The sequence below is a fragment of the Nocardia sp. NPDC004168 genome, from assembly GCF_040610355.1.
GTDB classification, from domain to species: domain Bacteria; phylum Actinomycetota; class Actinomycetes; order Mycobacteriales; family Mycobacteriaceae; genus Nocardia; species Nocardia sichangensis.
Genome location: NZ_JBEXME010000003.1, coordinates 173,015 through 512,979, shown reverse-complemented (window position 1 = coordinate 512,979; position 339,965 = coordinate 173,015). Strand labels below are relative to the sequence as shown.

Below are 339,965 nucleotides of genomic sequence, written 5' to 3'. Positions count from 1 at the left end.
TGCTGCGCGACCACTTCGGCGATCTCGGCCCGGCGAGCAAACCCATACACGAAGGACCAAGCGGCGGTCGCGCAAACGCGAGCCACAAAGGGGCCGCGAACACGCCGCGACGAAGTCGCGGCCAAACAAACACAGTATTTTGTTGCGCATGGCTCGAACTCTGCTGGTTACCAATGATTTCCCGCCGCGGCCGGGCGGTATCCAGTCGTATCTGCAGGCGTTGGCCGGTGAGCTGCCGCCGGACGACCTGGTGGTCTACGCTCCGCGCTGGCGTGGCGACAGCCATCTGAAGTTCGATGCCCGGCAGAAGTTCCAGGTCATTCGCCATCCCACCACGCTGATGCTGCCGACTCCGCTGGTGCTGCGCAGAGCCGCGCGCCTGTTGCGCAGCGAGCAGTGCGACACGGTGTGGTTCGGGGCCGCGGCGCCGCTGGCGCTGCTGTCGCCCGCGCTGCGTCGCGCGGGCGCCGAACGGATTCTGGCCAGTACCCACGGCCACGAGGTCGGCTGGTCGATGCTGCCGGGGGCCAGGCAGGCGCTGCGCGCCATCGGCGAGCACACCGATGTGGTCACCTATGTCAGCCGCTATACCCGCCGCCGGTTCGCGTCCGCGTTCGGCTCGAACGCGGCGCTCGAGTATCTGCCGCCCGGGGTGGACTCCGAGGTCTTCCGCCCGGATCCGGCCGCGCGGGCCGAGCTGCGCGAACGATACGGCCTCGGCGACCGGCCGACCATTCTGTGCCTGTCCCGGCTGGTGCCGCGCAAGGGGCAGGACGCGCTGATCCTGGCGATGCGCGATATCCGCGAGCGTGTGCCGGGCGCGGTCCTGGTGATCGCGGGCGGCGGCCCCTTCGAGGACAAGCTGCGCGCCCTGGCGGTCGCCGCGGGCGTCACCGAGGACGTGGTGTTCACCGGCCGCGTCCCGTCCGGTGAGTTGGCCGCGCATCACACGCTGGCGGACGTCTTCGCGATGCCGTGCCGGACCAGGGGCGCGGGGCTGGATGTGGAGGGGCTCGGCATCGTCTACCTGGAGGCGTCGGCGTCCGGTGTCCCGGTGGTGGCGGGTAACTCCGGCGGCGCGCCGGAGACGGTGATCGAGGGCAAGACCGGTCGCGTGGTGGACGGGCGTTCCGTGCAGCAGATCGCCGACGCCCTGGTGGACATTCTGTCCGACCGGGATGCCGCCGCGCGGATGGGCGCGGCGGGCCGCGCGTTCGTCGAGCAGCAGTGGCGCTGGGACAGCTTGGGCGCGCGCCTGCGACAGCTGCTGCGGTGATCCGCGTCGCATCTACTACGCTCAGCGGAGTGAGCAGTATCCAGGTCGCAGATCAGACCTTCGTCGCCGCACCGGGGGCCGCCGTGGCCGAGCTGCTGGCGGGACCGAACAATTGGCGCCGTTGGTGGCCCGACCTGGCCCTGGATGTCCGTGAGGATCGAGCCGAGAAGGGTATCCGCTGGTCGGTGTCCGGTGGCCTGACGGGGACCATGGAGGTATGGCTGGAGCCCGCGCTCGACGGGGTGATCCTGCACTACTTCCTGCACGCCGAGCCGGAGCCCGCGCTGCCCGCGGGCAAGCTCGCCGCCGCCAACCGGGCGCGCCGGGTCGCGGGCAAGAACATGTCGTTCGAGGTGAAGTCCCGCCTGGAGGCGGGCCGCCCCGCCGGTGTCAGTCCCGCGCCCCAGCCTTGATCTACCAGCACCGACGCTGAAAGGAACCCCTGTCCGAATGGCCGACCGGACCCAGAGATCGATCGTCATCGAGGCCCCGTCGCAGCAGGTGATGTCCGTCATCGCCGATCTGGAGTCCTATCCCGAGTGGGTATCCGCGGCGAAGTCGGTCGAGGTGCTGGAGGTGGGGCCGGACGGTCTGGCCAAGACCGCGCGGTTCGTGTTGGACGCCGGGGTGGTCAAGGACACCTACGTCCTGTCCTACGAGTGGCGCGCCGACCGTAAGGCGGTCAGCTGGCGGCTGCTCAGCGGCGAGTTGCAGAAGGCGCAGAACGGCACCTACGAGCTGATCGATCGGCCCGGCGGCACCGAGGTCGTCTACACGCTCACCGTCGACCTGAACATCCCGATGATCGGCATGTTCAAGCGCAAGGCCGAGAAAGTGATCACCGATACCGCGCTGAAGGAACTGAAGAAACGGGTCGAAGGCTGACCGCGCACAAGACCCGGGTCGAGCTGTTCATCGGCAAGGGTGGGGTGGGCAAGACCACGCTCGCGTGCGCCACCGCCATGGCCGAGGCCAGGTCGGGCCGTCGCGTGCTGATCGCCTCGCTGGATCAGGCGCATTCGCTCGGCGACGCGCTCGGCTTCCGTTTCCCGCACGATCCGGGCACCGTCACCGGCGTCGCCACCGTGCTGCCCGGACTGGACGTGATCGAGATCGATTCGCTCGCGCTGCTCGAGGACCGGTTCCGCGACGTGGTGCGGGTGATCTCGGCCGGCCGCGGGCACGAGCACGGTTTCGACCTCGCCGCGCTGGACCCGGCGGAACTGACCGGATTGCCCGGCGTGCAGGAACTACTGATGCTGGTGGAGATCGCCCAGTTCGCCGCCGAGGACGACTGGGATCTGATCGTCGTCGACTGCCCGCCCTCGGCGGACATGCTGCGCATCGTCACCGCGCCGGGCACGCTGCTGGGTTACGTGGAACGGATATGGCCGCCGCACGCACGGGCGATGAGCGCCGTCGGCACAGACCTGCGGCGCGCCGTGCTCGCGGCCACGGTCGAACGAATCGTACGGGCGGTCACTGAAGTTCGCGATCTGCTCGCCGACCACCGGCGCACGCGGGCGCGGCTGGTCACCCTCGCCGAGCGCGTCGCGGTGGCCGAGTCGCAGCGGGTGCGCTCCGCCGCGGCGCTGCTGGGCCTGCGGCTGAACGCCGTCGTGGTGAACAAGGTGCTGCCCGATCTCGCGCCGCCCGACGGAGCCGAACATCCGGCGGTGCAGTGGTATTCGAACCGGCGCGGCGAGCAATCCGACGTCATCGCCGAGTTGCGGAGCACGATGCCGGGTATACCGGTGGTGATCGCGCGGCACACCGGCCCGGAGCCGATCGGGCTGAACTCGCTGGCCGCGCTGTCGTACGCGATGGACTCGGCGGGCGACACCGGGGACGCTGCGCTTATGCTGAGCGACAATCAGACGGAGGTCGACGCGAGTTCCGGCGAACCGCTGGTTCTCCTGGAATCCGGCACCGGATTGCAGTCGGTGTACGCGCTGCGCATGCACCTGCCGGTGGTCGACGCCGCCACATTGCGCCTTGGCCGAGTGGAGGACGATTTGATCGTGGGAGCGGACGGTGTCCGGCGCCGGGTGCGCCTGGCGCCGGTATTGCGGCGGTGCACGGTCGACGGCGCCGAACTCGATGACGGATATCTGGTGGTCCGCTTCCGGCCCGATCCGCGGGTCTGGGCGCACGCGTCCGAAAGTCGCGACCATGACCGGTGATCCGCACTCGCCCAGGGGCGAGGAGGTCGGCGGCCACACCGCGCCGGACGGTGTCGCCGAATTCGCCGAGGAACTGAAGCTGCTGGCCGAGGCGGTGCTGGAACGGGTCGAGCCGGTGTTGCGGCGCGCGGCCGACGGACAGGTCGAGTGGTCCAGCTGCAGCTGGTGCCCGGTGTGCGCGGCCGCGGCGCTGGTGCGCGGGGAGCACCACGACGTGCTGGCCGCGGTCGCCGATCACGGCACCGCGATCGTCACCGTGCTGCGCGAGGCGCTGGCCGGAGTGCCGGTCGAACCCGTCATGCCCACCGAAGCCGACCCGGAGACCGGCGCGCCGCATCGCCATGGCCGGCCCGGGGACGACGACGGTCCCCGTTACGTCGACATTCCCGTGACGATCAAGGTATGACGCACCAGATGGCCGGTACGCGACCGCTGACCGTCGGAATAGACGTCGGCGGCACCAACATTCGGGCGTCGGTGATCGATGACAGCGGCGAGGTGCTGGACACGGTCCAGGCGCCGACGCCGCATTCCGCGCGAGCGCTGGAGGACGCGCTGGACCGGGCCGTGCGCGACCTGTCCGGCAGGCATCCCATCGGCGCGGTCGGCCTCGCGGTCGCCGGGTTCATCAACGGCGATCGCTCCACCGTCCGGTTCGCCCCGCATCTACCCTGGCAGGACGCCCCGGTCGCCCAGCGTCTCACCGAACGGCTGGAACTGCCGGTGATCCTGGAACACGACGCCAACGCGGCGATGTGGGCCGAGTATCGGTTCGGCGCCGCCGCGGGCGGGCACAACGTGGTGCTCATCGCGATCGGCACCGGCATCGGCGCCGCCCTGCTGATCGACGGCCAGCTGTATCGGGGCACGCACGGCGTCGCACCTGAACTGGGTCATCTGCAAGTCGTTCCGCAGGGGCGGCCCTGTCCGTGCGGCAAACGCGGGTGCTGGGAGCGCTACTGCAGCGGAACCGCTTTGGCGGAGACCGCGATCGAGATGCTGGCCAGCGATACCCTGCGCTCCGTGCTGGCCAGGGATGTGGCACGCGATCCCGGCTCGCTGACCGGACGGCGGGTCGCGGGCGCCGCGCAGGACGGCGACCCGCTCGCCGTGCGGGTGATGGCCGACTTCGCGCGCTGGCTCGGGCTCGGGCTGGCGTTCGTCAGCGACATCTTCGATCCGGACCTGGTGGTCATCGCGGGCGGCGTGAGCAGTTCGGCGCCGTTGTTCCTGGACGAGGCGCGCGAAGAGTACGCGCGCGCGATCACGGGCGCGGGACACCGGCCGCTGGCCCGCATACGAACCACCCAACTGGGTGAGGCCGCGGGCATGATCGGCGCGGCCGACCTCGCGAGGGCGGCACTGCCCTCGGGCGCGCGTAAGTCCGCGCGCGTCGCGCGGACCAGTCGTTGACCACGCCGCCACGACCCCTCGTGGCCTGCCGCGACACGCCGGTCGTCGTCATCGCTCGGCGTCGAGGCCGAAGTGTGGTGAGATTCGCCGCTGCGGTTGGATGTGATCTTGCACCGGCGGTAAAGTCGGCAATTGAAGCAGGTGCCCGCAACTATCCCGGTCCCGGGGGAAGGACGTCATGTTCTACTGGCTGCTGAAGTTCGTGCTGCTGGGACCGTTCATTCATCTCTACAACCGGCCTACGGTCGAAGGCGTAGAGAACATTCCGGCGGACGGGCCGGCCATCATGGCGGGTAACCATCTCTCCTTCGCCGACTGGCTGTTCGCTCCGTTGCTCAGCCCGCGGCGGATCAGCTACCTCGCCAAGGCCGAGTACTTCAACACCCCGGGCATCAAGGGCCGGCTCCAGAAGTTCTTCTTCAGCGCCTCGGGCCAGTACCCGATCGATCGCAGCGGCGCCGACGCCGCCGAGGACGCGCTCAACGCCGCCCGCAAGCTGCTCGACCAGGGCCGTCTGGTCGGCCTCTACCCCGAGGGCACCCGCTCCCCCGACGGCCGCCTGTACAAGGGCAAGACCGGCTTGGCCCGCCTGGCGCTGGAGACCGGCGTCCCCGTCATCCCGGTCGCCGTCATCGGCACCGACGAGGTGAGCCCACCCGGACCGTTCCGCTGGCGCCGCAGGAAGGTGACAGTCAAGTTCGGCGAGCCCATCGACTTCTCCCGCTACGACGGCATGGGCGGCAACCGCTTCGTCGAGCGCGCCGTCACCGACGAGGTCATGTACGAGCTCATGCAGCTCACCGGCCAGGAGTACGTCGACGTCTACGCCCACAGCCTGAAGAAGGGCGTCCCCAGCGGCAGCCACCCCGCCGCCGTCCCCGTCCGCATCCCGGACACCGCCGCAGGCTGATCACTCAGCCCGGCCTGGCCCCGAGACCCCCTGTTCTCGGGGCCGTTTTGGTACTGGCTGAAGCCGGTAAGGCTATGCGAGCAGAAAAGCGACGACGGGAAACACGATCGCGGTAAACGCGGCGAATACCACGGCACCCACTTTCGCTTTGGGGATCGAGTTCAACCGGGTGGCCGCGAAACCATAGATCCCGAGGAAGACGAAAAGCGTTCCCCAAGAGACCAACGCCCGGCTGGCGATGTCCCCCAACCTGTCAGCGAAGATCAGGGCCAGGCTGACGATCGTAGATCCGGACGCTGCGCCCATCGCCAGGAACGCCGCTCCCGCGGGACTGTTCATGACCATCGGCGCACGGCCGACCGGAACGACCTCCTGCGGGTCGGTGTGATGGACGCCTTCGCGTCGACACAACAGATCGAAGACCGTTGCCGGGTTGACCCATTCGCCGACCTGGGACCGCACCTGAGCAAGTGCGTGCACCGCCTGGGCGCTCGCATACGAGGTGATGAAACCTTCGCGTGACGTGCGGAATCCACCGCGATCTCGATGGATCGGTGACAACTGCTGGTAGTCGAGCAACTCGATGAAGGCACTGCGGAAAGTGGGGTGGAACATCCAACGGTCACCCGAGGTCGCCAGCGCCGCAACCGACAGCTGCAAGGTGGCGTGATGCCAGGTTTGCGCCACGTTGCCGCGACGTATCTGCTCCTCCTCGAGCTTGCCGAGATCGTGGTCCAGCCCGCCGAGTACCCGTTCGGTCGCCAACTCGTGGGCTCGGCGCACGCGGGTGCCGCCGAGCACCGCGATCTCCGGTACCGCCAGCAGGCTCGCGATCTGCGCGGCCGCGTAGTTGGGCTCGACCCGCGGGTCTCCGGCGAGCACCGCGGAGACCAGAAAGGTCGTGCCGCGCAGTGCAGCACGCGCGGCCTCGTCGTCGGAGGCGGACAACTCCAGCAGTGCCCGTATCGCCGCCGTCGTGGCTGTCACCGAGACCGCAGAGATACCGTCGGCCAGCGACCAACCACCCGTATCCGGGTCCTGCGCAGTGAGCAACGCGTTGCGGCAGGCCACCAGATCGGCGTCCGCGACAGCGATACCGAAGCATCGCAGAGCACGCAGCCGCCAGGCCGCATCCACCGGAGCATGGAACTCCCACTCCCCGCGCGTGCTGTGCGGAACCACATCGCGCCGCACCAGCGCCAGCACCGCCGCTGAATCCGGCACGGGCCGGTTCACTCTGGACAGGGCGCACACAACCTCGGCGGTGTCCTGCGGATTGGGCGGCACGTCGGTCGACCAACCCCAACCCGCATAGCCGTCGTCGTGCCGAACCAGATTTCTGCCGAACCAGTCGGCAGCCAGTCCGATGCGGTCGTCGACATATGACACAGCGCCCCCTTGCGAACGGTGAAAACACTGCCCTGACCGGTGATACGTCTCGCCAGCCTGGACGGTGCCCGTCAATATATCCGTTCTCCGGCATCCAGCAGAACCGCTGCGGCGACGAGAACTCCACCGGCTACCGTCGGCAGCGACAGCTGTGATCTGTCCACCGCCGCGACAACGACCGAGGCCACGAGCGCCTCGTTCACGCCGAGCGCACCTGCGATCTGCGGGCTGAGGCGTCGCATCGCACGCCAGTACAACGCGAACCCCGGACCCAGCAGGGCTGCGCCGAGCGCCAGCTCGGCGAACGTTCGCTCCCAATCCCATGTGGTCATCGTCAGGAAGGGCGCGGTGAGCACTCCGGCAACGGCCAGCTGCAGTCCCGCCGAGACCGTTGGGTCGCGATCGGGAGACTCTCGAGCTACCAGGACGATCAACGCGGTCACCGCAGCCGCGCTACCGAGTGCCAGGCCACAACCGATCAACGCGCTACCAGTGTCGATCTCCGACGCGGGTCGAGCGGAGACCAGAACGATGGCGGCTACCAGCAGCAGCAGCTCGACCAGGATCCGTACGTTCACCGCCCGCTTGCCGGTGTACATGGCCAGAACCAGCAACATGATTGGAGATGCCAGGTGCAAAGCGACGACCACCGGTACGGGGCCGATGGCCAAGGCCGCGACGTACAGCGAAATATTGACGGCCTCGAGCAAGCCCAGTCGGAAATAGGTATTCCCGTGCGAATACAGCTCCAGAGCCGGACGCCGACCGGTGACCGCTGCGACGCTCAACAGGGGAATCGCCGCGCCTATAGCGACCAGCGGTCCAGCACGGTCGGAACCCAGCAACGCGAGCCCGGCACTGAACAATCCCCATAGGCTGGTCCCAGCGACGAATAGCGCCACCGACGATGCCCGACCTCCACCGGACCGTCGCACACCAACCCTCCTCCCCTTTCTTGGAGTCGGCGGCTACCGTGCCTCACGACTCCGCGATCGCAGCACCGGCAGGTATCGAAATATGCTGCGTTATGGAGTATTCCAAGTTCGAACGCACGACTATCGCCGAACGCGTGATGCATGCCGGAGCAGAGCAGGCGACGACGTTGCCCACAACGTAAGAAGACGCCAAGGTTTTCTTCGGCAAGAGCGGGAAGACTGCGGAGCATGTTCAAGAAGTTGTTGGCGGTGGCCGGGGTCGGTGGGGCCGAAGTGGAGACCGAGTTGTTCACGCCGGGTGTGCAGCCCGGGGGCACGGTGGAGGGCGTGATCCGTTTGCGGGGCGGGGCGGTCGCGCAGGAGATCACCCAGGTGGCCGTCGAGTTCGTGACCAGGGCCGAGCAGGAGTACGAGGATCACGAGGGCGTGCGCGACGTCGCGTTCGGACGTATCGGAGTGCACGGACCGTTGCATCTGCCCGAGGGGGCGCCGCTGGAGTTCCGGTTCGCGGCCCGCGCGCCGATGGAAACACCGATCACGTTCTACAACGGACGACACCTGCCCGGCACGGTGGTCTCGCTGCGCACGATCGTGGAGATCCACGGCGCGGTGGACGCCGCCGACACCGACCCGATCGGCGTCGGCGCCCTGCCCGCTCAGCACGTGCTGCTGGAAGCGGTGGAACGCTTGGGATTCCATTTGCGTAGCGCGGACGTGGAATCCGGCCGGGTGCACGACACGCCCCAGACGCTGCCGTTCTACCAGGAGATCGAGTTCGCGGGCGCACCGCACTACCCGGGCCTGAACCAGCTCGAGGTGACTTTCGTTCCGACCGAGACCGGCATGAGCGTGGTCCTGGAGGCGGACAAGCGCGGCGGTTGGCTCTCCGAGGGCCGCGACGTGTTCGACGCGCTGTGGGTGGACTACCAGCACCTGGGCGGCGTGGACTGGGCGGGCGAACTGCACCACCGTATAGCGCGCCTGGCGCACTGACTCTTGCTTGTTGTCCACACGGACCCGGCCCGTTCACGCGCCGTTGACGTAGTTGCGTCAGGGTTGCCTCATGACCGGCTCGGACTCGAGACCATCCGGCGCACCGTATTGCGCGCCTCCGCGCTCGGACTGGTGGCGGCCCCCGCACTGGCGGCATGCTCGCCGGACAACGGCCCCGCGCTGGTCCGCGGGCGGCCGGTGCTCACACACGGTGTCGCGGTGGGTGATCCGCGCGCGGACGGCGCACTGATCTGGGCCCGCGCCGATCGCCCCGCCACCTTGCTGGTGGAAACCGCCGCCACGGAATCGTTCACCGATCCCAAGCGTTTCACCGGACCGCTGCTCACACCCGATTCCGACGGCACCGGCCGGGTACGGGTCAACGGCCTGCCCGCCGGAACGCAGGTGCACTACCGGGTGACGCTGCGCGGCGAGGACGGCGCCACCTCCGAACCGGTCACCGGGGTCTTCCGCACCGCGCCCACCGCCGCGTCGGACATCCGGCTCCAGTGGTCCGGCGACGTCGCGGGCCAGGGCTACGGCATCAACCCGGAGCTGGGCGGCATGAGGATCTTCGCCGTCATGGCCGCCCGCGACCCGCATCTGTTCCTGCACTCCGGCGACTCGATCTACGCCGACGGACCGCTGCGGGAATCGGTCGCCCTGCCCGACGGGCGGATCTGGCGCAATGTGGTCAGCGAGGCGAAAAGCGCTGTCGCGCAGACCCTCGACCAGTTCCGCGGCAACTACGCCTACAACCTGACCGACGAGAACTACCGCCGCTTCAACAGTTCGGTCGCCCAAGTGGTCCAGTGGGACGACCACGAGACGGTGAACAACTGGTACCCGGGCGGACTGGTCGGCGAGTCCAAGGGCTACACCGAACGCTCCATGGACACCCTGGCCACCCGTTCCTGGCAGGCCTTCCACGAGTGGATGCCGCTGGAGCCGAGGGAAGCGGTGGACGGCCGCCTGTATCGCAAGATCTCCTACGGTCCGCTGCTCGACGTCTTCGTGCTGGACATGCGCGCGAACAAGGACGCCAACAACGCGAACAACGGCCCCGACGGCCGCATCTTCGGTCCGGCGCAGACGAAGTGGCTCGTCGACAGCCTGCGCGAGTCCACCACCACCTGGAAGATCATCGCCAACGACCTGCCGCTCGGCTTGGTCGTCCCGGACGGCGAACAGAAGAACACCACCGCCTTCGAGGGACCCGCCAACGGCGATCCCGGCGCGCCGTCGGGCCGGGAACGCGAGATCGCCCAGGTGCTGTCGTCGATCAAGGCGAACAAGGTGGCCAACGTCGTCTGGCTCACCGCCGACGTGCACTACACGGCGGCGCACCGTTATTCGCCCGAGCGGGCGGCCTTCACCGACTTCGACGAGTTCTGGGAGTTCGTCTCCGGTCCGCTCAACGCGGGCGCGTTCGGCCCGAACCAGCTCGACGGCACCTTCGGTCCGGAGGCGGTCTACGTGCACGCCCCGCCGGTGCAGAACAGCTCGCCACTGGACGCCTTCCAGCATTTCGGCGAGGTGCGCATCGACGGAAGGTCAAGGGAACTGACCGTAGATCTGTGCGACGCCGCCGGATCCGTCCTGTTCAGCAAGAGCCTTGCGCCGGCGTCGCGGTGACACCCCGCTTCGGGGGAGCGGCGCGGGCCGCGCTGTGGTTAGCTCTTCTGCCATGAGCACGCCGCACATTGTCTCCAACGCCGAGGAATACCTCCCCCGCGATACCGCCGATGTCGTTCGCACGGTGCGGGATTCACGTGGGCGATCGGAACGGCTGATGGTGCGCGGCGGCGAGCTGCTCGACGAGGGCCTCGCGCTGCCCGCTCAGCCGACCGTGGTGTCGCTGCGCCGGATGAATCAGGTGCTGGACATCAACCTGGGCCGGCGCACCGTCCGGGTGCAGGCGGGCGCCAAACTCTCCGATATCGACCGCAGGCTCGGCGCGCACGGCCTCGGCCTGCCCGTCGTCGGCGATCACCGCGACATCACCGCGGGCGGCTTCGCCTCGGTCGGCGGCGTCAGCGCGGCCTCGCACAAACACGGCCTGTTCATCGACCAGATCGTCGATCTGGAGTACGTGGACACCGACGGGCGCATCGGCACCTGCGGGCGCACCCACCACACCGAGCGGTTCCAGCGCATCCTGGGCGCGGGCGGCCGGGCGGGCATCATCACCGCGCTCACCCTGGACGCGATCGAGATCGACAAGGAACGCACCTGGCTGACCACCGACGCCGACCGGTTCCTGGACTTCGACTCCTTCGTCGAGCACGCCTATGCGGAGATCTTGCGGCCCGGCAACGCCGAACTGCAGGTCGGCCGCTGGGTCGATACCGCGCCGCTGAAGGTGGCGCGCCCGGTCGGCACCGGTCACGTGCAGCTGGGCACCGTGCGCTTCGGGCAGTGGTCGAGCCTGTACCCCACCGCGCCCACCAGGGGACTGCGCGCCCGGCGCGAGGTCGGGTCGCGCGCGCGGAAATCGCTGGGCGCCATCGCCTCCGCCGCGCCCGGCAAGGCGGGCATGCCTGTGCGCAACGCGGCCGCGGGCGCGGTGCTGTTCGCGCCGAAGGTGCAAACCCTCCGCGATGCGGAGTATCTGGCCGATACGGCGCTCAGCTCGTCCGAGCGTGGGCCCGCCTACCGGGTGGGCATTTTCGCGCCCCTGTCGAGCTATACGTCGGTGTTCTACCGCCTTCACGATCTGTTCTCGGGACACCGGGAACGCACCGGCTGCTTCACGGTCATCTCCGCGATGACCTACGGCGTCCGCTCGCGCTACCTGCGCGCCGAATCCGCCGCCCGCGGCCTGCCCGCCGAAGACCACGGCCTGATCACCTTCACCTGCCGCCTGCGCCCTGCCGCGCTCCCGTCGGAACAGTTGCGCGACATCGTCTCCGGCATCGAGGAGATCTGCCGTTCGGAGAACTCGCTGCGGTACGAAGCCGAGTAGCGGTTCGGCCCGTACCGTCCCTCGGTCGAGGGCCGCTGGTGCGCGTGCCGCCGGAAATCGCCATGACCACCGATCAGGGCCAGCGCTAGCGTTGCGTTCATGTTCGTCGTGACCGTCACCTACACCGTTCCGCTCGCCGAAGTGGACCCCCTGCGCCCCGCTCACGGTCGCTGGCTGGAGCAGCTCATCACCGACCGGCACCTCGTGCTGGCGGGACGCCGCGTTCCACTGGTGGGCGGCGTCTACCTGACCACCGATATGCCGCGCGATCGGCTCGACTCGATCCTCGCCACCGATCCGTACCTGCTCCACGGCGTCGCGACGCACGAGGTCGTGGAGTTCACGCCACTACTCGGCGCGCCCGAGGTGATCGCGGCCTCCGACCGCAACGGAGCCTGAGGTGAGCCGGATACAGTGGGTCTGATTCGCGAGCACGCACCGCCGAATTCGCCACTCACAATCGGTGAAACTCCGACTGAGCGCTTCTCGGGCCCGAGGTAGTTCTCGAACACCGCCCTGCCGCGGCTGTCAGGATGCGGACGACGCCGATGCCGATCAGCGACTGCGGACCGAATTCCGGAAAACGCCACCGGTAGCGGGTTCTGATGCGACATAGTGGTAAACGCTCACGTTCCCTACTTATACGCGAGCGTACCTTACTCCATGTTCGTGATCGGATCAGAGACCTCATGAGGACGAGCACATCTGCCGCGGCGATCAGCGCATTCGCCATCTCAGCCCTGGTCGCGGGAACCGTGGCCGGTTTTCCCGCAGCGGCCGACGCCGACGTATCACCCACCGCGGGTGCGCCGGGTGTGATAACGGTGGACTCCACGACGGACGACGTAGCGGCCGACCCAGGCAGCGGGCAATGCCGCACGATCTCCGGCGCCTGCACGCTGCGCGCCGCGGTGCAGACGGCCAATGCCCGTCCAGGCAGCACAATCGTGGTTCCCGCCGGTCGATACGTGTTGACGATCGCCCCCGACCAGCGGAAAGTACAGGGTCGCAACCCTGATCCGACCACGGGCGACCTGAACCTGACCGCCCCCACGACGCTGCGCGGCGCCGGTCGCGATCGAACAGTGCTGGACGCCGACGGGATCGACCGGGTGGTCAGTGTCGCCGCGCCGGTGACGTTGGCGGGATTGACGGTGACCGGCGGAGTCGCCGCCCAGCACGAGATCCCGTTCTACGACACCGGCGGGGGCGGCATCGCGAATTCGTCGGATCTCGTTCTCGACGACGTCGTGGTCCAGGGCAACAGCGCCGGATACGGCGGCGGCATCTTCAACGTGCCCGGCTCGGACTTGAAGACGAGGAATACGGTCATCTCCGGCAATTCCGCGGGCGAGGCGGGCGGTGTGCGGTGCGACAACACCTGCACCTTCACCGATACCACGATCGCGGACAACCACGTGGTCGACCCCGGAGTCTGGTACCGCCCTGGCGGATTCGCCGGACGCGGCGGCGGCGTCGACGTTCGGGGAAGGGGCGTGGTGACCTTCGATCGCGCGACGATCACCGGGAACACCGCATCCGACGGCGGCAGTGGCATCAACGTCGCGCCGGCCTACCTCGACACCCTTCCACGCCGGTTGACCGACCTGGTGGACGTCCCTCTCGGCACCGTCCTCCTGCGGGACTCCACGATTCTCGGCAACAGGTCCGGGACAGCTGTGGTCAACTGCGCCGAGGTGTTCGCGAGAATTGCCTCGGAAGGTGGCAACACCAGCGACGACGCATCCTGCAACCTCACCGGGGCCGGCGACAGAGTTCTGTCCTAGTCGGCGGGCGTCGGCGGCCCGAGCAAGGCGCGGTGGATGTACACGACGGCTTCCTCGAGCTCGAGCAAGTCTCCTCCGGCACGGAGGGTTCGGCGGATGGCCTCGTTGGTCGCGTCGGTGACCGCCAGGTACGCGCAATCGGGAACGGTGGAGTCGACGGGGCCCGCTGCCGCACGCCACGATCGGATGAATCCCGCGAACCACTGCTGGCATCGTTCGAACGACTCGATCGCGCGCGACCCGGCCACAGCGGTTTCCAGGTAGAAGGCACGGGCGAACGAAGGCTCGTCGCGCAGCAGCGTGAGGTACTCACGGATGCCGCGGCGGAGCGCTTCGAGTGGCGTCACCGGCTCGGACGAGATCTGCCTCATGACCTGCCGGAGATGATCGATCATCAGATCGCGGCCGGTCTCGGCCGCCGCGAGGAAGCAGGCTTCCTTGTCCGGAAAGTGCTGATAGAACGTCCGACGCGAAACCTTCGCGGCAGCGGCGATATCCGCGATCGTCGCATCGAGGTAGCCCCGGTCGGCGACGACGACCGTGACCCCGTACAGCAGGCGCTGCCGTTGCGAGCCCGTCACCAGGTCACGAGCGAGGCCGTGCGGTCCGTGTGGTAACGCCTTCAAGGTCGGTTCCAGCAACTTCTCTCCCACCCGCACCTTCATAGCAGGTGCGGGCCCGGAGCTACCCAGGACTCCACCGCTTCGGCAGCTCGTCGCACACGCGAAACGGCCCCACCGGATTTTTTCCGGTGGGGCCGTTTCGGCAGATCTTCGGCTCAGTGCTTCTCGGGACCGAGGTAGTACTCGAACACCAGCCCGGCGGCGGCGGTCAGGACGCACACGACGCCGATGCCGATCAGCCAGAACTGGAAGAACGCCAGGCCGAGCGCGGTCACCGAACCGGCGGCGGCCAGCGTGATCGGCCAGAAGCTGCCGGGCGAGAAGAAGCCCAGGTCGCCCGCACCGTCGACGATCTCGGCGTCCTCGTAGTCCTCCGGGCGCAGGTCGAGACGACGGGCGACGAACCGGAAGTAGGTCCCGATGATCAGCGACAGACCCGCGGTCAACACCATGGCCGTGGTGCCCGCCCACTCGACACCCGTACGCGACTGACCGGTGAAGAAGCCGTAGACGCCCGCGATGATGATGAAGAACACCGTGAGCAGTTCGAAAATCCGCGCTTCGATCTTCATGTCAGATCAATCCTCACTTGCTCTCGGCCGAGGCCGCGCTCTTGGTGTCGCGCCTGGTGTTGAACGGCGCGGTGGACGTGGCGACCGGAGCCTCCCCGATGGACTCGAGCGCCTCGGCGTTGGTCTTGCCCGCCTGGCGCGCGTCCAGGTACTTGGTGAACTTGTCCGGCGTGACCGCGCGGACCTCGAAGTTCATCATCGAGTGGAAGGTGCCGCACATCTCGGCGCAGCGGCCGACGAACGCGCCTTCCTTCTCGATCTTGGAGATCTGGAAGACGTTGTCGGAGTGGTTTTCCTTCGGGTTGGGCATCACGTCGCGCTTGAACAGGAACTCCGGCACCCAGAAGGCGTGGATCACGTCGGCGGCGGCGAGCTGGAACTCGATGACCTTGCCGGTCGGCAGCACCAGGACCGGGATCTCGTTGCTCGAGCCGATCGTCTCGACCTTGTCGTAGTGCAGGTAGGAGAGGATGTCGTTCTCCGGCTTGCCGTGTACCGGGCCCGGCTGCGGGTGACCGTCCTTGGTCCGTTCCTTGTACCCCTCGAGCTGCTCCTGGTTCAGCGCCTCACGCGAGGTGTCGATGCCGTCGAACCGGTAGCCGTCCTTGAAGTCGACGTTGCGGTAGCCGAACTTCCAGTTCCACTGGAAGGCGGTCACGTCGACGGTGACGTCGGGGTTGTCCACCTTCTCGTGCACGTAGTTCTGCACGACCACGGTGAAGTAGAACAGCACGGCGATGATGACGAACGGAATCGCCGTGTAGGTCAGCTCCAGCGGCACGTTGTAGCCGGTCTGGCGCGGGAACTCCGGAGAGTCGGCCTTCTTGCGGTGGAACGCGATGGTCCAGAAGGTCAGACCCCAGACCAGCACGCCCATCGCCAGCGCGGCGATGACCGACCAGGTCCACAACTCCCGCATCCGGGTGGCCTGCGGCGTGATGCCGGACGGCCAGCCGAACCGCAGCCAAACAGTGTCGATCGAGCAGCCCGAGACGAGCAGCGCGGTGATCCCCAAGGACACCGCCAGCCCGGCCCGCCGAAGGATACGGCCCTGCCGACCCCGGGCGGGTCGTGCCCCGATCTCTTCGCTCGCCTTGTGCGCCACGCTCACGCCTTCCTGGTCGCCACACATTCCGACAGTGCATCGTCCGGGCTGCGATGGGCCCCGACGATACGTCCTAAGCTCGTATCAGGGCACTCCCCGGGCCGGCGCATTCGCGCGCGGGTCGCCTGAGAGAGACCTGAGTACTACGCAGCGTAGACCAAACGCACCCCCCCTTTGTCGTCGGGTCGGCTTCGACACCTCACCGGGCCCGCCGGGATCATCGTCACCAGCGATTCCGCCCTGAGGTGACGCGCGCGACGCGCGGACGCCCTAGGTGCGGCATACTCGGACACTAGATTTCGTCCCCTTGCGCCCCATCCGGTGCGCGCGTATCCCGACTGTGAGAAATGAGGTTGCCGACGCCGTGTGTGGACTGCTCGGATTCCTGGCATCTGACGAGGCGGCACCTGGCACGGTGGAGCAGGTCTACGAGGCCTTGCACTGCGTGCGCCACCGCGGCCCGGACGAGCGCGGCACCTGGCACGACGACCATGTGATCTTCGGGTTCAACCGCCTGTCGATCATCGACATCGAGCACTCGCACCAGCCGCTGCGCTGGGGCCCGCCCGAGCGGCCCGACCGCTACGCGCTCACCTTCAACGGCGAGATCTACAACTATCTCGAGCTGCGCGCGGAACTCGCCGAGGCGCACGCCGCCGAGTTCCCGGACGGCAAGATCTTCCAGACCGAGGGCGACAGCGAGGCCATCGTCGCGGCGTTCCACTACTGGGGTCCGGAGGCGGTGCGGCGGCTGCGCGGCATGTTCGCCTTCGCGATCTGGGACACCGAGACCAACGAGCTGTTCCTGGCCCGCGACCCGTTCGGCATCAAACCGCTGTTCCTGGCCACCGGGCCGGGCGGAACCGCGTTCGGCAGTGAGAAGAAGAGCCTGCTCGAACTGCTGCCCGTGCTGCGGCTGAGCGACGAGCTGGACCCGCGCGCGCTGGAGCACTACACCGTGCTGCAGTACGTGCCCGAGCCGGAGACGCTGCACAAGGACGTCCGCAGGCTGGAATCGGGCAGCTACGCCACCGTGCGGCCCGGCGCGGCGCCGGTCGTCACCCGGTACTTCATCCCGAAGTTCCCGGTGCGCCCGTTCACCCCCGGCTCGGCGGCGTCCCGCTACCGGGAGATCGCCGCGGCGCTCGAGGACTCCGTCGCCAAGCACATGCGCGCCGACGTGACGGTCGGCTCGTTCCTGTCCGGCGGCATCGACTCCACCGCGGTCGCGGCGCTGGCCATGCGGCACAACCCGAAGCTGATCACGTTCACCACCGGGTTCGAGCGCGAGGGCTACTCGGAGGTGGACGTGGCCGCCGAGAGCGCCGAGGCGATCGGCGCGCGGCACGTGGTGAAGGTGGTCTCCCCCGCCGAGTTCGCCGCGGCGATCCCGGAGATCGTCTGGTACCTCGACGACCCGGTGGCCGACCCGGCGCTGGTCCCGCTGTACTTCGTCGCCAAGGAGGCCCGCAAGCACGTCAAGGTGGTGCTCTCGGGTGAGGGCGCCGACGAGCTGTTCGGCGGGTACACCATCTACCGCGAGCCGCTGTCGCTGAAGCCGTTCGAGAAGCTGCCCCGCGGCCTGCGCAGGCTGGCGGGCAAGCTGTCGGACCGGATTCCGGACGGCACGAGGGGCAAGAGCCTGTTGCACCGCGGCTCGCTCACGCTGGAGGAGCGCTACTACGGCAACGCGCGCAGCTTCAGCGACGCCCAGCTGCGCGCCGTGCTGCGCGAGTTCCGGCCGGAATGGACCCACCAGGACGTCACCGCGCCGCTCTACGCGCAGTCGCGCGGCTGGGATCCGGTGGCCCGGATGCAGCACCTGGACCTGTTCACCTGGTTGCGCGGCGACATCCTGGTCAAGGCCGACAAGATGACCATGGCCAACTCGCTGGAACTGCGCGTGCCGTTCCTGGACTCCGAGGTGTTGAAGGCGGCCGAGGGATTGCCGTTCGACCAGAAGATCACCAAGGAGACCACGAAGTACGCGCTGCGTCAGGCGCTGGAGGGCATCGTGCCGCCGCACGTGCTGCACCGCGCCAAACTCGGCTTCCCGGTCCCGCTGCGGCACTGGCTGCGCGGCACGGAACTCTACGACTGGGCGCAGCAGCAGATCGCGGAGTCGCAGACCGACCACCTGCTGAACAAGGCCGCGATCAGCGAGATGCTGGTCGCGCACCGGGCCGGGACCGCCGATCACAGCCGCAGGCTGTGGACACTGCTGGTGTTCATGGTGTGGCACGGCATCTTCGTCGAGGACCGGATCAAGCCGGAGATCCAGGAGCCGGTCTACCCGGTCTCGCTCTGACCCCGAAACGCGGGAAAGGCGCGCACCCGGCCGGGTGCGCGCCTTTCGTCCGCACGGTCTACAGCAGCGTCTTGATGTCCGCCGCGGCTTCGGGACCGTAGGCCTGGCTGAGGCGCTCGAGCGCGGACTCCTTGGTCAGCGTCCACTCCTGGGTGCCCATGGTCTCCAGCACGAGCACGGCGATCAGCGAGCCCAGCTGCGCGGAACGCTCCAGGCTCAGCCCGGCGGTGTGCGCGGTGAGGAAGCCGGCGCGGAAGGCGTCACCGACGCCGGTCGGCTCGACCTTCTCGATCTCGGGCACGACGCCGACGGTCACGTCGGTGCCGTCGCGATCGACGATCCGCACGCCGTCCGCGCCCAGGGTGGTGACGCGGACGCCGACCTTCTGTGCGACCTCTTCCTCGGTCAGGCCGGTTTTCTGCAGCAGCAGGCCCCACTCGTACTTGTTCGTGAAAAGGTATGCGGCTCCGTCGATCAGCTGCACGGACTGGTCGCCGTCCAAGCGGGCCAGCTGCTGCGAGGGATCGGCGGCGAACGGGATCCCCAATTCGCGGCACTCGGCGGTGTGCCGCAGCATCGCCTCCGGGTCGTTGGCGCCGATCAGGACGAGGTCGAGGTCCCGCGTCTCGGCGAGTTCGGCGATGGAGATGTCGCGGGCCTCGCTCATCGCGCCGGGGTAGAACGACGCGAGCTGGGCCATGTCGTCGTCGGTGGTGCAGACGAAACGCGCGGTGTGCGCGCGGTCGGACACCAGCACGGTGGAGCAGTCGACCCCGTGCTTCTCCAACCAGGCGCGGTACTCGCCGAAGTCGGCGCCGACGGCTCCGATCAGCAGGGGCGTCCGATTGAGCAGGCCCATGGCATAGGCGATGTTGCCACCGACGCCTCCGCGACGTATCTGCAGATCGTCGACGAGGAAGCTCAGCGACACGTGGTCGAGCTGATCGGCCAGCAGTACGTCGGCGAACCGTCCGGGAAAACGCATGAGGTGGTCGGTCGCAATGGACGCGGAAACGGCGATGGACACGTGGCTGAGCCCCTTCAACGGTAGGCGGCAGGCGGTGCAGACCGGGACGCGAGTCCCGATCTCACCGTAGCTGATGCCGCCTCTCCGGGTCTTCAGGCCGTACTAGTTGAGCGGCACCGGATTTGCGTTCAGGTCTTGCGCAAGTGCCGCTCGGGTCCTGGGCGTTCCCGACGAGTTACCCATGTCCTTACGAGATCAGTTGTTCCGATCGAACGCGGCCGATCTCCGCGACCGCGCCGGGACGCTACTACCTCAGTTGAAGGAGTCGCCGCAGGCGCAGGAGCCGGTGGCGTTCGGGTTGTCGATGGTGAAGCCCTGCTTCTCGATGGTGTCGACGAAGTCGATCGAGGCGCCCTGCACGTACGGCGCGCTCATCCGGTCGACGGCCAGCGTGACGCCACCGAAGTCGACGGTCAGGTCGCCGTCGAGTGAGCGGTCGTCGAAGAACAGCTGGTAACGCAGGCCGGCGCAACCACCCGGCTGCACCGCGATCCGCAGCGCCAGGTCGTCGCGGCCCTCCTGGTCGAGCAGGGCCTTCGCCTTCGTGGCGGCGGCGTCGGTCAGAGTCACACCGTGGGTGGCGGTCTCGTTCTGCACAGTCATGAACTCTCCTCGAGGAACCTGTGGTCGAACCCGTGGAACAGCGCACGGGTCGTGTCGGTAAACACCACTCGGCGGGCTGCTATTCCTCCATCTTGCCACCAGCCGGTCCGCGGTGACACGCAACCTCCGTGAGCCCGCACACTCCGGGCGAATCGGACCGCATTTCTCGCCGCGCCACCCATCGAATAGCCTGGTCGGTGTGAAATTGTTCCGTCGCGGCGAGTCCAGCACCACCGACGCGACCGCCGCATCGACGGTGGTCACGAACGGTGACTCGGCCGCAAGCAGCACCCGCGCGGCGGCCACGGCCACCGCGGGCAAGGGCCGTCCCACCCCGAAACGCCGTGACGCGCAAGGCAAGCGCCGCGGCCCGATAGCACCCGCTCCGCTCACCGCGAAGGAGGCCCGCGCCCGGCGCAAGGCCGCGCGGGGCACCAGAGCGGAGCGCAAGGCGGCGTCCGCGAAGCGGCGCGAGGCCGCCGCGGATCGACGGGAGCGCATGCTCGCGGGCGAGGACAAATACCTGCCGCCCCGCGACCAGGGCCCGGTCCGGGCCTTCGTCCGCGACATCGTCGACGCCCGGCGCAACCTGGTCGGCCTGTTCATGCCGATGGCGCTGGTGCTGATCTTCTCGATGTTCCTCGCGCCCGCGCTGCAGACCGTCGTCACCCTGGCCATGCTGGTGATGATGCTGTTCATGGGCATCGAGGGCGTCCTGCTCGGCCGCGTGGTGAACAACCGGGTCAGGGAGCGTTTCCCGGAGACCACCGACGGCGGCTACCGCCTCGGCTGGTACGCCTTCGTCCGCGCCTCGCAGATCCGCAAGATGCGCGCCCCGAAGCCGCGAGTAACCCCCGGCGAAGCTGTGTAGTTTTGCCAGCGCCTGCGGCGCTGGTTGGTCAGCGGTGGTGGGTGTTGCGGCCGAGCATCGCCGTCAGCTCGGAGTGCAGCCGCTGTACGTCGCGGTCGATCACTTGCGCGGATCCCGCGCGGTCGGTGCCGCGGGTGATGAGTGTGGCGAAAGCCACGATGACCGCCAGGGTGATGAGAAAAGTAACCATGGCAGTAATTTTGCGGTCAGTGATTTACCGCCGAAAGTGGCGGTACTGACATAGTTCGCAAAAATACGGCCACTAGACTGGGCGCATGCTGTCGAAGGTCGCCGTGGTGCTGTCCGAACGCATGGCCATGTTCGAATTCGGGGTCATCTGCGAGGTTTTCGGCCTCGACCGCACGGCCGACGGACTGCCCGCCTTCGATTTCCGGGTGTGCGGGGCCGAGCCGGGTGTCCCGCTGCACTCGACCAGCCCTGGCATCACAGTCACACCGGAGTACGGGCTGGAGGAACTGGCGGCGGCCGATCTGGTGGCCATTCCCGCCGCGGCGGCCGACCACGGATTCGATCCGCGGGTCGTCACGGCCATCCGCGACGCTGCGGCCGCCGGGGCGACCGTGCTCACCGTGTGTTCCGGAGCGTTCCTGGCCGGGGCGGCCGGGTTGCTCGACGGCCGCAAATGCACCACGCACTGGCGCTACGTGGAGAAACTCGCGGCCGAGTACCCCGAGGCAACTGTCGATCCGGACGTGCTGTTCGTCGACGAGGGTGACCTGATCACCAGCGCAGGCACCGCCGCGGGCATCGATGCCTGCCTGCACCTGGTGCGGCGCGAACTCGGCAGCGGCGTGGCCAACGCGATCGCGCGGCGGATGGTGGTCCCCCCGCAGCGCGACGGCGGGCAGCGCCAGTTCATCGAACGCCCCGTCGCGGCCTGCACCTCCGACAGCCTGATCCCCACCTTGGAGTGGATGAACGAACACCTCGACCTGCCGCACACGGTGGAAGACCTGGCCGCCCGCGCCAACATGTCCACCCGCACCTTCGCGCGCCGATTCGCCGCCGAGACCGGAACCACCCCCGTGAAATGGCTCACCAACCAGCGCGTGCTGCTGGCCAAGCAACTGCTCGAGGAAACCGACCTCGGACTGGAACACATCGCCGACCGCTCCGGCTTCGGCTCCGGCGCCCTCCTGCGCCACCACTTCCAGCGCCTCGTCGGCATCGCCCCCACCGAGTACCGCCGCCGCTTCGGACGCAGCTCGGACACACCCGCCTGATCGCGGAACGGCGAGGGGACCCCGCGCCCGCTCGGCACGTCTCGCCGCAGGCCGCATTCCGAAGTTCGCCGGAGCACGGCACACGCCGGGCGGGCATCGGCAGTCACGCGGCAATCCGCCGTTCGATTGATACCGTGCACTCGTGTCGGAAAGTCCCTCGCCCGCGGCGCCGCGCAGCATCCTTGTTCTGGGTGGCGCGCGGTCCGGGAAGTCGGCGTTCGCGGAGGACCTCGCGCTCCGGGCCGGCGGCCTGGTGCGCTATCTCGCGACCGCCGTGCCCGATCCCGCCGACCATGATTTCGCCGAGCGCATCGCCAAACATCGCGGCCGACGCCCGGCGGGCTGGTCGACCATCGAAAGCGCGGACCCGACAGCGATTCTCACCGCGTTCATGCCCACGCCGCCCGACGTGACCCTGATCGACGACATCGGCACCTGGCTGACGGCCCGCATCGACGCGCGCGAGGCTTGGGAGGCTCCGCGCGGCACGGTCTCCCCCGACACCGACGCACTGGTCGCGGCCGTCGCCGCCTACACCGGTGATCTCGTGATCGTCAGCCCGGAGGTAGGCATGGGCGTCATCCCGGCCACGCGTTCGGGCCGCCTCTTCCGCGACGAGATCGGCACCCTCAACCAGCGCCTGGCCCAGGTCTGCGACGAGGCCTTCTTGGTCGTAGCGGGCCTTCCCCTCCGTCTCAAGTAGCCCGCGCGACTACGAGCGACGACCGGCGGTGAACCGCGCTGATCGGTCGCACCGCCCACCGCCGGAGATCAGGTCACGAACCCACGGCGCGAAGGGGCAATGGCAAGATTGGGCGGCGTAGTCGGCGGAACCGCCATGACCGAAAGGCTCGATAGTGACGCACGGATTCGGACCGGTAGCGCCTCCGGACACACAGTTTCGTGCGGCGGCCGAGCAACGGCAGGCGCAGCTGACCAAACCCGCTGGCGCACTGGGCCGATTGGAGCAACTCGGCAATTGGGTGGCGGCCTGCCAGGGCACATGCCCGCCGAAGCAGTTCGAGCGCGCCAGGGTCGTGGTCTTCGCCGGGGATCACGGCGTCGCGCGGCACGGGGTGTCGGCGTATCCGAGTGAGGTCACCGCGCAGATGGTCGCGAACTTCCTGGGTGGCGGCGCCGCGGTGAACGCGCTGGCGGCGGTGGCGGGCGCGACGGTTCGGGTGGCGGACATCTCCGTCGACGCCGACACCGATCCGCGGGTGTCCGAGCACAAGGTGCGCCGCTCCAGCGGGGCGATCGATCGCGAGGACGCGCTCACCGCCGAGGAGGTCCGAGCGGCGATCGAAGCAGGCCGTGCCATCGCCGACGAGGAGATCGACGCGGGCGCCGACCTGCTGATCGCGGGTGACATGGGCATCGGCAACACCACTCCGGCCACCGTGCTCGTCGCGAGCCTGACCGATACCGAGCCGGTCGCGGCGGTCGGCCGCGGCACCGGCGTCGACGACGCCGGATGGATCCGCAAGGTCGCCGCGATCCGCGACGCGATGCGCCGTGCCCGCCCGGTGGTGAAGGACCCGGTCGAACTTCTCCGCGTGGCCGCGGGCGCCGACTTCGCCGCGATGGCGGCGTTCCTCGCCCAGGCCGCCACCCGTCGTACGCCCGTCGTCCTGGACGGCGTCGTCGTCACGGCCGCGGCGATGGTCGCAGAGGATCTCGCCGCGGGCGCGAGCGCCTGGTGGCTGGCCGGTCACCGCTCCACCGAACCGGCACACGAACTCGCGCTGCGGCACCTGCGCCTGGATCCGCTGCTCGACCTGACCATGCGCCTCGGCGAAGGCTCCGGCGCCCTGACCGCCCTTCCGATCCTCCGCTCGGCCGTGGCCGCGCTCGCGGAGATGTCCACCTTCGCCGAAGCGGGCGTCAGCACGTCCGACGCCGAACCGGCGAGCGCCCCGCCGAACCTGCGCAAGTGAAGTCCGCCCTGCCGCGAGGCCGCCGCCTGCCTCCGACTCGGCGCGGCTGCCGTGACCTGGTTCCTGCGGGACAGTTCAGGGCTTCGAGCGGTGATCCGCAGGCGTCGGCAGTCCGCCCGCGGCACCCGGCCCCCGGGGAAGCGCCGCCCGTCCGCGGAGGACCGGCGTGAACGGGGTTCGGCTGGCGATCTCCTGGCTCACGGTGCTCCCGGTGCGCGGGCCGGATGCCGTGGACCGCGCGGCGGCGGGGCGGGCGATCCTGCTGGCGCCGCTGGTCGGCGCCCTGCTCGGGGCCGGGGCGGCGGGCCTGCTCTGGGCGCTGACCGGGGCCGGGGCGAGCGCCGCGCTGGCCGGGCTGCTGGTGGTCGGCGCGCTGGCGTTGATCACCAGGGGTATGCATCTCGACGGCCTGGCCGACACCTTGGACGGGCTCGGCAGCTATGGGCCGCCGGAGCGGGCAAGGCAGATCATGAAAAGCGGCGGGGCCGGACCATTCGGCGTCGCCGGGCTGGCGTTCGTCATCGGCATACAGGCGTTCTCGTTCGCGTCCTTGGCCGATTCGGGCCGGTGGTTCGCCGCCGCTCTCGCCGTGGTGACCGGCCGTGTCGCGGTGATCCTCGCTTGCCGGGGTGTCCCGGCCGCGCCGGGCACCGGGTTCGGTGTTCTGGTGGCAGGCACGCAATCGGCCGCCGCCGCGGTCATGTGGCCGGTGACCACGGCGGGTCTCGCCGTGTTCGCCGTGCCGGGCCGCCCGTGGCTCGGCCCGCTGGCCGTGACGCTCGGACTGGCCGCGTCGACGGTTCTGGTCCGGCACTGCGCGCGCCGTTTCGGCGGGCTCTCCGGTGACGTCCTCGGCGCCGCGATCGAGACCACGGTGGCCCTCACCGCGGCCGTGCTGTCCCTCACGATCCAGCCCGGCTGACCGTCTCCGGCGGGCCTTGGGGGCGAGAGTCTGGGTCACTGGAATTTTTCCGGCGGTGGCGCGCGGATCGTCTGGGTCGGGCAATAAGGTGGGCGGTATGTCTTCTGAGCGCCTGTACTTTCGCCAGCTGTTGTCGGGACGCGACTACGCCGTGGGCGATCCGATCGCGACGCAGATGCGCAACTTCGCGTATCTGATCGGCGATCGGGAAACGGGCGACTGCGTGGTCATCGATCCGGCCTACGCCGCGGGTGATCTGGTGGACATCGCCGAGGGCGACGGCCTGCGGCTGAGCGGGGTGCTCGCCACCCACCACCACCCCGATCACGTGGGCGGCACGATGCTCGGCTTCACCCTGCGCGGTGTGCGCGAGCTGCTCGAAAAGACAAGCGTCCCAGTGCATGTCAACGCCAAAGAACTGCCGTGGGTGGCCAACGTCACCGGGATCGCCGAGAGCGAGTTCACCGGCCACGAGCACGGCGACAAGGTCACCGTCGGAGCTTTCGACATCGAGTTACTACACACGCCCGGCCACACGCCGGGCAGTCAGTGCTTCCTGTTCGACAACCGCCTCATCGCGGGCGACACCCTGTTCGTCGACGGCTGTGGCCGCACCGATTTCCCCGGCGGCGATTCGGACGAAATGTTCCGCAGCCTGCGCTACCTGGCCGGACTCGCCGGCGACCCGGTCGTCTATCCGGGCCACTGGTACTCGCAGGAACCCAGCGCCGCGCTGTCCACTGTCCGGGACAAAAACTACGTCATGCGTCCGCAGACGCTGGAGCAGTGGCACATGCTGATGCCGGGCTGAGTCACATCCGCCGCATCCACCCGTGCTTGTCGGCGAAGGTGCCGCGCTGGATGCCGGTGAGGGTGTCGCGCAGGGCCATGGTGACCGCGCCGGGCTCGCCACCGCCGATGGTGAATTCGCCCTCACCGGAGCGAACCCAGCCGACCGGCGTGATCACCGCGGCGGTGCCGCACGCGAAAACCTCGGTGATCTCACCGGATTCGGCGCCCTTGCGCCATTCCTCGACCGAGATCTTGCGCTCCTCGACCGGGAAGCCGGAATCGGCGGCGAGGGTGAGCAGCGAGTCGCGGGTGATGCCGGGCAACAGCGAGCCGGACAGTTCCGGGGTGACCAGGCGCGCGTCGGAGCCGGAACCGAAGACGAAGAACAGGTTGTTGGTACCCATCTCCTCGACGTAGCGGCGCTCACACGCGTCCAGCCACACCACCTGGTCGCAGCCCTTGGCCGACGCCTCGGCCTGGGCCAGCAGCGAAGCCGCGTAGTTGCCGGCGACCTTCGCCTCGCCGGTGCCGCCCGGCGCGGCGCGCACGTATTCGGTGGACAGCCAGACCCGCACCGGCTTGACGCCACGCGGGAAGTACGCCCCCGCCGGGGAACCGAGCAGCAGGTACTTGTACGCCGCGGCGGGCTTCACGCCGAGTCCGGCCTCGGTCGCGAACATGAACGGCCGCAGGTACAGCGATTCCTCGCCGCCCGCAGCGGGCACCCACTCGCGGTCCACCTCGAGCAGTTGGCGCACCGACTCGATGAACAGCTCGTCGGGCAGCTCGGCCATCGCCATCCGGCGAGACGACCGGCGGAAACGCGCGGCGTTGGCGTCGATGCGGAAGCAGGAGACGCTGCCGTCACCGTGCCGGTAGGCCTTGAGTCCCTCGAAGATGGCCTGGCCGTAGTGGAACACCATGGTGGCGGGGTCCAGCGCCAGCGGCCCGTACGGCTCCACCCGCGCGTTCGTCCACGTGCCGCCGACGTAATCGATCGAGACCATGTGATCGGTGAAGTACCGCCCGAACCCCGGCTCCGCCAGTACCTCCTGTCGCCGCTGCGCCGGAAGCGGCGCGGGGTGCGGAATACGGGTGAACTGTGCGGCAGCGGTCATGGCGACGATCCTATCCGGCCCGATTCCGGCCATTTCGCCTTGGTCCACACCCCTCAGCGCAGCGCCGCCCGCAGCCGATCGCCCATGCGTCCGGGAGAAGGACGGGTCACTTGGTGCTGGTCCGCACGAACGGCGGGCGCACGATTTCGCAGCGCACGCGGCGGCCGCGCACGTCGACCTCGACCTCGGCGCCGGGTTGGATGTCCGCCGCGGTGTCGAGCAATGCCAGCGCGATGCCGACCTTGAGGGTGGGCGAGAAGGTGCCGGAAGTGGTTTCGCCGACGGGCTCGCCATCACGCAGCACGGTCTGCCCTTGCCGGAGCACACCCCGGTCGAGTGCTTTCAGCCCCAGCAGGATTCGACGCGGACCGGCCGACTTCTCCTGTTCCAGAGCGGCCTTCCCCCAGAACTCCGGCTTCTGCCAGCCGACCGCCCACCCGCAGCGCGCCTGCACCGGGGAGATGTCCAGGGAGAGTTCGTGCCCGTGCAGCGGATAGCCCATCTCCGTACGCAGGGTGTCGCGGGCCCCGAGCCCGGCCACCTGGCCCGCGGCGGCGCGCACCCGCTCGACCAAGGCGCGGAACAGCGATTCGGCGTCGGCCCAGCGCGGCAGCAATTCGTAGCCGTGCTCGCCGGTGTATCCGGTGCGGCAGACCCGGACGGGACGGCCGTCCCACTCGGCGTCGGCGTAGGCCATGTACTCGAGGTCGGTGGGCAGCCCGAGCGCGCTCAGCACCTCGCCGGAGCGCGGGCCCTGCACGGCGAACACGGCGTAGTCGCGATGCTCGTCGGTCACCGTGATGCCCTCGGGCGCGACCTTGCTCAGTTCCGCGACGACCGCCGCGGTGTTGGCGGCGTTCGGCACCAGGAAGATCTCCTCGTCGCCGACGTAGTAGGCGATCAGGTCGTCGATCACTCCGCCGTCCGGGGCGCAGCACAGTGTGTACTGCGCCTTGCCCGCCCGGATCCGGCCGAGATCGTTGGTCAGGGCCGAGTTCACGAACGCCGCGGCGCCCTCGCCGCGCACCGTCGCCTTGCCGAGATGGCTGACGTCGAACAGCCCCACCGTCGTGCGAACCGCCTGGTGCTCGGTCACCGTGCCCGCATAGGACACCGGCATCTCCCAGCCGCCGAACGGCGCGAAGGTCGCCCCCAGCTCGACGTGCACGGCGTGGATGGGTCCTTGCAGCAGGTTCGTCTCGGTCACCAGCCGAGCTTATCCGGGACCAGGGCGTCCGACGCTCGCACGCACTGAGGCCGGAACCACATCGGGATGAGCGTCGGGCCGTTCTGCGGCAAAGTGTGCGTCGTTCCGGTCGGCGCGAATCCGCAGCGGCTGTAGAGCCGGGCGGATCGTTCGGTGCTGGCTTCCAGGAACGCCGGGACGTCCGCTTGGGATGCCGCCTTCAACCGATCGGCGAGAATCGCCGCACCGGCCCTTTTTCCGCGATGCTCCGGCACCGTGACGATCACCTGCAGGTACCGATGCGGGAACTCCCGGGGGTGTTCGCGGGCGAGCAGGTCGGTGACGATCACCAGCCGCTGCGCCACGCGCAGATCGGGAGCCTGCTCGAGCATGGTCCGCGCCTCGGCGGCTTCGTCGGCGAATCGTTCGACCGAGGTGACGTGCTGCCAGATCGACATCGACCAGATCTCCTCGCCCGCGCCCGCGACCCAGATCTCGTCGTCGCGCAACGCTCGATCGACCAGACCGGGCACGAACGCGGTACGGAAACCCGTGTCGGGCTGTCCTTCGAGCACCCACGCGGTCACCACCTCGTCCGCGCTGGCGATGCCGAACGCCTCGATCAGCGCGTCACGGTCCTGGACACCCGCCTGGCGAGCGGTGATCTCCATCCGCCTCCCCTTTCCCTGCGAACACCGTATTCACGCATGAATCTAGGCAGGTCGAAGCCGTATCACTACCATTTCGTCACACCTGTTCGTGTGTCGAAACGGAATCCGGATGACCTGCGCTATCTGCCACGGCGACCTCGCCCAGCCCAGCCGGGGCCGACGGCGCAAGTACTGCTCGCGCTCCTGCCAGGCCCGCGCCTATCGCGCCCGCCGCGCGGCGATTCCGGTGCGCCGCCCCACCCGTCCGGCGCGGCTCACCACCGTCGGCATCGCACGCGCGGCGGTGGAGCTGGCCGACCGCGACGGGCTCGACGGTCTCACCATGCGCCGCCTGGCCGGCGCGCTCGGCGTCGCGACCGCCACCCTCTACCGCCACTTCCCCGACCGCGAAGCGCTCCTGGCGAGCATGGCGGAGCTGGCGCTCGACGAGATCCCGCCGCCCGGGACGGACTGCGGCGGCTGGCGTCCCCGGCTACGGCACGAAGCGCACGAGGAGTGGCGCCTCTACCGCAGGCATCCGTGGATGCTGCCGCTGCTGGCGCGCGTCCGTCCGCCGCTGGGCCCGGCGCTGCTGGACGTCCTGGAGCGCAACTTCGCCGCCCTCGACCATCCCGGCCTGACCCGGCAGACCGGATTCGCGATCTACCTGGCACTGTCGGGCCTGGTCCAAGGGCTCGCGCTGTTGTGGAGTTCCGAGCGCGCCGACCGCCTCGGCGATCCGCGCGACGCCGCCGAGACGGCCGCGCCGCGCGAACTCGCCGAACTGCTCGACCCGGCGCTGCGTCCCGTCCTGCACCGTTACTTCACCGACCTCTCCACCTTCGAGATGGACTTCGACGACCTACTCGCGACCTCGGTGGAACTCCTGCTCGACGGCGTCGCGGTGCGCCATCCGGAACGAAGCGAATAGCCTGTGCCAATGACCGCTGTTGCAGATCGCTCGCTCGGACCGGAACTGGCACGCACCGAGACCATCGGCGCGGACACCGATGTGCTCGTCATCGGGTTGACCTCCTCGGAGGACGGTCCCGCCATCGTGCCCGAGGACCTGTTCGGCGACGTGCTCACCGCCGACGTGCGCGCGGAACTGCTCGATCAGCTCGGCGTGGTGGGCGCCAAGGGCAAAGCCGAGGAGCTGACCCGCATCCCGGCGCCCGTCGGACTGGACGGCGTGAGCAGCGTCCTGGCCGTCGGCCTCGGCTCCGCCGAGAAGCTCGACGCCGAGCAGATCCGCCGCTCGGCCGGTGTGGCCGCCCGCTCGCTGTCCGGCACCGAACTGGTGGTGACCACGCTGTCCGGGCTGGATATCGGCGCCGCCGCCGAGGGCTTCTACCTGGGCGCCTACTCGTTCACCCCGTTCCGCTCGGACAAGTCGGCGCCCAAGCCGGACGAGCGGCCCGTGGCCCGCGTCGAGTTGCTCGTGCCCGAGCCGGGATTCGGCGAAGAAGCCTTGTTCCGTGCGCAGGTCACCGCCGAGGCCGTCGCCACCGCACGGGATTTCGTGAACACCCCGCCCAGCCATCTGTTCCCGGCCGAGTTCGCTTCGCGTGCTCAGGAACTCGCCGAGGCCGCGGGCCTCACGGTGGAGGTGCTCGATGAGAAAGCGCTGGAAGCGGGCGGTTACGGCGGCGTGCTCGGCGTGGGCAAGGGTTCCTCGCGCCCGCCGCGCCTGATCCGGATCACCTACGCGGGCGGCCCGAAGAAGGTCGCCCTGGTCGGCAAGGGCATCACCTTCGACACCGGCGGCATCTCCATCAAGCCCGCGCAGAACATGGAGAACATGACCTCCGACATGGCGGGTGCCGCCGCCGTGATCGCCACGACGCTGCTGGCCGCGCGGCTGAGCCTGCCGATCACCGTCACCGCGACCGTGCCGATGGCGGAGAACATGCCGTCGGCCACCGCGCAGCGCCCCGGCGACGTGCTCACCCAGTACGGCGGCATCACCGTCGAGGTGCTCAACACCGACGCCGAGGGCCGGTTGATCCTCGCTGACGCGATCGTGCGCGCGAGCGAGGACGACCCGGAGTACCTGATCGACGTGGCCACCCTGACCGGGGCGCAGATGGTCGCGCTCGGCACCCGCACGCCCGGCGTGATGGGCACCGACGAGTTCCGCGACCGGGTCGCCCGCATCTCCCGCGAGGTCGGGGAGAACGGCTGGGCCATGCCGCTTCCCGCCGAACTGCGCGGCGACCTGAACTCCAAGATCGCCGACCTGGCCAATGTCGCGCCGCACCGCTGGGGCGGCATGCTCTCGGCCGGGCTGTTCCTCAAGGAGTTCGTCCCGGAGAACGTGCAGTGGGCCCACCTCGACGTAGCGGGCCCGGCCTATAACACCGGCGGTCCGTTCGGCTACATCGGCAAGGGCGGCACCGGCGTCCCCGTTCGCACGCTGATCGCCGTGCTCCAGGACATCGCCGGGGAGTGAGCGCGACGCGCGTCGTCCGGGACGACTCCCGGACGACGCGCACAGGCCACCTCGCCCGACCGCATCACGTGTTCCATGCTCCTGGCCGGACTCCGGACCGACATTCCGGCGCGGCCAGCTCGCGTCACTGACGGCAAGCGAGACGGCTCCGCGGCACCCCCACGGGTCCGGCGGGAATCGGGCGCAACGGACAATCCGACGGCTCAGAGGTCGTACAGATCCCGCTCCATTTCGCGCTGCCGCTCCACTCGCTTACGCGCGTCGTAGTCGCGCATGCGTTGCGGATACCCGGTCTTGCGGACGTCGTAGACGGGGATGTGCAAATCCTTGGCAAGCCGTTGCGCCCCGCGCTCGCCGACGATCCGGCGTGTCCATTCACCATCCGCGGCAATAAGGACGACTGTGACATCTGTCACCGTGGTCTTCGGTTCGATGTAGCCCTCGACGCCCACGTGCGTGCGCACCCAATCGGCCAGATAACGAGCGTCCGGCCCGGACACCGAACCCCCACGTGAAGTGCCGCCACCCCAGGCGGCGCCGCCGCGGAAACGATCCAGCAAACCCAACGACGCCGACCTCCTTTCCTGCACCGGAGAATGTTCACCGCCGGTCTTCCCATACTGCCAGCTCCGCGCAGTACGCCGCCCTGTGCTACATGGCTTGCGCGCGAGTGCAAGGATGGACCGCGGTACAAGAACCACACGGATCTCCGGTGCCACGCACAATGATCGGTGGCTTCCGGACTCCCGTCGCGACCCGCGCCGGGCGTCCGCAGTGAGATCAACTGTTGTAGAACCCCGTCGAGCAGTCAGAGGAGTCAACGGACATGGCCTTCTCCGTCCAGATGCCCGCTCTTGGTGAGAGCGTCACCGAGGGAACGGTGACCAGGTGGCTGAAGCAGGAAGGAGACACGGTCGAGGTCGACGAGCCGCTGCTCGAAGTCTCCACCGACAAGGTCGACACCGAAATCCCGTCCCCCGCGGCGGGTGTGCTGTCGAAGATCGTCGCGAACGAAGACGACGTGGTCGAGGTCGGCGGCGAGCTCGGCGTGATCAGCGAGCCAGGTGAGGCGGCTTCTTCCGCTCCCGCGCCCGCTCCCGAAGCCGCGGCGCCCGCGCAGGAGACCCCGGTCCCTTCGGAGGAAGCGCCTGCCGCCGAGCCCCAGCCCGCTCCCGCCGAGCAGCCCGCGCCCGCCGCCCAGGCCGCTCCCGCGTCGTCGGGTGACGGCACGCCGGTGAAGATGCCGGAACTCGGCGAGTCGGTCACCGAGGGCACCGTCACCCGCTGGCTGAAGGCGGTCGGTGACGAGGTCGCCGTCGACGAGCCGTTGCTCGAGGTCTCCACCGACAAGGTCGACACCGAGATCCCCTCGCCCGTCGCGGGCACCCTGCTGGAGATCTCCGCCCAGGAAGACGACATCGTGGCCGTCGGTGGGCAGCTCGGCGTCATCGGCAGCGGAGCACCGGCGGCCGCCGCCCCGGCTCCCGCGCCCGCCCCGGCACCTGCTCCGAAGCCCGAACCGGCCCCGAAGCCCGAACCGGCCCCGGTCGCCGCCGCCCCGGCTCCCGCACCCGCACCCGCACCCGCACCCGCCCAGGCTCCCGCTCCGGCTCCGGCTCCCAAGCCCGAACCGGCTCCCGCGCCCGCCGCCGCGGCGGCCGCCGAATCCTCCAACGGCGCAACCCCGTACGTCACTCCGCTGGTCCGCAAGCTGGCCGACGAGCACAACGTCGACCTCGCCGCGATCACCGGTTCCGGTGTCGGGGGCCGCATTCGCAAGCAGGATGTGCTCGCCGCCGCCGAGGCCAAGAAGGCTCCTGCTCCGGCGGCTGCTCCCGCCGCGGCCGCGCCCGCCGCGCAGGCTCCCGCCGCGCCCGCCGCCGCCCGTTCCCAGCTGGCCCACCTGGTCGGCACGGTGCAGAAGGCCAACCGCATCCGCCAGATCACCGCGACCAAGACCCGCGAGTCGCTGCAGACCACCGCGCAGCTGACCCAGGTGCACGAGGCCGACGTCACCAAGATCGCGGCGCTGCGCAAGCAGGCCAAGGCGGCCTTCAAGGAGCGCGAAGGCGTCAACCTGACGTTCCTGCCCTTCTTCGCCAAGGCCGTGGTCGAGGCGCTGGGCGTGCACCCGAACGTCAACGCCAGCTACGACGAGTCCAGCAAGGAGATCACCTACCACGCCTCGGTGCACCTCGGCATCGCCGTCGACACCGAGCAGGGCCTGCTGTCCCCGGTGATCCACAACGCCAGCGACCTGTCGCTGGCCGGGCTGGCGCGGGCCATCGCCGACATCGCCAACCGGGCCCGCAACGGCGGACTCAAGCCCGACGAGCTGGCCGGCGGCACCTTCACCATCACCAACATCGGCAGCCAGGGCGCGCTGTTCGACACCCCGATCCTGGTTCCGCCGCAGGCGGCCATGCTGGGCACGGGCGCGATCGTCAAGCGTCCGGTCGTCGTGACCGACGAGACCGGCAACGAGTCCATCGGCGTCCGCTCGATGTGCTACCTGCCGCTCACCTACGACCACCGCCTGATCGACGGCGCCGACGCCGGGCGCTTCCTGACCACGATCCGTCACCGGCTCGAGGAAGCGGCGTTCGAGGCCGATCTCGGCCTGTGAGGAAGGTCCCGCGGCACGTATGAAGGTCGTGATCGCCGGCTCGTCCGGGTTGATCGGGACGGCGCTCGTCGCGGCTCTGCGCCGCGACGGGCACGAGGTCGCCAGGCTGGTGCGCAGGAAAACCGCGGGTCCGGACGAATTCGCCTGGAACCCGGCCCGCGCCCACCTGGACGAGCGGGCGCTTCGCGGCGCCGACGCCGTGGTCAACCTGTGCGGCGCGGGCGTGGGACGGCGCCGCTGGAACGGCAGTTTCAAACAAGAGCTGCGGGACAGCCGGATCACGCCCACCGACGTGCTGGCCGGGGCGGTGGCCGACGCGGGTGTCCCCGTGCTGCTCAACGCCAGCGGCGTGCACTACTACGGCGGCGCGACCGGCGATCGGGTGGTGGACGAGTCATCGCCCGCCGGTTCCGGATTCCTGGCCGCGCTGTGCCGTGACTGGGAGAAGGCGACCGAACCCGCCACGGCGGCCGGGGTGCGCACCGTGCTGTTGCGCAGCGCCGTGGTGCTGTCCCGGGCCGGTGGCCTGCTCGGCATGCTGCATCCGCTGTACGCGGTCGGCTTGGGCGGGCGGCTGGGCAACGGTCGCCAGTACACGCCGTGGATCTCGATGGCCGACGAGATCGGCGCGATCGTCTTCGCGCTCACCCATGACACGATGTCCGGTCCGATCAACGTGGTCGGTCCCGCACCGGTCACCAACGCCGAGTTCAGCCGCGCGCTCGGCCGGGCGCTGCATCGCCCGACTCCGCTCGTCATCCCGGCATTCGCGCTGCACGCGCTGGTCGGCGAGATGGCGCGGGAGGCGATCCTGCACGGCCCGAGGGCCATTCCCACCGCGCTCGAGGAAGCGGGCTACCAGTTCCACCATCCCACCATCGGCGCCGCGCTCGCGGCCGCGGTGGGACGACCCGGAGATGTTCGATGACCGACCGACTCGACACCAGGCCCGCCACCGTCATCCGCGACGCCACCACCGACGATCTTCCGGCGATCCTCGACATCCACAACGCGAATATCGCCACGTCCACCGCGATCTGGGACACCGAGCGCGTCGGCTTGGACGAACGCCTCGGCTGGTTCCAGGCCCGCACCGGCGCGAGCCTGCCCGTGCTGGTCGCCGAGATCGGCGGGGAGCTGGCCGGTTACGCGAGCTACGGGCCTTGGCGAGCCAAATCGGGATACCGCTACACGGTCGAGAACTCCGTGTACGTCGACGAACGCTTCCAGCGTCGCGGCATCGCCACCGCCCTGCTCACCGAGTTGATCGACCGTGCGCGCCGCGCGGGCGCCGTGCACGCCATGATCGCCGCCATCGAATCCTCCAACACCGGTTCGATCGTGCTGCACGAACGCTTCGGCTTCCGCACCGTCGGCGTGCTGCCCGAGGTGGGCCACAAATTCGGACGCTGGATGGATCTGACCCTCATGCAGCTGACCTTGCCGGTCGAGGTCGACTGACCCGCATCTTCGCACCTCACCTGCCGAATCTCGCGCGGAGTACCAGTTGTTCGCGCGGCAATGCGCTCGTCTACGCAGGGCGGCCGGGCCGTAGTCGAGCCTCGGCGTCGCTGCGAGCGTGTCCTTCAGATACTGCGGTCTCGGCACCTGCCCGCGAGACCCCATCGCATGGACCTGGCGACAGCCTCCGGGATGCGAGATCGCCTGTCTGAGATCAGGCCGAACAAGGACCGGGAACCTTCTCCGGTCAGCGTAAGGGCAACCCTCCAGCTCTCCACCTGGCAACCCCGCCACGACTGTGGGGGTTCCCACATCCAGGTGCTGGAACCGGCCGTCCCCGTGGGCGTACCGTCGTCGCTGTGATCAACCCGCGCACCACCCGGTCCGCCCGATTCGATACGACCCCGATCGTGGTCGAGGATCTCGGACTCATCGACTATCACGCCGCCTGGGACCTGCAACGCGGCATCGCCGAGCAGCGCGCCGACGGCAACGGATCCGATCATCTGCTGCTGCTCGAACATCCGTCGGTGTACACCGCGGGCCGCCGCACCGAGGCCGACGACCTGCCCATCGACGGCAGTCCGGTGGTGCAGGTCGACCGCGGTGGCAAGATCACCTGGCACGGTCCGGGCCAACTGGTCGGCTACCCCATCGTGCGGCTCGCCGAGCCGGTCGACGTCGTCGACTACGTGCGCCGCCTCGAGGAGGCGTTGATCACCGTGTGCACCGGCCTCGGTCTGGTCTGTGGCCGCGTCGAGGGCCGCTCGGGCGTCTGGCTGCCCGCCACCGAGTTGTACGCCGAACGCAAGATCGCCGCGATCGGGGTGCGCGTGCAGCGTGGCGTGGCCCTGCACGGCGTCTCGTTCAACTGCAACGCCGCCATGGACGGGTTCCAGGCCATCGTCCCCTGCGGCATCCGCGACGCGGGCGTCACCACGTTGACCCGCGAACTCGGTCGAGAAGTGACCGTCGCCGAGATCAAGCCGCTGGTGGCCGACGCCATCATCCGCGCGCTCGACGGCGACCTGCCGGTCGGCGAGCACGATATCTCCCGCGTCACTCCTGGTGACACCACCCCGCGTACCACGAACGCGACGGCGTAAGGTCGATCAAGTGACCTCAGTCGATACCCCGACACCACACAACGCGTCCGCACCCAACGGCCGCAAGCTCTTGCGCATCGAAGCCCGCAACGCGGAAACCCCCATCGAGCGCAAACCCAAGTGGATTCGCACCCGCGCCACCATGGGGCCCGAGTACTCCGAACTCAAGGGTTTGGTGAAGCGCGAAGGCCTGCACACTGTTTGCGAGGAAGCGGGCTGCCCCAACATCTTCGAATGCTGGGAAGACCGCGAGGCCACCTTCCTGATCGGCGGCGAACAGTGCACGCGCCGTTGCGATTTCTGCCAGATCGACACCGGCAAGCCCGCCGCCCTGGATCGCGACGAGCCCCGCCGCGTCGCCGAGAGCGTCCAGGCCATGGGCTTGCGCTACTCGACCATCACCGGCGTCGCCCGCGACGACCTGGAAGACGGCGGCGCCTGGCTCTACGCCGAAACCGTCCGCGCCATCAAGCGTCTGAATCCGCACACGGGCGTGGAACTGCTGATCCCCGACTTCAACGCGAACCCCGACCAGCTCGCCGAGGTCTTCTCCGCGCGCCCGGAAGTGCTGGCGCACAACCTCGAAACGGTTCCGCGCATCTTCAAGCGCATCCGCCCGGCCTTCCGTTACGAGCGCTCCCTCGCGGTCCTGACCGCCGCCCGCGAAGCCGGTCTGGTCACCAAGTCGAATCTCATCCTCGGCATGGGCGAAACCCCCGAGGAAGTCACCCAGGCCATGCGCGACCTGCACGAGGCAGGCTGCGACATCCTCACCATCACCCAGTACCTGCGCCCCTCCCCCCGCCACCACCCTGTGGACCGCTGGGTGAAGCCGGAGGAATTCGTCGAGCACTCCGAGGCGGCCGAGGAAATCGGCTTCGCGGGCGTCATGGCGGGCCCCCTGGTCCGCTCCTCCTACCGGGCCGGGCGGCTCTACGCCCAGGCGATGGCCCACCATGGCCGCGAGATCGCTCCCGAGATGGCGCACCTCGCTGAGGAGGGCACCGCCTCCCAGGAAGCCAGCTCGGTGCTGGCCCGCTTCGGCAACTGATCCTTACTGTCGGCCCTCGCGCCCAGCCTTCGCGCGCGAGGGCCGACGCGTGTCCGAAGCAGACCACACTGTGCTTAAACTAAGATTAATTCTTAGTAAGTTGTCACCTTAGTTCAGGAGGCGGGTGTGGAGTTCACCGGAAGGTCCGCAGACCTCGACCTGCTCACTCGTCAACTGAACTCGGTGATCGAGGGCACCGGCACCACCCGGGGCCGTGCCGTCATCGTGACCGGTCGCCGACGGGTCGGTAAATCGCGGCTCGTCCAGGAATTCTGCGATCGTTCCGACCACGGCTACCTGGTCTTTCAGGCAACGCGCGGGCGCAATCCCGTTGCCGAGCGTGAGGAGTTCACCGCTACGGTCGCTCAGTCCGGGTTCGGTCGCGCGGAGTTGATCAGCGGGTTGCAGGCCGGCGACTGGAATCAAGCTCTCCGGTCCCTGGCGATCGCCTTACCCGATGACGCGCCCTGTATCGCGGTTATCGATGAGGTGCCGTGGCTGGTCGAACAGGATCCGGAGTTCGAAGGCGCGTTGCAGACGGTGTGGGATCGCCACCTGTCGGCCAAGCCGGTGCTACTGCTCCTGGTCGGCAGCGACATCTCCGTCATGGAGGCCCTCGGATCACGCGACCGGCCGTTCTTCGGGCGCGCGACGAAAATGACAGTCGAACCGCTGCATTTGGCCGATGTGCAGGCGATGACCGGCCTCGATGCCGCCGACAGCGTCGACGCGGTGCTGATCACCGGCGGATTCCCCGAGATCGTGAGTTCGTGGCGCCCAGGAATGAGCCGTGCCGACTTCCTGCGTGACGCGGCCGCGAATCCACTGGCCCCTTTGCTCGTGGCAGGCGAACTGTCGCTGCTGGGGGAGTTTCCGGAGGGAATGCGCTCGCGCGCGGTCCTGGAAGCCATCGGCAGCGGAGAACGAACCTTCAGTACCATCGCCGCCGAAGCCGGTGGAACGAACGCACTGCCCGCGGGCACCCTCAATCCGCTGCTGAACATGTTGCAGGACAAGCGAATCGTGGCTGGCGATCTTCCGCTGTCCACGAAACCGGATACCAAGAACAAACGCTACCGAATCGCCGACCCCTATCTCCGGTTCTGGCTCGCCTTCCTGGAACGCAGCATTCCACTCATCGAACGCGGCCGTGGCGATGTCGCACTGAACCGGATCGAACGTTCCTGGACCACCTGGCGCGGACGCGCTATCGAACCGCTGGTCCGCGAATCCCTCATGCGTCTGCTGCCCGATGCGAGGTGGCCGGACACCGAGGCGGTCGGTGGCTGGTGGAACCGGCAGAACAATCCCGAAATCGACCTGATCGGGGCCGATCGAGAACCGGTCGCCAGGGCGGTGCATTTCGTCGGCTCGATCAAGTGGCTCGAAGATCGCCCGTTCGACCGCCATGATTACGACCGTCTCGCCCGTTCGCTGTCCGCAGTGCCCGGAACCGATCACAGCACCGCACTCGTAGCCGTCTCGCGATCCGGCGTCGCGAAGAACTTGCCGCTGGCATTGCATTGGGGGCCAGAGGATCTCGTTCGAGCATGGGGGTGAATCTCGATCCGAATCGGTCTGTTGAGCCGAGCGGACGCCCGGATAATCTGCGTCCACGACTCGAGGATGCCGAGCGGTGCGAACGGAATCGACTCAACGGACGGGCGGAACTTTTCGCGGAGCGCGATCTTGCAAGCCGGTAGGACTCGTTGCGAGGTAGTCCCGAGGTAATTGCCCATGCCCGCTCCGAGTTGTCAGCACAAGCGTGGATACAGAGTTCCAGTAATCGGATCGAGACAAAGTTGGTCTCGTTACTGCAAAATGCGAATTTGTGGTCCAAATCACGTTTGCTAGCATAATGCCTGGTAGTGGCGTTGATAGGTATAGTCGATAGGCGCTTACAAGATCGCTTATTCGGATCATTAACTGACTGTTTGCCGTGCGTTAACCAGCCGTGATCAAGCTGAGATCAGGTCTGAGAGGGACCTGGGAAACAGCTCCACAGCCCACGGCTTGTTTCTCTTCGGGTACGGCAGCGGCACCGACGGGCATCGCCCCCGAGTCGTGCACCGCGTCGCGCCGCCAGGAATTCGAACCCTGGCCTTCACAACGAAATCCGAAAACCGCACACGAGCCGAGATGGCGAACACCTTACCTGGTGCCCGCCGTGGATCCGCGCTGGGTTTTCCCGGCCGGATCGCCGCACGAACAAGGAACTGATTTCTCGATGTCTGACGCACGCCTTTCTTTTCTCCGCCGCCCGTCCCTTCGTAAGGGCGCTGCCCTCGCCGCCACCGTCGGCGTGATCGCCGTCGGCTTCTCCGCCGGTGTGGCGGTGGCCGACGACAGCGCTCCGGCGCCCGTTACGCCGGTCGCCGCGCCGTTCGACCTCCCGGCTCTGCCGGGACTGCCCGCGCTGCCCGAACTGCCCGCGTTGCCGGGGCTGCCCGCGCCCGCGCCCGAGGGTCTCGCGCCCGCGCCGCCGCAGGTCTACGAGAACAACCTCGACGGCTGGATCCGCCAGTCCCTCGACGTCATGCGCCTGCACGGCATTCCGGGGAGCTACGAGGGCATCCACCGCAACATCATGCGCGAATCCGGCGGCAACCCCAAGGCCATCAACCTGTCGGACTCCAACGCCGCCAAAGGCACCCCCTCCAAGGGCCTGCTCCAGGTGATCGACCCGACCTTCAACGCCTACCACGTCGACGGCACCGCCTTCGACATCTGGGACCCGGTCGCCAACATCACCGCCGCCTGCAACTACGCGGCTCATCGGTACGGCTCGATGGACAACGTCAACGGGGCCTACTGAGCCTCGAACTCGGATCCGGCAAGCGCCTCCTCGTCTCCTCGACGCGGAGGCGCTGCCGTTTCCGGGTGCGACCGCACCACCGCGGCACCGCTGTTTGGGCCCTGTCCCCACGACTCGGGCTGGACTTCCTCGACGCGGAGGCCGTCGACGGTTGCGGACAGCTTTGCCGGGCCGGGCTCAGCCGACTACTTCACGAAGTCGCGCACGCCCTCGAAAACCGTCGACGAGGACAGCAGCGCGATATGGCCGAGGCACGCCGTCTGGGTGTTGGTGGCGCCGCTGAGAATCGTGCTCTGATCGGGGTTGATGATCTCATCGCACGGCGACCACCAGGTGCCGTAGTTCACCCGGCCGGGGGTTTCGTCGGTGCTGTTGAGTTCGGCGAGGAAGGCTGAGCCGGGCCGCATCTCCGCGCAGGAGGCGTCGAAGCATCCGTTGGCGACGTCGGTGCCGTGATTGGGGCCGGCGATGGAGACCCAGTCGTCGACGAAACTCAGGCCGTCCAGCTTCTTCAGGTACCAGCGACTGTTGAGGCCGCCCATCGAGTGGGAGATGATGTCGACCTTGGCGGCACCGGTTTTCGCGCGCAGCGCATCGGCCTGCGCTTTCACCTGTAGTGCGATGTCCTTGTTCGACTGGGTGGTGTCGTAGCTGAATCGTGCCATCTCTTCTGCGGAGTATCCCGCGTCGAGGAATCTGCTCCACATGTAATCCCAGTCCGCCGCCGATCCCTGCCAGCCGTGGACGAAAAGGATCGGATCTCGCGCCGGCGCCGCAGCCGCCTGTGGCGTGGCGATGCCGAGTGCGGCCATAGCCGTCGCGACCAGGGTGATTGCGGCCATTCGTAGGCGGCGCGTGATCGATGTGATGCGCATGACTTGACTCCGATCTGCTCGCTGCACTGCGAGCAGACAGAAGGTAGCGCCTCGAAGCTCATCCGGGGGCATTGTGAGACTTGGTTGTTTCAACTCGTCGCCGAGTCCTTGGATCTGTCGCGACATTCCGCGAAGAAGGTCCTGGGCGAAGCTACGCCGCGCCGACGAGCTGACAGCGGAGGGCAGGCCGGGAGAGGAGTCCAGAGCCTCGAACCCGTGCCCGTTGAAGTCGCGGGCCGCCTACCGTACATACGATTCCGAATACTCACGTCAGCCCGGCAATGAATCCGACAGGCTGACGCTGTGCCGACGCCATCACCACCGCCCGCTGAATCCGGACCAGCCGCCTGCCGCGCAGCAGGATATCGGCAAGCTTGCGGCTGCCACCCGACCGTGGGCCTACCGCATCAAATTCCGGACGCGGCATCAGGGACGGCACGGCGCGCCAAGACCCACCTTCGAGCTAGACCTCGATGCGGCGAGTCCTGGTTCGCGCTTCCCACGAGCTGGTCGATGCCGACCAACGGATACGAGGTATCAGACTTGTGCCGCGCGCCGGGCCAAGAAGTCTCGAACCTCTGGGATCCGGGAATGACCGCGAACCGTATTCGCGATGGCATCGATGCGTTGATGCAGGCGGGTGGACGCGAGTCCGGCGATGGTGTCGTAGTTGTCGGCGAGCAGTGAACATGCTCGTGCGACCTCACCGGCGCTGACCAAGTTGCGCGCGAGGTTGAGCTGCCACGCCGCCCGCTCCCTCGGCCAAGCCGATGAGCCGTCGATGGCAGCTTGCATGTGTGTCGTTGCTGCCGCGTGCTCTCCGACCCACATTTGGGCTTTGCCGGTGATGAAGTTCAGTTCGGCCTCGGGCAGGAACACCCACTCCGGATCATGCCCCCGGGTAGATTCATACGCACGGAAGGCCCGGCTGATCGCCGTCGTCATCGCGGTCTTGTCTCCACGCGCACCGTGGGCTTCGGCTTCCCGAACCGCCATCAGCGCACGCAGTTTCGGCCCGCCTTGACGAAGAGATGCCTGTGAGGCGGCCTGCGCGTATTGCACCGCCAAAGGGTTCTTTCGCATATCTCCGGGAAGGCTGATCATCAGACAGCTGGCATTCCCCAGCGCATGCGCCGCAGCGATCCCGTCACCGGCTGCATTGGCGGCGTTCGCGGCGTCCGCGTAATACCGCCGAGCATCGTCGAGACGCCCGGCGTCGTAGTGCACCCACCCGGCGGCGGTCATCATCTCGGCGGCGGCGCTGGTGAGCGCCCGACCGACCGCCTCGGTGTAACTCCCCTGGTCGAGAAGCTGCTCGACATAGCGGACCTGATTGGCCGCCACCCGGCACAAACGGTCGCCGCCGACCACCAGATCCAGTTCGTGGATCTGATTCACGCTGTCGATGATCGCTTCGACATCGCTCGCGCCGACTTTCCCTGCGGACGCCGACGCGGCGTTCACGGGGGCGGAAACCGACATCATGGCGGCCCCCGCGCTTACTGATGCCCCTGCTTTGAAGAAGTTGCGACGGTCCACATCTGCCTCCCGGTCCGACTCCACTACCAGTATGGCAAGCGGAACGTCCAGTGCACGGGCTACGAGCCGCAAGACGCGAACGTCGTGTGAGGCCGGGCCGCCGCGCTCCAGACCCGAGACGGCGGGCTGCGAGAAGTTGATGAGCGCGCCCAATTCCGTCTGCGTCATGCCGACGGATTTCCTGATGCGCCGAATCACTTCGCCCGTGGTCATGTACATGGCCGAGCGTCCCCCCGATCGTTGGTCGAATTTCCCCACAGCTTTACCCCGAAAGCGATTGCACCGGCAGGATATACGGCTCTTCGCATAACCGGAACGGAAACCGCGATCCGTGCTCCTACCTCGGTATTCGGGCGGCCTACGTTCGGTCGCGGGTGCCCGGTACCGGGGCGACGCCGCACTCCGCGCGGCGCACCAGCCCGCCAGAGTGGCGGGCCGGTGGCGACAGCCCCCGGTACCGGGCACCGGTCGATCCGCGAAACAGAGAGGTTTCCCGTGTCCACGCATTCCCTCGCCATGTACCAACTCATCGCCCTGTGTGACGCGGCCGCCCACCAAGCGCCGATGCGGCCGCTCAGTATCCGCCAGGCCCATGAAGTGATGCAGATCCATGTGGCCTGCCGCGCGAAATACTGCGCACGCAAGGCGGCGGCGCGACAGGTGCTGGTCGACAGCGGGCGGATGGTGCCGGACCCGAGCAGGCCGCAGTGAAGGCAGCTGCTCCCGGGCCGCCGAACCGACGCCGCCACATCCAAATCGAAACCGGTCCGCTGCGCCTGGACTACCAGGCGAGCGCCGAACAGGCCGAAAGCGTCGCACGCGCACTGGCGCAACGGTTCCCGGAAATCACGGTGACTGTCGACGACGACCTGGACGACGATCTCCCGCACCTTCCTTGCGCACAGCTGTGGGACTGATCGCTCCGCGCCGCCACCCCTCATCCTCGAAATGCGAACGGAGACTGCAACGATGCGATCTGCCCAACTCGAACAAGGCCGACTCCACCCCGATTCGTGCTGACGGAGCGGCCATGAACACAGATCCCGCCTCCGATCCCACACTCACCCGCTGCCAGCGCTACCGGCACGTCTACGGCCTGCCGTGCTACGTACACGAGGAAACTCGGCGAATCACCCTGCGCGCGGGAGACGTAGGCGCGGTCACCGTGCCCGAACAGCTCGGCAGAATGGTCCACTCCGACCTGGCCAGGCAATACTTGCTAGGTCCCGTCATCGCACATGGCTCCGGACGCTGGACGATCCTCGTCCGCCCCGACGACACACACCAGCTCGCCAACGACACCGACATCTTCGTCGCACTGCTGCGCGCCTCCGCGACGATCGTCCCCGATGGCGGCGAGATCCTGCTTCCCTCCCCCGCCGACGAACGAACTGGATACCGCCGGTGGGTCGTCGCACCACGCGACACGTTCCGCCCGCACATCAGCACCGTCGTCCAGTCGATCATCGTCTGCGCGGACCGAACTGCACACCACCACTATGGGTTCCAAAAACCCGACCAGCCGCGAGACCACCCCTAGCAACGCTCACCCACCTGCGCGCCCGTCGATCAGATGACGCAACGACCCGAAGCTCCTGATCCGAACGAACCGAATCCGGTGGAACCGGAGACCCTGTATATGCGTCATAGACTTCAGGACGACTTTGACGGCCCGGATCGGGAGGCTTCGTGGGACGACGGACGACGGCGACAGTTGTAGCACTCGCTGGGGTGGCGCTGGTCGCTTCGGGGTGCGATGCGGGCACGAACGGGACTGCCACGCCCAGCACGATCGATACCTCGGCGGCCACGGCCGCCCTGTGGGATCCGTGCACGCAAGTATCGAACAGCACATTGCAGCAGATCGGCGTCCGACCAGACACCAAGAGGTCGGGGGTTGCGGGGGTCGAGGAGCCTGGCTGGAAAGTGTGCTCGTGGAACAACGACAACTTCAACCTCGGAGTGTCCACGACGATCTACACAGTCGATGACTTCAAGGCCAAGCCCGACAACATCAACTTCTCCGACCTATCGATCGCCGGACGCGAGGGTGTCCAGCACCGGAGATCTTCGGACCGGTTCAACGAGCTTTGCGATCTAATTTTTCCTGCGAAATTCGGATCGTTCGGTTTGACGATTTCCAATCGCGCGTCAGCAAAGAATCCGGCAGAGCCGTGTTCGAGCGCGCGTGCTGCGGCGGAGATTCTTGTACCGACTTTTCCACGCTGAGAAGGGGGCATCAAATGGCACTGAACGAAGACTTATCACGATGGCAGTACCTAGCCGGCGAGGCCAAAGCAGGTCGGTTGTATCTCGACCGATCGGTCGCACAGGCATGCCGCGACGCGTGCAATCGGCAGATCGATCTCTACAATCAGCTTCGCGATGATCTGCAGTGGGTTAGCAAGGTAAGCGGGCTCGGCAAGTTCGACTGCTCGGATGACCTAGCAGACATGCTGGGCGCAAAGGCAATCGGCGGCGAAGGCGATGTGAACTCTGCCCTCAAGGAGCACATCGAAGTACTGACCCTGATGCGTGATACGATCCAGATTTCCGTGGACCGCATCGGCGCGACGGACGACTCCAATGCGCAAGACACGAGCAATCTGCTGAACTGACCCGGGGGATAATCATGGGCCTGCCGTTCTTGGTAGCGATTGGCGCCGCGCTGTACGAGCAGTCGAAATCCGGCCCGCCGGACAGCGGTTCGCGCGACGAGAGCCCCGACGCGGCCATCGCGCGGAACCGCATCACCGAAATCATGCGCGCCGGTAGTGATTTGCAGACCCAGTCGCCGAAAGTTCCGGAGAGCGCGTACAAGAACCCGGACGGCATGGACGATCTCTATCAACGCGTGCAGGCGATGTCGATCGATGGAGTCGTCGCGCTGCACCAGCGGTGGGAGTCCATTCGCAACCGGCTCGAGCAGGGTTTGCAAGGTTTCGGCCCGGAGATCGGCAAGGCCATGGAAGGCAAATGGGAGGGGGCGGCGGCGAAGGCCGCGGCGGACGGGATCAAGGAATATGTCGACAAGTCCGGTGGACTGATCAGTTCGGTGCAGATCGTCGCCGAGAAGGTGAAGATCATCCGGTCGGGCATCGAGGTCACCCGGCCCGCCGTGCAAGAAGCACCCGCCCATACGTGGACCAGCAACGTCGCGAGTTGGGTGCCGGGCCCGACCTGGAAGCTGAACCAGCATCGCGAGGACGCCGCGCACGACGCGTCCGTGAACGTCGTCAAGAACGTCTTCTACCCTGCCGTCCGTGAAGCTGACACCGGCGTTCCACTGGTGCCCAAGCCGTACAACCCGGTGCACAATTCGAGCGATCAGCCGTACACGCCGAACAACGGCTGGCAGCCGTCGTCGTCCGGCACCGACACCGCCGACAAAGCCACCACGGCGGACCCAGCACAGCAACCGGGTACCGAGAACACGCCGGAGACCACCGTCCCGTCCAGCACGAATCCTGTTGCCGAGCAGGAAAGCACGACCGAACAGAGCGCGACCACACCCGCGAGCACGAACCCGTCGACCCAACCGGCGAGCACCAATCCCGGAACCGATCCATCGCTGACCCGCCCCGGAACACCGAGTCCCGGATCTCCCGGCACGCACAGCCCGGGCACACTCAACCCGAACGCTCCCGACCTCGGCGCTCCCGCACCGGGTCGCAGCATCAACGGTGTCCCGGGCGGCGTTCCCGCCGCCGCTTCCGCGCGGCCCGGCACCGGTCGGCCGGGAGCGAGCGGCATGCCGGGCATGATGGCGCCGGGCGCTCGCGGCAAGGGCGACGACGACAAGGAGCACCAGACGAAGGACTACCTGGTGAACCAGCGCAACGGTGAGGAACTCACCGGTCTCGGTGCGGAGAACAGTGTGAAGTCGGTGCCACCGGTGATCGGCGAATGAGCCGGACCGGTCTCGACGCCACGCCACCACGCGCGCGGTCCATGACAAAGGAGCCGGTTGCATGAGCCGACGGGACTGGTCGTTCACCGCGCTCGGCTTCACGGTGCTGTGGCGGGCCGTCGAGCGCGACGTGCTGCCATACCCCTTGCAGTATCGATCCACGGCGGAGACCGTCGCCGATTACGAGTCGGAGTGGAAATCCGAAGCCGCCGGACTGCACCGTCGCCTCGACGAGTCCCTGTACAGCGCACTGCGTGTGCTGGCCGAACCCGAGGCACGCATCGAGATGGCGGGATTCAGCGGGAAGGACAAACTGCGCGTCCACGCGGCCGTGCACTATCGGCATGCCGTGCTGCTGGTACAGGAGCCCACCGCATCACCGGATCGCGGTGGAGCCGTGCACATGTCACTGATCGGCGCGGAGAGCATGAGCCGCCAGGTCATCGACCACCTACCCGACGCCGCACGCGGCAGCGGCCCCGGCATCGAGATCTCCCGGCACGAACTCGACGCCGAGGACGAGGAACCGTACCGCGTGGGCGCACCGGCCCCGCCCCGCGCCCGAGCCGAGCAGTTCTTCGAGCGCCCCCGCACCACCATCGCCCACGTCGCGGTCTACGCGGGCCCCGCATGGGACAATCGCCCGGCGCCCGCCCGCGGCTTCCACGTGATGGACTACCCCGACGGCCGCTACCTCGTCCGCAGCGGAACCACCATCAAGGCCGTCCCCGCCGACACCACGGAAGTACGGTCCCAACTCGACCGGGTCGTACACGCAACGGTCGCGGCCTTCCGCGAGGAAAACGATCCCAGCTACACCTGACGCCACCCTCCACACACGCAACCGGGACCAGGCGGGCCAGAGAAGCGAGCCAACGATCCAGCGCCGCAGACGCACCGGAGTTCACCAGCCCGATTCTCCGGGGAGTCCGAGCGGTTTGCCCTTGTGGCACAGGGCACCGGCGCGGACGAGCGCGCCGAGTTCGGGCGCGTCGACCTTGTGGCAGCGCGCTCAGTCGGTGGATGTCTTCTGACGCCTCAGGACCAGCGCTAGCCCGATGACGACCAGCACAATCATGAGAACCGCGGTGGCGACGTTGTCGGGCATTCCCAGGAATTCGGGGCGATAGAGGGGATGGCTGTAGACGGGATCATCGACGAAGAAATACGAGGTGCCGGGCCAGCAACCCGCGGCGAGCACCGCGATCCAGAAGGCGCCGGCGAGGTAGGCGCCGGTTGCCATGCTGAAGCGATCGGTCACCGGGCGGCCGAGCAGGCATATCAGCGCACCTACGCCCAGGCCTATGGCGGCGAAGAAACCCATCGCCGTATGCAGCTTGGCGTGCGGCAGCCAAGCGGGATTGTTCATATGCCTGCTCGCCAGGATCACTCCGTCGAGCAGGACGGGGACAACGATCGTGGCGATGCCGACGACAACCAGCAGCACCCGCCCGACGTGGGATACCTGGGTGCGTCTCGGTGGATCCGAGCGGACCGCGGCTCGTTCGGTGGTGGTGTGATCGGACATCGGGATCCTCCGAGTTCATGACAGGATATTATCTCAATTGAGATAGTATCAAGTGAGATACATCTGGTCGAGCGATCGACCAGAGAGGTAGCCTCCCGCCATGCCTATCCGTGACGCGACACCGGACTACGCCATCGGCCCTCTCCTGCAGCGAGCGCACCGGCATGCGGCTGACGCGTTCAACTCGGCGCTCACGGCACTGGACATACAGGGCAGGCATTTCGGAGTGCTGATGACCCTGCAGCGCCTCGGCCCGATGAATCAGACACGGCTGGTAGAACATCTCGGCGCGGACAAGTCCGCTATGGTCCGAATGATCGATGATCTCGAGTCCAGAGGATTCGTCAAACGCTGCGACGACCCTGCCGACCGGCGAGCGGTCGCCGTCACACTGACCGAGTCCGGCACGAAGGCGTTCAAACAGGCGGAAACGATCGCCAAGGCCGCCGCCGACGACCTGCTCGAGGGATTCGATGCCGCTGAGCGCGCGCAATTCAAACGACTCCTGGGAAAATTCGTGAACGTTGCACCCAGTGACGTCGCACCATTGCCCGGCCGCGGACAACAATGAGCATCAGCACTTCAGAATGGGCGCCCTCCTTGCAGTGCGGAGGTTGGTCACGTTCGGCCTGAAGCATCCTTCATTCCGCTCCTGAGCCGTTCCGGGCTGCGCGGGCGTATTGGACATGTCTGCGGCATTTAGGGCTGCGACGGGTTCGCTTTGCGGCCACGCTTGTCCGCAGGCGGCGCGCAGAACATCCGGCCGGGACACACTGACACCAAACCTCGGGATATTCCTCAGGTTTCAAGATCGGACGCCGCAACGACGCCACTGCTCGGAGCAAGTTTGTCCAGGATGCGGGAAGGGCCACCACAGCGGCAGGCGCTTCGATGACTCGGCCGAGAATGTTCACCATTACCGCCGCGATCACTCGGGCGAAGCAAGCCGAAGACGACCCACCGGTGCGAGTCCAGCTGGGTCCGGAGCTTGCGGGGCACTCGCGCCTGGCGAGAGGTGGCGGGGTGCTGTGGTCGATAAGCGACGTACGCTGCCCCACAGACGATTTCGGTATCAACCGCAGTGCCTGTTGCGCCACGTAGTCGCCACGCGAACGGCCCATCAGCCCGACAACGGCCCATCGATGCAGGTCACACCGCTACTCCCGCCAGTGACAACAAACACAGCGCCGGGTGAACATAACCTTGCCCTATGCCTCGCTGGAGTACGCACCGACGGAAGCCGGCGGAGGTGGGCCGGCTGGCACGAGTCGGCGGGGATCCCGAATCATTCTCGGCAGCAACACTTTCCAGATCGATAACCAGATCGATCACTGCCGCCGCGAGTGGGTCCGGCGCATCGTCGAACGCGCACAACCAAGCACCGCCGCAGCCGCGAGTACATCCGGGCGCACTCGCGCCGAAGAGTGAATCCGATTCGCAGACCACGGCAATGGCTATGCCTCCGCTGCCACCACCACGTCAGGACGACGAGCCGCACCGGCTGCATCATTCGGGCGCGGCCGCTTTCGTCGGACTCTGCGTCGGCGTGGTGCTCCTGCTGGTGTCGGGGTGTCTGCTGGTGAACCACCCGACGGGGACGTCGGCGTCATCCACGGCGCTGCGCACCAGCGCACCGAGCACTCCGGCACCTACGTCCACCGTGCGAACGACCGCACCGGTAGCCGCTCCCCCGCCCGTCCGGACGGGCATCGGTGTCACCTTCGGAAAGGTCGTGGCCAATGACGGCACGACATTGGTGGTCAGAAACGCGTTCACCAGCAGCAGCGTCAAAGTCCGCGCCGACGCCAACACCAAGGTGAACGTCCTGGTTGCCAAACAGGCGACGGACATCCGCGTCGGCGCTATCGTCGCCGTCTACGGACGGCAGTATCCCGATCACACGATCGTCGCGGAGTTCATCACCGGCATTTCGATCGGGGCCCCGACCCGGTGAGCACGGGCGTACGCGGATCGCCGCGTCAATCACGCCCGCGCAACGCCGCTTCCACCGCCGCGTCGTCGACCGGCTCGGTCTGTTCCCACACGTCTCGCGCCAGCCGCAGCTTTCCGCACATGCTGGCCACCAACGCCGCCGCGTCGGCCCCGCCCTGCCCGATTGCTTTGCGGTAGCGAACCGCATCGACGACGACCGATTTGACCCGCTCGTGTGCGAGGTAGGTCCGCAGGTCGCGACGCCACTGCCCGATCGCGGCCTCGGGCTCGGCGGCGACCCACGCGGCGAGGAACGCCTCTTGCTCTTCCGGCAGGTAGCCCATCTTGTGCAGATGCGTGGCCACGTCGTAGACCGGATCGCCGTACAACGCGAATTCCCAATCCAGGAATACGACCCGATCGTTTCGCACGATCATGTTCTTCCGGTGCACGTCGGCATGCAGCATTCGAAAAGGCCTGGCCTCGAGCGTGTCCCACGCCGCGAGGATGTGCTCGAGCGGCTGATCGGGCACACCCAAGCAGCGGTACAGCTCGCCGAACTCCGCACTGCTGTCACGGTGCACGCGGGCGGTGACGGCGGACAATCGGCGCGCGAACCCAGCGGGTTCGTCACCCCAGTCCGGCTCGACCGGCGGCAGTAGATCTCGGGGGATGCGCCGAAGTTCCCCGAACAGCACCGCCACATCGGCCGGTACATGAGCCGGAACTCGGACCCCGCGCGGCGCGATGCGATCCAGCAGGTCGCCGTCGATGTAGTCGTGGATCTGATAGGCGGGGTGAACCGATTCCCAGCGCAGTCTCGGCGCCGCGGCGACGAAGGGCTCGATCGCGATCAGCACCGCGGGTTCGGGCCATTGCCGCAGGTCCATCACATCGGCGCCGGCTACCGGAATCCGCACGTTCACCGCACCGGCGACGCCGTCGACGCGGACGTTGTGGTTGTAGTACCCCGCGGCCGACTGCGATCGGGACAGCGCTTCGACGTACATCGCCTCGGCGTCGACACCGATCACCCGGGCGATCACGCGTGCGGCGTCGCGGTCCAATCCCGATCCGGGCGTCGGCGGCTGAATGCGCGACCGCGCGGCCGCCGCGGCTTCGGAGATGTCGGGTTCGGTCCAGCCGTACAGCGCCAGGACCGCTCGCGCGACGAGGACCAGCCCCGGATAGACGTTCGCCCCCTGGAATTCCGCGATGGCCCAGCGGGCACTGCGGACGGCATCGTCGCGCCTCCCGCGGCGCGCGAAGACCCCCGCGCGGAACAGTTCGGCCCTGGCCCGACCGGAGCGGTACCCGGCCTGCTCGAGAATCTCGCACGCTTCGGCGAGCGCGTGCTCGGCGGCATCCAGCTCCCCGAGCGACAACCGCGCCAGACCCAGTGCGGTGTAGGCCTTTCCGAGTTCGTGCAACGCGCCGAGTTCACGCTGCCGCACGATCGCCGCTCCGGCGGCCTCGATCGCCCGGGCCGGGTCCGTGAGCGCCAAGAGTTCCGCCAGGTTCGTCGCGACATTCGCCTGTCCGACAACGCTGCCCGCGGCTCGATAATGGGTGTCGGCCTCCGTCAGATACCGGGCGGCGCGTTCGGTGTCGAACGCCAATCGGTAGGCGAGATGACGCAACCGGGCGATGTCACCGAGGAACTCGTGGTCGTCCTCCGCCATCGCGACGAGTTCCTCGCACATGCTCAGCGCCTGACCGAATCGGCCCTGGCACATGTGCAAATCGGCCGCCCACTGCCCCGCGACGAGCCGGGCCCGCCCCGATCCGCGCGACCACACGTCGTGATAGATGGCCAACGCGTCGTCGGTGTCGCCGAGTATGCGGCGTGCGTTCGCCGCGGCGACTGCCAACCGCTCCGCGATCGGGCCGGTCCGGTCCAAAGCGACGTCCCGGGTGAGCCGATCGGCTTGTTTGGCGTCGCCGAGCAGCACCGCCGCTTCCGCTTCCAGGCACCGCGTGAGTTCCGACAGTTCCGCCATACCTGTCAGGTTCTCATGCGGATCGCTCAGATAGCGGTCCAGATCGCTGATCACTCCGCCGATGCCCTGGCTGCCACCCGCCGCCTCGATCCGGTCGACGTATCCCAGCAACGTCACCGCGGACAGCAGCCCGGACCGGACACCGTGATATCCCGCCTCCCGCAAGGCCGCGACCCGGCCGAGCGACCGTTCGGCGCGTGCGAACCACAGGTCGTGCAGCACCCCGTGCAGAGTGCGCCGGACGTCCGGGTCCAAACGCCACTGCAACGCGTCCACCATCAATTGGTGCAGCTGGAAGCGCTCACCCTCGTCGTTCTCGTCCGCCGCGTACACGAACGAGTACGCGACCAGGGACTTCCACGCGGCGATGTGGTGCGGTAGCTCGAACTGCCGGGCGACCGCGGTGAAGATCTCCCGATCGAAGGTGCGCGGCAGGCCCAGCAGTTCCAGCATGCGAACTTCGTCGGGGCGCACGTGCTGGAGGAAACGCTCGAGAATCGTTTCCGGAGACACCAATTCGGCGGGCGTCACCCAACCCGCGCGGGTCCGGGCATCGATGGCCAGATGCAGATAGAACGGGACACCCGCGCTCGAAGCGGCGATCGCCGCGCGCTCGTCGGGATCCTCGATGCCGGAGGAGTCGAGCAATTCGAAGCGGGCGTCCATCGGCAGGTCGTCGACGGGCACGGCCCGGATGCGGGCCGACCACTCCGAGTCGTGCCGCTCCCAGCCCAGCGGCTCGCGGCTGGCGATCACCACCAACCCGGTGTCCAGCTGCGCGACCACATCGCGTAGCCAGGCATCGGACGCCGCCGCGCGGCCTTCACGATCGGCGCCGCCTATCAGCGCTTCGTAGGCGTCCAGGAAGACCACATACGGTTTCCCCTCCGTCCCGCTCTTCAGATCCTCCGCGAACAGGTAGGAGACGGCTTCTTCCAGGCCCGCGAGACTCAACCGGTCGAGTTCCCCGAGGACCGGATCGTGGCGGATCCGGTGGGTGCGGATCACCTTGCGAGCGCCGAGTTCGAGCAACCGGGTCGCGGTGCCGAAGACCGGGATGCCGGTGGCGTCGTTGAGGATCTCGGTCAGGATCTCGCTGTGCTCGGCGAGCGCGAGCGCGTCCGAGGTCAGGCGCAGATGCGGGTGCATGCGCTGCCACAACACCGCGCGGGCGATGTCGAAGCGGTGGAACTTGATCTTCTGCGCGCCGAACTGCATGCGCAGCACGGCGAGTCCGTCCGCGGCCTGGCGATGACTCGGAACCTGCAGGTCGAGCACCGCCGCCGGATGTTTCTTGCCGACCCGCGCCCGCAGTTCGGTGACCAGCCGGGACTTGCCGATCCCGCCGACACCGCCGAGCAGCATGACGCGGGGATGCCCGGCGGCCTCGGCGAGCAGTTCGTCGAACCGCGTCAGCACCGGCGCGCGGTCGACGAACGGACGGCTGGTCGATCCCGGCTGGAACCGCGCGGTCAACACCATGGCGTACCCCCTCCTCACGAGCCCGGCACGATTGTGCCAGAGCCGGCCGCCGGCGATCTCGCACGCGCCGTCGAATGTCGGTGCCTCTTGCTAACTTTCGTCTCGTTCTGATCTGACGAAAACAGGCGAGGCGCTATGACTATCGGGGGAACCACCTATCTCGAACTGTCCGAGGACAGTGGTACCGCGCACAAGTTCTACGAGGTGATCGTCGCGGGTACGCAAGTGAGCGTCCGCTTCGGTCGCATCGGGGAACAAGGGCAGACGAAGGTGAGTTCGTTCGCCTCCGAGGAGAAGGCGCAGGCGGCCGCGTCGAAGAAGATCGGCGAGAAGGTGCGCAAGGGCTACGCGCCCGCCGTGCTGGGCGCGCGGGCCAGGCGTCCGGTGACCAGGCGCGCGATCAGCAGCGGCCGCTCCACGGCGAAGGCAGCGCCCGTGTTGTGGAGTTTCGACTCCGGCGCCGCCGCCTTCGGCATCTTCGTCGACGAGCGCCGCTGCTGGGTCGGCAACGAGAGCGGCGACGTGTTCACATTGACTCCCGACGGTGTGGTCACCGGCCGGTACCGCCTGCCGGATTCGGTCAAGTGCATCGTGGCCGACGACTTCTGGATCTACGCCGGCTGCGACGACGGGCGCGTCTACGACCTGTCGGGCAAGGTGCCTCGGGCGGCCTACGACATCGCGGCCGATGTCGACATCTACTGGCTCGACATCCACGACGGCATCCTCGGCGTCTCCGACCGCCAAGGCGGGATCACCGTGATCGACTACGAGGAGGAGTCGCTGTGGACGCGGCGCAGCACCGGCGATTCGGGCTGGATGGTGCGCATCGACGCGAACGGCGTCTACCACGGGCATTCCGCCGGCGTCACCAAGTACGACCTGGACAGCGGAAGCACCCTGTGGCAAATGGGCACCGGCGGCGGCGTCCTGTTCGGCTGGCAGGAATCCGACGCCGTCTACGCGGGCACCGCCCGTAACCAGGTCCGCATGGTGGCCAAGAGCGGCCGGGCCGAGCGCGTCTATCAGTGCGACGCCGCGGTCTTCTCCTGCGCCACCTCGCCCGACGGCCGGTATGTCTTCGCAGGCGACAACTACTCCTCGGTGTACTGCTTCGACGCCGCCGGGAACCGCGTGTGGAAGCTCGCCACCGGCTGCGGCTCGGCGTATTCCATGCAGTACCACGACGAGAAGCTGTACTTGGTCACCACGACCGGCACGCTGGCCTGTCTCGATGTCGGCGAGGCCGCCATCCGCGACGCCGAGCAGGGTGTGCTGCCCGAAACGGTGTCGGTGAAGGCTCCCGAGATCTCGGCGGTGGTGCCCAGCGACACCGTCGAGATCACCTCCGAAGCGGGTAGCGGAATCGTCGTGGAGTGCGTGAGCCAGGGCAGTTCGCTGCGCGTGCGAGTCGTCTCGCCTGGATATCACCAGGGGTGGAATGTGCAGTTCCCCAAGGATATTCGTCTGGCTGGGGCTCGTTACGTGGTCGACGGCATAGCGGAGTCGGCGCGCGGCGGCTTCTACCGCGTCCGTGGGGACATCCGCCGGTTGTCCTGAGCGGCAGACGTTCCCGATGGAGGCGTTTCTCGAACGTCGGCGCGAGATGTGCGAGGGACGTCCCTGATGGGAACACGGCTGTTCGGTGGTCCTGGCACACTGACAAAAGCGCTATCGAACAGGGGGGCTCGATGAAGGGACGATTCACATCGTTGTGTGCGGTCGCCGTGGCGCTGACGACGGTGGCCGCGCTGCTGGCCGGATGCGCGTCGGACGAGCGCGAGGAACGAGGCTTTCCAACCGAGGCAGCCGAGCGGATCGACCGCATCGTGCGGCCGCAAATGGACGCGCGGCTGGTCCCCGGGGTACTGGTCGCGGTGCACGACCCGAAACGGGGGTCCTTCGTCAGGGCTTACGGCACAGCGGATCTCGCGACGGGTCGTCCGATGGACGTAGCGGATCATGTCCGGATCGGGAGCATCACCAAGACGTTCACCGCGACCGCGGTGCTGCGCGCGGCCGACGAGGGCAAGCTCTCGTTGGACGACGTGCTGGAACGATATGTGCCGGGAGTGCCCAACGGCGGCACCATCACTCTCCGCGACCTGCTCGGCATGCAGGGCGGCGTCTGGGATCTCCGGGACTATCCGGCCTTCGCCGAGCAGTTCGACGCGGGGCCTACGGCATCCGAATGGCACGAGGGCGACCGGTTACGCGCGATCATCGCCCAGCCGGAGCGGGCGAAGCCACCGCGTACCCGCGTGGAGTACTCGAACTCCGAGTTCTACCTGCTGGGTCTGGTGCTCGAGAAGGTCTTCGGGAAGCCGGTGCCCCAAGTCATCGGTGAAGTCGTCGCCGCGCACGGGTTGCGCGCCACGACATATCCCACCGACGCCACCATGCCCGCGCCTCAGAGTCGCGGGTACTCCTACTTCGACGAAGCGCCCACCGACGTCACCGCGCGGACCACCCCGGCGCTCTTCGGTGCGGCGGGCACGATGGTGTCGACGATCTCCGACCTGGCCGACTACGCCCGCATGCTGGGCCGCGGCGATCTGCTGAAACCGGAGACCTTCCGGGCCAGGACCCAGTTCGCCGGAAACCTGCGCTACGGACTCGGCATGGTGGAGTCCGGCCGCTGGCTCGGCCACAGCGGCGCGGTGCTGGGCTACACCACCCACATGGGCTATCTCCCCGAGCAGGACGTCAGCGTCACCGTCGCGGTCAACGAATTCACTTCTCCACCCCTGCTCGGGGTGACCGCCTCGGTCATCTGGTTCGGCATCGCCCGTCAGCTGTATCCGGGCACGGTGCCCGACGCCCCGGCGAACACCCAGCCCGATCCACCGGTGCCCACGGTCACCGATCTCGACAATCGACTACGACAGACGCTGGACCCGGCGGTTCCCACGGAGCGGAAACCGCTGCGGATCGCGGACGACGACAAGGACCCGGAGTTGATCACCCGGGTCGCTCAGGCCTTCACCTCGATCACCACGACGGTCGGCAAAGTGACCGGCGCGGGCGGTTACCTCCTCGCGACCGTCGTTCTCGCCGGACCGAACGGCCGCCGTCCGACGATCGTGCCGTTCGTCTCGCGCGACGGCTCCTGGCGTATCGACCGGTACTGGGCGTGCGAGAACATCGCCGGGACCGGGCCGCCCTCGCCCGCCTGCGAATGACCGGCTCCGCGCCCTGATCTGCCGATTCGTCGACGGAACGCAACGCCCGGTGGGAAGGTGGATGTACGGCAGGTGTCGGGCGAAGGAGCGAGACACATGGTGGACAAGACCAACGGAGCTGCCGCGGGCGACGGCGGCGTGATGACGGCGGACCGCCCCGAGCAGATTCGCAACGTGGTCCTGGTCGGGCACAGCGGGTCGGGAAAGACCACGCTGGTCGACGCCATGGCGCTCACCGCGCGGGCGGTCAATCGCGCCGGGCGGGTCGAGGACGGCACCTCGCTGTCGGACTACGACGAGATCGAGCATCGCCAGCACCGGTCCGTGCAGCTGTCGGTGGTGCCGGTGGCGTGGGGCGGCATGAAGATCAACCTGATCGATACGCCCGGATACGCGGACTTCGTCGGCGAACTGCGGGCAGGGCTGCGCGCGGCGGATGCGGCGCTGTTCGTCATCTCGGCGGCCGAGGGCGTAGACGGGATCGCCGGAGCGACCAGGGCGCTGTGGGAGGAGTGCGCCGCGGTCGGGATGCCGCGTGCGATCGTGATCACCCATCTGGACACGGCGCGTGACGAGTACGACGTGATGACCGAGGCCTGCCGCACCGTGCTGGGCGGCGGCTCGTCGGAGAGCATCCTGCCGCTGCACCTGCCCGTGTACGGCCCGAAGAATCCGGACGGTCACCGGCCGGTCACCGGCATGGTGGAGCTGCTGCCGCACTGCGTGGGCGACTACTCCTCCGGCGAGGAGGTCCAGGGCGACCCTTCGCCCGATCAGGCGCCCGCGCTGGAGGAGGCGCGCAATCGCCTGATCGAGGGCATCATCGCCGAGAGCGAAGACGAGAGACTGATGGAGCGCTACCTCGACGGCGAGGAGATCAGCCTGGCCACGCTGGTCGCCGACCTGGAGCGCGCGGTCGCGCGGGGCAGCTTCCATCCGGTGCTGTTCGCCGCGCCCGCGCCCGAAGGCGCGAAGCAAGGCCTCGGCACGGTGGAACTCCTCGACCTGATCACCGGCGGCTTTCCGACGCCGGTCGAGCACCCCATCACCGCCGCCAACGGCGCGCAGCCGCATCCGCTGCGCTGCGACCCGGACGGCGAGCTGGCCGCCGAGGTCATCCGCACCGCGTCCGACCCGTACGTCGGGCGAGTCTGCATGGTCCGCGTCTTCTCCGGCACCTTGCACGCCGACGACACGGTGCACGTCAGCGGGCACGGCCTGGAGGATCGCGGCCACGAGAGCCACGAACTGGACGAGCGGGTCGGCGCGATCTCGGCTCCGTTCGGCAAACAGCAACGCCCGCTACGCCAGGCCATCGCGGGCGACATCGCCTACGTCACCAAACTCGGTCACGCCGAAACCGGCGACACCCTCTCGTCCACCGACAGCCCCTTGCGGATCGAGCCGTGGCCGATGCCCGATCCCCTGCTGCCCATCGCCATCAGCGCGCACAGCAAAGCCGACGAGGACAAACTGTCGCAGAGCCTCGCCCGGCTCGCCGCCGAGGACCCGGCGCTGCGGCTGGAGCACAATGCGCAAACCCACCAGCTGGTGCTGTGGTGCCTCGGCGAAGCGCACCGCGACGTAGCGTTGGAACGATTGCGGACCCGGTTCGGCGTACAGGTGGACGTGACCGATCACCAGGTGGCGTTGCGAGAGACTCTCGCGGGCAAGGCGACCGGGCGCGGCAGGCATGTGAAGCAGTCCGGCGGACACGGCCAGTACGCCGTGTGCGAGATCGAAGTCGAACCGCTACCCGAAGGGTCCGGGATCGAGTTCGTGGACAAGGTGGTCGGCGGAGTGGTTCCGCGCCAGTTCATTCCATCGGTGGAGAAGGGCGTCCGCGCGCAAGCCAACCGCGGATTGACCGCCGGATATCCGCTCGTGGACGTGCGCGTCACCCTGTTCGACGGCAAGGCCCATTCCGTCGACTCCTCCGACGCCGCCTTCCAGACCGCGGGCGCCCTCGCCCTGCGTGAGGCAGCGGCGGCCGCGGGAATCAGAGTGCTGGAGCCTCTCGCCGAGGTCTGGGTGCTGGTCACCGACGAATACGTCGGACCGGTGCTGAGCGACCTTTCCAGCCGCCGCGGTCGCGTCCTCGGCACCGAGCCGCACGGCGCCGGGCGCACCCGGATCCACGCCGAAGTCCCCGAGCTGGAACTCAGCCGCTACGCCATCGACCTGCGCTCGATCTCCCACGGCACCGGCGATTTCACCCGTAGGTACGCGCGCCACGAACCGATGCCGAACCAGGTCGCCGCCTCGGTGCGGGGCGAAAAGGCACGCGCATAGCGACATTCGGCCGACTTCCCAACAGCTGTTGATCTTGGTCTGGCCGGGTACAGTTGGGCTCGTATTCGAGCCTTGGTAGGTGGAGAAATGGAAAAGGACCCCGGGCGCTGCGTCGTGCTGGTGCCGGTACACGACTACATCGAACCCGGTTGCGCAGAGGGCCTGGCGGAACTCGAACGGCGCGGCTACCCGGTCTGGCGCATCTACGGTTGCTCCGCGATCGACCAAGCTCGCAGCCAGATCGCCACCGATGCGTTGGCGCAAGGTTTCGAAGAGTTGATGTGGATCGATGCGGATGTGCGCTTCCACCCGGATGCGGTGGACACGTTGCGGTCCCACGATCTGCCGGTTGTCTGCGGAATCTACGCCAAGAAAATGACACGCGAACTGGTGTGCAGTCTTCTGCCCGGTACCGAGAAGATAATTTTCGGCGACGGCGGCGGCACAGTGGAAATCCGGTATGCGGCCGGCGGGTTCCTACTCACCCGACGCGACGTCTACGAGAAGATCGTGGAGAAGGAAGAACTGCCCGTCTGCAACCTGCAGTTCGGGCGTGCCAATGTGCCGTACTTTCTGCCGATGATCGTCCCGGACGGCGAGAACCAGTGGTACCTGGGTGAGGACTACGCGTTCTCCGAACGCGCTCGGCGCAGCGGCTTCAGCATCTATGCCGACACCCGGATCCGGCTGGAGCACATCGGCAAGTACGGATTCACTTGGGAGGACGCGGGTAGCGGCAAAAACCGCTACAGCAGTTACGAATTCAGTTTCAGGCAGAGATCCACGGATACCGACGCGGAGAAAACTGCCGAGCAGGCCCGCTAACGGTAATAGTCGAGTTCAGGATGTGCCATCCCGAGGAGTCGGTGACCCGTCGGCGAAGGCGAACTCATCGGGACCGGCTGGATACAACCTTATCGAGGACTCGTCCCGCGGCACCCCGATGCGTTGCGCCGTACCCAGAACGGACGATCCATCGGCGTCACCGAGAACGCGAGCCAGCCCGGGCCGGGAAGCGGACCCGCCAGGCGCAGGGGCCGACCGCAGCCTGCTCGACAGTGCCTGTCGCCATTCCGGCACCCGGTCGTACTGATGCACGATCGGGTACAGCATGCCGGTGGAGGTACGCACGGAGTCCCCGACCAAGCTCGGCTCGGGCTCCAAGAGGAACGGACGCAAAGTACCGATCTTGCCCGGGTCCGCGAAGGTACCGGCCTGGCAGGCGAACCCGTCCTCGGACGGCACGAACTGCATCGCGGACCGATACGGTTCCATATCGAGCAGCAGGTTGTATCCGCTCTGATCGGCTATCGAGACCCCGGACGACGCCGCGACCAAGGAGATGGCCAAGCACAGATCAGCCATCACACCCGCCTCCCCCGCGAGCACTCCGACATTGCAGACCGGCTTGGACCACAGGCGCTGGACGTGTGCCGGGAAACTTCGTTGCAGATTGTCCCGGTTCCACTTCTCATCGGAGTACCGCAGTCCCTCGCTGACGGCGAGAAAGGGGCGTCGAAGGTGGGTTTCCAGCCACGTGATCGGATCCGACTGGAAGTACACGTCGCGTACATCGGTCACGACGGCGAATCGGAGGGAAGGCGCGAACATACGCAGTACCTGAGCGATGTCTTGGAATCGCCCGTTGTACACGCTGTCCGGAGGCGGCATCCGTACGGCGTACAGCCCCAGCGCTTCCAGGTTCTCGGCGATGGCGTCGCCGCGGTCATCGCGGTCGTACACGATGACCGCCCCCACACCGGCGAAACCGCTCGCGACGAGACTCCTGGCCCACGGCTCGACATCCGGCCACTCGTAACCGGCCGCCGCTCCTATGACGATGTCCTTTTTCGCGGCCATACCTTCCAGTCGCTCAGGTCTGTTGCGGTGGTGGCGGCACGGGCGGCGGCGAGGTGGGCGGCGCCTGGCTCGTGGTCGGCGGCGGTGCCGCAGCCGTAGCACCGAGGTCTGCATTGCCGGTGTCCAAACCGGTCGGGTGGATGTAGCCCGTGGAGACACCGTACTTGTCTTCCAGCGGTGGATGCTTGGGATCGAAAGGAATGAGATTACCGTTATCCAGGACAAAGAATTGATTTTGTTCCCTGACAATCAGCGCACTGTGTCTCTCCCATTGAAGAATATCACCCGTATTGAGCGCCTCAAGATTATTCACCACCCGAGGCGGATGTTCCGCCGACAACTCCCCCGCAGTTCCCTTATACGCGGATACGGCATCTATCGCGACATTCTGCCCCTGCTCGGTCAAAGCCTTCGCCACCGGCTGCGATGCATGCACAGTCTTATCGCCGATCTGGACATCCGCCATTGTGCCCGGCGTCGTCACCGGCGGCGGACTGCCCGCATAGGCCGGGGCCGTCACACCGGTAGGCGATGTCTGAGCAGCCTGTTGGGCGTTGGCCGTTTGAGCGGCGCGGCGCTCCTCCCTTGCGTGTTCCCGTTCTCGTTGCCGTTCCTCACGCGAGTCCCGGTCGTCGTTGTACCTATCGTCTCCGGCCTGCTGAGTACGGGGCTGGTTCATTTGTCCCAAGGCATTCATGAGCGCCATCTGGCCCATCATGTCGTTCATGTTGTTACCCGTATTGGCAGCCGGCGTGGTGTAGGCGGCGGGTGTGGCCGTGCCGGTGCCCGTGCCGGTCCCGGTGCCGGTCGGCATCGACGCGTAGACCGGCGAACCGAGATCCGAGCTCGAAGCGGTGCCACCCGTACCGCTGCCCAGGGTGGGCTGAGTGCTGTCGACCGAACCGGTGGGGTCCGTGGTCGACCCGAGCAGGTCGTCGTACGTGGAGCTGAAGTCCTGGCTCGTGCTGACCGGCTGAGTGGTGGTGCCCTGGGACGACGCGGGAGGCGTATACGGAGGGGTGTACGGGGGGGCGGCCGTCTGGCCGGCGCTGGTGTGCTGGGTAGCTGGGCTGTTAGCGGGGCTGGACGCCGAACCCGAGCCAGAGCTCGAACCAGAGCCCGAACCGGACCCGGAACCCGAGCCCGAACCGGACCCGGACCCCGAGCCCGACCCGGATCCCGAGCCCGACCCGGAACCGGAGCCGATCGGGAACGGAAGCTGCGCGGCCCTATCCGCGTATGCGATCACCTGATCGGTGCAGAATTTCACCGCATCACGGATCAGACCGTAAAGCGGCGCCTCCTCGGCAACATTTTGTATGCCGTCATCCGTGTAAATTTTCGACCCACCCGGATGATTTCCCGCGACACCGTCGTTGAGCTTGTCCCAGATCTTGTCGTGGGTGTCCTGGATCTTGTTGTACATACTGCGGTAGTACGAGTAATTGGTGCGAGAAAGCTCCTCGGTCGCCTGCTCGAACTTGAGGTCCCCACTCTGCCACTGGTCCGCCAGGCCGTTGAGGTAGAAAACAGCTGAATTGTAGGCGTCTTCGGTGTAGCCCGAACCGTGACCACGATGCTCGAGTTGCTGAATGAAGGAGTCGGCGAGATTGTCGTCGCGCCAGTTGTCGTCCTTGCCTTTTTCGGGGGAAATCAGGAATTTTGGTTTCTCGGGCTTCCCACTGCCCATCTGAGCCATGAGATAGAGCAGCTGAGAATTGGCTACGTCGATGAACGCCTTGAGTTCGGGGGAGACTTTTCCCGGCGGCGTTCTGATTTCCAGTTTGAAATCTGAAATCTTCTTGCCGTCGGTGATGTCGTTCTCGTCGGCGTCCTGCCCCAGGAACTTTCGTTTGGCGACATCGGCAGGAAGCTCATCGAACCAGACGATGTTGCCGTCCGCCGGGCGATTGCCGTCCCAATTGTCGCCGACTTTGTCTTTGACGGCGATCAACTGTCCGTCGTTCGTCAGAACATATTGCCCGACCCCGTCGTCTTCATCATCCCAGTCATCGGTGGCTGCGCCACCTTCGTGTTTTTTGTCGCCGGGCTCCGATACCGCATGGATTTCATTGTCATCCTTGTCGTGGAGCTCGAGCCTGGTCTCGCTGCCGGATCCCTCCTGATCCTCGAATCTGATCTGGTTGGCGTCGCTACCTTTTTCGCCGGATGTATGAATGACATTGCCGGTGGGAACATGTTCGATGACCATCTGGCCATCGCGCATACCCATCCGGTATTGCTTGTTCTGGGAATAGAGCCATTCCCCCTCTTTGATTCTCTGTTCCCGATTGAGGATGCCACCGTCGATGTCACCCATCAGTTCAACCCCCGATCACCCACGTGACACCGAACTGTTCGCGAGCCGGGAACAGCCATTCCACATCCTCCTACCCGGATACCTACGCCTCATACATTCGGGTTGGTCCTGCGCACGTACGCGCCGCCATCGATATCCGAGATCTCGAAGGTGTCCCCGGCCGTCGTCGAGTGGTCACCGGTAGCGTATCGCCCATCGCCCAGAGCGGTATAACCGTTGCTACTCTCAGTGACGTACTTCTGGGTGAACACTTTGTACGCATTGGCTGCCTTACCGAAGATCCGCTCGATCTCGCCGGCCGCGAAATCGGGATCTCTATCGGCCCGTTCGTAGGCGGGAGCGCTGGCAGCGCGGTTGGCGTTACCCAGCCTGCGCAGCTCATGCGGATCTTGAGCAAATTCCTTGACCATATCGACGAACTCTCCATTCCCACCGGCTCCCCCCATTCTCGGGCATCCCCATCACTGGGGACTCCAGGGCCGGAGGGTTGAGGCTGGACACCGACGCAACCGCGAAAGTCCAGTTCCGCCGAGTTCGCGATCAGAGGTCTCGAGCGAACTCCGTCTTCTCCATGAGGTTGTAGTCGGCCTCGGTCGGCAACTCCAACGAGTCCGCGAAATGGGGCAATCCGCCCCGGTACAGCAGCTCGGCGCGTCGGCCCACCCGAGATTTCTGGTGAGCCAGCCGAGCGACGCGCAGGACCTCCTCGGCGAGCCAGCTGTCGGGATGCTCGAGCACTTCATCGCCGAGATGCAGACCGACGATCATGCCGCTGCGGTCGCAGGCCACCCCGACCGAATAGTCCGGGTTGAACACCTCGTAGATCAAATTACGCCAATCGGGCGGGGCTTCCGCTCCCGCGACGTCCGACGTATCCAGCTCTGTCACGGCATCACTCCTGGGTAGCGTCGACCGCACCGGCGAGTCAGGGCTGCGGCCACGGTACCTTCGGCAGGGTCGTTTCCTTGACGGCGATCTTGTGCTGCCGTAGGGCGTCGACAGTACTGTCCCGGATCGCAGCCATAAGGTCGGCGGCGATCTCTTGGCCGCTCGCGGCGCTGGCGACCGTCCCGGGCGCGATGTACAGAGCGGTCAGCCTGCCCATCCCGTCCACTTCCGGAATCACTCGAGAACTGGGCGAAGGGCGCCGGGCGCGGATGCGATCGACCCGTTCCAGCATGTCATCGATGGTGTTCACCACCGCCCGACCGCTTTCCACCGCCGATATCGTTTCCGGGTGCATGTCGCGGGGCCAGATGTCCGCCACGATCACACCCCCTCGGACAGGTGACCAGCCGTCTTCTCGCCAACAATGAATGGCTCGGAGACCGCCCGAACAGGCGCGTCCGGCAGCGAAGGCGTCGGACGCGAACTCGGATCGGCGCTCAACTCTCTACGCATGCCACCTCCACCCGCAAAGTTTACTGGCCCATTCTTGCCACTCCGCCAAGGACTTCCCATATCTGGGAATCGGCGTTCGTTCCCGGACGCAGACGAGTCCACCCGTTCGGCAACCAGTGAAGTGGTCGCGGAACAGGCGGACTCGCGGGAACCTACTGCGGACGAACTGCGGACGGAGGACCCTTGGTTAGCGCTCCGCCGCACGTCAGAAGCCCGGAAGGGCTTACACGTCGAAGTACAGCTCGAACTCGTACGGGTGCGGCCGCAGGTTCACCGGGGCGATCTCGCCCTCGCGCTTGAGGGTGATCCAGGTCTCGATCAGGTCCTCGGTGAAGACGTTGCCTTCGGTGAGGTAGTCGTGGTCCTGCTCGAGGCGGTCGATGACCGACGAGAGGCTGGTGGGGGCCTGCGGGATGTTCTTGGCCTCCTCCGGCGGGAGCTCGTAGAGGTCCTTGTCGACCGGGGCCAGCGGCTCGATCTTCTTCTTGATGCCGTCCAGGCCGGCCATCATCATGGCGGCGAAGGCCAGGTACGGGTTGCCCGAGGAGTCCGGCGCGCGGAACTCGAGGCGCTTGGCCTTCGGGTTGTTGCCGGTGACCGGGATGCGGACCGCCGCGGAGCGGTTGCGCTGCGAGTACACCAGGTTGATCGGGGCCTCGTAGCCGGGGACCAGGCGGTGGTAGGAGTTCACCGTCGGGTTGGTGAACGCCAGCAGCGACGGCGCGTGGTGCAGGATGCCGCCGATGTAGTGGCGGGCCAGGTCGGACAGGCCGCCGTAGCCGGCCTCGTCGTGGAACAGCGGCTTGCCGTCCTTCCACAGCGACTGGTGCACGTGCATGCCCGAGCCGTTGTCACCGAAGAGCGGCTTCGGCATGAAGGTGACGGTCTTGCCTTCCTGCCACGCGGTGTTCTTGACGATGTACTTGAACAGCTGCAGGTCGTCGGCCGCGGCGAGCAGGGTGTTGAACTTGTAGTTGATCTCGGCCTGACCGGCGGTGCCGACCTCGTGGTGGCCGCGCTCCAGCTCGAAGCCGGAGTTCTGCAGGTTGGTCGAGATCTTGTCGCGCAGGTCGACGTAGTGGTCGTAGGGCGCGACCGGGAAGTAGCCGCCCTTGTTGCGGACCTTGTAGCCGCGGTTGCGGGTGCCGTCCGGGTTGAACTCCGCGCCGGTGTTCCAGGAACCCGAGACCGACTCGATCTCGTAGAAGGCGCCGTTCATGGCCGAGTCGTAGCGGATCGAGTCGAAGATGTAGAACTCCGCCTCGGGGCCGAAGTACGCGGTGTCGGCGATGCCGGTGGAACGCAGGTACTCCTCCGCCTTGCGCGCGACGTTACGCGGGTCGCGGCTGTAGGCCTCCCGGGTGAACGGGTCGTGCACGAAGAAGTTGAGGTTCAGCGTCTTGGCGGCGCGGAACGGGTCGACACGCGCGGTGGAGAAGTCGGGCAGCAGCAGCATGTCCGACTCGTCGATGGACTGGAACCCACGGACTGAGGAGCCGTCGAACGCTAGCCCTTCTTCGGCGAGGTCGGTGGTGAAGGCCTTCCCGGGGATCGAGAAGTGCTGCTGCACACCGGGCAGGTCGCTGAACCGGATGTCGACGTACTCGATGTCCTCGTCAGCGATGAATTTGATGACCTCGTCGGCCGTGCTGAACGTCACTTGTTCTCCTTACGGATCGGTTCCCAGCCAGTGTCGCTTGCATGGGTTCGTCGCGACCAGACGCTATGGATGCCGTGTTTCCCGGCAGTCAAGGATTTGTTTCGCCGGTGTTACACGTGCGTCCGGCAGCGTGGTACTGACCACCATGACTCGAAATGCATGGTAGTCCTGCCCGCGCCGCGGTGCGCGGGGAGGCTGAACTCCGCTTATGCGGTACCGGGCGCCGGTCCGGGCGCGCCTATTCTGGGGTGCATGGCACGCATCACCGGCTCCTGGCTCTCCGGACCTCCTGCCGACTCCGGTCGCCCGGCAACCACCGAGTTCCCCGGGGCGCAACTCGGCCTGCCGAAGGCCGGAGCGGGCTCGCTGGCCGGTATGGGCCGCCGCATCGCCGCCCTTTTCGTGGACTGGCTGATCGCCCTCGGCATCGCGGCGCTGATCACGCGCAGCGGTTCGGCGTCGAGCTTGACGCTGCTGATCTGGTTCGTCATCGGTGTCGGCGCCGTCACGCTCTTCGGGTTCACGCCGGGGCAGTATTTCCTGCGGCTGCGCACGGTGCGCATCGACGCGGCTGCGCCGGTCGGCTTCGTCCGGGCGCTGGCCAGGCAGGTACTGCTGGTGTTCGTGGTGCCCGCGCTGTTCACCGACGCCGACGGGCGCGGCATGCACGACCGCGCGACCGGAACGGCGCTGGTGCGTTCACGCTGATCTTCCGACCCGCGCGGTGACGACCGGAAAGGCCCGCACCCCGGGCGGGGCGGCGGGCCTTTCGAGCGAGCAGGTCAGCGGCGGCGGATGGTGCGCTGCACGCCGCGCATCTTGGCGCCCGCAGGCATCGGCCCCTTCGGCAGGGCGGGCCCGCTGCGCGCACTGAGGGCGGCCAGCCTGCCTTCGATGAGGTCCATCCGCTTGGTGTCGATGTTGCGCGGCAGCTTGGTGAGGTAACGCTGCAGGTCCTTGAGCGGAATCTGACCTTCGTCGTTGCCGATGACGACGTCGTAGATCGGGGTGTCGCCGATCAGCCGAGCCGTGCGCTTCTTCTCCTGGGCGAGCAGCGACTTGACCCGTTGCGGTGAGCCCTCGGCGACCAGCACCACGCCGGGCAGGCCGATCACCCGGTGCACCGCGTCCAACTGCGTGGTGGCGGCGATGCCGTTGCTCACCCGCCATTTGCCCTGGAGGTTGTCCAGCACCCAGGCCGCGGCGCCCGCCTGCCCCTCGGCCTTGCGGTAGACGCTCTTCTGCACCCGCCTGCCGAAGATGATGAACGCCACCAGCGCGCCGAGCACCACGCCAAGCGGGATCAGGAACCAGGTCAGCCCGAAGATCAGGCCGATGACGGCGAAGACGGCGGTGATGCCGACCAGGGCGCCGATCATCAGCGGCAGCAGCAGCTTGTCTTCCTTGCGCTGCATCTGGAACGCCTGCCACAACTGCTTGCGGCGTTCTCTCGACTGCTGCTTGCGGGCCGCCTTCGCCGCGGCCTTCGCTTCCTTGGTGGGCTTACCTGCTGCCATGACTCTCAGGATAGTGCCCAGGTAGTCGCGGCTTCGCCGTGGGACAGCGGCCCGACCGGGCGCTACCCGCGGCGCGCGATCGATCCGAGCACGGTGAGATCCAGGTCACCCGAGGCCTCGGTCCAGCCCATCGCGCGCAACTCGACCGGCGCCGCCACACCCAGGGCGTCGCGCAGGCCGACGGCGACCGAGCGCGCGAACTCGAGCAAGCTGCTCGGCGCGATGGGCCAGAAGAGGATCCTTGTCCAGTTGTCCGCGTCGTGCCGATCCGCGGGCTCGTGCCAGCCCAGTGCGCGCAACTCCTGTGCGGCGGTCTCCGGGATCGGGTTGCTCAGGTAATTGTTCCCGGCCAGTTCGGCGGACAATTTGATGTCGTATTGGACAAATTGGACATAGCGATTTCCGGGGGCGGCGATGATCAGGGTTGCCCGCGAGGGCAGCTCCGAGAGGCAGTGCGCCAGCGATTGCACGAACCGTTCCCAGTCCGCTGTCGCCGGCTCGCTCATTCTTCCCCCGGGTATTCGCACTGGCCTGATCATACGCCGACCCGGCCGGGACACCAGACGAAACTCGTTGCGACGTTGCGTAGTTCATTCGGGCTATAGCCGTTTGCCATATCCCGTATCGGCTCTCGGCCGAGCACCAGCCGGACCTGCGGCGTCTCCACCGGCGACACCGAGTCGGGCCGGTGCGGCGCGCACGGATCAGGCAGCGGAAACCCCGGAGCGCAATTGAGGTTTTCGTTTCCGCCCCGGCGTTTTCCGCCGACGCAGGAATGGGTCCGGCGGAATGCTTTCGATGGGAGACCGTAGCGTTCGGGTTCGCGCTTGGAATCGCGCTATGGATTTCGTCTCGGCCGCATGGAGTCCGGCGTGGGACGAGTAGGAGCGGTATCGGGTGGGAACCCAGTACCTGTTCACCTCGACCACGGGCCGAGTCGTCGCATGCCCGGGTTCCGGAAAACGCATAGGCGCCCCTGCTGGTGCGAGCGTTCCGTCGCCTTCGATCTGCCGGTGCGGCCCGCCTGGACGGACATCTGGTGATCGGCGGTACGCATCTTTCAGCCGAGTGCACCGCGCTGTTCAGCTGACGGTCACCGGGCGGTGTTAGCTTCCCCGACGTGTGTGCGCGGTTGGTGGTGAGCGTCCATGACGTCGCACCGGCGAGTGCGGCGGAGACGGAGCGCTGGTGCGCCGATGCCGATCGGTTCGGAATTCCTGTGTCGTTGTTGGTGATACCGGGGCCGTGGCGGGGCAGGCGGTTGGCCGACGAACCCGATTACGCGGCGTGCTTGCGGGAGCGCAGGCAGGCCGGTGACGACGTCTTGGTGCACGGGTGGTCGCACCGGGCGGGGCCCGAGGGTGATCGGCCGCGCCGCGCGGTAGCGCATGCGGTGGCGCGCGGCGCGGCCGAGTTCGCCGCCATCGATGTCGGCACGGCCACCGTGAAACTGCGCGCCGCCACCGAAGTGATGATCGAAGCCGGTCTGCCGACTACCGGTTTCACGCCGCCGGGCTGGCTCGCCTCGCCCGGTGCGAAACAGGCGTTGCGCGCGGCGGGGTTCACGTACACCACCTCCCACTTCGGCGCCGAGCAATTGCGCACCGGACGCCGGTTCCACGGGTTCGCGCTCTCGCACCGGCCGGGCGGTGGCTGGTCCGAGCGGTTCGGCGCGGCGCTGCTGGAGACGGCGGCGCGCCGCACGGCCGAACGCGGCGGGCTGGTCCGGCTGGCGCTGCATCCCGACGATCTGAGCAGACCGGGCCTGCGCGACACCACGTTGCGCGCCATCGACGCGGTGCTGCGCACCGGCGCGCACGCGATCACCTATCGCCAGCTGGTCGGATCGGCGGTCGACTAGTGCGGATCGTGCAGATCGCCAACTTCTACACTCCCGCCTCCGGCGGTTTGCGCACGTGCCTCGACGAAATCGGACGCGGCTATTCGGCGGCGGGGCACGACCGGGTCCTCGTCGTGCCCGGTCCGCGCGACGCCGACGAGCACACCGCGTCCGGGCATCGGATCACCGTGCGCAGCCCCAAGTTCGGCGATGCCGGCTATCACGTGCTCACCGCCCGGCGCACCCGTGCCGTGCTCGATCGGCTGGCCCCGGACGTGCTCGAGTGCAGCGACAAACTCAGCGTCCGCTGGCTGGCGCCGTGGGCGCGCGGGGCGGGCGTTCCGCTGGTGTTGTTCTCCCACGAACGTATCGACGCCATCCTGCGCTCGCGGGTGCCGCGCGGCTTCCCGCTCACCGCCGCGGCCGACCTGGCCAACCGGCGGCTTTGGGTGCGCGCCGAGAAGGTCGTGGTCACTTCGCGTTTCGCCACCGCCGAGTTCGACCGGGTCGGCGCGCGCAACGTGCGCAGGATCCCGCTCGGCGTCGACCTCACGACCTTTCGCCCGTCGACCGAGAACCGGCGCGACGACCGCTCCGACGATCCGGTGCGACTGGTCCTGGTGAGCAGGTTGTCCCGGGAGAAACGAGCCGAATGCGCCATCCAGGCGGTCCGTGTCCTGGTCGAATCCGGTGTGCGCTGCGTGCTATCGGTCATCGGGGACGGCCCGCTGCGTTCTCGCCTGGAGCAGCTAGCGGCAGGGCTTCCGGTCCTCTTCCACGGCCATCTCACCGACCGGACCGCGATGGCCGCCCTGGTCGCCGCGGCCGATGTCGCCGTGTTTCCCTCCCCTGCCGAGACTTTCGGCCTCGCCGTGCTGGAGGCGCTCGCCTGCGGGACTCCGGTCGTCGTTCCCGCGGCGGGCGCGGCTCGCGAACTCGTCGGCGACCCCGGCTCCGGCCTCATCTGCGACGGGACTCCGCGCGGCCTCGCCGACGGCGTGCGTGAACTGCTCGCCCTGCCCGCGGCCCAGCGTCGTCGCTCGGCCCGTGCCGCGGCGGAACGCTTTCCGTGGTCGGCGACGGTGCAGAGCATGCTCGCGCTCTACGCCGACTACGAGACTCCGGCCCGCTCGGCCTGAGGAACAACCCCGGCGTTGGCACGATCGCGTTGATCCAACCGCTGAAGTCGCCCACCCGGGGCGTCGACCTGCGTGCCGCCGATTCCGCGCAGGACTCCCGGCGTCGACGAGCCGGGCAAAGGCACGTGCGCTGGCCTCGATGGGGCAAGTGCGGGTCACCGCGCCTCGGCGTGCGAATGCCGCTCACGGCGAATGATTCGCCGGTTCCAACCGCGCAGGATGCCCAGCGACCGGTATCGCGCCGGATGCTCGCATCGGCCCGGTGGTTCGCCCCGCTCGTGCCCGTCGGATCCCCTTCCTCCGGTCAGCGCGCCCCCGCATTGCGCCGGAGTTCACCCGGCCTTCGCCCGTACCGCCGGGCGGGGCGCTTCCGCCGACATCTCCCGCTCGTCGTGCAGCGTCGGCGAATTCGCCAGCAGTGCGACACCGACGAGCACCGCGGTGGCCGCGCAGGCAAGCAGCGTCGGGCGCGGGTGGATCGTCGCCGTGAACAGCGTGAGACCGGCCAGGTAGCTCAGCACCGGGTCGGTGATCGTCATCGCGGTCAGCGCCGTGGGCAGTGACCCGCGTGCGTACGCCTCCTGGGTCAGGATGCCGCCGAGGACGGTGGACACCGGAATGCCCAGCAGTGCCCAGCTCGGGTCCGGCAGCGTCCTCGTCGCCACCACGACGAGGACCGCCGTAGTGGCGAAACAGCAGCCCGCCGCCACCGCCACCAGCGCGGACCGCACCTGGGTGGAGCGGACCGTCCGGGACAGACCGAACAACACGACGACCGTGCCGAACACCCCCGCGCACGCCCCCGGGAGCAGCTGCGTGCGCACCGCCGAATGCTCGGGAATCCCCGGCCCGACGAGCAGCATCAGCCCCGCGCACACCGCCGACGTCCCCGCCCAGTCTCTGGTGAGCAGCGCGCGACCACGCCGCAATGCCGCGAACGGCAGCGCGAACAACAACTGCACGACCAGCAGCGCCTGCACCACCGCGATGGCGCCGAAGCGCAGCGCGACGGCGTGCACGACGAATCCGGCCACGTTCGCGCCCTGTCCGGCCAGCCAGCGGCGGTCGGTGATCAGACGACGAGCGATCGCGGCGATCACCAGGAATCGTCCCTGCCCGGACGCGGTGGCCGCCTGCCTGGCAGCGCCTTGTTGCAGGAACGCCGACACCGCGAACAGGAACGCGGCCGACAACGCCAAACCGACCGTCCCTACCGAGTCGACGGACCCGAAACCGCGCTCCGGCATGGCCTCGATGCTGACCGGTCCGGATGAACACCGGATGGCGTTCGCCCGGCTACTGGACGACCACCCCGGTTCCGGGGGCTGGACGGCCGTCCGGGCAGACTCGATAGTCCTATGGTGATCGAACGAGCCGTCCTGTCTCGTGCCCTGTGCGGCCTGTTGTTGCTGTTGGCCGCGTTCACCCCGATGCGAGCGGCCGCCGAACCGCTGGCGGTGCCCTATCAGTGGAAGCAAGCGTTCATCGACGGCACGGACGGCACCCGGCTGCACGCGGACATCCTGCGCCCGGCCGGTGTCTCCGACGACACCCGCACACCCGTCATCCTGACCGTCAGTCCGTATCGCGCGCACCTGGCCTATCTGAGCGAGCCGCGCCTGACCGGCGGCCCGTCCACCGACAACCTCACCGCCGACCTCTTCCTGAACGCGGGCTACACCTACGTCATCGTCGACCTGCGCGGGTTCGGCGGCTCCGACGGTTGCCCGGACTTCGGCGGGCCGGGGGAACGAGCCGATGTCGCCACGGCCGTGGAGTGGGCGGCGAGCCAGCCGTGGTCCACCGGCAGGGTCGGGCTGTTCGGCACGTCGTACGAAGCCTGGACCGGCCTGATGGGCCTGGCCGCCGCCCCGAAGGGCCTCGCGGCAGTGGGCGCGTTCGAGCCGGTCGTCGACCCGTACTCCTACCTGTACATGCAGGGCGTCTCGTGGAAGTTCTCCGGCAAACCGATCACCGAGAGCGGCGTGCGTCCCGCCGACTTCGCGGGACTCGAGCACCTGCTGATCGCCTCGACGCCACCGCGTCCGGAAGACTCCGGCGAATACCAGGCGAACGCGACGCAGTTGCCGTGGCAGTGCTACCAGCAATACCTGACCCAGATCGGCGACCACGATCCCGACACCGCCTTCTGGCGCGATCGCGACCTCGTCGCGCGGCTGCGCGGCGCCACGATTCCGCTGTTCCTCGGTCAAGGCTTCGTCGACTACAACACCCGTGCCTACCGTGTGTTCGATCTGTGGAACGGCCTCGGGCCCGGCGAGCACCGCGCCTGGTTCGGCCAGTGGGGACACCGCACCTGCCACGACAAATGCGGCACGCCCCACTTCGACACCGAGTTGCTCGCGTTCTTCGACAAGCACGTCGCCGCCCGCGACGTGCGGGTGCCCGGCCCGCCGATCACCGTCGGCCAGTTCGACGGCCGCTGGCGCGCGGAGAGCGCCTGGCCGCCCGCCGACGCCCGGCGGGTTCCGGTCGAGCTGCGGACCGGCGATTACACCGATCGCGGGTTGATTCCCGGACCCGATCGCGAGATCTGGTCGGTCTCCGCGCCGCTTACCGGCGAGCAGCATCTGTCCGGCATTCCCACCGCCATCCTCCGGCTCAGCGGCCCGCCGAACGCGACGGTCGCGGTCGAGCTCTACGACATCGCGCCCGACCTTCGCGCGACCGTCATCACCCGAGGGATCGCCCCGGTCCGCGACACCGCCGCGGTCAGGCTGCTCGCGCAGGACTGGCCGATCGCCGCGGGCCACCGGATCGGCGTGCGGATCACCGACGTGGTCGACGACGTGTGGTCGCACTCCCCCGCCCTCGCCGCGGTCACGGTGGCCTCCGCGAGCATCGAGTTGCCCTTGTTGACGGCGACGCGCCGCCCCGATCTGCCGGGCGAGCTCACCGAAGGCATCGTGAAGTGGCGAAACGAGAAGACCATCGCCCTCGACCCGAGCATGTTGAACAATGCAACGGTGTCCATGAATCTGCCCGACCGCACCGGTGACCGATGACGGAGCCGGTCGACGACCTGACCGCCGAACGCCTCGCCACCGCGCTGCGGTGCGCGACGGTGTCCACCGACGACCCGCGCGACACCGACAGCGCGGCGTTCGACCGCCTCGACGCGCACCTGCGGACGTCGTTCCCCCGGGTGCACGCCGAACTCGAACTGCGGAAGTTCGCGCACAGCAGGCTCTACCGCTGGCCGGGCGCCGACCAGGACCGGGTGGCCGCGATCCTGCTCGCGCATCAGGACGTGGTCCCGGTGGACGACGCCAAGCGCTGGACCCACCCGCCGTTCGCGGGAGTGGTGGACGACGAGTTCATCTGGGGCCGCGGGGCGATCGACGACAAGAGCCGCGTGCTCGCCATCCTGGAGGCGGCCGAATCGGCGCTCGCCGCGGGCCTGCGCCCCCGGCACACCGTGTACCTGGCTTTCGGGCATGACGAGGAGGTCTTCGGCGGCGAGGGCGCCGAGCGCATGGCCGAGCATCTGCGGCAGGCGGGCGTGCGCGCCGAGTTGCTGCTCGACGAGGGCGGGGTGATCACCGCTGGCGTCGTCGATGGCGTGCGGCAGCCGGTGGCGACGATCATGCTCGGCGAGAAAGGCTACGCGACGGTCCGGTTGTCGGTCACCGAGGTCGGCGGGCACTCGTCCATGCCGGGCAGGCAGACGGCGGTCGGCCGGATCGCGCGGGCGGTGGGCCGCATCCAGGACCATCCGATGCCGCTGCGCCTGACCCCGGTGATCGCGGACATGCTGACCAGGGTGCGCGAGGTCATGCCCGCGCCGCGGCGACTGCTGCTGGGCCTGGCGAATCTCGCCGCACCGGTGGTCACCCGGGTGATGGCGGCCCAGCCGCAGACCGAAGCGATGGTGCGCACCACCACGGCGCCGACGGTGATCCGCGGCGGAGTGCGGGCGAACGTGTTGCCCCAGCGGGCCGAGGCCATGGTGAACTTCCGCATCCTGCCCGGCGACACCGTCGCCTCGGTGCTGGCGCACTGCCGGAAAGTCGTGCGCGACAAGGGGATTCGATTCGATCTGGTAGGCATGTCGTCGGAGCCGTCGCGGATAACGCGGCCCGGCCCCGCATTCGATCTGATCGCCGATCTCGCCCGCGCCGTCGTCCCCGGCATCGCGGTGACCACCGGCATCGTTCCCGGCGCCACCGACTCCAGGCACTACGACGACCTGGCGGGCACCCGGTGCAATTTCGCCCCGATCGTGCTGGACGAGCGCGACCTGGCCTCGATCCACGGAACCGACGAGCGCATCTCGCGAGTCAACTACGCTCGACTCATCGAGTTCAACCGGCGGCTGATCGAGCATTTCGCTACGGTCGGCGCGCCTTCGACGTCAGGAGCGCAGGGATGACGACCGAGCCGACCGCGGGCGACACCGCGCCCACCGAGCCGACCGCGATTCGCACCGAGTCCGGCGAGTTCGACGGTGTCGGCAGCGGAGTCGCCTGGCGGGCGTGGCTGCCGGAGGGCGCGGCGCGGGGCGTGATCGTCCTGGTGCACGGCGTGGCGGAGCATTCCGGCCGCTATGCCCATGTGGGACAGCGTCTGGTCGCCGCCGGTTTCGCGGTCTACGCGCTCGATCACATCGGGCACGGGAAGTCCGCGGGCAGCAAAGCCAACATCGGCTCCATGGCGGGCGCCGCGGACAACGTCGCCGCCATGCTGGACATCGCGACCCGAGAGCAGCCCGGCGTGCCGCGCTTCCTGGTCGCGCACTCGATGGGCAGCCTGATCACCCTGTATCTGGCCACCCGCGCGCCGATCGACGTGGCGGGCATCGTGTTGTCCGCCCCGCCGCTGGACATCCCGGTGGGCAATCCGGTGCAGCGCATGCTCGCACCGGTGTTGAGCAGGCTCACCCCGAATCTGGGTGTGCTGAAACTGGATTCGTCGCAGATCAGCCGGGACCCGGCAGTCGTCACGGCCTACGACAACGATCCGCTGGTCTATCGCGGCATGCTGCCCGCGCGCACCGGCGCCGAGATGCTGAGCGCGACGAATACGGTCAAGCAGCGGTTGGCGAAGGTCACCGTGCCGCTGCTGGTGCTGCACGGCACCGCCGACGCGATCGCCGCGCCGTCCAGCTCCGACCTCATCGAGCGGGGCGCCGGGTCGGAGGACCTCACGGTGATCCGCTACGAGGGCCTCTACCACGAGGTGTTCAACGAGCCCGAGCAGCAGAAGGTGCTCGACGACGTCGTCGGCTGGCTGGAAGCGCACCTTACCGAACAGTAGTATCTCTCCATGAGTACTACCGGATCCATCGCGTTCATCCGCGCCAGCTGGCACAGCTCGATCGTCGAGAAGGCGTACGAGGGCTTCCGCGCCGAATACGCCGACCTCGGTTTCGATCCCGCGGGCATCGACGTCTACGAGGTGCCGGGCGCCTTCGAGATCCCGCTGCACGCCAAGCGCCTGGCGCATTCCGGCCGGTACGCCGCGATCGTCGCGTCCGCGCTGGTGGTGGACGGCGGCATCTACCGGCACGATTTCGTGGCCTCGGCGGTGATCGACGGGCTGATGCGGGTCCAGCTGGACACGGACGTGCCGGTGTTCTCGGTCGTGCTCACCCCGCACCACTTCCACGAGCACAGCGAGCACGTCACGTACTTCACCGAGCATTTCGTCACCAAGGGCGCCGAGGCGGCCCGCGCGCTGGCGGGCACGCTCAGCTCGCTGCGATCGCTACCGGTGTAGCGACTACCGGAACTTGGCCAGGCAGGCGCTCTCACCGTCCAGGACGCCGGTGCGGAAGGCTTCGAGCCGCTGGTAGCCGCTCGGCACTACCTTTCCGTTCACGTCGGCGGCCGCCGCACCGTCGGCGAGCAGGCCGGAGACCGCTTCGTCCAGATCGCCCGCGGACAGGTGCGGGTCGCTGCCCGGCTCGCTCAACTTGGTGGTCACCACGCCGCTGAGGCACGCGGTGCGCAGGCCCGCCGTCTCCGCGCCGGTCAGCGACAGCTTGCGATCCTGTTGCAGCGCGAGCACATAGCGCGAGACGAAGACGACGAACGCGTTGTAGTCGCCGTCCACGACCGCCGACAGCGGGTCGCCGTCGGTCATCGTTCCGCCGCGGCGGGCCAGAGCGGGCACGTCCGTGCCGATCCGGTTCGCGCTCGGGCAGTACGACACCGGCCGGGTGACGGCGCCGTCCGAGCAACCGCGGCCGACCCCGGAGTAGTCGAACTGCGGCGTCCGCGTGACCGGGAAGATCTTGGTCAGCGCCTGGCTCAGGCTGGTCAGCGCGGCGGCGTCCACCGGAAGTTGCGCCTGCTCCTCACCGGGCTCGAAGGTGGTGGGGAGATTGCCGCGGCGCTGGGCGATCTCCTTCCTGGTGATCTTCTTGCACCCGTCGGCGCCGTCGGTGTAACCGATTTGCACCGCCGTCACTCGCTCGAAGGCCGAGCCGTGCACGTTGTCCGGATCGTTCGGGTCCCGGTCGCGCACCGCCGCCGTGGCGCCGAGCACGGCGTTGAGGCCGTCGGTGGTGTTGAGCGTGAAGTGCGCCGAATTCCCTTCGGCCACATGGCGCAGGAATACACCGCCGAGGCAGTCCGCCTGCTGTTCCTGCACGAGCGGCGGGGTCAGCAGGCCCGCGAGTCTGGCCTGCCCTTGGATGGCGTGCCCGTACTCATGGGCGAGCACCATCACCACCGCCATCTCGCCGTACTTCTGCACCAGTTTCGGCAGCAGGACACCCCGGTCCCAGCCGATGGTGTGGTCACCGCCGCAGTAGGCCGCGTTCACCACCTGGTAGGTGTCGGACTTGCAGAACTTGACCGACTGCGTTCTGGGCGCCTTGGCGTCCCAGGAGATGAACCTGGTCACCGGCTTGAACGTGCCGGGGAAGTGCGCGGGGTACTCCTTGGTCCAGAAGTCCTGCACGTCGGCGATGGTATTGAGGGCGAGCTTGTCGATGGCGCCGCCATCGCCGTTCTCCGCCGTGATCGGCGCGTCCGGCACACCCTTGCGGGGACCGTTCGGGCCCGAAGCCGTCATCGACCCGGCCAGTTCCCAGGTGTCGGCGGGCGGCGAGACCTGCCGTGCGGCACGGTCGTTCGTGCCCTGCGCGCATCCGGCCGACACCAGCGCCACCACCGCGAGCACGGCCACACCGAATCGCCTGTACTTCCTCATCGAACTCGCCTCCCCGAGTACCGCGTCTCGGGCTCGCCGAGCGCTCACATCGTAATCGCCGCGAGCGCGCTGCGCGCATCACAGCGCCACGATCGTCTCCGGATCGGCAAGGCGCGCAGCACTTTCACGCCTGGTCAGGTGCGCAGCAGGGAATCGGGTGCGGTCGATGACGGGAGCGGCCTCAGCGCGACAATCGAAGATCACCGGAAGCCGGCCGGGGCGCATCACGACTTGCCGGCGGCGAAGTTCGATGTGGCGGCCGTCGCGCGTGGTCTGTGCGCGCCCGACAGTGTGGGGTCACTGAAGGTGGATGTGCGAGAGCAGCGCTCGATGATCGGAGCCGGGGACCGAGAGGGTGCGCACCTCTTCGGCGGTGGCGTCGGCGAGCAGGATGTGGTCGATGCCGATCACCGGTCCCCACGCGCGGTCGGCGGGGAAGGTGGGCAGCAGGCCTGCGCCCGCCTGGTCGGCCGCAGAGCCGAAGCTTCCGCGTAGCAGGTCGCGGAAGGCGGTGTGGTCACGGGTCGCGTTGAAATCCGCGCCCACGATGGCCGGGCCCCGTTGCGCGTCGAGGATTTCCCTGGTCTTGCGCATCTCCGTCTGCCACGCGGGAAAATCGAACGGCGGCGGGACCGGATGGAACGCGAAGACGGTGATCGGTCCCCGTTCGGGGTGATCCATCGTCGCGGAGATGTTGTTGAGGATGTATCCGTCGTATTTCTTGGTGTCGCGCAGCGGATATCGGCTGTAGATGCCGGTGCCGCCACCGCCGTCGCGGGTGGGCTCGGTGTAGTGGTAGGGCAGTTCACCGACCAGGCCCGCGCCCGCCAACCGCTCCAGCGCGGCGTCGGTCAGTTCGTCCACGGTCAGCACGTCGACCCGGTCGTCCCGCACCGCGCGCACAACGGCGGCCGGGTCGGCGCCGCCGAACAGCAGATTCGACTGCATGACGGTCAGCTTCGGACCGCCGGCTGCCCGGCCCTGCGGCACGAACGCGGGCACCAGCGTCCACAGCGTCGCCGCCGCCAGCACCCCGGCGACAGCGGCGCTGCGCCATCCGCGCGCGATCAGCAAGAGCACCAGGCCGACGATCGCGCCGATCATGAAGTACGACGCCCCCGACGCGAGCAACACCAGCACTCGCCGCTGCCACGCCCCGAAGTGCAGCGCTATCCCGATGGCGCCTGCGGCTACTGCGCACCACCCCACACCGAACAATGCCCGGTCCATCCATCTACGCATGCGGTCGAGCCTAGGCAATGCCGGTGAAGCTGTTGATCTGGTGCAGCTCGAGACCGGCACATAGGAAACCCGGCCACTTCGATGCCTTGCGATGTCCCTCGCCCGGGCGACGCACCTCGCGACTTCGCTGTCGGAGAATCAGCCCAGGTGGGCCGACAGCAGCCAGGCCGGAACCGACTTGCGGCCGCCGGGCTCGTCGCGTATCCCTTCGAACCGGACAGGCGCGCCCTCGGGCAACTCCGCGGGCAAGTTGGCGTGAATTCGCGCCGGCCTGATCTCATCGATCGTCCAATACTTCGACACCACCTCCCGAAGCTCATCGGCGGTGACCGGCGATGGCCCCGGCTGGGGCACTTCGGGCAGGCCCGCCCGGTCGAACACGAGCGCGAAGTAGGACGCACCCGGCGCGGCGGCGCGTGCGATCGCCTGCTGGTAACCATCCCGCGACTCGACCGGGATCGAATGGAACAGCGTGCTGTCGACGATGGTGCCGAAGCGGCCGTCGTAGCCGGTGAAAGAAGTGATGTCGGCGACCTCGAACGAAGCGCTCGTCAGGCCGCGCCGGGTTGCCTCGGCACGTGCCAGCTCGACCGCGGTCGGCGACAGATCCAATCCCACGATGGAGTAACCCCGCTCGGCCAGATACAGCGAGATCGCCGCCTCCCCGCAGCCGACGTCGAGCACGTCACCGTGGAATCTCCCTTCGTCGATCAGGGCGGCGAGTTCGGGTTGGGGTTCGCCGATACTCCACGGTGCTTTGACACCCGGACCGAACGGGCCGCCGGTGCCCCTATAGATGGCATCGAAATCGAAATCCTCTGGCGTCGTCATAGCAAACGAATATCAGTGCACCTGTCCGATGTCGGGGACCCTCGCCCACGACGCGCTCGATCCGCTCGACGGGCGGGATGACACCGGGGCTGGGCGAGATCTCCCGCACCGCTCGACACGCCACTGATCGAAGCCGGACCGTGGGCTGGGCGGCGGATCGTCGTCCATGACGAAGTCGGCCGGTCTACCCTTGGCCCAGAACTGATGGCGAGGTCACCGTCACTACCGCGAACGGGCTCGGCGACGAAGACCGGCTCGCCTTGCGCCGGTTCGTCGATCGCTTCCAGATCTTGACCGGCGCCGCGAACACCCCACCGCAGGACGACCTGGCGTGCGGGAGTCCGTGACCAGGCCCGCGCAGTGGAGATCACCGCGCGGGCCTGGTGGTGATCCCACACCGAGCAGCGCCTCGTCCGGCCGGTGGCCGACTTGGGCGCCGCATGGAGACCGCGCGCAGGAACGTGGATCGGCCGATTCGCTCCCTGCCGAGATATAGCGGCACATTCGGCCGGGCGAACGAGCCGATGGCCACGGAACCGGCGCGCGACGCACACCGGTTCGGCGGACCGCAACGTCAGTGGGCGTGCCGACTCATGGCCTCGGTCAGCGCGGCGGTGTCCGTGGTGAGCGATCCGCCGGTGAATTCGAGTGTGGCATGCGACCTTTCGGCCGCCGCCGGATGACCGGCGCCGCACGCGTCGGTGACGATGATCGGCAGATAACCCAGGTCCAGGCTGTGCCGAACCGTCGGCTCGATGCCCACCTCCATGGCGATGCCCGCCACGGCGTAGGTGTCGATGCCGCAGTCGCGCAGCGCGAAGTCCAGCGGGGTGGCCGCGAACGCCGACATGGTGATCTTGTCGAACACCACCTCGTCCGGACCCGGCGTCAACTCGGGCACCAAGTGGAATTGCGGCGAACCCTGCGGGAAGCTCGAACGCACGTCCGCCGGGTCGTCCACCCGCTGCCAGGACATCGCGGTGCGCAGCTGGGCGACGCCCGACGCCGCCACCGGCAAGGACATGTGCCGGGTGTAGAACACCCGGAAACCCCCCGCCCGGGCGGCGTCGCGCAGCCGCACGCACGCGCGCACGATCTCCTCGCCGCCGGGAATCTGCCGCACGATGCCGACCTGCATGTCGTAGATGAGCAGCGCCATCCGCGCGGGATCGCAGGCCTCCTGCACGGTCTGCGGGATGCTCAGGCCGAAGGCGTGGCGCATGCTCACGCGGTCCGGTCGTAGGGCTCGGCGACGTCGACGGCGGGATCCATCAGCGCCTCCAGCGGCAACGGCGCCTGCACCGGGACGAACGTCCATTCCAGGTATCCGGCCTTGGTGAGCGGGAAGTCCGCGACGTACTTCCGCGCCTCCTCGACGCTGTCGACCTCGAATACGATCACCACGCCGGGCTCGTCGGCGCGGGCGTAGTTCTCGCGGACGATGCCCGCCTTCCACAGCCGCCACACGTTGGCGACCTCCTCGGGCAGGTACGGGTTGATCGTCTCCAGGGTGACGCCTGGCTTGAAGCGGTCGAAAACGATGACCTTCACGATGTTTCGCTCCATGATTGCGGTGGTCGATACCAACGGCATTCATGGAATCGCGATGATTACAGTGTTACAAGAACGCACTTTTCAGTGAGTACCCGGAGGACAGGTGCCCGACAAGCGCTACAACTGCGCCGTGGAGGTGACCGTCGACCTGATCGGCGGCAAGTGGAAGCCGGTGATCCTGGCCCACTTGAAGGAGGGTGTGCACCGTTACGGCGAGTTGCGCAGGCGGATGCCGACCACCAGCGAGAAGATGCTGGTCCAGCAGTTGCGCGAACTGGAGTCCGACGGCTTGGTCCGGCGCACCACCTTCGACACGGTGCCTCCGCAGGTCGAATACACCCTCACCGACGAGGGCCGCACACTCGTCCCGGTCCTCACCGCGCTCTACGACTGGGGCGAACAGCGCGCCGCCCGCGCGGGTCTGACCGTCGGTCCTTGAGCCCGGCCGCGGGCTCGATTTCGTCAGGCCGAAAGGGACGTGCGCACGGACAGGAACCTCACGCGCCGAAGACTCGTTCGACGACCGCTTTTGCGCGCCGGGTGACGCGCATGTAGTGGTCGAGGAATTCGCTGCCGTCGTCGTTGGGCCACCCCGCGACGCGGGCGACGGCGGAAAGCAGCCGCCCCGGACCCGGTAGCTGATCGCTGGGTTTGCCGCGTACCAGGACCAAGGCGTTGCGGGCATTGGTGGCGGTCAGCCACGCGTCGCGCAGCAGCGCGACGTCCTGCGCGTCCAGCAGCTCGGTTCGCTCGATCACGTCCAGCGCCTCGAGTGTGGAGGTGTTGTGCAAGCCGGGCACCTCGTGGGCGTGCCGCAACTGCACCAGCTGAACCGTCCACTCGATGTCGGCCAGGCCCCCACGCCCCAGTTTGGTGTGCGTGGCCGGATCGGCGCCGCGGGGCAACCGCTCGGCGTCCACTCTGGCCTTGATCCGCCGGATCTCGCGCACCGCCTCGGCGGACACACCGCCCTCCGGGTACCGCACCTTGTCGATGACGTGCAGGAAACGCACCCCGAGTTCCTGGTCACCGGCCACTTGGTGCGCGCGCAGCAACGCCTGCACCTCCCAGGGTTGCGCCCACTGCTGGTAGTACGCCTCGTAGGCGGCCAACGTGCGCACCAGCGCGCCGTTGCGCCCCTCCGGGCGCAACCCGGCGTCCACGTGCAGCGGCGGGTCGGTGCTCGGCGCGCCGAGCAGCTGCTGCACCCGGTCGGCCACCCCGATCGCCCACTTCACCGCCTTGGTCTCGTCCTCGCCCGGCCGCGGGTCGCAGACGAACAGCACGTCCGCGTCCGAGCCGTACCCGAGCTCCATGCCACCGAGTCGGCCCATGCCGATCACCGCGATGTCGGCAGGCGCGTGCGCACCCCGCTCCGCTTCGCCCGCCCGGATCACCGCACGCAACGACGCCTCGAGCACCACCACCCACACCGACGACAACGCCCGGCACACCTGCGGCACTTCGAGCATGCCCAGCAGATCGGCCGACGCCACCCGCGCGAGTTCGTGCCTGCGCAGCGAACGGGCCGCGGCCACGGCGCGTTTCGGATCCTCGTAGCGCGCGGCGGCGGTGAGGATGCCGCGGGCCACCTCGTCGGGCTGCGGTCCGAGCAGCAGCGGGCCGCTCGGGCCGTCGGCGTACATCCGGATCGTCTCCGGCGCGTTGATCAGCAGATCGGGCAGGTACTCGGAGGAGCCGAGCACGATCATCAGCCGCTGGGCGATCGCCCCCTCGTCGCGTAGTTCGCGCAGGAACCAGATCTGGTCGGCGAGCCCCTCCGACACGCGGCGATAGGCCAGCAGGCCCGCGTCGGGATTCGGTGTCTCACCGAGCCATTCGAGCAGCGTCGGCAGCAGCAGGGCTTGGATGCGCCCTTTGCGGGACACGCCGCCGGTGAGGGCCTTCAGGTGGCCGAGGGCGTGTTCCGGCGCCGCGTAGCCGAGAGCGGCCAGCTGCCGGATGGCGGCTTCGGGGCTCAGGCGCAGCGCGTCGGGTTCCAGCCGCACCACCGAATCCAGCAGCGGCCGGTAGAACAGCTTGGCGTGCAAGCGCCGCACGCGCACCGCGTTCCGGCGGATCTCGCTGCCCAGCACACCCACCGCGTCCTGCCTGCCGTCGGGCCGGATGTGCGCCGCGCGGGCCAGCCAGCGCATGCCCTCCTCGTCGTCGTCGGCGGGCAGGGTGTGGGTGCGACGCAACCGCTGTAACTGGAGCCGGTGTTCCAGCAACCGCAGGAACTCGTAGGAAGCCGTGAGATTGGCCGCGTCGTCGCGACCGACGTAGCCGCCCGCGGCCAGCGCGGTCAGCGCCTCCACGGTGCCCTGCACGTGCAGCGTCTCGTCCACCCGCCCGTGCACCAATTGCAGGAGCTGCACGGCGAATTCGACGTCCCGGAGGCTGCCGCGCCCCAACTTGAGTTCGCGTTCGCGCAGGTCGGCGGGCACCAGATCCTCCACGCGGCGGCGCATCGCCTGCACGTCGGCGACGAAATCGGGACGCTCCGACGCCGACCACACCATCGGCATGAGCGCGGCTCGGTACTGCTCGCCGAGCGCGATGTCACCGGTCGCCGGACGATTCTTCAGCAGCGCCTGGAACTCCCAGGTGCGTGCCCAGCGCTTGTAGTAGGCGATGTGCGAATCCAGCGTCCGCACCAGCGCACCGGCCTTGCCCTCCGGCCGCAGCGCCGCATCTACCTCGAAGAACGCCTGGCTCGCCACGCTCATCATCTCCGCGGCCAGACGCGTGGCGGTGGCGTCGGCGGGCTCGGCGACGAACACCACGTCGACGTCGCTGACATAGTTCAATTCGCGCGCGCCGCACTTGCCCATCGCGATCACGCCCAGCCGCACCGGCACCGGCTCGTCCTTGCAGACCCGCGCCACCGCCACCGCCAGCGCAGCGGTCAACGCGGCGTCGGCCAGGTCGGTGAGCTGCCTGCCGACCACCTGGTAGGGCAGCACGGGCTCGTTCTCCACCGTGGCCGCCAGATCCAGCGCGGCCAGCAGCATCAAGTGATCGCGGTACCGCTTGCGCAGCGACGCCGCCACTTCGGGACCCGAGATCGCGGCGCGGAACAGCATCGGGGTCGCGTTCGGCCCCTCCTCCGGTGCCGCGTCGACCACGGCGAGCAGATCGGCGATCAGCTCGTCGCGTCCAGGTAACTCCTTGCGGCGCAAGCCTTCCCACGACTCCGGCGCCGCGACGAGATGATCGCCGAACGCGCTGGAGGAGCCGAGCAGCGCGAACAGCCTGCCCCGCAGCGACGTATCCGTACGGATGGCCGAATCGACCGCGTCCCAACCGTCCCCGATGCTCTCGCGCAATCGCATGAGCGTGCTCAACGCGAGGTCGGCGTCCGGCGCGCGGGACAGCGACCACAGCACGGGAATGCTCTCGACGTTGTCCCAGCCCAATTCGCGCAGCGACGCGGCGGCGGACGGCTCGAGCAATCCGAGCCGACCGACACCGGGGACAGCGGAGCGCGCAGAGGGGGGCCGGACCATGGTTCTCAAATTACCTGGCCGCGATCGGGGGCACGCCGCCCCCGGGCATCGCTCGGATTACAACCCCAGGTATTCCTTGAGCTCGAACGGCGTGACCTGGCTGCGGTAGTCCGCCCACTCCCGGCGCTTGTTGCGCAAGAAGAAGTCGAACACGTGCTCGCCCAGGGTCTCGGCGACCAACTCGGAGCGCTCCATCGCTTGCAGCGCCTCGTCCAGCGTGCCGGGCAGCTCGCGGAAGCCCATCGCGCGCCGCTCGGCGACGGTCAGCGACCACACGTCGTCCTCGGCCTCCGGCGGCAGCGTGTAGCCCTTCTCGATGCCACGCAGACCGGCCGCGAGCAGCACGGCGAAGGCCAGGTAGGGGTTGCACGCGGAATCGGGGCTGCGGATCTCGACGCGCCGCGAAGAGGACTTGTTCGGTGTGTACATCGGCACACGGACCAGGGCGGAGCGGTTGGACCGGCCCCACGAGGCCGCCGTGGGCGCCTCGCCGCCGTGGATGAGGCGCTTGTAGGAGTTGACCCACTGGTTGGTGACCGCGCTGATCTCCGGGGCATGCTCGAGGATGCCCGCGATGAACGCGCGCGCCGTCTCCGACAGGTTGATCGGGTCGTCGGGGTCGTGGAAGGCGTTGGTCTCGCCCTCGAACAGGCTCATGTGCGTGTGCATCGCCGAGCCCGGGTACTGGGCGAACGGCTTGGGCATGAAGGTCGCGCGCACGCCCTCGTCGATGGCCACTTCCTTGATCAGGTAGCGGAAGGTCATCACGTTGTCTGCCATGGACAACGCGTCGGCGTAGCGCAGGTCGATCTCCTGCTGGCCCGGAGCGCCCTCGTGGTGGCTGAACTCCACGGAGATGCCCATGGACTCCAGCGCGTCGATGGCGTGGCGGCGGAAGTTCGGCGCCGAATCGTGCACGGCCTGGTCGAAGAAGCCGCCGGTGTCGGCGGGGACCGGGACGCCGTCACGCGTGCCGTTCTCCAGCAGGAAGAACTCGATCTCGGGGTGCACGTAGCAGCTGAAGCCGACGTCGCCCGCCTTGTTCAGCTGACGGCGCAGCACGTGGCGCGGGTCGGCCCAGGACGGCGAGCCGTCCGGCATGGTGATGTCGCAGAACATGCGCGCGGAGTGCTGATGGCCCTTGCTCGTGGCCCACGGCAGCACCTGGAAGGTCGACGGATCCGGCCGGGCGACCATGTCGGCCTCCGAGACACGGGCGAAGCCCTCGATGGCCGAGCCGTCGAAACCGATACCCTCTTCGAACGCGCCCTCCAGCTCGGCGGGCGCGATCGCGACGGACTTCAGGTAACCCAAGACGTCGGTGAACCAGAGACGTACGAAGCGGATGTCCCGCTCTTCGAGCGTCCGCAGCACGAATTCCTTCTGGCGATCCATGTCCGCGAGCGTAAGCATCCGGCGTTAAATCTGTGTTACATACACGCTTAAGATTGCTGACCTGGTTTTTTCGGAAGACTCCGCACAGTCGGATCGTCCGGTTTGTGAGATTCTTCTGGACCGGGCAGCATCGCGTGACCGATCAGCAACCGCGCGCGCCCGGCTCAGCAGGTGAGGCCGGAGGCGGGCTCGGTCAGGTCGACCAGATAGGCGATCACCGCGTCGTCGACGCAGGGGACGCCGCCCGCCAGCGCCACCGTGTGCCGGTTGCCCTGATAGGTGATCAGCGCGGCGCCCAACTGGTCGGCCAGGTCGACTCCGGCCTGGTACGGCGTCGCCGGATCCTCGGTGGTCGACACCACCACCGTCTTCGGCAGACCGGTCACCGAGATGCGATGCGGTTCACTCGTGTTCGGCACCGGCCAGGCGGTGCACAGCTCCAGCGGCGCCGCGCCGGTGCCGCGCCCGTCGTCCAGGAACGGGGCCGCTTTCCGGTATTCGGCGTCCTGGCGTCCGGCGACCCCGCGATCGGTGATGCGCGGATCGTCCACGCAGCGGATCGCGTTGAACGCGTCGCTGGTGTTGGCGTAAGTGCCGTCGTCGCGACGTCCGTCGTACAGGTCGGCCAGGGCCAGCAGCGTATCGCCGCGCCCGTCGCGCAGCTCGGACAGCCCGAGCGTGAGCACCTTCCACAATTCGTCGGTGTAGAGCGCCTGGCGCACGCCGGTGAGCGCGTCGCCGTAGGTCAGACCCCGCGGATCGGTGGTCGGCGCCGGCTTGTCCCACAGCGGGTTCACCAACGCGCGGAACCGCGGCACCGCCTGCGCCGGGTCGGCGCCCAGCGGGCAGTCGGGCTGCCGCGCGCAGTCGGCGGCGTAGGCGTCGAACACCTTCTGGAAGCCCGCCGCCTGGCGCAGCGACTCCTGCACCGGATCCTGCGAGGAGTCGATGGCGCCGTCCAGCACCATGGCGCGCACGTGGTCGGGGAACCGTTCCGCGTACGCCGAACCGATCTTGGTGCCGTAGGAGTAGCCGACGTAGGTCAGCTTCGGGTCGCCGAGCGCGGCGCGCATGATGTCGAGGTCCTGCACGACCTCGCGGGTGCCGACGTGGGCGAGGAACTCCTTCCCGGTCCGATCGGCGCAGCGGCCCGCGTACCGGCGGTTGTCGGCCTCGGCGTCGGCGATGCCCGCCGGGGTGTAGTCGTCCTCCGGCTCGGCGCGCTCGGAGTCTTGCTCCTGGGGTGTCTGGCAGACGATCGAGGGGGTGGAAGAACCGACACCGCGCGGGTCGAAGCCGATCCGGTCGAAGCGCTCGGCCAATTCCGTCTTGTTGCCGAGCGACGACAGGCCGAGACCGGACTCTCCCGGCCCGCCCGGATTCATCACCAGCGAACCGACCCGCCGCCCGGTCGCCCGCGTCCGGGAGATCGCGATCTGGGCGGTCGGCCCGTCGGGCGCCGCGTAGTCCACCGGCACGGTGATCCGGGCGCACTCGGTGCTCGGCGACAGCCGGTCGTCCGGCCCGCCGAATCCGGTGCAGTCACCCCACTGCACCGCCTGGCCGTAGAACTTCTCCAGCCCGGTGGGCGGCGTGGGTGCAGGCTGCCCCGTTTCGGTGCGGGTGACGGCGCACCCCGCAACCAGCACAGCCAGCGACGCCAGCACCGCCACCGGGAGTGCACCGCGCCCATTCCGCACCATCGACATGCTGTCGATACTGCCATCGGGCGAACGCGGTGGCCGCCCCGGGCAAACCCCGTGCCGCGCTGTGACCAATCGCACCGGTCATCGGCCTTAATCCGCCTCGGTGGCGGGTGGCACACTGAAATCGTCAGACACTCCCGGGGACCCGGACGGGCCCCGAGGCGACACAGACGAAAGAGACGATGATGTCCGTATCCGACTCGGAAACCCCTGCCTACGGTGCGGCCCCCGCCGAGCCCAAGAAGATGCGCAAGACCCGGGTGCACCACCTGCAGCAGATGAAAGCCGACGGGGAACGCTGGGCGATGCTGACCGCCTACGACTATTCCTCGGCGCGGCTGTTCGAAGAAGCGGGCATTCCCGTGCTGCTGGTCGGCGATTCCGCGGCCAACGTGGTGTACGGCTACGACACCACCGTGCCGATCACTGTCGACGAGCTCATCCCGCTGGTGCGCGGGGTGGTGCGCGGCGCGCCGCACGCGCTGGTCGTGGCCGACCTGCCGTTCGGCACCTACGAGTCCTCCCCGCAGCAGGGGCTGGCGACGGCGACCCGGTTCATGAAGGAGGGCGGGGCGCACGCGGTGAAGCTGGAAGGCGGCGAGCGGGTCGCCGAGCAGATCGCGCTGATCACCGCGGCGGGCATCCCGGTCATGGCGCACATCGGCTTCACCCCGCAGAGCGTGAACACCCTCGGCGGATTCCGCGTGCAGGGTCGTGGCGACGGCGCCGAGCAACTGATCGCCGACGCCATCGCCGTTCAGGAGGCGGGCGCGTTCTCCGTGGTGATGGAGATGGTCCCGGCCGAACTGGCGGGGCAGGTCACCCGCAAGCTGACCATTCCGACCGTCGGCATCGGCGCGGGCGCCGACACCGACGCGCAGGTGCTGGTCTGGCAGGACATGGCAGGCTACACCAGCGGCAAGACCGCGAAGTTCGTCAAGCGCTTCGGCAACGTCGGCGACGAATTGCGTGCCGCAGCCGCTGCCTACGCCGACGAAGTGCGCCGGGGCACCTTCCCCGCGGCGGAGCACAGTTTCTGAAATCGCCACCTCCCTTTGATATACTGACGTATATCCGTATATCAAGGGAGGTGCGGAGCATGACGCGGACCATAGTCGATCTCGACGACGGCGCACTGGCACTCGCTCAGCAGCAGCTGGGCACACGCACCAAACGTGACACGATCAATCGGGCTCTGGCCATCGCGGCGGGCCTGACCGCGGACGATCGCGCCCGCAGTTTGGCCTGGCTGCAGGCTAATGCCGAGGACGTTTTGGACTTCGACGTTCTGGCAGGCGAGGAGCATCCCCAGCGGTGACCTACCTCGCCGATACCTCGGCCGTGTGGCGACTGCTCCGCGGCCAGGTCGATGATCCATGGCCCCGCCAGGTGGCGCAAGGACTCGTCGCGATCTGTCCGCCGGTCGAAGCCGAGCTCATGGTTTCCGTTCGATCGGGCAAGGACTTCGAACCGTTTTTCGCTGTTCTCGGACGCACGTTCGGCTGGTACCCCGCGCTCGACGATCCCTGGCGCCACGTGTTGGCGGTGCAGCGTGATCTGGTCCGCATCGGCCATCATCGCGGGCCGTCGCCGATGGACATCGTCATCGCGCTCACCGCGCTCGAGCACCGCCTGACACTCATTCACGCGGACGCGGACTTCGACTCGATCGCGAAGGTACGACCGGAACTTCCGATGATCCGCGTCGACCGATAGAACTCGGGAAGTGCGGCAGGTAGAGCGACGCCACTCGATCACCCTGCGTCGGTGGCGAACCGAGTCCGGCCGACGCCCTGTCTCCGGGCAGTGATTCTCCGTCCATCGAGCGGCTCGGGCGTCGCATGAACACCGAAACTGCTCGACGAGCTGCGCGCGCACTTCGGCTGAACTCTTCCCACCGAAAACGGCCGGTTCGGGCCGGTCGGCGGAATCAATGGCAGACTCGATGCCGACAATACCGACACGACCAGAGGTACCCATGCCGTACAGCCGTTGGATTTCACGCAGCACCCTGCTGGTGGCGGGCGCTCTCACCGCCGCCGCGTTGACCGCTTGCGGCAGCGACTCGGGCCCGGCGCCCACCGGCAGCTCGAGTTCCACCACGGTGTCGGCCACCGCCGCTCCTGGCACGACCTCCGGCCGCGTCACGCCGACGAGCCCGGAGATCTCCGACGCGGCCGCGACCCAGCTGTGCGACATGATCCGGCCGGAGCTGTCCAACTGGCGGATCCAGGGCGGGACCCTGGGCAAGATCGGGCTGAACGCCCTGGTGCACGAGTGGGCGCTGCGCAACGGCGGCATCAACGGCGCGGTGCTGGCCGACAAGCCGATCGTCGACCGCGCCACCGTCAAGAGCTGCCCGGATGTCCGTCAGCAGGCCGTGGAGGCGCTCGGCATCCCGGATCTGGCCTCTGGCTTGGCGTTCTGAGCCGGGCGGCCGGATGCGCACCCTCTATCCCGAGATCGAGCCGCACGACTCCGGCATGCTCGCGGTCGGCGACGGCCAGTCGGTCTACTGGGAAGTCAGCGGCGATCCGGCCGGTAAGCCGGTCGTCTTCCTGCACGGTGGGCCCGGCGGCGGCACCGCGCCGTTCCATCGGCGCTTCTTCGATCCGGCCGCCTACCGGATCGTGCTGTTCGACCAGCGTGGTTGCGGCCGCTCCACTCCGCACCTGGCCGACGGCGCGAGTCTGGAACACAACACCACCGGCCACCTGATCTCCGACATCGAGAGGCTGCGCGAACATCTCGGCATCGATCGCTGGCAGGTGTTCGGCGGTTCCTGGGGCTCCACGCTCGCGCTGGCCTACGCGCAGCGACACCCCGATCGGGTGACCGAACTGGTGTTGCGCGGCATCTTCCTGTTGCGCCGCAAGGAAATCGACTGGTACTACAACGGCGCGGCGGGTTACGTCTATCCGGACGAGTGGGAGAAGTTCCTCGCGCCGGTGCCCGAAGACGAACGCGATCAAGACCTGGTCGAGGCCTACCACCGCCTGCTGCACTCGGCCGACGAAGACATCGCCCGCACGGCCGCGATCGCCTGGTCCAGCTGGGAGGGCGCGACGAGTTCGCTGCTGCCGCATCCGGATCGGGTGGCCGAGACGTCCGAGCCGCGATTCGCGCTGGCGTTCGCGAGGATCGAGAATCACTACTTCCGGCACGGCGGGTTCCTCGAAGAGGGCCAGCTGCTGCGTGACATCGACGCCATCGCGCACATCCCGGCCGTGCTCGTGCAGGGCCGCCACGACATCGTCTGTCCCGCGGTCAGCGCGTGGGAGTTGCACCGAGCCTGGCCCGGGTCGGTCCTGCACATCGTCGACGACGCGGGGCACGCGGCGAACGAGCCCGGCATCACACATCACCTGGTCGAGGCCACCGACCGATTCGCGAAAGCGCGGACCAGCACGGTGATCACGGCGGGGGCCGCTCTGGTGGACGCGTTGCGCGAGGACATCGACCGGCTCGCGGCCGCCGAACCCGAGGTCCGCGCGGACGCGGAGGACTCGGTCCATCAGATGCGGGTGGCCACCCGCAGGCTGCGCAGCGTGTTGCGGTCCTACGGCAAACTGCTCGCCAAGAAGCCCGCCGCCGCGATGGGCGCGGAACTCAAGTGGCTGGCCGGGTTGCTCGGTGAAGCGCGGGACGCGGAGGTGCGCGCCGATCGGTTCGCCACGCTGCTGGCCGATCATGCCGAGCGAGCCGACCCGGCGGAGCTCGACGCGGTCACCGCGCGGCTGGTCGACGCCGAGCGGGAGCGCTATCGCGCGGCGCACGACGAGGTGCTGACCGCGTTGGACGGCGCCCGCTACCGCGAGCTGCGCGACGAGCTGTCCCGATGGCGCACCGACCCGCCGCTGCGCCACTCACGCGCCGACGCGGCGGCGCCGGACGTGTTCCGGGAGGTGCTGCGGCGCGACCTCGACCGGGTGGAATCCCTGATCCGCGCCGAGCCCACCGTCGATCCGCTCGAACGGGTGGAACTGCTGCACGACATCCGCAAGAGCGCCAAGCGGCTGCGGTACTCGTGCGAGGCGGCGCAGCAGGTCCTCGGCGACGACGCCGCCGATCGCGGCGTCCGGGCGAAGAAGCTGCAGACCGTGCTCGGCGACCATCGGGACGCGGTGGAGTCGCACGACGCGATCCTGCACCGGGCCGCCGAGGCCGCGGCGGCGGGCGAGCGTGCCGGCCTGTACGAGGCCCTCGCGGCCACGGAGGACGCCGCGGCGGGCCGTGAACTGAGCCGCTATCCGGCCACCGCCGCGGCGCTGTTCGGAGCGGCCGTCATCACGGGGTGATCCGGTGTCCCGGCGCTGAGCCGGTCGAGACGAGCCGATCACCGCGTTCGCCGACCAGCAGCGCCGCGGGCGGTGCCGTGACCGGTAGCGGTCGTCCGCGGCCGGGATACGACGCGGCCGCGCGTCCGGAGTCGGCAATTCGGGCCGCCTCGTGTCCGGTCGGCAACGCGGCCACCCGCCCGCGGTCGATCAACCCAGCTCGCTGGCCCGCGGTCGATCAACCCAGCTCGCTGGCCCGCGGTCGATCAACCCAGCTCGCTGGCCCACGGTCGGTCAACCCAGCTCGCTGGCCTACAGTCGACAACACGGCTCGCTGGCCCACAGTCGACAACACGGCCGCAACCCACGGTCGGCCGCAGTGCAGACCTCTGCTCATCGGCACGCTCGCGAGACGAGGTCGTGTACGGCGCGGCCGCCGCTGCCGTTCACGCAGGGTAGGTGAAGGACACCTTCCGTTCCCTCGGGTCGGCCGACAGCAGCCGCACCCGCACGGTCTCGCCTTCCGGCGGTTTCCCCTCACACGGGCCCAGCACCGGCGGGTCGGCGACGAAGACCACGGCGGGCCGGTTGCCGTTGGCCTCGCGCACCACGACGGCGTCGAACGTCGCTCCGGTACGTGGCGCGAGCAGGGTCGATTCGGTCAGGTCGATGCAGGCGCGTTCGATCTTGCCCGCGACGCTGTCGCTGCGCCGCATGGTCTCGGCGGCGCTCACCAGCCCCTCCCGCACCCAGCGCGGCACCTCGGCCCCCGCGCACCGGGCCAGGCAGATCTCGGTCGCGAACCGGTCCGACAACCGCCGCAGCGGAGCGGTGACGTGCGCGTACGGCGCGCCGATCGCGCTGTGCCGCAGAGCTTCCGGCGCGTGCGGCGCTCCTGCCGCGCCGTCGACGACGGTGTAGGAGGCGCCGCGCAGCAAGCTCGTCGCCTCGGACATCAGGACCAGTGCCGCGGGAGTGCCGGTGTCCAGCCGGGCCAGCATCCGGCCGACAGCTTCGCCGTCGGGCCAGGCCACGCCCAGCGCCTGCGCGGTCCGGCGCATCGACTCGATCGCGGATTCCGACGGTGGCGGCATGGTGCGCAGCAGCGCGACCCGGTCCAGTGCGGGCGCGTGCCCGTCCAGCATGATCCGCGCCGCGCACATGCCGGTCAGCAGCGAGACCTGCTCGTTCCAGTCGTCGGCGGCGGTGCGCGGTTCCACCACCAGGCGCCAGTGCCCGTCGGCGTGCTCGTCCTGGACCACGCTTTGCGCGGGCAACCGCAGCCCGATCGCGCCGCGCGCCAGCCCCGCCTCGATGCGCCGCGTGCCGAATTCCGGCAGGGCCGCGATCGAGGGATGCAGCCGACCCGACTCCGCGTCGGCCTGCACACGGGAGTAGTCGAGCCGGGCACGGGAGCGCACCAGGGCGCGGACAACCGAGTACCGCACCGGTTCGGCCTGCTCGTCGAGTTCGATAGTCCACAGCGCGGCCGGGCGCGTCCGGTCCGGAAGCAGGCTGGCGGACCCTTCCGACAACGCAGGTGGGTGCAGCGGCACGGTGCCGTCGGGAAGATAGAAGGTCTGGCCCCTGGCGCCGGACTCTTTGGCGAGCGCGCCGTCGGGGAAGATCACGGCGCCCACGTCGGCGATGGCGTAATGCACGAGGAAGCCGCCGGGGCCGCGTTCGATATGCAGGGCCTGGTCCAGATCCATGGCCCCGGGTGGGTCGATCGTCACGAACGGGATGTCCGTGCGATCGACCCGGTTGCCCGCGAACGCGTCGACCGCGTCGCGGGCCTCGGCACTGGCCTCGGCGGGGTACGCCGAGGCCAAGCCGAACTCGGACCGGATGGCGCCGAAATCGACCGGCGCCGACACGATCCGCTGGTGGAGTTCCACGCTGGGGCGCCGGGTCCTACTGCAGCGCCAGCATGGAGCCGTTCAACTGGTCGAACGGCCCGTAGACGGTGAACGTGACCCGGCCGTTCGGCACCGAGGACGACACCTGAGCCGCCGCGTCCAGCGCCTCGCCAAAGGAGGCGGCGGACGGATGCGGCAGCCCGGCGATAGCCAGACCGACATGATTCTGGTGCACCCATACCGTGTCGGCGGGACTCAGGTCGACCTGAACCCCGCCCGGCAGCGGGGTGACCGCGACCGCGCCGGCCGACCCCGCACCCAGCACCGCGAAAACCGAAGCGGCGCCTGCGACCAATGCGCCGGCGACCATGGAGCGAACTACTCGCATATGTGTTGAGACCTGCTTTCCCGCGATCGAAGTATGAATGGCCCGGTGCTGCCCCGCACCGGCCCTTACCAACGGCGACTACTTTATGACGTCGATCACGATCAGGGCCAGTTCCGCACGAATCGGACAGCGGAAATTCTCGCCCCGCGACACGACCCGGGCGGCGCTGCTAACGTGGCCCGCCGTGACGGGCGTGGGTTCGCCCGCACGTTTGGATATGTCCCGCACGTCGACAATTTGGGAGCTCCACAGCTATGTCATCGATTTTGTTCGACTACCTCTTGCCGCTGCTGGGCCCGGAGCAGGCCGCGTACTGGGCGCAGGTTTTCGTGATCAACCCGATCTGACCGCGCGATTCTTTTTCCCACTGCTCGTCGCCTCCCGTTAACCTGACGGGAGGCGGCGGTGGTTATAGACGGCTAGCATGCCGCTCCGTGACAAGAACTACCGCCGCCATCGCGGCCAGCGCCACCCTCTTCGCCCTGCTCCTCACCGGGTGCGGGGACGACAAGACCAGCAATGCCACCTCGTCCGCCACCACCACGGCGGCACAGGCCGCCGCCCAGGTCGACAGCGTGAAGGCGGGCGCGTTCCTCGTCAGCTTCCGCGGCGCGTTCCCCAAGCTGGCCGAGGGCAAGGACGACGCGAAGATCGCGAGCATCCTGACCGAAACCTGCGGGGACATCAAAGCGGGCAAATCCGAGGACGACGTCGTCAAGAACATCACCAAGCGCGCGGGCGGCGCCACCCAGCCCAGCGCCGAGGAAGCCAAGGCGATCTACCAAATGGCCAAACTGATGTGCTGACCCCCGCGCTATCCCGGCGTGCTTCGCACACCCGCCGAGCTCGCGGAACGCGACCTCGCGCGGAGTAGAGCCGGAGTGCGGAGCACGCGCCGGCGGGCGGACGAGTTGGTCTGTAAGCCGGATCCTGTCCCCGGCCTGAGCCGGGAGGCGGCCATCCATCTGGGCACTCCGTTGCCGGGTACCTCGAGCGGTCCACCCGCAGGCTCGGGCGAGCAGCCCTCGAGCGCCTGCGCAGCCGCACCGTAACCGGTGCGGCCTTCGACCTTGCTCCGGGCGGGGTTTACCGAGCCGCCCCGGTCACCCGGGGCGCTGGTGCGCTCTTACCGCACCGTTTCACCCTCACCGCACGACCGCTAGGCCGTGGGCGGTCTCTTTTCTGTGGCACTTTCCCGCGGGTCACCCCGGGTTGCCGTTAACAACCGCCCTGCTCTGTGGAGTCCGGACTTTCCTCGGCGCCGGGCGGCGGCACAGCCGTGCCCGTTCCCAGCGCCGCGGCCGCCCGACCAACTCGTCCGCCAGAACAGGATACTGGGTACGGTTGATGGCCATGGAACGTGTCGAGGTCGGCTTCCCATCCGGAAGCGAACAGTGCGCGGCGTGGCTATATCGCCCGGACGGCGCACCCAAACCCCGCCCGCTAGTGGTGATGGGACACGGCCTGGGGGCCAATCGGGAAATGGGACTGGATCGGTACGCGCGGCGTTTCGCCGCCGCGGGAATGGCGGTCCTGGTATTCGACTATCGGCATTTCGGCGCAAGTCAAGGCACGCCGCGCCAGTTGCTGAACATCGCGCGCCAGCGCGCGGACTGGCATGCCGCCATCGCGTTCGCGCGCACGCTGCGCGGCATCGACGCGACCCGGATCGCATTGTGGGGCACGTCGTTCGGCGGCGGCCACGTGCTTTCGGTCGCGCCGGACGATGCCTACATCGCGGCCGTGGTCGCGCAGGTGCCGTTCACCAGCGGCCTGTCCTCGGCGTTGGCCAAGGGGCCGATCAGCCTGGTCAAGGTCACCACCATCGCGGCCACCGACCTGCTGCTCGGAACGCTCCGGCGCAAGCCGGTCGGCATTCGGCTGGCCGGACGCCGCGGCGCCGCGGCGCTGATGAGCGCGCCCGACGTACCGGACGGCTTCCGCAGGCTGACCGACGAGAGCGAGACCTATGAGCCGAAAGTGGCCGCGCGAGTAGCGTTCTCGGCACTCTTCGACGCACCCGCGCGGCGCGCGAAGGCACTGAAGATGCCGGTGCTGTACGCGCTGTGCGATGACGATTCCGTCGCGCCGGTGAAATCGGCGCTGCGCGCCGCCGAACGCACCAAGCACGCGGTGGTGAAACGTTATCCCGCCAAGCATTTCGACATCTATTTCGACGAGGTCTTCGAGAAGACCGTGTACGACCAAACCGAATTCTTGGTGTCGGTGCTGCGACCATAGGGCGTTCGCGGCCCGGCCCGGCGGCCGGGCCGCACATCGGTGCCGCGCTCGGTAGATTGCGAAAGGAGCACGCGTCGATCGAAACGAGGCACCGATGATCGATCCCTTGATCCTGGAACAACGGCGCGGCCGATTGCTGCACCGGGTACGCGAGTTGCGGCGCGACCTCGCGGCGCTGGCCGACGACTACGGCGCGTTGCCGGATTCCGGGCTGCTGATCGACACCGACGGGATCGGCGCGCTCACCACCCCCGGCTACTGCGTCGCCGGGGCACGCGAAGTCTTCGAAGAAGCGCTGATCGAACTCGCGGCGGCCGCCGACGCGCTCGACCGCGCCGCGGCGTACACGGCCCGGCTGAAACCCGTTGTGCTGGACGGCTGAACCTGTCGGTGCCCAGAGCTACTGTCCGTGCCATGCAGCCCTCCACCGCCGCGGTCGCCGAGATCGTGCGTCGGATCGCGCCCCTCGACGAGCTCGAGCGACGGCACATCGACACGACGCTGGCGTGGCTCGCGTCGACCGACGACATCTTCCGGCGGGCCAGACCGGCGACCCCGCCGCGGCACCTGGTCTGCTATGTCGTGCTGGTCGATCCGGCGGCACGGGCGGTGCTGCTGGGCAAGCATCGCCTTGCCGGGTTGTGGTTGCCGACCGGAGGGCACGTCGATCCGGGCGAGCATCCGCTCGATACCGCGCGGCGAGAAGCGGCCGAGGAGATCGGCGTCGAGGCCCGATTCGACGTCATCGGGCCCGACCCGCTGTTCCTCACCGTCACCACCACGGTCGGCTCGGCCTCCGGTCACGAGGACGTCAGCCTCTGGTATGTCATCCGCGGTGACCGCGCCGACGGCCACGCCCTGGATCCGCGCGAGTTCGACGGTGAACGATGGTGGGAACTGGACGGATTCGCCCTCCACGACACCGACCCGCACTTCGGACGTTTCCGCACCAAGCTCGACATCGCTCTGCGACCCGCCGCCGACTGAGGTCCCTTCGAGTCGACGGCGGCGGCCGATGGTGTCACGATGGCGCGGATGATTGTCAGGCTTGCGCGAGAGGACGACCTCGCCGGTTTTCTCGAACTGGCGGGGCAGGTCGAGCACTGGTTCGGCGCGTCCGCCGACGATGCCGGATTTCGCGCCGCGGTGCTGCGGCACGTGCGGCGCGGTACGGCGCTCGTCGCCCGGTCCGCGGGGGCGGAAGTGCTCGGCGGCATCCTGTTCGGCTCGAACCCGCCGACCTACCGGGTGCATTGGCTGGTCGTCGCGGAACAGGCGCGCGGGCACGGGATCGGCCGGGCGCTGACCACGGACGCGATCCGCCGTTACGTGCCGACTCCCGGCACGCTCGAAGTGGTCACCTTCGGGCCCGACCATCCCGGCGCGGTCGCCAGTGGTGCGCGCGCGTTCTACGAGAACCTGGGCTTCCATCCCGCGGAGGAGGCGGATCCCGGGCCAGAGGGCGGATCTCGGCAGTTCTACCGGCGGCGCGTGTAAGGGGTCAGCCTCGACGGAACGCGCGCCAGAAAATGAAAGCCAGGACCGAGGCGGGAATCGCAGCGAGGACGGGCTTGTCGCGGAGCGTCTCCAACAGGGTGCGGCCCGGGTGCGCCACCGGGCCGGGAATTCCCGCCGCGCCGCGTTCGGCGGCGGTGGCGGCGTCCGCCTGGACTCGTTCGGCGCGCTCGGCCGCGCGTCGAACCGACTCCCCGACCGGCGTCTGCTCACGACTCCCGGCTCCGGCCGCGTGCCTCCCAGTGGATTCCGGCCCCGGTTCCGGCTTTTCCGCCGCACCAGGAGCGCTACCCGCCTGCGCAGCCGCATCGGCCGGAGTCACCGGCTCCGCCGCACCAGTCATGCGGCCCGCCTGCGCAGCCGCCGCCGAAGACACCGCCGCCGCATCGGCGGTACCGCCAGTCTGCGGGGCCGCACCTGTCGCAATCTCCGCCGAAGACACCGGCTCCGCCGCACCGGGCGCGTGGTCCGCCTGCGGGGCCGCGCCGGTACTCACGGACTCGCCCGCATCAGGCGTGCCGCCCGCCTGCCGGGCCGTGCCGGTCGGAACCTCCCCCGAAGACAGCGGCTCCCCCGCACCAGACGCGCTGCCTGCCCGCGAGGCCGCACCGGCAGTCACGGACTCCCCTGCATCAGGCGTGCTGCCCGCCTGCGGGGCCGTGCCGGTCGGAACCTTCCCCGAGGTCACCGTCGCCGCCGCGTCAGCGGCGCCGCCCGCCTGCACGGACGCGTCTTCCGAGACCTGCGCCGCACTCCCCGTGGCCGACGCTCCCGCGCCGCCTTCGTCGGAGTCGCCGGGCGTGCCCGCCGCGCGCCGAGTGGCGCCCGGCTCCGGCTCCCGGCCCCCGTGCGCCGCACCCTCGGCCGGTTGCCCGGTTCCGGCCGACCGGCCACCGGAGACGTCGGCGGTGTCTTGCACGTCGTCGGGTCCCTTGTCCGTGGGCTTGCGCTTGTTCATGGCTGTCTCCTGTGCTCGGCGTCGCGGTGCGGGACGGGCGTCTCGGATGCCGTCGCGGCCCGGATACCCTGCGAAGGGGCGGACAAACGGGACGGCCGCCACGCCATCTCGAATTCCCGTCGCGGGTCGCCCGGCGCCATGGGCCCGCTCACCCCGGTCCGCACGAAGCCATTGCGCAGATACAGCCGCTCCGCGAAGGCATTGTGCTCGGCGAACTCCAAACGGACGACGTCGTGTCCGCCCGCGACCGCCCAGTCGAGCACCGCGCCGACCAGCCGGTCGGACACGCCGGTCCCCCGTGCCCGCGGCGCCACCCACATCGAGATCAGGTGCACGCCACCGCGTTCCGGGTCGAGCATGCCCGCGACGGTGCCCACTTCGGTCCCGCCCGACTCCGCCACGAACTGCACCCGGTCCGACAGGGCGCGCCGCCAGTCGCTTTCGGTGCGGGCCCGCGCCTCGGCCAGGGTGGTACCGAAGAACTGCGGCGCGTCGGTCAGCGCCGCGAGCCGGACGCGCCGGAACACCGCCCAGTCATCGGGCGCGAGCGATCTGATCCTGGGTATCGAGACGTCCATCCGCATGTCTCTACCGGGTCGAAGACCTCGTGCACAACGGATTTCGACCACGGCGAGGCGCTGTCACCGCGACATCGGCGACGGGCAACCCGATCCTCGCAACCTCGAACCGGCAAGGGTGTCCGGAGCAGTCGCGCGGGTCGCTTCGTCGGCGCGGCGGGACCGGTCGTCGTCGAGCACGGCGCTCACCCGAGCCTGCGCAGTCCGGCGAACTCCAGCCCGGCGAAGGTCGCCACCGCCGCCGCTCCGACGAGTAGGAATGCGAGGCCGAGCCCGGTCAACGCGAAGAATCCCGAACCGGCCAGCCCGATCATCCCGGCCGCGGAGAGCGCGTTGACCGTGACCACCGCCCCCGCGTAGCGCACGGCGACCGCCGGGCGCCGGGCGATCGACAGCAACGCGAGCGCGCCGCCGAGCATGACGACGCCGAACGCGAGGCTCCAGCCCGTCGGTACCCCGAGCGGGTCGCGCAGCAGTCCGGCTCCGGCGAGCAACACGCCGCCGAAGATCCCGGTGCTCCAGCCGTCCACGCGCAATGCGGAGCACAGGAACGCGGCGCCGCCGTCGCGGCGAGCCAGGGTGGTGGGTCTCATGTCGTACTCCCGTGGTCGATCCGGCGGGGCCGATCGGCTCCCGGCACCAACCCTGCTGCCCGGAGATGGGCGTCTCAATAACCTCCGAGGTCATGGCCGCACCGCGCGCCGGGATGCTTAGCTGACCGGGTGACTTCGGTGCGGACACAGTCGAGAGCGGGCATCCTGCTGCGGGAATGGCGGCAACGGCGCAGGCTGAGCCAGCTCGACCTGGCGCTGGCCGCGGACACCTCGGCGCGGCACCTGTCCTATGTGGAGACCGGCCGAGCCGCGCCGAGCCGGGCGATGGTGCTGCGGCTGTGCGACACGCTGGAGGTGCCGCTGCGCGAACGCAACACCCTGCTCGTCGCGGCCGGTTTCGCGCCCGCCTACCGGGAGAGCAGCCTCGACGACGCCCATCTCGCGTCGGTCCGCTCCGCGCTGGACGCCATGCTGACCGCCCACGAACCGTATCCGGCGGTGGTCATCGATCGGCTGTGGAACGTGGTGGTGGGCAACGCGGCGATGAGCGTGCTGATGGACGGCGTCCCCGAGCACGTCCGCGCGCCCCGGCCCAACGTCTACCGGCTGGTGCTGCACCCGGACGGGCTCTCGGCCCGGTTGGCCAACCGCACCCAGGTGCGCGAGCTGTTCCTGGAGCGGCTGGCCAGGCAGGTCAGCGCGAGCGGTGACGCGGAACTGACCGCACTCTACGACGAGGTCTCCGGCTACCCCGATCCGCCGGGGACGGACGGGGAGGCGCAGACCGGCACGCCGTCGAGCCCGTTCGAGGTGCCGATCCGGATCAGCACCCCGGCGGGCGAACTGTCGATGTTCAGCACGATGGCGACCTTCGGCGCTCCGGCCGACGTGACGCTGTCGGAGCTGGCCATCGAATTGTTCTATCCCCTGGACGACTTCACCGCGGCCGCGCTGCGCGGGGCGGCGGCCGCGGCGAAGTCGTGAGCGGACCTCAGGCGTCCAGCATGGACTCGTCCCACTCGCGGTCCAGGTCGGGATCGGCGGCCGACAGCACCTCGTCCAACCGCAGCCCCAGCTCGCCGATGTTCGGCTCGGTCATCATGTTCAGGTGATCGCCCGGCACGTCGATCACCGTGAACCGGCGCGCCGCGTACTGCTTCCAGCCGTTGTCGGCGCTGTCGAACATGCTGCCGACGGTCTTGTGCGCCAGGTCGACGCCCGGCGGCAGGCCCTCGGTGGCGCGCAGCAGCGTGATGTCGCGCTGGTACGGCTCGAGCTTGTAGTCCAGCATGGCCGAGTAGTTGGCGAAGAACACCTCGTAGAGCCGCCGGATCGCCTGCGGCGAACTGTCGGCGGGCAGGATGCCCGACCGCACCGACTCCGCCAGCATCGCCGCGAACAGATCCTCGGAATTGTGCACGCCGGGCTCGAAATCGACCAGGGCGGAGCGGCTTCCCCGCGCGTACCACAGCAGCTCGAGGAAGAACCACCGGATGAGCTTCTCCTCCGGAATCGGGGTCCGGGTGCGTGCGCGCAGCGCCATGGTGTCCAGCAGCGTCACACTGGAGACCTCGTGCTCGGGCAGCTGGCGGGCCATCTCCAACGCGACGTAGCCGCCGAACGACCAACCCGCCAAGTGATACGGCCCCTTCGGATGCACCCGCCGCACCGCCTGCAGGTACGACTCCGTCATCGCGGGAATGGTCTTCTCCGGGGCGCTGCCGGAATCCGCGCCTGCCGCCTGCAACCCGTAGATCGGTCGATCCGGATCCAGATAACGCGCGAGGGCCAGGTAGCACAGCACGTTGCCGCCGATCGGGTGCACCAGGAACAGCGGTGGCTTGCTGCCGCCGACGCTGATCGGCACCAGCGGGTCGAATGTGCGTTGCACGGCACCCGCCCGCACCAGGGTGGCGATCCCGGCGGCGGTGGGCGCGCCGATGAACGCGTCCAGCGGCACCTCGACGCCCCACCGGCGCGACAGCGCCATCACCACGCGCATCGCCCCGATCGAGGTGCCGCCCGCCGCGAAGAAGTCGTCGTCCACACCGATGGCGCGCAGTCCCGCGTACTCGGCGAGCAGTTCGACCGCCGACCGCTCGTACTCGTCGGCGGGCTCCCGCCGTGCCGACACGGTTTCCGTGGCGTCCTCGCCGTAGGCGCGCAGCGTCGCGTCGTCGCGCTTGCCGCTGGGCGTGCGGGGCAGCTCATCCAGCCAGGCGAACCGCGACGGCACCATGTGCGCGGGCAGCATCGAACGCAGGTCGTGCCGCAACGCGGCGAGGTCGGTCTGCTCGGGCGCGCCGACCAGGAACGCGATCAGCGAGCCGTCGATGCCGCCGAAACCGCGCGCCACCACTGCGGCCTCGGTGATGCCGGGGAACTTCTCGACCAAGCTCAGGATGCACAGCTCGACTTCGGCCGGCTCCACCCGGAACCCGCGGATCTTCACCTGGCTGTCGCTGCGTCCCAGGCAGACGATGTCGCCGGAGAACAGCCGGACGCCGAGATCGCCGGTGCGGTAGCGGATTCCGCCCGCGTGCGTGGCGACGAACCGCTGCGCGGTGAGCGCGGGCCTGCCCTCGTAGCCGCGGGCGATGCTGCGGCCGCCGAGATAGATCTCGCCGATCACGCCGTCCGGCACCGGCCGCAGGGCGCTGTCGAGTAGTTCGACGGTGTCGCCGTCGACGGCGCGCCCGATGGGCGGCAGCGCGGGGAACTCATCGGCCGGACCCGTGAGCGTGAACTTGGTCGCGACGTGGGACTCGGTGGGACCGTACTGGTTCTCCAGCACCAGGCCGGGAACCACCTTGCACAGGGCGCGGATCTCGTCGGTGATGCGCAGCTGCTCGCCGGAGGAGATCAGCACCTTCAGTTCGGTCGGGAACATCCGGTGCGCCACGGCCGCTTCGGCGAACGCCTGCAAGGCCACGTACGGCAGGAAGAGCCGTTCGATGCCCTCTTCCACCACCGTGGCCAGCAGTTGCTCGACGTTCGATCGCAGATCCGCCGAACTTACCCGCAGGGTGGACCCGGCCGCGAGGGTGGTGAAGATCTCCTGGAACGAGACGTCGAAACTCAACGGCGCCAACTGCAGTGTGCTCAGCAGGCCGGTGCCGGTTGCCGCGCGATTCTGCCAGTCCACCAGGGAGGTCAGGCCGCGATGCGGCATGGCGACACCCTTGGGCTCACCGGTCGACCCGGAGGTGAACAGCACGTAGGCCACCGCGTCGGGCGAGACGTGGTCGGGCAGCGCCACTTCCGCGTCGGGCACGGGGTCGTCGAAGAGCGCGGCGGTGTCCAGCACCAAGGCGGCGTCGTCGACGATGTCGCGATAGGCGGTGTCGGCGATCACCCGGTGCGGGCGGGCTCGGTCGATCATCAGATTGAGCCTGGCTCGCGGGTAGCTGACATCCAGCGGAACACACGCGGCCCCGATCCTGGTCAGCGCGAGCACGAGCAGCACCAGCCGCGGGCGGCGCCCCATCAGGATGCCGACCCGGTCGCCCTGCGACACCCCGAGCCCGACCAGGCGCCGGGCCAGCCGGTCGGAGCGATCGATCAGCTCGTCGTAGGTGACCGATTCCTCGTCACCGGCCAGGGCGATGCGGGTGGGGTCGAGCGCGGCCGCCTCGGCCACCAGCGTGCCCACGTCGCGGGCGGTCGCGGGGCCGACGCCACGGTCGATCGCCGCGTCCGGGTCGGCGACGATTCCGGCCAGCATGCGCAACTGGGTGAGCGCCACGGTCTCGCACTGCTCGGCGGTCAGCGTGTGGTCGCCGTCCACCCGCAACCACATCCGGCCGTCGCGCGGGTCGGTGGCCGCGGTGACCAGCAGTTGGAAGTTGGTCTCCTCGCGAGCGTCGAAGTCGAGCAGGCGCACGCCGTCCAGCACGAGCATGGGCTGGAAGACGTGGTAGTTGACGAAGTTGAACGCCGTCTCGAAGACCGGCCCGCCGTCGGCGAGGATAGACCGCAGCGGGTAGCGGCGGAACGGGTAGGCCTCGCGTTCGCGTCGCGCGATCTGCTCTACCGCCGCGCGCCATGTGGTCGCGGTGCCGTCCAACCGGATCGGCAGCGTGTTGAGGAACAGGCCCGCCACTCGTTCGGCGCCCGCCCGGTCCGGGCGACCGTGGCTCACCACGCCGGTGGTGACGTCCGTGCGGCCGGTCAGCGCCCGCAACGCCAGGCAGTGCGCGGCCAGGTACACCGATTTCTCCGGCACCTGGTGGCGCGTGGCGAACGCGGAGACCCGTTCGGCCAGCCTGCGCGGCACCAGCGCCCGCGCTTGCGGCACGCCCGCCACCACCGGCTGGTGCACCCCCAGCGCGGTGAGCGCGGTGGGTTCGGCGCCTTCCAGGGCGGTCAGCCAGTACGCGCGGGCCGCGCTGTCGCGCGCGGCGCTCTGCTCGGCCCGCGCGTACTCGGCGAGCACGTTGGCCGGATGCGGGGTGGCCTCGACCCGGTTGCGAGTCATGCCGATGTGGTGGAGGTAGTCCAGCAGCAGTTCCAGCACCGACGTGGCGACACTCCAGCCGTCCAGGATGGCGTGGTGGAAGCTCAGCACCAGGTCCACCGTGCCGACCGGCTGCTGCGAGCCGGGACGGACGAACACCCGGATCGCGAACAGCGGAGCGCGTGAGATGTCGTACTGGGCGTGGGCCCGCTCCTGGAGATAGATCTCGATCAGATCCTCGCCGTCCGCCTCGTCCATCTCGCCGAGATCGATGATCTCCAGTTCGTAGGGCGGCGCGACATGCACGATCTGCAACGGAACCGAATACCTGCTCAGCTCGAACGACGAGCGCAGCGCGGGTTGACGCCGCACCAGCCGGCCCACGGCATCCCTGAATTGCGAGGCGTCCCAGGGTACTTCGAGCCGATAGCGGAACACGTCCTTGTAGGTGACCGAGTCGGCGCGCTCGATGCTGTGATACAGCATGCCCAGTTGCAGGGCCGTTGCCGGGAACGCGTCCTCGGCCTGGTGCAGCGCGGCGCGGTCGATCAGCGGCACCGTCTCCAGGGGCGCGGCGACGCGGCCACGCTCGTCGTGGCGGTCGTCGCGCACGACGCCGGCCAGCTCCGCGATGGTGGGCGCCTGGTAGAAGGCGTCCACGTCGAAGTAGAGCCCGGCGCGTTCGGCTGCGGTGCGCACGGCCAGCGCGAGGATGGAATCGCCGCCGTGGGTGAAGAAGTTGTCGTGCACGCCGACCGACTCGACGCCCAGCACGGTGCGCCAGACCTGCGCGAGCCTGGTCTCGACATCGGTGCGCGGCTCCGCGCCCGCGACCGGCTCGCCGCCGTGGCCGAGGACGAGCTGCTCGGCCAGGGCGCGCCGGTCCAGTTTCCCGTTGCGAGTCAGTGGAATCCGATCCACCCGGATCAGTCGCGACGGCACCATGTAGCGGGGCAGCCGGGCCGCCAGTTGCGCGGCGATCTCCTCACCGGAGACGTCGGCGCCGACGAAATAGCCGACCAGTTGCACGCCGTGCGCTTCCGAGACCTCGTCCACCACGGCCGCCGCACGGACCCCGGCGCAGCCGAGCATCGCGTTCTGCACCTCGCCGAGGGTGATCCGGTTGCCGCGGATCTTCACCTGATCGTCGAAGCGACCCAGGTATTCGAGATTGCCGTCCGGCAGCCAGCGCGCCAGGTCACCGGTCCGGTACCGGCGACGCCCCGGCACCGCGCGATCGTCGACGAACGCCGCCGCGGTCAGCTCGGGCCTGCCGCGATAGCCGCGGGCCACGCCCACCCCCGCGATGTTCAGCTCCCCCGGCACGCCGACCGGCACCCGGCGGCCGATGTGATCGAGCACGAGCAAGTCGATGTTGTCGATCGGGCGGCCGATCGGCACCACGTCGAGCGGATCGTCGGCGGGGCAGTCGAAATAGGAGACGTCGACGGTGGCCTCAGTCGGTCCGTAGAGATTCACCAGCTGCGGCGCCGACGCCCCGGCCGCGGCGAAGACCGCGTGGAACCGGCGCACGAGCGCCGGGGGTAGCGCCTCGCCGCTGCAGAAGACCCGTCGCACGCTGCCGATGCGGGCGACCGTGGCGGGGTCGGCCGCGAGTTCGTCGACGAACGCGGCCAGCATAGAGGGCACGAAGTGCAGCACCGTCACGCCGTGTGCGGCGATCGCGTCGGCGATGCGGCGCGGATCGCGCTCGCCGCCAGGTTCCAGCAGCGCCACTTTGGCGCCGGTGATCGCCCACCAGAACAGCTCCCACACCGAGACGTCGAAGGTCACCGGCGTCTTCTGCAGGATCACGTCCGAATCGTGTAGGGGGTAGCGTCGCTGCATCCAGGTCAGGCGGTTCACCACCGACCGGTGCTCGATCATCACGCCCTTGGGCACGCCCGTGGAACCGGAGGTGTAGATGAGGTAGCTGAGATCCGCTGGATGCGAGACGTTTTCGATACCACGCGCCGGGGCGGTGTCGGCCACCGTGATCCTCGTGACGCCCAGCCTGTCGAAAACCGCTCCATGCTCCGGCCCCGCCACGACGAATCGTGCCCCGCAGTCGGCGAGCACGGTCTCGATACGAGCGGCCGGGAAGTCGGGGTCGAGCGGCACATAGGCGCAACCGGCCCGCAGCGCACCGAAGATCGCGACGAGCATCTCCGTCGAGCGGGGCAGTACCACCGGGACGCATTCGTTGCCGGTCGCGCCCAATGCGTGCAGCCTCGCGGCGAAACCGTCGGCCAGCGCGGACAATTCGGCGTAGCGCAGCGGCTGCTCCCCGGACCCGGCGACCGGTTCGATCGCGATCCGGTCCGGATGGCGCGTGGCCACGTCGGCGACCAGCCGGTCGATCGTCGTGTACGGGAATTCCTCGCGCGGTCCGGATTCGAACGCGGCGACGGCCGCCTGCTCCCGCCGCGACATCAGCGGCAAGTCCGAGATCGGCGCCTCAGGCCGGTCCAGCGCCGCCACCACCAGCGCACCGACGCCGCGCACGACCGACTCGAACGGGAAATTCTCGTCGAAGACGTCCTTGTCGTAGTACAGCTGGAGGTTCAGCGAGCCGTCGCGCGCGTGCTCGACGCCGAGAATGTTCAGCGCCTCGAGCACCGTGCCCGGGTTGACGATGTCGAGGGTGCCGAGAATCTTGTCGAGGTGATCCGACGGCGGCATCTTGATGTAGGAGTACGCCACGTCGAACAGCGGCGGCGCCGTGGGATCGCTGCTGAGGGCACGTGCCAGGTCACCGTAGGGAAAACGCTCGTAGCGCTTGAGTTCCCGGATCTGCGCGGCCACTTCCGAGGCGACCGCCGACAGCGGCTCGGCGGGGTCGACCCGGATGCGCAGGGGCACCACATTCGTCCGGTGCCCGGCGGTGCGGAAGGTCTCCGCGCTGTGCCGGTTGAGCATCGGGACGCCGATCACCACCTCTTCGGAGCGGTGAATGGTGGTCAGGTAGGCGGCCAGCGCCGAAACCGTGAACGCGAAGACGGAGAAGCCGGTGGCGCGAATGCGGTCGAGAAACGCGGGTTCCACCACCACGCGCCGCCGCCCCCGGTCGACGTTGGGGGTGCTCGCACGTCCGGAGAACAGCGCGGGGACCACTCCCTCGAAGCGACGCACCAGCGCGTCGCGGTCCGCCACCCACTGCGGGGAGGACAGATACTCCTCGTGCTCGGCGGCGATCTCGCGATAGGTCGCCGCGCCGCGGTCGGTCTGCTCGGTGAACGGATCCGGCTCGGCGAGCTGCTCGAGCGAGAGGTCGGTGCGGCTGTAGTTGTCGACCAGGGCGCTCCAGAGCGCGTTCACGCCCCAGCCGTCGATCATCGCGTGGTGCATCGCCACGTAGAGATGGAAGTGGTCGGGCCCGTCGACCAGCGCGGCGATCCGGAACGGCTGCCGGGGCGGGGACGGCGTCACATTGGCCCGGTTCACCCAGTCGCGGCGCGCCGCGGCCGGGTCCGACGCCCAACTGAGATCGACCAGCTCGACCTCGGGTAGCTCGTCGGAGACCCACTGCCAGAAGCGGCCTTCGGAGAACTCGAACCGCAGGCGCAGCGCCTCGTCGGCGAGCAGCGCCCTGCGCACCACGGCCCGCAACCGGTCCATGTCGAACGGTTCGTCCATGAACGCGCAGTAGGCGTTTCGGGTGACCGGCGCCGGGGCATACCGGTAGGCGACCGACAAGACATCGCGTTGGTACGCGCTGACCGGCCAGGCTTCGGGGGGTCTCTCGGAAGTAGCACTCGGTTCGAATGTCACAGTCACTCCTATCGCGACAGTCGCGGCACCGGCCGTGCGCGGATCTACTCGAGCCCACCCTGATCGCTGACACGCAAAGCTGCTACCACACTTATCCAGTTATCGATATCGCGAATCACGGCATCGGCACTGCCGATGCCGCGACTCTGCTGTTGTTATCGCGGTGTATGCGGGCCGGTCAGCAAGCTGACAGCAGCGCGCGCACGCTTTCGTCGGCCAGACGGTCGGCGCGGTCACGTGATACCGCGGGCTCGACGTAACCGATGTTGAGGGACAGCTCGTTGTGCGTCGCATTGGCGGTGGCCATGATGAAGCCGCTGACGGACATGCCGGAGACGAACTGGGCGCCCTCCAGCTGCCAGGAGCCGATCTTGGCCGGGAACGGGTAGTCGCCGAGGTAGGTCATACAGAGATGTCCCGGGCCGCGAGTGTCCATGAGTTTCACCGTGGACGCGCTGGCGGCCACCGACTTCGGCGCGGCCACCTTCAGCAGGTTCAACGCGGACAAGTGATCGCGCCGGTCCATCCGCGCACCGAACTCGCGCTCGATCTCGGCGGCGATCTCCCACAGCGAAGCCCACGGTGCGTACTTCGCCGGGGTGGCGATCATGCCCTGATAGGTGCCGACCTCGGTGTCGCCCGCGGCGCCGTCGAGATGGTCACGGAAGTTGACCGAGCTGCCGACGGTGTACCAGGCGGCCTTGTCGGTGCCCGCCTCCCTGGCCGCCGCGGTCAGCAGCGCGGCGGAGAGCGCGGCCTGCAGGCCGACGCCGTGGCGGGCGCAGCCCGCGGTGAGCGCCTCCAACTGGTCGCCGTCGAGGCTGCGGTGCACCACCCGGCTGCGCCGCTGTGCGGGCGGGGCGAGCCTGGTCGGCTCCAGCCTGCGCGGCTTGCGCAGCTGCGACTTCTGGTCGCGCAGGAACGATCCCGCGGTGCGCAGCGCACCGCCCGCACCTTGGAAGCGCGGGGGGAACAGTTCTTCCGGGCCCGGCCGGACCGGCGCGGGCGAGAAGTCCCCCCCTTCCCCGGCGGCCACTTGGAGCACCTGCTTGGCCACCGACAACGCGCTCTCGCCGTCGGCGATGGCGTAGTGCAGCGTGACGATCAGCTCGTTGGTGCCGTCGGTCTCCTTGATCAGCACCGCCCTGGCCAGCGGGCCGGTGCGCCAGTCGAACGGCTCGCGCAGCTCCACCTCGTCGGCCTCGGTCAGCCAGTTCGTGCTGTCCTCGGATTCGATCACGCGCAGCGGGATGGGCGCTTGCACCGGAACGAAACGCGGTGCGGTGCCGTCCGGTTCGGCGGCGACGGCGACCCGCAAGAGCGGATGTCGGCGCTGTACTTCGTCCAAGCCCGCGCGAATCCGGTCGGCTTCGACGTGGCCACGAATTCGCACCCGCGACAGGATGTGCAGCGGTGCCAGCTGATCGGCGATCCAGTGCCAGCGCTCGACCGGCGAGAGCGGACGCGGCAGCCGCGCCGTCGGCCCGTCCGGCGGCGGGAACGACATCGGTTTGCCGAGTTCACGCAGGAAGAATTCGGTGGGCGCGTGGCGGAAGTAGGTGTCGCGCACTCGCACCAGGCGCGGGTCGGTGGTCTGCTCGATCTTCGCCAGCGAAGCCGATCCGTTCACGAACATGGCGGTGCGGTCGGCGCGCAACTTCTCGTAACGACGCAGGCCCGCGACCGGATCCAGGGAGTTGCGCAGCACACTGGCCAGCACCACCGCGTCCTCGATCGCGGCGTTGGCGCCCTGGCCGAGGCTGGGCAGCATCGGGTGCGCCGCGTCGCCGAGCAGCGTCACCCGGCCGCGGCCCCACTGCGCCAGCGGCGGGCGGTCCTGAGCGGGCACGGCCAGGATCGCCGCTTCGTCGGTCTGCTCGATGCAGGCGCGCACCTCCGGCGCCCAGTCGGCGTACAAGCGCAGTAGGTCTTCCTTGTCGCCCTGCCAGTTGGCGGCCTCGTCGGCGGGGAGCGTCTTGGTGCCCCACCAGTACACCCGGCCGTGACCGATGTCGTGGATGCCGAAACGCATTCCGGTGCCCCAGAAGTGCGCCGACAATCCGCGCGCGACATTGGGGTGCTCGAACGGGATGCAGGCGAGCCAGCAGACGAAATCGCCGGGCCGCGGCTCGGCGCGACCGTGCAACTGGGCGCGCACCACCGAGTGGATACCGTCGGCGCCCACGAGCAGATCGCCCTCGGCGACCCGGCCGTCGGCGAACTCGACGCGCACGTGCTCGCCGTCGTCGACGAAGCGGGTGGCCTGCGCGCCGACGAAAGTCGGCGTGTCGCCGATCGCGTTCAGCAGCACGTCGTGCAGGTCGGTGCGGTGCAGCGCCACGGCGGGTGCGCCGAGCTGGGCGTCGAGCCGATGCACCGGGAGCACCCGGATCGGGCTGCCGTCGGGGTTGCAGAAACGGAAGGTCTCGACCCGGCCGCCGCGTTCGAGGAGCTGCTCGTCGATGCCGAGACCCAGCGTGCGCAGTGCGTTGATTCCGTTGGCCTGCACGGAAAGTCCGAAGCCCTGGGCCCGCAGTTCCGGGCCCGCTTCGTATAGTTCGACGCCGAATCCCGCATGCCGCAGGGCGGCCGCGGTGGTGAGTCCTCCGATCCCTGCCCCGAGAACGACAACCTTGATCGGACTGCTCATCGAACCTGCACTCTCATCGAACCACTCGACGGCACAGGTGGTTCCCGCCGCGACGCGGCCCGCGGGCCACTCTGCCCGCGCGAAACCGTCCCGCTGAGCAGCACTGACCGAGGTCACTGCGTCGACCCCGACCAGGCAGGCAGCTAGGACGCCTGTGCCTGACCGTCCGGAAGCCTACCGCTACTCGGCGCGCAAGGCCGAGTTGAAGTGAGATTCACCGCATCGCGCGATTGTGAAACGGAAATGTGTTGCAATGAGGCATAATTCGCCCTCCACGCACCGCGTTCGCCCTCGAATCGGGCTCGTCGTCGGCTTCAGAGGTAGGACGTATCGTTCACCAGACGCACCGAAGACCCGCCGTCGAGATAGAACTCGGCTATCGAGAGCGACGCCAGATCCAGATGCAAGCGATACAGCAGCGACGGGCCTGCATCGAGGGCCAGCCGAAGCAGCGTCTTGATCGGGGTCACATGACTGACCACGACCACATTGGCGCCGGGGTACCGCTCGAGCAGGTCGCGCAGAGCCGCGTCCACCCGCGCGCGGACCTCCTCGAAGTTCTCCCCGCCGGGCGCGGCGACGGTCGGGTCACCGATCCAGCGGGCGTGTAGATCCGGGTCGCGTTGCGCGGCCTCCGCGAAGGTCAATCCCTCCCACGCGCCGAAGTCGGTCTCGATCAGCCCGTCGTGGATCTCGACCGGGACCCCGAGCGCGGCGGCGGCCGCCTCGGCGGTCTCCCTGGCCCGGCCGAGCGGAGAGCTGACCACCGCGGCGATGCCGCCTTTGGCGGCCAGCATTTTCGCGGCGCGCGCGGCCTGCTCGCGGCCCAGCGGGGTGAGCGGCGGATTGCCGCGACCGGAATAGCGGCGTTGCACCGACAACTCGGTTTGGCCGTGGCGAAGCAGCAGCAAACGCGTGGGCCGACCCGTGGCACGGGTCCAGCCGGGACCGTGCTGCGCGGGCTTCGACTGCTCGGTGTTCGCTTCCCTGGCTTCGTCGATCCAGCTCGGCAGAGCGCGCTCGGTGTCCGCGAGAGCCGGATCGGCGGCCTCCACCGACCGGGTGGAGGCGGCCTCGGCACGGCCCTCGTCCACGTCGGCTCCGGCGTCCATAGCCTCGTTCGCGAGCCGGTCGGCATGCGAGTTCTGCGCGCGCGGGATCCAGCGGTAACTCACCCGGGCGAACCCGGCCGCGATCCTGCGGGCCTGGTCGGCGAGCGGGATCAGGGCCGCGTGCTTGATCTTCCAGCGACCGGACATCTGCTCGACGACCAGCTTGGAATCCATCCGCACCACGACCGATTCGGCGCCCAGCTCCGCGGCCGCCGCCAACCCGGCGATCAGTCCGCGATATTCGGCGACGTTGTTGGTGGCGATGCCGAGGAACTCCCGGCGCTCGGCGAGCACCCGGACGTGATCGGCGTCGTAGACCACCGCGCCGTACCCGGCCGGACCGGGATTGCCCCGCGAGCCGCCGTCGGCTTCGACGATCACTTCCGGGAAGCTCATCGCATCTCCCCGGCAATCGGTCGCGGCGAACTCACAGCCCCGATTCCCTGGTCCGGACCAGGATGGCGCCGCACTCCGGGCAGCGCACGACCACGTCGGGAGCCGTCTTGGCGATACGGGCGATCTCGCCGCGATCGAGTTCGATGCGGCACGCGCCGCAGCGCCGCGCCTGCAACAGGGCGGCGCCGACACCGTGCTGTTCCCGCTGACGGTCGTAGATGGCCAGCAGTTCGCCGGGCAGCTTCGCGACCACGCCCGCGCGATCGGTCTCGCAGCGCGTCTGCGCCACCTCCAGGTCCGCGAGCGCCTCGTCCCGCTGTCGCCTGGCATCGCCGAGTTCCTCGTCGGTCTTGCTCAACCGCGCGCCCGCGTGCTCGTGGTCGGCGGCGGAGGCTTCGCGCCGCTCCATCACCTCGAGCAGCTCGTCCTCCAGCACGGAGCGGCGGCGCTCCAGACTCCCCAGCTCGTGCTGGATCTCCGAAAGCTGTTTGGCGTTCACGGTTCCCGCGGTGAGCAGACTCTTGTCCCGCTCCTCGCGCTTGCGCACCGCCTCGACCTCGCCCTCCAGCTTGCGGATGTCGCGGTCGAGATCGTCCAGCACGATTTCCACGGCCACCGCGGCGTCGGAGTGCGCGTTGCGCTCGGCCTCCAGCCGCGCCACCTCCTGCTGCTCGGGCAGCACGGTGCGGCGGTGCGCGATCCGGGTCAGCTCGGCGTCGACGGCGGCGAGCCGCAGCAGCTCGGCCTGGATCGGGGGTTCGACATTCAACGCGGACAAACTCCTGGACGGGGTGGACGGGACTGGTGTTCAACCGTACCCCGCCGGATCGGCGGACCGGCGTCAGCCGCCGACCGTGCGAGTTTTGATGGCGTCGCGGGAGATGTAGACGTCGTATTCGCCGGGCACCGCGATCACCGCGTTGCCGTAGGCGGAGCGCACGAACGGCTGGGTCCACCAGCGGCCGGCGCGCATGTCGGCGAAGAAGTCGCGGTCGCCGTCGTTGAGGAAGATCTGGTTCTGTTTGGTCGCGACGCCGTCCAGACGCTGACCGTACAGGCGGCTGATCCGGTAGCCGGAGTGAAAGCCCAGCGCGTTCACCCACGGCTCCAACTCGACGATGCCCGCTTGCAGCACCCACATGTCGCCTTCGACCTGGTGGGTGAGACGCTGCTCGGGGTGGTCGTCGTCGCCGTACAGGGTGACATCGACGTCGAGCAGGTGTTCCTGTCCCGCCACCGGCTTGGCCACCACATGCGCCGCTTTGATCTCGCCGGTCAATCCGAGATAGGTCTGCAGCAGCGTCGCGATCCACAACAGCACCGCGGCGACCAGCAGCAGCGCGAGCCCGCCCGTTCCGCGTGCGAGCAGCGGCCGCATTCCCACCCGGCGCGCGGCGATCAGACCGGAGATGGTCAGCGCTACACCGACGACCAGCAGCAGGATCAGCCCGATCTGCACGAGCCCGAAATCCACCGGGAAGTTCATGCGGTAGTTGTACCCCGCGCGAACTACTCGATTCACCCGAAACGCCCAACCCGTTCCGGCCCGGCGCGGACACGCCCCGACACGCCGTTGCCAGTTCGTCGCCGAGACAACGGGTTCGGACGCGGAGGTGCGACGCTCAGCCGGGCGCGCGCACCGTCCACGGATCGGTGCGCAGCGTGGACACCCTGGTCTCCAAACCGGGAAGGGCGGTTCGCACGACCGCTTCCGCCTGCGCGCACCACGGGAATTCGGTCGCCCAGTGCGCGGCATCCACCAAGGCGGGGCCGCCCTTGCGCAGGTGCTCGTCGACCGGGTGATGGCGCAGGTCGGAGGTGAGATACACATCGACACCCAGCCCGCTGGCCCTGTTCAGATAGGAGTCACCCGCGCCGCCACACACCGCGACCGTGTAGACGGTGCGATCCGGGTCGCCCGCGGCGCGTACGCCCCACGCGGTGGGCGGGAGGGCGCGGGCCACGCGATCGGTGAAGTCGCGCAAGGATTCCGGTTGCGGCAGGGTGCCGATCCGGCCGATGCCGAGCGACGACGGCAGCTGGGCGCGTTCGCTGATGTGATACACCGGGTCGTCACCGGGATGCGCGGCCCGCAGCGCGGCGAGCACGGCCGAGCGCGCGGCGGGCGGGGCGGCCACCTCGATCCGCTCCTCCTCGACGTACTGGAGTTCGGTCAGGGAGCCTTGTTCCGCGGCTTCGGGACGGAACTGGCCGGTCGCGGGCACACGCACCGCACGGTCGCAACAGTGCCCGCTCGCGCCCGCACCGGCGGCGAAGAGCGCGGCGAGCACCGCGTCGGTGTGCGTGCGCGGCACCTGGATCACCCAGTTGTCCACGGCTGCTTCGGGTTTGGAGTCCAGCGGGCCGGTCACGGTCAGGCCGATGGCCGCGGCGAGCGCGTCGGAGACGCCGGGATCGGCGGAGTCGGCGTTCGTGTGCGCGGTGAACAGCCCGCAGCCCGAACGGATCAGCCGATGCAGCAGCGCGCCTTTCGGCGTGCTCGCCGCGACGGTGTCGACGCCGCGCAGCAGCAACGGGTGGTGCACCACCAGCGCCTGCGCACGCCAGTCGATCGCCTCGTCGACGACCGCGGCGGTCGCGTCCACCGCGAACAGCACCCGGGTCAGCTCCTCGGCCGGGTCACCGCAGACCAGGCCGACCGAGTCCCACGGCTCGGCCAGCGCGGGCGGGTAGGCCGCGTCGAGCGCCCCGATGAGATCCGCGAGCGTGGTCATCGTCCACCTTCCTTCGCTTCGGTTCCGCACTGTGCGGCAGTGGATTCACCGCCGGGCGTGCCTGCGTGGCTGCGTGCGCTCGCCCGTCTCGTGCCGGTGATTCGCGTGGTCGGACGGTACGAAGGGCACAGTCCAGCGCCACGAACACCGCGTCCGTCGTGGTGAGTGGGCCGGACCCTTGTTCGCCCGGATGCCCGGTGCGGCGACCACCATGCGGCGGACGTGGAGATCGGCCACCGGCCGCGAGACGTCCGACACGCGAAATCTCCGTCCGGCCAGTGCGCCTGCGCGCGGGATCGGATCTTTGATCGGCGTGGCACGGCCGGAGCCTCGTGCTCACCGGACATCCGCCGACCGGATCGCCGCGACCAGCCGGTCGACCTCCGCGGGGCCACGGACCGCGACGCGCAGGTGATCCGGGCCCAGGCCTGGGAAGGTGTCCGCGCGCCGGACCGCGATCCCCTCCGCGGCCAAATGTTTGCGCAGCAATTCACCGTCCGCCACGCGCAGCAGCAGGAACGGGCCTTCCGCCGGAGTGTGGACCGCCACGCCGAGGCCGCTCAGGCGCTCGATCATCGCGGCACGGTGCACGGCGAGCGTTTCGGCGCGGCGCTGCGACTCGGCCACGGCGGCCGGGCTCGCGGTCGCGGTGATCGCCTCCAGTTGCAGGGTGCCCAGCGGCCAGTGCGGTCGCCCGTGGCCGAGGCGCGCCAGCACCTCGGGCGCGCCGAGGAAGTAACCGCAGCGCAGCCCCGCCAGCGCCCACGTCTTGGTGAGGCTGCGCAGGACGAGCAGGTCGGGCGCGGGGTCGGCGGCGAGGGATTCCGGCTCACCGGCCACCGCGTCGGCGAAGGCCTCGTCGACCACAATGACGCGTCCGGGCCTGCGCAGGGCGCGGATGGCGGCGGCCGGGTGCAGTACCGAGGTCGGGTTGGTGGGGTTCCCGAGCACCACCAGATCGGCTCCGGCGGGCACCGCGGCGGAATCGAGCCGGTAGGGCGGTTCGAGTACCACCCTGGTGACGGGAACGCCCGCTTCCCGGAGCGCGAGTTCGGGCTCGGTGAACGACGGATGCAACACCGCGGCCGACCGCGGCGCGAGGCGAGGCAGCATGGCGAAGCCTTCCGCCGCGCCGGCCAGCAGCAGCACCTCCCCGGGATCGCGGCCGTGCCGGGCCCCGATCGCGCGGCGGGCGGCTTCGGCGTCCTCGGCGCTGGGATAACGCCCCAGATCGGAGAGGCGCGCGGCCAAGCGCCGTCGCAGCCATTCCGGCGGTGCGGCCCCCTGCACGTTCACCGCGAAATCGAGCATGCCCGGACGTACGTCCACGTCGCCGTGGTGGCGCAGTTTCGCTCGATCGACGGTGTCCTCGGCCACGAGACCACACCCTACGTGGCGGCGCCGGAGCGGGACCGGCCAGAATGGCAGGCGTGGGCCAGCTGCACGTCTCGTTCGTCTGTACCGGCAACATCTGCCGCTCTCCGATGGCGGAGAAGATCTTCGCCTCGCACCTGTACCGGGCCGGCCTGGCCAATCGGGTGCGGGTGAGCAGCGCGGGCACCGGTTCGTGGCACGTGGGCGACGACGCCGACCCGCGCACCAGCGCGACCCTGCGCAAATACGGGTACCCGACCGGCCACGTCGCCGCGGCGTTCGGCGCCGAGCACAGTGACGCGGACCTGGTGATCGCGCTGGACAGCTCGCACCAGCGCGACCTCGCCCGCCTGGGCATCCCGGCCGAGCGGCTGCGGTTGCTGCGCGCCTTCGACCCGGACGCCGACGGTCAGGACGTGGCCGATCCCTACTACGGCGACACGGCGGACTTCGAACTCGTGCGCGCGCAGATCGAGGCCGCCGTCCCCGGCCTGCTCGACTGGGTGCGCGCCGAACTGGCCGCCGCCGAACCGCCCGACCCGCGCCTCGTCTCCGACGAGCGATCCTGATGCGCAGACTGACCTTCCTGCTTCGCCCCAGCTGGCTGATCCTGGCGGTGCTGGTCGCCGCGTTCGCCTACCTGTGCTTCACCGTGCTCGCGCCGTGGCAACTCGGCAAGAACACCGCCACGTCGCACCGCAACCAGTTGATCGCCGACTCGGTGAAGGCCGAGCCCATCGATGTCACGACCGTGCTCTCCGGCGCGGGGAGCGAGCACACCGAGTGGCGGCGTGTCACCGCCTCCGGCAGTTATGTTCCGGACTCGACGGCGCTGGTGCGGCTGCGCCATCTCGACGGCGCTCCGGGGTACGCGGTGCTCGCGACGTTCCGGTTGGACGACGGGCGCGTGCTGCTCGTCGACCGCGGGCTGGTGGCGGCGGTCGACGGCACGCGCCCGCCGCAGATCCCCGAGCCCCCCGCCGGGCCACAGCGCATCGAGGCCAGGGTCCGGATGTCCGAAGGGGTCACGCCCGGCAAGGACCCGAGCGTCCAGGACGGCTATCGCCAGGTGTACTCCATCGACACCACCCAGGAGACGGCGGTCCTGCGACAGTCCCTGACCGCCGTTCCGACCGGCGGCGAGCGCGGCGGCTACCTGCAACTGAGTGAAAACCAACCGGGCGCGTTCACTCCGACGCCGCTCCCCCAGCTCGATGCGGGACCCTATTTGTCCTATGGCCTGCAATGGCTGGCCTTCGGCATCATGGCTCCCCTCGGCCTCGGCTATTTCATTTACGCCGAGATCCGGGAACGAAGGAAAGAAAAGAGCTCCGCCGCAGAATCGCCCGAGGCCACGTCAGGCACCGAACCGGCCGGGTCCGAGCAGGCTCCGTCGACGGCTCCCAGCGTGCCCGCCGCCGCACCGACCACGCAAGCGCGCCTCGCCGACCGCTACGGCCGCGGCCGCGGTTGATCCCGGCATGGTCGCGGCCGGACTTGCTCGACGCGACGACGGACGATTCGCACTACGGCTGAGCCGGGCCGAGCAGATCCCACCGGTTCCCAGCGATGTCCAGGAAGACCGCCACCTGCCCGTATGGCTCGCTCCGTGGCGCGCCGACGAACTCGACACCGCGTGAGACCATTCGGTCGTACGCCGACCGAAAGTCCTCGACCTGCAAGAAGAATCCGACGCGGCCCGCGACCTGCTGTCCGATCACCGCGGCTTGCCGCGCACCGTCGGCGCGGGCCAGCAATATGCCGGTTTCGGCGCCGGGTGGCCGCACGACTACCCACCGTTTCGGGCGGCCGTCATTCGTGCGAGCCGCTGAGTCCTCGATCAGTTCGAATCCCAACGAGTCGACGAAGAAGTCGATCGCGGCGTCGTACTCCGCCACCACGATGGTCATGAGCCCGATTCGCACCCGCCGACCCTATCCGAGCCGGAATAATCCGGATTCGCACGATCAGCGCCCCTACACCAGCCGATCGGAAGTTCCGCGCGGCGCCGACGCTGCGGCCGATGACCGTCATCGCCCGGCGATCGCGAGCGGCTGCGGCCGCCGGTGCGCGGGCCGACCGCCCGCGGACTCCCGTCGTTCGCGGCTGCCCGGTGCGGTGGACGGCTCAACGCCTGATCGCGGCCACCCGCCGCGGCCAACTACTCAACGTCTGATCGCGGCCACCGCGGCGGCGATCACGGTGGCGGTGAGTTGCACAGCCTCCGAAAGGCGTACGGCGCGGCGCAAGTCGTGCACGGTCGGAGCTGGGCCGTCACCGAGCACCGGGCGCATCTCCACACCGTGCGGGTACTCGGTGCGACCACCCAACCGGACGCCCAGCGCCCCGGCCATCGACGCTTCGACCACACCCGCGTTGGGGCTGGGATGCCCGGTGGCGTCCCGGCGCCACGCGGCAAGGGCGGCAGCGGGCGTTCCGCCGATCGAGGGTGCGAGCACGGCGGTGAGCAAACCGGTGACGCGCGCCGGGATCAGGTTGGCCGCGTCGTCGACGCGCGCGGCGGCCCAGCCGAAATGCCGGTAGCGGTCGTTGCGGTAGCCGATCATCGCGTCCAGCGTGTTGACCGCGCGATATCCGAGCAAACCCGGAACGCCCGCCACCGCTCCCCACACCACCGGGGCGACGGCCGCGTCGGATGTGTTCTCGGCGATCGACTCCAGGGCCGCGCGGGCGAGACCGTCCGCGTCGAGCGCCTGCGGGTCGCGGCCGCACAGCGAGGGCAGCAGCGCGCGGGCGCCGTCGAGATCGCCCGCCGCCAGGCGATCGGCCATCCGGCGACCGGTTCGGGCCAGACTCCGGCCCCCTAGCACGGTCCAGGTCGCGGCGGCGGTCGCGACCACGCCGCCGCGGCGCACGGCCACGCCGAGTCCGACCACCGCGCCGACGGCCATCGCCTCGTGCGCCAGCCCGGCCACGCGCCGGTCGGCATAGGTCACCGACTCCAAAGCCGCCACCGCCGAACCGAATCCGGCCACCGGGTGCCACCGCCGCGGATCACCGAACGCTCGATCGAGCGCGAATCCGAGCAGCAACCCGAGCGCGGTGGAGGTCCCCTTCTGCACCCGGCGACACTATCGGGCGGGCGCAGGCCTGCCCGCACGGCCCGCCCGTGTCGCACTCCGCGCCCCTACGTCGTCGGTCTGGTGACGCATCCATAGACTCGCTCCGGCAGGGGCCGAACGACGAACGGCGAACACGTGACTTCCGAGCAGCCTTCCCCCGAGCACCTCGACCAGGCCGAGCTGGCTCGGCGGTTCGAGGAGCACCGCCCGTATCTGCGCAGGCTCGCCTACAGCACCTTGGGCAGCCTCAGCGACGCCGACGACGTCGTGCAGGAGGCCTGGCTGCGGTTGCAGCGGCAGTACGAGAGCGGCGCCGCCGGTGAGATCGACAACTTGCGGGCCTGGCTGTCCACCGTCACCGGCAGGCTCGCCCTCGACCACCTCGGCTCCGCCCGCGTGCGCCGCGAACAGTACGTGGGCGAATGGCTGCCGGAGCCGGAGGTGACCAGCTGGGACGACCCCGCCGACCGGATCACCCAGGACGAGCGGGTCACCACCGCGCTGCTGGTCGTGCTCGAGTCGCTGTCGCCCGCCGAGCGCACCGCGTTCGTACTCCAGGACGTCTTCGGCATGAGCGGCCCCGAAGTCGCCGAAGTGGTCGGCCGCACCCCGGCCGCCGTCCGCCAGCTGGCTTCCCGCGCACGCAAACACGTCGAGGAGGGCACCCCGCGCTTTCCCGCCTCCCCCGACGAGCAGAAGAAGGTGGTGTCGGCCTTCGCGCTGGCGTGGCGTTCCGGCGACCTCGGCGCCCTGCTGGGCGTCCTCGACACGAACGTCAGCCTGACCGCCGACGGCGGCGGCAAGGTGCCCGCGATCCGGCAGCCCGTGCACGGCGCCGAGCTCGTGGCCAAGCTGCTGCTCGGCTGGTACCAAGTGGCGGGCGGCTGGGGTCGCGCGGTGCTGGTCAACGGCCAGCCCGGACTGGTGGTCTTCGACGGCACCCACACGGGCGTCTTCTCCTTCACCGTCGACGACGGTCGCATCGTCGCGATCGACGTGGTCCGCAACCCCGACAAGTTGCGCGACCTGCCCACCACCGGTGAGCCCGACTGGCACCTGGGCGGAAGCCGCACCGAGCGGGAGTAATCAGCCCGCGACGCCGAGCGGCCGCGAGTATCCGTGCGCGGCCGCGACTTCGGCCGACAGCAGCCGCCCGGCGTCCGCGGTGAGCCCGTGCGCGAGATCGGGGTGCCGGGCGCATGCCTCCTGCCAGCCGAGTTCGGCGATCGCCCGCACGTAGGGCAGGGTCGCGTTGGTGAGCGCGATGGTCGAGGTGTGCGGCACCGCGCCCGGCATGTTGGCGACGCAGTAGAACAGCGAATCCGCCACCCGGAAGGTCGGATTCGCGTGCGTCGTCGGGTGGGCCGAGGCGAAGCAGCCGCCCTGGTCGATGGAGATGTCCACCAGCACCGCGCCGGGGCGCATACCGCCGACGAGCTCATCGGAGACCAGCTCCGGCGCACGCGCACCGGGAACCAGCACCGCGCCGATCACCAGATCCGCCGACAACACCGCGCGCCGGACCTCCGTGGCGTTCGACGCGACGGTGGCGATCCGCCCGTCGAAGCGAGCGTCGAGTTCGCGCAACCGATGCAGGTTGGTGTCCAGCACGCTGACGCGCGCCCCCATGCCGACGGCGACCGCGGCCGCGTTCGACCCCGCGACGCCGCCGCCGAGCACCACCACTTCCGCCGGGCGCACGCCGGGGACGCCGCCGGGCAGCAGTCCGGCGCCACCGAGCGGCGCCATCAGGTGATACGCGCCGACCTGGGCGCCGAGCTTGCCCGCGATCTCGCTCATCGGAGCCAGCAGGGGTAGCGACCCGTCGGCGGCGCGCACCATCTCGTAGGCGATGGCGGTGATGCCCGAGCGCAACACGGCGTCGGTGCATTCGCGCGACGCCGCCAAGTGCAGGAAGGTGAACAACACCTGCCCACGGCGCATCCGCTGATACTCCTGCGCGATCGGCTCCTTCACCTTCAACACCAGGTCGGCGTCCCGCCACACCTGGTCGGCGTCGGGGACCAGGCGGGCCCCCACCGCGGCGTAGTCGGCGTCGGGAAATCCCGATCCGACGCCCGCGCCCGCCTGCACCAGCACGTCGTGTCCGTGCCCGGTCAGTTCCCCGGCGCCCGCCGGAGTCAGGGCTACCCGGAACTCTTGATCCTTGACCTCCTGTGGAACTCCGATCCTCATACCGCCATCGTGGCCCCGGCGCGGGGCCGACGCCACGACCGACGCGCCGAACGCGCACGGCGACCACCCGAGCCGCGCGCGCCGGGTGAGTTTCTCGGCACGTTGCCCAGCTGAGTTCGGACGACCCGTCTCACACGGTGGTGGTGCGTCCCAGCGGCGGTATCCGCAACTGCTCAATGCGGCCGCCGTAGCGGAAGACACGGCCCAGGTGGTCGAGCGTCTCGCTGAAGTGCGCCCAGCCTTCGGCGTGGACGGGCACGATCACCGCGTCGCCGAGCGCTTCGGCTGCCTCCAGCGCGGTGCGCGCGTTCAGGGTGACGTCGGTGTCGCCGAAACGGCCGACGTTCGCGGCGCCCACGTTGAGCACGGCGATGTCGATGCGGCCGATCCGCTCGACGATCTGCCGTACCAGGTCGACGGAGGCGTTGTCACCCGAGACGTACACCGTCGGTTCGCCTTCGCCGCGCAGCACGAACCCGGTGACGATGCCGCTGAACGGCTCGCAGCCCTCGGGACCGTGCAGGGCCGGCACGCCGGTCACCTGCACGCCGTGCACCGTCACCGTCTCCCAGTTCGCCAGCCCGCGCACTCCTTCGATCCGGGTCGCCGCGCCGGGCGTGGACAGCACGGTCGGCACCGTGGTCAGCAACTTCCGGCCGGAGTCGTCGAGGTTGTCGGCGTGTTCGTCGTGCGAGAGCAATACGACGTCCACGGGACCGACTTCCTCCCGCGACACGGCGGGCCCGACGAGTTTGTGCAATGTGATGGGCCCCGGGTAATCGCCCGGCTCGTCGAAGGTGGGGTCGGTCAGCCAGGTGCGGCCCGCGTAGCGGAACCGCACCGTGGGACCGCCGATGTGCAGGAGTTCCAGGCCGGTGCGTTCGATCGTCTCGCTCATGCCGTTGATCTTGTCCCGCCCGCCCGCCGCAAGCCAGTGGCCCGCGAGCCGCTTACCGTTAAGATCAGGCCATGCGTACGGTGGCCGTCCTGGCGTTCGACGGAGTCAGTCCCTTCCATCTGTCGGTGCCCAGCCTCGTCTTCGGCCGGGTCGGCGTCGAAGGGCCCGCGCCGTATCAGGTGGACGTGTGCGCCGAGCGGCCAGGAACAGTGCGCACCCCGGCCGGATTCGACATCCACGTCCGGCACGGACTCGAGACGCTGACGCGGGCCGACACCGTCGTGATCCCGAGCTGGCGACTCGGCGCTCCGCTGTCCGCCGACGTGCGCGACGCCCTGCGCACCGCCCACGCCGGCGGCGCCAGGATCGTCGGGCTGTGCCTGGGTTCCTGGGCGGTGGCCGCCAGCGGACTGGCCGACGGCCGCGAGATCACCACGCACTGGGCCTCCGCCGCCGAGCTCGCCCGTGCGTTCCCCGCGGTCCGGGTCCGTGCCGACACGTTGTGGTCGGATCTGGGCGATGTCGTGACCTCCGCCGGGGTGGCCGCGGCGCTGGACTGCTGCCTGCATCTGGTCCGCGGCGATCTCGGCAGCAAAGCCGCCACCGAGCTGGCCAGGTCGCTGGTCACCGCCCCGCATCGCAGCGGCTCCCAGGCGCAGTACATCCCCGTCGCGGTGCCCGACGCCGCCGACGACGATCCGATCGAGCGCGCCATGGTCTGGGCGCGCACCCATCTCGGCGACCCGGTCGACCTGGACGGCTGGGCCCGCGTCGCGCTCATGTCGCGGCGCACCTTCACCCGCCGCTTCCGCGACCGCACCGGCACCAGCCCCCAGCAGTGGCTGCTGCTCCAGCGCACCGATCGCGCGCGACTACTGCTCGAATCCACCACCGACACCGTGGAACGCATCGCCGTCGACACCGGATTCGGCACGGCGGTGAGCCTGCGCCACCACTTCCACCGCATCCTCGGCACCAGCCCCGCCGCACACCGCACCAGTTTCCAAGGACAGAACTGACCGGGACGGGCCGCGGGTGGCCGGCCGCACAGCCGAGCCCGCTAAGTTCATGGCCATGCGGATTCAGCTGGGCGAGCATGCGCCGGAGATCGATGAGAGCGCGTGGATCGCGCCGAACGCCACCGTGATCGGCCGTGTCCGGCTCGGCGCCGAGGTCAGTGTCTGGTACAGCGCGGTGCTGCGCGGCGACCTGGAGACCATCGAGGTCGGCGCGCGCAGCAATATCCAGGACGGCTGCGTGCTGCACGCCGACCCGGGCTTCCCGCTGACCGTCGGCGCGGGGGTCTCGGTAGGGCACAACGCGATCCTGCACGGGTGCACCATCGGCGACGACGTGCTCGTCGGCATGGGCGCCACCATCCTCAACGGCGCGGTGGTCGGACCCGGCAGCTTGATCGCGGCCAATGCGCTGATCCCGGAGGGCGCGCGGATTCCGCCCGGTTCGCTCGTGGCGGGCGTGCCCGGCAAGGTGCGCCGGGAACTCGGCGCCGAGGAGCAAGATCGCATTCGCCTGAATGCGACTGTCTACCTAGCAAATACAGCCCAACATCGCACGGCGAATGAGGTGTGAAACAGGACACACTGATCAAATGTCCATTAGAGATCGCTGATAGCATTCAGCCAGCGTGCCCGGCGACCCGGGCTCTCCTGTCGACACGGTTGTCGTGCGACTTGTAGCGCAGTGGTGAACCCACCCGGGTCGATGGGTGGGCGAGCGTGCAGGCAGGAGGTATCACGGTGTCGTACGTGCAGTCGGGTGTGCACGGGCCCAAGGGCCGGATCAGCGTCGCCGACATCGCGGCCCAACCGGGGGGAGTCGAGGCACTCCAGCGCCGGGTTCATGAATTACGTTCTCGCGGTGTGGATTTCGCCGCGAACGCGATCGAGAAGGAAATGGCCGAGCTGGATCTGCCGCGCCAATGACTTCGACGCCACGCTCACCGCGGATCACGATGCCGCGGTGAGCGTGGCGAGTCCGGCCGTGGTGTGCTGATCCAGCGCCATCAACGCGGCCCGAATTCGTACCGTTTGCCAGCCACCGTCGACCCGGCGCAGGCGCACCGTCCCCTCGGTACGATGCCGCGCCAGATCTCGCGACATGGTTCGCGCGGTCGCCAGATCATCCGGATGAATCTGCGGCCTCGGTTGCCCGGGGAGATCCGCCCAGGCGACGTCCGGCATGGGTGGCCCGATCCACCGGATCAGCCGCAACGAGCGCAGATTGACGATCGCGCGGTACTCGCCGGGTTCGGTGGCGGCCTCCAGCACCGCGTACTCCAGGATCGTCGGCGGTGGAGCGGCGGAGACGGCGGTGGCCGCGCCGATGTCCTGGGTCACCCCGCGCAGCAGCACATGAGGCTCGCCCGCGTCGTCCGGCTCGGCGACGATCCGGCAGGCGAAATGCCCGGCGCGCAGAGCGTCGTCGTCGCGCCGGATGGTCCAGACCGCCTGATGCTCGGTGCCCGGCGCCGAGTTGACGATCTTGGCCAGCGCCTCGCTCTCGTCGCGGTTGGCGACCAGCCGGGTGAACGCGCCCGCGATGGCCAGCTCGGCGGCACGGTTCTCCGGCGCGACGCCGTACAGGTCCAGCAGGTCGATACTGCGCACCGAGCGGTTGGCCGTGAGATCGAAGTACCACGCCCCCATCGGGTCGGCCGCCGCGACCGGCTCTTGCCGCGGGCCCACCCACAGTCGTACGGCATGCGCCCGCCCCGGTGCGATGAGCAGCGGCTCGGCCCGCACCGTGCGCCGCCCATCGCCGGAGACGCACGCGACCGGCGCACCGGTGGCGCATGCCCGCCGCAGCGCCGACTCCGCGTCGGCCCGCGACAGCGGATTGCGCACGATGTTGCTCAGCGGCACGAACGCCTTCGGCGCGGACCCCACGGCGATCACTCGCCCCGGCTGGCCCGAAAAGCAGTCCAGCAGCAGCCATTTCGTCACCATCCGCGCCCCCGCACGTCATCATCGGCGGTCCACCGTAACTCGTAATATGCTCGGCCGGTTGTCATTTCGCCCTCCCCGTCCCTGACCGCGCATCCGGCGTGCGGTCAGGACCGGAATACCATGTCCAGCACCTTCTCGTGGTACGACCCCGCCATTCGTGTGACCAGGTCCACAGCGATGGCATCGATTCCGACCAGGACTTTCGCCTCGCCGCGCGCGGCGCCGCGCAGAATGGTCCGCGCAGCCGCTCCCGGGCTGGTCCGCGCCACATGTCCCTCGAATCGGCGCACCACCGCTTGCGCGTCGACGCCCGGCGCGACGCTCGCCGACCGGGCGATCCCGGTGAGCACTCCGCCGGGATACACCCCGGTGACCCGCACCGAGCCGCCCGCCGCACGCATGTCCTGGCGCAGCGAGTCGGTGAAACCGCGTACGGCGAACTTCGCCGCGTTGTACGGCGCGTGCCGCGCGACGGCCACCAGCCCGAACGCCGAGGACATATTGACGACATGCGCGCGATCGGCGGCCAGCAGATGGGGCAGGAACGCCTTGGTCCCGTTGACCACACCCCAGAAGTCGACGGCCATCACCTGTTCGAAGTCGCTGAAGGGCGACTCCAGCACGCCGCCGACGTGCAGGATGCCCGCGTTGTTGAACAGTGCGTCGACCCGCCCGAACCGGGCGACGGTCCGCTCCGCGTATGCGAACACCGCTGCCCGATCGGTGACGTCCACCGTGCTCACCGACGGCTCCCGGCCCACCGCCGCGCACAACACCCCCGTCTCGGCCACGGCATCCGCCGACTTGTCCGACAGCGCCAGCGATGCCCCCGCGCCCGCCAATGCCACCGCCAGCGCCCGGCCGATGCCCGAACCCGCGCCGGTGACCGCCACCACACGATTCGCGAAATACCCCATGGCTCAACCCCTTTCCGGACCGGCCGGAGTCGCGGCCGGACACCGACCACAGGCTAGTCAGCCGAATCTGGACGCGCGACCCACTCCATCCGGCCGCTCCTCGGCAATGCCGGGTCACGCGGCGTCCACCCAATGAAATAATGGACGTTCCCGTCCGCACCCGTCGCGATGCCGCGCCCACCGGCCACGGCCCGGCGACCGCGCCGAACCTACTGGAGATCCGATGCCAACCCTCTCGCCCATGTTGCAGCGCATCCTCGAGAAGCCGGTCGCCGACGGCGAAAAGCTCCTGGAAAGCGCACTCTCGGCATTCCTGGACTTCGGTATCAAGCGGACCAGCATGGGCGAGATCGCCCGCCGCGCCGGGATCAGCCCGGCCACGCTGTACCGGCGCTACGAATCCAAGAACGACCTCGTCGAGGCGGTCAGCGTCCGGGAGGCACAGCGCTTCGTCGCCGCGATCGAGAAGCAGGTGCGCACCGTATCGGGCAACGACGATCAGCTCGTCGAGATCTTCGTCGCGTTCATCAGCGCCATCGCGGGCAACGAACTGCTGCGCAGGCTGCTGCGCACCGAGCCCGACCTGATCCTGCCCCGGCTGACCACCGAGGCGGGGCCGATCCTCGCCGTCGGCCGCGACTACCTGGCCGAGAAGCTGCGCGAGCTGCGGAACGCCGGTGGCACGCACGACTTCGACGCCGATCTGGTCGCCGAGATCATGGCCCGGCTGGCGCTGTCGCTCGCCCTCACCCCCGACGGCCTGATCCCGGTCAGCGATCAGAACGCGGCGCGCGAGTTCGCCCGCCGCACGCTGCTGCCGATGGTCGGCGTCCGGGTCAGCGCTTGATGGGCGCTGTCGGACGCAGTCCATCTTCAGCCCGCGCATGGCCGGAGCGAAGGCGGAGGTACGCCTGATAGGCGCTGTCGGACGCAGTCCGTCTTCAGCCCGCGCATGGCCGGAGCGAAGGCGGAGGTACGCGCAATCCGACGCCGAACGCGGCGGCCACCCGCTCGTCCAGCTCGGCCCGCGCCGCCGCATCCGGCGCCCGGCCTTCCACGAACTCGCGCACCAGATCGATGACTCCCGCCGACCGGACTGCCGCCGGATCGGGCACCGGCAGCCGTGACACATATTGGGTGATCCACCGCCGCCTGCCCGAGTACAACCGATTGCCGCAGACCACGTCGTAGAACCGCAATCCGAGCGCCGAATTGGCCACCCCCATAAGCAGGTATGCCAAGCGCGTCGCCTCCGTGGGCGCAGCCGCCAGATCGGGCAGCGAGATCCAGTAGCAGTCGCCGTTGACCACCGCGCCCGAGCTGTCCAGCGCGAAACGCGGACGGTCGCTGATGTCCGGGAATACCAGCTTCGGCTGCTGCCACAGGTGCGGACGCTGCGGCACCCAGATCTCGTACCAGGCGCGGCCGCTCTCGACGACATAGCGTCGCCCGGCCAGTGTGCGACGATGCGACCGTAGATACGCGGCGGCGGCGGGGTATTCGCCGAGATCGATCGGCGTGCGGCGGGCACAGGCCAGGTCGTAGGGATACAGCACGCGAACGTCGCGGGCGCGTGTGGCCCGCCACGGCGCCAGATCGTGATGGGTGATCAGCTCCAGCAACAGTTCCGGCTCGGGACACAGGTCGGCCTGTGCCCAGCGGTCGGAGATGAACACATGGTCGGCGGTCGTCTTGATGCCGACCCGGATGCGCGCCACCTCGCCGAAACTGCGCCAGGTCGCCGCCGCTATCCGCGCCAGCCAGGAATCGATCGCATCGTGCGACATCCGCCACGCGGCCTCCGGCTCACGCGCCGCACCTCGGAGCGTCCTTCGTTCCGCCGTGACATCCGGCGTGGCGTCACTGGTCGAACTCTCATCGCCACCCCGACCGGCTCCGAGGGCCCCGGGCGGCCCGGACCCCGTTGCCAACGTGCCGACCTCGACGGCGAAGGTCCGGCCGTTGTACTCGACGATCGAGCCGCCCGGGTCGAGCAGCGCCTCGAACAGCGTCTTCGCACCTGGTGTTTCGCCGATGGCCTCGTAGGCGGAGACGTAGCGGCAACCGTCGCCGTGGTTCGCGCGGCGCGCGATGGTGATCGCGGGCAGCACAGCGGCGGTGAACAGTTTGGTGTCCCCCAGGTCGTACAGCTCGACCGGAGCCAGATCTGTCAGCAACAGCCGCCGGATGTTCGCGCCGGCCTTGGTGGTCAGGAATCGGTTGGCGCACAAGAGGCCGAGCACACCTCCCGCGGCCAGCAGCCGGGGCAGCGTCGCCACGAACGGATGGGTCAGGTCGATCCGCCCGCTCAGACCGAACCGCTTGCTCAGCAATTGCGCGGTCGATCCGCCCAACTGCTGGGTGCGCACATACGGCGGGTTGGTGATCACCGCGTCGAACGAGCCGTCCGCGAGCCGCGCCTCGACCGCGAGGAAGTCCGCCTGGTGCCAGTGCGCGTCGATCCCCGCCGAGCGGGCGCGCTCACGGGCGACCGCGAGCGCGCGGGCGTCCAGGTCGTAACCGGTCAACACCAGACGGGCACCGGGAAACCGGGCCGCGACCTCCTCGTGCACGGCGAACAGCAATTCGCCGTCGCCACAGGCCGGATCGAGCACACGCAGGACGCCCGCGTCCGAGGGCTCGGCATGGCGCAGCAGCCGTTGCGCCAGGAACCGCGCCAGCACGGGCGGCGTGTAATGCCTGCCGTGCCGTTTGCGGTCCCGCGCGGCGGGAGCTTCGGACGCCATATCGGGATTCTGCCTGGCGCGACCGCGCCCGTTGCCGCAACGCGGGCAACACTTTTGCGCCCCGCGCGCGTCGCGGCCGACTCGCCCGGCGACGGCGTGGCGCCCGGCTTTCGCGTCGGAGCGTTCGATGCTAGCGTTCGGTCTCGAAATAAGACTGCCAAAGGAGGCGGGGGAATGACCGTGACGACCGACGACTTCACAACCCTGACCCGAGTGCTCGACGAACGGTGGACCTGCAGGCAATTCCACTCGCAGCCCGTCGAGCGCGACACCATCCGCGCCCTGTTGCGGCTGGCCCAGCGAACGCCGTCGTGGTGCAACACCCAGCCATGGCAGGTCGTGGTGACGGAGGGCGCCGGAACGGATCGTTTCCGGAAGGAACTGGTCGGACACATCGCGACAGCCACGCCCGCGTCGGATTTCGAGTTTCCCGCGCAATACACCGGTGCGTACCGGGACCGCAGGCGCGAATGCGGAAAGCAACTGTATGACAGCGTCGGCATCGCCAAAGGCGATCACGAGAAGACGATGCGGCAGGCCGTACGGAATTTCGAACTCTTCGACGCGCCGCATGTGGCGATCGTGACCAGCGAAGCCGATCTGGGCGTCTACGGAGCGGTGGACTGCGGTCTGTACATCGGCAGTTTCCTGCTGGGCGCGCAGAGCCTCGGTCTCGGCGCGGCGCCGCAGGCGGCACTTGCCTCGTACTCCCCTTTCGTCCGGGAGTACTTCGGCATCCCGGAGCATCGCAAGGTCGTCGCCGGAATCTCCTTCGGATATCCGGACCACGATCATCCCGTCAACGGCTTCCGCACCACCCGGGCCGACGCCGACGAAGTCGCCACCTGGTTCGCCGACTGACACCCGAGGGCGTCAGCGCGCGCTACCCGCGGTCGCCTCGGCGCCGGTGACGCCCAGCAAGCCCGGTCCCGGCTTCGGGGTGACATCGCGTGCGGTGAGTTCGGCTCCGCACGAATCGCATTCGAGCCGGACGTGGGCCTCGCCCGCGCACTCGTGATGGGCGTAACGCACCGGAGGCCCTTCCGGCGCCATGTAAGCATCGCCCCAATCACGGATGGCCAGCAGAATCGGGTAGATGTCGTGCCCCTTGGGGGTGAGGCGGTACTCCTCGTGCGCACCCACGGCGGCCTTCTGCTTGACGAGGATGCCGTGCTCGATCAGGCGGTCCAGCCGATCCTGCAACCTGCTGCGCGAGATGCCCAGTGCGCTCTGGAAGGCGTTGAACCGCCGGACCCCGGAGAAGCAGGACTTGAGGATCAGCAGCGTCCAGCGATCACCGAAGATCACGAGCGGGCGCGTGATCGAGCACGGCACGTCGGCCAGTTCTTCGTAGCGCACCTCCCGATGCTACCGACCACCGAGCCGCTCCCGCCCCGTGAGACTTCACGACCTCACCCGCTCGAACTGCGTGCGACACACCAAACCACCGACTCCACGGCGCCGCACGAGCCCGCCGGTGCGAAATCCGGAAAACGCGAAGCGGGCCCCGGGAATACCGGAGCCCGCTTCGGTGCGTAGATCAGAGCGGAATGTTCTTGTGGTGGCTGGCGCGGGCCGGGGCCGCGGCGAGCGCCGCCGCGATAATGCTGCGGGTCTTCGCCGGGTCGATGACCTGGTCGACGACACCGATGGCGATAGCGCGCTCCACGCCGCCCGCGATGCGCTCGTGTTCGGCGGTGAGCCGCTCGTGCAGCGCCTCGCGCTCCTCCTCCGGCGCGGCCGCGAGGGCCTTCTTGTGCAGGATGCCGACCGCGGCCTTGGCGCCCATGACGGCCACCTCCGAACCCGGCCACGCGTAGACCGCCGTCGCGCCGAGCGAGCGGGCGTTCATCGCGATGTAGGCGCCACCGTAGATCTTCCGGGTGACCAGCGTGACCCGCGGAACGCGCGCCTCGGCGAACGCGTGCAGCAGCTTCGCGCCGCGCCGGACGACGCCTTCCCACTCCTGGCCGACGCCGGGCAGGTAACCCGGAACGTCGGTGACCACGATCAGCGGAATGCCGAACGCGTCGCACAGCCGCACGAAACGCGCCGCTTTCTCCGCGCTCTCGGAGTTCAGGCAGCCGCCGAGACGGATCGGGTTGTTCGCCAGCACACCGACGGTGCGCCCACCGAGACGGCCCAGACCGGTGACGATGCTGCGGGCGTACCCGCCCTGCAATTCCTCGAACGACGACTCGCCGTCGACGTTGTCGAGCAGCTCGTTGATGATCGGCTTCACGTCGTAGGCGCGCTTCGCCGACTCCGGCAGCATCGCCTTCAGGTCGACGTCGCCGTGCTCGGCCGCGACCAAGTCGAATTCGCCCTGCTCGGCGAACATCGACACCAAGCGGCGAGCGCGGTGCAGCGCGTCGGACTCGTCGGCGGCCACGATGTGGGTGACGCCGGACTTCTTGCCGTGCGTCTCCGGCCCGCCGAGGGTGGCCATGTCGACCTGCTCGCCGGTCACGCTGCGCACCACGTCCGGGCCGGTCACGAAGACGCGGCCTTCCGGAGCCATGATCACGATGTCGGTCAGCGCCGGGCCGTAGGCGGCGCCACCGGCCGCGAAGCCGAGCACCACGGAGATCTGCGGGACCAGGCCGGACGCGCGGACCATGGCCTCGAAGACCAGACCGACCGCGTGCAGCGCCTCGACGCCCTCGGCCAGGCGAGCGCCACCGGAGTGCCACAGGCCGACCACGGGGACACCGGAGTCGATGGCGGTGTCGATGGCGTCGACGATGTGCTTGCAGCCCTCCACGCCCATCGCGCCGCCCATGACGGTGGCGTCGGAGCAGTAGGCCACGGTGCGGACGCCGTCCACCTCGCCGATGGCGGCGAGCACGCCGGACTTGTCACGCGGGTGTAGCGGAAGAATGGTGCCGGGATCGAAGAAACGCTGGAGCCGGCCGAGCGGATCGCGCGGGTCGGTCGTCGTCTCCTGATGCAACGCGGGAGCGATGATTGTCATCGCGTTGTCTCCTGACCTCGATAAGTGCGCCGCTGCCGCGGCTGCGTATGGCGAAACGCGGCGGGGCCGACCACGTCAGATGGCCGGCCCCGCCGGAATCGTTGTGCAGTCGATCGCGCGGCTATGCCCGACCGAAGGCGAGCGCTACGTTGTGCCCACCGAATCCGAAGGAATTGTTGATCGCGTACTCGATCTCCTGGCGTCGGGCTTCGCCCTTCACCACGTCGAGGTCGATCTCCGGGTCCTGGTTCTCCAGGTTCAGCGTCGGCGGAACGATGCCGTCGCGGATGGAGAGCACGGTCAGCACGGACTCCAGGGCGCCGACGGCGCCGATCGAGTGGCCGAGCGCCGACTTCGGCGCGTACACCGAGGCGTGGCTGCCCACGGCTTTGTTGATCGCGTTCGCCTCGGCGGTGTCACCGATCGGCGTCGCGGTCGCGTGCGCGTTGATGTGCGTGATGTCCTTCTTGGTCAGACCAGCGGACTGCATCGCCCTGGTCATCGCCCGCGCGGCGCCGTCACCCGTCGGGTCGGGGGCGACGAGGTGGAAGCCGTCGGAGGTGATGCCTGCGCCGAGCAGGCGGGCGTGGATGGTCGCGCCCCGAGCCTTCGCGTGCTCCTCGGTCTCGATGACCATCAGCGCGCCCGCCTCGCCGAAGACGAAGCCGTCGCGATCCTTGTCGAAGGGACGCGAGGCGCCCTTCGGGTCCTCGTTGCGGGTGCTCATGGCGCGCATCATGGTGAACGCCGCGATGGGCACCGCGTCGATGAAGCCCTCGACGCCACCGGTGACGACCATGTCCGCGTCACCCATGACGATCATCCGCCAGGCGTTGGCGATGGCCTCGGAGCCGGACGAGCACGCCGAGACCGGAGTGACCACTCCTGCCCTGGCCTTCAATTCGAGGCCGACAACGGCCGAGGGGCCGTTCGGCATGACCATCTGCACAGCCAACGGCGAAATCTTGCGGTAGCCGCCGTTCTTCAGCTTGTCCACGGAATCGATGAGGGCGTCGCCGCCTCCCAATCCCGTGCCGATGGCCACACCCAGCCGCTCCGGGTCGACTTCCGGGCTGCCCGCGTTCCGCCAGACCTCGCGACCGAGCACGGTCGCGAGCTGCTCGACGTAGGCCATGCGCCGACATTCGACCCGGGTCAGCAGGGTGTCCGGCCGGACCTTCAGGTGACCGCCGATGCGGACCGGAAGGTCGTATTCCTCGACGAAGGAATCCTCGAGAACGTCGATGCCGCTCTCGCCGTTGAGGAGTCCCTTCCACGTCGCATCGACGTCACCCGCGATCGACGTGGTCGCCGCAAGGCTGGTTACGACGACGTTGGGGAAGTTCCCGTTCAAGGTGGAAGGAGTGGTCACAGTTTCGGCCCTACTCGGCGTTGTCGAACTTGGCCTTGAGCTCGGCCGCCGCCTCAGCGTTCTCGGCCTCGAGCTTCTGGATGTAGTTGACGGCGTCGCCAACGGTCTTCAGGCTGGCCAGATCCTCGTCGGGGATCTTCACGCCGTACTTGTCCTCGGTCTGAACCGCGATCTCGACCATGGACAGCGAGTCGATGTCCAGGTCATCGACGAAGGACTTCTCGATCGTCACTTCGGAGGGCTCGATGCCGGTCACCTCTTCGATGATCTTGCCGAGTTCCTCGACGATTTGTTCCTGGGTCAGAGCGGCCACTTCGTGGCTCCCTTCTTGATACTTTGTAGGGCTCTACTGGTTTTTTTCGGATCGAGCGCGGTAATAGTTACCGCCTCTCGGTCACGACCTCGCATCATGTGATGCATGGTCGCGGAGGAAAGCTAGCCGGACACGGTCAGCTCAGCCAACGCGGGGAGGTCTTGCGGGGTCTTCAGGGCCAGCGTGGGCGTGCCCTTCAGCTCCCTCTTGGCAATGCCGACGAGGGTGCCCGCCGGCGGCAGTTCCGCCACCGCCGAAACGGCGGCCTGCCGGACGGTCTCGGTGCACAGATCCCAGCGAACAGGCCGGGTGACCTGCGCGGCGAGCTTGTCGATCGCGTCCTGTCCGGACGCGACCGGCTTGCCGTCGAAGTTCGAGAGCAAGGTTCTGGTCGGCTCGTTCGGCGTGATCTTCGTTATGGCGTCGGTCACAGCATCCTGCGCGGGCGCCATGAACGCCGTGTGGAACGCGCCCGCGACGGGCAGCGCCCGAACCCTGGCCTTCTCCGGAGGGTTCGCGGCGAGCTCGGCGAGAGCGTCCAACCGACCCGCGGCCACGATCTGGCCCACCGCGTTGCGGTTGGCCGGGACGAGGTCGAGTTCGGTGAGCCGTTCGAGCACGGCGGCCTCATCGCCGCCGAGCACCGCGGACATACCGGTCGGTTCCAGTGCGCACGCCTTGGCCATCTCCGCTCCGCGGATGGCGGCCAACCGGACCGCGTCGTCGGCGGAGATGACTCCGGCGACCGCGGCGGCGGCGAGTTCACCGACCGAATGCCCGGCGACGATGGTAGCGGCGGGCAGCTCGTCCTGGGAGATCTCCGCGAACGCGAGTAGCGCGGCGGCGACCACCAACGGCTGGGTGACCGCGGTGTCGGTGATCTCCTCGGCCGTCGCGGTGGTGCCGAGACGGACCAGGTCCAGGCCGGAAGCCTTGGACCACAGCGTGAGGCGCTCGTTCGCGCCGGGAAGGTCGAGCCAAGGCGCGAGCATGCCGGGTGTCTGAGAGCCCTGTCCAGGGGCGAACAACGCGATCACGCCTCTAAGAAAACACTGTGAGGCGGGCCGCACGAGATGTCGACGCGGATGAAGCTTCGGAAGCGGTTTTGTGGGGGTTCCACAAAAGACCACGTGGGCTGTCCGAATCGACCGATTCCGCCGATGCGTTACAAGCCCTCGGGGCCCAACGCGATCGAAGTGACTTCTGGGACAGGAGTTGACGATTCGTTACGGGTTCGTGTCAAACGACCCACTGTCGCGGCGATCCGGAGGACGTACGCGTCCCGTGGATTCATCGGATCCCGCCCGGTGATCTCGGCGATTCGCTTGAGGCGATACCGAACCGTATTTGGATGGACGTACAGCTGACGCGCACACGTCTCGACCGCCCCACCGCAATCCAGATAGGCATCGAGCGTGTCCGCCAGCGACGACCCCGCCGCAGCCAACGGTAGGACAAGGTACTCGTTCAGCGCGTCGATCGCAGCTCGATCACCCAACAAAGCGCGCTCCGGCAGCAATTCCGCCGCGTGCACCGGTCGCGGCGCCCCCCGCCAACCCACCACGGCTTCCATCCCGGCCAGCGCTTCCACCGCGCTGGCGTGTGCCGCGCCCAGCGTGCGGGTGGTCGGACCGATCACCACCGGACCATCGGAGAACACCTCCGCGAGCAGGTCGGCCAGGAACGGTGAGATCTGAGCGGTCTCCCCCAGATGCCCGGAGACCACCATCACCAGCCTGGTGCCCTGCACCACCGCGAGCGCGGCCCGCCCGTGCCGCGCCGCGATGGAATGCACCGCCCCCACCGACGAGACACCCTGCTCCCCGGGCGGCGTGCCCACCAGCACCGTCGCCGGTGCGGTGGCGTCCCAGTTCAGCGTCGCGGCCCGGGAGAGCATGTCCGGGCCGGTGTCGCCGCGCACCACGGCGTCGACGACGAGCGCCTCCAACCGGGTGTCCCACGCGCCGCGCGACTCGGCGGCGCTGGCGTACACCGAGGCGGCTGCGAAGCCGAGCTCACGCCCGTAACGCAGCACCGCCTCGGTCAGCGCCACCAGCTGCCGGTCGTTGCGCGCGAGCGCGGGCAGCCACTGCTCGAAGAACTCCATGGCGACACGCACCATGTCCACGGTCTGGCGCAGCGTCAACCGCCGCGCGAGATCCTGCGGGATCACCTGGAAGGCGTCCAGGCTGAAACGGATGTCGCTGTCCGGGTCCTGGAGCCATTCCAGGAAGTTCACCACCGCGGTCTGCACCAGCATCTGCACGCCCGCCCGCTGCGCGGCGTCCAGATCGGCGAAGAACGGCAACCGATCCTGCATCGACCCCACCGCCTCCGTGGAGAGGCGGCCGGAGAACTGCTTCACGCGTTTGAGCAGCGTGTCCGGAAGGGGGTCGCGGGTCTGCCGGTTCGGGGAGAGCGCGCCCGTCGGCAGATACACCTCGTGCTCGGAAGAGCCCTCGGAGATCCGTCGCGGCCGCGGCGGTTTACGGTCCACCATCCAATATTCCGCTATGCGAGGTCTTCGTCCGAACTCACCGCCGCCTTCGGCGCGGCGTCCACGTCGGCGATGCCGTATTTCGCCGCCGCCTCCGCGGCCTTGGCCGGGTCGAGCTTGCCGATCCGGCCGAGTCCGGCCAGCGCGGCGACCACGATGGACTGCGCGTCGACGTTGAACACCCGCCGCGCGGCCGGGCGGGTGTCGGAGAAGCCGAAACCGTCCGTGCCGAGCGTGGTGAAGTCGCCGGGCACCCACTTGCGGACCTGGTCGGGCACCGCGCGCATCCAGTCGGTCGCGGCCACGTACGGGCCGTCGACCCGCGACAGCGCCTCGGTGACGTACGGAACCCCGGGCTCGGCGCCCGGGTCGCGCAGCGCGGCGATCTCCTTGTCGAGCGCCTCCTTACGGAGTTCGCCCCACGAGGTGACCGACCACACGTCCGCCTGCACGCCCCACTCCTGCGCGAGCAGCGCCTGCGCGCGCAGGCCGTCCGGCACGGTGACGCCGGAGACCAGGATCTGGGCGCGCACCGCGCCCTCACCGCCGCGCTTGTACAGGTAGATGCCCTTGAGCAGCCCCGCGACGTCGAGGTCCTCCGGCTCGGCCGGCTGCGGGTACGGCTCGTTGTAGAGGGTGATGTAGTAGAAGACGTCCTCACCGCCGAACTCGGTGGGGCTGCCGTGCGGATGGGTGCCGGGCAGCGGCGCGGAGCCCTGCGGCGGGGTGCCGCCGCCGTACATGCGCCGCAGGCCGTCGCGCACGATGTGGGCGATCTCGAACGCGAACGCCGGGTCGTAGGTCACCACGGCCGGGTTGGTCGAGGCCAGCAGCAGCGAGTGCCCGTCGTTGTGCTGGAGGCCCTCACCGGTCAGCGTGGTGCGTCCTGCGGTCGCGCCGAGCACGAACCCGCGCGCGAGCTGGTCGGCGGCCGCCCACAGTCCGTCGCCGGTGCGCTGGAAGCCGAACATCGAGTAGAAGATGTACAGCGGGATCATCGGCTCGCCGTGCGTGGCGTACGAGGTGCCCGCCGCGGTGAACGACGCCGTCGATCCCGCCTCGTTGATGCCCTCGTGCAGGATCTGCCCGACGGTGCTCTCTTTGTAGGCAAGCATCAATTCCGCGTCGACGGATGTGTACAACTGCCCATTGCGGTTGTAGATCTTCAACGAAGGGAACCACGAGTCCATACCGAAGGTACGGGCCTCGTCGGGGATGATCGGGACGATCCGCTTGCCGATCTCCTTGTCCCGCAGCAGCTCCTTCATCAGCCGCACCAGGGCCATCGTGGTGGCGACGTTCTGCTTGCCCGAACCCTTGCGGACCGAGCGGTAGGCCTCGTCGCCGGGCAGCTTCAGCGGCTTGGCCGCGGCGCGCCGCTCGGGCAGGAACCCGCCGAGCGCCTTGCGCCGGTCGAGCATGTACTGGACCTCGCGGGCCTCCATACCGGGGTGGTAGTACGGCGGCAGGTACGGATCCTTCTCCAACTCGGCGTCGCTGATCGGGATCCGCTGCAGGTCGCGGAAGTCCTTGAGATCCTGCAGGGTCAGCTTCTTCATCTGGTGCGTGGCGTTGCGGCCCTCGAAGTGCTTGCCGAGGGTGTAGCCCTTGATGGTCTTGGCCAGGATCACCGTCGGCTGGCCCTTGTGCGCCATCGCCGCCGCGTAGGCGGCGTACACCTTGCGGTAGTCGTGGCCGCCGCGCTTGAGGTTCCAGATCTCCTGGTCGGACAAATCCTGCACCAGCGCCTTCGTGCGCGGGTCACGCCCGAAGAAGTGGTCGCGGACGTACGCGCCGTCGTTGGCCTTGTAGGTCTGGTAGTCACCGTCGGGGGTGCTGTTCATCAGGTTCACCAGCGCACCGTCGCGGTCGGCGCCGAGCAGCGCGTCCCACTCCCGGCCCCAGATCACCTTGATGACGTTCCAGCCCGCGCCGCGGAAGAACGACTCCAGCTCCTGGATGATCTTGCCGTTGCCGCGCACCGGGCCGTCCAGGCGCTGCAAATTGCAGTTGACCACGAAGGTCAGGTTGTCCAGACCCTCCATGGCAGCGACGTGCGCGAGACCGCGCGACTCCGGCTCGTCCATCTCGCCGTCGCCGAGGAACGCCCACACGTGCTGGTCGGAGGTGTCCTTGATACCGCGATCGTGCAGGTAGTGATTGAAGCGCGCCTGGTAGATGGCGTTCATCGGGCCCAGGCCCATGGACACCGTGGGGAACTCCCAGAAGTTGTTCAGCAGGCGCGGGTGCGGGTAGGACGGCAGCCCGTGGCCGGGGCCGCCGTTGCTGTACTCCTGACGGAACCCGTCGAGCTGATCGGTCGACAGCCTGCCCTCGAGGAACGCGCGGGCGTAGATGCCCGGCGAGGCGTGGCCCTGGATGAAGATCGAGTCGCCGCCGCCCTGATGGTCCTTGCCGCGGAAGAAGTGGTTGAAGCCGACTTCGTAGAGCGCCGCCGAGGACGCGTAGGTCGAGATGTGGCCGCCGACGCCGATGCCGGGGCGCTGGGCGCGATGCACCATGATCGCGGCGTTCCAGCGGATCCACGCGCGGAAGCGGCGCTCCACCTCCTCGTCGCCGGGGAACCACGGCTCGTTCTCGGTGGGAATGGTGTTGACGTAGTCGGTGGAGGTCAAGGACGGGATGGCGACCCGACGTTCACCGGCCCGCTCCAACAGACGGAGCATGAGGTAACGCGCACGGCCGGGCCCCTCCCGGTCGAGCATCTCATCGAACGACTCGAGCCATTCGCTGGTTTCCTCCGGGTCGATGTCCGGTAGGTAGGACGCCACCCCTTCGCGGATCACCCGCACCCGTCCGGCCGGCTGCGGCGCGTGCGACCCGTTCGGATCGCGGCTCGCGGCGGGCGCGGGAGCGGAGCTGGTACCAGCGGATTTCGCCGGTGCGGAAGAGTGGATCAGGTCGGTCAAATCTGCTCCTCGTACAGGGGTGGACATGCTGATGGCGTCGGTATCCCCGGGCGGGTTCGCTGGTTGGCGGACCCCCCGTTCACGAAAGGTTCGGGCGCACCATCCATCCTTGCCGATGACGCGTCCCAAATCATCATGTCAGCCGGAAATCCAGTACCGTTCGACAGGCAAGGTGAGCATGTCGAGCGTGGCAGCCCTGAGGAGCGGGAGGACGATGAAGCTGCTGAACCCACGCGGGTTCGGAATGGTGTGCGCCACCGGCGCGGTCGCCGTCGGATTGGTCGTCGCGGGGTGCGCCAACCGCGTGGAAGGCGTGGCGGGTCCGAACGCGAGCGATCTGGCGGCATACAAGACCGAGGCAGCGTCCTCGTCGGCGGCGGCGACCTCATCCAGGCGCGCTGCCGCGCAGGCCAAGGCCATCTCCGACAACTGCGGTCAGTTCCCCACCATCACCGGAGCGGGCGTCAGCAAATACAACGATTTCGTCGACGCACACGATGCGAACGCACCGGACTACGTCGCCAAGCGCGACTCGGCGGTGCAGACCCTCGAGGACGCCGCGAACAAGGTGGAAAGCGGCGTGAACTCCGCCAAGGAGGCGCTACCCGCGGACCTGGTGCCGCTGTTCACCGAATACGTGAACGCCGCCCGCGCGCTGGCCGCCGAGACGCGCAAGATGACCTACACCGCCCCGGTCGCGGCGCTCAACGACGCCAGCAAGCGCGTCAACGACGCGCGCAACGCCGTCCGCGACTCGTGTCCGAAGCGCTGAGAAAGCCCTTGACACACCATCGCAACGCGACATTCGGTAGCTATTTCGCCGGATCGGCTTGCGCTGAAGCCCATAACCATGTTCGCTTGCAACTACCTACTGTCGGGAGTTGAGGAGGACGCCACCGTGGTCGCCGCGGCGGACGCGCAGAACTACGCTCAGAAGCTTGGCATCTCACACGGCTTGGTTGTCCAGGAATTGGGCTGGGACGAGGACGTCGACGACGACCTGAGGGCCGATGTCGAGGAAGCGATCGGCGGTGAACTCGTCGACGAGGACTCCGACGAGGTGATCGACGTCGTGCTGCTGTGGTGGCGGGATGGGGACGGTGATCTGGTCGACGCCCTGATGGACGCCATCGCCCCGCTCGCCGACGACGGTTTCGTCTGGGTACTGACCCCCAAGACTGGACAACCCGGCCATGTCGAGCCGAGCGAAATCGCCGAATCCGCACCGACCGCAGGTCTGACCCAGACCTCGGCGATCAGCCTCGGCTCGTGGACCGGAAGCAGACTCGTGCAGCCCAAGGCGCCCTCGAAGCAGCGTTGAGCCACCGCGCTATGGTTTCCACCAGGGTGGTGTCGCACGCCCACCCGGTGGAGACCCGACACGATGGAGGATTCGCTATGCCGCTAGAGGTTGGCACTGTCGCGCCGGATTTCACGCTGAAGGACCAGAACAACCAGGAAGTCACCCTGTCGGCTTACCGGGGCAAGAAGAACGTCCTGATCGTGTTCTACCCGCTCGCCTTCACCGGCATCTGCCAGGGTGAGCTGTGCAAGGTGCGCGACGAGCTGCCCAAGTTCCAGAACGACAACGCGGAAATCCTCGCGATCTCGGTCGGCCCGCCGCCAACGCACAAGATCTGGGCCGCGGAGCAGGGCTACATCTTCCCCCTGCTGTCGGACTTCTGGCCGCACGGCGCGGTGGCCCAGGCCTACGGCGTCTTCAACGAGAAATCGGGCTACCCGAACCGAGGCACCTTCGTCGTCGACCGCGAGGGCTACATCCGCTTCGCCGAGATGAACGGCCCCGGAGAACCCCGTGACCAGGCGGCTTGGGAGAAAGCGCTCGCCGCGCTAGATTCATAAGCCGCCGGTAACGGCACGGGCGTATAGCTCAGCGGTAGAGCTCTGGTTTTACACACCAGCGGTCGGGGGTTCGATCCCCTCTGCGCCCACAGATCAAATGCCAAGTAGAAGCCGCAAACTACGTTTGGTGCGTTTGCCCCACTCGCACTATGTGGGGCACCGGCCAGATCTACATCGGACTACATCTGCGGCCGGGTAACCCGCGCGGCAAAGCCCCCGAAGTATGCGCCTATGCGCGCACCGAATGTCGCTCGGAAGCAGCGTTGACGGGCCTAGCGTTCTTGCCGATGCGGTGCCGTCGGCGAGTGTCCCGACTGCTGTAGTGAGACAAACACTTCAGAGGGATGACGAATGAGCACGGGGGGCACGCCGATTCCGCCAGACCCGCCCGCCCCGCCGGAGAACGATCCGCCCGCACCGGGTCAATCTTCGCGGTGGGGCAGGGTGTTCCATTGGTCGGGCGGACGGAAAGTAGCGGCCATGGCAACGACAGTGGCGACGCTCGACGCGACGATTACGCTGGCGCCCTATGGTTCACCGCTCAGTCTCTGCGCGCGACGAACAACCAGTACTCCTTATCGCAGCAGACGGCGGTCACCGATCGCTTTCGGCTGGCGGCTGAACAACTCGCCTCCGACAAGATTGACGTACGGCTCTCGGGTGTCTATCTGCTCGCGCGGCTCGGACCGCGCCACCATCACGGCAGCCACAGCGGGTGCGGCATGACCGCAGCAACCACGTACGCTACCCAGGCCTGAACACCCTCATGGGAAGCGAGCACCACACCGTGTCGATCACCGCCGACAGAACCGCCCTCACCGACCCCACCCGGCTAGCTGCGGTACGCCGTTACGAGATCCTCGACGCTCCAACCGACGGCCAGTTCGACATCATCGCGGCGACCGCCGCAGCGGTGTGCGGCACCCCGATCGCCACGGTCAGCATCGTCGACGCCGATCGGGTCTGGTTCGCCGCGACCAAGGGACTGGATGGTGTCGCGCAGGTCGGCACGGAACCGGGACTGTGCGCGTCGGCGTTCTGCGCCGAGGGCCCGTACGTGGTCAACGACGCGGTCACCGATCCGCGCACCCTCGATCATCCGTTGGTACGTGGTGAGCTGGGGCTGCGGTTCTACGCCGCCGCCCCGATCGTCACCGCCGACGGGCACCACCTCGGCACCGTTACCGCGATCGACGCCATGCCTCGGGAGTTGAGCGAGGTGCAGGCGACCGTGCTCGGCTATCTCGCCGACCAGGTCGCGCAGCACCTGGAGCTGCGCCTGGCCACCATCAAGGCGGTACGCGCCGAACGCCAGTTGCGCGGCGATGCCGAGCAACGCGCCGCTGCCGCCGCCGAACTCGCCGCCCAGATACGAGCCGCGGCCGCCGTACAGGCCACCACGCCGCACCCTGAGCACTGCCAGCTCGGCGGCACCGCCGGCTGCACCGCGCCGGCCGAGCTGAAGATCGCCGATTCGTGGGGCGACTCGGCCTGGGGCTGCACCACCCACGTCGAAGAGGCCATCATCAACGTCCGTTCGGTGTTCATCGCCAACGAGGAACTCGGTGGCCTGGCCGCCTACCTCAACCGCTGACCGTCACCACGAACCAACCTCCCGGCCCCGTGCGGCACCGGCAGCCCGGGTGACCGCCCGCCACGCGCGCACCCGCAGCTACCGGCCCCGTGGTCCACTTGTTGTTTCCCCTGGGCGTCACTGCCTTGGGCGGCATGCGCACGACGATGCGGCGGGCCATGCACGACACGACCGACGAGCTCCCGCCACCATGCGTGATCGAGTCACGCAGCGCCGACGACCCGCAGAACCCCACGATCGTGGAGTACCGGCTGGCCGAAGGCACCCTGCCACTGCTCGCCGCGGCGCTCGAACGCATCGACGGCAGAAGGTAGGCCTACCCGCCTCACGCCTCCGACGCGGGATCCGCCGCTACGAGCGTCGCGGTGCGGACGCTGAACGGGTAGCGGCCGGGCGCCTCGAGCACGGCCTGCACGATCGCCGACCAGTACGCGACGTGATCGAGAGTGTGTTCGACAACCCGCGCGTGGTGTACCGGCTCAGTGACGGCCGGATCGTCGAGCCCGGCCGCCTCTACCGGCTGCGCAACGGAAAGCGGGCCGAGCCGTGGCCTCGTAGCTGCCCGCATCGCGGGCATCAGTTCGGCCCGAGACAGATGCTCGTCGGGTCGTTGGCCAGCTTCAGGCTGGCGGTCTGCACCGCCTCCACTGGTGTATCCGGTGTGGTCACGTCGTCTACACACCGCCCGTCGGTGCGGACTACGAGCACCCGACGACGCGGTCGAGCTGATCGGATCAGCTGGCGAGATCCAGGAGGTGGACGGGCGGGTCCTCGTCTTCGGCGGCGCCGCAATAGCAGGTTCCGGCGCAGTCGGTGCACGTCGAGCACCCCAGGCACCACGCCGACAGGTGATGGCCGCACTCGGCGTTCCATTCCGCATCGAGGGTGACTGGGTGCGGGATGAGCGGACCGCCCTGATCGTATGAGCGAAACTGCATAACCTGAATGGTCACCCCAGCCTTCCGCCCTTCCGTCCCGGCCTTCCGGACGGCACGTGGGGTCCAGTTGAACGGAAACTGGCGTTAGCTGGGCTGGTGCCCGAAACACCTTGCTGTGGAGAATCATTCGTGTTGATTGCCATCCCCGAGTGACCACCTCGTTGCCGATCATGGGACAACTGTCGCGAGCCCAGAAGTAGAACCCGGTTCCCGCGCTGCTCACTGACCGACAGGCACTGCCCGGACGCGCGGAACGCGGCTACGGGAGTGCGTTGGTGCGTCCTCGATGACGATCTACTCGAGAACCCGGACGAGTAGCGCTGCGAGATGGTCCCTCTCGGTAGTCGACAAGGCGTTGAGAAGATCGCGTTGAACGCCCGAGAGTGTCGCGTCCAGTTCCGTCAGTCGTTGTCGGCCAGAGCGCGTCAAGGCGATCAGATTGCGGCGTCGATCGTTGGGGTCCGAGGTGCGCGCGACGTGCCCCTGCTCTATCAATTCCTTGAGCATGGTGTGCATATCGCTCTGGTCGATTCCGCACCGTTGGCCGATCCGCGCCTGACTGTCGGGGCCGAATTCGTCCAGCGTGGCGAGGATCGCGAAGTGATAGGCACGGCCGCCGGATCCGGCCATCGCTTCGCCGATGAGCCGATGCGCCCGCACGGCCGCCTTGCTGATCAGCCAGGTCGGTTTGCTGCGCAGGCGCGTGGGCGTTTCCTCCAGCTCCATGCACGAAAGTCTAGTCAAACTCTTGGTCCGACCCATGAATATGGTTATCCTTGGGACGTCCAAGCTTGGCTGACCCAAGAGATTTGAAGGTGGAGCGATGTCACTCACTTCGGAACAAGCGCGAGCGGCCAGCGCCTGCGTACGCGAGCATGCCGCAGGGCTCGGTGCCCGAATCACGGTCGCCATCGTTGACGGCGGTGGACACGTGCTGGTTGTCGATCGGATGGACGGCGCGCCGCCGTTGTCGGCTCGAATCGCCCCAGCGAAAGCATCCAGTGTTGCGCTGTTCCACCGCGACGGCGGTGAGTTGGTGCGATTGCAGCAGGCATGGCCCGCACTGTTCGCACAGCTGGATCAGGTTGCGGGCACACCCATCATCGCGGGTGCAGGTTCTCGACTGATCCGACGTGGCGATGTCGTGGTCGGTGCGATTGCGGTCAGTGGGAGCGCACCTGAACACGACGACGTCTGCGCTGAGATTGGGCTGGTTTCGGTCCGGTCGGCCGTGTCGGACTGAGTCTCATTCGGGCGTTCGCCCACTTCTGCCAGCAGTCGTGGTCGAACCGCCTCTACACCCCACTGCGGCGGAGCGCGGGAGCGACTTCGCGGGCGGCGCGGTGGCCGGATTCGGCGGCTCCGTCCATGTAGCCGGCCCACCGGGTAGCGGTTTCGGTGCCTGCCCAATGCAGCGGGCCGATGGGGGTGCGCAGGGCCGGACCGAAGCGGGTGAGGGTGCCGGGCGTGGTGAACGCGCCGTAGCAGCCGCGGCTGAATTCCTCTTCGGCCCAATCGCGTTCGATGTAGGCGATGGGGTTGCGGGCCCGTGGCCCGAAGTAGCCTGCGAGATCGTCGATCACCTGTGCACGACGATCGGTGAGGTCGAGGCGCGCGCCTCTGTCGGCGTGCCGTCCCTCGAGGAAGCCGACGAGCACGCCGGGTGAACCGTCGAGCGGGGTGTTGTCGAAGACGGTGCCCAGGGGCCGATGGTCGCTGTTGGCTTGGCCGCTCAGACCCGCTTCGCGCCAGAAGGGCTCGTCGTAGGCGACATTGACTTTGATGACCCGGCCCATCGGCATGCGCTGCACGAGTTGGTCACGATCGCCGGGCAGGCCGGGGGTGAAGCGGACGCGCGCCGCCAGTGGCGGCGGAACCGCGATCACGGCTCGACGAGCGCGAACGGTCGTGCCGCCCGCGACGACCCGGACACCCGAGACGTCCCACTCGACATCGGTCACCACGGTTTCCAGGACGACACGGTCACCGAGTTCCTGGGCCAGCGCCAACGCGATGGTCTGCGAACCGCCGACAACGCGGTCCTGCTGCGCACCGCCCGCGGTATTGATCAACGCGTCCAGCCCACCGGCGGCGCCGACGTAGTAGGCGGCCCACAGTGCCGACATATCCTCCGGCTCCGCGGAGAACACCGCCTCGGTGATCAGCTGCAAGAACGACCGACCCGCGGAGGTGTGGGCGGTCCGCCGCAGCCAGGTGGCGAAGGTTTGCGCGTCCAGCACCCCAGCCCGGTCGGCGAGCCACGGCTCCGCCGCCGCGACCCGGCGCGCCACCCGGTCGAGCCTCCACTGGATCTGCGCTACATCGGCCAGTGCCAGCGGGTTCAGCTTGGGAATCCGGCCGGTGTATACCGAGCGGGCCGTGCCGAGTTCGGCGATATGACGGCCCGCGGTGTACGTGGGGAAGGTCTTCAGGCCGAGGTCATCGATCAGCGCGAGCACGTGCTGCTGGCCGGGCCCGACCCATTGACCACCCACCTCGATGGGCGCACCACCGGGGAGTTCATCGTTCAGCAGCCGCCCGCCGACCCGGTCGCGCGCCTCCAGCACGAGCACCTCCGCACCACTTCGCGCCAGGTCGCGGGCGGCTACCAGACCCGCTATCCCGGCTCCGACAACGACGACGTCCACTGATTCGCCCATTACGACCCACTTCCATACAGTCTGTATCTGACATACATACTGTATGTGATATCCATACCGCATGGAGTCGTTTCGCGAGAAGTACGCGGAGAACACCCGCCAGGCGCTGCTGGAGACCGCGGGGCGGCTGTTCGCCGAACGCGAGTACGCAGATCTGTCGGCGGAAGAGCTGGTTCGCGCCACCGGCCTCACCCGCGGCGCGCTGTATCACCACTTCGACGGCAAGAAGGGGCTGTTCGAGGCGATCGTCGACGATCTGGAGACGCGAGCGGCACAACGCATCCGCATCGCGATCGACTCGGCCTCGGACCCGTTCGACCGGGTCGATCGCGGGGTGCGGGAGTTCCTCGACGTCTGCGCCGAACCCGACTACCGGCACATCGTGCTCCTCCAGGGACCGATCGGCCTCGGCTGGCAGCGCTGGCGTGAGCTCGACCAACGCCATCTCGGCGGCCTGGTCGTCGAGGCGGTGCAGAATCTGCTCGATGCGGCGCTCATCCGCCCCTACCCCGCCGCATTACTGGCGAGTGCCTTCTATGGGGCCCTGACCGAACTGTCGCTGACCATCGCCGAGACCGATGATCGGCAACGCGCTCACGAGCAGGCGGCAAGCCTTGTGCACGATCTCCTCGCAGGGTTGGCGATCGGCGCGACTTCCTGACACTACGAACCCGCCGGGGAAGGGGGGAGCGATGTGGCACGAACGCCCGGTTCCAATCCCCGTCGCTCAGGAGCGGCGCGCGGTGACCAGGAGGTACTCCCACTCCATGCGCCCGTCGCCCAGGTCATGTCGGGCAGCGAGTTCCGTGAGTTCCCGGTCCAACTGTGCGACGCGGTCGGGCTCGGCGGCGATGGCTTTGTACACCGCGACCGCCGGGCCGTAGTAGGACTTGAAGAAGTCGCGGAACTCGGCGCCGTCGGCGAAGCGGTCGATGACCGCGTTTTCGCGCCGCAGCTCCAGATCGGTGACGCGATCGCCCAACAGCGACCGTACGTGCGTCTCGTCGCCCCACAGCGGGGGCGGCTGGGCGCCGGGCGGGGGTGGCGGCGCGAACGGTTTCATCGTGGCGAACATCTGCCCGATGAATCCGGTCGGCGTCCAGTTGATCAGCCCGATCGTGCCGCCCGGCCTGGTCACGCGGAGCATTTCGTCCGCCGCCGCTTGGTGGAACGGCGCGAACATGACGCCGACGCAGGAGATCACGGCATCGAAGTCGGCATCCGCGTAGGGCAATGCCTCGGCATCGGCTTGCTGCCACCGCAGCTCGACACCCCTTTCCGCGGCGAGACGCCGACCCGCCTCGAACAGCTCGGGCGTGAGGTCGCTCGCCACGACCTCCGCACCGGTCTCGGCCGCCGGAATCGCGGCGTTGCCGGACCCTGCCGCGATATCCAACACGTGCTGACCAGCGCCGATACGGCAGGCCTCGACCAGACGCCTGCCCAATCCAGAGATGACCTCGGTGGCGACGGACGGATAGTCGCCCAGTGCCCACATCGCGCGATGCCGCCGCTTCAGCTCAGCGGAGCCGGACTCGGTCATCTGACGCTCCCTAGGTGTTTTTGGTAGCCACACCCAAGATCAGCGGTCGAATGATCGGGGGCTCTCCCCGCCACGAAGCTTCCTGTACGTCTTCGAGCTTCAGTTCGGACCCCTGGATGAGCTCGAGTGTGGCACGGTTGCAATGGCAGCCCTCCGCGAACCGGCGCCACGGGCCGGCGAGGCGGTCTTGCCACTGGGCGAGTCGCGGCGACTCCGAACGCACATGCTCGATGAACAGCAGCTGGCCGCCAGGGCGCAACACACGCCCGATCTCGCGCAATACGGGTTCGGGGTGGTCGACAGTACACAGCACGAGCGTCGAGACGACCGTATCCACGGTTTCGTCCTCGAACGGCAGTTGTTCCGCCGATGCGTCGAGCACACGTGCCCGGCGTCCACTGCGACGCAGCTTCCGCGCCAACCGCGTCCGCATCGCGGCTTCCGGTTCGGTCAAGATCAGTTCTTCGAGGTCGTCAGGGTAGTACCCCACGTTGAGACCGGTACCGCTGCCCAGCTCGACAGTTCGCCCCCTCGCACGGCTGAGCAGATCTCGTCGGCGAGCGCCCATACCCGCCCTCTCGCCCATCCACAGCAGAGGGTCGTACAGCGCCGCGAAAACCCGGGCCCACGGATCCGAGCCCTTCACCGCTGCCCCCGACACGGCGCCACTGCTCACAAACTCGACGGTACGCCGGGTGGGCAGCATCGCCAATGCCCAGCCCGCGATCGGTCGTCCGCACACTGCGGGGAGCGGCGGTGCGGGGTTAGTGTCGGACCATGTCGAGCGATCCCTCGTCGCCTATCCCGTCGTTCCACGTGAACGCGATCCCTGACTCTTCCCACACCACCGACGACGACCCGATGGCCACGCTGGTCGGCATGCTCGACCTGCAAGCGGCGCTGCCCGGTATCCGGCGCATGCGTGCGTGGGGACACGAGGTCTTGGCCGTCGAGCCGGGCGAGCGGGTACTGGACATAGGTTCCGGTACCGGCACCGAGGTGATCGAGTTGTCCGAGCGAGTCGGCCCCGATGGCGACGCGGTGGGAGCCGACCCGAATCCCGCGATGCTCGCCATAGCCCGTGGGCGAGCCGAGACCGCGGACTCTCGGGCCCGCTTCGTCGAAGCCACCGCCTATCAGCTGCCGTTCTCCGACGGCTACTTCGACGCGGTGCGTTGCGAGCGGGTCTACCAGCACCTCGACGACCCGGCGTCCGCGACCGCCGAGATCGCCCGCGTCCTGCGACAGGGCGGCCGTGTGCTGCTCATCGACACCGACTGGCACACCGTGATCGCGCATCCCGGCGACCCCGGTGTGCTCGCCCGCCTGTCGAAGGCGATGCTCACCACCACCCCCAACCCCGCGTCGGGCCGGCGCTTGCGCGGCCTGCTCACAGCCGCCGGTTTCACCATCGATGACATGGGTTCGGAGGCGGTGATCTGGAATCCGGACACCGCCCTCCCGCTGTACATGCAAATGATCTCGTCCGCGAGCACCAGCGGTGCCATCACCGAACAGGAAGGGCGCGACCTGCTGGCCACCATGGACGCGGGCATCGCCAAAGGCGATTACCACCTGTCGGTGACCATGTTCGCTGTGCTCGCCCACCGAGCGGACTGAACGACCTGGCTCCGACCGCTGCCGAGCACCGGAGTCGATGGCGTGTCGACATACGATGCGGCTCGCGGTTGCGGGACCGTGAGCGGGACGCGCTGGGTGCTTCGCCGCGGAACGAGGAGTTCCTGAGCGAGCGATGGGACCGATAACGCGGCTGCGGCCACAGCTGGTCTCGAAAGCCGTCGGACCGAACCACAGCGGCGTCCACGACGCAGCGCAGACAAGCCGGTGCTGAGAACCCACCGAAGCGGCAGCCCATCGATCCCAGGCCATACTGACGATCGTGCGGTTCGGGATCCTGGGTCCGGTGGAGGTGCGACGGCCCGATGGGGGTCCGGTCGCGGTGGGTGGGCCGCAGGTGCGGGCGCTGCTGGCGGTGTTGGCGTCGGAGGCCGGGCGGGTCGTCTCCCGCGAGCGGTTGATCGACGATCTCTACGGGGAGGATCCGCCGGGCGACGCCGGGCACGCGCTGCAGTCCCAGGTGTCGCGGCTGCGGCGGGCGCTGCGTTCGGCGGGCGCCGACGAGCTGGTGGAGTCCTCGACCGCGGGCTACCGGCTCGCGGTCGACCCGGGCACGGTGGACGCGCACCGGTTCGATCGGCTCGCCGAGGAGGGCCGGATCGCGTTGCGCGACGGGGATCCCGCTTCCGCGGCCGCGCTGCTGGACGAAGCCGCCGGGCTGTGGCGGGGTGCGGCGCTGGCCGACGTCCGCGATGCGCCGTTCGCCGCGACGGCGGTGACCCGCCTCACCGAAGCGTGGCTGGCGGCGCGGGAGGATCGGGCAGAAGCCGGTCTGGCGCTGCGCGACCATCGAGCGGTGGTCGCGATGCTGACCGAACTCGTTGCCGCACATCCGCTGCGGGAGCGGGCTCGAGCATTGCTGATGCGCGGGTTGTCCGGGACCGACCGGCAAGCGGAGGCGCTGGAGCTGTTCGAGCAGGGCCGCCGACTGCTCGCCGATGAGCTGGGGGCGGATCCTTCGGCCGAACTGGCCCGAGCCCACCTCGCGATCCTGCGCGGGGACACCGTCGCCGCGGCCTCGTTGCGCCGCCTACCTGCCCAGCTCACCAGTTTCGTCGGCCGCGACGACGAGTTGGCGCAGATCGCGTCGCTGCTGGCGCGGGCCCGCCTGGTCACCTTGACCGGTCCGGGGGGCACCGGCAAGACCCGGCTGGCGTTGGAGGCAGGCTCCCGGGCTCAGGGCGAGGTCTGTTTCGTGGATCTGTCGCCATTGGTGGACGGCGCGCAGATGGCGCAGGAGATCGCGGCGACGCTCGGCGGCCGCGCGACCGCCGGTGAGCACGAAGACACGGAAAACCGGCTCCGCGCGATGCTCGCAGGCCGGTCTCTGCTGATCATTCTCGACAACTGTGAGCATCTGGTACTCGACGCCGCGCGGCTCGTCCACCGGTTGTTGCGCGAATGCCAGGGCCTTCGGGTGCTGGCGACCAGCAGGGAAGCCCTGCGCATCACCGGCGAGACCGTCCTGTCGATCGGGCAACTGCCGGTCGCGGCCGCCGAAGCGCCGCTGTCCGAGCAGCTCGGCTGCGCGGCGGTCCGTCTGTTCGCCGACCGCGCGGCCGCGGCGCGGCCCGGATTCACCGTCGACGCGGGCACGATCGCGGCCGTGCGGCGCATCTGCGCGCGATTGGACGGCTTGCCGCTGGCTTTGGAACTCGCCGCCGCCCGTCTGCGCAATCTCGAAGTGGACGACATCGACGGACGCCTCTCCGACCGGTTCCGGCTGCTGTCACGAGGAGACCGGACCGCGGAGCCCCGACATCAGACCTTGCAGGCGGTAGTCGAATGGAGCTGGGATCTGCTGGAACCGGCCGAGCGCCTCATGGCGCGGCGCTTCGCGGTCTTCGCGGGCGGAGCGTCGGCCGCGACAGCCGCTTCGGTCTGCGAACTCGACGATGCCGAAGAACTGCTCGACGGCCTGGCCGACAAATCGCTGGTGGAGGTGCACGGCGGCCGCTACCGGATGCTGGAGACCATCCGAGCCTACGGTCTGGCACGTTCGACCGACTCCAGCGAGCGTGAGCGCATGCAGCGTGCCCACGCGGCATTCTTCACCGCCCTGGCCGAGCGGGCCGATCCGCGACTGCGCGGCCCGGACCAGCTGGACTGGCTGGCACGACTGAGCGCCGAACACGACAACGTGCAGGTGGCGCTGCGCTGGGCGGTGGCCGCCGATCCGCCATTGGCACAACGACTCATCGCCGCGCACGCGTGGTGCTGGTGGCTGCGCGGTCATCCGGGCGGTGCCGTCGAGCTCGCGGGCAAGCTGCTGCCCGCACTCGATCCGGCGGCCGACGTCGAGAAATACGGCCTGTGCGCGGCGATCGCCGCGCGAGCGGGAAACGGACTGCCGGTCGCGGTCACCCGCGCGGTCACGGAGTTGTCCGGTGTCGAGAAACCCCTTCAACGCCCGCATCTGGTGTTCCTGCTGGCGACCGTCGGCGGGTTGCTGGACCTGCCGCCGCAGCGGCAGCGCCTGCTCTTCGGTGCCGACCCGTGGTCGCAGGCGTTCCTCCGGCTGGGCGCGGGACTGCACCTGCTCATGTCCGGTGAGCCGGTGGCGGCCGAACCCGAATTCCACTGCGCCCTGGAAGGTTTCCGCGCCACCCGCGACCGCTGGGCGATCGCCACCACCCTGGACAAACTCGCCGCCGTCGCCGACTGGCGCGGTGAGCGGGCGGTCGCGCTGGACCTGATCGACGAGGCCGTTGCCCTGCAAACCGAGTTGGGCGCGGGTGACGAGGCCGCCGACCTGCTCAACCGGCGTGGCGACCTCCTCGCCCGCCAGGACGCTTGCCACGACGCGGACGGAGCCCGCGCCGCCTACGAGTGTGCCGCCGAATCTGCCCGGGCGGCGGGCGCGACGGACATGTACGCCAACGCGATACGCGGACTCGGCGATCTGCGCCGTGCGGCGGGCGACCTCATCGGCGCCAGGGAGTACTACGGCACGGCCGTCGCCCTGCCCGACAACGGTTCGTTCGGCATGGCCGAGGCCCGTGCGCGCAGCCTCATCGGACTGGGCTGGGTCTCGCTCGCCGAAGCCGACAGCGAAGCCGGGCAGGCGGCGCACCGCGAGGCCTTCGAGCTGGCCCGTGACAGATCCCGATCGGTGGCCGCGGACGCGGTGGCCGGTCTGGCGGAGGCCGCCGCGGTGATCGGCGATCCGGCGCGGGCCGCGCTGCTGCTCGGCGCTGCCGATTCGCTGCGCGGGATGCCCGCCGCGGGTGACGGTGCGGCGGCCGAGACCGCCGCACGGTGCCGTGCCGAACTCGGCGAACAGAAGTTCCGCGCCGCCTATGACCGCGGCATCGGGCGGTCGATCGAGGAGGTGGCGGCCCTGCTCGGTGAGCGGCGGTGAGCCGATGGTGAGTGCGTGGTGAGCGCCGCGGCCGACGCTGTTCCCATGACAACGACGCGACAGTTCACCAACAAAACCGTTCTCATCTCCGGCGCGAGCGTCGCCGGTCCGGCACTGGCCTACTGGCTGACCCGCCACGGGTTCACCGTCACCGTCGTCGAACAGGCGCCCACCCTGCGCGAGGGCGGCTACAAGGTCGACATTCGGGGCGTGGCCATGGAGGTCATCGATCGGATGGGGCTGCTGCCGGAAGTCCGCGCGGCCTCGACGGCGATGCGTGGCGGCGCGTGGGTCGACGACTCGGGCAAGGCGCTGGCCACGCTGGGGCCGGAGCTGATCGGACTGCGGTCGCCCGGCGACGACGAGGTGCTGCGCGGCGATCTCGCCCATATTCTCTTCGACGCCACCAAGGACGGGGTCGAGTACCTGTTCGGCGACTCGATCACAGGCCTGGCGCAGCACGCCGACGGCGTGACCGTGCGGTTCCGCAACGCCGAGCCGCGAGTGTTCGACCTGGTGCTCGGCGCCGACGGCATCCATTCGACGGTGCGCCGCCTCGCGTTCGGGCCGGAGGAGCGATTCGCCCGGCACACCGGCATGGCGGCCTGCGTGATCTCGGTGCCGAACCATTTGGATCTCGACCATTGGGAATTGGTCCATCCGACTCCGGGGCGAGTGGTGCAGGTGTACAGCACCCGCCGCTCCACGGCCAAAGCCCAATTCATCTTCCAGGCCCCGGAACAACTGCCGGACCGGCGCGACCGCGCCGCGCAGCAGCAGCTGGTGGCCGACGCTTTCGCCGATGCGGGCTGGGAGACACCGAACTTGGTACGCGCCATGCCCGAATCACCCGACTTCTATTTCGACTCGGTCAGCCAGATCCATCTCGACCAGTGGTCCGCGGGCCGCGTCGCACTGGTCGGCGACGCCGCCTACTGCCCCTCGCCGCTGTCCGGGCAGGGCACGAGCATGGCACTGGTCGGCGCGTATGTCCTCGCTGGCGAGCTGAAAGCGGCCGCAGGCGACCACGACGCCGCCTTCGATCGCTACCAGCGCGCCATGCAGGACTATGTCACCCGGAACCTGACGCTGGGCTGGAACAACGCCACTCAGATGGTGGCGTCCGACCAGCGCGCGATCCGGACCCAGACCACCATGCTGCGCATGCTGCGGCACATGCCGTGGAAGGGCCTGGCGCTGCGCCCGATCATCAAGCCGCTCGAGCGCGCGGCCAACGCCATCCACCTCGCCGACTACTGAACCGCACCGTCACCTCGCGCCGTTCCGGCGAAGCACCCCATCCCCGAAGCACTTGAGGAGAACCAGAATGAGCATCGCATCCGGACCGATCTTCCAGTTGGCGTGGGTCGTCCACGACATCGAGGCGGCGGAACGAGAATTCACCGAACGCTACGGAGTCGACAAATGGGTTCGCATGCCCCGCATGCGTTTCGGCCCGGACTCGTGCAGCTATCGCGGTGCGCCGGCCGACTACACGATCGACAGCTCGCTCGGCTACGCGGGCGGGCAGCAATTGGAATTGATCGCACCGGTCTCGGGGGCGAACCTGTACACCGAAGCGCTCGAGCGGTCCGGTCCCGGTCTGCACCATATCGCTTGGGTGCCAGACGATTTCGATGTCGCACTGGCGGAGGCGCTGGCAGGCGGCGCCGAAATCGTCCAACACTGCGCTGTCGCGGAGATCGGCATGGAGTTCGTCTACCTCGCCGGGGGATCACTCGGCTCGTACGTCGAATTGCTGCGGCTGCCCGCGGACGCGCGCGCACTGTTCGACAGCATGATTCCGGACGGCTACCGGAATCCGTGGTCACACGGCCAGGGCGCTTCCCGCGAATGACACGGCAGTGGCGACAGCTGGAGTCCTCACCCCACGTCCCGGCGCAGCCAGGTGACCTCCGCGCCGGATTCCGTTCCGTAGCGGTAGATTTCGAGGTCCTCGTCCCACGCGGTGCCGAGGGCGCGGTCGATTTCTTCAGCCAGGTCGTAGGCGGAGTACTTGCCGAGTTCCCGGGTGGCCTGCAGCATCGCGCGCAGGCGCATCTCGCCGAGCATGACGTCGCCGTTGGCGCTCGTCGAGCCGTGCCACAGGCCCAGGCCGGGAACGAAGCTGTAGCGCTCGCCGTCCACGCCGTCGCTGGGGTCCTCGGTCACCTCGAAGCGCAGAACCGGCCAGGAGCGCAACGATTGGGCGATCTTCGACGCCGTGCCGACGGGGCCGATCCACTCGCTGGTGGCGCGCAGTTGGCCGTCGGCCGGTTGGGCGGTCCAGCGCAGTTTCGCGGGGGCGCCGAGGGCAGAGGTGAGCGCCCACTCGACATGCGGGCACAGCGCGGCAGGCGACGAGTGGATGTAGACCACACCCGCCGTCGCGTCCGCGAACTGACTCGATGCGCGCACCACCAACACCTCCAGCTTCGACGAGGAACGTCTTCCCCAACGATTCGTCGAACTGGCGTTGCCTGAGTGTACTGGAGTGCCCGAAGTTACACGTGTTACTTCGTGACCGTGTTGCGCGTGGCGGCCACCTCCGCGATGACGGCATCGCTCAGCGGTGGCCAGGCCGCGCGCGCCCAGTCGCCGAAATTCTCGTCGCTCAAGGCGAGACACGCCAACCCCGTTCTCGGGTCAACCCATAAAAATGTCCCGGATTGGCCGAAATGTCCATAGGTTTGTGGCGAATTCGTGCCACCGGTCCAGTGCGGAGTCTTGCCGTCGCGGATCTCGAAGCCCAATCCCCAGTCGTTGGGGCGCTGCGAACCGTAGCCGGGCAGGACGCCGTTCATGCCGGGGAACTGGACCGAGGTGGCCTCGGCGTGCGTCTGCGCCGAGATCAACTGCGGGTCCAGCAATTCGGCGGCGAAGCGGGCCAGATCCGCCGCGGTGGACCGCGCCGCGTGCCCGGCCGGACCGGCAAGCACCGAAGCGGTCATGCCCAGCGGCTCGAACACGGCGTCGCGCAGGTACTCGTCGAACGCGATCCCGGTCTGGGCGGTGACGAATTCGGCGAGCACCTCGAAACCCGCGCTGGAGTAGATCCGCCGGGTCCCCGGCGCGGCTTGGACGTCGGTGGTGTCGAACGCGAGGCCGGACGTGTGCGCCAGCAGATGACGCACCGTAGCGCCGGGCGGGCCCGCGGGCTGGTCGAGTTCGACCGCGCCCTCCTCCACCGCGACCAGCACCGCGTACGCCACCAAGGGCTTGGTCACCGACGCGAGCGGGAACACCCGCCGCACGTCGCCTTCGCTCGCGGCACCGCCGTCGGCGGTGACCACCGCGGCCGCCGCGTGGCGGACCGGCCATTCCCGGATCTGCTCGAGTGAACGCACCCTGCGAGCCTACGAGAACCGCGTAGCTACCATCGATTCACCATGAGTGAAACGCCCACTGTTCACGGCGACGTCGCGCCCGGTTTCGAGCCGGTCGCCGACGCCTTCCGCCGCAATTTCGAGCGTCACGGCGAAATCGGCGCCGCCGTCGCGGTCTACGCGGGTGAGCGCCCCGTGGTGGACCTGTGGGCCGGGTTCCGCGATCGCAGGCGCACGCTGCCGTGGGAGCGGGACACGATCGTGCCGGTGTTCTCCTCGACCAAAGGCATGGCGGCGTTCACCGTCGCCACCGCCGTGGCCGGGGGCCTGCTCGACTACGAGGAGCCGGTGGCGAAGTACTGGCCGGAGTTCGCCGCCCACGGCAAGGACGCGATCACCGTGCGTCAGCTGATCGACCACCAGGCGGGGTTGTCCGGCCTGAGCGAGGTCGTGCGACTGCCTCAGATCGCCGACCTGGACGGGCTCGCGACCGTTCTGGCGGCACAGAGACCGGCTTGGCGTCCCGGCACCAGGCACGGCTATCACGCCATCACCCTCGGCCTGTACCAGGGCGAGCTGTTGCGCCGGGTCGACCCGCGCCGTCGCACGCTCGGGCGAATCTTCGCCGAGGACATCGCCGCACCGCTCGGCGTCGACTTCTTCATCGGCCTGCCCGCTGAGCAGCGCATGGACCGCATCGCCACGATGTCGGCCACCCAGGGGCTGGACGTGTTGCGCTACGAACGCGATCTTCCGCTGCGCATCGGCGCGGAGATCTATGCCAAACGCGGCCTGTCCTACGCGGCGCTGACCAATCCGCGCTGCGGAGCGCCTGCGCGGGCGACCCGGCGCGAGTTCCTCGAAGTGGAACTGCCGGGATCCAACGGAGTGGGCAACGCCCGCGCGCTGGCGAAGGTCTACGGCGCGGCCGCCGCTCGCACCGGTGCGTTGCCGATCGACGACGCCGTGCTGGACCGGCTCGCCGCTGCCGAGACCGCCGACGACGTCCCCGCCGAGGATCTGGTGCTGCACACCAAGAGCCGCTATCACCTGGGCTTCCGCAAGTCGCGCGGTATTTTCCGCTTCGGCTCCGACAAACGCGCCTACGGCACCACGGGGCTGGGCGGCTCGTTCGGATTCGCCGATCCCGCAACGGGCCTCGGTTTCGGGTACACGATGAACCGGCTGGGTCTGGCCGTCCTCGACGACGTCCGCAGCCGCAACCTGCGCGAAGCCCTGCTGCGCTGCCGGATCTGAGCGCCTCGATCGCCGGCTCGGCGAAGCGGTGCCGTACGAGCTGATCGCACGGATCGCCACCGCGCTCGCCGAGCGGCGGTGCGGTGCTCTACCAGTCGGCTTCGGTGTACTTGATGATCCCGCGGATGTTCTTGCCGTCCAGCATGTCCTGGTAGCCCTGGTTGATCTCCTCCAGGGAGTAGCTGCGGGTGACCATGTCGTCCAGGTTGAGCTGGCCGGACTTGTACAGCGACAGCAGGCGCGGCGCGTCCTGGCGGGCGTTGCCGCCGCCGAAGATGCAGCCCTTCACCGTCTTCTGCAGCATCGACAGCAGGAAGCTGTTCAGCTTGACGTCGCTCTCGTCCATCCGGCCCATCGAGGTGACCACCAGGGTGCCCGCCTTCGAGGTGAGGATCAGGCCCTCTTCGATGTACTCGCCGTGCATCTCGCCCATGGTCAGGATGACCTTCTCGGCCATCCTGCCCTCGGTGGCCTCCAACAGCGGCATGATCGCGGCGGCCATGCTCTCGTAGGTGTGCGTGGCGCCGAACTTCTGCGCCTGCTCGCGCTTCCACGGATTCGGGTCGATCGCCACCACCTTCGACGCGCCCGACAGCACCGCGCCCTGCAAGGCGCTCATGCCGACCCCGCCGATGCCCGCGATCACCACGGTCTCGCCCGGAGCGACCTGGGCGACGTGGGTGGAGGAGCCGAAACCGGTGGGGACGCCGCAACCGACCAGGCAGGCCACCTCGAACGGAATGCTCGGATCGATCTTCACCACGGAGGTGTGGTGCACCGTCATGTACGGCGCGAAGGTGCCCAGCAGGCACATCGGAATGACGTTCTCGCCGCGGGCCTGGATGCGATAGGTGCCGTCGCTGATCGCCTGCCCCAGCAGGAGACCCGCGCCCAGGTCGCACAGCGCCATGTGTCCTGCCACGCAAGCCGGACAGCGGCCGCAAGCGGGGATGAACGACAGGATCACGTGGTCGCCGACCTGCAGATCGGCCGGGCAGTTCGGGCCGAGCTTGGTGATCACGCCCGCGCCCTCGTGCCCGCCCATGACGGGGAAGGACGGCATCGGGGTCGCGCCGGTCACGATGTGGTGGTCGGAGTGGCACATGCCCGCGGTTTCCATCCGGATCTGCACCTCGCCGGCGACCGGGTCACCGACCTCGATCTCCTCCACCGACCACGGCTGGTCGATCCCCCACAGGATCGCGCCCTTCGTCTTCATTCCTGTCGACCCTCTCGCATGCACGTGCTTATATGTGACTGCACCCACAGTACGAGAAAAATGTAACGCGTTCTAGTACCGGTCGAAAAAATCGTCGGTATAGCGTGACCCAATAGCCGAACGCGTTACAGTTCCGCGACGCGTCAGCCCTGGACGTCGTGCACGTGGTGCACCAGATCGTGCACGAAATACCGCGCGAACGACTCCACCGTGAACTCCGCCCCGTCGCCGCGCGCACCGCGCAGACCACGGCGCTCGGGCGGCACCGACGCGAAGGAGCGCGCCACCCGCTCGGCGGCATCGGCCAGCTCCGCGGCCACCCGAGCCGGGTCCTGCTCGTTGTAGCGGTCGGCCACCGCGGTCGCGTCCTGGTCCCAGTTCGGGAAGCGCGGCGGCTCGCCCTCGGGGTCACCGGCCAGCATCAGGCCGAGGCGAGTATCGAACAGGCGGCAGACGTCACGCACATGTGCGCCGTATTCCAGGGCGGACCAGGTCGATTCGTCCGGCCGCAGGCGGACGCCGGGACGGTCGAGCACCGCGGCGAAGCGGACCGCGGTGTCCCTGGTCAGCGTCGGTACGGCCGCGTAGCTGGTCGCGGCGGCGTCGAAACCGCATTGCGAACAAGGGCGCTCGAGCACCCAGGTCCAGTCCTTGACATCGGGAACGATCGGCATGCGCTCAACCTAGGCGCGGCCGGATCGCGCCTTCCACCGATATCCGGTCAACTATCGAGCACATCCCGACAGTTCACTCCATCAGCCGGTGCGCCCGCTCGAAGAGTTCCAGCGTGATCGCGTGCAGGAAGTCGCCGACCTGTCTGGGGGCCTTACCGGCGAACGCGCGGGCATGCGTGCCCTCCAGGACGATGCCGAGCTTGAAGCAGGCCAGCACGGTGTACCAGGACATAGCGCTCAGGTCGCGGTCGGAGAACTGCCCGTAGTGCGCGATCATCTCCTCGGCCGTCGGCAGCCCGCCGACCGCGCCGAGCTTGCCCACCAGCGCCGCTCCCGTGGTGCCCGGCTCCGGGCGGGTGGCGATCTGCCAGCCGAGGTCGAGCAGCGGGTCGCCGATGGTGGACATCTCCCAGTCGACCATCGCCGCGACCTGCGGGCCGTCGAAGGAGAACATCATGTTCGCCAGATGGCAGTCGCCGTGCAGGATGCCCGGGGTCCACTGGGCGGGGCGATTGCGGTCCAGCCACTCGCCCACCGTCGCCACACCGGGGATCTCCGGGCCGGGGTAGCCCTCGTTGGCCGAGTAGGACTCGAGCTCACCCAGCCAGCGCGGCACCTGACGTTCCAGGAAACCCTCCGGCTTGCCGTAGTCGGCCAAGCCGAGCGCCTGGTAGTCCAACGCGCCGAGGCGCGCGATGGCCTCGACCGCGGACAGGCCCATCTGCCTGCGGATCTCCGGATCGCCCGCATGCAGTTCGGGCAGTTCGTTCTGCGGGTTGAAACCGCGGATCGGCTCCATCAGGTAGAAGACCGCGCCGAGGACCGACTCGTCGGCGCAGGCCGCGATCACCCTGGGCGCGCGGACCTCGGTGCCGCCCAGCGCGCCGAGCAGCCTGGCCTCACGCCGGATCACGTCGTTGCTCTTCGGGCGCAGATGTTTCGGGCCGCGACGCAGCACGTAGGTCCGGCCGCCGCGGGTGAAGCGGAGCATGATGTTCTGTGTTCCGCCGCCCAGCGCGGTCACGTCCTCGAACTCACCCCCGGACAGACCCTGCTCATCCATCCACTTTCCGACGACGGCGAAGTCGACGACCGCGGGATCCACATCGACCGGTTGCGCAACAGACATGCCCCACATTGTGCACCACCTGCCGACCCGAACTGAAGGCAGATGACAACAGTTGGCTACCACCGGCGCGGCGTAGGGTTTCGAGCACCATGCGCACGCTGTTGATCGACAACTACGACTCGTTCACCTACAACCTGTACCAGCTGATCAGCGAGGTGAACGGCGTCGAGCCGACAGTCGTGCGCAACGACGAGGCGCGCACGGTCGCCGAACTCGATCTGGGACGCTACGACAACGTCGTCGTCTCACCCGGCCCTGGGCGGCCGGACGTGGCCCGCGACGTAGGGATCTCCACAGCGGTGATTCGCGAAAGCGACCTGCCGCTGCTCGGTGTGTGCCTGGGCCATCAGGGAATCGTGGTCGCGGCGGGCGGCGTGGTCGCCGCGGCGCCCGCGGCCCGGCACGGATATCTCGATCGCATCGAGCACGACGACCAGGACCTTTTCGCGGGCGTGCCGCAGGGCTTCACCGCCGTGCGCTACCACTCGCTGTGCGCGCTGCGGCCGCTGCCGGACGATCTGGAGGTCACCGCGCTGTCCGGCGACGGCGTCGTGATGGGTGTGCGGCACCGCACGCGACCGCAATGGGGCGTGCAGTTCCATCCGGAATCGATCGCCAGTGAGTTCGGCGCGGCTCTGCTGCGCAACTTCGCGAGACTCACCACGGCGCACCGGAGCAGGCGCGCCGTCCCGGCGGCGAGCCCATCGATCGACGCCGGGGGTGAGTTCGTCGCCGAGCCGGTCGCCGCAGGCCTTCCGCTTTCCGCCACACGCACCGCGGCCTCGCCGATGCCGCTCGCACCGGAGCAGTTCCCCGCCGCGGCAGCCCAACTCGAGCGTCCCGCCGGGCGCACGGGTTTCGATGGCACGGTGCCGCGGACCTTCCGGCTCCAGCGGGCCTTCCTCGAACGGCCGATCGATACCGAGAGCGCGTTCGTGCAGTTGTACGCCAACTCCCCCACCGCGTTCTGGCTGGACAGCGAGCACGTCGAACCGGGGGCCGACCGGTTCTCCTTCCTGGGCGACGCGAGCGGTCCGCTGGCCGAGGTGCTGCGCTACCGCGTGGGCGACGGCGAGGTGACCGTGGAATCGTCCGACGGGCACCGGCGCACCGCACCCGGCGGCATTCTCGAGTTCCTGGCCGCCGAGCTGCGCGCACGCAGGCTCGAACTGCCCGATCTCCCCTTCGATTTCGTCGGCGGCTACGTCGGCTATCTCGGCTACGAGGTCAAAGCCGACTGCGGCGGCAACGCGGCGCATCGCGCGGCGACCCCGGACGCGCAATGGATCTTCGCCGACCGGATGGTGGTGGTCGACCACGTGGGCGAGCGGACCCATCTGCTGGCGCTGAGCGACGACGTGGAGACCGCCCGGTCCGCCGCCGACTGGCTGCGCGACACCCGCGAAACCCTCGACACCCTGCCGACCTGGACCAATCCACCGCCACTCGAATTACCGCCGGACGGTGACGCCGTCGCGCCACTGCTCACCCGCGGCCGGGAGCGCTATCTCGCCGACATCGCGGTCTGCCGGCAGCGGTTGCATGCCGGGGAGTCCTACGAGATCACTCTGACCGACAGCGCCACGATCCCCGCCACCGCGGCCGACGGCCTCGACTTCTACCGCACGCTGCGCCGGTGCAACCCCGCCCCGTATGCCGCCTACCTGCGCTTCGACGATCTCGACATCGCATGCTCGTCACCGGAGCGCTTCCTGAAGGTCGACCGCCGCCGCATCGTGGAGAGCAAGCCGATCAAGGGGACCGCACCGCGCGGCGCGACGCCGGAGCAGGACGAGCGCCTGCGCCGCGAGCTGGCCGACAGCCCGAAGACCAGGGCGGAAAACCTCATGATCGTCGATCTGCTGCGCAACGATCTGGGCCGGGTCTGCGAGATCGGCAGTGTGTACGTCCCGAAACTGATGGCCACCGAGCAGTACGCGACCGTGCACCAACTGGTGTCGACGGTGCGTGGCAGGCTGCGGCCGGAGGTCGGCGTGGTCGATTGCCTGCGAGCCTGTTTTCCCGGGGGCTCGATGACCGGTGCGCCGAAGCTGCGCACCATGGAGATCATCGATGCGCTGGAAACCGAAGCGCGCGGGATCTATTCGGGCACCATCGGTTTCCTCGGCCTCGGCGGCACCGCGGACCTGAACATCGTGATCCGCACCGCCGTCCGCTACGGCGGGCGCTGGCGGATCGGCGCGGGCGGAGCCATCGTGCTCGACTCCGATCCCGCCGACGAGTATCACGAGGTTCTGCTCAAGGCGGCCGCCACGTTGCGCGCGGCCGCCGACCACGCGCACCGCTGAGCGTCCGACCTCGACTATTTGTGCCGCTTGCCGGACTTTCGGCGGGGCGGCTCCTCGGCGGGCGGTTCCGGCGCGCTCAAGCCGGTCAGCTTGGCGAGCAAGGCGAAGCCGGGCAGCTTCGCCAACCGCCCGAGCACGTCCTCCCCGAGCGAGATCATCGCCTCCAGCCGGGGCAGCAGGCGGTCGTAGGCGGCGAAGGCCGGATCGGCCAGGGCCAACGTGCGGTCGAGCCGATCGATGGTGGAGTTGAGCCGCTCGATGGCGGTCGACAGGCTCTCGATCAGGCCGGGCAGTTGCGCGGCCAGCTGAGCGGACGCGGGCGGCAGCCGCACCGCCGTGTCGAACGCGGATGTCGCCGTCAGCTGAGCGGCTTCCAGCGCCTGGCCCGCGGCCGTCTGCGCCGCCTCGACCGCCGCCTGGGCGGCGGCCAGCACGTCGGCGGGGCCGGGCACACGCCCACCGGGCAGTTTCGGGGTCGGCGGCCTACGACCCGGGCGTTTCGGGTTCGTCATGGGGAACACTGTGCCGCACGCCCCGCCGAAGGACCGGCCCTCGCGCGTTCGGCGTGTCGGAGGCTCATGGCATAGTTCGAGCACCATGAAACTCAGCAAGGGCGCGAACGCAGCGGTACCGACATCCCTTCTAGCCGTGGTCGTTTCATGGCGATCGGAGCACACGGTGGACGCGCACGCCTTGCTGCTGGACGCGTCGGGCGCGGTGCGCTCGGATCGCGACCTGGTGTTCTACAACGCGCCGCGGCACGTTTCGCAGGCGGTCACCCTCGATCAGGAACCCGCGCCGGGCACCGCGCGGCTGAGCGTCTCGCTGCCGCGCACGGAAGCCGACGTCGACCGCATCGTCGTCTCCGGCTCGCTGGAGGACGGCACCTTCGGCGACATCCACGGGCTCACCGTCGCCGTGCACTCGGTGGACGGGGCGGTCGTGACGTTCGAGATCGACGACGCGGCGGCGGTGTCGGCGCTGATGTTCGGCGAGTTCTACCGCCGCGACGGGCAGTGGCGGTTCCGCGCGATCGGCCAAGGCTGGTCCAGCGGACTGGCGGGGTTGGTCACCGAGTTCGGCGTCCAGGTCAACGATCCCTCGGCGCCCGCCCGCACCACGCATCCCACCAACCCGTTCCGGGTGCGCCGCCCGGCGGCGAATCCGTCCGCGCGAGAACGACTTTCTCCGGCCGGAGCGGAACCCGCCGCCGAACGGTCCGCTGGGCACGACCCGACCTCGGCACGACGCTTCGCCCACGGATCGTTGCCCTCCGGCCACTCAGCGCGAAACGGGGAAACTCCCGCCGAAATCGGAACGGACCTCGCCGAAAACGCGCCGGTCCAACGCGAACCCGTCCGCACCGACGACTCGCCCGGGCGGCTCGAAGGGACCGAAGTACGCCCGGGCGTAGACACCCCCGCCCGGCCACGCACCGAAGTGCTCGACCGTGGCGATACGTCTCCCCTGCCGCGCCCACATACCCACCGCACGGTCGACCTCCACCGGCACAGCCGCGACACCGCACCGCCCGCTCCTCCGCCCCCGCACCCCGAACTCGCGGACTGGCACCCGGATCCGGGCAACCCGCAGACCATGCGCTGGTGGGACGGCACCATATGGACCGAGGACCGGTATCTCCGACCCCCGCCCGGCGACCGCCACTGCGCACGCTGCGGAAACACGCTGCGCCGCAAGTTCTTCGGTGGGTTCGCGCCGTGCCAGAGATGCGCCCAGGAGATCGAGGAGTACCTCGTCCACTGGCACACCAGGGCGTGGCGGGTGCTCACCGGCCACGGGCCACGCGGCCCCGAGTGGGCGGACCTGTGGGCATCACTGCGTTACCAGCGCATCGACGCCGAAGCGGGCCGCGCGGTGCTGCGCGACGCGGGGCTCAGCTACGTGGAGCGGCTGGTCACCTTCGCCTTCGCCGACGGTGAAGTCCGGCACGCGGAACTGGAACTGTTCGAGCACGCGGTCACCGAACTCGCGCTCGGCGGACCGCTGATCGAGGATCTGCGCAGGCGAATGCATCGCGGGCACACCCTCTACCGGCTGCGTACGGGCGATCTGCCGATCGTCCGCACGCCCGGCCTGCACCTGGACCCGGAGGAGACGGTGCACCTCGATCTGCCCGCGACGCACGTGCGTCAGCTCGCACGCGGCCCGAAGTTCACCGAGGGCAGGCTGATCGGCAGCAACAAGAAGCTGCGTTTCGTCGGCGCCGACACCGGCATCGAGATGCCGTGGTCACGAGTGGTTTCCGTGCACGCGGAACAGGGAACGGTGGTACTCGCGGCCACGTCCGCGCGCGGCGGCGCGACCTTCGCCGTCGACGATCCGGATTATGTCTCGGCCGCGCTGGAAGGCGCGCTGCGCGTGGCCAAACGTCTCGTTCTCACGCCAGGCCAGCGCGACACCCGCAGCATCCCGCAAGAGGTGAAAGCGGAGGTGTGGCAGCGCGACGGTGGCCGCTGCGTCGAATGCGGCGACGGGCACTACCTGGAGTTCGACCACGTCATCCCGCTCAGCCGCGGCGGCGCGACCAGCGCCGCCAACCTCCAGATCCTGTGCCGCGCGTGCAACCGGGCCAAAGGCGCCCGCATCTGAACCCGGCTCACTCGCCGAGCAGGCCCGCGGTGCGGCCCAGATCGGCGAGCATCGCGTCGAACAGGATCTCCGGATTGTCCAGCGGTATCGGGTAATTCCCGAACACCTCGAGCGTGACGTGGCCGTAGAGCCGCGCCCAGATCTGGATCATCAGGTACGTCACACCCAGATCCAGTTTCTCGGCGGGGAACTTCTGGCCCGACTCCGACAGCGCCGCCAGCAGTTCGGTCTGGAAGTGCACCAGATCCTCACGCAACTCCGGCGGGATGACGTCCGTCGATGGCGTGACGATGTCGTAGTTCGCCAGCAGCCTGCCCGCCGCGGCCAGGAAAACCCGGCCGAAGGGCTCGTCGAAGCGGCGCAGCGCGCGGGCCTGGCCCGCGCCGGGCGAGGCGAACACCAGGGTGAACTCCCTGGTGTGCGTCAGCGCCCAGCGCCGGAAGCCGCGGCAGATGGCGAAGAACTGCGCGGCGCCGTCGTCGGGCAGCGTGGCGATCTCGGCGGTCAGTTCCCCGGCCAGGTCGGCGCAGAAGTCCAGCCGCAGCCGCTCCAGCAGGTCTTCGAGCGAGTCGTAGTACCGGTACAGCGCGGGCGCGGTGACTCCGAGTTCGCGCGCGATGGCACGCAGGGTGACCGCATCGGGCCCGCGCTCGACCAGCAGCGCGCTGGCCACCCGCCGGATGTCGGTGTCGGTCACCACCGGCGCGCGGCCCCGTGGTCTGGACTGTTGCACTGATCGATTCAAGCGTATTCGACGTCCCAGCGCTTGATCCCGTTCAGCCAGCCCGACCGCAGCCGCACCGGCTCGGACACCTGGCGCAGGTTGGGCATCACGTCGGCGATGGCGTTGAACATCAGATCGATCTGCAACCGGGCCAGGTTCGCGCCGACGCAGTAGTGGGTGCCGGTGCCGCCGAAGCCCACGTGCGGGTTCGGATCGCGCAGCACGTCGAAGGTGAACGGATCCGCGAACGCTTCCTCGTCGAAATTGGCCGAGCTGTAGAACAGTCCGAGCCGTTGGCCCTTCTTGATCTCCTGGCCCCCGAGCACGGTGTCCTGTGTGGCGGTGCGCTGGAAGGCCGTGACCGGGGTGGCCCACCGGACGATCTCGTCGGGCGCGGTGCGCGGACGCTGCTGCCGGTAGATCTCCCACTGCTCGGGATGGTCGACGAACGCTTTCATGCCGTGGGTGATCGAGTTGCGCGTGGTCTCGTTTCCCGCCACCGACAGCAGGATGACGAAGAACGCGAACTCGTCCGAGCCGAGGTGCTCGCCGTCGATATCGGCGTTCACCAACTGGGTGACGATGTCCTCGGCCGGGCAGGCGCGCCGCTGTTCGGCCATGTTCCAGGCGTAGCCCATCACCTCGGCGGTGGCGGCGTGGTGATCGCCCTCGAATTCGGGATCGTCGTAGGAGATCATCTGGTTGGACCAGTCGAAGATCTTCTTGCGGTCCTCCTGCGGGATGCCGATCAGTTCGGCGATGGCCTGCAACGGCAGTTCACAGGCGACCTGTTCGACGAAGTCGCCGCTGCCGGACTTTCTGGCCTCGTGCACGATCCGCGCGGCGCGTTCGGTCAGCGCGGCGCGCAGGCTCTCCACCGCCCGCGGGGTGAAGCCCTTGGAGATGATGCGGCGGGTCTTGGTGTGCTTGGGCGGGTCTAGGTTGAGCAACAGCATGTCGCCGAGCATGTCGATCTGCTCGCGCGTGGTCTCCTCGTTGAACCGGATGATCGCGGTATTCTCGTGCGAGGAGAACACCTCGGGATTCTTGGAGATCTCCTTGATGTGCGCGAGCTTGGAGACGACCCAGTAGCCGCCGTCGTCGAAACCGCTGGCCCGATCGGACTGAGCGCACCACCATACCGGGGCGGTGCGGCGCAGTTCGGCGAACTCCTCGATGGGCAGGCGGGTGGCGAGCAGATCGGGGTCGGTGAAGTCGAAACCCGTCGGGATCGAGGGCGTGGTCACGGTCACGGCTAACTCCTACGGCGGTCTGGGCGCAGACCTGGCGAACACGGTCACCAGTGATGCAACCACAGAACCGAGCTTCGTGAACAGCGTTTAGTAAAACCCGTTTACTTTTCATGCCGCCGGTCCGCCCACCGGACCACGGCCGGAGGTGGCAGGTATCGGCCATTACCCCGATTCAGGTGTACACCGACGCGGCGGACCACCTCTAATGAGAGCAGCAGCCCTACTCCGGCCGGAGGTGCCATGCCCAGTCTCTACGACCACGTCGGCGGCGACGAGGTGCTCCATCGTGTCGAAGCGGCGTTCTACGACAAAGCGCTCAGCGACCCGGTGCTGAAGACGTTGTTCACCGAACGACTGCCGCAACACGTCGACCATCTCACCTGGTTCACCGCCGAATCGTTCGGCGGCCCGGATCGATTTACCCGAGAGCTCGGATTCGAATACATCATCGCGGTGCACCGCGGCCTGTGGATCACCGACGAGCAGCGGGAACGTTTCGTCGAGGTGTACATGCAGACCTTCGAGGAGGCCGGACTGCTGGAGAACGAAGAGTTCCGCACCGCGGTCTATGAGCACGTCGCATTCGGATCACGGGTGGCGCAGCAGAATTCGCATGCGACCAGCGATTCGGAGTTGCACCCGATCCGGGAGGTCCCACGCTGGAGTTGGGCGGGCGACGACTGACTCAGCGCAGCGTGATCAGCGGCGGCGGCTGCCATCGCCTCCGCAACACCACCGGCTTGGGCGCGAACAACGCCAGGCTCGCCGAGAACGGATCGGATTCCGGGATGGGCAAGCAGTTGCCCCTGGGGACGCCGGACCGGGATCGTGCTGCTGGAGTGTGGGATCGTATCGCGATGAGGTCCAGTCCTCCATGATCCCGTTCCGCCTCCCGATGCGATCGGTCGCAGCGCCAGATCCGTCCCGGAGCATATCCGCCTGTTTGCGGAAAAGTAGCTGGCCAGCGGTACCTGTCACCCGATCGCCGAGAGCGGCGGGACTTCGCGCGAATCGCGTCAGAGCACCGGTAACAGCGGCGGGGGACGCCAGCGCCCCTGGACGGCCTCCGCCTTCGGCGCGTACAGGCGCAGGGTCAGCGAGAATTGTCCGGATTCGGGAATCGGCAGCCAGTTCCCGGCCGCGACGCCCGCCCTCGGGTCGGTGTACTGCAACGCGATGTCGACGGACCCATCGGGGTCGACCGTCACCGGATCCGGATGGCCGACCGCGTAGATGCCGGCCGGATTGGGCACCAGATAGTTGTCGGCGGCATAGGCGGTCAGCGACCAGAACTCGTCCACGGGCGGCAACTGGCCGGGCGCGAAATGCAGCCGGAATCGGCCCGTGCCACCTCCGGCGTCCGTCGACGCGAACAGCGTCGGATAGTAGGCGTTCTCGGTCATCAGGCTGGCGCCGAGCGCCACGTGAGCGATGACGGCGCGCAGCAGATAGTTGGTGCCGAACCTGCCGACGTCGGGGTCGACCAGCCAGCCGTTCTCGTTGACCGTCCGCGCACCCAGAGATACCGGGATCTGCTGCCGTGCGGTCTCCACCGCCGCCGTGAGCTCGGTATCCGAGATGCCCTCGACTGTGCCACCCGGCCGGATCCCGATCTTCTCGAACCGCCGCATGGCGGGCGCGTCCTCGGGCGCGGTCGGGTTGGTCGACAGCAACGCGCACATCCGGTCGAAGAACACCCGCGGGTCTATCCCGGCGACCCACTCGGGTGGCGGCTGTACGCTCGATTGCCCCGTCCCGATGGGCGCAGGCGGCTCGGTGCCCGCCACCCAAGCGCTCAACGGCACCAATCGCAATCCCTCTTGCGCGGCGCGCACCGCCGGGAGATCGCTCTCGCCGTCGACCCGGATCCGGACGATCAGCCACACCGTCGGCGTCGGCATCGGCAACGGCGTGAGACCTTCCGGTAGCGCACCCGACCACCTCGGACCGGTCACCGCATAGGTATACGGCGGCCCGGCCGACTCGGTCGCCGGCCGCCGGCTGCTGGGGTTGTGCACGTTGTTCGTCCAGGCGTCCGTCACCTTGGCCAGCCAGAACCGGCCCTCGTCCAGCGCGGGGACGCTCAGCACCATCGGCTCGCTCGCCACATCGAGCCACGCGGTGGAACGCAGCGTGTCGCGGTCGAGCCGTACCACGTCTCGCTGCGCCGGGGTGGGCAGCGAGGCGGCGTGGTGGAAGCGGTTGATCGGCGTGACCATCTCCGCAGCCACCCGGGTGACGTCCAGCAGCACCAGAGGGTAGCCGAATATGTAGGCGTCTTTGGCGATCGTGGCAGCGTCACCTGGGACGAGATGCGGCCCGGAATCCTGGCCGAATCCGCCGCATGCCGCCGATCCGAACGCGGCCACCGACGACACCGCGACGCCGAGCGCCGTGCGCCGTGACATCGTGAGCTTGCCTTCGGTCCTCTCGTCCATGATCCGCTCCGCCTCCGATCCTATCGGCACCGCGATTCCCGCACCGGAGCGCGACCGCACTCCGCGACGGAAATCGCAGCTCGAGGGCGTTTGCGGAGGTTCGCCGCGAGAACACGCGGGAAGGAGCGCCGCCCTCGCTCAGAATTCCAGGACGGTGTTCATGATGGTGCCCGCACTGGTGGCCACCACCCCGCCGATCATCGCGCCGGCGATCATCTTCGGCGACTGCAATCCGCCGCCGCTCCACTTCTCCCAGGCGAATCTGCCGCCCGCGTAGATGATGCTGACGATGCCCGACGCGAGCGCGAACCAGGTCAGGTACCGGACGAACTGTAAGAGCTTGTCCGCCAGGGGCGGCGCCTCCGGGGTCGGATTGCCGATCTGCGCCAACGTCGTGAACGAATCGCCGACCGACGCAAGAATGATGCTCACCGTCTACTCCCTCTACGCTCGAATACAACCCTGCCGCCGACCAGCCGCTTTGCGAAAGCCGTTCGACCACCGATGAATTCGGCCACGAACCAGGATACGGGCCCAGACGCCGCCGCGGTGCGCGCACTGCGCGGAACCTTCGCGCCCAGCGGCGGAACGGGCAGCAGGCTCAGGAGTTCGGCTACCCGGGCGCGGGCGAGGGAAACACGAACTTCCCTGCGCTACATGGACCTGACTGCATCGCGGCGAGCGAACGGATACGATCTTCTCAGCGAATCACTTGCCCCTGTCCCGAATCCAGAATGAGCGAACGACGATGATCCTGGCCGCCGCTTACGACACCCTGGCGCAGATCGGCAATCCCAGCCCCGAGGCACCGCCGATCTCCGACAAGTTCCTCCAACTGGTCCGCTACCTGACGTGGTTCGTGCTCCTGTCGGGCATCTGCGGCATCATCTACGCCGGTGGCCGCTTCGCCTGGGAGAAGTGGACCGGCGGCGGGCTCGAGTCACCGAAGATGGTGGCCGGAGCCATGATCGGCGGGGTGGTGGCCACCAGCGCGGGCACCATCATGAACGCCGTCATCGGCTGATCCGCCGCGGACGAATCGCGAACCGCTATAGCTTTTCGCTATGACAAGCGGGCGATGCGCGGTGAGCAGGGCAGGTTCGCGCTGTCAGCGCAGAATGCCCGCGTTTCGCGCTGCGCGCAGCCAGTCCGGGAACTCCCCGAGCAAACGGGCGTAGAGCTGCGCGTCGTCGACCTGATCGATGTCGTCGAGGGCGAAGAAACCCGCGTTGTCGACCGCCCGGTCGGGCAATTCGTCCAGAGCGCGCAGCAGACCGTAGTTGGCGCGACCGAGCCCGACGAACTGCCAGAAGGCGGGCAACCGCGCGGCTTCGCGCATGAGCGCCGTGATCTCGCGCTTCTTGGCGAAGCCGCCGTCGGTGAAGAACAACACGAGCGTGGGACGGCCACCAGGGCGCAACGAGTCGATGATGTCGCGCATGACCGGCAGTTCGTCGTTGCGGCCGCCGAGCCGGTCGTAATCGATGTCGCCGTGGGTGCCGCCGAGATGCAGATAGGTCCGGGCCCAGTCGTCACCGTGCTCGACGGTGATGTCGGGCAGCTTGGCGAACGAGAGGGCGTACAGGTACGCCTCCAGGGTGCCGTCGTCGTCGAGCTGGGTGGCCACCGGAATCATCCGCTGCACGACGCGGTGCACCACCTGATCGCGGTACTGCCGTTGCATGCTGCCGGTCTTGTCGATGACCAGCACGACGCGGGCACGGATGCCGAAAGCGTCCTTGTCGATGAGGACCTTCGCGACCTCACGCTTGCGCAGGTCCAGTTTCGCGCGCTTTTCGAAGGAGAGCTTCGCCTCGCCGGGAACGGTGAACACGTCCGCCGCCGGGGCGAGATTCGCCACCGGCCGATCCGGAGAAGGAACGTTCGCACCGGCGGGTTCCTCGTCCACACTCACCCCGTGATCGGTGACCAGCGCGGCGAACCCACCCGCATAGCCTTGCCCGACCGCACGCACCTTCCACGTCCCATGGCGGCGGTACAGCTCGAGCGCGATCACCACGGATTCGCTGCTCAACCCTTCGATGCGGTACTCGTACAGAACGTTTCCCGCGGCGTCGGCGACCGTGGCGACCGGCGGCGCGAACCGGCCGAAGGTCTGCGCCGGATCGTCGAGTGTGAGCACCGCACGCAACTGGGCGATGTTCGCGGGCAGATCACCCAGCGAAACCGACAGCACTCCGGGCGTTCCCGCCGCCAGCGAGACACCGGGCGCGCTGGGCTGGTTGAAGAACACGAAATCCGCGTCGGATCGCACGCGCCCCACTTCGGTCACCAGTAGCGCCGACACGTCGACCGCCGCCTCGGTGCGCACCGACACCAGTAGGTGAGCCAGGTCCAGCACACCGTTCTGACCCTTGACCAATGCCGCGCCCATCGAAGCTCCCAGCCGTCGTCACTCCGCAATCGTCACCGGGATCAGGGTAAGGCCGGCCCGGGCCGGATGCGGAGTGTTCGCCGCGGCGATACCGGTTCACCCGCCGCCGAATTCGCCATCGCCGTCAGCGGATACCGGTGCCGCTCAGCGTGGCCATCGGCGGCCGATCGGCCGCGGGCGCCGCGCCCGGCACCGCATGCCAGCTCGAGCCGTCCGGGAGATATTGCGTCAGCGGGACGCCCGAATCGGGGATTCCGAACCGGTCGAGCAGCGTCGCGATCACCTGCCTGCTCATCTCGGCCAATTCGTGCAGCGGCCGATTGCGATGCACGCGGGCGCCGAGATCGACCTGCCCGATGGCGCCGGCCCCGTGCCTGCGCCAGGTGTCGATGAGGATGCCGATCTCGACGCCGTAGGCAGGTGCGAACGACAACGACCGCAGCAGTTCCCGGGTGGCCGCGTACTCGCCGCCCAGCGGCTGACGCAACTCGGCCAACTCCGGCGCGAGCGCGGTGAGCAGCGGCCGGGCCACGAGTTGGGTGACGCGTCCGCCGCCGTCGGGAGCGTCGCCGAACGGGCGGCGGTAGAACCCTTTCACCAACCGCAGTCGGTCGTCGGACAGCAGTGGTGCGAGCAGCGACGGCACGAACCGCGGGTCGGGAGCGACGAGATCCGCGTCGACGAACACGATGAGATCACCGGACGCCACCGCCAGCGACCGCCACAGCACCTCCCCCTTGCCCGGACACGGCGGCACGGCGGGCAGCGCTTGCTCGCGGGAATAGACGGTCGCGCCAGCCGCTCGGGCACGGGCGGCGGTCCGGTCGGTCGAGCCGGAATCGAGCACGATCAGCTCGTCGACCAAGGTGCCGACCAGGTCACGGATCGAGGCCACCACGTCCGCGACGGTGTCCTCCTCGTTCAGAGCGGGAACGACCACCGAGACGGTGCGGTGCCGCTTGCGTTCGAGTAGCTCGTCGTGCGACCACGCGCGGTCGTAGTGCACGACGCCGGTTGCCGTCACCGTGGCTCCCCGTTCCGCGACGGCAGCGCGAGACTGAGCACGACGAGCACCAGCGCGATCGCCGCGACCATCCACAGCACAGTGACACAGGCGGCGAGGAAGGTGTGCGCGGCGGCGATCTGTCCGGCCACGTCGGCCCCCGCGCCGGGACAGGTGTGCGCGTCGAGGTGCGGGGTCGGCGAACGCAGCGCCGATTCGGCGCAGTCGGCGAACGACGTGACGACACCGTCGCGCTGGGCGGTCGTCGCCGGAGAGTTCGTCAGCGATGCCGCCAGAACGGCTTTCGCATGACCGACGCCGAGGTCGGTGTCGGCGTCGACCCGGCGGAAGAACAGCGCGCCGAGTACCGCCACGCCCAGCGAACTGCCGATCTGCTGCACGGTCGGCACCGTTCCGGACGCCGAACCGGTCGCCCGTTCCGCGACGCCCGCCATCATGGCCGCGGGCAGCGGCGCGGCGAACAGCCCCATCCCGGCTCCGGCGGCGAAGACCGGTACGGCGAGCCGCCCCAGATCGATCGCCGCGTCCTCGGGGTCGACGGTCAGCGCGATGACCACGATGGCGACCGCGAACACCAGCACCCCGAGGGTGAGCCCGCGACTGCCGAGCCGCGCCACCAGGATCGGCGAGGTGAGCGCGCCACACGCGCCGCCGAGCGCGAAAGGCAGCACCAGGATTCCGGTTCGCAAGGCGGTGAATCCCAGCCCGGATTGCGCCATCACCGACACGGTGAACAAGAACGCGGCGAAGATCCCGAAGAACAGCAGCGTGAGCACGGAGCCGACCGCGAAACCCCGGTCCGCGAAGAGATCGATCCGCAGCAGCGGGCTTTCCCCGGCCCGCAGCCGCCTGCGCTGATGCCAGACGAATACGACGAGCAGCCCGAGCCCGGCGCCGAGCAGCCCGAACAGCTGCGGGGGCCAGCGTTGTGCCCGTCCGGCCGCGAGCGGATACAGCAGGGCGACCAGTCCGCTGCTCGCCAGCAGCGCGCCGGCGACATCCAGCCGTTCCCTGGTCGGGGGCCTGCCGACGTGCAGATGCCGGTGCGCCAGCAGCAACCCCAGGACGCACAGCGGCACGTTCAGCAGGAAGATCGCGCGCCAGCCCAGGCCGAACGGATCGGAAGCGATGACCGCGCCGCCGAGCAACGGCCCCACGATGGCCGCCAGACCGGCGGCCGCGCCGTAGAACCCGAAGGCCAACGGCTGCTTGCCCTTCGGGAACACCGCGCTGATGATGGCGATGACCTGCGCGGACATCGCCGCGGCGGACAGGCCCTGGACAGCGCGCGCCGCGATCAGCTCGCCGGGCAGGTGGGCCAGGCCGCACCACACCGAGGCCATGGTGAACGCCGCCATGGCGCCGAGGAAGACGCGCCGCCGCCCGATCGACTCCCCGATCCGCGCGGCGGTCATCAGTGTGCCCGCGAAGGCCAGGCTGTAGCCCGCCACGACGAACACCTGCGCCGAACCGGGCGCCGCCAGATCCTTGGCGATGCTCGGCAGCGCGGTGTTGACGATCGTCATGTCCAGCATCTGCATGAACACCGCGAGCAGGCACGCGCCCAGCGCGGCCCACTCCGGCGGGCCGACGACCACCGAAGGCGTGCCGGTGGCGATGCTCGCCCGCTTACTCATGGAAGGGCGCCGACCCGCACCGCGCGGTCGCCTTTCGCGGCGACGTCGGCCACGATCGCCTGCATGGCGGTGACGTAGCGCCCGATCGCCTCGTGCGCCTGCGGCGTGTCGGGGAACAGCAGGCTGAGGGTGGTGACGTCGGTGAACCTGTTGATCCAGATGTAGACCTCGCGCGAACTGCCGCGGTTGGCGAACATGCCGCCGTCGATCTTGTCGAACATCTCGACGCCCGCCATTTTGCGAATGTCCAGGTAGGACAGCATGCGCGCGTTCCAACCCGGCCGAGTGCGGATACCGAGTTCGGGCGGCGCCAGTTGCAGTGCCCGGTGCAAGGACACGTCGGTCAGGTCTTTGCCCTGGTCATATGCCTGCTGCGCCGCCGCTACCACGTCCGCGAAAGACTGCTCGGCGCCCACAGAGAAGGCCACCGGGATCAGATTCGTGTACCACCCGACCGAGGCGGCCTCGCCGTCGGTGCGGCGCGTGTTCACCGGCGTGAGACCGAAATACCAGTCGCCACCCGCCAATTCGATCTCCGCGAGCGCGGCCGCGGCGAACAGTCCGCCGGTGAACCGGCCATCGCGCGCCCGGCAGGCCTCCTCGAAGCGCAGCGCACCCGGTTCGTCGATGAGGACGGTGGTCACCTGCGCGCCCCGGACGTGCTGGTCTCCGTCGACCCACAGGTCCACCGGGAAACCGGGCACGTCACCGCCGTTGCGCCGCAGCAGATCCAGCCAGACGGAGATCTGCGGTGAGTCGGCGGTCAGCTCGGCGCTGTGGCGGCGCTCGCGCTCGCAGTACGCGATGTGGCCGGTCACCGGCGCGAGAGTCAGGCTGCCGCCGGACAATTCGCTGCCGTAGAGCGTCAGCAGGTCTACGCACGACAGTGCCTGTGCCACACCGTCGGTGTGCAGGTGATCCACCGCCGCGTACATCGTGAACGACTCCGCGTGCTCGATGACGCCGAAACTGAAGCAGTCCCAGTCCAGCGGGCCGGGCGTCTCGGCGAAGACGTGCGCTCGGATGGTGTCGCTTTCGCTGTGGACGCCGTGTTCGGTCGGCACCATCCGGATGTCCGCCGGGTCGAGTACCCGGCGCTCCACCCGGTCCTCCGGGGTGCGGACGAACCAGCTCCAGAACGTGTCGTGCCTGCGCAGGAAAGCGTCGACCGTGCGCGTGAGCGCGGCATGGTCCGGGACGCCGGGAATCGTGAACGCGAGCATGCACACCCGCGAAACGCGGAAACCCGCATCGGCATTGCGGTATGTGGTGCGCAGGTATTCCTCCTGCTGATGTGACGGCGGCGCCGGATGCGCCGGGGCACGGCGCGCCGCGGCGAGCGATTCCGGTGCCGCGCGCCAACTGGTGAGCTTTCCCGCAGCGGGATGCCATTCGTCGATGAAACCGAAATTGACCACAGGTGTTCTCGATTCGTGCCGGCGAGGAGAAATCCTCGGCTGAACCCCCATGAAAGTTAACGACTTCGATCATCCGACGACCATGGGTAGCACGGAATCTTGTGACCACCACCAGCAGACGGCGCGGGCGGGTCGTCGAGTTTCCCAAGAATGCTCGCGAGCGCTTGCCGGGCATCGTGACCGCGCCCTACTTTCGCCACCACTACGGTGCACGAAGCAGGTTCGGAGGTCTTGCGTGCGGGCACGAACGACAGGCAGGCCAGGCGCGATCATCACCTCGATCGCCGTCGCGCTCGCGCTCGCCGCTACACCGCTGTCACCGGCCTGGCCTGCGGCGACAGCGGAACCTACGGCCCGGACACCGGGCACGGTGACCGCGGATGACGCCCGACTGGTCGGCATCGAGCCTGGCACCGGTCGGCTGACCGACGTGCGGATCCATTCCGCCGCGATGGGTACGACGATCCCGGTGAAAGTCATCCGCGCACCGGATAATTCGGCACCCGCGCCGACGCTGTATCTGCTCAACGGAGCCAGCGGCGGCTCGGAAGGAAGCAACTGGACCGATCGGACCGATATCGAGGATTTCTTCCGGGACAAACAAGTGAATGTCGTCGTACCCATGGGCGGCGAGGGAAGTTATTTCGCGGATTGGCGGACGGACGATCCGGTGCTGGGCAGGCAACGCTGGACGACATTTCTCACCAGAGAACTGCCGCCGCTGATCGACGCCGCTTTCGCCGGCAACGGCGCCAACGCCGTCGCCGGAATCTCCATGGCGGCCACCTCGGTATTCCAGCTCGCCCTCAACGCACCCGGGCTCTATCGAGCCGTCGGCTCCTACAGCGGATGCGTCCGCACCAGCGATCCGCAAGGCCAAGCCATGGTCGCCGCCGTCGTCACCCGCTGGCGCGGCAACGCCCTCAACATGTGGGGCCCGCCCACCGATCCCCGATGGGCCGCCAACGACCCGTACCTGCACGCGGATCAACTGCGCGGCACTGCCATCTACGTCTCCACCGGCACCGGCATGCCGGGACCCTTCGACCGGCCCGACGGGCCCGGCATCGACGGCAATCGCGACAAACTGGTCAGCCAGCTCGTCACCGGCGGCTTCCTGGAGGCGATCATCAACCAGTGCGCTCGCGACCTGAGCGATCGATTGCGTTCCTTGAACATCCCCGCGACGTTCGACTTCCGTCCCTCCGGCACGCACTCCTGGGGCTACTGGCAAGAGGACTTGCACAACTCGTGGCCGCTGATCGCCGCGGCGCTGGCGACCCCCGCCACCGGATAGCCAGGCGAGCGGGCCGCGTCACCGCGCGCGGGAAGATTCCGCGGCGCCGGTGATATTGCGCGCCATCCCGCCGAAGATGGCCGCGTGGAACGGCGCGATGGATTTCCAGTACAGATGCCCGGCCAGTCCGTGCGGTTCGAACACCGCGCACTGGCGGTAGGTGGCGCCCGGACCGTCCGGCTCGACCGCGAGCTCGAGCCACGCCCGTCCCGGTACCCGCATCTCGGCGCGCAGGCGCAGCATCCGAGGTCGTTCGATCCGCTCCACCCGCCACCAATCCAGCGCCTCCCCTTCGTGCAGCCGGTGTGGATCGCGGCGTCCACGGCCGAGACCGACGCCGCCGGCGAGCCGGTCGATCCAACCGCGCAGTGACCAGGCCAGCGGGAAGGAATACCAGCCGTGCTCGCCCCCGATAGCCTCGATCACCCGCCACAGCGTCGCGGGGTCGGCATCGGTGTGGCGTTCGCGCACGTCCCGGTACAGCGACCCGCCCGACCACGCCGGGTCGGTGGGCAGCGGGTCCGACGGCGCGCCCGGCGGATGGGCGTCCGACCACCTGGTCGGTACGTCCAGATCGCGAATCTTCTCCAGCGCCAACGCGACTGCTCTGCGGTAACCGGTCGGTCCGTCCGGTGGGTCCGGGATGAGGCCCGCGATCGCGTGGTCGCGGCAGACCACGTCGTTGATCAGCGACTCCATGAGCGGAACGGCGATCGCGCGCGGCACCGGGGTCACCAGATTCACCCACTGCGCCGACAACCACGGCGTCAGCACCGGCACCGGCACGATCAGCCGTCGCGGCAGCTGGGCCACTTCGGCGTAGGCGCGCATCATCTGCAGGTAGGTCAGCACGTCCGGGCCGCCGATGTCGAACGCGCCGCCCGCGCCTTCGGGCAGCGTCGCCGCCCGCGTCAGGTAATACAGCACGTCACGCACCGCGATCGGCTGGATCCGGTTGCGCACCCAGCGCGGGGTGACCATCAGCGGCAGACGCTCGGTCAGATAGCGCAGCATCTCGAAACTGGCCGAGCCGGAACCGATGATCACCGCGGCCCGCAGCACCAGGGCGGGTACCGCGCCCGCCTGCAGGATCTCGCCGACCTCGGTGCGGGAGGCCAGGTGCCGCGACAGCCGCTGCGCACCCGGGACGATGCCGCCCAAGTAGACGATCCTGGTCAGCCCCGCGTGCGCCGCCTCGGCCGCGACCAGCGTGGCGGCCCCCCGGTCCACCGTGTCGAAGTCGGCGCGGGTCAGCGAATGGACCAGGTAGTACAGCACCTCCTGCCCCGCCAGCGCGCCGCGCACGTCGGCGGCCGAGGTCACATCGCCCGCCACCACTTCGACGCGATCGCGCCAGGGGGCCTCGGCGAGCTTGCCGGGTGTGCGTGCCAGCACGCGAACCGAATGACCCGCGCGCAGCAACTCCGGCACCAGTCGTCCGCCGATGTAGCCGGTCGCACCGAACACCACACACCGCACGGCAACCACCCTTCCGATGACCTGCTCAGGTGATGACCGGGGATGCCGGGGCCAAACAGCGACTCCAGTGCGCACAGGACCCGGAATCGACCGCGTCACCTGATCACGAGTCCCGCTCGATCTCGTGGCGCGTGCCAGACTGGGCCGGTGAGCGAACGCAGCAAAAGCGACAAACCGGACGAACTCACGCCGCGTGATCGCGGTGATGTCATCGGTGTGGGCCTGCTGTGGCTGGCCAAGTGGGCGGTGTGCATCGTCGCGATCGCGGCGGGCGCGTGGGTGCTCGGCTTCCTGGTCGCCCGGCTGTGGGTGGTGATCCTGCCGGTGGCGCTGGCGATCGTGATCGCCACCGTGCTGTGGCCGCCGGTGCGCTGGCTCACCGCCCGCGGCTTGCCGCCCGCCGCGGCGGCCTCGCTCGCGGTGCTCGGTTTCCTCGGTGTGCTCGCCGGTGTCATCGCGCTGATCGTGCCCTCGGTGGTCGACCAGGTCCCGGAACTGGCCGACAAGGCGAGCGCGGGCGTCAACCAGGTGCGCGACTGGTTGCAGGGGCCGCCGTTGCGAATCCGCGAAGAGCAGTTGAATTCGGCGGTCGACGCCATCGTGTCCCGGTTGCAGTCGAGTTCCGCGCAGATCGCCACCGGCGTATTCAGCGGCGTGACCACCGCGACGTCGGCGCTGATCACCCTGTTCCTCGTGCTGGTACTGAGCTTCTTCTTCGTCAAGGACGGGCCGCGTTTCCTGCCCTGGCTGCACAGCGTCTCCGGCAGCCGCGGCGGCAGGCACCTGGAAGAGGTGCTCAGCCGGATCTGGGTCGTGCTCGGCGGGTTCATCCGGACCCAGGCGCTGGTCAGCCTGGTCGACGCGGTGCTCATCGGCGCCGGTCTGGTCATCCTCGGGGTACCGCTGGCGCTGGTGCTCGCGGTGATCACCTTCCTCGGCGGATTCGTGCCGATGGTCGGCGCGTTCGTCGCGGGCGCCCTCGCGGTGCTGGTCGCGCTGGTGGGCAACGGCTTCGTCACCGCGCTGATCGTGCTCGGCATCGTCGTGGCCGTACAGCAACTGGAGGGCAACGTGCTGCAACCGGTGTTGCAGAGCCGCAGCATGCAGTTGCACGCGGTCATCGTGCTGCTCGCGGTCACCGCGGGCGGCTCGCTCTACGGGATCGTCGGCGCGTTCCTGGCCGTGCCGGTCGTCGCGATCGCCGCGGTGGTCCTGCGTTACCTCGGCGAGCAGATCGACGCGGCCACCGCGCCACCGCCGGAACCGGAGAGCGAACCCGCGGACTGACGCAGTACCGGGCACCATCCTTGCACTCAGTCCGAATGTAACTATCGCCGTCGCCCCCTGCGGTTTCTAGCGTCAGTGGACATGACAACTGATGTGGGCACCCCGCTCAACGACATCGCCGACGCGACGGCGAAGGCGGTCGCCGACGACCCGGCGAACGCGCTGGTGGTGTTCCGTGCCTCCGGGACTCCGGAAGGGACAGTGGGCAGCGCGATCACGCTCGGTAGGCACACCGTGCGCGTGGACGAACCACCCGCGCTCGGCGGCGCGGACACCGCGCCCAATCCGGTCGAGGTGTACCTGGCGTCGCTCATCGCCTGTCAAGTGGTGACCTATCGGTTCTGGGCCCAGCGCCTCGGCATCACGATCGACGAACTGGCGGTGAGCGCCGAAGGCGATCTCGACGTGCGCGGGTTCTTCGGCTTGGATGAGAACGTACGCCCCGGCTTCCAGGCGGTGCGGGTGACCGTCCGCCTCAGCGGGCCCGAGACCGAGCAGCGCTATGCCGAACTCCAGCAGGCCGTCGACGCGCACTGCCCCGTACTGGATCTCACGACCGGGCGCACTCCGGTCGACACCAGGCTGATCACCGATTAGCCGCCGTCCCAACCAGCTCGATCACTCACCAGGAGGACCTTCCCGATGACCGAACCCGACCTGTCGCAGGACTGGAGCTTCGAGACGAAGCAGATCCACGTCGGACAGATTCCGGACGGCACAACCAACGCCCGCGCCCTGCCGATCTACCAGACCACCTCCTACACCTTCCGCGACACCGCGCACGCGGCGGCGCTGTTCGGTCTGGCCGAGCCCGGCAACATCTACACCCGGATCATGAACCCGACCCAGGACGCGGTGGAGCAGCGCATCGCCGCCCTGGAAGGCGGCGTGGCCGCTCTGCTGCTGGCCTCCGGGCAGGCCGCGGAGACCTTCGCGATCCTCAACATCGCCGGAGCGGGCGACCACATCGTGTCCAGCCCCCGGCTCTACGGCGGCACCTACAATCTCTTTCACTACTCGCTGCCCAAGCTCGGCATCGAGGTCTCGTTCGTCGACGACCCCGACGACCTCGAGCAGTGGAAAGCCGCCATCCGCCCGAACACCAAGGCGCTGTACGGCGAAACGATCTCCAACCCGCAGAACCACATCCTCGACATCCCGGGGATCGCGGGCGTCGCCCACGACAACGGTGTGCCGTTGATCGTGGACAACACCGTCGCCACGCCGTACCTGATCCAGCCGCTGGCCCATGGCGCCGACATCGTCGTGCACTCGGCCACCAAGTACCTCGGCGGACACGGCGCGGCCATCGCGGGCGTGATCGTGGACGGCGGCAAGTTCGACTGGACCGGCGGCCGCTTCCCCGGCTTCACCGAACCCGACCCGAGCTACCACGGTGTCGTGTACGCCGAACTCGGCGCGCCCGCCTACGCGTTGAAGGCGCGCGTGCAACTGCTGCGCGACCTCGGCTCGGCGGTCTCGCCGTTCAACGCGTTCCTGATCAGCCAGGGCCTGGAGACGCTGAGTCTGCGGGTGGAGCGGCACGTGCAGAACGCGCAGGCGGTGGCCGAATTCCTCACCACCCGTTCGGAAGTCACCTCGGTGTCCTACGCGGGCCTGCCGTCGTCGCCGTGGTACGAGCGCGGCCGCGCCCTCGCCCCGAAGGGCACCGGCGCGGTGATCGGCTTCGAGCTGGCGGGCGGCGTGGACGCGGGCAAGCGGTTCGTCGAGGCGCTGCGCCTGCACAGCCACGTGGCCAACATCGGCGACGTCCGCTCGCTGGTGATCCACCCGGCCTCCACCACCCACTCGCAACTGACGCCGGAAGAGCAACTGGCCGCGGGCGTCACCCCCGGCCTGGTCCGACTCGCGGTCGGCATCGAGGGAATCGACGACATCCTCGCCGACCTGCGCGCCGGATTCGACGCGGCATCCTGACGCGTTGGCCCCGCCGGGTGTGCCCGGCGGGGCACGTCGGGGATCGGATGGGCTCTTGATCAGGCCGCTGCGTGGCTCGGGACCCGCACAGCGGGGCAAGGCCCCGTTTCGGGGGTGGTTTCCCTGATTTCGGTTGAAGAAAACCGGCAGTCGCGCAGTCGCGATCGGTTGACCACAGCGACAGGACTATTCGGCGCTGTCACGCGGATTCGATTGGCAGGGGCGCGTTTCGCCGCAATGGAAAATAATTCGAACTTCCGCGCATCCGTGGGGCTTTCTGAATCGAACTAGAAGGGTAGGTACATGTCCTCTTCAGAATGAGGTGGGTAAGTCCATGGGCATAGCAGTACCCGAAATCGAAACTCCAGCACACCCGTTCTTCCGCCGCGCCGCCACTCTGGTCGTCGCGGGCGCCATTCCGTTGTCCTTGGTCGGCGCCGCCGCGACCGCCACCGCCGACCCGCTGTTGCCGCAGATCTCCGTCCAGATCCCGTTCGCCCCGGCGCCCGGCCCTGGCCTCATCACCCCGGCGGCCGATCCCGCGGACCCCGGAGCCTTTCCGCCCGAGGCTTTTCCGCCCGCGCCCCCGGTTTCCGCGGGCCGCAACGACCTGAGCGTCAACCGGCCGATGCCGGATCCGAACCTGCTCGCGCCGATCGAGCCGCAGCGGCTGCACCTGCCCAACCCCGCCGCCCCGGCTCCCGCGGTCGCGCCGATCGAGGCGCCGCCCGGCACGCTGCGCGTGGGTTCGGTGGTGATCGGCCGCCCGGACTTCATGACTCCCGAGCAGGGCAAGATGTTCAACGACGCGATCGCGGGCCCGGAAGCAGGCATCGCGCAGACCCTGGATTCGGCGGGCTTCGATCCGTCGCGTTCCGATCGCATCGCCGCCGACCTGATCGGCTCCACCGCCATCGGCGCCTCGGCGGGCAGCATGGTGGCCGCGCCGGTCGCCTCGATCGGAGCGGTCATCGGCGCCATCTGCGGCGCCATCGCGGGCCTGCCGATGTTTCCGACCGGGACGGTGGCCGTCATGGCCTTCGGCGCCGCCATCGGTTATGGATTCGTCGCCTCCCCTGCCATCGCCGTCGGCGCGGCCCTCGGCGCGGGTGTCGGTGTGCTGCAAGGCCTTCTGACACCGCCCACGGTTCCGGCCGCGTAATTCCCGGCGCGCCGGAGACCGCACGCAGCATGCGGATTCGGCGGCGATTTCGAATACGCACGATTTCCGCGAAGACCCGGTTTCCCGCCGGGTCTTCCGCTTTTACGAGGAATGGCCGATGTTTGGCCGCCCGATTACGGGCTACTGCCGAGAAGACCGGCTGAAGATGGCCGGCCGGTCGCTTCAAAGGGAGGTTGTGACATGAGCGCAGTCGACAAGGCGAAGAACAAGACCGATAAAGTCGCTGGTCAGGCCAAAGAAAAGCTCGGCGAGGCCAAGGGTGACCGGGGGAAGCGCGACGAAGGCCGCACCGACCAGATCAAGTCCGACCTGAAGGACGCCGGCGAGAAGGTCAAGGACGCCTTCCGGCACTGACCGCTGCACATGCGCTGTCGGACGTTGTCCGTGCCTGGCGCCGCGCACGGCCGTAGCGAACGCGGGGTAGCACCGCGCACGGCCGAGCGAAAGCGGAGGCAGATAGGTCGTAGGCGGATGGCCGCATAAAGCGGGCATCCGCCTTTCTTTCCAGGAACTGGTCCAACCAGTTGACCTGTTGACCGCCATACGCGAGACTCGGTGACATGGAATTCGCCGCGGTCGCCCGCACCGCCGTCTCCGATACGGTCTTCGGCCAGATCATCGACGCCATCCTGAGCGGCAAACTCGCCCCCGAGGCGACGCTCCCCTCCGAGCGCGAGCTGGCCGAGATGTTCCAGGTGAACCGCCACGCCGTCCGCGAAGCGCTCAAGCGCGTACAGCAGAGCGGGCTGGTCCGCGTCACGCCCGGTGGCAAGACCCGGGTTCTCGACTGGCGCTCGCACGCGGGCCTGGACATCCTGACCGCGCTCACTCGCTCCGGCGCGGTACCGGCCAGACGGATCCTGCACGACATCGCGGTGATGCGGCGTTCGGTCGCCGCCGACGCGGCCCGGTTGTGCGCCGAGCACGCCGACGCCGACCAACTGGCGACGGTGCAACGCGCCGCCGCGGCCTATCCGGACGCCACCGCCCCGTTCGGCGCCGTGGTCGATGCCGATCTGGCGTTCTGGGTGGCGATCCTGGACGGCTCCGGCAATCTCGCCTACCGGCTGGCGTTGAACACCCTGGTCTCCGGCTATTTCGGGATCGGGATGGAAGTCGTCGCCGAACTGGGCCTGAACAAGGAATACATCGATCCCGGCGCCCATCGCGCGCTCGCGGAACACATTGCCCGCCGCGATTCGGCCGCGGCCTACGACACCGCCTACGCCCTGCTCACCCGCCTGGTGGACGCCCAAGCAGCACCGAAAGATTGACCCATTGTTCGACCTGATCGCCCACGCCATACCAGTTTTCGTGCTCTGCCTTGCCCTCGAAGCGGCCTCCTTCCACCTGCTGCCCGACGACGACCAACTCGGCTACCAGTTCCGCGACGCGCGCACCAGCGTGCTCATGGGGCTGGGGAACGTGGTGGTGAACCTCGGCTGGAAACTCGCGGTCGTCGCGGTGTACGCCGCGGCGTACCTGGCCGCCCCGTTCCATCTCCCGACGGACCATCCGCTGACCTGGGTCGCGCTGTTCTTCGCCGACGAGATCGCCTACTACTGGTATCACCGCACGCACCACACGGTGCGCGTGTTCTGGGCCAGCCACGTGGTGCACCACTCCAGCGAGTTCTACAACCTCTCCACCGCGCTGCGCCAGCCGTGGACCCCGTTCAGCTCGCTGCCCTATTGGTTGCCGCTGGCGCTGGCCGGTTTCCCGCCCTGGATGATCCTGCTGCAACAGTCGGTCAGCCTCGTCTACCAGTTCTTCATCCACACCGAGCGGGTCGCGACGCTGTGGCGTCCCGTGGAATTCGTGTTCAACACCCCGTCCCATCACCGGGTGCACCACGGCTCCAACGATCGCTACCTGGACAAGAACTACGGCGGCATCCTGATCATCTGGGATCGGCTGTTCGGCACCTTCGAGCCGGAGGACGAACGCGTCCGCTACGGGCTGACCAAGAACATCGAGACGTTCAATCCGGCGAAGGTCGCCACCCACGAGTTCGCCTCGATCTGGCGGGACCTGCGTAGCGCGCCCTCGTGGCGCGCCCGCGGCGGCTACTTGTTCCGCGGCCCGGGCTGGGCGCCCGCCGACTGATCCGCGCCGCCGCGCCCGTCGCCCTCCTCCTCGACGAGCCGCAGCTCGCTCGGCCACCAGATCTTCCGCCCGATCAGGCTGAACAGCGCGGGGATCACCACCGTGCGCACGACGAACGTGTCCAGCAGGATGCCGAGGCCCACCACGATGCCGACTTGAGTCAGGGTGATCAGCGGGAGCACGCCGAGCACGCAGAACACCGCCGCGAGCACGATGCCCGCACTGGTGATCACCGCGCCGGTCACCGACACCGCCCGCACCATGCCATGCGTGGTGCCGTGGCCCGGAGTCTCCTCGCGGGCCCTGGTCACCAAGAAGATCGTGTAGTCGACGCCGAGCGCGACCAGGAACAGGAACGCGAACAGCGGCACGCTGATGTCCAGCGCCGGGAACCCGAACACGTGCTCGCTCATCCAGCTGCCCAGCCCGAGCGCCGCCAGCGCGCTCAACACCGTGACCGCGACGAGCAGCAACGCGGCAGGCACCGCACGCAGCAGCACCAGCAGCACCACCAGCACGACGACCAGGATCAGCGGAATGATCAGCTTGCGGTCGCGGCTCGCGGCCGTCTGGACGTCCAGCGCCTGGGCATCGGTGCCGCCGACGATCGCGCCGGCGCCCGGCACCTGGGCCACCGATGCGCGCAGCGCCTCGATCGTGTCGAAGGCACGTGCGGAAGACGGCGGCGCGTCGATCACCACGGCCCACCGGGTCAGCCCGGTCGGCGAGGTGCCGGTCTGCCAGGTCATCACCACGCCCTCCGTGCGGTGGAACGCCGCGTCGACCTCCACCACCGCGTCGCTGCGCGCGAGGACGATCGCGGGATCGGAAGCGCCGGAGGGGAAATGCCGAGCGAGGGCGTCGAATCCCTCCACCGACTCCGCGCGAACCCGGAACTGCTCGGTCTGCGACAGGCCCACCTGCGTCGACAGCAATCCGGTCGCGCAGATGGCCAGCACCACGAGCGCGGTTCCGGCGACCACCGCCGGCCTGCGCACCACCCACGCGGCGACCGCGTGCCAGACGCCCTCGTTCGCCGTATCGCGATCGTCGGCCTCCGGCACGAACGGCCAGAACACGTTGCGTCCGCACAACGCGAGCGCGGCGGGCAGCGCGAGCAGGACGAACACCACCGCGACCAGCAATCCCAGCGCGGCCATCACACCGAGACTGCGCGTGCTGGGCACGGAGGCGAGCACCAGCACGAGCAGGGCGGCGACCACCGTGACGTTGCTGGCCAGGATCGCGGGCCCGGCGCGCCGCACCGCGTGTCGCAATGCCGTGCGGTGGTCGGCTTCCCGATGCAGTTCGTCCCGATAACGCGACACCAGCAGCAGCGCGTAGTTGGTGCCCGCACCGAACACCAGCACACTCGTGACACCGGAGGTCGAGCCGTCGAAGGTCAGGGCGGTCACACGCGCCAGCGCGGTTCCGGCGCCGGTGGCCACCCGATCGGCCGCGCCGACCACCGCGAGCGGCACCAGCCACAGCACCGGGGAGCGGTACGTCGCGATCAGCAGCACGGCGACGACCATCGCGGTCACCGCCAGCAGGGTGACGTTGGCGCCGGAGAACGAGTCGGCGATGTCGGCGCCGAACGCCGGACCGCCGGTGACCTGCAGGACGAGTCCCTCGGGCAGGCCCTCCCGCGCGACGGCACGGATGTCCCCGATCCGGTCGGTCAGCGGGAATCCGCTCAGGTCGGCGTCCACGGGCACTTGCCCGATCGCCGCTTTCCGGTCCGGCGAAGCGAGCAGGTCGCTCGGGCCGGGTGTCCGTCCCGACGCGCGCGTGACCGCCGCCACGGTGGCGTTGCGGTCGTCATCGGTCAGTTCGCCGTCATCGGCGCGCGTCACCACGATGATCGCGGCGGCCGACCCCGCGTCCGGGAACTCCTCGAGCGCCTGTTCGACTCGCGCCGATTCGGCTGAGGCCGGTAGCGCGGTAGGGGCCTGCCCGGCGGACTCGTTCTCGCCCACCGCGCCGATCAGGCCGACGGAGGCCGCGGCGAGCACCACGAGCAGCACCCACGAGGTCCGGGCGGTCACCACCGACGCATAGCGATCCCAAGCGCTCACCCCGCCAACTCTCTCAGAAACCGAGCCGCGATGGCCGAACTGCCCGACGCGGACCCGCGCGCCGCGCACCGCGTGCCGGTCGCCGTCGTCCACGCGATGCGCGAGCATCACCACGGGCTGACCGGCGAGTGAACGCCTCCGCCGGGGCGCGGGTCAGTCCCGCAGCGCCTGCTCGCGCAGCGATTTCAAGGTTTTCGACAGAATCCGTGAGACCTGCATCTGCGAACATCCGATGCGCTGGGCGATCTGCTCCTGGGACATCGAGTCGAAGAAGCGCATCACCAGCACCTGCTTCTCACGTTCCGGCAGAGCCGCCAGCAGCGGCTTGACCGCCAGGTAGTTCTCCACGGTGCTGAAGTCCGGGTCTTCGGCGCCGAGCGAGTCCAGCAGCGAGGGACCGCCGGATTCGGAGTCGTCGGTGTCCGAGGCGGCGTCGATCGAGGAGGTCTGGTAGGCGTTGCGGGCGATGAGCGCCTGGGTCACCTCGTTCAGGTCCGCGCCCAGTTCCTCGGCGATCTCCCGTGCCCGCGGCATCCGGCCCAGCCGCTGCGACAGGATCTCCACCGTCGGACCGATGGTGGACTGGATCTCCTTGAGCCGCCTTGGCACTCGCACCGACCAGGCGTAGTCGCGGAAATGCCTGCGCACTTCACCCATGATCGTCGGCACCGCGAACGACAGGAAGGTCGCGCCGTGCCCCGGATCGAAGCGGTCGACGGCGGCGAGCATGCCCACCCGAGCGATCTGCAACAGGTCCTCGAAGCTCTCGCCGCGGCCGCTGAACTTGCGGGCGATGTGTTCGGCCAGCGGCAGGCAACGTTCGATCAGCTCGGTGCGCACGGCGTCCCGGCGTGGATCGTCCGGGGCCAGCGCGGCCAGTTCGGCGAAGAGCGGCTCGATATTGTCGTAGGTGTCTCCCCGCGATTTGCGCTTGGAAGCGACCTGATTCGACTCGCTACTCATTATTCGAGCCGCCGCGCACCCAACGGAAGTCGACGACGGTCGGGTAGCCGCCCACAGCGGAGTCGTGTGCGCCTCGGGTGGCCGAGACCGAATCCGTGAGCGTCGCCACGATGTGCCAGCCGAAGCCGGACTCGTCCGGGCTGGCGTCCGACACCGTGACGGTGGAGACGCGCACCTCCACCGCGTCGTCCTCGAAGCCGAACGCGCACTCCAGCTCCGCCCCGTCCACCGCGTCCAGCACCAGGGCGCTGGCCACCTCGTCGAGGGCCAGCCGGATGTCGGTCACCTCGTCGATGCCGAAATCGGCCATGAGCACGACGGTCTCGGCCAAGGCACGCAACATCGCGAGCTGTTCGGACACCGCGGGCACCCGCACGCTGATCGTGCCGGTCCGCGTCGTAGCGGGAGGAGTCCCCTCACCCTTGCTCATGCACCGCTCCCAGAAGTCGCGCCGTCCGTCGGAGCGCCAAGCCTACGCCCTCCTCCGTAGTGAACTCGATCGGCCACGGCTCGGCGCGCGCGTCTTCGTCCGGGGACGGCTGATCGCGAGGCGCCGCGACGCGGACGCGCGCACTCCCCACAACGGCTGCCGACAACGTTGACCAGCGCGTTCGTCCGATGCGACCGGCTGGGCCACTCGATCGACCGCCGGTAGGCACCCCCGACATCACTGGGCCCCCGAAGCGCCGGTTCGTCCTGGGGGAAGACGCCGACGGCCGTCCCCGATGGCGCGCACCAGATCGGCGTAGGCGATCTCCAGTTCGGCCAGCCGGGTCCATGCCGCGTGCATGCGCTCGCCTCCCGGATCGTCGTGCATCAGCAGATGGAACGCGTCTTCCGCGACGGCGGCCATCCGGTCGATCATCTCCCCCAGGCTCTCGTGGTGCACCCGCACCGCGGGGTCGGCGCACGGCAGGTGCAGCGCCGCCCAGGTGTCGATCCGTTCGACCAACTCGGCGCGCCGCCGCCGCGTCCCGACCGATTCCCGTGCGTCCTCCCGGCGCCGCCGGTGCAGTTCGGTCAGCTCGCGCGCCCACCGGCTCACCGGGCCCTGCACGTGCTGGCCGCCCAGCGCGCACAGCAGTGCGCTCGGACTCGGCAGCGCCGAATCCTCGGACAGCTTCCGCGGTCGCGCACGCTGGACCAGCATCGGCCTACCTCCCCGGCACGACCGCACCGCTCGTACGGCCGGTCGGCCAAGCCTTCATCAGGACAGCGTTCATTCCGGATCGGGCATGCCCGCTGCGGGCGGACGCAAACTCACAGGGGCGCAGTGAGTTCGAGATGGATGCCGTCGGGATCGGAGAACGACAGGATCGCGATGCCGAAATCGGCCATCTCGGTGATCTTCCCGTGTTCGATGCCCGCATCGGCCAGGCGAGCGGCCGCGGCCACCAGATCGTCCCGCGCCGGGACGGTGAAGCTGAGATGGTCCAAACCCACACGTTCGGAATCGAATCGGTCCGCCGGATCGGCGACCGGACGCAGGCCGAGCAACATGCCGTTGGCCTGGAACACCACCCCGCCGAACAGTCGCATCGGGTCGGCGCGCACCTCCGGATCGTCGGGGCTGCCGGGCGATTCGGCGGCGATGGGGAAACCGAGCACATCTCGGTAGAAGGCACGCGACCGGGCGATGTCGGTCACGGTCAACCGGATGTGATGCGTCCCGGTCGTTTCGATCATGGTCACGCTCCCAAACGAGGTACGGCGGGTTCGATCGGCTCCCCGGTTCGCTCGGCGGCGAGCCGTCTCGCGATGACGGTAGGACAGAATCCCGGCGGAACCGAGTGTCGCAAACGACATCTTCGGTACCGTTTCCGACATGGACGTCGTCGTCTTCGTGGTGGACGGCGTAGCCGATTTCGGATACGCCGCCCTACTGGAAACCTTCAACACCGCCAACGCCGTGCGCACCGAGCTGCCCGACCCGCCGCAGCCGTGGCGGGTGCACAGCGCGTCGTTCGGCGCCACGGTGCGGTCGGGCAACGGCCACACCGTGCCGACGATCCCGCTCGACGAGCTCGGCGACGGGTTCGATCTGATGATCGTGCCCGCCGTGAACGTCCTGGAGGCCGCGGCGCTGATCGACCTGGTTTCCGCACCCGCCAGCCGTCCGGTGCTCGACCGGCTGGTCGCGGCCCGCGATCGGGGCGCTCACCTCGCCGGCGCCTGCACCGGAACGTTCTTCCTGGCCGAGGCGGGCGTGCTGGACGGCTCCCCCGCGACCACGAGCTGGTGGCTCGGCCCCAGCTTCCGGCGCCGCTACCCGCACGTGGAACTCGACGAGGGACGCACGCTGTGTCGCGGTCGACGCGTCACCACCGCGGGCGCCGCGCTCTCGCACATGGACCTGGCGCTGTCGCTGATCGCGAGCAAGAGCCCGGCCCTGGCCGAACGCGCCATGCGCTACCTGGCGGTGGGCGCGGGCCGACCGCAACGGGAGTTCATCGTCCCCGAGATCATCGCCCGCGGCGATTCCGTCACCGCCGCCTTCGAACGCTGGGTTCGCGCACACCTCGGCGAGAACTTCCGGATATCCCAGGCCGCTCGCGCCGTCGGCGTCACCGAACGCAGCCTGCAGCGGGCCACCCACGCCGAACTGGGCATGTCCCCCACGGAATTCGTGCACGACATCCGCCTGGAACGCGCCGTGCAACTGCTGCGCACCACTTCGCTCACGGTGGACGCGGTGGCCGCCAAGGTGGGTTATCTCAACGCCGGAACACTGCGCGGATTGTTCCGCCGCCGCCGGGGCATGTCGATCTCCGAGATCCGCATGACGCGCGTGTCGTATTGAGCCGCGGTAGGCACGACGCCGGATGTCATGCGGCGGCTACTGCCCGACGGCCCAACTCCGGGAACGGTATCGTCCGCACGGGCGGCCGGACAGCCCGCGCTAGGAGGACTCGGTGACCGATCGGCAGCACACGACCACATCCGACGAGGAGCGACCCCCCGCGCCCTCCGCGACGAGCGCACACGACACCGCGCGGCTCGGCGTGGTGGTCGCCGCACTCGGCGTGGTGTTCGGCGACATCGGCACCAGTCCGATCTACACCATCCAGACGGTGTTCAACCCTGCCGACCCACATCCGGTGCCGGTGAGCGTGGACAACGTGTACGGCGTGGTCTCGCTGATCTTCTGGTCGGTCACCATCATCGTCACCGTCACCTACATCCTGCTGGCCCTGCGCGCCGACAACGACGGCGAGGGCGGCATCATGGCGCTGATCACGCAGCTGCGGCGGTGGGGTTCGCAGCACGGCCGACGGCAGACCGCGGCGCTGGCGGCGCTGGGCATCTTCGGCGCTTCGCTGTTCTTCGGCGACAGCATGATCACTCCGGCGATCTCCGTGCTGTCCGCCGTCGAGGGAATCGAGGTCGTGCAACCGTCGCTGGCGGATTTCGTCGTACCGATCACCGCGGTCATCATCGTGACGCTGTTCCTGGTGCAGCGCCGGGGCACCTCGGCCGTGGGCCGGGTGTTCGGGCCGGTGATGATCGCCTGGTTCGCCGTCATCGGCGCGTGCGGGGTGGCGGGCATCGCCGATCATCCGCAGATTCTGCGAGCCCTGTCACCGACCTACGCGCTCGGCTTCCTGTTCGGCCATTTCGGCACCGCCTTCTTCGCCTTGGCCGCGATCGTCCTCGCGGTGACCGGAGCCGAGGCGCTGTACGCCGACATGGGTCATTTCGGTCGCAGGGCGATCACCCGTGGCTGGCTGTTTCTGGTGTTCCCGGCGTGCATCCTCAGCTATTTCGGCCAAGGCGCGCTGATCCTCGACGATCCCGGCCACGTCAGCAGCCCGTTCTTCCTGCTCATGCCCGCATGGGGCCGCCTGCCGCTGGTGCTGTTGGCCACCGCCGCTACGGTGATCGCGTCGCAGGCGGTGATCACCGGCGCGTATTCGGTGGCATCCCAGGCCGCCCGGCTCGGCTACCTGCCCCGGCTGCGCATCGCGCACACCTCGGAGGCGACGGTCGGCCAGATCTACGTGCCGTGGATCAACTGGCTGCTGATGGTCTCGGTGCTCACCCTGGTGTTCGCCTTCCGCAGCTCGGCGGCGCTGGCCTACGCGTTCGGCATGGCGGTGACCGGCACGATCACCATCACCACGCTGTTGTTCTTCTACGTCGCCCGCGCCCGCTGGAATATCCCGCGCTGGCTGCTCGCCCTTGGCGCCGTCCCCCTGCTGTCGGTGGACCTGCTGTTCGTCGCGGCCAACCTGACCAAGCTCGTGCACGGCGCGTGGCTGCCGCTGCTGATCGGTCTCACCGCGTTCACCATCATGACCACCTGGCAACGCGGGCGCGACATCGTCACCGCCGAACGCGAACGGCGGGAGGGGTCGCTGCGCGAGTTCGTCGACCACTTGCACGCGGGCGACCCATCGATACTCGAGGTCCCCGGCACGGCCGTCTTCCTCAACCGAGGCAAACGAACCGCGCCGCTGGCCCTGCGGGCCAACGCCGAACACAACCACGTGCGCCACGCGCACGTCGTGATCATGTCGATCGAGACCGAACCCGTGCCGCGGGTTCCGGCGGACGAACGGATCAGCGTCGATTCCCTCGGCTACACCGAAGACGGCATCATCCACGTGTGCGCCCGGTTCGGCTACATGGAGTCGCAAGACGTGCCCGGCGCGCTGGCATTGCTCGACCCCGCTGTCACCGAGGGACCGTTGCAGCTGGACCGTGCGTCCTACTTCCTGTCGAAGATCGAGCTGCGCCCCGGTACCGAGCCGACGATGGCCCAGTGGCGCAAGCGGCTGTTCATCGCCACCTCCTACATCACCGCCGACGCCGCCGAGCAGTTCGGCCTACCCCGCGAGCGCACGGTGATCATGGGCGCTCACATCGAGATCTAGGCGCGCACAACCTGGTTCCGTCTCGGACCGTCTCCGTCCCGGTACGTTCGCGGTTCAGAAGGCTCCCCCACCGACGGGCACGCTCGCCCCGGTGATCCAGCGGGCCTCCTCCGACGCCAGAAAGCCGACGACGTCGGCGATGTCGTCGGGCTCGCCCATGCGGCCGAGCGGAATAGATTGGAGGGTCTGCTGATTCGCCCCGATCACCCCTGACGCGGCGAGTGCGTCGGTGCGCACCGCACCGGGCAGCACGCTGTTGGCCGTGATGCCGCGCGGGCCGAGTTCCCTGGCCAGCACCCGAACCAGCTGCTCTACGGCGGCCTTGCTGGCGCCGTAGACACCCGAGCCCGGCCGGTGGGTCAGTGTCGCGCCGGAGGACACGACGACGATGCGGCCGTTGTCGCGCAACCGCTTCGCGGCCTCACGCAGGGCGACGAACGTCGCCTTGGTGTTGACCGCGAACATCAGCTCGAAGTCCTCGTCGGTGGCCTCGGCTATCGAGCCGAAACGCGCGACGCCCGCGTTGTTCACGAAGACGTCCACGCCGCCGAAACGCTCCTCGGCGGCGTCGAACAACCTGCGCGGGCCCGCCGGGTCGGCGACGTCGGCCCGCACCGCCCACGCCTGCCCACCGGAGCCCTCGATGTCGGCCACCACCTGTTCGGCGGCCTGCCGGTTCGATCGGTAGTTGACGACGACGGCGGCTCCCCTCGCGCCCAGACGCTCGGCGATGGCGCGACCGATGCCGCGGGATCCTCCGGTGACGATCGCGACCGGCATCTCACCTCCCATTGATGACCATGGCGATAGTCGAGATCATCAACTAAATCAGCGAGGATGTCAACTGTCGATGACATAGACTTTCCCCATGCCGACCGATGACCAGGGGCTCGCGCCCGCTTTCGCACGGCTGCACCGCGAGATCAGCGCCCTCTACACCTCGATCGCGCGACGCCTCGAATTGACGAGTCAGCAAGCCGAATTGCTGTGCCTGCTCGGCGCCGACCGGCCGCCGTCCTTCGGCGAGCTGGCCGCGACGCTCGGTTGTGACAAGACCAATGTGACCGGCATGGTCGACCGGCTGGAGCGGCGAGGGCTACTCGTCCGGGAGACCGACCCGGGAGACCGCCGCGTGACTCGCGCCGTTCCCACCGAACAGGGCTCGGCGGTGCGACACAAGTTCCGCGCGGAGCTGGAGCACGAGCTGGCCCGCAGGCTTCCCGGCATCGACCGAACTCGATTGATCGGCCTCGTGACCGCGACGGCGACAGCCTTGGCCGAACATCGGTGAAAATCTAACGTCGCTGAAACCGACAGCACGCATAGGCTCTACCTACTGTTTTGGTTATGCGAACTAACTTTTGCGCAGCATTGCGGCACCCGTCGTTCGAGTAGTTCGCTACTCGTGTGCGGGCACGACTGTGACCAGAGAATGGCGATAGCTGGTGCGACAGCGCCGTCGACGCCACGCTCACCTCGATCACGGAGCCACCATGCCTGCCAAAAAGAATTCACCAGCCCGCCGGACGAACACCCGAAACGACGACCTTCTCGCCGCACTGCGCAAATTCATCCGCAGCAAGGGCGAGAACTTCCTCGAAGACCCCAATATCTCCTCGATCGGCATCGGCCACAAGCAAGTCGACGGAAAATCGACCGGCGAGATCGCGGTGCAGTTCACCGTGCACGAGAAGGTGTCCGAACCGGAGGCGCTGGAAGCGCTTGGCACGTCTGCGATTCCGGAGACCGTCACCGTCGACGGGATCGAGGTACCGACCGACGTGCTACAGCGCACGTTCGAGCCGGCCTTCCGGCTGGTCACCGAAGCGGCCGCGCCCGAGCGCAAGTCGCGCCTCGACCCGATCGTGCCGGGAATCAGCGTTGCCCACCCGAGCACTACGGCGGGGACGATCGGTTGCGTCGTCTACGACCGGGACGACGGAACACCGTATGTGCTGAGCAATTGGCACGTCCTGAACACCGCGGCGGGCAATCTCGGCGACGACGTCGTGCAGCCGGGCCCGCGTGACGACAACCGGGTCGACCGCAACCGGCTCGGCAAGCTGATCCGATCCCATCTCGGCACGGCGGGCGACTGCGCCGTCGCCGACATCGAGAACCGGCGGTTCAGCGCCGCGATCATGGGCCTGGACGTCGTCCCGGACCGCCTCGGCGAACCCGAGCTGGGCGACAAGGTGATCAAGAGCGGCCGGACCACCCAGGTCACCCACGGCATGGTGCGGCGCGTCGACGTGGTCGCCAAGATCGACTATCACGGCGTTGGCACGAGAAGCATCGGCGGCTTCGAGATCGGGCCCGACCCGGACCATCCCGCGGTCGACGGCGAGATCAGCAGCGGCGGCGACTCCGGATCGGCGTGGATTTTCGAGCTCCCCGACGGCAAGACCAGCACCGTGCTGGCCGGATTGCATTTCGCAGGCGAGACGGGCGCGGACACCGACGAGCACGCGCTGGCCTGCCTGCCGCAATCGGTGTTCGAGAAGCTCGGCATCACCTTGACCCCGCCGGCCGCGGAGGAAGCCGCGGCCGTCGCAGGATACGACCCGAATTTCCTCGCGTCGCCGATTCCGGTCCCCGAGGTGGACGCCGAGATCCGCCCCGACGTGGCGACCACCCTGGACGGCGCCGATGTCCTGCACTACACGCATTTCTCCCTCGCGATGCGCCGCTCGCGCCGCTTCGCCATCTGGGTGGCCTGGAATATCGACGGCGGCTCGATCAAGAAGCTGTCGCGGAAGAAGATCGACTTCGTCAAGGACGCGCGGCTCGACGCGGACGCCCAGGTCGGCAACGAGTTGTACCGCGACAACCGGCTCGATCGCGGCCACCTCGCCCGCCGCGCGGACCTGCTGTGGGGCAGCCTGCCCGAGGCCAAGAAGGCCAACGAGGATTCGTTCTTCTACACCAACATCACCCCGCAGATGGACGACTTCAACCAGAGCATGCGCGATGGGGTCTGGGGGCGGCTCGAGGACGCCGTCTTCGCCGACGTCACCGTCGACGACCTCAAGGTCAGCGCGTTCGGCGGCCCGGTCTTCATCGACGACGACCAGGAATTCCGGCAGGTCAGGATTCCGCGCGAGTTCTGGAAGGTCATCGCGTTCCGGGAGAACGGCGAACTGAAGGCCCGGGGCTTCCTGCTGAGCCAGAACCTGGACCAGCTGGAAGTGCTCGATCTCGACGAGTTCCGCGTCTTCCAGCTGCCGCTGACCGAGATCGAGCAGCGAGCCCGCTTCCACTTCCCGCAAGCGCTGCGGGACGCGGATCTGCAACTGGCGCCGGAGGAAGTGGCCGCCCCCTTGAACTCGGTCGCGGATATCCAATGGTGAAGCGGAGCGACCTATACGGCGCGTGATTTCGGGGGCGCGGTATATCCCTCGGCGAATTCGATGAAGTTCTGCACGACGGTCTCGGCCTCCCGCCGGACGCTGCGCTTGAGGAGTAGTCCGGGCAGCAAGAGCGAGGATTGCAGCTCGGTGTGATACCAGACCTGCGATCCCGCGCCGTCCTCGGCGACTTCGAACCAGCCACCGCCGCCGACGCCGACACAGCTGTCCACGACCTGCCACGACACTCGGTCCGCGGTCCAGTCGTATTCCAGCACCTGGAGATCGGACTTGCCGAGCGGAGTCTCCGCGGTGACGTAGACCCGCTGCGGACGACCGGATTCACCGCGGGTGGCCACGCGCGCATCCGAATGCGTCGACCATTCGGGAAGCAATTCGATCGCGGCGACCGCATCGAACACCCGGGTGGGATCGACGCCGACGGTGAAATGGATATCGGTTTTTACGCGCATAACTCCTCCACCCCCGGGATCAACCCGGCCGATTCTGCCCGTGCCGCTTCCCATCCGTCAATACGCGTTCGACTCGCAACCATCATTCCCCCGCAAAGAGCGATGTCAGAGCCAAAAATAAGTCGCCAGCTACCCGTTGGCTATTCTCGATTCCAATTGTTACCGGCGAGTATAAAAGTGGGATCGCAAGAGTTTCGCCGCGGTGCTCGTGTGCGATATGCCGATCCAACCGTGGCGAGGGTGTTCATTCTGTCCGTGAGCGGTATTCATGCCACCGGCCCGTCGCGGCCCACACGGCCTACTTCGTGTTCTTTCGCATGGGCTCGAACCACCCCGCCGCCGGTGACGAGGACGACGCCGGAAATACGCTGCGCGCCTTGGCCACAGCGCGCCTCGTCATGGGCATGCCCGCCCTGGCCGACAACCGATACGGCCAGGGCTGACGGACCGGCCGTGCAGGCGCGTTCCCACGCGCTCGGCCGACAGTTCTACCGTGCCGTCTCCGTCCAGGTGACCGGCAGTTCGTGGACGCCGTAGATATTCATGTCGGTCCGGAGTTTCACCGCACCGGCGGGGATGGCGAGCTCGAGCGTCGGGAAGCGGCGCAGCAGTCCGGCGAAACCGGCGCGCATCTCGATGCGGGCCAGTTGCTGGCCGAGGCATTGGTGGACGCCGTGGCCGAAGGACAGGTGGCCGCGGGCCTTGCGGTGCAGGTCCAGGGTGTCGGGATGGTCGAAACGCTGGGGGTCGTGGTTGGCGGCCAGCAGCGAGACGACCACGGTGGAACCCTTGCCGATCGTTTCACCGCCGAGTTCGATGTCGTCGGTGGCGTAGCGATAGAAGATGTCGGCGACCGACAGGTAGCGCATGAGTTCCTCGACGGCGTCGGGAAGCAGATCCGGGTCCGCGCGCAGTTCGGCCAGTTGCTCGGGGTGCTCCAGCAGCGCGAAGGTGCCGAGCGCGAGCATGTTCGCGGTGGTCTCGTGGCCCGCGAGCAGCAACAGGAAGGCGATGCCGGTCAGCTCCTCGATGGTGAGGTCGTCGTGGCGGGCCAGGTCGGACAGTATGTCCTCGCCGGGTTCGGCGCGCTTGCGTGTGACCAGTTCGGCCAGGTACGTCGTCATCGCGCCGTACGCCGCCATCTTCTCCTCGAGCGATTGGTCCTTGACCAAGAACTTGGCGGAGTTGACCTGGAAGGTCTCGCGGTCCGCGTAGGGCACGCCGAGCAGCTCGCAGATCACCAGCGAAGGCACCGGCAGCGCGAACTCCTCGACCAGGTCGACCGGCGGGGTCAGCCGCGCCATCTGGTCCAATTGCCGCTCGGCGATGTCGATGATGTGCTCCTCGAGCTGCTTCATCCGTTTGACGGTGAACGCGCCGGTCAGCTTGCGTCGCAGCCGGGTGTGGTCCGGCGGGTCCATGGCGATGAACAAACCCGGCACCTGCGGTGACGGTTCGGTGGCGACGGGCATGCCGGGGGTCTCGTACGGCACGTGGACGATGCCGATGTCCTGGCGGGAGCTGAACCGGGTGTCGGCCATGAGCCGGCGAACCGCGTCGTAGCCGGTGACGAGCCAGCCCTCGTGACCGTCGGGGAAGATCAGGGGGCTGACCGGGCGAGCTTCGCGCAGCCGGGTGATCTCGCGGGGTGGGTCGAAGGGTCCCGCGTCGCGCTCCAGGGGGAGGCCGTGCGGGATGGGGGCCGTCTGACTCATCGAATTTCCTCTCGCGGCGATTGTCGAACGATGGTGATCGCGCCGGACGGGCACAACTGGGCCGCCTCGCGGACGGCCTGCTCCCACTCGGGCGCGGGTGTGAGGTTCAGCGGCGCCACCCGTCCGTCCTCCGGGTCCTGGTCGAATACTCCAGGGGCGGTCAGTGCGCACATGCCGGCGCTGACGCAGCGCTCACGGTCCACTCTGAGTTCCACCGGCTACCCCTTTTCCCAGGTGACCGGGAGAGAGCGCACACCGTGGGCAAGTGCACTGGTGCACAGCGGCGTCCGGAACACCTTCCTCAGCCCTGTCATTGCTGAACTGTTCACAGGAGAACTGTCGCCCGACTGGCTGACACCGACCTGATACCGGCCTGACACGCAGCCGATACGGCGTTCGCCCTGGTCGACGCGCGCCGCCTCCGCGCAGAGCCGATCAGATCGCGTATGCGCCTGCTCTCCGGCAAGCCGGCATCTCGGCACGCTGCGGCCGACCGGTGCCGGGCGCCGCCATCGGAGCGGTTATCACCCCGGGGACGGGCGGCCCGGTTCACCGCCGAGGGTCCACGGCAGAATGGGCCGGTGCAGATCGGGATGCTTGGACCGCTCGAGATCCGACTAGACGACGGCGGATTGATCGAGGTACCGGGCGCTCGGTTGCGGGCGCTGTTGATCGCGCTCGCGCTCGAACCAGGTCGGGTAGTCCCGAAAGCGACGCTGGTCGACTGGATTTGGGGTGAGCAACCGCCCGCCGACGCGGCGAACGCCTTGCAGGCACTGGTCTCCCGGCTGCGCAGGGTGCTGCCGGACGGGGCGCTCGACGGGCAGGCGGGCGGATACCGGCTGACGGTGGAACCCCACGCCGTCGACGCCCTGCGGTTCGAACGGCTTCTCGACCAGGCCCGCGGCGGTGACGACGCGCGACAGGCCCAGCTCTTGCACGAGGCCGTCGAGCTGTGGCGCGGTGCGCCGATGCAGGACGTCGGAATACCGGACAGCGAGGCTTTCGACGCGGTGGTCACCCGGCTGGAGGGGCTGCGCCTCGCCGCCATGGAGGATCGGTACGAAGCGGAGGTCCGCCTCGGCCGGGGTACGGAGCTGATCACCGAGCTGACCGAGCTCGTGGCCCGGCACCCGGTGCGGGAACGGCTCGTCGCCGCGCTGATGCGCGCGCTCGGCGCCGCGGGTCGCGGCGCCGAGGCGCTGATCGCGTACCAGCGCGCACGGGAGGCACTCGCCGACACGCTGGGCGTCGATCCGTCGCCGGAACTCTCCGCATTACACGTGGCGCTCCTGCGCGGCGAAGTGCGAACGGAGGAGAACCACCGCAACACGAACCTGCGGGCCGAGTTGACCGAATTCGTCGGCAGATACGCCGATATCGCCGCCGTGCGCGAACTCATCGCGAACCATCGGCTCACCACGTTGACCGGTCCTGGCGGCTCGGGCAAGACCAGGTTGGCCCTCGAAACCGCGCGAACCATGCTCGACGACCTGCCCGACGGGGCCTGGCTGGTGGAACTGGCGTCCGTCGGCGCGAGTGGCGACATGGCGCAATCCGCCCTCGCCGCGCTCGGACTCCGCGACGCGCTGCTCGGCGGCGCACCGAACGCGGAACCGATGGACCGGCTCGTCGCGGCGATCCGCGAGCGCGAAACGCTGTTGATCCTGGACAACTGTGAGCACGTGATCGAGTCCGCGGCGGCGTTCGCCCACCGGCTGCTCGGAGAGTGCGGGCGGCTGCGGATCCTCGCTACCAGCCGCGAACCGCTCGGCATCATGGGCGAGGCGTTATGGCAGGTCGAGCCGTTGGCGTTGCCCGCGCAGGACGCGGATCCCGGCGAGATCGAGTCATCCCCGGCGGTGCAGCTGTTGCGGGACAGGGCAGGTGCGGTGCGTCAGGATCTCGCGGCCGATGCTCCCACCTTGTCGACCATGGCGCGCGTCTGCCGGGCCCTCGACGGAATCCCCCTGGCGATCGAACTGGCCGCGGCCAGACTGCGCACCATGTCCCTCGACCAGCTCGCCCACCGCCTCGACGATCGATTCCGTCTGCTGACCGGCGGCAGCCGCACCGCGATTCCGCAGCACCGGACGTTGCGAGCGGTAGTCGACTGGAGCTGGGAGCTGCTCACCGACTCCGAACGGATGGTTCTGCGCAGGCTCGCGGTGTTCTCCGGCGGCGCGAGCCTGGAGGCGGCCGAGCAGGTCTGCGCGGGGCCCGAAGCCCAGGGCGAGGAGAGCATGGCGGTCGAGCGGTGGGAGGTGCTCGAGCTGCTGACCGCGCTGACCGAGAAATCGCTGCTGCGTACCGTGGAGGACAGCGGGCCGCGCTTCCGGATGCTGGACACGATCAAGCAGTACGCCCGGGACCGGCTCGAGGAGTCGGGCGAATCGGATTCGGCGCGCCGAGCGCATCTCGCGTACTTCACCGAACTCGCCGACATCGCGGAGCCGCACCTGCGCCGCGCCGAGCAATTGGAGTGGCTCGCCACGCTCGAGGTCGAACACGACAACATCGCCGTCGCGATGCGTGGCGCGCTCGCGGCCGCGGACGCGACCGGGGCGATGCGGCTCGCGGCGGCCGCGGGCTGGTACTGGTGGCTCGGCGGCCACAAGGCCGAGGGCATGGAGCTGATCACCGCGGCTGCCGACACGTCCGGCGAGGTGGACGACGAGATCAGGGCCAGGGTGTACGGGCTGGTCGTGCACTTCATGAGCTCCGGGCCGAGTGACGAGCACCAAGTGGAGGAATGGATCCACAAGGCATACCTGTTCAGCCGGCGCAGTCGGGGGCGATACCCGCTGCTGGCGTTCGTCGCAGCGCTGGAACGCATGTTGCAGGGGCCGGACGCGTTGCTGCCCGCGTTCGAACCGCTGCTCACCGATGACGACCCTTGGGTGCGGGCGCTGGCCCGGCTCCAGCTCGGCAAGGCGCGGATCGCGCTGGGACAGCAGGGGCGGGAGGCGGACGAGTATCTGGAGACGGCGCTCGCCGAGTTCCGGACCATCGGCGAGCGCTGGGGGATCTCGTTCGCTCTGACCGAACTGGCGAATCGAATCGCCATGCGCGGTGAGTTCGCCGGTGCGTGCGAGCATCTCGACCAGGCGATCGCGGTGGTCACCGAGGTCGGCGCGATCGAGGACGTTTTCTTGATGCGGGCGCGGCAGGCTCAGCTGTACTGGCTGCTGGGCGATGCGGAGGCGAGTGCGGCCGCCATGGCCGAGGCGCAGCGGCACGCGGATCGCTCCGCTTGGCCGAACGCACTGGCCGAACTCGCCCTGACCAGGGCGGAGCTGGCTCGTTGGAGCGACGACACCGAGCAGGCGTACCGGCAGATCGATCTCGCGACAACCCTCCTCGGCAGCGATGCCGAGCAGCGCTACGTCAGGGCGCGGACCCACAACCTGCTCGGCTACCTCGCCGACGGGCTCGATGAAGCCCGCGAACACCACGACGCGGCCTTCCAGGCGGCATCCGATGCGGGATACGCGCCTTTGACCGCTCAGGTGCTCGTCGGGATCGCCGACCTGGCGCAACGCGCCGACCACGATGAGCAGGCCGTCCGGCTGCTCGCGGCGAGTGCCGCAGTGCGCGGCCTGTCCGACCGTTCCCAACCGGATGTGGAACGGATCGAGCAGACAGCACGACGTCGCCTCGGCGAAGTGCGGTTCACCGAGGCGACGAAGGAGGGTGCGCAGGCGAGCTGGCGTGAACTGGTCGCCACTGCGCTCGCTTGCTGAACATGGCGAAAACAGTTGTGCGACACCGACCTGGTGTCGCACACCTGTTGGACAATGTGCGCGGGACGGGGTGGCGGGAGCGCAGTATCAGGCGGCCGTGGCGTGCTGGATGACAATGTTGCCGTAGGAGTTGCGCGCGTACACCCGCACGATGTCCTCCTCGCCCTGCGACCGGTCGACCGGTTGCATCCGGTTGCGCACGGTCCCGTGCTGGGCGTTGGTTTCCAGCTGCACCGCGCTACTCGGGCTGATTCCGACCTGGAGCTCGCCCATGGACGTTTCCAGCCGGAGCACGCCGCGCGACGCCTCACCGATACGGATGTCGCCTTTGGCGGTTTTCGCGGTTACCGAATCACGCGGGCGCTCGACGGTGATGTCGCCCGCGGATATCTCCAGGTCGCATTCGCCGAGTTCGCCTGCGCCCAGCAATCGGCCCACCGCGGCGGTGCCCTTCAGCTGGGAGCCGGTGGGTACCTCGATGGTCAGCTCGATCGACGGGTTGCCGCCGAACGGGGTGTAGGTCCGCCAGTCTTTCGGCGTTCGCACGGTCAAAGTGCCTGCGGTGAATTCGATCTGGGTTTGCGCGGCGGCGCGCACGTCACCCTTTTTGGACGCGTCGGCCGGACGGACCTCCACGACGGTGTCGATACGGTCCGAGGCGATCACCGTGACCGCACCGGAGAGCACGTCGATCGTGACGGCGATCGGTTCCGGGGTCTCGAACGTCGGCATGGCTGTCTCCTGTGTGTGAATTGGTTGGGGTGTGAAATGGGCGGCTGGTCGCGACTACACGCGCTTGTTGAAAGTGGCGCGCGACCACAGGTATCCGACGACGGCGAACCCGGCGCACCAGGCGAGCGCGGCGGCCGTGTAGCCACCTGAGGGGTGCCCGGCGAGAAACCCGCGCAACGCTTCGATGATCGGCGTGAAAGGTTGGTATTGCGCGAACTGCCGGATACCCTGCCCCATCTGGTCGGCGGGCACGATCGCGCTGCTCACGAACGGCAGCATGATCAGCGGCACCACGGTCATGCCCGCGGACTCCGGAGTCTTCGCGGCCATTCCCAGTGCGACCGTGAGCCAGGCGGCCGCGAACGACGTCGCCGCCATGATGCCGATCGCGCCCAGCCAGTCGAGTGCGGTCGCGGGCGGCCGGAACCCCAGCGCGAAGGCCACACCTATGACGGCCGCGATGGCCACCACATTGGTCAGTACGGTGGCCGCGACGTGGCCGGTCAGTACGGCGCCACGAGAGACGCTCATGACCTTGAACCTGTTGATGACGCCTTTCGCCATATCGGAGCTCACCGATACCGCGGTGCCCGACAACCCGTAGCTGATGGCCAGCAGGATCATGCCCGGCGTCGCGTAATCGATGTACTGTTCGCCGACATCGAACGCGTTGCCGAACACGTACACGAAGATCAGCATCATCACGACCGGCATCATGGCCGCGTTGAAGATCGTGACCGGAGTCCGGGCGATGTGCTTGAAGTTGCGGCGCAGCATGATCGACGAATCGGCCAGCGGCGCGGAAATGGTGCTCATGGTGCGACAGCCTCCTTGGTGGCGTGACCGGTCAGGGCGAAGAAGACATCGTCGAGGTCAGGGGTGTGGACGGAGACCTCCTCGGCGTCGACCGAGTGTTCGGCGAGCCGATTCAGCAGGTCCCGCAGTGCTTTCGTCCCGCCGTCGCCGGGGACCCGCAGGGTCAGGGCCTCGTCGTCGCGGGTGGCCCCCGGCAGGATCCGCGCCGCCGCATCGAGCTGCGTGACGTCGGTGAATCGGAGCCGGATGTGGCTGCCGGGCACCCGGCGCTTGAGGTCGTCAGGTGTGCCTTCGTCGACTATGCGGCCCTGGTCGAGCACCGCGATCCGGTCGGCCAACTGATCGGCTTCCTCGAGGTACTGAGTGGTCAGGAAGATCGTCACACCGGCGTTCGTCAATTCCCGGACGATCTCCCACATGGTGCGCCGGCTGCGCGGATCCAATCCCGTTGTCGGCTCGTCCAGGAAGACGATGTCCGGCTTGGTGACCAGCGTCATCGCCAGATCCAATTTCCGGCGCATACCCCCGGAATAGGTCGACGCCTGCTTTCGCGCCGACTCCGCCAAATCGAACCGTTCGAGCAATTCGGTGATCACCCGCTTGCTCTCGTGGGCCCGCAGATGGTGCAGATCCGCCATCAGCCGCAGGTTCTCCTCCCCCGTCAGCAGATCGTCCACCGCCGCGAACTGACCGGTGACCCCGATCGACGCACGCACCGCCTCGGCATCGGTCGCGATGTCGTGCCCGGCGACCCGCGCCGTGCCGCCATCGGCTTTCGACAGCGTGGTCAGCACGTTCACCGTGGTCGTCTTACCCGCCCCGTTCGGGCCGAGCAGAGAGAAGATCGTGCCCGCGCCGATATCCAAGTCGATACCATCGAGGATCGTCTTGTCCCCGTACGTCTTTCGCAGCCCGGAAGCCGCAATCGCTGAACTGTTCACAGGGATACTGTCGCGAGCCCCGCTGATACCGCCCTGACACCGGCCTGACACGTCCGCTGACACGGCATTCGGCCTGGTCAGCGCCGCATCCGACGAGCAGATGTCCGTGCACGTGCAGATCGTCTTCGCCGACGGAGGTTCAGAAGCGGCAGCCCTCCATCGGTGGTGACGACCTGCCGTCGTCAATCGCTGGTCGGGATCGTCGTTTCCGCGGGTGTGCCGAACCATAACGACAGCGCTGCTCGCAGGCCGTGCTCGGCGGTGTCGGCGGGTTCGTCGATGGTCGCGGCCCAGGCGATGTGGCCGTCCGGGCGGATCAGGAGGGCATCGGCTTCGCGGTTCTCGGCTTTGGCGGAGCGGATGTCGATGCGGTGCCGCCAGTCTCGGGCGGTATCACGCAGGTCCGCGCGGTCGGCGAGGTCGAGCAGGACGGGCCGTGCGGCGTGCATGACTTCGGCGACGCTGGTCGTCCCGTCGTCGGTGTGCAGGGTGAGGTCGGGCGCGAAGGTTCCGGTCGAGATGTGGTTGTTGGGATCGGGCAGTCGATAGCGGATATCGGCGCCGGCGATGAGGGCCGCCATGCGCCGCAGGGGCGGTTCGTCGGTGAGAAGTTCCTGGAAGACCGCCCGCAGTGCTTCGGAGGCCGGGTCGTGCCCGCGCCGCAGCGCGACCTGTGCCCGGGTGTGCAGCATGGTGCGCTCCCCGGCGAGATGGCGTTCCTCGTGATAAGTGTCCAGCAGGCCGGCCGGCGCCCACCCGTTGACCTCGGCGGCCAGCTTCCAGGCCAGGTTGACCGCATCCAGCATTCCGGCGTTGAGCGCCACGCCCGTGGCGGGAAACAGATGGGCCGCGTCACCGGCGAGCAGGACCCGGCCCGCGCGATAGCGTTCGGCGTGGCGGGCCTTGAAGGTGAATCGCGACAGCCGGAATGTCTCCGCCACAGGCAGATCCACTCCCAGCACGCGACGGATGCTGTCGCGCAACTCTGCCACGGTCATCGGCACGTCATCGTCGTATTCGACGGTCTCGTCCTCGATCGTGTAGACGGACAGCGCCTCCGAGGCGGGTGACACACCCATCCCGAACAGACCGCGATCCGTCCGCGTGAAACCCGCACGGATGGCGTCGAACCCGGGAACCTCGAGGTCGCCGTTGTCGAGCCGGGTCACCGAATCGGGCACGGTGATCTGGGCCAGCCGATTCACCTCCGGATATACGGTGCCGGGGAACGGAATGCCGGCCAGGTCACGAACCCGGCTGCGCGCACCGTCGCAGCCCACCAGATAGCGGGCGGTCACCCGGTACGGCCCGACCGGCCCGTTGACCTCCGCGGTGACCGCGTCGGCGTCCTGCCGCACATCGAGCACCTGGTGTCCGCGACGGATATCGACGCCGAGTTCGCCGACGTATTCGCCGAGTAGTCGCTCCAGCTGCTGTTGCGTCAGCGGCAGGGCATGCATCGGGGACTCGTCCAGCTGGGTGAGGTCCACGTGCACACCGCCGAACGGGAACCGGGGAGCCGGAATCGGATCGGTGCAGGCCGCTTCGAACCGATCCAGCAAGCCCCGGTAGCGCAACAACTCCAGGATCTGCCCGCCGAGACCACCGGCTTTCGGGGTGTCCCGCGGCTGCGACTGCCGCTCCAGCACCAGCGGCCGCACTCCGGCCGAGCGCAGCTCGGCGGCCAGCATCAGGCCGGTCGGGCCCGCGCCCACGATGATCACGTCGGTATGCATTGCTACTCCCATCCCAGCCGATTCCGGCCGCGGCAAACGATTTCGGACAGCCCAGGTCGCCGATCGGGCGCTACCGCGCCCCGTACCTGCCGTGCCGGGGCCACCCGCCCTTGGAATTGGTGACCGCGCGCGGAGGCACGGGGCGAGTCACGAAGCGCTGCTGGTTGGTCTTGGTCGGGAAGGTGCTGCGTTGCTTTCGCATATCGGTTCCGCCTTTTCGAATACTCATGTGAAGCCACGGGATGCCGGAACTCCGGCGGGTCTGGCGCCGGATCAGGCGCGGTCGAACCAGGTGACCTGCGCGCCGGTGCTGAACTCTTGGCGCTGGGTGACCTCGAATCGCGTCGGCTCGAAATTGCCCGTGAATGCCCTGATGCCGTCGCCCGCGATCACGGGGTAGCTCTTGATGATCAGCTGGTCGACCTCGCCGAGGAGCTGTCCGGCCAGATTGCCGCCGCCGCAGAGCCAAATATCCAGGCCCGCTTCCTTCTTCAGTTGCCGGACCAGCTCGACCGGATCGGCGTCGACGACCTCCACCTGCGGGTTGTCCACCGGCGCGAGGGTGCTCGAGAAGACGTACTGCCTCAAGTGGTTGTACGGGCTGGTGCAGCCGATGGCGAGGCCCGGTTCGTAGGTGCCGCGACCCATGACCAGGGTGTCCAGGGTCTTGTTCGGCGTGTCGAGGGGCATGCCGACGGACTCGCGCAGAGGCGTCGGCACCGTCTCCGGATAGCGCTCGTTGATCCACGCCGTCATGTCCTCACACATCGGATAGAAGTCGAATTCCCCCTGCGTCCCGCGATGTAGCCGTCGAGGGAGACCGCCACGTAGTAGACAAGCTTTCGCATCTTAACCGCCTCAACTGTAGTACTCTGTGCGAAGTGATTTGAACCGTAGTACTACAGATGGAGTGGTGTCAAGTGGTGCGCACGAATCCGGAACGCAGGCAGGCCCTGCTGGATGCGTCAATCGAGGTCCTGGCCCGCGAAGGGGCACGTGGCCTGACCTTCAGGGCGGTCGATCAGGAGGCGGGAGTGCCCGCCGGAACCGCCTCCAATTACTTCCCCAACCGGGACGCACTGCTCGTCCAAGTCGGACACCGCTATTACGAGCGGCTGATCCCCAGCGACGCCGCCATGGCGAAATCCCGCGGACCGCAGACCCGCGAGTCCATGACCGAACTCATGACCGAGGTGGTCGACCGGGTCTCCCATTTCCGCACCGGCTATCTCGCGATCCTCGAACTGCGACTGGAGGCCACCCGGCGGCCCGAACTGCAGGCGCTGCTCACCGAGCGGGTACGCGCGGATCTCGACTTCAATATCAGCAACTATCGGGAGTCGGAACTGCCCGGCGACGAGGACGCCGTTGTGGTGCTCTACCTCGCCCTGAACTGGCTCATCCTCGAACGACTCACCCTGCCCGGCATTTTCGACGAGCAGCGGGCCGCCGAACTGGTGCGGACGATCGTGGACCGGGCAATACCCGCCCAGGTCAGGTAAACCGGAACGATCCATCCATTGTTCGAACCGATGCTCTCCGAGAGGAAGTCAGGCATGACGAGACCGTTTCGATTCGGGGTCGTCGCCCCGCTCAGGACCGACCTGCCGACGTGGCGAGATCGCGTGCGCCGCATCGCCGACAGCGGCTACTCGACGCTGCTGGTGCCCGACTTCCCGCAGACGCAACCGGCGCCCGGCCCCATGCTGGCCACCGCCGCGGCCCTGACCGACCTGCGCGTTGGCACCTGGGTGTACGCCTCTCCGCTACGCCCGCCTTGGCTGACGGCGTGGGAAGCGCACTCGCTGTCGCTACTCACCGACGGACGCTTCGAGATGGGCATCGGCACCGGCAGACCGGGAATCGAGGACGAACTCCGCGACAAGGGACTGTCCGTCGTGCCACCGAACGAGCGGCTTGCGCAGGTACGTGAGACCGTCGAAACGCTGCGCGAACTCGACGGCCCCGACCTGCACACGCCCGTGGCGATGGCCGTACTGGGTCCACAGGCCCGGTCGTTGGCGGCGGAGGTCGCGGACACGGTCACGTTCGCGCTGGGGGCTCAGCCTCGGGGTGAGGTCGAGCGGCTGGCACGCGACTTCCGCACCATCGGGAACGTCGAGCTCGCGCTCGCCGTGCCGGTCATCGGCGACACTGTCGCGCCGCACATGGCGCCACCCGACACCGACCCTGCCGCGCTTCGCGCGGCGGACGCACTGGCCGTACTTCCGGATGATCCGGCGGCCGCCGCCGAGGAAATCCGGCGGCGACGGGAGGAGATCGGCTTCTCCTACTTCGTCTTCGGCGCCGACCTCGCCGACCGGTTCGCTCCGATCGTCGCCGAGCTCGCCGGACGGTAGCCGAGCAAAAGGTCATGCCCACCGCCGACTACGCGGCACCATGGCATGGCGTCGATGTCGGTGGACCGCGGGTTCACCATGTCGTTGCCGCCCGGTACGGACCCGTCGACCGGGCCTGATCGGCGAATCCTGAGGTGGCTGGCGCGGCGCTAACTCGGAGGGGACGGCGATGCGTGCCCGAGCCGCAGTTGGCAGCCGATCACCGAAGTCGGAACTGTGATGCGGATGTCGTACTCTATCCACTTCAAAGGACCCACGGCGGTGGCGTAGATGCTCGACGCTCGCGCCATTTCCCCGCGTTCGCGATGAGCTTTGATTATCGCGGCGATACTGGTGATCAGCGCGCCGACCAAATCGGACTCGGTGGATGGCTCGTGAACCTCCCTGCACAGCTGCGCCAGGACGAACGCTACCTTCTCCAGATCCGGCGCGGGCGGTCGGAAGATGTGCGGGCGCGCGCGGCTTCCGGCCGCGAGGGCGGACCTTCCGACTTCGTGCGCGGCAACGGCGAACGGTCCGCGCGCGTCCGGCTCGACCCGCCACGACCACATCGCCAGCACACCGGATACCTGGCTTGCCGCCCACCGCCATACCGCGCGCTCATTGCTCGGAACACGCGCCAATATCTCGTTGAAGCTCCGGACATCAGCCAGCGCGTATGCCCACAACTCGGTGCCATCCCACAGCACCGTTTCCCTGGCCGACCGCGTGACCGAACGCGGAAGTTTCCACTCGGTCTGCGCGTCCGCCACCGCATGCGCGTCAGGTTCCCACCCATCCCGCAAGTCGGGCAAGCTCAGGCCTGCACCGACCTCGAGGTCGGTGATCGCCGGACCGAGGCGTGCACTGTGGGCGTCCCGCCATTGGGCGATGTAGCCCGCGACATAGCCGTCGACGACACTGACTCGGGGCCGCAGGACGGTCCCGGTCGCCCGCATCCGGCGTATCCATTCGACCTCCGAGCGGCTGACCGCGGCCGCAGCGCGGAGCGTGCGCCGCAGCATCCGATAGTCCGAGCCGTCGCCGTCTTCCAGCCGCTCGATTCCCGACAGCATCTGCTGCTCGAAACTCGCACCAGGCCCACGCAGCCCCGGCGTCACCGACCGATACAGGCAAAGGTCACAACCGCTCAATGCGACATCCGATCAGTCGACGAACCGACGACCACCCTCGGCCGATGGGAGTGAATCTCGGCCTCGTCAACCGCCGCGTCAGCTGGCGACGCACTCACCGTCCTTGGATGGCCCCACTGAGCACACCGAGTTCCTGCCATACAACCGACCCCTTCGACATCCGGGTGTTCGCACGAGTAGACGATCACCGAAAAGGAAGGTCAGACGTTAGATAGATGAAGCACAAACGGCTTGGATAAATGTTCTGGCGCCGATTACATCAAGAACACCAGCCAGACCGATGGGAACATATGTTCGACTCGAGGTAAGGTGCCGGAGTATGCCGGACCACGAGCCCATCCCCTTCGCTGGAACGCAGATCGACCAGGTGCGCAGGCAGCTGCTGGATGCGGCCGCGTTCGGCAAGCATCTGCGACCCGAGCAGCTGGAGAACATGGCGGGCAGGCTGGCCGAGGGTTTGCGCGCTTACACCGAGGCCATCACGGCCGCGACCACACCCGCGGCCCCGCCCACCGACGGGCGCGCCTGCCTCGACTACCGCGGCCGTCTCCGATGACGGTCGGTGTCCGCGAATTCCGTATTCATCCCGAGCGCGGGACCGGGCGGATCCGGCGGCGGGCGGGGATGTCGGCGGTCCCTGCCCGGTCGGTAGGCCGGCTAGATCGGACGGAAGCCGGCTCCGGGACCACCGCGCGCGTCGACGTCGTCGATGATGGCGGTCATCTTCGTCCCGAGCTGAGGTCCGAGGCAGGGCACCGTCACGTATGCGTTCACCATGCTGACGAGTGTCGTTCCGACCACGACCGGCCCGCCGGAGTCACCAGGGACGACACATATCTGCGTCCAGGTCCACCCGGACTCCAGCACGTCTCCGTAGGTCAGTCCGCAGGTGTGGCCGGTGCTATAGCCTTCCTTGCACGCGATATCCGGGAACTGCGCCGGACCGCCCACCTGGGCGATCGTCGTGTTGCCGACGCGGCTCACCGGTACGACTTTGTCCGGTTCGAACACGATGACGGCGTAGTCCATGTCGTTGTTGGCCTGGACGATGGTGCCGACAACGCCGGCGTCGCGATCGGCCGCCGCGGCGACGGTGGTACCCGCACCACCGCAATGAGCCGCGGTGAATCCGACCAACCGGCCCGCGCCGTCGTGCCCGATCGTGGTGAGCGTACAGAGGCCCTGATCGTTGACGGCGATGCCGGAGCCGCCGCCCAGCACGACCGGAGCGGCGGCGCGCACCATGCCCGCGTGCGCCCCGATCAGCGTTGCGCATGCCGCGAACGCAGCAGCTGTTCCCGCAAGTTTCTCGAACATGCCGGATCCAATCGGTCGAAGGGGAAGATCGTCCCCCCCATGCCGCGCGAACAGTACTGCTGTTTACTTGAAGAACTCGTAGACCAGGCATCCAGACGTCGTCACCAATCTTGCGGGATCGAGCCTGGTCGAGTGCGCCTCCTAGGTGACGAAACGCCGACGGTCACGCCACGATCTGGCGAGGGTGCGTGACGCGCGGCGTTCGTCGTTTCCTCAGCGATGCCGTCCAGCAGATCATGCGATGCAGATCGGGAAGACGAAGAGCAGCGGCGGGATGAAGCAGACCGGCCAGAAGAACGGAGCAAAGAACAAAACGGCGTCATCGGTCTGAACTTGCCCATGCTGGGAGACATCTACGGCTGCCGGAGGGGCAGGCACAGGCGCTACGTCCGGGGACCCGGTAGCAACACCCGAACCGAAAGCGATCATTGGCACACAGGCTGCCGCAGCTGCGGCTGCGATAATCTTGTTTTTGGTCATTGTGCTTCCTTCAACTGACGGTTGGGATGCCTTCGCCCGTTGAAGGCTCCCTCTTATGACCCCTCTAACTCTTCTCTCAGGAAGCTCGCAAGATCATCGTCCTACGGGTCGGAAAGACTCACCCCTCGGGGTGAAACCCGAGGCGAGCACGGGTTCGCGCACCGCGCCCGCGTCAATGGCCGAATCTCGTCGGCGAGTCGACTTCGCCGGCCCGATGCCCGCGAAAGACAGGTTCGAATTGCCCGGTCGGCAGCACCGAACCGGCCACGCCCGGAAAACCTCAGCGTCGAAACAGAGGCGTTTCCCTTGTCCCGCCGGATCACCTGCGGTTCCCGGTCTTCCGCGGTCGGGAGCAGGCGACCGCGCCCAGGGCAGGCCGGATGCCGTTGAGGCGGCGAGAATCTCGCTGAACCGGGTTTACGGCACAACGATTTTCGGCGCGGACGGCCGCCCGGTCGCTACTATCCAACCTACTGTTACCTGATCAACGAGGGGATGTTCGGTGCAGTCAGGCACAAACGGCTCGATCGGCGAGCGCCGCACAATCGCGATCGTCGGCGGGATACGCCCTTGCGGGGTGGAGGACCGTCCGTCGTGGACCGAGGACAACGGCGCCCGAGCCGCGCGGGAGGTCGGCGCCGAACTGGCAAGGGCAGGTTACGACCTCTTCGTCTATTCCAGCGCGCCGCGATTCGTCGAACGCGATGTGGTAGCCGGATACCTTTCCGTCGAGCCGTGCAGAGCCGGTTCCATCCATGTCCGGCCACCGTACGGATCTTCCGAAACCAGTTTCCCGCATCCACCACATAAGTCCGGCAGCTTCGAAATTCGTCATGAAGCGGAAGACGACTGGGAAGTCTCTTATTACCGTTCGCTGCGTGAAGCCGATGGTGTCGTACTCATCGGTGGCGGCCGCACCACATTGATCACCGCGATGGTGGCGATGGCGTTCGATATTCCCCTCGCGCCCGTCGCCGCTTTCGGTGGTGCCGCGCGTAAGGCATGGGTATCGATGGGACGCACCGGCAATCTCGTCACGCCGGAAGAGCTTTCGATCCTGGGCGGCGAGTGGAACGCCGGCGCCGCTGAGAATGTCGTCGCGATCCTGCGCACTCAGCAGGAACGCAAACAATCAGCGGAGACGATGCGGTCGCGCGCCGAGCGGCATGCCAAGTACAAGTCCGGAATCGGGCTGCTCTTCGGCGCGCTCTTGCTGATCGGCGGATTCGCGATGATCCCGCTGGTTTACGCGGTGGACGGCAACGCATCGCTCACCCTGGTCGGGCTGATCGCGGGCTCCCTGCTCGCGGCGACGTCAGGGGCGATAATCCGCACTGCCGTCGACCGCAGGGAGGACTGGGCGCGAAGTTCGGTATTGGGGATGTCGGCGGGTGCGATCGCGGTCCTCTTGTTCATCTCGGCACAATTGGCGACCTCGCCCGATCTGTTGACGGGCCCCGGCGCGCGACGGCTCCTGTTCTTCGTACTGTCCGTCGGTTTCATCGCGGGCTACACCTTCGACGCGGTGTACGCCAAGATCCGCCAACAGCAGGTCGTCGACACATCCGGCCTGCGTTCGGTCCTTCCCGAGCCGCAGGCGGATCAGAATGGCAACTGAGAAAGACTCTTCCAGCAGGCCGAACGTCTTTCTCAGTCACCGGTACCGATCACCCGATGTCAACCTGTTCTTCTGGCGAATCATCCGGAAGGTGCAACCGGTCGCCTTCCGCGTGGACGAAGGGCTGACCTTCACCAGCCCGACACGGCTGGAACGGATGATGCGAGACGCGGACGGGTTCGTGGGCATATACCCGCTACCAGGAGACGCGCAGACGGCGTGGGATCTGCGCACGCTCCAGCACGAAGCGCGGTACTTCCTGCTCGAGTTGAGCATCGCCGCACGCCTGCGGTATCCCAGCATCGTTTTCTGCGACCACCGGTACGGCGCCCTGTTCCGGTGCCCTCCGGAGATACGAGTCGTTGAGTACGACCCGCAGGAGATCACCGACGAACGCTATTCGCCGCTGATCGCGCGCGTCACCAAAGCATTCGAGACTTTCGCCAACGGTTTGCGGGCGCATATCTCCGCACGCGCCGGAACACGCTCGTACCGCCGAAGAGAAGTAGGCCTGCTGCTGAACCGGAGCAGCAGGGCGGAGATCGGCGATGTGTTGGAAAGCAGCCTCGAGGAAGCGGTGTGGCAGCCCGTGAACCTGGCCTGGCCGCCTCGACTCGATTTGACGTTCGTCAGCCGGCTGCGCGAACTGGACTGGCTGGTAGTCGCACTCGACGACCCGGCGGCATATATCGCGGCGAGCTTTGCCGCAGGGCACGGCGTGCCTACGCTGCCCCTGTTGCACACGCCTGCCGATAGAGTGCCCGACCAACTCTCCGGAGCGTTGTTCGAGGATGTCCAGCCGCGCCACAGTAGGCGGGTGTTGTCCTGGCAGGATCGCGACGACCTCGGAAGCTCTTTCGAGGAAACCCTCAATGTGATCGGGCATCAGCCCCGGCTTTTCCACGACGCCGATCAGGCCAGCCGATATTTCACCACGGCCGCGCTTCGCAAAGAAGTCGTATTTCTCAGCTACGCCAACGAGGACAGAGAAACGGCGGACCTGTTCAGCCGGGCCCTGCATGCCAGGTTCCAGGAAGTCTTCGACTATCGGAAGACCGGATCCATACGCACCGGACAGAACTGGCTGGACGAACTCATGGACAGCTTGGCGAAGACAGCGGTCGGCGTCCTGCTGCTCTCGCCCAGCTACGTCGCCAGCCCGTATTGCGTGACCGAGGCTCAACGCCTGTACCAGGCCAGCATCGAAGGCCGCGCGACACTGCTACCCGTCCGACTTCAGCATGTGGAGCTACCCGAGTTCCTCAAAGGGGTCCAGTACCGCAGGCTTCCCGGCAACACCGAGTCCGATGTCGAAGCGGCGGTGCAGGAACTGATCGAATTACTCGGCGATGCGGAGCTCGGCGAGCAATAGCATCTGCCCCACACCCGGCTGCGACACACTAGCTTCGTCGAATCGACGTGTCCACCCGCGCCCGGATACTTACCGAGCCACCAGAAATAGGGGCTCTCCCGCCTGGTTACGATCAGCCCAACGTTCTGAGAGGAAAATCATGACCAAGCCCTTCGCCGCTGTGCTCGCTGCGGCCGCCGCCGCTCTACTCTTCCTGCCCGCCGCACCCGCGCAAGCCCAGTCCCCCTTCTGCGCCAGGGCCATCGAGCTGATCAACCTCGCGATCGACACGAGCGGCGGCACCATGGACACGGCGACGGCGACAGCACTGTCCGACCGACTGAGCGGCCTGGCCCTTTTCGCCCAGGGCGCGGAGAAGGACGTCATCACCGCCTACGCCGACGCACTGGTAGATGCCAACGTCACCGACCTCGACCCCTACACCGACAATCTCAACCGCGTCTGCGCCGCCTGACCGCAAGTCACTTAACCCCTCAGCGTCGAATCTGAGGGGTTTTGCGCTGTCTCTACCTGGTCACATGCCCATGCGTTCCAGCGCCCAATCCGTCGCGGCTTCTACGTCGTCAGCCGGGACGGACCACGTAACGTGAATCGGCGGAGTCACCCACCGATGCCGACGCCGGCCACGATCGGGCCGGATCACTCAACCTCCGAACTCGCGGCGCACGGGATACGCCCTCCCGGATTCGGCTCTTCCGCGCAGCGTGAGCCTCATAACGCGTCCTTCTCTCATTCGTCGTAGTCGGACGGCCACACGATCATTGCGACGACCGCCGGGAGGGGTAGGCCGATCACGAACGAGAGTCCGATCCGAGCCGCGCTCACCGGAGCACCTCGCCGAAGCGGGCCAGCGGCCGAATGAGGCCTGTGGCGAGGCACATTCGACGTCGACGATAGCCATTGCCCGATCCATCGTCACCGCGTCTCGTCCCCTTGGCGTTGGTGAGTTCCCGCCGCCGAGGAGCACCGTCGACCCAGTGGCGGGCTGAATCGAAGTTAAGTGAGCTGGGTTCTCGGGCCGACGATTTCGCCGTCATCGGGCGTCCACACCCGGGCTAGGCTGGAGTTGTGGAACCTGGGGTGCTGTTGCGCGCCGCCAGGGAGGCGGCGGGAATCTCGCTGCGCGGGATGTACACCGTGGTCGAAAACCTTCGCCCGTGAAGCGCGCACGGCACGAGCCGATGCGGCTGCGCTCGCGTCCGAGGTAACGCAATATCGAGGTTGGCTGGAGCACGCGGTCGGAGCCGACACCGCCGCCCGGCGCAGCCTGGCCACGGCGGTAGGTCTGGCGGCAGACTCCCGTGACCCGGACCGCCTTGTGCACAGCCTGGGATTCTCCGGTTGAGTCACCTGGATCGCGACCGGGGATTACGGCGAGGTCGTCGCCCTATCGGACGCCGCACTCGGCGTGTGAGATGCACATCCCGTGCTCGTCGCCTACGCACATATGCGGCGGGCCGAATTACTGGCCGCGCGCGCAGAAACACGCGAGGCACAACGCGCCATGGCCGCCGCCGACGTCGCGACGGAAACGGCGGACGGCGTCGAACCACCCGAGGCGATGTACTGGTGGACTCCCGGGTTCGGCGCCGTGCAGCGCGGCGGGGCTCTTGCACTGCTCGGACGCCATTCCGAAGCGGTGCGTGAGGCAACACAGGGACTGGCGACCATGCCCCATGAGCACCGGCGGACGGAGTGGCTGGCGTCGGCGCTGCGCCGAGTCGATCCGGATCTGACCGGCGACGCCTGACCTGACAGGGCAGGCCGGCAGGCATAATCTCGCACCGTCGACAAGCCGCCCGGCAGGGACAGCGGGCGGCCCATCTGCAGAGCGATTCGCATCCATGAGCCCTTCGGCCGCAAGGTGCTCGATGAGACGAAATCCATTGCTGTCGCAGCGCCGTTCTGGATCAACTCGGCTGTCGAATTCGGCGTTTCCGCAGATCAGAGGGGGTTTGCGGGGCGGGCGGGGCTCGAACCCGCGACCAATGGATTATGAGATCAATCACTGTCAGCGGTGTGCAGACCAGAGAAGACACCGATCATTGAGGAGCATTTTCCAATAATCTATTCGTCTTCATCGTAGCGCCCGCTACAACACTTCCAGGTCGAGAGTGACGCCGAGGTGAGCATAGGCGGAGGGGGCGTTGGTCAGGACCGGGTATCCGGTGACCTCCGCTTCCCACGCGACGTGCGCGACATCAGGCGGGATCGATGTTCCGGCGGATTGGGCGACCAGCGCGACTCCGGGCACGATGGCTTGGCTGAACGGGGTGACGGTAAATCCGTGAGCGTCGAAGTCAGCGGGCTCGGCTCCGGCAAGCACCGCGACGTACAGGCTGGTCGCTGGGATGACGAGCGGTCGGCGCTCACGCACACTGAACCCGATCACCGTTTGCGCGTAGATGCTTCGGGGCAACGCGAGCAGAGCGGACGCGTCAAGGATCGTTCCGGCGGCGGTCGGCCTCACGCGGCGCCGTGACCGTGCAGGCGCCGGTCCGCGCGGTCAAAGAACGCCCGCGCCCGCGCTTCGGCGGCGGCGACCTGCTCGGTAGACGGTTCGCCATGCTCAGCCCGCCACCGCGTGATCGTCTCTTCGACGGTCGTGCGGGTCTCCCCCGAACCAGCTGCGGAAGCGATATACGCGCTCACCGAGCGGGCCTGCCCGGCCTTGACGGCGTTCTCGGCCCGCACCACCAGCTCCTCCGGGAGGGTCAAGCTCACCTTTCGCGTACTCATGGCAACGATCCTACCTTTATCGCACCCATGATGTTGACCGTATCGATTGCATCGCTTTCCAACTGCGCAATCCCCCGCATGACTGGAGACGGGCGGCAACGACAATTCGCGCGAATTCAGACGTAGGCATCGGCCTGGGTGGGCGTATTGATGCCTATGCGTCAGTTCTGGTCCGCGTGGCGGCGAACGGCTGTTCGCAGATAGCGCACAGGATGGGCGCATCGTCGATTGTGCGCTGCACGGCCCGCACACGCGACACCCGGTCACAGCCACAGGTCGAATGCACGACCAATGCGTGGTGCGCGCTCCCGCTCCTCATCCTACGTTCGGCGGTGTGCGAGCTCGGCCCCCGATGCGCAGGCCGGAGGCGAAATCAACAGTTCCCCACCTAAGCGCTAACTCGGTCTCTGCCGCTGCGGACTCCGACACGTAGCGCGGCTAGGCATCGGACCGGAGCGTCTCCTTAGATTGACAACCAGTCAATGAGCGTGCACATGTCAGCTACGCCGAGTATCTAGCGTTTTGATCCAGTCTCGCCGGTGCCACCCCGAACTCCTGCGCGAGCCAAAGGCGGAGCAGCAGAGCGCCGGATTCGGCTAGAACCCATGCGCGGACATGATCCGGCAGCGGATGATCGGCGTGCTTCGCCTCTTTGTAAGCGGTATTGAAAGCATCCGCCCACGTAGCAAAATCAGGGAACGAAGATATCCCATTATCCGGGCTGCCATATATTACGGGTGTTATTTGACAATTGAGGGATTGGTAAATCAAGTCTAGATATTGAGGAAATGAGAGACTGCTCGTCGGATTGCTGATCCGACCGGTCATCAGGCCAATTCTGTGACCTAAGCCTTCTATCGAAACCGCGATTTGCATCAGGAGCGCCTCGACCGGAAGATGCTTTTGGAAGCGAGAGGTAACCAGCGGTCCTACGATACGCGTCCAGCTATCATATTCTTCGATCCATCTGCGCAGGCCGGGAGCGCCGACATCAGCCAGTCGAAACAGTGCCGGTCTATTGGACTCTATCGTCATAGGAGTACTCCAATCACCTCTCCCTCCCCATGTCGCGATCGCGTCGCGCCATTTTTCGCCGAGTGGCTCTCCAGTCGATATTTTGACTATCGGATGGTCAATATTGTTCGCAGAATGTACCCGGAGCCCGCATTGTGTCCAGCGTGCGATGACTACCAGGTCTTGCACCATCTGATGAACACGGACATGCTTCTCCCATGGGATCGTCTGCGGGGTTTGCGTTTGAACGAAAGTCTTCTCAATTATAGTGTAGACACCATTCGTCGATGAATGCTGCGTAGAGAAGTGCGGATATAATTTTAGGCCGAAATCCGTACCAATGCTTATCGGGTCACGCGCTTTCGCCGTTTGGCTGACTTCAATAATTAGTCCACGAGAATCGGTCTCAGGAGGGGGTGTCACAACAGATGACAGCCCGGCCCAGGCGGCAAGTCCCCCAATTTCGCTCCTCAGTCCGTTCACACTCCAGTAGTCTTGTTCCATGGAGCCAATTTCTACGGCATACTCCGCTTCCAATTTTAGCGAACCGGGACGATCACCAAACGTACTGCTTGTCGATGACCGATAGCGACATCGGCCCAAGCCGATGAAGCCGTACCGGTCGCGAAAAATTAACTTAGCGGGAATCTCGACCTCTTGGTCGCCTGATGGGAATGACGGCATACCCAGTTCGCTGGCAACCGTATCATCCACTGGCATCTCGAAAGTTATCGCGCGGGGAGATATTTTCAGTTGCCCTGCGCCGATACGATTCGCACTTTCGACCTTGTGAAGAAATCCAACCCGTTCAGTCAGATCTCGAAATGCTTCGGACACCACCACTCCCGACTCTCTTGGCCATGATCTGGGCGCGCATGAAGAGGCCGCGCAAGCCGTACATCGTGAGATGTGGGTCACGTGTTGCACATGACCAGCATCCACGTCGGAGTGACTCGCCCGGTACGCCGACAGCCGAATCGCCTTCCAGTCAATCGGCGGGGTTGAGCCGAGCAACTCGCGTCGCGGTGTCGCCTGGCGGCGTCTGTAGGATTGCTCACCCAGCGGCGGGTCCCCGCCCACTGAGTCAGTGGGCGGCCCGCCCCTTCAGGGGCGCCCATCCCGCGGATCGATCCGCGCACGTTTAGCCGCAGCGCTTTCGGCTGTGCGCGGATCTTTGACCGCAACTGCCAGAGTCGACTTCGGCCGGGACAGAGAAGTGCGCGACCTATTCACCTTCGCCAGGGAGGCGGCCCCTACGCAACAGTGCTCGCCCGGCAACCAACATCGCGTGGATGCTGGGCACAGCGCTGGGAAGCCCCTCGTCGCCGCGCCTCTCAATTATAGAAACGAATGTGTTATTTATTCGACCATCGACAACTGCACCGTACACAAGGAAAGGCTTCAACTCCTCGGGCTGCCGCGGAACGTCGATTATGGTAAAGTCACCTTTCGCACCGGCAATTACTTCCACCCTAAGACCGTCGGGTTGCGGATATACGCGATGCTGAATATTTTGCATATACCTGCGGCGCAAATTCGGATCATGCGGAGTCGGCGAAAGAGAGTTGATCATATCCTTACCCCCGTCTTTCTTGGTTGCAAAACCAATCAGCACGAGACCGCCATCAGGCGAGTTTGCAAATTGCGCAACCGACCGAGCAAGTTTCAGCTGCCCGCCATCCTCCCGAAGGCTATAGTGCTCTCGCTTCACTTCTAGCCAGTCATTCTCATGCTGGCCAATCAAGGCACCGGCAAAGCCACCTCGAAGCAAGTCCAGAACATTAGACCTGGTCAGACCTCCGGCTACCGCCTTAAGTAGAGCAACGACTTCAAGTCCATCATTCGCCAAGGCCTGAAGGCTTCTGCCTCTGAGCGATATACCTAATTTAAGGTTGACATGCCAGTAATTTCCACCAGAATCCAAGTCTTGCCGCTCTTGAATCAATTCCATCTTTTTTCGAGCAAGCAACGGCAGCACGCGATCCGCAACAGGAAGGCCAACTTCTTCATTCTCCGGAAAATCGTCGCCGTACACATTGAGTTCCATTATGAGCTTTTTTTGGTGCAGCGTGAAAGAGACTTCCGAGTAAGGGAGATGCTCGATATCGCGGTCAGGTTTTCCCTCGACAATGACATGCAGAGTCGGCGTGTCGAACTCGTAGACTGCGGCATACCTGCGCATGGCAGATTGAATGTCGACTGCTGGAACGTCTCTCAGGTCGGCGATATGAGCGTTCGGCTGATCGTAGTCTTCGGCCTCGCGTTCGACACCGTTGAATGCCCAGTACCGCCCCTCATCGAGGACGGTCACGCTACCGCTCGTCAGCATGACTCGTTTTTGCACGCAATGATTCTTCTACACCGGCAGGCGGTTTATCCTCAGATCGCCCTCGGGCGGGCACTACCTGCATGCACGATCGCTGCACAGCCGTCTACCAGCTTCATCGCCGACCGTGGTTGGGGTCAGTGGCGCGGGCGTTTGGCTCGGCGTCGAGAGCGGTGATGACGTCGTGCGGTAGTAGCGTCGTTGACCGCAGTCTTCGTAGTCGGCATGTTCGTCCATGAGGTGCCGCGTCGGTCTCGACCACCGCTAAGGGCTGCTTGCACACCCCGCACAGGATCGGCCCGGCCACGATCGTGCGCTGCGCGGCCCGCACCCGTCGCGCCCGGCTCGCCAGCCGCATACCAGGGCACGCCCGTTGCGCGGGGCGCGCTCCTTGTCCTCGCCCTCGGCCCCGGGTTCCTTCGCTCCGTCCGGTGGTCCCGGGGCGGGGGTCGTGTTCGTTGCGGCGGTGCGCGATCAACATTTTCGCCAGCGCGTCGATCTCGTGGCGGTATCGTGTGGCGACCTCGGCCGGCTGGCTGGTGGCGATCCAGCCGCGGTGCCCGTCACGAGCGACAGTGAGCCCGAGTTCTTCGGCAACCTTCTTGTACCGCCCGTTGTGGTAGGCACCGCCACGGCTGACGTCCTGCACACCGCGTGTGCGCGCGATCCCGTGCGCGGCCTCCTCTTGTGGTCCCTCCCTCGCCCCGTGTCTCGCATACGCCGCGACCGACCGAGCCACCCGCTCACCCCACTGAGGCTGAACGCGACATTTCTTTCAACCCAGCTACGCTCCGAACCCCTCCTCTTGTGGTCATCCCTTCCCTTGTGGTCCCCGCCCTTCCTTGTGGTCATCTCTTGTCTTTTCGTCTTTTGTGTTTTGTGTTGTCTGCTGCCCTGCCCGGCCGACACTCTCTATGAACAGCGAAGCCATAGAGAGTGTCGGCCGGGCAGGGCAGGAGGCGGCGCAAAACACCCCAGGTCAAACGCCAGTTTGGCCCGGGCATGCCGGGACAGTGCCGGGACCTGAATATCCCGGCAGTGTCCCGGCTTTATCCCGGCAGTGTCCCGGCACAGTCCCGGCATGTCACGGTCCGTCGAACCCTTGCGGCAGAGCCAAACATGCTACTGGACCGACTTGTTGCTGCGGTCAGCTATTCGGTTGTTGTGGTCTCGGTCTCGCAGTAGCGCCACTCGATTCTGGTGACAGTGGTGTTGGGCTGGCAGCCAGAGTGGGTGGCACAAAAAAACTTGACGAACTGGCTCGGGCTCATATTCCCGAAACCCTCGGCGAGAACGTCTTCCGGCGTGATAGCGGCCAGTGGTTCCCGCCGGATCGATACGATCTCAACATCGACGACCCGGACGAGCGGTTCCCCGGGACGGCGTCCCATGACTTTCCGGCACAGGGTGACCCGGTCACCAGGTCGGAGCATTCGCCAGCCCATGCGGCGGGTGACGGTCTTGGTGCGGGCGTGGACTTGCTGTTCGGTGAGTGACACCGACATCAGGCGGGGCATTCGAGGCCGACCTCCTGTCCGAGCTGTTCGACGACGGCGATTTCGCCGTAGACGCGGACACCGAACCCGTTGCGGTTGGGGTAGGCCCGTTCGCCGAAGCGGGTGTCGAGTCCGGTGGCGGTGAGCATCGCGGTTACCGCGGCGATGGCGTCGGCGTCGCCGGACAGCCGAATATTGACCATGCTGGTCACGGGTGGGCTCCTTCCTGAATGTATTCCTGAGCGGCGGTGAGGGTGCGGGTCACCGTCGATTTGGTGATCTGGACGTGTTCGGCGATGCGAGCGTGGGACCAGCCCTGCTCATGACGCAGGCGCAGTATCTCGGCGACCTTCTCCGGGTCCCGCCGACCGGCCGGGTCGCCGCTGCACACCGACTCCGCGACGGTCGCCCACCGGCCAGTGTCCACCGCACCGGGCGCCGGTGCGTGATGCGCAGGGGCCTCGATCGCGACCGGTTCAGCGGTGCGCGCCAGCTCGGCCGACGGCGCCGAGGCGGCGAGTTCAGTCGATGTCGAGCGCGTTTCGGTGTGGACCTCGCGCACCGACACGGTGCGCACGGGCTCGGGCCGGTGCGCGGGTTCGGGATCGGTGTGGACCGCTGGTTCGGTGGCGGTGCGGTCGGTGCGTGCGAGTACCAGCAGGGCGATGGTGGCCTGTCCTATGGCGCCGTCGATGATGACCGGGAACAGTCCTGCCAGCGATTTGCTCATCCCGACCTGTATCGCGAGTTCTCGCAGAGCGTCGAACGACAACGCGAACGCGATACCTGCGATGGACGCGGTGAGCAGCACAACTACCCAGTAGGCGAACCGCGCCTTGTTCTGGGCTCGAACCAGCAGACCGACGCCGTGGGTTGCCGCCAGCAACGCTACCGGCGGGAAACATGCGACGAACGCCGCGATCCACCGCTTGTCCTCCGGTGCGTTGATCCAGGCGTGAACGATGTTGCCCGCGATCGACATCGCCGCAACCAACAGCAACTCACCCCAAAAGAACCGGATCGCCGACGCCTCTTCCGGAGTCCGTGCACCGGCCTGTGCATCGTCTGGTGCGCTGCGGTGCACAGCAGGATCGCTGCTGCGCACCACGTCCGCACCGGAGCTGAGTCCGGTCACGGCTCACGCACCCTTGCTCGCGGCGGCCGGGGTGTAGACGGCGGTGAACAGCCGCGCCCGCGAGTACTCGGGGTCGGGTCCGGTGTAGGTGACCGACAGGGTCGCACCGATCTCGAAGTCCTCGCTGCCTGCGTTCTCCAGTGCCAGCCCGATGGCCTGTTCCATGCGCCAGGACACGTACAGGTTGCGTGGTCCGGTGCCGGTGTCGAGGGTGACGACGGTCTGCATGACCGGCTGGCCGTCCTCGTCGAGTTCGACCTCGCCGGGTGCGCCGCCGAACTTCAGCTTGGGTTCCTCGACGGCGGCAATGATGCGGCCGTAGACGGTGGTGCCGGGCTTGCTGGTCTTGGTGAACGCCGACGCGGGGCGGGCGGCACGGCGGAAACGCTGTCCGAAGGTGTTGGTGCTCATGATGGATGGGGTCCTTCCTGTTGTGGTGTTCAGCGGGCGCGGGTCCGGTCGGGCCGGCCGCGGCTGGTCGTGGGGTGCAGGTCGTGGATGCTGCGCGGGGATCGGGGCCGGTCGAGGTAGGCGACCGGTTCCAGTTCGTCGAGGTCGTGTCCGGCGTCGAGGTGGTCGCAGAGGTCCTTGCCGTCGCGGGCCTGCAACACCCGGACTTCGCCGACGCGGTCGGTGAGGGATTCGGCGACCTGGGCGGCGTGGCGGTAGCCGGGCCGGTCGCGGTCGGCGACCACGATCACCCGGCCAGCGCCACGCAGCCAGCGCGCGTGGTCGTCGGTCCACTTCCCCGCGCCCATCGCGTTGCATGTCGCGAGCTGCCCGGCCTGGCGGGCTCGCTGCACGTCCTTCTCGCCCTCGCACACGTACAACTCGCGCCCGGTGTCGAGCGCTTCGCGCACGTCGGCGAGCTGCCACGGCAGCGGAGCGAACCCGGTGTTGACCCACTCGGTTCCGGTCCAGCGCCGTTGGTAGAAGCTCTTGGCGTGCCCGTGCTCGTGCGGGGTGTGCAGCCGCACCACCGCGCCCTCGACGCGGCCGCCCGGCCACCGGTAGACGTAGGTGTCCACCGCTTCGGGCTCCCCGATCTGGGCACCCAGATCCCGCTTGGCGGGCAGCGGGAACCGAGCCGCGAGGATGGCTTTCTCGACCGGCGAGGCGACGCTGGCCGGGCGGGCGGGCCGCCCGCCGCCCGCGTACGGCCGACGAGCAGAGCCCTGCTGGTTGGTACGCTCCGGCAACCGGTCCCACAGGTCGCGCACCCGCAACCCGATGCGGTCGAGCACGTCCTGGTCGTCGCAGCGGGCCCAGCAGCGCACCATCGTTTTGCCCTGTCGCGGGTCATATCGCACGCCCAGGCTGGGGTTGTGGTGGTGGCCGTCGCCCTCGTGCACCGGGCACAGGTAGTTCGTCCACTGCTGCGGCTCCCGCGGCCACTTGGCCGGACCCACCCGGCGAATCAACGCCGCAGTGACGACCTCGTACGAATGGCCCTGCTGCGGAGACTGTTCGGTCATCGTCACCGCCCCCGCTCGATCTCCGGCCGCTGAGCGGCGGTGAGGATGCGGGCCTGCTCGATACTGCGCCGCTGCACCCCGTCCAACGAATCGGCGCCCGGCAAGGACAGCATCCGCCGCACGGAGCTGGGCGAGCGCGACCACAAGTCGTGGACGGCCTTCAGGTACTTCCACTCCCCGAGATGGGGGCCGTTGCGCCACCCCTGGTCGATCGCCTCCTCTTTGGCGTAGAGGCTGTGGATCTCCGACTCGCTCGCGCCCGGCCGGTCCCGCAGCCGCGACAGCCGGTCGACCTCGGTGAACGCTTCGCGCATCGCTTCTTCGTGCTCGATGTGCATGCTTCACCGCCCCCGCTCGAGCTGTCCGCGGCCGGATCGGGGCGTGGGCTGCTGGGAGGTGGCGCGGTGGATGTAGCGGCGGGCGGCGTCGCGGACTTTCTCGCTATCTCGACCGGCCAGTTGCCCGGCCTGGCGCAGACTGCGGTTCTGGAGGTCGGTGACCCCTTCGCCGCCGTTGTGGTCGATGTTGTCGAGGAACCGGAACATGGTGTCCGGCGCCTGCCGCCAGTCCTCGTAGGCATCCGACAAGTAGCTCCAGTGCTCGGCGTGCGGCCCTTCGCTCCACCGCTGATCGGTCTCGCGGCGCTGTTCGACCATGCGGTCGCACTCGGCATCGGTCGTGCCCGGCCGGTACATGTCCTCCCCCAGCTGGGTGAACCGGGCGAACTCGGCCCGCATCGCTTCCTCGTGCTCGCGTTCCATGTCAACGACTCCGCTCGATACCGTTGCGGCCGTTGCCGTTCCGCTCCGGCCCAGGCCAGGACTGCGTATCCGGACCGGCCTGCTCACGGCCGGTACCGGTGAGGTCGCGCAGATAGCTGGCGCGCTTGCCCACCGGGCCGGTGTCGCCGGACTGCCGCCCCGGCTCCGAGGTCGGCGCCGAGCCGTTGCCGTTGCCGTGCTGGCGGTTGCCGTAGCGCTCGCGCTCGGGCGTGGACCTAACGAGCTTGCGCACCGCTTCGTCGCGTTCCTGCTTGAGCTGGTCACGCTCCGCGGTCAGCTGCTCGACACCCGGCCGGTCCCGCAATTCACCGATCTCGGCCGCGAGGCGCAGGTTGCGGTTCTTCAACGCCTCGATGTGTCCCTCGGCGGAGTCGAGTTTGCGGCGGATCTCGTCGCGGTCGGCGGTGACCGAATCCAGGCCGCGTTGCAGCAACCCGACCCGGTTTTCCAGCCGGTCCCGGTCGGCGGCCATGTCGTTCAACTGGCGCTCCACCTGCGCCAGCCGGTCAACACCGGTGGTTTCGGGTGGGCGTTCGCGGTCGGTGTTCTCCCGCTGGCGGGCGGCGTGCTCGCGGTGAACCTGCCCGGACAGCATCCGCTCCCGCAACACCGACTCCCGGTCGGCGAGCTGCCCGGCGACGGTCTCGGGGCGGCCGTAGTCGACGTATTGCTTCGCGGCGTGGAGGGTGTCGCGGGTCTCGACCGCCAGAGTGGTGCCGTCCGACCACGACGTGCCGCTGATGTTGCGCTGCAACCAGCTGGTGGCGCCGTGCTCGGTGGCGAACGAGCGGGATTCGGTCAGCTTCCCACCGTCCGGGTCGGTCCACGTCATTTCCGCGGTGTAGCGGTGGCGGTGGGCCTGGGCGGCGTCGATACGCGCGAGCAGCGCCTCCTCGGCGTTGGCGCGGCGCGCGGCGCCCAGGCTTTGCTGCCAGTTCTCCTCACGCTCCACCTCGGCGCGCTGGCGGGTGTTGACCGTCTCACGGGCGACGTGGGCGCGGTAGCGCAGTGCGTCGAGGCCGCGGACCTTGTGCGCTTTGGCGAAGAGGTTGCCGACCTGGAAGTGCGGGAAGATCGTCGCCGAGTCCAACCCGTCGAGGGCTATGCCCTGCTCGGTGCGGGTCAGGTGCTCGTTGCCGATGAAGCCACGGGCCAGGCGGTTGCGGTGCTCGGCCAGCGCGTGAGCGTCGCGGGCGCGCCGGTCATGGTCCACGCTCGAGTCGTTCGCACGGGCGGCGACCGCTTGGACGTGTACGCGGTAGCGGTCGATAGCCTGACCGGTCCAGGTCAGCTGATGCTTACGCATCACCTCGGCCTCGCGGCGCTGCTCACGCAGCGTCCGGCTGATCTCCTTGCGAATCTTGCGACGCTCCAAGAAGTTGCGGGCCTGGGCGTGCAGGCGGGTCAGCTCCGGCAGTGATCGCGCGAACTTGCGGGCCTCGGCGATCATCTCGTCTTCAGGGCTACGGTCGGTCATTGCGGTGAATTCCTCTCTGCGGTGGGTGTTTTCGGTGTTCATCGCGTGCGCTCGACGCGGTTGCGGCGCCGGTCGAGTTCGTCGGCGGCGGCGGCGGTGAGCTTGAGGCGGGTCGCGTACCGGCCGCGGGCGCGGGTCAGCCAGATGTCGGCGGCATCCAACTTCTCGTCGGCCATCGCCAGCGCGGTTTCCGCGCGGAAGGTGGCTTCGACGGGGTCGATCGGGTCGCCGAGGTTGTCGACCGCCAACGCGTCGGGGTGGCGGCGCAGGGCGGCGTACTCGCGGCGGATCTCGCTGATCTCGCGGCGCAGCTGGAACAGCTGGTCGTCGACGTTGTGCAGGCGCTCGTACAGATCAACCGGCGCAGTGCGGATCGGGTCGTCTGGGATCTTGTTGGTGCTCAAAGGATTTCCTTCCTTGTGGTGGTCACTGGACCTGGGGGTTGGTGATGGTGCGGTTGGTCTCGTGCTGGGTGCGGGCGCGGTCGATGCGCTCGACCAGGGCTCGCAGCAGCCCAACGATGGCGGTCGCGACGGCGGCGACGGCGTGGCTGATACCTGCGGTGACGGTGCCGATGGCTTGCGGCAGGGGCGGGCGGTGGGCGGCGTTCCACCACAGGTAGGCCACCCACGCGCCGCCGTAGACGGCCAGCGGACCGACCACCAGCGGCCCCTCACCCCATCCGGCGGTCACGGCTGCGCCGACCACAACGGCGGAAGCTGCCGCGGTGCGCCGCGCGGTCTGCGCCCGTGACCGCGCCGGGACCGGCGCCACCGCGGCGGCGGCCTGCTCGGTGGGTTCGTCGTCGAGGTCGGGCACGACGGCCAGCGCGGCCCGGCGCACCGGCTTGGCGTCGGCGGCGGGTCGTTCGGTCTGTGCGGGCGCGGTGCTCGGGGCAGTGTCGAGGTCGGCGATACCGGCCAGCCAGTCCTCGACTTCGTCGGCGAACAGTTCACCCGCGATCGCGGGATCGGTCGGTGTGGCAGCGGGGTCGGGCCGCCGCTGGCCCTCGTCGTCGTCGTTGTCGTCGTGGGGTCGGATGATGCGCATGGAATTGCCTTTCAATAGGTTTCGGAGAAATGCGAGGTTCAGGCGGTCGCGTCGGCGGTGACGGTCTCGGCCTCGGGATCGGCAGCGGTCGTGCCGGGCAGGGGACGCACGGCGGCGGGGTCGACGGGCACGACGTGCCCGAACTGGGCGCGTCCGGCCTTGGCATAGACGAACTGGCCGGTGTCGAACTGGCGGACGCGGTCGGGGTCGACCAGCCACTTCTCGCCGACCGACACCTGTCCTTCGTCGCCGGTGCGCTGGCCCTTGATCAGGTGCCGCGACGGCAGCATGTGCCGGACCGACCCGAAGTGCTTGCACAGCTCTCCGGCGTTCTCGACGTAGCCGAGCAGCACCCCGCCCGCGCAGGACTTCAAGATCCGGTCGAGCGCCCACTGGTCCCCGGCGACGCCCTCGGGGCTCTGGGCGGCGAACAGCACGCTCACGCCTTGGGAGCGGCCTCGCTCGCACACCTCTTCCAGCCCGATCGAGCCCTGGCTGGTGGTGAGCGCGCTCAGCTCGTCGATGATCAGGGTGACGCTGCGACGCTGGTCTTTGGCGGTGCGGGCAGCGCGCTGCATCAGCATCCGCAGGATGGCGGCGACCTGGGCGCGGGCGGCGTCCTTGTCCAGGCCGGGCACGGTCACATACAGCACGTCGAGGTCGTCGAGGTCGACGCCGTCGTCGAACACCATCCGACCGTCCTCACCCTGGAGGCTGTCGAACAGGTTGGATGCCTTGATCAGCATGTCGGCGAGCTGGTCGACCTTCTCCGACTGGAGGGCTTCGACCATCCGCTTCACGTCCGGGGCGTTGCCCCACAGATCCAGCAGTGTCTCAGGATTCAGCCGCTGCAAGAATTCCTGGCTCGACCGGGGCGGCCCGGCCGGGGCGTCGACGACCAGCGAGACGATGCGGCGGCGCAGCTCGTCGAAGTGCTGGCCTTCCGACGTTGACGCCTGTCCGGCGTTGAGCATGTCGCCGAGCACGGCGCGCTGGTCGCGGGCGCGCATCGCCCACACGTCCAGCCGGGCGCCGTGGGGAACCTCGGCGATGCGGTCGGCGGCGATACCGCGGCGCTGGGCGATCTCGCGCAACTCGTGCCCGAGAACCTTGTCGTCGTTGCCGCCCTTGCAGGACACGACCACCAGCAGCGGGCGTGGGTGCTTGCCGCGCATGCCCGGCACGTCCTTCCACCGCTGCCACGCGTTCCACTCGTATTCGAGCATCCCGACCGCGTACCGCTTGAGCAGCTCCGTCTTGCCCGTCCCGGTCGTGCCGAACGCGGCCATCTGGCGGCGCGCTTCCTTGTGCGGCACCACCATCCACGCCTGATGCCGCGCGGTCAGCTCCGACCACACACCGAGAGGGTTCGCCGAGCGCCGGTCCGCCAGCGGCCCCAGCACGATCCCGTCCGTTGTGGTGAACGGGGCACCGACCGACCGCGCGGCGCGAGCGGCCCCGGCGAACTGGCGTGCCGCGAGCGCCGCCTGCACCCGCTCGGTGCGGCCCAGGTTCTTCAACCCGACGGTGTTGGTCTTGTGCACGAACGACGCCCACCAGTACGTCGCCGCCAGCGCGGCCACCGGGGCACCGAGCAGGACCATCGTGCGCAGTCCGCCCATGTCGCCGTCGGCAATCCGCGCCGCACCCGACCACAACAGGGAGGTGGGGGTGATCCAGGATCCGCCGGCCATCGCCGAGGCCGCGGGCAGTAGCAGCGACCCGATCGCGAAGTTGCGCAACCGGTGCGGCGCCAACGGCCAGCGCGCCGCGACGGCCACGATCATGACCAGCATCGCCACGATCACGACACCGCACACCGTCGCTGTCGAGGCCGCGTCACCGACCGCGGACAAGTCCAGCGTCGGCAGATCCCAGCCTTCGACGTGGCGGATCGGCGGTGCCTGCGGCACCATCGGGCCGCTATCCGCACCCGGCTCCACTGGCGGCATGTCCGGCTGGCCAGTGGCGGGGACTTGCGGGCTGCCGTTGGGGTGGCAGTCCTGAGGGGTGAGAATCGGCTGGCAGTTCGGATTGCTCATGATGCTTCCTGCTGGGAGAGATGAATGAGGTTGCGGCGCCGACGGTTCGGGCTCGCTGCCTTGTTGGCCTCGCGCAATTGCGCGTACTTCTCGAGCCACGCGGCCCATTCCGCGTCGAAATCGCTGACCACCAGATGCAGTTCCAGCCGTCCGAACTCGTGGTCTGGTAGCCGATCGGAAGCGGCGTTGACGTTGTCGCGGACGGCTCGGGACCGGCACAGGTAGAGCACGCCGACCATCGGTTCGACGTCGCTGTCACGGGCGGCGCGGATCGCGCCCCGCAACGCGATGTCCATGTGTTCCGGCTGCTTCTTGGACAGCTCGACCTCCAGTGCCCACCAGCCGTGAACGCCCTCCCGAGCACCCAGGAACCGGCCGTCGTGGATGTGGGTGCGCCCCAGTTGCGGCTCGCGACCGGTCGACACCGGCACCGGGGTCTTCGACCGCAGTCCGCCCTCGGCGGACTGCACACGGTGGCGCAGCACCCGCTCCGACACCCACAGCTGCGGATCGGAACCGACCAACATCACCCGTGCCTGCGCCACCGCCCGGTAGTGCTCGGCCAACGCCAACCGCGGACGCCAATCACTGGGCCGCCAACCCAAGAAGCGGGCCGCGGTTACGCGGGTGGGCACCACCCATTTCTCACCCGCCTGAACCTCTTGCGGCTCGTACACGTCGCCGTCGCGGACGAGGTCGGCGACCAGCGCGTACACGTGGTTGCGCTCCATCCCCAGGAACCAGCCCAACGTGTCCCGCTGCATCCCGTTCATCTCCGACAACGCCGCCAACACCGATGTCTTTCGCGCTGTCGACCGCTGCGGCCGGTCGGGGATGAGAGCCTGAACGGTGGTGCGAGGCAGGCCAACTCGCCGCCCGATCTCGGCCTGGCTGAGCCCGCGACCGTGCAATCGCGTGACCTCCCCGAGCGTCACCTCCACCCGGCGGGCACGGATGCCCAGGGTGCGGGCGATCTTCTGGTAGCTCATTCCCGAGGCGCGCAACGCGGTGATGGACTCGTCGAGATCCGCGCCGTGACTCTCCTTGTTGTGGTTCATCGGGTTCGCTCCCTTCCCTGCCGCGAACCGCGGCTGTGACCGGCCGCGCGGCGGCGCTCGGCGATGTCGGCGCGGGCCTGCGCGATGAACTCGCGCATCTCCGTCGCATCCACCCCTCGCCGCTCCGCGGCCATCGCCGAGCGGGTCCACCGCGCCAGCTGCAATGCCTCCAGCTGCGCCTCGCTCGAAACTCGTTTCGGCACCGCCGATTCCGCGTCGTACAGGTGCGCCTTCAATGGACCGCGCGAACCACCCCGCGCCCGCAGCACCTGCGCCTCGTACTCACCCCCAGGGCTCTTGCCCTCACGCGCCAGCTGACGGCGGGTCCGCAGATACTGCGGCGCCAAACCCCACGGCCACGTCGGGATACCGAACCGCTTGCCATCCGGATCGTGAAAACGGCTCATCGCGAACGCTCGATCCCACGGGAAGGCTCCCGGCGCAAACGGTCCCGATCAGCGGCGATCTGTGCGCGGATCTTCGCCGCCAACGCCGGACCATGGCGGTAGTCGAGCAACCGGTCCCACACCGCAGTTCGCTCGGCGTGAACCTGCGCCTGATGCTCACCGACGTGCTGCGCCCTCGACATCTCGAAGTCGTTGTCGCGGTAGTCCTTCGCCTCCGACACATCGCCAGCGGAGAACACCATGTCGGCCAGCACACCGTGAACGACATCCAAGCAGGCCTTCTCGGCCTCCAGTTCCGCCCGCTCGCGGTGGCGGTCCGCCGCGCTCACGGCGCCACCCCCTCGGGCAGCTGCGACCGCGGCACACACGACCCCGCCGGTTCCGCCGGAACCCCGGCGTCCACCGGGCGGCAGATGTTCGGCGACGGCACATAGTCCTGCTGATCGATCCACGCCGCCGTGCACCCGCCCATCCCGATGAGCAGCAGCACACCGACCGCAGCCAGCCGAACCATCGGCGGCAACAACCCCAGCGGCGCGAACACCGCACTCGTGCCGGTAAACTCCGGACCGGCCATGGAGTGCAACGGGTTGTGTCCGCCACGGCGGTCGAAATGCGTGACCGTGTAGCCCTGAACAGGCGGGTCCTGCCGCCACGGCGCGCTCATCGCCGGACCTTCCAGCGCCTCGACGACCGCCAGAACGCGATCGCGCCCAAAGACATCACCGTGAAACCGACAACCTCAGGTGCCGTCAGCACGAGGTAGCCGACCGCGATGGCGGCAACCATCAGACCGAACGTCCGCGCCCGCATCAGCACTCACCGCCCCTGCGGTCTCGACCGCGACGGCGGCGGGCCTGCGCAGACTTCAACGCGAGCCGCGTGTAATGAGCCTTCCGAGCCTGATCAGCGCGGTACGCGCGCTCCTCCGGGCTCAACAGCCCATCCGGGTCGACAATGCGGTCAAACTTGCTCGCCATCGCCGCCCGCGCCTTCGCAGTGCGCGCCGCGCGATCGGAAGTTTTCGCCCAGGACTCGTGCGCGGCGATCCGCGCCTGCAATGTCCGCTCGACCGGGGTGCTCATGCCACACCGCCGTTGATGATGGTCGCGGCGGGCCGGATCAGCGCCAGCAACTCGTCACGCTCGACCCGCAGCAGGCGTCCGTTCACCCTGAATCCGTTGAGATCACCGGCCGCGATCCAGTTTCGAATCGTCTTCGTGTCGACGTCGACGAGGGCCGCCGCGGTCTTGAGGCTGATCAGATTCCGGGCCTCAGTAGAAGCCTTGTCCATCAATGCCCGCTCCTTCGAAAAGTGGGAAATACGTTGCAGTTCCCCACTTTTCGCCGAAACTTCGGGCGTAAGCACCGCATAGGTGGACTTGTCCAGACGTCTCAGGTACCGTTAAAGAAGTCCCTAGACGTCCCTGAAATTGGAGGCGAAATGGCGAACGAACGCCTTCGCAATGCGATGCAGCAGGCTGGCCTCGACATCCCGGACGTCGCGGACAAGGTCGGCGTGGAGCCAAAGACCGTCGAACGGTGGATCACGAAGGGCCGCGTGCCCTACCCGAAGCACCGGCATGCCGTCGCCGCGCTAGTCGGAGAAACCGAGAACTACTTGTGGCCGGACGCTCTCGCGCCAGAACGGAAGGTCGAGGTTGCACAATCGGAAGTCCTGACGGTCTACCCACACCGCAGTGCAATTCCAAGCGACCTGTGGAAGCGGCTGCTGTCGAGCACCAGCGAACAACTCGACGTCCTCGTGCTCGCGGGCTTGTTCCTTGCCGAGGAGCCCGAATTCACACGAACCCTGCGCAAGAAGACACGCGACGGGCTGAAGGTTCGACTGCTGTTCGGTCGCCCGACCGCGGCGGAAGCCGACAAGCGGAGCGCCGAGGAACGCCTGGCGGCAGGCACCGTGCCCTCGCGTATCAACAACGCACTCGCACTGATCGAGCCGCTGGCCGAGATCGAGGGCGTCGAGCTTCGATACCACGACACGACGCTCTACAACTCGGTGTTCCGATTCGACAACGAGATGATCGTCAACATGCATGTCTACGGGCTGCCGGGTGCGCACGCCCCCGCGCTTCATCTGCGCCAGTTGCCCGCTGGCGACATGTTCGAGACGTATATGACCAGCTTCGAGCACGTATGGTCGAACGCGACCCCCGAAAGGTGATCGTTCATGGCCCGGACCGATTATTTCCACGACCCTGACGCACCCACGCCGAACAACATCAAGGTCGCCGTTAGTGCATTTGTGCGCGATTCACAGGGCAGAATCCTGATGATCCACCGCACCGACAATGATCACTATTCGATCCCTGGGGGCGGGCTCGAAGCGGGCGAGACGGTGACACAGGCGCTCGTACGAGAGGTCAAAGAGGAAACCGGGATCGACGTCCAGGTGACCGACCTCATCGGAATATTCTCGAATCCGGAGCACGTCATCGCATACGACGATGGTGAAGTCCGTCAAGAGTTCTCCATCTGCTTTCGCGCCGACCCAATCGGAGGCGAACTCCGAACCAGTTCGGAGTCGAAGGAAGTCAGATGGGTTGCACCGAGCGACGTTTCGTCTCTGGACGTCCATCCATCGATCGCGCTTCGTATTGAGCGGGGCCTGACCCCTTCAGCGCGGCCGTATTACACGTGACAGACGACGAACAGCTGACTATTCACCCAACAACTTCTCGGTACGGCCAACTGCTTCGATCAGCTCAGGCGCGGCCTCAGCCAACGACCTGGATACGACATGATCCGGGCCGTACCGTTCGCGGACCTCAGCAATGCGACTGAGCACATCCGTCGTCTCACCGGTTGGGGTCGTCGTTATATCCGCCCACCACAGCGCGTCGCGGAGCGCTGTCTGCTCATCCGGCCAGCTGATCTCGATATTGCGATTGCGCGCCTCGACACAAGCACACGAATGATTGGCGACGAGAGCACACAATCGCTCAGGCGCGCCCTCACGCCGCAGGAACTCGGCGCCATCAACCGGATGAAATCCGGTCCTACGGATCGACGGCGCATAGCCGATGTCATGCAGCCACGCCGCAGCCAACAATAGGTCGCCGTCGTCAACCACATCGACGGCCTGCTGAGCATGCCGAGCAACGCCTTGGACGTGCTGCCACCGCCGAGACAGGCCGACGAGATTGCCCCGTGCCAGCTGCGCAGCCCACGCAACGAAGTCATCGGTCATACAGGCAACCGTATCGCCTTGCCGCATGACCTGCTGTTGCCCCTGACTGCGCCGCCCGGATGGCCCTACAGCTTGTCTCCAAGACGTGCTCGACGGTGGGCTGCTTTTGCGCGTTGGTCGGCAACAGACTTGCCGTAGCGGTCGAGCATCTGACGGGAGCGCCATCCGGCCAACATCATGAGGTCCTGTTCCTGGCCGCCGTTGGCGAGCCAGTTGTGGGCGAACCAGTGGCGCAGCATGTGCGGGTGAATGTGGTCGATGCCCGCGGCCTCGGCACGGCGTTCCAACATCTGCCTTATGCCATGGTCGGTCATAGGACCCTGCCGCCCGAGCCACAGCCGGTCGCTCTTCTTCGCGAATTGGTGTTGGTTGCGGGCGCGCAGATACCGGCGCAGCGCGATGCGCGTCTTATCGCCGAACGGTGACGACCGCGGCCGGCCGCCCTTGCCGACGACCAACGCGCTGTTCTCCTCGAAGTCGAGATCGTCCAGACCGAGGTTGGCGACCTCGCCGCAGCGGCACCCCGTGTCCGCGAACAGACGGATGATCGCGTTGTCCCGCCGCGAATCGAAGTCAGTCCCGGCGCACTGGTCGAGCAAGGCGCGCAGGGATTCGAGACTCGGGACCGGCACAAGCTTGTCCGGGGCGTCCGGCAGGCTCAGTTTGTCGAACGGGTCGGATTCGATGATCTCCTCGGCCGCAAGGTATTTGAAGAACTGCTGAAGGCTCCGATACTGGCTGCGCGCGTACTGCGGGGACAGCGGCTCACCGGTCCGCCGGTTCGTCCTGGAAAGCAGTGTCTCGATGTACCCGCCGATGTGGTTACGGGTGATCTCGGGCGCATCTGTCGGTAGCCCCTCGGCGACCAGGTAATCAGCGAAGTAGCCGATGTGGACCAGGTAGACCTCGATCGTCTTCTTGGCACGGTTCTTCCTCCGCAGCTCGGTAGCGAAGTCGTCTCGCAACTCGCGGATGTCGTCCAGCGAAGCCGTCCCCATCGCCCGATGCTACCGCAATAATCTATTCGTGGAAGAGCGCTGTTCTAGATCGAAACCTCTCCAGAAAAACAAAAACCCGCTGGTCAGCGGGTGTTTGTGGGGCGGGCGGGGCTCGAACCCGCGACCAATGGATTATGAGTCCACGGCTCTAACCGACTGAGCTACCGCCCCGTGCCGCGGGGAACCGCGAGCGTTGGGGATGCTACCGGGTCGGGTGGGTTCCGGACCAGTCGGCTGGAGTGACCTAGGGTGGGTGGGTCGGAAACTTACTGGAGGGTCAGGTATGGCCGGTCTGTTCACGAAGGTGCTGAAGGCGCATCAGTGGGTGTACGAGAACAGCGGTGGGCTGGTGGGGCATCGGCTGCTGCTGGGGAATCCGACGCTGCTGCTGCGGACGGTGGGACGCAAGTCCGGCAAGAAACGGACCTCGGCGCTGACGTACGCGCGCGACGGTGCGGACTATCTGGTGACGGCGTCCAACGGCGGATCGCCGCGGCCGCCAGGATGGCTGGCGAACGTGAAGGCCCGACCTGAATGCGAAATCCAGGTCGGACGGCGGAAACTGACGGTGCGGGCCCGGGCGACGCTGCCGGATGATCCCGAGTACGCGCGGCGGTGGGCGCTCGTCGACGAGGTGAACAAGGGTCGCTACAGCGCCTATCAGAAGCTGACGAAGCGGCCCATCGCGGTCGTGGTGCTGACCCCGGTGTAGCGGAGCGGGGTCAGCCCTCGCGGTAGTCCTCGTCCCAGTCGTCCTCGTAGTCCTCGGCGTCGTCATGGTCGTCCCATGGCTCGGCTTCCTTCGGCGGCCTGCTGGCGAACTGGACGACAGCTACCACGAAGCCGAGGACCACGATGACGATTGCGACGACGAGCACAGTTTCCACCCCGGCACCCTAGCGCCGTCGCCGGGGCAGCGCACTACGTCGATTGTCCAGTTCGCCGGTTTGTTCACACTGTTAACAAAGTGCGCCCGAGCGCCGCCCTCGACTCGATGGCGGCATGCGCCCGGTCGGCCTGGTCGAGCGGGAAGGTCTGACCGATGACGACCTCGAGGCGGCCCGCGACGACCTCCTCCTGAGCGCGCCGGGCGATCGCCTGCCAATCGATGTCCGCGCCGGTGATGTCGAACAGCCCGTAGACGCTGATGCCGCGCGCCGCGGCGGTTTCCTGGTTCAGTACGGCGAATTGGCCTGCGGCGGCTCCGTATCCGAAAAAACGCCCGCCATCAGCGGCAACCGTGAGCGCCGCCTCGCCGAGCGCGCCGCCCGCGCCGTCGAACACCACGTGCGCGCCCGCTCCCCCGGTCGCGGCGCGCGCCTTCGCCGCCCAGTCGGGCGCGGAGTAGTCGACCACCGCGGTCGCGCCGAGCCGCTCGGCGAGTTCCAGCTTGGCGGCGCCACGTGCGGCGGCGAGGACGTGCGCGCCCGCCGCACGGGCGAGCTGGATCAGCAGCACACCGAGCCCACCGGCCGCGGCGGTGATCAGGACCCATTGCCCAGGCTGGACGGCGGCATGGTCGAACACCGCGAGCGCGGTTCGACCGTCGTGGGCCAGCGCGACGGCCTGCGTCGCGGTCAGCCCCTCCGGCAAGGCAGTCAGCGTATCCGCCTTGGCCAGCGCTTTCTCGGCATATCCGCCGATCGGCAGGCCGCCGCCGATGCCGCTGGCCGCGGTGGGCGTCGACACCCGCTTGCCGATCCAGGACGAATCGACGCCGGAACCGACCGACGCCACCACCCCGGCGACCGCGCCGCCGGGCACATAGGGCAACTCGATCGCGAAGAAGTCGGTTCCCCAACCGCTCCGCAGCCTGGTGTCCAGGAACATCACATCCGCGGCGGCCACGTCGACGACCACCTCCCCTGGTCCCGCCACCGGATCCGGCAGCTCCCGAACCACGAGCACTTCCGGTCCACCGAACTCACCGGCTTGCACAGCCCGCATGTCACACACCCTTCGTCGTTCCTTGCCGTCTTCGGACGAAGATCAGCATGGAACCTGAAGTCGTGTTGAGGTCAAATCGTGCGTCAGGAACCGCCGCCGCAGCTGGAGCTGCTGCCACCACCACAGCTGGAACTGCTGCCACCACCGCAACTGGAACTACTGCCGCCGCCGCAGCTGGAACTACTCCCGCCGCCGCAACCGCTTCCCCCGCCGCAACTGCTGCCGTGGTGATGATGGCCGTGGTGGTGCTGATGCCCGCCGCCACAGCCGCTCGGCTGGTCGGATCCGCCGATCAGACCGGCTCCGCCGGCCGCCCAGAACGGATCTGTGGAACCCCCCTCGTAATATCCGCCGCTTCGGTTCCCACCGCGCCACGCACCGTACGGCGGCGGCTGATAGCGGTTGCGCTGCGAACGGATGATGGCGACTACGGCGATGATCGGAGCCGCCACGAGGAGCAGCACCATCAACAGGATGATCAGAAAGATGAGTGCGCTCATGTCAGAACGGTAGCGGCACATCGGCGCGCACGTACAGTGAACTGTGGTGAACTTCAGGTTCCGTCGAAACCCGGTGCGCGAGGTCGACCTGGCGACCGTACGCGCCGCCGTCGACGCGCTGGAACTGCCCGAGGCAGTCTACAAGACCTGCCCTTGGCAGCCACGGGAATTGGTGGACAAGGGATTGCGCCAGTGGCTGCTGTGCTGCGGCGCGGCCATGCGTGACAACCAGGTGATCGGCATGCCGTCACACGCGGTCGACGAGGCATGGCACGGATTCATCCTGTGCACCACGCGCTACGCCGATTTCTGCGCGAGGGCCTACGGCCGCTTCCTGCACCACTTCCCGGAAGGCGCCGGGCCGGCGAACCCCGCGCACGGATCCATGGACGAACAGCTCGGCCGCACCGTGGTCGCGTGGTCGTTCGTGGCGGCTCCCGGCGAGGAATGCGTGCTGTGGGATCTGGACCGGCGGGTCGGTGTCGAGCACCCGTGGGGCATCGACGCCGATCGGGTCGTGGCCGTCGAGGCGGAGCTGGCCCGCACTCTCGCCTCCTGATCTCAGGTCAGCTTCACCCGCGCCGCCAGGAATCGGACGACGCCGGGCGCGAACCGGCCGAAGTGGTACTGCAAGTGGGCTTCCGGCGTCACCGGCACGATGCCGCGATCCCGCTGCACCGCGCGCACGATCCGCTCGGCCACCTTCTCCGGCCCGTAGCGCCGCATCCGGTACAGGTTGTCGTAACGCTCCTGCTTGCGCTTCTCCTCCTCCGCGCTGACGCCGGAGAACCGAGTGCGCCGCACGATGTCGGTGTGCACGATGCCGGGGCAGATGGTGTGCACCGAGATGCCGCGACCGGCGACTTCCGCTCGCAAGCAGTCGGAGAACATGAACACCGCCGACTTGCTGGTGGCGTAGGCGCTGAACCCCTGCTGCGGACTGTAGGCCGCCATGCTCGACAGGTTCACGATGTGTCCACCGAGACCGCGCTCGGCCATAGCCGGACCGAACGCGCGGCAGCCGTTCACCACCCCGCCTAGGTTGATCCGCAGCACCCGGTCGAATTCCTCCGCCGACGTCTCGAAGAATCCACCGGCCTGACCGATCCCCGCGTTGTTGATCAGGATGTCCGGGACGCCGTGGGTCGCCAGCACCGCCTCGGCGTGCGCGCGCATCGCGCCTTCATCGGCGACGTCGAGCGGATAGACGTGCGCCGCACCGTGTTCGGCGGCGATCAGCTCGGCGGTCTCCTTCGCCGCCGCCGGATCGATGTCGGAGACGACGATCTCCGCGCCGCGACGGGCCAAGGCGAGCGCGGTCGCGCGCCCGATGCCGCTGCCACCGCCGGTGATGACCACAAGTCGATCATCGAACGGCCGCGCGGACCGCCCCACCTCGGCGCGGCGCAGAGTCCGGGGCGCCGCCGAGCCGCCGAGGGTGTCGATCAGTTCGGTGGTCGCGGTGGCCAGCAACTCCGGATGAGAGAACGGCATCCAGTGCCCGGCGGGGACGTCCCGCCGCCACAGCCGCTCGGTCCACTTGTGTTCGTCGTCGAATCCGGCGGGTCGCACGGCGACGTCGCGTCCGGCGACGATCAGCTGCACCGGCACTTCGGTGCGCCGCTCGCGTGGGGCGAGCATGCGCTGCACGATGTTCGCGCGGTAGATCAGCAGGCCGTCGACGATGTCGGCGCGAAAGGTGGGGCCGAGACGCACGTTCGACGGCTCGGTCTCGTTCATCAGCGCGACGACCCGCCGCCAGAGGCGTTCGGTCCCTACCAGTCCGAAGGTGGCGCGCGGCAGCCCGGGGGTCATGAAGAAGAAGGTGTATGCCGAGGACAGCAGTTGGGTGAACGGCTGCCACACGTTGCGCGGTGTCGGACGCGTCAGCCGGTCGCGGATCCATTTGCCGACGTGGTCCAGGTTCGGTCCCGAGACCGAGGTGAAGGACGCGATCCGGGCCGCCGCGCCGGGCTCGCACACCGCTTCCCATACCTGCACCGAACCCCAGTCGTGGGCGAGCACATGTACGGGCCGATCGGGGCTGACCGCGTCGGCGACCGCGTAGAAGTCCGCGGCCAGGCGGTCGAGCCGGAAGTCGGCGGTGCGCCGGGTGCGGGTGGAGCGTCCGTGCCCGCGGGTGTCGTAGGCGACGACGTGGAAGCGTCGAGCCAGGCGCGGAACAACGGCGTCCCACAGGTGATGGGTGTCCGGCCAACCGTGCACCAGCACAATGGTTTCCGCGGCCGGGTCACCGTATTCGTAGACGGCGAGGTCGAATTCGCCGCTGCGCACGCTGCGTCCCACTGCGGGGATTTCGGCGATTTCGGTGGTGGTCATCAGGTTTCTCCTCAGCCGAATGGCGGGTCGGATCACAGATCGAGCACGAGGCGGCCACCGTCGGCGCGCGAGACGCAGACGAGCATCACGCCCGCCTCGTGCTCGGCGTCGGTGAGCACGCTGTCGCGATGGTCGGGTTCGCCGGCCAGTACCCGGACCTTGCAGGTGCGGCAGAATCCTTGTCTGCACGAGTACGGGCGGTCGGGCCGGGAAGCGAGGATGGCGTCGAGCGCGGTGCGGTCCGCGGCGACATCGACGACCTCCCCCGTGGAAGCGAATTCGATCTCGAACGGCTTACCGTTCACGATCGGCGGTGGCGAGAACCGCTCGAAATGCAGTTCCACCTGGGGGATTTCCCGCACCGCATCGGCAACGACGGTGATCATCGGCACCGGACCGCAGCAATAGACGGCGGTGTCGGGTCCGACGCCGGGCAGCAGGGCGCCCGCATCGGGGAGACCGTGTTCGTCGTCGGTGCGGACCACGACGCGGTCGCCGAATCCCGCCAACTCGTCGAGGAAGGGCAAGGTATCCCGGCTGCGCCCCGTGTACACCATCGACCACTCGATACCCAGCCGATGCGCCAACCTGACCATGGGCAGGATCGGCGTGACGCCGATGCCGCCCGCCACGAAATGCAAACGCGCGGCGGGAGATCCGTGACCGGGCACGGCGAACGGGAAGGCGTTGCGCGGACCGCGCACCACGATCGCCGAACCCACCGGAAGACAGTCGTGCACCTCGACAGATCCACCGCCGCCTTCGGGGATCCGGCGCACCGCCACCCGGTAGGCGCGGACGTCCGCGGGGTCGCCGCACAGCGAGTACTGCCGCAAACGGCCGGAAGGCAGCTCGAGGTCGAGATGCGCGCCGGGACGCCAGGGCGGCAACGCGCGCCCGTCGGGGGCGGCCAGCCGCAGGCTCACCACGTCTTGGTCGTGCGCCTCGATCCGCCGCTCGGTGACCACCAGCGCGAGCCGCCGATCGTCCGTCTTCGGCCGCGGATCGCGCCGATTGATCAGAGCGGTCCAGCGCAGTCGAGCCGAGGCCACCGCGTCGAGCACCCGCACGGTGCGGTCGCGCTCGCGTCTGCCGAACAGGTCTGCGGGCAATTGATCGGGAACCGGCGACCTCACGAGGCGATCGCCCGCGCCGCCGGGGACTTTGCCAGATAGGCCACCGCCTGAGCGGTGGAGCCGACCGTCTCCGGGTTGTAGCCGGGCCTGAACGTGCTCAACGCACTCCACAGCAGCGAGGGGACGCCGGGCAACGCGCCGCGCCACATCGCACCGAAGGCCCGCATCAGCAGCCCCGGATAGCCGTAATCGGGCAGGTCGCGGTCCTGGTGGACGAGGAACTTGGTGCCGCGCACCACCAACGTCAGGAAGATGGGGAACACCAGCAGCATGAGGGCCGCGCGCCGCACGTATCCGGCCCCGAAGTACACGGCCACGTCGTGCGCGACGTGCCGGTGCTCGACCTCCTCCGCCCCGTGCCAGCGGAACAGGTCGGCCATGCGCGGGTCGGCGCCGAACCGCTCCAGATCCGCGTTGAGCACCCAGTCGCCGAGGTAGGCGAAGAAATGCTCCAGGCACGCGATGAAGGCCAGCCGCTCCACCATCACCTGCCGTTCGGCGACGCCTTCGACATCTCTCGGCCCGAGCGTGCGGCGGAACAGATACTCGGCGTGCCGCAGATAGGGCTCGGGATCGATGCCGTGCGCGGCGAGCACCTCGTGCAACACCTTGTCGTGCGTCTCGGCGTGCATCGATTCCTGACCGATGAACCCGAGCATCGCCTCCCGCAGCCGCTCGTCCCGCACGTACGGCAGCGCCTCGGCGTAGGCGGCGCAGAACATGCGCTCCCCTTCGGGCAGCAGGAGATTCAGCGAGTTGATCAGATGCGAGGCGATGGGCTCGGCGGGCATCCAGCGCAGCGGCGTGTCCGACCAGTCGAAGCGCACGTTGCGGGCGTGCAGCGCCACGGCGCCCGGGTCGGTGTCGGGCCGCCGCCCGGCCCTGCGAAGTAGCTTCATCGATACTCCTCGATCCTCACGCGCCCGCGTCGCCGCGCGATTCCTACATATCCGTAGCAAGGATCATACACATACGTGGAACTTTCGGTAACACACAAAAGCGTCACGCACCGCTGTACGGTGACACCACCCGCGACAGTCGTCACACCTGCCGTTTCCGGCCCAAAATTAGAACGTGTTCTAGTAGTCTTTTGCTATGGAACGATTGACCGGATTGGATGCCAGCTTTCTCTACTTGGAAACCGGGACCCAGCATCTGCACGTCTGCGCGCTGCTGATCCTCGACCCGTCGTCGGGCGGCTACTCGTTCGACGGCTTCAAAGCCGAACTGGCTCGGCGACTTCCCCTGATTCCGCAGATGCGCCGCCGCGTGTACGAGGTGCCGTTGAACCTCGACCATCCCGTGTGGGTGGAGGACGAGAATTTCGACCTCGACTACCACGTCCGCCGCATCGCGATCGCGGCGCCGGCCGGACGCCGCGAACTGGCCGAACTCGTCGGGGACATCGCCAGCCGCCCCATGGATCGCGACCGCCCGTTGTGGGAGATGTCCGTGGTGGAGGGTCTCGACGACGGGAAGGTCGCGGTGGTGTGCAAATACCACCACGCCGCCGTGGACGGCATCACCGGCGCCGACCTGATGATGCACCTGTGCGATCTGGAGCCGGGTGCCGCCAAGGAGGTACCCGACCAGGAGTGGCGCCCCGAGCCGAAACCGAATGACTGGCAATTACTGGCCGAGGCGGTGGTGAAGTTCCCGACCCGAGCGGGCATCGTCGGGATGCTGCCGAAAACGGTCGGCGTAGTCGCCGGTTTCGCGCAGCGCCGTCGCCAGAACAAGACGGGCATGGCCATCCCGTTCTCCGCTCCCCGCACGCCGTTCAATCTCGCCATCACCCCGCACCGCGCCGTCGCGTTCACCGAGGCCGAACTCGACGCCGTCAAGGAGATCCGCTCCGCGTTCGGCGTCAAGGTGAACGACGTGGTGCTGACCGTCGTCGCCGGTGCGCTGCGCGCCTATCTGGCCGGGCGCGACGAGCTGCCGGACCGCTCGCTCATCGCGTCCGTACCCGTGTCCGTGCACGAGTCGACCCGGCACAAGGCCGGGATCAACAAGGTGTCCACGCTGTTCGCGCGGCTGGGCACCGACATCGCCGACCCGGTGGAACGCCTGCGCGAGGTGGCCGAGGCCAACCGGGGAGCCAAGGAAGAGCACGAGGTGATGGGTGCCGACTTCCTGCAGGACTGGTCGAAATACGCCCCGCCGAACACCTTCCGGCTCGCCGCACGGATGTACTCCTCGCTCAAGCTGGCGGAGAAGCACCCGGTGGTGCACAACTTGGTGGTGTCCAACGTGCCCGGTCCGCCGATGCCGCTGTACTTCCTCGGCATCCGGGTCGACGGGATGTACCCGTTCGGACCGGTGTTCCACGGCGCGGGCCTGACGGTGACCGTGCTGTCGAACAACGACAAGCTGAATTTCGGATTCATCGCCTGCAAGGAACTGGTGCCCGACATCGCCGCGCTGGCCGACGCCGTTCCCGGCGTGGTCGCCGAATTGCTCGCCGCGGCACGCACGTCGGGCTGAGCGCCGGGTCCCGGTCCGCCACCGCCGCCGGACGGGACCCGCCGAGTCACATCTTCGCGGCGACGGCCGCACAGGCTTCGAGCAGCACCGGTACGAAACGATCGGCTTCCAACACACAGGACGCGTGCCCGGCCGCGACCAGATGCTTGCTCGACCCTGGAATCATCGTCGCCAACTCCATCTGCCGATAGACGGGAATCGCGCGATCTCGGGTCGTGATCACCACCGCCGTCGGCATCGTCAGCTCCGGCAACCACGCGGTCGCGTCGAAGCGCCCCACCGCGGCGAGCACCTGGGTGAGCGCCCACCCGCTGGTGCTGCGGAACTCGCCGAGCGCCCAGCGATCCAACCGTCCCGGCGCCCACGTGATCTCGGGAAGCTCGGGCAGACGGCCCGCGAGCTTCTCGGCACGACGGTAGGAGTATTGCTCCACAGCGGCGGCGACAGCGCCGAACGTCCGGTGAAAAGCGTGCTCGCGCCATTTCTCGCGGAACCGATAGGGCGTCGCGCACAGCACCAGCCCGCTCACTCGGTCCGGATGGCGACGTCCCGCCAGCAGGCTGACGATTCCGCCCAGCGAAAACCCTGCGCAGATGGCTCGGTCGATCTCCAACGCGTCGAGCACGGCCGCCACGTCGTCGGCGCAGTCCTCCAGGGTGAACCGCTCGGAGCGGATGCCGCGCCCGTGCCACCGTTGGTCGAACAGGATGACCCGGTACCGCCGGGCCAGCTCCGCCAGCGACGGGAACCAGGTGAGGTACGCGGTGCAGGCGGTGGCGTGCAGCAGCACCAGCGCGGGCGCGTGCTCGGGCCCCGGGATGTCGACCACGTAGGTCCGGCCTCGACCCGCCAGCTCGACCAGGCGGCCACCGGGCACCTCGGCGATATCCGGCACCCGCAAACGTCCGCCGAACCGCGTCACGCTTCGGCCGGGGTTCGTCATAGCGCACCTCCCGAGTGGTCACACCTCCGCAATTCTAGAACACGTTCCATATCTGCGGCGCACAGGAATGGCATCGACGGCCCGCTCACCGGGACGCGCGGTCGATCACGCCGTCACCGGCGACCGCCTGGGCTACTGTCGCGAGACGTGTCGACACCAGGCGCATTTTCTGTAACGTGTTACAGGCAGATCGAGAGACGGAGGTACCCCGGATGGGGCGGTTGACCGGCAAGGTGGCGTTGATCAGCGGCGGAGCGCGTGGCATGGGCGCGGCGCACGCCAAGGCCCTGGTCGCCGCGGACGCGCGCGTGGTGTTGGGCGACGTGCTCGACGACGAAGGCGCCGCGGTCGCCGCGGAACTCGGCGACAACGCCGCCTACGTCCACCTCGACGTGCGCGAGCCGGAAGACTGGCGCCAAGCCGTCGGCGCGGCGGTGGAGCGCTTCGGGTCACTGAGTGTCCTGGTGAACAACGCGGGCATCGTGAACGGCAACCTGCTCGTCGCGTTCGAATTGGCCGAGTGGCAACGGATCATCGACATCAACCTCACCGGCACATTCCTCGGGATGCAGGCCGCTACGCCCGCGATGATCGATGCAGGCGGCGGCTCGATCATCAACATCTCCTCCGTCGAAGGCATGCGCGGCAGCCCGGGCCTGCACGGCTACACGGCCACCAAGTTCGCCGTGCGCGGGCTCACCAAATCCACCGCGCTCGAGCTGGCGCAGTACAAGATCCGAGTGAATTCCGTGCACCCCGGCTTGATCCGTACACCGATGACCGAGAACATCCCGGAGGACTTCCTCCAGATCCCGCTCGGCCGCGGCGCCGACCCGTCCGAGGTCTCCGCGCTGGTGACGTTCCTGGCCAGCGACGAATCGTCGTACTCGACCGGCGCCGAGTTCGTGGTGGACGGCGGTCTCACCGTAGGCGTTCCGCACAAGAGCTTCTGAGTCACCCGCGGGTGGCCAGCAGAGCGAGCGGCGGAAGCGACACCAGCGCCACGGCCACGATCGCGTTGCTCCACTTGTAGGCCACCAGCAGCGCGGCGAACTCGCGCAGGAAGGCGCTCGGCAAGTAGTAGAAGGCGGTCTTGGCGCCCGTCACCTCGGCGTCGAGGTCGAGGCGGCGGGCCAGGATCGCCGTGCGCAACATGTGAAAGTTGCTCGTCACCAGCACCATGCGCGTAGTGGGACCGCGCTCGCCGAGCAGCCGTTTGGTGAAGAGCAGATTCTCCTCGGTCGTTCCCGACCGGTCTTCCAGCACGACGCGGTCTTCCGGCACGCCCCGGTCGATCAAGTAATCACCCATGGCCGAGGCCTCGGAGACCTCCTCGTCGTCTCCCCTACCGCCACTGGCGATCAACAGTGGGGCGCGCCCAGCACCGGCTTCGTCACGGTAAACCTCGATCGCCCGATCCAGGCGCGCGGCCAGCAGCGGCGGCACCTCACCGTCGACCAGCCCGGCGCCGTGCACGACGATCGCGTCCATCCCGGGACGGTAGGGCAACAGTCCGTAGCACAGGGAATACAACAGGAACGCCGCGAACAGAAATCCGACGTAGCTGATCGTCATCGTGAGCGACGCCAGAAGCACTACCAGCCAAATGTTTTCGGTCAGCAGTGCCAGGACGAGCACCACGTACGGCGTCAACAGGGCGATACCGAGTCCGAGCGGCAACAGATTCGGAAGACGCCAACCCTCACGGCGCACCAACTGCGCGCCGTTGGCGATCGACAACCCGGCCAGCGCCAGCACCAGCAGCGGTGACAGCAGCACCACCAGCGGCGCGAGCACCACCGTGCGCTCGCCCTCGATGATCCGGCCGACCACCCACGCGCCGACGAACCCCAGCCCGAGGAGCAGGAACACGCCGTGGCCCAGACGCCTGCGGTCCCTGCCGAATCGCACCGCGAACACACCGAGCAGGACCACGCCGACGACCAGCAAAAGCACCGGGTCACGGTAGCCGACGGGCGCGCGGCGCGCCCCCCGTCGACGAGCGGCGCGGCGACCTCGGCTTTTTCCCGATCGTCCCCTACAGTGTGCAGGTCCGGGCATCGGTCGCGAGCGACCGGTGTCCGGCTGCATTCGGCTTCAGCACACCAGCGTTACTGAACAGCACGTTGTGATGAAGGGGAGTCGACGAAAACCATGCTTCGATTATTCATTGCCACCGCAGCGGCCGCCCTCTGTGTGATCACACCGCAGGCCGCGGCGCAACCGATCTACCCCGCACCGGATCCGGATCCGTTCTACGCCGCTTCGGCGGGATTGGACCACGCCGGGCCTGGCGACGTCCTCGCCGTCCGCCCGATGCCCGCGCTACCGATGTTTCCCGGCTCGACGGTCACGATGATCAAATTCCGCTCCACCAACTCCGCGGGCGAGCCGATCGCGGCCACCACCACCGTGCTGACGCCGCAGAATCCCACCCCCGGCAGGCCACTGCTGTCCTATCAGCACATCATCAACGCACTCGGCACCCAGTGCACGGTGTCGCGCGTGCTCTACACCAGCGACCCCAACCTGTCGATCCGCGAAGCGCCCGCGCTCAATGCCCTCCTGCTGCGCGGCTGGTCGGTCGCTCTCCCCGACCACCTCGGACCCACCAGTGCCTACGGCGCCGCCAAACTCGGCGGCATGATCACGCTGGACGGCATCCGCGCCGCACGGCGGGTCGCCGAACTCGGATTGGCGGACAGCCCGGTCGGCCTGCTCGGCTATTCCGGCGGAGGCATGGCGAGCGCGTGGGCGGCCGCGCTGGCGCCGACCTACGCGCCGGAACTGTCGCTCGTCGGGGTCGCCTCTGGCGGGGTGCCCATGAATCTGGTCAAGATGATCGAGGGCCTCGGCTACGCGCCGCACGCGGTGTTCGGTCTCGCTTTCGCCGCCGCCCTCGGGCTGGAGCGTGAGTACCCGACGCGGCTGCCGGTGAGCGACCAACTGAATTCGCTCGGCTTGTCGGTCCGCAATCGGATCGCCAACAGTTGCACCAACGACATCCTGCTGGTCGGCGCAGGCCGCGGCATCGTGGACGTCGCGGCCTCGAACTCACTGGCCGACGACAAGCGCGCACGCGAGGTGCTCGAGGAGAACAGCCTCGAACTCTACGAGGACATCCCGGCCACGCCGAGCTACCAATGGCGGGCGGAGCAGGACACTCTCATCCCGGTTGAGTCGGTCGACGCTACGGTTCGGCGGTATTGCGCCGCGGGTGCGCGAGTGCAATACGAGAAATTCCCGAGCCCGGACCATCTGTCCGCCGCGGTGCTCGGCGTACCGTCCGCGCTCAGTTGGCTGGAAGCGCGCTTCAAAGGTGTTCCCGCGCCGAGTAATTGCTGAGAACGGCCCGGCGGTGGTTCACCGCCGGGCCGGTGACGGGCCGTTCCGCCAAACGGCCACATCGAATCTCGCGGGAGCTAGGCGTCCTTGCCGCTCTCGTACGCGCTCTGACGGGCCTCGTCGAGATCTGCTTCCGCACGGGCCTTTTCGGCCTCGGCTTCCTTCTGCGCCGCCTCGCGCTGCGATTCGGCCTTGTCCTGCTGTGCGCGACCCTCTTTCTTCAGGTCCTCGTCACCGGTGACGACGCCAGCGGCTTCCTTCGCCTTCCCCTTGGCGTCCTCGACGACACCTTCGACAGCTTCCAGGGGTCCGCTCCGATGCTCGGGCATCACATACCTCCCAATTCCTTGTCGGCTGACATGGGTCGCATACCCGGGACCGGCAGAGCCAATCACCTTGTGAGCGCTGCCACGGGTTGTCTTCACTCGTTCCCGCGCGACCGCGACGCGAACAGCCGTACGAACCGCTGCCCGGAGCCCGCCAATTCCCGTAGGGATCCGGCCGCTCAGGTCACCGATCACGCAGAAAGGAAGCGACCGCGAGGGCAAGTGACAACACGAGGGCCGCGACGATACTCCACGCGAAGGCGGACACACTCGGATCGGCGAGCACAGCAGCGCCGCTGAAGGTGACGGCGAACGGCAACAGCACGAACGAGATCACCGCGATGGTGGTCTGATTGCGGCGATCGCGATCCTCGGACACGCGATGGCGCTCCTCGGCGCGGCGCTGTCGTGCCTGCGCGTCGGCGAGCGCCTCGTCCTCCAGCCGCGCACGGCGCGCTTGCAGGTAACGGGAGATATCGTCGAGGTCGGCGACGACCTGGGCGTAGAGATCGGCCATCCGGTGCTGATTCTGGAAGGCGCGCAGCACCTCCGCGACCTGCACTCCACGCTCGGAAACGTTGTTCCACCACAACCGCGCGCGGATATCGAGGATCTCCGCCTCCAGCGACTCGACCGCCCCAGCGCCGGTGCGGTCGACCCGGATGCCCGCGATCCGATCCGCGATGCGGTGCAAGGCGTTCAATTGCAGTAAGCCGAGCAGAACGGCGTCCAGATGAATCGACCGCACGTAGGCGCGCGCGACGGCGTGGAAATCGGTGGCCTCGGTGGAGGTCAGCGCGGTGTAGGTCACGCCGTCCCGCAGAATCGCCGCGCGCCAATCACTCGAGAGGTGAACGGTGCCTGCGAAGATCCGCGGATCGGCGGGGTCGGGCAGCCCGTCCGCCGCCGACGTACCGGAGGCCAGAAACCATTGCCATCGCTGCATCGTGGACCACGAAGCCAGGGCCGCCGGATCGGGAATCGGCTCCGGTATCCGATCACCCGCCCAGCAGAAGTGAGTGACGACGCGCGGTCGCACCGGCTCGAAAGTCACGTCGTCGACGAGCGCGGACAGCCATCGGCGGCCCTCTCCGCGCACCTTGGTGAGTTCGGACAGCACCTCGACAGCCTGCTGAGGCAGCCGCACGTGCGCGACGGCGTAGCCGCCTTCTTCGTCCAACAGCAATTCCCAGTCGTGGACTACCGCACCTGTCCATTCCGGCGGCTCGCCGCTCGACCGTCTGTGCCAACGGCCGGTGGCCCCGGTGTCCTGCGCGCTGTACAGCGCGTCGTGCACGCGGGCGGAGAAGTACCCGGTCCGAGCGCTGCGGTCGGCAACCACCGATTCACCTGCACGACCCGCCGCCGCTTCGACGGCCGGGATCGGCACCGGGAGGGGACCCGGCGACCAGCCACGAGACGACGGCGTTCGCTCGGCCTTCCAGCGCGCCCGGAATATCAGGCACGCGAATACGTCAGCGGCCACGGCTTCTCCTGCGTCCGGTGATCACAGGACTAATAGCCCTCGACGGAGAACACCTCGGCATACTGCTCCGCCCTCGCCGACAGCGGGGCGTTCTCCAGCACGGTCTTGACGTTGCGCAGCACCTCGATGACGCCTGCCAGCAAGCCGACCTGCAACCTCGTCCACGACTCGGCGTCGTCGTCCGCGAGGACCTTCCGGCCCGTCAACTTGAGGCAGACGGCGCCGAGCAATTCGGCGTCCCGTCCCTCGACGAACGCGTGCCCGTCGGCGTTCCTGAACCGCCGCACCGCGTCCATCCGCCAATCCCGGATCTTGTCGTAGACGCCGTCGATTCCGTACCGGTCCTTCGGTTCCTTGGGTTGCTCGCCTTTGAGCCGCCGATCCAACGTCTCGCCGAACGCGTGATGGCAATCCATGATCCAGGACGTGAAATCACGCGCACCGTGCAGCGGACGCCCGAGGTGCAGCAGTTTGTTGTGGTGCACATGCCCGAAGAGATCGCTCTCACCGCATCGGCGCGAGAGATCGTTCAACTGGGTCCGCAGATCCAGCGATTCCTCCGAGAGGCTCGCGAGCTTTCCGCTCATTTCGCTGTCGATCCGGCGACCCGCGGGATGGAGTGTGTCGATCGTCGACTGCAGCCTGGCGCCGCCGGGGTCGGACGGTTTGCCGACATGATGCGCGACACCGGTGCCCAGATCCGCGAAGTAGCCGTGGAGTACGTCCACCCCGCCGGTGCGGCTCGGGTCGCCACCACCCACCTGCACCAGTTCCCGCAGCAGCGTGTGGTTCGGAATCACACTGATGTGCGGATCCTGGTGTCCGGCCGGCCGGTTCGTCTGCCACCAGCGCATGAACGTGTCGCGATCGCCGATTCCGACGGCATGAAGGTTGATGTTGAGGAACTCGTGCAATTCCTCCATCAACGAGACCGGATCGGCGATCGCGACCACGGCCTCTCCGGCGGTTTCCTCGCCCTGCTGCTTCCAATCGGCTCCGTCGCTGACCAGAACGATCAACCGGTCGTTGCCCGGCACGCCGTGGCGGTGCAGCAGATCGGACGCGAAGTGCAAGGCCTGCCCGATGTCGGTCGCCGCGTTCTCCGGTCGCAGCAAACCGATGGCGCCCTGGAATTCTCGTAACGTCCGCTCGTCGTCGGGGCCCTGGATCTCGGCCATGGAGCCCGATCTCGGGAAGACGCACATCGACGTAGTGGTGAATTTCACCAAGGCGATGCGGGCCACCCGCCCGGTCACGTGCCGACGGATCTCGACCATGTCCATGAGCGAACGTTTCAGGGCATCCATCCGCGAGATGTAGTTGGATCTCCTGCGCAGCCCGAGCCGGACGACGTCGGCGTGGTCCTCGATATCGTCCCAGCTCATCGAACCACTGCAATCGGCGAGGATCACGATGTCGACCCCGTTGCGATTGCCGGCGAGGAATACGTCCAGTTCGGTCTCGGGGTCGATATAGCAGAGGTCCGTTCGCTCCCGCCCGGAGCGGTCGAAGACCTGCCGCACCCGGAACGACTCGCCGTCGGCGAAGACCCACGCGTCACCGCTGCCGAGATGGATCTGCTGGCCGACGATGTCCTTCGCATTGCGCAACTGCCTGCTGACGTCGTCGAGACGGTTCTCGGTGAGCGGTTCGAGGACTATCCGAGCGGCGGGCTCGCAGGCCGTCGCGCTCAGGCGCCATCCGTGCTCGTCGAGCACTTCCAGCCGCAGCTCGTCGACCAATTCCGTGCTGACGACGACGCAACCCTCGTCGACGGAAGCCGAGGCGACGATCCGCACCGCAGCCTGCCGGGACGCGTCGGCGCCCACCTCGAGCACGCCCACCCGAGCGTTTTCTCCCCGGCCGCCCACGTCGTCCCGATCCCCGGCGCCGACGGCGACGATGTTGCCGGTGACGAGGCCGTCTCCCCGGGCGACCCGCAATGTGTGCCGCCGACTGTCCCACACGGTCGATGTCATTTCCGCTCCACTTCGACCCTGACACCCAGGTCGTTCGACACCGCTCGCTTCTCCGCGCCGCCGCGACCGATGAACCGCCCCAGGTATTCCGGCTCGACATTGACGAACAGCAAGTTGGACCGCGGCCGGTAGTCCGCGAAACTGATGTGGTTCGCCACCTCGGCGCGGCCACGTGCCCGCAACCATGCGGTGAGCTTGTCGAACAGCTCGCGACCGCGTGCCCCATCTCGCTCGGCAGCGGCCAGATCCTCTTTGCGTATCTTCTCGTGCTCCTGCAACAGACGCCGCATGACGCCGTCGGTGCGGTTGTCGTGCTGGAGTTCGCCGAACATTCGATCGATGGAATGGATTTCCAGTTTGCGGGAACGAGAATTGATGAAGATATGCCGGACGATCGTCAACCGCGGTAGCCGCAGGTATGTGCGCCGGTTATCGGTGCGCGGGCCCCGCCGCCGATTCGCGGTTCCCGCCACGATCTGGAAGACGATCTGACGGTCTTCCAGCGACTTCAACCGCAGCGCGTGCTCCGGGCACAGCCCGAGCCCCCGCTTGTGCGGCCCGAATATCTGCCAGCGATACGCGTGCCTGGCGCATGCCGCGTTTCCGCAAGTCGCGCGTCTGCCGTCGACGACGAACTCACAGGCGATGCTTCCGGTCGAATTGCATCCTTGCGCCGCGCAATCCGGAAATTTCTGCCGGAAGCAATCCCGGCAATACGACATGTCCACGCCGCCGGGGTGCCCCACCCGATGCCGGTCACAGAACGCGTTGCGTCCGCGACACAGTTCCCCGTTGCACCAGAACGTGGCCGCCGCTCCGCACGAGCAGGCGGGCCGGTGGCGCGCGCAGGTCGCGGTCATGCGACCTTCGATCACGACGGCATGCTCGTCGCACACCCGGCCCGGCTGATCGCCCTGGTCACAGCCGCTGCACAGGAAGGGTCCGTAGGTGACCACGCCGGCGGCCGAGCAGGTCGTGCACCTGTGCCGAACCGTCGCGGGCTCCAGGACACCTCGTATGGAGAAGACCGTGGTGTCGTCGACCCGGTCGGGAGCGCGCAGTCGATCCTGTATCCACAGCACGCAGGTCTGATCGTCCCGAAGCGGGACGACGACCTTCTCCGTGGCGCGCAGACTGGTGCCGGCCAGATACTTTTCGACCCGCGTCCACAACTCGCGCAATTCGGCCGCGTCGGTAGGCGGATCGCTGGTCTGGCGGATGTCCAGCACGACGTTGACCGGCCGATTCACGACCGCTCCGCTGCGGTGGAGTTCAAGACGATCATCTCGATGCTGACGCGGCGATCGGTCTTGCGCACGTAGACCTGGTTCGTGATCAATCCGGCGCACACTCCCTTCGGCAGTCTGCGGGCCAGACCCAGCATCGCGTCCACGGCGGCTTTCCGTTCGGCCTCGGCCACGTCGAGCCGCACGCAGACGCGGCCGTGCCGCGACAACCGACCGCTCAGCTCGTCCGGTATGCCGTCGCCGAGTTCTTCGCGCCCGCCCAGTTCGAGCACGGAGGCGTTCGGTTGCCGAAGCACCCGGCGAACCTCCTTGCCACGACCGAGCCGCGACAGCGCGGGAGCCAGATTTCGCGGCGGCCGACCGGACAGCAGAGCCCGCAGCAGTTCATCCATGTCGCGCTGCTCGGTCAACTCGTCCAACTCGCGGATGATCTCGTCGTCCGACCGACGCGGACGAGCGGGCCTGGCGGGCCCTTTACGTCCGTTCGGCGCCGAGCGTCGTGGGGGCCGGGCGGTAAGTCTGGTGCGCCATGCCGCCTCCAAGGTGCCCAGGCTGCCCGGAGCAACCTGCCTGTTGTGCTTGGTCAGCTGGTCGTCGACCAACGCCGCGCGGTCTCTCAGCAATGCCGCGATCTCATCGCTTCCGATTCGGCGACGGCGGCTCCAGACAGCCAGCAAGTCGTTCTCGGTCTGCGCGTACTCCGGGTGCAGTTTCGCGAGTTCCGGTGCGGAGAGCAAAGGCAGGATCTCGCGCGGCTCGATCTGCATCGCGCGCAGTTCGGCATCCAGGTCGTCCAGCAGATCGGACACTGAAACGGCCGCCGAGCGGCGAACGGTCGCCTGCTCGCGTGACTTGCGCTGCTCGTCCACCTCGTGCTCGAATTCCCCGCTCATCCCCCTCGCGATGGCGTTCGATCGGTTCCGGTCCAGCATGCGCTGCGGGACGGCGGGCATACGCCGTCCGTCCCGCTGCATCATCCGCGCGCGTACCGCGAGTGCTTGCAGCAATACCGCCTGCGCGACAGCTGAACTCGGAAAGACCTGAGCATCGAGGCATCGGACGCTGACATTCGGGATTCCCAACTCACCGTCACCCACCGGATTCACGTCCATCACAGCGAATCCCGAGACGCGGTCATCACGGCGCAGCGCCTGCTCGACCCGCCGCAAATGCCGAGCGGAAGCGGATGCGATATATCTCGTCGAGACCTGGTCCTTCGATTCCGCCAGGCGAAGCGAGCCACGTCCGGCGACACGACCTCCGACGAACAGCGCACGCCCGCTGAGCGCGATGAGTTCGGGAACGTAGCGCCGGATGAGGTTGCTGAGAATTTCGCGTTGCAGATCGTCGGCGATCTCGATGGAATGCCTGTCCGCGCACACTCGGCGATGCGGCGGTACGCCCCAGGAGATGCCCGACGGCATCAGCGACCCACCGGCCTTCCGCGCTCCTTCCGCGACAGCGGAGACCGCCTCCGCCAGGGCGCCGACGACCTCGGCGCGCTGCGTGGGATCACTGACCCAGACCGGCCCCGTGTCGATCCACAGACAACCCGGCCGCTTCGCATCGAAACACACTCGTGGGTACTCCCCGCCGGACGACGCGGGAGACGATCGTCGCAACTTTCGATGCATTTCATCGATATCGTCCGCGACGATAACGTAGCCCTTCAATATTCGATGCCGCAGCGGTGCATTTCTGTAGGCGCTCACGAGCACAGTAATAGACCTCATCACCCCGGCGGTGGTGCGGATATGCACGCCCGCACCACCGATTATACTTCCGAACATGTTGCCGCTGAGCAACTTTGGCGAAGCATGCCCGAAAGAGTGAAATTTTGCCGAGCTCGACGGATATCGAGCAATATCTTGCCGAGTCTTCGCATTCCTCGGCAATGGCGTGCTCCGCGCGTGCGCCGCCGAATCGAATCGCGCACGCTCGCCACCATTCTTCCGGCATGTGTCAGCGCGGAGGTCAGTACCCGGAACGCGGCTCGAAACCGGGGTCTGGAAGGGAGGGCGGCTCCGCGGGCTGCTGCGGCGCGGGTCTGGGCTGCGGCGCGGCGGGCTGCGGGACGCGTACGCCGACAGGGGGCTCGGCCAAGGGTTCCGGCACGTCCGGTTCCGGCAGAGCCGCCTCCGGAACAGAAGCCTCCGGAGGCGCCGAAGCGATCGGCTCCGAAGCGATCGGCGACACCGGCGCGGGCGCCGCGGCGGAAGTCGGACTCGTGGCCGACGTCGACGCTGCCGGTGCGGCGGGCTCCGACTCCGACGGCTGCGCGCATCCGCCGATCGCGAGCGCGACGATGCCCAACGCGAGCGGCAACCGACGGGATTCGGATCGGAGAGCAGGCACGAGGCAACGCTAGTGCCGGCACGGTACCCACGGCAGTCGGCCGTTCGACCGACAGCGGCGCGCGGCGGCCCGACGCGATACTGGAACCTCCTGTGCCGTCGAAAGATTGGGTGTGCGATGAGATCCGTCCGAGGTAGATCGACGGCTACCGCGGCGCTCGTAGCGATCTCGTTGCTCGCCCTGCCCTCCGGCACGACCGCCACGGCCGATCCGGCCGGCGCCGCGACGCTGGTCGTCCTCGGCGACTCGTTCACCGCCACCGCGCCCGTCCTCGGCCATGCCGACGACGGGTGCGCTCGGTCACCGAACTCTTGGCCGAACAAACTCGCCATATCGACAAGACTCTCCGGCACCGCCGGATTCGTAGACGTGTCCTGCAACGGCGGCACGATCGACACCGGGAACGGCTGGACGCTCGTGCATCAGACGCGAAAGGCCCACGCGCAGGGCGCGTTCGGGTCCGATACACGTGCCGTCCTGATCCAAGCGGGCCTGAACGACATCTGGGGTGCGTCGAGCGGGACCGCGTTTCCCTCGACCGACTGTCTCCTCGACATCGTCGAGGGGTGCGGGCTCGACGCGGCTGAGCAGAACCGGCTGCCCGACTACCACGCGGTGACCGGCGCGACCTACGCGGACCGCGTACGCGAGGTCGTCACGTTCGTGCGTTACTACGCCCCGAACGCGCGGGTGGCGCTCGTCGGATACCCGGAGATCTTCCCACCGGGGCAGCCCGCGGCATGCATGGATCTCGCCGTGGTCGGTCGGGTCGTCCAGCCGCGCGCGGAAGGCTACATCGCTTATCTCGATCGCCTGCAGGACGCGCAACGTGCCGCCGCGCAGCTGCTCGGCATCGAGTTCGTCGACGTGCGTGCGATCACCGCGGGGCACGCCAGTTGCTCGGAGGAGCCGTGGATCAGCGGGCTCGCAGGCGCGGACTCGCCGTTCGACGGCGCCCCGGTGCACCCCAACGCGCAGGGCAACGGCGCCGTCGCCGTGCAGGTGCGCCAGCGGTTCGGGCTCTGAGCGCGACGCACGGCCCGCCCATGCCGTCCGACTATCGTCCGGCCGTTGAGCTGCCCGCGCTCACCGGCGCGAGGTGGTGGGCGGCTTTCGCCGTCTTCGTCCTGCACGCGTTGGTCTTCATCCCGGCCTATCCGTTTCAGAAGTCGGAGCTGTTCCGCACCATTCACACTTTTGCTCCGATGCAGCAGGGCGCTGCGGGGGTGACCTTCTTCTTCGCGCTCTCCGGCTTCGTCATCTACTGGTCGTTTCGCGAAGGTATGCCGGTGCGGTTGTTCTATCGCCGCCGAATTCTGAAGATCTACCCGACCCATCTGGTCGCCGCGCTGGTGTTCGTGGTCGCGGCAGGCGTCCCGCTCGGCCGTGCGGTGGTGTGGGCGCCGAATGTCCTGCTCGTGCACACCTGGGTGCCGAAGTGGACCACCGTGGGCGGGCTCAACGTCCCGTCCTGGTCGCTGTGCGCGGAGTTGCTGTTCTACTTCAGCTTTCCCCTGGCCTACCCGATGGTCGCGCGTATTCCGCGACGCGGGCTGTGGTGGGCGGTGGCGGCGCTGCTGGTCGCGATCCTGGCGTTGCACACCGGTTTCTACCTGTGGGCTGACGGCCCCAAGGGCATCGCCAACACCTTCGCGCCGAGGCTGCTGCGCGGCGATGTCTCGCCCGAGTTCGAAATTCACGCCTCACCACAATGGTTCGCGCAGCCCGATATTCCGATCCCGACGTCATATTGGCTCAGTTACCCTTTCCCGGCATCACGACTGCCGGAGTTCTACCTCGGAGTCATCGCCGCCCGTCTCGTCGCCGAAGGTCTCTGGCGCAATACGCGGCTGACCACACCGTTGACAGCGCTGGTCCTCGCCTACGGCGCCACCTGGTTCGTCCCGGTGAACTACAAGATGTCCGCACTGCTGGTGGCGCCGATGACGGCGGTGATAGCCACCTTGGCCGCCCGGGACCTGGCGGGAATCTCCGGCCTCAATGCCAGACGGCCGCTGGTCTGGCTCGGTGACATCTCGTACGCGTTCTACATGATCCAGTTCCCGGTCATGGTGATCGTCACCCGGCTGTTCATCGGCGGGCACCGGTACTCGATCGGCGGCTGGGCGTTGTGGGCGACAGTCGTACTGGTCGTATCGATCCTCGCCGCGGCGGCCATCTACCACGGTATGGACCGGCCCATCATGCGACGCTTCGCCGGACGCCCACCTGGTGACCGGCCGCGTCGTGCGGCCACCGCTGCGGATCAGCCGCCGATCAGCGTGCGCGCGAAAGCGTAGGCGATCTCGTTCGCGGGCCGCCCGCCCGCGGGCCCGTCGCGCAGTGTGCACAACACGATGACGGTGATATCGGTGACCGGGTCATAGCCCATGAACGTCTGGAACCCGGGGATCGCCCCGTCGTGGCCGAGCAGCGGCCCGAACGACTCGAGTCCGAGACCGTAGTGGATGTCCGCCGGATCGCTCCGGCTCAACGGAGCCGCGCTGTCGAGGCGCTGCGCCTGGAGCGCGGGCCCGAGCAGGCGGTCGCCACCGACCAGCTCGCGCACGTAGGCAGCCAGATCCGCCGCGGTCGAGATCGCCGCGCCCGCGGCCCCGATCCACGAGGGATCCAGGTTCGTCACGTCGGTCGGCAGTAGTGATCCCGCGCGAGCCGCGGCGAGCTGGTCGTCGGGCAACCGCGGTGACGTGAGCGCGGACTCGTTGGTGCCGTAGAGGTATCCGTGCGGGGACGGCATGGGTAGGGACGCGTCGCCGAGGGCTGGGAACGACGTGTTCGTCAGGCCGAGCGGAACGAAGATGCGATTCGTCAGCAGCGAGCGGATGTCCTCACCGGTGATCTGCTCGAGCACCGAGGCCAACAGAATCGTATTGGTATTCGAATAGCGGAACTCGGCATCGGGGGCGAAATACGGCGGCGACGAGAACCCCAGCCGCAGCAGCTCTTCCGGCTCCCACGTGCGCCCCGGGGCGTCGTCCATCGCTCGTGCGAGCTGAGGTGCTTCGTTATAGCTGAACAACCCGCTGCGCATGTTCAGCAGCTCGGCGATCGTGATGCCGGCGCCGTTCGGAACGCCGCGCCGGTACTTCGACACCGGATCATCGAGGGCCAGTCTGCCCTCCCCGACCAGCTGCAGCGCGACCGTGCCGACCATAGTCTTGGTGGTGGAACCGACGCGAAAGAAGTCGTCGACGGTCACCGGATCGCTCCGCCCGACCGTTCGCGTGCCGAAAGCCTGTCGCCACACGGTGTCCCGCGTCCGCACGTAGACCACCGCGCCCGGAACGAGGTGCGCGTCGAGCACTCCGCGCACGATGGGCTCCAGCGTGCGACCGAGAGCGGTGGAGTCCCCGGCGCTCACCGGGTTGTCACGCGCCCCGGGCTCGGACCCGCCGCCCACGACCACGACGGTGGCGTATGCGACGACGACTGCCACAATGAGCCGCGGCCATCGGCTTCTTCCATGGCGGAAGCTGTGCGTCGCCATCAGTCACCGATCACGGACACTGTGCCGTCGCTGAAGTTCGTGACGTAGACGGTCCGGTTGCCCGGATCGACGACGACACCGTGCGGGCGGCTCCCCACTCGAATCGAGCTGTCGGGTTTTCCGGTCCGGGTGTCGATCAGAGAAACAGCGCTGGCAGTACGCACATCGTCGAGGCCGTGGTTGGTGACGTACACCGTCTTCCGCGGCCCGTCCACCGCCACGCCGACCGGGCCGAGCCCGACGCGCAATGTCGCGGTGACCGCGCGGGTTCGAATGTCGATCACCGATACGGTGCCGTCGGCATGATTGGTGACGTACGCGGTGCGCGTGTCGGAGTCGACCGCCACGCCCCAAGGTTGATTCCCGACATTGATCGTGGCCGCTACGACCGGTAGGGCGGGGTCGATCACCGACACCGTGTGGTCGACGGCGCCGGGCGGACCGGCGTTGGCGACGAAGACGCTGTGCGAACTCGGGTCGACGGCCACGCCGTACGGATGGCTACCGACCCGGATCGTCGCGGTGACCACCCTGGATCGGGTGTCGATCACCGACACCGTGTCGGCCTCGAAATTCGTGACGAAAGCGGTGTGAGAGGCGGAGTCGACGGCGATGCCGTACGGCCCCGCGCCCACGGGGATACTTCCCGCAAAAGACCCATTGCGCGTGTTGATCAGTGACACGGAGGCGCTTCCGGCATTCGTGACATAGGCGAGCCCCGCCGCCGAATCTATGGCGACCGCGGTCGGCTTCACCATTCCCGGTGCCGTAACCACTCCGGTGACATTCGTCTTCGTGTCGATCACCGAGACCGAATTGCCCGCGCTGTTGGTAACGAACAAGTTCGCGCTGGTCGGATCGATCGCGACGCCCCAGGGTTGCGCGCCCACGGCGATCGTGGCGGTCACCGAGGTCGGTCCGGTCGCCACGGCCGCCGCGCGGTTGCCCGCGGCGCTCGGACCGTTGTCGCCGGACATCTTGCCGGCCAGAAAGCCGACGACGACAACAAGGAGAGCGAGCGCGGAGATCACCTTTACCCGAGTCGGAATCCGAGGCGCCCACGGGCGGCGGCCAGCGGACGGCGGCATGATCACCGGTGGTGCCGGTGTGACGATGGCGGGCGCCACCGCTCCGCGCGGCGGTGTGGTCCGTGGCGGAGGCGACGGCGCGCGGGTGGCGGCGCGCGCCGCGGCCTGGGACAACGCGGGCAACCAGTCCCCCGGCCGGGGCCGCTGCGCCGGTACGGGCGACAGGGCCGCGCCGACGAGTCCCCGCACCGGAGCGGGCACGGCGGCGGGCAGCCGGTTCGGATCGCGGGTGCTCTGGTCTCCGGCCAGCAGCCGCAGCGCGAGCAACCCGAACTTGTAGGCATCCGATCGCGCGGTCGCCAGTTCCTCTCCGGGATTGACCACCTCGACCTCCCAGTCCGGAGTCTCGACTTGCGCCGAGACCGACCGGGACCGCAGCCGCATGGCATCGCAGTCGATGAAGTACACCTTCCGATCCGGCTGTAACGAGAACAGCAGGTTCTTCGGTGACAGGTCGCCGACCGCGATGTCGTGGCGGTGCAGAATCGTCAGCGCTTCGGCGGCTTCGGCCAGCAACTCGTAGCGGTGCCGGTCGGTCAGCGGAATGCCGCGCCGCGCCAGGAAACCGTCACCGTTGAGCAGATGCTGGAACTCCGCGGTCTTCGACCGCACCGCCGAGGACATGGTCATCTTGATGAAGAACTCGTCCGGAATCGCGGGCATCACGAACCCGGTCACCTGGGCGGAGTTGTCCGCCTCGACCAGCCTGCACGGCCACGCGACCCGGGAGAGCAGGTCCATGCCCTCCGCGAAGGGCAGCGATTCGAGGTAGGCGGGCATCTCCTCCAACACGTCGACCGCCACATTCGCCAGCACGACGGGTTTGTATTCCTTGTACACCACCGCTTTCGCGTACCGCATGCGCGCGCTCGGCGCGCTGAAGACCACCCCTTGACCACCGGCCGCCAGCTTGGTCAACGGGCCGAGCTGACCCACCTTCACTCGCTGCTGCGTCACTGCCGATCCCGTCAGTTCACCCTCGGCCAGATGGCCACCAATGTCCGGTCGTCGTCGAATGTCTCCCGCGAGAAATCCAGGGTGTGCGCGAATTCCAGGTGCGATGGCACCCGCCCGGCGAGCACCGAGGCGAACAATGCCCCGACCTCGCCGTCGCCGCCGCCGAGCGGATCGCCGAATCCGTCGGTGCCGACCAGCAACACCTGGCCAGGCTCGACGGTCACCGAGATGGGCTCGACTTCGTTCGGAACTCGGGGCAGCCCGCTCACCGCGGAGGAGGTCAACCCGGAGTCCGACGACTGCTTGCCGCCGAGTACCGGGACGAAACGCTCGTCCGACAGCAACCAGGCACCGGAGTCGCCGACACCGGCCAGCACCGCGGACAACGCGCCGTCGGCGTCGCTCTCACACACCACACACGTCAGCGTCGTCGCCAGCACCTGCTCGGCCTGCTCGGCATCGGCCTGCGCCAGCGACAGCACAGCGGCGGCGCGCTCGGTCAGCATCCACGCGGTGTTCTGGAACAGCGATTGCCATCCGATGTCGCCGAGCGCCTCCACCGGCTGCTCTTCCAGCCACTGGGTGGCGTAGCGCACGGCGGTGGTCGAGCCGATGTGCGAATACCGCGCCGCGGACACTCCGTCGGCCACCGCGACGATCAGTCGATCACGATCCGGCGCCGCGGTGACCGCGAAATCGTCCTGACGCGGTGCGCCGTTGTATCGGTGCAGGTAACCACGCACCGATGCCGCGCGAACGGTGAACGGTCCGCGTGACCATCCGTCGATCATGGTGTCCGCGCGGTACGAATTCCTGCCGTACTCGGTGCCGATGGCCTTCGCCTCGAACGCGGGTGTGGGGGCGCCGACGACGATCGGCTCGCTCGCCGGGCGGCTCGGAAGGGTGGGTCCGATCGCCTCGTCCGCCGGTGCCGGGTTCACGATGACAGCCGGATCCGCGGGCACCGGATCATCCGGCAAGCGCTTGCCCCGCTTGCTCAGGAAGCCCATCACACCGTGTCCACGGCGAGCGAGACGAAATTATCGGGTTTCTCCACTTGCAGCGTCGCCTGTCCCGTCGCCAACGCCTGGCCCGAATTGATCACCGACTGCGTCAGCGCCGTGATGAATTTCGAGATCGCGACGCCGGTGTCGGTGCCGGCCGCGGTGATGAACGCGTACTGCGGGTTGGTCGCCACCCGCCGGATCACATCGGCGTCGGCCTGGCCGATGCCGAACGCCAGAATGTTCGGCCGGGCCGCGAAACTCGTCAGCCGCGCGTGCTCGGTCTCCCAGCCCTCGCCAGGATTCGGCGCACCGTCGGTGAGGAAGAACACGGCGGGTCGATTGACCAGGTAGCCGGCGGACTTCAGCGCGGCGATGTCGCGCGGTATCCGGTTGGTCAATTCGGCGAACGCCGCCGCGAACGACGTCGAACCGCGCGCCCGCAGTTCCGGCATGGCTTCCAGATTTCGCAGATCGGTCGGTTCCAGATGACAGACCGCGGTATCGGAGAACCCGAGCACACAGAAACGCACCTTCGCCGCGGCCATGGATTCGCCCTGCAAGGTGTCGAGCAAGCTGGACAGGCCCGCGTTCAGATCCGCCACATCGTCGACCATCGAGTACGATTCGTCCGCGACGAAATATACCGGAAGAATTGTCGCCTTCGGTTCACTCATCAGGTGCCACTCCCTTTCACCCCGCCACCCGGGCGTGCCAATGCTACCGGGGCAAACGGTAATTCACTGTCGACCGTTCGACCGACAAATCCCTGCGCCCCAAAGGTTTTCCTCCGCGCCACCCGAATCGCCGGCGTCAGCGCATTTCCACTCCGCGATATCCACGTCGCCACGCCGCCGTTTGCCCGACTGCCCGCCGACGCCGTGGTCACAGGTCGTCGATGCCGATCAGCGCGTCCTGCAATGCGCGGGCCACGAGAGCGGCTTTCGTCGGCGCGGGCCGGCCGACCGCTGCGTACTTGTCCCTGATCCGGGCCAGGTGGGTGTTCACCGTTCCCAGCGAGATATACAGCCGCCGAGCGACTTCCACCTTCGAGTCCGACGCTATCCACGCCAGTAGTACCTCGATCTCCCTGCTGCTCAGCGCCGGACGCTCCCGCGACGCCAATGTCGGGGGCCGCGGATCGTCTCTGTGATCGAACGTGACACTCATGAACCATTTCCTTTACAAGAATTCATCGCACGCGCCTACCGCCGACCGAACAGATCACGCACACATACCCGCACGAGGGCAACGGTGGCGACGAAGAGCGCGAAAAAGATCAACGCACGCGAGAGATCGCCGGAATTCCCGGATTCGGCCGTGTACGCGGACTGGCCGTAGACGAAGAAGCCCACGTCGAGTAACAGCAATCCCGCGAGCACGTACCACGTCCAGACGCGTCGGCGGGGGCCTTGGTGAATATTGATGTTCTGCCGACCGCCGTTGTTGGCGTAGATGCTGCTGCCGTTGTTGGCCTGATTGATCTGATTGTTCGTGTTGGGATTGTTGTTCGGTCCCGGCGACGGGTGCATCGTCATCTCCTGTGATGGCCGCCCAGCCAGATGTTCTGGGTTCCGTTCTGATTGGCGTGCACGACACTGCCGTCCTTCGCCACGTTGATCTGATTGTTCTGCGGGCCCTGCTGCGCCGCGCGGTCCGGCCCGTCCGGCCGGATGTCGGCCCCCGGAGCAAGGTGCCGGAGTAGACCGCGGACGTCTTCCTCGACCGTTCGGTACCGAATATGCCAGTATTGCGATTGCGATAGCGCGCGAATATCCGCCGGAAGCTGGTCCGGGCTCGGCAACGACGTGTCGTCCAGCAGAACGGGGACGACCGGTATCCCGCGCGCGAACGCGGTAACGAGTTCCATACGCACCCAGTCGCGATCGTCATCGATGCGACGGAGTCCGCGTTCGTCACGTGCGTCGAGCCAATACGAGCCGATCACCGACACCATCGTGTCGCATTCCTCGAGCGCACGGCGGATCCTGCGCGCGTACAACCTACCCAGGGCCAACGAATCCACGTCCCGGAAGACACGCGCCCTGCCGAGGTGTCGTGCCATCTGCTTCGATATCTCGTTGACCGCGTAGACGCTGTCAACGATGCGGTAGTTCAGGAATATTTCCATCAGTTGACCCGATTCTCGAGGACGATTTATCGAGCGCAGTGCTGCGCGATTGCGAAAAATAGATGCTGCGGATGACGGAGCGATTTGGATGAACCGACCAGTTCGTTGCACCCCCGAGTAACATCCTTCGGATGCCTCACGGTCGCGAATCTCGTCCTCGAGCGAAACACCACGGTTTTCAGAGAACAGTCTGCACCCGGACCGAACTCTGAGCGACTCGAACAGCAAACGTTCGGTCATATATCCGACCGCGTGTATCCCCTGACCGCCGGATCGAAAGGTTCTGGTTGGTTTATTTCCCCATTATGGTCGACTCGCCCTCCCGGCCGGCGCCGAATGTGCTCGGTGTTCGCATAAGTCGAGCGCCGTGCCGATTCACCCTAGGTCGGCACAGTCCTACCACCGTGGCCGCAACGCATCGAAGCGGCGTTCTCGTCCTCATCATTTGCCCCCGCGGCGTTTTCCTACCTCCGGGCCGCGAACTGCGGCTCGCTCTTCAGCATTCAGCGAGCAGACGGCCGGCGACAGTGGTTGTCCGTTGCCGTTCGCAGCGGCAACGGACAACCGATCACTCAACGCTTGGCAAGGACCGACATCAGCGCCGGTTGGATGTCGAGCAGCGCGGCATGTCGGCGGTAACGGCCCACCGTACGGGCGAAATCCAGGAGGTCCGCGCGGATTGTCACCGAGTCCACCGCGCTGATGACGTCGAGCAACGGCGCGATCAACGCGCACGCTCGATCCAGGTCGCCGAGCGCGGCGTACACCAACGCCCGCCGGGTGCCGAACCGCGCCCGGTCACGGTCGGACTGCTGCGGATTCCGCGACATCGCTCGGTCGAACAGTACGGCGGCGTCCTCGAGGTTGCCCAGATCGTAGTGACACCAGGCCTCGATGAGGACAGAGCGCTCGTGCAGGGCCGAGGGCCCCAGCTCGTTCTCCCCAGTGCGATGTGCGACGTCGTAAAGGTTTGCGGCTTCGTCCAGCGCTCGCATGGAATTCGAGTGGTCCAAGCCGATGGCATAGCCCTGTGCCGCCCCCAGCGCGGCCAGCCAGCGGATCCGGGGATGGACGGCGTGGTCGGCGAGCACTTGCTCGGTGAGATCGGTCGTCTCGGCGGAATCGCCGCGATACAGACTCAGCACCGCCCTGCGGACCAGCGCGTAGCTGACCATGTGCTCGTCGCTGACGGCGGAAGCGTGGTCGACCGCCCGCGTCGTCCACCACAGCGCGCCGCGCTCGTCGCCGCATTCCTGGGCCATCCAGCCGGCGAATTCCGCGGTGCGGGCGGCGTGCAGCAGAAGTTGCCTGCGCAGCTCACCGGCACTGCGCAGAGCGGACGCGGCCGCGGCATGTTCGTGTATCACCGCCATGGGGAAAACGAGGCTGGGACTGCTGGTCCGGCCGAGGCGTTTGATCTCCTCGAACAGCGCGCTCAAGCCGGGTAGCGAGGCGGCGGAGCTGGTGGCTGTCGCGGGGAACGCGGTCACCGGCGGCACGCCGAAGTCCCCGATCCGGAACACACCGGACCCGTCCGCGTGCAATCGAACGTTCCACTCGGCATCCGAGTAGCCGCCGACGTCGATATCGAGATCCAGGTCCGGCTGTGCCGCCGAGGGCGCCAGCACCAGCAGGTCGCCTCCCGCGGACAGGACCGCGTCGCAGGCGCGCGCCAGCGCCGAGGACGGCGACTTCTGCCCGTTCTCGACCCTGCTCAGATGACTCCTGCTGTAGTGCACGAGTTCGGCGAGTTTGCCCAGGGCCAGCCCCTGTTCGAGTCGACGCTTGCGCAGTTCTCGACCGAATTCAGCACTTGCCATAAGTATTACCTCGGAATCCGTTGCCAGCCGGAAATTCTCGCGCGCGACGAATTTTCGGCGAACCTGCAACCGCCCCTATGATCCAGGGCCGACCGAACACCACACCCCTTGTCGCTGCGAGTGTACCCCCGCGACTCCGCGCCGTCAGCGAATCCAACCGCTGGGCGGGCGGCTGCGCCACCGCCGTGCCGTACTCTGGCGATTCGGCGCCGAGACACGCCGAATCAGCCTATGCCAGCCGGGAATTGGGGACAGGATGGATACGGATCATCGCATCAAGCACCTCGAGATGTTGCAGTCGATCATCGCGCGATTGAGCCAGCAGTCGTTCACGGTGCGCGGATGGTCGGTGACCCTCGTCTCCGTGATATTCGCGCTTCTCACCACACAGGCCCGGCAAGGATCGGGCCTGATATTGCTGGCGCTGGCACCGGCCTGGATCTTCTGGGGTCTCGACGGTTACTACCTGAGCCTGGAACGCCGTTACCGGGAACTGTTCGCATCCGCCGCGCGGCAACTACGTGAGCCGCTGGCATCCGGGCCGCTCCCGTTCGACATGATTCCCGATTCCGACCGGCCCGCACGCGATTTCGCGCGTGCGATCGTCACTCCGAGCGTGGCCGCGATTCCCGTGGTCTTGACCGCGCTGATCATCGGCTACCGGGTAGTCGCAGTCGTCGGCGGGTGAGCGGCGTCGTCCGGACATTCCCGCCACCAGTGCCGATGTAGGAGCGTACGACGAAGCCCCTGGCGCTGGATGCGTCCAGGGGCTTCCGTATCGAAGCGGTTCAGCGCTTGGTCAGTTCGGGAGCCGTGGTCTCCGATCCCTCGACGGACTCCGCCGGGGCTGCCTCTTCGTGCGCGGCGGCCCGGTTCGGCAGCAGCACCGCCATGACGATCACGATCAGCGCCAACGCCGCCGAGACGAGGAAGGCCAGGCGCATGCCGTCGAGATGCGCGGCGACGAGGTCGCTTCCCTCGGCGGCGAGCGACGTGGCGCGCGCCGACATCACCGTCACCACGAGAGCGGTGCCGAACGCCGCGGCGACCTGCTGCAAGGTGCCGAGCATGGAGCTGCCGTGCGAGTACAGATGCTGCGGCAGCGCACCGAGACCCAGGGTGAACACCGGGGTGAACGCCGCCGCCAGCGACACCATCAGCAGGATGTGCAGGGCCAGCAGCTGCCAGTACGGCATGGTCATCGAGATCTGGGTGAAGCCTGCCAGCGCTATGGCGATTCCGATCGACCCCGGGATCACCAGCAAGCGACCGCCGAACCGGTCGAACAGGCGGCCGACGGTCGGCCCGAGCAGACCCATCGCCAATCCGCCCGGCATCACCAGCAAGCCGGTGGCCAACGGGCTGAGGCCACGCAGGTTCTGCAGGTACAGCGGCAGCAGAATCATCGACCCGAGCATGGCCATGAACGCCACCGACATCAGGATCAGCGCCTTGGTGTAGGTGGCCGACAGCAGCACGCGCAGGTCGAGCAGCGGGATACCGGTGCGCTGCAAGCGCAACTGCCGCCACACGAACAGGGCGATCAGCGCCGAGCCCACGGCGACGATGCCGAGCGGGCCCGCGAAGTCGTCGCTTTCGAACCGGCTGAGCCCGAACACCAGTCCGCCGAACCCGAGCGCCGCCAGCGCCACGCTGGCCACATCGATCTGCCCGGCTTGCGGTTCACCGACGTTCTCCAGCTGCCGCAGCCCCAGCCAAGTGATCACACCCGCGATCGGCAGCACAAGCACGAAAAGCCAACGCCACGAAGCGATTTGCAGAACACCACCGGAGATCACCGGCCCCATCGCGGGCGCAACCGAAATCGCCAGGGTGACATTGCCCATCACCCTGCCGCGGTCGTGCTCGGCCACCACCGTCATCAGAGTGGTCATCAGCAGCGGCATCATCACAGCGGTGCCGAAGGCCTGCACGATCCGGCCGAGTAGCAGCACCGCGAACGACGGCGCGACCGCCGACAACGCGGTACCGGCCAGGAAGACGCCCATCGCCGCGGCATACGCCTGCCGGGTCGACACGCGCTGCAGAAACCAGCCGGTGGTCGGGATGACCGCCGCCATCGTCAGCATGAACGCCGTCGACACCCACTGCGCCGCCCGGTCGGTGATCGCCAGATCCGCCATCAGGCGCGGAATCGCGTTGATCATGATGGTCTCGTTCAGGATCACCACGAAGGTAGCGAGTACCAGCACCCGAATGACGGTCGGTGTCCGCCCTCCCGAGGCTGGAACGGATGGTGCGGCGGACATCGGATACCTCCGGAGGCATGGGTCGTTGACAGAACATGTGGCCCTTCGCCGAGTCACCGGATCGCGTCCCGGCGCCACAGCTGTAGAGACGGTGTCGACTGCTCGAACTCATCGGGCGCGGGTCAGTATTCCGCCCGGCACCGACACAAATCACCCGGTTTTCTTGCCGATACACCCAGCACCCCTACTGGAAACCGCTGGTCAGGACCCTCTACAGCCCTACGCGAATTCCAATCGTGAGCCTGGTCACTCTAGGCGATCGGCGCTCGCGGACCGTCTCGACGCGGACGTCCGAGTGAAAACCTGCTCGCCGCAGCCCCGAACGCGACGCTCGCGCCGGGGCTGCGGCATTGCCCGGCTACTGCGGCAGGCAGCAGCTAGGGCTCGATGTCGGCCACTCCTTTGCCGGTCGAAATATCGAACGGCACAGAAGCCTGGTCGTGCGTGATCAGCCAATCGCCGTCGATCTTCCGGAAGCAGAGAGTGACCCGGACCCACATACCGTTCGTCGGCACCCCGTTCTGCAGCGTGCCACTGAGCCGACCGAAGGCGTGTCCGAATGCCACATCGTCGCCCACGGTGAGGACCAGGTCGCGAACCTCATAGGTCACATCCCGGAAGAACGTGAACGCATTCGCCCAGTTCTTCGCTTTCGCCGCGATACCGACATGCTGCAGCGGAGGCTCGACGTCGAAGGACACGACGTCCGTTGCGTAGAGCTGCGTCACGCCCTCGAGATCCTTGGCCCCGATTCCTTCGGCCAACTTGTCGATCCGCCGCCTGATCTCGGCTTCGTCCACTGCGCGTTGCGCGGGCGCCGATACCACCGGACCAACTCCGTGATCGTTGGCAGTCATTGCATCCTCCATTCGATGAATTTCCGGCCGCGAGGCGGTCTCTTCTGCGGGATCACCCGACGGCGGCCGCGGCAGCGGCGCGCAAAGGTGCGAGGGCGACGCTCCACGCGACGACCTGATCCAGCGTTTTGCCCAGGGCGGCGGCATGGTGCTCGCCCGGTACGAAGGTGGTGTGGTTCTCGAAATCGGTGAGCACCGAGATCGCGACCTGATAGCCCACGTCGGCCATGCCCAGCGTGCTGCAGACCGTCCGCAACTGCACCACCGCGCGGGCGCCGCCGTTCACGCCGTAGGAGACGAATCCGACCGCCTTGTCGGTCCACTCCGCGAACAAGTGGTCCAAGGCGTTCTTCAGCACTCCCGGGACGCCGCCGTTGTACTCCGGGGTCACCACCACGAAACCGTCGAACGGTGCGATGCGCTCCGCCCAAGCGCGGGTATGCGTGTTGACGGACGGGCCGAACATCGGCGGCACCGCTTCGTCCAGATGCGGCAGCGGGTGGTCACGCAGATCGATCAGTTCGAACTCGGCGTTGCCGCGCTGCGATGCCACGTCCAGGACCCACTGGGCGACCTGCGAGCCGTTACGGTTGGGTCGGGTACTGCCGAGAATGATGCCGATTCTGGTCATTTCCGGAACTCCTGCTTCGCTGAAAGTGTCACGACCTTCCGACGACACAGCCGTCCGGAATGTCAGGCTGTCTCACAAATCGGGTCGCTGTCTCGTCGATTCGGTAAGGGCCCGCGTCGACCGAAGGAGCCGATACCCATGACCGACCCGCACCTGCGCTCGGTGATCAGTGAACGCCGTCAACTGATCAATCTCGCCTACCGGCTGCTCGGCTCGTTGGCCGAAGCCGAGGATGTGGTGCAGGAGACCTACCTGCGCTGGTACGCGTTGCCCGAGCGGCAGCGGCAGGAGGTGGCGGCGCCCGGCGCCTGGTTGACGACGGTCGCCAGCCGCATCTGCCTCGACCTCCTCGGCTCGGCGCGTGCCAGACGGGAACGTTATGTAGGCGAATGGATTCCCGAGCCGTTGCCCGACCGTTCCGAATGGCTCGGTGGTCCCTCCCCTGCTGATCCCGCCGACCGGGTAACCCTCGACGAGTCGATCAGTATGGCGTTCCTCGTCGTCCTCGATTCCATGACACCGGCCGAACGGGTCGCGTTCGTCCTGCACGATGTCTTCCGCTACTCCTTCGCCGAGGTCGCCGAGATCGTCGGACGCACCCCTGCGGCTTGCCGCCAGCTCGCCTCTTCCGCCCGCCGCCGCATCCGCACCGCGCAGGGGCCGTCGGGAACCCGGCACGCCGAGGTGATCAGGGACTTCAAACGTGCCTGGGAGACACAGGACATCGAAACTCTGATCGGGCTGCTCGATCCGAACGCGACCGCGACCGCCGACAGCGGCGGCCTGGCCCCGGCCTTCCTGCACCCGATCAACGGCGGCGAGCGGATCGCCCGCGCTTGGATCGAAATCGCCGCCCGATCTCCCGAGGTGAGGTTGCTGGAGCGCACGGTGAACGGCCAACCCGGCCTGGTGGCGCAGCTCGCCGACACCATCGTGTCGGTCTACGCCTTCGACATCGCCGACAACCGGATCACCCGCATCTGGGCGATCCGGAATCCGGAGAAACTCAGCCTCTGGGCAGCGGACTGAACGGACGAAACCAGGAACGAACTCACACGTTCGCCCTGGTCACCGTCCTATCTAGACTTCGAGGGTCATGAATCCTGTAGACTTCATCACTCGGTTGAAGCGGTACGGAGACCTGGAGTGGTATCGCCACGCAGGCGGCATCGGCGATGGCGGGACTCCCTCTCCGCCACTTGTCGTCTGGCGTTTTCCCGAACCTCAGCCCGCTCGCGTTGCCGAACTACTGCACGAGGCCACCCTCGCCGACAATCGAGAGATCGACTGGCTGTTCGACACCACCCGACGAAACTGGGTGCTCACACCTTCACGATTGATAGTCGAGAAAGAACTCCACGGACTGGCAACCGAAGCCCAAGCCGGGGACCTCTTAGTGCGGACGGATCCGGAGTTCTGCCACCGCTCGGTACGCGATTTCGAGAGAATCATCGCGGTGTTGGATCGATATTCCGGCAACTGACACGACTGGAGCGTTGTCCCACACTTGCCGCTGGCCACAGTGCGTGCCGCCACACAGCATGGGCGGGTCTATCACGATGCCGGGATGGTATCGGTTAACCGCGCATCGACCCGCGGCGCGGTCGTCTGCGCTACGAGTCGATGGGCGAGGTGTTGAACCGCAGCGGTATGGGTTTCAGCTGCCCGCGCTGCCGGTGGAAGGTCGCGCCCTGCGCAGTTCGCAGGCCAGCCGGTCGGCGTCCGGCCGGTCCTCGCCGAAACGGGCGCAGCCCTGCGAGGTGTAGCCCCGTTCGTTGTAGCCTTGCCGGTCGTAACCCCACCTGTCGTAACCCCAGCGATCGTAACCCCACCGGTCGTACCCCCAGACATCGAAGCCGTCCGGGCCGTAGGGATCTTCCGGCTCAACAGTTTTCGGAAATGACGGAGTCGTCACGGGCGGTTCGGTCGTGACCGGAGGAACACTGGTGACCGGCGGCGTGGTCGTCACCGGCGGCACGGTGGTGACCGGCGGCGCGGTCGTCACGGGCGGCACCGTCGTCACGGGCGCGATGGTGACAGGTGCGGTAGTAGCCGGGGGTTGATCAGGGGTTGCGAATGCCGGTAAGACCAGCGCGGCCGGAGCAAGCACCACCGTCCCGGCGACTGCGGCCAGCAGGACCGACTGTCGAACCGTGCGCGGACTTCTCCGCCAATGAGACATCGTTGACCTCCAACTCGACATAAGCGCGCTCGCCGCACCCGAGTCCCCTATCGGTCGAATGTCCAAATTTGCTACACAGCAGGGAGTTTTGCTTCCCCACCCGTGACGGGGAAACCTGCTCAACGCGCGGAGATGGCCGAGCCCCTCCCAAGGTATGGTCTGATCAGCACCACAGAGTTCGACGCACACGATCATCGGCATGTGCGCGCGTTCGCGAGATCAACTGCTGGCCAACGTTGCGCCGTTTCGAAACGAGCCACAGTGGACGCGGCCCGTGCTGGCGCTTACACGGTGAACGGGCAGTCGATCCTCGCGGCCCTCCGAACAGAGGTCGAGGCAGCGGGCTCGGCCTCAGCTTGCTGCCGCCAGCACCCTCCATACCTTTCTGGAACGCGAGCGGGCCTGCGGAGCCGCGTATTCGATTCGCTGGCGCGCTTCGTGGGCACTGATCCGCAGCAGATCAGTCAATAGCTCCACGGTGTCCCGATAGCCGGTGTCTGCGGCGAGGCCACGACGTTCGGCTTCGGCGACGGCTGCGCGCATGGCAGCATCCAGTCGCCTCCGACGGCGTTCGGTTTCGACGAGGGTGCGCAGCAAATCGACATCGGCCAGTTCCGGCCATCCCGATGCTGGAGCATCCGGCGCCGCCGCGATCGAATGTTTGTTCACCCGAACCAGCCTACCTCAGTGTCGAACATATGTTCGACAATTCGATACGCCGAGCCTGGCGTCACTGTCGGTGCGCTATTGGCGGCCTGGCGGCGCGGCGCATTCGCACGGATTCGGCATGAGCGTTGATTTTCGTACCGGAACCTCGGCCCATCACACTCGGCGTAGACAGCATCGATCTCACACCGAGGCTCACTGTTCGGAATCATCATGGTGACGCCGTTGGACGACTCGGTCAGGTTTCGACACGACCGGTCGACGAAACGTTCGGTGGCGAATCTTGGCGTTTTCTCGGTGAGGTCCGATCAGTGGACCAAACGAATGAAGCCCCTGACCATATTTCCTGGTCAGAGGCCTATTCTTGCTCCCCCATCTGGACTCGAACCAGAAACCTGCCGATTAACAGTCGGCTGCTCTGCCAATTGAGCTATAGGGGATTGCCCTTGGCTCGTCCGGTTGGTATCGGGCGGGCCGAGGAGAAACTCTAGCGTATCGCTGGGCGGAGGCCCAAATCGCGGCGCTACCTGCTGAGTTGTCACTGAGAGCGGGGGTGTCGCTACCGAGTGTCCGGATCGACAGGCGTGTGGGGCGTCGGGCAGGATGGGGGCGGCGAACTGGCAACTGGGAGGAGCACATCGAGATGCTGCGGTTGATCATCGGCGTGGCGGCCGGCTACGTACTCGGCAGTAAGGCCGGGCGGGCTCGCTACGAACAGATCAGCGCCGCTACCCGCGCGCTGACCGAGAGCCCGGTGACCCGCAAGCTCGTGCTCGTCGGCAGGCAGAAACTGGCGGACAAGCTCAGCACCCGCCCCCGCCTCGAACCGATGGAGCCGATCGATGAGCGGACCACCGTCCTGGTACCGCACGACCAGCTGCGCCGCTGACCCCGCACATGCTGTGACCGATCCTCGCACCAGTCGGACTGTGTGCGAGGAATCACGGATCTGATCGACCCTAGGCCCCGGTGGCGAAGTCCCCGTGGTTGCCCATCGCCTGGGTGAGCAGGCTCTTGCGGTACTGCTCGAGAGCGACGAGGTCGCCGAAGAGGGCGAAGTAGGCCTCCGGCTGTTCGGTCGAGGAGACCCGCTGGAGCTTGGACTTGAGTTCGGCGATCTGCCTGCCTACCCAGGCCTCCTGGGTGCGCGCAAGGACACCGGCGACGAAGCGCGGGATGTCGGACTCCGATTTCACCGGCAGCGGCTCGTTGGCGAGCTCCGACAGCAGGGCGCGCACGGTCAGATCCTCGGTGCGGTCGGCGACGGCGTTGACCCATTCGGCGCCGCCGAGCCCGGCGGCCGTGCCGCCCGCCTCGGCGATCAGGCCGCGAAGGACCGAGTAGGCGGGGTGGGTGAAGGCTTCGGCCTCGAGCGCGTCGAAACCCGCTCCGGCCATCGCCGGGTACTGGAGTGCGGCGGCGAGTACCTGACGTTGCGGCAGCAGGGTGGGATCGTTCGGATTCGGCCGTGCCGCAGGATGTTCCGCGACCACCTGGCGCGGCGCGGGCGCACGCCCCGCGCCCGCCTGCCCGCCGCCGTTGCGGTTCCGCTTGGCTTCCTCGCCGACGCGGCGCACCACGGTCTGGATGTCGTCCCAGCCGACCCACCCGGCCAGTTTGGTGGCGTAGGCCTTGCGCAGGGCGTTGTCCTTGATCTGCGCGACCACCGGCACCGACCGGCGCAGCGCCTCCACCTGGCCCTCCGCGGTGTCCAGGTTGTGGTCGGCCAGTAGACCGCGAATCACGAACTCGTACAGCGGGGTTCGGCGGGCGACCAGATCGCGCACGGCGGCGTCACCGGAGTGCTGCCGCAGTTCGCACGGGTCCTGCCCGTCCGGCGCGATCGCGATGTAGGTCTGACCGGCCAGCTTCTGATCACCAGAGAAGGCTTTCAGGGCCGCCGCCTGGCCCGCGGCATCGCCGTCGAAGGTGTAGATGATCTCGCCGCGCCAGAAATTGTCGTCCATCATCAGGCGGCGCAACAGGGCGAGGTGGTCGTCGCCGAATGCGGTGCCGCACGAGGCCACGGCGGTCTTTATCCCGGCCAGGTGCATCGCCATGACGTCGGTGTAGCCCTCGACCACGACCGCCTGGTGCCCCTTGGCGATCTCGCGCTTGGCGTGATCCAGGCCGAAGAGCACCTGGGATTTCTTGTACAGCAACGTTTCCGGGGTGTTGATGTACTTACCGGGCATGGTGTCGTCGTCGAAGAGCTTGCGGGCGCCGAAGCCGATGACATCACCGGACAGGTTGCGGATCGGCCACAGCAGCCGTCGGTGGAAACGGTCGATCGGGCCGCGCTGACCCTGCCGGGACAGCCCGGCCGCCTCCAGCTCCTTGAAGTCGAACCCCTTGCGAAGCAGGTGTTTGGTGAGCGTGTCCCACCCCGCCGGGGCGTAGCCGCAGCCGAAGTGGTGCGCGGCCGCGGCGTCGAAGTTGCGATCGGTGAGATATTTGCGCGCGGTCTCGGCTTCCGGCTCGCGCAGCTGGGCGACGTAGAACTCGTGCGCGGCCGCGTTCGCCGCGACGAGCCGGGACCGGGTGCCGCGATCGCGCTGCACCGAGGTGCCGCCGCCCTCGTAGTTGATCTGGTAGCCGATCCGGTCGGCCAACTGCTCGACCGACTCGACGAACCCGACGTGCTCGATCTTCTGCAGGAAGGCGAACACGTCGCCGCCCTCGCCGCAGCCGAAGCAATGGAACAGGCCGTGATTGGGTCGCACATGGAACGACGGCGACTTCTCGTCGTGGAACGGGCACAGGCCCTTCATGGAGTCCGCTCCGGCGCGCTTGAGCGCGACGTACTCGCCCACCACGTCTTCGATCCGGACGCGCTCGCGTATTGCCGCGATATCGCGATCAGGAAGTCGTCCGGCCACGGCAGAGAGTCTAGGCGAAGCCGGGGCCGACGCGCCCGGGCGGCTCGGCACCGCGAGTTCCGGGCGAAGGCGCCCTCGAGCGGGGAATCACGAGCGATCCAGTTCCGCGCGGATCGCCGCGACCGTTTCGGCCAGACGTGACTGGTGGGAACCCTGCCAGTAGATCCGGCCGCAATCGCGGCACTGCCGGAAAATGTCGTAGTAGCGGCGGGTGAGCGGTTCGAGGCGACCCTCGACCTCGGCTTTGTCGACCTCGACGACGACGCCGCCGCAGCGCAGGCAGCGGGTGAACGGATCCAGGCACGCGACGAGGTCGAGCCGCCGGATCACCTCCACGACCTGCTCGATCGGCTGGTCCGACCAGATGTAGACGCCGTGTGTGACGTTGCGGCGCTTCAACAGGCCTCGGTCACGGGTGAGCAGGATCCGGTGCTCGGCCGCGGACGCCTCGGCGAGTTCGGCGTCCTCGGCCTCCCACCGGCAGTGCACGTCGAGACCCAGCAGCCGCATCAGCTTGGCGAGACCGCCCAGATTCACGTCGGCGAGGAAGCGCGGCTCACGCAGCGGATGCGGGCGGACCAGCGTCACCCGGCCGATGTCGAGTGTCTCGAACACGGGATACGCGGTGATCCGCTCGCCGAGGCGCGGGTGATGATCGAAGTCGACCGGTTCTCCGTCGACGAGGACCAGGTCCACTTCGGTGTGCGGAATGCCCGCTGCCTCGATGACGTCCTTGACGGTCTGGTGCGGGCGGCACGGCCGACGCAGCACGGTGTATCGCTCGCCGGACCGCAGGAAATCGTTCAGCTCGGCGTAGACCCGGAGATCGACGCTCATTCGACGAACAGCGCCATCGATGCGGTGAATCCGTGCAGCGCGTTGCGGCCCGCGATGGGCCCGATCTCACCGGCGGCGAAGAAACCCGCGAGCGGGATGCCGTCGAGCAAGTCCTCGATGGTCGTGGCGTCGTGGTCCGCAACACCGAACATCCGGCGGCCGCGTCCGTTGCACGTGAACAGCAACGCACCGGCCGGACGGACGGAAAGGTCGGTGCGCGCACGCGCCAGCGCGTTCCGCAGGTCGTGGTCGGCTCCGATCGCGTCGCGGACCTGGAATTGGACGGTGGTGCCGACTTCCACGACCTCCCCCACCTCGATCGCGCCGCTGGACGGATCGGCGCCGAGCAGACCGCGGATCAGGAAGTCGCCCTGCCCGGGCTCGGCCAGGTGCTCGTCGACGACGAACCCGATCTGCAGGCCGCGCGCGAGCTCTTCCTGCTGGTCGGGTGGCAGCACGGCGACGATCTGACGCAACCGCTCGATCGGGGACAGACCGCCGAGTCCGGTGATCACCGTGCCGTCCGCGCCGGTGACCGTGTAGGGGTTGCCGATCGGACGGCAGCCCTGGGACACGATCGGCACGTTGTGCAGTCCGGGAAGACGCACGCCGACCGCGCCCGAGGTCACCACGGCGTGGTCGCGGAACAGGCGGCTGCCTTCCGGGCCGTGGCCGCCGCTGACCAACCCGCCCATCACGACGGTGCCGGGCAGATCCGTGTTCACGTACTCCAGCAGCAGATCGGCCGGAAAGGAGTAAGGGTCGGGCAGCAGCAGGTGGAAGTCGCGTGCGGCCTTGTCGAAGCGATAGCCGGCGAGGAGCCCGCCGCTGGCCGTGCGAAGGAAGTCCAATTGGAAGGTTTCGGCTGCGGGCAGTCCGGAGGCCAGCCACACCGCCACCGCGGGTTCGTCCTCGATTTCACGGCGACCCGCCACCACCGCCTGCGCCACGCATCCGATCAGGGCGGGCACCCGGACCGTCCGGTGGACGCCGGAGAGCACCTCGACGGCGTCGTCGGTGTGCACGCGGGACGCGAGCAGCACAGCGAGCGACGGCGCTTCGCCCGCGATCTGGTCGCGGGCGCGCGCTGCGGCCTCCATGCCCGCTCGCCGCGCTTCGGGCGCGGTGGAGAGCCCTACTCCGATCCGCACCCTTCCATGGTAGCCAACCTGTGGCTTCAGTGAATTCACCTGTCGCGCAGTGCTTTTCATCGGCATTGCCGAGCCGGTACCGCCAAGTGGCCCGATGCGCGGGGCGGGCCGGAGATTCCTCAGCTCCACGAGCGAAGCGACAAGGGCGATGAACAGGTTGCGAATCGATAGCTGTTCGGCGGCAGCGACGCATACTCGATCTTCCCAGCCCGGGGAGGTCCGGCGGATTTGAGCGACAATAGCCGCGACCACAGTCTGTTTTCGGTCACCCGGGACCAGAGTGTCGGCGCGGGCCGGGCGCACCGCGGCAAGACCTGATGAGGACAGGCGGGAGACATTGTGAGTCAGCCGTCGCGGATCGACACGGGCGAGCTGCGCGCGATGGTATCCACCTTGGAGCGGCTCATTGCCGACGCTTCCCGGACGGTCGGCGAACTGAAGGCGGCCATCGCCTCCGCGGAAGGGCTCGTCGACGGCGACCGGCTCGATCATGCCGAAGCATTGCCTGTCCTGGCGCCCGCACCGGAGAGCCGGGTGCTTCCGCCGGAGTCATCGGCCGAGCCCGCGCCGAAGGCGATGCCGACGCCATGGTCTCGGAAGACCCAGGAGACGCCCTGGTCCAAGCGGGTGGTCCGGCCATACCCGGCGGTGCCGGGCACACCGGTTCGCGTATCCGCGGGCCGCGAGATCGGCGTCTCGGCAGAGTTGTCCGCACCCGTACGCCGACCGGCCGCAGGGCATCACCCGCAATTCGAACCGGCAAGTCACCGGACCGACGCCCTCGACGAGCCGGTATCCGTCCGGCGCTCGGTTGTCGCCGAGGGCCCTGCACCCGCAGTCACCGTTGCTCCGGCGTCGATCCGGCGGACGGACCGGGGCGAGCACGCCACACCCCGTCCTCGGATCGATACCGCATCCGGCCGCCGGTCCCCTGACGGCCGCCCACCGAATCAGCCGACCTTCGCCGCATCCAGCCCATCGGTCGAAAGAGCGCACCGCACCGAGGACATCCCGCAGATCGGGGACCCGCGCCACGAGGTAGCCGCTCCGCGGGCCGACAGAGCCGGCGGTCTTCCGCCGCGTCTGGACATCGAGATCGCCGAAGACTCGATACCGCGACCGGAGAACGAACAGACCCTCGCACCGGGCCCCCGGGGCGGGTCTGCACCGGCCCGGCCAACCGATTCCACCGGCGCCTCCGCACCGACCGACTCCACGAGCACCACCGCTGAGGAGCACCGAACCTCAGCGTGCCGGACCGATGCCGAGGACAACCACGAACCCGTCCGCGCGACGAACGGCACGCAACATCCGAAACCGATCCGCCGAACGGATTCGCCGGAAGCCATCGCACCACCGCGACGTATCGGTACGGCTGACGACACCCCGTCCGCTCCGGAGACGGGCCCCGCATCCCGTCCAAAGCCCGTCCCGAAAACGACAGAACCTGCGCTCCCTGAACGCACCGATGACCCCGGGCACCTGGCCCCGTTCCACGCCACCGGCGGTGTCGCACCCGTCGAAGAAGCCGACAACCCGCATCTTCCTGCGGTCACCCCGCAAGACGGCACGACCCTCGACACCGCAACCACCCCGGCGTCCGGTGTCGCGGACGACTCACCGCTCCGGTTCCAGTTCGACACCCCACCCCATCCGGCACGGATCGAGCCCACCCATCAGTCCGGCACCGCATGCGAGCTCGCACGTCACCGAAGAACCGGCCAACCCACGCCCACTCCGAAGACCGACGCCGCGTCCTCCCCTCAGAGCGATCGCCCCACCGACTCCGCATCCCTCCAGGTTCCCGACGCCGCACCGGCACCGTCGATCGACTACACAAACCTCTCCGGCCAACAACCGCCAATCAGCACCCACGCCCTGGAGCCCTACCCACCGACGGACACCGCCGAGGAGACGGCACCCGCACCCGCAGCTACCACGCTCCACCCCGAACCGAACCCCCAGAACGACGCCACAGAGCACCCCGCCGCCAAACGACAGACAACCTCAACGCCCGACCAGCCGATCGACAGCGCACGCCTTTCCGGCCAACAACCGCCAATCAGCACCGACGCCCTGGAGCCCCACCCACCGACGGACACCGCCGAGGAGACGGCACCCGCACCCGCAGCTACCACGCCCCACCCCGAACCGAACCCCCAGAACGACGCCACAGAGCACCCCGCCGCCAAGCGGCAGACAACCTCAACGCCCGACCAGCCGATCGACAGCGCACGCCTTTCCGGCCGACAACCGGCAATCAGCACCCACGCCCCGGAGCCCCACCCACCGACGGACACCGCCGAGGAGACGGCACCCGCACCCGCAGCTACCACGCCCCACCCCGAACCGAACCCCCAGAACGACGCTACGGACCACCTTGCAGCCGAGCAGCAGACAACCTCAACGCCCGGCCGGTTGATCCGCAACGCGAACCTCCCCCAACCCACGATCGGCGCCGACGAATCGGTACCTCACCGATCGACAGACTGCACCGACCAGGCGGCACCCGCCCCGGCAGCTACCGCACTACCCCCGATCGACGCCACAGCCGATTCCGCGGCCGAGCAGCGGGCAGGCTCCGCGCCCACCCGGCAGGCGGATGCCACCGACGAACCCATATCGCGGCGGCAAACCGATAACTCTCCCGGCTCGCCCGGCCTTCCGTGGATCGACGCCCTGCGCTTTTCCTGGCTCGACACCTCGCCCGGCGGCCCGCAATCCCCTCCGCCGAGCGCTGCTACGACCGACCCCATCTCGGTCCACCACACCGGATCTCACCCACGGACCCACAAGGCAGGCAGCTCCACCCAGCAGCCGGGCAGCACAGACAACTTCGGACCCAGTCGCAACACCGGTCACACCGCAGACCCCACGAGCCGGGGCGATTCCGCGCTCGTCCGTCCGCCCGACCGCGCCGACGACCGGCAGACCGACGCACCTGACCAGCCCACGCCGATCGAGGACAGCGGTGCCGCGCACCGACCCGGACATACTCGGCAGACGGACACCGTTGGCAGGTCGGAGAACCACATCTCGGTTCGCCGGAGCGATTCGGCCTCATCGCCGCAGACCGCCGGCGCAGGCGTACCCGTCCGACGACCCGACCCCGCATCCGCCCGGAAATCCGGTCGCGCACCCATCGAACGCAGCGCCACCGCACACCGTCCCGCAGTCGCCGAGCAGGCCGATACCCACGATCCGGCCGAAGCACTCCGAATCGCGCGGGAGATGTCGGCGCGGCATGGATTGGAAGTCGTCGGGTTCGATACCGCGAATGTCGGTGTCCAGGTGGTCCGTGAGATCGCGTCCACTATCGATGAGCTGCTCACGAAATACCCGATGCCGCTGCGGGGCGTCGAGCTCACCGACGACGCGGAATCGCGCCCGAGACCGGAGCGCGAGCCGACCGCGGAACAGTCGGCCGATGCCGCGATCTGGATGCTCTTGGACCGCGCCGCCTTGTATCCGCCGCGGTCGGCTCCGGTAGAAACACGCCGGATCTTCCGTCGCCGCGGGCCTGCCGAGCGGCCGGTGTACACGGCGGTGGTGCGCGAATTCGCGGGGGCTCTGGATGTCGCCGGTGGGTTCCGGGCTCGGCAAGAAGCTTTGCGAACTTTGATCAACGAGTCGCTGCGTGGCGGCGGTGGTGGTCTCGGCCTGCTGGATCCGGGCCGGGCCTTGATCGACGGCTTCACCGAGGTGATTCTGCGGGGCGAACGAGCGAGCGCGTCGGCCAAGGAATTGCACGGCGCGCTGGTGAAAATGGCCCGAGCCGAGTCCTCCGACGATCTGTCGGCGTGACGCCACCGATACGGGTCCAAAAGGCGCAGCCGGACAATCGCCCTCGACCCAGCGCACGGCCGCAGCGAAGGCGCCTAAATCTTCAACTCGCTCGCGACTCGCTCCAGGCGACTTTCGGTGTAGGAAGCGATCTGGTCCACCACGACGCGCACGCGGGCGGTGTCATCGGTGGCGGCGTTCCAGAACGGCAGCAGCAGCGGATCGAGTCTGCCGGGAGCGGTGGCCAGCAAGCGTTCGGCCACGGCGAGGATGCGTTCGCGTTGGGCGGCCTGCCGCAGCCGGTGTGCCGGGTCGGACATCACATAGCGCAGCGCGACGGTCTTCAGCAGCGCCACCTCGGCGGCGACGATGCGCGGCACTTCCAGATCCGCGTTGTACCGGGACAGCGGTTGCGGACCGGACACCTCTTGGGTCGCCATGATCGCGGCGGTGGCGAAGCGGCCGACGAGCTCGCTGGTGAGGCGTTTCAGCGCGACCGAAGCGGTGAACGTGCCGTCGTATCCGGACGCGGCCGCGACCACGGGCAGTTCCGAGAGCCGTTGCGCGGCGGCGATCAGCTCGTCGGCGGCCAGCGAGTGCTGGAACTGGCCGAGCGCGGCCAGCGCGTCCTGTTCGGCGGGGTCGGCCAGCGCGCGCAGATCGATCCGGCCCGCGAGGACACCGTCCTCGACGTCGTGCACCGAGTAGGCGACGTCGTCGGACCAGTCCATGATCTGGCATTCGAGGCTGCGGCGCCGATCCGGCGCACCCTTGCGGATCCACTCCAGGCGCTCGGTGTCGACCTCGTAGGCGCCGAATTTGGTGCCGGGACCGGTTCGCCCCCAGGGGTATTTGAGGGCGGCGTCGAGTGCGGCGCGAGTGAGGTTGAGGCCCGCGCTGGCGCCGTCGGCCTCGAGCACCTTCGGTTCGAGGCGAGTGAGGATGCGCAGGTTCTGCGCGTTGCCTTCGAATCCGCCGAAGGCGTCGGCGAAGGTGTCGAGTGCTTTCTCGCCGTTGTGGCCGTAGGGCGGATGGCCGATGTCATGGGCCAGACCGGCCAGGTCCACCAGGTCCGGATCACAGCCGAGTCCGTCGGCGATGCTGCGGCCGATCTGGGCGACCTCCAGCGAATGGGTCAGCCGAGTGCGCGGGGTGTCCGCCTCTCGCGGTCCCATGACCTGCGTTTTGTCGGCCAGTCTGCGCAGCGCCGCGGAGTGCAGCACGCGGGCCCGGTCGCGGGCGAATTCGGTCCGGTGGCCGGTCTCGAACTCACTGCGCGGCGGTCCGAGCCCCGCGGTCTTGGCGCCCTCGACGACGAGGCGTTCGGTGTCGTGATCGGTGTACCGGGCGCTCATCGAGCCTCACTGTCCCGCCGTGTAGGTGAAATCCGCCGAGAAGTGGGTGAGCTGGTACCACAGCAGGGCGCCGGTCTCTCTGGCGATACCGTGTGCCTGGGATTCCCGCGTGTAGACGGCGGGACCGGTTCTGGTGGGGGCGGTCCACGCCGCGAGCCCCTCGTCGCGGGCCATGGTGCGGGTGCGCAGCGAATGCCAGGGATCGCTGACCAGCACCGCCGACGACATGTCCCGCGCCCGCATCGCCGTGACCACCGCTTCGATGCTGCGCAGGGTGTCCGATCCGGTTTCCACGGCGAGGATCTTGTCGGCGGGCACGCCGCGCGCCTGCAAATAGTTCTTGCCCGAGGCGGCTTCGGTGAACAGATCGCCCTCCTGCTTGCCGCCCACGGTGATGACGCGCGGAGCGACACCCGCCCGGAACAGCTTGTACGCCTGATCGAGTCGCGCCTCGAACACCGAGGACGGCGTTCCGGAGTACTGCGCCGCGCCGAGCACGACGATCGCGTCGGCCTTCGTGTAGTCGTCGATGCGCGCGACCTGCCACACGCGGAAGGCGGTCCCGCCGACCAGCACCGCGCCCATCACGACGGAGCCGACGACGAGCCGCCGGGTCCAGCGCAGCAACCCGGCGCCGAAGCCCTGTGGGCGGGCAGGTTCGGGCGCCGGGACGGCTCGGGTGCGCATCGTTGGCAAATCCACTCCCCAAGTCTGCCAAAAGCCGCGCAGGCCCCGGACCGGTTACCGTCGAGGGCGGTTACCAGCCGCGGTCTCGCCAAGCCGGAAGGCTGGGACGCTCGGCGCCGAGGGTGGTGTCGTCGCCGTGGCCGGGGTAGACGACGGTGTCGTCGGGGTAGCGGTCGAAGAGCTTGGCCGAGACGTCGGTGAACAGCGAGCCGAAGTCCTCCGGGGAGCTGGTGCGCCCGACGCCGCCGGGAAACAGCGAGTCCCCGGTGAACAGGTGAGTGCGTCCCGCCCCGTCGGTGAGTGCGAGGGTGATCGACCCCGGTGTGTGGCCGCGCAGGTGGATGACCTCGAAGACCAGATCGCCGATGGTGACGGTGTCGCCCTCGGCGAGCAGCCGATCGGGGCGGACCGGCAGCGGGTCGGCGTCGAGCGGGTGCGCCGCGGTGGGAGCGCCGGTGGCCGCGGTGGTCTCCCGCAGCGCCAGCCAGTGGTCGCGGTGCTGATGGGTGGTGACGATCAGCTGGACCTGCCCGGGCGCCTCCTGCTCGACGAGGGCCGCGATGCGGGGCGCCTCGTTGGCGGCGTCGATGAGCAGGGCCGCGCCGGTGCCGGTGCACTGCACCAGGTAACAGTTGTTGTCCATGCCGCCGACGGACATCTTGACGATGCGGGCGCCGGGGACGTCGCGCTGCTGCGGATTCGAATCCGGTGACACGTGGCCGCTGTACGGGCGATCGATGGTGATCACGAAATGATGCTAGCGAGCTAGATTCGTGCCATGTCACTGCCGTCGCGGATCCGCTTCGTCCGCTTGCTCGCGATCAGCGTCCTACTGGCCGCGATCGCCTTGCTGGGCGCTCCGACGATCGCGGCGGAAGCGCCGCTACGGATGAACACCTATATGGAGGATCCGGCCGGTGTGCTCGACCAAGGTCAGCGCGATCGGGTGCGCGGTGCGGTGGACCAGCTCTACGCCGACGAGCAGCTGCGGCTGTGGGTGGTGTACGTGCGCGGCTTCGACGGGATGCAGCCGCGGGACTGGGCCAGGCGCACCGCCTCGATATCCGGGTTCGGCCAACGGGACCTGCTGCTCGCGGTCGCCACCGAGGATCGCGCGTATTGGCTGGAGGGCGAAGTGCCCGGCGAGATCAGCGATTCCGAACTCGACGACATCCTGATCAGCCACGTCGAGCCGGCCCTGCGCGACGGGCGCTGGGCCGACGCGGGGGTCGCGACCGCCGCCGGACTGGACGCGGCCATGCGCGGCGGCGGGGTGAACGTCGGTGCCCTGCTCGTCATCGGCCTGCTGGTGATTCTGGTGGCGGGCGGCCTCGTCTGGTACGCGCGCAAACGGCGTCGTGAACGGTTCGAGGCCGAACTGGCGGCGGCACGGCAATTGGATCCGGAGAACGCGACGGCGCTGTCCGAACTGCCGTTGGAAGCGCTGCAGACCCGCTCTCGGGAGACGCTGGTGGAGATCGATAACGCGATTCGCACCAGCGGCGAGGAACTCGAGCTCGCCACCGGCGAGTTCGGCGCCACCGCCACCACGCCTTTCCGCACCGCCCTCGACAACGCGAAAACCGCTGCCGCCGCGGCGTTCGCGATCCGGCAGCGCCTGGACGACGCGATCCCGGAGACAGCCGACGAACAGCGCTCGCTGCTGGTCGAGCTGATCGGCACGGTGGGGCGCGCCGACCGGGAACTCGACGCGCAGGTGGCGGAATTCGACGCGATGCGCGATCTGCTGCTCAACGCCTCGGCTCGGCTGGACGCCCTCACCAGAGATGTCGTCGACGTGACCGCCCGGATTCCCGGCTCGGAAACCGAGCTGAGCCGGCTCGCCGCCACCCATCCGGCCAGTGTGCTCGCGCCGATCGAGGACAACGTGCGGATGGCACGCGAGCGCCTGACGTTCGCGGAGCAGAACGTCGACGCGGGACGTGGCGCGCTCACCGAACCGGTCGGCGAGCAAGGCGGCGCGGTCGCCGCCATTCGTTCCGCCGAGGCAGCGATCGGTCAGGCGCGTTCCCTGCTCGACGCGGTCGACAACGCGTCGAGCGCCATCCAGCAGGCCCGCGACGGCCTGCCGGGTGTGCTGGACGAGTTGCGCCGCGACCTCGCCTCCGCCGCCGAGCTCGCCGACTACGGCGGGCCGGAACTGGCCGACGCCCGCACCGCGGCGCGGTCCGCTCTGGAGCAGGCGACGGCCACGGGCGACATCGATCCGCTGAGCGCCTTCCACGACGCGGTCACCGCCGACGCGGATCTGGACCGCGCCGTCGCGGGGGCCACCGACCGCAAACTCGCCGCCGAAGACCTGCGGCGCAGGCTCGATCGAGCGCTCACGGACGCTCGCGCCCGGATCGGTGCGGCCGCCGATTACATCAGCACCCGGCGCGGCGGCATCGACGCCGAAGCGCGCACCCGCCTGTCGGAAGCACAGCGCAACCTCGACGAGGCGCAGCAATCGAGCGCGAACGATCCCGCCGACGCACTGCGGCGCGCGCAGGCGGCGGCGGATCTGGCCGGGCGCGCGCTCCATGCGGCGCAGGCCAGCGTGCGGGCATGGGAGGCGGACCGGGCGCCCTCCGGCAGCGCCCAGACCGGGGCGGTGCTCGGCGGCATCCTGCTCGAAGGACTGCTGCGCGGGGCGGCGAGCGGCGCTCGGCACTCCGGGGGCGGCTGGAGCCCCGGCTCGTACGGTGGTTCCTCCGGTTCCCGGCGCATCGGCCGTGGCGGCAGATTCTGAACGGCTCGATCCTGCCACCGGGTGCGGCCGTAGACCGGGACCGGTCGATGGCTCAGCAGGGAACCGGTCCTCGCACCGGTCAGCGAGCGCCGGCCGCGGACAGGGCGGTCAACTCCGCCCGCACCGCCTCGGGCAGGCCGTCGGCATGCGCGCCACCACCGAGCACGCCCACGATCAGCTCCTGCGCGAACGTGTAGACCAGATAGGTGACCGCGGCCGACGCGCCCGCGGACGGGCGGGGATGCGCCGAGACGTAGACGATCTCGTAGTCGGTGAGCTCGAGCGTGGCCGGTGTGCGGAACACCGGGACGACGCCGGTATTGGTCACCGCGATATGTCCGGCCAGCGAATGAATCCTGGTGGCACCGTAGTAATCCGGGAAGTGCAGCACGGACTGCTGCACGATGCCTTCGGACAGGTCGCGCGTCAGCCGACTCGAAATGCGCTGTGCCAGTTCGACCGGGCTGGCGGCCGGATCCACCTCGCCCGCGAAGGAAGCCAGCCCGGCCATGTTGGTACCCGCCGAGGCGGCGACCGGCGGCTCCAGCCTGTTACGCAGGTCGACCGGATACAGGCAGCCCAGAGCTGTTGTGCCGCCGCCTGTCTCACGAGCGTACGCGCGCAGCAGTGCGGCGGTGAGCAAACCGTTCACCGTCACACCGGTCTTGCGTGCGAGATCGGCGATCTGCGCGGTAGCCGCCCGGTTGAGCCGCACGCGTACAGGACGGGCGAGCGTACTCGGCGCGGGTTTCGCGTTATCGGACGGCACGTTCCTCGCCTCCAGCGTAAGCGGCTTGGTCACCTCCTCGAATCCGGACTTCGCGGCCGCGGTGATGCCCCGTTCCGCCGCATACCACTCCAAAGACTGCGGGAGCGCTTGTGGCGCAACGTTTATCGGCCGACATTCGAGAACGCCGGTATAGAAATCCCATAGTCGGGACAGCAGTTCCACACAGGAGCCCGCGTCGGCGACGCTGTGGTGAGCGAACAGCGTGACACGCCACTCGTTCGCGCCCGAGCCCACGACGTCCAGATAGGCCAGCTGGACCGCCGGATCCATCGCGGGAACACCGATCGCCGCCAGGTCGCCCGCACGCACGGAAACCGGGATCCATGCCCTCTCGTCAGCGCCGAACAGATATCCCAGTCCCGCAGCGTCTTCCACGATTCTGCAGCCGATCACCGGATACGCGCGCCGCAAGGTCGCGAATGCCTCCCGCAGCGCCGTCACATCGAGCGCTCCCCGTACCGACACCGACCGGCCCGTGTAGGTGCCATGCCGAACGAACCGCTGCTCCGACGGCGCCAGCACACGAATCGGAGCTTCCTCATCCCACAACACACGGCAAGGGTGCGGCACTACCGGCACGGGCGCAAACCGACCGGGCGGATGCGGAAGACTGCCGGTATGAGTCTCGCGGCGCATCTGGAGCAAATCGGCCTTCCCACGGTGGAGGAACAACTCGCCCATCCCACCGTGCTCGGTATCGCCGAGGGCACTCTGCGCGAACCGGTCTTCCGGTCCTGGCTGGAGCAGGACTACCTGTTCCTGCTCGACTACGTCCGCGTGTTCGCCCGCCTCGCGTGGCAGGCTCCGGCCGCCCATCTCGGTGACCTGGTCGACCTCGCGCACGCCACCTACCACGAGGAGCTGTCGCTGCACCGCTCGCTGGCCGCCGAGTTCGGCGCGGACCTCGACGGCGCGGTCAAAGGCGCTCCGTGCACCGCGTACACGGCGTTTCTGCTGGACTCCGCCGCGTCCTACGGCGAGGGTCTCGCCGCGCTCTACCCGTGCATGTGGGGATACTCCACGCTCGGCGCCCGGCTCGCCCAGCACCCGCCCGCCGAACCGCGCTACCGCCGCTGGGTGGACACCTACGCCGATCCCGGATTCGCCGCCCTCACCCGCCGCTGCGCGCAGATGATCGACGAGTCCGGGGTTGATCCGGGTCGGGCGGAAGAGCTGTTCCGCGAAGGGCTCCGGCACGAGCTGGCGTTCTGGGACGTTCCGCTCCGACCCTGATCCCCGGACGAATTCCTCGGTCCGCCGATGACTCCTGCTGGGCGGCTCCGTCTACCTGTACAGAGCACTGTCCCGGCATCGAGGAGACCCTTATGAACCGCCCCACTGTGGCGTCACGCGAGGAATGGCTGGCCGCGCGTATCAGCTTGCTGGCCGAGGAGAAGGCGATCACCCATCGCATGGACGAGCTGGCGGCGAAACGCCGCGCCCTGCCGATGGTCGCGATCGACAAAGAATACGTCTTCGAAGGTCCCACGGGCCGCACGACCCTGCCCGAACTGTTCGACGGGCGCCGCCAGCTCATCGTCTACCACATGATGTGGCGCTGGGATCTGGACGCGGGCTGTCCGAGCTGCGCGATGCTGCTCGACAACGTCGGCCACCTGGCCCACCTGAACGCGCAGGACACCACCTTCGCGGCCGTGTCACGCGGTCCGTGGGAGACGCTCGACCGGTACCGCGAGCGCATGGGCTGGACCTTCCCGATGTATTCGTCGTTCGACAGCGACTTCAACTACGACTTCCATGTCACCCAGGACGAATCCCGCGCGCCGGTGGAATACAACTACCGTACGAAGGCGGAGTTGGAGGCACGCGGCCACAGCTATCACGGAGCGGGCGAACAGCCCGGCACCAGCGTGTTCTGGCGTGACGACGACGGCGCGGTGTTCCACACCTACTCGTCCTACGGCCGCGGCGGCGACATCCTCATCGGCACCCACCAGTACCTCGATCTCACGCCGTTGGGCAGGCAGAAGCACGTCGGCGAAGCGCTGCACCACGACAGTTACGGCAAGGTGGAATCCCATTGCCACTGACGACCACTCCGCCCCACCGGCCGAGTGGACCTAGGCTGACACGGTGAGTCAGGAGCACATGCGGGCGTCCGACGCCGATCGCGAGAAGATCATCGACCGGCTGCGCCTCGCTATGAACGAGGGCAGGCTGTCGCTCGCCGAATTCGATGATCGGCTGCAACAGGTATACGCCGCCAAGACCTACGGCGAGCTGACGCCGCTGCTGTCGGACCTTCCCGCACAACGGGAAGCACGGCCCGTGCGCGCCAAAGGCATCCCGCAGTGGATCACGATCATGTGGACGCCGTGGGTGTTCGTGAACGCGCTGTGCGTGGCGATCTACCTGGCCACCGGGGCGGGCTACTTCTGGCCGTTCTGGGTCGCGGTGCCGTGGGGTCTCGCGCTGCTCATCCCGACCACGATCGGCATCGTCACCCGCAAGAACAGCTGAAACGACAGCGCCCCGTGGCCCATCGGCCACGGGCGCGGCGTCGTAGCTCAGGCGCCGATCAGGTGCTGGGCCAGGTAGCCCTCGACCTTGTCCAGCGCGATGCGCTCCTGGGTCATCGTGTCGCGTTCGCGGATGGTCACCGCCTGGTCGTCGAGCGTCTCGAAGTCGACCGTGATGCAGAACGGCGTGCCGATCTCATCCTGACGGCGGTAGCGGCGGCCGATGGCGCCCGCGTCGTCGAACTCGACGTTCCAGTGCTTGCGCAGCTGCGCGGCCAGGTCTTTCGCCTTCGGCGTGAGATCGGCGTTGCGCGACAGCGGCAGCACCGCCGCCTTCACCGGCGCGAGGCGGCGGTCCAGGCGCAGCACCGTGCGGGTGTCCACGCCGCCCTTGGCGTTGGGCGCCTCGTCCTCGGCGTAGGCGTCGACCAGGAAGGCCATCAGCGAGCGGGTGAGGCCCGCCGCGGGCTCGATGACGTACGGGATGTAGCGCTCGTTGGTGGTCTGGTCGAAGAAGCTCAGCTCGGTGCCGGAGTGTTCGGAGTGCGTCTTCAGGTCGAAGTCGGTGCGGTTGGCGATGCCCTCCAGCTCACCCCACTCGTTGCCCTGGAAGCCGAAGCGGTACTCGATGTCGGTGGTGCCCGCCGAGTAGTGCGAGAGCTTGTCCTTCGGATGCACGAACAGCCGCAGGTTCTCCGCGTCGATGCCGAGGTCGGTGTACCAGGAGAACCGCGTCTCGATCCAGTACTTGTACCACTCCTCGTCCTCGCCCGGCTTGACGAAGTACTCCATCTCCATCTGCTCGAACTCGCGGGTGCGGAAGATGAAATTGCCAGGGGTGATCTCGTTGCGGAAGCTCTTGCCGATCTGCGCGATGCCGAACGGCGGCTTCTTGCGCGCGGTCGTCATCACGTTGGCGAAGTTCACGAAGATGCCCTGGGCGGTCTCCGGGCGCAGGTAGTGCAGGCCCTCCTCGGACTCGATCGGGCCGAGGTAGGTCTTGAGCATCATGTTGAAGTCGCGCGGCTCGGTCCAGCGGCCGACGGTGCCGCAGTTCGGGCAGGCGATGAGCTCCATCGAGACCGTGTCGGGGTCGTCGATCTTGTTCTTCAGCGCGTACGCCTCCTGCAGGTGGTCCTGCCGGAAGCGGTGGTGGCAGTTGAGGCACTCGACCAGCGGGTCGTTGAACACGCCCACGTGACCGGAGGCGACCCAGACCTGACGGGGCAGGATCACCGAGGAGTCGAGACCGACGACGTCCTCACGGGCGGTGACCATGGCGCGCCACCACTGCTTCTTGATGTTCTCCTTGAGCTCGACGCCCAGCGGCCCGTAATCCCACGCCGACTTGGTGCCTCCGTAGATCTCACCGCACGGGTACACCAGACCCCGGCGCTTGGCGAGGTTGGCAACGGTGTCCACCTTCGACTTGGGTGCCACGCGAGAATTCTCCATCCACTGCGAGTCGGAATTTGCCTTGCATGAACACAATAGTTTTGTGTCATAGCCGCGATTGCGCCCAGCCTATCGGCAGCGTCCGCGGCGGTTTCAACCGCACGGTTCGGCGCGCCCGTTTGACATGCGCACCTGTGCATACGCAAACTGGTAATGCTTTCCATTAAGGAGTTGGTGACATGACCGCCGAGACCGCCGCGGCACCGCCGCACAACCCGTATCGGTCGCCGGGACCGGCGCCGGTACCCCCGCGAACCGTGCTGGAGGACGCGGGTGAGCTGTTGCGGGCGCTGGCCGCGCCGGTTCGGATTGCTATCGTGCTGCAGTTGCGCGAATCACCGCGGTGTGTGCACGAACTGGTCGACGCGCTCGGTGTCACGCAACCACTGGTCAGTCAGCATCTGCGTATCCTCAAGGCCGCCGGTGTCGTGCACGGTGAGCGTTCGGGTCGCGAGGTGCTCTACGAACTCGTCGACGACCATCTGGCGCACATCGTCGTCGACGCCGTCGCGCACGCCGAGGAAGGGTGATTCGTGCCAGACAACACGGCCGTTCCGCAGAAACCGGTCGGCATCCGCAGCACCAGGCAGCGCAGCGCCATCGCCGCGCTGCTCGGTGACATCGACGAGTTCCGCTCCGCCCAGGACCTACACGACGAGCTGCGCAGACGCGGCGAGGGCATCGGGCTGACCACGGTCTACCGGACGCTGCAGTCGCTGGCCGACGCGGGCATGGTCGATGTGCTGCGCACCGACTCCGGCGAGTCGGTCTATCGCCAGTGCTCCACCGGCCATCATCACCACCTGGTCTGCAGGCATTGCGGCCGCACCGTGGAGGTGGAGGGCCCGACGGTGGAGGCGTGGGCCGAGGCGATCGCGGGCGAGCACGGTTTCACCGAGATCAGCCACACCCTCGAGGTGTTCGGCACCTGCACGGCATGCGGGACGGCGCGCCGACGCGACCGGTGATCGCACCGATTCCCGGCGTGTCGGGTTAACGCGGCTGCGACCAGCGGAGATTCACCGGCGAGATCCTCGGAAACCCGGGCCGATCCGGGCTCGATACGAAGGATCCGCCATCTGCTGGGGAGGCAGCGTGTCAACGATCACCGACTCATCCGTACGCCCGGTGCGCCGCCGGGCCGTGACCGTCGCCGGGGCCGCGCTCGTCGTGGCCTCGGCGTTATTGCTTTCGGCGTGCCAAGACGAGGACGGCACTCCGGTGGCGGTCCCGTCGACCACCGCGACCGGAGTGGCCGCGGAGCCGGGCGCGGCGAACGGGCAGTCGACCGTCCGCACAGTCGGCAAGACCGGCTGGTACGACGGATTCGACATCACCGTGGACAAGGCGACCGTGGTGCCGGACGAATACGGCGGCGCGAAGGTGCGCGTCGACATCACCTACAAGAACACCACTCTCGACAACCACACGCTGAGCATCACGCCGTCGCTGCTGGTCGGCAAAGAGGTGGACGGCGGCGCGATCTTCGACAGCCCGACGGTGCCCGGCAACGGCTCCGCCACCGGCACCGCGACCACGTCCTTCAAGTCGGCTAAGGACGCCGAGCACCTCATCGACACGATGACCGTCGTGTACGGGTCGGCCGCCGACAACCAGACCAAGATTCCGCTCGCCGCGGCGGGCAAGGTGGACAGCGTCCAACCGAAGGCGCTGGCCGTCACCGGCACCCTCGTGCAGGACCAGACGACCATTCAGGTCACCGGCGGACGGATCAGCCCGAGCTACACCAAGGACGAGAACGGCAAATCCGAACTCGCACTGCGCATCAAGCTCGTCGGCGGGCCCGGCATCGCCGCGGGCGGCACGAACATCTACTACGACTACTTCACCGTCCGGACCCCCGACGGCCAGACCGTGGCCGCCGACATCCGCGGCCCGATCAACGAGTTGCTCAACGCGAACGAGACCATCGACAACCCGAAGAACTACGTGGTCTTCGTGGTGCCCTCCCCTGGCACCGGCCCTTACACGGTGACGTACAACGCCCAGAAGCAAGAGGGCGCCGCCACCGCACCCACCCTGTCGTTCACGGTGGGCTGAGCCGACCACCCGGACTCGTGGCGCCACACGAGGACGAGAACAGCTGCGGCCGATCGTCACCGCGCTGACGGCGGGCCGCCCTCCCGCGAGGGCGACCCGCCGCGGTGACGGATTCAGCCGACCGGGATCGCGTCTCGGTCCGCGGCCTGCGCCTCGGCCGGACGACCGCGCACCGCGGCCACACCGAGCAGCGCGAGCGCGACCGCGCTCCAGATCAGCAGTACCAGTAGCGGTACGCTAGCGCCGGTGCCGTCGAAGAACGCGACCGAGCGCAGCAGCGACGCGGCGGCGCCGGGCGGCAGCCACTGGCCGACGGCGCCCCACGGCTGCGGCAACAGCTCCGGCGCCGACGTGGCCGCGGAGAACGGGTTGCCGACCAGCAGCATGGTGAGCGCGGCGACGCCGATGCCTGCTCGCCCGAGTACGGCGGCGAGCCCGACCACCGCGCCCGCGACCGCGAACGACACCAGCCCGCCGACCGCCGCGAGCACCGGATACGGCCCGGGCACCACCGACAGCCAGCCCTGGATGATCGCCATGCCGAGCAGTCCGCCCGCGACGCCGAAGGTGGCCAGTCCGAGCACTTTGCCGCCGATCGACGGGACCAGCAGTGCCAGGAGCACACCCGCCGCGATGCCGGACATCACCAGCGGCAACACCATCGCGCCGAAGGCCGCGCCCCGTGGATCGTCGGAGTCGGCCGCCACCACGTCCTCGACAGCAACGGCGGGCGCGCCGGAGAGCTGCTGCCCGATCTGGGTGAGTTGCTGTGCGACAGCGGGACTCGCGCCGGAGGCGACCAGCATGCGCGGCGGTCCGTCGCCGGTGACGATCGCTCCGTAGACCTCCCGGTTCCGAATGGCGGCGCGGGCGGCGGCCTCGTCCGCAGGCGCGCTGATCTCGAAGGCGCCCGGACTGTGCTCGGCGAGCTTGCCGGTGACCATCGCCGCCTGCGGACCGGTGACGGCCAGCGGCAGGTCACGGGGCGCGATGTGCGCGGCGGGCCAGGCGAACGCGATCAGCATCAGCGCTTGGAGCAGGGTGGCGCCGAGGCCGAGAGCGAACGCCCGCTGCATGGTGTTCATGGCCTTCTCCCTAAAAATCGAATGCTCGTTCTTTTTAGTTGCGCCTACCGTCGCACGAGGTCATCCGGTTGTCAAGAACGGATATTCGTTTTATTTTGGGCTCATGCCCCGAGTCAGCGAAGAACACCTGGAGCGCCGCAGGCAGCAGATCATGGACGCCGCGCGGCGCTGCTTCGCCCGCAAGGGGTTCTACGAGACCTCCATGCAGGACGTGTTCACGGAATCGGGGCTCTCGGCCGGTGCGGTCTACCGCTACTTCAAGAGCAAGGACGAACTGATCACCGCGCTCGCCACGGAGACGACGGTGGCCTTGCGCATCGCCATGGACGAGGCGATCCGCCGCGATCCACTGCCCACGCCCGCCGAACTGATCACCATGATCGCCGAGGAGGTGGTGCGGCGCAGCGGGCCCGACGGGCCGGTGCGACTGGCGCCGCAAGCCTGGGCCCTGGCCCTGGTGCATCCCGGGGCGGCGGTGATGGTCCGCGAGACGATGCTCGCGATGCGCGCGCTGTGGGTGACCTACGCCGAACGGATGCGCGACAAAGGCTGGCTACCCGCAGACGCCGATGTCGACGCCGTGGCCAAGGCGATCATCGGACTGCTGCCGGGATTCATCCTCCAGCACCTCATCCTCGGCGATCTCGACCCGCAAACGCTGGCGCTCGGTGTGCGCACCCTGCTCCCCTACGGCGAGCCCGCGCGTCCGGCAGTCGGCTGACCCGCCCGTCACAGCCAGCCGAGACGTTCGGCCGCGCGCACCGCTTCCGCGCGCGTGCTCGTGCCGGTCTTGCCGATCGCCGACGAAAGGTGGTTGCGCACCGTGCCTTCCGACAGGTGCAACCGCTTCGCGATGGCGCTCGCGGGCGCACCGTCGGCCGCCGCGACGAGCACCTCACGTTCTCGCGCGGTCAGCGGGGAGGTGCCCGCCGTCAACGTTTCCGCGGCCAGGCCCGGGTCGATCACCCGCAACCCCATCTGTACGCGCCGCACGGCGTCGGCCAATTCCCTGGCCGGAGTGTCCTTGACGACGAAACCGCTCGCTCCCGCGTCGATCGCGCGGCGCAGATAACCGGGCCTGCCGAAGGTGGTGACCATCAGAATCCGCACGTCCGGGTGGGCGGCGTGCAGTTTCTCGGCCACCGTGATGCCGTCCATCCCGGGCATCTCGACGTCCAGCAGCACCACGTCGGGACCGGTCCGCTCGACCGCGTCGAGCACCTCGTCGCCACGCCCGACCTCGCCGACCACCTCCAGGTCGTGCTCCAGCCCGAGCAGCGCGGCCAACGCGCCGCGCACCAAAGCCTGGTCGTCCGCCAGCAACAGCCGGATCATGGCACCCGCTTCCTATTCCGGGATCGTGGCGCGAATGCGCACGCCCCCGCCCTCCGGCGTCGACAGCGTCAGTGTTCCACCCGCGGCGCGCACGCGCTCCCGCAGCCCGGCCAGCCCCGAGCCGGACGCGCTGTCGGCGGGGAGGCCGCGACCGTCGTCGACCACCTCGATGGACGTCGCGGTGACGGTCACGGCGCAGCGGCGCGCGGCGCTGTGCCGGATCACGTTGGTGACCGCTTCGCGCAGCACCCAACCCAGCAGTTCGCCCGACGGTGCGTCCGGCAGGCTCGCCGGTTCCGGCAGTTCCGCGTCGATGCTCGCGGCAGCCAGGGCGGTCCGCGCGTTGGCCAGCTCGCCGCGCAACGACACCTCCCGCAGGCCTCCGACGGTCTCCCGCACCCCGGCCAGCGCTTCGCGCGCGAGCCGTTCGATATCGGCCAGTTCGGTCCGTGCACGGTTCGCGTCGACGTCGAGCAGTCGTTGGGCGAGTTCGGTTTTCACGGTGATGACGGTGAGCGAATGGCCGAGGATGTCGTGCACGTCACGGGCGACGCGATTGCGTTCCTCGATGATCTCCAGTTCCGCGCGCTGCCTGCGAGCCAGCTCGGCGAGCCGGTCGCCGCGGAACCCGAGCTGTCTGGCCACCCACACGACCACGGGAATGAACGCGAGGTAGAACGGCGTCCCGCCCAGATGCCACGACGGCACCGCGAACGGGGCCACCAGCATGATCGTCATGATGACGACCACGACGACGGCGGAAGTGCGCAGCGGAAGCACGAACACGGCGACCACCGCGACATAGAGCGCCGTGGGCAGACCGTCCCCGCCGAGCAGCGCCCCCATCGTCACGGACAACGCCGCCATCGCGGCCAGCAGCAGCCAGGCCCTGCGGTCGACCGGTAAGTCGTCGGGCGCGCCGTCCTTGGCGTACCTGCGGAACGCGACGAACGCGACGATGATCAGCGCCGCGAACGCGAGCACGCACGCGATGGCCGCCACCGCCTGCGCGGGCTCGCCCTCGGCCCAGCGCCGCCTGATCGGTCCGATCAGATAGGCCAGCCAGACCAGCGACATGACAGCGCCGAACCAGCCCCTGCGCCGTCCATCGGGACCGAACGACTGCCAGTCGAGCATGCCGTCCACCAGACCGGCGGACCTTCTCGGCCGCGCGCCGCCCGCCGTCTTCACGTCCATGCGCCACCTCGCTGCGGCCGGGCGGGACGGAGGCGGCGGTACACGGCTCGCCGGTCGTGGTCGATCATGGGAGGCGACGCTACCGGCACCGGTTCCCCCGGGATCGCGCATACGTGAGCACATCCAGACCGCACGCGCTGTCCGCCGACGCCACGGAACGGTGTCCCACCGCACCGGCCGCGCACGGCGGAACCGGCCGTCCAGGTAGCCGACCGGTTGCGCGGCCGGCGTTCAGCGCGCGGTGTCACGCCGGAACAACGCGGCTCCACCGAACACGAAGACCGCCGACCAGACCGCGACGTCGACCACCGCCCCGAGGACCGACCCGCCGCCGGTGTCGCCGAACGGCAGCCGGGCCAGCGTGGCTACGCCGTTGGTCGGCATCACCTTCGACACGGTCGCGAACCAGCCGTGCAGCGGCATGAACAGTCCGCCCGCGAACGACAGCGCCGCCAGCACCGGACCGAGCAGTTGCATCACGTTCTCCGACGGCAGCAGATAGCCCACGAACAGGCCGAAGGCCGCGAACACGAGCGAGCCGACCCAGGCGAGCAGAAAGCACTCCACCCACGCCGCGGGTGCGAGGTGGGCGCCGAGCGTCGCGCCGACCGCGAACACCGCGGCCACCGAGACGAGCCCGAGCGCCATCGCGACCACGACCTTGACCGCGATGTACGCCACCGGCCGCAGCGGTGTGAGCCGCAGCTGGCGGCTCCATCCCTGCGCACGCTCGACGGCGACCATCGCGCCGCCGCTGGTGGTGGCCAGCATCGCGCCGTACACCGCGATCGACACCATGACGTAGCCGGTCACGTTGCCCGAGCCGTAGGACTGGGTCCGGTAATCGGATTGCAGTCCGAAGATGACGAAGAACAACGGCGGCATGATCAGCGTGAAGATCAGGGTCCGCCGGTTGCGCAGCATGCGGCGCAGTTCCAGGCGCAGGAAGCCGAGGTTGAAGCCGCCTAGCGTGGTGGCGACGGGCCGGGAGACGAGTGTGGTCATGTCAGTGATCTCCTGCCGTGGTCAGCGCGAGGAAGGCGGTTTCCAGGTTGTGCGCGGTGATCTCCAGATCGACTGCGGCGGTGTGGTTCAGCAGGAATCGAGCGACGGCGTCGGAGTCCTTGGCACGCACCAGGATTCGGTCACCACGCAACTCGACGTCATCGACGCCGGGGATCACGAGCAGCCGGGCGGGGTCCGCACCGGGCAGGGTCGCGGCGACGGTACGGCCCGCGGCCAGGTTCTTGATCTCGGCCGCGCTGCCGTCGGCGATGACCCGGCCCGCGCGCACCAGCACGATGCGGTCGGCGTAGGCGTCGGCCTCGTCCAGATAGTGCGTGGCGAACAGGACGGTGCGGCCGCGCCGCGAATCCTCCCGCATCGCGTTCCAGAACTCCCGGCGCCCTTCGACGTCCATACCGGTGGTGGGTTCGTCGAGCACGATCAGCTCCGGGTCCGGCAACAGCGCCAGCGCGAACCTGAGTCGCTGGCGCTGGCCGCCGGAGCACTTGCCCACCATGCGATCGGCGATCCCCGCGATGCCCGCGCGGGCGAGCACCTCCTCGACGGGGCGCGGACTCGCGTGCAGCGTGGCCACCAGCCGCACCGTCTCCGCGACGGTGAGGTCAGGCAGCAGGCCACCGGATTGCAGCACCGCGGCGACGCGGCCTGCGGAGACGGCTCGCTCCGGCGCCGTTCCGAAGACCGCGACGGTGCCCGAATCCGGACGCGCCAGGCCGAGCAACAGGTCGATAGTGGTGGATTTGCCCGCGCCGTTCGGACCGAGGAAGGCGACGATCTCCCCCGGCTCGATCACCAGGTCGAGCCCGTCGACAGCGTGCACCACGCCGGCCGGGGTGCGGAAACTCTTGCGCAGGTCGCGCAGCGCGACGGCGGGCGCGGGCCGCGTCGGACTCTGGACCGCGGTGGTCGTTGCTGAAGTCATGCCTCTACGGTCGCGGGAAACCCGCCCCGGAACCTCGCACGGCTGTCACGACTTCGACATGACAGATGTCATGCCCTCAGGGCAGCAGACCCTGCCTGGCCCGGCTCGCGTTGGACAGCACGAGCAGCAGCATGGTGGTGAGCGCCTTGTCGTCCAGCCCCGCGGCGGGGAAGGTGTAGCGCAAGATGACGTCCGCGAGCTTGCCGTGGCCGATCACGGTGAGTGAACCGAACTGCAGCGCGTTGTTGCGTTCGGCGACCCGCTTGTGCAGCTGCGGTTTCAGCTGACGATCCCAAGCCAGCACGCAGGTGAGGCTCAGCACGTCCAAGCCCGGCGCCAGATTCACCGCGCGCAGCGACGACAAGGCGCCCTCGTACTCGAAGCCGAGCGACCCTTCGGCATCTACGCGCACGTCGATGCCGTAACTCGACAGGCAGGCCCCGGCCCGTGCCTGCAGTTCCCGGTCCGGGGTCACCGCCGCGTCCATGTCCGCGCCCCCGCTCACTTCGTGCCGCCGAAACGGCGGTCCCGCGCGGCGTACTGGAGGCATGCCTCCCACAGGTTGCGGCGATCGAAATCGGGGAAAAGCGTGTCCTGGTAGACGAATTCGGCGTAGGCGGACTGCCAGATGAGGAAATTCGAGCTGCGGAACTCGCCCGAAGGGCGCAAGAACAGGTCCACGTCCGGCATGTCTGGTTCGTCCAGGTATTTCGCCACCGTCGCCTCGGTGACCTTCTCCGGGTCGATCTCGCCCGCCGCCACCCGGCGCGCGATCTCCCTTGCCGCGTCGGTGATCTCGGCGCGGCCGCCGTAGTTGACGCACATGGTCAACGTCATCACCGTGTTGTCCTTGGTGAGTTCCTGGGCGACCTCCAGTTCCTTGATCACGCTGCGCCACAGGCGCGGTCGCCGCCCCGCCCAGCGCACCCGGACGCCCATCTCGTTCATCTCGTCGCGGCGCCTGCGGATCACGTCACGGTTGAAGCCCATGAGGAAGCGCACCTCCTCGGGGCTGCGCCGCCAGTTCTCGGTGGAGAACGCGTACGCCGACAACCATTTGACGCCGATCTCGATGCAGCCCTCCACGGTGTCCATCAGCACCGCCTCGCCGCGCTCGTGCCCGGCGGTGCGCGGCAATCCGCGCTCCTGGGCCCAGCGCCCGTTGCCGTCCATGACGAGCGCGACATGGTTGGGCACCAGTTCCGGCGGCAGCTGCGGCGGCCGAGCTCCCGACGGATGCGGCGCGGGCGGACGCACGGCGCCCGCGGGCTCGGGGTCGGTCGCGGTGGCGGAGTCTCGGCGGAGGATCACGGCCTCTATCCTGCCTGATCGCCCGCGCCGCCCCCACTGCCCCGTTGCTTCCTCACGAATTCCACGGTTCCGACCGGCACCGGTGACTTATTCTTTTCCATATCGTGATACTGGGGAGGGGTTTCTCGAACGTGACCGATTTACCAGGGACCGGAACCGCGGCAGGTTTCCGCGCCACTCGTGAGTTGCTCGGCCTCCCGGTCCCGTGGTGCGCGCGGTTCTTCGCGGTCGCGGAACGCACCGTCGAGCGGTGGGAGAAGGGGGCCTTCCAGATCCCCGACATCGTGGCCCGCGAGCTCGCCGCCATCGCGGACGAGACCGAACAGGTGGTCGAGGCCATGGTCGATGCCATCGACGCCGGGGAGATCTCTCCTCGCCTGCACACCTACCGGACCAACGACGACTACTCCAAGCACGAGCCGGACACCCGCTACCCGGCAACCTGGCATCGTGCCGTGTGCGCCCGCGTCATGAACGAGTTGCCGCAGGTAGAGCTCCAATTCGTGGAGTAGGCGGCTGCCTCGCCTTCGCTCGGCCCGGCGCGGGCTGAAGACGGGCCCCGCCCGACAGCACCCTCCCCTGCGGCTGCCTCGTTTCAGCTCGGCCCGAGGACGAGCCCCGCCCGGCAGCGCCTCCCCCGCGACTGCCTAGCCTCCACTCAACCTCGCGCGGCTACATGCGGGGTTCGCGCGGCTGTGTCCTTGGATCGCTCGATCAACGGCAGGGTGCGCAGCTGACGTTCCAGGTGCCACTGCAAGTGCGCCGCGACCAGCCCGCTGGCCTGCCTGCGCACCGCCTCAGGCGTCGCCTCGACCTGCTCCCACTCCCCGCGCAGCAACGCCACCAGCAGATCGAGCACCCCGGGGGCGGGCGTCGCCGCACCCGGTGGACGGCAATGCACGCACACCGCGCCTCCGGCCGCGACATGGAAGGCCCGATGCGGGCCCGGTGTCGCGCACTTGGCGCATTCGTCCAATGCGGGCGCCCAGCCCGCGAAACCCATGGCGCGCAACAAGAATGCGTCCAGGATCAGTTCGTGCGGGCGCTGTTTGGCCGCGATGGCACGCAGGGCGCTCGCGGTGAGCGCGTGCAGCCGGGGCGCGGGCGCACGCTCCTCGCCCGCCAAGCGTTCAGCGGTCTCCAGGATGGCGCACGCGGTGGTGTAGCGCCCGTAGTCATCGATGATGTCGGCGGCGAACGCCTCCATCGTGTGCACCTGGGTAACGGTGTCCAGCGTGCGTCCGGGGTGCAGTTGCACGTCGATATAGGAGAACGGCTCCAACCGGGCCCCGAACCTCGATTTGGTCCGCCGCACCCCCTTGGCGACCGCGCGAACCAGTCCGTGCTGTCGGGTGAGCAGCGTGACGATGCGATCCGCCTCGCCCAGCTTGTGCTGGCGAACCACTACCGCCTCGTCCCGATACAGCCGCACCAGTGGAGTCTAATGCTGTGTTGTTTGGCCGCGCCTTCGCGCGGCGTGTTCGCGGCCCTCTTATGGCTCGCGTGTGCGCGACCGCCGCTTGCTCCTTCGTCGCGTACGCGGCGGCCGCGCACACGCGAGCCGGGCCGCGAACGGCGCATGCTCGGTCTCGCTTCGCTCGAAAGACGTGGTCGGGGTGCGCTGGACGCGTCGTATCGAAGCTCACTACCGCGTGCACCCGGGTTGTAACGGCTGGCTGTCGGCTCTGCCCGAATGCGCCCGCTTGGCCGTTCGTCGCGTACGCGGCGGCCGCGCACACGCGAGCCGAGCCGCGAACGGAACAGGCTCGGTCTCGCTTCGCTCGAAAGACGTGGTCGGGGTGCGCTGGACGCGTCGTATCGAAGCTCACTACCCGATGCACGCAGGGTGTAGTGGCCGAATGTCGGCTACTCCTCCGTCGTCCACACGGCGGCCGCGCCCACGCGAGCCGAGCCGCGAACGGAACAGGCTCGGTCTCGCTTCGCTCGAAAGACGTGGTCGGGGTGCGCTGGACGCGTCGTATCGAAGCTCGCTACCGCGTGCACGCGGGTTGTAACGGCTGGCTGTCGGCTCGGCCCGAATGCGCCCGCTTGGCCGTTCGTCGCGTACGCGGCGGCCGCGCACACGCGAGCCGGGCCGCGAAACGGCGGCGCGGAAAGCGGGCACCGGTGTCGGTTTGACAACGCATCAACCCGGTGTGTTCGCCGCCTGCATCGCTCGTGCGGCGGCCGCTTGCTCCTCCGTCGCTTCGAGGCGGTCACTCTTGGGCGCGCCGAGTCGCGGCGGCGCAATAGGCGCTGACTTCACCCGGCATCGCGACTGGGCCCGCTGTGGTCACGCGTGAACGATTCGGCGCATGGACCGGCCGTCACCGGGCCAGGAAGTGCCAGCCGAGCCATGCCCACACGAGTACTGCGGCGATTCTCGTCGCCCGGGTGCCGGTCAGGTAGGCGATCGTCTCTCCCAGCGTTGCGATCAGGTCCCGGCGCAGGCGCGTGATCACTACTGCGGCGAGCGCGGCCGTCAGGAGCAGGGCGAATCCGAGGAGGACGGTGGTTCGATCGCTCATCCTGAGACCAGCCACCATCCGGCTGCGAGCCACAACAGCCATCCGGCGAATCGCAGCGGCCATTGTTCGAGCGCCGGGTCCAGCAGCGTGGACAGTGTCGGGTGTTCGTGGCTCGGCCGGTTCAGGGCGGGCTGCCGCAGAAGGGCGTAGACCTCCCATGCCGACGCCGCGACCAGCAGTGCCGACCACACGGCTGTGCCGCGCCTGAGCCGGGCAGTGGACGGGGGTCGCTCGATTCGTACGCGGAAGGCCAGCACCATCCCCGCGAGTGCCGCCACCGCCACCATCGCGGTTGCCTGCCAGCTGAACGGCCTGGTCGCGGCACCGCACGCCGCCAGCACTACCCACACCGCCAGCGGCGTCGCACGCCGTCGGAACCGATGCGCCGAGCGCGCTGGTTGCTCTGTCACATGCGCAGGATAAAACCCCGGTTGGCCAGAACGGGGCAGGCGGTTACGACCTGCGCGCGGATTTCCAGCGAGGCGACATCGCTCCCCCGCGGACCCGCGGTACCTCGCTATCGGCCGCGTTCACCCGGCGGCTCGCAGCAGCCCCGAGATCAGCAGCAGCACCGATTGCTGGGTCTGGGCGCGGGCGAGGTCGGGGTCTTCGGCGTGCGCGACGATCAGGGACGCCTCGCTGACCACGCTGACGACGAGCTGGGCCAGCACGGGAACGGGGGCGTCGGCGATCAACCCGGCGGCGCGGGCACGTTCGAGTTGCGCGGTGATCAGGCCTAGGCCGTGGGCGGATTCGAATTCGCGCCAGGCCTGCCAGCCGAGCACGGCGGGGGCGTCGGTGAGGGCGATGCGCAGCATCGCCGGGCGCTGGCAGATCTCGAGGAACATCGCGAGACCCGCCGCCATCCCGGCCATCACATCGTCGGAATCTACTGCGGCGATGGCATTTTCGATCTCCTCGGTGATCTCCGCCTCGATCTGCTCCAGCACCGCGAGGAACAGTCCGCGCTTGTCGCCGTAGTGGTGGTGCAGCGCGCCCCGGGTGACGCCGGCCTCGGTGACCAACTCCTCGGCGGAGGTGCCCGCGAAGCCGCGCTCGGTGAACAGGCGGCGTCCCGCCTGTTCGAGCGCGGCTCTGGTCGCTCGGGAGCGGTCTTCCTGGCTACGGCGTGGCATGCAGCCGAGTGAACTCCAGAATCGATTCGGCGAGCAACTCGGGCTGATCTTCCGGCAGGAAGGTGTAGGAGTCGTCGATGAGCTTCAGCGTCGCGTCCGGCAGGTCGCGAGCCAGGCGTTCGGCGAACGACACGGGGAACAACCGATCCTCCCGCGCCCAGGCCAGCAGTACCGGAATGTCGACTTCGGCGAAGTGACGGGCGGCTTCCAGGGTGTATCGGCGATGCGCCGATTTCAGGAAGCGCCGCAGATCTTTCCGGATCGCGGCGGAGTCGCGGCTCGGCAGCAGGTAGGAGTCGACGATCTCCGGCGGGACCGGCCGTTTGGTGACCCAGCCGAAGGCCACCGGCAGCCGGTGCAGCGCGCGGATGCGCAGCAACTCGGTCAGCGGGCGCAGCGAGCCGGGAATCCTGGCCAGCAGCGGCAGCGTGGTGAACGGCTGCGGCAGGAAGCCCTCGTAGCTGTCCACCGAGGCGAGCACCACCCGGCCGACGCGGGAGCGGTCGCGGGTCAGCAACACCTGCGTGATCGCTCCGCCGGTGTCGTTGGCGACCAAGGTGACGTCGGTGAGGTCGAGGCGTTCGAGGAACGCGGCGATGAGATCGGCGACACCGGCCGGAGTCAGTTCCGCGTCCGGCACCGGGATCTCGTGCGAGCCGAGCGGCCAGTCCGGCGTCAGGCAGCGGTACCCGGCCGCCGCGACAGCGGGCACCACCTTGCGCCAGAGGTCCGCGTTGACGAGCAAGCCGTGCACGAAGACGACAGGGGCGCCCGCACCCGTCTCGTGGTAGCGGATACGGCCGCCGGGCAGGTCCACATCGTGGGTGCGGCCTAGTGCTGTGCTGGTTGCCATGGGTCCTCCCAGTGGTCTCGGTTCCCGACCACTGTTACATACATACCGTATGTATGTCTAGACCCGCAGTGCGCGGCGGATCAGCTGAACACCGCCTTGACCGCGTCCTTCGACGCCGTCACCGCGGTCGCCAGAGAGGCGACGCCCGCCACCGACTCCCCGACCGCGTAGAGCACCCCCGTGAGCACGATCCGATTCGGTCGCTCCTTCGCCGCCTCGGCCGCCGCCCGCCGAGTCGTCTCCTCGACCAACTGCCGTTGCGCCAGATCGATGTCACACCGGCTGATCCGGTCGAGCAGATCGCTCAGGGAAGACCGCAATTCCTCCACCGCCTCCGCTGCCACCGCGTCGTACCTTCGGCGTGAACGCACGCCACATCTGCGGCAGAACGCGTAGTCGTCCCGGTTGGAATGCTGGCACTCGGCGCATCGCACCTCGCCAGCCAAGCATTCGCCCGCCGCCGAGCCGATCACAATCCGGGTGCCGTACCAGGTCTGACCGGCTGTCACGGCACCCGGGTTCCATTCGGCTCGATATGGATACGTGCCAGCAAGACCTTGCCGATGGGAGGCGTCAAGACGGCACCCGGCAACAGCGTCTCGAGATCTACTCGGTACCGGCCCGACGACAATCCGCTGCCGCAGGCGATCAACCGCCCGGCCAGACCGGCCAAGGCTTCCGCGAGCGTGACCGCGGCGGCCAGTCCGTCGCGGTCCCTGTGGAGTGCGTTGCGCAGCAGAAGGCGCTCGGTTGCACGGATCCTGCGAGCAAGATATTGCGAGCTAGGACGGTACCGAGGCAAGCATCGGTGAAAAAGACTGTCGACCAAGCTATTACGCACCAGATGAGCTTTTCGGAGTGCCAGATCCCACATCGATGATCCCCCCGCGACCGTCTCTCCGAGGTCCATACTTGATTCCTGTTCCAGCACCGCCGACGCGACAGAGAACTCTCCACCCGGGGGACCATGAGAGGGGAACCGATTCATGCGACTTCTCGTCGTCGCACCGCTCGGAGACGTCATCGAGCCGACGCCGTCGACGTCTTTCCCTGCGGCGGATGCCGCCGTCGCGCCACCGAGCGGAACGGGCAGGGCGCTGATGCCGGACCGGGAGTGCCGAAAGCGGGCTGTGCCGTCAGGTGAATCGCGGACCGAGGACATCGGCGTGCCCATTTCGGCGGCACCAGCTGATGAGGTAGTGCGCGTGCTCGCCGCACCAGCGAAATACCGCGCCCTGGGTCAACGGCGTGCCCTCCGGCAACTCCTTCCGAGCGAGGATGATCGGGCCGATATAAGTATTGGTCGCCTTGTTTGCGGTGTTGAGACCGACACGAGCGACCTGGGCGAGAGAGTTGTAGTCCCACGCCGACTTGGCCGCGATCGCACCCGCCAGCCGGCCCGCCGTCTCGCCACGCTGTTCGGTGAACAGCGCGCACAACGCGGGCGGCCCTTGCGGCGGCGGCGCGACCTGGTCGCTGCGGCCGGTCGCGGCGCGCTGAATGGCATCCAGCAGCGCGGGCACGCCGGAGGACTTGTCGTAGAACTCGGCGATTTCGTCCGCGCGCAGCCGCGCCTCGTCGAGATGATCGCTCTCCATACTGTGCCCTTGAGCCGCGAGCAGGACCTCGCTCTGCCGTTTGGTTTCCCGGAGCAAGTCCAGAACATCCAAACCGTCGAACCGGTGCTCCATTTCGGGTTTGTTCCAGATCAGATCCGAGATGACCACATCGAACCGGAAACGTCCCACGATTCGACCGCGCACCTCGTCGACGTCGGAGGCGACCGCGACGGTCGACGCCGGAAAGTACTGCGACAGCACAGGGGCGATGATTCCGCCCAACGGCGAGGCGACAAGCACTCGTAAGTTCGGTTCCATAGCGCGATCTTCATCGCTGCCGACACTCGTCGGCAAGACTCCAAATGTCTATCGAACCGGTAGGTTTCGTAATGCGTATCGCACAGCAAGATCTTGCTCGCCCGGCCGGTTGACGAGTGCCGCAGCCGGCGATCCGGCGCTCGAAGACTACCGATCGCCGACGTGTCGATGACCTCATCGCTTTTCGATTCCTCGGCGGACGACTCGGGCACTGCAAGATCTTGCTGGAAAACGAGTGTTCGAGCAATATTCCAGCGACACCCCTCGGAAGCGGCAAAAATCGGCCCACCGGCCGGAATACGGGTCGGAAATCACCGCGAAGTTCGCTGATCAATCACCCACGGCGACTTATATGCTTTCAATCCGGTGCGCCACCCGAGCCTGTCGCACCGTTCCCCCTACCGGAAGGACCAGCAATGGCCGAAGTGTGTCCACAGTGCAGCAAGAAGACCGGAATGGATATCGGCGAGAAGGATCGTCAAGGGTGGCAGAAATACCAGTGCCAGATGTGCAAATACGAATGGAAGGCACCGAATCCCTGATCGTTCTCGCCGATCGTCCGGCGCCCGTCGTGCGGCTTATCCGATGAGACCGCGGGGAAAATCGTTCCGGTCTCGAATTTTCGCAGTATCAATTCGCGTGCATCGTCACCAGATGCATCGGGAGGGCAATCAGTGGCACACACCGTCGGTATCGATCTCGGTACCACGTATTCAGCGGTCGCCGTCGTCGGCGCGGGCGGGAAACCGGAGATCCTGGTCAACCGGGACGGCGAGCGGATCACGCCTTCGGTGGTCTTCTTCGACTCCGACAGCGTGCTCGTCGGCTCGATGGCCAAACGGTCCGCGGCGACCGCGCCGCTGGATGTCGTGCAGTTCGTCAAGCGGCAGATGGGCAATCCGGACTGGCGATTCGTCACCACCGATGATCGCGCCTATTCGGCCGAGGAAGTCTCGGCGCTGATTCTCAAACGGCTGAAAGACGACGCCGAATTGATCCTGGGGCAGGGGCAGGTCACCGACGCGGTGATCACGGTCCCGGCGTTCTTCGACGACGCGCGCCGCCGGGCGACCAGGGACGCGGGAACGATCGCCGGACTCAACGTGCTGCGCGTGGTGAACGAGCCGACCGCGGCCGGGTTGGCCTTCGGGCTCGACCTCGGCCGCGGCGGCACCGTCATGGTGTACGACCTGGGCGGCGGCACGTTCGACGTCACCGTGATGCGGATCCGCGACGGCGTGTTCGACGTGCTCGGCACCGATGGGCTGCACGAACTGGGCGGCTTCGAATGGGACAACCGGCTCATGCGACACCTCAACGAGGAGTACATGGCTCGAGGCGGCGGCGATCTCGACGACGCGTTCGAGACCCAAGCCGATCTGCGCGAGAAAGCAGAACTCGCCAAACGCACCCTGAGCTCCGCCGGATCCACGCGAGTCGTGCTCAGCCACAACGGCGTCACACACACGCTCACCGTCACGCGGGAAACGTTCGAGGACCTCACCAGCGACCTGCTGAACCAGTCGCGCGACCTGACCCATTCCCTCGTGGAGGAATTGGGCCTGAGCTTCGCCGACCTCGATCACGTCTTGCTCGTCGGCGGCTCCACGCGCATGCCCATGGTGGCGGCGATGCTGGAGGAACTGACCGGCAAGCCGCCGTTGCGGGCGGGCAACCCCGACGAACTCGTGGCGCTCGGCGCTGCGATCCGCGCCGAAGCGGAGACGTCATCGAGCACGGCGCCGAAGCCGGTCATCCTCGACGTCACCTCGCAGGCGCTGGGCACGGTCGCCCTGAACGACAACCGGGAACCGAAGAACAACATCGTGATCCCCCGCAACACCAAGATCCCAGCCAAGGCGAGCAAAGTGTTCGGCACCGTCGCCGACGGCCAGACCGAACTGCGGATCTGCGTCACGCAGGGCGACGACGAGGATCTCGACTACGTCCGGTTCGTCACCGAAGGAAAGTGGCCCGACGGCGGGCAGCTCTTCGCCATTCCGCCCTATCCGGCGAATGCTCCGGTCCAGATCACATTCCACTACGACATAGACCAGACCATTCAGGTCGAGATCACCGACCTCACCGCGGACAAATCGCTCGGCACGTTCGAGGTCGACAACGTCGCCAACCTCAGCGAGGGCGAAATCCGCGTCGCACGCACGAAGAACGAAGACCTCGAGGTGAATTGAAGCATGACCACGACAACCGAAGAATTCGTCAACTACTACGAAATCCTCGGCCTCGCCGAGACCGCCAACCCGGATGCCATCAAGACGGCCATCCGCGAGCAGCGCAGAATGTGGAACAAGCGCGCGGGCCAGTCGGATCCCGTCAAACGCGCGCAGGCCGAAGCCCGGGTACGGCACCTCGGTCAGGCCGAGCGCGTGCTGCTCGACCCGAACCAGCGGCGGCAATTCGACCAGCAGGCCAGGCAGTATCGTCCGGCGAGTAATCAGCCCGCGCCCGTGGTGCAGGGCGGCCGGGACTGGCTGAGTCTCGCACGCGAGTATTTCGAGCGCGGCAACGCTCCGTCCGCGTACTACTGCGCCCGCGAGGCGATCTCGGTCAACGGTGCGAACCACGAAGCGTGGGCGGTGCGGGCGAACTCGTCGTTCGTCATGGGCAACTACAAGGACGCCGGCTTCGAATTCCGGGAGGCCATCAGCCTCAAGCCCGACAGCCCGGAATACCACTTCGACTACGCCGAAGCGTTTCTCGCCACCGGGGCGCTGAACGAAGCGCTCGGCGAATACGAGACGGCGCTGCGTCTCGCGCCCGGCGAGCCGCTGTACCGCACCGCGATCGCCAACGTCTACCTCCAGCAGCACAAGAACGACAAGGCGCTGGAACTGATGGAGGACGTGGTCCGGCACCATCCGAACGAGCAGATCTTCCAGTACTACCTCGCGCTCGCGCTGGAGCAGGTCAACCTGGGGATGTGGTCGGAGCTCCGCAGCGGGGCGTACTGCATCACCTCCGAAGCCCAGATCGCCGTCACGCACGAAATGTCCGGCCGCGCGTTGAAACTCCGGTTCGACGACGCGCCGCTGCGCGCCTCGCTGCAGGAGAACATCGAACTCGCCGAGCGGGCCGCCGTGGCCAAGTGGTTCCACAGCGGTGCGGGCGCGTGGGCGGTGGCCCTGGTGATCGGCCTGGCGCTGATTCCGGCGAAGGGCATCGGCCTGCTGATCGTCGCGGGCGTCATCGCCGGCTACACGCTGACCCACCGGATGCCGGTCTGGAAGCACAACTCGAAGCGATACGACATCGCCAAGCGCGGCATATGAATGCGGCTCCGGACGCGGGTGATCCGCTGACCGCGCTGGCCGGGGAGATCGCGCAATTGCGTGATCTCTTCCAGCGCAGGTTGCTGGAGGACAAGGCGAAGAATCGGGCGTTGGACGACCTGCACGAGCAGCTCGCACTCGCGCGCGGCGGGCTCGCCGAACAACTCCTGGTCCCGCTGTTTCGCGAGCTGCTCAGACTCGTCGATCGCGTGACGGCACTGAACGACGACGACGCCGTGCTCGGCAGCATCGTCGACGAACTGCACGAACTGCTCGAACGTCGTGGCGTCCGGCGCGTGCCCGCCACGGCCGACTTCGATCCCGAGGTTCACGAAGCCGTCGCCGTCGCCGAGGCTTCCGGCAGATCGCCGGGCACGGTGCTGCAGGTAGTCCGGCACGGATACCTCATGGGTGAACGCCTGCTGCGGCCGGAACAAGTCGTCGTCGCGGCGCGCTCCGCGCGATCGGAGTCCGCCGTTCCCCCCATCGAAAGGTTCGAATGATGCGCAAGACCCTCCGCGTAGCCGTTCTCGTCTCCGCTTCCACGGCGTTCCTCGCCCTCGGACTGCCGAGCGCATCGGCGTCCACCACCGTGAGCGGCACGATCGGCTGCATCAACAGCGCGTCGCCGGTAGGAGTCTGGGTTCAGGCCAAGACGTCGAAATCGGGATGGGCGCGGACCAAGCTTCCGGTCCGGCTCGGCGGCCACTCCAAGGTCGACTACTCCTTCGAGCTCGACAAGGGCGGCGACTACCAGGTGCATGTCGGGTGCGGGGGAACGCCGCAGAAGTGGGCGAAATCCCTGAAGTCCAAGAATGTCTCGGGCACCAAGAACGACTTCCTTTGCAACGACATGGACCGGCTGTCGGTGGCGGCGTTCAACGCTCTGGTCGGCCGGATGTTCGGCCGGCCGGACCTCACCCAGGGCGTGCCCTACGGTGAGTGCAAGCACATTCCGTGACATGAGTACTCGGACCTTCTCGGCCAGAGCACAGGCCCGCTGCCGCCGATCTTCTCCGCGGCGGCACGCAGGCGCCGGATCGATTCCGCGTCCCCTGTGGTGGGTCATCTGGAAGACCCAGCCGAGCGAGCAGGTTCGATCGCACAGGTCGCCGTTCGGTGCGCGATCGAAACCGGGCGAGGTCGATAAGGACGGCGGCAACCGACACGACTGGATACGCCAGCTGTTCGATCGGTTCCCGACCGGGTACGCCTGGCGACTGCTGCCCGCCGAGCTCGTCCCCTGCGACGATCTGGACGATTGACCAATATGGCGCTACCGTCTGTAGATCACGACGAGACGGAGCTCACATGACGGTGTCCGATCCTGCCCACGTATCCGGCACGCGGGAACTGGGCCTGGCCGAACTGGCGGCCGCGATCGCGAGCGGCGCGATCACCTCGACCGCGGCGGTCGGCGGCGCACTGGACCGGATCGACGCGGCGCAGGGCACGCTCAATGCCTTCCGGATCGTGCGCCGCGAGCGGGCCCTGGCGGAGGCCGCCGACGCCGACCGGCGGCTGGCCGCGGGAGAACGACTGCCGCTGCTGGGCGTGCCCGTCGCGGTGAAGGACGACACTGATGTCGCGGGCGAGCCGACCGCGTTCGGCTGCGGCGGGGACTTCGCACCGAAGACCGAGGACGCGGAATCGGTCCGGCGCCTGCGTGCCGCGGGCGCGGTGATCGTCGGCAAGACGAACACCTGTGAACTCGGACAGTGGCCGTTCACGAGTGCCGCGTGGTTCGGGCACACCCGCAATCCGTGGGACCGCGGCAGGACGCCGGGCGGGTCCTCCGGCGGAGCTTCGGCTGCCGTCGCCGCCGGATTGGTCCCCGCCGCTCTGGGTTCCGACGGCGCGGGCTCGATCCGCATCCCTGCGGCCTGGACGAACCTGGTCGGCATCAAGCCGCAGCGCGGACGAATCTCCACCTGGCCGGAAGCCGAAGCGTTCTACGGGCTCACCGTGAACGGTCCGCTGGCGCGTACCGTCGCCGACGCGGCGCTACTGCTGGATGCGGCGGCCGGTCCGCACCAGGGAGATCTGCACACCCCGGAGCCGATCACCGCGTCGGACGCCGTCGGCCGGGATCCGGGAAAGCTGCGAATCGCCCTGTCGCTGCGTATCCCCTTCACCGCGACCAGGACCGCGCTGGATCCCGAGGTCGAGCGATCGGTGCGCCGCACCGCCGACACACTCCGAGCGCTCGGACACACCGTGACCGTGGCGGACCTGCACTACGGAATCCTGATCGGCGCTTCCTTCCTCCCGCGTTCGCTCGCCGGGGTCCGGCGGGTGTACGACCGCATGCCCGGTCTGGAAGTCGATCCGCGCACCACCGCCAACGCCCGAATCGGACGCGCGCTCGACGGCCCCGCCCTCTACGCGGCACGGCAGCTGGAACCGCTGCTGCACAAGCGAATCGGCCACTTCTTCCGCGACTACGACGTGGTCCTCGCCCCGACCACCGCCACCCCACCGCCCCGCGCCGAGGAAATCGACGGCATCGGCGTCAACGCCACCAACAACCTCATCACCGCGGCCTGCCCCTACACCTGGCCATGGAACGTCCTCGGCTGGCCCAGCATCAACGTCCCCGCAGGCTTCACCGACACCGGCCTCCCCGTAGGCGCCCAACTGATGGGCACAGCAAACTCCGAGCCCCTCCTGATCTCCTTGGCCGCCCAACTCGAATCCGAACTCCAGTGGCACCGCCACCGCCCCGCCCCGTGGTGGTGACCCGGACCATCGACAACTCGGCGTCCGTGTCCGGGCGTTTCGGCATGCGCAGCGGGAAGTTCAGTCCGTCGGCTGCGCCGGATCGGCCTGGCCGCCGCAGAACACCTCGTCGACGAGCCTCTGAGTCGCCTGCTGGAACGGCACGGCCAGGGACATGGCGGCGTCGTCCGCGTAGTTCAGGGTGCCGGTCAGGGTCTTCTTGCCGTCGGGTGTGCTGTACATCAGCGCCGCGTGACCCGCTGCGCCGCCGTTGTGGGTGACGACCGTGCCGCCCAGGCCGGTGTCCTGCACGAATACACCGAGGCCGTAGCCCATGTTCGGGATGCCTGTCGGGTGCGGTGCGCACATCTCGGCCAGCAACTCGGCAGGCAGCAGCTTGCCGCTCATCAGCGCGGAAATGAAGGTTCGCAGGTCCTGGGTGGTCGAGATCATGTCACCGCCGCTGGAGATCCAGGAGGGGTTCTGGCTGGTGACGTCGACCGTCTTCTCCTGCCCTGCGTCCTCGTATCGGTAGTAGGCGTGGGCGTGCGGCTCCGGGAGCTCGGTCTGGGTGGTCGGGGCCACGGTGCCCGACAGCCCGAGCGGCCCGAAGATCAGCCGCTGCATCTCCTGGGCGACCGGGCGGCCGGTGACCTTCTCGATCAGCAACCTGGCCAGCACGTAGTTGGTGTTGGAATAACTCCAGCCCGTGCCTGGTTCGAACCGCGCGGGCTTGGACAGCGCCAGCCGCACCAGCTCTTCGGGCTGGTAGGTCTCGAACCGGTTGTCCACCCACTCTTTGCCCGCGGTGGTGGCGGGGATCCCCGGCACGACGGTCCCGTCTTCGTAGTACTCGCCGGTGAAGTTGAACACCCCGCTGGTGTGCTGCAACAGCATCCGCACCGTGATCCGCGAATCGAGTTCGAACTCGGTCAGGTAGTGGGCCGCCGGGTCGTCCAATCCGATCTTGCCCTCGGCCACCAGTTGCAGGACCAGAGTCGCGGTGAAAGTCTTTGTATTGCTGCCGATCCGGACGTGCCCATCGGTCGGCGGCTTCGCGGTCCCGCCCAGCCTGCTCACCCCGGCGCTGCCGACCCACTCGCCCCGCTCGTCGTGCACGCGCAGCGTGATTCCGGCGAAACCAGAAGCGACGATCTCATCGAGGGCCTTCTGGAGTTGCGGGCGATCCGGCCCGGCGGCAACCGTTCCGTTGTCGGCACCGGCCACCCCGGCGGCATCGAGCGCCGCGATGATCTTGCGGGCCATCTCGGCCGTGGCCGGGCCGGGCTCGCCGTGGTGCGGCTGGGCTGCTGCGTCGACGGCGATGCGGACGGTGCCGCGGAAGTTGTCGGCCTCGGCCGGATCGTGCCGCTCGAGCAGGTGCACGGCCGAGGTCAGGGCAGGCAGTACCTGGTCGGCGAGTTCGGCGACGGTCTTGCCCTTCAACTGGATGTCCTTGGACTTCGCGGCGAGCACGTGCCCGACCAGGCCGGTCGCCGACGTCAGGGCGATGGAGCCGTTCGTCGCGGCCACGTGCGGCGTGCCGGTGGCGGCCATCAGCGACAACGCGCCGTACGCGGCGGTCCGCAGCGTGCTCTTGTCCTGGTCGGAGAGGGTGGTGGTGGAAGTCGCGATCGCTGTGCTGTTCATGTGACTACTGTCGCGAGCCCGGCTGATACCGAGCTGACGCCGTTCTGACACGACCACTGACACGGCACTCGCCTCGAGTACAGCCGACACATCGGTGGATCACACGGAATCATCGGCAGCCGACCGGACGCCCCACGCCGACGAAGACGCCTCCAAGACTTCCACGCACGCCCCAGCGACGCCCGAACCGGTCAGAAACCCAGTTTGCCCAGCTGTTTCGGGTCGCGCTGCCAGTCCTTGGCCACCTTCACGTGCAAATTCAAGTAGATCCGGGTGCCGAGGATGTGTTCGATCTGCTTGCGGGCGTTGGTGCCGACCTCTTTCAGCCGGGAACCGCCCTTGCCGATGACAATGGCCTTCTGGCTGGGCCGCTCGACGTAGAGCAAGGCGTGCACGTCGAGCATGTCCTCGCGCTCCTCGTAGGGCAGGACCTCCTCGATGACGACGGCCAGCGAGTGCGGCAACTCGTCGCGCACACCCTCGAGCGCGGCCTCGCGAATGAGCTCGGCCATCAACGTTTCCTCGGGCTCGTCGGTGAGCTCGCCGTCGGGGTAGAAAGCCGGGCCCTCCGGCATCTTCGAGGCGATGACGTCGACGAGGACTTCCACCTGCTCACCCTTGACCGCCGACACCGGCACCACGTCGGCCTCGGGGCCGAGCAACTGGGCCACGGCGAGCAATTGCTCGGCGATCTGCTCGCGGCTCACCTTGTCGATCTTGGTGACCACGCCGAGCAGCGTCGTCTTCGGCGCCATCTGCTTGATCTGCTGCACGATCCAGCGGTCACCCGGACCGATCTTCTCGTCGGCCGGGATGCACAGCGCGATCACGTCGACCTCCGAATACGTATCGCGCACAAGGTCGTTGAGGCGCTGGCCGAGCAAGGTGCGCGGGCGGTGCAAGCCCGGTGTGTCGACCAGGATCAGCTGAGCGTGCTCGCGGTGCACGATGCCGCGAATCGTGTGCCTGGTGGTCTGCGGGCGCGACGAGGTGATCGCGATCTTCGCGCCGACCAGGGCGTTGGTCAAGGTCGACTTGCCGGTGTTCGGCCGACCGACGAAACAGACGAACCCGGAACGGAATTCGCCCTTCTCCCGCGCGTCAGCCACCGCGGACCTCGCCGGAGTCGGCGCTCACCGCGTCGGCCGCGTCGGCGGAGTCGTCGACGATCTCGAACACCGCGCCGTCACGATCGGTGAAGATGATCCGCGCCTCCGCCGAAACCTCCCGCACCGCCGTCACACCGAAGTCGGACAACCGCCCGCCGACCACCACGGCCGCCTCGAAGCCCTCCGCGCCGCTGGACAACGCCGCGGCCACAGCGGCTTGCAGCGCCGTCAACCGCAGCGCGGTCAGCGTGACCTCGCCCGCAGCGTAGGTGCGGCCATCGGTATCGCGGATCGCGGCTCCACTCGCCCCTCCGGTGCGACCGAGCGCACCACGGGCCAGCGTGACCAGCTTGTTGTCCTCGGCGTCCAGTTCGGTCATTCGGTGTCTCCGTCCTCGTCGCGATCGGCCGCGATATCCCGCTCCGATCCGTTCGCCTTGCGCTTGCCATTGGGATTGTCCCCGTTGGTCTTCCCCGCGGGGACCTTCTCGCGCGCTTTGCGTACCACCACGGTGTTCACCCGCATCCGGCCGCGCGCGTCCGGTCCGCCTTCACCGCGCAGCACCAACCCGTGCGCCTCGATCTTCGAACCGGGCAGCGGCACCCGGCCCAGTTCGTGCGCGAGCAGGCCGCCGACGGTGTCGACGTCCTCCTCCTCGATCTCCAATCCGAACAGCTCGCCGAGATCCTCCACCGGCAGCCGGGCCGACACGCGGTAGCGCCCGTCGCCGAGATCCTCGACGGGCGGGGTCTCGTCGACGTCGTACTCGTCGGCGATCTCTCCGACGATCTCCTCCAGCACGTCCTCGATGGTCACCAGACCCGCGATGCCGCCGTACTCGTCCACCAGCAACGCCATGTGGTTGCGCCTGCGTTGCATCTCGTCGAGCAGGCTGTCCAGCGGTTTGGAGTCGGGCATGAACACCGCGGGACGCATCACCTCACGCACCCGTACCTTGCGGCTGCGTTCGGCGAACGGCACGAGGTCTTTCAGATACACCACGCCGCGAATGTCGTCGACGTTCTCGCCGACCACCGGGATCCGCGAATGCCCGGAACGCACCGCCAGCGACATGGCCTGCGCCGCGGTCTTGTCCGCTTCGATCCAGACCATCTCCGTGCGCGGCACCATCACCGCACGCGCCGCTGTGTCGCCGAGTTCGAAAACCGACTGGATCATCCGCCGTTCGTCGTCGGCCACCACTCCGCGCTCACCGGCCATCTCGACCACTTCGCGCAACTCGATCTCGGAAGCGAAGGGCCCGTTGCGAAAACCCTTACCGGGGGTGATCGCGTTACCGATGAGGATCAGCAGCCTGCTGATCGGGCCGAGCAGCGCGCCGATGAACTGCAGGGGCAGGGCCGCGGCCAGGGCGATGGAATACGCGTGCTGCCTGCCCAGCGTGCGCGGGCCGACACCGATCACCACGTAGGACACCAGCACCATCACCAGCGCGGTGATCAGCAGCGCCCAGTTCCTGCCCCAGACCGTCATCAGTCCCGCTGCCAGCAGCACCGTCGCGCCGATCTCGCACAGGATGCGAAGCAGCACCATGAGATTCACGTAGCGGGCCCGGTCGTCGACGACCCGGCTCAGCCGCACGGCGCCGGGCCGGTCGGCTCGCACCAAGTCCTCGACGCGGGCGGGCGAGATCGTGTTCAGGGCGGAATCGACCCCGGCGAAGACCCCACCCACGGAGATGAGCAGGACCGCGAGCAGGACGAGGGTCAGGGCATTCACGCGGGACCCAGGGACTCACCCGGTGTGGTGAAACCCGCCTTACCCAGCAACCGCGCGTCGCGTTCGGCCAGTTCGGCGCGCCGCTGCGCCTCCCGCAGGCTCTCGTACCACTCCTCGAGCAGCCTGGCCTGCAACGCGAACATCTCCTTCTCCTCGTCCGGCTCGGCGTGGTCGTAGCCGAGCAGGTGCAGCACGCCGTGCACGGTGAGCAGAGCGAGTTCGTGATCCAGGGAGTGCCCCGCCTTACGGGCCTGACCGGCGGCGAACTCCGGGCACAGCACGATGTCGCCGAGCATGGATGGGCCTGGTTCGGGGCTGTCGGGCCGCCCGCCCGGCTCGAGTTCGTCCATGGGGAAGGACATGACGTCGGTCGGGCCGGGTAGGTCCATCCAGCGCATGTGCAGGTCGGCCATGGTGTCGAGATCGACGAGCACCATCGACAGCTCCGCGGCGGGGTGCACGTCCATCCGGGCGATCACGAACCGCGCGACGCTGACCAGCTCTTCTTCGGGCACGTCGATACCCGACTCGTTGGCGATCTCGATACTCACCCGAACAGCCTACGATCCCGTCGATCGTGTCGGCGGAGCGGAGCCCCGCCCGGCGAGACGAGTTACCGCCGGTCCGACCGGCTCGCCGCGCGGCGCTGCGCTCGGTTGCCGCCGTAATGCGGGGCGACCTGCGGACGCGACTGGGCCTCGAAGCGGTCGTAGGCGTCGACGATGTCCGAGACCAGCCGGTGGCGAACCACGTCGCTACTGGTCAGCTCCGCGAAGTGGATGTCCTCGATCTCGGTGAGGATCTCGCTGGCGGCGCGCAGACCGGACCGGGCGCCGGTCGGCAGATCGACCTGCGTCACGTCGCCGGTCACCACGATCTTCGAGCCGAACCCGAGGCGGGTGAGGAACATCTTCATCTGCTCGGCGGTGGTGTTCTGCGCCTCGTCGAGGATGATGAAGGAGTCGTTCAGCGTGCGTCCGCGCATGTAGGCCAGCGGCGCGACCTCGATGACACCGGCCGCCATCAGCTTGGGAATGGCCTCCGGGTCCATCATGTCGTGCAGCGCGTCGTAGAGCGGGCGCAAGTACGGGTCGATCTTCTCGTTCAGCGTGCCGGGCAGGAAGCCGAGCCGCTCGCCCGCCTCGACCGCGGGGCGGGTGAGAATGATCCGGTTGACCTGCTTGGTCTGCAGCGCCTGGACCGCCTTGGCCATCGCCAGATAGGTCTTGCCGGTACCGGCGGGACCGATGCCGAACACGATGGTGTTCGCGTCGATCGCGTCGACGTAGCGCTTCTGGTTCAGCGTCTTGGGCCGGATGGTCTTGCCCCGCCGGGACAGGATGTCCAGACTGAGCACCTCCGCGGGGGACTCGCTGGAGCCCTCGGTGAGCATCGAAACGGTGTGCCGCACCGCCTCGGGCGTCACCACGCGGTTGCGCCCGGTCAGCGCGACCAGCTGCTCGATGACCCGCTCGGCGAGCGCGACGTCGGCCGCCTTGCCGGTGAGGGTCACGGAATTCCCGCGGACGTGGATGTCCGCGTCGAGCAGCGTCTCCAGTTCGCGAAGATTCTGGTCGGCCGAACCGAGGAAGGGGAACACGGATTCAGGAGCGAGTTCGATGCTCGAGCGCACGGTGCGCGCTGCGGGACCCGAACCGTTGTCGCCGGCGCCGATGCCTGCCGCTGGGGTGGTGGGGTCGCCGATCTCGCCTTGTGTTCTCAAAAGTGGCTATAGCCTGCTTTCCGGTCTCGACTGCTGCTGTATGGAGAAAGTTTAACCCGCCCCACCGACACCGCCCAGTGAATAAGCCGTGGGCAAAACCGGCCCCTCACGGGATTCCCCCACGTCGCCGCGCCCAATCCTCGGCGAAATCACGAAAGCGTCGCACCGCGTCGGGTGGTGTGGTAGCGGCGGGCCAGATCAGCCCGACCGCGCGCGCGGCGCCCGCGTCCGCGAGCGGGACCGTCACCGGGCCGGACAGCGGGCCCGCGGACAGCGGATCTTCGCGCGGCAGGATCGCCACCCCCAACCCCGCCGAGACCAGCCCGGCCACCGTGACGAGATCGCTCGACTCGAACGCGATCCGCGGCCGGATGTCCGCGGCGGCGCACAGTTCGTCGAAGATGCGCCGCATCCCGAATCCGTGGTGCATGGTGACGAACTCCGCGTCGGCCACCTCCGCGAGGCGGACCTGCCGCCGTCCGGCCAACCGGTGTTCCGGCGGCACCGCGAGTACCAGCGGCTGTCGCAGCACGGCGCGCCAGCCGACGCCTGCGACGGCCGGGCGCGGCGAGACGATGCCCAGATCGCTTTCACCCGCGAGCACTCGCTCGGTCACCGCGGCTGCCGCTCCCTGCCACAGCGTGATCGTGATCCGGCCGGAGATGCGCCGGAAGCCGCTGATCAGCTGCGGCACCAGCGAGCCGCCGAAAGAGTGCTGGAACGACAGCCGCACGACGCCCCCGGCCGGGTTGGCCCGATCGGCGAGGACCTGTTCCGCCGCGTCCAGCTCGGATTGCGCGCGGCGGGCGTGCTCGTAGTAGATGCGACCGTATTCGTTCAGGACGATCCGCTTCCCGTGCCGGTCGAACAGTTCGACTCCCACCCTGCGCTCCAAGCGAGCCAGCATGCGCGACAACGTCGGCTGCGCCAGGTGCAACCGCTCCGCGGCGGCGCCGACCCGTTCGAGTTCGGCGAGTGTCGTGAACCACTCCAGATCCTCGCCAAGCACTGCCCGACCTCTCTATATGCGCTCAGGGAATGAACTCACTTCTCATTATTCATTTCCTTCCGGAAAACCGCCTGGCGATGCTGGACGAAAGGAGGACCCGATGACCACGACACGGATCGAAGCGGCGAGGGACGTCGCCCACGAACGCAGGATCACCATCGCGCTATTCGCGGCCGGTCTGACGACATTCGCCTCGATGTACAGCGCCCAGGCACTGCTGCCGAGTCTCTCGGCCGCGTTCGGCGCGACGCCCGCGCTGGCGGCACTGGCGGTGTCGCTCACCACCGGGTTCCTCGCGCTGGCCATCATCCCGGTGAGCGCGCTCTCGTCGCGGATCGGCCGGACCAAGGTGATGATCGGTTCCGCCGTCGCGGCGGCGGTGCTCGGACTGCTGCTGCCGCTGAGCCCTTCGCTGGATCTGCTGCTGGCCGGACGCGCGCTGCAAGGCATCGCGCTGGCCGGTGTGCCCGCGGTGGCGATGGCCTATCTGGCAGAGGAGATCGGCGGGGACGGGCTGGGCGCCGCGATGGGCATCTACGTCGCGGGTACCACTATCGGCGGGCTGGCCGGGCGGTTGATCCCGGCGTTCACGTTGGACGTGGCGTCCTGGCGGTGGGCGCAGGCGGTGGCCTCGATCGCCGCCGCGGCCTGCACCGTGTGGTTCGTCCGCCTGCTGCCGCCCTCGCGCGGCTTCGTGCCTCGCCCCGCCGGAATCCGGACGGTCCTCGGCGACCTCGGCAGCCCCTTGCGTCACCGCGGACTGCTCGCTCTGTTCGGACTGGCGTTCGTGCTGATGGGCGGGTTCGTCTCGATGTACAACTATCTCGGCTACCGGCTGACCAGCGCGCCCTTCGGGCTGCCGGAAGCACTGGTGGGGCTGGTGTTCGTGCTCTATCTGGCCGGAACGGCGGCCTCGGCGGCATCCGGCCTGCTGACCGATCGGATCGGCCGATCCTGGGTGCTCGCGATGTCGCTGGCCGTCATGGCGATCGGGCTCGTGGTGACGATTCCCGACCACATCGGCACCGTTTTGCTCGGCGTATTGCTCTTCACCGCGGGTTTCTTCGGGGCGCACACCGCGGCGAGCGCGTGGGTGGGGGCGATGGCCGAAGGCAACCGGGGCGCGGCGTCGTCGCTGTATCTGTTCGCCTACTACCTCGGCAGCGCGCTCGTCGGCGGAACGGCGGGCATCGCCTACGCCCGCTCCGGGTGGCTCGGGCTGGTCTGCGGCATCGGATCGCTGATGGTCATCGCGGCACTGCTGCTGCGGGTATCGCATCGGGCGTCGACGCGAGACCTCACCAACGCGGCGTCAGTGCGCCGAGCGCCCCGAGAGCAACCGCTGCCGCGGTGGATGTACGCAGCACGGTCGGGCCGAGCAAGGTGATGTCCGCGCCCGCTTCGGCCAACGCCGTGAGTTCGGCGTCGTCCAGCCCGCCTTCCGGACCCACGACGAGGACGATTTCGGCGGCCTCGGCGAAAGGCAATTCGGTGAAACGGGCGGCGCCGGATTCGTGCAGCGCCGCGACGATCGCGCCGCGGGCCTTCGCCGCGCGGACCAGCTCCAGCAAATCCTGGGTGCGGTGCAGGTCGGCGACTTGCGGAATGTATGCCCGGCGGGACTGCCTGGCGGCCGAGCGGGCCGCGGCCCGCCACTTCTCGACTCCCTTGGCCGCCTTGCCCTCCCAGTTCGCGACGCAGCGCGCGGCCTGCCAGGGGACGACGACGTCCGCGCCCGCCTCCGTCATCAGCTCGACCGCCAGTTCCGAGCGATCGGATTTCGGCAGCGCCTGCACGACGGTCACCGGCGGCGTCTGAGGTGCCGCGAGCACCCGCTCGCGCACCGCGAGCTCGAGCCGGTCGCGTTGCGCGGCAACGACTTCCGATGCGGCCAGCACCCCGCGCCCGTCGGAGAGGGTGATCGGCTCGCCGACCCGGATGCGGCGCACCGTGGCGGCGTGCCTGCCTTCCGGGCCGTCGAGCACCGCGACCGCGCCCGGCTCGGGCACCTCGTCGAGGTAGAAGACCGTCGCGGCCACCTAGCGCCCGCTGAACGACGCGCGCAGCCGCGCGAACAGGCCGCTGTTGTGCTCGGATTGCGCGGACATCACTTCGGCGCGCTCCCGCTCGCGCAGTCCCTTGTACTTGCGCAACAGTTCGGTCTGCTTGCTGTCCAGCTTGGCCGGGATCACGATGTCCAGATGCGCCAGCAGGTCGCCACGCGCGCTCGAGCGCAGCCGCGGCATTCCGTGCCCGCGCAGCACCGAGATCTCGCCGGGCTGGGTGCCCGCCGGAATGCTCAGTTCGGTCGGGCCGTCCAGGATGGTGTCGATCACGACGGTGGTGCCGAGCGCCGCGTCCACCATCGGCACCCGGATGGTGCAGTGCAGATCGTCCCCGTCCCGGACGAACACGTCGTGCGGCTGCTCCACGATCTCGACGTACAGGTCGCCCGCGTGACCGCCGCCGGGGCCGACCTCGCCCTGCGCGGCCAGCCGCACCCGCATGCCGTTCGCGACGCCCGCGGGGATCGGGGCCGCGATCTCGCGGCGCGCCCGCACCCGGCCGTCGCCACCGCATTTGTGGCACGGGTCCGGGATGGTCTCGCCCGCGCCGCGGCAGGTGGGGCACGGGCGCGAGGTCAGCACCTGGCCGAGGAAGGACCGCTGCACGGATTGGACCTCACCCGCGCCGCCGCAGGTTTCGCAGCGCACCGGCTTGGACTTGCCGTTGGTACCGGAGCCCTGGCAGATGTCGCACAGGATCGCGGTGTCCACGGTCAGGTGCTTGGTCACGCCGACCGCGCATTCGGCCAGGCTGAGCCGGGTGCGGATCAGCGAGTCGGCGCCGGGCTGGACGCGACCGCGCGGCTTGCGCGCACCGGCCGATCCGCTCATGCCGCCGAAGAACGCCTCGAACACGTCGCCGAGCCCGCCGAAGCCCGCGCCGTTGAATCCGGCCCCGCCACCGCCGGATTCCAGCGGGTCGCCGCCCATGTCGACGATGCGCCGCTTCTCCGGATCCGACAGCACCTCGTAGGCGGCCGACACTTCCTTGAACTTGGCCTGCGCCGCCTCGTCGGGGTTGACGTCGGGGTGGAGCTCACGCGCCAGCTTGCGGTATGCCCGCTTGATCTCCTGGTCGGTCGCGTTCTTCGCGACGCCGAGCAGTCCGTAGTAGTCCCGTGCCACTTGAGTTCTCTAGTCCTTGGTCGTTCTCGACAGTGCCGCCGGTGCCCGCGCCGCTGTGAAGCGCGCCGACAACAGCATTAGTCTTGTGCACTCAACTTTATCCGGCCGAAAGATCGAGCGTAGCAGTGGCGTCGTCGCGTCAGCGCTCGGCGAGGACCTCGCCGATGTATCGGGCGACGGCCGCCACCGATGCGATCGTGCCCGGGTAGTCCATCCGGGTGGGCCCGAGCACCCCCATACCGCCGAGCACGGCGCCCGCCGCGCCGTAGCCGGTCGACACCACCGACGTGCCGCGCATCTGCTCGACCTGCGTCTCTTCCCCGATCCGCACCGTCACCGTCCCCGGTTGCTGGGCCGCGGCGAGCAGCTTGAGCACGATCACCTGCTCCTCGAGCGCCTCCAAAACCGAACGCAGCGAGCCGGGGAAACCGAAGTCGGCGGCGTTGCGGGTGAGGTTGGCGGTGCCGCCGAGCACCAATCGCTCCTCCGGGTGCTCCACCAGGGTCTCCACCAGCACCGTGGACACCCGCACCAGCACGTCGCGCAGCCGCAACGGAGCGTGCTCGGGCAGCTCGGCCACCGCCGCGGAGGCCGCGGCCAGGCGTTTGCCGTCCATCGCGCCGCCGAGCATGCCGCGCAGCGCGGCCAGATCCTCGTCGTCGACCAGCGCGCCGAGCTCCACCAGGCGCTGGTCGACCCGGCCGGTGTCGGTGATCACCACCAGCAGCAGGCGGGCGGGATTGAGCGCCACCACCTCGATGTGCCGCACCGTGGACGCCGACACCGTCGGGTACTGCACGACGGCGACCTGCCTGGTCAGCTGAGCGAGCAAGCGGACGCCCCGGCGCAGCACGTCGTCGAGGTCGACGCCGGACTCCAGGAACTCGAGGATCGCCCTGCGCTCCGCCGAGGACAGCGGCTTCACCTCGGAGATCCGGTCCACGAACTGCCGGTAGCCCTTGTCGGTGGGGATGCGGCCGGAACTCGTGTGCGGCTGGGTGATGTAGCCCTCGGCCTCGAGCACCGCCATGTCGTTGCGCACCGTCGCGCTGGAAACACCCAGGTTGTGCCGCTCGACCAGCGTCTTCGACCCGATCGGCTCCTTGGTCGCGACATAGTCCGCGACGATGGCGCGCAAGACCTCGAAGCGCCGATCCTCGGTGCTCGACATCGGCCGCACCTCCTCGCTCTCGTCTCCCGTCACGCCGTACCCGGCGCCGACGTCCCGTGACCGCCGCACATCGCGGGCCGACCACGGTTCGTCCGTCGATCCAGTCTAATTGTCGGTAACCGGATCTCTCGCCTGCAACGGGACGTGACGAGCGGCGCGACGCTCAGCGCGGAACGGCGGCGTCGATCACCGCGGCCACGGCGTCGGGCCGGGAGACCAACGAGGCGTGCGAGGCCTCGATCTCACCGGTTCGAGCCGCCATGCGCTGGGCCATGAAGCGCTGGGAGGACGGCGGGATGACCCGGTCGTCGGCGGAGACCAGATACCAACTCGGAGTGCCGGACCACGCGGGCGGCCCGGACGGTTCCAGATTGGCCTTCACGGCGATGGAGCGCTGATGGACGATCATGTCGGCCGCGGTCTCCGGGCCGACGTCCTGGGCGAAGACGTCATGGAAGCTGGCGGGTGCGACATACGCGTCCAGGTTCTTCCCGGCGACACCCGTGACGTCGTCGACGAGCTTCACCTGCAGCGCGGGCGGCAGCAGCTGGCTGCCCGGGAAGCGGATCGGGTCGAGCTCGGCCTGCGCCACCTCGCCTTCCACCGGCGCGAAAGCCGCGATGTACACCAGCGATTCGACCTTCGGATCGTGCACGTTGCTGATCACGAAGCCGCCGTAGGAGTGCCCCGCCAGCACGACGCGACCGCTGATCGTGTCCAGCGTGCGCTGCACGGCGGCCGCGTCGTAGGCGGGCCCGCGCAGCGGATTCTCCGGCGTCACCACGCGGTAGCCGCGCTCGCGCAGCACGGCAGCGACACCGTCCCAGCTGGTGGTGTCGGCGAAGGCGCCGTGCACGAGCACGACGGTGGGCAGCGATTGCGCTCGCGCCGGCCCGGCCGCTGTGGTGGCGGCGAGCAGGAGGGCCAGCGCGGCCACAGCACGGCGCAGGTAGCGTTTGTTCGGCATCGGGTCTCGGCTCCTCAGCTCTTCAGGAAGTTCAGCAGATCGGCGTCGAACGCCTTCTCGTAGTCGCCGCACAGGCCGTGCGGAGCGCCGGGGTACACCTTCAACTCGGCCCTCGGCAGCAATTTCGCCGTCTTGGCGCCCGCGGCGGCGAGCGGCACGATCTGGTCGTCGTCGCCGTGCGCCACCAGCACCGGGATCTCGATGCTCGGCAGCTCGGCGGTGAAATCGGTCTCGGAGAACGCCTTGACGCAGTCGAACGCGCCCTCGAGCCCCACCTGCATGCCCATCAGCCAGAAGTGGTCGCGCAGTCCTTGTGAGACCTTCGATCCGGTGCGGTTGGCGCCGTAGAACGGGATCGCCAGATCCTTCCAGAACTGCGAGCGGTCGGCGGCCACGCCCGCGCGGATGTCGTCGAACGCCTCGATCGGCGTCCCTTCCGGATTGCTCGCGGTCTTCAGCATCAACGGCGGGACCGCGCCGAGCAGCACCGCCTTGACCACCCGCGAGGTGCCGTGCCGGGACAGATACCTGGTCACCTCGCCGCCGCCGGTCGAGTGCCCGACCAGAATCGCGTCCTTGATGTCCAGCTCGTTCAGCACCGCGGCGAGGTCGTCGGCGTAGTGGTCCATGTCGTGCCCGTCCCACACGTCGCTCGAGCGTCCGTGCGCGCGCCGATCGTGGGCGATGGCGCGATAGCCGTTGCTCGCCACCAGTTTCATCTGGTTGTCCCAGGCGTCCCCGTTCAGCGGCCAGCCGTGGCTGAACACCACCGGACGTCCGGCACCCCAGTCCTTGTAGTAGATCTCGACGCCATCGGTGGTGGTGATCGTCGGCATGACAGTTCCCTTCGATCTGGACGGATGTCGGGTGAACCGGGGATCGATCTTGGTCGACCGACAGCGTATGACGGGCGGCCGCCGGAGAAACGACTCTGCGTGCACGATCGTCGGCTCAGAATGCACGGCCCGGTCGGCGGGTTCCATGCGAGGATTGCCGAATCTGTCTCATTTGCGACGGAGGCTGTGATGACGGTCGTGTTCAATTCGGACACCATCGCGCCGCACGAGCGGGCGGACGCGGTGGCCGCGGCAGTACAAGAGGCATCGGTCCCGTCCCATGTCGTGCTGGACGGGCCGGACGAGCGTGTGCACGCCACGTTCGACGTGTGGTGGTTCGGCGAGGCGCGCATCGTGCGTGCCAGCACCTCGGGCATCCAGCTGATCCGGACGCCGAAGCAGGTCAGGACCTCCCCCGCGCCGGTACTGGCGGTCGCGGTGCAGCAGGCGGGCGACGGACGGTACGAGCAGGGCGACGTCCGTCGCGTCGTGCGACCGGGCGATCTGCACGTCATGGATCTGAACGCGCCCTACGACTTCAGCCGGCGCGGCGACGGGGCGTCGACCTGCCTGCACGTGCCGCTCGATCAGCTCGGCCTGCCCGCCGATCTGATCGGTCAGGCCGCCGCCAGAGTGCAGGACAGCCCGCACTACCGGCTGGTGGCCAACCACATCGTCCAACTGACCGCCGACGCGGACGCGCTCAGCGCCGACCCCGCGGCAGCCCTGTCGGGTTGCGCCAGCATCGAGCTGATCCGGGCACTGTTGTTGTCGGCGTGCGCCGACGACGGCTCCGTCGTCCCCTCCGACATCCTGCTGTCCCGGATTCGCGCCTATATCCGGCGCAATCTGGCGGATCCTGGTCTCGGCGCGGAACAGATCGCCAAGGCGCACAACATGTCGGTCCGGCAGCTCTACAAGATCTACGCGAACACGGAGTGCAGCCTCGAGCAGGGAATCATCAGGCAGCGTCTCGAGCGGGTACACGGCGATCTGACTCGTCCGGACCAGAAGCATCGGACGATCGCGATGATCGCGCGCCGCTGGGGCTTCCGCGATCCGTCACATTTCGCCCGGCGCTTCCGCGCCGCCTACGGGCTCACGCCACGGGAATGGCGCAGCACCGCCCTCGCCACGGACGAGGCGTAATGGTCAGCCGCAGGTTTTCGCCTGTTTGCCCGCGAGCGCATCGAGACCGAGCATCGCCAGCAGCGACTCACAGTCGGCGGCGTTCTCCGCGTAGCTGGCGACAGTGCGGGCGGCGACGGCGCACTGGCGCGCGTTTTCCGCTTTCTCCGCTGCTCGCGCCTCCGCGAACTCGCCTGGTTCATGGATAAGGGTCATACGTGGTGCCGAAGCCATGAGTCTCCTTGGGGTTGATCGCAGACTACGCGGCCGGTGCGCACCGAGTTACCGGAACGAGACATAAAGTGCATCGCGTTGACCCGACCGTGATCCGGCACGGGATCAGTCGAGCAGTTCACGGACGACGCCGTCCGCGAGCAGACGGCCGCGGTCGGTGAGGACGAGCCGGTCGTCCGCGGTGCGCACGGCGAGGCCGTCGGCGACCACGCGATCGACGGCGGTGCGCGCGGAGGACGCCAGCTCGGCCAGCGGCAGGCCGGTGCGCAGCCGGACGGCGAGCATGACCCGCTCGGTGTAGCGCTCGTCCGCGCTCAGCGCCTCCCAGCCCGCGGCGGGCAGCCCGCCCGCGCCGACTCGATCGGCGTATCGAGCGGGGTGCTTCACGTTCCACCACCGCACGCCGCCGACATGACTGTGCGCGCCCGGTCCTGCGCCGAGCCAGTCGCCGCCGTCCCAGTAACCGAGGTTGTGCCTGCAGACCGCGGCGTCGCCCACGGCCCAGTTCGACACCTCGTACCACCCGAATCCGGCCGAGCGCAGTCGGGCGTCGATGCGCTCGTAACGTGCGGCGAGCACGTCGTCGTCCGGCGCGGGCAACTCGCCGCGGCGCACCCGCCTGGCCAGCGCGGTGCCGTCCTCCACGATCAGCGAATACGCCGATACGTGGTCGACGCCCGCGCCGAGCACCGCGTCCAGGCTGGCGTCCAGATCGACATCGCGCTCACCCGGTGTTCCGTAGATCAGATCGAGGTTGACGTGCTCGAATCCAGCGGCGCCCGCCTCCAGCGCGGCGGCCACCGCGCGGCCGGGGGTGTGCGTGCGATCGAGCACTTTCAACACGTGCGCAGCGGCGGACTGCATGCCCAGCGACACCCTGGTGAACCCGGCCGCCCGGATGCGCTCGAAGAATTCCGGCGAGGTGGATTCCGGATTGGACTCCGTGGTGACCTCGGCCCCGGCAGCGAAGGTGAACTCGGCACGCACGGCGTCCAGCACCGCGGCGAGCCCGTCGCCGCCCAGCAGGGAGGGCGTCCCTCCGCCGACGAAGACGGTGGAGACTTCCGGCGTCGCGGTGGGCAACGCCGCGAACTGTTGCGCGGCGGTCGCCAGCTCGCCGCGCAACGCCGCCAGCCACGACTGCGGCGAGGCCGAACTGCCGAGCTCCCCCGCGGTGTAGGTGTTGAAGTCGCAGTAGCCGCACCGCGTGGCGCAGAACGGCACGTGCACGTAGATCCCGAACGGACCGTCGCCGAAGTCGCGTAGCACCGGCGCGGAAGTGTCGGTACTCGCGGTAGCGGCGGAAGAACTCACCTGTCCAGTGTGAACGTCGCCGCGACCGCGCCGACGGCCGGGACTCCGCTACCGGGCCCTTCAGTCCGCCACGACCGGAGTGTTCTGGTTCGCGGTGAGCAACCAGCGGCCGTCCTCCTTGGACATCACGTACATCGGGCTGCCTTCGCTCTCCAGAACGCCCGCGTCGGTGAAATAGCGCTGGCGGACCTTCACCGCCGCCACGTCCGGGCGGATGAACAGCACGTGCTCGACCTCGTAGGTCGCCGTGCCGTGTGCGGTGGCCCCGGGCAGCACCTGCGCGGTGAACTCCGCGATGGCCGCCCGTCCGAAGAGACGTTTGCCGTGTCCGGTGGTCCAGATCGCGTCCTCCCGGAACAGCGCGACGAATTCGTCGACGAGCTCGTTGCGCTGGGCGTGTTGGACGCTCGCGACCACCGCGCGGATGGCTTCGAGCTCGCCGGTGGCGTCGACAGTTGTGGTACTCATGACGCCGAGCGTCCAACCTCCACTTCGCTCGAGGTCAAGCGAGGTGCGCAGTGTCACAGACGGCGCGGTCGCCGTATCACGCGCCCGGTTGGGGCTCGCGACTATGACTGCCGTCACAAACTGGGTCGAACGTCCAGGGGATTTCCCGCAGATTCACGGGAAATACCAGACGCAGGGTCGGAAGGCCATCGCTGACGTGGCACAATAGGCCGCATGCGCGCTTTGGAGATTCGACTGGTGGCCCGTCGCCACGTCGATTACAAGCGCGTCTGTAGCGCCTGCTGTCTGCCCGGTTCCCTCCGGTAGTTCAGCGCGCCCGATCCCCGGGTCCCCGGCGATCCCGACTTCATCGGCCCGCTGACACCGCAGGCGTGAGTCAGCCCCTCGCGCCCCTCAGCAGGATGTACCACCCACCCCGCAGGAGCGACCCCATGACGTCGAGCACCGACGCCGGTCCGACCGATCAGCCCACGCCCGAATCCCAGCCGGAGCGCCGCGCGCGCCCCGAACGCCCGGCCTCCGAACGCCGGGTCCGCCCGGATCGGCCGCGTCCCGAGGCGACCACGACCGGACCGCGCGTGCGCACCGGCAAGCCCGTGCGCCGCAAGGCCGAGGGTCAGTGGGCGCTGGGTTACCGCGAGCCGCTGAACCCGAACGAGCAGTCCAAGAAGGACGACAACCCCCTCAACGTCCGCGCCCGCATCGAGAACATCTACGCCAAGACCGGCTTCGACGGCATCGACAAGGGCGACCTGCGCGGCCGGTTCCGCTGGTGGGGTCTGTACACCCAGCGCGAGCAGGGCTACGACGGCACCTGGACCGGTGACGAGAACATCGATCTGCTCGAGGCCAAGTACTTCATGATGCGCATCCGCTGCGACGGCGGCGCGCTGAACCTCGCGCAACTGCGCACGCTGGGCGGGATCTCCACCGAGTTCGCCCGCGACACCGCGGATCTGTCCGACCGGGAGAACGTGCAGTACCACTGGATCGAGGTGGAGAACGTCCCGGAGATCTGGAAGCGGATCGAGGCGGTCGGCCTGAAGACCACCGAGGCGTGCGGCGACTGCCCGCGCGTGGTGCTCGGATCTCCGCTGGCCGGCGAGTCGCTGGACGAGGTCATCGACCCGACGCCCGCGATCGAGGAGATCGTGCGCCGCTACATCGGCAAGAAGGAGTACTCCAACCTGCCGCGCAAGTTCAAGACCGCGATCTCCGGCCAGCAGGACGTGGTGCACGAGATCAACGACGTCGCGTTCGTCGGTGTCGTGCATCCCGAGCACGGCCCCGGTCTGGACCTGTGGGTCGGCGGCGGGCTGTCCACCAACCCGATGCTCGCCAAGCGGGTGGGCGTGTGGGTGCCGCTGGACGAGGTGCCGGACGTGTGGGAAGCCGTCGTATCGGTGTTCCGCGACTACGGCTACCGCCGCCTGCGCACCAAGGCGCGCCTGAAGTTCCTGATCAAGGACTGGGGCATCGAGAAGTTCCGCCAGGTGCTGGAGGACGAGTACCTGAAGCGCAAGCTGATCGACGGCCCCGCGCCCGAGCAGCCGACCAAGCCGATCGACCACGTCGGCGTGCAGCGGCTGCGCAACGGACTCAACGCGGTCGGCTTCTCCCCCATCGCGGGCCGGGTGTCGGGCACCGTCCTGACCAAGGTCGCCGACGCGGTCGAGCGGATCGGCTCCGATCGCGTCCGGTTCACCCCGTACCAGAAGCTGATCGTGCTCGACGTTCCCGACGACAAGGTCGACGCGCTGATCGACGAGCTGGAACCCCTCGGCCTGCAGGCGCGGCCCTCGCTCTGGCGGCGGAATCTGATGGCCTGCACCGGTATCGAGTTCTGCAAACTCTCCTTCGCCGAGACGCGCAAGCGCTCCCAGGCGCTGGTGCCGGAGCTGGAGGAACGGCTGGCGGATCTGAACGCGCAGCTGGATGTCCCGATCACGATCAACATCAACGGTTGCCCGAACTCCTGCGCCCGCTCGCAGATCGCCGACATCGGGTTCAAGGGCCAGCTGGTCGACGACGGCACCGGGAATCAGGTGGAGGGATTCCAGGTTCACCTCGGCGGCAGCCTCGGCTTCGACAGCGCGTTCGGGCGCAAGCTGCGCCAGCACAAAGTGACCACCGGGGAACTCGGCGACTACATCGACCGGGTGGTGCGCAACTTCGTCAAGCAACGTTCGGACGGCGAACGGTTCGCCCAGTGGGCGGTCCGCGCCGACGAGGCCGACCTGAGATAAGTGTCGACGGGAGATCAATTGTGACAACCGAACTCGCGGAAAAGCTGTCCGAGGACCAGCTCCGCGCCATCGCCGCGCGCGGCGCCGCCGAACTCGACGGCGCCTCGGCGACCGAACTCCTGCGGTGGACCGAGGACACCTTCGGCACGAACTACATCGTGGCCTCCAACATGCAGGACGGCGTGCTGGTGCACCTGGCCGCGGGCGTGCGCGCCGGCGTCGACGTGCTCTTCCTGGACACCGGCTACCACTTCGCCGAGACCATCGGCACCCGGGACGCGGTGGAGGCCGTGTACGGGGTGAACGTGGTCAACGTCCGGCCGGAACACTCCGTTGCCGAACAGGATCGGCTGCTGGGCAAGGATCTGTTCGCCCGCGAGCCCAACGAGTGCTGCCGGTTGCGCAAGGTCGTCCCGTTGCAGAAGTCGCTCGCGGGCTACAACGCCTGGGTCACCGGCATCCGCCGGGTGGAGGCGCCGACCCGGGCGAACGCACCGCTGATCTCCTTCGACGAGGCGTTCGGCCTGGTGAAGATCAACCCGATCGCGCCGTGGTCCGACGACGAGATGCAGGACTACATCGAAAAGCACGGCATCCTCGTCAATCCCCTGGTGGAGGAGGGGTATCCGTCCATCGGCTGCGCTCCGTGCACACGGAAGCCGGAGCCGGGAGCCGATCCGAGAAGCGGCCGTTGGGCCGGCCTCGCCAAGACCGAATGCGGGTTGCACCAATCATGACTGAAACGATTCGTAGCGAACGTTCGCTCGGTATCACCGATTTCGATACTCTCGCCGCGCTGGAATCCGAGGCGATCCACATCTTCCGCGAGGTGGCGGGCGAGTTCGAGCGGCCGGTGATCCTGTTCTCCGGCGGCAAGGACTCCACCGTGCTGCTGCATCTTGCGCTCAAGGCGTTCTGGCCCGCGCCGCTGCCGTTCGCGCTGCTGCACGTGGACACCGGGCACAACCTGCCCGAGGTGCTGGAGTTCCGGGACAAGGTGGTCGAGCGCTACGGCTTGCGCCTGCACGTGGCGAAGGTGGAGGACTACCTGGCCGACGGCAGGCTCACCGAGCGCCCCGACGGCATCCGCAACCCGCTGCAGACCGTCCCGCTGCTGGACGCGATCAGCGAGCATCGGTTCGACGCCGTGTTCGGCGGCGGCCGTCGCGACGAGGAGCGCTCGCGCGCCAAGGAGCGGATCTTCTCGCTGCGCAACGCCTTCGGCCAGTGGGACCCGAAGCGGCAGCGTCCCGAGCTGTGGAACCTGTACAACGGGCGCCACGCGCCGGGCGAGCACGTGCGCGTGTTCCCCCTGAGCAACTGGACCGAGCTGGACATCTGGCGCTATATCGCCCGCGAGGACATCGATCTGGCGAGCATCTACTACGCGCACGAGCGTCCGGTGTACCTGCGCGACGGCATGTGGATGACGCCGGGCGTGTGGGGCGGCCCGCGTGAGGACGAGGTGCTGGAGACCAGGTCGGTGCGGTACCGCACCGTGGGCGACGGATCCTCCACCGGCGCCGTGCTTTCCGACGCGGCCGACAACGAGGCGATCCTCGCCGAGGTCGCCGCGTCCCGACTGACCGAACGTGGTGCGACCCGCGGCGACGACCGCGTCTCCGAAGCCGCGATGGAAGACCGCAAACGAGAGGGTTATTTCTGACATGTCCGACCTATTGAGGCTGGCCACCGCCGGTTCTGTCGACGACGGCAAGTCCACTCTGGTCGGACGCCTGCTCTACGACACGAAATCCGTTCTGGCCGACCAGATCGACGCCGTCACCCGCGCGTCGGTGGACAAAGGTCTCGCCACCCCGGATCTCTCGCTGCTCGTGGACGGGTTGCGCGCGGAACGCGAACAGGGCATCACCATCGATGTCGCCTACCGCTACTTCGCCACTCCGCGCCGCTCATTCGTGCTCGCGGACACCCCCGGGCACGTGCAGTACACCCGCAACACCGTGTCCGGCGCGTCCACCGCGCAGCTGGTGATCCTGCTCGTCGACGCGCGCAAGGGCGTCATCGAGCAGACCCGCAGGCACGCCGCCGTGCTCGCGCTGCTCGGTGTGCCGAAGCTGGTGCTCGCGGTGAACAAGATCGATCTGGTGGACGACGCCGCCGCGGTGTTCGCCGCCATCTCCGCGGAGTTCAACGAACTCACCAGCACGCTGGGCTGGTCGAGCGAGGACGTGCTGGAGATCCCGGTCTCGGCGCTGCATGGCGACAACATCGCCACCCGGTCGGACAACACCCCGTATTACGACGGGCCGTCGCTGATCGAGCACCTGGAATCGGTGCCGGTCGACGCCGACAGCACCGGCGATCACGAGCTGGGCCTGCGGTTCCCGGTGCAGTACGTGATCCGGCCGCGCACCGCCGAGCACCCGGACTACCGCGGCTACGCGGGACAGATCGCGGCGGGCGCGGTCGCTCCCGGCGACGAGGTCGTGGTGCTGCCGTCGGGCATCCGCACGACTGTGGAGCGGATCGACACCCCCGACGGCGAGCTCGCGGTGGCGCAGGCCGGACGCAGCGTCACGCTGATCCTGGCCGACGAGGTCGACATCTCGCGGGGCGACATCATCGCCGCGGCCGCCGACGCGCCCGAGCCGATCGACACCTTCGACGCCACGGTGTGCTGGCTGGGTGACAAGCCGCTGCGCCCCGGTGCGCGGCTGCTGCTCAAGCACGGCACCCGCACCACCCAGGCGATCGTCGGCGCGCTGCTGGAGCGCTTCGACGAGCAGCGCCTCGCGGCCGACCCGAACCCGGAGTCGCTGGAGCTCAACGACATCGGGCGCATCTCGGTGCGGGTCGCCGAGCCGATCGCGGCCGACGACTACCGAGCCAACCGGCACACCGGCAGCTTCCTGCTGATCGATCCGGCGGGCGGCAACACGCTGGCGGCCGGTCTGGTCGGTGACGTGCTGACCGCCGTCGAGGTCGGCACCGGGGCCTGACATGGCGGTGTCGCGAGCCCTGTTCGGCGCCCCGCCGGTCCTGGGCGCTGTCGCCCCGGCGGGCAGTCCGGGCTGCGCGACTTCCCGGATCGCCCCCGGGCTCGACGGCAGCCCGGCGCGACCGCCCGCGCTGATCGCGGTGGCCCACGGCAGCCGCGATCCGCGGTCGGCGGCAACCGTCGCGGAGGTGGTCGGCGCCGTCGCCGCCGCTCGTCCGGACCTCGACGTCAGGACGGCGTTCCTCGATCTCACCGCCCCGTCGGTCGAACAGGTGGTGGATGCCGTCGCCGCCGACGGGCACACGCACGCGGTGGTGACGCCGCTGCTGCTCGGCAGCGCCTTCCACGCCAGGGTCGATCTGCCCGGCCTGCTCGCCGCGGCCCGCGCCCGCCATCTCGGGCTGCGCCTGACCCAAGCCGACGTGCTCGGCGTGGACGCCGGACTGGTCGGTGCGCTGCGCGACCGTGTCCTCGCCGCCGGCGCCGGGCACCGCTTCGCGGATCGGCGCCTCGGCGTCGCGGTCGCGGCGGTCGGATCGTCGTCGGCGGCGGCCAACGCCCGGACCGCCGAGGTGGCCACCCGCCTGGCCGCCCGCACCGGCTGGCGCACCGAGATCTGCTTCGCGACCACCGAACCGTCGGTCACCGAGGCGATTTCGCGACTGCACGCTCGCGGCGCCGAGCGCGTGCTGGTCGCTCCCTGGTTCCTCGCACCCGGATTACTGACCGATCGCCTCGTCGACGCGGCGCCGGAGGCGATCCACGCCGATGTGCTCGGCGCGCATCCGGCCCTCACCGAGGTCATCCTGGATCGCTATCACGCGGCGATCGCGGATACTCGCGCGCTCTCGGCCTGACCGGGCGTTCGCGGCGGTTCCCGGGCGGGCGTGCCCGCGTGACGCTGTCGCGTGCTAGGAACGTGGCATGGCCGAGTCGTTCCGCACCACCTCCTGCGCCAGCCACGGACATCCCGAGTTCACCATTCTCTTCACCGAGCCGCGGCTGCCCGGCATGGAGAACTGGCTGCTGTCGTATCTGGAGTCCACCGTCGCGGCGGGCACGCGCTACCACCCCGGCGAAACGATTCAGATCGGCTGGAATCTGGTCCGGGTGCGCGGCCGCGACGACGGCACACTGGGCCTCGCCGAACGTACCGATGCGCAGACCTGGGCCGAGCAGATCGACCGCACCCTGCGGGATGTGTGGTACCAGCGCGAAGTGGCGGCCGGGGTCGGCCTCACCGATCGCCTCGACTTTCCCGGCGAGGACCAGCGGGCCACCATCTCGTCGTGCGGACTCGAATCACCGGTCCTGGTGCTGGCGCGCACGGAGCCGGACGACCCCGAGTCCTCCGGTTGGTCGGTGGAATGCTTCGAAGACCACGCGCACCGGTCGTCGTACTACACCACCCTGCTGGAACTGGCCACCGCCATGCCGTTCGCGGTGCAGTTCTTCGCCCTTCCGGTAGCGACCACGGTGCTGATCGAAAGCCCCGAGATCACGCCCACCGGCACCATCCGGCCGCACATCGTAGACGCCGAAGGCGTGGAACTGTCCCCGATCCCGGGTTCCTACCTGGACTACCTGGTCAACGGTTCACCGGCCGACTAGTCGCCCGGGCCGAGCAGATCCGCCACGAGGTGGCGCGCGGTAGTGACGCCCCACTCGTCACCCATCTGCCGCGCCGTGTGCGCCGCGGCGATCACCGCGTCCAGTTCGAACGCGACGGCGTCGGCGCTGCGCGCACCGAAATGGCCCTGGTCCTGCGCCCGGCGAATCTCCTTGATCAGGAACGCGAGCCAGTCCCTGCGGTCTTCGGCGATGGCGTCACGCACGGGTCCCGGCCTGCTGTCGAACTCGGCGAGTGTCGCGACGCGGAAGCACCCGCCGGGGAATGCCGGGTCGGCCACCTGACCCAGCCAGCGCTCGACCAGGGCGCGCAGGCGCGGTAGTCCGGCCGGCTCGCTCAGGCTCGGCGTGATGACTTCGTCGATGAAGACCTGCCGCGCGGATTTCACCGCCGCGATCTGCAGGCTCTCCTTGCTGCCGAAAAGGGTGGCGATGCCGCTCTTGCTGAGCCCAAGGTCGGTGGCCAAGCGGCCGATGCTGAGGCCGGTGAGGCCCTCGACAGACGCCACGTCGGCGGCGTGGCGGGCGATCGACGCACGCGCCCGCGCGCCCTTGGCCAGGCGCTGATCGGTGCCGCGCGGCTGGTCGCGTGTGGTGACGGACTCGGTCATGAGGCCCAATTCTTCCACTTCACTATTGCACATACGAACGTATGGTCGTATTTTATTTGAACGAACGATCGTGCGTTTTGTATCCCCGACTAAGGACTTCCCATGACCGACGCGTCCGTGCGGCTCGACAGCCCACCGACCGCGACCGCGGCCACGCGCACCTTGCTGATCGCCTGCGGCGCCGCCTTCATCGCCTTTCTCGATCTCTCCGTCGTCAATATCGCCTTCCCGTCGATCGCCCGGGACTACCCCGGCACGGCGACCGCCACGCTGACCTGGGTCGTCAGCGGCTACGCGGTCGCTTTCGCCGCGTTGCTCACCCCGGCCGGACGTCTCGCCGACGCGCTCGGCCGCCGCAGGCTGTTCCTCGGCGCGCTGGCCGGTTTCGCCCTCACCTCCCTGCTGTGCGGGCTCGCCCCGACAGCGGGCTGGCTCATCGCGGGCCGGGTGCTGCAAGGCGGCGCCGCGGCGCTGATGGTGCCGTCCGCTCTCGGCTCGGTGCTCGCCGCCACGCCGCGGGAGAAGATCGGCGCGGCCATCGGAGCCTGGTCGGCCGCGGGCGGGTTCGCCGCTGTCGTCGGTCCCGCACTCGGTGGCGCGCTGGTCGAAGGATTCGACTGGCGGGCGGTTTTCGTCATCAACGTTCCGGTGGCACTGCTGCTCGTCATGGCGGCGGCGCGCGTTCCGGCCCCCGACGACCGTCGATCCGGCGGTGCGCTGCCGGATCCGCTCGGCACCCTCGCGGTGGCGCTCGGGCTGGGCGGGCTGGTCGCGGGCGTCACCGAAGGGCAGCGCTGGGGGTGGACCTCGGCGGGGACACTGACCGCGCTGATCGGCGGCGGACTGCTGGTCGTGGCCGCCCTCATCCGTTCGGCGCGCCATCACGAACCCGCGATCGCCGTCGACCTGTGGCGCAGCAAGTCCTACGCTCTGGCCAACGCCACCTCGTTCGTCTTCGGCGCGGCCATGTTCGCCTGGCTGCTGTCGGGACCGCTGTTCCTGGACGCGATCTGGGACTACTCGGTGCTCGGCTCCGCAGGAGCCATGACCATCGGAGCGGTCGCGTCGATGGTGACGGCGACCGTCGCGGGCCGGATCGGCTCGGCGACGGCCAGGCGGTGGCTCGGCGTGCTCGGTGCGTTGATGTTCGTGGCGTGCACCGCGTGGATGAGCACGGATGCCTTCGGCGCCACTCCAGCCCTGTGGTCGGCGTGGATTCCAGCCGGTGTGCTCGGCGGCGGCGGCATCGGTTTCGTCGTCACGGTGCTGGGCACCGCGGCGGCCGGTGCCCTTCCGCCGCAGCAGTTCGCCGCAGGCACCGGCATGAATCTGACCGCGCGGCAAGTGGGCGGGGCGCTCGGCGTGGCCGTGCTCGCCGCCGTGTTCGCGGCACGTCCCGACGATCCACTCGGCGCGTTCCACATCGTCTTCGCCGTGTGCGCGGGCATCGCCGCCGTGGCCGCTTGCCTGGCCGCGCTACCGGCCCGCACTCCGTCCTTCTCCGTCGACAACTAGGAATCAGCGTGAGCGACAACGATATTCGTACCGAAGAGAACGATCCGCTGCTGCTGCCGCCCGCGGAACAGCGGCGTCTGCTCGCCGAAGCCCCGTGGCAGCGCTACGCGGTGCTCGGCGACTCCATCGCGCAGGGCGTCGGCGATCCGAGCCCGGGTTACGAATTCGCGGGCTGGGCCGACCGCGTCGCGGCCGTGCTCACTTCGGTTCGCCCGGATCTGGCTTACCTGAACACCGGCCGGATCGGCGCCACCTCCGCCCAGGTCATCGCCGAGCAGTTGCCCTCCGTACTCGAATTCCGGCCCGATCTCGTGCATCTCAGCTGCGGCGGCAACGACCTGTTCCTGCCGGGCGGCGACCTCGCCGAATTGCGTTCCAACCTGGACACGCTGTTCGGAACGCTGGCCCGCACCGGAGCGCGGATCGTGACCTTCACCCTCGCCGACGTCTGGGAAATCGAGCGCATGGCGCCGATGCGTCCGATGCGCGACCGGATGGCCGCGCTCAACGACCTGGTCCGCGAACTGGCCGCCCGCTACGACGCGCTCCTGCTTGAACTATGGGACCACCC

337 protein-coding genes, 3 tRNA genes, 1 other RNA gene and 2 pseudogenes (1 of these 343 cut by a window edge) are annotated in these 339,965 nt (G+C 68.3%); 150 read left to right on the top strand and 193 right to left on the bottom strand.

Translation table 11 applies throughout. The features are described from left to right. The first annotated feature begins 148 nt into the window (after positions 1 to 148). From ABZW96_RS09460 to ABZW96_RS09430, 7 genes are all read left to right on the top strand, one after another. On the top strand, positions 149 to 1,276 hold the full coding sequence (locus ABZW96_RS09460; protein WP_355072945.1) for a glycosyltransferase family 4 protein: 1,128 nt from the start codon (positions 149 to 151) through the stop codon (positions 1,274 to 1,276). Between the two features lie 29 nt (positions 1,277 to 1,305). Further along, the gene (locus ABZW96_RS09455) at positions 1,306 to 1,689 is read left to right on the top strand and encodes a polyketide cyclase / dehydrase and lipid transport (protein WP_355072943.1); all 384 of its coding nucleotides are present in this window, start codon (positions 1,306 to 1,308) and stop codon (positions 1,687 to 1,689) included. 37 nt (positions 1,690 to 1,726) lie between these two features. Then, positions 1,727 to 2,161 (top strand): SRPBCC family protein, encoded by a 435-nt coding sequence (locus ABZW96_RS09450; RefSeq protein WP_355072941.1) that lies wholly within the window; start codon positions 1,727 to 1,729, stop codon positions 2,159 to 2,161. Further along, positions 2,158 to 3,459, top strand: coding sequence for an ArsA family ATPase (locus ABZW96_RS09445; protein ID WP_355073000.1), 1,302 nt, complete (start codon positions 2,158 to 2,160; stop codon positions 3,457 to 3,459). Before ABZW96_RS09450 ends, ABZW96_RS09445 begins: the two co-directional genes overlap by 4 nt. After that, a complete protein-coding gene (locus tag ABZW96_RS09440) occupies positions 3,449 to 3,865 on the top strand; it encodes a hypothetical protein (RefSeq protein ID WP_355072940.1) in 417 nt (138 codons plus the stop codon). Before ABZW96_RS09445 ends, ABZW96_RS09440 begins: the two co-directional genes overlap by 11 nt. Continuing rightward, positions 3,862 to 4,872, top strand: a complete 1,011-nt coding sequence (locus tag ABZW96_RS09435) for an ROK family protein (protein ID WP_355072938.1) — start codon at positions 3,862 to 3,864, stop codon at positions 4,870 to 4,872. The genes ABZW96_RS09440 and ABZW96_RS09435 overlap by 4 nt, the downstream gene beginning before the upstream one ends. A 178-nt stretch (positions 4,873 to 5,050) precedes the next feature. Beyond that, a complete protein-coding gene (locus tag ABZW96_RS09430) occupies positions 5,051 to 5,782 on the top strand; it encodes a lysophospholipid acyltransferase family protein (protein WP_355072936.1) in 732 nt (243 codons plus the stop codon). A gap of 72 nt (positions 5,783 to 5,854) precedes the next feature. On the opposite strand, the gene ABZW96_RS09425 is transcribed toward ABZW96_RS09430, so the two are convergent. Both ABZW96_RS09425 and ABZW96_RS09420 read right to left on the bottom strand, forming a co-directional pair. Next, on the bottom strand, positions 5,855 to 7,171 hold the full coding sequence (locus ABZW96_RS09425; protein ID WP_355072934.1) for a hypothetical protein: 1,317 nt from the start codon (positions 7,169 to 7,171) through the stop codon (positions 5,855 to 5,857). Between the two features lie 71 nt (positions 7,172 to 7,242). Then, positions 7,243 to 8,037: a hypothetical protein gene (locus ABZW96_RS09420; protein ID WP_355072932.1), complete on the bottom strand. Its 795-nt coding sequence runs from the start codon at positions 8,035 to 8,037 to the stop codon at positions 7,243 to 7,245. A gap of 297 nt (positions 8,038 to 8,334) precedes the next feature. On the opposite strand from ABZW96_RS09420, the gene ABZW96_RS09415 reads away from it, so the two are divergent. The 5 genes from ABZW96_RS09415 to ABZW96_RS09395 all read left to right on the top strand — a co-directional run bounded on the left by ABZW96_RS09415 (position 8,335) and on the right by ABZW96_RS09395 (position 13,851). Beyond that, a complete protein-coding gene (locus tag ABZW96_RS09415) occupies positions 8,335 to 9,099 on the top strand; it encodes a sporulation protein (protein ID WP_355072930.1) in 765 nt (254 codons plus the stop codon). A 63-nt stretch (positions 9,100 to 9,162) separates the two neighbouring features. Continuing rightward, positions 9,163 to 10,734 (top strand): alkaline phosphatase D family protein, encoded by a 1,572-nt coding sequence (locus tag ABZW96_RS09410; RefSeq protein ID WP_355072928.1) that lies wholly within the window; start codon positions 9,163 to 9,165, stop codon positions 10,732 to 10,734. A gap of 52 nt (positions 10,735 to 10,786) precedes the next feature. Then, the gene (locus tag ABZW96_RS09405; RefSeq protein WP_355072926.1) at positions 10,787 to 12,064 is read left to right on the top strand and encodes an FAD-binding oxidoreductase; all 1,278 of its coding nucleotides are present in this window, start codon (positions 10,787 to 10,789) and stop codon (positions 12,062 to 12,064) included. Positions 12,065 to 12,163: 99 nt separating this feature from the next. Then, positions 12,164 to 12,463 carry a YciI family protein gene (locus ABZW96_RS09400; RefSeq protein ID WP_355072924.1) on the top strand — a complete coding sequence of 100 codons (300 nt, stop codon included), beginning with the start codon at positions 12,164 to 12,166 and terminating at the stop codon, positions 12,461 to 12,463. 290 nt (positions 12,464 to 12,753) lie between these two features. After that, positions 12,754 to 13,851, top strand: a complete 1,098-nt coding sequence (locus ABZW96_RS09395) for a CSLREA domain-containing protein (RefSeq protein WP_355072922.1) — start codon at positions 12,754 to 12,756, stop codon at positions 13,849 to 13,851. On the opposite strand, the gene ABZW96_RS09390 is transcribed toward ABZW96_RS09395, so the two are convergent. The 3 genes from ABZW96_RS09390 to ABZW96_RS09380 form a co-directional block, all read right to left on the bottom strand. Then, the gene (locus ABZW96_RS09390; protein WP_355072920.1) at positions 13,848 to 14,504 is read right to left on the bottom strand and encodes a TetR/AcrR family transcriptional regulator; all 657 of its coding nucleotides are present in this window, start codon (positions 14,502 to 14,504) and stop codon (positions 13,848 to 13,850) included. The two genes, ABZW96_RS09395 and ABZW96_RS09390, sit on opposite strands and share 4 nt — an antisense overlap. A 125-nt stretch (positions 14,505 to 14,629) precedes the next feature. Continuing rightward, entirely contained in the window at positions 14,630 to 15,046 is a 417-nt protein-coding gene (locus ABZW96_RS09385) for a cytochrome c oxidase subunit 4 (RefSeq protein WP_355072918.1), read from the bottom strand. Between the two features lie 13 nt (positions 15,047 to 15,059). Beyond that, positions 15,060 to 16,151 carry a cytochrome c oxidase subunit II gene (locus ABZW96_RS09380; protein ID WP_355072999.1) on the bottom strand — a complete coding sequence of 364 codons (1,092 nt, stop codon included), beginning with the start codon at positions 16,149 to 16,151 and terminating at the stop codon, positions 15,060 to 15,062. 364 nt (positions 16,152 to 16,515) lie between these two features. Here ABZW96_RS09380 and asnB point away from each other — a divergent pair, with 364 nt between their 5' ends. Beyond that, positions 16,516 to 18,459, top strand: a complete 1,944-nt coding sequence (gene asnB, locus ABZW96_RS09375; RefSeq protein WP_355072916.1) for an asparagine synthase (glutamine-hydrolyzing) — start codon at positions 16,516 to 16,518, stop codon at positions 18,457 to 18,459. Positions 18,460 to 18,517: 58 nt separating this feature from the next. On the opposite strand, the gene ABZW96_RS09370 is transcribed toward asnB, so the two are convergent. Together ABZW96_RS09370 and ABZW96_RS09365 are read right to left on the bottom strand one after the other, a co-directional pair. Further along, positions 18,518 to 19,486: a carbohydrate kinase family protein gene (locus ABZW96_RS09370; RefSeq protein WP_355072915.1), complete on the bottom strand. Its 969-nt coding sequence runs from the start codon at positions 19,484 to 19,486 to the stop codon at positions 18,518 to 18,520. Between the two features lie 252 nt (positions 19,487 to 19,738). Beyond that, positions 19,739 to 20,089, bottom strand: a complete 351-nt coding sequence (locus tag ABZW96_RS09365; protein WP_355072914.1) for an iron-sulfur cluster assembly accessory protein — start codon at positions 20,087 to 20,089, stop codon at positions 19,739 to 19,741. A 256-nt stretch (positions 20,090 to 20,345) separates the two neighbouring features. Between ABZW96_RS09365 and ABZW96_RS09360 the strand changes: the two genes are divergently transcribed. After that, on the top strand, positions 20,346 to 20,960 hold the full coding sequence (locus ABZW96_RS09360; protein ID WP_355072997.1) for a DUF3043 domain-containing protein: 615 nt from the start codon (positions 20,346 to 20,348) through the stop codon (positions 20,958 to 20,960). Between the two features lie 28 nt (positions 20,961 to 20,988). Here the strand turns inward: ABZW96_RS09360 and ABZW96_RS09355 are convergent, their stop codons facing one another. Next, entirely contained in the window at positions 20,989 to 21,150 is a 162-nt protein-coding gene (locus ABZW96_RS09355; protein WP_355072912.1) for a hypothetical protein, read from the bottom strand. An 85-nt stretch (positions 21,151 to 21,235) separates the two neighbouring features. Between ABZW96_RS09355 and ABZW96_RS09350 the strand changes: the two genes are divergently transcribed. From ABZW96_RS09350 to ABZW96_RS09330, 5 genes are all read left to right on the top strand, one after another. After that, positions 21,236 to 22,204 (top strand): helix-turn-helix domain-containing protein, encoded by a 969-nt coding sequence (locus tag ABZW96_RS09350; protein ID WP_355072910.1) that lies wholly within the window; start codon positions 21,236 to 21,238, stop codon positions 22,202 to 22,204. A 142-nt stretch (positions 22,205 to 22,346) separates the two neighbouring features. Then, positions 22,347 to 22,907 carry a bifunctional adenosylcobinamide kinase/adenosylcobinamide-phosphate guanylyltransferase gene (cobU, locus tag ABZW96_RS09345; RefSeq protein WP_355072908.1) on the top strand — a complete coding sequence of 187 codons (561 nt, stop codon included), beginning with the start codon at positions 22,347 to 22,349 and terminating at the stop codon, positions 22,905 to 22,907. Between the two features lie 154 nt (positions 22,908 to 23,061). Further along, complete coding sequence (gene cobT, locus ABZW96_RS09340) at positions 23,062 to 24,141, top strand: nicotinate-nucleotide--dimethylbenzimidazole phosphoribosyltransferase (protein WP_355072906.1); 1,080 nt, start codon at positions 23,062 to 23,064, stop codon at positions 24,139 to 24,141. A 166-nt stretch (positions 24,142 to 24,307) separates the two neighbouring features. After that, a complete protein-coding gene (locus tag ABZW96_RS09335; RefSeq protein ID WP_355072905.1) occupies positions 24,308 to 25,063 on the top strand; it encodes an adenosylcobinamide-GDP ribazoletransferase in 756 nt (251 codons plus the stop codon). A 97-nt stretch (positions 25,064 to 25,160) separates the two neighbouring features. Next, positions 25,161 to 25,874 carry an MBL fold metallo-hydrolase gene (locus ABZW96_RS09330; protein WP_355072903.1) on the top strand — a complete coding sequence of 238 codons (714 nt, stop codon included), beginning with the start codon at positions 25,161 to 25,163 and terminating at the stop codon, positions 25,872 to 25,874. Between the two features lies 1 nt (position 25,875). On the opposite strand, the gene ABZW96_RS09325 is transcribed toward ABZW96_RS09330, so the two are convergent. The 3 genes from ABZW96_RS09325 to ABZW96_RS09315 form a co-directional block, all read right to left on the bottom strand. Then, complete coding sequence (locus ABZW96_RS09325; protein ID WP_355072901.1) at positions 25,876 to 26,973, bottom strand: branched-chain amino acid aminotransferase; 1,098 nt, start codon at positions 26,971 to 26,973, stop codon at positions 25,876 to 25,878. A 106-nt stretch (positions 26,974 to 27,079) separates the two neighbouring features. After that, positions 27,080 to 28,180 carry a glycine cleavage system aminomethyltransferase GcvT gene (gene gcvT, locus ABZW96_RS09320; RefSeq protein WP_355072899.1) on the bottom strand — a complete coding sequence of 367 codons (1,101 nt, stop codon included), beginning with the start codon at positions 28,178 to 28,180 and terminating at the stop codon, positions 27,080 to 27,082. Then, the gene (locus ABZW96_RS09315; RefSeq protein ID WP_355072897.1) at positions 28,177 to 28,830 is read right to left on the bottom strand and encodes a GNAT family N-acetyltransferase; all 654 of its coding nucleotides are present in this window, start codon (positions 28,828 to 28,830) and stop codon (positions 28,177 to 28,179) included. Before ABZW96_RS09315 ends, gcvT begins: the two co-directional genes overlap by 4 nt. A gap of 109 nt (positions 28,831 to 28,939) precedes the next feature. On the opposite strand from ABZW96_RS09315, the gene ABZW96_RS09310 reads away from it, so the two are divergent. Beyond that, complete coding sequence (locus tag ABZW96_RS09310) at positions 28,940 to 29,740, top strand: TetR/AcrR family transcriptional regulator (protein WP_355072895.1); 801 nt, start codon at positions 28,940 to 28,942, stop codon at positions 29,738 to 29,740. A gap of 9 nt (positions 29,741 to 29,749) precedes the next feature. Next, positions 29,750 to 31,261 (top strand): leucyl aminopeptidase, encoded by a 1,512-nt coding sequence (locus ABZW96_RS09305; RefSeq protein ID WP_355072894.1) that lies wholly within the window; start codon positions 29,750 to 29,752, stop codon positions 31,259 to 31,261. Between the two features lie 203 nt (positions 31,262 to 31,464). On the opposite strand, the gene ABZW96_RS09300 is transcribed toward ABZW96_RS09305, so the two are convergent. Beyond that, positions 31,465 to 31,761, bottom strand: a complete 297-nt coding sequence (locus ABZW96_RS09300) for an oxidoreductase (protein WP_355072995.1) — start codon at positions 31,759 to 31,761, stop codon at positions 31,465 to 31,467. Between the two features lie 326 nt (positions 31,762 to 32,087). Here ABZW96_RS09300 and sucB point away from each other — a divergent pair, with 326 nt between their 5' ends. From sucB to ABZW96_RS09265, 7 genes are all read left to right on the top strand, one after another. After that, positions 32,088 to 33,887 carry a 2-oxoglutarate dehydrogenase, E2 component, dihydrolipoamide succinyltransferase gene (gene sucB / locus ABZW96_RS09295; RefSeq protein ID WP_355072892.1) on the top strand — a complete coding sequence of 600 codons (1,800 nt, stop codon included), beginning with the start codon at positions 32,088 to 32,090 and terminating at the stop codon, positions 33,885 to 33,887. A gap of 19 nt (positions 33,888 to 33,906) precedes the next feature. After that, entirely contained in the window at positions 33,907 to 34,815 is a 909-nt protein-coding gene (locus ABZW96_RS09290; RefSeq protein WP_355072890.1) for a TIGR01777 family oxidoreductase, read from the top strand. Beyond that, positions 34,812 to 35,348 carry an N-acetyltransferase family protein gene (locus ABZW96_RS09285; RefSeq protein ID WP_355072888.1) on the top strand — a complete coding sequence of 179 codons (537 nt, stop codon included), beginning with the start codon at positions 34,812 to 34,814 and terminating at the stop codon, positions 35,346 to 35,348. The genes ABZW96_RS09290 and ABZW96_RS09285 overlap by 4 nt, the downstream gene beginning before the upstream one ends. Positions 35,349 to 35,707: 359 nt before the next feature. Beyond that, positions 35,708 to 36,454, top strand: coding sequence for a lipoyl(octanoyl) transferase LipB (gene lipB / locus ABZW96_RS09280; RefSeq protein ID WP_355072887.1), 747 nt, complete (start codon positions 35,708 to 35,710; stop codon positions 36,452 to 36,454). Between the two features lie 10 nt (positions 36,455 to 36,464). Continuing rightward, positions 36,465 to 37,505 (top strand): lipoyl synthase, encoded by a 1,041-nt coding sequence (gene lipA / locus ABZW96_RS09275; protein ID WP_355072885.1) that lies wholly within the window; start codon positions 36,465 to 36,467, stop codon positions 37,503 to 37,505. A gap of 126 nt (positions 37,506 to 37,631) precedes the next feature. Then, complete coding sequence (locus ABZW96_RS09270; protein ID WP_355072883.1) at positions 37,632 to 39,065, top strand: DUF234 domain-containing protein; 1,434 nt, start codon at positions 37,632 to 37,634, stop codon at positions 39,063 to 39,065. A 667-nt stretch (positions 39,066 to 39,732) separates the two neighbouring features. Continuing rightward, on the top strand, positions 39,733 to 40,320 hold the full coding sequence (locus ABZW96_RS09265; protein ID WP_355072881.1) for a transglycosylase SLT domain-containing protein: 588 nt from the start codon (positions 39,733 to 39,735) through the stop codon (positions 40,318 to 40,320). Positions 40,321 to 40,505: 185 nt separating this feature from the next. Here ABZW96_RS09265 and ABZW96_RS09260 read toward each other — a convergent pair whose 3' ends face one another. From ABZW96_RS09260 to ABZW96_RS09250, 3 genes are all read right to left on the bottom strand, one after another. Further along, on the bottom strand, positions 40,506 to 41,195 hold the full coding sequence (locus ABZW96_RS09260) for a triacylglycerol lipase (RefSeq protein ID WP_355072879.1): 690 nt from the start codon (positions 41,193 to 41,195) through the stop codon (positions 40,506 to 40,508). Between the two features lie 265 nt (positions 41,196 to 41,460). Continuing rightward, a complete protein-coding gene (locus tag ABZW96_RS09255; RefSeq protein WP_355072878.1) occupies positions 41,461 to 41,634 on the bottom strand; it encodes a hypothetical protein in 174 nt (57 codons plus the stop codon). A gap of 98 nt (positions 41,635 to 41,732) precedes the next feature. Then, positions 41,733 to 42,953: a helix-turn-helix transcriptional regulator gene (locus ABZW96_RS09250; RefSeq protein WP_355072876.1), complete on the bottom strand. Its 1,221-nt coding sequence runs from the start codon at positions 42,951 to 42,953 to the stop codon at positions 41,733 to 41,735. A gap of 276 nt (positions 42,954 to 43,229) precedes the next feature. Between ABZW96_RS09250 and ABZW96_RS09245 the strand changes: the two genes are divergently transcribed. The 7 genes from ABZW96_RS09245 to ABZW96_RS09215 all read left to right on the top strand — a co-directional run bounded on the left by ABZW96_RS09245 (position 43,230) and on the right by ABZW96_RS09215 (position 47,467). Beyond that, the gene (locus ABZW96_RS09245; RefSeq protein ID WP_355072875.1) at positions 43,230 to 43,445 is read left to right on the top strand and encodes a hypothetical protein; all 216 of its coding nucleotides are present in this window, start codon (positions 43,230 to 43,232) and stop codon (positions 43,443 to 43,445) included. Then, positions 43,442 to 43,651: a hypothetical protein gene (locus ABZW96_RS09240; protein WP_355072873.1), complete on the top strand. Its 210-nt coding sequence runs from the start codon at positions 43,442 to 43,444 to the stop codon at positions 43,649 to 43,651. The genes ABZW96_RS09245 and ABZW96_RS09240 overlap by 4 nt, the downstream gene beginning before the upstream one ends. A gap of 113 nt (positions 43,652 to 43,764) precedes the next feature. After that, positions 43,765 to 44,274 carry a DNA-directed RNA polymerase subunit beta gene (locus tag ABZW96_RS09235; protein WP_355072871.1) on the top strand — a complete coding sequence of 170 codons (510 nt, stop codon included), beginning with the start codon at positions 43,765 to 43,767 and terminating at the stop codon, positions 44,272 to 44,274. 191 nt (positions 44,275 to 44,465) lie between these two features. Then, positions 44,466 to 44,963, top strand: coding sequence for a DUF3558 domain-containing protein (locus ABZW96_RS09230; RefSeq protein WP_355072870.1), 498 nt, complete (start codon positions 44,466 to 44,468; stop codon positions 44,961 to 44,963). A 14-nt stretch (positions 44,964 to 44,977) separates the two neighbouring features. Next, complete coding sequence (locus tag ABZW96_RS09225) at positions 44,978 to 45,352, top strand: hypothetical protein (RefSeq protein ID WP_355072868.1); 375 nt, start codon at positions 44,978 to 44,980, stop codon at positions 45,350 to 45,352. A gap of 14 nt (positions 45,353 to 45,366) precedes the next feature. Then, entirely contained in the window at positions 45,367 to 46,644 is a 1,278-nt protein-coding gene (locus tag ABZW96_RS09220; protein ID WP_355072866.1) for a hypothetical protein, read from the top strand. Between the two features lie 61 nt (positions 46,645 to 46,705). After that, a complete protein-coding gene (locus tag ABZW96_RS09215; RefSeq protein WP_355072865.1) occupies positions 46,706 to 47,467 on the top strand; it encodes an ESX secretion-associated protein EspG in 762 nt (253 codons plus the stop codon). A gap of 189 nt (positions 47,468 to 47,656) precedes the next feature. On the opposite strand, the gene ABZW96_RS09210 is transcribed toward ABZW96_RS09215, so the two are convergent. Continuing rightward, positions 47,657 to 48,172, bottom strand: coding sequence for a hypothetical protein (locus ABZW96_RS09210; RefSeq protein ID WP_355072863.1), 516 nt, complete (start codon positions 48,170 to 48,172; stop codon positions 47,657 to 47,659). A gap of 100 nt (positions 48,173 to 48,272) precedes the next feature. Between ABZW96_RS09210 and ABZW96_RS09205 the strand changes: the two genes are divergently transcribed. After that, the gene (locus ABZW96_RS09205) at positions 48,273 to 48,743 is read left to right on the top strand and encodes a MarR family transcriptional regulator (RefSeq protein WP_355072861.1); all 471 of its coding nucleotides are present in this window, start codon (positions 48,273 to 48,275) and stop codon (positions 48,741 to 48,743) included. A 935-nt stretch (positions 48,744 to 49,678) separates the two neighbouring features. Here ABZW96_RS09205 and ABZW96_RS09200 read toward each other — a convergent pair. Beyond that, complete coding sequence (locus ABZW96_RS09200; protein WP_355072859.1) at positions 49,679 to 49,882, bottom strand: hypothetical protein; 204 nt, start codon at positions 49,880 to 49,882, stop codon at positions 49,679 to 49,681. 22 nt (positions 49,883 to 49,904) lie between these two features. Between ABZW96_RS09200 and ABZW96_RS09195 the strand changes: the two genes are divergently transcribed. Next, positions 49,905 to 50,126 carry a hypothetical protein gene (locus tag ABZW96_RS09195; protein ID WP_355072857.1) on the top strand — a complete coding sequence of 74 codons (222 nt, stop codon included), beginning with the start codon at positions 49,905 to 49,907 and terminating at the stop codon, positions 50,124 to 50,126. Between the two features lie 25 nt (positions 50,127 to 50,151). Here ABZW96_RS09195 and ABZW96_RS09190 read toward each other — a convergent pair whose 3' ends face one another. Continuing rightward, positions 50,152 to 53,586 (bottom strand): aminoglycoside phosphotransferase family protein, encoded by a 3,435-nt coding sequence (locus tag ABZW96_RS09190; protein ID WP_355072855.1) that lies wholly within the window; start codon positions 53,584 to 53,586, stop codon positions 50,152 to 50,154. Between the two features lie 135 nt (positions 53,587 to 53,721). Here ABZW96_RS09190 and ABZW96_RS09185 point away from each other — a divergent pair, with 135 nt between their 5' ends. From ABZW96_RS09185 to ABZW96_RS09170, 4 genes are all read left to right on the top strand, one after another. Next, positions 53,722 to 55,146 carry a WGR domain-containing protein gene (locus ABZW96_RS09185; protein WP_355072853.1) on the top strand — a complete coding sequence of 475 codons (1,425 nt, stop codon included), beginning with the start codon at positions 53,722 to 53,724 and terminating at the stop codon, positions 55,144 to 55,146. A gap of 131 nt (positions 55,147 to 55,277) precedes the next feature. Further along, positions 55,278 to 56,768 carry a serine hydrolase domain-containing protein gene (locus ABZW96_RS09180; protein WP_355072851.1) on the top strand — a complete coding sequence of 497 codons (1,491 nt, stop codon included), beginning with the start codon at positions 55,278 to 55,280 and terminating at the stop codon, positions 56,766 to 56,768. A 96-nt stretch (positions 56,769 to 56,864) separates the two neighbouring features. Further along, positions 56,865 to 59,060 carry an elongation factor G-like protein EF-G2 gene (locus tag ABZW96_RS09175; RefSeq protein ID WP_355072849.1) on the top strand — a complete coding sequence of 732 codons (2,196 nt, stop codon included), beginning with the start codon at positions 56,865 to 56,867 and terminating at the stop codon, positions 59,058 to 59,060. Between the two features lie 114 nt (positions 59,061 to 59,174). Continuing rightward, positions 59,175 to 59,885, top strand: a complete 711-nt coding sequence (locus ABZW96_RS09170) for a hypothetical protein (RefSeq protein ID WP_355072847.1) — start codon at positions 59,175 to 59,177, stop codon at positions 59,883 to 59,885. Between the two features lie 15 nt (positions 59,886 to 59,900). Here the strand turns inward: ABZW96_RS09170 and ABZW96_RS09165 are convergent, their stop codons facing one another. The 6 genes from ABZW96_RS09165 to glnA (ABZW96_RS09140) form a co-directional block, all read right to left on the bottom strand. Beyond that, complete coding sequence (locus ABZW96_RS09165; RefSeq protein ID WP_355072845.1) at positions 59,901 to 60,920, bottom strand: hypothetical protein; 1,020 nt, start codon at positions 60,918 to 60,920, stop codon at positions 59,901 to 59,903. A 13-nt stretch (positions 60,921 to 60,933) separates the two neighbouring features. After that, complete coding sequence (locus ABZW96_RS09160; RefSeq protein WP_355072843.1) at positions 60,934 to 63,240, bottom strand: hypothetical protein; 2,307 nt, start codon at positions 63,238 to 63,240, stop codon at positions 60,934 to 60,936. A gap of 89 nt (positions 63,241 to 63,329) precedes the next feature. Next, a complete protein-coding gene (locus ABZW96_RS09155; protein ID WP_039796979.1) occupies positions 63,330 to 63,650 on the bottom strand; it encodes a hypothetical protein in 321 nt (106 codons plus the stop codon). Positions 63,651 to 63,780: 130 nt separating this feature from the next. Further along, the gene (locus ABZW96_RS09150; protein WP_039796978.1) at positions 63,781 to 64,128 is read right to left on the bottom strand and encodes a hypothetical protein; all 348 of its coding nucleotides are present in this window, start codon (positions 64,126 to 64,128) and stop codon (positions 63,781 to 63,783) included. Between the two features lie 37 nt (positions 64,129 to 64,165). Further along, complete coding sequence (locus ABZW96_RS09145; RefSeq protein ID WP_355072841.1) at positions 64,166 to 64,459, bottom strand: hypothetical protein; 294 nt, start codon at positions 64,457 to 64,459, stop codon at positions 64,166 to 64,168. A 405-nt stretch (positions 64,460 to 64,864) separates the two neighbouring features. Then, positions 64,865 to 66,301 (bottom strand): type I glutamate--ammonia ligase, encoded by a 1,437-nt coding sequence (gene glnA / locus ABZW96_RS09140; protein ID WP_355072839.1) that lies wholly within the window; start codon positions 66,299 to 66,301, stop codon positions 64,865 to 64,867. A gap of 252 nt (positions 66,302 to 66,553) precedes the next feature. On the opposite strand from glnA (ABZW96_RS09140), the gene ABZW96_RS09135 reads away from it, so the two are divergent. Then, positions 66,554 to 67,009, top strand: coding sequence for an RDD family protein (locus ABZW96_RS09135; RefSeq protein ID WP_355072838.1), 456 nt, complete (start codon positions 66,554 to 66,556; stop codon positions 67,007 to 67,009). 74 nt (positions 67,010 to 67,083) lie between these two features. On the opposite strand, the gene ABZW96_RS09130 is transcribed toward ABZW96_RS09135, so the two are convergent. Continuing rightward, entirely contained in the window at positions 67,084 to 67,818 is a 735-nt protein-coding gene (locus ABZW96_RS09130; protein ID WP_355072836.1) for a DUF4191 domain-containing protein, read from the bottom strand. 62 nt (positions 67,819 to 67,880) lie between these two features. Beyond that, positions 67,881 to 68,324, bottom strand: coding sequence for a hypothetical protein (locus ABZW96_RS09125; protein ID WP_355072834.1), 444 nt, complete (start codon positions 68,322 to 68,324; stop codon positions 67,881 to 67,883). Positions 68,325 to 68,938: 614 nt separating this feature from the next. Here ABZW96_RS09125 and ABZW96_RS09120 point away from each other — a divergent pair. Continuing rightward, positions 68,939 to 69,679, top strand: coding sequence for a polysaccharide deacetylase family protein (locus ABZW96_RS09120; RefSeq protein WP_355072833.1), 741 nt, complete (start codon positions 68,939 to 68,941; stop codon positions 69,677 to 69,679). 8 nt (positions 69,680 to 69,687) lie between these two features. Then, positions 69,688 to 70,797, top strand: a complete 1,110-nt coding sequence (locus ABZW96_RS09115; RefSeq protein WP_355072831.1) for a glycosyltransferase — start codon at positions 69,688 to 69,690, stop codon at positions 70,795 to 70,797. Between the two features lie 332 nt (positions 70,798 to 71,129). Here the strand turns inward: ABZW96_RS09115 and ABZW96_RS09110 are convergent, their stop codons facing one another. Next, on the bottom strand, positions 71,130 to 72,044 hold the full coding sequence (locus tag ABZW96_RS09110; protein WP_355072829.1) for a DMT family transporter: 915 nt from the start codon (positions 72,042 to 72,044) through the stop codon (positions 71,130 to 71,132). A 111-nt stretch (positions 72,045 to 72,155) separates the two neighbouring features. Between ABZW96_RS09110 and ABZW96_RS09105 the strand changes: the two genes are divergently transcribed. The 4 genes from ABZW96_RS09105 to ABZW96_RS09090 are packed head-to-tail and all read left to right on the top strand — an operon-like array spanning position 72,156 to position 76,536. After that, positions 72,156 to 73,823, top strand: a complete 1,668-nt coding sequence (locus tag ABZW96_RS09105) for a CocE/NonD family hydrolase (RefSeq protein WP_355072827.1) — start codon at positions 72,156 to 72,158, stop codon at positions 73,821 to 73,823. Then, positions 73,820 to 75,190, top strand: coding sequence for a M20/M25/M40 family metallo-hydrolase (locus ABZW96_RS09100; RefSeq protein ID WP_355072825.1), 1,371 nt, complete (start codon positions 73,820 to 73,822; stop codon positions 75,188 to 75,190). Before ABZW96_RS09105 ends, ABZW96_RS09100 begins: the two co-directional genes overlap by 4 nt. Then, the gene (locus ABZW96_RS09095; RefSeq protein ID WP_355072824.1) at positions 75,187 to 76,074 is read left to right on the top strand and encodes a lysophospholipase; all 888 of its coding nucleotides are present in this window, start codon (positions 75,187 to 75,189) and stop codon (positions 76,072 to 76,074) included. The genes ABZW96_RS09100 and ABZW96_RS09095 overlap by 4 nt, the downstream gene beginning before the upstream one ends. A gap of 9 nt (positions 76,075 to 76,083) precedes the next feature. Continuing rightward, positions 76,084 to 76,536 carry a 6,7-dimethyl-8-ribityllumazine synthase gene (locus ABZW96_RS09090; RefSeq protein ID WP_355072822.1) on the top strand — a complete coding sequence of 151 codons (453 nt, stop codon included), beginning with the start codon at positions 76,084 to 76,086 and terminating at the stop codon, positions 76,534 to 76,536. Between the two features lie 3 nt (positions 76,537 to 76,539). On the opposite strand, the gene ABZW96_RS09085 is transcribed toward ABZW96_RS09090, so the two are convergent. The 5 genes from ABZW96_RS09085 to ABZW96_RS09065 form a co-directional block, all read right to left on the bottom strand. Beyond that, on the bottom strand, positions 76,540 to 77,976 hold the full coding sequence (locus ABZW96_RS09085; RefSeq protein ID WP_355072820.1) for a metallopeptidase: 1,437 nt from the start codon (positions 77,974 to 77,976) through the stop codon (positions 76,540 to 76,542). A 297-nt stretch (positions 77,977 to 78,273) separates the two neighbouring features. Beyond that, positions 78,274 to 79,218, bottom strand: a complete 945-nt coding sequence (locus ABZW96_RS09080; protein ID WP_355072818.1) for an endonuclease/exonuclease/phosphatase family protein — start codon at positions 79,216 to 79,218, stop codon at positions 78,274 to 78,276. Positions 79,219 to 79,356: 138 nt separating this feature from the next. Further along, complete coding sequence (locus ABZW96_RS09075; RefSeq protein ID WP_355072816.1) at positions 79,357 to 80,049, bottom strand: class I SAM-dependent methyltransferase; 693 nt, start codon at positions 80,047 to 80,049, stop codon at positions 79,357 to 79,359. A gap of 574 nt (positions 80,050 to 80,623) precedes the next feature. After that, positions 80,624 to 81,271 (bottom strand): cysteine hydrolase, encoded by a 648-nt coding sequence (locus tag ABZW96_RS09070; protein WP_355072994.1) that lies wholly within the window; start codon positions 81,269 to 81,271, stop codon positions 80,624 to 80,626. A 2-nt stretch (positions 81,272 to 81,273) separates the two neighbouring features. Continuing rightward, positions 81,274 to 81,600, bottom strand: a complete 327-nt coding sequence (locus tag ABZW96_RS09065; protein ID WP_040865768.1) for a hypothetical protein — start codon at positions 81,598 to 81,600, stop codon at positions 81,274 to 81,276. 106 nt (positions 81,601 to 81,706) lie between these two features. Here ABZW96_RS09065 and ABZW96_RS09060 point away from each other — a divergent pair, with 106 nt between their 5' ends. Continuing rightward, positions 81,707 to 82,042 (top strand): helix-turn-helix domain-containing protein, encoded by a 336-nt coding sequence (locus ABZW96_RS09060; RefSeq protein ID WP_355072814.1) that lies wholly within the window; start codon positions 81,707 to 81,709, stop codon positions 82,040 to 82,042. 58 nt (positions 82,043 to 82,100) lie between these two features. On the opposite strand, the gene ABZW96_RS09055 is transcribed toward ABZW96_RS09060, so the two are convergent. The 3 genes from ABZW96_RS09055 to ABZW96_RS09045 form a co-directional block, all read right to left on the bottom strand. Further along, positions 82,101 to 85,112: a bifunctional [glutamine synthetase] adenylyltransferase/[glutamine synthetase]-adenylyl-L-tyrosine phosphorylase gene (locus ABZW96_RS09055; protein WP_355072812.1), complete on the bottom strand. Its 3,012-nt coding sequence runs from the start codon at positions 85,110 to 85,112 to the stop codon at positions 82,101 to 82,103. Between the two features lie 57 nt (positions 85,113 to 85,169). Further along, complete coding sequence (glnA, locus tag ABZW96_RS09050; protein ID WP_355072810.1) at positions 85,170 to 86,507, bottom strand: type I glutamate--ammonia ligase; 1,338 nt, start codon at positions 86,505 to 86,507, stop codon at positions 85,170 to 85,172. A 164-nt stretch (positions 86,508 to 86,671) separates the two neighbouring features. Next, the gene (locus ABZW96_RS09045; protein WP_355072992.1) at positions 86,672 to 88,210 is read right to left on the bottom strand and encodes an alpha/beta hydrolase; all 1,539 of its coding nucleotides are present in this window, start codon (positions 88,208 to 88,210) and stop codon (positions 86,672 to 86,674) included. Positions 88,211 to 88,458: 248 nt separating this feature from the next. Between ABZW96_RS09045 and panB the strand changes: the two genes are divergently transcribed. The 6 genes and pseudogenes from panB (at position 88,459) to ABZW96_RS09015 (ending at position 92,511) form a co-directional block, all read left to right on the top strand. Next, on the top strand, positions 88,459 to 89,253 hold the full coding sequence (gene panB / locus ABZW96_RS09040) for a 3-methyl-2-oxobutanoate hydroxymethyltransferase (protein ID WP_355072990.1): 795 nt from the start codon (positions 88,459 to 88,461) through the stop codon (positions 89,251 to 89,253). 59 nt (positions 89,254 to 89,312) lie between these two features. Beyond that, the gene (locus ABZW96_RS09035; RefSeq protein ID WP_355072809.1) at positions 89,313 to 89,531 is read left to right on the top strand and encodes a DUF2191 domain-containing protein; all 219 of its coding nucleotides are present in this window, start codon (positions 89,313 to 89,315) and stop codon (positions 89,529 to 89,531) included. Continuing rightward, the gene (locus tag ABZW96_RS09030) at positions 89,528 to 89,929 is read left to right on the top strand and encodes a PIN domain nuclease (RefSeq protein ID WP_355072807.1); all 402 of its coding nucleotides are present in this window, start codon (positions 89,528 to 89,530) and stop codon (positions 89,927 to 89,929) included. The genes ABZW96_RS09035 and ABZW96_RS09030 overlap by 4 nt, the downstream gene beginning before the upstream one ends. Positions 89,930 to 90,191: 262 nt before the next feature. Beyond that, positions 90,192 to 90,641 (top strand): hypothetical protein, encoded by a 450-nt coding sequence (locus ABZW96_RS09025; RefSeq protein ID WP_355072805.1) that lies wholly within the window; start codon positions 90,192 to 90,194, stop codon positions 90,639 to 90,641. Positions 90,642 to 90,654: 13 nt separating this feature from the next. Then, positions 90,655 to 91,602 (top strand): annotated as a pseudogene (gene pip, locus ABZW96_RS09020) (prolyl aminopeptidase); the annotation flags it as partial. A gap of 21 nt (positions 91,603 to 91,623) precedes the next feature. Further along, entirely contained in the window at positions 91,624 to 92,511 is an 888-nt protein-coding gene (locus ABZW96_RS09015; protein ID WP_355072988.1) for a CHAD domain-containing protein, read from the top strand. On the opposite strand, the gene ABZW96_RS09010 is transcribed toward ABZW96_RS09015, so the two are convergent. The 3 genes from ABZW96_RS09010 to ABZW96_RS09000 all read right to left on the bottom strand — a co-directional run bounded on the left by ABZW96_RS09010 (position 92,501) and on the right by ABZW96_RS09000 (position 94,719). Then, a complete protein-coding gene (locus ABZW96_RS09010) occupies positions 92,501 to 92,704 on the bottom strand; it encodes a hypothetical protein (RefSeq protein WP_355072803.1) in 204 nt (67 codons plus the stop codon). The genes ABZW96_RS09015 and ABZW96_RS09010 overlap by 11 nt on opposite strands. A 232-nt stretch (positions 92,705 to 92,936) precedes the next feature. Then, on the bottom strand, positions 92,937 to 94,388 hold the full coding sequence (locus ABZW96_RS09005; protein ID WP_355072802.1) for an RNB domain-containing ribonuclease: 1,452 nt from the start codon (positions 94,386 to 94,388) through the stop codon (positions 92,937 to 92,939). A gap of 16 nt (positions 94,389 to 94,404) precedes the next feature. Next, positions 94,405 to 94,719, bottom strand: a complete 315-nt coding sequence (locus ABZW96_RS09000; protein ID WP_228827325.1) for a hypothetical protein — start codon at positions 94,717 to 94,719, stop codon at positions 94,405 to 94,407. A 452-nt stretch (positions 94,720 to 95,171) separates the two neighbouring features. Between ABZW96_RS09000 and ABZW96_RS08995 the strand changes: the two genes are divergently transcribed. After that, positions 95,172 to 95,543, top strand: coding sequence for a hypothetical protein (locus ABZW96_RS08995; RefSeq protein ID WP_355072800.1), 372 nt, complete (start codon positions 95,172 to 95,174; stop codon positions 95,541 to 95,543). 97 nt (positions 95,544 to 95,640) lie between these two features. Here ABZW96_RS08995 and rnpB read toward each other — a convergent pair. Then, positions 95,641 to 96,054: RNase P RNA component class A (gene rnpB, locus ABZW96_RS08990), an RNA gene on the bottom strand. Between the two features lie 36 nt (positions 96,055 to 96,090). Here rnpB and ABZW96_RS08985 point away from each other — a divergent pair. The 4 genes from ABZW96_RS08985 (at position 96,091) to ABZW96_RS08970 (ending at position 98,475) form a co-directional block, all read left to right on the top strand. Next, entirely contained in the window at positions 96,091 to 96,978 is an 888-nt protein-coding gene (locus tag ABZW96_RS08985) for an alpha/beta fold hydrolase (RefSeq protein WP_355072799.1), read from the top strand. 94 nt (positions 96,979 to 97,072) lie between these two features. Continuing rightward, positions 97,073 to 97,360: a hypothetical protein gene (locus tag ABZW96_RS08980; RefSeq protein ID WP_355072797.1), complete on the top strand. Its 288-nt coding sequence runs from the start codon at positions 97,073 to 97,075 to the stop codon at positions 97,358 to 97,360. A gap of 32 nt (positions 97,361 to 97,392) precedes the next feature. Beyond that, positions 97,393 to 97,965 carry an NUDIX domain-containing protein gene (locus tag ABZW96_RS08975; RefSeq protein WP_355072795.1) on the top strand — a complete coding sequence of 191 codons (573 nt, stop codon included), beginning with the start codon at positions 97,393 to 97,395 and terminating at the stop codon, positions 97,963 to 97,965. Positions 97,966 to 98,013: 48 nt separating this feature from the next. Next, positions 98,014 to 98,475 carry a GNAT family N-acetyltransferase gene (locus ABZW96_RS08970; protein ID WP_355072794.1) on the top strand — a complete coding sequence of 154 codons (462 nt, stop codon included), beginning with the start codon at positions 98,014 to 98,016 and terminating at the stop codon, positions 98,473 to 98,475. 4 nt (positions 98,476 to 98,479) lie between these two features. Here ABZW96_RS08970 and ABZW96_RS08965 read toward each other — a convergent pair whose 3' ends face one another. The 3 genes from ABZW96_RS08965 to ABZW96_RS08955 all read right to left on the bottom strand — a co-directional run bounded on the left by ABZW96_RS08965 (position 98,480) and on the right by ABZW96_RS08955 (position 100,622). Continuing rightward, positions 98,480 to 99,451, bottom strand: a complete 972-nt coding sequence (locus ABZW96_RS08965; RefSeq protein ID WP_355072792.1) for a hypothetical protein — start codon at positions 99,449 to 99,451, stop codon at positions 98,480 to 98,482. Continuing rightward, positions 99,448 to 100,029, bottom strand: coding sequence for a GNAT family N-acetyltransferase (locus tag ABZW96_RS08960; protein ID WP_355072790.1), 582 nt, complete (start codon positions 100,027 to 100,029; stop codon positions 99,448 to 99,450). Before ABZW96_RS08960 ends, ABZW96_RS08965 begins: the two co-directional genes overlap by 4 nt. Positions 100,030 to 100,214: 185 nt before the next feature. Beyond that, positions 100,215 to 100,622 carry a hypothetical protein gene (locus ABZW96_RS08955; RefSeq protein WP_355072789.1) on the bottom strand — a complete coding sequence of 136 codons (408 nt, stop codon included), beginning with the start codon at positions 100,620 to 100,622 and terminating at the stop codon, positions 100,215 to 100,217. A 129-nt stretch (positions 100,623 to 100,751) separates the two neighbouring features. Between ABZW96_RS08955 and ABZW96_RS08950 the strand changes: the two genes are divergently transcribed. Beyond that, the gene (locus ABZW96_RS08950; RefSeq protein WP_355072787.1) at positions 100,752 to 101,567 is read left to right on the top strand and encodes a helix-turn-helix transcriptional regulator; all 816 of its coding nucleotides are present in this window, start codon (positions 100,752 to 100,754) and stop codon (positions 101,565 to 101,567) included. Positions 101,568 to 101,574: 7 nt separating this feature from the next. On the opposite strand, the gene ABZW96_RS08945 is transcribed toward ABZW96_RS08950, so the two are convergent. The 7 genes from ABZW96_RS08945 to cobC form a co-directional block, all read right to left on the bottom strand. Further along, on the bottom strand, positions 101,575 to 108,810 hold the full coding sequence (locus tag ABZW96_RS08945; protein ID WP_355072786.1) for an amino acid adenylation domain-containing protein: 7,236 nt from the start codon (positions 108,808 to 108,810) through the stop codon (positions 101,575 to 101,577). 178 nt (positions 108,811 to 108,988) lie between these two features. Then, positions 108,989 to 111,460 carry an FAD-dependent monooxygenase gene (locus ABZW96_RS08940; RefSeq protein ID WP_355072784.1) on the bottom strand — a complete coding sequence of 824 codons (2,472 nt, stop codon included), beginning with the start codon at positions 111,458 to 111,460 and terminating at the stop codon, positions 108,989 to 108,991. Between the two features lie 314 nt (positions 111,461 to 111,774). Continuing rightward, positions 111,775 to 112,968, bottom strand: a complete 1,194-nt coding sequence (locus tag ABZW96_RS08935; protein ID WP_355072783.1) for a bifunctional RNase H/acid phosphatase — start codon at positions 112,966 to 112,968, stop codon at positions 111,775 to 111,777. Positions 112,969 to 112,999: 31 nt separating this feature from the next. After that, entirely contained in the window at positions 113,000 to 113,737 is a 738-nt protein-coding gene (locus tag ABZW96_RS08930; protein ID WP_355072781.1) for a C4-type zinc ribbon domain-containing protein, read from the bottom strand. A gap of 72 nt (positions 113,738 to 113,809) precedes the next feature. Beyond that, complete coding sequence (locus ABZW96_RS08925; protein WP_355072779.1) at positions 113,810 to 114,454, bottom strand: hypothetical protein; 645 nt, start codon at positions 114,452 to 114,454, stop codon at positions 113,810 to 113,812. A 136-nt stretch (positions 114,455 to 114,590) separates the two neighbouring features. Further along, on the bottom strand, positions 114,591 to 115,703 hold the full coding sequence (locus tag ABZW96_RS08920; protein WP_355072777.1) for a Nif3-like dinuclear metal center hexameric protein: 1,113 nt from the start codon (positions 115,701 to 115,703) through the stop codon (positions 114,591 to 114,593). A gap of 336 nt (positions 115,704 to 116,039) precedes the next feature. Further along, positions 116,040 to 117,080 (bottom strand): Rv2231c family pyridoxal phosphate-dependent protein CobC, encoded by a 1,041-nt coding sequence (cobC, locus tag ABZW96_RS08915; RefSeq protein ID WP_355072776.1) that lies wholly within the window; start codon positions 117,078 to 117,080, stop codon positions 116,040 to 116,042. Between the two features lie 44 nt (positions 117,081 to 117,124). Between cobC and ABZW96_RS08910 the strand changes: the two genes are divergently transcribed. After that, positions 117,125 to 117,646, top strand: coding sequence for a low molecular weight protein-tyrosine-phosphatase (locus tag ABZW96_RS08910; RefSeq protein ID WP_355072774.1), 522 nt, complete (start codon positions 117,125 to 117,127; stop codon positions 117,644 to 117,646). Beyond that, positions 117,646 to 118,551, top strand: coding sequence for an SURF1 family protein (locus ABZW96_RS08905; protein ID WP_355072772.1), 906 nt, complete (start codon positions 117,646 to 117,648; stop codon positions 118,549 to 118,551). The genes ABZW96_RS08910 and ABZW96_RS08905 overlap by 1 nt, the downstream gene beginning before the upstream one ends. Before the next feature lie 52 nt (positions 118,552 to 118,603). Here the strand turns inward: ABZW96_RS08905 and ABZW96_RS08900 are convergent, their stop codons facing one another. Beyond that, the gene (locus ABZW96_RS08900; protein ID WP_355072770.1) at positions 118,604 to 119,002 is read right to left on the bottom strand and encodes a VOC family protein; all 399 of its coding nucleotides are present in this window, start codon (positions 119,000 to 119,002) and stop codon (positions 118,604 to 118,606) included. Between the two features lie 240 nt (positions 119,003 to 119,242). Further along, entirely contained in the window at positions 119,243 to 120,160 is a 918-nt protein-coding gene (locus ABZW96_RS08895; protein ID WP_355072769.1) for a cobalamin biosynthesis protein, read from the bottom strand. A 135-nt stretch (positions 120,161 to 120,295) separates the two neighbouring features. Between ABZW96_RS08895 and sigJ (ABZW96_RS08890) the strand changes: the two genes are divergently transcribed. Next, positions 120,296 to 121,246 carry an RNA polymerase sigma factor SigJ gene (gene sigJ / locus ABZW96_RS08890; RefSeq protein WP_355072767.1) on the top strand — a complete coding sequence of 317 codons (951 nt, stop codon included), beginning with the start codon at positions 120,296 to 120,298 and terminating at the stop codon, positions 121,244 to 121,246. Here the strand turns inward: sigJ (ABZW96_RS08890) and ald are convergent, their stop codons facing one another. Both ald and ABZW96_RS08880 read right to left on the bottom strand, forming a co-directional pair. Further along, entirely contained in the window at positions 121,247 to 122,356 is a 1,110-nt protein-coding gene (gene ald, locus ABZW96_RS08885) for an alanine dehydrogenase (RefSeq protein ID WP_355072765.1), read from the bottom strand. 130 nt (positions 122,357 to 122,486) lie between these two features. After that, on the bottom strand, positions 122,487 to 123,254 hold the full coding sequence (locus ABZW96_RS08880) for an MBL fold metallo-hydrolase (protein WP_355072764.1): 768 nt from the start codon (positions 123,252 to 123,254) through the stop codon (positions 122,487 to 122,489). A gap of 71 nt (positions 123,255 to 123,325) precedes the next feature. On the opposite strand from ABZW96_RS08880, the gene ABZW96_RS08875 reads away from it, so the two are divergent. The 3 genes from ABZW96_RS08875 (at position 123,326) to ABZW96_RS08865 (ending at position 125,197) form a co-directional block, all read left to right on the top strand. Continuing rightward, positions 123,326 to 124,273: a helix-turn-helix domain-containing protein gene (locus ABZW96_RS08875; RefSeq protein ID WP_355072762.1), complete on the top strand. Its 948-nt coding sequence runs from the start codon at positions 123,326 to 123,328 to the stop codon at positions 124,271 to 124,273. Positions 124,274 to 124,328: 55 nt separating this feature from the next. Continuing rightward, entirely contained in the window at positions 124,329 to 124,844 is a 516-nt protein-coding gene (locus ABZW96_RS08870; RefSeq protein WP_355072760.1) for a gamma carbonic anhydrase family protein, read from the top strand. Positions 124,845 to 125,011: 167 nt separating this feature from the next. After that, positions 125,012 to 125,197 (top strand): hypothetical protein, encoded by a 186-nt coding sequence (locus ABZW96_RS08865; protein ID WP_039803648.1) that lies wholly within the window; start codon positions 125,012 to 125,014, stop codon positions 125,195 to 125,197. A 24-nt stretch (positions 125,198 to 125,221) separates the two neighbouring features. Here the strand turns inward: ABZW96_RS08865 and ABZW96_RS08860 are convergent, their stop codons facing one another. Both ABZW96_RS08860 and ABZW96_RS08855 read right to left on the bottom strand, forming a co-directional pair. Beyond that, a complete protein-coding gene (locus ABZW96_RS08860; RefSeq protein WP_355072758.1) occupies positions 125,222 to 126,220 on the bottom strand; it encodes a GAF domain-containing protein in 999 nt (332 codons plus the stop codon). A gap of 104 nt (positions 126,221 to 126,324) precedes the next feature. Further along, on the bottom strand, positions 126,325 to 127,137 hold the full coding sequence (locus tag ABZW96_RS08855) for an SDR family NAD(P)-dependent oxidoreductase (protein WP_355072757.1): 813 nt from the start codon (positions 127,135 to 127,137) through the stop codon (positions 126,325 to 126,327). A 223-nt stretch (positions 127,138 to 127,360) separates the two neighbouring features. On the opposite strand from ABZW96_RS08855, the gene ABZW96_RS08850 reads away from it, so the two are divergent. Continuing rightward, a complete protein-coding gene (locus tag ABZW96_RS08850; protein WP_355072755.1) occupies positions 127,361 to 127,984 on the top strand; it encodes a TetR/AcrR family transcriptional regulator in 624 nt (207 codons plus the stop codon). A 94-nt stretch (positions 127,985 to 128,078) separates the two neighbouring features. Here ABZW96_RS08850 and ABZW96_RS08845 read toward each other — a convergent pair whose 3' ends face one another. Further along, positions 128,079 to 129,884: a methyltransferase domain-containing protein gene (locus ABZW96_RS08845; protein WP_355072753.1), complete on the bottom strand. Its 1,806-nt coding sequence runs from the start codon at positions 129,882 to 129,884 to the stop codon at positions 128,079 to 128,081. Positions 129,885 to 130,058: 174 nt separating this feature from the next. On the opposite strand from ABZW96_RS08845, the gene ABZW96_RS08840 reads away from it, so the two are divergent. Further along, positions 130,059 to 130,745: a nitroreductase gene (locus tag ABZW96_RS08840; RefSeq protein ID WP_355072751.1), complete on the top strand. Its 687-nt coding sequence runs from the start codon at positions 130,059 to 130,061 to the stop codon at positions 130,743 to 130,745. A 12-nt stretch (positions 130,746 to 130,757) separates the two neighbouring features. On the opposite strand, the gene ABZW96_RS08835 is transcribed toward ABZW96_RS08840, so the two are convergent. The 7 genes from ABZW96_RS08835 to aceE all read right to left on the bottom strand — a co-directional run bounded on the left by ABZW96_RS08835 (position 130,758) and on the right by aceE (position 139,847). Further along, positions 130,758 to 131,243, bottom strand: coding sequence for a helix-turn-helix domain-containing protein (locus ABZW96_RS08835; protein ID WP_355072749.1), 486 nt, complete (start codon positions 131,241 to 131,243; stop codon positions 130,758 to 130,760). 181 nt (positions 131,244 to 131,424) lie between these two features. Further along, a complete protein-coding gene (locus ABZW96_RS08830; protein ID WP_355072748.1) occupies positions 131,425 to 132,858 on the bottom strand; it encodes a carboxyl transferase domain-containing protein in 1,434 nt (477 codons plus the stop codon). 121 nt (positions 132,859 to 132,979) lie between these two features. Then, positions 132,980 to 134,230: a KasA/KasB family beta-ketoacyl-ACP synthase gene (locus ABZW96_RS08825; RefSeq protein ID WP_355072747.1), complete on the bottom strand. Its 1,251-nt coding sequence runs from the start codon at positions 134,228 to 134,230 to the stop codon at positions 132,980 to 132,982. A gap of 10 nt (positions 134,231 to 134,240) precedes the next feature. Continuing rightward, a complete protein-coding gene (gene acpM, locus ABZW96_RS08820; protein WP_039796877.1) occupies positions 134,241 to 134,543 on the bottom strand; it encodes a meromycolate extension acyl carrier protein AcpM in 303 nt (100 codons plus the stop codon). A 122-nt stretch (positions 134,544 to 134,665) separates the two neighbouring features. Continuing rightward, on the bottom strand, positions 134,666 to 135,580 hold the full coding sequence (locus ABZW96_RS08815; protein ID WP_355072745.1) for an ACP S-malonyltransferase: 915 nt from the start codon (positions 135,578 to 135,580) through the stop codon (positions 134,666 to 134,668). Between the two features lie 128 nt (positions 135,581 to 135,708). Further along, the gene (locus ABZW96_RS08810; protein ID WP_355072743.1) at positions 135,709 to 137,043 is read right to left on the bottom strand and encodes a helix-turn-helix domain-containing protein; all 1,335 of its coding nucleotides are present in this window, start codon (positions 137,041 to 137,043) and stop codon (positions 135,709 to 135,711) included. A gap of 11 nt (positions 137,044 to 137,054) precedes the next feature. After that, positions 137,055 to 139,847: a pyruvate dehydrogenase (acetyl-transferring), homodimeric type gene (aceE, locus tag ABZW96_RS08805; RefSeq protein WP_355072986.1), complete on the bottom strand. Its 2,793-nt coding sequence runs from the start codon at positions 139,845 to 139,847 to the stop codon at positions 137,055 to 137,057. A gap of 337 nt (positions 139,848 to 140,184) precedes the next feature. On the opposite strand from aceE, the gene ABZW96_RS08800 reads away from it, so the two are divergent. The 7 genes from ABZW96_RS08800 (at position 140,185) to ABZW96_RS08770 (ending at position 143,741) form a co-directional block, all read left to right on the top strand. Then, a complete protein-coding gene (locus ABZW96_RS08800) occupies positions 140,185 to 140,742 on the top strand; it encodes a hypothetical protein (protein ID WP_355072741.1) in 558 nt (185 codons plus the stop codon). A 126-nt stretch (positions 140,743 to 140,868) separates the two neighbouring features. Continuing rightward, positions 140,869 to 141,291, top strand: coding sequence for a DUF3052 domain-containing protein (locus ABZW96_RS08795; RefSeq protein ID WP_355072984.1), 423 nt, complete (start codon positions 140,869 to 140,871; stop codon positions 141,289 to 141,291). A 77-nt stretch (positions 141,292 to 141,368) separates the two neighbouring features. Then, positions 141,369 to 141,833 (top strand): peroxiredoxin, encoded by a 465-nt coding sequence (locus ABZW96_RS08790; protein WP_355072739.1) that lies wholly within the window; start codon positions 141,369 to 141,371, stop codon positions 141,831 to 141,833. Positions 141,834 to 141,850: 17 nt separating this feature from the next. Further along, positions 141,851 to 141,922: transfer RNA gene (locus tag ABZW96_RS08785), tRNA-Val, on the top strand. Between the two features lie 255 nt (positions 141,923 to 142,177). Beyond that, positions 142,178 to 142,591 (top strand): hypothetical protein, encoded by a 414-nt coding sequence (locus ABZW96_RS08780; RefSeq protein WP_355072737.1) that lies wholly within the window; start codon positions 142,178 to 142,180, stop codon positions 142,589 to 142,591. An 8-nt stretch (positions 142,592 to 142,599) separates the two neighbouring features. Next, positions 142,600 to 143,427: a GAF domain-containing protein gene (locus ABZW96_RS08775; RefSeq protein WP_355072735.1), complete on the top strand. Its 828-nt coding sequence runs from the start codon at positions 142,600 to 142,602 to the stop codon at positions 143,425 to 143,427. Between the two features lie 134 nt (positions 143,428 to 143,561). Next, positions 143,562 to 143,741: a hypothetical protein gene (locus ABZW96_RS08770; protein WP_355072734.1), complete on the top strand. Its 180-nt coding sequence runs from the start codon at positions 143,562 to 143,564 to the stop codon at positions 143,739 to 143,741. An 11-nt stretch (positions 143,742 to 143,752) separates the two neighbouring features. Here ABZW96_RS08770 and ABZW96_RS08765 read toward each other — a convergent pair whose 3' ends face one another. After that, positions 143,753 to 143,995: a hypothetical protein gene (locus tag ABZW96_RS08765; RefSeq protein ID WP_355072732.1), complete on the bottom strand. Its 243-nt coding sequence runs from the start codon at positions 143,993 to 143,995 to the stop codon at positions 143,753 to 143,755. A 664-nt stretch (positions 143,996 to 144,659) separates the two neighbouring features. Next, positions 144,660 to 145,091: a MarR family transcriptional regulator gene (locus tag ABZW96_RS08760; protein WP_355072730.1), complete on the bottom strand. Its 432-nt coding sequence runs from the start codon at positions 145,089 to 145,091 to the stop codon at positions 144,660 to 144,662. A 97-nt stretch (positions 145,092 to 145,188) separates the two neighbouring features. Between ABZW96_RS08760 and ABZW96_RS08755 the strand changes: the two genes are divergently transcribed. Next, positions 145,189 to 145,608, top strand: coding sequence for a heme-binding protein (locus ABZW96_RS08755; RefSeq protein ID WP_355072728.1), 420 nt, complete (start codon positions 145,189 to 145,191; stop codon positions 145,606 to 145,608). A 52-nt stretch (positions 145,609 to 145,660) separates the two neighbouring features. On the opposite strand, the gene ABZW96_RS08750 is transcribed toward ABZW96_RS08755, so the two are convergent. Further along, positions 145,661 to 147,025, bottom strand: coding sequence for a flavin monoamine oxidase family protein (locus tag ABZW96_RS08750; protein WP_355072727.1), 1,365 nt, complete (start codon positions 147,023 to 147,025; stop codon positions 145,661 to 145,663). A 61-nt stretch (positions 147,026 to 147,086) separates the two neighbouring features. Between ABZW96_RS08750 and ABZW96_RS08745 the strand changes: the two genes are divergently transcribed. After that, positions 147,087 to 147,686: a TetR/AcrR family transcriptional regulator gene (locus ABZW96_RS08745; RefSeq protein WP_355072725.1), complete on the top strand. Its 600-nt coding sequence runs from the start codon at positions 147,087 to 147,089 to the stop codon at positions 147,684 to 147,686. A gap of 66 nt (positions 147,687 to 147,752) precedes the next feature. Here ABZW96_RS08745 and ABZW96_RS08740 read toward each other — a convergent pair whose 3' ends face one another. After that, entirely contained in the window at positions 147,753 to 148,568 is an 816-nt protein-coding gene (locus ABZW96_RS08740) for a class I SAM-dependent methyltransferase (RefSeq protein ID WP_355072723.1), read from the bottom strand. 10 nt (positions 148,569 to 148,578) lie between these two features. Beyond that, positions 148,579 to 149,274, bottom strand: a complete 696-nt coding sequence (locus ABZW96_RS08735; protein WP_355072982.1) for a class I SAM-dependent methyltransferase — start codon at positions 149,272 to 149,274, stop codon at positions 148,579 to 148,581. 71 nt (positions 149,275 to 149,345) lie between these two features. Here ABZW96_RS08735 and ABZW96_RS08730 point away from each other — a divergent pair, with 71 nt between their 5' ends. The 4 genes from ABZW96_RS08730 to ABZW96_RS08715 all read left to right on the top strand — a co-directional run bounded on the left by ABZW96_RS08730 (position 149,346) and on the right by ABZW96_RS08715 (position 155,425). Next, positions 149,346 to 150,188, top strand: a complete 843-nt coding sequence (locus ABZW96_RS08730) for a methyltransferase domain-containing protein (protein WP_355072722.1) — start codon at positions 149,346 to 149,348, stop codon at positions 150,186 to 150,188. Positions 150,189 to 150,468: 280 nt separating this feature from the next. After that, positions 150,469 to 153,567 carry a BTAD domain-containing putative transcriptional regulator gene (locus ABZW96_RS08725; protein WP_355072720.1) on the top strand — a complete coding sequence of 1,033 codons (3,099 nt, stop codon included), beginning with the start codon at positions 150,469 to 150,471 and terminating at the stop codon, positions 153,565 to 153,567. A gap of 45 nt (positions 153,568 to 153,612) precedes the next feature. Further along, a complete protein-coding gene (locus ABZW96_RS08720; RefSeq protein WP_355072718.1) occupies positions 153,613 to 154,827 on the top strand; it encodes an FAD-dependent monooxygenase in 1,215 nt (404 codons plus the stop codon). Positions 154,828 to 154,894: 67 nt separating this feature from the next. Next, complete coding sequence (locus ABZW96_RS08715; RefSeq protein WP_355072716.1) at positions 154,895 to 155,425, top strand: VOC family protein; 531 nt, start codon at positions 154,895 to 154,897, stop codon at positions 155,423 to 155,425. A gap of 26 nt (positions 155,426 to 155,451) precedes the next feature. On the opposite strand, the gene ABZW96_RS08710 is transcribed toward ABZW96_RS08715, so the two are convergent. After that, positions 155,452 to 155,985 carry a DUF3145 domain-containing protein gene (locus tag ABZW96_RS08710; RefSeq protein WP_355072714.1) on the bottom strand — a complete coding sequence of 178 codons (534 nt, stop codon included), beginning with the start codon at positions 155,983 to 155,985 and terminating at the stop codon, positions 155,452 to 155,454. Positions 155,986 to 156,080: 95 nt separating this feature from the next. Beyond that, complete coding sequence (locus ABZW96_RS08705; RefSeq protein ID WP_355072712.1) at positions 156,081 to 156,914, bottom strand: serine hydrolase domain-containing protein; 834 nt, start codon at positions 156,912 to 156,914, stop codon at positions 156,081 to 156,083. Positions 156,915 to 156,956: 42 nt separating this feature from the next. Here ABZW96_RS08705 and ABZW96_RS08700 point away from each other — a divergent pair, with 42 nt between their 5' ends. Next, positions 156,957 to 158,150 carry a serine hydrolase domain-containing protein gene (locus ABZW96_RS08700; protein WP_355072710.1) on the top strand — a complete coding sequence of 398 codons (1,194 nt, stop codon included), beginning with the start codon at positions 156,957 to 156,959 and terminating at the stop codon, positions 158,148 to 158,150. A gap of 88 nt (positions 158,151 to 158,238) precedes the next feature. Here the strand turns inward: ABZW96_RS08700 and ABZW96_RS08695 are convergent, their stop codons facing one another. The 3 genes from ABZW96_RS08695 to ABZW96_RS08685 all read right to left on the bottom strand — a co-directional run bounded on the left by ABZW96_RS08695 (position 158,239) and on the right by ABZW96_RS08685 (position 161,181). Beyond that, entirely contained in the window at positions 158,239 to 159,369 is a 1,131-nt protein-coding gene (locus ABZW96_RS08695; protein WP_355072708.1) for an NDMA-dependent alcohol dehydrogenase, read from the bottom strand. Between the two features lie 143 nt (positions 159,370 to 159,512). Then, the gene (locus ABZW96_RS08690; protein WP_355072707.1) at positions 159,513 to 160,043 is read right to left on the bottom strand and encodes a DinB family protein; all 531 of its coding nucleotides are present in this window, start codon (positions 160,041 to 160,043) and stop codon (positions 159,513 to 159,515) included. A gap of 73 nt (positions 160,044 to 160,116) precedes the next feature. Then, positions 160,117 to 161,181: a phosphotransferase family protein gene (locus ABZW96_RS08685; protein ID WP_355072705.1), complete on the bottom strand. Its 1,065-nt coding sequence runs from the start codon at positions 161,179 to 161,181 to the stop codon at positions 160,117 to 160,119. A gap of 80 nt (positions 161,182 to 161,261) precedes the next feature. Here ABZW96_RS08685 and pabB point away from each other — a divergent pair, with 80 nt between their 5' ends. Next, positions 161,262 to 163,481 carry an aminodeoxychorismate synthase component I gene (gene pabB / locus ABZW96_RS08680; RefSeq protein WP_355072703.1) on the top strand — a complete coding sequence of 740 codons (2,220 nt, stop codon included), beginning with the start codon at positions 161,262 to 161,264 and terminating at the stop codon, positions 163,479 to 163,481. Positions 163,482 to 163,495: 14 nt separating this feature from the next. On the opposite strand, the gene ABZW96_RS08675 is transcribed toward pabB, so the two are convergent. Then, positions 163,496 to 163,993, bottom strand: coding sequence for a hypothetical protein (locus ABZW96_RS08675; RefSeq protein WP_355072702.1), 498 nt, complete (start codon positions 163,991 to 163,993; stop codon positions 163,496 to 163,498). A gap of 85 nt (positions 163,994 to 164,078) precedes the next feature. Between ABZW96_RS08675 and ABZW96_RS08670 the strand changes: the two genes are divergently transcribed. Beyond that, complete coding sequence (locus ABZW96_RS08670) at positions 164,079 to 166,091, top strand: TerD family protein (RefSeq protein WP_355072700.1); 2,013 nt, start codon at positions 164,079 to 164,081, stop codon at positions 166,089 to 166,091. A gap of 7 nt (positions 166,092 to 166,098) precedes the next feature. Here the strand turns inward: ABZW96_RS08670 and ABZW96_RS08665 are convergent, their stop codons facing one another. Then, positions 166,099 to 166,824 (bottom strand): TetR/AcrR family transcriptional regulator, encoded by a 726-nt coding sequence (locus ABZW96_RS08665; protein ID WP_355072698.1) that lies wholly within the window; start codon positions 166,822 to 166,824, stop codon positions 166,099 to 166,101. 8 nt (positions 166,825 to 166,832) lie between these two features. Then, on the bottom strand, positions 166,833 to 168,062 hold the full coding sequence (locus ABZW96_RS08660; RefSeq protein ID WP_355072980.1) for a cytochrome P450: 1,230 nt from the start codon (positions 168,060 to 168,062) through the stop codon (positions 166,833 to 166,835). Between the two features lie 246 nt (positions 168,063 to 168,308). Here ABZW96_RS08660 and ABZW96_RS08655 point away from each other — a divergent pair, with 246 nt between their 5' ends. Next, positions 168,309 to 168,752 carry a hypothetical protein gene (locus ABZW96_RS08655; protein ID WP_355072696.1) on the top strand — a complete coding sequence of 148 codons (444 nt, stop codon included), beginning with the start codon at positions 168,309 to 168,311 and terminating at the stop codon, positions 168,750 to 168,752. Between the two features lie 332 nt (positions 168,753 to 169,084). Here the strand turns inward: ABZW96_RS08655 and ABZW96_RS08650 are convergent, their stop codons facing one another. Further along, the gene (locus ABZW96_RS08650; protein WP_355072694.1) at positions 169,085 to 170,506 is read right to left on the bottom strand and encodes a DUF1254 domain-containing protein; all 1,422 of its coding nucleotides are present in this window, start codon (positions 170,504 to 170,506) and stop codon (positions 169,085 to 169,087) included. 138 nt (positions 170,507 to 170,644) lie between these two features. Then, positions 170,645 to 170,938, bottom strand: coding sequence for a hypothetical protein (locus tag ABZW96_RS08645; protein WP_195077704.1), 294 nt, complete (start codon positions 170,936 to 170,938; stop codon positions 170,645 to 170,647). Positions 170,939 to 171,254: 316 nt separating this feature from the next. Between ABZW96_RS08645 and ABZW96_RS08640 the strand changes: the two genes are divergently transcribed. Further along, complete coding sequence (locus tag ABZW96_RS08640) at positions 171,255 to 171,530, top strand: hypothetical protein (protein WP_355072692.1); 276 nt, start codon at positions 171,255 to 171,257, stop codon at positions 171,528 to 171,530. 84 nt (positions 171,531 to 171,614) lie between these two features. Here the strand turns inward: ABZW96_RS08640 and ABZW96_RS08635 are convergent, their stop codons facing one another. From ABZW96_RS08635 to ABZW96_RS08620, 4 genes are all read right to left on the bottom strand, one after another. Beyond that, a complete protein-coding gene (locus ABZW96_RS08635) occupies positions 171,615 to 172,901 on the bottom strand; it encodes a VWA domain-containing protein (protein WP_355072691.1) in 1,287 nt (428 codons plus the stop codon). Positions 172,902 to 173,025: 124 nt separating this feature from the next. Continuing rightward, on the bottom strand, positions 173,026 to 173,925 hold the full coding sequence (locus ABZW96_RS08630) for a glucosyl-3-phosphoglycerate synthase (protein WP_355072689.1): 900 nt from the start codon (positions 173,923 to 173,925) through the stop codon (positions 173,026 to 173,028). Next, positions 173,922 to 175,562 carry an MFS transporter gene (locus ABZW96_RS08625; RefSeq protein WP_355072687.1) on the bottom strand — a complete coding sequence of 547 codons (1,641 nt, stop codon included), beginning with the start codon at positions 175,560 to 175,562 and terminating at the stop codon, positions 173,922 to 173,924. Before ABZW96_RS08625 ends, ABZW96_RS08630 begins: the two co-directional genes overlap by 4 nt. Next, the gene (locus ABZW96_RS08620; protein WP_355072685.1) at positions 175,559 to 176,980 is read right to left on the bottom strand and encodes a condensation domain-containing protein; all 1,422 of its coding nucleotides are present in this window, start codon (positions 176,978 to 176,980) and stop codon (positions 175,559 to 175,561) included. The genes ABZW96_RS08625 and ABZW96_RS08620 overlap by 4 nt, the downstream gene beginning before the upstream one ends. A gap of 235 nt (positions 176,981 to 177,215) precedes the next feature. Between ABZW96_RS08620 and ABZW96_RS08615 the strand changes: the two genes are divergently transcribed. Beyond that, positions 177,216 to 178,277: an alpha/beta hydrolase family protein gene (locus ABZW96_RS08615; protein ID WP_355072684.1), complete on the top strand. Its 1,062-nt coding sequence runs from the start codon at positions 177,216 to 177,218 to the stop codon at positions 178,275 to 178,277. Positions 178,278 to 178,295: 18 nt separating this feature from the next. Here ABZW96_RS08615 and ABZW96_RS08610 read toward each other — a convergent pair whose 3' ends face one another. Next, the gene (locus tag ABZW96_RS08610) at positions 178,296 to 179,756 is read right to left on the bottom strand and encodes an SDR family oxidoreductase (RefSeq protein WP_355072683.1); all 1,461 of its coding nucleotides are present in this window, start codon (positions 179,754 to 179,756) and stop codon (positions 178,296 to 178,298) included. A gap of 147 nt (positions 179,757 to 179,903) precedes the next feature. Here ABZW96_RS08610 and ABZW96_RS08605 point away from each other — a divergent pair, with 147 nt between their 5' ends. The 7 genes from ABZW96_RS08605 to ABZW96_RS08575 all read left to right on the top strand — a co-directional run bounded on the left by ABZW96_RS08605 (position 179,904) and on the right by ABZW96_RS08575 (position 186,270). Then, positions 179,904 to 181,043 carry an AI-2E family transporter gene (locus ABZW96_RS08605; RefSeq protein ID WP_355072682.1) on the top strand — a complete coding sequence of 380 codons (1,140 nt, stop codon included), beginning with the start codon at positions 179,904 to 179,906 and terminating at the stop codon, positions 181,041 to 181,043. An 81-nt stretch (positions 181,044 to 181,124) separates the two neighbouring features. After that, a complete protein-coding gene (locus ABZW96_RS08600) occupies positions 181,125 to 181,640 on the top strand; it encodes an OsmC family protein (protein WP_355072680.1) in 516 nt (171 codons plus the stop codon). Positions 181,641 to 181,685: 45 nt separating this feature from the next. Beyond that, on the top strand, positions 181,686 to 182,981 hold the full coding sequence (locus ABZW96_RS08595; protein WP_355072679.1) for a bifunctional o-acetylhomoserine/o-acetylserine sulfhydrylase: 1,296 nt from the start codon (positions 181,686 to 181,688) through the stop codon (positions 182,979 to 182,981). Between the two features lie 334 nt (positions 182,982 to 183,315). After that, positions 183,316 to 184,143: a hypothetical protein gene (locus tag ABZW96_RS08590; RefSeq protein WP_355072677.1), complete on the top strand. Its 828-nt coding sequence runs from the start codon at positions 183,316 to 183,318 to the stop codon at positions 184,141 to 184,143. Between the two features lie 201 nt (positions 184,144 to 184,344). After that, positions 184,345 to 184,518 carry a CsbD family protein gene (locus ABZW96_RS08585; protein WP_355072675.1) on the top strand — a complete coding sequence of 58 codons (174 nt, stop codon included), beginning with the start codon at positions 184,345 to 184,347 and terminating at the stop codon, positions 184,516 to 184,518. 206 nt (positions 184,519 to 184,724) lie between these two features. Beyond that, positions 184,725 to 185,438 carry a GntR family transcriptional regulator gene (locus ABZW96_RS08580; RefSeq protein ID WP_355072674.1) on the top strand — a complete coding sequence of 238 codons (714 nt, stop codon included), beginning with the start codon at positions 184,725 to 184,727 and terminating at the stop codon, positions 185,436 to 185,438. A 4-nt stretch (positions 185,439 to 185,442) separates the two neighbouring features. Further along, positions 185,443 to 186,270, top strand: a complete 828-nt coding sequence (locus tag ABZW96_RS08575) for a sterol desaturase family protein (RefSeq protein WP_355072672.1) — start codon at positions 185,443 to 185,445, stop codon at positions 186,268 to 186,270. Here the strand turns inward: ABZW96_RS08575 and ABZW96_RS08570 are convergent. From ABZW96_RS08570 to ABZW96_RS08550, 5 genes are all read right to left on the bottom strand, one after another. After that, a complete protein-coding gene (locus ABZW96_RS08570) occupies positions 186,231 to 188,348 on the bottom strand; it encodes an MMPL family transporter (RefSeq protein WP_355072670.1) in 2,118 nt (705 codons plus the stop codon). The two genes, ABZW96_RS08575 and ABZW96_RS08570, sit on opposite strands and share 40 nt — an antisense overlap. A gap of 153 nt (positions 188,349 to 188,501) precedes the next feature. Beyond that, positions 188,502 to 189,311, bottom strand: coding sequence for an RNA polymerase sigma factor SigF (locus ABZW96_RS08565; protein ID WP_355072668.1), 810 nt, complete (start codon positions 189,309 to 189,311; stop codon positions 188,502 to 188,504). Continuing rightward, a complete protein-coding gene (locus tag ABZW96_RS08560) occupies positions 189,304 to 189,741 on the bottom strand; it encodes an anti-sigma factor (RefSeq protein ID WP_355072666.1) in 438 nt (145 codons plus the stop codon). Before ABZW96_RS08560 ends, ABZW96_RS08565 begins: the two co-directional genes overlap by 8 nt. A 237-nt stretch (positions 189,742 to 189,978) precedes the next feature. Further along, positions 189,979 to 190,461, bottom strand: coding sequence for a DUF4254 domain-containing protein (locus ABZW96_RS08555; RefSeq protein ID WP_355072664.1), 483 nt, complete (start codon positions 190,459 to 190,461; stop codon positions 189,979 to 189,981). A gap of 110 nt (positions 190,462 to 190,571) precedes the next feature. Beyond that, on the bottom strand, positions 190,572 to 190,997 hold the full coding sequence (locus ABZW96_RS08550; protein ID WP_355072663.1) for a VOC family protein: 426 nt from the start codon (positions 190,995 to 190,997) through the stop codon (positions 190,572 to 190,574). Positions 190,998 to 191,136: 139 nt separating this feature from the next. Between ABZW96_RS08550 and ABZW96_RS08545 the strand changes: the two genes are divergently transcribed. Together ABZW96_RS08545 and ABZW96_RS08540 are read left to right on the top strand one after the other, a co-directional pair. Next, positions 191,137 to 192,111, top strand: coding sequence for a helix-turn-helix domain-containing protein (locus ABZW96_RS08545; RefSeq protein ID WP_355072661.1), 975 nt, complete (start codon positions 191,137 to 191,139; stop codon positions 192,109 to 192,111). A 205-nt stretch (positions 192,112 to 192,316) separates the two neighbouring features. Further along, the gene (locus ABZW96_RS08540) at positions 192,317 to 194,185 is read left to right on the top strand and encodes a potassium transporter Kup (RefSeq protein WP_355072978.1); all 1,869 of its coding nucleotides are present in this window, start codon (positions 192,317 to 192,319) and stop codon (positions 194,183 to 194,185) included. A 54-nt stretch (positions 194,186 to 194,239) separates the two neighbouring features. Here ABZW96_RS08540 and ABZW96_RS08535 read toward each other — a convergent pair whose 3' ends face one another. Then, a complete protein-coding gene (locus tag ABZW96_RS08535) occupies positions 194,240 to 194,965 on the bottom strand; it encodes a glucose 1-dehydrogenase (protein WP_355072659.1) in 726 nt (241 codons plus the stop codon). 88 nt (positions 194,966 to 195,053) lie between these two features. On the opposite strand from ABZW96_RS08535, the gene ABZW96_RS08530 reads away from it, so the two are divergent. Together ABZW96_RS08530 and ABZW96_RS08525 are read left to right on the top strand one after the other, a co-directional pair. After that, positions 195,054 to 195,476, top strand: coding sequence for a MarR family transcriptional regulator (locus tag ABZW96_RS08530; RefSeq protein WP_355072657.1), 423 nt, complete (start codon positions 195,054 to 195,056; stop codon positions 195,474 to 195,476). 202 nt (positions 195,477 to 195,678) lie between these two features. After that, complete coding sequence (locus ABZW96_RS08525) at positions 195,679 to 197,535, top strand: DNA/RNA non-specific endonuclease (protein WP_355072655.1); 1,857 nt, start codon at positions 195,679 to 195,681, stop codon at positions 197,533 to 197,535. An 11-nt stretch (positions 197,536 to 197,546) separates the two neighbouring features. Here the strand turns inward: ABZW96_RS08525 and ABZW96_RS08520 are convergent, their stop codons facing one another. Then, a complete protein-coding gene (locus ABZW96_RS08520) occupies positions 197,547 to 198,005 on the bottom strand; it encodes an SRPBCC family protein (RefSeq protein WP_355072653.1) in 459 nt (152 codons plus the stop codon). 317 nt (positions 198,006 to 198,322) lie between these two features. On the opposite strand from ABZW96_RS08520, the gene ABZW96_RS08515 reads away from it, so the two are divergent. Further along, the gene (locus tag ABZW96_RS08515; protein WP_355072651.1) at positions 198,323 to 198,448 is read left to right on the top strand and encodes a hypothetical protein; all 126 of its coding nucleotides are present in this window, start codon (positions 198,323 to 198,325) and stop codon (positions 198,446 to 198,448) included. Positions 198,449 to 198,493: 45 nt separating this feature from the next. Here ABZW96_RS08515 and ABZW96_RS08510 read toward each other — a convergent pair whose 3' ends face one another. Both ABZW96_RS08510 and ABZW96_RS08505 read right to left on the bottom strand, forming a co-directional pair. Next, complete coding sequence (locus ABZW96_RS08510) at positions 198,494 to 199,720, bottom strand: cytochrome P450 (RefSeq protein WP_355072650.1); 1,227 nt, start codon at positions 199,718 to 199,720, stop codon at positions 198,494 to 198,496. Then, positions 199,717 to 199,935: a ferredoxin gene (locus tag ABZW96_RS08505; protein WP_355072648.1), complete on the bottom strand. Its 219-nt coding sequence runs from the start codon at positions 199,933 to 199,935 to the stop codon at positions 199,717 to 199,719. Before ABZW96_RS08505 ends, ABZW96_RS08510 begins: the two co-directional genes overlap by 4 nt. Before the next feature lie 366 nt (positions 199,936 to 200,301). Here ABZW96_RS08505 and ABZW96_RS08500 point away from each other — a divergent pair, with 366 nt between their 5' ends. Further along, entirely contained in the window at positions 200,302 to 203,463 is a 3,162-nt protein-coding gene (locus ABZW96_RS08500; protein WP_355072646.1) for a BTAD domain-containing putative transcriptional regulator, read from the top strand. Positions 203,464 to 203,550: 87 nt separating this feature from the next. Here the strand turns inward: ABZW96_RS08500 and ABZW96_RS08495 are convergent, their stop codons facing one another. The 6 genes and pseudogenes from ABZW96_RS08495 to ABZW96_RS08470 form a co-directional block, all read right to left on the bottom strand. Beyond that, entirely contained in the window at positions 203,551 to 204,195 is a 645-nt protein-coding gene (locus tag ABZW96_RS08495) for a DUF4097 family beta strand repeat-containing protein (protein ID WP_355072644.1), read from the bottom strand. A gap of 54 nt (positions 204,196 to 204,249) precedes the next feature. Next, the gene (locus ABZW96_RS08490; protein ID WP_355072642.1) at positions 204,250 to 205,011 is read right to left on the bottom strand and encodes an ABC transporter permease; all 762 of its coding nucleotides are present in this window, start codon (positions 205,009 to 205,011) and stop codon (positions 204,250 to 204,252) included. Beyond that, positions 205,008 to 205,952 carry an ATP-binding cassette domain-containing protein gene (locus ABZW96_RS08485; RefSeq protein WP_355072640.1) on the bottom strand — a complete coding sequence of 315 codons (945 nt, stop codon included), beginning with the start codon at positions 205,950 to 205,952 and terminating at the stop codon, positions 205,008 to 205,010. Before ABZW96_RS08485 ends, ABZW96_RS08490 begins: the two co-directional genes overlap by 4 nt. Before the next feature lie 182 nt (positions 205,953 to 206,134). After that, entirely contained in the window at positions 206,135 to 207,688 is a 1,554-nt protein-coding gene (locus ABZW96_RS08480) for an FAD-dependent monooxygenase (RefSeq protein WP_355072638.1), read from the bottom strand. Between the two features lie 70 nt (positions 207,689 to 207,758). Then, on the bottom strand, positions 207,759 to 207,890 hold the full coding sequence (locus tag ABZW96_RS08475; RefSeq protein ID WP_355072637.1) for a hypothetical protein: 132 nt from the start codon (positions 207,888 to 207,890) through the stop codon (positions 207,759 to 207,761). Positions 207,891 to 207,961: 71 nt separating this feature from the next. Further along, positions 207,962 to 208,536: pseudogene (locus tag ABZW96_RS08470) on the bottom strand (dihydrofolate reductase family protein). A gap of 72 nt (positions 208,537 to 208,608) precedes the next feature. Here ABZW96_RS08470 and ABZW96_RS08465 point away from each other — a divergent pair. Next, the gene (locus ABZW96_RS08465; RefSeq protein WP_355072635.1) at positions 208,609 to 209,190 is read left to right on the top strand and encodes a TetR family transcriptional regulator; all 582 of its coding nucleotides are present in this window, start codon (positions 208,609 to 208,611) and stop codon (positions 209,188 to 209,190) included. A gap of 54 nt (positions 209,191 to 209,244) precedes the next feature. Next, positions 209,245 to 210,048 carry an LLM class flavin-dependent oxidoreductase gene (locus ABZW96_RS08460; protein ID WP_355072633.1) on the top strand — a complete coding sequence of 268 codons (804 nt, stop codon included), beginning with the start codon at positions 209,245 to 209,247 and terminating at the stop codon, positions 210,046 to 210,048. Between the two features lie 149 nt (positions 210,049 to 210,197). Here the strand turns inward: ABZW96_RS08460 and ABZW96_RS08455 are convergent, their stop codons facing one another. Further along, positions 210,198 to 211,148, bottom strand: coding sequence for a hypothetical protein (locus ABZW96_RS08455; protein ID WP_355072631.1), 951 nt, complete (start codon positions 211,146 to 211,148; stop codon positions 210,198 to 210,200). A 352-nt stretch (positions 211,149 to 211,500) separates the two neighbouring features. Here ABZW96_RS08455 and ABZW96_RS08450 point away from each other — a divergent pair, with 352 nt between their 5' ends. Next, entirely contained in the window at positions 211,501 to 211,737 is a 237-nt protein-coding gene (locus ABZW96_RS08450) for a DUF6374 family protein (RefSeq protein ID WP_355072629.1), read from the top strand. A 101-nt stretch (positions 211,738 to 211,838) separates the two neighbouring features. Here ABZW96_RS08450 and ABZW96_RS08445 read toward each other — a convergent pair whose 3' ends face one another. Continuing rightward, positions 211,839 to 212,426: a serine protease gene (locus ABZW96_RS08445; protein WP_355072976.1), complete on the bottom strand. Its 588-nt coding sequence runs from the start codon at positions 212,424 to 212,426 to the stop codon at positions 211,839 to 211,841. Positions 212,427 to 212,732: 306 nt separating this feature from the next. Beyond that, positions 212,733 to 212,978 carry a hypothetical protein gene (locus ABZW96_RS08440; protein ID WP_355072627.1) on the bottom strand — a complete coding sequence of 82 codons (246 nt, stop codon included), beginning with the start codon at positions 212,976 to 212,978 and terminating at the stop codon, positions 212,733 to 212,735. A 502-nt stretch (positions 212,979 to 213,480) separates the two neighbouring features. Here ABZW96_RS08440 and ABZW96_RS08435 point away from each other — a divergent pair. From ABZW96_RS08435 to ABZW96_RS08420, 4 genes are all read left to right on the top strand, one after another. Next, complete coding sequence (locus ABZW96_RS08435) at positions 213,481 to 214,596, top strand: hypothetical protein (protein ID WP_355072625.1); 1,116 nt, start codon at positions 213,481 to 213,483, stop codon at positions 214,594 to 214,596. Next, the gene (locus ABZW96_RS08430) at positions 214,586 to 215,968 is read left to right on the top strand and encodes a toll/interleukin-1 receptor domain-containing protein (RefSeq protein ID WP_355072623.1); all 1,383 of its coding nucleotides are present in this window, start codon (positions 214,586 to 214,588) and stop codon (positions 215,966 to 215,968) included. The genes ABZW96_RS08435 and ABZW96_RS08430 overlap by 11 nt, the downstream gene beginning before the upstream one ends. Before the next feature lie 139 nt (positions 215,969 to 216,107). Beyond that, complete coding sequence (locus tag ABZW96_RS08425; RefSeq protein WP_355072621.1) at positions 216,108 to 216,422, top strand: hypothetical protein; 315 nt, start codon at positions 216,108 to 216,110, stop codon at positions 216,420 to 216,422. 972 nt (positions 216,423 to 217,394) lie between these two features. Continuing rightward, positions 217,395 to 217,718, top strand: a complete 324-nt coding sequence (locus ABZW96_RS08420) for a hypothetical protein (protein ID WP_355072620.1) — start codon at positions 217,395 to 217,397, stop codon at positions 217,716 to 217,718. A 342-nt stretch (positions 217,719 to 218,060) separates the two neighbouring features. On the opposite strand, the gene ABZW96_RS08415 is transcribed toward ABZW96_RS08420, so the two are convergent. The 22 genes from ABZW96_RS08415 to ABZW96_RS08310 all read right to left on the bottom strand — a co-directional run bounded on the left by ABZW96_RS08415 (position 218,061) and on the right by ABZW96_RS08310 (position 234,338). Beyond that, positions 218,061 to 218,438 carry a hypothetical protein gene (locus ABZW96_RS08415; protein ID WP_355072618.1) on the bottom strand — a complete coding sequence of 126 codons (378 nt, stop codon included), beginning with the start codon at positions 218,436 to 218,438 and terminating at the stop codon, positions 218,061 to 218,063. Further along, a complete protein-coding gene (locus ABZW96_RS08410) occupies positions 218,435 to 218,707 on the bottom strand; it encodes a hypothetical protein (RefSeq protein ID WP_355072616.1) in 273 nt (90 codons plus the stop codon). The genes ABZW96_RS08415 and ABZW96_RS08410 overlap by 4 nt, the downstream gene beginning before the upstream one ends. Before the next feature lie 501 nt (positions 218,708 to 219,208). Next, complete coding sequence (locus ABZW96_RS08405; RefSeq protein WP_355072614.1) at positions 219,209 to 220,558, bottom strand: hypothetical protein; 1,350 nt, start codon at positions 220,556 to 220,558, stop codon at positions 219,209 to 219,211. 388 nt (positions 220,559 to 220,946) lie between these two features. Continuing rightward, positions 220,947 to 222,065, bottom strand: coding sequence for a hypothetical protein (locus tag ABZW96_RS08400; protein ID WP_355072612.1), 1,119 nt, complete (start codon positions 222,063 to 222,065; stop codon positions 220,947 to 220,949). 1,133 nt (positions 222,066 to 223,198) lie between these two features. Next, the gene (locus ABZW96_RS08395; RefSeq protein WP_355072611.1) at positions 223,199 to 223,564 is read right to left on the bottom strand and encodes a hypothetical protein; all 366 of its coding nucleotides are present in this window, start codon (positions 223,562 to 223,564) and stop codon (positions 223,199 to 223,201) included. Beyond that, the gene (locus tag ABZW96_RS08390) at positions 223,552 to 223,755 is read right to left on the bottom strand and encodes a hypothetical protein (RefSeq protein WP_355072609.1); all 204 of its coding nucleotides are present in this window, start codon (positions 223,753 to 223,755) and stop codon (positions 223,552 to 223,554) included. The genes ABZW96_RS08395 and ABZW96_RS08390 overlap by 13 nt, the downstream gene beginning before the upstream one ends. Next, positions 223,752 to 224,678: a DUF2637 domain-containing protein gene (locus tag ABZW96_RS08385; protein WP_355072608.1), complete on the bottom strand. Its 927-nt coding sequence runs from the start codon at positions 224,676 to 224,678 to the stop codon at positions 223,752 to 223,754. The genes ABZW96_RS08390 and ABZW96_RS08385 overlap by 4 nt, the downstream gene beginning before the upstream one ends. Before the next feature lie 3 nt (positions 224,679 to 224,681). Further along, positions 224,682 to 225,089 (bottom strand): hypothetical protein, encoded by a 408-nt coding sequence (locus ABZW96_RS08380; RefSeq protein ID WP_355072606.1) that lies wholly within the window; start codon positions 225,087 to 225,089, stop codon positions 224,682 to 224,684. Positions 225,090 to 225,118: 29 nt separating this feature from the next. Next, positions 225,119 to 226,153: a toprim domain-containing protein gene (locus ABZW96_RS08375; RefSeq protein WP_355072605.1), complete on the bottom strand. Its 1,035-nt coding sequence runs from the start codon at positions 226,151 to 226,153 to the stop codon at positions 225,119 to 225,121. Between the two features lie 2 nt (positions 226,154 to 226,155). Continuing rightward, a complete protein-coding gene (locus tag ABZW96_RS08370) occupies positions 226,156 to 226,491 on the bottom strand; it encodes a hypothetical protein (protein ID WP_355072604.1) in 336 nt (111 codons plus the stop codon). A 3-nt stretch (positions 226,492 to 226,494) separates the two neighbouring features. Beyond that, entirely contained in the window at positions 226,495 to 226,914 is a 420-nt protein-coding gene (locus ABZW96_RS08365) for a hypothetical protein (protein ID WP_355072602.1), read from the bottom strand. Position 226,915: 1 nt separating this feature from the next. Further along, positions 226,916 to 228,412, bottom strand: coding sequence for a hypothetical protein (locus ABZW96_RS08360; RefSeq protein ID WP_355072600.1), 1,497 nt, complete (start codon positions 228,410 to 228,412; stop codon positions 226,916 to 226,918). Positions 228,413 to 228,450: 38 nt separating this feature from the next. Then, entirely contained in the window at positions 228,451 to 228,816 is a 366-nt protein-coding gene (locus tag ABZW96_RS08355) for a hypothetical protein (protein WP_355072599.1), read from the bottom strand. 22 nt (positions 228,817 to 228,838) lie between these two features. Further along, positions 228,839 to 229,462 carry a hypothetical protein gene (locus ABZW96_RS08350; protein WP_355072597.1) on the bottom strand — a complete coding sequence of 208 codons (624 nt, stop codon included), beginning with the start codon at positions 229,460 to 229,462 and terminating at the stop codon, positions 228,839 to 228,841. Positions 229,463 to 229,500: 38 nt separating this feature from the next. Next, positions 229,501 to 231,504 carry a hypothetical protein gene (locus ABZW96_RS08345; RefSeq protein ID WP_355072595.1) on the bottom strand — a complete coding sequence of 668 codons (2,004 nt, stop codon included), beginning with the start codon at positions 231,502 to 231,504 and terminating at the stop codon, positions 229,501 to 229,503. Beyond that, positions 231,501 to 232,562: a hypothetical protein gene (locus tag ABZW96_RS08340; protein ID WP_355072593.1), complete on the bottom strand. Its 1,062-nt coding sequence runs from the start codon at positions 232,560 to 232,562 to the stop codon at positions 231,501 to 231,503. The genes ABZW96_RS08345 and ABZW96_RS08340 overlap by 4 nt, the downstream gene beginning before the upstream one ends. Then, complete coding sequence (locus tag ABZW96_RS08335) at positions 232,559 to 232,969, bottom strand: hypothetical protein (RefSeq protein WP_355072591.1); 411 nt, start codon at positions 232,967 to 232,969, stop codon at positions 232,559 to 232,561. Before ABZW96_RS08335 ends, ABZW96_RS08340 begins: the two co-directional genes overlap by 4 nt. Then, a complete protein-coding gene (locus ABZW96_RS08330; RefSeq protein ID WP_355072589.1) occupies positions 232,966 to 233,298 on the bottom strand; it encodes a hypothetical protein in 333 nt (110 codons plus the stop codon). The genes ABZW96_RS08335 and ABZW96_RS08330 overlap by 4 nt, the downstream gene beginning before the upstream one ends. Continuing rightward, positions 233,295 to 233,636, bottom strand: coding sequence for a hypothetical protein (locus ABZW96_RS08325; RefSeq protein ID WP_355072587.1), 342 nt, complete (start codon positions 233,634 to 233,636; stop codon positions 233,295 to 233,297). Before ABZW96_RS08325 ends, ABZW96_RS08330 begins: the two co-directional genes overlap by 4 nt. Continuing rightward, positions 233,633 to 233,788 carry a hypothetical protein gene (locus ABZW96_RS08320; protein WP_355072585.1) on the bottom strand — a complete coding sequence of 52 codons (156 nt, stop codon included), beginning with the start codon at positions 233,786 to 233,788 and terminating at the stop codon, positions 233,633 to 233,635. Before ABZW96_RS08320 ends, ABZW96_RS08325 begins: the two co-directional genes overlap by 4 nt. Continuing rightward, positions 233,782 to 234,054 (bottom strand): hypothetical protein, encoded by a 273-nt coding sequence (locus ABZW96_RS08315; protein WP_355072583.1) that lies wholly within the window; start codon positions 234,052 to 234,054, stop codon positions 233,782 to 233,784. The genes ABZW96_RS08320 and ABZW96_RS08315 overlap by 7 nt, the downstream gene beginning before the upstream one ends. Further along, the gene (locus tag ABZW96_RS08310) at positions 234,051 to 234,338 is read right to left on the bottom strand and encodes a helix-turn-helix domain-containing protein (protein WP_355072581.1); all 288 of its coding nucleotides are present in this window, start codon (positions 234,336 to 234,338) and stop codon (positions 234,051 to 234,053) included. Before ABZW96_RS08310 ends, ABZW96_RS08315 begins: the two co-directional genes overlap by 4 nt. 75 nt (positions 234,339 to 234,413) lie before the next feature. Here ABZW96_RS08310 and ABZW96_RS08305 point away from each other — a divergent pair, with 75 nt between their 5' ends. Together ABZW96_RS08305 and ABZW96_RS08300 are read left to right on the top strand one after the other, a co-directional pair. Beyond that, complete coding sequence (locus ABZW96_RS08305) at positions 234,414 to 235,154, top strand: helix-turn-helix transcriptional regulator (RefSeq protein WP_063049160.1); 741 nt, start codon at positions 234,414 to 234,416, stop codon at positions 235,152 to 235,154. A 6-nt stretch (positions 235,155 to 235,160) separates the two neighbouring features. Then, on the top strand, positions 235,161 to 235,631 hold the full coding sequence (locus ABZW96_RS08300) for an NUDIX domain-containing protein (RefSeq protein ID WP_355072579.1): 471 nt from the start codon (positions 235,161 to 235,163) through the stop codon (positions 235,629 to 235,631). A gap of 18 nt (positions 235,632 to 235,649) precedes the next feature. Here the strand turns inward: ABZW96_RS08300 and ABZW96_RS08295 are convergent, their stop codons facing one another. The 3 genes from ABZW96_RS08295 to ABZW96_RS08285 all read right to left on the bottom strand — a co-directional run bounded on the left by ABZW96_RS08295 (position 235,650) and on the right by ABZW96_RS08285 (position 237,349). Then, entirely contained in the window at positions 235,650 to 236,180 is a 531-nt protein-coding gene (locus ABZW96_RS08295; RefSeq protein WP_355072577.1) for an HD domain-containing protein, read from the bottom strand. A 65-nt stretch (positions 236,181 to 236,245) separates the two neighbouring features. Next, positions 236,246 to 237,178, bottom strand: a complete 933-nt coding sequence (locus ABZW96_RS08290) for a tyrosine-type recombinase/integrase (protein ID WP_355072576.1) — start codon at positions 237,176 to 237,178, stop codon at positions 236,246 to 236,248. A 97-nt stretch (positions 237,179 to 237,275) separates the two neighbouring features. Then, positions 237,276 to 237,349, bottom strand: a tRNA-Ile gene (locus tag ABZW96_RS08285). Positions 237,350 to 237,461: 112 nt separating this feature from the next. Here ABZW96_RS08285 and ABZW96_RS08280 point away from each other — a divergent pair. Next, positions 237,462 to 237,890 carry a nitroreductase/quinone reductase family protein gene (locus ABZW96_RS08280; RefSeq protein ID WP_355072574.1) on the top strand — a complete coding sequence of 143 codons (429 nt, stop codon included), beginning with the start codon at positions 237,462 to 237,464 and terminating at the stop codon, positions 237,888 to 237,890. Between the two features lie 10 nt (positions 237,891 to 237,900). Here the strand turns inward: ABZW96_RS08280 and ABZW96_RS08275 are convergent, their stop codons facing one another. Both ABZW96_RS08275 and ABZW96_RS08270 read right to left on the bottom strand, forming a co-directional pair. Next, a complete protein-coding gene (locus ABZW96_RS08275) occupies positions 237,901 to 238,065 on the bottom strand; it encodes a hypothetical protein (protein ID WP_355072572.1) in 165 nt (54 codons plus the stop codon). A 64-nt stretch (positions 238,066 to 238,129) separates the two neighbouring features. After that, on the bottom strand, positions 238,130 to 239,125 hold the full coding sequence (locus ABZW96_RS08270) for a zinc-binding dehydrogenase (RefSeq protein ID WP_355072571.1): 996 nt from the start codon (positions 239,123 to 239,125) through the stop codon (positions 238,130 to 238,132). Between the two features lie 78 nt (positions 239,126 to 239,203). Here ABZW96_RS08270 and ABZW96_RS08265 point away from each other — a divergent pair, with 78 nt between their 5' ends. After that, entirely contained in the window at positions 239,204 to 239,356 is a 153-nt protein-coding gene (locus ABZW96_RS08265) for a hypothetical protein (protein WP_174553193.1), read from the top strand. Between the two features lie 342 nt (positions 239,357 to 239,698). Beyond that, complete coding sequence (locus ABZW96_RS08260; protein WP_355072974.1) at positions 239,699 to 240,184, top strand: hypothetical protein; 486 nt, start codon at positions 239,699 to 239,701, stop codon at positions 240,182 to 240,184. A gap of 2 nt (positions 240,185 to 240,186) precedes the next feature. On the opposite strand, the gene ABZW96_RS08255 is transcribed toward ABZW96_RS08260, so the two are convergent. The 3 genes from ABZW96_RS08255 to ABZW96_RS08245 form a co-directional block, all read right to left on the bottom strand. Then, positions 240,187 to 241,965, bottom strand: coding sequence for an SDR family oxidoreductase (locus tag ABZW96_RS08255; RefSeq protein ID WP_355072568.1), 1,779 nt, complete (start codon positions 241,963 to 241,965; stop codon positions 240,187 to 240,189). Between the two features lie 32 nt (positions 241,966 to 241,997). Further along, positions 241,998 to 243,029 carry a PDR/VanB family oxidoreductase gene (locus tag ABZW96_RS08250; protein ID WP_355072973.1) on the bottom strand — a complete coding sequence of 344 codons (1,032 nt, stop codon included), beginning with the start codon at positions 243,027 to 243,029 and terminating at the stop codon, positions 241,998 to 242,000. Between the two features lie 68 nt (positions 243,030 to 243,097). Next, positions 243,098 to 244,000 carry a metal-dependent hydrolase gene (locus ABZW96_RS08245; protein WP_355072566.1) on the bottom strand — a complete coding sequence of 301 codons (903 nt, stop codon included), beginning with the start codon at positions 243,998 to 244,000 and terminating at the stop codon, positions 243,098 to 243,100. A gap of 196 nt (positions 244,001 to 244,196) precedes the next feature. Between ABZW96_RS08245 and ABZW96_RS08240 the strand changes: the two genes are divergently transcribed. Beyond that, entirely contained in the window at positions 244,197 to 245,588 is a 1,392-nt protein-coding gene (locus tag ABZW96_RS08240) for a wax ester/triacylglycerol synthase family O-acyltransferase (RefSeq protein WP_355072564.1), read from the top strand. A gap of 46 nt (positions 245,589 to 245,634) precedes the next feature. Here ABZW96_RS08240 and ABZW96_RS08235 read toward each other — a convergent pair whose 3' ends face one another. Further along, a complete protein-coding gene (locus ABZW96_RS08235) occupies positions 245,635 to 246,531 on the bottom strand; it encodes an alpha/beta hydrolase (RefSeq protein WP_355072563.1) in 897 nt (298 codons plus the stop codon). A gap of 212 nt (positions 246,532 to 246,743) precedes the next feature. On the opposite strand from ABZW96_RS08235, the gene ABZW96_RS08230 reads away from it, so the two are divergent. After that, the gene (locus ABZW96_RS08230; protein WP_355072561.1) at positions 246,744 to 247,484 is read left to right on the top strand and encodes a glucose 1-dehydrogenase; all 741 of its coding nucleotides are present in this window, start codon (positions 246,744 to 246,746) and stop codon (positions 247,482 to 247,484) included. A gap of 1 nt (position 247,485) precedes the next feature. On the opposite strand, the gene ABZW96_RS08225 is transcribed toward ABZW96_RS08230, so the two are convergent. Continuing rightward, positions 247,486 to 248,487 (bottom strand): YdcF family protein, encoded by a 1,002-nt coding sequence (locus ABZW96_RS08225; RefSeq protein WP_355072559.1) that lies wholly within the window; start codon positions 248,485 to 248,487, stop codon positions 247,486 to 247,488. A gap of 198 nt (positions 248,488 to 248,685) precedes the next feature. On the opposite strand from ABZW96_RS08225, the gene ABZW96_RS08220 reads away from it, so the two are divergent. Beyond that, positions 248,686 to 249,876: a lipase family protein gene (locus ABZW96_RS08220; RefSeq protein ID WP_355072558.1), complete on the top strand. Its 1,191-nt coding sequence runs from the start codon at positions 248,686 to 248,688 to the stop codon at positions 249,874 to 249,876. A 77-nt stretch (positions 249,877 to 249,953) separates the two neighbouring features. On the opposite strand, the gene ABZW96_RS08215 is transcribed toward ABZW96_RS08220, so the two are convergent. From ABZW96_RS08215 to ABZW96_RS08190, 6 genes are all read right to left on the bottom strand, one after another. After that, positions 249,954 to 250,205, bottom strand: coding sequence for a CsbD family protein (locus ABZW96_RS08215; protein ID WP_039804891.1), 252 nt, complete (start codon positions 250,203 to 250,205; stop codon positions 249,954 to 249,956). 181 nt (positions 250,206 to 250,386) lie between these two features. After that, a complete protein-coding gene (locus ABZW96_RS08210; RefSeq protein ID WP_355072555.1) occupies positions 250,387 to 251,688 on the bottom strand; it encodes a hypothetical protein in 1,302 nt (433 codons plus the stop codon). A gap of 29 nt (positions 251,689 to 251,717) precedes the next feature. Next, positions 251,718 to 253,667: a vWA domain-containing protein gene (locus tag ABZW96_RS08205; RefSeq protein ID WP_355072554.1), complete on the bottom strand. Its 1,950-nt coding sequence runs from the start codon at positions 253,665 to 253,667 to the stop codon at positions 251,718 to 251,720. Beyond that, the gene (locus tag ABZW96_RS08200; protein ID WP_355072553.1) at positions 253,664 to 254,917 is read right to left on the bottom strand and encodes a KH domain-containing protein; all 1,254 of its coding nucleotides are present in this window, start codon (positions 254,915 to 254,917) and stop codon (positions 253,664 to 253,666) included. The genes ABZW96_RS08205 and ABZW96_RS08200 overlap by 4 nt, the downstream gene beginning before the upstream one ends. After that, a complete protein-coding gene (locus tag ABZW96_RS08195; protein ID WP_355072551.1) occupies positions 254,914 to 256,719 on the bottom strand; it encodes a hypothetical protein in 1,806 nt (601 codons plus the stop codon). The genes ABZW96_RS08200 and ABZW96_RS08195 overlap by 4 nt, the downstream gene beginning before the upstream one ends. A gap of 169 nt (positions 256,720 to 256,888) precedes the next feature. Beyond that, positions 256,889 to 257,269, bottom strand: a complete 381-nt coding sequence (locus ABZW96_RS08190) for a hypothetical protein (protein ID WP_355072549.1) — start codon at positions 257,267 to 257,269, stop codon at positions 256,889 to 256,891. 117 nt (positions 257,270 to 257,386) lie between these two features. On the opposite strand from ABZW96_RS08190, the gene ABZW96_RS08185 reads away from it, so the two are divergent. Next, positions 257,387 to 258,295 (top strand): SGNH/GDSL hydrolase family protein, encoded by a 909-nt coding sequence (locus ABZW96_RS08185; protein WP_355072547.1) that lies wholly within the window; start codon positions 257,387 to 257,389, stop codon positions 258,293 to 258,295. A 20-nt stretch (positions 258,296 to 258,315) separates the two neighbouring features. Further along, positions 258,316 to 259,569 carry an acyltransferase gene (locus tag ABZW96_RS08180; RefSeq protein ID WP_355072545.1) on the top strand — a complete coding sequence of 418 codons (1,254 nt, stop codon included), beginning with the start codon at positions 258,316 to 258,318 and terminating at the stop codon, positions 259,567 to 259,569. Here the strand turns inward: ABZW96_RS08180 and ABZW96_RS08175 are convergent. The 8 genes from ABZW96_RS08175 to ABZW96_RS08140 form a co-directional block, all read right to left on the bottom strand. Then, a complete protein-coding gene (locus ABZW96_RS08175; protein WP_355072544.1) occupies positions 259,536 to 260,726 on the bottom strand; it encodes a serine hydrolase domain-containing protein in 1,191 nt (396 codons plus the stop codon). The two genes, ABZW96_RS08180 and ABZW96_RS08175, sit on opposite strands and share 34 nt — an antisense overlap. Positions 260,727 to 260,776: 50 nt before the next feature. Then, positions 260,777 to 262,822, bottom strand: a complete 2,046-nt coding sequence (locus ABZW96_RS08170) for a hypothetical protein (protein ID WP_355072542.1) — start codon at positions 262,820 to 262,822, stop codon at positions 260,777 to 260,779. An 11-nt stretch (positions 262,823 to 262,833) separates the two neighbouring features. Next, positions 262,834 to 263,832, bottom strand: coding sequence for a protein phosphatase 2C domain-containing protein (locus ABZW96_RS08165; protein ID WP_355072971.1), 999 nt, complete (start codon positions 263,830 to 263,832; stop codon positions 262,834 to 262,836). Next, complete coding sequence (locus ABZW96_RS08160; RefSeq protein WP_355072540.1) at positions 263,832 to 264,503, bottom strand: VWA domain-containing protein; 672 nt, start codon at positions 264,501 to 264,503, stop codon at positions 263,832 to 263,834. The genes ABZW96_RS08165 and ABZW96_RS08160 overlap by 1 nt, the downstream gene beginning before the upstream one ends. A gap of 208 nt (positions 264,504 to 264,711) precedes the next feature. Then, positions 264,712 to 264,996 carry a helix-turn-helix transcriptional regulator gene (locus ABZW96_RS08155; protein ID WP_355072539.1) on the bottom strand — a complete coding sequence of 95 codons (285 nt, stop codon included), beginning with the start codon at positions 264,994 to 264,996 and terminating at the stop codon, positions 264,712 to 264,714. 35 nt (positions 264,997 to 265,031) lie between these two features. After that, a complete protein-coding gene (locus ABZW96_RS08150) occupies positions 265,032 to 265,358 on the bottom strand; it encodes a hypothetical protein (RefSeq protein WP_355072537.1) in 327 nt (108 codons plus the stop codon). 2 nt (positions 265,359 to 265,360) lie between these two features. Continuing rightward, positions 265,361 to 266,197 carry a toll/interleukin-1 receptor domain-containing protein gene (locus ABZW96_RS08145; protein ID WP_355072535.1) on the bottom strand — a complete coding sequence of 279 codons (837 nt, stop codon included), beginning with the start codon at positions 266,195 to 266,197 and terminating at the stop codon, positions 265,361 to 265,363. 332 nt (positions 266,198 to 266,529) lie between these two features. After that, positions 266,530 to 267,777, bottom strand: a complete 1,248-nt coding sequence (locus ABZW96_RS08140; RefSeq protein ID WP_355072533.1) for a helix-turn-helix transcriptional regulator — start codon at positions 267,775 to 267,777, stop codon at positions 266,530 to 266,532. A 256-nt stretch (positions 267,778 to 268,033) separates the two neighbouring features. On the opposite strand from ABZW96_RS08140, the gene ABZW96_RS08135 reads away from it, so the two are divergent. Then, the gene (locus ABZW96_RS08135; protein WP_355072531.1) at positions 268,034 to 268,465 is read left to right on the top strand and encodes a hypothetical protein; all 432 of its coding nucleotides are present in this window, start codon (positions 268,034 to 268,036) and stop codon (positions 268,463 to 268,465) included. A gap of 100 nt (positions 268,466 to 268,565) precedes the next feature. Here the strand turns inward: ABZW96_RS08135 and ABZW96_RS08130 are convergent, their stop codons facing one another. The 3 genes from ABZW96_RS08130 to ABZW96_RS08120 all read right to left on the bottom strand — a co-directional run bounded on the left by ABZW96_RS08130 (position 268,566) and on the right by ABZW96_RS08120 (position 271,535). Then, a complete protein-coding gene (locus ABZW96_RS08130; RefSeq protein WP_355072529.1) occupies positions 268,566 to 270,047 on the bottom strand; it encodes an MDR family MFS transporter in 1,482 nt (493 codons plus the stop codon). Between the two features lie 377 nt (positions 270,048 to 270,424). Beyond that, positions 270,425 to 270,847, bottom strand: coding sequence for a nuclear transport factor 2 family protein (locus ABZW96_RS08125; RefSeq protein ID WP_355072527.1), 423 nt, complete (start codon positions 270,845 to 270,847; stop codon positions 270,425 to 270,427). A gap of 109 nt (positions 270,848 to 270,956) precedes the next feature. Continuing rightward, entirely contained in the window at positions 270,957 to 271,535 is a 579-nt protein-coding gene (locus ABZW96_RS08120; protein WP_355072525.1) for an NAD(P)H-dependent oxidoreductase, read from the bottom strand. Between the two features lie 138 nt (positions 271,536 to 271,673). On the opposite strand from ABZW96_RS08120, the gene sigJ (ABZW96_RS08115) reads away from it, so the two are divergent. Then, positions 271,674 to 272,564 (top strand): RNA polymerase sigma factor SigJ, encoded by an 891-nt coding sequence (gene sigJ / locus ABZW96_RS08115; RefSeq protein WP_355072524.1) that lies wholly within the window; start codon positions 271,674 to 271,676, stop codon positions 272,562 to 272,564. A 67-nt stretch (positions 272,565 to 272,631) separates the two neighbouring features. After that, positions 272,632 to 273,018 carry a hypothetical protein gene (locus ABZW96_RS08110; RefSeq protein WP_355072522.1) on the top strand — a complete coding sequence of 129 codons (387 nt, stop codon included), beginning with the start codon at positions 272,632 to 272,634 and terminating at the stop codon, positions 273,016 to 273,018. A 174-nt stretch (positions 273,019 to 273,192) separates the two neighbouring features. On the opposite strand, the gene ABZW96_RS08105 is transcribed toward ABZW96_RS08110, so the two are convergent. Next, on the bottom strand, positions 273,193 to 273,450 hold the full coding sequence (locus tag ABZW96_RS08105; protein ID WP_355072520.1) for a hypothetical protein: 258 nt from the start codon (positions 273,448 to 273,450) through the stop codon (positions 273,193 to 273,195). A gap of 13 nt (positions 273,451 to 273,463) precedes the next feature. Between ABZW96_RS08105 and ABZW96_RS08100 the strand changes: the two genes are divergently transcribed. After that, positions 273,464 to 273,598 (top strand): hypothetical protein, encoded by a 135-nt coding sequence (locus tag ABZW96_RS08100; RefSeq protein ID WP_267906909.1) that lies wholly within the window; start codon positions 273,464 to 273,466, stop codon positions 273,596 to 273,598. Positions 273,599 to 274,068: 470 nt separating this feature from the next. Here ABZW96_RS08100 and ABZW96_RS08095 read toward each other — a convergent pair whose 3' ends face one another. Next, on the bottom strand, positions 274,069 to 274,386 hold the full coding sequence (locus ABZW96_RS08095; protein ID WP_355072518.1) for a DUF222 domain-containing protein: 318 nt from the start codon (positions 274,384 to 274,386) through the stop codon (positions 274,069 to 274,071). A 364-nt stretch (positions 274,387 to 274,750) separates the two neighbouring features. Next, positions 274,751 to 274,823 (bottom strand) — tRNA-Asn (locus tag ABZW96_RS08090). Between the two features lie 203 nt (positions 274,824 to 275,026). Between ABZW96_RS08090 and ABZW96_RS08085 the strand changes: the two genes are divergently transcribed. After that, positions 275,027 to 275,272, top strand: coding sequence for a hypothetical protein (locus ABZW96_RS08085; RefSeq protein WP_039796811.1), 246 nt, complete (start codon positions 275,027 to 275,029; stop codon positions 275,270 to 275,272). A 70-nt stretch (positions 275,273 to 275,342) separates the two neighbouring features. Here the strand turns inward: ABZW96_RS08085 and dnaG are convergent, their stop codons facing one another. The 4 genes from dnaG to ABZW96_RS08065 form a co-directional block, all read right to left on the bottom strand. Then, positions 275,343 to 277,262, bottom strand: a complete 1,920-nt coding sequence (gene dnaG, locus ABZW96_RS08080) for a DNA primase (RefSeq protein WP_355072516.1) — start codon at positions 277,260 to 277,262, stop codon at positions 275,343 to 275,345. 87 nt (positions 277,263 to 277,349) lie between these two features. Continuing rightward, positions 277,350 to 278,099 carry a Mut7-C RNAse domain-containing protein gene (locus ABZW96_RS08075; RefSeq protein ID WP_355072514.1) on the bottom strand — a complete coding sequence of 250 codons (750 nt, stop codon included), beginning with the start codon at positions 278,097 to 278,099 and terminating at the stop codon, positions 277,350 to 277,352. Further along, positions 278,096 to 279,250: an FIST N-terminal domain-containing protein gene (locus tag ABZW96_RS08070; protein WP_355072512.1), complete on the bottom strand. Its 1,155-nt coding sequence runs from the start codon at positions 279,248 to 279,250 to the stop codon at positions 278,096 to 278,098. Before ABZW96_RS08070 ends, ABZW96_RS08075 begins: the two co-directional genes overlap by 4 nt. A gap of 488 nt (positions 279,251 to 279,738) precedes the next feature. Further along, on the bottom strand, positions 279,739 to 279,909 hold the full coding sequence (locus ABZW96_RS08065) for a hypothetical protein (protein WP_355072511.1): 171 nt from the start codon (positions 279,907 to 279,909) through the stop codon (positions 279,739 to 279,741). 2,572 nt (positions 279,910 to 282,481) lie between these two features. On the opposite strand from ABZW96_RS08065, the gene ABZW96_RS08060 reads away from it, so the two are divergent. Beyond that, complete coding sequence (locus ABZW96_RS08060) at positions 282,482 to 283,054, top strand: hypothetical protein (RefSeq protein ID WP_355072509.1); 573 nt, start codon at positions 282,482 to 282,484, stop codon at positions 283,052 to 283,054. 74 nt (positions 283,055 to 283,128) lie between these two features. Here ABZW96_RS08060 and ABZW96_RS08055 read toward each other — a convergent pair whose 3' ends face one another. The 3 genes from ABZW96_RS08055 to ABZW96_RS08045 all read right to left on the bottom strand — a co-directional run bounded on the left by ABZW96_RS08055 (position 283,129) and on the right by ABZW96_RS08045 (position 285,823). After that, positions 283,129 to 284,388: a deoxyguanosinetriphosphate triphosphohydrolase gene (locus ABZW96_RS08055; protein ID WP_355072507.1), complete on the bottom strand. Its 1,260-nt coding sequence runs from the start codon at positions 284,386 to 284,388 to the stop codon at positions 283,129 to 283,131. Positions 284,389 to 284,394: 6 nt separating this feature from the next. Continuing rightward, positions 284,395 to 285,075, bottom strand: coding sequence for a YdcF family protein (locus tag ABZW96_RS08050; RefSeq protein ID WP_355072969.1), 681 nt, complete (start codon positions 285,073 to 285,075; stop codon positions 284,395 to 284,397). Between the two features lie 70 nt (positions 285,076 to 285,145). Further along, positions 285,146 to 285,823 (bottom strand): MBL fold metallo-hydrolase, encoded by a 678-nt coding sequence (locus tag ABZW96_RS08045; protein WP_355072505.1) that lies wholly within the window; start codon positions 285,821 to 285,823, stop codon positions 285,146 to 285,148. Positions 285,824 to 285,853: 30 nt separating this feature from the next. Here ABZW96_RS08045 and ABZW96_RS08040 point away from each other — a divergent pair, with 30 nt between their 5' ends. Further along, positions 285,854 to 287,827 carry a TPM domain-containing protein gene (locus ABZW96_RS08040; RefSeq protein WP_355072503.1) on the top strand — a complete coding sequence of 658 codons (1,974 nt, stop codon included), beginning with the start codon at positions 285,854 to 285,856 and terminating at the stop codon, positions 287,825 to 287,827. 79 nt (positions 287,828 to 287,906) lie between these two features. Here the strand turns inward: ABZW96_RS08040 and ABZW96_RS08035 are convergent, their stop codons facing one another. Next, positions 287,907 to 289,169 carry an acyltransferase gene (locus ABZW96_RS08035; protein WP_355072501.1) on the bottom strand — a complete coding sequence of 421 codons (1,263 nt, stop codon included), beginning with the start codon at positions 289,167 to 289,169 and terminating at the stop codon, positions 287,907 to 287,909. 66 nt (positions 289,170 to 289,235) lie between these two features. Here ABZW96_RS08035 and ABZW96_RS08030 point away from each other — a divergent pair, with 66 nt between their 5' ends. From ABZW96_RS08030 to ABZW96_RS08020, 3 genes are all read left to right on the top strand, one after another. Beyond that, complete coding sequence (locus ABZW96_RS08030) at positions 289,236 to 289,850, top strand: transcriptional regulator (protein ID WP_355072500.1); 615 nt, start codon at positions 289,236 to 289,238, stop codon at positions 289,848 to 289,850. A gap of 92 nt (positions 289,851 to 289,942) precedes the next feature. Continuing rightward, a complete protein-coding gene (locus ABZW96_RS08025) occupies positions 289,943 to 290,668 on the top strand; it encodes a DUF899 domain-containing protein (RefSeq protein ID WP_355072498.1) in 726 nt (241 codons plus the stop codon). A 43-nt stretch (positions 290,669 to 290,711) separates the two neighbouring features. Next, positions 290,712 to 291,098 (top strand): DUF1707 domain-containing protein, encoded by a 387-nt coding sequence (locus ABZW96_RS08020; RefSeq protein ID WP_355072496.1) that lies wholly within the window; start codon positions 290,712 to 290,714, stop codon positions 291,096 to 291,098. Between the two features lie 47 nt (positions 291,099 to 291,145). Here ABZW96_RS08020 and ABZW96_RS08015 read toward each other — a convergent pair whose 3' ends face one another. Then, positions 291,146 to 292,537 carry a glycine--tRNA ligase gene (locus ABZW96_RS08015; protein WP_355072494.1) on the bottom strand — a complete coding sequence of 464 codons (1,392 nt, stop codon included), beginning with the start codon at positions 292,535 to 292,537 and terminating at the stop codon, positions 291,146 to 291,148. Between the two features lie 194 nt (positions 292,538 to 292,731). Here ABZW96_RS08015 and ABZW96_RS08010 point away from each other — a divergent pair, with 194 nt between their 5' ends. The 3 genes from ABZW96_RS08010 to ABZW96_RS08000 all read left to right on the top strand — a co-directional run bounded on the left by ABZW96_RS08010 (position 292,732) and on the right by ABZW96_RS08000 (position 294,613). Next, positions 292,732 to 293,082, top strand: a complete 351-nt coding sequence (locus tag ABZW96_RS08010) for a metalloregulator ArsR/SmtB family transcription factor (RefSeq protein ID WP_039796803.1) — start codon at positions 292,732 to 292,734, stop codon at positions 293,080 to 293,082. 3 nt (positions 293,083 to 293,085) lie between these two features. Beyond that, a complete protein-coding gene (locus ABZW96_RS08005; RefSeq protein ID WP_355072492.1) occupies positions 293,086 to 293,520 on the top strand; it encodes a Fur family transcriptional regulator in 435 nt (144 codons plus the stop codon). A 127-nt stretch (positions 293,521 to 293,647) separates the two neighbouring features. Next, positions 293,648 to 294,613 carry a hypothetical protein gene (locus tag ABZW96_RS08000; RefSeq protein WP_355072490.1) on the top strand — a complete coding sequence of 322 codons (966 nt, stop codon included), beginning with the start codon at positions 293,648 to 293,650 and terminating at the stop codon, positions 294,611 to 294,613. Positions 294,614 to 294,726: 113 nt separating this feature from the next. On the opposite strand, the gene ABZW96_RS07995 is transcribed toward ABZW96_RS08000, so the two are convergent. Beyond that, complete coding sequence (locus tag ABZW96_RS07995; RefSeq protein WP_355072489.1) at positions 294,727 to 295,698, bottom strand: hypothetical protein; 972 nt, start codon at positions 295,696 to 295,698, stop codon at positions 294,727 to 294,729. Positions 295,699 to 295,801: 103 nt separating this feature from the next. On the opposite strand from ABZW96_RS07995, the gene ABZW96_RS07990 reads away from it, so the two are divergent. After that, positions 295,802 to 296,419, top strand: a complete 618-nt coding sequence (locus tag ABZW96_RS07990; RefSeq protein ID WP_355072488.1) for a TetR/AcrR family transcriptional regulator — start codon at positions 295,802 to 295,804, stop codon at positions 296,417 to 296,419. Positions 296,420 to 296,427: 8 nt separating this feature from the next. On the opposite strand, the gene ABZW96_RS07985 is transcribed toward ABZW96_RS07990, so the two are convergent. The 6 genes from ABZW96_RS07985 to ABZW96_RS07960 form a co-directional block, all read right to left on the bottom strand. Next, a complete protein-coding gene (locus tag ABZW96_RS07985) occupies positions 296,428 to 297,033 on the bottom strand; it encodes a response regulator transcription factor (protein WP_355072486.1) in 606 nt (201 codons plus the stop codon). A 12-nt stretch (positions 297,034 to 297,045) separates the two neighbouring features. Next, a complete protein-coding gene (locus tag ABZW96_RS07980) occupies positions 297,046 to 298,230 on the bottom strand; it encodes a sensor histidine kinase (RefSeq protein ID WP_355072484.1) in 1,185 nt (394 codons plus the stop codon). 231 nt (positions 298,231 to 298,461) lie between these two features. After that, positions 298,462 to 299,235, bottom strand: a complete 774-nt coding sequence (locus ABZW96_RS07975; protein ID WP_355072482.1) for an ABC transporter permease — start codon at positions 299,233 to 299,235, stop codon at positions 298,462 to 298,464. A 1-nt stretch (position 299,236) separates the two neighbouring features. After that, a complete protein-coding gene (locus tag ABZW96_RS07970) occupies positions 299,237 to 300,178 on the bottom strand; it encodes an ABC transporter ATP-binding protein (protein WP_355072480.1) in 942 nt (313 codons plus the stop codon). A gap of 76 nt (positions 300,179 to 300,254) precedes the next feature. Beyond that, entirely contained in the window at positions 300,255 to 300,665 is a 411-nt protein-coding gene (locus tag ABZW96_RS07965) for a hypothetical protein (RefSeq protein ID WP_355072967.1), read from the bottom strand. A gap of 14 nt (positions 300,666 to 300,679) precedes the next feature. Then, positions 300,680 to 301,489 carry an isoprenyl transferase gene (locus ABZW96_RS07960; protein ID WP_355072478.1) on the bottom strand — a complete coding sequence of 270 codons (810 nt, stop codon included), beginning with the start codon at positions 301,487 to 301,489 and terminating at the stop codon, positions 300,680 to 300,682. A 131-nt stretch (positions 301,490 to 301,620) separates the two neighbouring features. Between ABZW96_RS07960 and ABZW96_RS07955 the strand changes: the two genes are divergently transcribed. Continuing rightward, a complete protein-coding gene (locus ABZW96_RS07955; RefSeq protein WP_355072476.1) occupies positions 301,621 to 302,001 on the top strand; it encodes a DUF1870 family protein in 381 nt (126 codons plus the stop codon). Between the two features lie 146 nt (positions 302,002 to 302,147). Here ABZW96_RS07955 and recO read toward each other — a convergent pair whose 3' ends face one another. The 8 genes from recO to ABZW96_RS07915 all read right to left on the bottom strand — a co-directional run bounded on the left by recO (position 302,148) and on the right by ABZW96_RS07915 (position 307,919). Then, on the bottom strand, positions 302,148 to 302,921 hold the full coding sequence (recO, locus tag ABZW96_RS07950) for a DNA repair protein RecO (protein WP_355072474.1): 774 nt from the start codon (positions 302,919 to 302,921) through the stop codon (positions 302,148 to 302,150). Positions 302,922 to 303,816: 895 nt separating this feature from the next. Then, a complete protein-coding gene (locus tag ABZW96_RS07945; protein ID WP_355072472.1) occupies positions 303,817 to 304,017 on the bottom strand; it encodes a DUF6186 family protein in 201 nt (66 codons plus the stop codon). Continuing rightward, on the bottom strand, positions 304,014 to 304,427 hold the full coding sequence (locus ABZW96_RS07940) for a hypothetical protein (protein ID WP_355072470.1): 414 nt from the start codon (positions 304,425 to 304,427) through the stop codon (positions 304,014 to 304,016). The genes ABZW96_RS07945 and ABZW96_RS07940 overlap by 4 nt, the downstream gene beginning before the upstream one ends. 120 nt (positions 304,428 to 304,547) lie before the next feature. After that, the gene (locus ABZW96_RS07935; protein WP_355072468.1) at positions 304,548 to 305,153 is read right to left on the bottom strand and encodes a TetR/AcrR family transcriptional regulator; all 606 of its coding nucleotides are present in this window, start codon (positions 305,151 to 305,153) and stop codon (positions 304,548 to 304,550) included. Further along, on the bottom strand, positions 305,140 to 306,006 hold the full coding sequence (locus ABZW96_RS07930) for an alpha/beta hydrolase (protein WP_355072466.1): 867 nt from the start codon (positions 306,004 to 306,006) through the stop codon (positions 305,140 to 305,142). The genes ABZW96_RS07935 and ABZW96_RS07930 overlap by 14 nt, the downstream gene beginning before the upstream one ends. Positions 306,007 to 306,086: 80 nt before the next feature. Continuing rightward, on the bottom strand, positions 306,087 to 306,350 hold the full coding sequence (locus ABZW96_RS07925; protein WP_355072464.1) for a hypothetical protein: 264 nt from the start codon (positions 306,348 to 306,350) through the stop codon (positions 306,087 to 306,089). 161 nt (positions 306,351 to 306,511) lie between these two features. Continuing rightward, entirely contained in the window at positions 306,512 to 306,916 is a 405-nt protein-coding gene (locus ABZW96_RS07920; RefSeq protein WP_355072462.1) for a hypothetical protein, read from the bottom strand. A 226-nt stretch (positions 306,917 to 307,142) separates the two neighbouring features. After that, positions 307,143 to 307,919, bottom strand: coding sequence for a response regulator (locus ABZW96_RS07915; protein WP_355072461.1), 777 nt, complete (start codon positions 307,917 to 307,919; stop codon positions 307,143 to 307,145). Positions 307,920 to 308,557: 638 nt separating this feature from the next. Here ABZW96_RS07915 and ABZW96_RS07910 point away from each other — a divergent pair. The 6 genes from ABZW96_RS07910 to ABZW96_RS07885 are packed head-to-tail and all read left to right on the top strand — an operon-like array spanning position 308,558 to position 313,912. Beyond that, a complete protein-coding gene (locus ABZW96_RS07910) occupies positions 308,558 to 310,075 on the top strand; it encodes an Hsp70 family protein (RefSeq protein WP_355072459.1) in 1,518 nt (505 codons plus the stop codon). A 3-nt stretch (positions 310,076 to 310,078) separates the two neighbouring features. After that, positions 310,079 to 311,173 carry a tetratricopeptide repeat protein gene (locus tag ABZW96_RS07905; RefSeq protein ID WP_355072457.1) on the top strand — a complete coding sequence of 365 codons (1,095 nt, stop codon included), beginning with the start codon at positions 310,079 to 310,081 and terminating at the stop codon, positions 311,171 to 311,173. Beyond that, positions 311,170 to 311,676, top strand: a complete 507-nt coding sequence (gene grpE, locus ABZW96_RS07900; protein ID WP_355072455.1) for a nucleotide exchange factor GrpE — start codon at positions 311,170 to 311,172, stop codon at positions 311,674 to 311,676. The genes ABZW96_RS07905 and grpE overlap by 4 nt, the downstream gene beginning before the upstream one ends. Then, positions 311,676 to 312,134, top strand: coding sequence for a hypothetical protein (locus tag ABZW96_RS07895; protein ID WP_355072453.1), 459 nt, complete (start codon positions 311,676 to 311,678; stop codon positions 312,132 to 312,134). The genes grpE and ABZW96_RS07895 overlap by 1 nt, the downstream gene beginning before the upstream one ends. Before the next feature lies 1 nt (position 312,135). Then, positions 312,136 to 312,438, top strand: a complete 303-nt coding sequence (locus ABZW96_RS07890; protein WP_355072452.1) for a hypothetical protein — start codon at positions 312,136 to 312,138, stop codon at positions 312,436 to 312,438. Positions 312,439 to 312,484: 46 nt separating this feature from the next. Further along, positions 312,485 to 313,912, top strand: a complete 1,428-nt coding sequence (locus tag ABZW96_RS07885) for an amidase (RefSeq protein WP_355072450.1) — start codon at positions 312,485 to 312,487, stop codon at positions 313,910 to 313,912. A 60-nt stretch (positions 313,913 to 313,972) separates the two neighbouring features. On the opposite strand, the gene ABZW96_RS07880 is transcribed toward ABZW96_RS07885, so the two are convergent. The 7 genes from ABZW96_RS07880 to ABZW96_RS07850 form a co-directional block, all read right to left on the bottom strand. Next, positions 313,973 to 315,541 (bottom strand): serine hydrolase domain-containing protein, encoded by a 1,569-nt coding sequence (locus tag ABZW96_RS07880; RefSeq protein WP_355072449.1) that lies wholly within the window; start codon positions 315,539 to 315,541, stop codon positions 313,973 to 313,975. 191 nt (positions 315,542 to 315,732) lie between these two features. After that, positions 315,733 to 316,650, bottom strand: a complete 918-nt coding sequence (gene era / locus ABZW96_RS07875) for a GTPase Era (RefSeq protein WP_355072447.1) — start codon at positions 316,648 to 316,650, stop codon at positions 315,733 to 315,735. Beyond that, positions 316,643 to 317,029: a cytidine deaminase gene (locus ABZW96_RS07870; RefSeq protein WP_355072445.1), complete on the bottom strand. Its 387-nt coding sequence runs from the start codon at positions 317,027 to 317,029 to the stop codon at positions 316,643 to 316,645. The genes era and ABZW96_RS07870 overlap by 8 nt, the downstream gene beginning before the upstream one ends. Beyond that, positions 317,026 to 318,390, bottom strand: a complete 1,365-nt coding sequence (locus ABZW96_RS07865; RefSeq protein WP_355072443.1) for a hemolysin family protein — start codon at positions 318,388 to 318,390, stop codon at positions 317,026 to 317,028. The genes ABZW96_RS07870 and ABZW96_RS07865 overlap by 4 nt, the downstream gene beginning before the upstream one ends. After that, the gene (ybeY, locus tag ABZW96_RS07860) at positions 318,387 to 318,941 is read right to left on the bottom strand and encodes an rRNA maturation RNase YbeY (RefSeq protein WP_195077616.1); all 555 of its coding nucleotides are present in this window, start codon (positions 318,939 to 318,941) and stop codon (positions 318,387 to 318,389) included. The genes ABZW96_RS07865 and ybeY overlap by 4 nt, the downstream gene beginning before the upstream one ends. A 62-nt stretch (positions 318,942 to 319,003) precedes the next feature. After that, the gene (locus ABZW96_RS07855) at positions 319,004 to 320,065 is read right to left on the bottom strand and encodes a PhoH family protein (RefSeq protein ID WP_039796813.1); all 1,062 of its coding nucleotides are present in this window, start codon (positions 320,063 to 320,065) and stop codon (positions 319,004 to 319,006) included. Positions 320,066 to 320,219: 154 nt separating this feature from the next. After that, on the bottom strand, positions 320,220 to 321,122 hold the full coding sequence (locus ABZW96_RS07850) for a LysR family transcriptional regulator (RefSeq protein ID WP_355072441.1): 903 nt from the start codon (positions 321,120 to 321,122) through the stop codon (positions 320,220 to 320,222). Positions 321,123 to 321,222: 100 nt separating this feature from the next. Between ABZW96_RS07850 and ABZW96_RS07845 the strand changes: the two genes are divergently transcribed. Continuing rightward, positions 321,223 to 322,509, top strand: coding sequence for an MFS transporter (locus tag ABZW96_RS07845; RefSeq protein WP_355072439.1), 1,287 nt, complete (start codon positions 321,223 to 321,225; stop codon positions 322,507 to 322,509). Here ABZW96_RS07845 and ABZW96_RS07840 read toward each other — a convergent pair. The 5 genes from ABZW96_RS07840 to ABZW96_RS07820 form a co-directional block, all read right to left on the bottom strand. Continuing rightward, positions 322,421 to 323,161: a 16S rRNA (uracil(1498)-N(3))-methyltransferase gene (locus ABZW96_RS07840; protein ID WP_355072437.1), complete on the bottom strand. Its 741-nt coding sequence runs from the start codon at positions 323,159 to 323,161 to the stop codon at positions 322,421 to 322,423. The two genes, ABZW96_RS07845 and ABZW96_RS07840, sit on opposite strands and share 89 nt — an antisense overlap. Beyond that, positions 323,162 to 324,313, bottom strand: a complete 1,152-nt coding sequence (gene dnaJ, locus ABZW96_RS07835; protein WP_355072435.1) for a molecular chaperone DnaJ — start codon at positions 324,311 to 324,313, stop codon at positions 323,162 to 323,164. 139 nt (positions 324,314 to 324,452) lie between these two features. Further along, positions 324,453 to 325,484, bottom strand: coding sequence for a heat-inducible transcriptional repressor HrcA (hrcA, locus tag ABZW96_RS07830; protein WP_355072433.1), 1,032 nt, complete (start codon positions 325,482 to 325,484; stop codon positions 324,453 to 324,455). A gap of 163 nt (positions 325,485 to 325,647) precedes the next feature. Continuing rightward, positions 325,648 to 326,451 carry an alpha/beta hydrolase gene (locus tag ABZW96_RS07825; RefSeq protein ID WP_355072431.1) on the bottom strand — a complete coding sequence of 268 codons (804 nt, stop codon included), beginning with the start codon at positions 326,449 to 326,451 and terminating at the stop codon, positions 325,648 to 325,650. A 14-nt stretch (positions 326,452 to 326,465) separates the two neighbouring features. Continuing rightward, positions 326,466 to 327,287, bottom strand: coding sequence for an alpha/beta hydrolase (locus ABZW96_RS07820; protein WP_355072429.1), 822 nt, complete (start codon positions 327,285 to 327,287; stop codon positions 326,466 to 326,468). Between the two features lie 189 nt (positions 327,288 to 327,476). Here ABZW96_RS07820 and ABZW96_RS07815 point away from each other — a divergent pair, with 189 nt between their 5' ends. After that, positions 327,477 to 328,436 (top strand): helix-turn-helix domain-containing protein, encoded by a 960-nt coding sequence (locus ABZW96_RS07815; RefSeq protein ID WP_355072427.1) that lies wholly within the window; start codon positions 327,477 to 327,479, stop codon positions 328,434 to 328,436. A 3-nt stretch (positions 328,437 to 328,439) separates the two neighbouring features. On the opposite strand, the gene ABZW96_RS07810 is transcribed toward ABZW96_RS07815, so the two are convergent. The 3 genes from ABZW96_RS07810 to ABZW96_RS07800 all read right to left on the bottom strand — a co-directional run bounded on the left by ABZW96_RS07810 (position 328,440) and on the right by ABZW96_RS07800 (position 330,431). Beyond that, on the bottom strand, positions 328,440 to 328,649 hold the full coding sequence (locus ABZW96_RS07810; protein ID WP_355072425.1) for a hypothetical protein: 210 nt from the start codon (positions 328,647 to 328,649) through the stop codon (positions 328,440 to 328,442). Between the two features lie 105 nt (positions 328,650 to 328,754). Continuing rightward, positions 328,755 to 329,918 carry a radical SAM family heme chaperone HemW gene (gene hemW / locus ABZW96_RS07805; protein ID WP_355072965.1) on the bottom strand — a complete coding sequence of 388 codons (1,164 nt, stop codon included), beginning with the start codon at positions 329,916 to 329,918 and terminating at the stop codon, positions 328,755 to 328,757. Between the two features lie 105 nt (positions 329,919 to 330,023). Next, a complete protein-coding gene (locus ABZW96_RS07800) occupies positions 330,024 to 330,431 on the bottom strand; it encodes an SgcJ/EcaC family oxidoreductase (RefSeq protein ID WP_355072423.1) in 408 nt (135 codons plus the stop codon). A gap of 213 nt (positions 330,432 to 330,644) precedes the next feature. Here ABZW96_RS07800 and ABZW96_RS07795 point away from each other — a divergent pair, with 213 nt between their 5' ends. From ABZW96_RS07795 to ABZW96_RS07765, 7 genes are all read left to right on the top strand, one after another. Next, a complete protein-coding gene (locus ABZW96_RS07795) occupies positions 330,645 to 330,737 on the top strand; it encodes an Ms4527A family Cys-rich leader peptide (protein WP_350356343.1) in 93 nt (30 codons plus the stop codon). Between the two features lie 125 nt (positions 330,738 to 330,862). After that, positions 330,863 to 332,677 (top strand): nitrite/sulfite reductase, encoded by a 1,815-nt coding sequence (locus ABZW96_RS07790; protein WP_355072420.1) that lies wholly within the window; start codon positions 330,863 to 330,865, stop codon positions 332,675 to 332,677. A 20-nt stretch (positions 332,678 to 332,697) separates the two neighbouring features. Beyond that, positions 332,698 to 333,414 carry a phosphoadenylyl-sulfate reductase gene (locus ABZW96_RS07785; protein ID WP_355072419.1) on the top strand — a complete coding sequence of 239 codons (717 nt, stop codon included), beginning with the start codon at positions 332,698 to 332,700 and terminating at the stop codon, positions 333,412 to 333,414. Then, positions 333,411 to 334,343: a sulfate adenylyltransferase subunit CysD gene (gene cysD, locus ABZW96_RS07780; RefSeq protein WP_355072418.1), complete on the top strand. Its 933-nt coding sequence runs from the start codon at positions 333,411 to 333,413 to the stop codon at positions 334,341 to 334,343. Before ABZW96_RS07785 ends, cysD begins: the two co-directional genes overlap by 4 nt. Position 334,344: 1 nt before the next feature. Beyond that, positions 334,345 to 335,640 carry a GTP-binding protein gene (locus ABZW96_RS07775; protein WP_355072416.1) on the top strand — a complete coding sequence of 432 codons (1,296 nt, stop codon included), beginning with the start codon at positions 334,345 to 334,347 and terminating at the stop codon, positions 335,638 to 335,640. A gap of 1 nt (position 335,641) precedes the next feature. Continuing rightward, positions 335,642 to 336,496 carry a sirohydrochlorin chelatase gene (locus ABZW96_RS07770; protein WP_355072414.1) on the top strand — a complete coding sequence of 285 codons (855 nt, stop codon included), beginning with the start codon at positions 335,642 to 335,644 and terminating at the stop codon, positions 336,494 to 336,496. Between the two features lie 67 nt (positions 336,497 to 336,563). Next, positions 336,564 to 337,250 (top strand): hypothetical protein, encoded by a 687-nt coding sequence (locus ABZW96_RS07765; protein ID WP_355072412.1) that lies wholly within the window; start codon positions 336,564 to 336,566, stop codon positions 337,248 to 337,250. Here the strand turns inward: ABZW96_RS07765 and ABZW96_RS07760 are convergent. Next, the gene (locus ABZW96_RS07760; protein WP_355072410.1) at positions 337,247 to 337,879 is read right to left on the bottom strand and encodes a TetR/AcrR family transcriptional regulator; all 633 of its coding nucleotides are present in this window, start codon (positions 337,877 to 337,879) and stop codon (positions 337,247 to 337,249) included. The two genes, ABZW96_RS07765 and ABZW96_RS07760, sit on opposite strands and share 4 nt — an antisense overlap. Before the next feature lie 102 nt (positions 337,880 to 337,981). Between ABZW96_RS07760 and ABZW96_RS07755 the strand changes: the two genes are divergently transcribed. Further along, positions 337,982 to 339,394 carry an MFS transporter gene (locus ABZW96_RS07755; protein WP_355072408.1) on the top strand — a complete coding sequence of 471 codons (1,413 nt, stop codon included), beginning with the start codon at positions 337,982 to 337,984 and terminating at the stop codon, positions 339,392 to 339,394. An 8-nt stretch (positions 339,395 to 339,402) separates the two neighbouring features. Continuing rightward, positions 339,403 to 339,965 carry the 5' portion of an SGNH/GDSL hydrolase family protein gene (locus ABZW96_RS07750; protein WP_355072406.1) on the top strand. The gene runs 121 nt beyond the window's last position, so only the first 563 of its 684 coding nucleotides appear in the window; it begins with the start codon at positions 339,403 to 339,405; its stop codon lies off the right edge, out of view.

Bases quoted from the DNA above. Each gene is read 5' to 3' on its own strand.
- ABZW96_RS09460 (WP_355072945.1), top strand. From the start codon at position 149: ATGGCTCGAACTCTGCTGGTTACCAATGATTTCCCGCCGCGGCCGGGC.
- ABZW96_RS09450 (WP_355072941.1), top strand. From the start codon at position 1,727: ATGGCCGACCGGACCCAGAGATCGATCGTCATCGAGGCCCCGTCGCAG.
- ABZW96_RS09440 (WP_355072940.1), top strand. From the start codon at position 3,449: ATGACCGGTGATCCGCACTCGCCCAGGGGCGAGGAGGTCGGCGGCCAC.
- ABZW96_RS09435 (WP_355072938.1), top strand. From the start codon at position 3,862: ATGACGCACCAGATGGCCGGTACGCGACCGCTGACCGTCGGAATAGAC.
- ABZW96_RS09430 (WP_355072936.1), top strand. From the start codon at position 5,051: ATGTTCTACTGGCTGCTGAAGTTCGTGCTGCTGGGACCGTTCATTCAT.
- ABZW96_RS09415 (WP_355072930.1), top strand. From the start codon at position 8,335: ATGTTCAAGAAGTTGTTGGCGGTGGCCGGGGTCGGTGGGGCCGAAGTG.
- ABZW96_RS09405 (WP_355072926.1), top strand. From the start codon at position 10,787: ATGAGCACGCCGCACATTGTCTCCAACGCCGAGGAATACCTCCCCCGC.
- ABZW96_RS09400 (WP_355072924.1), top strand. From the start codon at position 12,164: ATGTTCGTCGTGACCGTCACCTACACCGTTCCGCTCGCCGAAGTGGAC.
- ABZW96_RS09395 (WP_355072922.1), top strand. From the start codon at position 12,754: ATGAGGACGAGCACATCTGCCGCGGCGATCAGCGCATTCGCCATCTCA.
- ABZW96_RS09385 (WP_355072918.1), bottom strand. From the start codon at position 15,046: ATGAAGATCGAAGCGCGGATTTTCGAACTGCTCACGGTGTTCTTCATC.
- ABZW96_RS09365 (WP_355072914.1), bottom strand. From the start codon at position 20,089: ATGACTGTGCAGAACGAGACCGCCACCCACGGTGTGACTCTGACCGAC.
- ABZW96_RS09355 (WP_355072912.1), bottom strand. From the start codon at position 21,150: ATGGTTACTTTTCTCATCACCCTGGCGGTCATCGTGGCTTTCGCCACA.
- ABZW96_RS09350 (WP_355072910.1), top strand. From the start codon at position 21,236: ATGCTGTCGAAGGTCGCCGTGGTGCTGTCCGAACGCATGGCCATGTTC.
- ABZW96_RS09330 (WP_355072903.1), top strand. From the start codon at position 25,161: ATGTCTTCTGAGCGCCTGTACTTTCGCCAGCTGTTGTCGGGACGCGAC.
- ABZW96_RS09325 (WP_355072901.1), bottom strand. From the start codon at position 26,973: ATGACCGCTGCCGCACAGTTCACCCGTATTCCGCACCCCGCGCCGCTT.
- ABZW96_RS09315 (WP_355072897.1), bottom strand. From the start codon at position 28,830: ATGGAGATCACCGCTCGCCAGGCGGGTGTCCAGGACCGTGACGCGCTG.
- ABZW96_RS09310 (WP_355072895.1), top strand. From the start codon at position 28,940: ATGACCTGCGCTATCTGCCACGGCGACCTCGCCCAGCCCAGCCGGGGC.
- ABZW96_RS09305 (WP_355072894.1), top strand. From the start codon at position 29,750: ATGACCGCTGTTGCAGATCGCTCGCTCGGACCGGAACTGGCACGCACC.
- sucB (WP_355072892.1), top strand. From the start codon at position 32,088: ATGGCCTTCTCCGTCCAGATGCCCGCTCTTGGTGAGAGCGTCACCGAG.
- ABZW96_RS09290 (WP_355072890.1), top strand. From the start codon at position 33,907: ATGAAGGTCGTGATCGCCGGCTCGTCCGGGTTGATCGGGACGGCGCTC.
- ABZW96_RS09285 (WP_355072888.1), top strand. From the start codon at position 34,812: ATGACCGACCGACTCGACACCAGGCCCGCCACCGTCATCCGCGACGCC.
- ABZW96_RS09265 (WP_355072881.1), top strand. From the start codon at position 39,733: ATGTCTGACGCACGCCTTTCTTTTCTCCGCCGCCCGTCCCTTCGTAAG.
- ABZW96_RS09260 (WP_355072879.1), bottom strand. From the start codon at position 41,195: ATGCGCATCACATCGATCACGCGCCGCCTACGAATGGCCGCAATCACC.
- ABZW96_RS09250 (WP_355072876.1), bottom strand. From the start codon at position 42,953: ATGTACATGACCACGGGCGAAGTGATTCGGCGCATCAGGAAATCCGTC.
- ABZW96_RS09235 (WP_355072871.1), top strand. From the start codon at position 43,765: ATGAACACAGATCCCGCCTCCGATCCCACACTCACCCGCTGCCAGCGC.
- ABZW96_RS09225 (WP_355072868.1), top strand. From the start codon at position 44,978: ATGGCACTGAACGAAGACTTATCACGATGGCAGTACCTAGCCGGCGAG.
- ABZW96_RS09220 (WP_355072866.1), top strand. From the start codon at position 45,367: ATGGGCCTGCCGTTCTTGGTAGCGATTGGCGCCGCGCTGTACGAGCAG.
- ABZW96_RS09215 (WP_355072865.1), top strand. From the start codon at position 46,706: ATGAGCCGACGGGACTGGTCGTTCACCGCGCTCGGCTTCACGGTGCTG.
- ABZW96_RS09210 (WP_355072863.1), bottom strand. From the start codon at position 48,172: ATGTCCGATCACACCACCACCGAACGAGCCGCGGTCCGCTCGGATCCA.
- ABZW96_RS09205 (WP_355072861.1), top strand. From the start codon at position 48,273: ATGCCTATCCGTGACGCGACACCGGACTACGCCATCGGCCCTCTCCTG.
- ABZW96_RS09200 (WP_355072859.1), bottom strand. From the start codon at position 49,882: ATGCCCGTCCGGACGGGCGGGGGAGCGGCTACCGGTGCGGTCGTTCGC.
- ABZW96_RS09190 (WP_355072855.1), bottom strand. From the start codon at position 53,586: ATGGTGTTGACCGCGCGGTTCCAGCCGGGATCGACCAGCCGTCCGTTC.
- ABZW96_RS09185 (WP_355072853.1), top strand. From the start codon at position 53,722: ATGACTATCGGGGGAACCACCTATCTCGAACTGTCCGAGGACAGTGGT.
- ABZW96_RS09180 (WP_355072851.1), top strand. From the start codon at position 55,278: ATGAAGGGACGATTCACATCGTTGTGTGCGGTCGCCGTGGCGCTGACG.
- ABZW96_RS09175 (WP_355072849.1), top strand. From the start codon at position 56,865: ATGGTGGACAAGACCAACGGAGCTGCCGCGGGCGACGGCGGCGTGATG.
- ABZW96_RS09165 (WP_355072845.1), bottom strand. From the start codon at position 60,920: ATGGCCGCGAAAAAGGACATCGTCATAGGAGCGGCGGCCGGTTACGAG.
- ABZW96_RS09160 (WP_355072843.1), bottom strand. From the start codon at position 63,240: ATGGGTGACATCGACGGTGGCATCCTCAATCGGGAACAGAGAATCAAA.
- ABZW96_RS09155 (WP_039796979.1), bottom strand. From the start codon at position 63,650: ATGGTCAAGGAATTTGCTCAAGATCCGCATGAGCTGCGCAGGCTGGGT.
- ABZW96_RS09135 (WP_355072838.1), top strand. From the start codon at position 66,554: ATGGCACGCATCACCGGCTCCTGGCTCTCCGGACCTCCTGCCGACTCC.
- ABZW96_RS09130 (WP_355072836.1), bottom strand. From the start codon at position 67,818: ATGGCAGCAGGTAAGCCCACCAAGGAAGCGAAGGCCGCGGCGAAGGCG.
- ABZW96_RS09125 (WP_355072834.1), bottom strand. From the start codon at position 68,324: ATGAGCGAGCCGGCGACAGCGGACTGGGAACGGTTCGTGCAATCGCTG.
- ABZW96_RS09110 (WP_355072829.1), bottom strand. From the start codon at position 72,044: ATGCCGGAGCGCGGTTTCGGGTCCGTCGACTCGGTAGGGACGGTCGGT.
- ABZW96_RS09105 (WP_355072827.1), top strand. From the start codon at position 72,156: ATGGTGATCGAACGAGCCGTCCTGTCTCGTGCCCTGTGCGGCCTGTTG.
- ABZW96_RS09100 (WP_355072825.1), top strand. From the start codon at position 73,820: ATGACGGAGCCGGTCGACGACCTGACCGCCGAACGCCTCGCCACCGCG.
- ABZW96_RS09095 (WP_355072824.1), top strand. From the start codon at position 75,187: ATGACGACCGAGCCGACCGCGGGCGACACCGCGCCCACCGAGCCGACC.
- ABZW96_RS09090 (WP_355072822.1), top strand. From the start codon at position 76,084: ATGAGTACTACCGGATCCATCGCGTTCATCCGCGCCAGCTGGCACAGC.
- ABZW96_RS09085 (WP_355072820.1), bottom strand. From the start codon at position 77,976: ATGAGGAAGTACAGGCGATTCGGTGTGGCCGTGCTCGCGGTGGTGGCG.
- ABZW96_RS09080 (WP_355072818.1), bottom strand. From the start codon at position 79,218: ATGCGTAGATGGATGGACCGGGCATTGTTCGGTGTGGGGTGGTGCGCA.
- ABZW96_RS09075 (WP_355072816.1), bottom strand. From the start codon at position 80,049: ATGACGACGCCAGAGGATTTCGATTTCGATGCCATCTATAGGGGCACC.
- ABZW96_RS09070 (WP_355072994.1), bottom strand. From the start codon at position 81,271: ATGCGCCACGCCTTCGGCCTGAGCATCCCGCAGACCGTGCAGGAGGCC.
- ABZW96_RS09055 (WP_355072812.1), bottom strand. From the start codon at position 85,112: ATGGTCCGGCCCCCCTCTGCGCGCTCCGCTGTCCCCGGTGTCGGTCGG.
- glnA (WP_355072810.1), bottom strand. From the start codon at position 86,507: ATGGATCGCCAGAAGGAATTCGTGCTGCGGACGCTCGAAGAGCGGGAC.
- ABZW96_RS09045 (WP_355072992.1), bottom strand. From the start codon at position 88,210: ATGGTGCGGAATGGGCGCGGTGCACTCCCGGTGGCGGTGCTGGCGTCG.
- panB (WP_355072990.1), top strand. From the start codon at position 88,459: ATGCGCAAGACCCGGGTGCACCACCTGCAGCAGATGAAAGCCGACGGG.
- ABZW96_RS09035 (WP_355072809.1), top strand. From the start codon at position 89,313: ATGACGCGGACCATAGTCGATCTCGACGACGGCGCACTGGCACTCGCT.
- ABZW96_RS09025 (WP_355072805.1), top strand. From the start codon at position 90,192: ATGCCGTACAGCCGTTGGATTTCACGCAGCACCCTGCTGGTGGCGGGC.
- ABZW96_RS09000 (WP_228827325.1), bottom strand. From the start codon at position 94,719: ATGGTCGCCGGCGCATTGGTCGCAGGCGCCGCTTCGGTTTTCGCGGTG.
- ABZW96_RS08985 (WP_355072799.1), top strand. From the start codon at position 96,091: ATGGAACGTGTCGAGGTCGGCTTCCCATCCGGAAGCGAACAGTGCGCG.
- ABZW96_RS08980 (WP_355072797.1), top strand. From the start codon at position 97,073: ATGATCGATCCCTTGATCCTGGAACAACGGCGCGGCCGATTGCTGCAC.
- ABZW96_RS08975 (WP_355072795.1), top strand. From the start codon at position 97,393: ATGCAGCCCTCCACCGCCGCGGTCGCCGAGATCGTGCGTCGGATCGCG.
- ABZW96_RS08970 (WP_355072794.1), top strand. From the start codon at position 98,014: ATGATTGTCAGGCTTGCGCGAGAGGACGACCTCGCCGGTTTTCTCGAA.
- ABZW96_RS08965 (WP_355072792.1), bottom strand. From the start codon at position 99,451: ATGAACAAGCGCAAGCCCACGGACAAGGGACCCGACGACGTGCAAGAC.
- ABZW96_RS08960 (WP_355072790.1), bottom strand. From the start codon at position 100,029: ATGGACGTCTCGATACCCAGGATCAGATCGCTCGCGCCCGATGACTGG.
- ABZW96_RS08955 (WP_355072789.1), bottom strand. From the start codon at position 100,622: ATGAGACCCACCACCCTGGCTCGCCGCGACGGCGGCGCCGCGTTCCTG.
- ABZW96_RS08940 (WP_355072784.1), bottom strand. From the start codon at position 111,460: ATGAGCAGTCCGATCAAGGTTGTCGTTCTCGGGGCAGGGATCGGAGGA.
- ABZW96_RS08935 (WP_355072783.1), bottom strand. From the start codon at position 112,968: ATGAGCTTCCCGGAAGTGATCGTCGAAGCCGACGGCGGCTCGCGGGGC.
- ABZW96_RS08925 (WP_355072779.1), bottom strand. From the start codon at position 114,454: ATGAACTTCCCGGTGGATTTCGGGCTCGTGCAGATCGGGCTGATCCTG.
- ABZW96_RS08920 (WP_355072777.1), bottom strand. From the start codon at position 115,703: ATGACCACGCTCGCGGATCTCATCGGGGCGCTCGACGCGGCCTACCCG.
- ABZW96_RS08910 (WP_355072774.1), top strand. From the start codon at position 117,125: ATGGCAGGCGTGGGCCAGCTGCACGTCTCGTTCGTCTGTACCGGCAAC.
- ABZW96_RS08905 (WP_355072772.1), top strand. From the start codon at position 117,646: ATGCGCAGACTGACCTTCCTGCTTCGCCCCAGCTGGCTGATCCTGGCG.
- ald (WP_355072765.1), bottom strand. From the start codon at position 122,356: ATGAGGATCGGAGTTCCACAGGAGGTCAAGGATCAAGAGTTCCGGGTA.
- ABZW96_RS08880 (WP_355072764.1), bottom strand. From the start codon at position 123,254: ATGAGCGAGACGATCGAACGCACCGGCCTGGAACTCCTGCACATCGGC.
- ABZW96_RS08875 (WP_355072762.1), top strand. From the start codon at position 123,326: ATGCGTACGGTGGCCGTCCTGGCGTTCGACGGAGTCAGTCCCTTCCAT.
- ABZW96_RS08870 (WP_355072760.1), top strand. From the start codon at position 124,329: ATGCGGATTCAGCTGGGCGAGCATGCGCCGGAGATCGATGAGAGCGCG.
- ABZW96_RS08860 (WP_355072758.1), bottom strand. From the start codon at position 126,220: ATGGTGACGAAATGGCTGCTGCTGGACTGCTTTTCGGGCCAGCCGGGG.
- ABZW96_RS08855 (WP_355072757.1), bottom strand. From the start codon at position 127,137: ATGGGGTATTTCGCGAATCGTGTGGTGGCGGTCACCGGCGCGGGTTCG.
- ABZW96_RS08850 (WP_355072755.1), top strand. From the start codon at position 127,361: ATGCCAACCCTCTCGCCCATGTTGCAGCGCATCCTCGAGAAGCCGGTC.
- ABZW96_RS08845 (WP_355072753.1), bottom strand. From the start codon at position 129,884: ATGGCGTCCGAAGCTCCCGCCGCGCGGGACCGCAAACGGCACGGCAGG.
- ABZW96_RS08840 (WP_355072751.1), top strand. From the start codon at position 130,059: ATGACCGTGACGACCGACGACTTCACAACCCTGACCCGAGTGCTCGAC.
- ABZW96_RS08830 (WP_355072748.1), bottom strand. From the start codon at position 132,858: ATGACAATCATCGCTCCCGCGTTGCATCAGGAGACGACGACCGACCCG.
- ABZW96_RS08810 (WP_355072743.1), bottom strand. From the start codon at position 137,043: ATGGTGGACCGTAAACCGCCGCGGCCGCGACGGATCTCCGAGGGCTCT.
- ABZW96_RS08800 (WP_355072741.1), top strand. From the start codon at position 140,185: ATGAAGCTGCTGAACCCACGCGGGTTCGGAATGGTGTGCGCCACCGGC.
- ABZW96_RS08790 (WP_355072739.1), top strand. From the start codon at position 141,369: ATGCCGCTAGAGGTTGGCACTGTCGCGCCGGATTTCACGCTGAAGGAC.
- ABZW96_RS08780 (WP_355072737.1), top strand. From the start codon at position 142,178: ATGACGAATGAGCACGGGGGGCACGCCGATTCCGCCAGACCCGCCCGC.
- ABZW96_RS08775 (WP_355072735.1), top strand. From the start codon at position 142,600: ATGGGAAGCGAGCACCACACCGTGTCGATCACCGCCGACAGAACCGCC.
- ABZW96_RS08770 (WP_355072734.1), top strand. From the start codon at position 143,562: ATGCGCACGACGATGCGGCGGGCCATGCACGACACGACCGACGAGCTC.
- ABZW96_RS08765 (WP_355072732.1), bottom strand. From the start codon at position 143,995: ATGCGGGCAGCTACGAGGCCACGGCTCGGCCCGCTTTCCGTTGCGCAG.
- ABZW96_RS08760 (WP_355072730.1), bottom strand. From the start codon at position 145,091: ATGGAGCTGGAGGAAACGCCCACGCGCCTGCGCAGCAAACCGACCTGG.
- ABZW96_RS08755 (WP_355072728.1), top strand. From the start codon at position 145,189: ATGTCACTCACTTCGGAACAAGCGCGAGCGGCCAGCGCCTGCGTACGC.
- ABZW96_RS08750 (WP_355072727.1), bottom strand. From the start codon at position 147,025: ATGGGCGAATCAGTGGACGTCGTCGTTGTCGGAGCCGGGATAGCGGGT.
- ABZW96_RS08745 (WP_355072725.1), top strand. From the start codon at position 147,087: ATGGAGTCGTTTCGCGAGAAGTACGCGGAGAACACCCGCCAGGCGCTG.
- ABZW96_RS08740 (WP_355072723.1), bottom strand. From the start codon at position 148,568: ATGACCGAGTCCGGCTCCGCTGAGCTGAAGCGGCGGCATCGCGCGATG.
- ABZW96_RS08735 (WP_355072982.1), bottom strand. From the start codon at position 149,274: ATGCTGCCCACCCGGCGTACCGTCGAGTTTGTGAGCAGTGGCGCCGTG.
- ABZW96_RS08730 (WP_355072722.1), top strand. From the start codon at position 149,346: ATGTCGAGCGATCCCTCGTCGCCTATCCCGTCGTTCCACGTGAACGCG.
- ABZW96_RS08720 (WP_355072718.1), top strand. From the start codon at position 153,613: ATGACAACGACGCGACAGTTCACCAACAAAACCGTTCTCATCTCCGGC.
- ABZW96_RS08715 (WP_355072716.1), top strand. From the start codon at position 154,895: ATGAGCATCGCATCCGGACCGATCTTCCAGTTGGCGTGGGTCGTCCAC.
- ABZW96_RS08700 (WP_355072710.1), top strand. From the start codon at position 156,957: ATGAGTGAAACGCCCACTGTTCACGGCGACGTCGCGCCCGGTTTCGAG.
- ABZW96_RS08695 (WP_355072708.1), bottom strand. From the start codon at position 159,369: ATGAAGACGAAGGGCGCGATCCTGTGGGGGATCGACCAGCCGTGGTCG.
- ABZW96_RS08690 (WP_355072707.1), bottom strand. From the start codon at position 160,043: ATGCCGATCGTTCCCGATGTCAAGGACTGGACCTGGGTGCTCGAGCGC.
- ABZW96_RS08685 (WP_355072705.1), bottom strand. From the start codon at position 161,181: ATGTGGGGCATGTCTGTTGCGCAACCGGTCGATGTGGATCCCGCGGTC.
- pabB (WP_355072703.1), top strand. From the start codon at position 161,262: ATGCGCACGCTGTTGATCGACAACTACGACTCGTTCACCTACAACCTG.
- ABZW96_RS08675 (WP_355072702.1), bottom strand. From the start codon at position 163,993: ATGACGAACCCGAAACGCCCGGGTCGTAGGCCGCCGACCCCGAAACTG.
- ABZW96_RS08670 (WP_355072700.1), top strand. From the start codon at position 164,079: ATGAAACTCAGCAAGGGCGCGAACGCAGCGGTACCGACATCCCTTCTA.
- ABZW96_RS08655 (WP_355072696.1), top strand. From the start codon at position 168,309: ATGCCCAGTCTCTACGACCACGTCGGCGGCGACGAGGTGCTCCATCGT.
- ABZW96_RS08650 (WP_355072694.1), bottom strand. From the start codon at position 170,506: ATGGACGAGAGGACCGAAGGCAAGCTCACGATGTCACGGCGCACGGCG.
- ABZW96_RS08640 (WP_355072692.1), top strand. From the start codon at position 171,255: ATGATCCTGGCCGCCGCTTACGACACCCTGGCGCAGATCGGCAATCCC.
- ABZW96_RS08635 (WP_355072691.1), bottom strand. From the start codon at position 172,901: ATGGGCGCGGCATTGGTCAAGGGTCAGAACGGTGTGCTGGACCTGGCT.
- ABZW96_RS08625 (WP_355072687.1), bottom strand. From the start codon at position 175,562: ATGAGTAAGCGGGCGAGCATCGCCACCGGCACGCCTTCGGTGGTCGTC.
- ABZW96_RS08600 (WP_355072680.1), top strand. From the start codon at position 181,125: ATGACAACTGATGTGGGCACCCCGCTCAACGACATCGCCGACGCGACG.
- ABZW96_RS08595 (WP_355072679.1), top strand. From the start codon at position 181,686: ATGACCGAACCCGACCTGTCGCAGGACTGGAGCTTCGAGACGAAGCAG.
- ABZW96_RS08590 (WP_355072677.1), top strand. From the start codon at position 183,316: ATGGGCATAGCAGTACCCGAAATCGAAACTCCAGCACACCCGTTCTTC.
- ABZW96_RS08585 (WP_355072675.1), top strand. From the start codon at position 184,345: ATGAGCGCAGTCGACAAGGCGAAGAACAAGACCGATAAAGTCGCTGGT.
- ABZW96_RS08580 (WP_355072674.1), top strand. From the start codon at position 184,725: ATGGAATTCGCCGCGGTCGCCCGCACCGCCGTCTCCGATACGGTCTTC.
- ABZW96_RS08565 (WP_355072668.1), bottom strand. From the start codon at position 189,311: ATGAGTAGCGAGTCGAATCAGGTCGCTTCCAAGCGCAAATCGCGGGGA.
- ABZW96_RS08560 (WP_355072666.1), bottom strand. From the start codon at position 189,741: ATGAGCAAGGGTGAGGGGACTCCTCCCGCTACGACGCGGACCGGCACG.
- ABZW96_RS08555 (WP_355072664.1), bottom strand. From the start codon at position 190,461: ATGCTGGTCCAGCGTGCGCGACCGCGGAAGCTGTCCGAGGATTCGGCG.
- ABZW96_RS08550 (WP_355072663.1), bottom strand. From the start codon at position 190,997: ATGATCGAAACGACCGGGACGCATCACATCCGGTTGACCGTGACCGAC.
- ABZW96_RS08545 (WP_355072661.1), top strand. From the start codon at position 191,137: ATGGACGTCGTCGTCTTCGTGGTGGACGGCGTAGCCGATTTCGGATAC.
- ABZW96_RS08535 (WP_355072659.1), bottom strand. From the start codon at position 194,965: ATGCCGGTCGCGATCGTCACCGGAGGATCCCGCGGCATCGGTCGCGCC.
- ABZW96_RS08530 (WP_355072657.1), top strand. From the start codon at position 195,054: ATGCCGACCGATGACCAGGGGCTCGCGCCCGCTTTCGCACGGCTGCAC.
- ABZW96_RS08525 (WP_355072655.1), top strand. From the start codon at position 195,679: ATGCCTGCCAAAAAGAATTCACCAGCCCGCCGGACGAACACCCGAAAC.
- ABZW96_RS08520 (WP_355072653.1), bottom strand. From the start codon at position 198,005: ATGCGCGTAAAAACCGATATCCATTTCACCGTCGGCGTCGATCCCACC.
- ABZW96_RS08515 (WP_355072651.1), top strand. From the start codon at position 198,323: ATGGGCTCGAACCACCCCGCCGCCGGTGACGAGGACGACGCCGGAAAT.
- ABZW96_RS08510 (WP_355072650.1), bottom strand. From the start codon at position 199,720: ATGAGTCAGACGGCCCCCATCCCGCACGGCCTCCCCCTGGAGCGCGAC.
- ABZW96_RS08495 (WP_355072644.1), bottom strand. From the start codon at position 204,195: ATGCCGACGTTCGAGACCCCGGAACCGATCGCCGTCACGATCGACGTG.
- ABZW96_RS08490 (WP_355072642.1), bottom strand. From the start codon at position 205,011: ATGAGCACCATTTCCGCGCCGCTGGCCGATTCGTCGATCATGCTGCGC.
- ABZW96_RS08480 (WP_355072638.1), bottom strand. From the start codon at position 207,688: ATGCATACCGACGTGATCATCGTGGGCGCGGGCCCGACCGGCCTGATG.
- ABZW96_RS08475 (WP_355072637.1), bottom strand. From the start codon at position 207,890: ATGCGAAAGCAACGCAGCACCTTCCCGACCAAGACCAACCAGCAGCGC.
- ABZW96_RS08460 (WP_355072633.1), top strand. From the start codon at position 209,245: ATGACGAGACCGTTTCGATTCGGGGTCGTCGCCCCGCTCAGGACCGAC.
- ABZW96_RS08450 (WP_355072629.1), top strand. From the start codon at position 211,501: ATGCCGGACCACGAGCCCATCCCCTTCGCTGGAACGCAGATCGACCAG.
- ABZW96_RS08445 (WP_355072976.1), bottom strand. From the start codon at position 212,426: ATGGTGCGCGCCGCCGCTCCGGTCGTGCTGGGCGGCGGCTCCGGCATC.
- ABZW96_RS08440 (WP_355072627.1), bottom strand. From the start codon at position 212,978: ATGACCAAAAACAAGATTATCGCAGCCGCAGCTGCGGCAGCCTGTGTG.
- ABZW96_RS08430 (WP_355072623.1), top strand. From the start codon at position 214,586: ATGGCAACTGAGAAAGACTCTTCCAGCAGGCCGAACGTCTTTCTCAGT.
- ABZW96_RS08425 (WP_355072621.1), top strand. From the start codon at position 216,108: ATGACCAAGCCCTTCGCCGCTGTGCTCGCTGCGGCCGCCGCCGCTCTA.
- ABZW96_RS08410 (WP_355072616.1), bottom strand. From the start codon at position 218,707: ATGAGTACGCGAAAGGTGAGCTTGACCCTCCCGGAGGAGCTGGTGGTG.
- ABZW96_RS08395 (WP_355072611.1), bottom strand. From the start codon at position 223,564: ATGCCCCGCCTGATGTCGGTGTCACTCACCGAACAGCAAGTCCACGCC.
- ABZW96_RS08380 (WP_355072606.1), bottom strand. From the start codon at position 225,089: ATGAGCACCAACACCTTCGGACAGCGTTTCCGCCGTGCCGCCCGCCCC.
- ABZW96_RS08375 (WP_355072605.1), bottom strand. From the start codon at position 226,153: ATGACCGAACAGTCTCCGCAGCAGGGCCATTCGTACGAGGTCGTCACT.
- ABZW96_RS08370 (WP_355072604.1), bottom strand. From the start codon at position 226,491: ATGCACATCGAGCACGAAGAAGCGATGCGCGAAGCGTTCACCGAGGTC.
- ABZW96_RS08365 (WP_355072602.1), bottom strand. From the start codon at position 226,914: ATGGAACGCGAGCACGAGGAAGCGATGCGGGCCGAGTTCGCCCGGTTC.
- ABZW96_RS08360 (WP_355072600.1), bottom strand. From the start codon at position 228,412: ATGACCGACCGTAGCCCTGAAGACGAGATGATCGCCGAGGCCCGCAAG.
- ABZW96_RS08350 (WP_355072597.1), bottom strand. From the start codon at position 229,462: ATGCGCATCATCCGACCCCACGACGACAACGACGACGACGAGGGCCAG.
- ABZW96_RS08345 (WP_355072595.1), bottom strand. From the start codon at position 231,504: ATGAGCAATCCGAACTGCCAGCCGATTCTCACCCCTCAGGACTGCCAC.
- ABZW96_RS08340 (WP_355072593.1), bottom strand. From the start codon at position 232,562: ATGAACCACAACAAGGAGAGTCACGGCGCGGATCTCGACGAGTCCATC.
- ABZW96_RS08335 (WP_355072591.1), bottom strand. From the start codon at position 232,969: ATGAGCCGTTTTCACGATCCGGATGGCAAGCGGTTCGGTATCCCGACG.
- ABZW96_RS08325 (WP_355072587.1), bottom strand. From the start codon at position 233,636: ATGAGCGCGCCGTGGCGGCAGGACCCGCCTGTTCAGGGCTACACGGTC.
- ABZW96_RS08315 (WP_355072583.1), bottom strand. From the start codon at position 234,054: ATGAGCACCCCGGTCGAGCGGACATTGCAGGCGCGGATCGCCGCGCAC.
- ABZW96_RS08305 (WP_063049160.1), top strand. From the start codon at position 234,414: ATGGCGAACGAACGCCTTCGCAATGCGATGCAGCAGGCTGGCCTCGAC.
- ABZW96_RS08300 (WP_355072579.1), top strand. From the start codon at position 235,161: ATGGCCCGGACCGATTATTTCCACGACCCTGACGCACCCACGCCGAAC.
- ABZW96_RS08295 (WP_355072577.1), bottom strand. From the start codon at position 236,180: ATGACCGATGACTTCGTTGCGTGGGCTGCGCAGCTGGCACGGGGCAAT.
- ABZW96_RS08290 (WP_355072576.1), bottom strand. From the start codon at position 237,178: ATGGGGACGGCTTCGCTGGACGACATCCGCGAGTTGCGAGACGACTTC.
- ABZW96_RS08280 (WP_355072574.1), top strand. From the start codon at position 237,462: ATGGCCGGTCTGTTCACGAAGGTGCTGAAGGCGCATCAGTGGGTGTAC.
- ABZW96_RS08270 (WP_355072571.1), bottom strand. From the start codon at position 239,125: ATGCGGGCTGTGCAAGCCGGTGAGTTCGGTGGACCGGAAGTGCTCGTG.
- ABZW96_RS08255 (WP_355072568.1), bottom strand. From the start codon at position 241,965: ATGACCACCACCGAAATCGCCGAAATCCCCGCAGTGGGACGCAGCGTG.
- ABZW96_RS08245 (WP_355072566.1), bottom strand. From the start codon at position 244,000: ATGAAGCTACTTCGCAGGGCCGGGCGGCGGCCCGACACCGACCCGGGC.
- ABZW96_RS08240 (WP_355072564.1), top strand. From the start codon at position 244,197: ATGGAACGATTGACCGGATTGGATGCCAGCTTTCTCTACTTGGAAACC.
- ABZW96_RS08235 (WP_355072563.1), bottom strand. From the start codon at position 246,531: ATGACGAACCCCGGCCGAAGCGTGACGCGGTTCGGCGGACGTTTGCGG.
- ABZW96_RS08230 (WP_355072561.1), top strand. From the start codon at position 246,744: ATGGGGCGGTTGACCGGCAAGGTGGCGTTGATCAGCGGCGGAGCGCGT.
- ABZW96_RS08220 (WP_355072558.1), top strand. From the start codon at position 248,686: ATGCTTCGATTATTCATTGCCACCGCAGCGGCCGCCCTCTGTGTGATC.
- ABZW96_RS08215 (WP_039804891.1), bottom strand. From the start codon at position 250,205: ATGCCCGAGCATCGGAGCGGACCCCTGGAAGCTGTCGAAGGTGTCGTC.
- ABZW96_RS08205 (WP_355072554.1), bottom strand. From the start codon at position 253,667: ATGACATCGACCGTGTGGGACAGTCGGCGGCACACATTGCGGGTCGCC.
- ABZW96_RS08185 (WP_355072547.1), top strand. From the start codon at position 257,387: ATGAGATCCGTCCGAGGTAGATCGACGGCTACCGCGGCGCTCGTAGCG.
- ABZW96_RS08180 (WP_355072545.1), top strand. From the start codon at position 258,316: ATGCCGTCCGACTATCGTCCGGCCGTTGAGCTGCCCGCGCTCACCGGC.
- ABZW96_RS08165 (WP_355072971.1), bottom strand. From the start codon at position 263,832: ATGGGCTTCCTGAGCAAGCGGGGCAAGCGCTTGCCGGATGATCCGGTG.
- ABZW96_RS08160 (WP_355072540.1), bottom strand. From the start codon at position 264,503: ATGAGTGAACCGAAGGCGACAATTCTTCCGGTATATTTCGTCGCGGAC.
- ABZW96_RS08155 (WP_355072539.1), bottom strand. From the start codon at position 264,996: ATGAGTGTCACGTTCGATCACAGAGACGATCCGCGGCCCCCGACATTG.
- ABZW96_RS08150 (WP_355072537.1), bottom strand. From the start codon at position 265,358: ATGCACCCGTCGCCGGGACCGAACAACAATCCCAACACGAACAATCAG.
- ABZW96_RS08145 (WP_355072535.1), bottom strand. From the start codon at position 266,197: ATGACCGAACGTTTGCTGTTCGAGTCGCTCAGAGTTCGGTCCGGGTGC.
- ABZW96_RS08140 (WP_355072533.1), bottom strand. From the start codon at position 267,777: ATGGCAAGTGCTGAATTCGGTCGAGAACTGCGCAAGCGTCGACTCGAA.
- ABZW96_RS08135 (WP_355072531.1), top strand. From the start codon at position 268,034: ATGGATACGGATCATCGCATCAAGCACCTCGAGATGTTGCAGTCGATC.
- ABZW96_RS08130 (WP_355072529.1), bottom strand. From the start codon at position 270,047: ATGTCCGCCGCACCATCCGTTCCAGCCTCGGGAGGGCGGACACCGACC.
- ABZW96_RS08120 (WP_355072525.1), bottom strand. From the start codon at position 271,535: ATGACCAGAATCGGCATCATTCTCGGCAGTACCCGACCCAACCGTAAC.
- sigJ (WP_355072524.1), top strand. From the start codon at position 271,674: ATGACCGACCCGCACCTGCGCTCGGTGATCAGTGAACGCCGTCAACTG.
- ABZW96_RS08110 (WP_355072522.1), top strand. From the start codon at position 272,632: ATGAATCCTGTAGACTTCATCACTCGGTTGAAGCGGTACGGAGACCTG.
- ABZW96_RS08085 (WP_039796811.1), top strand. From the start codon at position 275,027: ATGCTGCGGTTGATCATCGGCGTGGCGGCCGGCTACGTACTCGGCAGT.
- ABZW96_RS08075 (WP_355072514.1), bottom strand. From the start codon at position 278,099: ATGAGCGTCGATCTCCGGGTCTACGCCGAGCTGAACGATTTCCTGCGG.
- ABZW96_RS08060 (WP_355072509.1), top strand. From the start codon at position 282,482: ATGTCGGCGCGGCATGGATTGGAAGTCGTCGGGTTCGATACCGCGAAT.
- ABZW96_RS08055 (WP_355072507.1), bottom strand. From the start codon at position 284,388: ATGAGCGCCCGGTACACCGATCACGACACCGAACGCCTCGTCGTCGAG.
- ABZW96_RS08050 (WP_355072969.1), bottom strand. From the start codon at position 285,075: ATGCGCACCCGAGCCGTCCCGGCGCCCGAACCTGCCCGCCCACAGGGC.
- ABZW96_RS08040 (WP_355072503.1), top strand. From the start codon at position 285,854: ATGTCACTGCCGTCGCGGATCCGCTTCGTCCGCTTGCTCGCGATCAGC.
- ABZW96_RS08030 (WP_355072500.1), top strand. From the start codon at position 289,236: ATGAGTCTCGCGGCGCATCTGGAGCAAATCGGCCTTCCCACGGTGGAG.
- ABZW96_RS08025 (WP_355072498.1), top strand. From the start codon at position 289,943: ATGAACCGCCCCACTGTGGCGTCACGCGAGGAATGGCTGGCCGCGCGT.
- ABZW96_RS08010 (WP_039796803.1), top strand. From the start codon at position 292,732: ATGACCGCCGAGACCGCCGCGGCACCGCCGCACAACCCGTATCGGTCG.
- ABZW96_RS07995 (WP_355072489.1), bottom strand. From the start codon at position 295,698: ATGAACACCATGCAGCGGGCGTTCGCTCTCGGCCTCGGCGCCACCCTG.
- ABZW96_RS07990 (WP_355072488.1), top strand. From the start codon at position 295,802: ATGCCCCGAGTCAGCGAAGAACACCTGGAGCGCCGCAGGCAGCAGATC.
- ABZW96_RS07985 (WP_355072486.1), bottom strand. From the start codon at position 297,033: ATGATCCGGCTGTTGCTGGCGGACGACCAGGCTTTGGTGCGCGGCGCG.
- ABZW96_RS07980 (WP_355072484.1), bottom strand. From the start codon at position 298,230: ATGGACGTGAAGACGGCGGGCGGCGCGCGGCCGAGAAGGTCCGCCGGT.
- ABZW96_RS07975 (WP_355072482.1), bottom strand. From the start codon at position 299,235: ATGACCACACTCGTCTCCCGGCCCGTCGCCACCACGCTAGGCGGCTTC.
- ABZW96_RS07970 (WP_355072480.1), bottom strand. From the start codon at position 300,178: ATGACTTCAGCAACGACCACCGCGGTCCAGAGTCCGACGCGGCCCGCG.
- ABZW96_RS07965 (WP_355072967.1), bottom strand. From the start codon at position 300,665: ATGGACGCGGCGGTGACCCCGGACCGGGAACTGCAGGCACGGGCCGGG.
- ABZW96_RS07945 (WP_355072472.1), bottom strand. From the start codon at position 304,017: ATGAGCGATCGAACCACCGTCCTCCTCGGATTCGCCCTGCTCCTGACG.
- ABZW96_RS07935 (WP_355072468.1), bottom strand. From the start codon at position 305,153: ATGCCACGCCGTAGCCAGGAAGACCGCTCCCGAGCGACCAGAGCCGCG.
- ABZW96_RS07930 (WP_355072466.1), bottom strand. From the start codon at position 306,006: ATGGCAACCAGCACAGCACTAGGCCGCACCCACGATGTGGACCTGCCC.
- ABZW96_RS07920 (WP_355072462.1), bottom strand. From the start codon at position 306,916: ATGGACCTCGGAGAGACGGTCGCGGGGGGATCATCGATGTGGGATCTG.
- ABZW96_RS07905 (WP_355072457.1), top strand. From the start codon at position 310,079: ATGACCACGACAACCGAAGAATTCGTCAACTACTACGAAATCCTCGGC.
- grpE (WP_355072455.1), top strand. From the start codon at position 311,170: ATGAATGCGGCTCCGGACGCGGGTGATCCGCTGACCGCGCTGGCCGGG.
- ABZW96_RS07895 (WP_355072453.1), top strand. From the start codon at position 311,676: ATGCGCAAGACCCTCCGCGTAGCCGTTCTCGTCTCCGCTTCCACGGCG.
- ABZW96_RS07890 (WP_355072452.1), top strand. From the start codon at position 312,136: ATGAGTACTCGGACCTTCTCGGCCAGAGCACAGGCCCGCTGCCGCCGA.
- ABZW96_RS07885 (WP_355072450.1), top strand. From the start codon at position 312,485: ATGACGGTGTCCGATCCTGCCCACGTATCCGGCACGCGGGAACTGGGC.
- ABZW96_RS07880 (WP_355072449.1), bottom strand. From the start codon at position 315,541: ATGAACAGCACAGCGATCGCGACTTCCACCACCACCCTCTCCGACCAG.
- ABZW96_RS07870 (WP_355072445.1), bottom strand. From the start codon at position 317,029: ATGACCGAACTGGACGCCGAGGACAACAAGCTGGTCACGCTGGCCCGT.
- ABZW96_RS07845 (WP_355072439.1), top strand. From the start codon at position 321,223: ATGACCACGACACGGATCGAAGCGGCGAGGGACGTCGCCCACGAACGC.
- hrcA (WP_355072433.1), bottom strand. From the start codon at position 325,484: ATGTCGAGCACCGAGGATCGGCGCTTCGAGGTCTTGCGCGCCATCGTC.
- ABZW96_RS07825 (WP_355072431.1), bottom strand. From the start codon at position 326,451: ATGCCGAACAAACGCTACCTGCGCCGTGCTGTGGCCGCGCTGGCCCTC.
- ABZW96_RS07820 (WP_355072429.1), bottom strand. From the start codon at position 327,287: ATGCCGACGATCACCACCACCGATGGCGTCGAGATCTACTACAAGGAC.
- ABZW96_RS07815 (WP_355072427.1), top strand. From the start codon at position 327,477: ATGACGGTCGTGTTCAATTCGGACACCATCGCGCCGCACGAGCGGGCG.
- ABZW96_RS07810 (WP_355072425.1), bottom strand. From the start codon at position 328,649: ATGGCTTCGGCACCACGTATGACCCTTATCCATGAACCAGGCGAGTTC.
- ABZW96_RS07800 (WP_355072423.1), bottom strand. From the start codon at position 330,431: ATGAGTACCACAACTGTCGACGCCACCGGCGAGCTCGAAGCCATCCGC.
- ABZW96_RS07795 (WP_350356343.1), top strand. From the start codon at position 330,645: ATGCGCGCTTTGGAGATTCGACTGGTGGCCCGTCGCCACGTCGATTAC.
- ABZW96_RS07790 (WP_355072420.1), top strand. From the start codon at position 330,863: ATGACGTCGAGCACCGACGCCGGTCCGACCGATCAGCCCACGCCCGAA.
- cysD (WP_355072418.1), top strand. From the start codon at position 333,411: ATGACTGAAACGATTCGTAGCGAACGTTCGCTCGGTATCACCGATTTC.
- ABZW96_RS07775 (WP_355072416.1), top strand. From the start codon at position 334,345: ATGTCCGACCTATTGAGGCTGGCCACCGCCGGTTCTGTCGACGACGGC.
- ABZW96_RS07770 (WP_355072414.1), top strand. From the start codon at position 335,642: ATGGCGGTGTCGCGAGCCCTGTTCGGCGCCCCGCCGGTCCTGGGCGCT.
- ABZW96_RS07765 (WP_355072412.1), top strand. From the start codon at position 336,564: ATGGCCGAGTCGTTCCGCACCACCTCCTGCGCCAGCCACGGACATCCC.
- ABZW96_RS07760 (WP_355072410.1), bottom strand. From the start codon at position 337,879: ATGACCGAGTCCGTCACCACACGCGACCAGCCGCGCGGCACCGATCAG.
- ABZW96_RS07755 (WP_355072408.1), top strand. From the start codon at position 337,982: ATGACCGACGCGTCCGTGCGGCTCGACAGCCCACCGACCGCGACCGCG.